At 44.3% G+C, this 461,373-nt stretch carries 361 protein-coding genes, 11 tRNA genes, 6 rRNA genes, 4 pseudogenes and 1 riboswitch (2 of these 383 only partly in view); of the genes and pseudogenes, 229 read left to right on the top strand and 153 right to left on the bottom strand.

Annotation, left to right across the window (positions count from 1 at the left end):
• The 4 genes from MASE_RS16960 to ubiD form a co-directional block, all read right to left on the bottom strand.
• A protein-coding gene (locus MASE_RS16960; RefSeq protein WP_014950929.1) for a M28 family metallopeptidase crosses the window boundary here: on the bottom strand, positions 1–345 show its beginning. The gene continues 1,050 nt to the left of window position 1, outside the view; only the first 345 of its 1,395 coding nucleotides appear in the window; the start codon lies at positions 343–345; its stop codon lies beyond the left edge, outside the window.
• A 153-nt stretch (positions 346–498) separates the two neighbouring features.
• Entirely contained in the window at positions 499–1,845 is a 1,347-nt protein-coding gene (locus MASE_RS16955) for a hypothetical protein (protein WP_014950928.1), read from the bottom strand.
• Between the two features lie 318 nt (positions 1,846–2,163).
• Complete coding sequence (fre, locus tag MASE_RS16950) at positions 2,164–2,859, bottom strand: NAD(P)H-flavin reductase (protein WP_014950927.1); 696 nt, start codon at positions 2,857–2,859, stop codon at positions 2,164–2,166.
• A 98-nt stretch (positions 2,860–2,957) separates the two neighbouring features.
• A complete protein-coding gene (gene ubiD, locus MASE_RS16945; protein WP_014950926.1) occupies positions 2,958–4,424 on the bottom strand; it encodes a 4-hydroxy-3-polyprenylbenzoate decarboxylase in 1,467 nt (488 codons plus the stop codon).
• Between the two features lie 294 nt (positions 4,425–4,718).
• On the opposite strand from ubiD, the gene MASE_RS16940 reads away from it, so the two are divergent.
• The gene (locus tag MASE_RS16940; protein WP_014950925.1) at positions 4,719–4,970 is read left to right on the top strand and encodes a TIGR02647 family protein; all 252 of its coding nucleotides are present in this window, start codon (positions 4,719–4,721) and stop codon (positions 4,968–4,970) included.
• A gap of 178 nt (positions 4,971–5,148) precedes the next feature.
• Positions 5,149–5,793: a tetratricopeptide repeat protein gene (locus MASE_RS16935; protein WP_014950924.1), complete on the top strand. Its 645-nt coding sequence runs from the start codon at positions 5,149–5,151 to the stop codon at positions 5,791–5,793.
• 137 nt (positions 5,794–5,930) lie between these two features.
• On the opposite strand, the gene MASE_RS16930 is transcribed toward MASE_RS16935, so the two are convergent.
• On the bottom strand, positions 5,931–6,494 hold the full coding sequence (locus tag MASE_RS16930) for a cytochrome b/b6 domain-containing protein (RefSeq protein ID WP_014950923.1): 564 nt from the start codon (positions 6,492–6,494) through the stop codon (positions 5,931–5,933).
• Positions 6,495–6,595: 101 nt separating this feature from the next.
• Positions 6,596–6,877, bottom strand: coding sequence for a PepSY domain-containing protein (locus MASE_RS16925; protein WP_014950922.1), 282 nt, complete (start codon positions 6,875–6,877; stop codon positions 6,596–6,598).
• Between the two features lie 318 nt (positions 6,878–7,195).
• Here MASE_RS16925 and MASE_RS16920 point away from each other — a divergent pair, with 318 nt between their 5' ends.
• The 3 genes from MASE_RS16920 to MASE_RS16910 all read left to right on the top strand — a co-directional run bounded on the left by MASE_RS16920 (position 7,196) and on the right by MASE_RS16910 (position 10,317).
• Positions 7,196–9,559: a TonB-dependent receptor gene (locus MASE_RS16920; RefSeq protein ID WP_014950921.1), complete on the top strand. Its 2,364-nt coding sequence runs from the start codon at positions 7,196–7,198 to the stop codon at positions 9,557–9,559.
• A 232-nt stretch (positions 9,560–9,791) separates the two neighbouring features.
• A complete protein-coding gene (locus MASE_RS16915) occupies positions 9,792–10,040 on the top strand; it encodes a CopG family ribbon-helix-helix protein (protein WP_014950920.1) in 249 nt (82 codons plus the stop codon).
• Entirely contained in the window at positions 10,021–10,317 is a 297-nt protein-coding gene (locus MASE_RS16910) for a type II toxin-antitoxin system RelE/ParE family toxin (protein ID WP_014950919.1), read from the top strand. The genes MASE_RS16915 and MASE_RS16910 overlap by 20 nt, the downstream gene beginning before the upstream one ends.
• 125 nt (positions 10,318–10,442) lie before the next feature.
• Here MASE_RS16910 and MASE_RS16905 read toward each other — a convergent pair whose 3' ends face one another.
• Positions 10,443–12,161 carry an alkaline phosphatase D family protein gene (locus MASE_RS16905; protein WP_014950918.1) on the bottom strand — a complete coding sequence of 573 codons (1,719 nt, stop codon included), beginning with the start codon at positions 12,159–12,161 and terminating at the stop codon, positions 10,443–10,445.
• A gap of 307 nt (positions 12,162–12,468) precedes the next feature.
• Between MASE_RS16905 and rnr the strand changes: the two genes are divergently transcribed.
• The 32 genes and pseudogenes from rnr to MASE_RS16745 all read left to right on the top strand — a co-directional run bounded on the left by rnr (position 12,469) and on the right by MASE_RS16745 (position 47,325).
• On the top strand, positions 12,469–14,886 hold the full coding sequence (rnr, locus tag MASE_RS16900) for a ribonuclease R (RefSeq protein WP_014950917.1): 2,418 nt from the start codon (positions 12,469–12,471) through the stop codon (positions 14,884–14,886).
• Positions 14,887–15,627: a 23S rRNA (guanosine(2251)-2'-O)-methyltransferase RlmB gene (gene rlmB, locus MASE_RS16895; RefSeq protein ID WP_014950916.1), complete on the top strand. Its 741-nt coding sequence runs from the start codon at positions 14,887–14,889 to the stop codon at positions 15,625–15,627.
• A gap of 512 nt (positions 15,628–16,139) precedes the next feature.
• A complete protein-coding gene (locus MASE_RS16890) occupies positions 16,140–17,810 on the top strand; it encodes a S8 family serine peptidase (protein WP_014950915.1) in 1,671 nt (556 codons plus the stop codon).
• 311 nt (positions 17,811–18,121) lie between these two features.
• Entirely contained in the window at positions 18,122–19,516 is a 1,395-nt protein-coding gene (locus MASE_RS16885; RefSeq protein WP_014950914.1) for a DUF4397 domain-containing protein, read from the top strand.
• A 132-nt stretch (positions 19,517–19,648) separates the two neighbouring features.
• On the top strand, positions 19,649–21,757 hold the full coding sequence (locus tag MASE_RS16880) for a GAF domain-containing hybrid sensor histidine kinase/response regulator (protein ID WP_014950913.1): 2,109 nt from the start codon (positions 19,649–19,651) through the stop codon (positions 21,755–21,757).
• 221 nt (positions 21,758–21,978) lie between these two features.
• A complete protein-coding gene (rplN, locus tag MASE_RS16875; RefSeq protein WP_012519228.1) occupies positions 21,979–22,347 on the top strand; it encodes a 50S ribosomal protein L14 in 369 nt (122 codons plus the stop codon).
• A 12-nt stretch (positions 22,348–22,359) separates the two neighbouring features.
• Positions 22,360–22,674, top strand: a complete 315-nt coding sequence (gene rplX / locus MASE_RS16870; RefSeq protein ID WP_014950912.1) for a 50S ribosomal protein L24 — start codon at positions 22,360–22,362, stop codon at positions 22,672–22,674.
• 17 nt (positions 22,675–22,691) lie between these two features.
• The gene (rplE, locus tag MASE_RS16865; protein ID WP_014950911.1) at positions 22,692–23,231 is read left to right on the top strand and encodes a 50S ribosomal protein L5; all 540 of its coding nucleotides are present in this window, start codon (positions 22,692–22,694) and stop codon (positions 23,229–23,231) included.
• 12 nt (positions 23,232–23,243) lie between these two features.
• Positions 23,244–23,549, top strand: a complete 306-nt coding sequence (rpsN, locus tag MASE_RS16860; RefSeq protein ID WP_014950910.1) for a 30S ribosomal protein S14 — start codon at positions 23,244–23,246, stop codon at positions 23,547–23,549.
• A 13-nt stretch (positions 23,550–23,562) separates the two neighbouring features.
• A complete protein-coding gene (rpsH, locus tag MASE_RS16855) occupies positions 23,563–23,955 on the top strand; it encodes a 30S ribosomal protein S8 (protein WP_012519224.1) in 393 nt (130 codons plus the stop codon).
• Positions 23,956–23,968: 13 nt separating this feature from the next.
• Positions 23,969–24,502, top strand: coding sequence for a 50S ribosomal protein L6 (gene rplF, locus MASE_RS16850; RefSeq protein WP_014950909.1), 534 nt, complete (start codon positions 23,969–23,971; stop codon positions 24,500–24,502).
• A 12-nt stretch (positions 24,503–24,514) separates the two neighbouring features.
• Entirely contained in the window at positions 24,515–24,868 is a 354-nt protein-coding gene (gene rplR / locus MASE_RS16845; protein ID WP_014950908.1) for a 50S ribosomal protein L18, read from the top strand.
• Between the two features lie 9 nt (positions 24,869–24,877).
• Positions 24,878–25,378: a 30S ribosomal protein S5 gene (gene rpsE, locus MASE_RS16840; protein WP_012519221.1), complete on the top strand. Its 501-nt coding sequence runs from the start codon at positions 24,878–24,880 to the stop codon at positions 25,376–25,378.
• Positions 25,379–25,384: 6 nt separating this feature from the next.
• Positions 25,385–25,564 (top strand): 50S ribosomal protein L30, encoded by a 180-nt coding sequence (rpmD, locus tag MASE_RS16835; protein WP_014950907.1) that lies wholly within the window; start codon positions 25,385–25,387, stop codon positions 25,562–25,564.
• 3 nt (positions 25,565–25,567) lie between these two features.
• Positions 25,568–26,002, top strand: coding sequence for a 50S ribosomal protein L15 (gene rplO, locus MASE_RS16830; protein ID WP_014950906.1), 435 nt, complete (start codon positions 25,568–25,570; stop codon positions 26,000–26,002).
• Positions 26,003–26,007: 5 nt separating this feature from the next.
• Positions 26,008–27,326, top strand: a pseudogene (secY, locus tag MASE_RS16825) (preprotein translocase subunit SecY).
• A gap of 38 nt (positions 27,327–27,364) precedes the next feature.
• Positions 27,365–27,481 carry a 50S ribosomal protein L36 gene (rpmJ, locus tag MASE_RS16820; RefSeq protein ID WP_012519217.1) on the top strand — a complete coding sequence of 39 codons (117 nt, stop codon included), beginning with the start codon at positions 27,365–27,367 and terminating at the stop codon, positions 27,479–27,481.
• A gap of 175 nt (positions 27,482–27,656) precedes the next feature.
• A complete protein-coding gene (gene rpsM / locus MASE_RS16815; protein ID WP_012519216.1) occupies positions 27,657–28,013 on the top strand; it encodes a 30S ribosomal protein S13 in 357 nt (118 codons plus the stop codon).
• 14 nt (positions 28,014–28,027) lie between these two features.
• Positions 28,028–28,420 (top strand): 30S ribosomal protein S11, encoded by a 393-nt coding sequence (rpsK, locus tag MASE_RS16810; RefSeq protein ID WP_012519215.1) that lies wholly within the window; start codon positions 28,028–28,030, stop codon positions 28,418–28,420.
• Between the two features lie 24 nt (positions 28,421–28,444).
• Positions 28,445–29,065 carry a 30S ribosomal protein S4 gene (rpsD, locus tag MASE_RS16805; protein ID WP_012519214.1) on the top strand — a complete coding sequence of 207 codons (621 nt, stop codon included), beginning with the start codon at positions 28,445–28,447 and terminating at the stop codon, positions 29,063–29,065.
• A 19-nt stretch (positions 29,066–29,084) separates the two neighbouring features.
• Positions 29,085–30,074, top strand: coding sequence for a DNA-directed RNA polymerase subunit alpha (locus MASE_RS16800; RefSeq protein WP_039226687.1), 990 nt, complete (start codon positions 29,085–29,087; stop codon positions 30,072–30,074).
• Positions 30,075–30,115: 41 nt separating this feature from the next.
• On the top strand, positions 30,116–30,517 hold the full coding sequence (gene rplQ, locus MASE_RS16795) for a 50S ribosomal protein L17 (protein ID WP_012519212.1): 402 nt from the start codon (positions 30,116–30,118) through the stop codon (positions 30,515–30,517).
• A gap of 259 nt (positions 30,518–30,776) precedes the next feature.
• Positions 30,777–32,126: a flagellin N-terminal helical domain-containing protein gene (locus MASE_RS16790; RefSeq protein WP_014950905.1), complete on the top strand. Its 1,350-nt coding sequence runs from the start codon at positions 30,777–30,779 to the stop codon at positions 32,124–32,126.
• 143 nt (positions 32,127–32,269) lie between these two features.
• Positions 32,270–33,730, top strand: coding sequence for a phosphohexomutase domain-containing protein (locus MASE_RS16785; RefSeq protein ID WP_014950904.1), 1,461 nt, complete (start codon positions 32,270–32,272; stop codon positions 33,728–33,730).
• Between the two features lie 178 nt (positions 33,731–33,908).
• Positions 33,909–35,315 carry a mannose-1-phosphate guanylyltransferase/mannose-6-phosphate isomerase gene (locus MASE_RS16780; RefSeq protein ID WP_014950903.1) on the top strand — a complete coding sequence of 469 codons (1,407 nt, stop codon included), beginning with the start codon at positions 33,909–33,911 and terminating at the stop codon, positions 35,313–35,315.
• Positions 35,316–35,525: 210 nt separating this feature from the next.
• Positions 35,526–37,808, top strand: a complete 2,283-nt coding sequence (locus tag MASE_RS16775) for a glycosyltransferase family 2 protein (protein WP_014950902.1) — start codon at positions 35,526–35,528, stop codon at positions 37,806–37,808.
• 21 nt (positions 37,809–37,829) lie between these two features.
• Entirely contained in the window at positions 37,830–38,099 is a 270-nt protein-coding gene (locus MASE_RS16770) for a hypothetical protein (protein WP_014950901.1), read from the top strand.
• 116 nt (positions 38,100–38,215) lie between these two features.
• Positions 38,216–38,794: a hypothetical protein gene (locus MASE_RS16765; protein ID WP_014950900.1), complete on the top strand. Its 579-nt coding sequence runs from the start codon at positions 38,216–38,218 to the stop codon at positions 38,792–38,794.
• 62 nt (positions 38,795–38,856) lie between these two features.
• On the top strand, positions 38,857–40,173 hold the full coding sequence (locus MASE_RS16760; RefSeq protein WP_014950899.1) for a glycosyltransferase family 2 protein: 1,317 nt from the start codon (positions 38,857–38,859) through the stop codon (positions 40,171–40,173).
• 143 nt (positions 40,174–40,316) lie between these two features.
• Positions 40,317–43,388, top strand: a complete 3,072-nt coding sequence (locus MASE_RS19850) for an FG-GAP-like repeat-containing protein (protein ID WP_148275232.1) — start codon at positions 40,317–40,319, stop codon at positions 43,386–43,388.
• A 70-nt stretch (positions 43,389–43,458) separates the two neighbouring features.
• Positions 43,459–45,534, top strand: a complete 2,076-nt coding sequence (locus tag MASE_RS16750; RefSeq protein WP_014950897.1) for an FG-GAP repeat domain-containing protein — start codon at positions 43,459–43,461, stop codon at positions 45,532–45,534.
• A gap of 18 nt (positions 45,535–45,552) precedes the next feature.
• Positions 45,553–47,325 (top strand): sulfatase-like hydrolase/transferase, encoded by a 1,773-nt coding sequence (locus tag MASE_RS16745; RefSeq protein ID WP_014950896.1) that lies wholly within the window; start codon positions 45,553–45,555, stop codon positions 47,323–47,325.
• A gap of 1 nt (position 47,326) precedes the next feature.
• On the opposite strand, the gene MASE_RS16740 is transcribed toward MASE_RS16745, so the two are convergent.
• Positions 47,327–49,432: a tetratricopeptide repeat protein gene (locus MASE_RS16740; RefSeq protein ID WP_014950895.1), complete on the bottom strand. Its 2,106-nt coding sequence runs from the start codon at positions 49,430–49,432 to the stop codon at positions 47,327–47,329.
• A gap of 321 nt (positions 49,433–49,753) precedes the next feature.
• Here MASE_RS16740 and MASE_RS16735 point away from each other — a divergent pair, with 321 nt between their 5' ends.
• The 3 genes and pseudogenes from MASE_RS16735 to MASE_RS20495 all read left to right on the top strand — a co-directional run.
• Positions 49,754–50,440 (top strand): COG1361 family protein, encoded by a 687-nt coding sequence (locus tag MASE_RS16735; protein WP_187289703.1) that lies wholly within the window; start codon positions 49,754–49,756, stop codon positions 50,438–50,440.
• Positions 50,428–54,291 carry an FG-GAP-like repeat-containing protein gene (locus MASE_RS16730; RefSeq protein WP_014950893.1) on the top strand — a complete coding sequence of 1,288 codons (3,864 nt, stop codon included), beginning with the start codon at positions 50,428–50,430 and terminating at the stop codon, positions 54,289–54,291. The genes MASE_RS16735 and MASE_RS16730 overlap by 13 nt, the downstream gene beginning before the upstream one ends.
• A gap of 601 nt (positions 54,292–54,892) precedes the next feature.
• Positions 54,893–55,252, top strand: a pseudogene (locus MASE_RS20495) (CatB-related O-acetyltransferase); the annotation flags it as partial.
• 11 nt (positions 55,253–55,263) lie between these two features.
• On the opposite strand, the gene MASE_RS16720 reads toward MASE_RS20495, so the two are convergent.
• Positions 55,264–56,085 (bottom strand): hypothetical protein, encoded by an 822-nt coding sequence (locus tag MASE_RS16720; RefSeq protein ID WP_014950891.1) that lies wholly within the window; start codon positions 56,083–56,085, stop codon positions 55,264–55,266.
• The gene (locus MASE_RS16715; RefSeq protein WP_014950890.1) at positions 56,061–56,447 is read right to left on the bottom strand and encodes a hypothetical protein; all 387 of its coding nucleotides are present in this window, start codon (positions 56,445–56,447) and stop codon (positions 56,061–56,063) included. Before MASE_RS16715 ends, MASE_RS16720 begins: the two co-directional genes overlap by 25 nt.
• 106 nt (positions 56,448–56,553) lie before the next feature.
• Between MASE_RS16715 and MASE_RS16710 the strand changes: the two genes are divergently transcribed.
• The 12 genes from MASE_RS16710 (at position 56,554) to gmd (ending at position 71,570) form a co-directional block, all read left to right on the top strand.
• Complete coding sequence (locus MASE_RS16710; protein WP_014950889.1) at positions 56,554–57,036, top strand: hypothetical protein; 483 nt, start codon at positions 56,554–56,556, stop codon at positions 57,034–57,036.
• Positions 57,037–57,139: 103 nt separating this feature from the next.
• Positions 57,140–58,009 (top strand): WcbI family polysaccharide biosynthesis putative acetyltransferase, encoded by an 870-nt coding sequence (locus tag MASE_RS16705; RefSeq protein WP_014950888.1) that lies wholly within the window; start codon positions 57,140–57,142, stop codon positions 58,007–58,009.
• Positions 57,999–59,552 carry a glycosyltransferase family 32 protein gene (locus MASE_RS16700; protein ID WP_014950887.1) on the top strand — a complete coding sequence of 518 codons (1,554 nt, stop codon included), beginning with the start codon at positions 57,999–58,001 and terminating at the stop codon, positions 59,550–59,552. The genes MASE_RS16705 and MASE_RS16700 overlap by 11 nt, the downstream gene beginning before the upstream one ends.
• Positions 59,553–62,039, top strand: coding sequence for a coiled-coil domain-containing protein (locus MASE_RS16695; protein ID WP_014950886.1), 2,487 nt, complete (start codon positions 59,553–59,555; stop codon positions 62,037–62,039).
• Between the two features lie 262 nt (positions 62,040–62,301).
• A complete protein-coding gene (locus tag MASE_RS16690) occupies positions 62,302–63,336 on the top strand; it encodes a hypothetical protein (RefSeq protein WP_148275231.1) in 1,035 nt (344 codons plus the stop codon).
• 4 nt (positions 63,337–63,340) lie between these two features.
• Positions 63,341–64,282: a sulfotransferase family protein gene (locus MASE_RS16685; RefSeq protein WP_014950884.1), complete on the top strand. Its 942-nt coding sequence runs from the start codon at positions 63,341–63,343 to the stop codon at positions 64,280–64,282.
• 224 nt (positions 64,283–64,506) lie between these two features.
• The gene (locus MASE_RS19845; protein ID WP_014950883.1) at positions 64,507–67,056 is read left to right on the top strand and encodes a capsular polysaccharide export protein, LipB/KpsS family; all 2,550 of its coding nucleotides are present in this window, start codon (positions 64,507–64,509) and stop codon (positions 67,054–67,056) included.
• On the top strand, positions 67,053–68,027 hold the full coding sequence (locus MASE_RS16675) for a KpsF/GutQ family sugar-phosphate isomerase (protein WP_014950882.1): 975 nt from the start codon (positions 67,053–67,055) through the stop codon (positions 68,025–68,027). The genes MASE_RS19845 and MASE_RS16675 overlap by 4 nt, the downstream gene beginning before the upstream one ends.
• A complete protein-coding gene (locus MASE_RS16670) occupies positions 68,011–68,790 on the top strand; it encodes an HAD family hydrolase (RefSeq protein ID WP_014950881.1) in 780 nt (259 codons plus the stop codon). Before MASE_RS16675 ends, MASE_RS16670 begins: the two co-directional genes overlap by 17 nt.
• Entirely contained in the window at positions 68,780–69,544 is a 765-nt protein-coding gene (kdsB, locus tag MASE_RS16665) for a 3-deoxy-manno-octulosonate cytidylyltransferase (RefSeq protein WP_041693580.1), read from the top strand. The genes MASE_RS16670 and kdsB overlap by 11 nt, the downstream gene beginning before the upstream one ends.
• Before the next feature lies 1 nt (position 69,545).
• Positions 69,546–70,400 (top strand): 3-deoxy-8-phosphooctulonate synthase, encoded by an 855-nt coding sequence (kdsA, locus tag MASE_RS16660; protein ID WP_014950879.1) that lies wholly within the window; start codon positions 69,546–69,548, stop codon positions 70,398–70,400.
• Positions 70,401–70,454: 54 nt separating this feature from the next.
• Positions 70,455–71,570: a GDP-mannose 4,6-dehydratase gene (gene gmd / locus MASE_RS16655; RefSeq protein WP_014950878.1), complete on the top strand. Its 1,116-nt coding sequence runs from the start codon at positions 70,455–70,457 to the stop codon at positions 71,568–71,570.
• Between the two features lie 72 nt (positions 71,571–71,642).
• On the opposite strand, the gene MASE_RS16650 is transcribed toward gmd, so the two are convergent.
• The 6 genes from MASE_RS16650 to MASE_RS16625 form a co-directional block, all read right to left on the bottom strand.
• Positions 71,643–73,778 (bottom strand): sulfotransferase family protein, encoded by a 2,136-nt coding sequence (locus MASE_RS16650; RefSeq protein WP_014950877.1) that lies wholly within the window; start codon positions 73,776–73,778, stop codon positions 71,643–71,645.
• 65 nt (positions 73,779–73,843) lie between these two features.
• Positions 73,844–74,632 (bottom strand): hypothetical protein, encoded by a 789-nt coding sequence (locus MASE_RS16645; protein WP_014950876.1) that lies wholly within the window; start codon positions 74,630–74,632, stop codon positions 73,844–73,846.
• A 14-nt stretch (positions 74,633–74,646) separates the two neighbouring features.
• Complete coding sequence (locus MASE_RS16640; protein ID WP_041693577.1) at positions 74,647–75,300, bottom strand: hypothetical protein; 654 nt, start codon at positions 75,298–75,300, stop codon at positions 74,647–74,649.
• Positions 75,284–75,940: a hypothetical protein gene (locus MASE_RS16635; RefSeq protein WP_148275230.1), complete on the bottom strand. Its 657-nt coding sequence runs from the start codon at positions 75,938–75,940 to the stop codon at positions 75,284–75,286. Before MASE_RS16635 ends, MASE_RS16640 begins: the two co-directional genes overlap by 17 nt.
• 22 nt (positions 75,941–75,962) lie before the next feature.
• The gene (locus tag MASE_RS16630) at positions 75,963–79,010 is read right to left on the bottom strand and encodes a hypothetical protein (protein WP_014950873.1); all 3,048 of its coding nucleotides are present in this window, start codon (positions 79,008–79,010) and stop codon (positions 75,963–75,965) included.
• Positions 79,011–79,126: 116 nt separating this feature from the next.
• Complete coding sequence (locus MASE_RS16625; RefSeq protein WP_014950872.1) at positions 79,127–80,863, bottom strand: patatin-like phospholipase family protein; 1,737 nt, start codon at positions 80,861–80,863, stop codon at positions 79,127–79,129.
• A gap of 280 nt (positions 80,864–81,143) precedes the next feature.
• On the opposite strand from MASE_RS16625, the gene MASE_RS19840 reads away from it, so the two are divergent.
• The 20 genes from MASE_RS19840 to MASE_RS16525 all read left to right on the top strand — a co-directional run bounded on the left by MASE_RS19840 (position 81,144) and on the right by MASE_RS16525 (position 110,608).
• Complete coding sequence (locus tag MASE_RS19840; RefSeq protein ID WP_051129066.1) at positions 81,144–85,547, top strand: S8 family serine peptidase; 4,404 nt, start codon at positions 81,144–81,146, stop codon at positions 85,545–85,547.
• Between the two features lie 221 nt (positions 85,548–85,768).
• Positions 85,769–87,547 (top strand): WD40 domain-containing protein, encoded by a 1,779-nt coding sequence (locus MASE_RS16615; protein ID WP_014950870.1) that lies wholly within the window; start codon positions 85,769–85,771, stop codon positions 87,545–87,547.
• 18 nt (positions 87,548–87,565) lie between these two features.
• The gene (locus MASE_RS16610; RefSeq protein ID WP_014949699.1) at positions 87,566–87,877 is read left to right on the top strand and encodes a transposase; all 312 of its coding nucleotides are present in this window, start codon (positions 87,566–87,568) and stop codon (positions 87,875–87,877) included.
• Between the two features lie 11 nt (positions 87,878–87,888).
• Entirely contained in the window at positions 87,889–88,731 is an 843-nt protein-coding gene (locus MASE_RS16605) for an IS3 family transposase (RefSeq protein ID WP_041693506.1), read from the top strand.
• 106 nt (positions 88,732–88,837) lie between these two features.
• Positions 88,838–90,601, top strand: a complete 1,764-nt coding sequence (locus tag MASE_RS16600; protein ID WP_014950869.1) for an FG-GAP repeat domain-containing protein — start codon at positions 88,838–88,840, stop codon at positions 90,599–90,601.
• A gap of 243 nt (positions 90,602–90,844) precedes the next feature.
• Positions 90,845–94,513 (top strand): VCBS repeat-containing protein, encoded by a 3,669-nt coding sequence (locus MASE_RS16595; RefSeq protein ID WP_014950868.1) that lies wholly within the window; start codon positions 90,845–90,847, stop codon positions 94,511–94,513.
• A gap of 84 nt (positions 94,514–94,597) precedes the next feature.
• Complete coding sequence (locus MASE_RS16590; RefSeq protein WP_014950867.1) at positions 94,598–95,134, top strand: hypothetical protein; 537 nt, start codon at positions 94,598–94,600, stop codon at positions 95,132–95,134.
• Positions 95,135–95,174: 40 nt separating this feature from the next.
• On the top strand, positions 95,175–96,134 hold the full coding sequence (fcl, locus tag MASE_RS16585; RefSeq protein WP_014950866.1) for a GDP-L-fucose synthase: 960 nt from the start codon (positions 95,175–95,177) through the stop codon (positions 96,132–96,134).
• A gap of 3 nt (positions 96,135–96,137) precedes the next feature.
• Positions 96,138–96,608, top strand: coding sequence for a GDP-mannose mannosyl hydrolase (locus MASE_RS16580; protein ID WP_041693573.1), 471 nt, complete (start codon positions 96,138–96,140; stop codon positions 96,606–96,608).
• Positions 96,609–96,626: 18 nt separating this feature from the next.
• A complete protein-coding gene (locus MASE_RS16575; RefSeq protein WP_014950864.1) occupies positions 96,627–97,073 on the top strand; it encodes a hypothetical protein in 447 nt (148 codons plus the stop codon).
• A gap of 4 nt (positions 97,074–97,077) precedes the next feature.
• A complete protein-coding gene (locus MASE_RS16570) occupies positions 97,078–98,283 on the top strand; it encodes a glycosyltransferase family protein (protein WP_014950863.1) in 1,206 nt (401 codons plus the stop codon).
• A 15-nt stretch (positions 98,284–98,298) separates the two neighbouring features.
• Positions 98,299–101,040: a glycosyltransferase gene (locus MASE_RS16565; RefSeq protein WP_014950862.1), complete on the top strand. Its 2,742-nt coding sequence runs from the start codon at positions 98,299–98,301 to the stop codon at positions 101,038–101,040.
• Between the two features lie 33 nt (positions 101,041–101,073).
• A complete protein-coding gene (locus tag MASE_RS16560; protein ID WP_014950861.1) occupies positions 101,074–101,814 on the top strand; it encodes a sulfotransferase family 2 domain-containing protein in 741 nt (246 codons plus the stop codon).
• 9 nt (positions 101,815–101,823) lie between these two features.
• Entirely contained in the window at positions 101,824–102,711 is an 888-nt protein-coding gene (gene rfbA, locus MASE_RS16555) for a glucose-1-phosphate thymidylyltransferase RfbA (protein ID WP_014950860.1), read from the top strand.
• Between the two features lie 75 nt (positions 102,712–102,786).
• Positions 102,787–103,332, top strand: coding sequence for a dTDP-4-dehydrorhamnose 3,5-epimerase (gene rfbC / locus MASE_RS16550; RefSeq protein WP_014950859.1), 546 nt, complete (start codon positions 102,787–102,789; stop codon positions 103,330–103,332).
• Positions 103,333–103,390: 58 nt separating this feature from the next.
• Positions 103,391–104,260 (top strand): dTDP-4-dehydrorhamnose reductase, encoded by an 870-nt coding sequence (gene rfbD, locus MASE_RS16545; protein ID WP_014950858.1) that lies wholly within the window; start codon positions 103,391–103,393, stop codon positions 104,258–104,260.
• A gap of 37 nt (positions 104,261–104,297) precedes the next feature.
• On the top strand, positions 104,298–105,380 hold the full coding sequence (gene rfbB / locus MASE_RS16540; protein ID WP_014950857.1) for a dTDP-glucose 4,6-dehydratase: 1,083 nt from the start codon (positions 104,298–104,300) through the stop codon (positions 105,378–105,380).
• 296 nt (positions 105,381–105,676) lie between these two features.
• The gene (locus MASE_RS16535) at positions 105,677–106,864 is read left to right on the top strand and encodes a nucleotide sugar dehydrogenase (protein ID WP_014950856.1); all 1,188 of its coding nucleotides are present in this window, start codon (positions 105,677–105,679) and stop codon (positions 106,862–106,864) included.
• A gap of 197 nt (positions 106,865–107,061) precedes the next feature.
• Positions 107,062–109,434, top strand: a complete 2,373-nt coding sequence (locus tag MASE_RS16530) for an Ig-like domain-containing protein (protein WP_014950855.1) — start codon at positions 107,062–107,064, stop codon at positions 109,432–109,434.
• A 499-nt stretch (positions 109,435–109,933) separates the two neighbouring features.
• Positions 109,934–110,608, top strand: coding sequence for a YkgJ family cysteine cluster protein (locus tag MASE_RS16525; RefSeq protein ID WP_014950854.1), 675 nt, complete (start codon positions 109,934–109,936; stop codon positions 110,606–110,608).
• 46 nt (positions 110,609–110,654) lie between these two features.
• Here the strand turns inward: MASE_RS16525 and MASE_RS16520 are convergent, their stop codons facing one another.
• Entirely contained in the window at positions 110,655–111,545 is an 891-nt protein-coding gene (locus MASE_RS16520) for a LysR family transcriptional regulator (RefSeq protein ID WP_014950853.1), read from the bottom strand.
• A 196-nt stretch (positions 111,546–111,741) separates the two neighbouring features.
• Here MASE_RS16520 and MASE_RS16515 point away from each other — a divergent pair, with 196 nt between their 5' ends.
• The 4 genes from MASE_RS16515 (at position 111,742) to MASE_RS20320 (ending at position 115,945) form a co-directional block, all read left to right on the top strand.
• Positions 111,742–113,469, top strand: a complete 1,728-nt coding sequence (locus tag MASE_RS16515; protein WP_014950852.1) for an ABC transporter transmembrane domain-containing protein — start codon at positions 111,742–111,744, stop codon at positions 113,467–113,469.
• Positions 113,470–114,522 carry an HlyD family secretion protein gene (locus MASE_RS16510; RefSeq protein ID WP_014950851.1) on the top strand — a complete coding sequence of 351 codons (1,053 nt, stop codon included), beginning with the start codon at positions 113,470–113,472 and terminating at the stop codon, positions 114,520–114,522.
• Positions 114,516–114,980, top strand: a complete 465-nt coding sequence (locus MASE_RS20325) for a hypothetical protein (protein WP_232362779.1) — start codon at positions 114,516–114,518, stop codon at positions 114,978–114,980. The genes MASE_RS16510 and MASE_RS20325 overlap by 7 nt, the downstream gene beginning before the upstream one ends.
• A gap of 107 nt (positions 114,981–115,087) precedes the next feature.
• Positions 115,088–115,945 (top strand): TolC family protein, encoded by an 858-nt coding sequence (locus MASE_RS20320; protein ID WP_232362778.1) that lies wholly within the window; start codon positions 115,088–115,090, stop codon positions 115,943–115,945.
• A gap of 168 nt (positions 115,946–116,113) precedes the next feature.
• Here MASE_RS20320 and MASE_RS16500 read toward each other — a convergent pair whose 3' ends face one another.
• Positions 116,114–116,923, bottom strand: a complete 810-nt coding sequence (locus MASE_RS16500) for a hypothetical protein (RefSeq protein WP_014950850.1) — start codon at positions 116,921–116,923, stop codon at positions 116,114–116,116.
• 334 nt (positions 116,924–117,257) lie between these two features.
• Here MASE_RS16500 and MASE_RS16495 point away from each other — a divergent pair.
• The 10 genes from MASE_RS16495 (at position 117,258) to MASE_RS16450 (ending at position 128,552) form a co-directional block, all read left to right on the top strand.
• Positions 117,258–118,790 (top strand): 16S ribosomal RNA (locus MASE_RS16495).
• Between the two features lie 77 nt (positions 118,791–118,867).
• Positions 118,868–118,943 (top strand) — tRNA-Ala (locus tag MASE_RS16490).
• 43 nt (positions 118,944–118,986) lie between these two features.
• Positions 118,987–119,063 (top strand) — tRNA-Ile (locus MASE_RS16485).
• A 352-nt stretch (positions 119,064–119,415) separates the two neighbouring features.
• Positions 119,416–122,294 (top strand): 23S ribosomal RNA (locus tag MASE_RS16480).
• A gap of 136 nt (positions 122,295–122,430) precedes the next feature.
• Positions 122,431–122,546: ribosomal RNA gene (gene rrf, locus MASE_RS16475) — 5S ribosomal RNA — on the top strand.
• Together the 16S, 23S and 5S rRNA genes with 2 tRNA genes alongside form the textbook arrangement of a ribosomal RNA operon.
• A gap of 487 nt (positions 122,547–123,033) precedes the next feature.
• A complete protein-coding gene (locus tag MASE_RS16470; RefSeq protein WP_014950849.1) occupies positions 123,034–123,561 on the top strand; it encodes a hypothetical protein in 528 nt (175 codons plus the stop codon).
• 332 nt (positions 123,562–123,893) lie between these two features.
• A complete protein-coding gene (locus tag MASE_RS16465) occupies positions 123,894–125,459 on the top strand; it encodes a methyl-accepting chemotaxis protein (protein ID WP_014950848.1) in 1,566 nt (521 codons plus the stop codon).
• 172 nt (positions 125,460–125,631) lie between these two features.
• Positions 125,632–126,663, top strand: coding sequence for a UDP-N-acetylmuramate dehydrogenase (gene murB / locus MASE_RS16460; RefSeq protein ID WP_014950847.1), 1,032 nt, complete (start codon positions 125,632–125,634; stop codon positions 126,661–126,663).
• Complete coding sequence (gene birA, locus MASE_RS16455; protein ID WP_014950846.1) at positions 126,660–127,646, top strand: bifunctional biotin--[acetyl-CoA-carboxylase] ligase/biotin operon repressor BirA; 987 nt, start codon at positions 126,660–126,662, stop codon at positions 127,644–127,646. Before murB ends, birA begins: the two co-directional genes overlap by 4 nt.
• Before the next feature lie 147 nt (positions 127,647–127,793).
• Positions 127,794–128,552 (top strand): type III pantothenate kinase, encoded by a 759-nt coding sequence (locus MASE_RS16450; RefSeq protein WP_014950845.1) that lies wholly within the window; start codon positions 127,794–127,796, stop codon positions 128,550–128,552.
• Positions 128,553–128,661: 109 nt separating this feature from the next.
• Here MASE_RS16450 and MASE_RS16445 read toward each other — a convergent pair.
• A tRNA-Ile gene (locus MASE_RS16445) sits at positions 128,662–128,738 on the bottom strand.
• Positions 128,739–128,775: 37 nt separating this feature from the next.
• Positions 128,776–128,851: transfer RNA gene (locus MASE_RS16440), tRNA-Ala, on the bottom strand.
• Positions 128,852–128,916: 65 nt separating this feature from the next.
• On the opposite strand from MASE_RS16440, the gene MASE_RS16435 reads away from it, so the two are divergent.
• The 11 genes and pseudogenes from MASE_RS16435 to MASE_RS16390 all read left to right on the top strand — a co-directional run bounded on the left by MASE_RS16435 (position 128,917) and on the right by MASE_RS16390 (position 138,421).
• Positions 128,917–128,992 (top strand) — tRNA-Thr (locus MASE_RS16435).
• A 7-nt stretch (positions 128,993–128,999) separates the two neighbouring features.
• A tRNA-Tyr gene (locus MASE_RS16430) sits at positions 129,000–129,084 on the top strand.
• Between the two features lie 33 nt (positions 129,085–129,117).
• Positions 129,118–129,192: transfer RNA gene (locus tag MASE_RS16425), tRNA-Gly, on the top strand.
• A 7-nt stretch (positions 129,193–129,199) separates the two neighbouring features.
• A tRNA-Thr gene (locus tag MASE_RS16420) sits at positions 129,200–129,275 on the top strand.
• 67 nt (positions 129,276–129,342) lie between these two features.
• Positions 129,343–130,526: pseudogene (gene tuf / locus MASE_RS16415) on the top strand (elongation factor Tu).
• A 389-nt stretch (positions 130,527–130,915) separates the two neighbouring features.
• The gene (locus MASE_RS16410) at positions 130,916–132,268 is read left to right on the top strand and encodes an alkaline phosphatase PhoX (RefSeq protein WP_014950841.1); all 1,353 of its coding nucleotides are present in this window, start codon (positions 130,916–130,918) and stop codon (positions 132,266–132,268) included.
• Positions 132,269–132,541: 273 nt separating this feature from the next.
• Entirely contained in the window at positions 132,542–132,718 is a 177-nt protein-coding gene (locus MASE_RS20080; RefSeq protein WP_187289702.1) for a hypothetical protein, read from the top strand.
• Complete coding sequence (locus MASE_RS16405; protein ID WP_014950840.1) at positions 132,715–134,331, top strand: catalase; 1,617 nt, start codon at positions 132,715–132,717, stop codon at positions 134,329–134,331. Before MASE_RS20080 ends, MASE_RS16405 begins: the two co-directional genes overlap by 4 nt.
• A gap of 150 nt (positions 134,332–134,481) precedes the next feature.
• The gene (locus MASE_RS16400) at positions 134,482–135,099 is read left to right on the top strand and encodes an ankyrin repeat domain-containing protein (protein ID WP_014950839.1); all 618 of its coding nucleotides are present in this window, start codon (positions 134,482–134,484) and stop codon (positions 135,097–135,099) included.
• 108 nt (positions 135,100–135,207) lie between these two features.
• Positions 135,208–135,750 carry a hypothetical protein gene (locus tag MASE_RS16395; protein ID WP_014950838.1) on the top strand — a complete coding sequence of 181 codons (543 nt, stop codon included), beginning with the start codon at positions 135,208–135,210 and terminating at the stop codon, positions 135,748–135,750.
• A 223-nt stretch (positions 135,751–135,973) separates the two neighbouring features.
• On the top strand, positions 135,974–138,421 hold the full coding sequence (locus tag MASE_RS16390; RefSeq protein ID WP_014950837.1) for a S8 family serine peptidase: 2,448 nt from the start codon (positions 135,974–135,976) through the stop codon (positions 138,419–138,421).
• Between the two features lie 253 nt (positions 138,422–138,674).
• Here the strand turns inward: MASE_RS16390 and MASE_RS16385 are convergent, their stop codons facing one another.
• From MASE_RS16385 to MASE_RS16360, 7 genes are all read right to left on the bottom strand, one after another.
• Positions 138,675–139,304 (bottom strand): response regulator, encoded by a 630-nt coding sequence (locus MASE_RS16385; RefSeq protein ID WP_014950836.1) that lies wholly within the window; start codon positions 139,302–139,304, stop codon positions 138,675–138,677.
• Positions 139,301–139,990, bottom strand: a complete 690-nt coding sequence (locus tag MASE_RS16380; RefSeq protein ID WP_014950835.1) for a sensor histidine kinase — start codon at positions 139,988–139,990, stop codon at positions 139,301–139,303. Before MASE_RS16380 ends, MASE_RS16385 begins: the two co-directional genes overlap by 4 nt.
• Positions 139,983–141,464, bottom strand: a complete 1,482-nt coding sequence (locus MASE_RS20315) for a tetratricopeptide repeat protein (protein WP_232362777.1) — start codon at positions 141,462–141,464, stop codon at positions 139,983–139,985. Before MASE_RS20315 ends, MASE_RS16380 begins: the two co-directional genes overlap by 8 nt.
• On the bottom strand, positions 141,395–143,140 hold the full coding sequence (locus MASE_RS20310; RefSeq protein WP_014950833.1) for a serine/threonine-protein kinase: 1,746 nt from the start codon (positions 143,138–143,140) through the stop codon (positions 141,395–141,397). The genes MASE_RS20315 and MASE_RS20310 overlap by 70 nt, the downstream gene beginning before the upstream one ends.
• A gap of 79 nt (positions 143,141–143,219) precedes the next feature.
• Positions 143,220–144,059 carry a GAF domain-containing protein gene (locus MASE_RS16370; protein WP_014950832.1) on the bottom strand — a complete coding sequence of 280 codons (840 nt, stop codon included), beginning with the start codon at positions 144,057–144,059 and terminating at the stop codon, positions 143,220–143,222.
• A 155-nt stretch (positions 144,060–144,214) separates the two neighbouring features.
• Positions 144,215–145,060 (bottom strand): DUF6689 family protein, encoded by an 846-nt coding sequence (locus tag MASE_RS16365; protein WP_014950831.1) that lies wholly within the window; start codon positions 145,058–145,060, stop codon positions 144,215–144,217.
• 92 nt (positions 145,061–145,152) lie between these two features.
• Positions 145,153–147,630, bottom strand: coding sequence for a S8 family peptidase (locus MASE_RS16360; RefSeq protein WP_014950830.1), 2,478 nt, complete (start codon positions 147,628–147,630; stop codon positions 145,153–145,155).
• Between the two features lie 393 nt (positions 147,631–148,023).
• Here MASE_RS16360 and MASE_RS16355 point away from each other — a divergent pair, with 393 nt between their 5' ends.
• The 3 genes from MASE_RS16355 to MASE_RS16345 all read left to right on the top strand — a co-directional run bounded on the left by MASE_RS16355 (position 148,024) and on the right by MASE_RS16345 (position 151,482).
• Entirely contained in the window at positions 148,024–149,082 is a 1,059-nt protein-coding gene (locus MASE_RS16355) for a hypothetical protein (protein WP_014950829.1), read from the top strand.
• An 82-nt stretch (positions 149,083–149,164) separates the two neighbouring features.
• On the top strand, positions 149,165–150,217 hold the full coding sequence (locus MASE_RS16350; protein ID WP_014950828.1) for an aldo/keto reductase: 1,053 nt from the start codon (positions 149,165–149,167) through the stop codon (positions 150,215–150,217).
• Positions 150,218–150,327: 110 nt separating this feature from the next.
• Complete coding sequence (locus tag MASE_RS16345; protein ID WP_014950827.1) at positions 150,328–151,482, top strand: Na/Pi symporter; 1,155 nt, start codon at positions 150,328–150,330, stop codon at positions 151,480–151,482.
• A 92-nt stretch (positions 151,483–151,574) separates the two neighbouring features.
• On the opposite strand, the gene MASE_RS16340 is transcribed toward MASE_RS16345, so the two are convergent.
• Positions 151,575–152,738: a DcaP family trimeric outer membrane transporter gene (locus MASE_RS16340; protein WP_014950826.1), complete on the bottom strand. Its 1,164-nt coding sequence runs from the start codon at positions 152,736–152,738 to the stop codon at positions 151,575–151,577.
• A gap of 245 nt (positions 152,739–152,983) precedes the next feature.
• Here MASE_RS16340 and acs point away from each other — a divergent pair, with 245 nt between their 5' ends.
• Together acs and MASE_RS16330 are read left to right on the top strand one after the other, a co-directional pair.
• Positions 152,984–154,930, top strand: a complete 1,947-nt coding sequence (gene acs, locus MASE_RS16335) for an acetate--CoA ligase (protein ID WP_014950825.1) — start codon at positions 152,984–152,986, stop codon at positions 154,928–154,930.
• Positions 154,931–154,948: 18 nt separating this feature from the next.
• Positions 154,949–155,593, top strand: coding sequence for a response regulator transcription factor (locus MASE_RS16330; RefSeq protein ID WP_014950824.1), 645 nt, complete (start codon positions 154,949–154,951; stop codon positions 155,591–155,593).
• Here the strand turns inward: MASE_RS16330 and MASE_RS16325 are convergent.
• Genes MASE_RS16325 through rimK form a run of 4 tightly spaced genes read right to left on the bottom strand, consistent with a single transcriptional unit; the run spans position 155,553 to position 159,048 of the window.
• Entirely contained in the window at positions 155,553–156,551 is a 999-nt protein-coding gene (locus MASE_RS16325) for an amino acid ABC transporter substrate-binding protein (RefSeq protein WP_232362776.1), read from the bottom strand. The genes MASE_RS16330 and MASE_RS16325 overlap by 41 nt on opposite strands.
• 59 nt (positions 156,552–156,610) lie before the next feature.
• Complete coding sequence (locus MASE_RS16320) at positions 156,611–157,045, bottom strand: ATP-dependent zinc protease family protein (protein WP_014950822.1); 435 nt, start codon at positions 157,043–157,045, stop codon at positions 156,611–156,613.
• A 17-nt stretch (positions 157,046–157,062) separates the two neighbouring features.
• On the bottom strand, positions 157,063–158,094 hold the full coding sequence (locus MASE_RS16315) for a succinylglutamate desuccinylase/aspartoacylase family protein (RefSeq protein WP_014950821.1): 1,032 nt from the start codon (positions 158,092–158,094) through the stop codon (positions 157,063–157,065).
• A 48-nt stretch (positions 158,095–158,142) separates the two neighbouring features.
• A complete protein-coding gene (gene rimK, locus MASE_RS16310; protein WP_014950820.1) occupies positions 158,143–159,048 on the bottom strand; it encodes a 30S ribosomal protein S6--L-glutamate ligase in 906 nt (301 codons plus the stop codon).
• A 276-nt stretch (positions 159,049–159,324) separates the two neighbouring features.
• Here rimK and MASE_RS16305 point away from each other — a divergent pair, with 276 nt between their 5' ends.
• The gene (locus tag MASE_RS16305; RefSeq protein ID WP_014950819.1) at positions 159,325–159,948 is read left to right on the top strand and encodes a mechanosensitive ion channel family protein; all 624 of its coding nucleotides are present in this window, start codon (positions 159,325–159,327) and stop codon (positions 159,946–159,948) included.
• A gap of 47 nt (positions 159,949–159,995) precedes the next feature.
• Here the strand turns inward: MASE_RS16305 and MASE_RS16300 are convergent, their stop codons facing one another.
• Complete coding sequence (locus MASE_RS16300; RefSeq protein WP_014950818.1) at positions 159,996–163,439, bottom strand: PAS domain-containing hybrid sensor histidine kinase/response regulator; 3,444 nt, start codon at positions 163,437–163,439, stop codon at positions 159,996–159,998.
• A gap of 257 nt (positions 163,440–163,696) precedes the next feature.
• Between MASE_RS16300 and MASE_RS16295 the strand changes: the two genes are divergently transcribed.
• From MASE_RS16295 to MASE_RS16280, 4 genes and pseudogenes are all read left to right on the top strand, one after another.
• On the top strand, positions 163,697–163,963 hold the full coding sequence (locus MASE_RS16295; RefSeq protein ID WP_014950817.1) for a DUF4212 domain-containing protein: 267 nt from the start codon (positions 163,697–163,699) through the stop codon (positions 163,961–163,963).
• Positions 163,964–163,966: 3 nt separating this feature from the next.
• Positions 163,967–165,672, top strand: a pseudogene (locus tag MASE_RS16290) (sodium:solute symporter family protein).
• 98 nt (positions 165,673–165,770) lie between these two features.
• Positions 165,771–167,600 carry a putative nucleotidyltransferase substrate binding domain-containing protein gene (locus MASE_RS16285; RefSeq protein ID WP_014950816.1) on the top strand — a complete coding sequence of 610 codons (1,830 nt, stop codon included), beginning with the start codon at positions 165,771–165,773 and terminating at the stop codon, positions 167,598–167,600.
• Positions 167,601–167,604: 4 nt separating this feature from the next.
• Complete coding sequence (locus MASE_RS16280; RefSeq protein ID WP_014950815.1) at positions 167,605–168,294, top strand: 3'-5' exonuclease; 690 nt, start codon at positions 167,605–167,607, stop codon at positions 168,292–168,294.
• 32 nt (positions 168,295–168,326) lie between these two features.
• Here the strand turns inward: MASE_RS16280 and MASE_RS16275 are convergent, their stop codons facing one another.
• The 3 genes from MASE_RS16275 to MASE_RS16265 form a co-directional block, all read right to left on the bottom strand.
• Positions 168,327–169,307 (bottom strand): GGDEF domain-containing response regulator, encoded by a 981-nt coding sequence (locus MASE_RS16275; protein ID WP_014950814.1) that lies wholly within the window; start codon positions 169,305–169,307, stop codon positions 168,327–168,329.
• A gap of 134 nt (positions 169,308–169,441) precedes the next feature.
• Positions 169,442–169,861 (bottom strand): MAPEG family protein, encoded by a 420-nt coding sequence (locus MASE_RS16270; protein ID WP_014950813.1) that lies wholly within the window; start codon positions 169,859–169,861, stop codon positions 169,442–169,444.
• A 222-nt stretch (positions 169,862–170,083) separates the two neighbouring features.
• Entirely contained in the window at positions 170,084–170,590 is a 507-nt protein-coding gene (locus tag MASE_RS16265) for a fasciclin domain-containing protein (protein WP_014950812.1), read from the bottom strand.
• A 285-nt stretch (positions 170,591–170,875) separates the two neighbouring features.
• Between MASE_RS16265 and MASE_RS16260 the strand changes: the two genes are divergently transcribed.
• Positions 170,876–172,033 carry a tetratricopeptide repeat protein gene (locus tag MASE_RS16260; protein ID WP_014950811.1) on the top strand — a complete coding sequence of 386 codons (1,158 nt, stop codon included), beginning with the start codon at positions 170,876–170,878 and terminating at the stop codon, positions 172,031–172,033.
• A gap of 55 nt (positions 172,034–172,088) precedes the next feature.
• Here MASE_RS16260 and MASE_RS16255 read toward each other — a convergent pair whose 3' ends face one another.
• The 5 genes from MASE_RS16255 to MASE_RS16235 all read right to left on the bottom strand — a co-directional run bounded on the left by MASE_RS16255 (position 172,089) and on the right by MASE_RS16235 (position 177,000).
• Entirely contained in the window at positions 172,089–172,928 is an 840-nt protein-coding gene (locus MASE_RS16255; RefSeq protein ID WP_014950810.1) for an isopenicillin N synthase family dioxygenase, read from the bottom strand.
• Positions 172,929–173,097: 169 nt separating this feature from the next.
• The gene (locus MASE_RS16250) at positions 173,098–174,309 is read right to left on the bottom strand and encodes a NupC/NupG family nucleoside CNT transporter (RefSeq protein WP_014950809.1); all 1,212 of its coding nucleotides are present in this window, start codon (positions 174,307–174,309) and stop codon (positions 173,098–173,100) included.
• Positions 174,310–174,321: 12 nt separating this feature from the next.
• A complete protein-coding gene (gene udk / locus MASE_RS16245; protein WP_014950808.1) occupies positions 174,322–174,945 on the bottom strand; it encodes a uridine kinase in 624 nt (207 codons plus the stop codon).
• A gap of 208 nt (positions 174,946–175,153) precedes the next feature.
• Complete coding sequence (locus tag MASE_RS16240; RefSeq protein WP_014950807.1) at positions 175,154–176,107, bottom strand: hypothetical protein; 954 nt, start codon at positions 176,105–176,107, stop codon at positions 175,154–175,156.
• A complete protein-coding gene (locus MASE_RS16235) occupies positions 176,107–177,000 on the bottom strand; it encodes a PhnD/SsuA/transferrin family substrate-binding protein (protein ID WP_014950806.1) in 894 nt (297 codons plus the stop codon). Before MASE_RS16235 ends, MASE_RS16240 begins: the two co-directional genes overlap by 1 nt.
• A 385-nt stretch (positions 177,001–177,385) precedes the next feature.
• Between MASE_RS16235 and MASE_RS16230 the strand changes: the two genes are divergently transcribed.
• Positions 177,386–180,556 (top strand): TonB-dependent receptor, encoded by a 3,171-nt coding sequence (locus tag MASE_RS16230; protein WP_014950805.1) that lies wholly within the window; start codon positions 177,386–177,388, stop codon positions 180,554–180,556.
• A 193-nt stretch (positions 180,557–180,749) separates the two neighbouring features.
• Positions 180,750–181,433 (top strand): type 1 glutamine amidotransferase domain-containing protein, encoded by a 684-nt coding sequence (locus MASE_RS16225; protein WP_014950804.1) that lies wholly within the window; start codon positions 180,750–180,752, stop codon positions 181,431–181,433.
• A 65-nt stretch (positions 181,434–181,498) separates the two neighbouring features.
• Here MASE_RS16225 and argR read toward each other — a convergent pair whose 3' ends face one another.
• The gene (gene argR, locus MASE_RS16220; protein WP_014950803.1) at positions 181,499–181,963 is read right to left on the bottom strand and encodes a transcriptional regulator ArgR; all 465 of its coding nucleotides are present in this window, start codon (positions 181,961–181,963) and stop codon (positions 181,499–181,501) included.
• Positions 181,964–182,199: 236 nt separating this feature from the next.
• Here argR and mdh point away from each other — a divergent pair, with 236 nt between their 5' ends.
• The gene (gene mdh, locus MASE_RS16215) at positions 182,200–183,138 is read left to right on the top strand and encodes a malate dehydrogenase (protein ID WP_014950802.1); all 939 of its coding nucleotides are present in this window, start codon (positions 182,200–182,202) and stop codon (positions 183,136–183,138) included.
• 147 nt (positions 183,139–183,285) lie between these two features.
• Here the strand turns inward: mdh and ppc are convergent, their stop codons facing one another.
• Positions 183,286–185,907 carry a phosphoenolpyruvate carboxylase gene (ppc, locus tag MASE_RS16210; protein WP_014950801.1) on the bottom strand — a complete coding sequence of 874 codons (2,622 nt, stop codon included), beginning with the start codon at positions 185,905–185,907 and terminating at the stop codon, positions 183,286–183,288.
• A gap of 233 nt (positions 185,908–186,140) precedes the next feature.
• Here ppc and MASE_RS16205 point away from each other — a divergent pair, with 233 nt between their 5' ends.
• From MASE_RS16205 to MASE_RS16145, 13 genes are all read left to right on the top strand, one after another.
• Positions 186,141–186,761 carry an FKBP-type peptidyl-prolyl cis-trans isomerase gene (locus MASE_RS16205; RefSeq protein WP_014950800.1) on the top strand — a complete coding sequence of 207 codons (621 nt, stop codon included), beginning with the start codon at positions 186,141–186,143 and terminating at the stop codon, positions 186,759–186,761.
• A 299-nt stretch (positions 186,762–187,060) separates the two neighbouring features.
• Positions 187,061–188,239, top strand: coding sequence for an enoyl-ACP reductase FabV (fabV, locus tag MASE_RS16200; RefSeq protein ID WP_014950799.1), 1,179 nt, complete (start codon positions 187,061–187,063; stop codon positions 188,237–188,239).
• A gap of 512 nt (positions 188,240–188,751) precedes the next feature.
• A complete protein-coding gene (locus tag MASE_RS16195; RefSeq protein ID WP_014950798.1) occupies positions 188,752–190,092 on the top strand; it encodes a Na(+)-translocating NADH-quinone reductase subunit A in 1,341 nt (446 codons plus the stop codon).
• Between the two features lie 3 nt (positions 190,093–190,095).
• Positions 190,096–191,298: an NADH:ubiquinone reductase (Na(+)-transporting) subunit B gene (locus MASE_RS16190; protein WP_014950797.1), complete on the top strand. Its 1,203-nt coding sequence runs from the start codon at positions 190,096–190,098 to the stop codon at positions 191,296–191,298.
• Complete coding sequence (locus tag MASE_RS16185; protein WP_014950796.1) at positions 191,288–192,052, top strand: Na(+)-translocating NADH-quinone reductase subunit C; 765 nt, start codon at positions 191,288–191,290, stop codon at positions 192,050–192,052. The genes MASE_RS16190 and MASE_RS16185 overlap by 11 nt, the downstream gene beginning before the upstream one ends.
• Positions 192,053–192,062: 10 nt before the next feature.
• On the top strand, positions 192,063–192,695 hold the full coding sequence (locus tag MASE_RS16180) for an NADH:ubiquinone reductase (Na(+)-transporting) subunit D (RefSeq protein WP_014950795.1): 633 nt from the start codon (positions 192,063–192,065) through the stop codon (positions 192,693–192,695).
• 3 nt (positions 192,696–192,698) lie between these two features.
• Entirely contained in the window at positions 192,699–193,307 is a 609-nt protein-coding gene (gene nqrE, locus MASE_RS16175) for an NADH:ubiquinone reductase (Na(+)-transporting) subunit E (RefSeq protein ID WP_014950794.1), read from the top strand.
• Positions 193,308–193,327: 20 nt separating this feature from the next.
• Positions 193,328–194,560 (top strand): NADH:ubiquinone reductase (Na(+)-transporting) subunit F, encoded by a 1,233-nt coding sequence (gene nqrF, locus MASE_RS16170; RefSeq protein ID WP_014950793.1) that lies wholly within the window; start codon positions 193,328–193,330, stop codon positions 194,558–194,560.
• A 137-nt stretch (positions 194,561–194,697) separates the two neighbouring features.
• Entirely contained in the window at positions 194,698–195,723 is a 1,026-nt protein-coding gene (locus MASE_RS16165) for an FAD:protein FMN transferase (protein ID WP_014950792.1), read from the top strand.
• A gap of 9 nt (positions 195,724–195,732) precedes the next feature.
• Positions 195,733–195,966 carry a (Na+)-NQR maturation NqrM gene (gene nqrM, locus MASE_RS16160; protein ID WP_014950791.1) on the top strand — a complete coding sequence of 78 codons (234 nt, stop codon included), beginning with the start codon at positions 195,733–195,735 and terminating at the stop codon, positions 195,964–195,966.
• A 272-nt stretch (positions 195,967–196,238) separates the two neighbouring features.
• A complete protein-coding gene (dinB, locus tag MASE_RS16155; RefSeq protein ID WP_014950790.1) occupies positions 196,239–197,312 on the top strand; it encodes a DNA polymerase IV in 1,074 nt (357 codons plus the stop codon).
• A gap of 216 nt (positions 197,313–197,528) precedes the next feature.
• On the top strand, positions 197,529–197,777 hold the full coding sequence (locus MASE_RS16150; RefSeq protein ID WP_014950789.1) for a DUF1653 domain-containing protein: 249 nt from the start codon (positions 197,529–197,531) through the stop codon (positions 197,775–197,777).
• A 63-nt stretch (positions 197,778–197,840) separates the two neighbouring features.
• Positions 197,841–198,731 carry an MBL fold metallo-hydrolase gene (locus tag MASE_RS16145; protein WP_014950788.1) on the top strand — a complete coding sequence of 297 codons (891 nt, stop codon included), beginning with the start codon at positions 197,841–197,843 and terminating at the stop codon, positions 198,729–198,731.
• Between the two features lie 178 nt (positions 198,732–198,909).
• Here MASE_RS16145 and MASE_RS16140 read toward each other — a convergent pair whose 3' ends face one another.
• Together MASE_RS16140 and MASE_RS16135 are read right to left on the bottom strand one after the other, a co-directional pair.
• Positions 198,910–199,917: a LacI family DNA-binding transcriptional regulator gene (locus tag MASE_RS16140; protein ID WP_014950787.1), complete on the bottom strand. Its 1,008-nt coding sequence runs from the start codon at positions 199,915–199,917 to the stop codon at positions 198,910–198,912.
• A gap of 68 nt (positions 199,918–199,985) precedes the next feature.
• Positions 199,986–200,504: a gluconokinase gene (locus MASE_RS16135; protein WP_080589189.1), complete on the bottom strand. Its 519-nt coding sequence runs from the start codon at positions 200,502–200,504 to the stop codon at positions 199,986–199,988.
• Positions 200,505–200,764: 260 nt separating this feature from the next.
• On the opposite strand from MASE_RS16135, the gene MASE_RS16130 reads away from it, so the two are divergent.
• Positions 200,765–202,105, top strand: a complete 1,341-nt coding sequence (locus MASE_RS16130; protein ID WP_014950785.1) for a GntP family permease — start codon at positions 200,765–200,767, stop codon at positions 202,103–202,105.
• 74 nt (positions 202,106–202,179) lie between these two features.
• Here MASE_RS16130 and MASE_RS16125 read toward each other — a convergent pair whose 3' ends face one another.
• Together MASE_RS16125 and MASE_RS16120 are read right to left on the bottom strand one after the other, a co-directional pair.
• Positions 202,180–202,419: a VF530 family protein gene (locus MASE_RS16125; RefSeq protein WP_014950784.1), complete on the bottom strand. Its 240-nt coding sequence runs from the start codon at positions 202,417–202,419 to the stop codon at positions 202,180–202,182.
• A gap of 69 nt (positions 202,420–202,488) precedes the next feature.
• Positions 202,489–203,394, bottom strand: a complete 906-nt coding sequence (locus MASE_RS16120; RefSeq protein ID WP_014950783.1) for a sterol desaturase family protein — start codon at positions 203,392–203,394, stop codon at positions 202,489–202,491.
• Between the two features lie 87 nt (positions 203,395–203,481).
• On the opposite strand from MASE_RS16120, the gene MASE_RS16115 reads away from it, so the two are divergent.
• Positions 203,482–204,153 (top strand): Crp/Fnr family transcriptional regulator, encoded by a 672-nt coding sequence (locus tag MASE_RS16115; protein ID WP_014950782.1) that lies wholly within the window; start codon positions 203,482–203,484, stop codon positions 204,151–204,153.
• 87 nt (positions 204,154–204,240) lie between these two features.
• On the opposite strand, the gene rutR is transcribed toward MASE_RS16115, so the two are convergent.
• Positions 204,241–204,915: an HTH-type transcriptional regulator RutR gene (gene rutR, locus MASE_RS16110; protein WP_014950781.1), complete on the bottom strand. Its 675-nt coding sequence runs from the start codon at positions 204,913–204,915 to the stop codon at positions 204,241–204,243.
• A gap of 309 nt (positions 204,916–205,224) precedes the next feature.
• Here rutR and rutA point away from each other — a divergent pair, with 309 nt between their 5' ends.
• From rutA to MASE_RS16065, 9 genes are all read left to right on the top strand, one after another.
• The gene (rutA, locus tag MASE_RS16105) at positions 205,225–206,313 is read left to right on the top strand and encodes a pyrimidine utilization protein A (protein ID WP_014950780.1); all 1,089 of its coding nucleotides are present in this window, start codon (positions 205,225–205,227) and stop codon (positions 206,311–206,313) included.
• Entirely contained in the window at positions 206,313–207,047 is a 735-nt protein-coding gene (rutB, locus tag MASE_RS16100; protein ID WP_014950779.1) for a pyrimidine utilization protein B, read from the top strand. The genes rutA and rutB overlap by 1 nt, the downstream gene beginning before the upstream one ends.
• Before the next feature lie 132 nt (positions 207,048–207,179).
• Positions 207,180–207,563, top strand: a complete 384-nt coding sequence (rutC, locus tag MASE_RS16095) for a pyrimidine utilization protein C (RefSeq protein WP_014950778.1) — start codon at positions 207,180–207,182, stop codon at positions 207,561–207,563.
• A 58-nt stretch (positions 207,564–207,621) separates the two neighbouring features.
• Positions 207,622–208,470, top strand: a complete 849-nt coding sequence (gene rutD / locus MASE_RS16090; RefSeq protein WP_014950777.1) for a pyrimidine utilization protein D — start codon at positions 207,622–207,624, stop codon at positions 208,468–208,470.
• A 176-nt stretch (positions 208,471–208,646) separates the two neighbouring features.
• Complete coding sequence (locus MASE_RS16085; protein ID WP_014950776.1) at positions 208,647–209,267, top strand: malonic semialdehyde reductase; 621 nt, start codon at positions 208,647–208,649, stop codon at positions 209,265–209,267.
• A 22-nt stretch (positions 209,268–209,289) separates the two neighbouring features.
• A complete protein-coding gene (locus tag MASE_RS16080) occupies positions 209,290–209,820 on the top strand; it encodes a flavin reductase (protein WP_014950775.1) in 531 nt (176 codons plus the stop codon).
• 19 nt (positions 209,821–209,839) lie between these two features.
• On the top strand, positions 209,840–211,330 hold the full coding sequence (locus MASE_RS16075) for a CoA-acylating methylmalonate-semialdehyde dehydrogenase (RefSeq protein ID WP_014950774.1): 1,491 nt from the start codon (positions 209,840–209,842) through the stop codon (positions 211,328–211,330).
• Between the two features lie 311 nt (positions 211,331–211,641).
• Positions 211,642–213,960, top strand: a complete 2,319-nt coding sequence (locus MASE_RS16070; protein WP_014950773.1) for a TonB-dependent receptor — start codon at positions 211,642–211,644, stop codon at positions 213,958–213,960.
• A gap of 345 nt (positions 213,961–214,305) precedes the next feature.
• On the top strand, positions 214,306–215,808 hold the full coding sequence (locus tag MASE_RS16065) for an NCS1 family nucleobase:cation symporter-1 (RefSeq protein ID WP_014950772.1): 1,503 nt from the start codon (positions 214,306–214,308) through the stop codon (positions 215,806–215,808).
• 128 nt (positions 215,809–215,936) lie between these two features.
• Here the strand turns inward: MASE_RS16065 and MASE_RS16060 are convergent, their stop codons facing one another.
• Positions 215,937–216,671 (bottom strand): helix-turn-helix domain-containing protein, encoded by a 735-nt coding sequence (locus MASE_RS16060; RefSeq protein ID WP_014950771.1) that lies wholly within the window; start codon positions 216,669–216,671, stop codon positions 215,937–215,939.
• A 131-nt stretch (positions 216,672–216,802) separates the two neighbouring features.
• On the opposite strand from MASE_RS16060, the gene MASE_RS16055 reads away from it, so the two are divergent.
• From MASE_RS16055 to MASE_RS16040, 4 genes are all read left to right on the top strand, one after another.
• Positions 216,803–217,210: a hypothetical protein gene (locus MASE_RS16055; RefSeq protein ID WP_014950770.1), complete on the top strand. Its 408-nt coding sequence runs from the start codon at positions 216,803–216,805 to the stop codon at positions 217,208–217,210.
• Between the two features lie 153 nt (positions 217,211–217,363).
• Positions 217,364–218,200, top strand: a complete 837-nt coding sequence (locus tag MASE_RS16050) for a DUF2145 domain-containing protein (RefSeq protein WP_014950769.1) — start codon at positions 217,364–217,366, stop codon at positions 218,198–218,200.
• Positions 218,184–218,654 (top strand): inner membrane protein YiaA, encoded by a 471-nt coding sequence (yiaA, locus tag MASE_RS16045; RefSeq protein WP_014950768.1) that lies wholly within the window; start codon positions 218,184–218,186, stop codon positions 218,652–218,654. The genes MASE_RS16050 and yiaA overlap by 17 nt, the downstream gene beginning before the upstream one ends.
• 174 nt (positions 218,655–218,828) lie before the next feature.
• Positions 218,829–219,890: a hypothetical protein gene (locus MASE_RS16040; protein WP_014950767.1), complete on the top strand. Its 1,062-nt coding sequence runs from the start codon at positions 218,829–218,831 to the stop codon at positions 219,888–219,890.
• Between the two features lie 54 nt (positions 219,891–219,944).
• Here the strand turns inward: MASE_RS16040 and MASE_RS16035 are convergent, their stop codons facing one another.
• Positions 219,945–220,805: a hypothetical protein gene (locus tag MASE_RS16035; RefSeq protein WP_231506574.1), complete on the bottom strand. Its 861-nt coding sequence runs from the start codon at positions 220,803–220,805 to the stop codon at positions 219,945–219,947.
• Positions 220,806–221,240: 435 nt separating this feature from the next.
• On the opposite strand from MASE_RS16035, the gene MASE_RS16030 reads away from it, so the two are divergent.
• A complete protein-coding gene (locus tag MASE_RS16030) occupies positions 221,241–222,074 on the top strand; it encodes a class II glutamine amidotransferase (RefSeq protein ID WP_014950765.1) in 834 nt (277 codons plus the stop codon).
• Positions 222,075–222,173: 99 nt separating this feature from the next.
• On the opposite strand, the gene MASE_RS16025 is transcribed toward MASE_RS16030, so the two are convergent.
• Positions 222,174–223,196 (bottom strand): LysR family transcriptional regulator, encoded by a 1,023-nt coding sequence (locus MASE_RS16025; RefSeq protein WP_014950764.1) that lies wholly within the window; start codon positions 223,194–223,196, stop codon positions 222,174–222,176.
• A 167-nt stretch (positions 223,197–223,363) separates the two neighbouring features.
• Between MASE_RS16025 and MASE_RS16020 the strand changes: the two genes are divergently transcribed.
• Entirely contained in the window at positions 223,364–223,879 is a 516-nt protein-coding gene (locus MASE_RS16020; RefSeq protein WP_014950763.1) for a lactoylglutathione lyase family protein, read from the top strand.
• Positions 223,880–224,000: 121 nt separating this feature from the next.
• On the opposite strand, the gene MASE_RS16015 is transcribed toward MASE_RS16020, so the two are convergent.
• The 4 genes from MASE_RS16015 to MASE_RS16000 form a co-directional block, all read right to left on the bottom strand.
• Positions 224,001–224,642, bottom strand: coding sequence for an MBL fold metallo-hydrolase (locus tag MASE_RS16015; protein WP_014950762.1), 642 nt, complete (start codon positions 224,640–224,642; stop codon positions 224,001–224,003).
• 3 nt (positions 224,643–224,645) lie between these two features.
• Positions 224,646–226,058: an APC family permease gene (locus tag MASE_RS16010; protein ID WP_014950761.1), complete on the bottom strand. Its 1,413-nt coding sequence runs from the start codon at positions 226,056–226,058 to the stop codon at positions 224,646–224,648.
• Complete coding sequence (locus tag MASE_RS16005) at positions 226,055–227,755, bottom strand: amidohydrolase (protein ID WP_014950760.1); 1,701 nt, start codon at positions 227,753–227,755, stop codon at positions 226,055–226,057. The genes MASE_RS16010 and MASE_RS16005 overlap by 4 nt, the downstream gene beginning before the upstream one ends.
• A 96-nt stretch (positions 227,756–227,851) precedes the next feature.
• A complete protein-coding gene (locus MASE_RS16000; RefSeq protein WP_014950759.1) occupies positions 227,852–228,892 on the bottom strand; it encodes a serine/threonine dehydratase in 1,041 nt (346 codons plus the stop codon).
• Between the two features lie 194 nt (positions 228,893–229,086).
• On the opposite strand from MASE_RS16000, the gene MASE_RS15995 reads away from it, so the two are divergent.
• Together MASE_RS15995 and MASE_RS15990 are read left to right on the top strand one after the other, a co-directional pair.
• Complete coding sequence (locus MASE_RS15995) at positions 229,087–232,065, top strand: putative bifunctional diguanylate cyclase/phosphodiesterase (RefSeq protein ID WP_014950758.1); 2,979 nt, start codon at positions 229,087–229,089, stop codon at positions 232,063–232,065.
• Between the two features lie 11 nt (positions 232,066–232,076).
• Positions 232,077–232,451: a PH domain-containing protein gene (locus tag MASE_RS15990; protein WP_014950757.1), complete on the top strand. Its 375-nt coding sequence runs from the start codon at positions 232,077–232,079 to the stop codon at positions 232,449–232,451.
• A 243-nt stretch (positions 232,452–232,694) separates the two neighbouring features.
• On the opposite strand, the gene MASE_RS15985 is transcribed toward MASE_RS15990, so the two are convergent.
• Positions 232,695–234,908 (bottom strand): S9 family peptidase, encoded by a 2,214-nt coding sequence (locus MASE_RS15985; RefSeq protein ID WP_014950756.1) that lies wholly within the window; start codon positions 234,906–234,908, stop codon positions 232,695–232,697.
• Positions 234,909–234,978: 70 nt separating this feature from the next.
• On the opposite strand from MASE_RS15985, the gene MASE_RS15980 reads away from it, so the two are divergent.
• The 8 genes from MASE_RS15980 to MASE_RS15945 all read left to right on the top strand — a co-directional run bounded on the left by MASE_RS15980 (position 234,979) and on the right by MASE_RS15945 (position 245,927).
• Positions 234,979–235,602 carry an NAD(P)H-binding protein gene (locus MASE_RS15980; RefSeq protein WP_014950755.1) on the top strand — a complete coding sequence of 208 codons (624 nt, stop codon included), beginning with the start codon at positions 234,979–234,981 and terminating at the stop codon, positions 235,600–235,602.
• 140 nt (positions 235,603–235,742) lie between these two features.
• The gene (locus tag MASE_RS15975; protein ID WP_014950754.1) at positions 235,743–236,561 is read left to right on the top strand and encodes a tRNA1(Val) (adenine(37)-N6)-methyltransferase; all 819 of its coding nucleotides are present in this window, start codon (positions 235,743–235,745) and stop codon (positions 236,559–236,561) included.
• 13 nt (positions 236,562–236,574) lie between these two features.
• The gene (locus tag MASE_RS15970) at positions 236,575–237,063 is read left to right on the top strand and encodes a YgjV family protein (RefSeq protein WP_014950753.1); all 489 of its coding nucleotides are present in this window, start codon (positions 236,575–236,577) and stop codon (positions 237,061–237,063) included.
• Positions 237,064–237,358: 295 nt separating this feature from the next.
• On the top strand, positions 237,359–237,931 hold the full coding sequence (locus MASE_RS15965) for a hypothetical protein (RefSeq protein WP_014950752.1): 573 nt from the start codon (positions 237,359–237,361) through the stop codon (positions 237,929–237,931).
• Positions 237,909–240,134, top strand: coding sequence for a UDP-forming cellulose synthase catalytic subunit (gene bcsA / locus MASE_RS15960; RefSeq protein ID WP_014950751.1), 2,226 nt, complete (start codon positions 237,909–237,911; stop codon positions 240,132–240,134). Before MASE_RS15965 ends, bcsA begins: the two co-directional genes overlap by 23 nt.
• Positions 240,131–242,407 (top strand): cellulose biosynthesis cyclic di-GMP-binding regulatory protein BcsB, encoded by a 2,277-nt coding sequence (locus MASE_RS15955; protein ID WP_014950750.1) that lies wholly within the window; start codon positions 240,131–240,133, stop codon positions 242,405–242,407. The genes bcsA and MASE_RS15955 overlap by 4 nt, the downstream gene beginning before the upstream one ends.
• Positions 242,401–243,507 (top strand): glycosyl hydrolase family 8, encoded by a 1,107-nt coding sequence (locus MASE_RS15950; RefSeq protein WP_014950749.1) that lies wholly within the window; start codon positions 242,401–242,403, stop codon positions 243,505–243,507. Before MASE_RS15955 ends, MASE_RS15950 begins: the two co-directional genes overlap by 7 nt.
• Positions 243,504–245,927, top strand: coding sequence for a cellulose synthase subunit BcsC-related outer membrane protein (locus MASE_RS15945; protein ID WP_014950748.1), 2,424 nt, complete (start codon positions 243,504–243,506; stop codon positions 245,925–245,927). The genes MASE_RS15950 and MASE_RS15945 overlap by 4 nt, the downstream gene beginning before the upstream one ends.
• Before the next feature lie 39 nt (positions 245,928–245,966).
• Here MASE_RS15945 and MASE_RS15940 read toward each other — a convergent pair whose 3' ends face one another.
• The 5 genes from MASE_RS15940 to MASE_RS15920 all read right to left on the bottom strand — a co-directional run bounded on the left by MASE_RS15940 (position 245,967) and on the right by MASE_RS15920 (position 251,347).
• Entirely contained in the window at positions 245,967–247,379 is a 1,413-nt protein-coding gene (locus MASE_RS15940) for a collagen-binding domain-containing protein (protein WP_014950747.1), read from the bottom strand.
• 181 nt (positions 247,380–247,560) lie between these two features.
• Entirely contained in the window at positions 247,561–247,971 is a 411-nt protein-coding gene (locus MASE_RS15935) for an ExbD/TolR family protein (RefSeq protein ID WP_014950746.1), read from the bottom strand.
• Positions 247,972–248,113: 142 nt separating this feature from the next.
• The gene (locus tag MASE_RS15930) at positions 248,114–248,902 is read right to left on the bottom strand and encodes a CLCA_X family protein (RefSeq protein WP_014950745.1); all 789 of its coding nucleotides are present in this window, start codon (positions 248,900–248,902) and stop codon (positions 248,114–248,116) included.
• 25 nt (positions 248,903–248,927) lie between these two features.
• A complete protein-coding gene (gene fldB, locus MASE_RS15925) occupies positions 248,928–249,464 on the bottom strand; it encodes a flavodoxin FldB (protein WP_014950744.1) in 537 nt (178 codons plus the stop codon).
• A 17-nt stretch (positions 249,465–249,481) separates the two neighbouring features.
• Positions 249,482–251,347, bottom strand: coding sequence for a metallophosphoesterase family protein (locus tag MASE_RS15920; RefSeq protein WP_014950743.1), 1,866 nt, complete (start codon positions 251,345–251,347; stop codon positions 249,482–249,484).
• Between the two features lie 271 nt (positions 251,348–251,618).
• On the opposite strand from MASE_RS15920, the gene MASE_RS15915 reads away from it, so the two are divergent.
• The gene (locus tag MASE_RS15915; RefSeq protein WP_014950742.1) at positions 251,619–252,740 is read left to right on the top strand and encodes a hypothetical protein; all 1,122 of its coding nucleotides are present in this window, start codon (positions 251,619–251,621) and stop codon (positions 252,738–252,740) included.
• A 101-nt stretch (positions 252,741–252,841) separates the two neighbouring features.
• Here the strand turns inward: MASE_RS15915 and msrA are convergent, their stop codons facing one another.
• Complete coding sequence (gene msrA / locus MASE_RS15910) at positions 252,842–253,387, bottom strand: peptide-methionine (S)-S-oxide reductase MsrA (protein ID WP_014950741.1); 546 nt, start codon at positions 253,385–253,387, stop codon at positions 252,842–252,844.
• A 224-nt stretch (positions 253,388–253,611) separates the two neighbouring features.
• Here msrA and MASE_RS15905 point away from each other — a divergent pair, with 224 nt between their 5' ends.
• From MASE_RS15905 to MASE_RS15895, 3 genes are all read left to right on the top strand, one after another.
• Entirely contained in the window at positions 253,612–254,007 is a 396-nt protein-coding gene (locus MASE_RS15905; protein ID WP_014950740.1) for a thiol-disulfide oxidoreductase DCC family protein, read from the top strand.
• The gene (locus tag MASE_RS15900; RefSeq protein WP_014950739.1) at positions 253,997–254,722 is read left to right on the top strand and encodes an SDR family NAD(P)-dependent oxidoreductase; all 726 of its coding nucleotides are present in this window, start codon (positions 253,997–253,999) and stop codon (positions 254,720–254,722) included. Before MASE_RS15905 ends, MASE_RS15900 begins: the two co-directional genes overlap by 11 nt.
• 311 nt (positions 254,723–255,033) lie before the next feature.
• Positions 255,034–256,455, top strand: coding sequence for a sodium-dependent transporter (locus MASE_RS15895; protein WP_014950738.1), 1,422 nt, complete (start codon positions 255,034–255,036; stop codon positions 256,453–256,455).
• Between the two features lie 115 nt (positions 256,456–256,570).
• Here the strand turns inward: MASE_RS15895 and MASE_RS15890 are convergent, their stop codons facing one another.
• Both MASE_RS15890 and MASE_RS15885 read right to left on the bottom strand, forming a co-directional pair.
• A complete protein-coding gene (locus MASE_RS15890) occupies positions 256,571–257,383 on the bottom strand; it encodes an NAD-dependent epimerase/dehydratase family protein (RefSeq protein ID WP_014950737.1) in 813 nt (270 codons plus the stop codon).
• 166 nt (positions 257,384–257,549) lie between these two features.
• Positions 257,550–258,380 carry a DUF2884 family protein gene (locus tag MASE_RS15885; protein ID WP_014950736.1) on the bottom strand — a complete coding sequence of 277 codons (831 nt, stop codon included), beginning with the start codon at positions 258,378–258,380 and terminating at the stop codon, positions 257,550–257,552.
• A gap of 346 nt (positions 258,381–258,726) precedes the next feature.
• Here MASE_RS15885 and MASE_RS15880 point away from each other — a divergent pair, with 346 nt between their 5' ends.
• A complete protein-coding gene (locus MASE_RS15880; RefSeq protein WP_014950735.1) occupies positions 258,727–258,918 on the top strand; it encodes a hypothetical protein in 192 nt (63 codons plus the stop codon).
• 74 nt (positions 258,919–258,992) lie between these two features.
• On the opposite strand, the gene MASE_RS15875 is transcribed toward MASE_RS15880, so the two are convergent.
• Genes MASE_RS15875 through MASE_RS15865 form a run of 3 tightly spaced genes read right to left on the bottom strand, consistent with a single transcriptional unit; the run spans position 258,993 to position 262,138 of the window.
• Entirely contained in the window at positions 258,993–260,330 is a 1,338-nt protein-coding gene (locus MASE_RS15875; protein WP_014950734.1) for a mechanosensitive ion channel family protein, read from the bottom strand.
• A 3-nt stretch (positions 260,331–260,333) separates the two neighbouring features.
• Complete coding sequence (locus tag MASE_RS15870) at positions 260,334–261,227, bottom strand: acyltransferase (protein WP_014950733.1); 894 nt, start codon at positions 261,225–261,227, stop codon at positions 260,334–260,336.
• Positions 261,224–262,138 carry an acyltransferase gene (locus tag MASE_RS15865; RefSeq protein WP_014950732.1) on the bottom strand — a complete coding sequence of 305 codons (915 nt, stop codon included), beginning with the start codon at positions 262,136–262,138 and terminating at the stop codon, positions 261,224–261,226. Before MASE_RS15865 ends, MASE_RS15870 begins: the two co-directional genes overlap by 4 nt.
• Before the next feature lie 113 nt (positions 262,139–262,251).
• Between MASE_RS15865 and fghA the strand changes: the two genes are divergently transcribed.
• Positions 262,252–263,094, top strand: a complete 843-nt coding sequence (gene fghA / locus MASE_RS15860; RefSeq protein ID WP_014950731.1) for an S-formylglutathione hydrolase — start codon at positions 262,252–262,254, stop codon at positions 263,092–263,094.
• A 67-nt stretch (positions 263,095–263,161) separates the two neighbouring features.
• Here the strand turns inward: fghA and MASE_RS15855 are convergent, their stop codons facing one another.
• From MASE_RS15855 to MASE_RS15840, 4 genes are read right to left on the bottom strand one after another with little or no spacing between them, the layout of a single operon-like run.
• The gene (locus tag MASE_RS15855; protein ID WP_014950730.1) at positions 263,162–265,282 is read right to left on the bottom strand and encodes a putative bifunctional diguanylate cyclase/phosphodiesterase; all 2,121 of its coding nucleotides are present in this window, start codon (positions 265,280–265,282) and stop codon (positions 263,162–263,164) included.
• A gap of 9 nt (positions 265,283–265,291) precedes the next feature.
• Entirely contained in the window at positions 265,292–265,777 is a 486-nt protein-coding gene (locus MASE_RS15850; protein WP_014950729.1) for a Rab family GTPase, read from the bottom strand.
• Positions 265,778–265,789: 12 nt separating this feature from the next.
• Positions 265,790–267,556 carry an OmpA family protein gene (locus tag MASE_RS15845; protein WP_014950728.1) on the bottom strand — a complete coding sequence of 589 codons (1,767 nt, stop codon included), beginning with the start codon at positions 267,554–267,556 and terminating at the stop codon, positions 265,790–265,792.
• 3 nt (positions 267,557–267,559) lie between these two features.
• The gene (locus MASE_RS15840; protein ID WP_014950727.1) at positions 267,560–268,111 is read right to left on the bottom strand and encodes a hypothetical protein; all 552 of its coding nucleotides are present in this window, start codon (positions 268,109–268,111) and stop codon (positions 267,560–267,562) included.
• 414 nt (positions 268,112–268,525) lie between these two features.
• Here MASE_RS15840 and dusA point away from each other — a divergent pair, with 414 nt between their 5' ends.
• The 10 genes from dusA (at position 268,526) to MASE_RS15790 (ending at position 277,990) form a co-directional block, all read left to right on the top strand.
• Complete coding sequence (gene dusA / locus MASE_RS15835) at positions 268,526–269,500, top strand: tRNA dihydrouridine(20/20a) synthase DusA (RefSeq protein WP_232362855.1); 975 nt, start codon at positions 268,526–268,528, stop codon at positions 269,498–269,500.
• Positions 269,501–269,692: 192 nt separating this feature from the next.
• The gene (locus MASE_RS15830; protein WP_014950725.1) at positions 269,693–269,980 is read left to right on the top strand and encodes a hypothetical protein; all 288 of its coding nucleotides are present in this window, start codon (positions 269,693–269,695) and stop codon (positions 269,978–269,980) included.
• 332 nt (positions 269,981–270,312) lie between these two features.
• Entirely contained in the window at positions 270,313–270,981 is a 669-nt protein-coding gene (gene pspA, locus MASE_RS15825) for a phage shock protein PspA (RefSeq protein WP_014950724.1), read from the top strand.
• A 61-nt stretch (positions 270,982–271,042) separates the two neighbouring features.
• Positions 271,043–271,243, top strand: coding sequence for a PspC domain-containing protein (locus tag MASE_RS15820; protein ID WP_014950723.1), 201 nt, complete (start codon positions 271,043–271,045; stop codon positions 271,241–271,243).
• On the top strand, positions 271,243–271,605 hold the full coding sequence (locus MASE_RS15815) for a hypothetical protein (RefSeq protein WP_014950722.1): 363 nt from the start codon (positions 271,243–271,245) through the stop codon (positions 271,603–271,605). The genes MASE_RS15820 and MASE_RS15815 overlap by 1 nt, the downstream gene beginning before the upstream one ends.
• A gap of 154 nt (positions 271,606–271,759) precedes the next feature.
• Positions 271,760–272,752 carry a DUF2333 family protein gene (locus tag MASE_RS15810; protein WP_014950721.1) on the top strand — a complete coding sequence of 331 codons (993 nt, stop codon included), beginning with the start codon at positions 271,760–271,762 and terminating at the stop codon, positions 272,750–272,752.
• A gap of 3 nt (positions 272,753–272,755) precedes the next feature.
• Entirely contained in the window at positions 272,756–273,511 is a 756-nt protein-coding gene (locus tag MASE_RS15805; RefSeq protein ID WP_014950720.1) for a TIGR04219 family outer membrane beta-barrel protein, read from the top strand.
• Positions 273,512–273,709: 198 nt separating this feature from the next.
• Complete coding sequence (locus tag MASE_RS15800; protein WP_014950719.1) at positions 273,710–275,533, top strand: assimilatory sulfite reductase (NADPH) flavoprotein subunit; 1,824 nt, start codon at positions 273,710–273,712, stop codon at positions 275,531–275,533.
• The gene (gene cysI, locus MASE_RS15795) at positions 275,533–277,254 is read left to right on the top strand and encodes an assimilatory sulfite reductase (NADPH) hemoprotein subunit (RefSeq protein WP_014950718.1); all 1,722 of its coding nucleotides are present in this window, start codon (positions 275,533–275,535) and stop codon (positions 277,252–277,254) included. Before MASE_RS15800 ends, cysI begins: the two co-directional genes overlap by 1 nt.
• A complete protein-coding gene (locus tag MASE_RS15790) occupies positions 277,244–277,990 on the top strand; it encodes a phosphoadenylyl-sulfate reductase (protein WP_014950717.1) in 747 nt (248 codons plus the stop codon). The genes cysI and MASE_RS15790 overlap by 11 nt, the downstream gene beginning before the upstream one ends.
• On the opposite strand, the gene MASE_RS15785 is transcribed toward MASE_RS15790, so the two are convergent.
• The gene (locus tag MASE_RS15785) at positions 277,987–278,823 is read right to left on the bottom strand and encodes a TIGR03899 family protein (protein WP_052160401.1); all 837 of its coding nucleotides are present in this window, start codon (positions 278,821–278,823) and stop codon (positions 277,987–277,989) included. The genes MASE_RS15790 and MASE_RS15785 overlap by 4 nt on opposite strands.
• A 214-nt stretch (positions 278,824–279,037) precedes the next feature.
• Here MASE_RS15785 and MASE_RS15780 point away from each other — a divergent pair, with 214 nt between their 5' ends.
• Positions 279,038–281,263, top strand: a complete 2,226-nt coding sequence (locus MASE_RS15780) for a bifunctional diguanylate cyclase/phosphodiesterase (RefSeq protein WP_014950715.1) — start codon at positions 279,038–279,040, stop codon at positions 281,261–281,263.
• Here MASE_RS15780 and MASE_RS15775 read toward each other — a convergent pair.
• Positions 281,260–281,838, bottom strand: a complete 579-nt coding sequence (locus MASE_RS15775; protein WP_014950714.1) for a uracil-DNA glycosylase family protein — start codon at positions 281,836–281,838, stop codon at positions 281,260–281,262. The genes MASE_RS15780 and MASE_RS15775 overlap by 4 nt on opposite strands.
• 114 nt (positions 281,839–281,952) lie before the next feature.
• Between MASE_RS15775 and MASE_RS15770 the strand changes: the two genes are divergently transcribed.
• The gene (locus tag MASE_RS15770) at positions 281,953–282,258 is read left to right on the top strand and encodes a hypothetical protein (RefSeq protein ID WP_014950713.1); all 306 of its coding nucleotides are present in this window, start codon (positions 281,953–281,955) and stop codon (positions 282,256–282,258) included.
• Positions 282,259–282,314: 56 nt separating this feature from the next.
• On the opposite strand, the gene sthA is transcribed toward MASE_RS15770, so the two are convergent.
• Positions 282,315–283,736: a Si-specific NAD(P)(+) transhydrogenase gene (gene sthA, locus MASE_RS15765; protein WP_014950712.1), complete on the bottom strand. Its 1,422-nt coding sequence runs from the start codon at positions 283,734–283,736 to the stop codon at positions 282,315–282,317.
• A gap of 179 nt (positions 283,737–283,915) precedes the next feature.
• Positions 283,916–285,043 (bottom strand): acyl-CoA desaturase, encoded by a 1,128-nt coding sequence (locus MASE_RS15760; RefSeq protein ID WP_014950711.1) that lies wholly within the window; start codon positions 285,041–285,043, stop codon positions 283,916–283,918.
• A gap of 341 nt (positions 285,044–285,384) precedes the next feature.
• On the opposite strand from MASE_RS15760, the gene fabR reads away from it, so the two are divergent.
• Positions 285,385–285,981 carry an HTH-type transcriptional repressor FabR gene (fabR, locus tag MASE_RS15755; RefSeq protein ID WP_014950710.1) on the top strand — a complete coding sequence of 199 codons (597 nt, stop codon included), beginning with the start codon at positions 285,385–285,387 and terminating at the stop codon, positions 285,979–285,981.
• 110 nt (positions 285,982–286,091) lie between these two features.
• On the opposite strand, the gene trmA is transcribed toward fabR, so the two are convergent.
• Positions 286,092–287,189 (bottom strand): tRNA (uridine(54)-C5)-methyltransferase TrmA, encoded by a 1,098-nt coding sequence (gene trmA, locus MASE_RS15750; RefSeq protein WP_014950709.1) that lies wholly within the window; start codon positions 287,187–287,189, stop codon positions 286,092–286,094.
• Between the two features lie 176 nt (positions 287,190–287,365).
• Here trmA and MASE_RS15745 point away from each other — a divergent pair, with 176 nt between their 5' ends.
• On the top strand, positions 287,366–288,679 hold the full coding sequence (locus MASE_RS15745) for a DUF5610 domain-containing protein (RefSeq protein ID WP_014950708.1): 1,314 nt from the start codon (positions 287,366–287,368) through the stop codon (positions 288,677–288,679).
• A 79-nt stretch (positions 288,680–288,758) separates the two neighbouring features.
• Here MASE_RS15745 and MASE_RS15740 read toward each other — a convergent pair whose 3' ends face one another.
• Positions 288,759–289,223 (bottom strand): RNA recognition motif domain-containing protein, encoded by a 465-nt coding sequence (locus tag MASE_RS15740; RefSeq protein WP_014950707.1) that lies wholly within the window; start codon positions 289,221–289,223, stop codon positions 288,759–288,761.
• 362 nt (positions 289,224–289,585) lie between these two features.
• Between MASE_RS15740 and MASE_RS15735 the strand changes: the two genes are divergently transcribed.
• The 5 genes from MASE_RS15735 to rrf (MASE_RS15715) all read left to right on the top strand — a co-directional run bounded on the left by MASE_RS15735 (position 289,586) and on the right by rrf (MASE_RS15715) (position 294,876).
• Positions 289,586–291,118, top strand: a 16S ribosomal RNA gene (locus tag MASE_RS15735).
• A gap of 77 nt (positions 291,119–291,195) precedes the next feature.
• Positions 291,196–291,271: transfer RNA gene (locus tag MASE_RS15730), tRNA-Ala, on the top strand.
• Between the two features lie 43 nt (positions 291,272–291,314).
• Positions 291,315–291,391: transfer RNA gene (locus tag MASE_RS15725), tRNA-Ile, on the top strand.
• Positions 291,392–291,745: 354 nt separating this feature from the next.
• Positions 291,746–294,624, top strand: a 23S ribosomal RNA gene (locus MASE_RS15720).
• A 136-nt stretch (positions 294,625–294,760) separates the two neighbouring features.
• A 5S ribosomal RNA gene (rrf, locus tag MASE_RS15715) occupies positions 294,761–294,876 on the top strand.
• 495 nt (positions 294,877–295,371) lie between these two features.
• Here the strand turns inward: rrf (MASE_RS15715) and MASE_RS15710 are convergent.
• From MASE_RS15710 to MASE_RS15700, 3 genes are all read right to left on the bottom strand, one after another.
• On the bottom strand, positions 295,372–297,111 hold the full coding sequence (locus tag MASE_RS15710; RefSeq protein WP_014949497.1) for an AMP-binding protein: 1,740 nt from the start codon (positions 297,109–297,111) through the stop codon (positions 295,372–295,374).
• 368 nt (positions 297,112–297,479) lie between these two features.
• Entirely contained in the window at positions 297,480–298,058 is a 579-nt protein-coding gene (locus MASE_RS15705) for an EF-hand domain-containing protein (RefSeq protein WP_014949496.1), read from the bottom strand.
• A 302-nt stretch (positions 298,059–298,360) separates the two neighbouring features.
• Positions 298,361–300,730, bottom strand: a complete 2,370-nt coding sequence (locus MASE_RS15700) for a DNA polymerase II (protein ID WP_051129052.1) — start codon at positions 300,728–300,730, stop codon at positions 298,361–298,363.
• 301 nt (positions 300,731–301,031) lie between these two features.
• On the opposite strand from MASE_RS15700, the gene MASE_RS15695 reads away from it, so the two are divergent.
• Positions 301,032–302,063 carry an MBL fold metallo-hydrolase gene (locus MASE_RS15695; protein WP_014949494.1) on the top strand — a complete coding sequence of 344 codons (1,032 nt, stop codon included), beginning with the start codon at positions 301,032–301,034 and terminating at the stop codon, positions 302,061–302,063.
• Between the two features lie 69 nt (positions 302,064–302,132).
• On the opposite strand, the gene MASE_RS15690 is transcribed toward MASE_RS15695, so the two are convergent.
• The 6 genes from MASE_RS15690 to MASE_RS15665 form a co-directional block, all read right to left on the bottom strand.
• Positions 302,133–303,461 (bottom strand): sensor histidine kinase, encoded by a 1,329-nt coding sequence (locus MASE_RS15690; protein ID WP_014949493.1) that lies wholly within the window; start codon positions 303,459–303,461, stop codon positions 302,133–302,135.
• Positions 303,461–304,045, bottom strand: coding sequence for a chemotaxis protein CheX (locus tag MASE_RS15685; RefSeq protein ID WP_014949492.1), 585 nt, complete (start codon positions 304,043–304,045; stop codon positions 303,461–303,463). The genes MASE_RS15690 and MASE_RS15685 overlap by 1 nt, the downstream gene beginning before the upstream one ends.
• On the bottom strand, positions 304,042–304,407 hold the full coding sequence (locus tag MASE_RS15680; RefSeq protein ID WP_014949491.1) for a response regulator: 366 nt from the start codon (positions 304,405–304,407) through the stop codon (positions 304,042–304,044). The genes MASE_RS15685 and MASE_RS15680 overlap by 4 nt, the downstream gene beginning before the upstream one ends.
• Before the next feature lie 267 nt (positions 304,408–304,674).
• The gene (locus MASE_RS15675) at positions 304,675–305,850 is read right to left on the bottom strand and encodes a pyridoxal phosphate-dependent aminotransferase (protein WP_014949490.1); all 1,176 of its coding nucleotides are present in this window, start codon (positions 305,848–305,850) and stop codon (positions 304,675–304,677) included.
• 19 nt (positions 305,851–305,869) lie between these two features.
• Positions 305,870–306,691 carry a sulfite exporter TauE/SafE family protein gene (locus MASE_RS15670; protein ID WP_014949489.1) on the bottom strand — a complete coding sequence of 274 codons (822 nt, stop codon included), beginning with the start codon at positions 306,689–306,691 and terminating at the stop codon, positions 305,870–305,872.
• Positions 306,692–306,807: 116 nt separating this feature from the next.
• The gene (locus MASE_RS15665; RefSeq protein ID WP_014949488.1) at positions 306,808–309,456 is read right to left on the bottom strand and encodes a TonB-dependent receptor plug domain-containing protein; all 2,649 of its coding nucleotides are present in this window, start codon (positions 309,454–309,456) and stop codon (positions 306,808–306,810) included.
• A gap of 401 nt (positions 309,457–309,857) precedes the next feature.
• Here MASE_RS15665 and MASE_RS15660 point away from each other — a divergent pair, with 401 nt between their 5' ends.
• Positions 309,858–310,838: a LysR family transcriptional regulator gene (locus MASE_RS15660; protein WP_014949487.1), complete on the top strand. Its 981-nt coding sequence runs from the start codon at positions 309,858–309,860 to the stop codon at positions 310,836–310,838.
• A gap of 80 nt (positions 310,839–310,918) precedes the next feature.
• Here MASE_RS15660 and MASE_RS15655 read toward each other — a convergent pair whose 3' ends face one another.
• The gene (locus tag MASE_RS15655; RefSeq protein ID WP_014949486.1) at positions 310,919–311,629 is read right to left on the bottom strand and encodes an endonuclease/exonuclease/phosphatase family protein; all 711 of its coding nucleotides are present in this window, start codon (positions 311,627–311,629) and stop codon (positions 310,919–310,921) included.
• The gene (locus MASE_RS15650; RefSeq protein ID WP_014949485.1) at positions 311,617–313,833 is read right to left on the bottom strand and encodes a VTT domain-containing protein; all 2,217 of its coding nucleotides are present in this window, start codon (positions 313,831–313,833) and stop codon (positions 311,617–311,619) included. The genes MASE_RS15655 and MASE_RS15650 overlap by 13 nt, the downstream gene beginning before the upstream one ends.
• Positions 313,834–314,086: 253 nt before the next feature.
• Here MASE_RS15650 and MASE_RS15645 point away from each other — a divergent pair, with 253 nt between their 5' ends.
• Positions 314,087–315,829: a PAS domain S-box protein gene (locus MASE_RS15645; protein ID WP_014949484.1), complete on the top strand. Its 1,743-nt coding sequence runs from the start codon at positions 314,087–314,089 to the stop codon at positions 315,827–315,829.
• Between the two features lie 84 nt (positions 315,830–315,913).
• On the opposite strand, the gene MASE_RS15640 is transcribed toward MASE_RS15645, so the two are convergent.
• Positions 315,914–316,510, bottom strand: coding sequence for a porin family protein (locus MASE_RS15640; RefSeq protein WP_014949483.1), 597 nt, complete (start codon positions 316,508–316,510; stop codon positions 315,914–315,916).
• Positions 316,511–317,024: 514 nt separating this feature from the next.
• On the opposite strand from MASE_RS15640, the gene katG reads away from it, so the two are divergent.
• The gene (gene katG, locus MASE_RS15635) at positions 317,025–319,325 is read left to right on the top strand and encodes a catalase/peroxidase HPI (protein ID WP_014949482.1); all 2,301 of its coding nucleotides are present in this window, start codon (positions 317,025–317,027) and stop codon (positions 319,323–319,325) included.
• Positions 319,326–319,537: 212 nt separating this feature from the next.
• A complete protein-coding gene (locus MASE_RS15630) occupies positions 319,538–320,023 on the top strand; it encodes a hypothetical protein (protein WP_014949481.1) in 486 nt (161 codons plus the stop codon).
• Positions 320,024–320,071: 48 nt separating this feature from the next.
• Here the strand turns inward: MASE_RS15630 and MASE_RS15625 are convergent, their stop codons facing one another.
• The gene (locus MASE_RS15625) at positions 320,072–321,397 is read right to left on the bottom strand and encodes a mechanosensitive ion channel family protein (protein WP_014949480.1); all 1,326 of its coding nucleotides are present in this window, start codon (positions 321,395–321,397) and stop codon (positions 320,072–320,074) included.
• A gap of 721 nt (positions 321,398–322,118) precedes the next feature.
• Between MASE_RS15625 and MASE_RS15620 the strand changes: the two genes are divergently transcribed.
• The gene (locus MASE_RS15620) at positions 322,119–323,570 is read left to right on the top strand and encodes a DEAD/DEAH box helicase (RefSeq protein ID WP_014949479.1); all 1,452 of its coding nucleotides are present in this window, start codon (positions 322,119–322,121) and stop codon (positions 323,568–323,570) included.
• Positions 323,571–323,631: 61 nt separating this feature from the next.
• Here the strand turns inward: MASE_RS15620 and MASE_RS15615 are convergent, their stop codons facing one another.
• From MASE_RS15615 to MASE_RS15600, 4 genes are all read right to left on the bottom strand, one after another.
• Positions 323,632–324,483 (bottom strand): thioredoxin family protein, encoded by an 852-nt coding sequence (locus MASE_RS15615; RefSeq protein ID WP_014950706.1) that lies wholly within the window; start codon positions 324,481–324,483, stop codon positions 323,632–323,634.
• 83 nt (positions 324,484–324,566) lie between these two features.
• Positions 324,567–326,132 (bottom strand): ATP-binding protein, encoded by a 1,566-nt coding sequence (locus MASE_RS15610; protein WP_014950705.1) that lies wholly within the window; start codon positions 326,130–326,132, stop codon positions 324,567–324,569.
• On the bottom strand, positions 326,132–326,788 hold the full coding sequence (locus MASE_RS15605; RefSeq protein ID WP_014950704.1) for a response regulator transcription factor: 657 nt from the start codon (positions 326,786–326,788) through the stop codon (positions 326,132–326,134). Before MASE_RS15605 ends, MASE_RS15610 begins: the two co-directional genes overlap by 1 nt.
• Before the next feature lie 208 nt (positions 326,789–326,996).
• On the bottom strand, positions 326,997–329,516 hold the full coding sequence (locus tag MASE_RS15600; protein WP_014950703.1) for a S8 family serine peptidase: 2,520 nt from the start codon (positions 329,514–329,516) through the stop codon (positions 326,997–326,999).
• Between the two features lie 480 nt (positions 329,517–329,996).
• Between MASE_RS15600 and MASE_RS15595 the strand changes: the two genes are divergently transcribed.
• From MASE_RS15595 to MASE_RS15575, 5 genes are read left to right on the top strand one after another with little or no spacing between them, the layout of a single operon-like run.
• A complete protein-coding gene (locus MASE_RS15595; protein WP_014950702.1) occupies positions 329,997–330,509 on the top strand; it encodes a minor curlin subunit CsgB in 513 nt (170 codons plus the stop codon).
• Between the two features lie 30 nt (positions 330,510–330,539).
• A complete protein-coding gene (locus MASE_RS15590; RefSeq protein WP_014950701.1) occupies positions 330,540–331,985 on the top strand; it encodes a curlin in 1,446 nt (481 codons plus the stop codon).
• Positions 331,986–332,039: 54 nt separating this feature from the next.
• Positions 332,040–332,432 (top strand): CsgE family curli-type amyloid fiber assembly protein, encoded by a 393-nt coding sequence (locus MASE_RS15585; RefSeq protein WP_014950700.1) that lies wholly within the window; start codon positions 332,040–332,042, stop codon positions 332,430–332,432.
• Positions 332,432–332,881: a curli assembly protein CsgF gene (locus MASE_RS15580; RefSeq protein ID WP_014950699.1), complete on the top strand. Its 450-nt coding sequence runs from the start codon at positions 332,432–332,434 to the stop codon at positions 332,879–332,881. Before MASE_RS15585 ends, MASE_RS15580 begins: the two co-directional genes overlap by 1 nt.
• 8 nt (positions 332,882–332,889) lie before the next feature.
• Positions 332,890–333,651: a CsgG/HfaB family protein gene (locus MASE_RS15575; RefSeq protein WP_014950698.1), complete on the top strand. Its 762-nt coding sequence runs from the start codon at positions 332,890–332,892 to the stop codon at positions 333,649–333,651.
• A 35-nt stretch (positions 333,652–333,686) separates the two neighbouring features.
• Here the strand turns inward: MASE_RS15575 and MASE_RS15570 are convergent, their stop codons facing one another.
• Positions 333,687–334,364 (bottom strand): helix-turn-helix transcriptional regulator, encoded by a 678-nt coding sequence (locus tag MASE_RS15570; protein ID WP_014950697.1) that lies wholly within the window; start codon positions 334,362–334,364, stop codon positions 333,687–333,689.
• A 274-nt stretch (positions 334,365–334,638) separates the two neighbouring features.
• Between MASE_RS15570 and dld the strand changes: the two genes are divergently transcribed.
• Complete coding sequence (dld, locus tag MASE_RS15565) at positions 334,639–336,372, top strand: D-lactate dehydrogenase (RefSeq protein ID WP_014950696.1); 1,734 nt, start codon at positions 334,639–334,641, stop codon at positions 336,370–336,372.
• A 122-nt stretch (positions 336,373–336,494) separates the two neighbouring features.
• Here the strand turns inward: dld and lldD are convergent, their stop codons facing one another.
• Positions 336,495–337,628: an FMN-dependent L-lactate dehydrogenase LldD gene (gene lldD / locus MASE_RS15560; protein ID WP_014950695.1), complete on the bottom strand. Its 1,134-nt coding sequence runs from the start codon at positions 337,626–337,628 to the stop codon at positions 336,495–336,497.
• Between the two features lie 103 nt (positions 337,629–337,731).
• On the opposite strand from lldD, the gene MASE_RS15555 reads away from it, so the two are divergent.
• On the top strand, positions 337,732–338,631 hold the full coding sequence (locus MASE_RS15555; RefSeq protein ID WP_014950694.1) for a LysR family transcriptional regulator: 900 nt from the start codon (positions 337,732–337,734) through the stop codon (positions 338,629–338,631).
• 215 nt (positions 338,632–338,846) lie between these two features.
• A complete protein-coding gene (locus tag MASE_RS15550; RefSeq protein ID WP_014950693.1) occupies positions 338,847–340,877 on the top strand; it encodes a BCCT family transporter in 2,031 nt (676 codons plus the stop codon).
• Positions 340,878–340,951: 74 nt separating this feature from the next.
• Here MASE_RS15550 and MASE_RS15545 read toward each other — a convergent pair whose 3' ends face one another.
• From MASE_RS15545 to MASE_RS15530, 4 genes are all read right to left on the bottom strand, one after another.
• Positions 340,952–341,716 carry a zinc-dependent metalloprotease family protein gene (locus MASE_RS15545; RefSeq protein ID WP_014950692.1) on the bottom strand — a complete coding sequence of 255 codons (765 nt, stop codon included), beginning with the start codon at positions 341,714–341,716 and terminating at the stop codon, positions 340,952–340,954.
• A gap of 70 nt (positions 341,717–341,786) precedes the next feature.
• Positions 341,787–342,509 carry a lipocalin/fatty-acid binding family protein gene (locus MASE_RS15540; RefSeq protein WP_014950691.1) on the bottom strand — a complete coding sequence of 241 codons (723 nt, stop codon included), beginning with the start codon at positions 342,507–342,509 and terminating at the stop codon, positions 341,787–341,789.
• A 531-nt stretch (positions 342,510–343,040) separates the two neighbouring features.
• On the bottom strand, positions 343,041–343,916 hold the full coding sequence (gene mmsB, locus MASE_RS15535) for a 3-hydroxyisobutyrate dehydrogenase (protein WP_014950690.1): 876 nt from the start codon (positions 343,914–343,916) through the stop codon (positions 343,041–343,043).
• A 14-nt stretch (positions 343,917–343,930) separates the two neighbouring features.
• Positions 343,931–345,430 carry a CoA-acylating methylmalonate-semialdehyde dehydrogenase gene (locus tag MASE_RS15530; protein WP_014950689.1) on the bottom strand — a complete coding sequence of 500 codons (1,500 nt, stop codon included), beginning with the start codon at positions 345,428–345,430 and terminating at the stop codon, positions 343,931–343,933.
• A 98-nt stretch (positions 345,431–345,528) separates the two neighbouring features.
• Here MASE_RS15530 and MASE_RS15525 point away from each other — a divergent pair, with 98 nt between their 5' ends.
• The 8 genes from MASE_RS15525 (at position 345,529) to MASE_RS15490 (ending at position 357,650) form a co-directional block, all read left to right on the top strand.
• Complete coding sequence (locus tag MASE_RS15525; protein ID WP_014950688.1) at positions 345,529–346,413, top strand: LysR family transcriptional regulator; 885 nt, start codon at positions 345,529–345,531, stop codon at positions 346,411–346,413.
• A 350-nt stretch (positions 346,414–346,763) separates the two neighbouring features.
• Positions 346,764–348,080 (top strand): methyl-accepting chemotaxis protein, encoded by a 1,317-nt coding sequence (locus MASE_RS15520; protein ID WP_014950687.1) that lies wholly within the window; start codon positions 346,764–346,766, stop codon positions 348,078–348,080.
• Positions 348,081–348,260: 180 nt separating this feature from the next.
• On the top strand, positions 348,261–349,520 hold the full coding sequence (locus MASE_RS15515) for a sensor histidine kinase (protein WP_014950686.1): 1,260 nt from the start codon (positions 348,261–348,263) through the stop codon (positions 349,518–349,520).
• Positions 349,517–350,194, top strand: coding sequence for a response regulator transcription factor (locus MASE_RS15510; RefSeq protein ID WP_014950685.1), 678 nt, complete (start codon positions 349,517–349,519; stop codon positions 350,192–350,194). The genes MASE_RS15515 and MASE_RS15510 overlap by 4 nt, the downstream gene beginning before the upstream one ends.
• Positions 350,195–350,336: 142 nt before the next feature.
• On the top strand, positions 350,337–351,854 hold the full coding sequence (exaC, locus tag MASE_RS15505) for an acetaldehyde dehydrogenase ExaC (protein ID WP_014950684.1): 1,518 nt from the start codon (positions 350,337–350,339) through the stop codon (positions 351,852–351,854).
• Between the two features lie 40 nt (positions 351,855–351,894).
• Entirely contained in the window at positions 351,895–353,991 is a 2,097-nt protein-coding gene (locus MASE_RS15500; protein WP_014950683.1) for a 4Fe-4S binding protein, read from the top strand.
• A complete protein-coding gene (nosP, locus tag MASE_RS15495) occupies positions 353,960–355,150 on the top strand; it encodes a nitric oxide-sensing protein NosP (protein ID WP_014950682.1) in 1,191 nt (396 codons plus the stop codon). Before MASE_RS15500 ends, nosP begins: the two co-directional genes overlap by 32 nt.
• On the top strand, positions 355,137–357,650 hold the full coding sequence (locus MASE_RS15490; protein ID WP_014950681.1) for a hybrid sensor histidine kinase/response regulator: 2,514 nt from the start codon (positions 355,137–355,139) through the stop codon (positions 357,648–357,650). The genes nosP and MASE_RS15490 overlap by 14 nt, the downstream gene beginning before the upstream one ends.
• A gap of 56 nt (positions 357,651–357,706) precedes the next feature.
• Here the strand turns inward: MASE_RS15490 and MASE_RS15485 are convergent, their stop codons facing one another.
• The 16 genes from MASE_RS15485 to MASE_RS15415 all read right to left on the bottom strand — a co-directional run bounded on the left by MASE_RS15485 (position 357,707) and on the right by MASE_RS15415 (position 374,955).
• Positions 357,707–358,366, bottom strand: a complete 660-nt coding sequence (locus tag MASE_RS15485) for a response regulator (protein ID WP_014950680.1) — start codon at positions 358,364–358,366, stop codon at positions 357,707–357,709.
• Positions 358,367–358,638: 272 nt separating this feature from the next.
• Positions 358,639–359,499: a hypothetical protein gene (locus MASE_RS15480; RefSeq protein WP_014950679.1), complete on the bottom strand. Its 861-nt coding sequence runs from the start codon at positions 359,497–359,499 to the stop codon at positions 358,639–358,641.
• 198 nt (positions 359,500–359,697) lie between these two features.
• Positions 359,698–360,927 (bottom strand): porin family protein, encoded by a 1,230-nt coding sequence (locus MASE_RS15475; RefSeq protein ID WP_014950678.1) that lies wholly within the window; start codon positions 360,925–360,927, stop codon positions 359,698–359,700.
• 281 nt (positions 360,928–361,208) lie between these two features.
• A complete protein-coding gene (locus MASE_RS15470; protein WP_014950677.1) occupies positions 361,209–363,743 on the bottom strand; it encodes a TonB-dependent receptor in 2,535 nt (844 codons plus the stop codon).
• A gap of 85 nt (positions 363,744–363,828) precedes the next feature.
• Positions 363,829–365,721 (bottom strand): insulinase family protein, encoded by a 1,893-nt coding sequence (locus MASE_RS15465; protein ID WP_014950676.1) that lies wholly within the window; start codon positions 365,719–365,721, stop codon positions 363,829–363,831.
• Positions 365,722–365,809: 88 nt separating this feature from the next.
• Positions 365,810–366,970 carry a pyrroloquinoline quinone biosynthesis protein PqqE gene (gene pqqE / locus MASE_RS15460; protein WP_014950675.1) on the bottom strand — a complete coding sequence of 387 codons (1,161 nt, stop codon included), beginning with the start codon at positions 366,968–366,970 and terminating at the stop codon, positions 365,810–365,812.
• On the bottom strand, positions 366,960–367,349 hold the full coding sequence (gene pqqD / locus MASE_RS15455; RefSeq protein WP_014950674.1) for a pyrroloquinoline quinone biosynthesis peptide chaperone PqqD: 390 nt from the start codon (positions 367,347–367,349) through the stop codon (positions 366,960–366,962). The genes pqqE and pqqD overlap by 11 nt, the downstream gene beginning before the upstream one ends.
• Entirely contained in the window at positions 367,349–368,104 is a 756-nt protein-coding gene (gene pqqC / locus MASE_RS15450; RefSeq protein WP_014950673.1) for a pyrroloquinoline-quinone synthase PqqC, read from the bottom strand. The genes pqqD and pqqC overlap by 1 nt, the downstream gene beginning before the upstream one ends.
• Before the next feature lie 2 nt (positions 368,105–368,106).
• Complete coding sequence (gene pqqB / locus MASE_RS15445; RefSeq protein WP_014950672.1) at positions 368,107–369,027, bottom strand: pyrroloquinoline quinone biosynthesis protein PqqB; 921 nt, start codon at positions 369,025–369,027, stop codon at positions 368,107–368,109.
• A 72-nt stretch (positions 369,028–369,099) separates the two neighbouring features.
• Positions 369,100–369,171 (bottom strand): pyrroloquinoline quinone precursor peptide PqqA, encoded by a 72-nt coding sequence (pqqA, locus tag MASE_RS19960; protein WP_071953288.1) that lies wholly within the window; start codon positions 369,169–369,171, stop codon positions 369,100–369,102.
• A 104-nt stretch (positions 369,172–369,275) separates the two neighbouring features.
• Entirely contained in the window at positions 369,276–370,244 is a 969-nt protein-coding gene (locus MASE_RS20305; RefSeq protein WP_232362854.1) for a leucyl aminopeptidase, read from the bottom strand.
• A 65-nt stretch (positions 370,245–370,309) separates the two neighbouring features.
• Complete coding sequence (locus MASE_RS20300) at positions 370,310–371,134, bottom strand: hypothetical protein (protein ID WP_014950670.1); 825 nt, start codon at positions 371,132–371,134, stop codon at positions 370,310–370,312.
• A complete protein-coding gene (locus tag MASE_RS15430) occupies positions 371,131–371,913 on the bottom strand; it encodes an ABC transporter permease (protein WP_014950669.1) in 783 nt (260 codons plus the stop codon). The genes MASE_RS20300 and MASE_RS15430 overlap by 4 nt, the downstream gene beginning before the upstream one ends.
• Positions 371,913–372,635 (bottom strand): ATP-binding cassette domain-containing protein, encoded by a 723-nt coding sequence (locus MASE_RS15425; RefSeq protein ID WP_014950668.1) that lies wholly within the window; start codon positions 372,633–372,635, stop codon positions 371,913–371,915. Before MASE_RS15425 ends, MASE_RS15430 begins: the two co-directional genes overlap by 1 nt.
• On the bottom strand, positions 372,626–373,609 hold the full coding sequence (locus MASE_RS15420) for a PQQ-dependent catabolism-associated beta-propeller protein (protein ID WP_014950667.1): 984 nt from the start codon (positions 373,607–373,609) through the stop codon (positions 372,626–372,628). Before MASE_RS15420 ends, MASE_RS15425 begins: the two co-directional genes overlap by 10 nt.
• Positions 373,606–374,955: an ABC transporter substrate-binding protein gene (locus MASE_RS15415; RefSeq protein WP_231506571.1), complete on the bottom strand. Its 1,350-nt coding sequence runs from the start codon at positions 374,953–374,955 to the stop codon at positions 373,606–373,608. The genes MASE_RS15420 and MASE_RS15415 overlap by 4 nt, the downstream gene beginning before the upstream one ends.
• 184 nt (positions 374,956–375,139) lie before the next feature.
• Here MASE_RS15415 and MASE_RS15410 point away from each other — a divergent pair, with 184 nt between their 5' ends.
• From MASE_RS15410 to pedF, 3 genes are all read left to right on the top strand, one after another.
• Complete coding sequence (locus tag MASE_RS15410) at positions 375,140–376,048, top strand: substrate-binding periplasmic protein (protein WP_014950665.1); 909 nt, start codon at positions 375,140–375,142, stop codon at positions 376,046–376,048.
• Between the two features lie 300 nt (positions 376,049–376,348).
• Positions 376,349–378,136, top strand: a complete 1,788-nt coding sequence (locus MASE_RS15405) for a PQQ-dependent methanol/ethanol family dehydrogenase (RefSeq protein ID WP_014950664.1) — start codon at positions 376,349–376,351, stop codon at positions 378,134–378,136.
• 294 nt (positions 378,137–378,430) lie between these two features.
• Positions 378,431–378,928, top strand: coding sequence for a cytochrome c-550 PedF (gene pedF, locus MASE_RS15395; RefSeq protein ID WP_014950662.1), 498 nt, complete (start codon positions 378,431–378,433; stop codon positions 378,926–378,928).
• A gap of 144 nt (positions 378,929–379,072) precedes the next feature.
• On the opposite strand, the gene MASE_RS15390 is transcribed toward pedF, so the two are convergent.
• Entirely contained in the window at positions 379,073–380,005 is a 933-nt protein-coding gene (locus MASE_RS15390; RefSeq protein ID WP_014950661.1) for an AEC family transporter, read from the bottom strand.
• Between the two features lie 184 nt (positions 380,006–380,189).
• On the opposite strand from MASE_RS15390, the gene MASE_RS15385 reads away from it, so the two are divergent.
• From MASE_RS15385 to MASE_RS20115, 5 genes are all read left to right on the top strand, one after another.
• On the top strand, positions 380,190–381,950 hold the full coding sequence (locus MASE_RS15385; protein ID WP_014950660.1) for a sensor domain-containing diguanylate cyclase: 1,761 nt from the start codon (positions 380,190–380,192) through the stop codon (positions 381,948–381,950).
• A 95-nt stretch (positions 381,951–382,045) separates the two neighbouring features.
• On the top strand, positions 382,046–383,164 hold the full coding sequence (locus tag MASE_RS15380; protein WP_014950659.1) for an adenosylhomocysteinase: 1,119 nt from the start codon (positions 382,046–382,048) through the stop codon (positions 383,162–383,164).
• A gap of 188 nt (positions 383,165–383,352) precedes the next feature.
• Entirely contained in the window at positions 383,353–384,558 is a 1,206-nt protein-coding gene (locus tag MASE_RS15375) for a M24 family metallopeptidase (protein ID WP_041693842.1), read from the top strand.
• Positions 384,559–384,589: 31 nt separating this feature from the next.
• Positions 384,590–385,168, top strand: coding sequence for a Gfo/Idh/MocA family protein (locus tag MASE_RS20120; protein ID WP_202949249.1), 579 nt, complete (start codon positions 384,590–384,592; stop codon positions 385,166–385,168).
• Positions 385,169–385,206: 38 nt separating this feature from the next.
• Positions 385,207–385,695 carry a Gfo/Idh/MocA family protein gene (locus MASE_RS20115; RefSeq protein ID WP_232362853.1) on the top strand — a complete coding sequence of 163 codons (489 nt, stop codon included), beginning with the start codon at positions 385,207–385,209 and terminating at the stop codon, positions 385,693–385,695.
• A 63-nt stretch (positions 385,696–385,758) separates the two neighbouring features.
• Here MASE_RS20115 and MASE_RS15365 read toward each other — a convergent pair whose 3' ends face one another.
• Both MASE_RS15365 and MASE_RS15360 read right to left on the bottom strand, forming a co-directional pair.
• Entirely contained in the window at positions 385,759–387,462 is a 1,704-nt protein-coding gene (locus MASE_RS15365) for a protein adenylyltransferase SelO (protein WP_014950657.1), read from the bottom strand.
• Positions 387,463–387,576: 114 nt separating this feature from the next.
• On the bottom strand, positions 387,577–388,134 hold the full coding sequence (locus MASE_RS15360) for a DUF1439 domain-containing protein (protein WP_014950656.1): 558 nt from the start codon (positions 388,132–388,134) through the stop codon (positions 387,577–387,579).
• A 351-nt stretch (positions 388,135–388,485) separates the two neighbouring features.
• Positions 388,486–388,613: riboswitch (yybP-ykoY riboswitch) on the top strand.
• A 52-nt stretch (positions 388,614–388,665) separates the two neighbouring features.
• On the opposite strand from MASE_RS15360, the gene MASE_RS15355 reads away from it, so the two are divergent.
• On the top strand, positions 388,666–389,223 hold the full coding sequence (locus MASE_RS15355) for a manganese efflux pump MntP (protein ID WP_014950655.1): 558 nt from the start codon (positions 388,666–388,668) through the stop codon (positions 389,221–389,223).
• Between the two features lie 359 nt (positions 389,224–389,582).
• Positions 389,583–392,738 (top strand): WD40/YVTN/BNR-like repeat-containing protein, encoded by a 3,156-nt coding sequence (locus MASE_RS15350; RefSeq protein ID WP_014950654.1) that lies wholly within the window; start codon positions 389,583–389,585, stop codon positions 392,736–392,738.
• A 72-nt stretch (positions 392,739–392,810) separates the two neighbouring features.
• On the opposite strand, the gene MASE_RS15345 is transcribed toward MASE_RS15350, so the two are convergent.
• The 3 genes from MASE_RS15345 to MASE_RS15335 are packed head-to-tail and all read right to left on the bottom strand — an operon-like array spanning position 392,811 to position 395,599.
• Complete coding sequence (locus MASE_RS15345) at positions 392,811–393,827, bottom strand: ester cyclase (RefSeq protein WP_014950653.1); 1,017 nt, start codon at positions 393,825–393,827, stop codon at positions 392,811–392,813.
• 11 nt (positions 393,828–393,838) lie between these two features.
• On the bottom strand, positions 393,839–394,843 hold the full coding sequence (locus tag MASE_RS15340) for a cupin domain-containing protein (protein ID WP_014950652.1): 1,005 nt from the start codon (positions 394,841–394,843) through the stop codon (positions 393,839–393,841).
• A 15-nt stretch (positions 394,844–394,858) separates the two neighbouring features.
• Positions 394,859–395,599: an SDR family NAD(P)-dependent oxidoreductase gene (locus MASE_RS15335; RefSeq protein WP_014950651.1), complete on the bottom strand. Its 741-nt coding sequence runs from the start codon at positions 395,597–395,599 to the stop codon at positions 394,859–394,861.
• Between the two features lie 120 nt (positions 395,600–395,719).
• Here MASE_RS15335 and hisD point away from each other — a divergent pair, with 120 nt between their 5' ends.
• The 4 genes from hisD to MASE_RS15315 are packed head-to-tail and all read left to right on the top strand — an operon-like array spanning position 395,720 to position 399,459.
• On the top strand, positions 395,720–396,997 hold the full coding sequence (gene hisD / locus MASE_RS15330) for a histidinol dehydrogenase (RefSeq protein ID WP_014950650.1): 1,278 nt from the start codon (positions 395,720–395,722) through the stop codon (positions 396,995–396,997).
• The gene (locus MASE_RS15325) at positions 396,998–398,020 is read left to right on the top strand and encodes a LacI family DNA-binding transcriptional regulator (RefSeq protein ID WP_014950649.1); all 1,023 of its coding nucleotides are present in this window, start codon (positions 396,998–397,000) and stop codon (positions 398,018–398,020) included.
• Positions 398,013–398,732 carry an alpha/beta fold hydrolase gene (locus MASE_RS15320; RefSeq protein WP_014950648.1) on the top strand — a complete coding sequence of 240 codons (720 nt, stop codon included), beginning with the start codon at positions 398,013–398,015 and terminating at the stop codon, positions 398,730–398,732. The genes MASE_RS15325 and MASE_RS15320 overlap by 8 nt, the downstream gene beginning before the upstream one ends.
• Positions 398,713–399,459, top strand: a complete 747-nt coding sequence (locus tag MASE_RS15315) for an HpcH/HpaI aldolase family protein (protein WP_014950647.1) — start codon at positions 398,713–398,715, stop codon at positions 399,457–399,459. The genes MASE_RS15320 and MASE_RS15315 overlap by 20 nt, the downstream gene beginning before the upstream one ends.
• A gap of 377 nt (positions 399,460–399,836) precedes the next feature.
• Here the strand turns inward: MASE_RS15315 and MASE_RS15310 are convergent, their stop codons facing one another.
• The 5 genes from MASE_RS15310 to MASE_RS15285 all read right to left on the bottom strand — a co-directional run bounded on the left by MASE_RS15310 (position 399,837) and on the right by MASE_RS15285 (position 407,247).
• The gene (locus MASE_RS15310; protein ID WP_014950646.1) at positions 399,837–400,310 is read right to left on the bottom strand and encodes a (2Fe-2S)-binding protein; all 474 of its coding nucleotides are present in this window, start codon (positions 400,308–400,310) and stop codon (positions 399,837–399,839) included.
• Positions 400,311–400,313: 3 nt separating this feature from the next.
• Positions 400,314–402,635, bottom strand: a complete 2,322-nt coding sequence (locus MASE_RS15305; RefSeq protein WP_014950645.1) for a molybdopterin cofactor-binding domain-containing protein — start codon at positions 402,633–402,635, stop codon at positions 400,314–400,316.
• Between the two features lie 996 nt (positions 402,636–403,631).
• Complete coding sequence (locus MASE_RS15295) at positions 403,632–404,510, bottom strand: nuclear transport factor 2 family protein (RefSeq protein WP_014950643.1); 879 nt, start codon at positions 404,508–404,510, stop codon at positions 403,632–403,634.
• 2 nt (positions 404,511–404,512) lie between these two features.
• Positions 404,513–405,601, bottom strand: coding sequence for a nuclear transport factor 2 family protein (locus MASE_RS15290; protein ID WP_014950642.1), 1,089 nt, complete (start codon positions 405,599–405,601; stop codon positions 404,513–404,515).
• Positions 405,602–405,633: 32 nt separating this feature from the next.
• Positions 405,634–407,247: a sodium:solute symporter family protein gene (locus tag MASE_RS15285; protein WP_014950641.1), complete on the bottom strand. Its 1,614-nt coding sequence runs from the start codon at positions 407,245–407,247 to the stop codon at positions 405,634–405,636.
• A gap of 132 nt (positions 407,248–407,379) precedes the next feature.
• Between MASE_RS15285 and MASE_RS15280 the strand changes: the two genes are divergently transcribed.
• The 3 genes from MASE_RS15280 (at position 407,380) to MASE_RS15270 (ending at position 412,044) form a co-directional block, all read left to right on the top strand.
• The gene (locus MASE_RS15280) at positions 407,380–408,378 is read left to right on the top strand and encodes an ester cyclase (protein WP_014950640.1); all 999 of its coding nucleotides are present in this window, start codon (positions 407,380–407,382) and stop codon (positions 408,376–408,378) included.
• A gap of 546 nt (positions 408,379–408,924) precedes the next feature.
• On the top strand, positions 408,925–411,333 hold the full coding sequence (locus MASE_RS15275; RefSeq protein WP_014950639.1) for a TonB-dependent receptor: 2,409 nt from the start codon (positions 408,925–408,927) through the stop codon (positions 411,331–411,333).
• A gap of 183 nt (positions 411,334–411,516) precedes the next feature.
• Positions 411,517–412,044, top strand: a complete 528-nt coding sequence (locus MASE_RS15270; protein WP_014950638.1) for an ester cyclase — start codon at positions 411,517–411,519, stop codon at positions 412,042–412,044.
• Positions 412,045–412,100: 56 nt separating this feature from the next.
• Here MASE_RS15270 and MASE_RS15265 read toward each other — a convergent pair whose 3' ends face one another.
• On the bottom strand, positions 412,101–414,224 hold the full coding sequence (locus tag MASE_RS15265) for a TonB-dependent siderophore receptor (protein ID WP_014950637.1): 2,124 nt from the start codon (positions 414,222–414,224) through the stop codon (positions 412,101–412,103).
• A gap of 303 nt (positions 414,225–414,527) precedes the next feature.
• On the opposite strand from MASE_RS15265, the gene MASE_RS15260 reads away from it, so the two are divergent.
• Both MASE_RS15260 and MASE_RS15255 read left to right on the top strand, forming a co-directional pair.
• Positions 414,528–416,414 carry a TonB-dependent receptor plug domain-containing protein gene (locus MASE_RS15260; protein WP_014950636.1) on the top strand — a complete coding sequence of 629 codons (1,887 nt, stop codon included), beginning with the start codon at positions 414,528–414,530 and terminating at the stop codon, positions 416,412–416,414.
• Between the two features lie 10 nt (positions 416,415–416,424).
• On the top strand, positions 416,425–416,868 hold the full coding sequence (locus tag MASE_RS15255; RefSeq protein WP_014950635.1) for a DUF6314 family protein: 444 nt from the start codon (positions 416,425–416,427) through the stop codon (positions 416,866–416,868).
• An 18-nt stretch (positions 416,869–416,886) separates the two neighbouring features.
• Here the strand turns inward: MASE_RS15255 and MASE_RS15250 are convergent, their stop codons facing one another.
• The 3 genes from MASE_RS15250 to MASE_RS15240 form a co-directional block, all read right to left on the bottom strand.
• Positions 416,887–417,750, bottom strand: a complete 864-nt coding sequence (locus MASE_RS15250; protein ID WP_014950634.1) for a DMT family transporter — start codon at positions 417,748–417,750, stop codon at positions 416,887–416,889.
• Positions 417,751–417,821: 71 nt separating this feature from the next.
• Positions 417,822–418,691 carry an MIP/aquaporin family protein gene (locus tag MASE_RS15245; protein ID WP_014950633.1) on the bottom strand — a complete coding sequence of 290 codons (870 nt, stop codon included), beginning with the start codon at positions 418,689–418,691 and terminating at the stop codon, positions 417,822–417,824.
• A gap of 322 nt (positions 418,692–419,013) precedes the next feature.
• Positions 419,014–419,205 carry a hypothetical protein gene (locus tag MASE_RS15240; protein ID WP_014950632.1) on the bottom strand — a complete coding sequence of 64 codons (192 nt, stop codon included), beginning with the start codon at positions 419,203–419,205 and terminating at the stop codon, positions 419,014–419,016.
• A 279-nt stretch (positions 419,206–419,484) separates the two neighbouring features.
• Here MASE_RS15240 and MASE_RS15235 point away from each other — a divergent pair, with 279 nt between their 5' ends.
• The 7 genes from MASE_RS15235 (at position 419,485) to MASE_RS15205 (ending at position 428,044) form a co-directional block, all read left to right on the top strand.
• Positions 419,485–419,901, top strand: a complete 417-nt coding sequence (locus MASE_RS15235; RefSeq protein ID WP_014950631.1) for a Dabb family protein — start codon at positions 419,485–419,487, stop codon at positions 419,899–419,901.
• Positions 419,902–420,060: 159 nt separating this feature from the next.
• Positions 420,061–420,393, top strand: a complete 333-nt coding sequence (locus tag MASE_RS15230) for a DUF1904 family protein (protein WP_014950630.1) — start codon at positions 420,061–420,063, stop codon at positions 420,391–420,393.
• Between the two features lie 134 nt (positions 420,394–420,527).
• On the top strand, positions 420,528–421,220 hold the full coding sequence (locus tag MASE_RS15225) for a hypothetical protein (RefSeq protein WP_415857823.1): 693 nt from the start codon (positions 420,528–420,530) through the stop codon (positions 421,218–421,220).
• A 95-nt stretch (positions 421,221–421,315) separates the two neighbouring features.
• The gene (locus MASE_RS15220; protein ID WP_014950628.1) at positions 421,316–424,246 is read left to right on the top strand and encodes a cadherin-like domain-containing protein; all 2,931 of its coding nucleotides are present in this window, start codon (positions 421,316–421,318) and stop codon (positions 424,244–424,246) included.
• A 17-nt stretch (positions 424,247–424,263) separates the two neighbouring features.
• The gene (locus MASE_RS15215; RefSeq protein WP_041693554.1) at positions 424,264–425,661 is read left to right on the top strand and encodes a TonB-dependent receptor plug domain-containing protein; all 1,398 of its coding nucleotides are present in this window, start codon (positions 424,264–424,266) and stop codon (positions 425,659–425,661) included.
• 53 nt (positions 425,662–425,714) lie between these two features.
• Positions 425,715–426,983 (top strand): hypothetical protein, encoded by a 1,269-nt coding sequence (locus tag MASE_RS15210; protein WP_041693552.1) that lies wholly within the window; start codon positions 425,715–425,717, stop codon positions 426,981–426,983.
• Positions 426,974–428,044, top strand: coding sequence for a cytochrome-c peroxidase (locus tag MASE_RS15205; protein ID WP_014950627.1), 1,071 nt, complete (start codon positions 426,974–426,976; stop codon positions 428,042–428,044). Before MASE_RS15210 ends, MASE_RS15205 begins: the two co-directional genes overlap by 10 nt.
• 136 nt (positions 428,045–428,180) lie before the next feature.
• Here MASE_RS15205 and MASE_RS15200 read toward each other — a convergent pair whose 3' ends face one another.
• The 4 genes from MASE_RS15200 to MASE_RS15185 form a co-directional block, all read right to left on the bottom strand.
• The gene (locus MASE_RS15200) at positions 428,181–429,617 is read right to left on the bottom strand and encodes a PepSY-associated TM helix domain-containing protein (RefSeq protein ID WP_014950626.1); all 1,437 of its coding nucleotides are present in this window, start codon (positions 429,615–429,617) and stop codon (positions 428,181–428,183) included.
• A gap of 1 nt (position 429,618) precedes the next feature.
• Positions 429,619–430,176 carry a hypothetical protein gene (locus MASE_RS15195; protein WP_014950625.1) on the bottom strand — a complete coding sequence of 186 codons (558 nt, stop codon included), beginning with the start codon at positions 430,174–430,176 and terminating at the stop codon, positions 429,619–429,621.
• Positions 430,177–430,187: 11 nt separating this feature from the next.
• A complete protein-coding gene (locus MASE_RS15190; RefSeq protein ID WP_014950624.1) occupies positions 430,188–432,359 on the bottom strand; it encodes a TonB-dependent receptor in 2,172 nt (723 codons plus the stop codon).
• A gap of 193 nt (positions 432,360–432,552) precedes the next feature.
• On the bottom strand, positions 432,553–433,713 hold the full coding sequence (locus MASE_RS15185) for an AI-2E family transporter (RefSeq protein WP_014950623.1): 1,161 nt from the start codon (positions 433,711–433,713) through the stop codon (positions 432,553–432,555).
• A gap of 191 nt (positions 433,714–433,904) precedes the next feature.
• On the opposite strand from MASE_RS15185, the gene MASE_RS15180 reads away from it, so the two are divergent.
• Complete coding sequence (locus MASE_RS15180) at positions 433,905–436,736, top strand: PAS domain S-box protein (protein WP_014950622.1); 2,832 nt, start codon at positions 433,905–433,907, stop codon at positions 436,734–436,736.
• A gap of 237 nt (positions 436,737–436,973) precedes the next feature.
• The gene (locus tag MASE_RS15175) at positions 436,974–438,062 is read left to right on the top strand and encodes a Gfo/Idh/MocA family protein (RefSeq protein WP_014950621.1); all 1,089 of its coding nucleotides are present in this window, start codon (positions 436,974–436,976) and stop codon (positions 438,060–438,062) included.
• An 84-nt stretch (positions 438,063–438,146) separates the two neighbouring features.
• On the opposite strand, the gene MASE_RS15170 is transcribed toward MASE_RS15175, so the two are convergent.
• The 8 genes from MASE_RS15170 to MASE_RS15140 all read right to left on the bottom strand — a co-directional run bounded on the left by MASE_RS15170 (position 438,147) and on the right by MASE_RS15140 (position 446,099).
• Positions 438,147–439,220 carry an ADP-ribosylglycohydrolase family protein gene (locus tag MASE_RS15170; RefSeq protein WP_014950620.1) on the bottom strand — a complete coding sequence of 358 codons (1,074 nt, stop codon included), beginning with the start codon at positions 439,218–439,220 and terminating at the stop codon, positions 438,147–438,149.
• Between the two features lie 89 nt (positions 439,221–439,309).
• Entirely contained in the window at positions 439,310–440,098 is a 789-nt protein-coding gene (locus MASE_RS15165) for a lipase family protein (RefSeq protein ID WP_014950619.1), read from the bottom strand.
• A gap of 221 nt (positions 440,099–440,319) precedes the next feature.
• Entirely contained in the window at positions 440,320–442,425 is a 2,106-nt protein-coding gene (locus MASE_RS15160) for an ATP-dependent helicase (RefSeq protein ID WP_014950618.1), read from the bottom strand.
• 143 nt (positions 442,426–442,568) lie between these two features.
• A complete protein-coding gene (locus MASE_RS20295) occupies positions 442,569–443,687 on the bottom strand; it encodes a DUF7840 domain-containing protein (protein WP_232362774.1) in 1,119 nt (372 codons plus the stop codon).
• Positions 443,612–444,400, bottom strand: coding sequence for a lipoprotein N-acyltransferase Lnb domain-containing protein (locus tag MASE_RS20290; RefSeq protein WP_232362773.1), 789 nt, complete (start codon positions 444,398–444,400; stop codon positions 443,612–443,614). The genes MASE_RS20295 and MASE_RS20290 overlap by 76 nt, the downstream gene beginning before the upstream one ends.
• A gap of 3 nt (positions 444,401–444,403) precedes the next feature.
• The gene (locus MASE_RS15150; protein ID WP_014950617.1) at positions 444,404–444,760 is read right to left on the bottom strand and encodes a hypothetical protein; all 357 of its coding nucleotides are present in this window, start codon (positions 444,758–444,760) and stop codon (positions 444,404–444,406) included.
• Positions 444,761–444,950: 190 nt separating this feature from the next.
• Positions 444,951–445,493, bottom strand: a complete 543-nt coding sequence (locus MASE_RS15145; protein WP_014950616.1) for a redoxin domain-containing protein — start codon at positions 445,491–445,493, stop codon at positions 444,951–444,953.
• A 9-nt stretch (positions 445,494–445,502) separates the two neighbouring features.
• Positions 445,503–446,099 (bottom strand): NAD(P)H-dependent oxidoreductase, encoded by a 597-nt coding sequence (locus MASE_RS15140; protein WP_014950615.1) that lies wholly within the window; start codon positions 446,097–446,099, stop codon positions 445,503–445,505.
• Positions 446,100–446,545: 446 nt separating this feature from the next.
• Between MASE_RS15140 and MASE_RS15135 the strand changes: the two genes are divergently transcribed.
• Both MASE_RS15135 and MASE_RS15130 read left to right on the top strand, forming a co-directional pair.
• A complete protein-coding gene (locus MASE_RS15135) occupies positions 446,546–449,044 on the top strand; it encodes an AAA family ATPase (protein WP_014950614.1) in 2,499 nt (832 codons plus the stop codon).
• Positions 449,031–450,311, top strand: coding sequence for an McrC family protein (locus MASE_RS15130; RefSeq protein WP_014950613.1), 1,281 nt, complete (start codon positions 449,031–449,033; stop codon positions 450,309–450,311). Before MASE_RS15135 ends, MASE_RS15130 begins: the two co-directional genes overlap by 14 nt.
• 192 nt (positions 450,312–450,503) lie before the next feature.
• Here the strand turns inward: MASE_RS15130 and MASE_RS15125 are convergent.
• The 8 genes from MASE_RS15125 to MASE_RS15090 form a co-directional block, all read right to left on the bottom strand.
• Positions 450,504–450,590, bottom strand: a tRNA-Leu gene (locus tag MASE_RS15125).
• 160 nt (positions 450,591–450,750) lie between these two features.
• Positions 450,751–451,884 (bottom strand): HupE/UreJ family protein, encoded by a 1,134-nt coding sequence (locus tag MASE_RS15120; protein WP_041693550.1) that lies wholly within the window; start codon positions 451,882–451,884, stop codon positions 450,751–450,753.
• Complete coding sequence (locus tag MASE_RS15115; protein ID WP_041693548.1) at positions 451,877–452,947, bottom strand: tetratricopeptide repeat protein; 1,071 nt, start codon at positions 452,945–452,947, stop codon at positions 451,877–451,879. Before MASE_RS15115 ends, MASE_RS15120 begins: the two co-directional genes overlap by 8 nt.
• 62 nt (positions 452,948–453,009) lie before the next feature.
• Positions 453,010–453,588, bottom strand: coding sequence for an Ig-like domain-containing protein (locus tag MASE_RS15110; protein WP_014950610.1), 579 nt, complete (start codon positions 453,586–453,588; stop codon positions 453,010–453,012).
• Between the two features lie 11 nt (positions 453,589–453,599).
• On the bottom strand, positions 453,600–455,192 hold the full coding sequence (locus MASE_RS15105; protein ID WP_014950609.1) for a DUF4331 domain-containing protein: 1,593 nt from the start codon (positions 455,190–455,192) through the stop codon (positions 453,600–453,602).
• Positions 455,193–455,343: 151 nt separating this feature from the next.
• Entirely contained in the window at positions 455,344–456,081 is a 738-nt protein-coding gene (locus MASE_RS15100) for an anti-sigma factor (RefSeq protein ID WP_014950608.1), read from the bottom strand.
• Positions 456,078–456,611: an RNA polymerase sigma factor gene (locus tag MASE_RS15095; RefSeq protein ID WP_014950607.1), complete on the bottom strand. Its 534-nt coding sequence runs from the start codon at positions 456,609–456,611 to the stop codon at positions 456,078–456,080. Before MASE_RS15095 ends, MASE_RS15100 begins: the two co-directional genes overlap by 4 nt.
• 151 nt (positions 456,612–456,762) lie before the next feature.
• Positions 456,763–458,838, bottom strand: coding sequence for a TonB-dependent receptor (locus MASE_RS15090; protein WP_014950606.1), 2,076 nt, complete (start codon positions 458,836–458,838; stop codon positions 456,763–456,765).
• 175 nt (positions 458,839–459,013) lie between these two features.
• Here MASE_RS15090 and MASE_RS15085 point away from each other — a divergent pair, with 175 nt between their 5' ends.
• On the top strand, positions 459,014–459,598 hold the full coding sequence (locus MASE_RS15085) for an RDD family protein (protein ID WP_014950605.1): 585 nt from the start codon (positions 459,014–459,016) through the stop codon (positions 459,596–459,598).
• 100 nt (positions 459,599–459,698) lie between these two features.
• Here the strand turns inward: MASE_RS15085 and lptG are convergent, their stop codons facing one another.
• Both lptG and lptF read right to left on the bottom strand, forming a co-directional pair.
• Positions 459,699–460,760: an LPS export ABC transporter permease LptG gene (gene lptG / locus MASE_RS15080; protein WP_014950604.1), complete on the bottom strand. Its 1,062-nt coding sequence runs from the start codon at positions 460,758–460,760 to the stop codon at positions 459,699–459,701.
• Positions 460,761–461,373 carry the 3' portion of an LPS export ABC transporter permease LptF gene (lptF, locus tag MASE_RS15075; RefSeq protein WP_014950603.1) on the bottom strand. The gene runs 488 nt beyond the window's last position, so the window shows 613 of its 1,101 coding nt (coding positions 489–1,101); the start codon falls outside the window, past its right edge; the stop codon is at positions 460,761–460,763.

The raw sequence follows: 461,373 nt of genomic DNA, 5'->3' as shown, positions 1-461,373 counted from the left end.
GGGAATACGTTTTTCTCCGCTGATGACTTCCGACTGGTAGTACACTTCTAAGCAGCCACCACACTCGGCTGAAATTTTATCAAATTCAGATTTAATCCAACGTCGCGCAGCACCAATACCACGAGTATCAGACTCGGTTTCAGAAAGGGTATGGCGTGTACCAAAGTTCACCAGCGTAGTAATGTCTTTTTCAATGTTTTCAGCAGAGACATTTTTGGCAATATCGTAAAGTGCTTGCTGCTGTTCGGTATCAGCAAAGGCTGTAGTAGATAGTGTTAGTGCAATTGCGGGGGCAATTTTTCTTAATACTAGGTTCGTAAGATAACAGGGCTGTGATTTATTCATTATTTTCTCCATGTTCTGCAAAGACCATACTGAATGCGTCGAAAATGGACAATGAATATCGATGTAATTAACTTTATTTAAGAGGAATACAATATATCGGCACGTAGCACTCCGTGCCGATATACATTTACAATTTAAAAGATCTAAGCCTATTTAAAAGTCGAAGTAAACCATACCGTAGGCGGTAACATCATCATTTTTAAGCGACTCAAGATAATCATTCGTGCTTTGCACATCATAAGCTTCCAATCCTATATAACCCGACGCTGGCTCTTCATCGAAGTTAAAGTTTGCCGATAGGGGAAAGTCGACACCCTCTATGTCTAAATTGTCTAAAATAGCAAGAGAACCCTGACTGGGTGTGGTTAGTTGGAAGTAATAAATACGGTTACCAAAAGAATCATTCCCAGACAAGGTAACGGTTACAGAGTCCGCTCCCACTGAAGACAGATCGTAAGTTTCATCATTAAAGAATGTTAAAACTTGTTGGGAAAATAAGTCGTAAGACATCAATGCTAAGTCTAATGACTCAGTGTGGGTGGATGGAAGTGTTACCTGAGCGCCCGTGTAAATAGATACTTGAACATCTGTGCCTTCGGAGCTGAAGCTGTCGAACTCGAAATTGTAAGCATCGATATACGTTTCAGGTGTGTCAAAGATAGGAACTGAAGATGAAAGTTCAGCAACATCCCAAACTTGCACATTATCAGCATAATGCATCCAGCCATCTTTTAGGCCGCGTAGTGAAACGCGCAGACTTGAGTCACTGTTGACGTTATTATTGAGCACCGAAAAAGGTACTTTTCTGACAAGCTCTGCATTACTTACTACATATGTTTCATCGAAGCTGTAATCACTAAGAACAGCAGTGTAATAGGTTTCAGCAGGATATTCCTGTGCACTGGTTAGCGTGAGAGCAATGTCTGGCCACTCTCCGCCAATGGGTCGACATACATTAGCTTCAGCCAACCAGTCTGTGTCATTGACATCGAAAACATTAGACGATGTTGTGGTAGAGACAACGACGCTGGCCATAGGCGAGGCAACAGGAACTTGACTAATATCGAATGTTACGTTGTTACATTCGCACGAGTCTTCATTGGCGAAGCCTTCAGCGATAATGCGTGTGTTTTTGATTTTATCGGCGGTAATGTCTACGTAGGTATGAACGCGAGGATAGGCAGTTTCTCCCCAATAACCTACACTTAGCATCGTATACGTTGCTACACCGGAGTAATCGATAGCGATATTTCCGTCATCATCAGCTTCATAGACAGCAGCTACTGCACCGCTGTTGTCATGGCGAACAACCATGGCTTCAGTTTGAGGTATTATCTCACCGCATGAACTAAAGTAACTTGCACTAACCACATGCTCATAGTTTGAAGTAGGCGGTGTACTTCCATTGTCGTTAGTAGGAGGTTGTGAAGAGCTACCACCGCCACATCCGGCAATAGCGGCCGCTAAGCCTGTTATTAGCAGTTGTTTGTTGTACTTCATATATTTTTCTGAAAGACATAATAGTAGGCTGACGCATGTCCAAGCAGCGCGGAGTGCCGAAATCAAACTGGTTACCCTACCAATGCTTCCAATTCCTTTTGTTTTACTATTTGATTTGTTGGTTGAGTGTTGATGTTAGCTGTTTTTTAGAAATGAAAATAGACGGCGCTTATCAGATTTAATTTATGTAAGAAGATAGGGTTAGTGTGCGAAATGCCATGTTGACCATATATAGTTTTGTATGGTCAACATGACGGGCTAGAGGTAGATTTAATGCTCAGGACATGAGCATCTTTTGCTACTACTGACCTTGCACACTTAAATAAACGCAAACGCGTCGCCAAACAGGTTCTCAACTTTTAAGCCGCGTTGTGTAAAATCATCGCGTACAACTTTGGCCATTTCAAAACGACCTGCAACGTAAACCTGAATATTGGCAAAGTCAGCGTGGTCTGCCATTACCGCATGGTGTACCCAGCCCGTTCTGCCTTTCCATTCGTCGCATGCAAACTCGACAACCGGCACAAAAGTGAAGTGCTCGTTAGTTTCAGCGAGCTCAGTTAGCTTGTCAGCTAAATACAAATCAGCCGCGTGTTTTCCACCCCAATAAAGGGTAAGTGGTGTCTTATCACCGCTGTTAAGATGCTCTTGCAGAATAGAGTAGGTATATGAGAAGCCAGTACCACCAGCAATAAGCACCATAGGCAGGCCATTACTTTGCAAAAAGGCATTGCCATTACCTACGTTTACGGTAATTTCGCCATCCGCACGCATGCGCTCTAGCACTTCACCAGCGTAGCTGTTGCCAGGCTCTGCGCCAATGTGTAATTCAATGCGGCTATTATCAAATGCGGCATTGGCAATAGAAAATGGACGCATATCTTTTTCGCCCATTACCACCATGGCGTACTGACCCGCCTTAAACTCAACAGGGCTTTCTGGCGTTAATTCAACTTTTTGAACCACTTCGGTTAAAGGCGTGATGCTTGCAACCTTACACTTAATTTCTGACATGTATTCTCTTCTAACCTTCTTGCTTAGCGTGTCGCCTTTTCATGCGCTTAAGAAAAGCGCATGCTTCAATACAAAATAAATAGCGCTGAAAATAGTCGCTACATAATACCAAGACTGTCCCAAATATCATCAACGCGTTTTTTAACGTCTTCGTCCATCACAATAGGTACGCCCCATTCTCGGTCGGTTTCGCCCGGCATCTTGTTGGTTGCATCCATGCCCATTTTAGAGCCTAGCCCTGAAACCGGTGATGCAAAATCCAAGTAGTCGATAGGCGTATTTTCTATCATTACCGTGTCGCGGGCTGGGTCCATACGGGTAGTGATGGCCCAAATAACATCGTTCCAGTCACGCGCGTTGACGTCGTCATCGCACACTATCACAAATTTGGTGTACATGAACTGGCGCAAGAACGACCACACACCCATCATCACCCGTTTCGCATGCCCAGGGTATTGTTTCTTCATCGTCACTACTGCCATACGATAAGAGCATCCTTCAGGCGGTAAGTAGAAGTCGACAATTTCAGGGAACTGCTTTTGCAAAATAGGCACAAACACTTCGTTTAGCGCAACACCTAAAATAGCTGGCTCATCTGGTGGACGGCCTGTATAGGTTGAATGATAGATAGGATCTTTACGATGGGTAATATGCGTTACCGTAAACACAGGGAAGTCATCGACTTCATTGTAATACCCGGTGTGATCGCCGTATGGACCTTCAGGCGCTGTTTCATCTTGTGCAATATAACCTTCAAGCACAATCTCGGCACTGGCAGGTACTTGTAAGTCGTTACTAATAGACTTAACTACTTCAGTTTTGTCACCACGCAGTAAGCCTGCAAAAGCATATTCAGAAAGGGTATCTGGAACAGGGGTAACCGCACCTAGTATAGTAGCGGGGTCTGCGCCAAGTGCCACAGATACCGGGTAGGGTTCGCCCGGGTGTGTTTGACACCACTCTCGAAAATCAAGGGCGCCCCCACGGTGTGACAACCAGCGCATAATAAGTTTGTTTTTGCCGATAACCTGCTGACGGTAAATGCCCAGATTCTGACGCTTCTTATGCGGCCCTTTAGTAACACTCAAACCCCATGTTACCAAAGGCGCAGCGTCACCGGGCCAGCAGCGCTGTACCGGAATTTTTGATAAGTCTACGTCGTCACCGGTAAGCACCACTTCCTGACAAGGGGCTTTTTTAAGGACTTTGGCTGGCATATTAAGCACCTGCTTAAATACTGGCAGCTTTTCCCAAAGATCTTTCAGCCCTTTAGGCGGCTCAGGCTCTTTCAAATAAGCCAGTAGCTTGCCTACTTCACGCAGTGCTTCAACAGACTCTTGACCCATGCCCATAGCTACGCGCTCTGGTGTACCAAATAAATTTGCCAATACGGGCATGTCGTGATTTTTAGGGTTTTCAAATAACAGTGCAGGGCCGCCAGCACGCAACGTCCTGTCGGCAATTTCTGTCATTTCAAGGTCGGTATCAATGGGCTGGGTAATGCGTACCAATTCACCTTTAGCTTCTAGCTGGCGAATAAAGTCGCGTAAATCTTTGTACTTCATCAGTGCAGGTGCATCCACAAACTCAATTTATGGCAAGAATATACTATTTAGCGCCAAAGTCCGATCAGTAAGCGCTGTGTTTACACGATTAAACGTTTTACAGATAAATTACGCTTTACAGAGGTGCCATTTGGGTGTGATATAAGAAAGCGTTAAAAATATTAACAAATCTAGGGCTAATAGTGCTTTGGTGTGTGCGCTTCGGTATAGGTTGTTACCATAGTGCTTTGCTGAGGTGTTTTACAGTGGCCAGCGTGCTAAATCCCTACTAACCCTTTTGCCTAAGGTGGTTACATGAGTTCATTCGATCAGGACATGTTAGACGAATTAAATTTGTTACTGAAGTTTCCAACAGACAGCCTACTTCAAGGTTTAAAAATTCATCACGATGCCAGCCAAAGCATGGTGAACGCAGCATCCAGGCTATACTCCAAAGGCCTAATCACCCAGCCAGACGGTGGTTACCTAACTGATTTAGGTATTGACCTAGCCGATCACGCCCGCCATATCCAATCGGCCATGTGCCCACGAAAAAGTAGCCACTAAAAGCAAGATGCTGGCGTACGGTTAAATGCAGGTGGTCAGCATAAAGTTGAAAGCAGATATTAGCTGGCCGCAGACGCTCATGTGTCCATTCGTAAAGAAAAGCATGTCTTGGTTAAGATAATCTATAATTAGTCGATACCTTAACTAAGACATTGTAATCAACACATACTCTTTTGCTATGAAACGTATTCTACACACAGCCTTATTTATCTGCGCGACTGTCACGGGTTTTTGCGCTCATGCTCTTGAAGGGGAAACGATTGAAGAGCTTCGCGCAGTTCAGCTTTACAGCCAAGATGCCTTAATCGATATGATTAATGCTAATACGCATTTAGACAAAGTAGTGGCTGATCGATGCCAATTAGTACAAGACATTGAAGCGCGTGCAAACGTGTTGAAAGTACCGGCCTACCAGTTTTTATGGGGAGATATGCTGGCGTGGGGCGTGTGCGTAGACGCTGAACCTGCCCGTGGTATTGGTTATATGGAAGATGCCGCGAATCAAGGTTTGCCAGCAGCACTAGAGCAATTGGGGCGTTACTATGCAAAGGGCACGCTTGTGCAGCAGGATAAATCTCGCGCCGTAGTGTATTTACGTGAAGCCGCTGCGCTTAAAAACCTAAAAGCGCAAATTCACTTGGTTGAGTTGTTTTTGGACGGTTATGGCAGTCCTTACGATTATGAAGACGCGTACCACTGGCTTTATAACTCAGTGACCAACGATAAAAAGCAGCATCAGCAAATTGCGTCTTACCTCGCTCGCTTAGAAAAATTAATGCACCCGAAAGCCGTGCGAGAGGCAAAGCGGCCTTTGGATAGTTAAAAGCCACAAGCGGCGAGGTGATAACGAACACCTGCAGGCAACTAAAATCTTTAGGGCAGAAAGGCTGGCAAACAGAACAAGCCAGCTTCTGCAAAAGCGTATTTATGTCCGTAGCACATCTATGTCTTTACGTAGGCTTAACGCTTACGCCAGCCAGTAAGCATAGGGCGAACTAACTGAATATTACCCATACGTTGTACAGCAAACACGGAAGCAATATGCACCAACACACAGGCGTACAATACATCAGCCATAATACTGTGTATCCATTCCAGCGTGCTATTTCCAAACAGTGCGTCTATTTCTTCCATCATAAAACCGGTAATACCTAACCCAAGCAAAAGGGCAATAACTGCCATCACCATAAGCCAGCCAAATGGATTGTGGCCATGAGTACGTGGGATTTGTTTATGCTTTAAGTGCTGAAGATGTTCTCTAAAGGCCTGCTTGCTTAGCGAAATAGTGGAGAAGCTAGCGTAAGCTGTGGAGCCCTTTTTGTTGGGATTAGCTGAATATAAGCCCCAAGCAACGCGTATAGATATAAGCGCTACGCCCACATAGCCCGCTATTTCATGAAAAAGCCGGCCCGGCTCTACAATAAAGTAGTTGGTTATAAAAATTGCAACAATGCCCCAGTGGCATACGCGCACTACCCGATCCCAAACATAAATATCTGAACCCGTGTCTTTAGCTTTGTGCATTACGTGACTTTCTCAGGGTAAAACAAAAACGCTGCAATAGTTTGCAGCGTTTTTATCAAGTTTTAAAGCAAGTGTTCGATGAACCGTTTGCTAAACAGAATTTAGTGCATTTCTTTTTTAACAATGCTGCCATCAACAGGGTTAAAGTAAATCTCTACTTTGTTCTCTTCTTTATCGAAGCCGTAGATTTCGTAGCAGTTACCGCCTGTCACTTTAAATTCGTTGATTTTGTAGCCTTGCGCTAACAGCTGAGCCTGAAACGCATCTTGGTTTTGCCATTCAGCTTCCGGCGCAGTAGTACACTGAGTGGTGCCGTGCTCTGCACTACATGCGCTTAATAAGGTCGCGGCGCCAATAGCAGTAGCCATCATTAGTTTTTTCATTGCAGTCTCCGTTTCGCTTTTTATTTAAAAGTTCTTTCTATCCTACTTAAATATTGTACTGACATTGTTCTTTTGTGCATAGAGGTTGCACTACTTTGTTGTACAGAATTGAGTTCTGTTTGGTTTTATAACGGGGCACAGAATACTTGTCATAAAATTGCCTCCGACATGTCACGGATAGTTCATCGAACCGTCTCAAAAGCGTTCTACATTTTTGGGCTTTGATATTTCTAAACACTAGGCAATGTCGCCAATCTGTCGGCGAAATGTTTAAAAAATACATAAAACACCCAATAAGCACACAAAAGGAATGATTTGATGCGTCCTCTGTACCCACGAACGGTTTACCCACGCTCTCTGCTTGCCACAACAATTGCATTTGCGCTATCAAGCGCCGCAATTGCACAAGAAGTAGCGCCTGACACAGAAAACGAACATAACTATATAGAAGAGATTACGGTAACCGCACAAATGCGTGAGCAGTCCGTTATGGATGTGCCTGTTACTATGGATGTAATAGGTAGCGAGTTCTTAGAGCGCACCAATATCATGGAACTTGATGAGCTTTCTCGAATTTTACCTAACGTTCAAATTCAAGAGCAGGCCGTAAGCTTACCGTCTTTTAATATTCGGGGCGTGACTGACGACGTATCTTCGGTATCGGCAACGCCTCGCATCTCTGTATATCAAGATGGCTTCGATATCAGTAAGAAAACCGTAGCCAGTGTCGCACTTTACGATATCGCTCGCGTTGAAGTGTTAAAAGGCCCCCAGCCAACCTTATTTGGTGTGGCGGCAGCCAATGGTGCGGTGAGTATTCACTCTAATCTTCCCACCTTCGAACAAGAAGGCAAGGTACAGGTTGGCTATAACTCAGAAGAAGGCCAAGAAGTTGAATTCATGTATAACCAGCCTATTAACGATAACCACAGTTTTCGTATAGCAGGTCTTTATCGCGAAATGGACGGCATTGTAGAAAACAATGCCTGTAGCGCTGACTCTTATTACGGTAATGCAAATATGTACAACCATCTTGGTGAAGAAGTGCCGTGCAACAGCGAAGATCTTCAGGGTGTTTCAGTACAAGCACTACGTGCAACATGGCGAGCGAATTACGATCAGCTTGAAATCATTGCGCGCGCAGCCATGGAGTATAACGACCAGCCGGGCATTGCCTTCAAATCAGGCTCTATCGCCCCCAATGGCGGAGATACTAGCCCTTTTACTGATGCCGAATTTAGTTTAGGCAGTGAACTAGGCATTGAACGAACGCTTCAAGCTTATGACTTAACCGTAAACTACGATTTCAACCAAACGCTCAGTCTGCATGCCGACGCATACTATAAAGATGTAGAGGTAAGCGAGGGATTTGACGCCGACGGTTCTGCTTTGCGTATTCAAGATGCCTATTTCGATAACGACGCTACGCTTAAAGGTGCGTCAATGCGTTTAGTGTATGACTCGGGTGATAAATTGGCCGCGTTTGTAGGTGCGTCTATTACTCAAGACGACTCTATTTTGCCCTATTGTGTAATGGTCGACCCATTTGTACGTGGTACCTTCGATGCGGTAAAAGCACAGCTTGAGGCCACCTCAAACATTCCGCTAAATCAGAATATCGCTACTGACGCATCGTTAGAAGAAATAGAAGCACTGCGTGCGATGTTAGTGTCGCAACTGTTTAATGAAGATGGCTCTCCTATTTCTAATCCTGCATTGCCGCCTATTCTGATACAAGGGCCGTTTATATTTGAAGCTGAACTTGATATAGCGTCTTATGTTGCTGAGGTGTCGTATTTTGTTACCGACGACATCAACATTACTGCTGGCGTGCGCTATATCGACGAAACACGTTATACCCGTAATACTTATACTACTGCAGACGGTACATTTACTTTCGATGCCGAGCGTGACTTTGACGATACCCTGCCACGCTTCGCAGTAAGCTACGATGTAAACAACAACTGGAACTTATATGCGAACTATGCCAAAGGCCGTCGTTCACCGGTTGTGGATGCAAACGCCGGTGGCGTTAGCGTAACTAAACCTGAAATAGTAGACAGTTACGATTTAGGTATTAAATACCAAAGCGCGAACTTCCTGTTCTCAGGTGCCATTTTCACCTACGAATACAGCGATTATCAGCAAAGCTTTACCGACGCGGTAACCTTACAGTCTATTACTGTAACGGTAGGCGACTCGACCATGTCGGGTATTGAAGGCATGGCGACCTATAACTACAGCGAGACGCTGACGCTAACAGCAAGCCTTGGTTTCCTTGACGCTGAATTTGCAGACAATACTGCTGATGGATCTGAGTTCCAATACGGTGGCAATAAGTTCCGCTTAGCGCCAGAAGTTAGCGGCGCGATAAACATCAACAAAGTATTCAATATGGACAGTTTTGACATCGATGTTAACTGGCTTACCAGCTTCCAGTCAGAAGTGTTTTTTGAAAGCAGCAATTACCCTGGTCTTTCTCAAGATACTTACTCACTGACTGATGTATCGGTTAAGCTGCTTCAAGACAACAGCAAGTTTGCCTATGAGTTTTATGTGAACAACCTGTTTGATAAAGAGTTCTTGATTGATGCTGGTAATACGGGCGGTGGATTGGGGATTCCTACCTTCGTACGCGGCATGCCACGCATTGCTGGTGTGCGTGTTTATTATGAGTTTTAGAAGTAAAGAATAAGAGAGTACCTATTCCCGTCAATATGCCCCTATCTTGATGGGAGTAGGACGTAACTTAAATTGTATGGGTCACAAGAAGGAGTATCAGAGACTCTGATTTTATTCGGTGCGATTTAACTATAACGTCTTGCACTCTGTCTTTGGTGATGAAAAGTAAAAGAAGACATTTAATGCTAGTGCAGCTACAATAAAGATTCTCAAAGAACCTCGGAGAATCTACATGCCTTTAAAAGCTACCTCAGTAAGATTAGATGACGAAACACTTGCACGTGTAGGCGAAATGGCTAAGGCGATGGATAGACCTAGGGCGTGGCTGATGGCCGAAGCCATCAAGCAGTATGTTGCTCGCGAAGAGTGGTTTATCCAAGAGGTGGAAAAAGGAGTGAAAGCCGCTGATGAGGGACGTTTGACCGACCATACTGATGTCAAAACTAAGTGGGAGGCTAAGCGTGCAGCTCAAATGGACTGATCTTGCAGGTACCGATTTAGAGAAAATTGAAGCTCATATTGCTCAAGAAAATAGCCCCTCTGTAGCTATTGACGTTGTCATGAACATTATTGATAGTTCGCACCTAGTCCTATCAGAACATCCTAGAGCAGGCCGTCATGGCCGATTGAAGAATACGCGTGAACTTGTAATTAATGGCCTGCCGTTTATCGTTATATATCGAGAAAACATCACTACAAATTGCATCGAAATACTACGTGTTCTTCATGATGCTCAGCAATGGCCCAACGCAGATTAAAAACAAACTATTTGTGGAAAGCACTAAGCTCGTTGTCAGACTTGTAAGGTAGCGTTTGTAGCCTTTAACTTTATAAATAACGTGCATAGGCTAGAGCCTATACACGCTTAAAAACTTGTAGAACGCTATGCCTTAATCTCATAGCTATGCGTATTAACCACTTTGCCTGCTTTGGTCAAAATCGCATCTACATAGTGCCACGTTGCTTTTGCGCTATCTTGGCTAACGGTTAAAGTCATGAACCCGCGCTGGTGGAGGTTACAGTACTGCAAATCTTCTATAAGAAGCGGTAGGTCGTCTGCAAGGGTTTTAGCTTTTTCATCCCCCATGCTTAGGTAATGTTCCATACCGGGTGACGTCACGCCTGGTGTGGCAAGTTCAACTCCCACCTCCGTGCCGTCTTTAAGGGTTAATTTATTGTGCCAAGCATTATGTGTATCACCGGCAAGGGCAATAACTGGCTTGCCGATGGACTTAAGCTGCATCAGCACCTGTTCCCGCTCAACAGGGTAGCCATCCCATGCGTCTAAGTTGTAAGGCATTACGGTATTGATAAGCGCAAGCTCTTGCTCACTAAGTGCACCACCTTGCTTTTGTTTGCGTTTGATATTCGCGAGCCTATGTACATGATCAGGTATTGCTTTGCGTTCAACGCCATTAAAAATCGATACAGGGAAAAGCATACGGCCTATTAATAGCTGTTGCCCTAACACCTGCCATTTAGCCTGGCTTTGCTGCATAGACGAGTGGAGCCAGGTGCGTTGTGTTTCACCGAGTAAACCGCGGTTCGGGTTGCCGATGTCTTTCATAAAGCGTGCTTGGTCAAACGCTTTAGTTTCAGCATCGCGATAGTTGGCGTATTCAAGCTGTTTGTCGCGAGCAAGAACGCGGGTGTCGAGCATGTATAAGTCAAGAAGCTTACCAAAGGTAAACTGACGATAAATTTCTAAGCGCTCGGTGCCAAAAGGTGGGCGTATCGGTAACCACTCATAATAAGCTTGCACGGCCGCAGCACGACGTTCATAAAAATCGCCTTCATCCGCTTGGTGATTTTCAGCACCGTCTTTGTAGGTGTCGTTTGTAACTTCATGGTCATCCCACACAACAATAAACGGCTTGTTTTGGTGTAATGCCAACAGGCCTTCATCCGTGCGATACAGCGCATAGCGGTTGCGATAGTCAGTGAGAGTGTAAAGCTCTGTGTCGTTATCAGGCGCATAGGTCCTGCCAATTTCCTTGGCGTGCTCAGTTGCGTAACCTTCGCCATCGTACTCATAAATGTAGTCACCAAGGTGTAATACATAGTCAATGTTGTCGTCTTTCGCTGCTTCCATGTAAGGCGTGAAAAAGCCAGCGGGGTAGTTGGAACAAGAAAATATGCCGAACGTGACATTAGACACATCGACTTCAGGTAGCGTACGGGTTTCTCCAACAGGGCTTGTATTATTAGCGCTTTTGAAGCGGTAAAAATAACGACGAGCTGGACTAAGTCCTGCTACATCGACTTTTACGGTAAAATCATGGATTGCTTTGGCTTCAACAATACCGCTACTTATCACATTGGCAAAATCAGCATCGCTTGCCATTTCCCATAAAATATCGGCCTTGGCTAAACCTGACTTTGAGCCCGAACCTGAGCCCAAATTTGATGTGGGCACGGCGCGCGTCCAAATAATCACGGCGTCTTTTAATGGGTCTCCACTCGCCACACCATGGGTAAAGGTAGCGTTGGTTTGCGGTTGGCTGTTTGCTGAAGCGCTAACAGTACAGCCTGCTAGCCCTGTAGACACTGCTACGCTCGCGCCTGCGAGTGACGACAGCTTTATAAACGATCTTCTATCCATATGCCTGCTCTTTATAAGGTTTGTAAGGTATCCGGTGATGTCATTGTTTTGTTGAACGCTCATGCAACAAAAACGAAAACCCATTTTTATACTGAGTGTTTGTGACATAGAGATGTCAGGCTGAGAATCCATAATAACAGTCAATGTTTTACTGCAAATACTGTTATACTGTGCAGCAAATAACCACATGAACCAAAAATGGTTCGTGTGTCTAAACAATCATATTTATGTTTTCTAAAGGGCTTTGAAGTACTAAGCCACAAACGAAAACACGTTGAACAAAATACGAAAGGTAAATTTAAAATACATGAGTGATGATCCGCATTATCAGCGCGAGAAAGAGAAGTACGAAAATCCGGTAGCCAGCCGCGAATATTTAATGAGTTTATTAAAAGAGCACGACAAGCCGTTGTCGTTTCTTGATATCTGTAACTTGGTGAACGCCTTCGACGAAGAAGCGCGAATTGGAATTCAGCGCCGACTACGTGCCATGGAGCGCGAAGGTCAGGTGCAATTTACCAAGCAGAAAAAATACATTCTCCAAAACCGTGATGAACTCATTAAAGGCAGAATTATTGGTCACCGTGATGGCTACGGCTTTTTGCGTCCTGAAGATAAGAGCGGTGATTTATTTATCAGTGCTGGGCAAATGAACCTGTTCCTTCACGACGATGTGGTAGAAGCGCGCATTAGCGGAACCGATCGCCGCGGAAGAAAAGAAGCGTTTGTTACGCAAGTCATAGAGCCACGCAGCGAGCCAATTGTTGGCCGCTACTTTGTTGAACAAGGTTTTGGCATGGTTGTGCCAGATGACAGCCGGTTGCAGCACGAAATTGTTATTCCACCAGAGAGCACACACGGTGCTCGAATGGGGCAGGTGGTTGTGGTAGAGCTTACCCAGCGTCCACGCCGTAAAATGAGTCCGGTGGGGAAGATTGTTGAAGTACTTGGTGAACATATGGCGCCAGGTATGGAAATAGAAATGGCACTTCGCACGTTTGATATTCCGCACCAGTGGCCAAATGGCGTAACCAAGCAAGTGGAAAAGCTTACCGATCAAGTGCCCGATGAAGCCAAGGAAGGTCGCATCGATTTACGCCAGCTTCCGCTGGTCACTATCGATGGTGAAGACGCCCGCGACTTCGATGACGCGGTATATTGCGAACCGCTAGACGATGGCGGCTGGCAGCTGTGGGTAGCCATAGCCGATGTAAGTCATTATGTAAGAACAGGCTCAGCCCTTGATGATGAAGCGCAGCAGCGCGGTAACTCGGTTTACTTCCCTGACCAAGTAATTCCTATGCTACCGGAAGTGCTGTCAAACGGCTTGTGTTCATTAAACCCTGAAGTCGACCGCCTATGTATGGTGTGTGAAATGACCATCAGTGCAAATGGCAAACTAGAAGAATTCCAGTTTTACGAAGCGGTCATGAACTCACACGCCCGTTTAACGTACACTAAAGTGTGGAATATTCTGCAGGGCGACAAAGAACTTCATCAGCGTTACGAGCCTCATGTACCTCATTTACGTAATCTTCACGACTTGTACCGCGCGCTCAAAAAAGCTCGTGCTAAGCGCGGGGCGATTGAATTTGAAACCCAAGAAGTGAAGTTTGTATTCAACGCCCAGCGGAAGATTGAAAATATTGTGCCGCTGGTGCGTAACGACGCGCACAAGCTTATTGAAGAGTGCATGATCATGGCAAACGTGAGTGCGGCTCTTATGCTTGAAAAGCATGAGGCGCCTGCGCTATATCGTGTGCACGACAAACCAGACGCCGACAGGCTTACCGCATTTACCAGTTACTTAAGTGAAATCGGTATTCCTCATCGCATTGTTGAAGACGCGGAGCCTGCCGCATTTACCGATGTGGTGCTTAAAACCCGCGGTCGAGTGGACGAAGAACTAATTCAAACCATGCTGCTGCGCTCAATGAAGCAAGCGGTTTACGACGGTGACAACGTAGGTCACTTTGGGTTGGCGCTAGAAGCTTACGCGCACTTCACGTCACCTATCCGTCGCTACCCAGACTTGGTCGTGCACCGTGCGCTAAAAGGCATTATTGCTAAACAGCAGGGCAAAAAAGCAGTCAGTGGCGCGAAAAACTACACCGTTGAAGAAATTGAACAGTTAGGCGAGCAGTGTTCAATGACAGAGCGCCGCGCCGATGATGCCACCCGTGACGTAGCTGACTGGCTTAAGTGCGAGTTTATGCTCGACCACGTCGGCGACACCTTTGAAGGGGTGGTCAGCTCGGTCACTAACTTTGGTTTATTTATACGCCTTACCGAATACCACATCGACGGCCTAGTACATATAACATCGCTAGATGATGACTATTATCACTATGACGATGTAAAACAAGCGCTGGTTGGTGAGTCGGGCCATCGCCAGTTCAGATTGGGTGATACGGTTGAAGTAACCGTAGCAGCGGTCAACCTTGATGAAAGAAAGATTGATTTATTACTCGATAAGTCTATGCTGCGCGGCACTAAGGGTAAGAAGGTAAAAGTGAGGTCTGCGAAAAAGGCTTCAGATAAACCTACTCGTTTTGATAACAAATCACGCTCTGATAAAGGCTCGCGTTCTGATAAAAAAGGGAACAAAGGCAAAGGCGGCTCAAGCTCGTCTAGTCGTAGCGGTGGAAAATCGTCAAGTCGCGGCAGCGCCAAAGGCGGTAGTAGCGGCAAAACACTGTCATTGAATAAAAGAGGTAAGCGTTAAATGGCGCAGCAAGAATGGTTATACGGTTTACATGCCATGCAGTCGGTACTTGAAAAAGAACCCGAGCGTGTAATGGAAGTGTTAGTGTTAAAAGGTCGCAATGACGAGCGCCTAACCAACATTGTTAACCAAGCCCGTCGTTTCGGTATTTCCGTTCAGTTTTGTCAGCGCAAAGCGCTAGATGACAAAGTAAGCGGTGAGCAACACCAAGGCGTGGTAGCAAGAGCGAAACCAGCCCGCGTGCTAGATGAAGCTGACTTAGACAAAATTTTAGAAAGCGAAGCGCAGCCTTTAATCTTGGTACTAGACGGTGTGACCGACCCGCATAATCTAGGTGCGTGCCTGCGTACTGCAGATGGAGCAGGGGTGCACGCGGTAGTAGTACCGAAAGATAAATCAGCAAGCTTAAACGGCACAGTAAGAAAGGTGGCCTGTGGTGCAGCTGAAGTGGTTCCACTTATTCAAATCACGAACCTGGCCAGAACTTTGAAGCACCTTCAAGATAAAGGCCTTTGGATTGTTGGCACAGCCGGTGAAACCGATAAGACCCTTTATGATGTAGACCTGAAAGGCCCAACTGCATTAGTAATGGGGGCTGAAGGTAAGGGCATGCGTAGACTCACCAAAGAAACATGCGATGAGTTGGTGAAGCTCCCTATGGCTGGCAGTGTGACAAGTTTAAATGTGTCGGTAGCAACCGGCGTGTGCTTATACGAGATCGTAAGACAGCGCAGTTTATGAGACTAAGTTGCTAGAATTGAGCCTCTAATGAGTTTTCAATTGGTTTTTAAAAAAGCGTGTACCTTTGGGTACACGCTTTTTTTATATTTAAGTAAAACTTATAAAGAGTTTAATATTTTGTTACATTTGAATTTGTGAAATTAATGTTAATTATAGTCTTTTATTCCTACCATGAATCTGCTCGTAATACACATTTGGCGCGCTCTTCATAAGTTGTGTTGTTTTTTTGTGCATTTTTAAAGGTATTAAAAATGCTCACCAGGGTTAAGGCAACATACTCAACAGCCTGATTCGCCGCCTAATATGAGCTCTGTAAATAATTGGTAATACCGTTTATTTGCATACCTGACAAACGGGTAGGTCGTTGCAACGCAGTTGCGTCGGTTGTCATGGATGAGCTTTTCGTATGAGGTAATGGTTATACCTGTATGTCATTTAATAACAAATAGCTTCCAAAGCACGGAATAAAACAGTGTTGAAGTTAATAAGACAGATAAAACAGGAAATAAATTTTGAACTCAAAATTAAATAAGAAACACACATGTCTAACAGCAGCTGCTCTAGCTGTATCACTTGGCTTAATGGGTAATTCTGCAATGGCAGCAGGCGAAGGTCTGGTAAAAGTTAAAGAAAAGCCTCAAACCCTAAAACAAGCACTAGGTAAGCGATTGACTGTCGATCGTTTTGTCACCACTGACCAAGAGCGTTACATCATCAAGTTCAAAGATGAGATGACCAGTGAAACGGTTGAAGTGAGTGCATTAAAAGGTAAAGGTCAAATCTCAAGTGCCAAAGTAAAAGGTAAAAAGCCTTTCGATATCGCGTCTGCTAAATCAGAAGTAAGAAAAGCAGGTGGTGCAATTAAGAAAGAGCTTAAGAAGCATAAAATGGTAGCGGCTACGATGAGTAAGTCAGCGCTGAACAAGCTTCGTAAAAATCCAAACGTAGAAAGTATTGAAGTGGACGTTCGTCGTAAGCCTATGGCGCAGACCACGCCTTACGGCTACACCATGGTTCAGGCTAATCAATTTGCACAGTCAGATACTACGGCTCGCAAAGTATGTATCATCGATACAGGTTACAACCTGGGTCACCCAGATTTGCCTGGAACAAATGATGGCGTTACAGGTCAGGCAAACAATAGTGCTGTAGGTAACTGGTATAACGATGGTAACGGTCACGGTACCCACGTAGCGGGCACCATTGCAGCATACGATAATAACGAAGGTGTAGTTGGTGTGTATCCTGGCGTAGATATGCATATCGTTAAAATCTTTAACGACAATGGCCAATGGACTTACGCATCTGACCTTATCGATGCTATCACCCAATGTCAGGATGCCGGCTCGAACGTTGTTAACATGAGCTTAGGTGGCGGCAGTTCGTCAACTACCGAGCGAAATGCAATGCAGAGCTTCACAGATGCAGGCATGTTGTTAGTTGCGGCGGCAGGTAACGATGGTAACAGTGCGAAGTCTTACCCTGCTTCATATGATGCAGTAATGTCAGTTGCGGCAGTAGACTCAAACGAAAATCGTGCAAGCTACAGCCAATATAACGATCAGGTTGAAATTGCCGCGCCAGGCAGTGCAGTTCAGTCTACCTATCCAACAAATACCTACGCTTCACTCAGCGGTACATCTATGGCGACGCCACACGTAGCTGGTGGTGCAGCACTAGTGTGGAGTTACTTCCCGCAGTGTTCAAACAACCAAATTCGTAGTGCACTTAATGCAACGGCAGAAGATAAAGGCAGTGCGGGTCGTGATAACTTCTACGGTTATGGCTTAATGCAGCTTGCTGATGCCTACAACTACCTTAACACCAACGGTTGTGCCGGTGGCGGTACTGGTGGCGGAGGCGGCTCTGAGCCTGGCGTAGAACCAGTATCAGGTCAGCTAACCGGCCTTTCTGGTACGCGCAGAAACTGGGACCGCTACACTTGGACGATTCCTGAAGGTGTAACGCAGATGACTATTCGTACCTCTGGTGGTTCAGGTGATGCCGATCTATACGTGAAGTTTGGCTCACAGCCAGAAACGAATAGCTATGATTGTCGTCCTTATCAAAATGGCAACAGCGAAGTATGTACATTCGACGCGCCAGCGTCAGGCACGTGGCACATTGGTATTCGCGCTTATTCGTCATACAGCGGTGTGACGCTATCATACTCGTATGAGTAAGTAATCCCGTCTCCCTAAGACACAGTTAAAGCCTGCTTATGCAGGCTTTTTTTTGTTTCAGTTTTGTGCGCGGTTTGCATACGTTTATTCGCACATCTATGCCTTTTACCAGCATCTTTAGAAGCTTGAATGTCAAGTTTCCATAAAGAAAGGTCAGCTTTGCAAAGTTGACGTAAAGCTGCGAACTAAGCCCTATTCACATAGCCATATCGCTGTATTGTGCGTGCCAAGATCAGCACTCTCTACATGTGCCTATTTGCTTTTACGCAGGCTTTATCCAACCAAGAACAACTTCAAAGGACATTCAATTTATGCAATTGACCTCTCAATCTTTGCTTCGTGGAACATGGTTCCAAACAGTGGCAATTGGGCTTATTGCACTGCTTGGGCTTACCGCTTGTGGTGGCTCAGGCAGCAGTAGCTCAGATTATTCGTATGCTTACATTCAGTTTTACAACGCTTCTCCTAACGGTGCCAATGTAGAAATGCGTGAAGTTGATGGCGATAGCTTTGGCTCTGCTCAATTTGGTGACACTACGTCAATGTACTCTATGGATGATGGAGAATTAGAACTCGAGTTCATTCGAACTGATTCAGACGACCAAGAAGTATTTATTGACGAGATTACCGTTAACTTAAAAACCGGTTATAAGACCATTGTTGTTATGAGTGGTGACTTTAGTAACCCCGTTTTTACCACCTATTCCTATAAGCGCGAAACATTGGAAGATCACTTCCGCCTATTCGCTTTGTCGGTAGCAGTAGATGAATCTTCTTATGATTTCTACATGAGTGAGTCTGGCGACCCGTTTGAAGCAGCCAACTTCCTTGGCACGGTTACAACGGGCGACATGATTGAATTTGACTTCTGGGATGCAGATGATGACAGTGAATACTTTGATGAGGGCGAGTACACGATTTATTTGACCGAACCAGGAAGTGACGATGTTGTCTTTGAATCACAAACCATCGATTTTGTATACGAAACTGAGTATCTAATGACACTGCGCGATGTCAGTGGCGCCATTCAAGAAGGGCTAGTTGTAGACACTATTCTTAACTCTTCATCAGTAACGGCGCTTACAGATGTAGAAGCAGATTCACAGTATCGTATTTACAATTCTACGAATCTAGATGCAGAGCTTCAGGTTACCTTTGGTGGAAACACTGATGAAGAGGACGTCAGTTTTACACTCGCGGCGGGCGAGTTGTCTGAGTTTAGTACTATCCGCTATGGCGATTATCGCGTTACCGTAACCGACCCATCAGGTACAGTGACGTCACTGAGCAACAAGCTAATTACGCTTAATCAGGGGGAGAGTAAGGCTATTCTCATCTACAACACCAACAATAAATTAGGCGCAGCAACCTTTGTAGAAAGTGGTTTGCCTCAGGCCTACGATAAGACAGTAAACTTCATCAACTTAGTTAGCGACTTTGATGACGTAGACTTCTACTTGGTAAGAAATGACGAAACCATTGATACTGCTGAGTACGATATACAGAATCTTGAATTTGCTGAAAGTACCAGTGAAGTGCTGCCGTCAGACTACTATGAAGTGATTGCCGTATACGAAGATGACAACGAGGAGCAGGTGCTGCTTGATAGAACCGCGCTGTTTGGCTTTACAGAGGAAGAAAACTACATAGTTACTGTTGAGCCAGCGGATACGCCAACGGGATATGAAATTAACGTGCTTTATTAATCGGTTAGTACATTTATTATACTAATTGATGAGGGTGAAAACTTTCATCTGCGTATATTTCACGTAAGTTTAAAAGGTCAACGCTAAAAACGTTGGCCTTTTTACTTGCTGTCCGGGAGGGCGAAAATCCTCATGAGTATCATTAAAGATTTACAAACCATATCAAATGACAAAGCACTTTCATTTGATAAAAAGCTCGAGAGCTTGCTAAGCATAGGAACGGAAATACTCGGGTTGGAAACAGGGATTGTAAGTAACATTCAAGGCGATAATTACCGTGTGCTTAGCGTTATTACGCCCGACAACGACATACCATTAAATACGACCTTCGCATTACCAGACACTTACTGTGCAGATGTGGTGAACAGCGATGCTGTTGTGGCTTATCACAATATAGATACTGCGCCAGGTGCCTCGCATCCGTGTTTTGAAAAATACACATTAAAGAGTTATCTCGCTTCACCAGTGCGAGTACATGGTGAATTTTTCGGTACAGTAAACTTCTCATCTCTCGGTCCACGGGACACACCCTTTACGCCCTTAGAGATGGATTATTTACTTTTGCTTGCATCGTGGATAGGCAACGAATTAGAGCGTCAACAAGCGATAAGTAATCTCAATGCGCAAAAAGCGATATTAGAAGAGAGAAATTCGTTATTACACCAAGTGACTAACCTTGCCGGTGTAGGTACATGGGAATTAAATATTGATACCGGAGCATTGATTTGGTCTGGTGCACTGAAGCGAATGTTGCATGTGCACGGTGAAAAAGTAGTAAAGCCAGAAGACGTGATCAAATTCGTGGTTGATGAAGACCAGCGGAATAAATACGTCGCCCAGTTCAATCAGATGATAAAAACCGGCGAAGACTTTTCCTATGAACTTGAAGTTCGCACCGATGCGGGAGAAACCCGTTGGTTACAAAGCCGCGCTCATCCGGTCATGGAAAATGACCGTTGCGTTAAGGTAATTGGTGCTACAGTTGATATTACGCAGCTTCACATGGACAAGGCAATGCTGCAGCAAAAAACGGATATGGCAGAAAGCGCCTTGAAAGCACGAAGTGAGTTCCTTGCGAATATGAGCCATGAAATAAGAACACCAATTCATGGGGTTCAGGGCATGCTTGAGGCACTTATTAGTTCCTCGCTAAATTCTACCCAGCTAGAACATGCCACTATTGCTATGAAAAGTGCAGATTCATTACTCAACATCGTGAATGATATATTGGATTTTTCTAAAATCGACTCTGGCAACATGTCGTTTGAAGAATCGCCCACCAACCTTGCCGACACCATAGAAGAGCAAGTGCCGATGTTCACGCGGCTAGCTCACGAGAAAGGTATTGAACTTTCAGTAAGCACAAAGGGGGTTGAGGGAAAAACCTTCATAGCTGACAAACTAAGAATTGGGCAAATTCTGATTAACCTATTGAATAACGCCATTAAATTCACAAAAGAGGGGAAGGTAACGGTTGAAACTAAAAGCACCCGATACGGAAAAGGGCGGTTCAGAGTAAAACTAATCGTGACTGATTCAGGGATCGGAATTAGCGAGCAACAGCAAAAGCTCATTTTCTCGCCGTTCGTTCAAGCAGAAAACTCGACGCAGCGAAGATATGGTGGCACAGGCTTAGGGTTGTCTATAGTCAGTCAAATCGTGAAGCATTACGGTGGTAAAATTGAGGTGTGCAGCGATTTAGGCGTGGGGGCGCGATTTATCGTAACCCTCATGCTAGACGATGCTAACGCAGGCACCGTAGCCGAAAAAGCATGTGGCCATAATGCTGTTTATATCCCTTCTAAACAGGAACTGAGCGCGTTTAAAGCACTAATAGTTGAAGACAATGAAATAAATCAGCTTGTCATTAAAGAGCAACTAAAAGAGATAGGTATTACCGCCGATTTAGCAGAAAACGGTGAAGAGGCAGTAGAAAAAGTTAAAGGCGCATTAAAGGGAAAGTCACCCTACACAATCATTTTGATGGACTGCCATATGCCTGTAATGGATGGATTAGAGGCGACGAAGTTAATTAGGTCAATGGGAGATAAGGCACGGGACATCCCAATAATTGCATTAACCGCAAATGCGCTAACCGGCGACAAAGAAAAATGCTTGAAATCCGGCATGGATGACTTCATATCAAAACCTGTTGGTGTAAGCCGGTTGAAAGAGTGCCTTTACAGGCATTTGAGTAAGCAGCTTGTAAGTAATGAAAATCGCCTAAAAGATCCTGCTTGATAACCTATGACGTGGTTATCAGCCCCGACTTTTAGTCGGGGCTTTTTTATTGCTCACATAGTTTAAAAATAATTCAATTTACCGCTATCACTTCCAAATGTTTTCTGTTATTATTTCGCGCCCTTTTTATGGGGGTATGTACATAAAAGCAACGACATCCAGTTGTTTTTAGCAGCACTAACGACTCGGGAGAGTCTTAATTTTAAGAGCGGAGCACTAACATGATCCAAATGCAAACTAACCTGGACGTTGCAGACAACAGCGGCGCTCGCAGGGTTCAGTGTATTAAGGTTCTTGGTGGCTCGCATCGCCGTTATGCAGGTATCGGTGACATCATCAAAGTTACTGTTAAGGAAGCAATTCCTCGCGGTAAAGTTAAAAAAGGTGACGTACTGAATGCAGTGGTGGTGCGTACTAGAAAAGGCGTTCGTCGTGCAGATGGTTCTACCATTCGTTTTGACGGTAACGCGGCTGTTATGCTTAATGCTAACAAGCAACCAATTGGTACGCGTATCTTTGGCCCGGTTACCCGTGAGTTGAGAAGTGAAAACTTCATGAAAATCATCTCATTGGCCCCAGAGGTACTATAAGGAGTCACGATAATGGCTAATAAAATTCGTCGTGATGATGAAGTAGTCGTATTAGCGGGTAAAGACAAAGGCAAACAAGGCAAAGTCCTTAAAGTGCTTATTGCTGATAACCGTGTAATTGTAGAAGGCGTTAATCTCGTTAAGAAGCACACTAAGCCAAACCCACAACTGGGCGTAGCTGGTGGCATCGTTGAGAAAGAAGCTTCTATTCACGTTTCTAATGTTGCGATTGTTAACCCGGCAACGGGCAAAGCAGATCGCGTTGGTTTCCGTTTCGAAGATGAGAAGAAAGTACGTTTCTTCAAGTCTAACGGCGAACTTGTTTAATTATATTGGAGAGTACGATGGCGAAACTGCATGATTTCTATAAAGAAACAGTAGTAGCTGAACTTGCTAAGCAGTTCGGATACAAAAGCGTCATGCAAGTCCCTCGGATTGAAAAAATCACTCTAAACATGGGTTTAGGTGAAGCAGTTGCTGACAAAAAGGTACTTGAGAATGCTCAAGCTGACATGACGGCTATCGCCGGTCAGAAGCCTGTTGTTACAGTTGCTAGAAAATCAGTAGCGGGTTTTAAAATCCGTGAAGGTTATCCGATTGGCTGTAAAGTAACCCTACGCGGCGAGCGTATGTGGGAATTCCTAGAGCGTTTGATTTCAATCGCTATCCCACGTGTTCGCGACTTCCGTGGTTTGAATCCTAAATCATTCGACGGACGTGGTAACTACAGCATGGGCGTGCGTGAGCAAATCATTTTCCCTGAAATCGATTTCGATAAAGTGGATAAGGTTCGCGGTATGGATATCACTATCACTACCAGTGCGAATACAAATGAAGAAGCACGTGCTCTGCTGGACGCGTTTAACTTCCCATTCAAAAAGTAGGGGTGTAGGGTTATGGCAAAAGAATCAATGAAGGCACGTGAAGCTAAGCGTACTAAGCTAGTAGCTAAGTATGCTGAAAAGCGCGCCGCACTTAAAGCGATTATCAGCGATGTTAACGCTTCTGAAGATGAGCGTTGGGACGCTGTTCTGAAGCTACAACAACTGCCACGTGACTCTAGTAAGTCTCGTCAACGTAACCGTTGTCGTGTTACTGGTCGTCCACATGGTTACCTACGCAAATTCGGTCTTAGCCGTATTAAGCTTCGCGAAGCAGCGATGCGCGGTGAAGTCCCTGGCCTTAAGAAAGCCAGCTGGTAAGGAGTAGCTGATAATGAGCATGCAAGATCCTATCGCGGATATGTTTACCCGCATCCGTAACGGCCAGATGGCACAGAAAGTTTCTGTAACTATGCCTTCTTCAAAACTTCGCGTTGCAATCTGTGAAGTATTGAAAGCTGAAGGTTATATTACTGACTTCGCTGCTTCTGGTGACGTTAAGCCTGTTTTAGAAGTTACGCTTAAGTACTTCGAAGGCAAGCAAGTAATTGACACTATCGAACGTGTAAGCCGTCCTGGTCTGCGCATCTATAAGAAAAAAGATGAGCTTCCAAAGGTTATGGGTGGTTTAGGCGTAGCTATCGTGTCGACTTCTAAAGGTGTGATGACTGACCGTGCAGCGCGTAACGCTGGCATGGGCGGTGAGATCATCGGTTATGTAGCATAACGGAGGAGTTGAAATGTCACGTATAGCAAAAGCCCCAGTAGACGTTGTATCAGGTGTAGAAGTTTCTATCTCTGGTCAAGAAGTTACTGTTAAAGGTAGTAAAGGCACTTTGACCCGCGTTTTCAACGACGCTGTAGAAGTTGCACAGGAAGAGAACCAACTTAAAGCACTTCCACGTGAAGGCTTTGTTGACGGTTGGGCACAGGCTGGTACTGCGCGCTCTATCCTTAACGCAATGGTTCAAGGTGTTTCAGAAGGTTTTGAGAAAAAACTTCAGTTGTTAGGTGTTGGTTACCGTGCACAAGCACAAGGTAACAAACTAAACCTTACACTAGGTTTCTCTCACCCTGTAGCATACGAAATGCCTGAAGGCATTACGGTTGAAACTCCTAGCCAAACTGAAATCGTCGTTAAAGGCGCCGATAAGCAGGTGGTTGGTCAGGTTGCGGCGAACATTCGTGGTTACCGTCCACCAGAGCCTTACAAAGGTAAAGGTGTACGTTACGCTGACGAACACGTACGTCGTAAAGAAGCTAAGAAAAAGTAGGTGGGTGATACGATGGATAAGAAAACAGCTCGCATTCGTCGCGCAACTCGCGCACGAGCAAAAATTCGTGAACTGGCCGCGCATCGCTTGGTAGTTAACCGTACACCTCGCCACATCTACGCTCAGCTAATCGCTCCATGCGGTTCTGAAGTGTTGGCAGCGGCTTCAACTGTTGAGAAAGATCTTGCAAAAGATCTTAAGTCTACAGGTAACGCTGAAGCAGCGACGGTAGTCGGTAAAGCAATCGCAGAGCGCGCGCTTGAGAAAGGCATTAAAACAGTGGCTTTCGATCGCAGTGGTTTCCAATACCACGGTCGCGTTAAAGCATTAGCTGATGCAGCTCGCGAAGCTGGTCTTCAGTTCTAGGAGTTTATAATGGCTAAACAAGACGTTCAAAATGGTGAATTTCTAGAGAAATTGATCGCCGTAAACCGCGTATCTAAAGTGGTTAAAGGTGGTCGTATCTTTAGTTTCACTGCATTGACAGTAGTGGGTGACGGTAACGGTCGCGTTGGTTTTGGTTACGGTAAGGCACGTGAAGTACCTGCTGCAATCCAAAAAGCAATGGAAAAGGCACGTCGCAACATGGTTGACGTAGACCTTAACGGTCACACGTTACAGCACCCGATTAAAGGTCGTCACTCTGGCTCTAAAGTTTACATGCAGCCAGCATCTGAAGGTACCGGTATTATTGCCGGTGGTGCGATGCGTGCAGTACTTGAAGTAGCTGGTGTACAAAACGTACTTTCAAAATGTTACGGCTCTACAAACCCAATCAACGTTGTACGTGCAACAATCAACGCGCTGACAGAAATGAACAGCCCGGCGAAAGTTGCTGCGAAGCGTGGATTGTCTGTAGAAGAAATTTTGGGGTAATCAGACATGGCAACGATTAAAGTAAAGCAAACTAAAAGTGCAATTGGCCGTCTGCCAAAGCACAAAGCTACGCTTAAAGGTTTAGGCCTTCGTAAAATCAACCATGTTCGTGAACTGGAAGATACCCCAGCCGTTCGTGGCATGATCAACCGTGTATATTACATGGTTGAGATAGTGGAGGAGTAAGACATGCGTTTAAATACAATTTCTCCAGCCGAAGGTTCAAAGCCTACTGGTAAGCGTTCTGGTCGTGGTATCGGCTCAGGTCTTGGTAAAACGAGTGGCCACGGTCACAAAGGTCAAAAAAGCCGTTCAGGTGGCCGCGTTAAGCCAGGATTCGAAGGTGGTCAGATGCCTATCCAGCGTCGTCTTCCTAAGTTCGGTTTCACTTCACGCAAGAGCTTTGTTACTGATCAAGTAACTCTTGCTGAAATCGCGAAGGTTGATGGTGATACTGCGTCTCTTGAGACTTTAAAAGCAGCTGGTATCGTTAAGAAAGAAATCCAGTTCGTTAAAGTTGTTAAGAGCGGTGAAGTATCACGCGCTGTTACAGTAAGCGGGTTAAAGGTTACTAAAGGCGCTAAAGAAGCGATTGAAGCTGCTGGCGGTAAAGTAGAGGAATAAGCTAGATGGCTAAACCAGGATTGGATTCAGGCGCTAAAAGCGGCTTGAGTGAGCTTAAGGCAAGATTGTTGTTCGTACTTGGTGCGATTGTTGTATTCAGACTAGGTTCTTACGTTCCTATCCCTGGCATCGATCCAGCTGTACTTGCTGACTTGTTCGAGCAACAAAAAGGCACCATTGTAGAAATGTTTAACATGTTCTCTGGTGGTGCGCTTGAGCGTGCATCCGTTCTGGCTTTGGGCATTATGCCATACATTACTGCATCCATTATCATGCAGTTGCTCTCGGTGGTTCACCCACCGATGGTGGAGCTTAAAAAAGAAGGCGAAGCAGGCCGTCGTAAAATTAGTCAGTACACGCGTTATCTAACGCTTGTATTGGCTATCTTCCAATCAATTGGAATTTCGACTGGTTTGCCTAACCTGATTAATGGATTGGTGATAAACCCTGGCTTCGGATTCTACTTTACGGCAGTAGTGAGCCTAGTCACAGGAACTATGTTCCTTATGTGGTTGGGTGAGCAAATTACCGAACGAGGTATTGGTAACGGTATCTCTATATTGATTTTTGCTGGTATTGTTGCCGGTCTGCCAACAGCGATAGGTCAGACTGCGGAACAAGCAAGGCAGGGCGACATTAACTTGTTGTTCCTACTGTTGATTGGCGTGATTGTTATCGCTCTTACATACCTAGTTGTATTTGTAGAGCGCGGACAGCGCAGAATTGTGGTAAACTACGCAAAACGTCAGCAAGGCCGTCAGGTTTTTGCTGCGCAAAGCACCCATTTACCGCTGAAAGTCAACATTGCTGGTGTAATTCCACCAATCTTTGCTTCTAGCATTATTCTGTTCCCGGGTACCATCGCAGGATGGTTCGGACAGAATGAATCAACAGCGTGGTTGCAAGATGTAGCGCTTATGCTATCTCCTGGTCAACCGCTGTACGTGATGTTATACGCAGCTGCGATTATCTTCTTCTGCTTTTCTACACGGCGTTGGTCTTCAACCCGCGTGATACTGCAGATAACTTGAAGAAGTCTGGCGCGTTCATCCCAGGCATCCGCCCGGGTGAGCAAACGTCACGATACATTGACAAGGTAATGACTCGCCTTACACTGGCTGGCGCACTGTACATAACCTTTATTTGTTTAGTGCCTGAATTCATGCTAATTGCTTGGAATGTGCCGTTCTACTTCGGTGGTACGTCGCTTCTCATTATCGTAGTAGTTATCATGGACTTTATGGCACAAGTACAGACACATTTGATGTCTAGTCAATATGAGTCTGTGCTGAAGAAAGCTAACCTTAAAGGCTACGGCCGATAAGTTAGCCCCTTAATATTGATAGAAAGGGGAAAGATGTAATGAAAGTTCGTGCATCAGTAAAAAAGATTTGCCGTAACTGTAAAGTTATCAAGCGCAACGGTGTTGTGCGTGTAATTTGCAGTTCTGACCCAAAGCATAAGCAGCGTCAGGGCTAATCTAAGCGGAACAAGATATTCGCAAAGCTAAGTAAGCAGAACCTAGATAGTACTTGTCTGGTTCTGCTAGTTTTGTTTTAAAGTATTTTGAACCTTAATTTGCAATTTAGTCGACGGGTAAGTATCCTATCGGGCTTTTTAGGTCGTCGACAAATAAACAAGAGGAGTGCTGTTAATGGCCCGTATCGCTGGCATTAACATTCCTGAGCACAAGCATGCTGTAATCGCTATCCAAGCGATCTATGGCGTTGGTCCCACACGTGCGAAAAGCATTTGTGCGGGTGCTGGTGTTGCAGAAAATACAAAAATCAAAGAGCTAGACGAAGCTACTATTGATAAGCTTCGTGACGAAGTGGCTAAATTCACCGTTGAAGGTGATCTACGCCGTGAAGTCTCTATGAGCATCAAACGTTTGATGGACCTGGGTTGCTTCCGTGGTATTCGCCACCGTCGTAGCTTGCCTCTACGTGGTCAGCGCACTAAAACTAATGCGCGTACCCGTAAAGGTCCTCGTAAGCCAATTAAGAAGTAAACGGGGAGTAAGTTATGGCTAAAGCACCAGCTCGTAGCACGCGTAAGCGCGCTAAACGTCAGGTTGCAGACGGTATGGCTCATATCCATGCGTCTTTCAACAACACAATTGTGACTATTACAGACCGTTCAGGCAATGCACTAGCATGGGCGACATCTGGTGGTTCAGGTTTCCGTGGTTCACGTAAATCTACCCCATTTGCTGCACAGGTAGCTGCTGAGCGTGCAGGTGTTGCTGCACAAGAATACGGTCTTAAGAACCTTGAAGTTTTCGTTAAAGGTCCAGGTCCAGGCCGTGAGTCTGCGATCCGTGCTCTTAACGCTACAGGTTATAAGATCACAAACATTACCGATGTGACCCCTATTCCTCACAACGGTTGTCGTCCACCGAAAAAACGTCGCGTTTAATCGACGGACAGTTGGAGAAAGATCATGGCAAGATATTTGGGTCCAAAACTCAAACTTAGCCGTCGCGAAGGAACTGACCTGTTCCTAAAAAGCGGCGTTCGCGCAATCGATTCTAAATGTAAAATCGATACAGCGCCTGGTCAGCACGGTGCCCGTCGTGGCCGTCTGTCTGACTACGGTGTTCAGCTGCGTGAAAAACAAAAAGTTCGTCGTATGTACGGCGTACTGGAAAAGCAATTCCGCAACTACTATAAAGAAGCTGCACGTCTAAAAGGCAACACAGGTGAAAACTTGCTACAGCTTTTAGAACAGCGTCTTGATAACGTAGTTTACCGTATGGGTTTCGCTAGCACTCGTGCAGAAGCACGTCAGCTAGTTAGCCACAAGGCGATCATGGTAAATGGTCAAGTTGTGAACATCCCATCGTTTAACGTTTCTGCCGAAGACGTGGTTTCTGTTCGTGAAAAGGCTAAGAAGCAAGCGCGTATCGTTGCTGCTTTGGAACTGGCTGACCAACGTGAGAAGCCAACCTGGATTGAAGTAGACAGCAGCAAAATGGAAGGCACTTTTAAGCGCGTTCCTGAAAGAACTGACCTGTCTGCGGAAATTAACGAACAGTTGATCGTCGAACTTTACTCTAAGTAAAGCTAACTAAAGAGGAAGCATTGTGGGTTCTGTGACTGAATTCCTAAAACCGAGATTAGTTGAGATCGAAAACGTTTCTCCTACTCGTGCCAAAGTAACTTTGGAACCACTAGAGCGCGGCTTTGGCCATACTCTAGGTAACGCCCTACGTCGTATTTTACTGTCATCTATGCCAGGATGTGCAGTTACCGAGGTAGAAATTGACGGCGTTCTTCACGAGTACAGCACCAAAGAAGGTGTTCAGGAAGACGTAATTGAAATCTTGCTAAATCTTAAAGGTTTAGCGGTTCGCCTTGAAGGTAAAACTGAGGCAACCCTAACTCTAGTGAAATCTGGCGCTGGCCCTGTTGTTGCTGGTGATATTCAGCATGATGGCGACGTAGAAATTACAAACCCTGACCACGTTATTTGTACTTTAACTGGCGAAGCTGAAATCAGCATGCGCATTAAAGTAGAAATGGGTCGCGGTTATGTACCAGCTTCTACCCGTCGCTCCTCTGAAGAAGATGATCGTCCAATTGGTCGTTTGTTAGTAGACGCTTCATACAGCCCAGTTGAACGTATTGCTTATAGTGTAGAGTCTGCACGTGTTGAACAACGCACAGACCTAGACAAACTAATCATCGACATGGAGACGAACGGTACTTTGGATCCTGAAGAAGCGATCCGCCGTTCTGCTACTATCCTAGCTGAACAGCTAGATGCATTCGTAGACCTACGTGATGTGTCTGAGCCAGAAGCGAAAGAAGAGAAGCCAGAATTCGATCCGATTCTGCTTCGTCCAGTAGATGACCTAGAGCTGACAGTACGTTCTGCAAACTGTTTGAAAGCAGAAGCTATCCAGTACATTGGTGACCTGGTACAGCGCACTGAGGTTGAGCTACTTAAAACGCCAAACCTTGGTAAGAAATCGCTAACTGAAATCAAAGATGTTCTAGCATCTCGTGGTCTTTCTCTAGGTATGCGCCTAGAAAACTGGCCGCCAGAGAGCATCGCTGAAAAAGATTAATCAGGTTTTTATCAAACTGATTTGTAGAGAAGGATAAAACTATGCGCCATCGTAAGAGTGGTCGTCAGTTGAATCGCAACAGCAGCCATCGTCAAGCTATGTTCAAAAACATGGCCGGTTCTTTGGTCAAGCACGAAGTGATCAAAACTACGTTACCAAAAGCGAAAGAATTACGTCGCGTAATCGAGCCTCTAATCACTATGGCTAAAGAAGACAGCGTTGCAAACCGCCGTCTAGCTTTCGCCCGCACTGGTGACAAAGAGGTTGTAGGTAAACTATTCAACGAGCTTGGTCCTCGTTACGAAGCTCGTCCAGGCGGCTACACTCGCATTCTTAAATGCGGTTTCCGTGCTGGCGACAATGCCCCAATGGCATATGTTGAGCTAGTTGACCGTCCAGTTGTAGAAGCTGAAGAAGAAGCAGTAGAAGCAACTGAAGAGTAATTAATACTCGATTAGAAAAAGGGGCCTGAGTGAAAACTCAGGCCCTTTTTTTGTACCCAAAGAAAAATGGGGTCAGAGTCGTTACTCTTACCCCAACTAAATCTACTTTTTTAAACACCTATTCATCACTTTGGCTTGTTGCTTGCTATGTTGTTTACAGAAAATCTTCAAGTAAGTATTCAAACCGTGCATTGAAAACGTTGTTCTCTGCTAATTTTTCGTAATTTATGTATTTCTGTTTTTCATAGCAAGGAAGTTTATGTTAACCGTTTCATCGTTCACGCAATCGCTATCATCAAACCCAGTATTTAGTAAAACGCTGTCTACAGCGTATGAACGGCTAAGTTCAGGGCTTAGAATAAATAGTGCTGCAGATGACAGTGCTGGTTTACAGATATCAAATAGGCTAACGTCAGAGTCTATTGCCAAGGACCAGCTTCGCCGTAACTTAAATGACGGCATTAGTTACGCGCAAATAGCAGAAGGCGGGCTGCAAGAGTCTGCCGATATATTGCAGCGTATGCGGCAATTAGCGATGCAATCTCAAAACGGTATTAACACAGATGCTGATAGGCGCGCATTAGATAAAGAATTCCAGCAATTAAAAAACGCGCTCAATGGGATTGCCTACAATACCGAAGCATTTAATCGTTTGCCCCTGCTAGGCGATAACGACTTGTTGTCTGATAATGTATCATCCATAGGTGATACCTTTGTAAAGGGAAGTCCAACGCGCCTAAATAGCGGGCTACGTTCCATTGCTTACATTCCGGCAGGCTCTACTAACATCTCTATAAATATTGATAGCTTTTCACTAGACGATGATCTTCAAGTTTTTACCACAAGCGGTAGGCACTTGGTCGGTACGCCTCTCTCCGATAATGTATGGAGTATTAACGGTGTTAGTTCGGGTAGCGACATTAAAAGCCTTTTATTTTTAACCCAAGAAGGCTATACCCCAACGACAGGCTATGATGGCAGTTCTTTAATCACCAGTGGCTCGGGTACAATCAACGGAACAACATTCACCTTCTCAGGCGACCAACATCCAGGGGTAACAACAGAAACTCTAACCATTGATAACACTAACGAGCCGCTCATTATTTCAGTAGTGGGGCAAGGTGTATTTGATGCCACAGTAGATTGGGATACGTTGGGTGCTGCCGGAACTGGTGGAAACAGCTTTGAAGCCGGCCCCGTTGATATTACCGCCACCAACTCGTTAAGCGAGGGTACGGACTACATTAATCTTGCAAAAACGCCAGTGGGTTTATCTGACCTAAATATGGTTGAAAGCGATGTGCTCACCTTTGAAAATGCAGAAGTAGCGTTACAGCAAATTGATGATGCCTTAGAGTATGTTAGCGAGAGTCGTGCGTTTTACGGCGCAAAAATGAATCAAATGGAGTCGGCATTAAAAGTGAACGATCGCATGCATGAAGGCTTAATGGCAGCTCGTTCTCAAATCCTTGATACTGATTTCGCCGCAGAAACTGCCAAATCAACACAGGCGCAAATCGTTGAGCAAGCGAGTATCTCTGTAAGGGCACAGGCTAAGTCTAGCGATGACCAGGTTTTGGGGTTGTTGGGTTCTATAGGTGATAATTAGAACTGCATTCCCTAGAGACGAAGTGGATGTTTTATCATTTCAATAGTGATTTATTGTAATATCACCCCATGCTTTTCAACGTATGAATGCGTTAAAAGCTTTGTAAATCTATCCACAATTAAAAACAAAGGAAAATGCGAGAGATGGGAAGCCAGATAACGTGCTTTAAGGCCTATGACATTCGAGGCGAATTAAATACGCAACTTACTGAAGAAATAGCATACAGAATTGGCTACGCTTTTGCTGCAGAGTTAAGTGCAAAAACGGTAGTGGTTGGCAGTGATGTTCGTTTAACTTCTACACCTTTAAAGCTAGCACTAAGCGCAGGTCTGATTGATGCCGGTGCTAAAGTGACTGACATAGGAATGGCCGGTACAGAAGAAATATACTTTGCAACCAAACATCTTGGTGTCGACGGTGGTATAGAAGTTACCGCAAGTCATAACCCAATAAACTACAATGGCATGAAGCTGGTTAAAGCGGGTTCTGTTCCTATAAGTGGCGATACAGGTTTAAACGCAATTAAAGTTCGAGCTGAAGCATTAAGCGATGAGTTCGTTTCAGGTCGCCTATCTCATTATACTTCGGACGCGGTTATAGATGCTGAGGCTTTTTTCAACGGGCAAGCGCATATACAACCAGAGAAGCTAGAAGAAACTGAGCAGTACCTCAAACAATCGTGTATGAATGATTATGTCGCTCACATGCTGTCGTACGTAGAACTTGATAACTTTACTCCACTCAAAATTGTGGTAAACGCTGGTAATGGTGCTGCTGGTCCAGCACTCGATGCTATTGAGCACGAGATGCGAAGAAAAAACGTGCCCATTGAATTTATCAAAGTTCACCATAACGCAGACGGTACCTTTCCAAATGGTATTCCAAACCCTCTATTGCCAGAAAACCGCGTTGACACCGCCAATGCAGTAAAAGCCTCGGGTGCCGATTTTGGTATTGCATGGGATGGCGATTTTGACCGTTGTTTTCTGTTCGATGCAGACGGCGAGTTTATTGAGGGGTACTACATAGTAGGGCTTCTCGCTGAGGCATTTATTGAGAAAAACACCGACAGTAAAATAATTTATGACCCACGGGTGTATTGGAACACTGAAGACATAGTGCTAAATGCAGGCGGCACACCAATTAAGTCAAAAACCGGTCATGCTTTTATCAAAGAAAGAATGCGTAAAGAAGATGCCGTTTACGGCGGTGAAATGAGTGCACATCATTACTTTCGCGATTTCGCCTACTGTGACTCAGGTATGATCCCATGGTTATTAATTGCAGAACTTGTGTGCGTAAAACAGCAAACCCTTGCCAGCATGGTGAAAGAGCGAATAAAAGCCTTCCCTTCTTCAGGTGAGATAAACAGTAAACTTAAAGATGCTGATGCAGCGCTAGAACGAGTAACGAACCAGTACCAACCATTAGCTAGTGTCGTTGATACTACCGATGGACTAGGTCTAGAGTTTGACGATTGGCGCTTTAATTTACGTAAATCGAATACCGAGCCAGTAATTCGTCTGAATGTAGAAAGTAAGGGCAACATATCGTTAATGGAAGAAAAAACTAAAGAGATGTTAACCCTTATACGCGCTGAGTAACCATTGGCTAAACACCAAACAATACGATAAAAATAGGGCAAAAGTGCTGAACTTCGCCCTATTTTTATTTCTACCTAGTTTTTGCCATTTAATCGCAATACAAACCTTTGTATACTATTCGCTGAATATATAATTATCAGGACGTGGGCCAAGCACCCACACATCAAGGATATTACAAATGAAACCAGTAGTATTAGCTGGCGGCTCAGGTAGTCGCTTATGGCCTAAATCTCGTGCAGCGCTTCCAAAGCAGTTTTTGTCTCTTACATCAGACAGCACTATGCTGCAAGACACGATCACACGCTTAAAAGGCACACCAGCTCAAAACCCAATATTCATTTGTAACGATGCCCATCGCTTTTTAGTTGCCGAACAGCTTCGCCAAAAAGATATCCAACATGGCGGTATTCTTTTAGAGCCTGTTGGTCGTAATACGGCACCGGCAATTGCATTAGCGGCGCTTCATGCCACTATTAACGGCGAAGACCCTGTTCTTCTTGTCTTGGCCGCTGACCACCTTATTAAAGATAACCAAGCGTTTCACACTGCTATTGCTAAAGCCGAAAAGCTTGCAGAGCAGGGTAAACTTGTTACTTTCGGTATTGTTCCAGACCAGCCACATACAGGGTATGGTTATATCAAAGCTGGAAAGCAAGCGGGCGATGGATTTGAAGTTGCACAGTTTGTAGAAAAGCCTGCTTTGGAAACTGCAAAAGAGTATGTAGATTCTGGCAGTTATTACTGGAATAGCGGCATGTTTATGTTTAAAGCAAGCCGCTATTTGGAAGAACTAGAAAAATATAACCCTGAAATGCTAGACGTGTGTAAGCGTGCTATCGATACAGAAACACCAGATCTAGATTTCATCCGTGTTGACCACGACATTTTTGCGACTTGCCCAGACGATTCAATCGATTATGCGGTGATGGAAAAAACGGATAGCGCAGCTATGGTTCCATTAGACGCAGGTTGGAGCGATGTAGGTAGCTGGTCTTCGCTATGGGAAACTGCTGAAAAAGACGAAAACGGCAATGCTACTGTAGGCGATACTATCCTAGAAAACACCAAAAATAGTTACGTAAATGCTGAACAGCGTTTGGTTTCTGTTATAGGGCTAGAAGACGTTATCGTAGTAGAAACCAAAGATGCCGTTATGGTAGCCCACAAGGACGATGCGCAAAGCATTAAAACGGTCGTAAACAAACTTAAAGCAGAGCATCGCCCAGAGTTTGAATTCCACCGTGAAGTATTCCGCCCATGGGGAAGTTACGACTCGATCGACAGCGGTGCTCGTTTCCAAGTAAAACGCATTACAGTTAAGCCAGGTGAAAAGCTATCGGTTCAAATGCACCACCATCGTGCTGAACACTGGATTGTAGTCTCTGGTAGTGCAAACGTGACTATCAATGAAGAAACACAATTAGTAACAGAAAACGAGTCGGTATACATTCCTATTGGTGCAGTACATGCATTAGAAAACCCAGGAAAAATCCCACTAGAACTTATTGAAGTTCAGTCAGGCGCATATCTCGGTGAAGACGATATTGTACGTTTTTCTGATAGGTATGGGCGTGTAGCCAAATAACTTAGAATAAGACTTTGAAAAAGCACCGTAAGGTGCTTTTTTCTTATCCAGAGCACTCTCTAAAAGTGAAAATGACGAATATCCTATGTTGCCACTATTTGAAATAGGTTATTATTAGCGACAATAGCTGGTTTGCATGCTCATTAGCTGAACCATGCAATATTAAGGAAAGCAGTTTAGCATTGCATAGGAATAGGGTGTTTACGCATTTTGTTATCAAAAGTACTAAAGCCATCTAATCTCAAACGATTAGCATATCGGCTAGCCAAAAAGTTAATCATTGTCCCTCACCACCAGTTGACTGAAACCACGTCTGAAAATAATGGCTCAAGCTGGGTGACAACCGGTGATGACCCACAGTTTATTATTCATCCTGCTCGCCGAATACCTTCACGAAACTTTTCAAAAGGCTGGTATCTTCTTCGCGTAAAAATAACTGAAAAAAATCATCAGTCGCATGTTGGAAAGCTGTACTCCAACTTACACAAAGGCGAACTAGCCACCGTTAACGTACCTTGGCACAGCACCAAATTCGTGAACCGCCTTTTCTATCTTGAAAGTAACAATAGCATGCTTCGCTTTGACCCCTGTGAGACAGAAACCGAGTTCACCATGAATACTTTCATGATTTCGAAGGTACCGTCTTTCATTGCGATGCGACATATGAAACAGCGATTGTATAAGCTGCTCAGCCACGTCGATGATGTAGAAGAATACCTTGATACAAACTCTAAGCTAAACGGTGGAACGTTAATAGAAACAGTATACGAAGAATACAATAAAACCTTTACCACAGGAGTTATGGAAAAAAGCTATCCGTTTTGGGTAGAGTTTGACGAGCCGCGCGCGCTACAGAAAATGCAGCAAACCTTCACTCAAGCGCAATCTGAAGTGAAATTTTCTATTATCCTTCCTACTTACAATACTGACCCCATTTATTTAAAAGAGTGTATCGACTCTGTTCTACAGCAAACTCACAAAAATTGGGAACTATGTATTGCCGATGATGCATCGACCAACGTCGACACTATCAGCACATTAGAGTCGTACGCACAAAAGCACGCCAATATAAAACTGAACTTGCTGAGCGAAAACGGGCATATATCTAAAGCAAGTAACACCGCTTTGAGCATGGTAACTAGTGATTACGTTTTATTGCTTGATCATGACGATACGTTACCTGCGCACACGTTATCCTTTTTTGCGAAAGCTATAACAGATAACACAAAGGCGAAAATGCTCTATGGGGACGAAGATAAAATAGATGAACAGGGCAATCGCCATCAGCCTCACTTTAAACCTGGTTGGAACCCTGATTTACTATTAAGCCAAAACTACATATGTCACCCCGTAGTGTACAAAACAAGTGTGCTTAAAAAGATAGGTGGATTTAGGGTAGGTGTGGAAGGTTCGCAAGATCACGATTTACTTTTACGAGCGACTGCCGGCCTTAATCATGATGAAGTTGTACATTTACCTTTCATTCTTTATCACTGGCGTGTTATTGAGAACTCAACAGCCTCGAATGCTTCAGCTAAGTCTTATACGACCGATGCGGGCATTGAAGCTATAAAGTACTTTCTTGACCAATCAGGCCAGAATGCTTCAGTCGAGAAAGGTAAGTACCCAAATACGTATAAAGTTAATTGGGCGCTGCCAGATGAGCAACCACTCGTTAGCTTGGTCATTCCTACAAGGGATGGTTATGACATTTTAAAGCAGTGTCTAGAGTCTATTTACGACAAGACGTCATACAAGAACTTCGAAATTATTGTTGTAGATAACCAAACGACCTGTGATAAAACATTGGGTCTCTTCAGTGAGTACACTAGTACCAAAGCTAATTTCAGAGTCTTGAAATGGGACAAGCCGTTTAACTATTCTGCGATTAACAATTTTGCAGTTTCGCAAGCCCAAGGTGAAGTAGTTGGCTTAATTAACAACGATATTGAAGTTATAAACGAAGAATGGCTATCAGAGATGATGTCGCATGCTCTAAGGCCTGAAATTGGCTGTGTAGGTGCGAAGCTTTACTACCCTAACGATACTATCCAACACGCTGGTGTAATACTGGGCATTGGCGGGGTAGCTGGTCACTCTCACAAATATTTCCATAAAAGCGAACCTGGTTATTTTACGCGCCTTCATCTTGTCCAAAATATGTCCGCAGTTACAGCAGCATGCTTACTAGTCCGTAAGTCTGTGTTTGAAGAAGTTGGCGGATTAAACGAGCAAGACTTAACAGTAGCATTTAATGATGTGGATTTTTGCTTAAAAGTTCATACCGCAGGTTACCGAAACTTATTCACACCATGGGCCGAGCTTTACCATCACGAGTCGATAAGCCGCGGTGAAGAAGATACGCCAGAGAAGGTGGCGCGATTTAATAAAGAAAGTGAGTATATGAAGGATAAATGGAACAAGCTTTTGTGCAATGACACAGCTTATAACCCTAATCTATCCAACACGCATGAAAACTTTTCGCTTAAATAGTAACTGAATTTTAGAAGTATTATGAAAAACAATTTTCCATTATTTTTTATCCATATCCCAAAAACCGCTGGATCTAGTTTCCGAGTAGCTGCAGAAAAGTACTTCGGTTCTGATTCAACCTACTATGATTATGGTCAGGCTAATCAAGAAACCCATCCCGATATAATAAAATATGAATATGAATTAAAGGATAGATATTTAGCGGCCAAGACTATAAAACAGAATGCTAAATTTTTGTCTGGGCATGTTATATATCCAAAATATGCACCATTTTTCCACCCAAAAGTGTAGTTACCTTTGTTCGTCATCCTGCACAGCAAGTACGCTCTCACTACGAGCACTTTTCTAGGCTTCACGGTTATGAAGGAAGCTTTGCTGACTTTATTAAGGAAAATCGCTTTGCCAATATGCAGTCGAAGGCATTGAATGGAGTTTGGCCAGATGCGTTAGGTTTTATTGGTATCACTGAGCGTTATGACGAATCAATTGCGCTGTTTAATAAGTATTATGAGACGGACGTCAAAGTATTAGACATAAATAAAAACTCAGCAAAGTCTTCCGGCGCTTATGTACTAAGCGAAGATGAGCTGTCTCTAATCCGCAAAATGAACCATCAAGACTTTGCTTTGTACGAATATGCGTTGAAGCGCTTTGAACTGCATCTGTCCTTTGTAGAGCAAGGTCTTCCTTTGATTAGATTTGGTGAACTACACGTTGCACCGAAGGACAAAGGAATGCAGTTTAATATTTGGGGCTGTTGTTATGAGCAAGAAGACGCCTTGGCTGCGGAAATTTTGTTAGATGATATTGTTGTTGATGAGGTGAAGTTGGCTGACTATAGACCGCTAGCGGCTGAAAGGCACATTCATCGCGACGGTTTCGTTGGGAAAGCATATAAATATCCGGCTTCTTTTAAAAAAGGTCAAACAGTAAAAGTCAGGGAAAAGCAGACACAAACTATTCTTTTTGAAGATATAGTTTACTAAAAATAGCAGTTATTAAACATATTTGACATTGATGTCGTCCGACTTAAGAAAGCAGTTTTATAATGAAAAAATGTTCACAAAATTCAGGTATCCGCAAGGCAACAGGTGTTGCGAAGCAAAGAGCTAAACGCTTTTTAAATGCTGTAATGCCAAGAAAAAATAAAGTTGATAATTCTGATGCTGTTACAAGTGAACTGCACTTCAAAAACAATAATTTTAGCTTAACAGAAAGTGAGATTACTTTTATTCAGAGCCAGTTGGAAAAAGGCAATAAATCCTTTGTGAAATGCTTTGCTTCTAAAGATCATTCACTTAAGTGCGTGTCTCAGGCAGAGGTTAGCATTTCATTGGACAATGCAAAAGAGTTGGTTGAGCACTATTCAGCGCATACCGATATTATTACGCTCGCCACCCTTATTCTGAACCATGCAGATTTCCCTGTCAGTCATTTCATAATGAATGTAAATCTAGCCCCCGAGGTCTTCAGAGATTTAGCAATACTATTTAGAAAGGTCAACAAGTGTACAAGTTTTTGGTTAATAGCAAGAGCTAAAATACTTCGTCCAGAAGGGCCTGTAATATCTGAATTGTTTGACTCCATTACAGACGAATATATAGCAACGCTCAATGTGGGGATCGGGGTTATTACCTTTAACAGAAAAGACCATTTAGCAAAAACGGTCGAAGCCATAAAAGCCTTCACTACAGGTGATTATCAACTTGTTGTAGCTGATGACGGCAGTAAAGACGAAACAGTAGAGTGGTGTGAACAAAACAATGTACCTCACACTAGTTGTGCGAATAAAGGCGTTGTTCGAAACAAAAACAGAGCCCTGTATTACCTTAACGAAGTCAAAAAAGTTGATGTTTTAATTCTGCTAGAGGACGACTGTCGGCCAAATAAAGAAGACTGGCAGAAAGAATGGGTGATTGCAGCACTTCTGTGGGGACATATTAATTACGCTCACAAACGCATTATAAAAAAAGAAGGGGCTGTGGTTTCTGGTACAGGGTTAAGTACTTCACCGTATCTATGCAAATTAGTTACAGGGCAGTGTACTGCTTGTAGCAAAGATGCAATGAATAACGTTGGATACCTTGATCCAAGGTTTAGTGGTTATGGTGCGGGGCATGTAGAGTGGACTGAAAGGTTTATTCGTCAAGGATATAACGGCTCTATGGAAAAACAATGGGTTTATCCGGCAATTAACACCGGGTTAAATTCTGATGATGCGCCAACCTTTAAAAACCCTGAGCAGCTTGAAAAAAATAGAGAGCTTAAAAAGAAAATAAGCAAAGAGTCTCACAAGCGTGAAGCATGGCTTGATAAAAAAGAAAGGCAAGAATTTCTAGAAGAAATAAATTTCATTAGTCATTAAGCGGTAGCGATACAAAAACTGTCATGGATTCAGAGCGATATTTGTTCAATATTCTGTTGAAATTTTAACCGCCTCGTACTAGGTTAAAGGTTAATATAATCCTAAAACAGATCTTAGTGTTAATTTAATGACAAGGACGCCTTATGAATTGCATACGCATGTTGCTCGCCCAGTGTTGCCTGTTCGCACTCATTTTTACTTCCACTAATGTAAATAGCGCAAATTACCAGACTTTCGAAGAGTTACTAAACAACGAATCGTTAATTTTATCGGTTGATAAAAGCACCCTTGATGAATACGGTATTCTAGTAGAAGGGATATTAGTTAAATCAGACTCTGGTACATGGAGCTTTTCTGATTATACGCAAACGCAAGTTGTTCCCTCTTACAATGTTTTGTTTTCAGCAGGCGGAAATCAGCTTACCCAGACTTATCCAGATAAGTCTCATGGAAGTACTTCTTTCCAAATGCATGACGTTTACAGTAATACATATCGTGATCGGTGGGGAGATGTAGTTGCCGACCAGCTTATTGCAGCTTTTGAACAAGGCTTGATAGCGCAAACGCCATCTTTACAGTGGACAAGCGTAACTGACAACGTTGTGTACACTATTTCTAACTCAGCAGAAGGTTACTTCGACGTTATCGCCAGCGTTACGTTAGAAGAAGTACTCTATATCCCCGAGCATGTTGTCAACGGAATAGAAGGTGGTTGGCAAGGTGAGTCGGAAGTTTCCTCGTTTTCAACTAATTCGTTCGATGATATTCGTTTTGAATTTGGCATAGAAGAGCGAGGGAGCACGTTCGACACCTTAGAGGACGAATATGTTGCTGTTCCTGTTGTTGATGAAGTCGACTTCCAATTCGGCGATAAGCAAAATTCTATTGTGCATGACATATTCATGTTATCAAGCGAGCCCACAACGTCATTAAGTCAAGTATTAGAAGACCCATATACCGCTGAACTCAATAGTAAAGAGATTTTGATAAATATGAACGATGTTTTATTTATCATTACTCCTATCCAAAAAGTGAATGAGTCGGTGTGGACTGTTCTCGTTGAGGTTAGCGCTGATGGAGAAACGTATCGCTTTGCTCGCGAGCTTGTTGCGATTGATGGCTCGGCTAAAAACTTTGGTCAAAGACTTGCGTCAAACTTTCCCTTTGTTTACAACGCGAACATTAATGGCCGCGTAGAAGCGCAAACAAACGAAAACGGTTGGCCTGTTTGTGAAATGCTGTTTGCATATTCATTTAGCAATGAAGGCTCACTCAATAGGGGTATTTCTTGTAATAATAATGCTATTCAAATGGGGAGTTCAGGATGGACATGGACAAACCACGAAGAGAAAGTCTCATTAAACTTTGAAGCAAGTTATGCAATAAGGGAAAGAAATTGGATTCCACTGACAACAAATGAAAATGGACTTACCTTTGTCTTGGAATATAGTACCTACGAAGACGTGTTCGACGGAACAAGTGGTGTTTTCATCGCCCCACGTATCAACTATCTGGAGCTAATTGACCTTAGTCAATACAAAGAAGAATACGCAGCTGGCGGCTTTAATAGCGACAACGATGGTGATGGAATATCTGACTCAGATGATAGTGACGATGATAACGACGGCATGGAAGATTACTTCGAAGAACGTTATGGCCTAAACCATCTAAATAGTAACGATGCGGATCAAGATGCGGATAACGATGGGTTAACTAACCTTGAAGAATTTAATTTAGGAACCGATCCAACAAAATCTGACACGGATGGCGATGGTGTTCCAGACGTTTCAGACGACTTCCCTCTGGATAACCTAAGAACAGATTCTACAACTCAACTATTCACATTTACCTATACGTTTGACGGTAATACTAGAGGAACCGCGGGTCACGAACTAACGGCTGTTGTAGAGGGAACGCTGTTAGATGATAACGATACGGTTATCATCGCTAATGTAGTGAGTGCTTCTTTAGCCGGCGTAGATTATACAATAACGAGTGACTTAGCTATTAGAGCGGCAAATCCAGCATATGCGGCGAGAATGAGCTTGTCTGGTGATGTACTAGACTTCTGGGTATGTGTACAAGGCTTCACATTTAGTGAAAACGGTGGTGATTGCTCATTTGGCGTGGACGGAGGTTTCTTAATTTCACCTTATTTAGATTTCGAAACTCTAGCTTGCATCCAACCCGATGAAAATGGCGATTGTATAGTTTGGGCATGGGCAGGTATTCCCGAGCTTGGAGATGATTATAGAGACGGCGATATTCCATTTAATTCAGCTAATTGGTCTGCACAGCAGTTAAATACCTACGCTCCTGTAAATGACTTGAACGCAGATGGTAAATCAGATTTATTATGGCGTAGCTTTGATAAAGGCTGGAACTTCTTGTGGACAATGGATGGAGTACAAACTGCAGCAGCGACTCCAATTAATGTCGTTCAAGAATATACGTGGACAATGGATGGTCTTGGTGATTATGACGGTGATGGTAAATCTGACATTCTTTGGAGAAACAGCGAAACAGGCATGAACTTCGTCTATCTAATGGATGGTGCAAGCATTAAAAGCCGTTACGTATTGAATTTTGTGACCGCTGGAACTTGGCAGATCGTAGGTAATGGAGACTTTAACGGAGATGGCATTGGCGATGTAATGTGGCGCAATGTAGAACGCGGAGACACTTGGTTTTATCTGATGGAAGATGGGCGTATAGGTTCTAGTGAACCTTCACAATGGGTAACCGATCTTAATTACAAAGTAGCAACAACCGGTGATATCGACGGGGATGGCGACGAAGATGTCATATGGCGTAGAACAAACACAGGTCGTATTTATGTTTGGTTGATGGATGGTGGAAAAATCGCTTCACAATTCAGCTTAATAATAGTTAATACCGATTGGGAAATCGCAGGTGCTGGTGATTTAGACGGCGATGGCACCGACGACATTATCCTGAGAAACCAAGTTGATGGAAGAAACTGGGCTTACATCATGAAAGAAGGTCAAATATCAACAAGTACGTTAATCAACGAGGTTGCTGACCTAGATTGGCAAATTGGAAATATTGGTGACTACGACGGAGATGGAAAAGCTGACCTTTTATGGAGAAATGAAACTGCAAGTAGGAATATAATTCATCTAATGAATGGTACTTCGGTGAAAAGTCGTGGAGTATTAAGGCCTACTGATAATTCTTGGCAAGTCGCTAAATAAACGTTAAAAAGAGAGCATATGCTCTCTTTTTTAATCTTTCGAAAACTCAATGTACAAGGAAGTGACCGTAGTGAAACGCGCTAGAGCAAAGGAAATATATAAAATACTGTCGGTATGTTTATTTTTTAATTTTTTGGCGGTTTCCTCATGGGCTGAAGATTTAGAACCTCCGGAGCTCACATCTTTTTCGTTAACCTCTCGAATTGTTGATGTCACTACTGCATCCCAAACAGTGGAAGTGTTTATTGGTTTAAAAGACCCAAGTGGAGTTGAAGCACCTCTTGTATCAGCTAGCGGCATTGATAATGAAGGCTCTACAGGTTTTGCGGAAGTGTCACTTCATTCTGGAAGTATTGAAGATGGAGTTTGGAAGGCAATTATCACGGTCAGTGCTGGCTCTCCTTCTGGCCAGTGGAAAGTAACCATTTTTCCGGTATCTGACCTAGTATTTAATTCATGGGGACGGTTTGGACCGGGAGATGAGTATGACGCTTCTTTCACCGTTATTTCCAACACCACAGACGATACCGCACCTAAGCTACAAGAGTTTTCATTATCAAGCACTTCTGTAAATGTGTTTGAAAGTGCAGCTAATTTATCGGTAAGAATGAGGGTTACCGATACTGGAACTGGGGTTGAAACACCGAAAGTTACCGCTAGAAGTATAGACGGCGACGCTTCAGCAGGGTTTGCGAATGTTTCACTTTTGTCGGGAAACAAAAACGATGGTATTTGGCAAGCTGTACTAACAATTCCAAAAAATTCGCAAGAGGGATCGTGGGAAGTAGTATTGTTTCCTCTAAGTGACGAAGCAGGAAACTCTACTGGTTTTGGCCCTGGTGAGGAATTTAGCTCTACCTTTGAGGTCATTTCTCAAAATGATGATAAAACTCCGCCAGAGCTTCTAAGTTTTTCGGTTGATAAACGCGTAGCAAACGTTACACAGGGAGCCGATACAATCTCAGTTACTATGCACTTAAGAGACGTCGATTCGGGCTTGGAGACGCCATTACTGAGTGCTTCTAGTTTGATTAATGATGCAACTTCTGGTTTTGCCAGTGTTTCTTTGATTGATGGTGATATTTACGACGGAACCTGGCAAGCCATTATAACCCTCCCTAAAAAGATTACCGGCGGCCCGTGGAGAATAAACCTGTTCCCTTTATCAGACCTTTCCCACAATAGCTGGGATACATTCGGTCCTGGTGAAGGTTACGATGACCGCTTTACCGTTATTAGGAGTGCATCTAATCAAGACGTAAACGCTGATGGCAAGTCAGATCTTCTTTGGCGCAGCTTCGCTAAAGGTTGGAACTTCTTATGGACAATGGATGGCACTTCAGTTGCTAAAGCTTCTCCGATTAACGTAGTACAAGAATACACGTGGGCAATGGATGGATTAGGCGATTACGACGGTGATGGAAAGTCAGATATTTTTTGGCGAGACAGCGAATCTGGAATGAATTTCGTTTATCTGATGAATGGCGCGAGCATTAAAAATCGCTATGTTCTCAATTTCGTCACAGCAGAAACATGGCAGTTAGTAGGAAACGGAGATTTCAATGGAGATGGCGTAGGTGACGTCATGTGGAGAAATGTTGAACGTGGAGACACGTGGTTTTACTTGATGGGAAATGGTCTTATTGCAACAAGTAAGCCCTCACTTTGGGTGACGGACTTAAATTTCAAAGTAGCAGTGACTGGAGATATAGATGGGGACGGAGATGATGACATCATTTGGCGTCAGCTCAACACTGGTCTTATTTATATTTGGATAATGGAAAATGGAAGTATTGCTTCAAAATATAGTTTAAGAGTAGTAAGCCTGAACTGGGAAATTGTCGGCGCGGGGGATTTAAATGGCGATGAAACAGACGACATAATAATGAGAAACCAGGTTGATGGAAGAAACTGGGTATATATGATGAACAGCGGGCAAGTGTTAACGAGCTCACTCATAAATCAAGTTTCAGACCTTAGTTGGCAAATCAGTAATATGGGTGATTATGACGGAGATGGTAAGGTAGATTTTCTTTGGAGAAACAAAACTGCTGGTAGAAACCTCGTTCATTTGATGGATGGCACAGCAGTTAAAAGTCGCGGTGTTTTGAGGCCAACAGATAATAATTGGCAAGTAGCAAAGTAGTAGTCATTAGGGATATTTATGGCAGTCATCAAAAGTTGTGGGTTATTAGTCGTTGCATTAGTAGCAATTATCTCATGCGGAGGCGGTGATTCAGAGAGTAATCTCTCTAATGATTCGTCTAGTCAACAAGACTTAAAGGACTCGTATTCTTTTACCTTACCTGTAGAAATCAAATCTGACCAGAGCATCAATCTGACTTTGGCATCAACGAAGAGTAATGGCGCACCAAATCTTACAGTGCAGTCGTGGAGCTCTTCCTTAACTATTACTCCCAATATACAAAAAACGGGTGAAGGTGTTTTTAGTTTTGTCGCTCCACAAGTAAGAAAGCGAACACCTCTTACCATTACAGCTAAATTACTAACAGAGTCTGGCGTTGAATTTAGTATAGATGCTAAGACTCTAATAGTTCCTTCCAAGCCTAATTTAGTCGTTGTTTTTACCGATGATCAGGGATACGCCGATGTAGGTGCTCATAATATTGTTAACGATATTGAAACCCCTAATATAGATAAACTTGCTGCTAGGGGGGCGTTATTTACGAACGGATATATAACAGCGCCCCAATGTACTCCATCTCGAGCCGCAATGATAACAGGTGTTTATCAACAACGTTTCGGTGTGGACGACAACCGGTATACCCCCATACCAAACAACGTTGTCACTATGGGTCAACGATTTTCTGAACTTGGATATACTACGGGGTTAGTAGGAAAATGGCATTTAGAGATCGATCAAAATTCAAAGCCATGGTTCAGAGAAAACTACCCAAATACGCCCATTGAACAGTTCAACCCAGGGAAGTTACCCTCGTCCGTTAAAGAACAGTTTTACCCTTCCTCTATGGGTTATCAATATAATTATTTCGGTTATGCAAACCGATATTGGGCTAACTTTGATTTAAAAGGTAATGAAACGAAGTTAGGGTGGGTAAATAACACTGACTACAGACTTGATGTTGTATCAGATGCAGCTACTCAGTTCATAGAGATGAACTACGACGAACCGTTTTATCTTCACGTTGCTCATTACGCACCCCATGTTCCTCTAGCGGCTACAGATGACTATTTATCACTATTCCCAGAGAATGATTCTGTTCGTCGTAGGTACGCGCTGGCGATGATGTATGCTGTGGATACTGGTGTAGGTCAAATAGTTTCGCAGCTTGAAAAGCACGGTATATTAGAAAATACGATAATTACTTTTATTAGTGATAATGGTGCACCTGTAGGCCTTGACTTTACTGATGCACCAGTTTCTGAAAACGAGGCGTGGAATGGCTCACTCAATACCCCTCTGCTTGGTGAAAAAGGAATGCTTACAGATGGGGGGATTAAAGTACCCTTTATTATTCAGTGGCCAAATGAAATTCAAGGTAATACCGTCATAGAAGAACCAGTAATAAGTTTAGATGTTCTATATTCAGCGATAAAAGCAGCAGGAGCAGCCGAGAGCACGTTATCGGAACTAGACGGAGTTGATATTTTTCCTACCCAAGGTTCTGATATCAGTGGGCTTGCGAACCGCCCTCTGTTTTGGCGGTTTTGGAATCAGTCGGCAGTTCGCCTGGGCAATTACAAGTATTTAAAAATGGGTTCAGAACACGAATTCTTGTTTGACTTAACCAAGGAAGAATCTAACCAAAATAACTTAATATCAATGATGCCAGTTAAAGCCGAAGAGTTGAAAAAACTTTACGAGCAGTGGAACAAAGAAATGTTACGGCAACCTGAGCAAAGTAAGCTTAATTCCTCGGAACGCGAGTGGCTAGAGTACTACCTAGAGCCGTAGCTCAATTTAGAATCTTTTCCACCCCTGGATATTTAGCTAGACCTTTACATTGCGCAGTAAGCACTTTTTGAATGCTGCGCGCTTTCTCTTTTTCTCCTAAATAAGCCCATATGACCATTGAACGAAACTTCGCTCCAGGGTCGGAAACTTGGCTTTCAATGCTGCTTAACTCGTCACGAATTCCCATCTTTACCGATTCTGTTTCAAACGTATGATTGATTCTGGAAATGTGAAGGTAAGCGTATAACTGATCAACTATCACCGTGGTGTTTTGGTCAGATCTTTGTGAAATCTTAACCGCTTGTTCATAGGCACCCATTGCTTCTTGTTTCATACCCTTAGCTAAATATGAATCTCCCAAATTAATCCAAATTGGATAAAGGCCATTACTATTTGAGTCTGCCATAGCTTCAAGGCTTTTTAGATTGTATTCTATAGCGTCGTCGTATTTCTGCATGTAAAAGCTGGCGGTTGCTAATAGGTGGTCTGAAATGTTGGAGGCTCCAAATTCGTGTTCCATTGCTTTATAGTTTTGAAAGGCGGCCTCAATGTTTCCGTTGCAAAAATAAATACTGCCTAAGTTACCTAAAACGTTTTGAGTGACCTCAATATCTTTACTCTCTTCGAATTTTTTTAAGGCAAGTGAAGCGTTACCTTCGTAATAATGTAAGCGGGCTTCAATGAATGGAATCATCCAATCGTTGTGGGCCAATCTACTTGCTTTAACAATATTTTCTTTAGCTAACGACATGGCTTCAGAATCTTTAGTCATCAAAAATTTCTTTAAGTAACTCTCTGTAAGGCCTACATATGCGGAAGAATAATTAGGACTTACTTTTAAAACTTCTAAGTAATAAGCGATTGCAGACTCGATGTCGTTCTCTCGACGACTTTTTTGTGCCAATGAAAATAACACTTCCGGTTTATCTTTGGCTTGCTCGCTAGCCCGGTTGCAAGCATCGGTGGCGTGTACTAAATAGTTGTCATCCGCTGTTAAATACATCTTTTGAGCATACAAATTACAAAGTTGAGCTAAGACCAATGGATTTTTTGGCGCAGCAGCTAATATAAGGTGAGTCTTCTCAAGAGCAGCGTTAACATTACCTTCGTTTAGGCCTTTGTGAAGCAATGCTTGACTAGAAACATAGTTCTTCGCATTAGTTTCGTCTAATCCCTTATAAGAGTATTCAGGTGCAGCTAAATACTGTTTTAGGGCGCTTTCTAGTTTGGCAGAGGATTTATCAATAGTTTTTTCTGTAACGATAGTTTCGCTGTCTATCAAAGATGCGAGCAAAGTTTTGTTTGCAGTGGTGTAAGCGAAGCCCAAAAGCGCCTTAAATATACCCTTTTCAACCAATTCTAATGAGATGACTAAATCAACATTATAGTTCTCGGCTAACGAATATGGCGAGTCATTCGCTGCAATGTCAGATATAGAAACGGAGGATATTGTGAAGCCTTTCTTTAGCCTTTTGGTCAATTTTCTAGCAAGCTCTTTTTCTAATTCGCTGGTTCCTTTTATGATCATTAATGACTGTACTTTCGCTAAAGGCGTTGTAACTGAATCGACGGTATTTTCGCTAGGATTCCAGAGTGAAGTTAACGAAATAAGTGCGGCAGAGATAATAAAAAAAGCCACGATATAAGTGTGACGTAGCGTTCCTGCGTTTCTTGGAGTTTTAACTGCAGTTGTTGGAGAAGTTGGCGGAGGGGAAGGTGGAATTAGGTTTTCATGTACGTTTTCTTCGGAGGTATCTAAATCGTCTTCTAAATCTTTACTTAGAGGTTCTGATTTATCGTTATGAATAGCCTCTTCAGTCACCGTCACTGGGTTTAATTCCTCCTCAGACTCTAACTCATCTTGAGTAAGAAATAGCGAATGAGGGGGGACATCCAGAACAGTGGCGATGCGAGTAATAGTTTGGTGAGAAACTCTTGTTTGACGAAAAGTTCTATTAACCAGGTCTCTAGGAGGGGAGTTGATGTTTTCTTTTTCTGCAATAAGCTTGGCAAGTTCAGACTGAGAACGAATGCCTGCATTAAGCATTGCTACTTCAAGTTTATTTCGTGACGCGATAACACCTCTAACCCGCTTTCTTGTAGCCATTTCTCAAATCCTTTTCTACTGGCATTACAGAAATTCTTAAATGTCTTTATTTACGGCTAAGTACTGCTAACTACGTATTCCTTAAAGTATCAAAAACTGTATTGTTTGAAAAGTGAGCAGGTGTGCTTTTGGTAGTTACCCGCTCATTTTACAGAGAGGGAAATCTTCTAGGTGAGAGGGCTAGCTCGGCTCAATTCTAAGTTTCCCTTAAATTCCGATTAATAATCAAATTCAATGCAATATTAAGGCGGGTGACACATGGACTGCGGTAACTACAAACCTAAAATAAACATAGCTATATTATTTTATAGCGCTTTCTTGATGATGATATCGTCAATGGCAAGTGCCATGACATTAAGCGTTACAAAAACAACTGACAAAGCTTCAACAGGTGGTTACGTCTACCACAAGATAATTATTTCAAATGATTCAAGCTCTACAAAAAGTGACGTTACTCTTTACGTAAACGTTGGCGAAAACACATTTTTTAGGAATCCATTACCCTCGATATCTGGCGGGTGTAGCGGCGTTTGTGATTACACAGAAACTGCTAGATGGGAATTTGGTGACTTAGCCCCAGGCGCTTTTAAAGTGGTCACGCTCCCTGTTTACTCTTCTAACCTATCAACTGGCGACGAACGCACGTTAACAACCAGTGTAACGTATTCAGGGCAGTCCAATACGCTCGAAGTGCTAAAACCTTCAACAATCAACAACTCTCCATCTGTCGCACTGCACGTCGCTGCCAATTCACAAGTTGTATCTGCCAACGAGAATGTGGATTTTGAGATCTCCTATGGAAATGTGGGTAACACGGGCATCGCCTCACCTTCGATGGAAGTGAATATTCCTGCTGGAATGAGTTTTGTGTCTGCCTCTCATAACGGCACGGTTTCCAACAATAAAATCGTATGGACCTTACCTGCATTGAACCCAGATATTGGTAACAAGTATCTATTTACTTTGAAAAGTCCGGTTCGTCTTCAAATGGCAAAGTGGATGAAGTAAGTGCACAGTTTTTCAATGGCTCTAATGCTATTGCCACTTCGGAAGATGCGGTGGTGACAAGTAACTTGCCGCAATTAAGCTTAACGGTAAGTGCTAATAATGATTATTGGCAAGAGGGATCTTATAATGTGATGCGTTATATTGTTAGTAATAACAGCAGTGTGGCTGTGCCCGGGGTAAGCCTTTTTTCCATGGTCGCGCCGGGAACTGCACATACTCTGGCTAGGCCCTCCATAAATGGTGGTTGCAGTGGTGCATGTGACTCGTCTGAGTGGGGCCGGTGGGAATTAGGAGCCATTGGTGCTGGCGAGTCGAAAGTAATAACTGTGCCCATTTATAATACCAATGCCGATTCTGGAGAGCCAATTGAAAGCTTAGTTCAAGTGTTTACGGGCAGCGGAGAATACTTTCTAGGAACGCGCCCTACGGTTATTCGCGCAAACGAATCAACAGTCGATTTAATTATCTCTCCAACTAAAGGAATTACGGCCAACAACGAATCTATTAAGTATCAAATTACTTATGGAAACCAAGCCACTAGCGCTTACACGCCTATAAAGTTGCTTTTTTCTATCCCCGAGGGATTTGATTACGTTTCAAGTAGCGACGGTGGAGCGGTAGTTGGCTCAAACGTAGAGTGGAGTTTAGGTACAATAAACCCTGCTATTGGTGGAACACGGTTCGTAGAAATCAAGCCTTCTTCACCTCTATCTAACGGTCACATCGTAAAAACAGAAGCAATACTTCAAGATGAGAACTGGGTTCAGCGCTCTACAGACTCTGTTGTTATTAATGGAACGCTAAACCTAGACGTTATTGCCACTATACAAAATGATATGAGCCAAGAAAGTGAATTGACCTTTGTAAAAGTGCTAGTTGCTAACAAAGGTGCATTAGACATCAGTGAGCTCAACTTATCTATGATGGTGCCATCAAGAACAGCCTTTACACTACCTATGCCAGGTATTACAGGCGGTTGTTCAGGGGCTTGCGATTCTGGTGAATGGGCAAGGTGGACATTTCCTGTAATTGGCGCCGGTGAGTCACGCTTTGTTGTTGTTCCTATCTATTACAATCAAATTACAAAGGGTGAGCCTTTAGAAATTCAGCTTCATGTAGACGATGCTACGAAATCATATAACTTAACGCTACAACCTACGTTTGTTGCTAAGAGTGATAATGATATGCAGTTATCACTTGTTTCAGATAAGCAACAAGTTGCTGTAGGCGAGCGTGTGCGCTACGAGATTACGTACGGGCAATTAGGTAGCGATGCGTACACCGACGTTATGTTGAAATTACCTATTCCAGAAAACCTTACTTTTGTTTCAGGGAGCGACGGTGCGTTTATCGCAAATGGCCAGCTACAATGGAATTTGGGAACAGTAAATCCTGGCGATGGAGGTATGCACTATGCGTACTTCGACGTGGATACAGAGCTTACTGAAGGTACGCCAATTTCACTAGAAGCTGCGGTATACAATAGCACTGAACGTGTTCAACGCTCTGCAGATAGCATAGTAATTAAAGAAGACGTGAAGTTAACTGTTACAGCGTCACGAGCAAGCACATTACACCAGCAAGACCTATATAGTTACCAAAAGTTCGTGGTCGCAAACGAAGGCGCTTTAGACATTTCAGATGTGCAATTACATATTCAAACGGGAACACGTTTGCACCATTCACGCCCCTCTCCCGGAATTTCAGCGGGCTGCAGTGGAGCGTGTGACTATCATGAAAGAGGTCGCTGGATTTTAGATACCCTAAAGGCTGGCGAGTCTAGAACTATATCTATTCCTTTTTACACAACCAATGCAGTATCGGGCGAGCCCTTAGACATTATTGCTTATGCAACAGAAGCTTCTGGTGACTTGCAAGTAACTGCTAGACAATCTTTGTTAACCTCAGCTGTACTGCCGTTAGAAATGGTGCTTTCCTCGCAACGAAGTGTAATAAAAGCGAATGAAATTCAAAGCTTTCAAGTGAGCTATGGTAATTCAAGCGCAACCGCATATCCCAATGCCCTGTTGAAGGTAACCATTCCTGAAGGATACAGTTATCAGAGCGCTACGGGGGTAAATGAAAAGATAGGCAATGTAATCTACTGGCCCTTAGGAACGATAGAAGCCAGTCATTCAGGTGCGGTAGCTTTTAGCTTGAAAGCGAACTCTACGGTAACTAACGGCCAAACAATGAAAATAGAGGCGGAAATAATTAGCGAGGACAATGCTGATAGCGTAAGCAGAAGCAACCTTGTTACTGCTATACACAACCAAGTGCCTTTCGTTCTAGATGTTGAAAATGTGTACACGACTCCGATAACAAGTGAGTCGACAGCCACGGTAAATCTTGATCTCGAAGTCACTAGTCCTACCCAAATTGCAGAAGTTAGAGTTACTTCTAATGCGCCGCAATATAGTAGCTATCCAAACAGTACCACTGCTGGTGGATGTTCAGGTGTTTGTGATGGTAGTGAATGGGGCAGATGGGAATTAGGAAGCTTAAACAGCGGTGCCATATCACCTTTAAACTACGTACTTTCCATGGGGTACAACCTTCCTCCAGGTAAGTTACTTATTGGTAATTATGTGGCAAGTTCTACCTCATCACCTGTTTTAATGCAGGCGATTTCAACGGTTATACCTACGGGCACTGCCGTTGTTACATCTCCTAATCACGATAGCGACGGTGACAACATTCCTGACTGGTGGGAGCTTAGATATTTAGGCGCGATGAACTGGTTGTTAGCCGATAGCGATGGTGATGCTGACGGTGACGGTTACACAAATTGGGATGAGTTTAGAAATAACACTGACCCATCAGATAGCGGCAGTACACCACTGGACAACGACGGGGACTTTATCTCTGACTTACTCGACCCAGATGACGATAATGATGGGGTAAATGATGAAGATGATGCGTTCCCATTTGATCCATCACGTTACAAGCCAACTAAATTCGATGTAGATGGTGACGGCAATGCAGACTTACTATGGCGCAGTTTCAATAAAGGTTGGAACTTCTTGTGGGCAATGGACGGCACGCAAATATCAGAAGCAACGCCAATTAATGTTGTTCAGGAATATACATGGACGATGGATGGCCTAGGCGATTATGACGGTGACGGAAAGTCAGACATCTTTTGGAGAAATAGCGATACCGGCATGAACTTTGTCTACTTAATGGATGGTGCAAGTATAAAAGAGCGTTATGTTCTTAATTTTGTAACAGCAGGCACGTGGCAGCTAGTAGGAAATGGAGACTTTAACGCCGATGGTATCGGAGATGTTATGTGGCGCAATGTAGAGCGAGGCGATACTTGGTTCTACTTGATGGAAAACGGGCGTATAGGCACAAGTAAGCCTTCATTGTGGGTAACAGACCTGAATTACCAAGTAGTCGGTACAGGAGATGTTGACGGAGATGGTGATGAAGACGTTATTTGGCGTAGAAAAAATACTGGCCTTATTTATATCTGGTTAATGGAGGCTGGAGAAATAGACAGTCAATATAGCTTGATAACCGTAAATACTGATTGGGATATCGCAGGTACCGGCGACCTAGACGGCGATGGAACAGCTGACATCATAATGAGAAACCAAGTAGACGGTAGAAACTGGGCTTTCATGATGAAAGATGGCCAAATAGAAACGAGTACGCTAATTAACGAGGTTGCAGAGCTTAATTGGCAAATTGAGAATATTGGCGACTACGACGGAGATGGAAAAGCTGATCTGCTTTGGAGAAACGAGGCTGCAAGCAGAAATATTGTTCATCTAATGGATGGTGTTGCAGTTAAAAGTCGAGGAGTATTGAGACCCACTGACAACACTTGGCAGGTTGCGAAATAGCCTTACTTAACTTTTTTAAGTAGTTTGGCAAGTAGAATAAAGCCATTCCTTTTTTAAGGAGTGGCTTTTCTTTCAATCTCTTATGCTTTAACGCTGTATAAGTGATTCGTTATTATTTACTATTCGTCCATTGCTTTCATGCAAAACCAGCCAATATAAATTATAAGAAAGGGACGAACGAGTGATCCACAGAATAACAGTAAGTGACGAGTTATTAGCTCATTTTAACGAACACCGTGTTTATTTCACGCCATTTGGTAATTGCAAAGTGCAAGGAAGGTTCAGACCAAATGAACAGTTAGTGTTTCCTTCAAATGGGCGCATTGAACCTTACTGTAATTTTTTAAATGGCAGCTTCTTATTCTCTATGGGGTCTTTTTCTTTTACCCGCAGTGTATTCCCTATTAACACCAAAGTAGGGAGATATTGTTCAATAGGGGCTAGAACGACAGTCATGGGTATTGACCATCCAATTAGTCGCTTCACTACAGCGAATATAACCTACGACCGCCAGAATATAACGAATGCTCAGTTCTTTGCCGATCATCCTGAAATCGAAAACTTTCAAGTAAATAATACCGAACCGAAAAATGGACTGGGTATAACAATAGGGAACGATGTGTGGATAGGTGAAGATGTGACCATAGCACGAGGAGTTACCATAGGAGATGGTGCAATACTTGCTGCAAAAGCACTGGTCACTAAAGATGTGCCGCCATATGCAATTGTAGGGGGGCTTCCTGCGAAGGTTATCCGCTATCGCTTCCCTCAAACTGTTATCGAAAAGCTATTGGAAATGAAATGGTGGAACTATGAAGTGCAAGGCTTACTTTCTGCTTCTGCAGATGTTCCTATAGAAGCATTTGTGGAAATGGCGGAAAGCGCCATTCTTAGCGGTAAAGCCAAGCTATATCAACCCACGGTAGTGGATGACGCTGTGTTAACATCTTTTATTAAATAAATTTAGATGCCTCAATCAGGTTCTTTTAAACGTTCACAGTAACTCGAATCTTTGTTAAACAAACTTAGTTCACTCCAAGCATCACCGGTGACAGGCATGTTATCGGTATAGCCTTCAAAAAGACCAAAAGGCGTTCTGTCATGGTCTTTTGCAGGGTTTGTATTATATCTGTCATTACCTGCGGTCCATATGAAATGCGCTGCAGGTGGTTGTTTTGCGCAAAACAGAGCGTGATGAAACCCTTTCAAATATTCGACTCTGTCTGCCTCTGTGTAAATTTCTTTCTCTGAAGTGTTACTTAACCTAAAGCCATATTCGTCTATCCAAAGCGGACGACCGGCGCTGCGGTATATATCCATGTATTCGTTAAGAACTTTTGCATATTCTTGCCACACGCTGCCTGGTGGAAGAGAGCGATTATAAAGGTTTACAGGCAGATATTTTAATGACGGAAATTCTTGGGTTACCCACGCTACATAGCTTGTTGCTTGCTTTGTATTTCTATATGTAACGGTATCAAATAGGTAATTCAATTTCTTCAATACACCATGCTCATGATTTAAAAAGTGTGGAAGCACTTTTTTTAACCACTCAGCCTGATACTTTGCATTAGCTGGTTGTACGTCACCGCCTAGCATTACCATATTAATATGTTGCGACGGAACACCTAGCAAAATGGACTCAAAAAACAGAATGTCATTTTCAGGCTCTTTAAACCATTCTGTACCCGACAGCACAACTTCTATCTTGAAGTCTTCTTCGGCTATGTTTTCTATTAGGTTAGTTAATACACTTACATGTTTATCGGCTAAAACAGGGTATATCTCTTCCATATCAAAGCCGCATCTATTGGCATAAATTTGATAAAAATCTTTACTAATAAGTAACCGAACCCATTCAAAACCCGCTTTTTTATATTTTTCAAGGTGTTTTCGAAGCGCTTTGAAATATTTGGGCGCGTTCCTTTACAAGCATCGTCACCATGAAAAAGTTTCTCGGCAATTTGGACTAAATCTTCTTGATCTCTTCCGTCTAAATAGAAAAAGTTTATTCCTTTCGCTGGATGTGAAGGGGAAGAAGAAATCGCCACATCTTTGTTTGAGGCGTTTACAGATGTAATAGTAAAAAAGCTTAAGAATAGCGTAATTATAAAACGACTAAGAAAAGCGCAAAATAAAAAACTAATATTTTTCATTACATTGCCTCTGATTGATAAAACGAAAGATGTTATACCGCGCGATTAATGGTATTATTTTGCTCGTCAATTGAATGAACGAGCATTAGTAAAAAAGGAATTAACGATGAAGCTTAGTAGCGTTATAGCAATAGTTGTTGTAATTGTCTTTTCTTTCGTCGTGTTTTTCGTTTCACCAGCGAAGAAGAATGATAATCTAGGTATAGAGAACGAAATTGCCCCACCGCCTGCTGACTTAAGCAGCACTGAAGATTCTACCTTTCCGCTATTACAAGAAAAAACTCATTCTGAATCTAAGAAATTTCCTGCAAACATCGACGCAGAAAAAATTGGCTTAGAAACCGACCCCGAGTTAATTGCAGAAATAGAGCGAGATATGCAATTTTCCGAGGCCCCAGAAGGGGATGTTGCTTATATGTCACCGGAAGCTGAAACGCAGCAACTGTTAGACGAAGCTTTTCCTGGCGTTGCTCCCGATCCAAATATGACTATGCCCGGAAATATCTCGTTAGACGACACTAACATGTATGAAGATATTGGTGAACCGTTAGAAAAAAATACGAAAATGGATGATTTACCACGTCACTAATTGATATGGTACAGGGTTACGAAGTAAAGACGGTTTGTACAGTGTTATTAAACAGATATTTTCAACGTGTTGAGCGGCAAGTGTTCGGTAAGGTAAAAGCGGTATGAAGTTAGTTGTTATTGGTAATTGCCAAGCTAGACCTCTAGCCGATTACATTGAAAAGCTTGTTCCTACAATACAGGTAACAGCTACCCCAATAGTACATCTTCTGAAAGATAGTGACGAAGTAACGTATCGAGACGCTTTAAATGAAGCCGATGTTATTGTTACGCAATTGATATCAGACAACTATCCTTGCAAGTTTATTCGCACTAGTGAAATAAAGCGGTCGTATGGTGACAAAACCCATACTATCGTTAATCTCTATTTTAGCGGGTTTACTCCAGACTTAATGTATATTCGACACCCAGAGGTCACGACTTTAAGAGGTCCACTAGGCGAGTATCACAATAAAACTATTCTTGACGGATGGTTACTAGGCATAAGTAAACAACAAGTGGTTGGGTGGCTGTCAGACCCTTTCTATAACAAGCAAGAGTACGGCAAAGAAGATGCAAAGTCGCTTGATGAGTTAAAGTCAAGAGAAGCGTCAGTCGACATTAAAATTGCTGATTTCATTGAAGCTACTCGGGGCAAATCGAGAACGTTCTTCACGTTTAATCATCCTTCATCGGTGTTACTAATTGAATACGCCAAGCGTATTTGCCAGCATATTTCAGGTACAACGGGGAATGTAGATAGTATTGATGCCAGTATCGAGCCGTTAAACCAGTTAATACCATTAGTGCCACCAGGTATTAATTGTGTTGAAACGGGTAGAAGTGAGTCTAAAGGCTCTCGGGTACTCAGCGTTAATGGAGCCGATATTGAGTTGGGTGAAACAGCCACATTTACCAATGAAGAATTGGTTTCTCAGTTCTATGACATTTATGAACAAAATGCCGCATTTTTAAGAGCGAAGTATGAAGCCTAATACTATTGTTCAGTTCTGGAATACTCCAAATTTACCAGAAGATATTTCAAAGTTAGTAGCCACATGGAAAGCGCAAAACCCTTCCATGGAGCACAAGCTTTTTAGCTATGACAGTGCGCTTCAATTTATAGCAGAGCACTACGGCTCTGAAATTAAAAACCTGTTTGAAAGCGCGGCATTGCCTGCAATGCAGTCGGATATTTTCCGCGTTGCTTATTGCTTAAAAATGGGCGGCTTTTATATAGATTGTGGAACTCGATGCAATGCGCCTATCCAACCTTTGCTTTCAGATGATTTACTGTTTTTGGTAAGAAAGTGGCACGGTGGTATTTGGAACGGTGCAATAGGCTGTAATGCGGGGCACCCTGCTTTGGAATGGATATGGGATCGCATTATTCAAAACCTGAAAGCGCGAAACAGTAACGATGTGTGGAAGTTAACAGGGCCCCTATCATTTAATCAAATGGTAGAAAGCAAACAGTTCGAAGATATCGTAAACGTTGTAGAACAGCCAGCAACTAAGCAGTACTTTGATATTGTGAATGAACTTGAGCACAAGAAAAAGCACTGGTCGAAAGTGCAAGAAAAACAAAGTGTGTTCAAAGGAAACTCGGAATTAAACGCAGATGTTGATGAGAATAAGCAGCAGTTAACGACACCAGATGTAAATAATGTTGAATCAGTAACTGAAAACAATGTGCCTTTAACCCCGGCAGATATTAGCTCCAATGTACCAAGTGGCCAGAGAATAAGCGAAGTTGAATGCGAAGTAGAGATTGCAGGTGGTTTTGAACGGGACGACGTAAGCCGGTTGATCGTTAACGTTCGTAATATCGTTTTATCAGCAGGCGTTGTGGAGAGCTTCCCGCTAATCATTAATAAACGAGGGAACAGGGCTGAAGTTGAGTTTTACGAACCTAAGCCAAACCGACATTTCCCGCTATCTCAGTTTATTTCCAGTGGCAATAACGGCGTTACTGACTATATGCTGGTTATGCCTGAGCAAATGGGAAGTAATACCTTCTATAAGCTTTCATCTAACGACCAAGCAGATTTAATAACAATACTGACGCAGCTGCATATCGTATTTTCAAAGCAGCAGTTTTCTGTGAAAGATAATGCAAATGTAGGAAGTATCAGTAACTGGTGTAGTTCAATTGAAAGGCTTATCCTAACCTTTACTGAAGAAAAGACCAAAGAGACTGAGAGTAGCGCAGAAAAGCAAGAAAGCAATATTGTTGTTAAAAACTTGGCGCTACCTGAAAATAAAGAGCAAGAAGAAAATGTACTGTTGCTGTGCGGTAATGTAGTGATGGATAGCAAGTTACAGCCCCAGCCTTTCACCATTAAACTTCATGCAGACAATAAAGTGAGTGCAGTAACATCAGTTGAGCTTGATAACGCTGAATTACTTCCCAATAAAACACAGCTTTTAAATGCAGTAGCCAGTTCACTTCATAAAACAAATCGCAATGGTAAAGTGTTGCCGTATTCTCTGGAGCGTTGGTATTACGCGGTACAAAAATTCAGTAAGGAAAATTAAGTGGGTCAAAAATTAAGTATTGCACCTAACGAATTTCTATTTTCGTACGTGGGTTTGAAAACTGAAAACGTAAAGCAAGGTGCGCTGGCATTAAACTTAGATTGGGCTGAAGAATCTACTGAGTCTGCTAACTATGGCGCTGTTATAAAAAAAGTTGTGAGTGCAGAAGCACCGCACATAAGTATTGTAATGTGCCAAGAAGGCGAAGAAGCTGCCCAAAGCGTTGACGCGCTGCTTATTTCGCCGCAAGATTTTATTGTTGCCTCGTTTGCAAATACGTTGCCCGCAAAAGCGGATGTGAAAGAAGCGCTAAAAAGCTGGAACAATTATTTTAAAGCACTGCAACAGCATCAGTATCTATTAGGTGAGCATTTCACTATTCAATTGTTACCTACTTCAAGCTTATCGAAAGAACAGCAGGCTTTAAGCAATGCCGTTCGCTGCGCAATGCAAAGTGATGAAGAAACGAAAGAGTTACTGCGCCAGTTTGAAGGCTTTTGTGCCAGCGACAAATCACAAAGCTGGGTAGATGCTGTTTGTTACGGGTTAAGTCAATATAAAAGTATTCAAAGCACGAAAACTGAATGTGCAAAAGCCAATGAAGCACTAAAAACAACTAACGGTGAAAAAGAAACTGCTCAAAAAGAGCTGACTCAAAAAATAGAAAAAATTGCCCAGTTAGCACAGCAAGTTGAAAACTTACAAAACGAAATGGAATCAACGGGAAAAGAGGTTTCAAACACTAAAAATGCACTCTCTGAAATCGAAACTAAATATAAAGACGTTTCGAGGGAGCTTGCCACTAAAAAAGAAGATAACGCCGCATTAGCTTCAGAAAATAACGAACTGAAAAGTGAGAGTGAATTACTACTATTGCAAATCCAACAGTTGCAAGAAGAGTTAGAAAGTGTATTCGCTGAAGCTAATAGTAACAAAGCTGCGGTTGCAGAATTGGACGAAAAATATAAAGACGCGACCAACAAACTAACTCAAGTGAGCGCAGAGAAACAAAAGTTAGCAAACGAAAAAGCTGAGCAAACGAAAGAAAATGAATTGCTATCGCTTCAAATTCAGCAACTACAAGAAGAGTTAGAGGCAACCTTCTTGGCGCTATCAAATCTGAAAACAGATTTTGAACGCATCGAACAAGATAATAAGAAGTTGAAAGAAAAAGCAAAGACAGAAGAAGTTGCTTCAGCGCAGAATAAGGTTGTAGCTAAGAAAATCACCGAGCTTGAAGAAGAAAAAGCGTTATTAATTCTTCAAATAAGCCAGTTACAAGAAGAGCTTGAAAGTACTTTTGCACAGTCTGAAAAGAGTAATAAGGCAAAAGACGCCTTAATTCAGAATTTAGAGACAAAGCTAGCGCAGACAGAGAAACGCTCGCCTGAACTACAAAGAGAGTTACAAAACGCGATGAGTGAACAAGAATTATTACAGCTACAAATAAAACAGCTTCAAGAAGAATTAGAGTTTTATTTTACCGAATACCAAAAACTAAAAGCTGAATCGCCGGATAATAAAGCCTTAGCCGAATTCAAGAGCAAGATAGAAGAGCGATTCCCTCAACTAGTTTTAAGCGAAAGTGTAACGCTAACTGGCGGCGCCAATCAAAAAGACCTGCAGCGTATAACCGCTCGCTTCACCCAAGTGGAGCATGGCGATAAGCATTGGAACGCGTTTTCAATAATAGTAAACGATAGAAAAGGTGTGCTAGACATAGAATTACATGCACCAGATAAGAAGCGTGTTTACCCATTATCAAAATTCGTGAAAACGGGTAGCAATAAAGTTTGTGACTTTTCGTTGCTTAGCCCATTTACCGATGTAGGTAAAAAAGCATTGGCAGAATTACCCGCGTTAGACCATGCGTTGCTGGTAGGTATTATTGAAGAACTGCAAACCAAACTTAAGCAGAGCGATGTACAGCGTACTGATGCTACAGCACATTTAGATCTATCCCCATGGCCAGAAAAGCTAGTAAAACTAGCGACGGCACTAAAACAGCTAGCCCCCAAACAAGCGCCTAAACCGCTTAACTTCAAAAAGTTAAGCTTAAAGCAAAACATGGTGGGAGCTACAAACGAGCATTTGCTTATTTCTATTGAAAACTTACAAGTAAACGGCATTAGTTACCCCACTTTCGACATTAAGGTTGGCGCTAAGCAAATTAAAGACAAGGCATTCACCGACTATGGAAGCATAGAGTTCAGAGAGCTTGCAAATAATCAAGCCCCACTTGCTACCTGGCCGCCGGCAACAGAAGACAAGTGGGGGCTAAAACTAGTTTTGGACTTGCCTGCACAGTTAAATGAGCAACAGCAAACTGCAATCGACAGCTTAAAAGAAGAAGACAAGCTATTTATAAAAGAATTGCTAACCAAGCTGGCCGACAGATTTCATACGCTGGACCGTAAAAAGCTTAAAGTGAACCAGCCGCTTGAAAACTGGCAGAAGCTGATAGCAGGTATGGCTGCAAAGTTCTAAAAGAACGTAAGGAGGGGCTATGAGTGATTTATTACAAATAGTGAAAGGGCTGTCGATGCAACCCAAGTGCGTGTTAGTTCTTGGTGCACGTACTGAAGCTATGCTTAATTGGTTGTTTTCTTTAACAGCAACACAGGTTGTTTTGGTAGAGCCAGAACCAGCAATTTTTGAAAAAGCCACAGCTCTATATAGTGCTAAAGGCAAGCCCGAGAGCATGCTAATAAAGCACGGCGTACCAGAGTTTGAAGCTAAGCAAAAAAGCATGCGCTATTTTGTTTCAAATGTGCCGGGCTATTCATCTGTATTCCCACCTAATGTTATTAAAAGTATTCGACCTGCACTGGAATTTACTGAACAAGATGCCGCAGTTATTGAGCTAAAGCCTTTGCTACAGCAGTTTGATATTTCAGAAAGCCGCCCTTGCTTGATGATCTCGCAGCTTAACGGTGCAGAGCAGCAATGTTTGAACGGTCAAATATTAAATGCTTTCACCCATGTTGTAATTCAAAGTTCATTTAAACCAATTTTTGGTGAAAGTAAGCCAGTAGAAAAGCTTAAAAAAGAGTTTACAGAATGTGGGCGAGATTACCTTGCATTAGCTGAATCTATGCCACCGTACTCCAATTTCGTGGCGACTAAAAAAGTAAATGCTGAGCAAGCACTGGACTACTTTAGCCAAAGGCAACAGCATAGAGAAATTAAAGCAGAGCTGGAGAGCCAGTTAAGAGCCTTACAAAGCGATACTAAAAAATGTACCGAGGAATTACAGCAGGCTCAAGAGCAACTTCAAACTGTTAAACGACGGAGTGAAGAAAAGCTAAAAGAATTGGCGGCGGAAAAGTCGCAATTGCATTCTGAACTAGAAGAGTTGAAAAAACAGTGCCGAGAGCTAAGCGAGTCAAGAGATCAACATAAGCATTGGCACCTCGAAAATAAAAAATGGGCCGAAGGACTAGTAGAAAAAAGTAGTTTATTAGAAAAGAAACTAAGTGATTGTGAAAACCAGATATCTGCTCTTCAAAACAACGTGACGACTTTAAAAGAGAGTTATAATGCGAGCTCTATAAAAGAGAAAGACGCGGTTAAAACATTAGCGCTAAATACAAAGTTGATGAGTAAGCTACAAGCCGACTTGGATGAATTACGTTTTCAATATAGAGAAAAAGCTGAAACTGAAAAAGGCTTACAAAAACTAATAGCAGAGCTACACCACAAATTAAAGCAGGCGTCAGTATTTTACCACAATCTAGAGTCTCGGTTTCCTGAAATTGCAAGTGCAACCAAGGATCGTGGTTAGGCTTATGGAAGATTTAAAAAATATGCAGCGTCAATTAGATGATGCATTGAAATTGTTAGATAAAAAGAATATATCAGTCTACCCTGATAGCGAAAGTATAATTTCAGCAAACCATCTTCAGTTGAATGAAACAAAGAGCTTAATAGAGCGTTGTGAAAAAGCCCTTGATGATAGGGGACTTGATACAAAGCCCACTTTAAGAGTAATCCACCACCTAGCATGTAGCGGTGGTACGTTAGTTTCGAAATGTGTAGCTGCACTACCAAACGTATTTCTCTTAAGTGAATTACATCCTACTTCTAAGTTACACATGGGAGGAGGCAAGCCGAAGTTTTTACCAGCAGATATTATAACACAATCAAGATACGCGAATGTTCCTGATGTAGACGCTTTAGCATGGAAAATATTCATCAATAATATAAAAACAACAGAAAACCATGTTTCCAGGCTCGGTGGGCACCTTGTTATTCGTGAACATACGCATTCAGACTTTTGTGTTGGTGATAGTTTTGAAAAAAAATCTTCAGTTGTGGAGCATCTATCAAGCGAATTTAATGTGTTACGAGTGGCAACGTTAAGAAACCCAATCGATTCCTATTTATCTCTTTTAAGCAATAACTGGGAGCATTTTGAACCTAAAGGGTTTGGGGAATACTGTAAAAGAGTGAACACATTTATCAGCGAATATACTCCAGAACAGATATTTAAGTATGAAGACTTTGTAGAAAACCCTAAAGCCAGCGTTCAAAAAATAGCAAAAGCGCTAGACCTTCCATTTACGGTTAACTTTCTAGATACCTTCAATATTTTTAAAGTGACTGGGGATAGCGGCCGTTCGAGTGACACTATATCACCCCGTTCTAGAAGGGAAATATCAAATGACCTTAGCAAAGAAATGCAAAATGATAGGCACTATAAAATTTTAAAAGAAAAGTTCAACTACTAGGTTTTATTATGGATTTGAGAGGCTTTTGAGTACGTTGTCGTTCTTAGGGAAAAGTAATTTATAGAAACAAAGTTTCGCCAGTCAGTGCTCTTGATATAAAGTTTTAAAGAATTTTTGATAAATTTTAAATGATATTTTTAGAAGTATTTGCTGAGTTCTTTATGAAAAAATTATATTGCCCATTTTTGTAAGTTTTTAACTGTAATTAGTTTATTTATTTAATCATGAAAAAATCACTTAAATTCACGCAGTCATTTGCTAACTTGACTGCATCAAACTGTAGCGTCTCAGACGTACTTTTTTTGAAAAACTATTCTCTTGGCGACTTTGATTTAGTCAAGCGTTCGCAACCTTTTTTAATTTCTTTATCCAATATTGTTGAAAAAAACAATAACAAAAAAACAAAAAGAGGCTTAGAAAAGAGATTTTGCGCAAGTTTGCCTTGGAATGAAAAAAAATTAGTCGGAATGAACAAGTATCTTACTGATATCCTTGGATATGATAAGTACCTTGCTGCTGGTGATACAAAAGCTGACTATTCGGAGTGTGATGATTTTTTTGTTTGGGGACAAGATAGTCGGCGCTATAAAAATGGAAATTTAGATTTAGCGACAGATTATCAAAAGCGAATCATGCGCTTAGAGTACGGTTTCATTAGCTCAGAGGATATTGCGCTCAAAGAATCTCCACAAATGTCATTAATCATCTGTCCAGAAGTCATGTACTATGATGCTACTCGTGCATCAGACATGGAAAAACTATTAAATGATCGAGAGTTTATTTTTACCAATCAGCAAATCGAAAGGGCGAAACGAAATATTACTTCTATAGTCGAAAATGGAGTAACAAAGTATAACCATGCTCCTTATTTAGATTTAAATACTCGGATAGACCTAAAGAAAGAAAAGAAAAAAATTCTTCTCGTTGACCAACGATTTGGTGACAAGTCAATAGAAATGGGTCTAGCAAGTCAACGAAATTTCGAAATGATGGTTGAAAAAGCACTTGAAGAAAAAGATTGTCAGGTTCTCTTAAAGCTTCACCCAGATGCGCTCACTGGAGGGAAAGAATCGGCTCTATCAAAAGCGCTGCCTAAAAAACTCCCTGAAAATTTCACAGTAATTGACTTTGATATTAATCCTTATTCCCTTTTAAAGGAATGCGATGAAGTTTATGTGTGTGTATCGCAGTTCGGCTTTGAAGCTTTAATGGCAGGAAAAACCGTTCACACTTTTGGTGTATCTTTTTATTCACACTGGGGTTTAACGGTCGATCACGTGGATTTCGGTCGCCGAACTAATAACAGAAGCCTTGAAGAGGTATTTTATGTTTTTTATATATTATATTCCTCATATTTCTCTCCAAAAGCAGGCTTATGTAACTTGGAAGATGTTATTGACTATTTCGCCTGCAAACGTTTGAAAGCTGGTGAAGGTATAAACTCTAAGATGCCTATTCCTAGTGACCAGACTATTCATGCACCCAAGGAAGTAAAAAGCGTAAATATTTTGTTTGTTCTGCCTTCAGGAAGGTTCAGCGCCACAGGGAGATACATTCAAGAAGTTGCTTGGCACCTAAATCGTTTAGGGGCTAACGTAATGATTCTGGCGGAAGGAAACGTAGATAAAGAGTATTCTGGAATACAGTGGTTAGCTCTAAAATTTGAAGGAATACTACTTAGCCCAAATATTCGCGAAAAAGTAATAGACTTTGCCCCCGATTTTGTCTACGAAAATGGTGTAAGAAGCAAAGCTCAAAGAGCAGCTTTAGAACTGGTCGTCGCTACAGGAGCAAAACTGGCATTACAGTCTGAAGACGATGATGTACAAGTTTTTATGGAAAGACATCCTTCACCAAATATTGATTGTCTGACTTCATTAGACAAAAAACACCCTAAATTTGCCGACCTAAAGGAATTCTTTAGTCTCAATGATTGGCAATATACGCTTAAGGTGCTCTCCGATCCTAGCTACGACCGTTGGGTAGAGCCTGTTTTGAGATCTCTCTGCTATCATTTGTCATGTTTTAATACTGCAATTTGGTACCCATTCGCAGAACGTTTGGAAAAACAATTTGCAAAGCCTACATTTGTTTTACCTCCAGTTACTGAGGGTAAAAAGTATAGCAACATGGTTTTAAGTGAGCAGAAAAAGCAGGATCTGTATTCAAAGTATCTACTGAATACAAAAGATATAACACTGTTTTTAGGTGGTACGATTTACGATTATTCGAAAGAGTATTTTATATTCTTGGATGCGCTAAATCACATTGCAAAAGCCGGAGTACCGCTTCAATTAGTCACCGTATCAGGAAGAAGTAATATTGACGTTCCGAATGTCTCTAAAGAGATATTAGATTCAAATATCAACTATGTCGACCTAGGGTCGCCAGATGACAATGAGTATACCGACTTTTTATTAGCATGCGATATAGTTTGCTCACCTGGAATTCATGATAGTTTTAATAAATATAGGTTACCTTCACGTCTTGTTAAGGCGATGTTCATGCGGAAAGCGGTTCTTACTGTAAATTATGGTTTTGGTGAGTCGTTGAAACATGGCGTAAACGGCCTTCTCACGGAGGGAGATGATGCTTCGGCTTGGGCGGATGCTATTCTACCCTACCTAAGTCGTAATAAACTACAAGCCATAGGCTTGGAAGGAGCAGAGTTTGCGAAAGAGCATTTTGAAGTAAAAACAGTTGTCACTGACTTGTTAAATATGTTTATTTCTTTGAAAAACGAAGATGGAATTGTGACAGGAAAACAACGATGAAAAAAAAGGATGTTTCAAAAACAGAAGAATTAAACAGCGAAAAAATACTAAATACGGCTTCACGAGTTATTGATATAGAAATAAACGGATTGACAAGCGTTCGAAACAAGCTAGGTGAGTCGTTTGTTAAAAGTGTATATAAAATAGTTAATTCTCAAGGGAGAGTTATAATTTGTGGCATGGGGAAGTCAGGAATCATTGGAAAAAAGATTGCTGCATCTCTGGCTAGTACTGGAACTCCAAGTTTTTCTATGCACCCCGGTGAAGCATTCCACGGTGACTTAGGAATGGTTCACCCGAGTGACATTTTTGTCGCAATATCCAATTCTGGTGAAACCGAAGAACTACTCAAACTGCTTCCGTTTCTACGAGATAACGGCAATTGCGTTATCGCTATTACGAAGAATAAAAATTCAACATTAGGCCTAAATTCTTGGGCTACTATTGAAATTGCAGTACCCGAAGAAGCTTGTCCTCACCAACTTGCACCAACTGCGTCTACAACGGCTACTTTGGCAGTGGGAGATGCGTTAACTGTGGCTTTGATGGAGCTTAGACGCTTCACACCTGAAAACTTCGCTCGTTTTCATCCTGGAGGCTCCTTAGGAAGGAGATTACTTTCAAAAGTCAAAGATGAAATGTTGGCATTGCCCATCCCATTTTTAAACCCTACATCAAGTTTTACTGAGATAGTGTCATCTATATCTCAGGGGAAACTAGGGTTTGTAATAGTTAACAATGGGAAAACAAAAGATTACTCTGTTATTACAGACGGTGACTTGAGGAGGGCGATGGAACATTATGGGACGGATGTTTTTTCGATTAAAGCACACGACATAGCATCGGTTATGCCGCACACCGTTTCACACTCGGCAAGTATGGAACATGCTTATTCGCTTATGGACATCCACAAAATTGGTTTTTTATTGGTTGTTGATAATGAGGAGTTAGTAGGTGTCCTCAAAAAATAGTTTTCCAAAAACATCTCCAATTAAAGCTATTTTTCTAGATATGGACGAAACCTTGTGCGACACAAAAGGCGCAGATCGACAGTTACAGGTTTGGATAGAAAAAACGCTACTAGTTGATTACTTTGGCTGTATAAACAAACGAATAGAATGGGCGAAGAGCTTTATTCTCGGCATTTATAAAAAGTATGAATACCGAACAATCCTAGCACACGCAAAAAGTAGTGAAGAGAGAGATTTTCGCATCTCATTGATTGTGTATTTATTCGATAGATTTGATATGAGCTGTTCATATGAAAAGGGCGCAGAACTTCTGAACATAATAAGTGAAAAACGAATGGAGTTTTTCAAATTTTTCACCGGTGTCGGTGAATTATTGATTAAGTTGAGAAAAAACTATTCACTAATAGTAATTACTAATGGCCCAGTATTGTCTCAAGCGCCAAAGTTATCTGCAGTGAAAATGGGAAATTTTGTTGACCACATAATTATTGGAGGAGAAGAGCCTCACGAAAAACCGCACCCTAGCATCTTTCAAAAGGCATTATGTTTGGCTAGTTTGAATAGTAAAGAAGTCATTCATGTCGGCGATTCATATGAAGCAGATATTAAAGGTGCGAGGAGCGTTGGGATAAAAAATGTTTGGGTAAATAACGAGTGTTCTAAAGAACAGCTCGCAAATGGCAGTGCCGATTTTGTTATAAAAAGTGTACTAGAATTACCCGCGATCATTTCAAAGATTGATAAGGAATATAATGACCAATAGGCATATTGTTATTCCGGCTAGGTATAATTCGAGTCGTCTTCCTGGAAAGTTGATGCTCGACTTAGATGGAAAGCCGGTCATTGCACACACCATAGAAGTTGCGAAAAAGTTAGCTAGTTCGGTACATGTAGCTACTGATAACGAAGAAATATTTAATTGCGCGGTAAAGCACGGTGCTAATGCAATCATGACCTCAGATAAACACCAGTCTGGCACTGATAGGTTGGCTGAAGCGGTTGGTAAACTGGCGCTTCCTGAGCAAGATATAGTCATTAATTTGCAGGGTGATGAGCCATTAATTTCGCCGAAGTTGCTTACACAAGCGGCAGACTTGTTAGAAAGGTATCCCAATGCAGGTATAGCGACGCTAAAACAGCGAATTCTAAATGGTGACGAACTCATGAACCCAAATGTTGTTAAAATAGCAATGGGTGAAGATTCTTCAGTTGTTTATTTTAGTAGAGCACCTATACCGTTTAATCGTGATGAAATGAGAGGCTCAGTGTCTGGTATGCCAAGCGGCGAATATTATCGACACATAGGACTGTATGTATACAGGGTTGGAACTCTACTTAATATTAGCGAAATGAAAGAGCATCATCTAGAGGCAACTGAGAAGTTGGAGCAACTTAGAGCGCTAGCAAATGGCGTCAGAATTGTCGCTGAAGACGCACTAGAGATTCCTCATCATGGTATTGATACGGAGGAAGATCTCTTCCGTTTAAGAAGTAAACTAAAAGTTGAAAGCGAATAAAATGAACCAACAAAAAACAATTAATTTAGACAACATCGAAATTTCAAATGACCTCCCTTTTGTTTTGTTCGGTGGGATGAATGTTCTTGAGTCTAGGGATTTGGCTCTTTCGATATGCGAAAAGTACGTGGAAGTTACGCAAAAACTAAATATACCTTTTGTTTTTAAAGCATCGTTTGATAAAGCCAATCGTTCGTCTGTACATTCGTATAGAGGGCCTGGTATGGACGCTGGGCTAAAGATTTTCGAGGAAATCAAAAGTACTTTTGGCGTTAAAATAATTACTGATGTGCATGAAATATATCAAGCACAGCCTGTAGCTGAAGTAGTAGATGTCATTCAGCTACCAGCATTTTTGGCGAGGCAAACGGATTTAGTCGAAGCAATGGCGAAAACTCAAGCTGTTATCAACGTTAAAAAGCCTCAATTTTTGAGCCCTGGGCAAGTTGGGAATATCGTAGAAAAATTTGTAGAGTGTGGAAACGAAAAAATCATACTATGCGAAAGAGGGGTTACGCACGGTTATGATAATTTAGTCGTGGATATGCTGGGCTTTAGTGTGATGAAAGAAGCATCTAAAGGGGCGCCTGTTATCTTTGATGTTACCCATTCATTACAATGCAGAGATCCAAATGGCTCGGCTTCGGGTGGTAGAAGAGCTCAAACTGTCGAGCTTGCGCTGGCCAGTATGGGAGTTAGGCTTGCTGGATTGTTTATGGAAGCTCACCCAGATCCTGATAAAGCTCGCTGTGACGGACCGTCAGCGTTCCCATTAGCAAAACTAGAGCAATTTCTGGCTCAAGTGAAAGCTGTTGATGACCTTGTAAAAAGCTTCGAAAAAGTAGAAGTTGAATAATCTACTTATATATAAATAACAATATATTAATTGAAATATTAATAGGAATTTGCTGTGAAAAAAGCACTTATTACCGGTGTAACCGGCCAGGACGGCTCTTATTTAGCCGAGTTTTTATTAGAAAAGGGATATGAAGTACACGGTATTAAGCGTCGTGCTTCATTGTTTAATACAGAACGTGTTGATCATATTTATGAAGATCCACACGTAGAAAACGCTAACTTCATTTTGCATTATGGTGATTTGACGGATTCTTCAAATCTTATCCGCATTATGCAAGAAGTGCAGCCAGACGAAGTGTATAACCTTGGTGCCCAGTCACACGTTGCGGTATCTTTTGAAGCACCTGAGTACACAGCAGATGTAGATGCTATGGGTACTCTACGCTTGCTAGAAGCTATTCGCTTTTTAGGCCTTGAAAAGAAAACTAAGTTCTACCAAGCGTCTACTTCAGAGCTTTACGGTGAAGTTCAAGAAATTCCGCAGAAAGAGACTACGCCGTTTCACCCGCGCTCTCCTTACGCAGTAGCAAAAATGTACGCATACTGGATTGCGGTTAACTACCGCGAGTCTTACGGTATTTATGCTTGTAACGGTATTTTGTTTAACCATGAATCTCCACGCCGCGGTGAAACGTTTGTTACCCGTAAAATCACTCGTGGTATCGCTAATATTGCTCAAGGTTTAGAGCCTAAGCTTTACCTTGGCAACATGGATGCACTTCGTGACTGGGGCCATGCCAAAGACTACGTACGTATGCAGTGGATGATGTTGCAACAAGACAAGCCTGAAGATTTTGTTATTGCTACAGGCAAGCAAATTTCGGTTCGTGAATTTGTACGTATGTCAGCAAAAGAAGCGGGTATTACTGTTGAATTCAGCGGCGAAGGTGTAAAGGAAGTAGCAACGGTAACAGCTGTAGATAACGAAACTGCACCGGGTGTGAAAGTGGGTGATGTTATTGTTGAAGTTGACCCACGCTACTTCCGCCCAGCAGAGGTAGAAACACTGCTAGGCGACCCTACAAAGGCAAAAGAAAAGCTAGGTTGGGTACCAGAAATTACCGTTGAGGAAATGTGTGCCGAGATGGTGGCACACGACCTTGGTAAAGCCAAGCAGCATGCGCTATTGAAGAAGCATGGTTATTCAGTTGCTGTAGCGAAAGAATAATACACTTCAACGAGGTTTTGAGGAATAAAAGAGCGCACTAGCACTGCTAGCGTGCTCTTTTTTATGAATATTTCAGGCAGTTGGGTTGGTTGTTTCCAGCAACTTATCTGTGTCTAGTGTAGGTAATTTATCTAAAATTTTATTCCACCAGAATTGCAGCCCCAGCTTTTGTAAAACCTCATAACGCATATCAGGTTCATTAAAGAATGGGGCAAATTCAGATTCCCATTTTGCCAAATTTGCTTCGCTTATTGTTTCTTTCGTCCAATCATCCACAAAAACAACAGGAAGCCGAGCGTAACAGGCGTTTAATGCAGAGCTTTTCACAATAGGAATGGCTCCATTTAGTAACGCATGCCACGCCTTGGGCGACGGGTCGAAACCACCTCCTTCCACGCATATTACAAACTTGTGGGTTCTGCACAGTTCGAAAAAGTGAGACTCGGAAACTTCGTCTGCTAACACGGTGCAGTGATCTTTCCATTGTCCACTGGCTAAGTCACTAACTTGTTTTCTTATTTCCCATTGCTTCCCTTCACGAATTCTATGAGCGCACAAAACTGACTTAGAACGCTGAGAAAGCGTAGGTACAGATTGTAGTGGTAAAGAAGGCAAGGTTTCAGAGTTTGGATAAACCAAGCCTAAAGGTATGGGTGATAAGTTTGGGAACTCACTAGAACTTAAGTTCTCAGCGTACCAGTGAAGTAATTGTGGGTGCTGGATAATTTCCTGTATACAACGCTCTTCGTCATTATTGTATTCGCGCCAACGTTTGTCTCGTTGCTCTGGGATAGTCACATCTTCTGAGCCTGAAATTAAAACAAATGGCGTTGTTAGTTGAGGTAGTACAGTATCATGAAAAAACTTTATCGCATCAAATGGAGCGCGTAAGCTCAGAAAAATGGTTTTAGGATAGTTACCAGGCAAGTTTTTTATTAAATGAGCTTTGGGCGATTGTGTATCAGACAACACCACCCAATCACATTTTTTTGCTATACCCGTAAGAACATACTTATCTGCCCCTAAATTCTTCGGAAATAGCCTTGTCTGCTGGCTCTCAATGGGGGAAACGTGCAAAAGCCTCGTGCTACAGTCACTACCAACTAATAAGATGTTTGCCTTTTCAAGGTGTTTTATGATTCTTGATGCTAAATCTAATTTTAGGCGCGTGATTGCGCAGTTGTTTACAATGGCACGGTAGTGATCAAGTAGCGTATCTAAATTCTGATTACTCAGTAAGTTTCCATAGGTATTATAGTATTGCTCTTCTCCCCCGTCGTCTTTATATAAATTAACGAGTCTCTGTATTTTCTTGTCCTCACCTTTATGAGTTACGTTTGTTAGCTCTTTTTTACCAAACAAAAGGTTTAACGACACCGACGGATTAGTGGCTTTTTCCCAGGATACACTTTCATTTTCTTCTCTATAATCTGCAAAATCGAGTAGCGTTTTCCATGTATCGTCTAGTTCTTTTCTAAGGCTGGGCTCAGTGACAAAACTAACGTTCAGGTTAGCTTTGTCGTTAATCAAAGAGTGCGTAAAGGGTAATGATGTGTTTTCATCTAAATTGAAGTTGCCAAGTTTATTTAAACTACTAAGAACCGGTGCACCATTGAAAAGTGCCTTTTGGGTTACCAGCAAACATTGTTTAGGGTTACTCTTTATGAAAGATAAAATGTGAGAGTTATAGGCTAGCCACATCTTTGCTGCTAGATTTGGCTTATGCCAGAACCTATCATTCAGGACCCCTTTAGAACGGTTAGTTAATAATGCTATTTCTCTGCTGTGGCGATGATGTAAAGATTCTATGCAGCTTTGCCACGGACGAATAATGAACAGAAAGCGAGCTCGCTCACCTAGATGCTTTTGGTAGGCAGGCAGAAATAGGCTCAAACGCGGATCTTTAATGCCCCAAGCGGTGCCAATAGCATCTCTTTTAGCAACATAACCTTTGAGCGAAGTAATATGTTCTTCACTTAAATTAAGGTCGCTTTCACCGCAATATTGCCAATTTGTATTATTCTCATTAAGCCAACTCTCATGCATTTGTACGGCGGGCATATCTTCAAAATAACCTTTCCGATTAGCAATATGAGGCTTAATAAGCTCGTTACCTAAATTAAGCCCTGCGTTGGATAGTAAGTTACCGCAGGCCGAGGTGTCACTTCGGTGAAAGCCCGTAAGAATAAGAACTGGTGAGTTAGACATTTAAGTGCTTGTTAAGACAATTTTAATGTGTCTCAGGTTAATGAGTTAAATCACACAGTGCAAATCTAAATTCCTTTTTTCTTACGGTATTTTTTATACTCAATTTTGATTCGTTCTGTGGTATCTTCGTCACTAACAAGGGCCAGGGTAGTGGCAAGATTGGCACCTGTTTTTAAGGGGGCTACAATACCCTCCCCATATCTATAACGTTCAATATTTTTAAGAAACATCCTTTTCTTTTGAGCACTTATATAAAATTCGTATAAGAGAGTTTGTGTTTTGGAATCTTCCTTAAAAATTAATAACATATGATAATGGCCAACGGGAAAGGCTCTCATTTTGTCTTTGTACCAAATTCGAAATTCTTCAAAGAGCTCGTCGCTTATAGAGCGCTCTTGTTCGTATTCATCAAATCGGCCTAACTCTGCGTAATACCGTTCTTGCCAATGCATAGTTTCTTCCACAAAATTTTCATGTGCAAAATGTCTAGAGTCATTAATTAAAACAGTATTATTCCAATACTCTTGTGCTGGTAAGAATACACCATTAAAGGGCGTTAGCTGCCAGTTTTGTTGTTCATATGTACCAATTACATTGGCCAGATATTGAAACTTGTTTTGATTGTGTGTGATGAAAACAACTATGTCGTTTAATTTTCCATGTTGGTCGCCTGAGTTACTTATATTCAACTTGGCTACAAGGCTTTGGTAACCCAGTTGCTCATTAAAGCTAATATAACTGCCTAAATCGTATTGAAGGTTTGAGGAGCTGAGGTATTCGTGAAGAGGCTTAAATTGAGTTAAAACAATGGCTACGAAAGATATAGAAATACTTATTTTTTCAGTCTTAGTCATTTGCAGTATTTCCATCATTCTATCGAGTCAATATTTACAATTGTTGTATTAATGTCTTCAAATTGCTTAATATTAATGCTGATATCTTTATTATCTTTTTGAGGGCTAAGCGCTTGAAGTAATGGTAATAAGTTTTTGTGTGGCAGAGTTATCTCCTCGGTTATTTCTTTCTCAAGTAAATATTTAGAAATTTCTAGTGGATTGGAACTCAGTAGGGTCTTTACGCCAGGTTCTTTACTTTTAATGTGTTGTTTAGCTAATTCTCTGGTTTTAGCTATATAATATTCACTCTGGTTAGGCTGTCTCGTTAGTGTTAGCCAAGGTTCCCTATTTTCCTCATCTTCCAGTCTTGTTTTTTGCAATCTGTCAACTTGAAGCATAAGTTGATCAATAACAATAAAGCTTTGGCTTTTTTGTTTGTGCGTTCCTGATGCACCGCCCCCAGCGGTAAATACTACAGGCTTGTCGAACGATGATGTTTTAGCGCATACAATGATAAATTCACCTTCAGCATCTCTGTACACGTTGTTGGTTCGAACACTTTTCTGGGGGCCTACAGGTTCGATAAGATATACTCGCCAGCAATCAACTTCGGCTAGCACCGTGCTTGGCAAGCCTATGGATGCAATAATGAATAAAAACGAAAAATAATTAATTTTCATTTGCATAGACCTTTCTTAACTTTGGAGTCATACATAGCTTGATTTGCTCTACTTTATTTTCACCCTGGTAGTCTTTAAATGCTGAATCACAAGCTTTAAAGGCCTCGACAACAATAGATACACTTTTATCTGTTTCCAATACATCTGGTACTCCAGCGAGGCCAGAAAACATCGGTACTTGCACGGTGCTAAAAGCGTTGTTTAATACCCCACCCAAAGTTGCCATAGCCGCGCCCACTATTATTGCTGCTAGCCCCGATGACCCCGTCTTGAAATTGAAAGAAACTACACCATTGCTTGCGCCTCCCTCTGCACCACCTTCATTAAAGCCTAAAACAACAAACAGCATTCCAATTGAAATTACCGCAAAGCCTATTTGTACAACGGTTACTTTCATAATCTGTTTGTTTATCATGGTCTTTTGATTAGCGCTTTCTGCGCTCAACATAGCTAAAAGTGCATAATCATTAGGAGTTTCGAGGTGGGCTTTTGCTTCGGAAAAGCTCTGAATAGTTGAATCTAGGCTTCCCGCATAGCTTATTTCTTGGTTAACGGCCGATACATTAGTAACAACTGCACCCATTAAATAAACAGGAATTGTGATACCGAATATAGCCACTGCAAAGTATTGAATAAACTTGTTCATGTCATGACCTTCTTTAATAAATCTAAACCACAATAACCCTGCGCTCATCGCTCGCATTGCTAAGCGTAATCGTGGTTAAGAACAACTCCTCGTCTTCACCTACGGTTTCCTGAAGTAACAAAAGAAAGCTCAATAGCCGCAAGTTAACGCTCGATTTTGCCCAGCCGAACTTTGAGTACAGGTCGTCAATGGCGTTTTTAACTATGCCTTCTACTTCTACCCAATCGTCTAGCCCGCGTTGGAATTTTTTGTTCAACCCCTTTAATGTGGCGTTTAATTTTTCCAAATCTGCTTTTTGTTGTGTTGTTACGCTGAAATTATCTACTGCGGTTTCTATCGCATTTAGTGTGGTAGGTAAGCGTCTAAGTGCGCCCGCCATTTCTGCGTATTTTTCAAATTTTGAATTAACTCTAAGCCAAAAAATTTTTTCATTTTTATACGGTAGTTTCGATTTCCGCTTCATAAGCTTTTTGAAGCTGTCTAAATCTCTTAAATCATTCTTTATTGTGTTTAAACTTATATTGGTACTGTTTGGTGAACCAAGTAGAAGCGAAAATAGTTCATTGTAGTCGGCATATTTGGGGTCAAGTTCTTCATAAATTTCTACAATGTCCTCCATGGCTTCTTGGTAAAAATCGTCTCTTTTTGTTAAGTAAATTAAGTAGGTCATGGCATTGTTAAATAGGTTGTAACCATTCAAGCCCAGCAGCTTTCGGTAGGTTTGTTTGCTAGCTCGCAAGCTAATACATATTTCGCTAGTGGTGAATTGGGTAGGGGCTTGCTTAACTATCTTGTTGAATTCTGCAATCGCCGTATTTTTTCGATATGCAGGTATAAGAGTGGGCACCGACACATCGTTTGGCAGGTTATTAAAGTGCGGATTGTTGCTGAAATCTAATGAATGTAGAAACTCAGAAATTTCGTTTACAGAGTGGAGCTTTGAATCTTTGTTTGTGTAACTAAAGCCCACGCTGCCTACGAAGTCCGGGTTTTGCGACGCTTGTGCAATACCATAAGTAAGATTAAGTACGGCTTCTCGCGTTTCACCAAGCCCACTGGCAGTTGCGGTAACTTTGTATTCTTGTTTAACGTACAAATTACCGCTGGTATCAACTTTAACGTTTAGTTGTGACAACACATCCTTCACAGAGGTGATGTTTTTACCAATAATACTTAAACCTAACGTTGTCGTATTATTTCGCATTGTTTCAATGGCGGTAGACTCGGCTAGTACTTTAACTTTGCCGGTATTTAACAGCGTAGGTAGCATACTCGCTACTTTTTTATCGTCACCAATGGCTAAGCTTCTATAAAAGGTTTGAACATCGGAAGACTCTGGCGCCTCTAGCAATAACTCCAAGCTATGAGATAGCGACGTAGAACGTTTTCTTAAATCGTCATAGGCTAACCCCAGCTTAATGTTGGCTGATTTTTCTAATGCAGAAGTGATTTTTTCTTTAAATTCACGGTATTTTGAAATGATCTTATTAAAGTTTTTCTCAATATTGTCATCGAATTGCGTAACAGCTTGTTTTACTTCTTTGCCTAATGCCTCTACTGGCTTAAGTACGTCTTTAGCTTCGCTCTCTATCAATTCCTTAAATCTATCGGCTTGTTGACGTATATGCTGCTGGAGCTTCGCTAGTTCATCTTGAAGTGCCTGCTCAGCCGCCTCTCTGTAGCTTTCTATAGCAGTGCTATCACTAGCACCAAATATATCTAATAATTTTGTTACCACTTTGTTGGCCAGTTCTTCCGCATCGTCTTCACTTGAAAGTGGTATGCGGTCAATGACATTCTGAAGTTCGTTGCCGATAAGGCTTTCTACCGCGTCATCAACACTTTCTTGGCCAAGAGCTAAACTAGCGATAGGCTTGTACCACTTATCTTTATTTACATTACTATCTAAACTTTCTAGTAACGCAGCGCCGGGAGAGCTGTTTTCTTCTAACCACTGTACTATTTTGTTGCCTTTAGAAAGCAGCATTTCAACGTATTGCCCAGCTAGTTTGTCCAGCCCTTTAATTTGCGCCTGTAGCGCTAAATTTAGTGCGTTAGTGCGTTCGTCTGCCTCTTCGATCGTTATCTTTAGTAATGGTTTGCCGCTGCTAGCGTGTTTAGTAACAAACATGCTTACATCGCCTGTTATAGTGTGTTGGTGAGATGCACTTATTTCGGTAGAAAAGTCTATGTCTATTACATTTCCTTTCAAATCAGTTTGAGTAACCAATGACTTACCGACACCCACTTCACCTTGAATGGTAAAAGACGTACCTGTTTTTAATGCACATGCGCGATAACCAAGGCTAGTGCCGCCATTTGGTACTGTAAGTAGTGTATTTACAGATTTTAAGCTCCATGGTACGACAGGGGTTTTAAACATTGCCCATAATGCGCGATATGTGGGTATGTTGTTTTTTACTTGAAAAAAGGTGTCTAATTTCAATTCGCCAGCTTTCGCTAAGCTTGCACTAATATTGATAAATTTTATCGCGCCAGCCGCCGAAGCATTTACTTCATAGGCCGCGGAAAGCGTTTGGTTTACAAGGCATTCTGTATCAGCCACCTCAAGTTTAAGCAGTTTTTGCGCTTGTTTTGTGGTAAGTACGTTGATGTTATAAATGCCAATAGCACCAACCCGAAGACCTATCTGAAAATCATTAAATTTTGTGTCGTAGTCTTTATCAAACTCAATGTTTCTATTAAAACCGTCGGTCTGTGAACTAATCGGCGCGCTAATTTGTTCCCATTGATCAAGTAGCTTGAATGTTTTTTTGTATACCTGTGATTCTAATATTTCTTGTTGTTTGTCGTCGGGGAATAGTGCAACGGCATTCTCAATAATTGTTTTAGCGGCAGTGGGGATATCGTCAATGCTGGGGTCATCACCTAACTGCGTTAGCTTATTGATAATGTTATCAAGGTTGTCTAATTTAGCTTTCTGCTCATTTGAAACACTGCTTTCAATAGCAATTTTTATATTTTGTAAACTAGTAATTAGGTCGTGTAAAGCAGCTGGGGCAAGGTGCTCTTTGGGTACAGCGCGCTCGAGTGAAGGTAGTAGTTTCATGGTTAATTCCCTTTAAGCCAATGGCAATTGTTGAGTTATTTTTTCATCATTTACTTCTACTTCTACTTCTACTTCTACTTCTACTTCTATATCGCTTCTTGTATTAAATCTGCTTTCTAGCGGTACCAAGCGGGCATTGTTATGCCTAGCAACTTTTGCTTTTCTATTTCGAATGAATTCTTTAAATACGACTTGCTGGCAAGCATTATCCCTTGGGTTTTGATCCAACTAACATTCTCGTCTTTAAGCCATTGCTTCATGCGCTCTCTAACTCTGTTATAAAGGGCTTGGCGGTTTTCATAATTCACGTCTTTCATTTTCACGTCAGAAAGATCCATCGCTAATAACTGCGTTGTTGCTTCACTAATGCGCGCAGCGCGACTACTTACATTAAGCGGTAAATGGTTTCCCAAAGCACTGGCATTATCTTTATGATTTAATATGTGCTCTACAACCTGCATGCCTCTTATACGGCCTAACAGGTAGTCGTGTTCGCGCAGGCGCTTGTCTAAAAAGCCCAAAAATCCCGCTAGATGCTCACTTGCTAAATCTTCGTTAGTGGTTGTGATGGTATACACCTTCATGCTCTCGCGGTTTTCTAAGCCGCCTGACTTTTCCATTATCACAATACCTTTAATCCATGTGTCTTTTAGTAAGGGTGACAGCTGCTGAAGTTGCGGTGTTGTGCAGAACGCTTTTTCTAAACGCTGGAAATCATTGGTACATGATGAGGGGCCGTAAAGCGCATGTAAAAGTGAGTCATAAGCTGCGCTATGCATTTGTAGTTGGCCGGGATTATTGCTTAATACTTGTAGTAATTCTTCGGCGCGTTCATCCAGCTGTTTTACTTTTTCGTTTACCGTTTCAACTTGCATCCATTCTTGAAAGCGCCCCTGCCAAAAAATGCTTTTTGCCATTTGCAAAGCGGTATCTTTCATACCAGAGGTGGCATCCACTTTAAAATTTGCGTCGCGCACAGAGTTTTTCGGGTTTGGTGAAATGTAAAAGTAATATCGTTTTTCAAAGTCTTCTGGAGTACTATCAATTTTCCTAGTCAGCGTTCTGGCCAGCCCTAAGGGATAGTTGTTGAATGCACCTCCGTCCATGTAGTAAAAGTTTTCATCTTTACTGCCGTTATTGAAAGGAGAGGCGCCTCTACTTGCGTAATCATGCTTATGGCGAATCCAGTTTCTTGCTAACTTCATTGGTGAAAAAGCAAAGGGAAATGCGCCGCAGCCTCTGCATGCTGTAATGATATCTTCCCATTGTTTTGCTTTGTACTCGTTGGTTAGCTCTTCGGTTACTCGGTCTTGAAAGCGTGTTTGTATAAACTTACCTTGGTCCAACCCCTCTTCAGATGTGGAAAATACGTCAAGCTTGTAATCAACGCCATTTAAATTCGACATGGCTAAACCAAGATGGATTTTCTTTGCTGCCGTATTATGTGGGCCAGGTTCTGGTATTTCGTTGTTCTTGTGTCTGTTTGTGATCAAGTCTTCCGCTATTTTGCCTACAAAGTTAGAGGAAAGAAGTGAGGTTTTAGGGAAATCATCGTCGTGATGAGAAAGTAAGCCCTGAATATCTACTTTCTCGACCCATGCCTTGTATGCTGCATTACTCGTTTTGCCGGCTAACATCACGGGATCGTGCAGTAGCTTATGGGCAATAAGCGCTGCGGTCATCCCACCAGCCGAAGCGCCGCTAAGTACGTCTATCTCTATACGATCGTTTGAATTTTCTGGAAGGTTTTTATTATGCTCTGAAAGTGCATTTATAATTTCGTATATTGTGCCTGCTTCATAAGAACCTAAGCTGACAGCCCCTGAAATAGCGAATGCTATGCGGTAAGTCATGATTTAGCTCCGAATTCGAATCCCTTTGAATCACTTAGCAAGCTAGACTACAGACCCTTGTTTAGAAGAGTTGTGTTTCGTGTTAGCACAAAAAATATAAAAGCAAATTGATCAAAAATCAAACAGTTTTTGTGGGGGAAGAAATTAGGGTTCAATGGGAGTGTTATACGTACGTATAGACATATATACCCAAAAGATACTTTGTTTAAACTAAGACTGTAGTTTAAACAGGATCTTTATTTTACACTTAAGTGTAAAGTACTCAGTAACGGACTATGGAGTGTTTACATTGTTCCAATATACTTGTCTAGCAATTTCACTTACCCTTTTTTCATCTTGCCTTAGTGCACAACAGTTAGTTGAGCAAAGAATATCAAGGTACTCCAACGATCTTAGTCATAACACGGTACAATCTCAAAATAGCCGTGCTGAGCACAAAAGTGATCAGAAATACATCATAGAGTTCCATAGTGAACCGCTGTTAAAAACTAGCGAGTTTCAGGCGTATGAAGCGCTGAAGAGTGAACAAAATCTAGTAAAACAGCAAATTAATGTATCTGCCTCGCAAGCTTTAACGCAAAAAGCCAAATATTTAGTCGAGCGCAAAGTTGATGTTTTAAATACCTTTCAGCAAACGTTTATTAAAAATGCCCTACCTTCAGATATATCAGTGTCTAACCGTTTAATGCGTGTGGTTAACGCAATAGTGGTACAGGGCGATGAAGATAAAATTTTGGCTTTGTCAAAACTGCCTTCGGTTAAGCGCGTTACCAAAAGCAAGCCTGTTAGAAAATTTCTTGCGGAAAGTGTGCCAATGATAAAAGCAGACAAGGTGTGGGAGAGAAAAGGCCCACGTGGAAACAACCTCACCGGTAAAGGTATTGTTGTTGCCGTTATCGACAGTGGTGTTGATTACAATCACAATGATTTAGGTGGCTGTATTGGTAATGGTTGTAAAGTTATTGGCGGATATGACTTTGTAGATAGTGATGCAGACCCTATGGATGTTGATGGCCACGGAACACATGTGGCAGGTATTGTTGCTGCGAATGGCGGTGTTGTTGGTGTTGCACCAGATGCATCAATTCTTGCGGTTAGGGTCTTAGATAGCGAAGGAAATGGTTTTAATACTCAAACTGTAGAAGGCATCGAGTATGCCGTTGACCCTGATGGCGATCCAAGCACAGATGATGGTGCCGATATTATTAATTTAAGCCTAGGCGGGCCAGGTGATGCCGATGATATCGTTTCGTCAGCAGTTGATGCTGCTACCGCTGCGGGAGTAGTGGTTGTGGCTGCTGCGGGCAATAATGGCAGTTATTATGATATTGGGAAACACTCTCCAGCTTCCGCTAGAACAGCAATAACAGTGGGCTCGGTAGATAAACAAAACAATATTTCAGATTTTAGCTCTAAAGGGCCTGTACTGAACTCTGATTACATTAAGCCTGAAGTGGTGGCCCCAGGAACAGGAATATATTCGCTTCAAACTAATAACCGCTATGAAGAAATGAGCGGAACGAGCATGGCCAGCCCACATGTAGCTGGAGCTGCAGCACTATTACTTCAAGCTAGACCCGCTTTACAGCCAGAACAAATGAAAAGCATATTGATGTCCTCTGCTACCAACATCAGCGATGATATATTTGCATCGGGCTATGGCTTAGTTGATGTACAAAATGCACTAACTAACGTTGTAAGTATGTCTACCGCCCCTTTGTTCTTTGGTAATACGCCAAAACAGAACGGTGTAAAGCGAACAGCAAATATTATTGTAACCAATATGTCGAATTCAGCTAAGACATTCGATGTTGTCATGCCTACTGATCTTCCTGCGTCTGTATCACTGACCTCAGAGCAAATTAAGGTGACAGTGGCTTCGCAATCGTCAGAAGTGATTCCTGTAACTCTAACATTTAGCGATGTTGCCAATATTCCAACACCTCAAAACGATGCCGCTGCCTTTTTTAGTGAAATAGAGTTTGTCGCGACAGATAGCAAGTTAGTCGTACCTATCAGTTTTACCAAAAGCCTACTGTTGCAGTTAGCTAATACGGGCAATAGTGACGTGAATGTATCGCTAGTTAATAGTGATGGGCATGAACTTTACTGGAATCTGATTTTTCCAGGCGAAACGTTGGACTTTTATGTTAGTGAAGGCAGCTTCTATATAACAGCAATATACGACAACGTTGATGTTATCAGCGCTACACAACTCAGCGACCAACTTCCTCTAGACTCAGCTTACGAAGTTACTGGTGTAGAGTCTTTTTATCCCCTTATTTCAGAAGATACAGTTTTAGAGTTTGGAGTGTCTAGCTTAAACAAGCTTTTTGGTGTTACCGATATAGACCCTAGTCTGGGTGAACTAAAACAGGTGAAGACATCCCAAAGATATATAGGTTTAACATATACCGATACTCAGGAAGTAACGTCTACAATTTCTGATCACACTTCAATAGATACTACCGAGTTAACCGAACAAGATGTCAAAAGAAAATTAATCGCAACTGGTCATTTAGCTTCGGAGATCGATTTAAACATTGAGTTGGTCGATAGGTTCGACAGTGAAGATGAAAATGATGTGTTGTTTCACTTATATAAGTCGGTCAGTGAAGACTCCGATAATGGAGCTTATAAAGCCGCACTAGATGCAGGTACAGCGCTACCCAGTATCATTTCTGAAGAGTTTTCTGGGCCTACAGATGTGAGTACTACTGCATTTCAAATATATTACGATAATGCTCGCCCCCGCTCTGGTATTGATGGTAAGCGTTTTACTTACGTATCTTCACCGGTAAGCGATGAAAGCACAAGTGTTACAGTTTCAGTATTGCAGCAAACTGATGATCAGTTTTACGGTGAGTTGTTAGTATCTACACCTGAAATGTCTATTTCTGGAGAGAGCTCGGGTATTTTAAGTAAAGTGCCATTGTATCAATTTGAACCAACGGCAGGTGTTACGGGTAAAGATATCGACATTTCGTCAACTTATATTTCTATTTACGGAGATAATACATTCTCATCTCTCGATGGAGCTCAAGTAAGCTTCCCTGACCAAAATTACCAAATCGTGTGTGATGATACTGTCATTCAAACGGGGAAATATACTGGCGATAGTATAACTCTTGATCAGACGTGTACTCTACCAACTCTTATTGTGAACTCTCGCAAAGGCCATATAGCTAGCCAATCTATTTTTGAACTTCAACAATATTACGGTGGTGGTTTTGGTGACCTTTATTCTAAATTTGTTGATACAACTGGTTCTGTTGTATTAAGCGGCCAAATTGGATATCAGGACGCTGAGCTGCATTTTGGCAGCTCAAAGGTTTACGGAGAATATGAATACAAAAGTATTGAGGTAAGCCCTACCTCATATGATGATTGGCATTCACTTGATATTTCTCCAAGTTCTTTTGAGCGCTATGACGTTAAGGCATTGTTACCAAAACTACAGATAGAACTTCAGCCTGTTAAGTTTAGAATTACGCTTTCTAATGACTCTGGAAATGTAATTCACAACCTAGTTAATGCTGCAAACTTGGGCGTGGATTTGACGTCAGAAACGCAAGACTTTGACGGCGATGGTATCGTTAACGCGTTAGATTTAGATAATGATAACGATGGTTTATCAGATGAGGATGAGCGTCGAATCGGCTCATCACCCGTTAATAGCGACACAGATGGAGATGGTTTCACAGATGGAGAGGATGCATTTCCAACTGATAGCTCTGAATGGGCTGATACAGACGGTGATGGTATAGGTGACAACTCTGAACTACCAGTTAGAGCTGACGTTGATGGTGACGGGCGAGCAGATATCGTATGGCGCAACGCGAGCAATGTTAGAGGTTGGAACTTCTTATGGACAATGAATGGTGAAGAAGTTCTGCTGTCACGCCCCATCAACGTTGTTCAAGGTGAAGACTGGCAGTTAAACCTTGGTGACTTTGACGGAGATGGTAAATCAGATTTGTTTTGGAGAAACCCCGACCTATTAGGTGGTTATAACCGAATATTCCTAATGGATGGCTTTGACATTGTTAGTCGCCCTGTGCACGCACGTCTTGATAATGAATTCGATATTAAGGTGATTGGTGACCTAAACGGTGATGAGAAAGATGACATTGTTTGGCGTAATAGCACCACAAACCAACTAGCAATTTGGTTTATGGATGGCGTAGGGAAAGTTAGTCGTTGGTCCGATGGTTTGGGTAATTTGACATTAGAAGGCACTGGCGACTTCAATGGAGACAGAATAAAAGAGCTTATACTTCGAGAAGGTAATGAATTAAAAGTGTGGAGCCTTATTGAGGGTGGCAGTAACTTTGAAGAATCGACGTTATCTTCAGTAGCCCCCGCTGACTGGAAACTAGCTGGCACCGGCGACTTAGACGGTGATGGCACAGAAGACTTGATATGGCGCAATGTTCGCGATGGTCGAAACAGTGTTTACTACATGGAAAACGGCACTGTAAGAGAACAAAAGTTGTTGCCACAAGTTGGTACAGCGTGGTCATTGGCGAAAGTAGAAGACTTTAACGGAGACGGCAAAGTAGACTTTTTATGGCGCAATGAAACGCTTGGAGGTCGTAACATCGTACACCTCATGGATGGCACTAACCGAATTGCTGCGGGCGTTGTAAAAACCGTTGGCGGTACCTGGTTTATGGCTGACTAATATTTCTTGGGCGCCGCACTCGCGGCGCCGTTTTTTCAATAAAAAATGTGTTAAGCACTGGTGAACTTTAATTGCCGTGGTGTTTGCTTCAGTAATTCGCAAGCTTGAACAAAGGAGGACCTCGTTTCTTCACTCTTCTCGTCAACGAGTTTATTCGCTCCAGTAAAAATCTAATCAAACAAGACATTGTCCACATCTGTAGTTTTATGAAAAAGGAAAAAATGAAAAAAGTAATTCTTTTCACTCTTATTTTTATCTCATCTACCGCTTTTGGTGTAACGCAAAGCTGGCTCCCTTCACAATTGACTATAAAATCTGATACACACGCGAGCAATGGCGCTAGTTCTCAAAGTTCGCTATCGAATGATGGGCGATACATGGCTTTCCAGAGCTGTGCTAGCAATCTCGTTATTGAAGACCAAGCGCGGTGTGATGTTTACTGGCGAGACAATATAACAGGGCAAATTGAATTAATAACGAAATCTCTTCTAAGTGATTTTAAAGGTGAGTCTTGGAATTCTGCACCTTATATTTCATCGAACGGGCGCTTCGTTGTATTTAATAGCACAGCTGCAGATATTGTTGGTTTAGAAGGCAACGGTGTTTCTCATATCTACCTCTGGGATGCATTAACCAACAAAATAGAACTTGTTTCTGTCGCCTCTGATGGTCTTGAAGGTGATTTAAACTCTAGTAATTCGTCTGTATCTGATGATGGAAGATTCGTAGTATTCGAAAGCGAGTCTATTCTTCTCGATGTCGTAAGTCCGGATACTAACGACTCAGCAGACATCTTTATTCGAGATCGAGTCAATAATACAACTGTACGGATTAAGAACTCATTTGACCAAGAATTAAATGGAGGCTCGCGCTCTCCACATATAAGTAGAGACGGCAAGTATGTAGTATTTGCAACGAGTGCTACTAATTCTATCGATTCATTAGAAGATGAGAACGGAAGCGTCTCAGACATAATTTTGCATGAAATTGAAACCGGCAAAAACACTCTTATAAGCGTTGATAGCAATGGCAATCAAAAAAGTGAAGGAAGTTACGTCCCCAGGGTTAACCAAGATGGCAAATTTGTCGCTTTCCGCTCCAATTCAAGTTTTGACTCGACAGGATACTCTGGAGTCTTCATACGCGATATGGAAAGAAGGACAACCTCGATAGTTTCTTCACCCAATCAATCAAGTGGTTATGCCTCTTTTGAAGTAAATGGAAGACTTGCAATTAGTAATGATGGAAGGAGAGTTGCATTCACCCTTCACGATCATAATGGAACTTTCTCTTCAGAAAATAACTTTACTTATACTTATAATGTTTACTTGAAAGATTTAGATACTGGCAGATTATATCTAGTTTCTGACCCTATTAACAAATCTGTTACGCGGTATGAATCAGCTGATAACCCAGCTATCTCGGGAGATGGTAAGTCTGTTTCCTTTGAATCATTTGACAATAGCTTCGATCCATTAGATAGAAACTACGTTACCGATATTTTTTTGTACTCTATTGAAGAAAACGCTTACAAAAACGTCAGCGTACCAGCTACCTATGGCTCACAAGCAGACGTTCATTCTGCATCTCTTTCTGGTAGCGGAAATTTAGCGGTTATAAAAACCAGTAATGCATATATATGGAAAGAGAGCTCTTCAAAGTTTGATAATATTTTCTTGGTCAATCGTTTAAACGGAAAAATGAAGCAGCTGAGAATGGGTATAAGAGGTTCAGCTCTTAACGCAGAAGTTAATAACTTATTTCAGATAAGCGCTGACGGCAAGGCACTCGTTTTTTCAACAAAGGCTAGTAACCTTAGTAGCGATGATAGGAATACAAATGAAGACATATTTCTTTATGACTTATCGACTGAAGAAGTAACATTAATATCAAAAGGTGTTGATGGAAACAGTGCTAACGGTGATTCGTTTAACCCTTCAGTATCTGCCAGCGGGCGTTATATAGAGGACTTACCCAAACTTAGTGGACATCTCCTATAGTTAGATAAGAGGTGACTTATGGCTAATAAAAAGAAGGTTCATGCTTACACTGAAGAGTTTCGTAAAGAGGCTGTTCGTCGAGCAGATCAAAAAGGTAACTCCAACCAATCCGTAGCCGCAGAGCTGGGGATTTCCGCACAACAAATCTACAACTGGCGTCGACAGTTCAAGCGCTGTGGGGGTCATCAATTCTCAACCATTCAAGGTGTGAAGTTTCATCAAGAAGACTCTGACGAAGTGCAAGCTCTCAAGCGTCAGCTGGCTGACCTTAAAGAAGAGAATGCGTTTTTAAAAAAGGCTGCCGCGTACTTTGCGAGCGACCAAGAGTAAAGTACGCGCTCATTAAAGTGTATGCGGGGCAGTTCAGAGTAACGGTGATGTGTCGGGCACTCAAAGTGTCTCGTTCTGGCTATTACAAGTACCTTATGCGAGGTATTCCCGCGCATCAGCAGCGTCGCAAACAACTGCGTGAGCATACCATGGCGCTCTTTGAAAAGTACCAAAAGCGTTATGGTGCACCCAGGTTAACACGCGCCTTGAAAGCTGAGAACGTCCCCTGCTGCGTTAATACCATTGCGAAAATCATGCAGCAACTACAGTTACGTGCTCGTAACGGTAGAGCGTTTAGATACTCGCAATATAGTCACAGTAATGTGCGCGTGAGTGAAAACGTTTTGCGCCGACAATTTGTAGCAACAAAGCCCAATACAAAGTGGGTCACTGACATCACTTACATTCGATTTAAAGGCCAATGGCATTACTTGGCTACCGTGATGGATTTGTACTCAAGAGCCATTGTTGGCTGGGCATTTGATAGTCATATGACCGAAGAACTCATTATACGCGCACTTAATATGGCGATTAGCCGACGAGACATAGAGCCTGGGTTAATCATTCACTCCGACAGAGGTGTTCAATATCGCTCTGTGCGATACCAAGACCTGATAATGAGCATCGGTGCTGTGTCCAGCATGAGCAGAAGGAGCAACTGCTGGGACAATGCAGTTATGGAGTCTTTCTTCAGTCGTATGAAAGTCGAACTCATATACGGGGAGAAATTCAACTCGCTTCAGGAAATCAAATCTTGTATCTTCGAATACATCGAAATTTTTTATAATCGCGTGCGTCAGCATTCTACATTGGGCTATGTCAGCCCATATGAATACGAAGCAACTTACGCTTAACATGGATGTCCACTTTTAGTGGGTAAGACCAATAGCTTTTGAAAGCAAAGCGACGAATCTAGTTGAGGATACAGCTAACTTAGCTCCTGAAAGTAACAAAATTTATTTGTACGACAAAGTAGAGCAAAGACACAGACTAATTGCAGAATCTGGCTCTCACCCGATCATTGCTTCTAATGGTGGGTATGTAATTTATAGCGATATTTTAGATAACAACAGACGTATCTCCTTATATAGTATTGAGGATGAAACTAATGTATTTCTTCCAGAACTAGACTCTAACTCCGAAAGGATTGAAGGAGTGCCGATAGCATTCTCAGCAGAGGGGAGTCGAGTTCTGTTGGATTCTTCCACAGGCGGCCTAGGTTATGATGGGACCTATGTCATTTATGATATTAGCCTGAATAAACTCATTGAGTTGGGTTTAGAAAATAATGGTCATGCCAAAACGCCATACGGTGCTGCGAATATGTCTAGTAATGGTAAGTTTGCTGTGTACACATATAGCAGTGGCAATAAGATAGGCGTGGCTGTTCGAAGTATTGATCACAATTATGTAAGTATAATTAATGAAGATACCGATCAAAACTACAACTCATACAACGGTCTTTTGCGGCCTCTTATTAATAACAGTGGGTCAGTAGTTGTATATGGGTCAAGAAATAACGATACCAACGAGGTGTCTGATACTACGATACAGGCTTACTTTGCAACTACTGATGCAGACAATGACGGGTTACCTAATTATTGGGAACTACGGTATGGACTTGACCCGTTTTCGGAAAATTTAACTGTTTCTGATAGCGATGGCGATAGTTTGACGGATTATCAGGAGTTCGCTTTGGGAACATCACCCTTAAATCCCGACAGTGATGAGGATGGATATACTGACGATATAGATCAGTTCCCATTGGACAGAAGTGAATGGGAGGATACTGATGGCGATGGGGTTGGCAACAACGCTGATCAACCTATTAGAGCTGATGTAAATGGGGATAGAAGAGCCGACCTTGTCTGGAGAAGACGTAGCAACGTAGTAGGTTGGAACTTCCTGTGGAGTATGTCGGGCAGCGATATTAAGCAAAGTAAGCCAATTAACGTAGTTCAAGGCGAACAGTGGGGGCTTCGTTTGGGCGATTTTGATGGTGACGGTAAATCTGACCTTTTCTGGCGTGACGAAGTTAATTCACTCGGTATGAATTTTGTCTACTTGATGGATGGGACATCGATAAAGCAGAAAACGCGCATTCAAAATGTGAGCAGTGATACAAAGCTATTACTCGCCGACGATTTAGACGGCGATGGCAAAGACGATGTGCTATGGCACGATGAGACTGATGATAGTTTGATGGTTTGGTATATGGATGGCGTTCAAGTTGAGGCCCAGAAAGGTGACGCACTTGGAGCAACGGTTATTGAGGGCTCAGGTCAGTTTCACTCAAACAACAAAACATCGGTAGTGACACGCACAGGATGGAAGCTACATCTTTTCACGTTGAATGATGACGGTACGCAGTTTACTCAGCAAAGCTTGGGTGCTGTGGCATCAGACGCTTGGAAGTTAGCGGGTACTGGTGATTTAGACGGAGACGGCACCGACGACTTGATATGGCGTAACACACGTGATGGACGCACATCGGTCTATTACATCGCAGAAGGGAAGCTACGGGATAGTGCGCTTATTACAACGGTAGATATTTCTTGGGAACTAGCCAAAGTGGAAGACTTCGATGGTGATGGCAAGGTAGATTTTCTATGGCGCAACACCAGCCAAGGCGGCCGTAATATCATTCACTTGATGGATGGCATATCCCGCAAATCGGCAGCGGTAGTAAAAACCGTTGGCGGTGAGTGGTTTATGGCGAAGTAATAACCTAATGATTTAGGCCAGAGCCGTTAATTTGGCTTTGGCTCTATTCATGAAAAGTGTTTTGAAGTTTTTCTTAAGAGTACTCTGTTTTTTTGACATTACGCCAGTAAGCATTAAACTTTCGAATAGCCGCTTTGACATGGACGTGATTGCTATTTGGCGATGAGTGTTGCTCTCCCCTGAATTTTTGCTGCCTCTTCCATTTCATAGCTAACTAAAACAAACCACTCACGAGTTAGAACTATGAGCAAAAGACAATTCTCGAAAGTAGCCATTGCGTTAGCAGCGGCAGCGTTTTCCAGTAGTTCCTTCTCAGAATCTTGGCTTCCTACAGAAAGTGTCGTTAAGTCAGACACACACTTTAGCCTTGGAGATAGTTACAATGTCTCTCTTTCTGAAGACGGAAAATACGCTGCGTTTGTAAGTTGTGCATCTAACATGAGCGCTGAAAGTCAGGGGCGCTGTGATATTTATAGAAAAAATACAGAAACAGGGGATATCGACCTTGTTTCTAAACATCACCCTGATGTAGAGGCATTTTCAAATAGAACGAGTGATAAACCTCATATTTCAGCAAATGGCAGGTTTATTGTTTTTGAATCGTATGCCGCAGACCTTATTCCTATTGGTGGAACGGTAACAAATGATATTTATCTTTGGGACGCAGCATCAGATTCAATTGAATTGATTTCAATAGCGTCTGATGGCTTAAAGAGTGATGGGCATTCGTATGCACCCACGGTGTCTAATGATGGTAATTACATCGCCTTTGAGTCTAGAGGCACCACGCTTGATGTTGATAACATCGACGCTAACGGTAGGATAGACGTTTTCGTTCGTGACAGAATTAAAAGTGAAACGAAGCGAATCACTTATACTGAAAACGGTGAGTCTAACTACGACTCCAATAATCCTGTAATCAGTGGAAATGGTAAGTATGTTGCTTTTACATCAAGAGCAACGAATTTATTAAACTCTACTGATGTAAACGGGACATATGCTGATGTTTATCGGTACTCCTTAGAAAATAAAACATTAGAATTGGCAAGTGTCAGTTCAATGGGTTTTCAAGATACTAATGACGCAAGCTACTCGCCGAATATCAGTGACGATGGAAACATTGTTGCATTTATTTCCGATGCAGAATTAGATGGCAGAGATCAAGATGGTCGCGCCGATGTTTATGTCCGTAACATGAACGAAAGTTTGACTGAGATGGCAAGTGTCACCAGCACCGGTTTAAACGATAATGGAAGAGTAGAGTATTCTTTCAGAATTGGTCTATCTTCCGACGGCACAACTACTAGTTTTATCTATGACGATGATTACGGAACGTTTGACTCGTATAATGTTTACAACGAAGACAACGCTTACACCCACGACCTCACATCGGGTATAACGACTTTAGCCTCTAAACATAAAGATGAAGATGCTGAGAGATATTATGTTAGCCAAGCCGTGGACTTAAGCGGCGACGGAAAGTTCGTAGCATTTCACTCTCAAGGGCAAACGTTCGATTTGCTAGATAGAGATAATGCTGATGATGTTTATTTTTACTCAATGGATGATGATAGTCTAACAACGTTGAGCAAACCCAAATCTTTAGGCTCATTCGATGATGTAGACAGTGTCGCAGTTTCTAAATCTGGACGTTTTATCTTATATAAAACTGATGATAGGTTGCTGTCAGATACCGGTAATTCTTATTATGACGAGCTGTTTTTATACGACAGGCAGGAAGGAACTACTGAACAAATTCGCTTAGGCAGCCGTGGCGCAGATGCAAACGGTGGCTTTGGTGAGATATTCGATATAAGTGCAGATGGTAATGTAATTACATTTGCATCACGCGCGTCGAATATTCACACTGATGATGTTAACTCACAGTGGGACGTTTTTAGGTATCAACGCGATACAGGTCAGCTGGTTTTAGTTAGTGTTGGGAGTACAGGTGTTGCTGCTAATGATGATTCGTTTAACCCAAGTATCTCAGACGACGGTCGTTATATTACCTTCGTTTCTGAAGCGACGAACTTGACCACAGATGAAATTAACTCGTATTACTATCATGTTTTTCTTTATGACAACACTGAAGATACTATTGAGTTGGTTAGTAAAACTGATGCCTCTTGGGATGGCTCTGATGCCGGTAGTTCTGTGAATCCAACTATTTCTGGTAACGGAAAATATGTTGTATACGAATCGCAAAATGACGCAGTTTGGGGTTTTTCAAGCTACTATCAGCAAATTGTTGTCTACGATGTTGCTACCAAAACAAATAGAGTGGTTTCACAAAACTTAGATAATGCGCTAGGGAACAGACAATCCTATAGCGCTAATATTTCAGCAGATGGAATGACCATTATTTTCGAGACCCAAGCAGACAATCTAGTGGCTGGATTCGGAGGTTACAGCTCACCATTTATAGCTATGTACAACGTAAATGAGGGTGAAGTTTCAGCTATATCTTCTGATAAAGACGGTACTTTATTTAGCGCTTATGGCGGTGCATCTATTTCTGGTAACGGCGAAATTGTAGCGTTCAATTATGTGAATGGCGACTCAATGGGGGTGGTCGTAATTGAAACCGATTCAATGTCTTCGAGTATCATTAATGATGATGTATCTACATATTATCAACGTACCTCTTTATTCAACCCGGCTATAAATAACGACGGAAGTATAGTTGTATATAGCTCAAAAACACGAGATCTGGGCGATACGGCAGGTGAATTCACACAACCCTATATTGCAACAACTGACGCTGACGGCGATGGTCTGCCTAACGAGTGGGAACTTGCTTATGGCTTAAATCCTTATTATGCGCAAGATCCTTCAACAGATACTGACGGCGATGGTTTGACTGATATAGAAGAATATTACCTAGGAACTTCGCCTACTTCTCAAGATACAGATGGCGATGGTGTTAATGACTTCAACGATGCATTCCCAACTGATAGCTCTGAATGGGCAGATACAGATGGCGATGGTATTGGTGATAATTCTGAGTTGCCTGTAAGAGCCGATGTTGACGGCGATGGGCGTGCAGATATTGTATGGCGCAATGCAAGTAACGTTCGTGGTTGGAATTTCCTATGGACAATGGATGGTGAAGAAGTGCTTCTATCTCGCCCAATTAACGTAGTACAAGGCGAAGAATGGCAGCTAAACCTAGGAGACTTTGACGGTGATGGTAAAACTGACCTGTTCTGGAGAAATCCAGATCTTTTGGGTGGTTACAACCGTGTATTCCTAATGGATGGGTTTAACATTACTAGTCGTCCAGTACATGCCAGACTTAATAATGAGTTCGAACTACAAGTCATTGGCGATTTAAACGGTGACGAAAAAGACGATATAGTCTGGCGTAAAACAGATACTAACCAATTAGCAGTGTGGTTTATGGACGGCGCAGGTAAAGTTAGCCGTTGGTCAAATGCTCTAGGTGACCTGGTAATTGAAGGCGTTGGCGATTTTAACGGTGATAGAGTTAAAGAGTTACTTCTTAGGAATGGGCAGAATCTTAAAGTATGGAGCCTCACTGAGGGCTCAAGTAACTTTGAAGAAACTGCACTAGCTGAAGTTGCCCCAAGTGATTGGATACTTGCTGGAACTGGCGACTTAGACGGTGACGGAACTGAAGATCTGATTTGGCGTAACATTCAAGATGGCCGTAACAGTGTTTATTACATGGAAGATGGCGTGGTAAGGGAACAGAAGTTGTTACCTCAAGTTGGCACTGCATGGTCATTGGCCAAAGTAGAAGACTTCAACGGTGATGGAAAAGTTGACTTCCTATGGCGCAACGAAACACTTGGCGGTCGCAATATTGTCCACCTTATGGATGGCACCAACCGGATTGCCGCCGGCGTTGTAAAAACTGTTGGTGGTACATGGTTTATGGCCGACTAACAGCGATTCTTTTGATATAGTAGAACGGCTGTCTTTTGACAGCCGTTTTTTGTTAAGTAGTAAGTTTCAAATTAGGGAAAATTTATGAAAACGTTTTTGACAGCAATACTTTTTATTTCAATTGCCTTCTCCGTTTTTATATTGAACAAAGACTTTTCTGTAAAGTCAGTCAATGATGATGTAGTTGTAGATGAGGCTGAAGCATCATTGGTACAACGAGATGAAGCTGGCTTCTCAAATCAAACATTTGCTGAGGGCGCTCCTTCCCAACCTAGCAAATTAGAATCGGACAAGACAGAATCTTCGGTTAACAAAGTAAAGAGTAAGGCTGAAGAAGAGGGTATAGATTCATTATCAGAAGAAAAGCTCATCACTTGGGTTAATGATAAAGAAGCTTTGGCAGCACTTGACGAAGAAATGGGGCTAGTTGAGCCTACAGAATATGATCAAATGCTATTAGAAAGTGAATTGAATTCCGCCAAGCACAGCATTCAGAACACCGAAACCGTTCGCTCGATAGCGTTGTTCGAAAGGGAGCCTATTTCTTCAAACCATCCTGAACTAGACGGCGTTATGTTAGAAGAAGAGTTGCCCTCGACTTCAACAATGGACCAGTATTAGGCTTACATATTAAAATTTTAAATTTGTCTGAGAGAAAATCATGAAAAAAGTATTTGTTGCCGGTCATAGGGGAATGGTCGGTGCTGCTATTGTTAGAAATTTAGAGCAAAGAAATGATATTGAAATTGTTACCAGAACTCGCTCTGAGTTGAATCTAATCGAACAAAAAGAAGTCAGTGATTTCTTCGCTGAAAATAATATTGATGAAGTTTATTTAGCGGCTGCGAAAGTCGGTGGTATCCACGCGAACAATACCTACCCTGCAGAGTTTATTTATGAAAACTTGATGATAGAAGCAAACATTATCCATGCAGCGCATAAAAATAATGTACAGAAGCTTCTTTTCCTTGGTTCTAGTTGTATTTATCCAAAATTGGCCGAGCAGCCTATGACTGAAAGTGCACTTTTAACCGGAACACTAGAAGAAACGAACGAACCTTATGCGGTAGCTAAAATCGCGGGCATAAAACTTTGTGAAAGCTATAACCGTCAATACGGCAGAGATTATCGTTCTGTCATGCCTACAAATTTATACGGACCTCACGATAACTTCCACCCTGAAAACTCTCACGTAATTCCGGCTCTACTTCGTCGTTTTCATGAAGCAGCACAACGCGGCGACAGTGAAGTCGTAGCATGGGGAAGCGGTAATCCAATGCGTGAATTTTTACATGTCGATGATATGGCTGCAGCGAGTATTCATGTTATGGAGCTAGATGACGCAACTTATCAGGCTAACACTCAGCCAATGCTTAGCCACATCAATGTGGGTACAGGAGAAGACTGTACAATCCGTGAACTTGTTGAAACCGTCGCTAAAGTTACGGATTTTAAAGGTAAGATTGTTTGGGATACCACCAAGCCAGATGGTGCACCTAGAAAGCTAATGAATGTTTCTAGACTCCATGATTTAGGATGGAAGCACACTTATGATTTAGAGAGTGGTTTGAAAAATGCTTTTGAGTGGTTTTTGGCAAATCAAGACAACTTTAGAGGGTAAGGTTTGACCTTTCTAAGCAAACAAGAATTTACTGAGGTTATTGATAGGACACCTTTGGTGTCCATAGATTTAGTCGTTGAAAATGAAAAGGGTGAAATACTCTTTGGCCTTAGAACCAACCGTCCAGCGAAAGATTACTGGTTTGTGCCTGGTGGGCGAATTTTGAAAAATGAAACACTCGACGATGCTTTTTCACGACTAACGTTGAATGAGTTAGGGGTTGAGATAAGCCGAAAAGACGCGCGCCTTTTGGATATCTACGAACATTTTTATGATGATAGTGTGATGGGAGAAAATCCTTCGACGCATTATGTAGTTGCAGGCTATTACTTAAAAGTTCATCAAAATAGCTTAGTATTGCCTATTGGCGATCAGCATAATGAATACAAATGGTGCGCAAAAGCAATGGTTAAAAGTGATACCACTGTTCATAAGCATTCGTCTGATTATATGGATGCAGTGCTTAGTATTTAAGTAAGTGAGGAATTCTAGTTGCTTTCAAAACTATATAAGAAATATAAGAACCGACAGCGTAAAGTTCAGTGTGAAAAAGGATATGCGACATTTCATATCGACGAGTTATCAATTTTCAGGTTCTCTGGATGGGTATTTGAAAACTCCAAAAAAAGCGCAGAAAGTTGTCTTCTTTCATTTAAACTCAACAATGCAATAATTTGCGAAACGTCTGCCTCAGTATTTAGAGAAGATCTCAAAAACTCAGGCATTGGTGACGGTGCGTGTGGCTTCAACGTAGAGCCCAATTGGCAAGTCTTCGAAGAAGGTGAAAACGTAGTCGTTATGTACGTTAATGATGTGCCAGTCCATGCCTTTAATTTGACCGTGACCAATAAACAATTGATGGTTGCCATGACAAGTCAGATTCATAGGCAAATTGAACTGGCTAAAACAGAAATTATTGAATCTATTGGCAGTAAGTAAGCTTATGAGTAGTCGTCGCTATTTTGTCATAGACCCTGGGTTTGAAGATTTTGATTCTCACCACAGTGTAGTAGGCGACTCTCTTTTAAGAGATGCTGAGCGATTAAAAAAAGAGATAGTAGTTTTAGCATCCAATAAAATGGAGCTGATATCGGAACGCCAAGAAGATAAGGTTGTTCCCTTCTTTTCAACGCCTTGTTATACCAATAACTTAAAGCCTCTGCCTGCAGATAGAGAGAACGCTCTCGCGAAAAACTTTATGGAAGAGTTAAAAAAGCTCTTTCATATTTATAATATCAACTGTCAAGATATATTGCTTTTACATACGGGTTTTAGCCATTTGTATTTGGGCTTGGCGCAGTTTGTCGCTAGCATCGGGAAACAAGCATCTCCAAAACTGATTATTTGCGGAATGTTTGATCCTGGAAGTCGAAATATAAAATCTGCAGAAGATATTCTGCGCTTCTCGTGGTTTGTAAAAAATAAATTATCTCTGTCGTATCTAAAGCAGTCAGCCTTTCCAGAAAATACAGTTTTTGCTACAAGCTGCAAGGAATACAAAGTGGGTTATCAGGTGTTAGTCGATAGTCCGGTTCATGTACACCCAGCGATAAACTATCAGCTTTTAAACGACCAAAACGTTTCTAAAAACGAAAAAAAACGTCTTCTACTATTCGTTGGGAGCGTAAAAAAAGATAAAGGTTTAGATTTTATTTTACAGAATATCGCTTTCCTTTTATCAGAGTTTGATGGCATCGATTTTGTTTTTCACTTGAATACAAATTCTCCCGGTATCAGAGACTTTACTGATGTTGAAGCAGAACTAACGGAATTAAGTAACAGGTTTAACAATTTAGACTTGGTTTCTGGAACATTAGATAAAGAAGAATACGAGCGGTTATTTAATTCTGTTCAAGGAGTGGTAGCGTCCTATGCCCCTTCCAGTTACAAGCATAAAACTTCAGGTGTTTTTTGGGATGTTTTGCGCCGAGATAGTTGCTCTCTTTTGTGCTCGAATGGTACATGGCTAGCCCGAGAGTCACTCGCGTTAGGGGAATCGGCATACTTTTTTGACTACGAAAATATAGCCAGTATGATACGTGCTATTAAGGAATGGAATAGCCATGAGCAGTCTGGTGTAAATAACGATAATTCGTATAAGAAAATGATTTGCAAGCCGTTCTCCAAATGGGTTTTCTCGCAATTTTAAAAAGTGGAATAATAAATGTTTAAAGCTGGAATGAATCGAATCACCAACAAAGGAGCAAAATTAGCTGGCTCTATTGATAGTGTTGAGGGTGGTTGTCTTATGGGGTGGGCTGCACTGTTAGGTGATAAAACACCTTTAAGTGTAAACGTTTATACAGAGGAAGGTGAATTGCTTGGTTCGGGTAAAGCAGATATCCACCGTGCCGATTTAGCTGAACACGGTATCAATGACGGAGTTCATGCTTTTGCTATCGATATAAACGAAGACAAACTCATTCCGGGCTCAGTAGTGCAGCTGAGGGTAGCTGAAAGCAATGAAAAGATCCCCTCTAATCGCTTTGAAATTCCGAAATTAAATCAACATTTTCATGCAGACATATTGAATGTAGAAGGCAATAAACTAAGTTTTCGCTTATCTTCGTCTGAATCAATAGGTAGTCAGGTAGTTAGGTTTGCGACAGAAAGAGGCGTATTCTCGGAGAAGCCCGTTCATTCAGGCAGTAAGGAACTCTATGACTATATATGGTTACCTGCAGAATTATTAAATAATACCAAGCAGAAGATCACTATTACTGTCATTGGCGCTTCTACGGCTGCCGCAACAGATTACATTCTCTCATCGTCTGTATTAACGCCTGTAGAGTTCCTTAGCCACAGTGCATCAGAGCCTGAGTTGCTCGGTAAACCAGCACATGCGGGGCACCGCTATCATTCATTAAAGCTTCAGGTAGATGCTTGTTCGCATGAGAGTGATTTTGAACGTCTCAAGAATATCAAAATTGCTCACGACGCTGTGGTCAAAGCGCATGAGGAAATGAAAAAGTTTACGCCTTTTGCCTTACCAGAAGTCAGTGAACCTAAGGTGAGTATCATTGTTCCTGCTTACAACAAATTTGCGCTGACATATCGTTGTATAGCTTCTATTGCATTGGCGTACAACAAGACAAGCTTCGAAGTAATTTTAGCAGATGACTGCTCAACCGATGATACTGCAAATGCCGAAAACATTATAGAAAACCTAGTCATTTCTAGAAATGAGGAGAACCTTCGGTTCTTAAAAAGCTGTAATAAGGCGGCTAAGCTTGCTAGGGGTCAGTACATTGTATTCTTAAACAATGATACCGAAGTAACGTCAGGCTGGTTAGATGAATTGATTTATCAACATGAAAAAGATAATTCAATAGCGCTGACGGGTTCTAAGCTCATTAATGAAGATGGCACCTTACAAGAAGCTGGCGGTATTGTTTGGGGGAATGGCGAGCCTTGGAACGCCGGTCGCAACGATAACCCTGATGCTCCAGAGTGGAATTATGTAAGGGATGTGGATTATCTGACAGGCGCAGCCATGTGTATTGTTCGCAGTGTATGGGAGCAAGTCGAAGGTTTTAGCGAAGAGTTTGCTCCTTGTTATTATGAAGATGCTGATCTTGCTTTTAAAGTGCGAAAAGAGGGCTTTAGAACCGTTTATGTCCCCCATTCTGTGGTCGTACATTTTGAAGGAAAGAGCCATGGCACCGATATTTCCACAGGCTTAAAGAAATACCAGAAGGTTAATGAGTCTACTTTTAGGCAAAAGTGGTTTAGTGCATTTAAGCACAAACGTAAGCCTAGCCTAGAAAGCCTTCCTTTAGAAAAAGACAATGGCGTTGATCAGCGTGTACTCGTTATTGATTATACCGTTCCTATGCCGAATAACGATGCAGGAAGCTACGCGGCTGTCAAAGAGATCGAATTAATGCAGTCTCTCGGTTTTAAGGTAACATTTGTGCCTGATAACTTAGCTTACATGGGTAAGTTCACTAAAAACCTTCAAAGAATGGGGGTAGAAGTATTAGCCGCACCGTTTTATACCTCATTATTTGATGTGATAGAAAGGCGTATTGAAGAAATGGATGCCGTTTATATCACACGCTACACTGTTGCTGAAAAGTATATCGATAGAATAAAGGACTACGGTAAGCCAGTTGTTTTTAATAATGCTGATTTACACTTTCTAAGAGAGTTGAGAGCTGCGCTACGAACAGATGATGCTGAGGCGACTGAAGCAGCACTGATAACGCAAGAACGTGAATTGGATGTTTGTAAAAAGGCAGATGCGATTCTTACTTACAACGCTACAGAGCATGCTGTGATTCAGTCACACACGTTACAGTCGCACAATATGCATATCACTCCATGGGTGCTAGAAAGCAAAGAGCCCGGGCCAGATTTTTCAGCGCGTTCTGGTATCGCATTTTTAGGCGGGTTCAACCACGTTCCTAACGTTGAGTCGGTCGAATACTTAGTTCACGAGATAATGCCTCAATTATTAGTAAAACGCCCTGATATTATTCTCTATGTATATGGAAGCAGAATGCCAGAATCGTTCAAAGAGCTGGAGTGCGAAAACGTAAAAATGGTGGGTTTTGCTGAATCTTTAGATGATGTATTTCATAACCACCGCGTTTTTGTCGCGCCTTTACTTTCTGGTGCTGGTATTAAAGGTAAAGTTCTGGAGTCAATGGCATATGGGCTTCCTTCGGTTTTAACTGAAGTTGCAGCTGAAGGCACTGGGCTGGCGAGTGGTATAAGCACTCAAATCGCCGAGAAACCCGATGAATGGTGCGAGGCGATTCAGTCTCTTTATGATGACGAAGATAAGTGGGTTACTTATTCTAAAAACGCAATGGCATTGGTTAAAGAGCGATATTCATTTGAGCATGGTAAGAAAGTCTTTAGAGATATCTTCGCTAGTATCAATCTCTTCAGTACGAAGTAACTCTTTCCAGAAAATTTGGTAAAATTTAAATTTATGACAAAAGCTATTTTTCATTATCACCTGTTTAAAAATGCAGGCACTTCGTTAGATGCTTCGCTTAAAGAAAACTTTGAAGCGGGAACCGAGTGGTTAACAGAAGAGTTCCCAGCCAACCCAGCTAAGAACAGGGAACTTGTAAAACAGTGGGTAGAAGGTAATAAACATGCAAAGTGCTTTTCTTCGCATACAGCACTGTTACCTGTTCCTAAAGTACAAGAGCTAAAGCTGCTGCCCGTTATATTTATTCGTCATCCTATTGATAGAATCGCATCTGCCTATGCGTTTGAAAAGAAGCAAGGTGGACAGGGATTTGGTTCTGTTCTAGCGAGAAATACAACGCTTAAAGGTTATATTGAAACTAGAATATCTCTTGGCTACGACAGGCAGTGCAAGAACTTCCATACAGACCGATTCGCTTACATGTTTGGCGCTCAATATGGCTCAGAGCTAGATAGAGCCAAAATGGCGGTTGAAAAACTTCCATTTGTCGGCTTAGTCGAGAATTTTAATGAGTCACTTCAAAAGCTTGAGTCATGGCTGATTGACGAAGGATTTGAGGGTATAAACATTGCGCCCAAGGTGCAAAACGTATCGCGTGATACTTCCAAGTCAATCGATGAGAAAGTGGCGGAAATACGTGATGAAATTGGCGAGGAAGCCTTTGAGTTTTTAGTTCAAAATAACCAAGATGATTTTGAGCTTTATGAGTTGGCAAAGCAAAAATTTAGCGAATAGGTGTAAAACATGAGTACAAGAAAAGGAATAATATTAGCTGGCGGATCTGGCACACGTTTGCACCCGTTAACTAAGGTGGTAAGTAAGCAGCTTATGCCTGTTTACGACAAGCCGATGATTTTTTATCCGTTAACCACGTTAATGATGTCGGGTATCCGTGATGTACTCATTATCACTACGCCTGAAGAGCAGCAGCGATTTATCGACCTTATCGGTGATGGCTCAGCGTTAGGAATGAACATTCAGTACGCGGTTCAGCCTTCGCCAGATGGCTTGGCACAGGCGTTCCTTATAGGCGAGCAGTTTATTGGTAACGATAGTTGTTCACTGGTTCTTGGTGATAATATTTATTACGGCCACGACTTAAAACTGTCTTTGCAGAATGCGTATAAGCAAGAGCATGGTGCAACGGTGTTTGGTTATCACGTTAACGACCCTGAACGCTACGGCGTGGTAGAATTTGATGATGACTGGAATGCACTTTCAATAGAAGAAAAGCCAGCTGTTCCTAAATCAAACTATGCCGTAACCGGTCTTTACTACTACGACAACCGCGTAGTCGATTTTGCTAAAGAAGTTAAGCCATCACCCCGTGGTGAACTTGAAATTACTGACTTGAACAACTTATATCTTCAAGATGGAAGTTTGAAAGTAGAGCTAATGGGCCGAGGCTCTGCTTGGCTTGATACGGGCACACTAGACTCACTTCTTGATGCAGCAAACTTTGTTGCGGCTATCGAAAAACGCCAAGGGTTGAAAGTATGTTGCCCAGAAGAAGTAGCCTACAGAATGGGCTATATCAACGCTGAGCAGCTTGAAAAGCTTGCGGCACCATTAAAGAAGAGTGGTTATGGCGATTACCTGCTTAAAGTGATTAACGATAGAGTTAAGATCTAGCTTCATATCAAATTCTAAAAGGTGGCACTGCCACCTTTCTTCTTATTTTAAATTGCCAGTTTGTACGGAAAGTAAATGCAAGTAATTAAAACAGACATCCCTGATGTAAAAATCATCGAGCCTAAAGTATTTGGTGACGAGCGAGGTTTTTTTCTAGAAACCTTTCGCACCGACTGGTTCAAGAAAGAGTGCGCAGATGTAGATTTTGTTCAGGATAACCATTCTAAATCTAGTCAAGGTATCCTTCGCGGCCTTCATTATCAAATGGAGCAAACCCAAGGCAAATTAGTACGTGTAGTTAGCGGTGAAGTATACGATGTAGCCGTAGACATGCGTAAAGACTCCCCTACTTACGGAAAGTGGGTTGGGGTGACCTTATCGGCCGAGAACAAACGCCAGTTATGGGTGCCTGCGGGCTTTGCTCACGGTTTTTATGTAACCAGTGAATCAGCGGAGTTCGTGTATAAGTGCACAGATTATTATCACCCGGAATCTGAAATATCAGTGAAGTATGACGACCCTACATTGAATATCGACTGGCCATTAGTAAATGGTGAGAAGCCTTCTTTATCAGGTAAAGATGAGGCGGGCTTGGCATTTGTTAACGCACCTACGTTTTAATTGTCATTGATTTTTTTCACTGGCTTTTTATTGGTGTTTTACTAGGTATTAGCGATTAATGAATATTGTAATTATAGGAAAGTCTGGGCAGTTAGCATTTGAGCTTTCTCGTGAACTAGAAAATAGCGAGCATCAAGTTTCGTTTTTGGGGCGTGATGATATTGATATTACGAGTGCCTCTAATATTGAAGAAACGCTATCGCCTCTATCGGCTGAAGTTGTAATAAACGCATCGGCCTATACAGCTGTTGATAAAGCAGAAGAAGATACCGAGGCGTGTAATGCTATTAATACGCTAGCCGTTAAAAACTTAGCAAACTTCTGTAAAGCTAACGGCGCCTTCATGGTGCATGTGTCTACTGACTATGTATTTAACGGTCATAAAGGTTCACCTTATTTAACTGACGACACCATTGAACCACAAGGTGCTTATGGCAAATCAAAAGCAGAAGGCGAAAAAGCGCTGCTTGAAATACTGCCAGATGCTAGCTGTCTAATTCGCACAGCTTGGGTTTACTCGTCTCATGGTAATAACTTCGTGAAAACCATGCTGCGTTTGATGGCTGATAAACCTCAGTTGGGCGTAATAGATGATCAAATTGGAACGCCTACATGGGCTAAAGGGTTAGCTGAAGTTTGTGTTACTGCCGCTTTGAATAAAACCAGTGGCGTGTATCACTGGACTGATGAAGGCGTAGCAAGTTGGTACGACTTTGCGCTAGCTATTCAAGAATTAGGTGTTGAGAAAGGCTTGCTAGATAAATCAGTTCCAGTGTTACCTATACCGTCTAGCCAATATCCAACACCTGCAAAACGCCCTCATTACAGTGTGTTAGACAAGCAGTCCGCACGCGAGGCGTTTGCGGCGTGTAAGCCCACGCACTGGCGTAAGCAATTAGCCAGCATGCTAGACGAATTGAAAGCGTAAGCGACAAGAACAAGATTATACTTTTGGTAAAAAGAAAATGAGTAAAACAATTTTAGTAACAGGTGGCGCGGGCTTTATTGGTTCTGCAGTAGTTCGCCATCTTATAAACGACACTGACCACACAGTGGTTAATTTAGATAAGCTAACCTATGCGGGTAACTTAGAGTCACTAACACCTGTTTCAGACAGCGACCGCTATAGCTTTGAACAAGTTGATATTTGTGATGCTGAAGAAGTAAAGCGAGTGTTTAATACGCACCAGCCAGATATCATTATGCACCTTGCGGCAGAGTCTCATGTAGACCGCTCTATTGATGGGCCAGGTGAGTTTATTCAAACTAACGTTGTGGGCACATACACGTTGCTTGAACAAGCAAGAGCATATTGGTCAGCACTTGAAGGCGATAAAAAAGCAGGATTTAAGTTCCATCATATTTCTACAGACGAAGTATACGGCGACCTTCCTCACCCAGATGAAGTTGAACCGGGAACGGAGCTTCCACTCTTTACGGAAACTACGCCATATGCACCTAGCTCGCCTTACTCAGCAAGTAAAGCAAGTTCAGATCAGCTAGTGCGTTCGTGGCTGCGCACATACAAGCTGCCAACGCTTGTAACTAACTGCTCAAACAATTACGGCCCTTATCACTTCCCAGAAAAACTTATTCCGCTAGTTATTCTAAATGCACTAGCGGGTAAGCCATTGCCTGTATATGGCAAGGGCAACCAAATTCGTGACTGGTTGTATGTTGAAGACCATGCACGAGCATTAGTTGTGGTTGCACTTAATGGTGAAATTGGTGAAACCTACAACATTGGTGGCCACAACGAAAAGCAGAACATTGAAGTGGTGCAAACTATCTGTTCAATTCTAGATGAAGTTAAGCCAAAAGATACCAAATACGCTGAGCAAATTACTTACGTTCAAGACCGCCCAGGCCACGACATGCGCTATGCAATTGATGCAAGCAAAATTGAACGTGAGCTTGGCTGGAAGCCACAAGAAACGTTCGAAAGTGGTATTCGTAAAACCGTAGAGTGGTACTTAGCAAACGAAGGCTGGTGGAAAGCAGTTCTTGACGGCAGTTACCAAGGCGAGCGATTAGGTACCGGAAGCTAGTTAGAGAATTATATTTTTTGGAGCCCCAGTTTACTATGTTAACTGGGGTTTTTTATTTTGGATAAAATATTCACTTAGTGGTGTGATTGTTGCTTTCTAAGCAATATGGCGCTTAGGCTTTATGTTGAAATGATAGTTTTAGACTGAAACTCACCGACTCACTAGAGTTTCTGTGAATCAAGCACCTTTATGATGCACTGTTCATGAGATTTTCAAAAAACTCTGGCAATATATAACGAGAATATTTTAGTAATTATTTCTATCGCTGATAGTTAATAGGATTGGAGAAACAGTAAATGGAAAGTACGTTAGCTAAGTACAAAATAGCAGTAGCAGGTACGGGTTATGTAGGGCTTTCAAATGCAGTACTACTTGCACAGCACAATGAAGTGAAAGCAGTCGACTTGGTACCCGAAAAAGTTGAAATGCTAAATAACAAAACGTCTCCTATTGAAGACAAAGAAATTTCAGAATACCTAACAACAAAAGAGCTTAACCTTGAAGCCACGTTAGATGCGCAAGTTGCTTATAAAGATGCCGACTATGTTGTTATTGCAACGCCAACCGATTACGACCCTCAAACTAACTACTTTAACACCGGTAGTGTAGAGGCAGTTATCAAAACTGTGATGGAAATTAATCCTGATGCTGTAATGATTGTAAAATCGACTGTACCGGTAGGCTTTACTAAAGATGCAAAAGCTCGTTTTGGTTCTGACAATATTATCTTTTCGCCTGAATTTTTGCGTGAAGGGAAAGCACTTTACGACAACCTTTACCCAAGCCGTATTATCGTAGGTGAGCGTAGTGAGCGCGCGGAGGTTTTCGCAAAGCTGCTTCAGCAAGGTGCAATAAAAGAGAACATCGATGTTTTATTCACCGACAGTACTGAGGCTGAAGCCATTAAACTTTTCGCCAACACGTACTTGGCAATGCGCGTTGCGTACTTTAACGAACTAGATAGCTATGCAGAGCGTAATGGCCTAGACACCAAGCAGATCATTGAAGGTGTGGGCTTAGACCCGCGTATCGGTAATCATTACAACAATCCAAGCTTCGGTTACGGTGGTTATTGCTTACCAAAAGATACCAAACAGTTACTAGCTAACTACAGCGAAGTGCCTAATAATATGATTCAGGCCATTGTAGATGCTAACCGTACGCGTAAAGATTTTATCGCCGATTCAATTGTAAGCCGTGGCCCCAAGATTGTTGGTATCTATCGCCTTATCATGAAGTCTGGTTCTGATAACTTCCGTGCAAGTGCTATTCAAGGCATTATGAAACGTATTAAGGCGAAAGGTATTGAAGTTGTAGTCTACGAGCCGGTGCTTAAGGAAGAAGATTTCTTTAATTCACGCGTAGTAAACGACTTAGAAGAGTTTAAGAAAATTTCTGACGTTATCGTAGCCAACCGTGTTACGGGCGATATCGAAGACGTACTAGATAAAGTATACAGTCGCGACTTGTTTAACGCCGACTAATTCAGAATGTGGGTTCAGAGTAGGTACTCTGAACCTCACCATCCTGTGGCAATATCAAAAGTTATTTTATGCTCAGTGTTGGTGCAATTTTAACGTTAACTTTCTTCCTATTATGCTTCTCTTTACGCTAATATAACCACTCAGTTTCGCTTCGTGGCGAAGTCAAATATATAAAAACTAGAATAAGGACGTTCAAAATGAACAAAAGCATTATTGCTATTGCCGTTAGTTCAACTCTTCTTGCTGCCTGTGGCGGTTCCGACGACAACAACCAACTACCAGTGCTGGTCGCTGACTCCGCGGTTACACTCAATGGTGACGCAGTATCTATTGATGCACTTGCGAATGATGCCGATCCTGACGGCGATGCTTTAACTATATCGGCAGTTGGAGTGCCAGATGTCGGTGAAGCCGCTATCATCAATAATGAGATAGTGTACACACCTACAGCGTTGGCGATGGGCGAAGTCAGTTTTTCATACGATGTAACTGACGGTGAAAACACAGTAAGTTCAACGATTACAATCACGAATCAACAGTCTATTTCTATTTCGAGTATTGCAACCGATGCGCCTTTAGCGAATGCAGAGGTGAGCGCGCTCGATGCAGGTGGAAATGTAATTGCTTCCGTGCAGGCCGGCGCGGATGGTCGATTCACGCTTCCTATTACTGTAAGTGCTGCGCCCGGCGATTTAATTCTTAATGCAGTGGGCACGGAAGAACAAGCCCATGTAACGCTATCATCACGAGTCGGTGACTTCACTACGATGCGTAACCTTAGCATCGAAAATAATACCGATGAACTTAACAGCGATCTATTTCCTGCAGGCAAGATAACTCATTTAAGTACGGCTATGGATGTACTTTATTCGGAGTATAAAGAGAACGGCGGCGAGGGAAGCTTCGATACGTTTGCAAGTGAAGTGGACTTCGAAAAGGTTTTAGGATTGGCCAGCTTCATAAAAGTTCTTGCTGATAATAGCGAGTTCTCGGTTCCTGAAGGTATGAGCACCTTGTCGTTTTTTACTGGAAGCCTAGTCGATGCGCTAAGCACCATCCGAAAGTATGTTGATAGCATGGGACTGTTAAACGAAGACGGTACTTATGACGAGGCTTATGTGGAAGCAATTAATGCTGCCCGAGCAGAAACTCTCGAAGATGAATCGTTACAGCAAAATTTCGTAAATGCCGACATTGCGGGTGCGGTTTTTGCGACTTACTACCATTCAGAGCAGCAAGCTGGCAAGGGCATGACAGCGTATACGTTCAACGCGGACGGTAGCGGCGCAAAAACGTCTGCGGAAAATGCATTTAATATTTATTCAGATGAATTTAACTGGAGTGTTGTAGACGGAAACTTAGTTATTGATGAGCTTGATGAATCACTCATAGCTTATTTTGTGTTTCTTGACGAAGAAATCTATGATCGATTTGATGAAGAAACAGCTTCGGAGATTCTTAGTTATGTTCATGAATATGGCATTGAGTATTGGAAAACAGAGCGAACCACAGTGGGCGAGCGTATAGAATTGCTAACACAATCCGGCGGTCACGCACTTGCTGTGTTAACAACTACCACTGAGCTTTCCATCACACCGATGGATGACATACAAGATAAACCAACTTTTACTACCACCTACGAAACTACCAGCGACGTTAAGTACACCGACACCACAGCATCTACGTTTACCGTAACCGAGGAAGACCTGCTTGCATCACCTTGGGTATTTGCTTATCAGGGAAGTTATACGTATGACAAAGACTACTTAAATGAAGATGAGCGTACTGAAGTTGGTATTTTGAACGACCAGTTCACATTTAAAGATGATAATACCTTTACGTCTCTTGTTTTTGATGTGCAAGGAACATGGCAGCTAAATGATGGTGTTATAGACATTGAATTGGAAGATATGTCTTTCACAGTTACGCCCTTTAAAGCGCAGAATAATTTCGTGCTGGCGCTTTATGAATTTGACAATGATGGCGTAGCGATTAAATACACTGGCGATATGCACGCCATAGACTATGAGTTGGCCGAAGACTTCAGCATAGAGAGCTCATTACCTAATGTTTGGATGTCTTCTTACAATGAAGCACTTTTCGTAGACGGTGTACCGTTACCCGATGACTTATTTGCTTATTACTTTTACGCGGACGGTACGGCTGGGAGAATTTATTCCCATATGGAAGAGCCATACTTTGTAGGAGATCGTGAACTTTATAACTTCCAATGGACCGCAGACGACAACGAGGTCAACATCATTGGGTTACGCGAAAGTAACGCGTTTACTTTCAACAGAGAATACACTTGGAAATTACTGGGCTCAAAGCAAGAAGGTGTTGTTACAATACTTGAAATGCAGGCTAATAAGGTTGCTTATAATGATGAGTATACTGATTCTGACGATTTTGTTTTCAACATACTCCCTCGTTTGAGTTTCACCTTTAAATTGAACCTTGAAGAACAATATCCTGAATTTTGGGAAAATACAGACGTAGGTAGTTTAAGCGCGCCTGAAAGCCCAGCTGGCATTGCTCTGTCGTTTTCTTCGGAGTTGATAGCTCGATAGTTCAGTGAAGTAATGGCGCTAGTGCATTAAAGCTAGCGCCAACGTATATTTATCACCAAAATACCCACAGAACCATTCTGTTAATGCGTTAATTAATTTTATCCCGTACGCAGGAAAGTGTTCATCCACCATATTAAAAACGGGTATCGACCAAAATTTTTTCACTACAAGCCATACATATCTGTTATACCTACTGTGTCCACATCGCTGTATTGCTCTTATCATCAAAGACCATTCACAAAAAACTTCCCAAATCCCAAAATTCAAAATAGAATCCGCATCAATTCAACCCCTGCCATTAAGCCTCAAGCTTACGCACACCCGGCGGGGAAGAAGCATGCTTTAAAATATTGGGGTCAGAGTACATTTCTTCCTCCAGTACGATCTGTCAATTTGGTTACCAAAATCAATAATCAGAATGTTGAGTTCATGCTACCTATTACATTACACCAGCATGATCATGTATTTGTTTTAGTTTGCTTTTATTAGCGGAGTCGTTATGAATAGGCTGCGTGAGCTGTCCAGCCAAGTGATGGATGTTTACCAATCTCTTTCCCAAGAATTCAGTGCATATCAATCTAGCCAGTCACTAAACTGTGTTGAGAAATGTGGTGCATGTTGCAATAACCCCGACATTGAAGTGTCGCCATTGGAGATGCTGCCTTTAGCACTTCATCTGTTTGATACAGGACGGGCTGAACAGGAGTTTGACGAGCTAGACAACTACAGCGGCTTCGCCTGTAAACAATATCAACGCTTAAGTTTGGACGGTAAAGAAGGCTACTGCGGAATTTACGAATACCGACCTGGCATTTGCCGTATGTTCGGTGCAGCAGGTTATAAAACCAAATCTGGCGAAGCCACACTTTCGGTGTGTAAACCAATTAAGCAAGCTGTACCAGAGAAGTATGCGGCCGCGCTGATTGCTATACAGCCACAGCATTTAGATATCTTTGAAAAGCGATTAGTGGATGATATTGCCGCAAATAGTGAGGTTCGAGTTACATCGACAAAGCCGCCAATGATCGCAGAAGGCAGACAAAAACTTGCTCAAATAGATTATGAATTGGGGGAAAGACTTATTCCTATTAATGACGCACTACGTTTTGTGTTAGAAAAAATTCTAACACTGAATTTTTATGCTCAAGATATAGACGGTGGTGTTGCTGCTTAAATTAAGTGGGGGCAGAAAATGTACTCTGACCCCACCATTAAGTGCACTAGGCTAGAATTCCGCGAGCGGCTTCTACGATTGCCTCACTAATAGTGTAGTCAGCACGGCTTTTGCCAGTAATGGCATAGTATCTCTCATTTAGTGTGCTTGCGTTACCAATACAGTGCACGCCATATTGCTCTTCTACGTGCTTTGAAATTGCCGATGGTGCGCAGAAAACACCGAAGTCTTCGCTGCCAAAAAGTTTGAGCAAAGCAGTATCGTCAAATTCGGCTACAACTTTAGGGTACAGCTGTTCTGTCTCAAGCCAACTTGTAAGTGCTTGCCGTATTCCTGAAGTATTACCCTGAATTAGCAACGGCATTTGATTTAAACACTCTGGAAAAGTCTGTTCTTCAGTAAGCGGTGCTCTAGCAAAGAAGCTCAACGAACTTTCGCCCAAGAAAAAACTATTGGCGCTTATTTGTGTACCAGGGGCTATGCCTCTGTCTGCTAGAATGAAATCGATGGCGTTAATGGCGAGTTCTTTCAACAAACCGTCGAAGCTATCCTCTTTTATCACGTATTTAACCTGTGAAAACCTACGCATGGTGGCATGCACAAAGTCGTAAAAAAGCACTTTTGGAATACCATTAGTAATACCTATCACAAATTCTTTCGTATTCACTTCATCGCTATTGTTAAGTATTTCAGCTAGTTGATTGCCTTTATGAAATATTTCGCTGGCATACTGATAACTTACTTTACCTCGCGCGTTCAGGTATAGGCGCTTATTTATTCTATCAAAGAGAGAATAACCTAGCTGATTTTCGAAGGTGCTTAGTTGCCCGCTTACGGTTTGCGGGGTAACGTGGAGTAATTTAGCGGCTTTCGCAATGCTACCCTCACGGGCAACAAGATAGAAATAATATAAATGATGGTAGTTTAGGTGATGCATACTTCAACAAGCACTCGATTATTAAGGTACTAGGGGCAAGAAATGTACTCTGACCCCATTTTTTTCGATGAACTATTAAGAATATAACAGATTTATTCTAACTAAATATTGCAATACACTATCTATCGTTGTTTTTGTACGATTAAAAGCAGCGTGTCACTGATTTTTAAGCTAGCGGTATATTGAAGACATAACTATGGCTAAACCAATTGATTTACGTAAAACGCGAAAGACCTTATTTTCGCTATTGAAACCAGAGGCTGGCTTTTTTTGGGTTGCTATCGCATACGGCGTAGCAATTAGTTTAATGACCCTTGCGGTACCTATAGCGGTTCAAACGCTGATTAACAGTATCGCCAATATCGGTTCAACTCGGGCAGTTATCATATTGGCCGTCATTCTATTTCTTACTTTATTTATATCTGGCGTATTTAGCGCGCTTCGTATGCGAGTGATGGAGTTCTACGAGCGTAAAGTGTACGCTCGTCTTACCGCAGACTTAGGGCTAAAAACTATTCTCGCGCCCCACAGTTTTTTTGAAGGTCGACAAAACGTTAGCATTACACAGCGCTACTTCGACATAATGACTTTTCAAAAGAATATGCCGTCTTTAATGATTGATGGTTTCGCGCTTGTACTACAGATGCTGGTAGGTTTCACTCTAGTATCATTCTACCACCCAGCGCTTTTCGCGTTTAATGTGGTGCTTTTACTTACCATGTATGCGGTTTGGAAAATTTGGGGTCGTGGTGCTAAGCGCACGGCTATTGAATTGTCTAACGCGAAATACGATTCTGCAAAGTGGCTACACGATATTGCAATTGCTCACGAATTCTTTAAGTCAGCTGATCATGTTGAATACGCAGGGCGCAGCACCGAAGGTTATATCAGTAACTATGTGAAAAAGCACAAAAGCCACTTTCACTACACCTTTTCACAAGTGGTTATGTTTCTATTGATGTATGCCGTGGCTAGTGCATCGCTACTTGGTATCGGTGGTGTTCTGGTTGTACAAGGCGAGCTTTCTATTGGTCAGCTAGTGGCTGCTGAGCTTGTGATGTCTGCTGTTTTCTTTGGGTTGTCTCGCTTTACCCAATATTTAAAACTCTACTATGAGTTATATGGCGCTGCCGAGAAGCTGGGTGGCGCTCTTGACATGCCGCAGGAAGAGCTCAATACGTCGGAACATATACCGGCTTCTTCTAAATTGGTGTTTAACGATGTTGAACTTAAACATGGTAATGATGCGTGCCACCTCAATGTTATCTTCGAACCTGGCACTAAGTATTTTGTTACTACTGATAAAAGTTGGGTGCAGAAGCAACTGCTAGGATTGCTGAAGCAATATGACCGCGTTAAATCGGGCGACATCTTGTTAGGAGAGCTTAGCCTAAACGATTACGACACCCATGAGTTACGGCAGGCCGTCACCATTTTAGATCGTTCTTTAATTATCGAAGTTTCTGTAGAGCGCTACTTAAAGTTGGCACATCCTCAGGCAACCATCGCGGATATTCGCGCTGCGCTTGAGGAAGTAGAAATGACCAAAGTGATAGATAGCTTACCAGAGGGTTTGCAGACTAAAGTATCCGTATTAGGGGCACCGCTGCAGCCATTGGAGTTTTTGTTGCTTAAACTTGCCGCCGCAATTATTGGTAAACCTAAGCTGCTCATTTTGAATCAGCACTTCGACGCAATACCGGTAGAGTTGAGGGCGCGACTTCTGCGACGCTTAAGTAAATATGATTTTACCGTCATGTATTTTACCAATATGCCACTGCCAGATTGTTTCGAAGGTGTGTTGCATCTGCACGATAACGCAACGGCAATGTTAAATGAGTATTCAAATGGTGAGTCACCGATTAGTGCTGCTAACGCAAGTGAGAGCAGCACGGCTTCAAAGAACAATAAGGAGGGTGAGTAAGTGAATCACGCAGAACGTCGCTTTTTAGATAACATCACTTCATTGCCTTCATTGAAAGTGCCAAAGCTTCATCGTGTAATTACCGGAGTTATCATCTTCTTGGTGTTGGCAGCTGGATTAATTTTGTATTTCACACCATGGATCCAAACGGCTTATGGCACCGGTATGGTCGACTCGCTCGATCCTAAAGACAGAACCCAACCAATAAATGCGTTAGTTGATGGACAAGTAAAGCAGTGGCACGTAAGGGAAGGCCAACAAATAAAAGCCGGCGAGCCAATCGTTACGTTAATCGATATTGATGCGCAGCGACTTGAGAAGCTGCGATCTCAGCTTTCAGCAGCGAACTTAAAGAATCAAGCTAATGAAACAGCTGTAAGAAATGCTGAGAACAACCTGGCGCGTCAACAGTCTCTGCAAGAGCAAGGGCTGGTATCACGTAAAGAAGTAGAACAGGCCGAGATAAAAGTGCAGGAACTGCGAGCAAAAGCTGCCGCCTCTGTTTCGGAAATTAATGAAGTAAGCATGATTTTATCTCGCCAATCGACGCAAACTAAATATGCACCCGTTGACGGTACGGTTGTTCGGTTGCTATCAGGCGGTGTGTCTACGTTCGTAAAGTCGGGCGATATTCTTGGGCAGTTTATTCCAGCAGATGCAAAACGCAGCGTTCGCGTTACCGTGAGAGGATTAGACGCACCGCTGGTTAAGCCTGGTGCAAAGGCGCGTTTGCAATTTGATGGCTGGCCCGTTTTTCAGTTTAGTGGATGGCCGGGTAGTGCAATAGGTACCTTTGGTGGTGAAGTTGTGTATGTAGAGCCTGTTGCTAATGCTACTGGCGATTTTAACGTGTGGATTAGACCTGACGAGTCTGATATTCCTTGGCCAGCTGAAAGTTCTGCGCGTTTGGGAAGCCGGGTTAAAGCGTGGGTGCTATTAGAAGAGGTGCGTCTAGGTTACGAGATGTGGCGACAGTTGAACAACTTCCCGCCATTACCAACGCAAGAGCCTACTACCGGTGGAGCCAAGGGGACTGGGGCATCAATATGGTAATTCGAAGGTTTACATTAGCAGTGCTTGCAACTGTTGCGGTTATTAGCACTCATGTTTCTGATGCAGCAGCGCAAAACAAAAATACTAGGCAAGCACCATCAATCGATGCACTTATCCAGAGTATGGTGAACTATCACCCCTACGTTAGGGCGATAAATGAAGGAAACTATCAAGCTGCAGCCGAGTTAGAAATAGCAAGAAGCAGTTTTGATCCGTTTATAGAGCAGAAAACCAGTAGCCGCGTTAGCGGATATTACGATGGTACTAATTTAACGCAGCGCTTTTCGAATCCGTTCGAAGACTTTAATGGCTCAGTTTATACCGAGTACCGTATATCAGACGGTGATTTCCCGGTGTACGAAGCCGATTACGAAACCTTGTCTGGCGGCGAGGCTAGTGTGGGCATTGCCATTCCCTGCTTAAAAAGAGAGAACTGGATAAGCGTAGAACGGAGTTAGCCAATGCAGGGCTAGCGACTTCACAATGGCAAGCGTTAGCGACAAGTTTAATTAATGACTTTGTTTACAAAGGGGTTAATGAATATGTTGCGTGGTACGAAAGCGCATTGCAGGTCAATGCCGTTACAGAGTTGCTAAACACCGCAACAGAACGTGAAAGAGCGTTGGTGACCCGCGTAGAGAAGGGAGATTTAGCCAATGTTGTGCTGACAGAATTTAAAGCCAACATTTTGCAACAGCGCCTTTTGCTTGCCGAGCTTAAGCAAAAGCGAGACGCACATGCTCAAATGCTTTCTTTTTATTGGCGTTCACCTAAGGGAGATATGTTGATAGTAGATGAAGCGAATCCGCCTAAAGATATCAACTGGCCTTTCTGGGTTGGTAACGGTCAGCTTATGACTCTTCGCAATGCCCTTCGTAATCACCCTGAACTTGATGTGATGAAATTAGAACAGCAGGTGGTAAATAACAAGGCTGCGCTGGCTAGTAACGCGTTATTGCCGAAGTTAGATTTAAAAGCATCGGTTGCAAGAGATATCGGTTCTGGTCCGTCAAATTTAGACGGTACCGAAACAAAAGTAGGTCTGTCGTTTTCCTACCCTTTAGGAAACAGGAAGGCGAAAGCTGAACAAGCCCAATTACAGTCAAAGCAAAGAGAGCTAGAGCACAAGCTAACCTCTACTGAGCAAGCGATAACTCAGCGTTTTGAACAAGCGCTAGTTTATTGGGGGCAGGCGAAAGACATTGTTGCTCTTCAAAGTGAAAATGCGGCGCTAGCGAAAACCCTTTCTAAAGTAGAAAAAACACGTTTCGATGCAGGTGACAGTGATATGTTCGTGTTAAATGCGCGCGCACAAAATGAAATTAAGGCCCGAATAAAAGAGATAAAAGCGAAAGTGGACTTACTAAAGGCAGAACTAACCCTTTATAAAGAAGCCGCTATGTTGCACTCCCTTAACAACTGAGCTTTTTTGAAAACATCGAGTTTAATTGTGAGGTAGGCTTGGTTGCTATCGCTTGCTGCTTGTTGTTAAAAAGCAGGTAAGGGTTGAAGATACTAGTACAGCTATAAACAAAAACGGCGTATTGAGTAAATCGATACGCCGTTTTTTTAAAAATCAATTAGTAGGGGGTTAATTGCCCAGTGCACTATTAAAGTCGTCTTCGCTTAGTCCGGCAGACATAGCGTATTCTTTTAACTTATCCTGAGATACACCCGCGTGTTGCGCAGTATTTAAAATACGCATTACTTGTTCACGCTGCTGCGCAGACTCTCTCACCGCCGTTTCAACTACCGTTTCTGCTTCGTTAGGAAACACGGCCAGAAGCGCATCCACTACATACTCACCAACAAAAGGAACAGCATTCAATGCGCTTGTCATGATATCGACAATCTTATTTGGATGTTCTTGCGATAATGTCTGAACAATACTGTCTGCTGCGTCAGGTTGAGTAAGCACGGCAACGCGTACAATCTCATCTAGCTCTTCAGGTGTTGAAACCGCAGCAGCCTGCACAACAAAGTCGACATAAGTCGGCTCTGCTTTTATCGCTAACTGAACAATGTTAGGGCAGCTACTTACTTCTTTCTCAATAGCCAGCTGTACAATCTCTTCAGTAGACGCAGGTTGTGCAGAGATAGCAGCAAAAATGATCTCTCTGTATTTGTCTGGATAGGTATCTAAAGCAATATCCACAATAGACACAATCTCTTGCGGATAATGACCAGCGATTGAACTGATTGCTCGGCCAACCGACATAGTTTGGTTTACTTGACGTCTTAAGAAGGCGGTTTGAAAATGATTTGACTCGTCAGCACTTTCTACATTCGCTGACGCAGGTGGCTGAGCAACATCATTTGAGGATAATTCTTGTGCCATTGCTGTATGACTAACATGAGTTGCTAGTATTGCCGCAGACAGCAGTGTAAGAGTTCGTAACATAAACCCACCTTTATAATTATTGCGTAGTCAATTTCTGACACCACCAGTATTAATACATTTATAAAGAACACAAAGCATAGGTCATTTACGCTTATATACATTCTTATACGTATTCCTTTACGCAAGCCTTAATATCTATCGCTAATATTAAGCATTAATATAATAACGGCAGGATCAAATACTACTTTAAGAACTACTACTTTATAGGATCTGAATTCCTATCCTATTAGTAATTAGTCCATATTGTCTACTAATTATCACATTTGAGCGAAAAATAGACGGTTAGTTCAGTTTTTTCAACTTTTTCAAAATAAGTGTTGACGTGAGCGCTCATTTCCCTAAGAGTTTGATCATGGCTCAGATTGAACGCTGGCGGCAGGCCTAACACATGCAAGTCGAACGGTAACATTTCTAGCTTGCTAGAAGATGACGAGTGGCGGACGGGTGAGTAATGCTTGGGAACTTGCCTTTGCGAGGGGGATAACAGTTGGAAACGACTGCTAATACCGCATAATGTCTTCGGACCAAACGGGGCTTCGGCTCCGGCGCAAAGAGAGGCCCAAGTGAGATTAGCTAGTTGGTAAGGTAACGGCTTACCAAGGCGACGATCTCTAGCTGTTCTGAGAGGAAGATCAGCCACACTGGGACTGAGACACGGCCCAGACTCCTACGGGAGGCAGCAGTGGGGAATATTGCACAATGGGGGAAACCCTGATGCAGCCATGCCGCGTGTGTGAAGAAGGCCTTCGGGTTGTAAAGCACTTTCAGTTGTGAGGAAAAGTTAGTAGTTAATACCTGCTAGCCGTGACGTTAACAACAGAAGAAGCACCGGCTAACTCCGTGCCAGCAGCCGCGGTAATACGGAGGGTGCGAGCGTTAATCGGAATTACTGGGCGTAAAGCGCACGCAGGCGGTTTGTTAAGCTAGATGTGAAAGCCCCGGGCTCAACCTGGGATGGTCATTTAGAACTGGCAGACTAGAGTCTTGGAGAGGGGAGTGGAATTCCAGGTGTAGCGGTGAAATGCGTAGATATCTGGAGGAACATCAGTGGCGAAGGCGACTCCCTGGCCAAAGACTGACGCTCATGTGCGAAAGTGTGGGTAGCGAACAGGATTAGATACCCTGGTAGTCCACACCGTAAACGCTGTCTACTAGCTGTGTGTGTCTTTAAGACGTGCGTAGCGAAGCTAACGCGCTAAGTAGACCGCCTGGGGAGTACGGCCGCAAGGTTAAAACTCAAATGAATTGACGGGGGCCCGCACAAGCGGTGGAGCATGTGGTTTAATTCGATGCAACGCGAAGAACCTTACCTACACTTGACATGCTGAGAAGTTACTAGAGATAGTTTCGTGCCTTCGGGAACTCAGACACAGGTGCTGCATGGCTGTCGTCAGCTCGTGTCGTGAGATGTTGGGTTAAGTCCCGCAACGAGCGCAACCCTTGTCCTTAGTTGCCAGCATTAAGTTGGGCACTCTAAGGAGACTGCCGGTGACAAACCGGAGGAAGGTGGGGACGACGTCAAGTCATCATGGCCCTTACGTGTAGGGCTACACACGTGCTACAATGGCATTTACAGAGGGAAGCGAGACAGTGATGTGGAGCGGACCCCTTAAAGAATGTCGTAGTCCGGATTGGAGTCTGCAACTCGACTCCATGAAGCCGGAATCGCTAGTAATCGCAGGTCAGAATACTGCGGTGAATACGTTCCCGGGCCTTGTACACACCGCCCGTCACACCATGGGAGTGGGATGCAAAAGAAGTAGTTAGTCTAACCTTCGGGAGGACGATTACCACTTTGTGTTTCATGACTGGGGTGAAGTCGTAACAAGGTAACCCTAGGGGAACCTGGGGTTGGATCACCTCCTTACCATTACGTCGAAAGACGCCTTGATGCAGTGCCTACACAGATAGTCTTGTTTAAAATGAAGAACGACACAAGTTTATGGGGCTATAGCTCAGCTGGGAGAGCGCCTGATTTGCATTCAGGAGGTCAGCAGTTCGATCCTGCTTAGCTCCACCATCTACTTGAAACTGGGTTTGTTGCTAACAAACTTAGAAACTGAAGGCTTGTAGCTCAGCTGGTTAGAGCGCACCCCTGATAAGGGTGAGGTCGGCAGTTCAAGTCTGCCCAAGCCTACCATTTCCTTGGTTTAAGAAAGGAAGGTAACAAAGGTAGAAACGTGTCACGTTGGACCCGAAATCCTAATGAATATTTACTGTTTCAGTAAAGATTGATTAGGGTTTTTTACTCTAAAGTGAAATGACTCGTCATTTTGCGAACATCAAATGTTCTTTAACAATTTGGAAAGCTGATATTAATAGTAATCAATCAAAATTGAGTAACTGAGAAATCGAAAGATGAACTTTTTACTCTACTTGACTGAATTGCTTGTTATCAATCGATGATTTGATAGCAAGGCAATTCTTCCGATTAGCTTGTCATTCATGCAACGTAACTTAGACAGAAGTCAAAAGGCTGTTTGGGGTTGTATGGTTAAGTGACGAAGCGTATACGGTGGATGCCTTGGCAGTTAGAGGCGATGAAGGACGTGTAAGTCTGCGAAAAGCTGTGGTGAGCCGACAAAATGCATTTGAGCCACAGATGTCCGAATGGGGAAACCCACCTGTTTACAGGTATCGTTAACTGAATACATAGGTTAACGAGGCAAACGAGGGGAACTGAAACATCTAAGTACCCTTAGGAAAAGAAATCAACCGAGATTCCCCTAGTAGCGGCGAGCGAACGGGGAGCAGCCCTTAAGCTGTTTAGAATTTAGTGGAATCCTTTGGGAAGAGGAGCGATACAAGGTGATAGCCCTGTACACGACGGATTCTTTACAGTGAAATCGAGTAGGTCGGGACACGTGTTATCTTGACTGAATATGGGGGGACCATCCTCCAAGGCTAAATACTCCTAACTGACCGATAGTGAACCAGTACCGTGAGGGAAAGGCGAAAAGAACCCCTGTGAGGGGAGTGAAATAGAACCTGAAACCGTATACGTACAAGCAGTGGGAGCCACTTCGTGTGGTGACTGCGTACCTTTTGTATAATGGGTCAGCGACTTATATTTAGTAGCAAGGTTAAGTGAATAACGGAGCCGTAGCGAAAGCGAGTGTTAACTGCGCGTTTAGTTGCTAGGTATAGACCCGAAACCCGGTGATCTAGCCATGAGCAGGTTGAAGGTTGAGTAACATCAACTGGAGGACCGAACCCACTAACGTTGAAAAGTTAGGGGATGACTTGTGGCTGGGGGTGAAAGGCCAATCAAACCGGGAGATAGCTGGTTCTCCCCGAAATCTATTTAGGTAGAGCCTCGGACGAATTCCATTGGGGGTAGAGCACTGTTAAGGCTAGGGGGTCATCCCGACTTACCAACCCTTTGCAAACTCCGAATACCAATGAGAACTATCCGGGAGACACACGGCGGGTGCTAACGTCCGTCGTGGAGAGGGAAACAACCCAGACCGCCAGCTAAGGTCCCAAAATATTGCTAAGTGGGAAACGATGTGGGAAGGCATAGACAGCTAGGAGGTTGGCTTAGAAGCAGCCACCCTTTAAAGAAAGCGTAATAGCTCACTAGTCGAGTCGGCCTGCGCGGAAGATGTAACGGGGCTAAGCAATATACCGAAGCTGCGGCAGCATGTTTACATGCTGGGTAGGGGAGCGTTGTGTAAGTGGATGAAGGTGAGTTGTAAAGCTTGCTGGACATATCACAAGTGCGAATGCTGACATGAGTAACGATAATGGGAGTGAAAAACTTCCACGCCGGAAGACCAAGGTTTCCTGTCCCATGCTAATCAGGGCAGGGTAAGTCGGCCCCTAAGGCGAGGCAGAAATGCGTAGTCGATGGGAAACGGGTTAATATTCCCGTACTTATATAATCAGTGATGGAGGGACGGAGAAGGCTAGGCAAGCTTGGCGTTGGTTGTCCAAGTGAAAGTGAGTAGGCTGGAATTTTAGGTAAATCCGGAATTCTAAGGCCGAGACACGAGACGAGCTCCCAAGGGAGTGAAGTTGTTGATGCCCTGCTTCCAGGAAAAGCTTCTAAACTTATGATTATATGAACCGTACCCCAAACCGACACAGGTGGTCAGGTAGAGAATACTAAGGCGCTTGAGAGAACTCGGGTGAAGGAACTCGGCAAAATTGTACCGTAACTTCGGGAGAAGGTACGCCTCTGTTTGTGAACACTTCGCGTGGTAAGCAAATGGAGGCCGCAGTGACCAGGTGGCTGGGACTGTTTATTAAAAACACAGCACTCTGCAAACTCGTAAGAGGACGTATAGGGTGTGACACCTGCCCGGTGCCGGAAGGTTAATTGATGGGGTTAGTTTTCGGACGAAGCTCTTGATCGAAGCCCCGGTAAACGGCGGCCGTAACTATAACGGTCCTAAGGTAGCGAAATTCCTTGTCGGGTAAGTTCCGACCTGCACGAATGGTGTAACCATGGCCACGCTGTCTCCACCCGAGACTCAGTGAAATTGAAATCGCAGTGAAGATGCTGTGTACCCGCACCTAGACGGAAAGACCCCGTGAACCTTTACTACAGCTTGGCACTGAACATTGAACCTACATGTGTAGGATAGGTGGGAGGCTTTGAAGCACAGTCGCTAGATTGTGTGGAGCCGTCCTTGAAATACCACCCTTGTATGTTTGATGTTCTAACATTGTTCCCTTATCGGGAATGTGGACAGTGTCTGGTGGGTAGTTTGACTGGGGCGGTCTCCTCCCAAATAGTAACGGAGGAGCACGAAGGTTAGCTAATCACGGTCGGACATCGTGAGGTTAGTGCAATGGCATAAGCTAGCTTAACTGCGAGACAGACACGTCGAGCAGGTACGAAAGTAGGTCATAGTGATCCGGTGGTTCTGTATGGAAGGGCCATCGCTCAACGGATAAAAGGTACTCCGGGGATAACAGGCTGATACCGCCCAAGAGTTCATATCGACGGCGGTGTTTGGCACCTCGATGTCGGCTCATCACATCCTGGGGCTGAAGTCGGTCCCAAGGGTATGGCTGTTCGCCATTTAAAGTGGTACGCGAGCTGGGTTTAGAACGTCGTGAGACAGTTCGGTCCCTATCTGGTGTGGGCGTTGGATGATTGATGGGAGCTGCTCCTAGTACGAGAGGACCGGAGTGGACGAACCGCTGGTGTTCGGGTTGTCATGCCAATGGCATTGCCCGGTAGCTATGTTCGGAACGGATAACCGCTGAAAGCATCTAAGCGGGAAGCCGGCCCAAAGATGAGTCATCCCTGACCTTTAAGGTCTGGAAGGGTTGTTATAGACGATGACGTTGATAGGCAGGGTGTGGAAGCGTTGTAAGGCGTTAAGCTAACCTGTACTAATTGCCCGAGAGGCTTAACCATACAACGCCCAAGAAGCTTTAGACTTCTGAGTGTTGTAGACAAGCTAAGCTCTGAAAAATGAGCCGCAAGTAGAGTGAAAAGACAGTTACTCACTGATTGAATTGATATCCAGTTTTCTAGATTGTTACCAGTTTTTCCTGGCAGCCATAGCGATACGGTACCACCTGACTCCATTCCGAACTCAGAAGTGAAACGTATTAGCGCCGATGGTAGTGTGGGGCTTCCCCATGTGAGAGTAGGACACTGCCAGGTCAACTTAAAAGAAACCCGCCTAACGGCGGGTTTTTTGCGTTTGGAAGAAAGAAAAAATGGGGTCAGAGTACATTAATCCCCAATCCCCCCTGCAAAACCTCAAATTGGGGTCAGAGTACTTTATTGCTTTAAACATCAGGACATAATTATTCCCTTGTCCTCCAGTGCCGTTAAATCAGAGAAATGTACTCCGCCTCCATTTTTTTAGAGAAGTAACAATCTACTCTGACACCCAAAAAAAGACGAGTTACCCTTCGGCCGTTTTCAGTGCTTAGGCAGTGCCAGAAAGCATTTCATAAATAGCTCACCACAAAAATAATAAAGGGGTCAGAGTACTTTTTGGCTCTCACTCTCGCTAAAAAAAAATGTACTCTGACCCCATTATTCGAGGGATCAATGCTGTGGACTTGTTTGAATGTATAGAAAAAGCGACAGGTTGAAAAATAATCGGTATGGTATAAAAACACTAAACAGCTAGGAAGTTTGTATGTCAGCCTTACCATTCAATAATAACCCAGCTTATTTGCGGGGTAATTTTCAACTTGAACCAGTGGCCGCTCTATTAAAGCTGCATGCAGAACTTGTTTGCTTTCTTCTAATAGCATTCTTCTTTGTTGGTAATGCATTTATTGAAAATAGTGAAAAAGAGCGGGTCTTGGCTAATCCTCAGAAAAATGACTTTTTCTATATTGATTATAGAGCTATAGATCCTTCATCGGATGCTCGATTTCGCTATGTCCCCCTGAAATTACTTAGTGTTGATGATGATACTCTTACTTTTAAAGTCGGAAACATTGCTCACACAACACCTGTCTCGCCGAGTCAACATGCGAAATTTGATAAAGCGTTATTACTGCGCAATTACTATCGTGTTGATAACCTTGTGCTTAGCAAAACAAAAGTAAATGACTTGGTTACTTCTGGTGCCATTTACGATGCTAGGCGGCCTCGAAATATTTATATTAACGGTTGGATGGTTTTGCACCTTAACGAGTTAGTACCAGATAACAGTTAGTAATAAAAAAGCCTTTATAAGCGATAGAGTCTAAGTAAAGTAGACTCCTTACGAGTGAGGCAACATGTACCTTGAAGTGTTTATTTTATTTACTATGAATACAATACTCAGCCAATAAAGTACTCTGACCCCATTACTAATGGGGTAGAGTCAATCTACTCACTTCATTAATCTGACAACTCGTACCTTGAAGCGTTTATTTCATTTGCTAATGAATACAATGCTCACTTAATAAAGTACTCTGACCCCATAACTAATACTATCCGCTTATGGATAATTGGTTCAAAACGCTTTACATTTTTGAGGTGTTAATAAAATGTTAAGTGTGCATGATGAAGTATTTAGTTTTAGCTGTTATTGCCGGTCTCGTTAATGTAGTGATGTCTTTTGTTACTTCACATCTACTAATCTCTACAGTTGCTACGTTTCTTACTATCCTTTTCGCGGCCTTTATTATTGAGAAGGTATTTCAAAACCAAAATATAGCCGCTAGTAAAATTGTTCTAACTGACGATTATAAGAACAATGCACACAGCAATGATGCAACGAAAGTTAGTCATGCCGCGAGTAACATTGCAATTGGTGGTGCTTCTATCTCTTTCTTTTTAGAACAGTTATCAAAAGCATTTAATGAGCAAGTCGCGAACATCGGCGAGATGAGCGGTAGACTCCAACAGTTAGAAGTCTCCTCAACTCAGTTAGATGAGCTTGCCAAGAATGCTGCATTTTCTATGAATGAATCTGACGAGAAAACGCAGTTCGGCAGTACGTCGTTAAAAGAAGTATTAAGCCAGCAACAGCAGCTGGTTAAAAACATAAATGCGTCATCTGAAGCGCTTACTACATTAAAAAGTAAGGCCGAGGGAATAAGTACAATAACAAACACCATTAACCAATTAGCCGATCAAACAAATATGCTAGCGCTTAATGCGGCTATTGAAGCTGCAAGAGCGGGAGATCAAGGACGTGGTTTCGCCGTCGTTGCTGATGAAGTACGCGAGCTTGCCAAGAAAACAACCGATGCCACCTCAGGAATTGAAAGTTTGCTGCAGGATATGAATACAAGTAGCCAGGCCGCAGTGGCTACTATGGAAACGGTGCTTAACTCTAGTGATAACATGAATGTGAAATTAAAGGAGAGCGAAGAAGCTATCTCACACTCCAGTATGCTCTCTACAAAAGCCCGGGAATCGATGGGCGCTATGCAAGCAATGGTAGAAAATAATGCAGAACATAGCGCAGGTATAAGTACCAATATACTTCAGTTGCACACGACGACAGAAAAACTAGAGCACGACCTCACTGATGTTTCTACTCAGGCGCTATCACTGAGTAGTCAAGCTGAAGATATTTTCAGGCTGCTGGAAAGCTTCGACGTTAATGATCGAAACAGCGAAGTTAGAGACATTGCAGTAAATGCAGCCAAAACTGTTGGAGAGCGTTTCGAGCAAGCGATTTCAGAAGGGAAAATATCGGAAGCAAAGCTGTTTAATTTTGACTATTCACCTATACCGAACACTAATCCTATAAAGCACACGACACCTTTTGATAAGTTCACCGACGACGTACTTCCCGCTATCCAAGAACCTTTATTAGAAACACATAGTTTCATTATTTATGCCGGCGCAGTTGACGTAAATGGTTACTTTCCTACCCACAACAAGAAGTTTAGTCAGCCCCTTACTGGTAATTACGATACGGATTTAGCAAATAACAGAACGAAACGGATATTCGATGACAAAACCGGAAGTCGTTGTGGCAGCAATACTTCTACTTTCTTGCTACAAACTTACAAACGAGATACAGGTGAGGTCATGCATGATCTATCTGCACCGATATATGTGAACGGTAAACATTGGGGAGGGTTTCGTATTGGTTATAAAGCGAAAGAGCAGTAAGGTCTCTGTATTTACGTATAAGCGCTAGCTTCCGTTTTCTCACTTTAACGAATGAAAGTGGTAATGCTCTAGCGCTTAGCAATATTGGCAACAATATTATTCCTTCTTTACGCTTTTATTTGCTGCTTCGTTACCCTACCATTAGCGAATTGTTCGCAGTTCGTAAAACTCTATGCCTTCACTACAACCATACAGCACATTTGGCCTCGCCGCTTCTTGTGATTCTATCCAGTCGTTTAGCGACGTTACTTCATTCCTGTCTATCTTCAAAACTTCTAAAAACAATAACAAAGCCATTTATATATTGGGCGGTGGAAGCAATTCAGTCTTCACTGACGACTTTGACGGTACAATTCTGGTTAACGAGATTAAGGGAATAAGCCATTTTGATACTGAAAGTCACCATTACTTACGTGTAGGTGCAGGTGAAAACTGGCATGACTTCGTCACTTTGTGTATGAAAGAGAAGTGGTATGGTTTCGAAAATCTCGCCTTAATACCTGGCTCAGTAGGCGCATGCCCAATTCAGAATATTGGTGCGTACGGACGAGAAGTGAATACGTTAATCGACAAAGTAGAGTGTGTATTTCTTGAAACCGGCGAGCAGGTATTGTTGGGCAACGAAGACTGTCAATTTGGCTATAGAGACAGTGTGTTCAAGCATGCACTAGCGAACAAAGTGCTAATCACTCATGTAAACTTTAAACTGCCCAAGCACTACGAACTCGAGACCAGCTATGGCGAACTAGCGGCACTCACTGAGCCTACACCAGAAAAGGTGTATAGTAAGGTAATAGAAATTAGGAAGAGCAAACTTCCCGATCCTGCCGAGCTAGGCAATGCTGGAAGTTTCTTTAAAAACCCAGTGGTTTCAAAAGCAGTGTTTCAAGCGATTGCACAAGACTATGATTCAGTGCCCCATTTTGTGGTGCACGGAGGTGTTGAGCTGCCAGCCACTGAAAAAGAACAAATAAAAATTCCTGCCGCGTGGCTTATCGACCAGGCAGGTTTTAAAGGCAAGACTTTGAATAAAGTACGATGCCACCCTACACAGCCATTGGTACTTACTAACTTAGGTGGTGCCACCGGAAACGATGTAATAACCATGGCAAAAGATATCATAGCAAGCGTACAGGGTAAGTTCGGCATACAGCTTGAGCCAGAAGTGCGCTTATTAGGAAGCAAAGGACTTATTTCGCTATGAGACAAGCATCAAAAGCTATAAGAAAACATATACTCGCTTTGTTGTCCGACGGCCAGTTTCACTCAGGGGAAACCATTGCACAGCAAGTGGGCCTTTCGCGCACAGCAGTTGCAGGGCATATTTCTCAACTCGCCGATTGGGGATTAGATGTATTTAAAGTAAAAGGTAAAGGCTACCGTTTAGAACGAGGGTTTCCATTGTTAAGCGCCGACAGCATTAAACGTCATTTAGGCAATACAAAACGAGCGGTTATTGATGTGGAGTCAGTATTACCTTCCACCAATACGGAAATGAAGAAGCGTATTGCCAGCAAACGAGAAGATCTTGAAAACGGCGATGTCGTTTTTGCTGAAATTCAGACCGATGGACGCGGCAGACATGGCCGTTCATGGTTAGCGCCGGTTGGCGGAAGCTTCACTTTTTCTATGTACTGGTCTTTTCCCGACGGTTATCAAAGTATGGCAGGACTTTCTTTATTGGTAGGCTTGGCAGTTTGCGATGCACTTAAAGAATTTGGCGTAGAAGACGCCGAGCTTAAATGGCCGAATGACATTTATTTGCAAGGTAAAAAGCTTGCGGGCGTACTTATTGAAGTAGAAGGGCAAATAGGCGCTACGGCGCATAGTGTTATCGGCATAGGTTTGAATGTTTGCGTACCCGATAATCAGTACGATGTTGGTCAGCCTCATAGCGATCTTGCGTCATATTTAGGCACTATCCCAGATAGAAATGCTTTAGCGGCGGAAATTATTAAATCGCTATGGTCTTATTTACCGAAATTTACCCAGCAGGGCTTCGGGCCATTCACAGCATATTGGGAAGCGCTCGACTTATACGCCGATAAACGCATTGTTTTACAAATGGGTGAGAAGCGTTTTTCCGGAATTGATAGGGGAGTGGACGCCAGCGGCGCGCTTCTTGTTGAAACGCAAGACGGTATTACCCGTTTCCACGGCGGCGAAGTTAGCCTTAGAGGCAATTAACTTTTTATTTTTGTTTTATTTTATAGCTGAGCTACGAAGATTTTGACCATTTTTATAATAAAAGTACTTCGTAGTTCATCTTTGTGATTTTTAAATAGCATTTTATCCGTTCGTTTTACGCATTGCTTTGCGATTGAAACCAAAAATATGAACAACATTGAAGAAAACCACGTCATATTAGTGGATATCGGTAACACCAGAATAAAATATTCACTGCTTTGTCACGCAGAAGAAGAGCCTAATGCGTGCGAAGATGCCAATTCTCTTTTCTCTTTTATTGATTCTCAGAAAAAAATTTCCCATTTATATATAGCTTCAGTAAGAAATCAGGAGCTGGTTGATGAAATATCCGCCATGTGTAACGAGCGAAATATTATTTTTGTAGAAAAGCACACCGAGAAAGAAGCCTTCGGCATAAAAAATAGTTACGCGAATGTTCAAAAAATGGGCGTTGATAGGTGGCTTGCCATGGTTTGTGCTGCAGAAAAATCAAAAAAAGCATTTTTTGTTATGGATGTAGGTACGGCAATAACGGTTGATTTTGTGGTGGATGGTCAACATTTAGGCGGTTGGATCGTGCCTGGTTTTCAAGTAATGCGTAATGCATTGGTTGCTTCAACTAAAAAAGTATTCGCGAATGATGAAATTCCGACCACCTTTGGTGTGGGGACCGACACAGAAGATTGTGTGGCAACAGGGTGTCATGCTGCCCTTTATGGTGTTTATTTGAGCGCGGTTGATTACATATCAAGCAAACAAACCGAATTTGACATAATTTTAGGGGGTGGAGACAAAAAAGTGTTTGCATTCTTAAAATCTGCTGATAACATGCGCCTCGCTCATTTGGTGATGCAGGGTCTTGCCCGCTACGCTCGAAGTGAACTTCTAAAGGGAACATCGACGTAAGTTTTTGATTAGTTGAAAAATTGATCAAAAAAGAAAATTGAAAAATTTTCAAAAAGACACTTGCACAGAGTTAAACAATACTCTAGAATGCGCACCCACTTGAAGGAAATGGTAGGCTTGGGCAGACTTGAACTGCCGACCTCACCCTTATCAGGGGTGCGCTCTAACCAGCTGAGCTACAAGCCTTCAGTTCTTCGCTTATGCAAGCTCAGTGTCAAGTAGATGGTGGAGCTAAGCAGGATCGAACTGCTGACCTCCTGAATGCAAATCAGGCGCTCTCCCAGCTGAGCTATAGCCCCATAAACTTGTGTCGTTCTTCATTTTAAACAAGACTATCTGTGTAGGCACTGCATCAAGATGTAGTGCCGACTTAGCTCAGTTGGTAGAGCAACTGACTTGTAATCAGTAGGTCGCCAGTTCGATTCCGGCAGTCGGCACCATCAATCTGGAGGGGTACCCAAGCGGTCAACGGGAGCAGACTGTAAATCTGCCGGCTCAGCCTTCGCAGGTTCGAATCCTGCCCCCTCCACCACTTTCTCTATGAGGTGGCCAGAGAATTAGGATTGCGGGCATCGTATAATGGCTATTACCTCAGCCTTCCAAGCTGATGATGCGGGTTCGATTCCCGCTGCCCGCTCCAAATCAGTGCTGATATAGCTCAGTTGGTAGAGCGCACCCTTGGTAAGGGTGAGGTCGGCAGTTCAAATCTGCCTATCAGCACCAGTTTATTTCTCCCCAGCTCATGTAAAATTTCTAAATTTTTTAATGTAACTTTGCTGGGATAATAGAAATGGCAAAAGAAAAGTTTGAACGTACGAAACCCCACGTAAACGTGGGTACAATCGGCCACGTTGACCACGGTAAAACTACCCTAACTGCAGCTATCACTACAGTTCTTTCTAAAACTTACGGCGGTAACGCACAGGCTTTCGATCAAATCGATAACGCGCCTGAAGAGAAAGCACGTGGTATCACCATTTCTACTTCACACGTAGAATATGACAACTCCTACTCGTCACTACGCACACGTAGACTGCCCAGGACACGCTGATTACGTTAAAAACATGATCACTGGTGCTGCTCAGATGGACGGTGGTATCCTAGTAGTTGCTGCGACTGATGGCCCTATGCCACAAACTCGTGAGCACATCCTACTTGGTCGTCAGGTTGGTATTCCTTACATCATCGTATTCATGAACAAGTGTGACATGGTTGACGATGAAGAGCTTCTAGAGCTAGTAGAAATGGAAGTTCGTGAACTTCTTAACGAATACGAATTCCCAGGTGATGACCTACCAGTTATCCAAGGTTCAGCTCTTAAAGCGCTTGAAGGCGACGCAGAGTGGGAAAAGAAAATCATCGAGCTTGGTGAAGCGCTTGATTCATACATCCCAGAGCCAGAGCGTGCAATCGACAAGCCGTTCATTCTTCCAATCGAAGACGTATTCTCAATCTCAGGCCGTGGTACAGTTGTAACGGGTCGTGTTGAGCAAGGTATCATCAAGGTTGGTGAAGAAGTAGAAATCGTAGGTATCAAAGATACTACTAAGACTACTTGTACTGGTGTTGAGATGTTCCGTAAGCTTCTTGACGAAGGCCGTGCAGGTGAGAACGTTGGTGTTCTTCTACGTGGTACTAAGCGTGACGAAGTTGAACGTGGTCAAGTACTAGCTAAGCCTGGTTCAATCACTCCACACGTTAACTTCGAAGCAGAAGTATACGTACTTCTAAAGATGAAGGTGGCCGTCATACTCCATTCTTCAAAGGCTACCGTCCACAGTTCTACTTCCGTACAACTGACGTAACTGGTGCTGTAGAGCTTCCAGAAGGCGTAGAAATGGTAATGCCTGGTGACAACCTTAAATTCAAAGTTGAGCTAATTGCTCCGATGCGATGGAAGAAGGTCTTCGTTTCGCAATCCGTGAAGGTGGTCGTACAGTAGGTGCTGGTGTTGTATCTAAGATCCTAGACTAATCTAGACTTAGCAACACAAGCCAAAAAAAGCGCACTTAGGTGCGCTTTTTTTATGCCTGCGATTTAGTTCGTGATTGTTGTGCCCTCTGAAACACGCCGTAAACCCATCCATGGGGGCATCAATCAGCGCCCCTGCTGCTGAGAGTTTTTGATGGGGCTTCACTCCATCTTTAATTGGCATAGCAAAAAGCTTGAGGAGGAAGGTGAAAATACGTCATGAACCCATCCCTGCTTTTAAGTAAGCGCTCCGATACAGTGTGAATACATTCACTCCCTTCTATCGGTATAAGATAAGCACGAAGCGAAGAAGTGGAAATTTAACGCCTTTGTTGTGATACTGTAACAATTAAAGGGTACTATGCTCTGTTTATCAGTTTTGCGAGATTTTCATGATTACACGACGCCAGTTTTTAGTGGGTTCTTTGGCATTTGGTGGCCTAGCTAGCAGTGCTTTTGGTAAAAAGTTGGATTTGGCGTCTATGCCGATTAGTGAAGGCTATGGTGCACTAATCGCCGACCCTCAAAAGCTGCTCGATTTACCTAAAGGCTTTAGCTATAAGGTTATATCAAGCCTTGGAAATAGCATGTCTGATGGTATGCATGTACCTGACAGAGCGGATGGCATGGGGTGTCTTCCTATAGAAGGTACTAGCGACAAGGTTGCGCTAATACGTAACCACGAACTGCACCCCAAACACTTAAGTGCTCAGCCAAAGTCTATTCAAATGCATACTAGCGAGTTGGCCTACGACAACTATCATAGTGGGGTTGCTTTACCAGGCGGTACCACAACCATGGTGTATAACCTTACCACCAACATGGTAGAGCGAGAGTTTATCAGTCTTGTTGGAACGGTAAGAAACTGCTCGGGCGGCATTACGCCTTGGGGCACGTGGCTAACGTGTGAAGAGTCCGTAGACCTACCTCATGGCCCGAACGGTGATGTGGTAAACAAAGATCACGGCTACATATTTGAAGTACCTGCAAATGCTGACTCACTCATTGAAGCTAAACCACTTAAAGCAATGGGGCGCTTTAACCATGAAGCGGCATGTGTTGACCCCAAAACAGGCATTGTTTACCTGACTGAAGATCAGGGTGACAGCTTGCTATATCGCTTTGTGCCTAACGAGTACGCTAACTTGGCAGCTGGCGGCCAATTAGAAGCCCTGGTAGTAAAAAACAAACCTCAGTTTGATACACGTAATTGGAGTTCCACAACTATGCCATTGGCGACGTGGTTCGACGTTGAGTGGATAGCATTAGACAACCCAGAAAGCCCGAACGATGACTTACGCGCTAGAGGATATGAGAAAGGTGCTGCCTTATTCGCTCGCGGTGAAGGTATACATTGGGGTGAAAATGAGCTTTATTTTTGCTGTACTAATGGCGGCCAAAAGCAGCTCGGTCAGGTGATGAAACTTGTTCCTTCTGCTGATGGTAAACAAGACAAGCTTCAGCTATTTTTAGAAAGTGAAGACAAGAACTTATATAACTTCGGCGATAACCTAACCGTATGTCCAAACGGGCATCTATTGGTGTGCGAAGATCAATATACCGACATTGTTGATAATCATTTACGCGGTGTTACACCAAATGGAGAAGTGTATAACTTTGCAAAGCTCCATGCGCAAACTGAACTTGCCGGCGCGTGTTTCTCGCCCGACGGCAATACGCTTTTCGTGAATATTTACTCTCCAACGAAGACCTTAGCTATAACCGGGCCATGGCTTGAAGGTTAGAGATCAGAGGTTGGAGACCAGATATTACGGTTATCTAGAAAACTGGCGTCATTTATTCTCATTACTTTAAAATGGCGCCGTTATCCCCCAAGTGTGAACGGCAAATTTCTATCAACCTTTCTTTCGTCACGCATCATTTACTTACTTTCATACCTTTTCTCGATTAGCTAGCATCTTTACAATCAAATAAATTAATTATTTGAATCGTTTTAACCCGTTTTAATAGTTTTGTTCAATTAATGATAATGCTCTCAACTTAAGAAGGAGAGCCAAATGAGCGCACTATTAAAAAAGCTAACAACGGCGAATAGCCACCGTGTTTCCTCCACAACTAATCAACCCATTCGAACGCAATGCAATTACGCTGATAACTATTATGGCGACCAACTTTGCGTAGAAGTCAAAGCCCCTAAACCTCGTACCAACCTTCATGTGGGAGTACAGCTGTGAGAACCTCAATGAAATCAACGTTAACTAAGTTTGTCCTAGGCGGCGTAGCTGCCAGTATGCTTACCTTAGGCGTAAGCGCCGATACACTAACACGTCAAAATGGTGCCCCCGTAGGCGATAATCAAAACTCGCAAACAGCAGGCCCATGGGGACCGGTTTTACTACAAGATTCGCACCTTATTGAAAAGCTAGCGGCATTTGACCGCGAACGTATTCCTGAGCGCGTTGTTCACGCACGTGGTACAGGCGTTTATGGATATTATGAAAACCTGGTCGACCTTTCAGATGAAACACTGGCTGCGCCGTTTCAATCAGCGGGTAAAAAGACCGACGTTTTTGTTCGTTTTTCATCGGTAGTACATGGTCATCTGTCACCTGAGACGCTGCGTGACCCGCGTGGCTTTGCGGTGAAGTTTTATACCGAACAAGGTAACTGGGATCTCGTCGGTAACAACTTCCCGGTTTTCTTTATTCGCGATGCAATCAAGTTCCCAGATATGGTGCATGCATTTAAACCATCGCCGGTAACGAACAAGCAAGAGCCTAAGCGCATTTTTGATTTCTTCTCGCACGTACCAGAGTCAACGCACACGTTAACTATGCTTTTCTCTGACTACGGCACACCGGCAAGCTATCTAAATATGGATGGTTCGGGTGTACATGCTTTCAAGTTTGTTGATGACGAAGGTAATTACAAGTACGTGAAGTTCACATGGAAGTCGAACCAGCCAATAAAGAACTTTACCAATGAAGAAGCCATGAAAGTGCAGGGAATGGATATGCAGCCGCATACTACCGACATCTACACGCGAATTGGTGAAAAAGGTGAAACAGCGTCTTGGGATCTTTATTTACAAGAGCTGGAGCCAGAGCAATTGGATGATTTTGAGTTTAACCCACTTGATACCACTAAGATTTGGCCTGAATCGCTTGTGCCGGCTAAAAAGATTGGTCGTCTAGTGCTTAATCGTGTACCAGATAACTTCTTTGAAGAAACTGAACAAGCGGCATTTGCACCGAGTAATTTAATTCCTGGTATTGAGCCGTCAGAAGACAGAATGCTTCAAGGTCGTTTGTTCTCGTATGCTGATACACAGCGCTATCGCCTAGGAGTTAACGCGTACCGCATTCCGGTTAATTCACCTAAAAATGCGGTTATTAATAACCACGAACAGCATGGTCAGCTTCGAACGACTAGCACTGCGCGCGACGTGAATTATCAGCCAAGTCGACGTCTTGATCTTAACGAAGATCCAGCGTTCCGTTACTCAAGCAAGCCGCTTGCAGGTATGACGCAACAAATTCCGTTCTACAAAGAACAGAACTTCAAGCAAGCGGGTGAGTTTTTCAGAAACCTAACCAAAGAAGGCCAGCAAAACCTGATTTATAACCTAGGTGGAGCACTGGCATCGGTGCCTGAAGAAGAAATTCGCGTCATTATTAGTGCTTATATGTACAACGCTGATAAAGACTACGGTGCAGGTGTAGCAAAATTAGCGAAAGCACCAATGTCTAAAGTTCGTCAAACGGCGAAAGACTTAATGGAACAGCAAGCTGCACGTGCCGCTAAAGCAAAGCAAGTTGCTGAAAGCCTAACCGCACTAATGCAATAAGCTAAGTAGCAATAGGGTTGGGAGTTACATCACAGTGTTGAGTAACTCCCATTTTTCTCAAACCATTCTTCTTTAACAATCTTTCTGTAACAGCTTTACTGAAAACAGTTTTGTAGTAACCAAATTTAGATTTACCAGTAAGGGGGCACAATGTCTTTTTTAAAGCAAACACTTACGGCAGCACTGTTCGTCGTTGCCACCTTCACCAGTTTTTATACTAGTGCGGTAAGTGACGCAACCACTCAAGCTGATACTCAACAAAGTGCAACTAGGCCTAATATGGAGACCTTGAAAGCACGTTATTTTGATGCAGCGCGGGAAGGTGATAGCGCCATGCTGAGTGCGTTTTATCAAGCCGGTTTAGATGTTAATGTGGCCGATGAAAAAGGCTACACCGCACTTATTCTTGCGGCGTACCATGGGCATACCGACACCGTGAACTTTCTTATCAGCGAAGCTAATGCCAACCCATGTCAAGAAGACAACCGCGGAAACACCGCACTTATGGGGGCCATATTTAAAGGTCACGTCAGTGTAGCTAAGCAATTGGTTTTTGCCGATTGCGATATAGATGAAGAAAACGAGCAAGGCCAAACGGCGTTGATGTTCGCAAGCCTTTTCGATAGACAAGAAATTATCAATACGCTTATCGATAAAGGGGCTAACCCAGCTCACATGGATAAAGCGGGTAATTCGGTAGCGGATATCGCTCTTTCGCAAGGTAATTACGAACTAGCAAAAGTACTACGCGAACAAAACGCTAATTAAACCACGTCATATTAGATAGCATTGAATACAACTAGGGGGAACTCCCTATTTGTATTCAATGCATTAAGTTCAATACTAAGCCCATAAGAATTTAGAAGTGGGTTTACTATGAAGTCATTAATCGCCGCTGTGTTCGTTCTGTTTTCTATGCCTTCTTTCGCTGGCGTAATTACCTATGATTTCACACGATTAGTGTTAGGTGAAGAATCTGACCAAACCAGCTTAATTGGGCAAATCACCTTTGATGAAAACGAAACCCAGTTCAATATGAATACATGGCTATCGTTTTTCTTTCAGTTAAAGTTCGATAACGTCTCTTACAACATTCTAGAAGAAGACATCGCTGAATTTGCAGTAGTTGATTTAAATGATGGTGTGTTTGGTGATGAAAGCGGTGAAGGATTTGAGTTCTACATTGAAGATTCAAGCGTTCCCTACGAATTCACTATTAGCTCAGGTTTAGCCGGTCTAGGCGAAACAGACACCTGTGTTTTCTTTGACGGTGGCGACCGCTGTGCGGGTGGCTTGTTTCAAGTAGTTAAAACTGTTGAATCTAATAATGGCTCAACTCAAGTGAGTGAACCTGCTTCTTTTGCCACTGCGATGCTAATTCTGTTTGCGTTTACTTCAATGAGAAAGCGCAAACAGTAATCCTTTTTAAGTTAATGTGTTTCTGGTACCTCGTTCGTTCCCTCCAACATATCTATGTTTCTCGATAGTTGGTGTTTTCAGCCCTCCTTTTGTGAGGGCTTTTTTCTTTTTAAGTTTCTGCTTTTTCAACGCTTTTATAAATTACATCGAATAGGGGGAACTCCCCATAGTTTTGCTTCTTTGGTTGTTAAATACTCAAGGGGTACTCAAAGAGAGGTGTATTATGAAGTTCCTTAATAACAAAACAGTATTATCAGTAGCTATTGCTTGTGCCCTACCAGCGAGCATGGTGAATGCAAAAACTTTCGATAAAACATTGGCTGATGCGCTTGCGGCTTCGCCACTAGAACTACAACAAGTTATTGTTACATTTGAAGGTAAGGGACCTGCCACAACAGAACAAATTACAGCACTTGAATCGTTAGGTATCACTGGAGGTGTTAGCCTACGTAACGTGCCTATTGTTGGTGTGTTAGCCAACAAACAGCAAGTTGAAGCGCTTTATCAACGCGATGACGTGGTGTCAGTGTGGAACAACGACCCACTAGAACTAGAAAACCATGAGTCTACCCAAATTACGGGTGTACAGGCACTACAGGCTGACCGTGACATTCGCATAAATGGCATGCCGGTATCAGGTAAAGGCATTGGTGTAGTAGTAAACGACTCGGGTGTTGACGGCACACACGGTGATTTAGCATTCCCTGATCACGTAGTTCAAAACGTCTTAGCGCAAGTAAACTTAAACAGCTACAGCGGCATTTTACCGATTACATACCAAGAAAACGTATCTAACACCGATATTTTAGGCGGTCACGGAACGCATGTGGCAGGCACAGTAGGCGGTAATGGCGCCAAGAGCGGTGGCTTGCATGCAGGTGTAGCACCCGGTGCAGACATCATCGGTTATGGCTCGGGCGCAGGTCTATTCATTTTAGATACGATCGGTGGCTTCGACTACGCGTTAACACACCAGTTCGATTACAACATTCGTGTTATTTCTAACTCGTTCGGTAACACTGGCGATGTAGGTACAGAATTTAATCCAGATGATCCAACAAACGTTGTGACTAAAGCACTGGCTGACAACGGTATTATTACCGTGTTCTCGGCAGGTAACTCAGGCCCAGGCGAATCGACAATTACCGGTAACTTCAAAAAAGCACCTTGGGTAATTACAGTGGCTGCGGGCAACAAGCAAGGGGAGCTAGCTGACTTTAGTTCTCGCGGTGTCGACGGAAAAGGCGGACAAGCGGTTGTCGATGGTGAAGTGTTCACATGGGAAGACCGTCCTACCGTAACGGCGCCAGGAGTAGACGTTATTTCTGCTCGCGCATCACTGTCTAGCCTAGGCGGTTTGAGCGCAGCTGACGACGCGGAAATGATTGAACCGCAACACCTACCGTTTTATACCGTATCTAGCGGTACTTCAATGGCTGCGCCGCACGTGTCAGGTATTGTTGCATTAATGCTAGAAGCGAATCCAAACCTTCAGTGGGAAGATGTGAAGCGTATTCTTCAGGAAACCGCAACACCAATGGCTGGTATGGACGAGTGGGAAGTGGGCGCTGGTTATGTTAACGCTTATGCTGCGGTAACTGCAGTGCTTGACGGTGAAGAAGTATTTGGCGATACCGTGAAGAAAAATCGCGAATTTAACGCATTTGCTAATGTTGCTGAAGGCGATAGCTTTACGCTACCTACGACTTACCTACCCGTTGGTGAGTCACCTGTAGAAGAGTTTGAAGTAACGTCTGACGTATCTATGGTGGTGGCGAGCGCGTCAATTGAAACGGCAACAGCGTTCGTACTAGAAGACCCGGCAGGCAACCGTTATGGCTCTGGTATCGGCCTACCTGTTCTAGGTTCTTCTGTTGGCACAGCTGCGCCGGGTATGCCGGGTACATGGAAACTATATAGCCGCGGTATTGGCAGCATTAGTGGTGTGTCAGTTGACCCACTAGGTGTTACAAACGGTGTGGGTATCCCTGGCACTAACGATGTGAATATTCGCTTGTTAGTCACATCAGGCTATACCGGTATTGATGATGCAGTAGGTCACCCAGCTAAACCATTCATTGAATACGTAGTAGCAAATGAGCTAATGGATGCAAAAGAAAGTGGGTTTGCGCCAGACGCACCACTAACTCGAGTAGAGCTTGCTGATACGCTAGCGCTTAGTGCGAACCTTCGTCAAACCAACGACGGTAACACAGTTAACTACACCGATGTGAGTGCAGAAAATGCTGCAGCGGTAAACTCTGCCACAGCGACAGGTGCGGTGTTGGGAGATTTAGAGATGAATACGCAGCCCGTAATGCAAGCTGATGGTGACTTCTTTGGTAGCAACATGCAGGTGAGCAAAGAAGAAATGGCGTACTCAATGGTTCAAGCGTTGGGTCTTGAAGATGCAGCGCAAAGCTTTGACTCTCAGAAGGTTATCGCAATTGTTCTTGGTGAAGCGGTGGAAGTTGAAGACACCGATGCGATTGCTCCTGAGTATCGCGGCTATGTTCAACAAGCACTGGCTGCAGGGCTAATGCAGGTAGAAGTAAAAGTAGAGCAAGGCCCATTTGACCTACAGCCTACGCTTAAAGCCTTCTTTAATCCACAAAATGGGGTATCAAGAGGCGAAGCCGCGTTTATCCTAACGCAATACGCAGAACTTTAGTCCTTTGAGGCGAGGGCCGGTTGTAACATTCAAAACACGCGGTAAACCCATCCATGGGCGCTCCACAGCAGCATCCCTGCTGCTGAGGGTTTTGAATGCCACAACCGGCCCTCACACACTTTTTAGAGAGGGGTGGCTGAAGTAAGGCCCCTCTTTTTTGTTTAGGGCTTTAATTACTGCAACCAGCATTCGCTGAATATGGAATATGGTAGGGGGGAATGGAAAAGAGTTCTACGCTGAGAATAAATCCCAACTATTCTAACAAACCTGCTTTTCCTGCCATTCTGATAAGTTCTGCCGAACTGCTTAAATTAAGCTTCTTATAAATATTACTGCGATGATTTTCTGCAGTTTTAAGGCTCATATCTAATAGCTCAGCAATCTTCTTACTGGTGTTGCCTGCAACAACTAAGAAAAAAACTTCTCGTTCTCTTCTAGTTAATACACTTAGTGGCGATACGTGCTTTTGGCATTGATCGCTAGATGACTGGGTTAGTTCATCGGGAAAACAGGTTTTGTTTGCGGCCACTTTCTTGATGGCTTCAACCAAGCTTTCACCGGAAGATTCTTTTAATATGTAGCCTTTAGCGCCTGCGTCGCGCATGGCTTCAATGTATTCCACTTCGTTGTGCATAGACAGCACAAGAATTTTCGCGTCACTGCGCTGAGATAGAATTTTATCAATAGCGACCAGACCACTCATACGTGGCATCGAAATGTCCATTAAAATAACATCTGGCGAGAGCTTTAACACAGCAGCGATTAGCGCGACACCATCGTCGCATTCTCCCACTACGCTGATATCTGGGTTGGCATTTAGCATTTGAGACACGCCTTGACGCATAAGCACATGGTCATCGGCTAGCACTACACGAATTGTCATACGGGTACCGTTACTGTTGTTCTGGTGCCTTGCCCTACTGCAGAGTCTATTTCCAGTGTCGCATTGAACGCTTCTGCTCTGTCGCGAATACTAGAAAGGCCAATGCCGGGCTCTATGGCTTTACTATCAAACCCTACACCATTATCAAGAATATCCAAACGAATAACGTGATGATGGTAAGAAATTGATAAAGTTAGGTTGGTGGCCTCGCTGTGTTTTATAGCATTAACCAGCGTTTCTTGCGCAATTCTAAATAATAATGTGCTTATGTCTTTAGGCAGATCAGGCGGTACGGTAATCTCGGTGTGATATTCAATATCTTCACCACTAAGCAAATTTCTACAAAGCCAGTTAAGTGCTGGTTTAAGACCTAAGTCATCAAGGATTGTTGGGCTCATTAGCCGCGATAATTGTCTGACATCATTTAACGCCATTTCAGCGATGCCGTGTAGTGCTTCAAGCTCAGGCGAAGAGGTTGATAGTGCTTGCAGTCTTCGTGTCAGCCCTGTGAGCAGCTGACCAATCCCATCATGTAATTCACGAGAAAGCTTCGCTTTTTCTGATTCTTGTTGAGCCCACAATCGTTTTGCGAGCTGTTGCAAAACCTCTTGATCGGCATCTAATCGAGCCTGAAGTGTCGCCTGTAACGCTTTAATGTTCTCTATCTCGGTGGCCAAGTCAGTCAAAATAGGCGTTCCTGTAGTCTCCAACCTGTTGCTCAGGTAATTGAGATAGCCATTTGGATGTTAAGTCATCCACCGTGTCTTCTTTACCTGGAATGGCGCGATAGTAAAGGTGGTTACGCCAGTAGGTAGGATATAACGCTAATTTTTGCTTTAACTTTTCGATAGACTCTTCATCACCTAGTGACGCCTTTACGTATAGCCACTGCAGGTAAGGCTGGTAGTAGGTTGGTTTAATGAGCGAGCTAAGCTTCTCCATGGCGCTGCTATTTTCATTCAAAGAAAGTCGCTGCTGTATGTCGAGCAGAATTTTAATTTCAGTGATGACCGGCACGTTGGTGTTATCGACAAGTGTAGTGTAGATCTCGTCTCGTTCGTTATTTAGTGTGCCTTTATGATGCTTCAATCCCAATGTTAACCATTGATAAACGGCAAATTGCTCGTGGCGCTCTTCGCTAATGGTAGGCGTCACGGTTTCAAGACTGTTTTCTAGGCATAACCAGTTTGCGGTAAGTAAACACATCTCTCCCTGCCATAGTAATACCTCGGTTTGGGCTCTGACATCTTCAGAAGCCTGAGCTAAGCGCCTTGCGTCAGCGGCGTGCTGCGTGGCTTCAGTCAAATTTCCGTTTGCAAAGTTTAAGTAGCTGAATAGCAGGTGGTTATAAAGCTTTTCTTGATTGTGCTGTGTACCGAGTCGTTGCTCGACAGTGGTTAAATAATTGGTGGCGGTATTCTTGTCCCCTTTTACCAAACTCAACTGTGCAAGATTTTGATGGGTTCGAAGTAAGTGAGACTCGTCCCCATTTCTTTCAAATAGCATTTTCGCCTGCTGCCAGTAAATCTCAGCAAGAGAGATATCTCCAATTAGAAAATGCATATAGGCCACATTGCTCATACTTTGCGGCTGAAGCACCTTGTCATCGGTTTGCACACGAATATCAAGACCGCGTTTGTAGTACTCTAACGCTCTTGCGAACTGGCCTCGCTCTTCAAACATAAAACCTAGTGTATCGTTTACATGGGCTTCTTGTGCCAAGTCACCTAAATCGTGGAGTAGTTTTACCGCTTCTTCTAATGACGCCTCTGCAGTGGCATAGTCGCCCGTAAGAGATGTGGCAATGGCGAGGTTGGCTAAGGTTTTAGCCCGCTGAGAGGGCTGCGTTTTTGCATCACGCAATGCCAGTGCGTCTTTAAAATACTGCGCTGCAGCCACATTGTCAGCTGTACGTAGGTAAGCAATACCAAAAGCGTTAAGTACTAAACTCTCGCCTCGGGGATCTTTTGCTTGACGAAACGCTACGAGTGCTCGAGTTAATGAGTCGCTGGTGGCAGTTTCAATGTCCCCATTAATAATTTGCAGACGAGCAAGTTCAAACCAAAGTTGTCCATTATTGGGGCGAAGGGCTAAAGCCGCTTTATAGTCGGACATTGCTTTGGCATCTTCGCCAGCCCACTGATATATGTCTGCACGCATCGACAGTAAGTCTGGTCTGTCAGGGACTGAGAAACAAGCGCATCTATTGATTGTTGAGCAAGAGACAGATCTTCGTTTAGCTCTGCTCTTAATAGCTCGCCCTGTAAACGCCAATACACTGCCAAGTCAGAGAGTTGGAATAAAGTTTCTACCGCTTGCCTGGCACCGTCATAGTCGCCCGTATTTAAATCGTTTCGAGCCTTTGCCACCCATCCACCCGGATAGTCCGGTGTGGTTGCTATAATCGCCTCAACGGTGTCTGCGCTATTTAACGCTTCTCCTTTTTGCCAAGCGGTATCCAAGGCATCAAGGTAGCGTAAGTCAGGAAGTGGTTGGGGCGATTGCGTTTCGATGGCGTCAAATAACGATTGAATGAGCTTGTTAGCAAATACACTTAAATCATCTGACAGGGTGTTTGCATTTACATTATGCGACACGGTAAAAATAGGTTTGTTAGCGGGCATACTAAGAACACTGGCGTGAAGTAGGTAACTATCGCTACTGGTAGGCGTAGCATCAAGTAATAATACGCTGTTTACCGACGTGGAAGCCGCTAAGTCTACTCTGTCATTGTCGTTATTAAATGGGGATAACGCTAAGTTTGACATCAATGTTTGGGTTTGCGCTTTATCATCTAAAACAATGTGAGGATGAGTAGACAGGGGATAGCGCAGTAACGTGTTTATCGTATCTAAAAGTGGATATTGAGGGTCATTGAGTACGAGTAGCTGAATAGGAGTATCAGAGGGCAGTCTGGGTTGCGTTTTTTGATACCAAGAGTAAGAAAAAATGCTGGCGCTAATCACAAGTACCAATATGGCAATGGCGGAAAAGGTGACAAGGGTTTTGTAAGTTACATTAGCACTGCCGTTATCGCCGGATGAGCTAATGTTAAGCGCTTGCTCCAAAGAGAGTCTCTTCGCTGGCAAATGGTGTGTTAATTGATCAATACAAGCTTTGCGTTTTTTCGTCCACAGGTATTGAGAAAAGCCCAGTCCTTCCTTTTGTACACAGCCCAGCATATCTTCTAACACTCTTCCTAAGCTGTAGGTGTCAGAGTGTTCGCTCGCTTTCCCAGTCTGGATGACTTCAGGAGCGGTATAGCGTTGGTGTCCGCTCGTTTGAGCGCCAGATGCAGCGCTCTGCCCAATTCCAAAGTCGATCAGTTTAATGTCTTCATTGTGATCAAGAAGGATATTGTCTGGCTTTATATCGCCATGTTTAATGCCTATCGATTTACAGGCCAACAGTGCCTCAACGAGCTGTTGTTGCCACTTGTCGAAATCGGCTTTGCTGATAGGTTGTTGAATGCGTGTATACAGAGGATCGCCTTCAATAAACGCCATTGTAAAAAAGGCGGTATCTCCATCAGAGAAAACGTCATGAACACGGATGATATTAGGATGCTGTAGTTGCCTAGCAATGTTGACTTCATTGCGGATGGTTTGCATTTTAACCGGGTCGCTGGCGCCACCCTCAATGACCTTAAGTGCAACTTTCACATCAAGTAATTCATCGATGGCGCTGAAAACGGTGGCCTGAGCACCTGAGCCAAGTTGTTCAACAATTCGAAACCGGTTAGCTAGACGGGAATTTGGCGCAATAGAAGTCCCTAAAGCTAGCGCCTCAGTTTTAAGAGAATTGTTTTGCGACGAGAATACATCGGGCCTGTTCAAAGCCTTCTCCACACTTCACTAACCACTACAGCGACGCAATCGAATAGACGAATTGCGTCACTAAATTGTTATTTTTATTTTAGCTTATAAGTGAAAGTTTATGCTCAATTGTGTGGAATAACAAACGCATCGAAATCATATTCGCTAAAGAGGTGGCAAAATCTATGTCCGTTTGGGTAAAGTAACGGCGTCCCAGCGTCGAGTCTGCGTACAATACGCCAACGGGCTTTTCATCAATACAAACAGGTACACAGATGGCAGCCTGAATGCCGTGACTGATTATACTATGCTGCTTGTTTAACGATTTGTCGCAAACAATATTGCCAATGGCACGAACAGCGTTAGCTTGCATGCACTGGTTGATGATAGTACGGCTACCGGTAAAGTCCTCACCTTGCATCCAGCTTTCATAGCCTATCCCGAGTTGATAGTTATTTATCTTATCAAACAAAATGAGTGATGCCCGTTCACACCCTAATGATTGGGTTAAACATTCTCTGGCAAGGTTAATAAGAGCAGTACTGCTATTACACTGTTGAAGCTGCGTTTGGTACTGCTTTAATTGTTGCTTTCTCCACTCTCGTTGGCTGTCAAGTTTGACCACATTATTGAGCGCAAGGGGAGTAAATTCACAGGGTACTGGACCAAGCTGTAATACATGGGGTTTGTCTAGCGTCAGGTGCTTTATTTGAATTCCCGCACTGAAGCACCCTGTAGAACTCATGTCATTTAGCTGCCAAACGTGATCGTTGTCAGCTTGTTTGTTTGCTCGTAATACAATATGAGAGCGAGAAACTTGGGGGTGGGGAATAACGATGTCCGCGCTTTCGGAGCGGCCGACCTGATATTCGCGACCTTCAAAAAGCAAGTGCTCACTTACGCTTCCGTTATTTTCTGTAAAGGCTATTTGTAACGGCATGGCATATTCCTCGTCGCGTCACTGGTGCCATCTCCTCTCAATTTGTTTGTATAAAATTACACAAATAAGAGAGTTTCTTGCTTATCAGTGACGCCAAACGCTGGTTTAATTGCGTCGATTTCAACGCAATTAAACGTTTCAGTCTCCAGCTTGATTTACAATGTTCTTAAGCTAAAGCGTAATGTTTGTAGCTGAGTAAGTAGTAAACCTTTCACGTTCACAACGTCACCACTTGAGCGCCATACATCTGCAATTTCATTGCCAGACGCATTATCAATAAGCGATATAAGGCTATCTACAGCAGCCAGTGCCGCATCGTCATCGTTTACCGCCAATGCCGACTGGACATCGTTTATTCCACTGTCTATGGCTGCCTCTAATAGCGCAGCAATTTTATTGCGATTGCCATTTACGATTGTGCTTAAAGAAGCAACTTTGTCATTGATAACAGAACCTGATGGGCGATTATCTAATAAGATAATAAAATCTGAAAATTGTCCTGTGCTGCCGCGTGCACGAAAACTGCCTGATGACGTTAACGTTGTTATGTCTTCAAACTCGCCACCGTCGTGAGACGTAAACAAGCGCCATGGAATGGTTGGCGTGTAGTGAATAGCTTTAGTGTAAAGCTCAACCATCGCTAAACCTTCAAATCCAAAACCGGCGTCAGCTTTCGGAGAGATTGATACAAGAACCGGAAAACCCGAAACAGCGCTTGTTAGTGCTGAGGGCAGGCGGTCTGTAATGGTCAAGTCTGTGGGGTCAAGCAGCTCAGCGGTAATGTCAATGTTGTTAGCATTAAGGCCAATACTGTTTTCGAACTCTACGGTTAAATCTACTTCAATTAAGCTGCTTAGCGTCAGTTTGGCCTGAATCTTATTGTCGTCGACAGTGAGAGTTGTAGGCGTGACTACCTGTGCTTGTGCAGTGGAAAACAAAAGTAGAGCTGTGGTGGCAACAACGGTGGTAAGTTGTCTGAATTTCATCGCAGTAAACATCATAGGATGACCTCTTTCAGTATTGGTTAAAATTTAACCTAAAATGGTGCCATTATCAATTAATATAATGGCACCGTTTTCAGTGGTTTGCGATTTTATTCGAAATACTGAGCAAAGAAGCGCGAAGCCAATACAGCGTAATGCGCTCTGGTTATAACCGTATCTGGCGCGAAGCTCGCAGTGATAGTAGGCGTGATGCTGAATGGACTTTGCTCTACACCAAATTCTGCGTTAATCAACGACAAAGTAAGTGCTAACTGAACGTAGCCTTTCATATCAGCCGGAATACTGTCTTGATCTTCTAGCACAATTTGCTCACCGTTATAGTCAACAACGATGTCGGCGTTAGGGTCAAAACTAAGTGCTGCTTCTTCCAAGCCAAGCATCTGTACCAGTGAGTAAGCGATATCTAGCTTAGTAACACTAGCGAACGGGTCAGCACTACCATTTTCGCTGCGAAGTACAGGAGACTGTGTACGAAGCTTATCTTTAAGTGCGCCACCTTTAACCATTACTGATTCAACGAACGCTTTGTCAAAACCAGGTACTGAACCAATATTAGGACGTTCTTCATTCAAAAGGTCACGGTACTGTCTAACGGCTCCACCCATTACCGCATAGCGCGCAAAGTCCTTGCGTTTAAGACGAGCATCAGGTGAAAAGCCTCGACTATTGATGGCGTCCATTAAGCGCTCACTTACCGCGAACTCTATGGCGTTTTGTTGAGGGTGACCTTCTACATCGTCCATACCTTCAAAGCCGCCGCTATTTTCGAACGACACGGTGACGTTAAATGTTTCAGGTAAACCTGGGCCGTTAGTTAAACCTAATGGGTCAGCTTCTACACCAGAGAGTGATGTTAAACCATAAACATATACGCCCCACGTACCAGGCATGGCTGGTGCAGCAACACGCATGGTGGTAGAAAGTACTGGCGTAGTTAAGTTACCGCGATATTCTGTGCCGTCAGGGGCTACAAGAACAAGCTTGGTTAAGTTTGCAAAACTATCGGCAGACGCTTTGACAAGTACCTCTTCTGAACCTACTTCAAAAGGAATAACTTCAGGCTCTCCTACCGGTGAATAAAAAACATCGAAGTTTTCTACTCGATCGCTGGTGGTTACAAGTGCATTTGCCTTAAAGCTTTTACCATCTAAGTTATTAACCGTAACTTTATGGTCCATATCTTCAAGTAGGGCAGCAGCAACTGCTGAACGTGCATTAACGTAACCCGCTCCGACTTCCCAGCGCTCATAACCAGGCATGTTAGTGGCTGTCTCTTGCAGCAAGCGCTTAATGGTCGCGTTATCAAGATTCGGGTTCGCTTCCAGCATCAATGCGATAATGCCTGAAACATGCGGTGTCGCCATAGATGTGCCAGAAATCATGGTGTAGAAAGGAAGGTTCTGAGGTTCAATTGCATCTATGTCTGCGTCTCCACCATTCGCGGCGGCGTTCAGTACGGCGCGAGTAGAAATAATGTCCACACCTGGAGCGACAACAGAGACTTCGTTGTTATATGTCCATTGCGTGCCGTCAGGCATAGTAAAGTCGCCAGTCTCGCCTTTTAATCCGCGAGATGAAAAGCCAGCGAGTTTTCCGAACTTGTCACCCGCACCTACAGAGATACCCCAAGGAATTTGTGCATATGGGTTATGCGAGTCTTCACCAGGGCCATCGTTACCTGCTGCGAATACACTAATCATTCCCATGTTATGTGCTTTGTAACTTGCCAACGAAACAGGGCCGAGTGGTTCGTACTTGCCGCTAGAACCCCACGAGTTGCTGATAACTTTGATAGGGTTGTCGAAGGTGTATTGCTTGCTAATTGCGTAGTCGAAGCCGCCGATAGTATCTAAAAGCAGCACTGCTGCGCCTGAACCATAGCCAATGATGTCAGCATCTGGGGCTGCTCCACGGTGCTTGCCATCAGACATTACACCGCTACCCGCGATAGTACCGGCAACGTGTGTGCCGTGTCCTGAGTTTAGGTCGGTATTCACTTGGTTTGATAGTGTTGGACCCGTTACGCCAACGATAGAAAGCGCACCCGGATTCAATATTGCTTGCACGTTATCAACCACAGTATCGCCAAAGAAGTGGTCTTGGTGAGAAGCGTCAATACCCGAATCAATCACTAAAATAGTTGAGCCTTTACCAGTGAACTCAACGTTGTTTCTTGAAGCAAATCCTTCGCCCTGCAAATCAGCAACGCCTGTGATCTCACGTGCATCAGCGTTGTATAGCTTCATTTCGCGGTTCGCAAAAACTGATCGTACACCGTCGAATTGAGCAATAGCCTCAATTTGCGCCTTCGTTGCCACCACACCAATGATTGGAAGGTTCTTAAATTGCACGCCTTCTGTAATACCCAAGTTTAATAATTGCGTAATTTGTGACTCGGCAAGTGGTGACATTTGATCGTACGTAACAACAGCCATCAGCGATTCAGCAGGGGAGAGCGACACAAGTTTCTCAGCCATTTGTGAGCCAATGTAGGCATCGGCAAGTGTGTGGGCTGACGGGCTTGCTAGCATAGCTGCAGCTAACGTAGATAGGGCGAACTTCTTCATATTCTTCTCCAAATTCTTGAGGCTGCGCTTTTTCTTAGATGCTTAAGACAATCATTTGACTTGTTGTGTCGTTAGCATTACCGAACGCGTTTATGTTGCTGAAGCGCATGGCATTCGTGCCATGTACTTAATTAAAACGCGGCGTTTTTTGATTAACGTCATCGCAGCAAAGTACGCACTAATAGTGGCCGTTTGAATTTTGTTCGAACATAGGGGTTTCACCCTAAATGTGTGACTTTTTTTGATGTAATAATGTGCAAAATTGCTACAAAGGTTTAATAAAAAATGTCACGTTAAGCACCTATAGTAATGGCGTATGTTGGCGAAATTTAAACATTTATTAGTTTTTGTTTATGTCTTGTTCGCTCTGTTTTCTCCCAAGAGGAGTTTGTCATGAAGTTTGATTCAATTAAGTCTCGATTGGTTTTAATGACCCTTATCTGTGTGATTGGAATGGCTATGCTGGTGATAAGTCAGCATTATTTCACTCAGCGTTTAATTGGCTTAAATCAGCAGCGAGATGCGCTACTGAGAATGGGGCAAGATTTGCTTCAGATGAGACGACACGAAAAGGATTTCTTACTTCGCCACGGCACCGATTACTTTGACAAGTTTCTTCAGCAGTCCTATTTGTTCAAGGGGCGACTTACTACCCTTGTCCCCATGTTCAATGAATACCGTCTTCCTGTGGCCGATGTCGAAAGCCTGTCTGCCTCAATGGAGGCCTACAGTGGGGTATTCCAACAGGTTGTCTCTCTTCAAGAGCGAATTGGGCTCACGCAAAATGACGGGCTGAGAGGGCGTATTTCCGAGCTAGAAAAGGTACTCAACGAAGGGGCACTTTCTCAAGACCCATTATCAAGAGAGTTGTTAACCAATATTCAACTCGCCACGCGAAATTATCAAATAACCCAAGAAGGGTATTATGCGAAGTTGATGAACGAAATGACTGAGCGTTTAGTTGCTGATTACCGCAATAGTTCGACGCTTGATGAGTCATTGATACAATATAGAGAAGCGCTGTTGCAATTAGTTGATGCGTTCACAACGTTTGGTGTAACTCACAATGAAGGCCTTCGCGGAGAGTTCAGACAAAGCGCACATAATGTGGAGACACAGCTAAAGGGTGTCGATACCGCCTTGAAACCTATGATTGAACAACAAGAAGGCCAAGTGCGTATTTACAGTCTAAGTATTGCTGCGCTCACGTCTATCGTGTTAATTCTGGTATTGATCAAGAGTTTTGCGACATTTCACCGCGCTTTTGTTAACTTTCTTACTTTCTTTTATCGCTGTAAGCGTCAGTATCAAATGATTGATACGAGAAAGTTAGGGTTTGCAGAGTTAAAATCACTCGCAGAATTGGCGAATGAAATGGTCGAGTCCAAAAGAGATATTGAGGCGCGGCTAGCAAGTGTAGAAGCCGAGTTGGCCACTAAGAAAGCCTCATAACCACAGAGGGCACTTTTATTTCTTAAGCGGTCGACTCATTATTGCATCAATAAGGTATAAGCCAAGCAAGGTAGAAGCAAAAATGAAGTTTAACCGCTTAGGAAATAGCGACTTACAGGTGTCGGATGTGTGTTTGGGCACAATGACATGGGGCATTCAAAACACCCAGCAAGATGCAGACGAGCAAATGGCGTTTGCCCTGGATAAAGGCGTGAACTTTGTCGATACGGCCGAAATGTATCCTGTTCCCCCAAATGTAGATACCTATGGCGATACAGAGCGCATTATCGGTAATTGGATTTCGCGGAACGAATCAAAGCGCTCTGACATTGTTTTAATGACTAAAATTGCTGGCAGCGGTTTGAAGTACATTCGCAACGCAGGGCCCATTACAGCTGACGCTATCGCAAACGCACTCACCTATTCATTAGAGCGCTTAAAAACCGATTATATCGACGTTTACCAGCTTCATTGGCCGAATAGAGTTACACCTCATTTCGGTAAGCATTGGCCGGATGGTGCTGATCCAACCAAAACCAATCGAGAAAAAGAACTGGATGGTATGCGTGATATCCTTTTAGGCATTAAGCGCGCGCTGGATGAAGGGAAAATTAGACACTGGGGGCTGTCAGATGACACGCCTTGGGGCATTCACGCCTTTCTTACACTTTGCAAAGAGCTGGATATGCCGCTTCCAGTTTCTATTCAAAATGAGTTCAGTTTACTTCATGCGAAAGACTGGCCTTATTTAATTGAAATGTGTGAACTAGAGAACATTGCTTACCTTCCGTGGTCGCCGTTAGCAACGGGTATGTTAAGTGGTAAGTATCAGGATGGAGCCAGACCGGAAGGTAGTCGTTGGACACTAGCTCAGCGTATGGGGTTATTTAGAGATAAAGCGCCAGCGCAGGCAGCTACAGCAGAATATATGAAGATTGCAGAAAACGCAGGAATAACACCTTCGCAGCTCGCGTTGGCGTGGTGTAAGCAAGTACCTGGTGTTACCTCAACAATTATTGGTGCTACCACTGTGCCTCAACTTAAAGAAAATATAGACGCGTTTGATATTTCACTTTCGAAGGAAACATTGGACGACATTCACAGTGTACTAAGGCAGTATCCTTTAGGCTTCTAAGCGAATTTATTTTCTTCCTAAGAATGGCGGGGTAGCGTTTCACACCCCGTCATTTTTGTGTAATACGCACGTCATATTATGAGTTTTTCAAGTATGAAGTTGTGCGTATTATGTCAATGATTGACCCTCAACTAGCCCAGAACAGCGTGCTAGAAAAAGCACATAACTGGCGTAAGTGGCTTCTTTTAGCCTTATTAGTCTATGTGATGTTATTAGCTGTTAGCATGATTGGCAGCGGATTCAAATTTGCTACTGGCGACCACGCGAAATCTCTTTTTAGTTTTGCTTCTAATCCTGTCATGGGATTGATTATTGGTATGGTGTGTACCGCACTTATTCAGTCTTCAAGTACGGTTACCTCTATTATTGTCGGAATGGTAGCGGGTGGTTTACCCATAACTATCGCTATACCCATGATGATGGGTGCCAACATTGGGACCAGTATTACCAACACCTTGGTGAGCCTTGGTCATGTTGCAAAAAAAGACGAGTTTCAACGAGCCTTCAATGCGGCCACTATTCATGACTTCTTCAATGTACTGTCGGTACTAATTTTCTTACCTCTTGAAATGGCGTTTGGTATTTTGGAGTTTTTAAGTGCCCAATTGGTTGCGCTTCTCCATACTGGTGAAGCCATCGGTGTGTCTGGTGTTAATCCTATTAAAGCGATGACGCAACCGGTAACAGACTTAGTTACACAAGCATTCTCCTTTTTACCTTCTATTTATCCGGGCGTAGCGAAAATAATTCTTGGCATTGGCCTTATTATGTTTTCAATTACCTACATGGGTAAAATTATGAAATCACTTATGGTGGGCAAGGCAAAGGCGTTATTGCATACCAGCATAGGAAAAGGTCCGCTCTCTGGAATAACGTCAGGTGCTGTGATGACCGTGCTAGTGCAATCCTCGTCAACTACTACATCGCTTATGGTACCTTTGGTTGGTAGTGGAATTTTAAAAGCTAAGGATATCTATCCGTTCACATTGGGCGCGAATATAGGTACATGTATCACTGCGCTTATCGCAGCGTTGGGTGTAGTGGGGGTTAATAGTGGATTTGCACTACAAATAGCGCTAGTGCACCTGATTTATAACGTTCTGGGCGTTACGCTTATTTACGGGCTGCCTTTATTGCGCAATATTCCGCTCAATTTGTCTTATCAATTATCAGTGATAGCGGCAGAGCGGAAAATGTACGGCGCAGCTTATATCGGTGGCTTATTCTTTATTATGCCTTTGGGTATTATCTTCACCACTATGTAGCTAACGTAGCGCGCCATTCTATTTTCTGTATGCACAAAAAAACGGCGCTGATGAGCTCAGTGCCGTTTTTCTTTTTTAACTTAGCGGATTTCTTAGAATGCGTATTTTGCTGAAACTTGGAAGCGGTTCATGTCGCCTTCAAGGCCGGCTTCAATCTCACGCTTTGCGAAAGCGTATTCAGCACCAACGGTTAGCGCTTTAGTTGGCGAGTACAAGTAGTTTACACGTGTACTATAAGTGCTTTCAGTGGTGGCTAAACCTGTTAATGATACGTCATTGTCTGCTTCAAACGCCGAGAACATGATGCTACTGCGCGCTTTTTCGCTCCACTTGTGACGATACGCAATGCCATAACCTGTTGAGTCTATGGCTTCAAGGTCGCCGCTTTCGGTAAGTACTGCACCATTAACTGCGTTTAGCGCAGAGTATCTGCCTAAACCTTTACCCGTGTTGAACGTGAAGCGAATATCGTCGCCATTAGACAAATTGTATTTACCGGTTACCGATACACCAAAGCTGGTTTCGTCCGCATCAATGCCAGCGGCATTATCGTAAGACAACTGTCTTAATAAGCCCGCAACTTTTACATAACCCCAGTCATACTTTGACGTATAGGCAGCTACAAAGTCTGGAACGCTGTTGTCGTCACTCGTAATTCGGCTACCACCGCCAAATGGCGTAATGGTTGATTCTGGGTTTTCTAGCGCAAGCTGAAGGCCGCCGTTGGTATATCTCACCATAACTTGACGACCAAAGGTAATACCGTCAGTCGTACCAATGAAATCAAGAGACTCTGGTAGTGAACCAACGTCCATGAATGTCGTCCAAGTTTGACCTACCAACCAGTTTTTGTAGGTAAGGTATGCATGGCGAACACGAGGCACGTAGGAGTTACTGATACGCTCATCACCGCCGCTCGTTACAATGAAGTCGAGCTCGAAAACACCGTTAATGGTATCGCCTTCAGCAGTTGGAGTAGAAGTAGCAAAGCGGAATCGTGACGTTCTGATATGCGCGTCAAATTGTGGATCTTCGTCAACGCCACCAACAGGTGTTAGTGAAGGAATATAGAAATCGCGACCTACGCTACCTGATGCAATTGTGCCATCTGAGTAGTCACTAACCATAGCGTCGACTTTAATGTAGCCTGTGAATTTCACACTTGTGTCGCCGATTGTTGCTGCTTGTGCTGCACCTGTAGATGCTGCCAGGCACAGCGCTACTGCTGTAGCCGTATTTTTTATTTTAGCTTTCATCGTGTCTGTTCCAAAAAAGTGGTTAAATAAATGTAAATTCAACGTTAACATTGCTGATTGTGTACTTATTATCTCAAAATTAAATAAGCCAATGGTCGCATAAGACTATAGTCGTAATACTTTTCTAGTAGAACCTTAGTTGTATGCTGCTAAGACCAAAGTCTCATTTTGCTTTGTGGGTGAATGGCTAGAGTGTTTCACCATACAACAAGAATTTTACATCATTGATATTGGAGGCAATCTTTATGACCGCCAGCAAAACTTATCCTGTGCCTGAGAACATTCTTCAGTCTACACATTTAACCGCATCTCAATATGATGAGATGTATAAGCAATCTGTAGAGCAACCTGAAGCGTTCTGGGCTGAGCACGCATCCATGCTTGAGTGGTATCAAAAGCCCACCAAAATTAAAAACACAATGTTTGGTGAAAACGATGTGTCTATTAAGTGGTTTGAAGATGGTGAATTAAATGCCAGCTATAACTGTATTGATCGCCATTTAGCTGATAATGCCACAAAAGTCGCCTTTCACTGGGAAGGTGACTCACCAGAAGATAGCCAAGATATCACGTATCAACAAGTGCACTATGAAGTTTGTAAATTAGCGAATGCACTTAAAGAAATGGGCGTAGCAAAAGGTGATCGTGTTGCGATTTACATGCCGATGGTACCTGAGGCTGCCTACGCCATGCTAGCGTGTGCCCGAATTGGTGCAGTACATTCGGTGATTTTCGGTGGATTTTCACCTAACGCTATTGCCGATCGTATCAATGACAGCAACGCCAAAGTCGTGATTACTGCTGATGAAGGCCGTCGTGCTGGAAGAAGTATTCCACTGAAAGCGAATGTGGATAAAGCACTGTCTGGTGATGCGTGTCCGTCTATTACTCATGTTTTAGTTCATAAGCTCACAGGAGGAGAAGTAGACTGGAATGCTAAGCACGATGTGTGGTGGCATGACGCTGTTGATGGCGTGTCAGCGCAGTGTGAACCAGAGGTAATGAACGCGGAAGACCCACTGTTTATCCTTTATACATCAGGCTCTACTGGAACGCCAAAAGGTGTAGTACACACCACGGGCGGGTATCTCTTATATTCTGCGATGACCTTTAAATATGCCTTTGACTACAAAGAAGACGATGTTTATTGGTGTACCGCTGATGTAGGCTGGATCACAGGCCACAGCTACATGGTTTATGGCCCTATGGTGAACGCCGCATCACAAGTGTTCTTTGAGGGTGTACCAACCTATCCAGACGTTAAGCGTATTGCTCAGGTAGTGGAAAAATACAAAGTAAATAGTTTATATACCGCGCCAACTGCTATCCGCGCATTAATGGCCCACGGAGATGTTCCAGCTGAAGGGTGTGATGTCTCATCGCTTCGTCTGTTAGGAACAGTAGGTGAACCTATTAATCCTGAAGCATGGGAATGGTACCACCGCGTAATTGGTATGAGCCGTTGTCCAATCATCGATACATGGTGGCAGACAGAAACAGGTGGACACATGATCCTGCCTTTACCTGGCGCTACGGAGTTGAAGCCTGGCTCAGCGACCCGTCCATTCTTCGGCATTCAGCCTGCGCTATTTGATGCTGACGGTAATGAGCTTGAAGGGGCAGCAGAAGGTAATCTTGTTATTAAAGACAGCTGGCCTAGCCAAGCTCGAACGGTTTATGGCGATCATCAGCGCTTTATTAACACCTACTTTAGCGCGTACAAAGGTGTGTACTTCACCGGTGACGGTGCTCGTTGCGACGAAGATGGCTTCTACTGGATCACCGGTCGTGTAGATGACGTGCTAAACGTTTCTGGACACCGTTTGGGCACCGCTGAAATCGAAAGTGCACTTGTTGCCCATCCTAAAGTGGCTGAGGCTGCCGTTGTTGGCTTCCCACATGATATCAAAGGGCAGGGTATCTACGTTTACGTAACGCCAAATGAAGGGGTTGAAGCAGATGAAGCCCTTACTAAAGAGCTTAAGGCGTGGGTGCGTCAAGAGCTAAGCCCGATTGCTACACCTGATATGATCCAATGGTCTCGCGGATTACCTAAAACCCGCTCTGGTAAAATTATGCGCCGTATTTTGCGTAAGATTGCCGCCAATGAGCATGAGCAATTAGGTGACACATCTACGTTGGCGGATCCATCGGTTGTTGATACACTGATAGAGGAACGTCTAAATAAGTAGAAACTAAGGATATAGACAATGATAACCCTTCTAATCGCTGATGATCATCCGCTGTATCGCGATGCACTAAGAGGCGCGTTGTCGTTGTCACTTCCAGCCTTAACCCTCAAAGAGGCGGGAGACCTTAACACTACAGTCGATATTCTCAACAACGAGGATATCGACTTATTGCTGCTTGATTTGCACATGCCGGGTAGCAATGATTTGTTTGGTTTGCTGCATATTCGAAAACTCTTTCCCGAACTTCCTGTTGCCGTAGTCTCTGGCACAGAAGACACCACACTTATTTCAAAGATTATTAGCGTGGGCGCGCTAGGGTTCATCCCAAAAACTGCCAGTGCGCAAGATATTGCAAACGCCGTAGAAGCAATTCTGGATGGCGATGTATGGCTACCTGATAACTTAAGTGAAGACGTTGATGAGGTGAATGAAGAATTCTCTGAATTAGCGGACAAAGTTGCCTCGCTAACGCCTTCGCAATACAAAGTGCTTTGTTACATGCGAGACGGCTTGCTGAACAAGCAAATTGGCTTTAATTTAGATATCGCAGAGGCCACGGTTAAAGCGCATGTTACTGCTATCTTTAAAAAGCTGGGCATAAACAACCGCACACAAGCGGTACTTATTGCTTCACAACTTGAGTTGGAGCCGCCGGTTCAGTAACGTCGAACGTAAGCACGTCTTCTGAGGTAGCAAATTCCGGTAAGAACTTTTCCAATGCCAAGCGGCTTTGTTCACTGAGCAAAGGGTTGTCAATTTCAATAACCGTTCGCCCTTCGGTAAGTGCCATACCTTCTCTAAAGTTATCGTGAGCTAACAGTAGCTCCTGAAACTTACCCGTTTCGAAGAGCCTTAACAGGCCTTCAGCTATCCGCCCGGCTAATGCCTGATTGTCGCTTCCCACAAAGAAAAAGATGGGGCTTGGATACGATATTATAAGGTGTTCATCAATAGTTAGGCCGCGAGAAAGGGTTTTGTCTGAAAGCTCCTCTTTGATTTCCATTACGCTTCTTGGAAACATATCGGCGAAGCCTTCTGAAACAATGCGAAATGACGCCCGGTAGGTCGTTTCCAACACTGGGATATCGTTTGCGCGAAATATCTTCGTATCGGGCCAGTCGTAGCCCAAAACCGCGCGGTATGCTCGTAACGCGTTTAATGACTTTACTTCTTTAAGTCGCGTATCGCCTTCTCTGACCAGCAGTGCACGCTTACCAAAAAGACCCGCCATAATGGGAATGCGAATGGGCAGGAACTGACGTTCACGCTCTGTCGAGGTAACGCTCCACGTCACGTCTAGCATGTTGTGTTCAAGGCTGCGTAGTTGACGTTCTTGCGCCGTTTCTTGGTCGCTGACAATCAGTTCAAAAGAACCGTATTGAGGTTCAGTAACGCGCAGTGATTCTGTGAGAAGACGTTTAGCGTAGGCGTATACGGCGTCTCGTCCAGGATGAATATTTGGCAAGCGGAGAACGGTGTGAGGTAAGTCAGTACTTACCTCATTTGTGTTTTGCTGCTGAGCATGAGCACTCAATAGTGTAAATACACTCAACAGTAGAGCGGCAACACTGAGGGCTTTTTTCGTAACGTCCATATTTTGTATTTCATGCACTAAACGCATGCCTTACTGCAAGTTGCCGCAGGTATTAACGTTGTTTAACCATTGGCAAACTTGTATTGCTAGTCTTTCCCCGTCAGCAAAAAGTCGTGTTCGGGGTCTACAATAAATTGACCACTCATCGCTTCTCTTCCGAGCAGCATCAAATAGGTCATTTCAGAGCGGTCCGTTAGGGTTAACTGAATATCCCACTGGTACCCGTCCATTATTATAGGCGTAATTATAACATAGCGCTTCTCAAGTGTAGCCGTTGAGCTTTTTACGCGTTTTTGTCCTTCTACACGTGCTTCTCTGCGAACCACGCGTTCAACGTTGTGAATGTCCGGATGAATATCAAATTTAATCCATAATTCACCGTCTTGATCAAACTCTTCAATGTTATCAACGTGGAGTGAAGACGTTGCCGCCCCTGTATCAACGCGTACGTTCAAATCAGAGATGGCGAGTTTTGGTAAATCGCACAGCTCTACCGCACCAACAATTTTTTTATTGTTCATCAGTTTTTCTACCAATTTTATAAAACAGGACCCTGTTCTGGTGGCAATAAATTGTCTTGTAATAATTCTACGTGTTCTGCAACAGTATCAGGCTCTGAAAAGTATGCAATGTGGTATACCGCTTCACCTTCTTGGGTAAGCGGAATATTTTGTTTACCAATTACAACACCTTCTGCAGGGCTTTCAAGGCTGTCTAAATAATTGCCAAACGGATCAGCAATAATGGCCAGTTTGTCACCTTTCTCAACATGGTCACCTAGCTGTGCTAGATGCGTCACAAAGCCACTTTCTGGCGCGCGAACCCAACCACTTTGGCGCGCTATAAAACGCTCGATACTGTGGCCCTTGCTACGGCTTTTATTCAGCATGCCCAAATGACGCATGGTATTAATAATGCCTCTTACGCCGGCACGAATAGAAAACTCGTCATAACGTAACGCTTGGCCTGCTTCGTAAAGCAGAATTTTAACGCCACTTTCACTGGCCGATTCGCGCAAAGAGCCATCGCGTAACTCTGCGTTAAGAAGTACAGGTACGCCAAACGCTTTTGCCATTTCCAGTACTTCTGGGTCGTCTAAGTCAGCGCGAATCTGTGGCAAGTTACTACGGTGTATAGCGCCGGTGTGAAGGTCAATGCCGACATCGCACTTACTTACCACTTCTTTGAAAAACAAGTTGGCTAACCTACCGGCAAGCGAACCTTTTTTACTCCCTGGAAAACTGCGGTTCAAATCGCGTCTATCGGGTAAATAACGAGACTGGTTTAGTACGCCGTACACATTAACCATAGGCACCGCGATAAGGGTTCCTCTTAGGCGTTCGATCGCTTTTGAGCGGATAAGTCTGCCTACTATTTCGATGCCATTTAATTCGTCACCGTGAATGGCTGCGCTGACGAACATAATGGGACCTGGTCGCTTTCCTCGTTTAACGTAAACCGGAATGCTCATATTGGTGGCCGTGTACAACGGCGGCATTTCTAACTCAATCTTTTTTGTTTCGCCAGGAGCAATGTTTTCACCCCCAATTCTTAAAACATCATTTACCACTAACGTTTTCCTATATTTACGTTATTGCATAGCAAAGGTTAAAGGGCGCTAGCCCTTTCCACGGGTTTTTGTTTTGTGCGGCTCTGCGCTTTTTTCAATGAACTCGATGATCATACTGGCCACATCTTTATTGGTCGCTTTCTCAATGCCTTCAAGGCCCGGCGATGAGTTTACTTCCATAACGACTGGACCGTTGTTCGAACGAAGAATATCTACGCCACAACAATTTAGTCCCATCGTTTTAGCCGCATCTACCGCTGTTTTGCGTTCCGCTGGACTTAGGCGAACTAAACTTGCCTGACCGCCACGGTGAAGGTTAGAGCGGAATTCCCCAGGTGCTGCTTGGCGCTTCATCGCTGCTACAACTTTTCCACCTACCACAAAGCAACGAATATCTGCACCGCCCGCTTCTTTAATGAACTCTTGCACTAAAATACTGGCGTTAAGACCCATAAAGGCTTCAATGATCGACTCTGCCGCTTTTTGCGTGTCGGCCAATACCACGCCAATACCTTGCGTGCCTTCAAGTAACTTAATAACCACTGGGGCGCCGCCAACCGTCTTAATAACATCGTCGATTTTGTCAGGATGGTGTGCGAAGCCTGTTCTCGGCATACCTATGCCTTTACGTGATAAAAGCTGCAACGAACGCAATTTATCTCGAGAGCGGCTGATAGCAACCGACTCGTTAAGGCTGTATGTGCCCATCATTTCAAATTGGCGAACGACTGATGTGCCATAAAAGCTAACCGATGCGCCAATTCGCGGGATCACTGCATCGTAATAGGGTAGTCGCTTACCGTTATAGCGAACTGACGGTCGCGCACTGGTGATATCCATGTAGCAGTGCATGGTATCGATAACGTCAACCTGATGCCCGCGAGCCTGCCCAGCTTCGACTAAGCGTGAAGTAGAGTAAAGACGAGGATTTCTAGAAAGAATTGCAATGCGCATTATAAAAAAGCCTGTAGTTTGTGTTTTATTTTGTCGTTTTATCGACCAATCTATTACCACGTTAGAACGTGATTGTTAAATAGACAAGTCATTTTTGCGCGCATACTAATGTAAGTGTTCGGGGGTGTCTTACGAATAATTCTTGTTGTGTCGATTGCTTTTAATGCATGAACTTGACTGTTTTTCACGTTAGCATTAGAGCGCGTCGGCCTTTTTAACGTAAAATCAGAATTTAAGGTCAGTCTGCTTAACGAAAAAATGTAAGGATTTGGGTTAATGAATGAGTGGTGGCATGGGTTTTTGGCGTGGTTAACTCAGTACCAGTCAAATGTCGTGTGGAGTGGTTTGGTTTTACTAATTTATTTGGCGATGTCTCGTAAGTTGCTGCCGAAATTAGAAACCAACATCGTAAAGTCAAAGCTAAAATCAAATAGTGCTATTAAAGGACTTTTTGCTGCACGGGTTATTGTCGCTACAGTATCGTTAGCCTTGTTGTTGCTAGCATGGGGGATTGATTTTTCTGGGCTCTTAGTGCTTTCCACTTCTATCATCACGGTAACCGGTGTTGCGCTTTTTGCTAGTTGGTCACTCATCAGTAACATCACTGCGTACTTTATTTTGCTCACAAACGTAGCCTATCGCAGAGGTAATTATGTGCGCATTCTCGACGGCGATAACTTCATTGAAGGTGTGATTGCCGATGTAGGGCCGTTTAGCACGCGCTTGCTTACCGCTGAGCGTGAAACCCTCATGTATCCTAATAACCTAATTTTAACCCGTCCTGTTTTGCTCAACCCTAAAGAGAAGTGGGGAGCAATGGGAAAAGTGGTGGCAAAGTCGAGCGTAGAAACGCCGGTGGTTAAAATTGAAGAAAGTAAACCACACGACGAATTACTCTAGACGTCTTTCCTTACACAAATAGCGAAAAACATGCAGCGAGCTACTAGCTACACGTTTTTCGCCTCCCTGATGTAGCGCGTCATACTTTGAAGTAGTGCGCGCAGTTTCGCTGGTTTTAGCGGTTTAGCTAAGAAGTTTACGCCTTGGGCTTTACACTGTGTAACTAAGCTTTCATCTGGTGTCGCCGTTATAAGCGCTGCTGGCACCACAATATTAAGTCGATGTCTTATCTCTTCAATCAAAGCTAGCCCATTTTTCTCGCTGTCATGACTGAGCTGATAATCCATGAGTAAGATTTGAGGCTGAATAGTCTCACAGACTTTCAACGCGTCATCCCAGTTGTTCGCAAGCACCACATTGATTCCCCATTTCTGTAATAGGGTCTGCATGGCATCTAAGTTCTCTCTTTGATCGTCCACGCAAAGCACGTCCATGCCTGTAAATGTTGTACTGCGGGGCTTTGCTGTAACGTTGGATACCTGTTTTGGCTCAGCTTTATCCAAGCTAAACGCAAAGCAGCTGCCTTTGCCTATTTTCGAGGTAACACTAATATCGCTGTTCAACTGCAGACTTAAACGTCGTACAACCCCCAAGCCAAGACCTATACCGTGTTCCTTGCTTTCGTTTGCGCGGAAAAAGTCACCAAAAATGCTGTCTTTTTTATCGGTAGATATGCCAATGCCTGTGTCGATAACTTTGAAATAAACGGTGTCTTTGACAGGCTTGATAATGAACAAGACGCGGCCATTTTCCGTGTATTTCACCGCATTTGAAAGCAAGTTTTGAGTTATTCGGTATAAGTGCGTTTTGTCAGCTTTTACCCAGCACGGGCGTATAATCGCTTTAAAACGAAGTCCTTTTTCCCGCGCGCGCATTGCCATTTCGTCCACAAGTGGTGACAGCAGGGTCCTTACATCAATAGACTCAATATCGGGTTTCATTTCACCTTGATCTAAGCGTGCGATATCCAGCAAAGTGCCAATCAGTGTTTCGCTAGACGTCACGCTATGGCTAAGCTTTTGAATAATGGCTAGCGCTGACTCAGTCAGTTCTTGTTCTTCAAGGGCGCTCACATAGAGCTTGGCCGCATTTAGCGGCTGCAAAACATCATGGCTTGCGAGCGCCAAGAAGCGGGTTTTACTGGCATTGGCATCTTCCGCAGCCTTTCGTGCCCTTATCAGTTCTTTCTCGGCATCAGAGCGCCGTTCTATTTCAAGTCGAAGCTCGGCGTTTATGGAGTGTACTTCTTCAGTGCGCTTTTTAATACGAGCCTCAAGGTCAATGTTTGATTCTTCAAGCGCTTGCTGTATTTCCACGTGTCCGGTGATGTCGTTGAAGCTTGTTACGAAGCCTCCGCCAGGTAAAGGATTACCTACCATCTCAATAACCCGTCCATCCATTCGTTGTCGTGTGAAGCGATGGGGCATACCAGAGCGCAAATGAGCCAGCCTTTTTTCTACTTCACCGTCTACGTTGTCTGTGCCGAACTCACCTTGTGAAGCGTTATACCGAATAAGCTTTTCTATAGGCGTACCCACTGCCAACAAGTTATCTGGGTAAGGGTAGAGGTTGGCATAGCGTTTATTCCACGCTACTAAATTTAAGTGTTTGTCGACTACGCTAATGCCTTGGTCCATGTTTTCAAGTGACGTGAGTAGTGCAGTCATATTAAATTGCATGGCTTGCGTTGTGTCATCGAAGAAGTTGATAACCTCGGTAAAGTCCATCTTCTTACCACGCAATGCGCTGTCTAGCAGTACTTTGGCACTCGATGCGCCAATAACGCCACCCAAGGCGCGTTCGCAAAATGATAAAAACGATTCATTTGGCGTATCGTCGTGCTTTAATTGGCAATTATTGAGTTGCTGATATTGTTCCAACAATTGTTCACAACGACCGGATCCCATAAAGGTCGACAATAGCGTTATAAGATCGGAGACGGTCACGTTAGTTGCCTGCGCTTTAACGGTATTGTTAGTGGAAATGGCAGGAGACACAAAGGCTTCAGCTTGCATTCTGTCGATAAGACGCTGCGGTGCAAAGTGTGAAAAGAGTATGTAAACAAAGCTGTTTGCCGCTAAGCTAATCATAGCGCCTTGGCTAATGAGTTCGTTTTGTTCCATTTGTGAAACTTGCTCGCTCACAATGGGAAGTACAAGCCACAACACCCAAATCACTAGTCCCACCATTAGCCCTGCGTAAACCCCGTGCGCATGCGCGCGCTTCCAGTAAAGTCCGCCAACAATGGCTGGCATAAGCTGGATAACTAACGAGAACGCAATAAGCCCAATTGAATGAAGCGAGCGGCTGCTGGTCATTTGCTGGTGGTACAAAAACGCCATAAGCAAGATAAACGCGATGACGATACGGCGAATAAGCCTGATTTTGCTCGACACGTCCTGTTTGTCATCGGTATTGCCTGTAAATGCAAGAATACGCGGCAGAATCACATCGTTGGTGAGCATAGTACTCAGTGTGAGTGTTGCCACAATGATCATAGCTGTTGCGGCAGAGAGCCCGCCTACAAAAACAATCACTTGAAGAAGAACTGACTCTGAAAATACAGCCAGCGACAGTACGTAAGAGTCGGGCTCGATATTAGCGCCAGCAAAAATGGCTTTGCCTGCAATGGCGATAATAGGAATTACCGCTGAAATAATGGTCAGGTAGAGAGGGAATAACCACCTTGCCGTGCGCAGATGACCTAGGCTTAGGTTATCAATAATGGCAACGTGAAACTGCCTAGGCAAACAAACAATGGCCGCTGCCGCCATGATAGTTTGAGCGATGAAAGTAAACGAACCAAACTGCGCCAAGGCTATTTCATTGGTGAAACTTTCGAAGAATGGACCAGACTGGGTGCGCTTCCACGCACTATAACCAACAATGGCAACCAGCACTAACGCCAGCAATTTAATGGTCGACTCGAAGGCGATAGCCAGCATCAAACCCCGTCGGTATTCGGTGACGTCCGTTTGCCGGGTACCGAAATATATTGCGAATGCCGCGATGAAGCCAGTGGCGGCAATAATAATGCCGTTGCTGTTAGGCTGCTGAGTAAGGAGTTGGAAAGTAGCGCCCACTGCTTTTAATTGAAGCGCGATATAAGGAATAGTGGCAAGGAGCGCGATAAGCGTAACTACCAAAGCTACGGTTTGGCGCTTTCCATAGCGCGACGCGATGAAGTCGGAAATGGTAGTGATGTGTTGCTTCTTGCTGACGAGGGTTAACTTGTAAATAAACTTATAACCCAAAACGTAAACGAGAATAGGCCCAAGCATGATTGGCAGGTAAATCCAGGTGTCTCTACTTGCTTGGCCTACCATGCCGAAAAAAGTCCATGCGGTACAATAAATAGCGAGGGCCAGCGAATATATAGCGGGATGTGACGTTAGTGCTCTAGCGGTGGGCGAGTTCTTTTCACCCCAACTCGCCAGTGAAAACAGCAAGAAGAGGTACAGTACTGCAAGTGTTACCCAACCAAAAACCATAACGTTCCTTTTAACTTAGTTTTAACAATGCTGTCGCTATTATAATCATTTCGACCATGGTCTACCTACGACCATGGTCTCATTTTGAATTTTTCAAGGCAGGTCTAGAGTAATACGCGAGCTCCTAAATGCTTGACTTTGCTGCTTGTGATTGTCTTTCCTCAACCACGTAACACGCAGCAATAACGTTAACAAAGCCGGGCGTTAGGAATATGTAAAATCATAACAATCAATTAACCTGACATGAGGGTGAAACAATGGCATTTAGAAACGAAGAGGACAAAAAAGCGTATTGGAGGGAGAATCTCGCTCTTCTCGCCAAGCTTTTAGTCGTTTGGTTTATCGTATCATTCGGTGCCGGCATTATTTTTGTCGATATCTTAAATGAAATCCAATTCTTTGGCTTTAAATTAGGCTTCTGGTTTGCGCAGCAGGGCGCAATTTACGTATTTGTTGCATTGATCTTTGTCTACATGGCGAAGATGAACGCCATGGACAAACGCTACGGCGTAGATGAGGAGTAAATCATGGACGTTCAAACTTTAACGTTTATTATCGTTGGCGCATCGTTTGCGCTTTATATCGCTATCGCTATTTGGGCTCGCGCAGGCTCAACTAACGATTTTTACGTTGCAGGTGGCGGTGTACCTCCCGTTATGAATGGGATGGCAACGGCAGCAGATTGGATGTCGGCAGCCTCGTTCATTCAATGGCGGGTCTTATCTCATTTATGGGGTATGACGGTGCAGTATATCTAATGGGGTGGACAGGTGGTTATGTTCTACTTGCGCTTTGTTTAGCTCCCTATTTACGTAAATTTGGCAAATTCACGGTACCTGACTTCATTGGGGATCGTTACTACTCACAAACCGCGCGTACGGTTGCTGTATTTTGTGCAATCTTCGTTTGCTTTACATACGTTGCAGGTCAAATGCGTGGCGTAGGTGTGGTATTCAGCCGCTTCTTAGAGGTTGATATTGTGTCTGGCGTGGTTATCGGTATGGTTATCGTGTTCTTCTACACCGTACTTGGCGGTATGAAAGGCATTACTTACACGCAAGTTGCACAGTATTGTGTAATGATTTTCGCCTACATTGTACCTGCGGTATTTATCTCTATGATGGTAACAGGACATATCCTGCCGCAAACCGGCTTTGGTGCGACCTTAGCAGACGGTTCGGGGGTGCATATGCTGCAGAAACTCGATAATTTATCTGTCGAGTTAGGCTTTAACGAATACACCTCAGGAACAAAAAGTACCATTGATGTATTCTTTATCACCTTTGCGTTAATGGTAGGTACAGCGGGTCTTCCACACGTAATCGTTCGCTTCTTCACTGTGCCTAAAGTTCACGATGCGCGTAAATCTGCAGGCTATGCACTAGCGTTTATCGCAATTCTATATACCACAGCACCGTCACTAGCAGCGTTTGCCCGTGTGAATATGATCGAAACCATTAATGGACCTGAAATGACGGGAACAAGCTATGAAGAAGCGCCGTCGTGGATTAAAAACTGGGAACAAACTGGCCTTATCTCATATGAAGATAAGAACGGTGATGGCAAGATGTTCTATTCGGGTGACGAGCGCAACGAAATGAAAGTCGACCGCGATATCATGGTATTGGCTAACCCTGAAATTGCGAACTTACCTGCGTGGGTTATTGCACTCGTTGCAGCGGGTGGTGTGGCAGCCGCACTGTCAACGTCCGCAGGCTTGCTGCTGGTTATTTCAACCTCTGTTTCCCATGATTTACTGAAACGAAACTTTATGCCAAACATTACCGATAAAGCCGAGCTCATGTATGCGCGACTTGCTGCTGGGGTGGCCATTGTCATAGCAGGTTACTTCGGTATCAATCCGCCAGGCTTTGTTGCACAGGTGGTGGCATTTGCCTTCGGCTTAGCGGCGTCGAGTTTCTTCCCGGCAATTATTATGGGTATCTTCAGCAAGCGCATGAACGATAAAGGTGCTATTGCTGGTATGATTTCAGGTATTGCCTTCACTGCGGCTTACATTATTTACTTCAAATTTGTAAACCCAGCGGCCAATACGCCTGACAACTGGTGGTTTGGTATTTCTCCTGAAGGTATTGGTACCTTAGGTATGATGGTGAACTTCATTGTGGCTTTCCTTGTGTTCAAAGCAACAGATGAAGCGCCAGAAGAAATCCAAGAACTGGTTGAAAGCATTCGTTATCCTAAGGGTGCGGGTGAAGCATCAGCGCACTAAACTAATGTTGCCTTAAGATAGGCTTTAGCAAAATAAAACCAATCTACTGGCGAAAGTGAGTAGGTTGGTTTTTTCTTTTTGTGAACTGGACATTTCCTATGACTGCGATGGCTAAACAAGTTGAAGACTTTCTCAACACATCAGCACCTTTTGACGTGCTGGATAAAGAGCAAAAGCTTGAGCTAGTAAAACATACTGAATTGATTTACCTGACAGCGGATAATGTGGGCGACCTGCAAAAGGGCAAATCGTCACTTTTTCTTATTCAAAATGGACAGTTTTCAGTCCAAGATTCAGATGCCCCTTTACGCCATTTAAGTGAGGGCGACTACTTCGGCTACACCAATATAATGGAAAAACGTAATTTTTCATTAAGCATCAGTGTAGACAGTCCAGGTCTGGTTTACTGTTTTGAAGCGTCTGCTGTTACCCCGTTATTTGAACTGCCAGCAATTCGAAATTTTTTTGATGGGCTGCGCAATAATGCCCTTCAAAACCATGCTATTTCCGATAGTAACTCCATGTGGCTTTATAAAGGGCTTGAGGATGTTATTAATAAGTCTCCCGTGTCGGTGGACGTAGAAACGTCAATAACAGTGGCGGCGCAGATCATGACGAATCAAAAGGTATCGTCATTACTGGTTACACGAGAAGATAAGCTTATTGGCATTATCACCGACCGAGACTTACGTTCAAGAGTGGTTGCCGCCTCTCTCGATATTCATCTTCCAGTCAGCCATATAATGACGCCTAATCCTGCGCAGATAATGGGAAATAGAACGCTATTTGATGCCTTGGCGCTTATGACCGAAAGGAACATTCATCACCTCCCCGTTATCGACCAGCAAACCCTTGTGCCATTGGGTATGGTGACAGCCAGCGATATTATTCGTCATCAGCGTGGTAACGTTCTTTTTATAATTGGAGAGCTAAGCAAAGCGGAAAACCTTTACGAATTAACACGGCTATCCTGGCAATTGCCGCATTATTTCTCTGCTCATGCGAAAAAAGCAGGGGACTATGACATTGCTGGCAAAATTTTGTCTCAAGCTACCGATATTATGACAAGAAAGCTTATTGGCTTTTTCCAACAGGCTAACGGTAAAGCACCCATGATGTTTGCGTGGCTTGTTTATGGCTCACAGGCAAGAGAAGATCAGACGATGGGTTCGGATCAAGATAATGGACTGCTTCTTGCTGAGCGGCCAAGCGAAGCGCAAGCAGAATATTTCGCAAAAATGGCTGATTATGTGTGTAACGGTTTGGCCAAATGCGGCATTAAACTGTGCGATGGTAATATTATGGCGAGCAACCCTAAGCTTAGACTCTCGCTTGAAGAAGCCATTGAAGAAGCTAAGCGATGGGTAAAAGCACCAACTAAAGATGCGATTATGCACTTTAATATTTTTCTTGATGTTCGCTGCGCAGCCGGGGATATAAGTTTATTTAAGCAGTTGCAGCGTCAAAGGGCCCCCTTGATGAAGCAAAATATGTTCTTAGCAGCGCTTACGAGAAATAGTAACGAAATATCGGTTCCGCTTTCCATGTTTCAAAAGTTCATTTATGAAAAAGGCCGTAAAGAGAAGGACGTGATCGACCTTAAAACCCGAGCCGTGGCCTTAATCAACAATATCGCCCGCATATACGCGCTAGCTGATGGCGTGACGTTGCCTAATACACTTGCCCGGTTAGACGCGCTATCGGAAAATTCACAGCTCTCAAAAAGAGATGCGACTAACCTACGTGATATTTGGCTGTTCTTAAATCGTTTGCGTTGGCGTCATCAGTTGGAAAATAAAGTAACGGACAATCGTGTGTCGGTTTCAAGTTTATCATCGATAGAAAAGCATCAGCTAAAAGCCGCATTCAAGGCTATAGAGCGAACCAATCAAGCAATGGTTATGAAGTTCTCTGGCGGCGTAAGTTAACCCCATGATAACGCGAATAATCGAAGCCTGTGCATCGGTACTGTTTGGGAAGCGTCAATTCAGAAAGTCATTACGTGATAAAACGTTGGGCGACACTCCTTTGGCGTCTGTTGATTTAGAGCTCACATCGTTAGACCCTGTGACAACTCAAATTACATCGATTGGCTATGTAAGTGGTTCAGCTGGAAAAATTACGCTTTCCTCCAGTGGCTATCACGTTATTAATACGTCAGCGGACTTAGGACAAAGCCCTGTAATACACGGATTGACCTTAGATATTTTGCAACAAGGCGAAGGCTTAGCAGACGCCATCAATTCATTGCTACCACTACTGAAGACACATGTTCTAATTTTTCACAATGCGCGATTAGATTTGATGGCGCTTGATAGTGCCTTCAAACGGTGTGGATTACCGCAGATGGAAGTGCTCTATCTTGATACGCTTCAGCTCGCACTTTATCAGTTAAACAAACAACATCAGGTGCTACCGAGTAATAGTGCAACGCTAACGGTTTGTAGGCAACGGTTAGACTTACCCGCGTTTCCTGAACACAACGCACTAGATGATGCGTTAGCGACAATGCAGTTGTTTTACGCCCAGCTAAATGAATTGGGAATTACTTTGGAGAATTCACTCGAGTCTTTGGCTCACACGAATGCTGTTGGCCGTTTTAAGCTGGGAGTAGCGCATTAGCGTCTAAAGCAAGGCAATGCTAATTATAGTGCCTAGGCCTTAAGTTTTGTGGGGTGACTCGGTGCATTTATTTTGCCAGCGCTTACCGCTGTCGGCGCCACGAGTTGATTCCGTCCAGAGGTTTTAGCCACATACAGATTTTTGTCTGCTTCTAACATGACGTAGTCGATAGTTTTATTGTCATCAGCATGCTTGACGGCTAAGCCTGCACTTAGCGTAACGCGCTCATACTCAGATGCCGCATGAGGAATATTCAGGTCATGAACCGTTCGCAATAAGCGCTCAGTGACGGCCTTTGCACCGTCTACATCGGTGTTAGGCAGAATAACCAAAAACTCTTCACCGCCAATTCTTACTAATTTGTCCATAGGTCGAAGTAGGGCGTCGTTGATCGTTTTACTGACCTTCCACAAACAGCTATCGCCATCTATATGACCATACATATCATTAAACAGTTTAAAGTGGTCAACATCAAAAATAACCAAGGAGAGAGGAGTAACGTTACGTAACCCATCTCTCACTAAACGGGGTAAATAGTCGTCTAAATAGTGGCGATTGTAGGCACCTGTTAACTTATCTACATAGATAAGCTTTTCGAGCAAATCGTTTCTAAGCTTGTGATTGATGTGTGATTTTACACGGTTGCGTAGGGTACAAGCGTTTACCGGCTTCACCACAAAGTCAACGCAGCCTGATTCCCAACATCTCGACTCTTCTTCATCACTTGACGAAGAGGTCACGAAAATAATAGGAATGTGAGCACACAACGGCTTTTTTCTTAACAATGCGGTGGTCTGATGCCCGTCTAATTCGGGCATTGAAACATCCATGAGGATTAGGTCAGGCGTATGGTACTTGCAATATTCAATTGCTTCTTTACCTGAGCCCACAGAGGCGCAGGCGACTGTGTCTTCAAGTAAAGTTTCCAGAACAAGTCTGCTGCTGGCTTGGTCGTCGACAATCAATACTTTGCAATCTGCTAAAGTTCGGTCGCCAACTTGTTCAATATACACAAATACTCCTAAACACAAAGGTGAGTGTTCAGGTTCAAGAGTACGCCTAATTTTAGAAAATGTGGATTAACCAAAAGTTTAATATTTAACCATTTGGTTCAATTTCACTCTTATCTTCTTACTTTATATCGTTTCTAGGAAAACAAATTAAACACTGCAAGACCAAATACGCCGAAGGTACACAGCGTGCCTATCATATAAAAATAGCTTCTTGGGCTTGGATTTTTTTCTGTAGCGATTGCGTAATACAGTCCCATATGAATGATGCGACTTAGCGCGTAAATCCAAACAAGTGCTGCAAGTATGCTGGTTGATGCGCCAAGAAAAATGCAAAGAAGAGCTGGGAGCGTAAACTGATGAATATTTTCGAGCGAATTGTGAAATGTTCTGTGGCTTCTGAATACGAAACTATCATGACTCAATTCCTCGCTGACTTTCCCTGGAATATAGCGAGACTGTTTTCTGTGAGCGATAGCGGCAACGATGTTTTGCACGAAAACGGTAAAGCTTATAAGCAAAAGGCCCGCAATACTATATGTGTAGACTGTGAACACGTGAACTCCTTTCTTTATTCCTTGAATGGATTCAGACGACTGGTTAGATGACAACGAAGGCCTGTTTAAACATGCGTATGTTAAACATGCCCGTGACCAACTAACCGTTTAATGTTTCTACGCCGAGACTTGTTGAAGAGATCGAAGCACATCCATAAATCGATGAACGAAAGCACTAATTTTTAGTGCTTTCGTTTTCAGCGCTTTTCTTTGCAAGAGGGATTACAGCGCCGCTTTAACATCGTTTGGAAGCAACACGGTATCGATCACGTGAATAACACCGTTACTCGTCATGATGTCGGCTTTGATCACATTTGCGTCGTTTATCATAACCTTATTCATATCAGTTGAGACCATTACCTTGCTTCCTTCGACGGTAGTGGCATCAGATAGCCCAGCTACATCTTTTGCTGTGACTTTACCCGTTACTACGTGATAAGTGAGAATTTTAACAAGGGTTTGTTTATTCTCAGGTTTCAACAGCATTTCAATGGTGCCTGCCGGGAGTGCAGCAAAAGCTTCATCGGTGGGAGCGAATACAGTGAATGGCCCATCTCCCTTTAGTGTAGTGACCAAGTCTGCAGACTTAACTGCGGTGACAAGTGTTGAGAACATGTCGTTGCTTGCTGCGGTGTCGACAATATCTTTATGTCCATCCTTTGCATGATGGCCAGCAACCGCTGAGGCACTCAATACAACTAAGAAGAACGCACTAATTAACTTTCTCATATTCTTTCCTTTTACCTATTAAATTACGTTAAGTGAAATTCAACATCCTTCGTTTCGCCAACTACTGACCTACGCCACTGAAAGCTACTGAATTGAGAATTGTTACGGCACTTCAGGGAAATTTGATGATTAACTTTGTGTAATGCCAAGTCGCAATGTATGAGCACCTAAGGAAGCAAGTAAAATTATGCGTTGAACGAGCTTTAAACTGGGTTGTAAATAAAATGTAAATTCATGGCGCACTGCTATACTTAATCTATCGAGTAAATAAGAAAGGTGCCTATTATGAATGCTCGACTCGCTGTTCCTTTGTTGTTATGCATAGTGCTTGCCGCTTGCCAAACCACTGATAATCAGCATGTAAAAGATGCGCCCACTTTGTTAAATGACAGTCTCTTTCCTTCCTATACGTTATTTCCCGTAGAGTCTTCAGATGAAATTTTTTACTTAGACGAAGACGCACAGTTTTTTGCCGAAAGGGCAGTTTACGAAAAAAGTATCCTGCAAAAGAATGTAAAAGGGTTAGTAAAAGCAATTTTCGATCATTCTGATCATGGGATGCTTTATCGTAACAGCGCAAATACAACGGCAAATACAACATTTAATAACCGAGCCGCGAACTGTCTGTCTCTTTCTATTATGACGTACGCTTTGGCAGAACACGTTGGACTCAATGCAACATTTTACGAGGTGGAAATTCCGGAATACTGGACACGACGAGAAGGGTATAGCTTACTGAATGGGCACATTAACCTTCGACTCTCATTGCCAAATGAAAGTCCTGTTGCAGCTGTGGGAGGAACGTGGGCAGACGTTGATTTTGATCCACAAATGCTGCGAAATTACTTCCCAAGAAATGCCGTTTCCAAAAACAAAGTAATAGCAATGTATTACAACAACAAAGGAGCGGATGCCTTAGTGGCGAACAGCTACACTCGGGCTTATAGCTATTTTCGTGCAGCAGCAAAAGTCGCTCCCGACCTTCAGCAGAGCTGGGTGAACTTAGGTGTGCTTTATAGAATGGTGGATGAATATGAGCAGTCTGAAATGACATACAAACACGCACTATCGCTAAATGAAGAAAACTTAACCGCATGGGAAAATTTATCCATTCTTTACACTTATCAAGATAGAGATGACGAGGCCTTAAAAATAACCCAAATGGTAGAAGCTAAGCGGAAGCATAATCCATATTACCATTACATTTTAGGAGAACAGGCACTTGAGGCAGGTGATATTGCATTGGCAATAGTTCATTACGAAAGAGGACTAAGACTTGATAACGCGCGCCATGAGATTCTATTTGGGATGGCAAAGGCCTATCACGAGTTAGGTGATGTAAGTGAAGCTCAACGTTATTTAGAGCGAGCGGTCAGGTATTCGCCCAATGAGCAAGAAAAGCAACGCTATTCGTCAAAACTGGCAACGTTAGCAAGCAGTTAAAAAAAAGCCGCAGACTAGCTGCGGCAAAAGAATAACACTACAAAAGGAACTTAATTTATATAACGCCCAGCTCACGAAGGCGCTCTTGCAGGTATGACCCTGCGGTATGACGTTCTGAAAGAACAACATCTGGTCTAGGGTGTAAGAACAGTGGCAATGAAATACGAGATTTCGTCATGTCAGCACCATCTGGGTTTACAACCCTATGCGTAGTTGATGGGAAGTATCCGCCAGATGCTTCTTGAAGCATGTCGCCAATATTCACAATCAAGTTCCCGAAATCACACGGAACTTCAATCCAACTACCGTCTTTAGCTTGTACTTGCAATCCAGGCTCGTTGGCTGCAGGCAAGATAGTAATCAAATTAATATCTTCGTGAGCAGCTGCGCGAATTGCGTCTACTTCTTCATCACCTTTTAGTGGTGGGTAGTGCAGTATACGTAGCAAGGTTTGATCAGAATCTTTGATCATGTCACCCAGCGGTTGACTGTACTTATCGCTCACCTCTGAAGGAGAATGTTTTTCTATCCAACCCAATAGCTCTTTCGCTAGTGTGTTTGCTTCCCCATAGTACTGGGAAATCTGCGGGTGTAGCGCTTCTGGACACTGACCCCACGGATAGAAATGGTAATACTCTTTAATGTCTTTTTTCGTAAAGCCTTTGGCTACCTCAGATACGCTCTGAGGGAAAAATCCGTCTTGTTTACCCTTGTTGTACAGGTAATCGTTCTTCTCTTCACTGTCGAAGAAGCCCTGCCAATTGTCGTAAATACCTTGAACTAATGACTGTTGGATAGGGTGATTTTTTAAAACACCGAACCCTGTCTCGCGAAGTGACTTCACGAATTCTTCTTGTGCGTTTTCCGCTTGGTAATCAACAGCAACTAATTGCATAACTTTATCCCGTATATTTTGACTGCGGCATTATAAAGGTAGACGGGCTACAGAAAAAAGTCGCAGAAATTGACATAAATCAACCCCGCGAGGAATTTGCGCGTAATTTACAGAAACCTGACCAGTTAGTCTAGTAAAATCTTGACCAACTGGTCCAAATTAATGAAATTTAACCAAGAGAGAGGTAAAAGCCCGCTAGCGCGGCACTCATTAAGTTAGATAACGTTGCAGCAATAACAGCTTTTAACCCCAGTCTCGCAATTTCTTTTCTGCGTGTTGGTGCCATGGCACCAATTCCACCCATCAAAATAGCGATAGAAGAGAAGTTTGCAAAACCACAGAGTGCAAAGGTGATAATGGCCTGAGATGCTTCAGATAGCTGTGATTGGTTCTCTAGGAAGTTTAGGTAGGCAACAAATTCGTTAACTACCATTTTCTGACCAATAAAGCTGCCTGCAAGTTGCGCTTCCTCCCATGGTACGCCGATTGCCCATGCAAGAGGTTGAAGCACATAACCCAGGATCCCTTCAAACGTCACGTTTTCATAGCCAAATAATCCTGCTGTCCAGCCAATAAGGCCGTTAAACATGGCAATAAGTGCTATGAAAGCGAGTAGCATTGCACCTACGTTTAACGCAAGTTGCATGCCTGATGCAGCGCCACTGGCGGCTGCATCAAATACATTGGCGTAGCCGGTATCTTCCGCATCTACGTCATGTAAATCTTCATTTGGCTTACTGGTTTCTGGCAACATGATTTTTGCCATAAGTAAGCCACCTGGCGCAGCCATAAAGCTAGCTGCTAGCAAATACTTAAGATCTACCCCCATGCCAGCGTAGCCCGCCATTACTGAACCAGCAATTGACGCTAAACCACCCACCATAATGGCAAATAGCTCAGAGCTCGTCATGTGTGGAATAAAAGGGCGAACCACAAGAGGCGCTTCTGTTTGGCCCACAAAAATATTGGCAGCAGAAGACATGGATTCAGGTCGGCTAGTTCCCAGCGCTTTCTGTAAAAAGCCACCGATAACCTTGATGATCAAACCCATTACTTTGAGGTGATAAAGAACGGCAATAAGCGCCGAGAAAAACACGATAACTGGAAGCACGTTAAAGGCAAAAATAAACGCGATTGACTTGTCGCCAATAGGACCGAACAAGAAATTAATGCCTTCTTGGCTATAAGCAATGATGTTGGCGACAAAACGCGTCGCGCTCAACAATACTTCTTTACCAGGTTCAGAATACAGGACAAACGCGCCAACGGATGCTTGAATAGCAAATGCGCCACCAACGGTGCGCCAATTTATATTGCGTTTCGCCGATGATAACGCGAAGGCAATACCCAGAAGGACTGCAATGCCCAGTAAACTCACCATAGTAATGTTCCCTTAAAGAAGCGCTTGCTGAATGTGTGATTTGATCACATCTAATGCAATTTGGTTTTTGCCACCTTGCGTCACTACTACGTCGGCAGTGAAGCGGCTAGGTTCGATAAATTGATGATACATAGGCTTAACAGTTTCTTCGTACTGTTTTGCCACAGATTCAATACTACGACCGCGTTCTTTTAGGTCGCGCATCATTCTGCGCATCAAACAAATATCAAGAGGAGTATCAATGAAGATCTTCACGTCGTACAAAGGAAGTAGATCAGTACGAGCAAGTAGCATGATACCTTCAAGAATAATGACTGGCGCAGGATTTAGACGCTCAGTTTCAGGCAAACGCGTATGCGTTTTATAGCAGTAATGTGGATAGTCAATAGGCTGACCATCGCGCAATGCTTGCAAGTGCGCTTTCAAAAGCTCATGTTCAAAGGCATTCGGGTGATCATAGTTGTTCTTCTCACGTTGCTCCATGGGAAGATGATCTTGCGCACGGTAGTAGTGATCTTCGCGCAGCACTTGAACAGGGCGGCCTTGAGCACTGAAGCCGTTAAACAAATTTTTTGTAAAAAGAGACTTCCCAGAGCCAGAAGCTCCAGAAATGGCAATAATAAGTGGCGATTGCATAGTACTATAAAGCTGATTTTGTTGGTGCAAAGATACGCGTTTAGGCCTCGCGAATCAATGTTATATTCACAAGTTCTCGGTTTTTGGATCGGTCTTTGCTAGAACTTTATCGTATTTTCAAGGTATTGCAGGGTGTTTAGTCAGCATGCAAAAAATACCAAAAAGTTCTCCAAGTGGTCAGTTTTTAACTGAACAAGTCAAAATATCGCTAGTTACCAATTATCTCTATATCGTCGTCCTTAATACTCGGTAATGCATACGAATGCTGCTTTGAGCGAGAGCCCTCACCTTGCGCTCTGGGTGGGTAGTAGGTCTCTTTTTCATCAACATAACCAGAAAATACATCGTCAAGTGCAGCGCGTATTTCGCTGAGGGTTTTATCTAAATTTGCATTGAAATCTGGGCGTTTTCGCTTGGTATGGCCCAATTCGATTAATCGACCAAAACTCTTGTTGGCCAAAGCCAGTAGTTCAGTCGGAACGTCTTTATGTGGCTGTAGAGGCTGATCGGGGTGCTCTATACAATATTTTACTAGAGCCGTGTAAAAGCACAGTGGTTTATTCTGCAACGTGATGGCTTTGTCATCGATTCCGTTAGAAATCGTTTTATCTTTTAAGTTGATTACGAGTTTTGGGGAAGGAGGGATAACTTCTTCTAAGGTTGCGCGTTTCCTTTTGGTTTTACTCGAAACAGCAAAAAATGGTGTAACGAGTAATGATGCGATAAGCGCAGTCCAACTAAAAGCAAAAGTACTGGTGACGGCTTTACTTCGCATCTCTACCTTAATGACTTGTTCAGCGTTGACGAAATTTGCCGTAAAAGACAAAGGGTAACCCGTAAAGTCTTCATTGCTCGTCACAATATCTTGGATTCCTCTGACTAGAACGGGGTAGTTTTCGTCCTTAAGCGTGCCGTTTAGTTTTCCAAGATAACGGTAAATGGCGAACTGATTTACAGGCGTGTTAAGGGTGTTGTTTCCAACGTCTAAAAACGCGCTGTCTAGGCTTACCCTTCGCTCTACCTTATCAAGTGCACGGTGAAGAGAAGTATGGTGTGAAAAGTATTGTGCAGTTAAAGCGATGAATTGGAAACATGCTAACAAGACAAGACCATTAAAGATGATAAAGGCTTTGGGCTTAAAATATATTCTCTTACTACCCATTAGTTACACCCTTCCTCTAATGTAATAGTTTTGTAATAAGGTCTAGGATGAGACATTGCAACTTCATGAATTACCGACTGTATAGCGCAAAATAAGTCTGTGTTTTGCGTCTGCATTTTCAAATACCATTGCATTCCACTTACACTTTCCTGCAGCGGCGTTGCATAGTTTCTTGAGAAGTTGTCTTTATCTTCTTCTGCCCAATATGAGGAGATAATATCAATATCACCCGCGAGCAAAGCTCGTCGCAGTTCTTGGTGAGAACTGAAGTAAACAATATCTACATTGGAGTCACTGAGTCCGAGGTTCTGCAAAACTGTTTTGGGAACAATATGACCAGAACGGCTGCTCGGATAATCGAGCAATCCTATCTTTTTACCTAGCAAGTACTCTTTAGATAGTAGCGGTCGTTCTCTTAGCGCGATAAAAAAAGCTGAGTAGTCAGGATGCGATGCTACTTTGGTCAATCCATAAATTTGGTCAGCCCCGAACGCATCTACGACATTACTTTTCACCAGCGCTAAATCAACAACGCCATGATTAATGTATCGAAAGGTATCGTAATCACTTTGGCCTATTGTAACTTTAACTTCACCGTATTGGCGCTTAATCGTTTTATCATTGCATAGGCGCTCACTTGCCATTTCAGCAATTCTACCGTCAGTAACATACACAGAAAAGACGTCGCTATTGCCCCGTAAATCAGTTTTGCAGGTTAAATATTGACCGGTTTGTGGGGCGATGTCACTATACTCATCGGAATTTTGAAAATAGTTTATCGAACCGCACACAAGTGCAGCTAAGATAAAAATTATCCACTTTCCGGTAGCAACAATTCTGAAATTCGTCAAAAAAACGACCAAATGAATTAACGATTTATATAGTGATTTCATCAGTTAAGGTTATTTATTGCAATAGGTAAATTTATTTTATTGTGTTAACTCATTGAAAAATTATGTATTTTTATGAGTAAACCTGATTTTTATTAAACGCTGTTTATTAGTAGCATATCTGCCAAGAATAGAATCAGCTATTCGTCGCAGATTGACAATAATAATAACAAGTAAATTAACCTGACCATATGGTCAAGTATTATTTTGCAAACTCAATAGCCTCGGGCGATTGCTGTTAAATAAAAATGTAAAATTGTAATAAATCTGACATGAATCTTTACGACAATTTGTCCGGTTCTGATTAAGTCATAGGTTTGATGTGGTATTTTTTGCACTACACTAGACCGAGTAAAAAAGAATTTTAAACAAAAAGGGAAACACACACATGAGCTCATCAGCTAAATTCAGTCGCATTGCGGCTGCGGTTGCGCTGTCAATCGGTTTGTCTACCACTGCAATGGCGCAAGAAACGTCATCTGCAATGGAAGGCCGCATCCTTACCCCTACAGGTGCACCTGCTGCGGGAACATCTGTTACAGTAATCCACGAACCTACTGGCACTGTGCGTGAAGTAGTAGTGGGAGCAAACGGTACATTTAACCTTCGCGGACTTCGCGTAGGTGGTCCTTACAGAATCATTGTTGATTCAGACCAGTATCAAGATACAACGGTAGATAGTGTTTTCTTAGAACTAGGTAACCCATTTGGCGTTAACCTTACTCTAGAAGACGCAAGTGATATTGAAGTTATCTCTGTAAGCGGTAGTGCGCTAACAGCAACTGCATTTGGTGCAACAGGCCCACAAACTGTATTCAATCTTGAAGCACTAGAAAATACACCTGCAATAAACCGTAGTATCGGTGACATCGTGCGTGTTGACCCTCGAGTATTCGTTGACGAAAGCTTCAACGACTCTATTAGCTGTGGTGGCGCAAGCCCGCGTAACAACAGCTTGACCCTAGATGGTATTCGAATGAATGACAACTTTGGTCTAAACAGCAATGGCTTCCCAACAGAACGTATGCCGTTCTCATACGACGCAATTCAGCAAGTTGCTGTTGAACTTGCGCCATTTGACGTTGAGTACGGTGGTTTTACTGCGTGTAACATCAACGCTGTAACCAAGTCTGGTTCTAACGAAGTTCATGGCGGTGTTTTCTACGACTTTACGTCTGACTCTTACCGTGGTGATGAAGCTGACAGTGTTGTTCGTGATAACGGTAACTACACTGAAAAGCGCTATGGTTTCAACGTTGGCCTTCCGCTTATCAAAGACAACCTATTCCTTTTTGCTGCATACGAGAAACTTGAAGGCGTTCAATTATATGATTACAACGCACTAGGTAATCGTGTAACTCAGGATGATATTGACCAAGTAACTGAAATTGCTCAACGTGTTTATGGTTACGATGTTGGTGGTACACCAGGTTCAGCACCAGTTGAAGATGAAAAAATCCTTATTAAACTAGACTGGAACATTAATGCTGACCACCGTGCGTCACTAATGTACAACTGGAACGATGGTTTCAGTGTAAGTCAGTCTGATACCGGTTCTAGCAACCTGTCTCTTAGCAACCACTTCTATGAGCGTGGTGCTGAACTTACTAACGTTGTAGGTTCATTATTCTCTAACTGGAGCGATGACTTCTCAACTGAGCTTCGTGTAGGTCACACAGATCTAGACAACCGCCAGCAGTCGCTAGATGCAGCATCAGGTTTCGCTGAAGCTCAAATCGCTACTGAAGACGGCGGTCGAATTTATATCGGTCCTGATGACTCTCGTCAGTCAAACCAGCTAAACTACGAAGTGTTCAACTTTAAGTTGGCGGGTACTTACTTCTACGGTGACCACCAAATTACAGCTGGTGTTGAGTACGAAGAAACTGACGTATTTAACTTGTTTATGCAGCACACTGTAGGTGAATACCGTTTCGACAGCATCGCTGACTTCGAAGCTGGTCTTGTTGATCGTATTTACTACAACAACTCTGCGGGTACTAATAACCCAGCTGACGCAGGTGCATCATTCGCTTACGACGTAACAACGTACTACATTCAAGATGAGTTCTATCTTACAGATGATCTTAAGATTATGGCTGGTCTTCGTTACGATACTTACAGCTCTGATGACACACCTCGTTTGAATGAAAACTTCACCGAGCGTTACGGCTTCGCTAACACTGCAAACGTTGACGGCATTGACCTTCTTCAGCCACGTTTTGGTTTCACTTACACAGTGAATGAAGATTTAGAACTACGCGGTGGCTTGGGTCTATACTCTGGCGGTAACCCGAACGTTTGGATTTCAAATGCTTACTCAAACGACGGTGTGACTAACATTGGTGTTCGTGAGGGTGACATCACTGGCTGGACTTCAGGTGTTACATCTTTATTTGACGTTCCTCTTACTGGCGAAGGTCGTCCAATCTTCGACATTCCACAGGATATGTTTGACGAAGTTGCAAATACTAGCATCACTGACGGTGACGGTAACACAAATGCGACTGCACCAGACTTTGAGATTCCTTCAGAGTGGAAATACGCGTTGGGCTTTACGTACATCGCGCCGGGCGACTACCTAGTTAACGCTGATGTTATCTACACAGATCGTCAAGATTCGGCCATTGTTCGTGATGCGCTGCTCGTTGATTCTGGTGAAACACGTTTCGACGGCCGTACTATCTATACAGCAATCGATCCAAGCCGTTGGACTGGTTCAGACTTTATCCTTGATAATGTAGACGGCGGTGACGGTAGCTCAGTAGTACTATCTGTTGGTGTTAGCAAAGAGTGGGATAATGGCTTTGACATGGCTGCGTCATATGCATACGTTGATGCAGAAGATGCAAACCCAATGACAAGCTCTGTAGCTTTCTCTAACTACACAAACTTTGCAACTAGCGATCCAAACAACCCTGCAGCTGCAACTTCTGACTACGCTGTTGGCAACCGTTTCAACTTCTCAATTGGTTACACAGCTGAGTTCTTCGACGGTTATGCTACTCGCTTCAACCTATTCGCAACTGCTAACGAAGGTAAGCCTTTCTCTTACGTTTACAGCAACAACGATGCGTTTGGTTGGGATGCTGCAGACGCTCGTCAACTTATCTACATTCCTGAGTTGAACGATGCAAATGTTGTGTTCGTAGATCAACTTAATGATGACGGCGAAGTGATTCAGTCTGCTGAGGTTGCTGAAGCTGAATTCAACCGTTGGGTTGATGACCATGGCTTTGAGCGTGGCGAAATCCTAGAACGTAACAGTCAAACTGCTGATTGGTGGTTTAAAGCTGACCTACGTATCTCGCAAGAGCTACCAGGTTTCTATGAAGGCCACAGTGCAAATGCATTCTTTATCATTGAGAACGTAACTAACCTTATCAACGACCAATGGGGTGTATTCCGTCAAGGTACATTCGGTGGTGATGAAGTTCTAGCTGCAGATATCAATGATGCAGGTCAGTATGAGTACAGCGCATTCTCAAGACCAGAGCAGAGCGTTTCTCGCGCTCCTTCACTTTGGGAAATCCGCGTAGGTGTTAACTACCGCTTCTAAGCTGTAGAAAAACACTAGCTACAAGTTGTAGTGTTAGGTGCCACTCTCCTTAACAGGAAGTGGCACTTTTTTATGCCCGCCATTAATCTCACAATCATGCAATCAAACGATCCTCCGCTTTTTTAATGATCTAACTACGTACATTAGCCGAAGTAATTGACGACAAATTTTTAAATGCTCGCAAGGAGGGCTTATGTCAAAACGTATGCTAATGGTAATGACATCTCACGAAATTATGGGTGATACCGGCAAAAAGACAGGCATGTGGTTGGAAGAGTTTGCTGCGCCGTACTACGCATTTAAAGACCAAGGATATACGATAACTTTGGCGTCACCCATGGGAGGGCAAGTGCCTATCGATCCCAATAGTCTGGCTGACGATGCAATGACCGATGACGCTATGCGATATACGAAAGATGAGCTGGCGCGTAGCGCTATAGCGTCGACTATTCCGCTTGAAGATGTGAGAGCTGAAGAGTTTGACGCGGTGTTCTATCCAGGGGGACACGGTCCGTTGTGGGACCTTTCTGACAATGTGCACTCGATAAAACTAATCGAAGACACTATCGCAGCTAATAAACCCGTTGGGGCAGTATGTCACGCGCCAATTGTGCTTAAAGACGTTAAAACGCCTGATGGCAAATACCTGGTTGAGGGAAAATCTGTTACCGGATTTTCAAACAGTGAAGAAGCTGCAATGGAACTTACAGACGTAGTGCCTTATCTGGTTGAAGATGAACTGGTTAAAAAAGGCGGTAAGTATGAGAGCGCCGACAATTTTGCTGTAAAAGTGTGTACCGACGGGTTACTGGTGACGGGACAGAATCCGCCGTCATCACGACCAGCAGCCGATGCGCTGATTAAGCTATTGAGTTAGCGTCAGCGAACAGCAGAATATATAGTGCCCTCAATGAGAGGGCACCGTTTTAAAAGCGTGGCTACCTAAACGTTCTCAAACAGGTCTTCAACACGCTGTCTTAGTTCTTCAATTCTAGACACATCCGCTGGCGCGATGAAAATAGTGTCGTCACCTGCAATGGTGCCCAAAACTCCGTCTTTCTTACTTAATGAGTCAAGCAAGCGCGCAATAAGCTGTGCAGCACCAGGGCTGGTTCTAATGATTACCATTACGTTGTTGTGAACGATATCCAGTACCAGCTGTTTAAGAGGGCTTTTAGCCGTAGGCATACCTAGCTCTGGAGGCAAGCAATACACCATATCACCTCGGGCATTTCGCGTGCGTACCGCGCCGAATTTGCTTAGCATTCTAGAGATTTTAGATTGGCTGATGTTGTCGAAGCCTTGTGCTTTTAATGCATCAACAATTTCGCCCTGTGAACCGTAACTTTCTGCTTTAAGAATTTCTTTAAAAGCTTTGATGAGTAGCTCTTGTTTTGCGTTTGCCATTAGCGCTCTTTTCTTTTTTAGGGTTATCGTTAGGAATTATATTTAGTATGCGTATATTGTGCCGTACAGGTAGACTTTGCGCAATTTCTTTGCATAATCATTCATGATAATGAATATCGAGATAAAATCGCCATAAATAACGTTAATAAGACGATCCGGTGATTGAGTTTTCCCCCGCGTTGCATTAGTGTGACGTTCCGTTTAAATACGTGAAGTAATCCCATAGGAGAAATGGTATGAAAGTAGCCGTGTTAGGTGCTGCCGGTGGTATTGGTCAGGCGCTGTCTTTGTTGTTGAAAACACAATTGCCAGCAGGTTCAGATTTAGCGCTTTACGACGTAGCGCCAGTTGTTCCTGGTGTTGCCGTTGATTTGAGCCACATCCCCACTGCGGTAAAAGTAACCGGTCACGGTAAAGATGACCTAGCTGATGCACTAACTGGAGCAGACGTTGTTCTAATTCCAGCGGGTATGCCTCGTAAGCCAGGTATGGATCGTTCTGATCTATTCAACATCAACGCCGGCATTGTTAAAAACCTAATCGAAGGTGTAGCTGATAACTGCCCGAACGCGTGTGTTGGTATCATCACTAACCCAGTTAACACTACTGTTGCTATTGCAGCTGAAACGCTAAAAGCTAAAGGCGTTTACGACAAGAACAAGCTTTTCGGTGTAACGACACTAGACGTTATCCGTGCTGAAACGTTTGTTGCTGAACTTAAAGGTGTGGACGTATCTTCTGTGCACGTACCGGTAATCGGTGGTCACTCTGGTACAACTATCCTTCCTCTACTTTCACAAGTTGAAGGTGTAGAGTTCACAGACGAAGAAGTTGCTAGCCTAACTACTCGTATCCAAAACGCGGGTACTGAAGTTGTTGAAGCTAAAGCGGGCGGCGGTTCTGCAACCCTATCAATGGGTCAAGCAGCGGCACGCTTCTGTCTATCTCTAGTTGCAGCAATGCAAGGCGAGAACGTGGTTGAGTACACTTATGTACAAACTGACGACAGCGACGACGCAGCATTCTTTGCACATCCAGTTCGCCTAGGCGCAAACGGTGTTGAAGAAATCTTGCCATACGGCGAGCTAAGCGCATTTGAAGAAAAAGCGAAAAACGACATGCTTGAAGGCCTACGTGGCGACATCAAGCTAGGCGTAGACTTCGTAAACGGCTAATAACGCCTGAAGCGGATGTACTAGCATCCGCTAGAAAAGGCTGGATACGTTCCTATGTACCCAGCCTTTTTTGCATTTAAGACACTACAAAAAAAGCCTGCTCATTGAGCAGGCTTTTCATAATAACGTTAAGCGTTAACTTGGGCTCTAGCCTGTATTACGCATACCAATTGCAATACCCGCGATGGTAACCATCATGGCACGCTCTAGGCTGGTGTTTTGTGCATCGTCACCGGCTTTACGAATACGATCCAGAAGCTCAATTTGCAGGTAGTGAAGGGGCTGAAGATATGCTGCGCGGATCTCCATAGACTCTTTACCCTGCGGGTCGTTTTTCATGATGTCGCCGTCACCGGTTATAGCCAACAGCGACGAGATGCTTTCTTTAAGCTCGCTACGCAATGCTTCTCCAAAGTGTTTGAGCTCTTTGGGTACCAAGCGCTCATCATAAGCTTCGCTGATTCGCGGATCGGCTTTATGGAACACCATGTCCAGCATTGAAAGACGTGAACGATAGAACGGCCATTCGCTGAACATCTCGTTAACCACTTTTTCATTTTCCGGTGTCTTCACGCTATCGATAGCGCGCATAACGCCTAACCAGCTTGGCAGTACCAAACGGGTTTGTGCCCAAGCAAATATCCATGGAATCGCGCGTAGGCTCTCAATACCACCTTGTGGCTTACGCTTCGCTGGGCGACTACCTAGTGGTAGTTTGCCTAACTCTTGCTCTGGCGTTGCAACACGGAAGTAAGGCACGAACTCTTTATCGTGACGCACGGTTGCACGGTAGTTATCGCGACCTTGGGCTGCCATTGCAGTTATAAGCTCTCGCCATTCTTCTTTTGGTGCCGGAGGCGGGAATAACATGGCTTCAATTATGGCGCTGGCGTAAATACCTAGGCTGCGTTTAGCCAGCTTAGGCATACCGAATTTATAGCGAATAGTTTCGCCTTGCTCAGTTACACGGAAGCCGCCGTCTAGTGAGCCAGGAGGCTGAGAGTAAATAGCAGCATGTGCTGGCAAGCCACCACGACCAATTGTACCGCCGCGGCCGTGGAATAGGGTCAAGCTCACATCAAACTCATCAGCAATCGCAACCAAGGCTTCTTGTGATTGGTATTGAGCCCAGCCCGCAGCAAGTGCACCTGCGTCTTTGGCTGAATCTGAATAACCAATCATAACGAATTGACGACCTTTAACGTAACCGCGATACCAGTCGATAGACAGAAGTTTGCGCATTACGTCAGGCGAGTTGTTCAAATCGTCTAGCGTCTCGAACAATGGCGCCACTGGCATTGGCCAATCTACACCACTTTCTTGAAGTAGCAGCTGAACGGCCATAACGTCCGATGGCTCACTGGCCATAGAGATAATATAGATACCAAAACCGTGTTTGCTGTGCTTCGCAATTACCTTACAGGTATCAAGCACTTCTTTCACGTCATCAGACGCATCCCATTGAGCAGGGAATAGCGGGCGTTTTGAGCCAAGCTCGCGCAATAAGAACGCTTGCTTGTCGGCTTCGCTCCACTGAGCATAATCACCAAGACCAAGGTAGCGTGTTAGTTCGCTGAAAACGTCTGCATGACGCTCAGAGTCCTGACGCACGTCAAGGCGCAGAAGGTGAATGCCAAATACACGAGCACGACGAATAGTGTCTAGCAGCAGACCGTTTGCTACAACTTGCATTCCGCAGTCTAACAGTGACTGGTAGCAAAGCATCAGTGGTTCAATTAGCTCATCATCACTTTCAACCCAGTTTGAAGTATCTGGGTTTTTACCTGCTAAGTAGTCGCTAATGCCATCGCGGGTTGCGATGAACTTGTCCACAAGTGGACGAAGAAGGGCGCGGTACGGCTCGTTGGCGTCGCCGACTTTTTCGCGTAACGCGTCGTTGCAGTCGTACATTGAAAGCTCAACTTGCAAGCGGTCAAGATCAATCGCGAAAAGCTTGGCCGCACGTTTTCGAGCAAGTAATAATACTTGCTCAGTCACTTTTGACGTTACAAATGGGTTGCCGTCTCTGTCGCCGCCCATCCAAGAGCTAAACTGAACGGGAGATGCATCTAGTGGCAGTGATACTTCATAATCTTCGTTTAGGCGACCATCAAGCTCGCGCATAAAGTCTGGCACTGCTTCCCATAATGAGTTTTCAATAACAGAGAAGCCCCAGCGTGCCTCATCAACCGGTGTTGGACGTACTGAACGAATTTCTTCAGTGTGCCAAGCCTGTGCAATAAGGTCAGCAATACGGGTTTCAATTTTCTTACGCTCAACATCATTAAGCGACTCTTGGTGAATAGCCTGAAGGCAGTTCGCCAATTCTTTATGTTTGTGAATAAGTGTACGGCGCGTAACCTCAGTTGGGTGCGCGGTCAGTACAAGATCGATGTTCAGTTTTGCAACCGCATCCTGCACTTTTTCAGCTGTTAATTCAGCTTTATCTAGGTGTTTAAATAGTGCATCAATAGACGCATCAACATTCATTGCCGCATTGTATTCTTGCTCAGCAATGTTGCCCAAATTCAAGAATTGTGCGAATGCACGGCCAACAGTAAGCAAATCGCTGTCAGACATTGTTTTGAAAGTTTCTTTCAGTTCTTCGCTACATGTAGCGTCTCCCTGATAAGAAGCTCGGCCGCCTTTACGAATCTTTTCAATACGGTCTAGCCACTCTTGACCCAATTGATTTTTGATTGTTTCACCTAAGGTTTTACCTAGGTATCGAACGGTATCTTTCAGTTCAGCATCGTAGTGTGTTTGCATGCTATCCTCCTAAATATATGGCCTTAACCATACTGTGTCCTTTGCGACTTGTCTAACCACTTTCGGTTATAATTTACAACATTTTGATACTTTTGCACCCTAGTTAACATTGCTCAAAGCAAGATATTTTGTGGTGTGATACACTCTTGCACCGGAAAATGCAGAAACATTCTCGCGTTATGCGTTTTGTTTGAAATTTGTACTGCATTTGTAATTTAATTTCAGGAGTTCTTGTGACTGATACATTCAATACAGTAGAAACCCAAGCAAGTTACGGCATTGGTTTTCAAATGGGTCAACAATTACAATCAAATCCGTTTGACGGACTAGCGATTGACGCTGTTGTAGCTGGCCTAAAAGACGCCTTCGCAGGTCAAGCGCCTCAGGTTGATAACGACACACTACGTGATGCGTTCGGCGAAATTCACAAGCGTATGCAAGCGGCTAAAGAAGAAGCTAGCAAAGCGGTTATTGAAGAAGGCACAAAGTACCTTGAAGAAAATGCGAAGCGTGACGAAGTAACCGTTACTGAATCTGGTCTTCAGTATGAAGTTATTGCTGAAGGTGACGGTGAAACACCAGTTGCGGCTAGCACTGTACGTGTTCACTACCACGGTACACTTATTAACGGTACCACTTTTGACAGCTCTTACGAGCGCGGCCAGCCAGCTGAATTCCCAGTAGGCGGCGTAATTAAAGGTTGGACTGAAGCACTTCAACTTATGAAAGTAGGTGCTAAGTACCGTTTATACGTGCCACATGATCTTGCTTACGGTGAGCAAGGTGCGGGCGCAGCTATTGCACCATACAGCACGCTTATCTTTGACGTAGAGCTTCTAGACGTTCTAGGTTAATGTGTTGTTCACAGGTGTGCAGTTCTGTACACCTGTGTTCCATCTTTTCTTATTCATAGTTCATAACGTTTTAAAAACTAGCCCGCACTTCGTTAAATTTAGCGATATGGCCTAATGTTTCTTTTTCCTATCTCTTTTCTTCTCTGTTTTTTCTCGTAAATACAAAGCAAACCTAAATTTGGCACGTTGTTTCATTGGTGTCGCCTTGCGTTTGCGATATGCTAGGTTTCATCTGCTCCGAGTTGTTATCAGTGGCTTCGGCATTACAATAGCCCCACGCTCAAATAAGGAAAATTATTATGGTTATCAAGCCTAAAGTGAGAGGCTTCATTTGTACAAACGCGCACCCTGTTGGCTGTGCAACGGCGGTTGACGAACAAATTGCTTATGTAGAAGCAAAAGGCGACTTAGGCGAAGGCCCTAAAAATGTATTGGTTATTGGTAGCTCTACGGGATACGGCCTAGCATCACGCATTACTTCTGCGTTCGGCTATGGCGCTAAAACGCTGGGTGTGTGTTTTGAAAAAGCACCAACGGAACGTAAAACGGGTACTGCCGGTTGGTACAACACCGCTGCATTCCACGAAAAAGCCAAAGCAAAAGGCTTGTATGCAGAAACTATTAATGGCGATGCGTTTTCCGATGAAATCAAAAATGAAACCATCGAAAAAATCAAAGCTGAAATGGGCAAGGTTGATTTGGTCATTTATAGCCTTGCATCCCCGCGTAGAACCGACCCAGAAACAGGCGTAACGTATAAATCTACGCTTAAGCCTGTAGGGCAGGCGTACACTACGAAAACCTACGATACTGATAAAGACAAAGTGCATGAAGTATCGCTAGAGCCAGCCAACGACGAAGAAATCCTTAACACCATCAAAGTGATGGGCGGTGAAGATTGGGAACGTTGGATGGACTTTTTACGTGAAGCCGATGTGCTTGCTGAAGGCTGTAAAACCACCGCATATACCTATATCGGTAAAGAACTAACATGGCCTATTTATGGTCAAGCGACGATTGGTAAAGCGAAAGAAGACCTAGATCGCGCTGCCGCAGCCATTATTGGTAAAAACAGTGATTTGCTTGTGCAAGCCAATGTGAGCTCGTTGAAAGCACTGGTAACGCAGGCAAGCTCAGCCATTCCTGTAATGCCTCTGTATATTTCACTTATTTACAAAGTGATGAAAGAGGAAGGCACCCACGAAGGGTGCATTGAGCAGATTCATGGCTTGTTCACACAGTGCCTGTTCGGCAATACACCAACGTTAGATGAAGCAAATCGCTATCGCATGGATGGCAAAGAAACTAACGACGCAACACAGGCAAAAATTAAGGCGCTATGGGATCAAGTGACACAAGAGAACTTTCATGACTTAAGTGACTACAAAGGTTACAACCATGAGTTCTTAAAACTGTTCGGTTTTGACATTTCAAGTGTTGATTACGACAGTGAAGTTGACCCAATGGTTAATTGGTAAAACCTAAACTTACCATTAATTAACCTAATGCTTATATGCGCAAAAGCCGTCTGATTTGACGGCTTTTTTGTACCTGATTACAAGTTGATACGGCGTATGGATTCGCAAAATGTAAATGAATAAGACCAAAGGTTTACATTAAATTGTAGAAAAATTTGCCTTTATCTTGAAATAGCGTGGCACAAACGTATGGGTTAATGCTAAAATCCCGAAATTAAGTAGGGGTCTTTTCTGCCTCTACCAAAACAGCAGTAGCGATTGCAGCTACACAACAACAATAATAAGTGTAAATTTCTGCTGGTGGTCTATAAAGAAAGGGCGAATTAAGCGTCCGCAAAAGGAATTATGCGTTACGGCTTCATAACAGGCTGACCGTAGCAATTGCAGCAAGTTCCATCAATCAACAACGAAAAGGTGTTCTACACCTGTTAATAGTGCGCTTTTGCATGCTGACAGGCAGGTTTTCTGCGGTCATGCAAAAGGGTATTTCTATTAGAGTAGTGCGATTACATATGATAAAAATCAAGAAAGGTCTCGACCTCCCAATTGAGGGAGCGCCAAAGCAGGAGATTGCTGATGCATCTGCTGCAACGCGCGTTGCCATTCTGGGAGAAGAATATGTGGGTATGCGCCCTACCATGCACGTCCAAGTTGGCGATGTAGTGAAGAAAGGTCAGGTGCTTTTTGAAGACAAAAAGAACCCTGGCGTTAAATTCACTGCCCCAGCAGCGGGTGAAGTGGTAGAGGTTAACCGTGGTGCAAAACGTGTTCTTCAGTCTGTAGTTATCAAAGTGAACGGCAGCGATGCTGTAATTTTTGATAAAATTGCAGCTGACCAGATCGCGAGCGCTTCACGCGAGCAGCTTCAGTCAATCCTTGTAGAGTCAGGCATGTGGACAGCGTTCCGTACACGTCCATTTAGCAAATCTCCTAAGCTAGACTCTGTTCCAAGTTCAATTTTTGTTACAGCAATGGATACTAATCCACTAGCAGCAGATCCTGCTGTGATTATTGCTGAGCGCCAAGACGATTTCGTAAATGGTCTTAAAGCGTTAACGCAATTGAGCGGCGGCAAGACTTACGTTTGTAAAGCGGCAGGTGCTTCTGTTGCTACTGGCGATGCGGCAGTTGATGTTGAAGAATTTGGCGGTCCTCACCCTGCGGGCCTACCGGGTACTCACATCCACTTCCTTGATTCTGCTGGCATGAACAAAACGGTTTGGCACATCAACTACCAAGACGTAATGGCAATTGGTGCATTGTTGACCTCTGGTGAGCTAGATAACCGTCGTGTTATTTCACTTGCAGGTCCTGCAGCAACTAACCCACGCCTAGTGCGCACCGTAATGGGCGCAGACTTGACCGAGCTTACTGCTAGCGAGCAAGTAGACGGTGAAGTACGTGTTATCTCTGGTTCTGTACTTAGCGGTACGACAGCGATGGGCGTTCACGGCTTCCTTGGTCGTTTCCACACCCAAGTTTCACTACTAAAAGAAGGTCGCGAGAAGAAATTGTTCGGTTGGATCCTACCTGGTTCAAACCAACACTCAGTGACTCGTGCTTACTTAGGTCACCTAAGTGGCGGCAAGAAATTTGATATGACAACAACTACCAATGGTTCTGAACGTTCTATGGTTCCAATTGGTAATTACGAACGCGTTATGCCCCTAGATATCATTCCTACGCTTCTGCTTAGGGACCTGATTTCTGGTGATACTGACGGTGCTCAGACGTTGGGTTGCTTAGAGTTGGACGAAGAAGATTTGGCATTGTGTACTTATGTATGCCCTGGCAAATACAACTACGCTCCTATCTTACGCGACTGTTTGACCACGATAGAGAAAGAGGGTTAAGTCATGGGTTTAAAAGCGTATTTAGAAAAGATCGAACCAAACTTCGAACCAGGTGGTAAGCATGAAAAGTGGTATGCGCTTTACGAAGCTGCGGCGACCATTTTCTACACCCCAGGTAAAGTAAATAAAGCTAACACGCACGTGCGTGACAGCATTGACCTTAAGCGCATCATGATCATGGTATGGATGGCAACATTCCCAGCTATGTTCTTTGGTATGTATAACATTGGTTTCCAAGCGCAAGAAGCAATTGCTGCTGGCGCAGGAACACTACCTGATACGTGGCAAGCAGGCCTATTCGCTGCCCTTGGCGGTGACTTGGCAAATGCGGGTACACTAGGTCTATTCTTCTATGGCGCATGTTTCTGGCTGCCAATCTACGCGGTAACGTTCGCGGTAGGTGGTTTCTGGGAAGTATTGTTCGCGTCTGTGCGCAAGCACGAAGTTAACGAAGGTTTCTTCGTTACATCGGTACTATTCGCACTAACACTTCCAGCTACTATTCCTCTATGGCAAGTTGCACTAGGTATTACCTTCGGTGTTGTAATTGCTAAAGAAGTATTCGGTGGTACAGGTCGTAACTTCCTTAACCCAGCATTGTCTGGTCGTGCATTCCTTTACTTTGCGTATCCTGCGCAAATTTCAGGTGACCAAGTATGGGTAGCGGCAGATGGTTATTCTGGTGCAACGTCTCTAAGCCAAGCGGCTTCAGGCAACCTTGATTACGCGAACATGGATCAGTGGATGAACAGCTTCATCGGTACTATCTCAGGTTCAGCGGGTGAGGTGTCTACCCTTGCTATTATTCTTGGTGGCTTGTTCATCATGTACATGCGTATAGCAAGCTGGCGCATTGTTGCTGGTGTAGCAATTGGTGTGGCGTTCTTCGCAACCTTGCTAAACCTAATCGGCAGCGATACGAACCCTATGTTTGCAATGCCTGCTCATTGGCACTTTGTTGTTGGTGGTCTTGCTTTTGGTATGTTCTTTATGGCGACAGACCCAGTTTCTGCGTCGTTCACAAACCAAGGTAAGTGGGCTTACGGTATCTTCATTGGTTTCATGACGGTACTAATCCGCGTCCTAAACCCAGCCTTCCCTGAAGGTGTAATGCTAGCAATTCTATTTGCTAACTTGTGGGCGCCACTGTTCGACTATTTCGTCGCACAAAGCAATATCAAGCGGAGGGTAGCACGTGTCGGCTAAGAAAGAATCTTTAGGCAAAACGGTAGGTATTGTTGTTGCCGTATGTTTAGTTTGTTCAATTGTTGTTTCTGGTGCGGCTGTTGGCCTTCGCTCTCTACAACAAACAAACGCAGCTCTAGATAAAAAGAGCAACATTCTTAATGCTGCAGGCCTTTATGAAATGGGCATGAGCAATAGCGCAATTGAAAGCACGTACAGCGAGCGAGTAGAACAGCGTTTTGTTAATCTTGACGAAGGTACTTTCGTAGAAGCGCCTAAGCCAGATTACGATATGTATAAAGCAGCCAAAGAAACTGAGTACAGCACAAAGGTAACTAACAGCAATGTTGGTTTCCAACGTCGCCCTAACGTGGCAAGTGTTTACTTAGTTCGCGACGACGCAGGTGATGTATCTCGTATCATCCTTCCTGTTCACGGCAGCGGCCTTTGGGATCTTATGTACGGTTTCTTAGCGGTAGACGCAGACGGCCAAACGGTTCGCGAGCTTATTTACTATCAGCAAAAAGAAACGCCAGGACTAGGTGGTGAAGTGCAAAACCCTGCTTGGCAGGACAAATGGGACGGCAAAGAGCTTTACGAGAATGGCGAAGTTGCTATTCGCGTAGTGAAAAATGCTAACCCTAGCAATCCTCACACTATCGATGCGCTTTCAGGTGCAACCCTAACCAGCAACGGTGTTGAAAACACAATTCGTTACTGGGTAGGCGAGCAAGGCTTCGGCCAGTTCCTGAAGAACCAAGCATGGCGTTCATAAGGGAAGTCTCATGGCAGATACTAAAGAAATGAAAAAGGCCCTCTTTGGGCCAATCCTGGACAACAACCCGATCGCCCTACAGGTATTGGGTATCTGTTCAGCACTGGCAATTACCACTAAGCTGGAAACAGCATTGGTAATGTCGCTTGCGCTTACAAGCGTTGTAGCGTTCTCAAACTTGTTTATTTCACTAATTCGTAACCAGATCCCATCTAGCGTTCGAATTATTATCCAGATGACTATCATTGCGTCGTTGGTAATCGTTGTTGACCAAATTCTGAAAGCGTATTCGTATGAAATATCGAAGCAGCTGTCGGTATTCGTTGGTCTGATTATTACTAACTGTATCGTAATGGGTCGTGCTGAAGCTTACGCCATGAAGAGCCCACCTCTGATGAGCTTCCTTGATGGTATTGGTAACGGCTTGGGTTACTCTTTCATTCTAATTGTTATTGGTACAATTAAAGAGCTATTTGGTTTCGGTACTATTTTAGGTTTCGAAATCCTTCCACTGGTTCAAAACGGTGGCTGGTATCAGGGTAACGGTTTGTTAATCCTACCATTCAGCTCATTCTTCTTAATCGGCGGTATGATTTGGTTTATCCGTACTATCCGTCCAGAGCAAGTAGAGCCTAAGGAGTAAGTCATGGAACATTATTTGTCGTTATTTGTTCGCTCAATTTTCGTTGAGAACATGGCGTTATCACTTTTCTTAGGTATGTGTACATTCCTAGCGGTATCTAAGAAAGTTAAAACTGCTATGGGTCTTGGTGTTGCAGTTATCGTGGTACTAGGTATCTCTGTACCCGTTAACCAAGTTATTTATGTAAACATTCTTGCTCCAGGCGCACTAGCATGGGCAGGTTTCCCAGAAGCTGACCTAAGCTTCCTTAACTTCCTAACGTTTATCGGTGTTATCGCGGCGTTGGTACAGATTCTAGAGATGAGCTTAGACAAGTTCTTCCCTGCGCTTTACAACGCACTAGGTATCTTCCTTCCGCTAATTACCGTTAACTGTGCAATCTTCGGTGGTGTGGCGTTTGCGGTACAGCGTGAATACAACTTCACTGAAAGCATCGTTTACGGCGTTGGTAGTGGTATGGGCTGGGCACTAGCAATTGTATTGCTAGCGGCAGTACGTGAAAAGCTGAAGTATGCTGATATGCCTGATGGTGTTCGTGGTCTTGGTTCTGTATTCATGATCGCTGGCCTAATGGCACTTGGCTTCCAGTCATTCACTGGTATTCAGCTGTAATAGAGCTCGGGAGCATATAAATGAATAACGTAGAAATATTTCTTGGCGTCGGCATGTTTATTGCCATCGTATTGGCGCTAGTATTTATCATTATGTTTGCCAAGTCTAAATTGGTACCAAGTGGTGATGTAACGATCACTATCAATGGTGACCCAGACAAGGCAATCAAAACTGCACCGGGTGGCAAACTTCTTGGTGCACTAGCTGACGCAGGTTACTTCGTATCGTCTGCGTGTGGTGGCGGTGGCTCATGTGGCCAGTGTCGTGTAGATGTACACTCAGGTGGTGGTGAAATCCTTCCAACTGAACTAGACCACATCACTAAAGGTGAAGCGCGCGAAGGCTGCCGTCTTTCATGTCAGGTTGCTATCAAGCAGGACATGGAAATTGAGCTGGAAGAGTCGGTATTTGGTGTTAAGAAGTGGGATTGTGAAGTTATCTCTAACGATAACAAAGCAACCTTTATCAAAGAACTTAAGCTTAAAATTCCAAACGGTGAAAGTGTACCTTTCCGTGCAGGTGGTTATATTCAGATTGAAGCGCCAGCGCACCACGTTAAGTACAAAGAGTTCGATATTCCTGAAGAATACCGCGGTGACTGGGAGCGTTTTGGCTTCTTCGACATCGAGTCTAAAGTAGACGAAGAGACTATTCGTGCTTACTCAATGGCGAACTACCCAGAAGAAGAAGGCATTATTATGTTGAACGTGCGTATCGCTACGCCGCCACCTAATAACTTAAGCCTACCTGCGGGTAAAATGTCATCGTACATTTGGAGCCTGAAAGAAGGTGACAAAGCGACTATCTCTGGTCCATTCGGTGAATTCTTCGCGAAAGAAACTGAAAACGAAATGGTATTCGTAGGTGGTGGTGCAGGTATGGCCCCAATGCGTTCTCACATCTTCGATCAGCTTCGTCGCCTTAAGTCTAAGCGTAAGATGAGCTTCTGGTACGGTGCACGTTCACTTCGTGAAATGTTCTATACAGAAGACTTCGACGAGCTAGCAGCAGAAAACGATAACTTTGAGTGGCATGTAGCACTTTCTGATCCTCAGCCAGAGGACAACTGGGAAGGTTACACTGGGTTTATCCACCAAGTACTTCTTGAGAACTACTTGAAAGATCACCCTGCACCAGAAGACTGTGAGTTCTACATGTGTGGACCACCTATGATGAACGCGGCCGTAATCAACATGCTTAAAGATTTAGGTGTTGAGGACGAAAACATCATGCTAGATGACTTCGGTGGCTAGGCGTTTAATTTAAGAGCTACTCGCTTAAAAGTTATTAAGCATATTAAAAGGGGCGTAAGCCCCTTTTTCGTTGAAGCAAAACGCAGAATGCACATAATAGCGATTGAATAATGTGCATATTAGCTAAGGACAACATCGTGATTCGATTTGCTATTCGAATTTTCCTCGCCTTTGTTGCGGTAGGTATTCTACTTCTCGCAAGCTGTAGCGACGAAAAAACGCCTGTAGTACACCTGCAAGGGCAGACAATGGGCACAACCTACAACGTTAAGTACCTTGTAGCGGAGACACCGGTAGAAGGCTTACAAGCTGAAATAGATGCCCGTCTTGTTGAAGTTAACAAGATGATGTCTACTTACGACCCAACGTCAGAACTATCAAGGTTCAATCAATACCGCTACACCGACAATTTCGCCGTATCGCCAGATACGCTAACCGTGGTTAACGAGGCACTACGCTTGGCTAACCTTAGTGGCGGAGTACTTGATGTTACCGTTGGTCCATTGGTTAATTTATGGGGGTTTGGCCCAACTAAGCGCCCTGAAAAAGTACCAAGCCAGACAGACATCGACGATATTCGCGAATATGTGGGTTATAAGAAGCTGTCAACCACGCCTACTGGCTTAAAGAAAAGTCACCCAATGCTTTATGTCGACCTGTCGACTATTGCAAAAGGCTTTGGCGTTGATGAAGTGGCGGAGATCCTTGAAAACCACAACATTGAAAACTACCTTGTAGAAATAGGTGGTGAAATGCGTGTGAAAGGTGAACGAGGCGACGGCAGTGAGTGGCTGATTGCCATTGAAAAGCCAGTTACCACTGAACGTGCTGTTCAAAAAGTTGTCTCAATAGGAGAAAACGCGGTTGCTACATCAGGTGACTATCGCAACTATTACGAAGAAGACGGCGTTCGTTATTCGCATCTAATCGACCCCACAACGGGCAAACCTATCTCACATAACCTGGTTTCGGTTACGGTAATTCATCCTTCTTCAATGACGTCTGATGGTTTGGCTACGGCGTTTAATGTAATGGGATGGGAACAAGCGATAGCGGTTGCTGAGCAAGAACAACTCGCTGTATTCCTCATTCGTCGCACAGAAGACGGATTTGAAGAGTATGCATCGCCAGAATTTGATAAACTGGTCACAGTTCATAATTAGGGGGTAGCAATGTCTACATTCATTCTTGCTTTTGGTTTCTTTCTAACAATGGTACTGGCTATGGCCGTAGGTTACCTTTTTCAGAAAAAATCAATCTCTGGAAGCTGTGGTGGCTTAGGTGCACTAGGTATTGAAAAAGCCTGTGACTGTCCAGAACCGTGTGACCGTAAAAAGTCGCGCATGGAAAAAGAAGAAGCCCGCCAGAAAAAACTAAACGAGTGGAAGCAGAACCAAATTTTGTAATGCTCAACCCATCGTTGGTTTAAGGTTTAAAAGCGCTGTTTGATACTAATCGACAGCGCTTTTTTTGTGGGTATATCTATTACGTTCTTTAATATTGAGCTCTATTGACGTTGTTTCGATGAATTCGCTCACACTGTGACTTGGTTGAAATGTAGCTAGCCGAGCCATCAGTTTTTTGGGAGATCACAACGAAATAGTGTAATTCACCACTAATAATAATATACTGTCTTTTTATACAGTTTTCGTAAGCACGTAAAGAGCAAAGGCAGGTAATGCGAAAAATTATCCACGTCGACATGGATTGTTTTTACGCCGCAGTTGAAATGCGCGACAACCCAGCCTTGCGCGATATTCCCATTGCGATAGGCGGCAGTGCCGACCGTCGAGGGGTTATTTCTACCTGTAACTATCCCGCCCGTAAATTTGGTGTGCGCTCAGCTATGGCTACAGCGTATGCTTTAAAGTTATGCCCAAACTTGACCCTCGTAAAAGGGCGCATGGATGTGTACGCTGCCGAGTCGCAAAAAATACGTAAGATATTTGCTGATTATACCGACCTCATTGAGCCTTTATCATTAGATGAAGCCTACCTAGACGTGACTAACAGTGAATTTTGCGGTGGCAGCGCCACGTTAATTGCCGAAGAAATACGCGAGCGCATTAAAAATGAACTTGGGCTTACAGCTTCAGCAGGTGTTGCGCCTTGTAAGTTTGTGGCTAAAGTGGCGAGCGATGAAAATAAGCCCGATGGAATTTGTGTTATTACTCCTGATAAGCTCGATGAGTTTGTACGCGAAATGCCACTAAAGAAAATACCGGGCGTAGGCAAAGTCACCATGCAAAAGCTTCAGCGTATGGGGCTTAATACCTGCGACGATGTTCGCCAATACCCTTTTGAGCGCATTCAAAAAGAGCTGGGTAAATTTGGCAGTGTGCTGTGGGAGCGTGCTCACGGTATTGATGAACGTGAACTATCGGTATCTCGTGAGCGAAAGTCTATCGGCGTAGAGCGCACGCTAAGCGAAGACATTCACACCTTCGAGCAATGCATAGATTTTTTGCCACATTTATTCGAAAAGCTTCAAGAGCGAATGGAAAATCACAAGAAGCGAACGGGTAAGCCTGTACGTATTCGCACGCAGGGCGTTAAGCTTAAGTTTAACGACTTCCAACTAACCACGGTAGAACACCGCTGTGCCACGCTTGATGAGGCGTATTTTCGCACGTTAATGCAGGAAGCCTTCGAACGAGCAACAGGGCGGGGTATTCGTCTTGTTGGCGTTCACATAGGCCTTGCTGCCGACCAATCAACACAGCAATTGGTGTTACCTTTTGAACCGATTTAGCCAATAAGCTCACTTGTTAAGTACTAACATGCAGTAGCCTCAATCTAACCACTTGTTATACTTAACGCACTGATACTATGCGATAGGTCGACGCTTTTTTATTACTCGATTAAAGGCCAATCCCACAGAGTTTAGTTTCTAAGACCATTTAATCTTTGGCAAATGTAAGCTATTGGCTAACCCTTACTATTTTTTTCCACTTTAATGAAGGACGTTATGGACTCGAAAGAACTTAAAACCCCAGGTCGCTACAAGCATTACAAAGGTAATTTATACGATGTATACGAAGTGGCGACGCATTCAGAAGATGAAAGTAAGCTAGTGGTATACCGCCCATGCTACGGCGAAAAAGCGCTTTGGGTTCGTCCACTAGATATGTTTGTTGAGTCGGTTGAAAAAGACGGAGAAACACTTCCCCGTTTTGCTTATGTTGGCAATATTCCAGATGATGAAAAAATGATCTAATTGTGAAATTAGGTCATAGTGTAAGAGGTCTTTAATAAACAGGCTTCTTACAAGGAAATAATAATGAAAACTGCACCTCGTTTTAGCGCACACATTTTGGCTGCGTTTATTGCTGCGAGCCCTTTGGTTTATTCAACGATTAATCCCGCAAATGCACAAGATAGATTTGCCGATGTCGAAGTTAAAGCGACAGCGATAAAAGGCTCAGTGCACATGCTTACAGGTGCAGGTGGAAATATCGGCGTATCTGCTGGGGAAGACGGTGTTTTGATCATCGACGATCAATTTGCGCCGCTTGCAGAAAAGATAGCGGCCCAGCTTGGTGAGCTCGGGAGTGACAAGCCAAAGTATGTGATAAACACGCACTATCACGGCGATCACACAGGCTCTAATGCGTTTTTCCACAGCCATAAAGGCGCGACCATTCTGGCGCACGAAAATGTGCGTGTTCGCCTAGCTAACGATGAAAAGATAAAACCGGAAGCGCTGCCAACTATCACCTATGAAGACGGCATAAAAATTTACTTCAATGGTGAAACCCTTCACGTGATGCACTTAGCGGTAGGCCACACCGACGGCGATAGCGTAGTGTGGTTCGAGCAACCCAACGTTATGCACACCGGCGACTTGTTCTTTAATGGTCGCTTTCCCTACATCGACCAAGGTGCTGGCGGTAATGTGGAAGGCTATATGGACTCAGTAAAACAGCTGCTTGCTAAAATAGACGATGAAACCGTTATTATTCCTGGCCACGGCGACATCAGTAACAAGCAAGAATACAGCGCATTTTTAGCTATGATCTCTGAAACGTTCAGCTACGTTAAGGCACTTAAGCAAGACGGCAAAACCCTCGATGAAGTTAAAGCGATGGGCTTAGACGATAAGTGGGCCGACTGGAGCTGGAATTTCATCAATGAAGAGAAGTGGATAACTACACTCTATACTGATGCCTAAATAGTAATGGTTACACTTTAATATCGAGCGAGTGTGCAGGGGAGTTTTCTTTACGCCCCTGCAATTTCGTTAAAATGGCACTATCACTGGGTTTTTGAGGACTAACTTCAAAGGCAATAGGTTAGGAAACGCAGGTTTACGAGCACCAAGTCTAGGGGCTAAAGCTGCCAAACGTCTACTAAGCGGTTTCTCGTATTTTAAGCTCAAAGGGTAGAACTTGGCTCGCTTGTTCAACGTCTTCGCCCTCTATTAGCGATATCAATGATTCAGCTGCCATTTCTGCCATCTTACGGCGCGGGACTGATACGGTAGTTAGGGCAGGGTAAATTGAGCGCGCAAAACTCAAGTCGTTGAAACCGCAGATATCGATATCCTTACCAGGCTTGATACCTCGTCTATTACATTCCATCACCGCGCCAGCAGCAAGCTCGTCACTCACAAAAAATAGCGCATCAGTATCCGGCCATTTATGCAGTGTTTCTGAAAGAAGCTCAGCACCAGCTTGAAATGTGGCGTCGGCTCTAGAGGAAACATATCGCTCGGCGGACAACTCAGCATTGTCCAGTGCGGTTGCCCAGCCCTGCTTTCTCAATATTGCACGCCAATCTAAATACAATGAGCAAAAAGCAATGTTGCGGCGCCCTTTGTCGATAAGATGCTGGGTCATAGACTGGGCTGCTAATTCGTTATTTACCCCGTAGTTAATATCAAAAGGCTCACTAGAAATATCCATAATTTCGGCCACAGGCGTCCCTGTGGCTAGCAGCATTTTTCTCGTTTCTTCAGTGTGGCGCGTGGAAGTAAGAATGAATCCACTCACGTTTTGTTGAATGTAAGATTCGACAGTACGCTCCTCGCCAAGCTCGGTATAGGTCGAGTCGCCAATCATCAGTGCATAATTGGCTTTGTCGGCAACGGCCTTCACGCCTAACATCACATCGTTAAACACATTGTTTCCAAAAGACGGAAGCAATAACGCGATGGTTCTATTATTGTCTGAGCATAATGACTGGGCGGCGCGGTTCGGAATATAGTTTAGCTCTCGCGCTGCATTTTTGATCTTAAGGGCGAGTGATTTAGAAATGCCACTAGAATTATTAAGCGCACGAGATACGGTAGTTTTGTGAACCCCCAAATGATTGGCTACGTCTGATATTTTTGTGCGTGACTTTTTTACCTTACTCATTCTTCGATCTTTTTATGTGCTGCTAGGTCCGCTAATCCGCGCGGAAGTGAGTGTTAATGTCGTGATGTTTAATTCGATATCAAAGGGCGTATAAAGTCTTCCGCCAGCTGAGAAACACACTCGAAAGTTTGTGTAACATCAATAATGAATGCGTTGTCTTTAGAAGGCAGCTCTAAGGCTGCAAACTGGCTTTCGAGCATAGCATCACCGTTAAAAAAATGCTCCCGTTGTTTTAATCGCGCACTAAGCACAGACTGTGACGCATGAAGGTAAATAAAGTGGCAGTGAGGCGCGATATCTTTGGTTAGCACGTCACGATAGGCTGAGCGCAGCGCTGAACAGCTTATAACCACGTTCCGGCCGGCGTGAATGTGTTGCTTGGCAATCATGTTTAACGTAATTAACCACTCCCATCTGTCTGCATCCTGCAGTGGTATACCTGAAGACATTTTCTCTACGTTTGCCTCGCTATGGTAACGATCTCCTTCTTCGAAAGGCATGTCAAAACGTTGGGCTAAATGCTGGCTCAAAGTCGATTTTCCAGTCCCTGAAACTCCCGAAACGAAAAATACATGGCAATGGGTCATAAGCTTATCTCTCACATTAAAGTTCAGGAGTACATCAAGAGCGAGTTATTTGGTCTCCATCTTACTCATAAATATTAGTTTGGAAACCGGTTGCGTTCAAGGGGTGATTATAATAGTGTTACCAGATAGCTATCTTGTATTAATAAATTTTTAACATTGACTGGGTTTTTTAACTTAGCTTGTAAAGGTAGCGGGTGATTTCCGTATTATGGCTTCGTCAACATGAAGACAGTGTCACTAACAGGTACCAGAGAGCACGTATGACCGATACTTTTTCCCTTCTTTTTGTCGCCATTTGTAGCATTGTGCTTCTCACATATTTAGTTGTAGTTAGAAAAGTTCATGCTTTTATCGCTATCCTTGTGGCAGCAGCGTTTGTTGGCCTGGGTACGGGAATGCAAGCGGCCGACGTACTGGCTTCCATGCAGTCAGGCATGGGCAACACGCTGGGATTTGTAGCGACCATTGTTGGCCTTGGTGCTATGTTCGGGCAATTCTTAGAAGAATCCGGTGGCATTGATAGGCTTTCGCAAACTATCAACAATAAATTTGGTGATAAGAATAGTCAGTGGGCGGTTGTGTTAACGGGGTTTCTTGTTGCTATACCTGTCTTCTTTGAAGTGGGGCTTATCATATTAATGCCTCTTATTTATTCGTTAGCAAAGAAATCAGGAAAGTCGCTTATTTATTACGGAATCCCGCTCACAGCAGGACTCGCTGTCACTCACGCTTTTATTCCTCCAACACCAGGACCTGTAGCGGTAGCTTCAATTTTAGGGGCGGATATCGGCTTAGTCATTTTGTTCGGCTTTATCGTTGGTATTCCTTGCGCCTGTTTAGCCGGCCCAATTTACGCAACATTTTTAGCGAAACGCCTGCACGTACCTGTCCCAAACCATATCATTGAAGCTTCACATAAAAAGCCAATGGAACTCCCCAGCTTTGGTTCAGTTGCGGCGCTACTGACATTTCCGCTAGTGGCTATTCTGGTGGGTACGTTGGCAAAGTTTACGCTTTCCGAAGGTGTCTTGAAGGAGGCGTTGCTATTTATTGGGCATCCCTTTATCGCCCTGACCATTGCAACCATTGCTTGTTTTAAAGTGCTAGGGAAGAAGCAAGGCTTATCAAGCGAACAAATTAGAAACATTGCATCAAGAGGGTTAGAACCGGTTGCCCTAGTCATACTGGTGACAGGCGCGGGTGGCATGTTTAAACAAGTGCTCATCGATTCTGGGGCGGGGCAGGCCTTCGCCGATGTTGTCGCATTATCGCCGCTCCCACCATTGGCAGCCGGATTTCTTATCGCAATTTCAGTCAGAATTATTCAGGGCTCGGCTACGGTGGCCATGTTAACGGCTGCTGGTTTAATGGGTCCTGTAGTGCAGGAACTGGCGTTTTCACCATCAGTACTCGCCCTGATGACAATTGCTATAGCGGCAGGCGCTACGGCCATGTCTCACGTGAACGATACGGGGTTTTGGATCGTAAACCGTTATTTTGATATTTCTGTGAAAGACACGTTTGTGTCTTGGACGTGTATGGCAACCCTAATAGGTTTTATTGGGCTTTTTCTCGTACTAATGCTTGGTTTATTTGTCTAATGTCCCAAGCGGCTCAGACCCACTTGAATCGTTTTTGTGGAAACCGGTTTCAAGTTTTTGCAGCTCAAATGGCTTTAAGATTCACCATTTGAGGCATTATTACTAAACGTCTGTATATAAAGCTGCTCTACTTTATCTCGCGCCCATTGGGTTTTTCTAAGAAACTTAAGTGACGATTTAATCGAAGGATCGTTATTAAAGCAGTTCACTTTGATGCGGTAATACAATCCATCCCATCCGTAACGCTCGTGAAGTTGCGTGACGATTTTCTCTAGCGTTAAGCCATGTAAGGGATTATTAGGTTGTTGATTCATAAAGTGCCGCTGCTTGTTCTAGATTAAGACCCTATTCTAGCACGAACCCACTTGCTGCGTATCAATGCGCTAGGCTTTACTTTCAATTGTTTCACCCGTAGGTATTTGTTTTGTGTTCGGTATCAAAGGTTGGCTAGCATCGTTCACTTTCGTCGATGGACTTCGCACTACTCTAGGCTTTCGCGGTGTTTTATAAAGCGGCCAAATAAGCTGTTCTTTCCAGTTGGCGTAAAACATCCCCTCAATACCGTATTGCGCAGGATACTGCCTGGTGATCTTAGCGGTACCAAATAGCACATCCCAGAAGAACAACAGATTTCCATAATTACCTTTGTAGTTGGTCACGCCGTCATCGGCTTTTAATCCATGATGCGCACTATGTGTAGAAGGCGTTGATATCGTGCGCTCAATTACCCAGGCTACAGGATGTAACCACCGAATACTGTACAGTGTTTTGTCCCATTTCCACTCTGCGTGGGCGCCGGTGATAACGGTAAGTTTAACCACCAAGTAAAAGGCATAGGTCCAACCCAATCCTAGGTAGATTAGCGCGCCGGAAAACCATAGCGAAGGCATAAACAGGTAATAGAAAAAGTTATTTCTGTAAATAATGCGAACGCTCATGTACTTAGCGTTATGGTGGGCTCTATGTAAGTTGTAAAGAAATCGGGTGGAATGTGAGAGCCTATGCCACCAATATTGCATCATGTCATCGAAAATCAAAAGTAGCGCTATGTGCAAGAGAATAGGGGAATCTACAAGTATTCCCTGATATTGGGGAAATGCTAGTGCCATCATTGTTGCAGAACAAAATAGAACCAGTGGCTGGGTTACAATAAATAAGAGTAACGTACCTATCAGCTCTACTTTTCCATCATCGCTTACTTCTGTCGCTTTTTTAAATAGCTTACCATTCTTCGCTTCCAGCAAAGCAAACGTGATAAAAACCGCTAAAATTGCCCATTGATAACCCATTGTAATGACTCCCGCCAAGAGATTGTTGAGAGTGAATTTACATTGCGTTAACATGTAAGAATATATACTTGTATAGATTTAAGTGCCATGTCTTACATCCACGGCAAACAGCAAACCATTATGCCTGACGAATACGTCGAGCTTTGTTTGCCTTTTGGAACGCTAAGAACCTATGCGGCTACCTCGACAATTCACGATAGGGGAAGTAAAAACAAAGGGCTGTCTGTTGTGGTATCAGGAGAAGTAAAGGTTGGTAATTATGGCCTGGACGGCAGTTATCAAATTACTACTGTATTGCAACGAGGAGATACGTTTGGCGAGTTCACATTGTATGCATCACTTGCAAGAACGCATCACGCTGAAGCGCTAACGGAATGTAAGGTATTACAAATACCTGAACCTGCTTTTCGTTCTCTGACAAGCCAACATCCAGCGATTGCTGAATTCATCACCCGGTCACTGGCAATAAAGCTTCACTCGGCGCTGGAAAGGTTGGATGATATTCGACGCTTACCCACTCACGTCCAGTTAGCTAAGCTAATTTATCAATCGTATCTTACCTCTAAGCACGTCTTTATACCGTTAAGGCAAAGCGATTATGCTGAAAGATTGGGCGTTACCGTACTTACCGCACATAAATCATTAACGAGGCTGTATGATTTAAAGTTGATTGAAAAGCGCTACGGGGGCGTGGCAATTACCCAGGTCGAGCGACTGGAAGGTTTTTTGAAAGAAAGTTCGTCACTATTACCATTGTAAGAGTGGTTAATGTCCTCCACATGCGAGAGCGCCAAAAGACCCTCCCTCAAATTTATTCCACGCCCATGGCAACTCATGCATCAAGTATTACGCTGGCTTTAGCCCGCCTAAAATAATGTGCTGAATGTTGCTTAGCGTGCTCTCGAAGAAAGCGGGATCGCTTAAATCTTTACCGGTTACGGCTTTGATCTGCACGCTGAAATCGGCGTAATGCTGAGTAATGGCCCAAATGCTGAATATCAAGTGTATAGGGTCAACAGGCTTTAGCTTACCCGCTTCAATCCATTCGATAATGACGGCGCTTTTCGCGTCCAGCAGTGTTTTGAGCGGCGTTTCTAATTCCTTTATTAAAAGAGGGGCACCTTGTACCACTTCCATACAAAAAAGCTTAGATTCAGCTGGATTGTCCCTCGACATTTCAAGTTTTACTTTAATGTAGTCGCTCAGGGTTTCTATAGGGTCTTGTTCTGCTGAAAAGCTCTGAAGGGGCGTTAACCACACATCTAAAAGGTGGGTAATAACCGATAAGTACAAACCCTCTTTACTTTTAAAGTAATACAGTAAATTACTTTTTGAGACATTCGCTAGTTCCGATACTTGCTCTACAGTGGTGCCACTCACGCCGTTCTTTGAGAACAAGGAAAGGGCAGCATCCATAATGCGAGTACGCTTTTCTAATAACGCTTTTTCTCTTCGCTTTTGCGTGGTCGGGCTAAATGCTCTCGCTGATTTCGTAATTGTTTGACCTTCAGATTTACTCACTACTTGTCTCTTCTTTACCGGAATTTCCGTGATCAGGCGCTTAGTTTACGTGGAGTTTTCGTCGCTATAAACCCATTTGCACAAATATGCACCAATTAAGTTCAATTGCACTGGACTTGGTGTTCCAAATTGAACCATTAAGTCCAATTTGGGTTGTCGAATTTTGTAAATGACTGAATTTTATGGGTTAAATAAATTGGCCTGCTTTATGCTGTTCACTAAGTATACCGCCACTTCAATGTTTTGAATTCGGCAACCTTAAAAAAAGCGGGATAAACCGCTTAAAACGCATACAAGCAGAGGTACAACATGGATATAGGTGTATTTATTCCGATTGGGAACAACGGCTGGCTAATTTCGAAAAATTCGCCTCAGTTCAAACCTTCCTTCGATCTCAACAAAGAGATTGTAATGAAGGCTGAAAAGTACGATATGGATTTTGCGCTCTCTATGATCAAGCTACGAGGGTTTGGCGGTGAAACCGAATTTTGGGACTACAACTTAGAGTCGTTTACGTTAATGGCAGGCCTTGCTGCTGTTACCTCAAAAATTCAACTATATGCCACGGCTGCCACACTAGTCTTGCCGCCTGCAATCATGGCGCGCATGGCCAGTACCATCGACTCTATCTCCAACGGACGTTTTGGCGTAAACCTAGTCACTGGCTGGCAACGCCCTGAATACTCGCAAATGGGTATGTGGCCAGGCGATGAATTTTTCGGTAACCGCTATGAGTATTTGGATGAATACATTCAGGTAGTCAAAGAATTATGGGAAACCGGAAAAAGCGATTTTAAAGGCGAGCATTTCCAAATGGATGATTGCCGAATGTTGCCCAAGCCACAGCGAAAAATTCCACTTATCTGTGCCGGTCAAAGCGCAGCAGGCATGGATTTCTCTGCCCGTCATGCCGACTATAATTTCTGCTTTGGTAAAGGCGTAAATACACCTACCGCTTTTGCACCAACCGCAGCGCGCTTAACTGAAGCGGCTGAAAAACACGGTCGCAGCGTAGGTTCAGCGGTACTTATCATGGTTATTGCCGATGAGACGGATGAAGCCGCCATGGCGAAATGGGAAAGCTATAAAGACGGCAAAGATCAGTCAGCGTTGGACTGGATGGCAACGCAAGGAGCTGCTGATAAGAAATCGGGTAAAGACACGAATATCCGCGATATGACCAACCCAACCTCAGCAGTAAACCTGAACATGGGGACGCTGGTGGGTTCCTATGAGTCGGTGGCCTCTATGCTTGATGAAATAGCCACAGTGCCGGGCTGTGAAGGTGTATTGCTGACCTTCGATGACTTCCTTAAAGGCATGGATGATTTCGGCACTAAAATTCAGCCGCTAATGAAATCCCGTCAGCATTTGCTTAGCACATCGGGAGCCGCCTAATGTCAGCAGGTGAAATATTTGAGGTCTCAGGGTGCTTTCAAGCGCGCCAGACGGGGCAGCCCGTACTGCCAGCTAAGCCTGAAGCGTTGACGTTAAACCCTGCGGAAACTGCCGTTATTGTGGTGGATTTGCAAAACGCTTATGCCAGTAAAAACGGCTACTTAGACAAGGCGGGTTTTGATGTGTCCACTACGGCGCCAGTCATTGAAAACACCACTAAAGTGCTTGAAACAGCGCGGGCTGCAGGCATGCCTGTGGTGTTCTTACAAAATGGATGGGATGCCGACTACAAGGAGGCCGGCGGCCCCGGTTCGCCGAACTGGTATAAGTCTAATGCCCTTAAAACCATGCGCAAACAACCAGAGCTTAAGGGAAGTTTGCTGGCCAAGGGTACTTGGGATTACGCGCTTGTAGATGCGCTAAAGCCTCAAGATGGCGACATCATTATTCCTAAAACCCGTTACAGCGGTTTTTACAATACTAATTTAGACAGCATGCTGCGCGCACGCGGTATTCGCAACTTAGTGTTTACAGGCATTGCAACCAATGTCTGTGTGGAATCTACGCTGCGCGATGGCTTCCACCTGGAATATTTTGGTGTGGTGCTGGCCGATGCGGCATATCAAGCTGGCCCGCCAGACATTCACGAGGCCTCACTTTTCAACATTCAGACGTTTTTCGGGTGGGTGTCTACCACCGCGCAGTTCTGTGAAGTATTTGAAGGAGCGAGTTAGATACTTTTTTCTTAGCATCTACTAGCCACGCAGACAGAAACAACACGATAAATCAGTTAGCACGACTTGAAGTAAATCATTTATAGGCGCTAGGCAGCAATGCATAGAAAGCGCAACGGAAAGGATAAGAACATGCCAAAGAAAGCCATTATTCCAGCAGGTACATCAACGCCAATAGCTCCTTTTGTTCCAGGCTCTATGGCTGACAATATTTTATATGTGTCAGGTACCTTACCGTTTGACGAAAACAACGACGTAGTCCACGTCGGCGACGCCGAAGCACAAACGCGCCACGTTCTAGAAACCATTAAAAGTGTCATCGAAGAAGCGGGCGGCACTATGGATGACGTCACCTTCAACTCAATTTTTATTACCGATTGGGATGACTACGCCGCGGTAAACAAGGTGTACGCCGAATACTTTCCAGGTGAAAAGCCAGCGCGCTACTGCATTAAGGTTGGGCTGGTAAAGCCTGAAGCCTTAATTGAAATTGCGTCTGTAGCACACATTGGGTAGGTGATTATGTTTGGACTTCCCGCGAACTGCGCCCACTGGTTTTATATAGGTGAGCTTTATGCATTCTGATGTGCAGGCAAGTTACGCCCACATTAGCGGCGAAATGAACGGCGAAATGCGTAACAAGTTACATTACGAAATACACGGTCTGACGTCGCCCGACGCCCCCACGATTGTGTTTAGTTCGGGGCTAGGCGGGGCAGCTAAATTTTGGCAGCCGCAACTGGGCGACTTTGCCCAAGACTACAGAGTGATCACTTATGATCAACGTGGCACCAACAAAAGTGTGGGTGACTTGCCAGCGAATTACAGCATTTCAAATATGACGTATGAACTCGCTGCACTTCTTAGAAAACTTGAAGTGCAAGCGTGCCATTTCGTCGGTCACGCGCTGGGTGGTTTGGTGGGGCTTGAGCTTGCTTTGTCTAAACCTAAGCTTTTACAAAGTTTAGTGCTGGTAAATGCGTGGAGCAGTCCAAATCCGCACACATTGCGCTGCTTTAATATACGCAAAGCGTTATTGGCGGCAGGCAGAAAGGACATGTATTTGCAACTTCAGGCGCTGCTGCTGTTTCCGCCTGATTGGATAGCCGCGAATGCCGCCCACTTGGCAGAGGAAGAGGCGCACTTACTCAACCATTTCCCTAACGAGGAAAACCTGCTCGCCCGCATTGGTGCCCTTAGTACGTTCAATATTGATAAGAGGTTGCACGCCATCACCACACCAACGTTAGCGCTTGCCAACAAAGATGACACTTTGGTGCCGTGGCAGCGTTCACAGATGTTGGCTGAAGCTATGCCCAACGCAGAATTGTCGGTCATGGAGTACGGCGGGCATGCATCAAGCATTACAAACCCAATTGCGTTTAATGAACTGCTTCGCGGCTATTTAGGGCAAGTGACCTAACGTGAACATGACACTGCATCAGGCTTTGGGGTGTTTTTCAGCTAAAAAGGCGAAAACTTTCTAAGCAAGCTGCAAGTACAGCGTCAACGCGAAAGCAGTTAAAAATGGGCTAAGCGCAAAAATCGAGAACATAGCGCAGTGCTTAAAAGATTTGATAAAACTGGAATGAATTTAAAATGACTGATACACAAAATGCAGAGTTGAAAGTAACTAGCCCGCTTGACGAGGCTGGACTAGCCCAACTCTTTACCGATGCGCATACCCACACCAAGTGGCACGACAACCCTATTTCAGAAGCCGTGTTGAAACAGCTGTACGATTTAGTAAAAGTAGGCTCGACATCGGCGAATTGTAGCCCAGCGCGATTTGTTTTTATTACCTCAGATGAAGGGAGAGAAAAGCTCAAACCTTGCCTTTCAAGCGGTAATGTTGAGCAAACCATGACCGCACCCTGTACGGTTATAGTGGCCTACGACGAAGAGTTCTACGAAGAGCTTCCTGCGTTATTCCCTTATGCAGATGCGAAAAGCTGGTTTACTTCAAGTCCAGAAGCGGCCTATGAGACCGCCATGCGCAATAGCTCTATGCAAGGGGCTTACTTAATAAGCGCCGTTCGCGCCCTAGGCCTTGACGCTGGCGCCATGTCTGGTTTCAACCCCACATTACTTAACGAAACTTTCTTTTCAGATAGCACGTGGAAGGTGAATTTCTTACTGAACATTGGCTACGGCGATAAAGAGAAAGTACATAAACGCTTACCTCGCTTAAGTTTTGAGCAAGCCTGCCACATCGTGTAACGCCAACTTAAAGGATATTTGTATGACTATTACAGCAATAAAAAACGCAGTAACAGAAGTGCTTCCCCCGGTAACTCCCGAAGCTTATCGAGAAGGTATGTCGAGTTTAGCGGCAGCGGTAAACGTCGTTACAACCATTGGCCCAGAAGGGCGTGCAGGCTTTACGGCGACCGCCGTATGTAGCGTAAGTGATAACCCTGCAACCTTATTGGTTTGTTTAAATCGCGGTGCATCTGTACATCAGGTATTTAAAAACAGCACGCATTTGGTTATCAACACCCTTACTTCACAGCATCAGTTAATTTCAAACACATTCGGTGGTAAAGCGCCCATGAACGAACGCTTTGAAATTGGTGATTGGGTTGAATCGACGACTGGCTGCCCAAGGCTTGCCGATGCTGCAGTAAGCTTCGATTGCATTATTACAGACGTTAAAAGTGTGGCCACTCACGACGTTATTTTTTGCCAGGTGGTGGATATCAAGCAAGACCCAGAAGCCGACGCGCTTTTATATTATCAGCGCGGCTATCACAGCGCATGTAAAGACGCATAACTAAAGGATTAGACAAATAATGAAAGTAGTAGGCCACTTTATTAACGGTGAAACCTGTACCCCAAAGGGGCGCATGCAAGATGTTTATAACCCTGCAACGGGGGAAGCAGAGAAGCTGGTTTTACTGGCGTCAAAAGCGACGGTAAACGATGCTATCGTCAGCGCGCAAAATGCGTTTGTTGAGTGGCGCAATACGCCAGTGAGTAAGCGCGCTCGCGTTATGTTCAAATTTAAAAGCTTACTTGAAGAGCATGCCGATGAAATTATTGCGTTAATTGGTGCGGAGCACGGCAAGATAAGCCACGACGCGGCAGGCGAATTACAGCGCGGTATCGAAAATGTTGAGTTTGCCTGTGGTGCACCCCAGTTGTTAAAGGGCGAGCACAGTAAAAATGTTGGGCCAAGCATAGACTCTTGGAGCGAGTTTCAGCCTCTTGGCGTGGTGGCGGGAATTACACCATTTAACTTTCCGGCCATGGTGCCCCTTTGGATGTTTCCGCTTGCCATTGTATGCGGCAACACCTTTGTTTTAAAACCCTCTGAGCGAGATCCAAGCTGCGCTATTTTCCTAGCAAAGCTACTTAAAGAAGCAGGGCTACCCGACGGCGTTTTTAACGTTATAAATGGCAACAAAGAAGCGGTTGATCAAATACTAGATGACGAGCGCATTAAAGCAGTGAGTTTTGTGGGTTCAACGCCCATCGCCGAATACATCTATTCGAAAGCCAATGCTAATGGCAAGCGCTGCCAAGCATTAGGTGGCGCTAAAAACCACGCTATTGTGATGCCCGATGCCGACATCGACAACGCAGTGAATCAGCTTTTAGGTGCTGCTTTTGGCTCGTCAGGCGAGCGCTGCATGGCGTTGTCTGTCGTGGTTGCCGTAGGCGACAAAGTGGCGGATGAAATTGTAGATAAAATGCAATCAGCCATGGAAAGCTTAAAAGTAGGGGCTTTTGACGATGCGACTAACGATTTCGGACCGCTTATTACACTTCAGCACAAAGAGAAAGTAGAAGGCTACATAACCAGTGCGGCTGAGCAAGGGGCTGATGTAGTCGTTGATGGCAGAAACCCTAGCGTAAAAGGCTACGAGACGGGGTTCTTCTTAGGTGCAACACTTATCGACAAGGTTACGCCGGAAATGGCCAGCTACAAAGCTGAGATTTTTGGCCCTGTACTACAAGTTATGCGCGTTAAGAGCATGGAACAAGCTATGCAGCTCATTGACAGCCATGAATACGGCAATGGTACGTGTATTTTCACCCGAGATGGCGAGGCTGCCCGCTACTTCTCAGACAATATCCAAGTGGGCATGGTAGGCATAAACGTACCGCTGCCAGTGCCCGTGTCTTATCACAGCTTTGGTGGTTGGAAGCGCTCACTCTTTGGTGACCTTCACGCATACGGCCCGGATGGCGTTCGCTTTTACACCAAACGCAAAACCATTACTCAACGTTGGCCTTCAAGCGGCATTCGAGAAGGAGTGAGCTTTTCATTTCCAAGTTAATGTCATGGCGTACTGACCTTGATTAACCATAAATGACCATAAAAACTTTGCCCACGCACGGTAACTATTAAGCCTGTATGGCAAATAGTTGCTCGCAGCAGGTAAAAGAACAGAGATTTAGGCTCAGCCATGAGCCATCAATAATAACAATTTAAAACCGCAAGCCTTTGGCAGTTCCTCTCCAGTCCTGCCTTAGGTTTGCACCCCAGTGGCAATCGATATGCAGTTCACGTCGACCGTTACTCTTATAAAAATATCGGGACAACACCGCCGCAAGGCTTGTTAAAAAGAACTATAAACGAGAGTAAAACATGCATACGTTAAACACACACAAGCGTCTGCTGGCGTTAACCGTAGCTATGGCGTTAAGTACGCCAGCGGCCTTTGCTGCAGAGAATGTTTGGGAAAGTATTGAAGTTACCGCGCAAAAGCGCAACGAGAATATAAGCGATGTAGGGATCGCTATTACTGCGTTTTCTGGTGAACAATTAGAGGCACTTGGCCTTGAAAGCAGTACTGAGCTTATCGCGTTTACCCCTGGCGTATCGTTGGCCGGTGATATCGGTGGTCAGCGTGCTATTTTCAATATTCGAGGCGTGGTGCAAAATGATTACGCTGACTTGGCGGAAGCGCCGGTGGCCGTATACGTTGACGGTGGCTATTTAGCCAGTACCCAAGCACAAACCTTTGGTTTATTCGATGTGGCTCGCATCGAAATTCTCAAAGGCCCACAGGGAACACTATTCGGAAGAAATGCCACAGGCGGACTGGTTAATACGATCACCGCCAAGCCCACTGCAGATACAGAAGGCTACGCGGAATTTACTGCCGCACGTTTCGAACAATACCGCTTCGAAGGGGCGATATCAGGCGAAATAGCAGACGGCATTTATGGTCGCTTTTCTGGGTTTACTAATCAGCAAGGTGAGATACTAGAGAATATTTATGAAGACGGTGCTGCACCCGATACCCGTTTAGGCTCTGTGGGAGGCGGTGAAGATGGGTACAACGATGATACTAAAGCGTTTCGTGCCCAGTTGCTGTTTGACATTGGCGAAGAAGGCTCGCTGCTACTAAGCGGTAACTGGTCAGATACAACCAAAAGTGAAGGCCCGTATCAGGTGGTGAACACCACCGAGATAAAAGATGCCGACGGCAATGTGATTGACGTTATTTATGCTGCTGACGACCCGCTTGGCTGTGACACTATTCAAGCGGGCGTGTGCGTAGACGGCAACTTCAATGGCGATCCTTTCCGTCCCGTTCAAGGCGGCGATTTCAATGGTAACTTCGACCCTGATGGTTCGGGCAATAAAGTAAATAAAGACTTTGCCTTTGACGATCAAAACAAAATCAAATCAAAAGGCCTCGCGGCAACATTAGATTATGCATTTGAAAGCTTCGATTTCTTCGCCATGTCTGATTACAAAGAGTTTAAACGTACCGTTGGCCTCGACTCCGACCAAACAGCGTCACCCGAACTCATTTTTCAATCTAACAGCACCATAGAACAGTTCAGCCAAGAGTTTCGATTCTCAGGTGAATCCGCAGACTTAAAGTGGGTTGGGGGGCTTTATTATCTGTCTATCGATACGGATTATAGCCAAGGCTTGGCGGGTTCACCCACCACCTTTTTCTTAGGCGGTGAAGAAAATAACACCTTGGTGTCTCTTGAAACCGAGTCTTATTCTGTATTTGGGCAAATAGACTATAGCCTGAGTGACGATCTTGTTCTGGTTGGTGGGTTGCGTTACACCCGTGAAGACAAAGACTTTGTGGGTAATGTGTATCAAAACGAGAATACTAACGACCGCGTCATTGAAATTGATACCATTACGACGTCTTTAGAAACTTTGGTCGATTCTAACGATCAAAACCTGTGGTCGGCCAAGCTACAGCTGGAATACAGTGTGGGTAATAGTTTGTACTATGCAGGCATCAATCGGGGCGTAAAAGCGGGGAGTTTCAATGCCCCGCTTCAAGGAGGTTTCAGCTTATACGAACCTGAAGAACTTACCGCGTATGAAGCGGGTTTAAAGCACAGTTTTATGCAGGGAAGCGGCGTTTTTAATGCCAATGTTTTTTATTATGACTACAGCGATTACCAGTCGTTTTCGTGGGTGAATAATGCGGGGATGGTGTCAAACGAAGAAGCCTCATTTAGCGGCGTTGAATTAGAAGTGTTCTTAACCCCGACAGACAGCTTAGATGTTATGGTTAACTTTTCATATACCGATGCAGTGGTTGAAGACTTAGAAGTGGCTTCTGGGTACTTTGCTGATACAACGCCGCCATTCACCCCAGAGTATCAAGTATCTGCCATGCTTCGCTATAACTGGGACGCCTTCGACGGCAATATGGCAGCCCAACTGTCAGCCAATTATCAGTCGGAAACCTTTCACAATGCGCGGAATTTTACAGCTCATGAAATTGATAGCTATGCCACGGCTGATACTCGTTTAACCTGGGTAGACGCTGAGGACAAATGGCTAATAGCGGCTTATGTAGATAACCTGTTTGACTCAGACCACGAACTTATTGGCTTTGACGTAACTGGTTTTTATGGAACCAGCCAGATTTCCTATGCGAAGCCTAGGACGTATGGCGTAACGGTAAGACGTAATTTCTAATTAGCGTAGTTGCGCTTTGTTTAACAAAATAAAGCGTATCACCTACTTCTAAAAAGAAACGTGCGTCGCTAACCTAAATACCGACGTAGCAAAACGGTATTTAGGTTTTGCGTTAACAAAGCGCGCGAAGCGGCAGTATTTTTGCTTTTCTTTTTTGCCAAGGCCTTTTGACCTTTGTTGTACACCAAAGATCAGCAGGCCCCAATAAAGGTTAGCAGCGAGCCTCTAATCTAATCGTTACGCCGTTGAGAGCGCTGATGCATTTTTTAACCTACCGCTTTGCCGAGCATGACGCTGTGTAAAAAGAAGCAACAAGTAATAGCAAACCCAATAAGGAAATAGATCGTGGATAACACCAACAATCAGACCATGACAAAACCTTCCCATTACGATGGCGATTTATGGAATGAAGATTTAGCGCCAACCAACGCGGAAACCAGAACCTGGGTGTGGAAAGACTATGCGGCATTATGGGTTGCGATGGTGGTTTGTGTACCTACTTACCTCTTATCTGCCGGCCTGGTATCAGAAGGCATGAATTGGTATCAAGCGGTTATCACCGTACTGTTGGGCAACATCATCGTGCTTGTACCTATGATGCTAATTGGTCATGCAGGTGCAAAATACGGCTTACCTTTTCCCGTATTATTACGTAGCGCATTTGGCACCAAAGGCGCGAAAATTCCTGCTTTGGCCCGTGGGCTTGTTGCATGTGGCTGGTTTGGAATTAACACATGGGTTGGCGGCAGTGCTATTTACGTTATTTTAAATAGCGTGAGCGGCGACGCATTTGTGGGGCAGGCACTACCATTTTTAGGTATCGATATCACACAAACTCTGTGCTTCTTCGCTTTCTGGGCGATGCACTTGGTTTTTATAAAACACGGTACCGAATCTATTCGTTGGCTTGAAACTTTTGCTGCACCATTTTTGATCTTAATGGGCTTAGCGCTTCTTGGTTGGGCATACGTTAATGCTGGTGGGTTTGGCGAAATGTTGTCAACGCCGTCTCAGTTTGTTGAAGGTGGAGCCAAAGAAGGGCAGTTTTGGACAGCCTTCTTCGCGGGCTTAACCTCTATGGTGGGCTTCTGGGCAACCATGGCGTTGAACATTCCCGATTTCACGCGTTTTGCAAAATCACAAAAAGACCAAATGTTAGGCCAAGCTATTGGCTTGCCGTTACCCATGGCGCTGTTTGCCTTTATCGGTGTAGCGGTAACGTCAGCAACGGTCACCATTTATGGTGAGGCCATATGGGACCCTGTTGCACTAGCCGGTCGAATGGGAGGCATGGGTGTAGTGCTGGCACTTGCTGCATTAGCACTCGCAACGTTAACCACAAATCTAGCCGCTAACATGGTAGCCCCAGCTTATGGCTTTTCGAATATGGCGCCTTCGAAAATAAGCTTCAAAATGGGCGGCTATATAACCGCTGGTATCGGCGTCGCTATTTTCCCCTGGAAGCTGCTTGAAACCGCGGGTGGCTATTTATTTACGTGGCTTACGGGATATTCTGCGCTACTTGGCCCTATCGCGGGTATTCTAATTGCCGACTATTTTATCTTAAGAAAATCGACCTTAAACATAGATGCGCTATTTCAACACGCTGGCGAATATGGCGCGAACAACGGTTGGAACATGGCGGGGGTGACTGCGCTTGTTATTGGTATTTTGCCTAATATTCCTGGCTTTATGCACGCGGCAGGGTTTGTAGAAAGCGTGCCAGCCGTTTTCGATACGCTTTACGCCTACGCATGGTTTGTAGGGTTAATCATCGCCAGCATGGTTTATCTGCTGCTCTCCAACAGAGCACCCGTCACCATGCAGGCAAAAAGCGCCTCCCAATAATGGGGTCAGAGTACATTTCTGAGTAGTAAACTAACGGGGTCAGAGTAATTTTCTGTGTAGTAGACTAATGGGGTCGGAGTACTTTTCTACAAAATGTACTCCGACCCCCCAAATATACTTCGACAGGGTTATTTTCGCTTCATATTTTCAAAAAGCGAGGGTTCCCAAGGCCGCATCGCCATTAAAAGACCAATGTGCTGGCGTTCTTCAATTGGTAGGGCATTATCTTCACTGCTGAGTTTTGCTGCTTCTTGTCGCAGTTGTTCAAGACGGCGCTGAATAATGGAAACCGAGGTCTGAGAATAGCGGCCGCGTAAATAGAAACGAAACATCCATGGCTCGTTCTTCTTTGGTGCCATAAACTTCACCATTACTTCCTGCTCCATAAATTTTTCTAGCGGACCACCAGGGATCCAGCGAAAGTTTTGCGCAATGAGCAGCTTGTAGCGGTTGTTCGGTAACAGCTCTATAAGCTTAAGTTTATCTAAGGTTGTCATTAGCTTGATGCCCTCTACCTCAGAAATATCGTAGTGCTTGATGATTTCCGAGAATCGCCAGCCATCGCGCACGCAAACTGCTGCGAGCAGTAGTTTGGGATTGGCAAGTAGCTCCATTTCTTGCTTCTCAGACAGCTGTGATATTTTTTCCTGCTGCTTTTGCGACAGGCTAAAAAGGTCGCTTAATGACAAATTTAGACATTCACAAATCTGTTCCAGTTTATCGAGGCTAAAAGCCTGTAAAGAGAAATTTCGTTTTACGCTGGCCTCGCTTACGTTCAGTTTCTGTGCGATCTGTTTGTAGGTAAATCGCTGCTCTCGTAAACATTGTTTAAGCGTGTCGTAAACAAGGTTAATTTGGCTCATGGTATTAAATATTTATACTTGTGGTGTAATTTAATACTACATCAGCGATTGCGGTTTACGAAATTTATTCTTGGTTCTAGTGTAGAACATGTTCAGGCACATCTCGCCTTTACATACTAGGAGCAAGTGATATGAAAAATTCGCGTTCAACATTGATGTTAACTGCACTATTAAGTAGTGCGCTTCTTACCCATTCTGTAATGGCAGATGATTCCATCGACCACAGTGGCAAAGCCAGTAAACATAGCGCGCTTGCTGCATCTGAAGGCCTAGCAACGACGGCGTCAGTAGCGAGTGCAGTAGTTGCTGTTCCGGTGATACTAACCGGCAGTGCTGTAGTGGCAGGTAGCGCAGTTGCTGAAAGTGTGATTGACGAGAGTAGCCGCAGTATTCACGGAGCTAGCCATCAGTCCTCCGTTAATAATAACCAGCCGTTAGTGGTTACCGAAACGATCATTACTGCAGACCCTGCGCCAAACAAAGTCGTTGCAACCACTAACACAACAACGACTACTACCACTACCACAACTAAACGCTAACGGTAAATTAATTGCTCGAACTTTGAAGCGCGACTGGAAGCTAAAAAAGTAGCTGTAGCTTGTTAAAAAACTGCTACAGCGAAGTGTTGTGCATCTAGCGCTTTAGGTGGCTCTTATTCAGTGCAAGTCGAGAGAATTTAAGCAGGGAAGAGTATGAAAACATTTTTGTATTCAATAGCTGTGGCTTTGGTACTACTTACTGCTAACGCTAATCACGCTTTGGCAGGTAGTCAGCAGCACGGAAAACCTTCGTTTTCACCAGAAGCCATTGCCATTTTTTCTAAAGAAGTAGAAAAGTATGCGGCAAGCCAAGGAGCTCGTGCCTTCATTATTGCAAGGCGAGGCAGACCGATTGAAGACATGCCGGAGGGCATTCGCTTCACGCACACTGCTATTGCTATCTATTCAAGCATTCAGCTAGATAATGGTGAGACAGCCAAAGGCTATGCAATCCATAATTTGTATCAAGATGCTGATGAACAAGACGTGAGTCATTTAGTTACAGATTATCCGGTAGATTTTTTCTGGAGTGCTTATGCGCTCGAGGCTGGCCTCATTATCCCACCGGTTGCCGTGCAGCAAGCGCTTATAAGCATGTACAGCGAAGATAGAGCAAAATTGTTGCATAACCCACGCTATTCAGTAGTTGCTAACCCATTCAATAGTGAACGACAAAACTGTACCGAGTACACACTAGATGTACTGAATGCTGCGGTGTACTCCACCACAGATATAGCCCAGCTAAAAGCTAATGCAAAGGCATATTTTACGCCGCAAAAAGTAAACATGAGCAGCGCCAAACTAGGCTTGGCGAGTATGTTCAGCGACGGAGTGACGCTGTCCGATCACGGTCGTAAGGTGGAAACAACTACATTTGGAAGCCTTGCTCGTTACATGCAGAAATACGATTTATCGGAAAAGGCAGTTATTTTTGCGAGCAACGGTGAGACAACTATTATCGAGGAATTTAACAATGCAGACTCAGAATAAACCAACGAAAGCGTTTCGAATAGCATCACTGGCAGCCCTAATTGTGGGTGTAGGCGCTTATTTTATCGGCCTTTACAATGCCCCAATGGCGCTTAATGAAAAAGGTTATTACTTCACTATTATGTTATTCGGCTTGTTTTCTGTAGTGAGCTTACAAAAAACGGTACGCGATAAAATGGAAGGTGTGCCAACTACCAAAGCGTATTTCCTTGCATCAGCTGCAGCTACTGCATCAGCCATCGTATTGTTAGTGGTTGGCTTATTAAATGCTGAGCTTTTATTAAGTGAAAAAGGCTTCTTCGGCATGGCCTTCACTCTAAGCCTCTTTGCCGCTATTACGGTGCAGAAGAACGTACGCGATAGCCAAACTACCGACGAGTCACGCAACACAAAAAGCGATACTCAAAGCAGCGCTACTGAGCACGAAGACTCTCCCAAAGTGAAAGCCGCTTAAAAAATGGGGTCAGAGTACATTAAATTAATGGGGTCGGGGTACATTTATAAGTAATGTACTCTGACCCCATTAGTTTTACGATTTACGCTTTTGGTTTCGGCGCATTTTCAGTATGGTTGGTAGTATCGCTGGTAAAGCATTCAGCCAGCTTGTTTAACGCATCAGGGATGAATTATGCGCAAACCCGTTAAATACCGAATAGCTTTTCTAATAGTTGCTGCTGCCTGCTTTTATGTAGGAACGTTATTTTTACCTGAAACACTTCCTGACATAATCCTCTCCTTTGAAAGTATTTGGGCTAACGCACAGTGGCGAAATACCTTGCTTGTTACGTTGGCATATTTTGTCTTTTTGCCTGCACTTTACTATTTCTGGATTATTCAAATTGGCAATCAGGCTCTGTGGAAATTATTGCTAGTTTTTTCTTTAAGTAGTTTGGTCGCACGCTATAACTATCCAGAGAAGTTAGCCTATTACTTTGAATTCATTACCTATCTTAAATATCCGATTATTGCCGTATTGATGGTGATAGAAATTCTCCTTCTGGTAACGATAGTTAAAGCGTTGTGGGGGGCTCGAAAGCTCTCTGGCGATCCGCGAATTCATATGCTGGAACAATATGAAGGCGATAACATTTATGAAAAAGGGTCGAAAGAAGCAAAGAAGTTAGAGTTGGCACTTATGTTTGCTCATGAGCCCGCCAGTTGGTACTACGCCATACCTCGTTTTAGTAGAAACCATGTTCCCGCCATAGCCAATCTGCATTTATGGTCCGCACAGTGGTGGCATGTGTCACTGGTTTGTGTAGTGCTTGTAGTTGCGACGTATGCAAGTTATCTCGCCATAGCACTTTGGAGTGAAACGGTTGCCATTGTGGTGGCAACCTTGGTTTTTTATCTCATAGTGATGTTTATTGCTAACTACAGAGTCAGCAAGCATTACTCTGTTTACCTTACAAAAGATAAGCTTATGGTGAATAATTCGTGGTGGGGAATGACTGTTATTTCACTTTCCAATATTAAACAAGTAGAAACAGGCAGTTGGACAGCAGCTTCAACACAAGAACAGTTCCATTTCGGTAGAGGCAACGCAAACGTTAAGCTTACCTTTGTGTCAGAACAAAAATATTACTCGGGTTTAGCGACTTTTATTGAGCCGATGGACACACTTTATCTCAGTGTCGACGACCCGTCAGCATTGCGTGGGATTTGTCAGCCCCAACAACACGCCGAATAAATGGGGTCAGAGTACATTACTAAAAAAGTACTCTGACCCCATGATCTCAAAATGCTAGTCGGTTTCGGCTTGCCATTCAGCTAATTGCTTAGCGATTTGTGCTGAGACTCGTTCGTCAACTATTGCGGCGCGCCGATTCATTTCGTGGTGCCATTGGCTGTTTTGTTTAATATGTGAAGGTACTGGCGCATGACGGTTCAAAGGACCCGGGTAATAGTATGCGTCAGCAACGTCTGAAAGCTTTTGATTCGTGCCGTCTGCAAATCGTGCTGAAATGCTGGATAAAGGGGAGTTCAATTCACTCTTTTCGTTAAGCAAAACAAGCGTAGGAGTAGAAATATCGGGTATTGTCGATGTGGAAAAGTGGGTCCATACTGTCGCAATATTTAGGTCCTTAAGTTTAAAAATAAAGGGCACAAACTCATTGAGCGCTTCTCCCCGCTTTAACGATACAGGCTGCTTTAATGTATGCATTGCGCCAAACAGAAGAATCGCTTTATCGTTTTGTTCAGCTATCTGCTTCACAGTTTTTTCATAGTTAACAATGCGTGTTTTGGTGAGAGACTGCCATTGCTCTTTGCTCAATCCTTCCCATTTAAACTCTGGTTCAGCTAGAGCTATGCGCACTTTATGGTTTGACGATGCATTGAGTAACCTTAGTTTCTGCACAAAATGTCGGTAATGCTTATATTGCCACGCCATGAAATAAATACTGTCCTGCCACAAAGGCTCTAACTCTTGCAGTGAAACCTTTGTATTGGGGTTAAGCAGATAATCATCCAACTCGGGCTGGTAATGGCTATTACCGAACTCAGTCACAATAACGTCGACACTCTCAAAGATATCACGATCAGACAGAGCGTTGATTAAGAGCTCTGTCGGTGCTGCGGAGCCGTGTATATCACCAATTGCCACGATTTGATGTTCGCTTAATAAATGCTTAAAGGTTTGATTTACCTTGTTGTTCCCAGAATTAGCGATATGAGTTGAAGGCGAAACCTCGTTAGCAAAAGAAGTGTAAGGTAATAACACCGAACACATAACAATGACGAAAAGCGAATAAATCGAGAAAGAGTGGTAGCGCATCATATATATGAAAGAATAGTTTGTTTGTAATTGATTATCATTATTATTTATTGTAAATGAAAGGGGAGGTAAACATAAAACGGACGTTTTTACGTAATTCAATTAAAATAAAGTGGTATGAAGGTCATTGGCTTTAAAAAGGTGAATGAGTTGTAAAGTCTGCCGCTTCTCCTTTATTACGGACCAATGTCGAATTGATTCGGCTCGAGTGCTTGCGTATTCTCGACATACTTAATGAAATAACTGCTATAGGTGACAAACGTTGTGTGTGAACTTTTAGGCATGAGTGCGAACACTCCTACTGACCTATGTTTTAGTTTTACCGGGCTGACTCGCCGCGGTGGTGAAACAGGGCCGCATAAAGACGGCTGGGGCGTTGCTTTTTATGAAGGGAAGGGCGTGCGTATGTTTCACGATCCCGAGCCTTGCGCCACATCACCCATCGCAGACTTTGTTTCGAAGTTGCCTATAAAAAGCAAGAATGCGATTTGCCATATTCGTCAGGCTAATGTGGGTAACATTAACTTAGCTAACACGCATCCCTTTACTCGCGAACTGTGGGGGCGATACTGGGTGTTTGCGCACAACGGACAACTACCTAATTTCTCGCGCCGGACGGGTGTTTACGAAGCAGTTGGGGATACCGATAGCGAAGAGCTTTTCTGCGATATTATGAATAATGTTAGGCAAAATCTCCCCCGAGACGCTATGCCTGAGCAGTTAGCTGAAACGTTAGTTTCACTTGCAAAGGAGTACGCTCAGCAAGGTGTATTCAATTGCTTGCTGAGCAATGGCGACTGGCTATTTACCTTCTGTAGTACAAAGTTAGCTAGCATTACCCGCAGAGCGCCTTTCGGCCCCGCTTGTTTAAGTGATGTAGAGGTGGAAATTGATTTTGCAGCTGAAACCACGCCAAAAGATGTGGTGAGTATTATTGCTACCGAACCGCTAACCAACGACGAGCAATGGGATATCTACGAACGGGGTGAGTGGAAGCTATGGCAGGAAGGCGAAGTCATAGCCTCGGGTAAAGTGGATGTCCCTGAACACAAAAAAGAAGCCGATATGGTTGCACCAGATCCATCGCTTCACGACTAATCACGAACTATGGGGTCAGAGTAACTTAAATGGCCCCGCTCTCAAAAAGCTCGGTGCTGAGTTAGTAACCCAGCGTAATAATGTACTCTGACCCCATTTTTAACCCAATACTTGGGTGATGGCTTGTTTCACTACTTGGTAGCGGGCGGGTAGAGCGCTGTGGGGTGTTTGAACACTGTATAGGGGCTCGGTTACTTCATTTTTAGCTTTGTAGACGGTAAGTTTGTCGGCAAAAGACACAAAGTCTAGTGTGCTGGTGGGCAGCACGGTGTAACCCAACCCTTCGCTTACCGGCAGTAGAATTTGCGAAAGTTGGTTGATGTAGCCGGTATGAGTCAGCTTATTTGGATTAACGTTAGCTAACTCAGCTTCTCCGCAATCGTTAAAATAGCGCTGCAAGTAGTGCATGGCATCAGGGTGATTAATAAGCCCTAGATGCTTGATGACGGCTTCTATTATTCTACCATCATCAGTTTTACTCTTTGCTTTTCCAGATACGCTTGCTACTTTTGCTACCGAACCCGAACCCGAACCCGAACCCGAACCCGAAATAAAACCCTGCGCGTTTTCAGATAACCCAGGAACCTGCGCAGCAAGCGCGTCAGGTAGGCTACGCGGTAGAATAAGCCCCAATGCTTCTTCGCCTAAATACTCACTATGTATATCTTCGCTCTCTGGCTGGTTTGTCACAATGCCAAGCTCCAGCGTATTGTTCGCAATGCCTGACAAAATAGTACGACGAGGTGCGACTTCCACGTGAATATTAAGCGCGCTATGCTGTTTTTGCAGTGCCAGCAGAGCAGGGTAAATACGCTGAGCAATCGCACCCGAGCAGGCCACTACACACTTACCTTCAAAAGGGGCGTCAAACTTTAAGCTGGCAATAAAATCTTGCTCTTTTTCCTGCTGCTCCTTGGCATAGTGGTACACACGCTGGCCCTGTTCAGTTAGCTGAATCCCCTTGCCTAAACGGATGACTAGTTCACACTGACATGCCTCTTCCAGTTTCTTAAGGTGCTGACTTACGCCCGGCTGCGTCATAAACCGTTGCTCTGCGGTGCGCGTAAAATTCCCCGTTTCTACTAACGTGATAAAGGTGTCTAGCCAAATAGGGTTTATCATTTGGGTATAATTAAAATTTATTAAATTTAGAAAATATCATAATTTCATGTTTCATCTTTGTCTAGCTACTATGTATGCACATTCACTTAAGCGGTGTTCGAGTTGGCCTTCTTGAAGAGGCGGCCGCTTAAGCCATTTCGATAACTTGCACTACATAGGAGTAAGTGATGACTGAAGCAGTAAAAACACCATATCCACGTACGTTTTCTCATATTGGAATTTCAGTACCTGACTTAGAAGCTGCCGTGAAATTTTATACCGAAGTACTTGGCTGGTACCTCATCATGAAGCCAACAGAGATTGTTGAAGATGACTCGGCGATTGGCGAAATGTGTACCGATGTATTTGGTCCAGGTTGGGGAAAATTCCGCATTGCGCATCTATCAACAGGGGATCGTGTCGGCGTTGAAATCTTTGAGTTCAGCAACCAAGAGAACCCAGAAAACAACTTTGAATATTGGAAAACCGGTATCTTCCATTTCTGTGTTCAAGACCCAGATGTAGAAGGCTTGGCTGAGAAGATTGTCGCTGCTGGTGGTAAAAAGCGAATGAAGGCGCCGCGTTATTACTATCCGGGTGAAAAGCCTTACCGCATGATTTACATGGAAGACCCGTTTGGCAACATCCTTGAAATTTATAGCCACAGCTATGAGTTGCATTATGCAAGCGGCGCTTACGAATAAGCATTGTTTGTAAGGTCTGTTAATTATCGCTTCATGCTTGTATGTAGCGGGCGTTAATTAACAGGAAGGCGAGGGCGTTAATAGCAATTAAACGTACCTCGCCTTTTTATTTTTAATTAGGCTAACCGAACCTGCCAGACACATAAGGATTCGTGGCCTTTTCGGTTGCAACCGTAGTGGTTGGCCCATGACCCGGGTAAATCGTCATATTATCCGGCAGCACCATAATTTTCTGTTTAATCGAGTCGATTAATTGCTGATGATTACCTTGTGGGAAATCAGTTCTGCCAATAGAGCCTGCGAAAATTACATCACCCACAATAACGCGATTACTTGAGCGTTCTACCAGCACCACATGACCAGGTGTATGACCCGGGCAATGCAGCACTTCTAGCGTTAAATTGCCCACTGAAATGGTATCGTTGTCGTTTAACCACTCGTTGGGAGCAAAAGGCTGGGCGGGTGGAAAGCCAAACATCTGGCTTTGCTGCATAAGCGCATCTAACCAGAATTTATCGCCAATATGCGGCCCTACAATGGGGACACCGTAATGTTCTGCGATGGCGACGGTACCACCTACATGATCTAAGTGCCCATGTGTGAGTATAATTTTCTCTATACTCACGCCTTTATTTGTAGCAGCTTCAATTAACGTTTCAACGTCGCCACCTGGGTCGACAAACGCGCCTTTGTTAGTGGATGAATCCCAAATTAATGAACAGTTTTGGGCAAAGGGCGTAACGGGTATAACTTGAATTTCCACGGTTTAACCTTTTGATTCTTTGTTGCTTGGAGCGAAATAAAAAAAGTAAAGCAGTGCGCCAACCACTAATTCACCCAGTAAAAATAGCCACGCGTTGGTTGACGACTGTGCAATAGACCATGCGCAAACCGCTAGTGCGACAAAGGGTATCAGACGTCGAAACAGGTTTACAGGGCTGGCAAATGCGCCTGCAGAGCCGTTAAAATAAGCGTCATTCTCAGAATTATCTTGCTGCATGCTGCTTTGTGAAGAAGCGCTCTGCAAGGTAGCACCTTGCAATGAAGCCCGCTGTGCTTTCATCAACACCACTACACACACGGCGTAAACCACAAGCCGGGCAAGCACGCTTGAAATAGCTAACCACACAAAGCTGCCGCTCAGCGCCATAGTACCGGCAAATATTCCCAGTATTGATATGGAAACTGCTGGGGTAGCAAAGGATGTGTGAATCTCACCTAACTTCTGTCCCAGTTTACCTGGAATAAGTGACTGCTGGGCCATAGAGAACGTAAGTCGAGACGTAGATATCATATTCGCTAACAAGTTACCGGCAACCGACACTACGGCGGTAAGCGTCATTATGAGGGCCCCGGTTTCGCCAAATATCATATTGGCGAGTGCAATTAGCGGTGCGCTATCAGGTTTTGCAGGCCCCACGGTGTGCCAATAAAGCCACTGCACGCAAAAGTAAAATATGGCGATACCTGAAACTGTAAGCATTAAAGCCCGAGGTATGGTCTTTTTCGGCGAACTGGTCTCGCCGCTCGTGACCACTACCGTTTCAAAACCAATAAAAGCGTAAAGCGTAAGTAGGGCACCAGCAGAGATGGTGTCAAATGCAGGCACAACGGTTTCCGAAGAACGCACTAACGCAGTAGAAAAATCGAGCTGCCAGTAACCAACCGCAATAAGCGCCACGAAAGGCAGCAGTTTTAGCACCGAGATAGCATCAAGTGAACGCATGGCGGCCTTAAGGCCGACAATATTCACTATGATTAGTGCTGTGGTAAGCGCGATAATAGCGAATGATTTGCCTATTCCCGCATTCAGTTCGGGCCACACATAGCCGGCGTATAGCAATAACACGTGCATGTTGGCGGCAATCGCCGTTGCGCGAGCCAAGTAGTAAATAAAGCCAGTTTGAAACGCCGCTGCGTCGCCAAAGCCTTTCTGGGCGTACACCACAGGTCCACCGGTCTCTTGGTACAGCGCCGCTAGCTGCCCAAAACACCACACTATGGCCAGCATAAGTGCGCCAAAAATCAAAAAGATGTAAGGGCTGAAAGCGCCAAGCTCAGCGGCCATTTTAGCGGGCAGAGCGAAAATGCCCGCCCCAATAAGGCCATTCAACACCAAGAGGGCAGCGCCAATGCCGCCAATCCCTTTGGTTAACAGGCTCTTGCTCTCACTGCTCATTTAGAAAAAACTTCTTCTCCAGCCACATAAGTAGCGTGTACTTCGGTTTTCCAAATGTCTTTGGCATCAATGGTAAAAATATCTTGGTCTACCAAGATAAAGTCTGCCCATTTCCCAGGCGTTAGTGTGCCTAAGGTATCTTCCATGTGCCCTGAATAGGCTGCATCTAACGTAAACCCTTTGAAGGCTTGTTCAATGGTTAACGCTTCGTGGGCATACCAGCCTTTTACGGGCTGATTGTTTCTGTCTTGGCGCGTAACCGCAGCGTGAAGGCCGTAAAACGGGTTAGCAAGCTCAACGGGGAAATCAGAGCCTAAAGGCAGTGCAATACCCGAATCGAGAAGTGTTTTCCATGCGTAAGCGCCTTTCATACGATCTTTGCCTAGGCGATCTTCCGCCATGTTTTTATCGCTGGTGGCATGAGTTGGCTGCATGGAAGGTAAAACCTTTAGCGAAGCAAAGCGAGCTAGGTCATCTGGCGCAATCACCTGTGCATGCTCAATGCGGTTTCGCAGTTCACTGCCGCCAATACTCTTAAACGTTGCTTCAAACTCGTTCAGTGCAACATGGTTAGCTTTATCGCCAATAGCATGGTAGTTAAGCTGAAAGCCTGCACCGATAACTGTGGTAAACAGTTGGGTCATGTCTTCTGGTTGAGTTAACAGTAAACCATGTTGATGCGGCGCATCTGAATAAGGTTCAAGCAATGCAGCGCCTCGGCTACCTAATGCGCCATCGCCATAGGCTTTAACCGAACGAATATATAAGAAATCGTCTTTGTCGCGAATGGTGCCGTTGCCTAGAATGGTGCTGAGGTCAGGGTCTGTCGCACTCACCATGGCATAAATACGCACAGGCAAGTCACCTTCTACCGCTTCTTTTAAATAGAAATCGTAAACGTCTCTGTCTATGCCAGCATCGTGCATTGACGTAACACCATTTGCTAGTAAGTGCTCACCTGCTGCATGTAATTGCTGCTCGTAAATAGCGTTGCTTGCTTTAGGCAAATGCGCTTCAATTAGTTGCGATGCATTATCAATAAAAACACCGGTAGGATTACCGTCGGCGTCTTTAATGATTTCGCCCCCTGCAGGCGATGGGGTGTTTTTAGTTATACCCGCAATTTCCATCGCTTTACTGTTCACCCAGGTAGCGTGGCTGTCTACGCGAGCTAGTGCCACAGGTCGGTCAGAAATGACTTTATCTAGATCAGCCGCTGTTGGAAACGCTCTGTCAGACCACAATTCCTGGTTCCAACCGCGCCCGGTAATCCAAGCTTGTTGTCCATTTGCAAAGGCGTATTCGGCAACTGTCTTGGCCGCGTCTTGTGCACTGCTACTTTCTCGCAAATCGACTTCCAACAAGTTTGCGCCTAAGCCTAGTAAATGCCCGTGAGCGTCGATAAGCCCGGGCAGCATAACTTTGCCTTTGCCATCAATGGTGCTGTCGACAGGCGTGGTGCCTTTGTCGATATCTAATGCAACCACTTTGCCTTCATCAATGACAAGGTTTTTAAACGTAATGAGTTTGCCACTTTCATTTAACGTATAGCCTTTTACGTTCTCAACAAGCGTTGCAGCATCTACCGTAAGCGTGGTGGTTATAGCGCCTAACGTTGCCGCCGTTATAAAGATTGCGGTTAGTAACTTTGAAAGCGAGTGCTTTTTAAATGTCAGTGCCGACAATGTAGAGTTCATAGTGAGTTTCTGCCTTTTTTATTTCTGTTTTATTCTTTGTTTTTTAGTTTTTATACCGAGCTGCTCGAGTTTCAATAGCTGCGCACTAACGCAACGCTATGCCTCGACACGCTCGGTGTCTTCAAATTCGTCTTCGTCATCAAGGTCAAGAATGGGAGGCTGCAGCAAAAAATCTCTCTCCCAAATCTTAGCCATACTCGACTGGCTAATGTTGCCACCACTCAATATAACAAGAGCGGTTTGCCCAGGTGGAGTGTTGGCAGCCCAAGCCGCTACTGCAGCCATGGTCATCGCGCACGTGGGCTCAATATGAAGCTTTAGTAAATGATGTAGCCATTGGGTCCAATAAGCAATTTGCAGCTCATCCACTTCGTAGAAATCATCTATTTCTTGCAGTATAGGAAACGTTACATCGCCAACAGAAGGCGTGGCAGCACCGTCTGCCAAGGTATTTGGAGCATAGTCTAAAGCAATGATCTCACCAGCTTGCAAAGACATAGAGGCATCATTCGCTTCGGCGGGCTCAGCGCCAATGACCAATGCATTTGGCTGTAGTGCGCGAGTTGCCAGTAATGAGCCCGACAATAACCCTCCGCCACCACACGGCGCAAAGACAGCATCCACCTCACCAATTTCGTTAAGCGCTTCTAACGTTGCCGTGCCTTGTCCTGCCACAATATCTTTGTGGTTAAACGGCGGTATCCAGACCGTGTCTGGTGCTTTTGACGCTTGCTCGACAGCCGCATCTGCTTCTGGACGGGTAGGAAATAGTTTTAATTCAGCACCATAGCTTTGCGTAGCGGCAGCTTTAATCGGCGAAATGGTCTCGCTCGCAAAAATAGTGGCCTTAATACCAAAGTGAGACGCTGCATAGGCTACTGCCTGAGCATGATTTCCAGAACTATTGGCGACCACATGCTTCGGTAAACGACCTTCCTCTTTCAAGCGGGCTAAAAAATTCATAGCCCCGCGAATTTTGAATGCCCCGATGGTCTGTAAGCACTCCGCTTTAAACAGAATGCGGTTGCCCATCCATTTGTTGAGCAACGAAGATTCAACAATCGGCGTTTTCTTTACGTCGCCTTTTATACGTTCATAGGCTTGTTTAATGTCTTCGAAATTTGGGGAAATACTCATTAAGTAACGCTCTTTTCATTTTGGTTTTTTATGGGGTAGCGCCGACAAGGGCCTTTACGCACTAAAAGGAAATCGGAAGCCTTACAGTGCCAGATACTATTAGATAACGCCAGAGCCTATACCACATAAGACAATTCATATTTATTTAATAATTCTACTTTAGTATATCGGCGCTAGTTACCGGAGACAGGCACATGTTAAGCAAACACAACCATCGTATTTACGCCTTACCTACGGTTTTGTTTCTTTTTCTCACCTTTTTATTTGTTTCTGCTGGTGTTTTTATTCAAAACGATGAACGCGCAGCACGTATTTCTAAAGCGCAGTCGGTTGCCGAGCAGGTAAAAATTAGTCTTGAAGTTTTCTCAAGCGAACGTATTCAAGCGCTGCACAACCTAATGCGAAACTGGCCCACCTTTGAGCCAAACCAAGTAGACTGGTTTAATGCGCAAGCCCTGTCATTGATGGGCATGCAGCGAGGCTTTTCATCGTTGGTATTTGTCGATGCGAGCGGTGAGATAGCGTGGGTGGCAACACCATCTTCCGGTATTAAAACCCGTATAGACAACAGCCTCATTGGCCATCCTATGGATGCGTTGGGAATCAGCATATCGCGTTTGTCCGAGGATTTGGAAAGCACGCTTTTGTATTCAGATGCCGCTCAACATCACTTTATCGTTGTGGGCAGGGCCATAAGCCCTCAAGAGCCTGAGCACGGATTTCTGGTGGCGGGGTTTGACGTACAAACCATATTAACCGTGATGTTAGGCGAGTTAGTAGGCCCACAGTTTAACTTTCAGCTAAACGCCGGCAGTGCAACGCTTTTTCAAAGCGGTGAGTTAGTCAACGATGGCACCATTGTGTCGCTTTTGCCGTTCAGTTTTTTAGAACGCGATTTTTACCTTTCCATGCAGTCTCAGCTAAGCCCATATAACGCTGGCTTGTTAATTATTATGATTGGACTGTTGATGTCAGCGCTAGTGAGCTATGTGCTGCACAAGCAGCTCAAAGGTGCGGTTAATTTGTCTTTAAGTCAGCAGCGTTACCTCACCGCTAGCGAAGCCTCCCTTGATGCGCTTCTTATTTATCAGCCAACAGATGACGACTTTTCTCTAGTAGAAGCAAACTCATACAGTCGCTACCTATTTCGCGGTGCATGCGATGTATTGCGGTCTATGAGCTTAGCCGAGCAAACGCGTTATTTAGGTTTAAGCAGTGAATTTAAAAACGCCAAAAACGTGGCTGAACTTGGCGTGCCTTATGAAGCTCACCTTGCCATTCATAGCGATAAGATTGTGCCTCAATGGATAAAAGTTCAGGTGGTAAAAGCCGGTGACAATATTGCGGTAACCGTAAGGGACGTGACCGAACGTTTTCGCGCCCAGCACGATTTAAAGCGTAGCGAAGAAAAGTATCGCCGCTTAGTTGACGGCATGCACCGCCACTTTGTTTACACCAAGACCATCGAGCACAACTTTATGTATGTGAGCGCGGGTATTGAAAAGATTTTAGGGTTTAGCGCAGAAGACTTCTGTGCAAACGAGTCGAAGTACGTTCGCCAAGTACCGGACGAGACGTTTGAGATACGTCAAACCATTGCCCGTGGCGAAAAGCCCGAGCCTTATATTGTGCATTATCAAGGAAAGGTCGGCGAGCCGTTAGCGATTGAATTTTCAGACACGCCCATTGTCGACGAGCAAGGGCTACTGGTTGCCGTTGAAGGCATAGCACGTGATGTAACCAAAGAGCTGGCGCTGCAGGAAGAAGTGTATTTTCAAGCTAACCATGACCAGTTAACCGGGCTGTTTAATCGCTATGCATTTGATGAGAAACTGCGAGCGATCCTTGATGAAACGCATAAAGCGGCTGGTCAGCAGGGCGAGAGCAAGGCTTTAAACCACATTGATTTTGAAAAAGTGGCGAGTATCAATTCGCCTCGCGCTTACCACAAGCAAAGCGTGATGTGCTTTATCGATATGGATCGATTCAAGTTAGTAAACGACAGCTGTGGTCATCCAGCCGGCGATAAGCTGCTAAAAGAAATCTCTACCATATTTAGGCAATACGTGAATGGGCAAGATCTGCTTGCCCGAATAGGGGGAGACGAGTTCTGCATTATATTTCGCAATCAAAGTTTGGATGAGGTGACCAAGCGCCTAGACAAGCTTTTATTGGCGATTTCAAATTATCGTTTTGTTTATGACGACAAGTTGTTCTTTGTGGGGGCAAGCATTGGCGTTATCGAAATAAACGAGAGTACACAAAGTGCAGAAGCGTTAATTAAAGCTGCTGACAACGCGTGTTACAAAGCCAAACACTTGGGTCGAAACCGTTACTTTGTGTTTCATGATAATGACTCGCAAATGGCCATTGATGACAGTGAAAATCAGGTGTTACATGCCTTGCATCACGCATTACAAAACGACGGGTTTGAGTTGTATAGCCAAGCTATCATGCCGCTTAACGTGCCCAATCAAGAAAAGGCCGCCCAACTTCAGCATTACGAGATTTTGCTTCGTCTACATGCAAAAGACAGTGGCCTTATAAGCCCGGGGCTTTTCATCCCGTTGGCAGAACGTCACGGTTTAATGAACAAAGTGGATATGTGGGTGGTAGAGAACACCCTTAAAACCCTTGAACGTAATCCTGCTCATATCGATACCGTGGGCAAAGTCGCGATTAATTTATCGGGTATTACACTAGGTGATGAAATGGCGCTGCATAAGATTGCCAAGCGTATGCAAAGTACTTCTGTACCTGCTGAGAAAATTTGTTTTGAGATTACAGAAACAACAGCGGTAACTAACTTAAGCGCTGCTAAACATTTCATTTCTACGCTACGCGATTTGGGGTGTAGCTTTGCCTTAGACGACTTTGGTGCAGGTATGTCCTCGTTCACCTACCTGAAAAACCTAGATGTTGATTACGTTAAGATCGACGGCTCCTTTGTGCGAAATATCGTTCACGATCCTATCGATCATGCTACAGTAACTGCGATAAATAATATCGCGCACAGTATGGGTAAACAGACTGTGGCCGAGTTTGTGGTCGATAACGCGACCGCCGAGGTTTTACGAGAGCTTAAAGTAGATTTCGGTCAAGGCTTTGCTTTGGATAAACCCAAGCCACTGGCGCATAGAGTTCAATGGCGAGTTAAACTTGCCTCTGCCTAAAAGGAAATGTCATGGGTTTATTTGATACCATCATGGGTAATGCAAGCGAGACTAGCGCTTCAGATGTTCAAGAAGAGCTTACGCCTATACTTGCTGCTAACGAAACCGTTACCTCTGCGTTTAAGCTAGTGCGCGATTTGAGCGTATTCACAAACAAGCGCCTAATCCTTATTGATAAGCAAGGCCTTACCGGGCGCAAAGTGAACTATCATTCAATACCTTATAAATCTATCACGCAGTTTATCGTTGAGACGGCAGGGCATTTTGATACTGACGCCGAGCTTAAAATTTGGCTGTCGGGCAAAGCCGATCCTATTGAGATTGAACTAAGTGCATCGTCTGCTCAGGCGGTACAGCAAAACCTAGCAACCCAGATGTTTAGCTAGTTTCTGCATTTGTAGTACTTGATAGATGCTTTGAAGTAGCAAGTAGCAAGTAAAGAAAGTCTAATCACCCTGCAAGTGCAGAAAGCGCTACAACGCAAACATGTACAAAATAAGCGTTAATTAAACTGACCAAACAAAAAAGCGATGCCTTCATAAGCATCGCTTTTTGCTTTTTACTACTTTCTAGGGCTTGTTGAGCTTGGATGTACAGGAGAGATAAACATGCTCCAGGCTCTAACCGTATTAGTCTTTCAAGTTACGGTTAAAGAAGTTAGTAATAGTTTTATATAAGTGAATGCCCGTTTGCTTACCACGGATGCTGTGCTTCTTGCCCGGGTAATCCATAGTTTCAAATGGAATTGCCAAGTCTTGAAGGTGCTTGTAGAGCATTGTTGAATGGGTAAACAACACGTTGTCATCTGCCATGCCGTGGTAAATCAAAAGGTCGCCCTTCAGATCTTTTGCGTAAGGGAATACTGAAGACGCAGTGTAAGCATCATCATCTGTATTTGGGTTGCCCATGTAGCGTTCAGTGTAGTGGGTATCGTATAGGCGCCAGTCGGTCACCGGCGCACCTGACACGCCCGCTGCGAAGTAATCGCCCGCTTTGAACATGGTCATTAGCGTCATGTAGCCGCCATAGCTGTGGCCATGAACACCAATACGCTCAGCGTCAACGTAGTCAAGCGTACGCAAGAACTCTACGCCTGCAACCTGATCGTCCACTTCAATAAAGCCCATTTTTTTATAAATAGGATCTTCAAAGCCTTTACCGCGATAGTTAGAGCCGCGGTTATCTAGCGTAAATACCACATAGCCTTGATCAACCCAGTGTTGGAATAGCAAGCCACGGTTACCCGCCCAGCTGTTTGTTACCACTTGTGCGTGCGGGCCGCCGTAAAGGTAAACAATAACAGGGTGCTTCTGTTTAGGGTTTTGCTTGGCACTATCAGGCGTGTAAATTCGATATTTAAGGGTTGCGCCATCCTTTGTGGTGATGTCACCAAACTCAGGTGCCGTCCAGCTATCCATGTAAGCGTGCAGAGGGTGGCCTTCTTCAACTTTATTTTCTTCAAGCCAGGTAATTCGCTCGCCGGTAGCACTATTTAGGCTAACTTGTGCAGGAGAGTTAATCGTTGAGAAACGGTCAATAAAGATAGAGGCATCTTTGCTAAATGCCGCGCTGTGATACGCGCCTAGTTCAGTGATACGCGAAATCTCGCCGCCATCTAAAGGCACGCTGTAAACATGGCTTTCTAGTGGGGTGTCTTTGCGGCCAGAGAAGTACAAACGGTTGTTCGCTGTATCAATAGCTTCAACACTGTCTACAACCCAATCACCTTTGGTTAATTGCTTAACCAGCTTGCCGCTGTTGTTAAATAGGTAAAGGTGTTTAAAACCGTCGCGCTCAGACGCCCAAATAAATTGTCCTTTGTCTTTTAGGAAGTAAAGGTCGTTGTGCAGGTTTACCCAGGTATCGCTCGTTTCGGTAAGCAATACGTTTTCTTTCTTGCTGTTAAGGTCGAACGCACGCAGCTCTAACGTTTGCTGATCCCGTGTCTGCCATTGGTAGGTGAAGGTGGTGTTGTTTGGCATCCACTTACCGCGAGCAAAATAAATGTCTTTATCTTCACCTAAATCCACCCAAGTGCGATCGCCAGAGTTGATGTCTTGAATAGCAAGTTCCACCAAGACGTTTGGCGTGCCCGCTTTCGGGTATTTCTGTTCGATAAGTTTGATGTCGTCAGCATAGATTTCAGAACGCGTGATAACATCTACTGGGCTTTCATCAACTTTGGTAAAAGCAATTTTAGTTTCATCTGGCGACCACCAGTATCCGGTCATACGGCCCATTTCTTCTTGCGCCACAAATTCGGCCATACCAAATTTAATGTTGTCGCCACCTTCTTTGGTAATTGCCGTTTCTTTACCTGATTCAATGTGTTTTACATAAAGGTTCTGGTCGCGAATGAAGGAAATGTAGTTACCTTTTGGTGATAATTTAATATCAGTTTCAAAAGCGTCAGTATCTAAAAGTTGCTTCGCCCCTTTTTCGCCCAGCTTGTGATAAAACACATCGCCACCTAATGGGAAAAGTAATGCTTTACCATCGTCCGACCACTGGTAGCTTACAATACCGCTGCCAGATAAACGCATACGCTCGCGTCGCGCTTTCTCTTCATCAGAAAGCACTTCTTCGCCGCTTTGTAGGTCGTTTGAGTCGAAAAGCATGCGAGTTTGGCCACTTTCAATATGGTATTCCCATAGATCTAGGCGCTCGTAGTCGGTTTGCTTACCTTTAAGAAATGTTACCCGTTGACCGTCAGGTGATACTTTTAACGAACGGGGTGCGTTGCCATCGAGTGAAGGAGAAGAGAAAATACGCTCAATTGTGAGCGTTTCAGCGTTTAAAGCAGTAGAGAGCATAGCGGCTCCAATTAAAAGGGCTTTTTTCATTTTTATCTGCATATTTGACTGTCGAAGGTTTGATTGTAGTTATATCAATTTATGATACAAGGTGCGACATATGAAATCCGCAATGGTGCTAGGAGCGACAGGTTTAGTGGGACGAACGCTTGTAAATATGCTGTTACAGGATAGACGGTACAATGAAGTAACCTGCTTAGTCAGAAAACCGCTCTCCTCCAGTATGTTTAACGACCCTCACAATCGCCTAAAGCCCGTGGTTATCGACTTCGACAATCTACAGGACTATCAAGGCTACTTTAGCGTAAATCATGTTTATTGCTGCTTGGGTACCACGCTTAAAAAGGCCGGGTCTAAACAAGCCTTTCGCCGCGTTGATTTTGAGTATGTTCACGTTGCTGCGCAGCTTACCCGAGCTCAGCGCGCGGACAGCTTTGTATGGATATCATCGGTAGGCGCTGATGCTAAAAGCAGTAACTTTTATTTACGAGTAAAAGGCGAGCTAGAAAACGCGATTATGCGAATGCCTCAGTTACCCCATGCCTCTGCCGTACGCCCTTCGTTATTGTTGGGCAATCGCGACGAGTCGCGGACGCTAGAAGATATAGCGCAGAAAACGGCGCCCATATGGCAAAGCATAATGAAAGGCCCGTTAAAGAAATACCGACCCGTTCATGCCGTTGATGTGGCCAGAAATATGATGTCGCTGCAGCGCTGGAAATAAGCGCTCACAGTAAATGTCACAACCTTAACGTGAAGCACAACCCGACTTGATATAGAATGCGCGCCTTTTAACGCACTAGGTAATACGACTTCCTTATGTTCCGCTGTAAACAATTCACCGTAGCACAGGACAAATGCGCGATGAAAGTGAACACCGACAGTCTGATTTTAGGAAGTTGGGCACAGTTTCGTGCAAACCTCAGCCATGCTCCACGTATCTTGGATATCGGCACCGGAAGTGGCATTTTAGCGTTGATGATGGCCCAAAAAGCAGCGCACTTTTGCAATCCGAACGGTGAAGAGCAGAGCGTTCAAAGCAGTTCAATTGACATCAGCTCGTTCGATAATGGCGCAGCCAGAATTGACGCGATAGAAATAGATGAGCAAGCCGCAGCGCAGGCCGCTACCAACTTTGAAAATGCAAAATGGGCCAAACAGCTGTTTATTTACTGCTGTGATGTAACTGGCTACACCTCACCCCACTTGTATGACCTAGTGATTTCTAATCCGCCTTACTTTGACACGCCAGCTACACTTTCAAATGCGTACAGCAAGCAAAGCCAATCTCGCTCGGTGGCAAGGCAAACGTCTGCATTGGGCCCAGATGAACTTTTTAGTGCAAGCAGCACGTTGTTAATAGAACAAGGGCAAATGTACTGTGTGTACCCAGCGTCGATGGAAGCCTCGGTTATCGAAACGGCTGAAGGTTATGGCCTATCGCTGGCAGATATTCTTTATGTAAAGCATACATCTAACAAATCGCCTTATCTTTGCGCGTTCCACTTTAAGAAAGTAATGGAGGGCGCAAGTGATAATCTTAAAAACGTTACTGCACATCGGGAATGGCCGAGCTTAACAGCGAAAAATGCAATCAAAAATGAGCTGATAATTAGGGATCAAAAGGGCGAATATACCAGTGAATACAAAGCCCTTTGTCAGCCTTTCTACCTTAAATTTTAATGAGCTTATATCAATGAACATAGTTGCAGAAAGCTTTGGCGCAATAGCCGTTGTTTTAAATTTTATTGGGTATCGCCAAACGAACGTAGACAAGTATTTGCTTATTTCTGCGTTTGCCTTAAGTGCACTTAGCGTGCATTTTTTTATGCTAGATGCCATGGCCGCAGGCATTGGAACACTGCTTGCCAGCGTTCGTAACTTTATTGCCATTAAACATAGAAGCAATGCCATTTTATTTTTCTTTGTTGCGGTGAATCTAGGCTTCCTCGCTTACGAGTGGTTTGTGCTAGAGCACAGCTGGATAATCTTCATTGCCTATGCGTCGTCACTTATTTTTACAGTGGGATCTTTGGTTATCCGCAATACGCACACTATTAGAAAGGTTTTTCTTGTTGCTGAAACTTTGGGGCTGTTATATGCCATTTCCGTAGGCAGTATTTTTGGAACGGTATTCAATGTAAGTAACTTGATCAGTATTTTAAGTAAGCTGCGCAAGCCCTAACGCTTTAGCAATAAAACTCACCTTATCAATTAGTCTAATTTGCCCACTTTTAATCCCGTTTAGTCGGGCTGCTTTTCTGCGACTTACGCTACCTGCTATATGGCTTTTCATATAGTCTTCACACCCTTGTAGGCCTTGCCCTACATGACTTATACCAAAGTTCAATGAGCTAAAGTTCAATATCAATTTGCGTATGTAAGCGTATCATTATTAATCAGTAAGTATGGTTTCAGCAATTTTTCCTCTGAATGTACGGAAGTAGACTCAGTGTGTAGTAATGAGGGGAGTGTGCGCAGTGAAATTAGTAGATAACTCACAACAATTTGACCAATCACCTACGCTTGAACAATCGTTTCAGAGCGCTATTAATGAAGGCGCTGCGGTAAACGTGTTTGAGCTTGCTCAACAGTTTAAAAATACCAACCCTGCTTTTAAAAAACCTCAACTGGTTGAAGAACGCACGAGTTTAGAGACAGAGCAGCTGTGGAAGAAGCGTCTTTCGATGCTGCTAGATGCAGAAAATAAACTTATGAAAGTTATACGTTTTCGCAAAATTACTGGTATATTTACCGTTGCAAGTATGGCTATGTTTTTATTTTCCCTGTACATAGCGCCTACAATGTCGCCAGTATTGTTCTATGGCCTTATTGTTGTGGCTGCATTTGGAATGGCAACTTACCCAGCGTGGTTGTTAGCGTCTAAAAGCAATAAAAAGCAGAGAGATGACATTTCTCGTTTGTTTTATAAAAGTAATCACGAGATTGAAATGTCGGACGGTAAAATTACGTTAATTAACAGGGCGAACTATGCAAGTGTAACGCAAATACACGTACTGGATCGCAAACTTGGACTATTCGCAAACTCGTAGGCAACACTACACCTCTCAGTTCATTATTGTTCTGTTAGTAGCATCCTTTATTCTTGGGGTGCTACTGCTGGCACCCATGGATGCATTGGGCCAGCTTCTCTCTTCAATCGTTATCCTCATTGCAATATCCTTGTGCAGCAAAGAAGCGCGGCACACGCAAAAATACCAGCATTTATTCCGCATTTTAGCTCTGGTGCTAGCCATTGCGCTTAGCGTCAGGTATTTGCTGTGGCGTGGTATTTACACGCTAACCTACTCAGATTTTCTTTCAATGATTGCCGTCTGGCTATTATTTGGCGCTGAAATTTATGCGGGGATCACTTCAGTGTTAGGGGCGATCGTTAACGCGTTTCCGCTCAGTCGACCGCTTTTGTCCCTGGAAGGGGTAGATAAATCAACTCTGCCCAGTGTAGACGTCATGATCCCGAGTTATAACGAAGATGAAGGGATATTAGAAGTTACTATCCGCGCTGCAAAAATGCTCGATTACCCTAAAGAAAAGCTTCGTATTCATTTGCTTGACGACGGCGGAACCGACCAGAAAATTAACGCTGAAAACCCTGTGTCAGCGGCCACTGCAAAACAGCGGCGACAAGATTTGCAAGCACTGTGCAAACGTTTAGACATTACCTATCACACTCGAGCAAAAAATGAGTTTGCCAAGGCGGGTAATGTGAACAGTGCAATACAAAATACCACGGGTGATTTGATTGTTATCTTGGATGCTGACCATGTTCCTACTTCGGATTTTCTTGATAGAACCGTGCCGTGGATGCTTAAAAACGAGAAGGTCTTTCTCGTTCAAACCCCTCATTTTATGGCTAACCCAGATCCTGTTGAGCGTAACTACTTCTCTGCGTTTACTCGCATGCCTTCAGAAAACGACATGTTTTACGGCACTATACAGAAAGGCTTAGACTACTGGGGGAGTTCCTTCTTCTGTGGATCAGCCGCATTGATGAGAAGAAAGCACCTCGATTTGGTTGGGGGCATTTCCGGCGACTCTATCACTGAAGATGCAGAAACCGCGTTAGATCTTCACAAAATGGGCTACGAGTCTGTATATGTGGACAGACCTATGGTAAGCGGCCTTGCGCCAGAAACTTTTGATGCGTTTATTCAGCAGCGTATGCGCTGGGCACAAGGCATGACGCAAATTTTACTACTCAAAAAGCCTTTTAAAGCGCAAGGACTAAAATGGTATCAGCGAGTGGGCTACATGAGTTCAATCATGTTTTGGCTGTTCCCGTTTGCTCGCATCATCTTTTTGCTTATGCCACTGGCGTATTTGGTCTTTGGGCTTCAGGTTTACCATGCATCGATGCTGGAAATTTTTGCCTTCACCCTGCCTCACGTTATTGCCACTTACATGATATCCACCATGCTTTTTGGGCGAACCCGATGGCCCTTAGTGTCAGAGTTATATGAAATACTACAGTGCGCATTTACGCTAAATGCATTAATCAAGGTTTTCTTAAAGCCGCGGGCACCTTCATTTGTTGTGACGCCAAAAGGAGAGAGCCTTGACAGAACCTTTGTGTCGCCACTATCGAGCGTGTTTTACTGGCTAATATTGGTAATCACATTCGCATTAGGGAGCGGCGTCTATAAGTTCATAACAGAGCCTCTTACACGCGAACTTACTGTGGTGGTCATGTTGTGGAATGTATTTAATTTGATTCTATTGTTGTCTGTTCTTAGTGTGTTATTAGAGCGGAAACAGGTGCGTAGTCAGGCACGTCTCCCAGCTACCAATAGTGTCGTTATTAAGACTACAAGCGATGAAGCTTGGGTTGGAGATTTGGTCGATCTTTCGCTTGGTGGAGCTCGGTTACGCTTGAAAGGTGAGGGAGCGTTAGTACCTGAAAATGCAACGCTCACATCGTGGAGTCACGCACTGAATAAGAACGTTCATTTGCCAATTAGCGTTCTGCATTACGACAATAGGTCAAAAATTCTTCGAGTACGCTTTATGCCTCAAACCGAAGAACAAGAAAACGAAGTCGTCGCCTATTCACTGTGTGATAGTCTGCGCTGGATGTCGTTTCAACGAAGAAGAACAAGGGCTATCTCATACTGGTTCGGCGCAAAACATGTGTTGAAAGTTGGGTTAAAGCCTGTTTTATTGCATATGCTTGTATTAATGGGGAAGTTCGCCGGGAAATTAGGTTTGCTTGCTAAACCGGCAAAGGAAAATCAATGATAAAAAAATACCTTATGTTCATCGTATGTTTGTGCATGCCTTTTACCCTAGCGGCGCAAACTGACACGTATCGATTAACCGACTTTTTTGGCGGTGAAAGTACCGTGCGCTTGCAGGGAAAATCTGCCTCCATTGATATTCCAATTCCCCTTAGTTCAGTAACTGATGTGGACAGCGCGCTACTTACATTAGAAGTGGTCAGCTCGCAGGCGTTAATCAAAAAACGTTCTCAGCTGTATGTGAGATTCAATAATGCGACCATTGGACAGATTGCGTTCGACCCAGACAGACCTTCTCTTGTATCTGAAATTGCGATCCCTACTTCATTGTGGCGAGCCGGGTTTAACTCTCTGACACTAGCGGTAAGTCAGCACTATGCCGAGCAATGTGTTGACGGCAGTGCGCCTGAATTGTGGAGCGAAATTAATGCATACAACTCAACGCTAAAAATTGCGACGTCGGTGAATGAAAAGCGCTTCACGTTAGATGAGCTGAGCGGATTCTTTAATCCAGGAATTGGCGGACAGCGAAACGTTCAGCTTTACACGGCGCGAGAAGCTGATGATCAAATTAAATATCAGACACTTCCCATTGTTGCTCAAGCACTGTCTCTTAGGAACCAATATCAGCCGCTTATTATCGAGCATGACAGCTTTGATGATGGTTACGTTTTGCCCCAGCTAGAAGACACAGAAAATAGTTTTTGGAACGACCAAAATGTTGCTCGCTACGAGCGTGCTGCATGGTATCTCAAAGCCAAGCAAAAACAGCCTGTTCATATTCTAGTTGGTACAGTCGACGCGTTATCACCGGTATTATCTGACGAAGTGATTAACGACATTGATGGCGCGTTTCTAAAAGCACAGCGCACACCTGCGTTTGTTAAGGACAGCAACGTTATTGTACCGGCTAGTTACCGCCTTATTGTCAGCGGTACTACGCAAGATGAAGTACTTGAGGCAGCGAAAGCCTTGGCGGTAATGGACGATGCGATTAACCCTATTTCACAAGTTACCGTACTTTCACAGTCACAAATGCAGGCGGAAACGCTGCAGCGTCATCGCATTCTGAACCCAGACAATCACTACACATTCCAAGACTTTGGTGTGGCGACCACTCAGTTTAGGGATGAGGGGAACTTCACCAAACGGGTGTCATTCAGATTGCCTGCAGATTTTTATGTACCTGAAAACGCGAGCGTGAGCTTGCTCTTAGACTTTGGATATGGCGCAGGTTTTGGGCCAGGTTCGGTTATGAATGTAAGCGTGAATGACGAACTTGTACACGGTTTGTCTCTTAATAATATTAACGGACAGTCCTACCGAGACTATCAGCTAAGAATACCTGCACGGTTCTTCAAAGGCGGGACGAATAATTTAGACTTTGCGGTAACCATGAGAGCGCCGTTAGCAGGTGTGCCTTGTGATGATATTCCTGGTTCCCACCTCGTGTTCCAGCTTGATGATTCTTCGGCAATAAAGCTACCTGATGCAGGAAACGTGGCAGTTCAACCTAATCTCGTCTTGCTTTCAGAAACGGCTTACCCGTTTGCGCGCTTTAAGTCAGCACCATCGTCAACCATTGCTATTCCGTCAGATGACTATTTAGATACAGCGTTAACCCTTTCAGCGAAATTAGCGCAAGTAGCCCAAGTGCCTTTATTAAACGTGAAAATAGCAACTGGAAACGACATTACAACCGAAGGTTCTGTGATTGTTCTAGGTACCCCTGAAAGCTTAACGAATATTGAGCAGTCTGAATTCAGTACGGCCATTGAGGCAACGAAACGCTGGTCTTATCGGTTACAGAACAATCTGTACAATCGCGTAAGAAACCTGACTGACGATCAGTCTTTCAAAGAAATGCGCATAGACGGTCATACCGTTCAAGAAAGTGACTTAGGTGAGCAAGCAGTACTTACTGCACAGGCAAACCCTGTTTCATCACAAACCGATACCTTGTTCATTGTTGCAGCGCAGACGCCGGAACTTCTTCAAGCTAGAGTCGAGGATCTGGTTAGTTTGTCGATGTGGGGGCAGATGGCAGGGGATTTCTTCGCATGGAAAGATGGTCTTTCGCCATCACTCATCATGCAGGTAAGCGATAAATATGAAGTGGGTGAAGCCGATGACAGCTGGCTACATTTACGACTATGGCTGTCTAACAACCCGTGGTATTGGTTAATAGGCTTTATATTGGTTGTATTTGTTGTAAGCCTACTTATTTACCTGTTGCTTAAACGCAGAAATAAACAAGTGCAAGACTCATGGTAAAGCTGCATTACGCAACAAAAGCGACGCTAGTGATAGGTTTTTTGTTCCTGTTGGCGTCGTGCTCTACCAAGGAAGATAGCGAATTCAAGTCTCAGTACATAGCGTATAAGGCATTGTTTGTTGACGGCGGGCGCGTGGTAGACACAGGAAATGATGATGTGTCTCACAGCGAAGGGCAAGGGTACGGTATGCTCTTTGCCGTCGCCGCCAACGACAAAGACACCTTTGATGCATTATGGCACTGGACCCAACGTACTCTCATGCGCGAAGACGGGCTATTTAGCTGGCGCTACCGACCTTGTGTGGATAATTCATCTTCTTGTATCGATGACCCTAATAATGCCTCTGATGGTGAGATTCTTATTGCGTGGGCATTATTGCGTGCAAGTGAAAAGTGGGGCGTTGGTAAGTATGAGGAGGCCGCCAGGAATATTGTACGTGCAGTAGAGCAGAAGCTTCTGGTGGTGAATAATAACAGTGTAGTGCTCTTGCCAGGGGAATACGGATTTGCATCTGACCAAACAGGAAATAGCAGCCTTCAGCTAAATCTGTCCTATTGGGTTTTTCCCGCCATAACTGACCTGTCTTCGCTGTCGGATACTCCGTCACGTTGGGAAAGCCTGTTCGAGTCGGGTTTGATCTTGCTGTCGAATATGCAGTTTTCTACCTACCAATTGCCCAGTGATTGGGTGCGTTTCACCCCTAATAGTGCTGAGCCAGATAACAGTAAAATTGGTGCGTTAACTTTAGATAATGTGATATCGCCTGAGTTTGGTTTTAATGCGATCCGTATACCGCTTCAGCTTGCATGGTCCCCACGTTTTCGCCAAAACGCTAGGTTAACTGAGAAGCTACTTTCCCCCTACTATGCATGGTGGGCGATAACGCCTACGCCAGCTACCATCAACCTGTTAAACGAGGAAACCGCTGAGTACGAAATGTCTAAGGGAATGCGTTCAGTGCAGATGGCCGTAAACAGCTTGATGAAATCAGAAGAAAAGCAAAGGCCAGAGTGGCCTGAGATCAATCGAAACATGGATTATTACTCGGCAAGTTTAACGCTGCTTTCTATGCTAGCAGTTTTGGATAACGCATCGTGAAAACTCGGTTTACTCGCACGTCTTTGTATCTGGCACTAGGCGCTTTGGCCACGTCACTTGTGTCGGTGCAGGCATACGGACAAGCTAAAACAACGTACAAAGAAAAAGATCTGGGTATATTACCTGCACAACAAGATCAGCCGGATTTAACAGGGCTTTGGTACCATATTAATGAGCGACAGATTCAGCAAGCCAATGAAGAGTTTACGCGCTTAAAAGCTCGTTACCCTACGTGGCAGGTGCCACAAGAAGTCGAAACCGAACTAAACAGAATAAACGGCCGCTTAAAAGGTACTATCAAGCCTGTAGTTTCAGCGCCAAGAGAATCGCTTCAGGCTTTAAAAAAGCAGCCAGATAAGCCCGCTTCTAAAGCCCTCCCGCTCGAACAATTTGCTCAGTTAACGCCGAAAGCCAGAGCAAATACGTCGAAGCAAAAAGTAGAAACGCTTATTGCATTGAGCAATCAAATTAAGCGTACTGATTTTTACTTGCTTATGGGGTGGACGGCCATTGATAAAGGCATGTTAGAAATGGCAACGCAGCAGTTCTCTCAGGCCCAACAATCGGCAGTTCGTGATATCGATAAACAATCCGCTCAACAAGGCCTTAACAGTGTCACTGGTATTAAGCTACAGCAGGCATTGTCTTTGCGCGATACGACAACGCTGGAGCAATTTCTCAAATCTGATAACAGCGGCTACGTGAAAGAAGTGCTGCAGGGTGCGGCATGGCAACAATACGACTTGAAAAATTACGACTTTGCCGACGCGCTATTTAGTTTGGTGAACGATAACGAAGGCAGGTATTTGTCACTTAGCGCGCAAAGCAGCGACATGGCCAAGCAAAGCGCGTTCGACCTAGCATGTAGTGTCGATACTGAGGCTTTCATTCGACGCTGTGCTGATGGTCTGGCTAGCCGACAGGCTCAGTTTTACGATACACGGCGCTACAAGCAAAGTATTGAGTCAGGCGAAGCACTCGCCCGTTTGAGACCGTTAAGTGTAGATGAGCAAGCACTAATTGGGTGGGCTGCTAAAGAGATACAAGACACCACAACCGCCACCGCAGCGTTCGAGCGAGTGCTCGCGAAGACGCCAACCGATGCGGTAATTGCCAATGAATTGGTTACAATTAATCAAGACGACGAAGCCACACTGAACCGATTGGCGCTGAGATACAGTGCGGTAAAAAGCATATTGCAAGAACGCACCACACGTAACGCCTGGCCCAGAAAACAGTTTTGGCTAGCCTATCAAAATCGCGATGCGCGGGGAGTTACAGCACAAACTAAAGATGGCCTAAGTGCAGTCTACGGTATTAATACTCGCAGTCGAAGCGGGAGCGAGGGACTCGGTAATTTCGATGTTCTGTCGCAATATATTGGTATTGGCAGCGGTTATGAAAACTGGCTGTGGCAAGTATCACTCGACTATAAGCAATTCTACAGCGGTAGTCCTCAAGTTGGTGACTGGTTTGGTAACGACCAATTGAGTGGAGCATTTTCGGGAATAAGCGGCTTTGAAGATAAGGGGCTTCGCGCCGAAGCGCATTATCAGGCACCTGATTTCAATTTTTACGCTAACCTTGAATATGCCATGTTCGATCAACCCGTTGGCGCTAAAGTAACGGGGCAGATATCTGCAACCAAATTTCTTACCAGTACAACGGTAGCTGCAACCTTATTTAGAAAGGCAAAAGAAGACAGCTTATTAAGCCAAACCGGAACCTTCAATGCTGATCACGCGAAACCTTGGGGCTACGTGATAGAAAGTGGCATAAGAGGGTTAGTAGCGCATGCAGTGGCCGACAACTGGTCTGTTGCAGGTACTGCTCAGGTTAGTCGCTTAGAAGGCGAGCAGGTTGCCGATAATAGCGCACTCTCTCTACGGAGTGATGTGAGTTACGATATTGCTACCATGATATCTCCCATGCTTGATTATTGGCGCGTAGGGCCATTCTTGAGCTATACAAGCTATGATAAAAATCTAAGCGGCTTTACGGTCGGCAATGGTGGCTACTTTAGCCCCAGTCAGTTTGTCAGCATCGGGGGCTATTCAGAGCTGTTAACGCTTGAGGCGCTAAACTGGCAAGTTAAACTTCGAAGTTCACTTGCGCTTTCACGTGTTGAACAAGACGATGATCTGCGCTTTCCGATTGGAGGTGCATTTCCAACGGCAGACGAGAACGCGACCCTTGGTGAAAGCTCAGATACGGGTTTAAGCGGAAATTTTATGGCTGAAGGTCAGTATCGAATCAATCACAACTGGATTGTGGCTGGGTATATAGGAAAAGCATTTGCGGTTGAGTACCAAGCATTTGAAGCGGGTATTCAGATAAGGTGGCGAGAAGGGCGAGGTGCTGGTGTAACAAGCGATGAACTGTTGCTGTCTTCGCCAAGATTAAGCGGCTTTGCACTATAAAGCCGCTTTTGCCTGAAGATTCACTCTCTTTTTAAAGCGTTAATTCGCTTTTCTACGTCTAGCTAGCATGAAACATCCAGCGCCAAATAAAAGAGCAATTGATGCAGGTTCACTTACGTTGATAGCGCCGAACTGATAGTTATTTACTTGGCCTGTTGGCGCATTGTAGGTTTCGCCGTCGTCATTAATCAGTTGCACCAACGGAGTGACCAATCTATTAGCAATGACATTACCGTCTACATGACCATTGTAGAAACTTAGCTCTGCATATGGCGCCAGTACACTACCTTTAACACCCACACTATGTAGTGTAAGAAAATCAGCATCAACAAAGTTAAACAAGATGTTGTTGGTATAAAGGCCATCATGACGCTGACCTACATTGTTGTCATTGTCTCTGTACTGGCCATTTTCTCTGAAATATTCATTTTCCTGCGTAAAGGCCGTATTAAAGAAGCCAGTGTTAAATAACTCAACTGATTCACCGTACACATTGATGATGTTGTAGCTGGTGGTTGAGAAATCGTAAACAATGCCTTTATCAGCAGCGCTGAACCAACTAGCGTCAATATTGTAGATATTGATATCATCAGAGCCAGAGAAGGTAATGGTATTTAATACATCCTTGCTAGCGTCGGTACAAGCAACCGCTTGATCCGAATCGTTAGCGTCAGTGCACGACAATGTTGTTGTGCCATTCACCGACATTGACGCAAACTCCTGAGACTGCGCTGTTACTTCGGCAGCAATAGCATTAAAGTCGATATTGTTAACGTTAGCCTTACTCACGCTGCCCTGTTCAACAGATGTTGCTGTCGAACCATTGATAGCGGTGTAATTGTTAACGTCGTTAAGCGTTACGGTACCGTTAACTTCGCTGCTATCAAGTTCAACGCTAGACTCAGCAAATACGTTTCCGTTTTCAACTTGGGAGCCATATAAAGTAGGGTTACTCACACTGTCGTAAACACTATTAGGCCCACCAAGTTTCACAGTATTGGCGTGCACATCACCTGATACAACATTTGAGTTACCTAGTTTGACATCACCTTTGGATGAGATACCGCCAGACTTCACCGTAGAATTAATGAGATTTACAGTCTGCTGAGCGTTAACCGCTTTATCGAATGTGAGTTCAGAGCCAAACACCATACCTGACACGGTAGTTGAACCACCGTGAACATCACCGCGCGTGAAATGAAGGTTACCGCCTACGGCAAGAGCAGACTCAGACATATCTGGCGATAGCAGTAAGCCGACATTGAAATCGGATACGTTCATTTCGCCACCGACAGCTAGTCTTCCTTCAACATCGGAAGATTGGCCGGTAAAGCTATCGAAGATGAATGCGTTGTATTCAAACGCTTCACTTAATTCAATTTTGGCGGCAGACACTTGTGGTGCTGACATAACCGCTGCAAGTACAGCAGTATAGAGTATTTTTTTGTGCATAATGGCTCCAGTGACATCAGAGTCTGGAACCGAGTTTCAACATGGATTTTCCAGACACACCGAATGGTACGATCTGAACAAAATTCATGCGATAGCACAAGAGATACTTTGGTATAAGGTCTTATACGAAAAAAGCCACCCGAAGGTGGCTTTCTTTATTTTGCGTGGTCAGAAAGGCGTTTTAGCTGCTCTTTTTAACCAAAACAGATACTTTATCAATACCTGCAATTTTAACTTGGTTCATAACTTCTACCACAGTACCGTGCTCACTGTCTTCGTGAGCCTGGATAGCAGCTGAATCCGTGTTGTTTTCCGCTAGGTATGTTTGCGTGTTTGCAACTACACGACGAATATCAACTTCGCGGCCGCCCATCATAATTGTGCCATCAGCATCAATACGGATAGAAAGCGCTTTTGAAGGCTTATCGTTTTTCGCTTGATTATCTTCAGGACGGTTTACGTCCAAACCTTTCTCTTTCACGAACGAGGTCGTTACGATGAAGAAAATCAACATGATGAACACGATGTCCAACATGGGGGTCATATCAATCTGAGCCTCGTCTTCAGCCGAGGTATGCTTCTTTCTTTTCATCTCGTCTTCTTTCTTCTGTTACGTTCGAGCGCTTTAGTATACTGCTTGTTACAAAAATATACAGGGTTTTGTACAAAAACAGTGTGCTCATTAACACTTGTTGTTGAAAAAATACTCAGTTTCACAGTAATAAAACAACAAACTAGGTTTGTTTATGTGAAATAGCGACACCTAATTGGTAAAAATACAACATCAATGCCTGATTGAGTGATGTACGCAAGTTACCATGAGGATAAATGCCAAGTCTAGCTTCCGTTGATTTTTTTGTCCCCTGCACCAAAAATGCGTTTTTGATCTCGTGATCTTGAATACAGGCTTCAAATGCGCGGGCAGCCATCTCCTGAGGCATAGCATAATAATACATTTTTAACGCGCGATCAGCTTCTACGGATCGCACAAAGTACTCATTTGGTCTTTTTTGATCATTTAGGAACAATAGCGAGAAACAATCGCTCAATTTTTGATTCAACGGATGAGGATTCATCGGGGCATTGTCGAGCCAGGCCTGTGTGGCAAAGCTACCGGCAGCAATACCGTCGAACATGCGCGGCGCAATATAATGATCGAAAGCGTGAAACCATTCGTGGGCTAGCGCTCCGGCTCCTGCATTTTTTGCTAGCGCAAGCTGTCTTTTCGCACTGTTGTAGTGGGCACTGCTGTGTTTTTGACCGCCACTGCCAAAAGCCAGTGACAGGGATCCGTTTAACGATAACACCTGTTCATTGATATTTAAGATCGCGACCAGATCGTAAAGCGCATCGAAAAAGAGGTTGGCAGCGATCTGTTGTTCTTCTGCTGTTACCCATCTACCCACAGTGATCGTAGCGAAATTAAACAGTTTGCGAATATCTTGAAATGAAACATCAGCGCCGTCCCTGTGGCTTGGGCCGTTGCGATAAAACTGCTGATGAATACGGCCTTTACTTTCCAACACTGACATCCGAAATTAATAGGCGTTAAGCCATCGAGACCAATAACTGTTCGCACCATGCTTCGATGCGTGCGTCTGTTTTGTCGTATTGGTTTTCATCGTCAAGAGACAGGCCAACAAACTGAGTTTTGTCTTCGGTTAACGCTTTTGAGGCGGTAAACTCGTATCCTTCGTTTGGCCAATAACCCACGATCTTACAGCCTGATGGCAATATTGCATCGTGAAGCATGCCTAGTGCATCTTGAAACCATTCACCGTAACCAAGTTGATCGCCAAGTCCGAATAAGGCGATGGTTTTCCCTGATAAATCCAAACCGTGCACTTCTTCCCAATGAGACTCCCAATCTTCCTGCAGCTCGCCAAAGTCCCACGTTGAAATACCAAAAATGATAATGTCGTATTCGGCCGTGCGCGTTAGGTTAACGTCTTTAATGTTGTGAAGGTCAACAATATCTTCGTCGAAAAGGCTATTGAGCTGCGCTTGGATTTTTTCTGCTGCCATTTCGGTATAGCAAGTTGTTGAGCCGTAAAATAATCCGATGGACAGTGCGCTATCACTCATTAGATACCTCTTTTGAACTAATCGTCTTTAGAAGCTGGGAATTCTACCTCTTTACCGTTGCTCAACAAAGCTTTGCACTGAACATCGGTGGTTTTCTGTGAAATTTTTAATACACCAATGGCGCAACCGTTGAATAATTCGCCATAGCCCAAACTTGGTTCTCTCGCTTTTACTGACATATTTCGACGTCTTGTGAAAAGGTTTAGAGGCGATTTAGAGCGATAAAGCACGCGGTTTAATCTATCTAGCCATTTGATCAATCCATCCGGAAAGGCGTTTTTTAATCCGCTGCAGGTGAACTGGGTGATGTGGGGGCTGTTGCGCCTAAAGCGCAGGCGTACATCGTATACAAAGGAATAGTGCACATCGCCAGATAGAATGATGAAATCGGGGGGCGTTTTGTAATGTCTGAATATGTTTAATATAACGTTCGCGGTGCCTTTGTGGGCCATCCAGTTCTCCGCATCAACAGTAAGCGCCTTGCCAAAAAACGTAAACACCTTTTGAATGGCTTCGATAACCTTTACGCCATAAATGGGAGCGGCAGAGACAACGATGACAGATTCTTTGCCGATTATGGAATGCTGAAAATCACACAGTGCTTCCCAGTCCATTAGCCCCGAGGGCTTATTCATATTAGATTCACTGCGCCAACGCTGCGTGCGGGTGTCTAAAACCTCAATAGGTGGTGTGGTATCTAAACGGTAATGCCACTGATCAAAATCCAAAAGATCATCAATGATTTCATCGTGCGAGTTTAAACCGCTTTCTCCCATGGATTCTTGTACTTTAGCAATTAATGGCGCTACTTTTTTTGGTGCATTTCCCCATCCTTGGCAAAGCAAGTAGCCGATAAGCGCATTGCCGATCATGCGTTTTGATAGAGGGTTTCCATAGACTTCTTGTTCCCAGCCCCGGGTTAAGTTCCAGTCGTCGGTAACATCGTGATCGTCAAAGATCATATAGGTAGGAATGTGTGCCAGGGCCCTACGTACCTGCGGTAGCTGTTTTACAAAGCCGTTAAGCGCTTCGTGTTCTTTGTCGAAAATAGCGTGGTATTTTGGGGGGATCCCATCTTTATCTATATTGATATCAGCCCAAAGCGTGTCGGACCACACCAGTAAATACATAGCGATGATCTCCGCACTGCCAATCAAATGGTTTTGCGCGTTTACTGATGTGAATACCGGTTTCTTCTTAGCACCAAAGAATATTGAAGACAGTACCGTATTGGTCGCAATTTGTGGCAGAAGCTGCTCTCGTTCGTAATACCCATGTTCATGTGTGGCAAGTTCATTAGTGTTGGTTACTACTGCCCCTTCCAGTGCTTCATGATAAAGACCTAAACGGTCAATCACGCTGTGTATGGCTTTAAGCATAGGACCTGCGACATCATCAGCGTAAATTTGATCGCCCGTCATCAACAGGAGATCGGGAAAATCATTTTGCTTTTTGAACGCATTTTTATGGAGTACATCTACTTGTGCTAGGGCATCATCACTGTGAAAGTGAGGCTTACGGCATGAGCCGTGCAGTATGGTCTCGGGAGTCTCGGTGTAGTGGAAACATAAGGAAGACTGCCCATCGTAAAGAAGCCCGCGTTGTTCATTTTCCCATGAAGCCTGCTGAGCATCGTCGCTAAAAGATAGCGAGTAACCTATCCGCGCAGTATCTTCGAAGGGCTCTGACGAAGTGAAAGAGAGCAAGTGTATAAATGCGTACTTACCTACGCGTATGGTTTCGCGTTGACAATTGCCGCTGACGACGACTTCATTTGCAGATAGATTTAGCGCAGGTGAATCGGCGTTACTGGTTACTACCCAAATATGACATTCTGTAGATGTCACCTTTCTTACTATTGGACCTGCAATAACTTGGGGCAAGTGCTGCGTAGAAATGACGCTCTCCTTTAATTTTCGTCAATATTAATACACGTAAGTGTGTTAACTAAATATGCTGCACATTAATTGAAAACATGATGACAGCACGACTATTTAACGTTGCCAAATCATATATGTACTCAGCAAACCTGATGTCTATCGCATAACCTTACTCTTTTTTGTGAATAAACGGTATGCTCGATATACTCCCTTACAATTTTTTCAGTTTTACCTTTTGCTCTCGTCTTAATAAACGGAGAGAGGACTTCACACTATGCTAAAATATTTAACCAGTGCTGTGCTAACCACTTTACTGATAAGCGCCTGTAGCGAGCCGAAAGACGTTGTTATTACTCCTGAACCTCAAGACTTGACAGAAGTCACTGTGGGTAAATGGATCCTTGATGAAAAAGGCAACGTTATGTTTGATCCTCAAACCTCAGGGTTAGTGGTGCTAGACGGTCAACTTGTCACTATCGCAGATGCTAGCGCTGATACCACTCAACAGTTGAAACTTCATAGCATTTCACCAGATACCGCAACGCTGAGCGCATCGAGCGAACGCTTTTCATTTTCCAACACCGTGCGCCGAAGCTGCTTTTATAGCTATTTGAGCGAGCAACCTGATTTAGAAGCGCTAGCCGTAGACCCCAGAGACACTAACGTAATTTATACGGTTACCGAAGATGCTACCCGTACCGGCGCATTAAGCCCTCGCTGTGAATCCAAATACGAGGAAACAGGGTCAACAGATTACCCTACCTTGTTGGTAAAATTGACACGAAAAGATAATGGCTCGGTTGAAATGTCGGATGTGCGACCTCTTCAGTTTCCCAACGATTTTGAAGTAGGTAATTTTCCTAACGACGGCATTGAAGGGTTGACGATGGCTGAAGACGGCACGTTATATCTGGCGCTAGAGAAAGATAAAGCAGGACAGCCAAGAATTTTTACATTGGCTGTTGATGAAGACTTTTTCTCGTCGAATGATTTTGCCACAGTGAGCGAGCCTAACCTTCAACTTCCTTCGTTTACTTCAGGTAATCATCCTATCAATGGACTGGCGTTATATACTCATTCAACGGGCGCATCCTATTTGTTTGGCGCAGCAAGAAACGACAATGAACTGTGGGTAATTGATGTGAGTGGCAGTAAGCCAACAACGCGTATCCCTATTACTTTCGACGTTGCCGGCGATCAGAGTTGCGAACAGTACACAATGGATAATTCGTCGATGGAAGGATTAGTGACCATTGAAAATACCTTGTGGATCATTAACGATCCTTGGGAGAAAAACTACCTTAAAAACGCGACGTGTGAAGCGCATAAGAAGCGTTATGAAGACTTAGCGCCTTTATTATTTCCACTAGAAATTAACAGCGTTTGGTTTGAATAATAAGAAAACGAATAGATTGAAAAACCAAAGGGTTGCTTTTAAGCAACCCTTTTTATTGTTGGCTAACGCTATTGATAGCGCGCTTAATATCGCTGTTTTATCTATGCGTCGCTGCGAAGTCGAGAAGCGAAGGTTTTTTTGAACTTCGCAAGTTTAGGCGCCACCACCATAGAGCAATATTGGTTTTGTGGATTATTTTTGAAGTAATCTTGGTGGTAGTCTTCGGCGTCGTAGTAGTTATTTACTGCTACTATTTCAGTCACTACGGGATCGGGCCAAATCTCTTCTTCTGTGATTTCTGCGATAATTTTTTCTGCTTCAGCTTTTTGTGTATCATCGTGATAGAAAACCGCGCTGCGATACTGTGTTCCTACATCATTGCCCTGTCTGTTAAGCTGTGTAGGGTTATGCAGCGCAAAGAAAATTTCTAGTATCTCTCGGTAGCTAATGCTGTCGGCATCAAATGTCACTTGTACCACTTCAGCATGGCCAGTATTTCCTTTGCATACCTCTTCATAGGTTGGATCGGCCTTTTCGCCTCCAGCATAGCCAGAAATTGCTTTTTCCACGCCTTCAACGCTATTAAACGCTGATTCGATACACCAAAAGCATCCGCCTGCCAATGTGGCGACTTGTAAATTTGCCATAGTAAAAACCTCTCTTAATCTTTGTCTGTAGTGTGGGTGCGGGTAGGTCACAACACAAGTCATCCAAGCGTGTTTTTTTATCGTATAAACGAATATTAAATAAGAATAATGTGCGAGCTGAGTGAAAGGTTTTAACATGTGAGGCTAGCTGCTTTCTTTCAAGCAGTTTGCAACTGGTAAGAATGCGTATAAACGTGTTCAAAATTTGGCAGAGGTATTCAGTCGTGATTATTTTCTATGACGGGTATTGTCCGTTGTGTATCGCTGAAATGCGTCATTTAAGAAAAAGAGACAAGCACAACAAATTAACATTGGTAGATATTCAGGCCCCCGATTTTTCGAACCGTTATCCAACCATGGATTGGCATGCACTCAATGCAAGAATTCACGGACTTCGTGAAGACGGGACGTTGATAACTGGCCTTGATGTCACTCATGAAGCATGGAAAGCCGTGGGCATGGGTTGGCTATATGCACCGCTTCGCTGGCCTGTTATTCGTTATGTAGCCGATGCTTTCTACAATGTATTCGCAAAGCATAGATACACCATTTCATACCTGTTAACAGGTAAAAAACGCCAGTGCGATCGCTGCATACCAGGAGAAGCCAGTGAAAAATAACGTCCTTATAGTGGGCGCGTCGGGCGGTATTGCGTCTGCGCTTATTGAGCAATATAGCAGTGATGGTGCTAGGGTGTTTGCGGTTAGTCGCGCCCCTTTATCTGACACCAATCATTCTGGGGATGTTACCTATCATCAGCTGGCCGAACAGGACGATAGGCACATTAGCGAATTTGTTGAACAGCTGGCTGAACAGCAGGTTGTGTTAACTACGGTAGTTATCACAACAGGCTTTCTACACCGCGAAAGCGATGGCATTCATCCTGAAAAACGTTTGGAAGATGTCAGCGAGCAGGCCTTAGCGGCTTATTTTTCGACTAACAGCATTATTCCCGCAATGTGGCTCAAGCATTTGGTGAATATTATGAGTAAAGAAGGCTCAACCCTTGTTTGCTTAAGCGCGAGAGTAGGGAGTATTTCAGATAATGGACTTGGCGGGTGGTACGGCTACCGCGCGTCGAAAGCGGCGCTCAACATGTTGGTTAAAACAGCGTCGGTAGAATACAAGCGCAGATTGAAAGACGTGATGCTTGTTTGTTATCACCCTGGGACGGTTGATACGGGGCTTTCTAAGCCTTTTCAAAAGAACGTCGCCGCCAAGAAATTGTTCACGCCTGAGTTTACCGCTAAACAGCTCATTCACCACCTTTCGGCGCTTAATCGAGACCAAGCTTGTCATTTTATCGACTGGAATGGCGAAGTGGTAACTTGGTGATACGGTCTAACATCATTTCAGCAAGTCCAACATCAAGACTTTTTATTTCACTGCTGTTACCATGCTATTTTTGGGAATGGTGCAGCGTATTGATAAGCCCATAGAGGTAGCAATACAACGCGTTGACGCCACACGTGAGTCATAACAACAAACGCCATCCTGATAATAAATAATACCAGTTCGCTCGGCTTGATTCTTACGAATAGTAAGTACCGACAACCAGCATAAATTGTGAGCTCACGACGTGTTTGTGCATCACAAGGCGTGATACGGCGAACTGCTATAACAATAACTCAACAAGAGGAAGGGATATGAGCGGGGCCAGAGAACAGTTCGGATCGCGCATAGGTTTTATTTTGGCTGCTGCAGGTTCTGCGGTAGGCATAGGTAATTTGGTAGGGTTTCCTGTCGGTGCAGCTAAAAATGGCGGTGGTGCATTTCTTTTAATGTACGCTATTTTCGTTTTTGCCATTTGTTTACCGGTAATGCTGGCGGAAATGTCAGTTGGTCGCCATGCTAAAAAAGACCCGCTTGGTGCATACAGTGATATAAGCGGTAATGAAAAGAAATGGAAAGTCGCGGGGTGGCTAGCTATTGCTACGCCGTTCATGATTGCCGTTTTCTACATGGTTATTACTGTGTGGCTTTTCGGCTATTTGTTCGAAGCAGTAAGCGGAAATCTAGACAAGTTAGCTAACCCAGAAACCTTTGGGCTGTTTATTAACTCAGAAGCCATCTTTTTATATATGGCGGCCGTTGTTGGTGTGGTCTACCTCATCCTTCAAGGCGGTGTAAAAGAAGGGATAGAAAAAGCGGCAAAGCTGCTCATGCCTGCGCTTTTCGTGATGCTTATCGGTCTCGTTATCTTCGTATTAACCCGCGAAAATGCGATGGCTGGCGTTGAGTTCTACATCGTTCCTGAGTTTTCAAAAATCACTGCTGAAGTGGTGAATGGTGCGCTATCGCAGGCCTTTTTCTCTCTATCGTTGGGTATGGGTATTCTTATTACCTATGGTAGCTACATTGATAAGCGTGCAGATGTACCGAGCGCTGCCAAGCTGGTGGCGTTAACAGACACGGCCGTGGCGTTCACTGCGGGTTTGATGATCCTTCCTGCCATCTTCTCTTTTAACCCAGACATTAACCCTGATGATTTAAGTGAATCGTCAGTGGGTATGATTTTTACTTATCTACCTAGTATCTTTCTAGCGTTACAAGATTCGATTGGATATATGGGCGCATCGATTGTCGCTAGCTTGTTCTTCTTATTAGTGTTCTTTGCGGCAATTACGTCGCTAGTGTCTATTTTTGAAGTACCTGTTGCGGCGCTTATGGATGAAAAAGGTGTAAGCCGTAAATGGGCGCTTGGGTCGCTAGGAAGTATTATGATTTTGCTAGCCATCCTAAGTGCGTTGTCATTCGGTAAAGTTGATATGCTTACGTCCTTTATGCACTACGCTGGCGCAGATAAATCACTGTTTGATGTCATTTACGATGTGTTCTACGACACGATTTTGCCTTTAAACGGCTTGCTAATTTGTTTGTTTGTTATTTATCGTTGGAAGAGTGCAAACTTCAATGCTTCTTTGGAAGAGGGCAGCAGTGGTTACAAAGGCAGCTGGTTTGAAAAGTACGTGGATATTTCGCTTAAAACCTTTATTCCGCTTATTTTACTCGTGATTTTTGTAAACACGGTAGCGGTAAAATACTTCGGGTTGAGCCTATTCGGATAGTCAGGTTTTACAAGAAATGACGTGAGCTAGCAGTGAGCTCAACTTAAAAACGGCAAGCCTAAAGCTTGCCGTTTTTGTTTGTGTCAGAGTGTGTATTTTACACTAAGTGTAAAGCCTAAAACATGCGATAGGGGTCGCTATACTCTGGTGTAATATTTAGCCTTGCCCAGCTTTGTGCGGCGTCAATCACTTTGCCAGCAGGTTCTGCTTCAGTATCAGAAAAGCGAGGAGCATCAATATCCATCGCCTTCGCTGCATCCACGTAATAAATACCGCGCTTAGGATGAGACAAGCTGCAAAGGTGAATAACATCGTTAAGCGGCTTGCCACAAATGATGGTCGTCAGCGCAGATACAATGTCGTACACATGTACAAGGTTTATTCGCTTATTTCCTGCATCTAACTGTTTTCCACTTAACGAGCGGGCGGGGTGACGGTCTGGGCCTACTAAACCGGCTAGGCGAACAATACTGATATCAACCTTACCTCGCTTAGACAATAAATAGTCTTCAATAGTCACGTGGGCTTTGGCCGAGGCTGTTTGCGGCTGTGTAGTGCTAACTTCGGACACTACCTCGTTTGTTGCATCGCCGTAAACCGACGTGGTGCTGATAAACACGATATGCGCCACCTTTACGCTGATGGCTGCGTCTATCAACTGCAGCATATTGTTGGTGTATGACGCGAGATCTGTGTTTCTCCTGCCAGGGGGAATATTTAGCAACAAGGTAGCGTTTGGCAAATGGTTACAAAGCGCTGATGTATCTTCGCCCAGGGCATATTCAATTGCGGTGATACCTTGGTCTTGTAACGCGAGACGTTTCTGTTGGCTTCGAGTGGTGCCAACAATATTGACCTTGCCTGAAAGTGCGTTGCCCACATAGCTGGCTAACCAGCCGTAGCCACTAATTACTACATTTTGAGTCATCGATTAAATACCCCTTTGTTTAGGGCTTAAGAGTACATTAATTGGAGGGCGGTTGTCGTTAACTGTAAAAATGAAAAACCGACTGGGTTACAGTCGGTTTTCTAAGGTGAGTGGTTAGAGTTGCAAGTCGTTTCGTTTTGCGCGTTTAGTTAGCTAAATGCTCCAACTACATTTTCATTTCGTCGTTGTGGTCATGGTGATTGTCTTGATCAATATCTAGCAGGTTCAAGTCATCTAGCCCAGATATGGATGCCTGCATTTTGCCTTCGGCATAATCCGCTTTCTTCAGTACCTTACACAATGCATCGCCTTTTTCTTCTAGCGCAGCCGCTTGGCTTTCTAAGCGATATTCTAAATCTTCACCCCAGCGCTCCATCTTTTGCTCAAACTCAGACATATCACCGCCTTCCCACAACATTTGTGTTCCTACGGCAATAAGTATTCTACCCATAGACTCACTGATTAAAGACTCAATTTGCGCTTCGAATTCTTGCTCCCAGCTTTCGTCAAACCAACCTGGCTCATCGAATTTAGTTGAATCAACGCGAATATTGCCTGCGTCATCATAGAATGAAGTGTTTAGTTTGGTTTCAAGTGAGTCGAACAGTTCACGAAAATCGTCACCCATTTGATCGCCGCCTAACAGTTCAGTAAATACTTCAGTCACTGCCACGTTGGCAATTTGCAGCCCTTCACTGGCGATATTCAAGGTCATAGGGATGGCGATATCAATGTTGTTGTAATATTCACTTACCCAGCGCTGTTGTTCGCTGTCAAGCGATACTGGTTCGCCGTTAATGGTCATATTGTGATGGGAGTCAATCGTCATCACTGAGCCATTGTCCATCTGTACCGTTAGGTCACCTTGGTAATATTGAATATGACCATCAAGCTCCATGTCACAACTGTTGTTTTGAAAGCTGCTGTCATGCGCAAATGCGTGGCCGCTCATTAAAGCACTGGTAAGGGCAACTGAAAGTAATAGTTTCTTAGACATTGTTCATTCCTTAATTTACGTGTGACGCGTTAACGAAAGTGCTCGAAGCAAACTGCAATGCGTTGTAGTGTCACTGTCAGATAGACGCTAACGATACTCGCTGTTATACCTAAGGTAGAGCAATGGCCTTGCCAATATTTAAAGTCTATATCTTTCAAATGGTTAGTAATATTTGATGATTTCTTTATGCTCTGCTAAATACACTATTTAGTGAGATTACCAACTAATTAGTAGTTTTGACTAAGATCAATTAATACCAATAGCGGTACATTTAAGCCAATCCAAGCATGGTTAAATCTTATTTATTGGTGCATAATACCGCCAATATTTTTAAGGGGTTATCACAATGGCTGATTGGATTAATGCAATTATGTTTGGTGTTGCGCTAATTGCCTTTACGCTAGGGCTAAGCAGCATCGTTATGGGCTTTATGACTGCTAAAGCAGGTGCTGAAGGTATGCAGGAAAAAATCGAGTACGGTTTTTTTGGCGTTACTGGTTTAGTACTTTGCTTACTGATGGCCTACGCATTGGCTTAAGCGATAAGCATTAAAAAAACCGGCTATCTCAGCCGGTTTTTTTCGTCTTGAACAAGTCTTTATTCATCACTGCCTTATCGATTAGGTTCGCTCTTCTCCTGAGCATCCTCAGGCGCATTGTCGCTTTCGGGACTATTTCTATAAGCGCTTTGTTCGCGATGGGCAAGCAGCGACAAATGTCCATCACGTTGATAAGCACGTAAATCGAACAAATCCAGCATAGCCATAACGTGGTCGAAAATATCCGCCTGTACTTTTTCGTACCTCACCCATTCCTTTTGTGCACTGAAGCAGTAAATTTCTAAAGGTAAACCAAGCTCATTAGGCGGTAGCTGCCTAACCATTAGGGTCAGTTCTTGGTTTATATCCGGGTGCTTGCGCAAGTATGCCTCTAAATAAGCTCTAAAAGTGCCGATGTTGGTAAGGCGACGGCTGTTTAGCAGATCCGACTCATCAATGGAGTAATCTCGGTGATAAGCGCGGAGCTCATTTTTCTTCTTATCGATATATTCGTTGATATAGCGAATTTTCGAAAAGCGCTCTAGCATATCGTTGTCACAAAGCTTAATAGAGTGCACATCAATATAAATGGCGCGCTTAATTCTGCGTCCGCCAGACTCTTGCATACCGCGCCAGTTCTTAACTGCTTCTGTAGTAAGGCTGTAAGTCGGCAGCGTAGAAATGGTTTTATCCCAGTTCTGTACTTTGACGTTGGTAAGGCCTATCTCGAGTATTTCACCATCTACTTCATACTTAGGCATGGCAATCCAGTCGCCCGTATTAAACATGCGGTTAGCGGCTATTTGAATGCCGGCAACAAAGCCCAGAATGGTGTCTCTGAATATCAATAGTAAAACAGCGGCAATGGCGGTTAAGCCAGACACAATAAGTAGCGGGCTTCTGTCTACAATTAAAGAGATACTTAATAGTATGGTGACAATAGCAAATGCCAATTTGGTAACTTGAATAAAGCCAGTGATAGGTGCGCGTTTAGCAAGCGCTGAGGCGTTATAAACGTCTTCCACTGTGCTCAACATGGCATATAAGGCAAGAAGGCCGCTATATAGCATGTATAGCTGAGCGCTCTTTATCACCATACCGTGCATCACGGCTTCATCGCTAATAAGTACCGGTGTGGTTAAGTAAATAAACAGGGCAGGAAACAGGTGCATTAAGCGACGGAAAAATCCGTGCTGCTGCAAGGCGTTGTCCCAGAGGTTATTGGATTTGTATACCCAACTGGCTATCTGGGGGCGCACCAATAGCCTTGCGATAATATAGATTACCGCCGACACCACTAAAATACTACTTAGTGCGATGACGTTATACAGCGGATCTTCAGTAGTAAGATTCGGGAAAATATCATTAACTATGTGAATAAAGTTATCGCGTACTGAAGCACTGACTTCCATTAATTACGACTCCAACATTTTCTTTATACGGTTGTCTTTATTTTCCCATAGACCGTTCAACCAGTTTTGGAAATAAAGACGAAACTCAGACTCAGTGCGTTCTGAATGCTGTTGTAATTCAGGTACCGGCGTAACGTTCACATCGATCACGATTTTTGTCATCTGACCGCTAAGCATTGCCATCATAGGATGACGCTTATTTTCCGGGTAAAGCAGCGAGATATCTAACACGTTGGTAAATAATTCGCCCATAGCTGAGAGCGTAAAGGAAACGCCGCCGGCTTTGGGGGGCAGGAGGTTTTCATAGGGACTTTGCTTTGACAGATGCTTCAATGAAGTAAATCGAGTTCCCTCTACAAAGTTAATGACCGTTGTGGGCACCGTTCTAAACTTCTCACAATACGCTTTGGTGGTTTCGAGATCCTTTCCTTTTTTCTCTGGGTGCTTTTCTAAATACGCACGGGTGTATCTGTGCATAAACGGCATATCAAGTGCCCAGGCACCCAGTCCGACAAATGGCAGCCAAATAAGCTCTTTCTTAAGGAAAAATTTGGGTGCAGGAATGCGGTTCGTTGCGAATTCAATGAGCAGAATAATGTCGAGGTAGCTTAAATGATTGGCAATAATCAGATACCAACGGTCTTTTGACAGTTCGCCGTGTACCGAACACTCAATATCGACGCGGTTAAACAAGCGTATCATGAGAACGCTGACCCGTCCGAAGCTAAACATTAGCCCGTGCATCACTTTATTCCATGCCGTTCTTATCTTTCCGTTAGGCATAATAAGTTTTACCAAACCCAGTAAGATAATTAAGCCTCCCCACAACGCAAGATTGAGGATTTGTAGTGAAGTATGTAATACGAAAATAAAAGGAGCGAGTACTGCGCGAATCATAATGGTTTCTGTGTTGCGTTTAGTGAATCTAAAAGTTGATCTTTGGCATGCCAGCGTTCATTCAACCACGTCTGAAAACGGGCTCGAACTTGCGGATCATCAAAATAATTGTCGCTGAAAATGCCGTTTTCCATAATGTCTTTGATGGGCATTACGTTGATATTCACACGAATATCACGAACCTTACCACTAACGAAGTCCCAGAAAGACGGTACGCCGTTCGGATAATCAATTGTGACATCAATAAGCTTATGCAAATGATCGCCCATCGCAGATAAAACGAATGCAATGCCGCCTGCTTTAGGCTTAAGTAAATGAGAGAAAGGCGAGGCCTGCTTGTCGTGCTTGGCTTGCGTAAAGCGGGTGCCTTCAACAAAATTCATAATACTTACAGGCTTATTCCTAAATTTCTCACACGCTTGACGCGTGGTTTCCATATCCTTTCCTTTCAAATGCGGGTTTTTAGCCAAAAATGATTTGGAATACCGGCGCATAAATGGAAAATCGAGTGCCCACCAAGCCAGACCTAAAATGGGAACATAGATAAGCTCTTTTTTGAGGAAAAATTTCAAAAATGGGATTCTTCGGTTAAATACACGTTGAAGAACTAAGATATCGACCCAAGATTGATGGTTAGCAACAACGAGATACCAATCATCTCGAGTGAGTTTTTCTAGTCCGTTTATTTGCCATTTGGTGCGTCCGCTGATGCGCTGATTCAGGTTATTAACGCCGATCCACGCAGTCGCGCATGCGTCGAGTAAATAAGAAATGAATCGTCGCCACGGCGCAATAGGTATAAGTTTAAAAATAGCCAATATGAAAATAGGCGTTGACCACACTACCGTATTGACGAAATAGCAGATGACCGAAATAGTGCCAACAATATGATGCAACAGTGCTTTTACCATTGTACTTACCTCAAAAATTAGGCGCTTAGTGTAAACGAACTTGATCTAAAATCCGATAGAGCCTTTACTGATTCCACAATAAAGGTGCAAATTTACGTATTTAAGGAGCTGAAATGGAGCTTATTGGCGAAAATAGAGCATTCGGGGGACGGCATTTACGCTATACCCATAAAGCTGAAACAACACAATGCGATATGACCTTCGCAATTTTTCTTCCCCCTTTCGCCTCGAAAGAAAAGCCAGTGCCCGTGCTTTACTGGCTGTCAGGGCTGACATGTACCGACCAGAACTTTATGCAAAAAGCCGGTGCAATGAAGCTAGCGGCGGAATTAGGTATGGCTATTGTAGCGCCCGATACATCTCCCCGTGGCGAAAACGTTCCAGATGACGAAGAAGGATCTTATGACTTTGGCCTTGGGGCAGGCTTCTACGTTGACGCTACGCAGGCGCCGTGGGATAAGCATTACAAAATGTATAGCTATATTGTGAACGAGCTACCTGCGCTTATTGAAAGCGAGTTCCCTGTAACCAAAGAGCGCGCTATTAGCGGCCACTCAATGGGCGGACACGGTGCTTTAGTTATTGGCATGCGTAATCCTAATAAGTTTGTATCGGTATCGGCCTTTAGCCCTATCTCAAATCCTTCAGATTGTCCGTGGGGCGAGAAAGCCTTGGGTCGATACTTAGGCGATGACAAGGCGGCATGGCAGGATTACGACGCCTCGTTGCTATTAGCAAGCAAAACACACAGCGTACCTCTGCTAGTAGAGCAAGGGACAAAAGATGAGTTCTTGCACGAGCAGCTGAAACCTCAGTCTCTGGTTCATGCTGCGCAACAGTCAGATACGCAACTTACGCTTAACATGCATGAAGGTTACGATCATAGTTACTTCTTTATTGCATCATTTATTGAAGAGCACTTGGAGTTCCATGCAGGACACATGGGGCTAATTTAAGCGTAGAATACAAGCTGTAAAAAAGCCGGATCGTACTCCGGCTTTTTTGTTTATGGCTGATGAGGCTTTACTTAAGCTTTTGCGCTAAAGTTATAAATTCAGGTATGGCAACGGGGCGCTGATATAAGTAACCCTGTCCATAAGCACACCGATGATTTTGCAAAAACTGTTGCTGCTGTTGGGTTTCAATACCTTCTGCAATAATCTTAATGTTTAAGTTGCTCGCCAGTCCAAGAATAGCCTGAACGATAGCTTGGTCGTCGGTGTTTTTCTCAAGTTCACTGACAAAGGAACGGTCAATCTTAAGCTCATCGATAGGCAGTTTCTTCAGATACACCAGTGAACTAAAACCAGTACCGAAATCGTCAATCGACACGGTGATCCCCATTGCTCGAAGCTCGTTGAGTAATACTGAAACGGTATCCAAGCTTTCCACAAACACGCTTTCGGTTAACTCGATAGATAAGTTTGAGCCGGGGAGTTGGTGATCTTCCAATGCGTTTTTAATTTGGTTTAGTAGTGCTAAATCTGACACTTGGCGGCCAGAGATATTAATGGCCAACCTAATGTCTAAATTAGAAGCCTTTAACGCTTCTATAGCATCACAAGCTTCATTGATAAGCCACTCGCCGAAAGGGAAAATGAGTTCACTTTTTTCAGCAAGAGGAATGAACACTTCTGGGGAAATAAACTTACCTTCCGGCGTTATCCATCTTGCCAATGCCTCGCATTTAACAATTTTGCCAGTCTCTAAATCGACAATAGGCTGCAAAAAGAGTTTGAGTTCATTGTTTTCGATGGCAGAACGTAGCTGACTCTCAAGCTCGCTAATTGCATGATGTTGTTTGTGTAGTTCTTCACTGTAGGTAAGTACCACATTGCGACCTTGGTATTTAGCGGCCTGCAAGGCGATGTCAGCACACTGTAGAAGTGATTCGGTTGACGGGCAGTGTCGGGGAAAGTTCGCTTCGCCAATATTTATGCCTAAATTCGGCTCGCTGCCATTGAGAACGGTATAGGTTTGAGTGAGCTTTTTGACTAGCTGCTCAATATACTCGGCACTGATAAGTTCGTTAAAGGTATCTTCACGTTTCACCAATGCAAACTCATTGCTGCCTATTCTCGCTATAAACCCGCTGTTGCCGACAAAGGTCTGCAGTCGCAGTGCGAACGATTTAAGGATCTCGTCACCCGACTGATAGCTAAGTGATTCATTTATCTTCTTAAAGTCGCATATATCTATGATGAACAACTTGAATGCGATTTCTTCCTGAACCAGTCTTCTTACTGTATCGGTAAACAAATTGCGATTGGCTACCTTTGTTAACGAGTCCATTCCACTGGCAGTTAATACGCTCTCTTCTTTATTGTGGATATGGGTAATATCGGTAAGTAGGTAAACCCAATGGGTTAACTCATCCCCTTGTAATACAGGGTGAATGGTAACCTGAAGCCACACACCATAATCGTCAACAGGTTGCCAATAAAGCTCCCCTTGCCAGGGGGCTTTTCGCTGCACCAGTGCGGGAAGAAACGTTGCCGGCGCATCAATATCAGTAAGAAGCTCGTTGACGCGAATAGAGCTTGGCGTCGTGCTATTACACAGCAGCAATCTATGAGACGCTTTGTTGTCCAATATCAATCCGCCTTTGTCGTCTAAAATGACAACGCCGGTTTCCAGGTTGTGAATAGCTTGCTGAATGGGCGGAACGAGCTTTTGAAGTCGGGTGTTCTTGCGTAAAACACCATTTAATTTGTGCCTAATATACTCATGCTGACCTACAATTTCGTGATGGCTTAGCAATAATTCCCGCGCGGCTTGCAGCGTTTTACGTTTTTCGTCAAATTGCTCTTCTACGTTTTTAACGACCAGATAGCGAGAACCCGATTCGCTATTAATTGCCAATGCTTCTAAGCGAAGTACTTGGCTCTCATTGTGCTCCGTCCAAAAGCCAGATGAAAGCGTAAATGACGTTTCGCCTTTCCATACCTCGTCGGCATCGAGAAAAAAGTCGTCTAAAAAAATGGAGGGGATATGCTTCTTTTGCAGTTTGTTGTTTTCGTCAATCGTCACAACATTTGCTAGCCATGGAAGTTCTGGCGTTAAGCATTCAATGTCGCTTTCGGAGTTACACCTAAATAGCGCGCAGTTAGTAATGCCTAATGCATTTAATAAATGAATATCCATGGCAATCTCCTACCAAAACGCAATTGTACTGAATAAATTCTCTACATTTTCACCGGTCTTTGCGCTGGTCTTCGTTAGTGAAGCGAATTTTTGAGCGTAAGAATTGAGTTCTTCCTCACTCCAGTGCCAACTTGTGGGGAGATCGGTTTTATTTACAACAAAAAATGCGGGGATATCGGGGTAGTGTTCGCGTGCGAGTTCTAGAATTTCCATGCCTTCAAGCAAGGATTGAGACCGAGTTTGGTCAACTACAATAATGTAGGCGCTTGCGCCGCGAAGGTAGCGAGGGTTGAAGCCACAGTATCTGTCGATACCTTCTAAATCCCAAAGTAGAAGCTGAACGCCGCGTCCGTCTTTATTGACTTGTTTCTTGTCTATTTTTACGCCAATAGTGGTCTTGTATTTTTCGGAGAAAATACCTTCAACGAACTGTTTTATCAGGCTTGTTTTGCCAACACCAGTGGGCCCTAAAATACATACTTTTTTCTGTATCACTGCAAAGCTTCCTTACTGCTGCTCACTGGATATTAAAACGTTTAACATGACTGAACGCCCCATTGATGCTTTCTGCAATGGTAGCTCTCCTAAGCTTACAGGTATAAGAATATCACTTTCTACGCCAAGTGAAATTAATGAATTCACAACATTCTCTGCTCGTTTTTGACTCAATGCGCGATTTCGTGCGCTTGAGCCTGAATTATCACTGGCACCCATTACAACAATACTGACAACAGTTTTTGTCTTGTCAGCAAGGGTTAACAATTGTTTTATGTCGTTTGCCAGAGGTTCTAATTTTGCTAACTGTACTTCAGAAAGCGCTTCTTGGTTAGTAGCAAAAAGTACATTTTGTGAGGAAACCTTATTAACTAGTCGGTTCAATGCGGCCTTCTGGAGCTCAGCATTGTCAATTTGATAGGCTGCTTTGACGTTTAGCGCGGTGGTATCAACGTTAACTGTCGAAATACCAGGAATAGCGTTTATTTGCTGAGTAAAGTTAATTGCGGTTGGGGTGAATACGGTTCCTGAAATAATAAAGCTATGGTCATCACCTTTTTTAATTAATAGGCTTTCTGATTCGCTGAGTGGATAGTCGCTCACGAGCTTTTCAAGTTTGCGTTCAACCACACTTGGTTTTAAAGAAACAAAGGGTTCTTCAATAACAGTAACTCTTTCTGCATCGATGTTATTATCGCTAAACCATTGTTCGATGCTGGTAGCGACTGGGTCGCGAAGGACTTTAGCGTGCACATTCCCATTGGAAACATAAGTATCAGTTACTATGATGCCAGGTGGAGGGGGAAGCTCGTGCAAGTCGCTTTTTAAGATGCTTAACGACAAACGCATAAAAGACAGCACTGCAAGTGCGAAAAAAATCACCAGAAGCACTAGTGCACCTATTAATCGGTTTGATTTTTTTCCTTCACCCTCTTTTCTTTCGCTTATTAAGCAGTCTGAAAGAATGGTTTCGCAACCGTCGAAGGGCGCATTGTCACCTTCATAAGTGAGCAACGGTTGTTGATAGAACTGATGAAAGTCTTCCAACGCCTGTTGAAGTTTTCCGCGTACCTCTGGAGGAATACTGCCCGTAACCGCAGCAACAAGCAGCGCTTGTGGCCCAATTTTTATTAGCAGCGTAAAGTCTTCCGTTTTTATCTCGCCGAGCTCGTTTTCTGACTCGGTACTGGTAACGCCAAACGCATCTGCCACAAAGTCATTAATGGCCACTAGCATTGACGAAATTAAGTCTGCGTCTTTTTCTTTATCAGGATCTGAAGAAATGCTGTGAAGTAGCGTGCCGGTCTCTCGATGAATGACCAGCAGCTGTTGGACTTGGTATTGGTAAATTTGAGATGCGACAAATTCAGAATACCTGACTCCGGACTGCCAAGCTTTGAATCGCCAAGATACGCTTTTGGGACTTAAGCTGTTTTCGATAAGCGCGTTAGTGCGCTCGACAAACTCAACAAGAAATGAAGATACCGCCTTTCTTACAAGCGTGCCAACCAAGGGATAAAGTGTACCAACAATCTTGTCGCTATTAGCATCTATAGAGCGGTGAAGCGACTTCTCTACAAGAGGAACAAGTACTTTGTTAACTGAGCCGTCCTTCGTTTCGCGTTCAAAGAGCGCTTCAGAAACGACGTTTGTCACGATGCCTTTCGCATCGCGATTCAACTTTTCTTGAACGAACTTGTCGTCCCTTCCAATGAGTAGCTCTCTGACTTTGTCTAGAGAGTTGTCAGATAGCTCCGACGGCGGCACTTTTTCAGTCATTAATTAATGATCTGTAGCGAGGTTGGTGGCCATAGTCGAAAGTAAGTTTGCCAACGTTTTTCTATCGGTTTTACTTTCTGAAAGCTCACTGGTTACCTGCTGAAGCTTCTCTAGCAGCTCTTGGTGACGCTTACTAAATAAATTATCAAGCGACTCTAGTTCTTTAACCACATGAGCTTCCAATGCATCGTTGTCATTCTTTGCAGCAGTTTCCGCTATCTCCAATTCACTTTGCAATTTGTCAGTGGTGTTTTGAAGTTGCTCTTGCACGTTACTGTGGTTGTCGTTAGCACTGGCCAACTGATTCGATAATTCTGTGATCTGTTGGTCAATAAGCTTACGTATATCGTTAAACTGATTATCAAGATGCGTATTCAGTTTAGAGAAGCTGTCGTTAACCCGTGACTCCAACGCAGAAAGATCTGCACGGAATGCACGGTTTGTTTGACCAAACAAAATTTCTCTAAGTTGAGCAAGTTCGTCTGCTGGTTTGGGCGCGCCTTCAGTTTGAGTTACGTCTTGCGCTTGCTGATCCTTCGGCTTCTTGTCCGCCATAAAATGTCTCCGGAAGGCGCAGTTCTTTGCGTTGAACACGCTAATGAGCTGCAATCACATTTTTGTCTGTGCTAATAATTATGGTTATTACTTTATACAATAGCCGCTAATCGTGAACTTTGAAATACGCTAAAAGCATAATAGTGGCAAATACCTACAAAAATCCTTATACAAAAAACGTTATCTTTTCAGTAAGTTGACTAATCTATGAAGATTTACTTATGCGTTCTACGATTTGAGCTGTTTTTTAAGGCTGGAATAGGCCTATCAAATAATGGCAAGCGACATTGTTTTTTTATTGAACATAGGTACTATACGCCGCTCGCGCGTACGCGAGGTATATAAGTAATAACTGTGTCTGAGGTTCCTGTCGTGTCTATCACTCCGCTAAATCGTAAATTCTCTGTCGCTCCAATGCTGGATTGGACAGACCGCCATTGTCGCTACTTTTTACGATTAATGTCTAAGCACACACTTCTCTATACAGAAATGGTAACCACAGGCGCGATCATTTACGGCAAGGGTGACTATCTGGGTTACAACCAAGAGGAACACCCTGTTGCTGTTCAACTGGGCGGAAGCGAGCCGTCTGACATGGCCAAGTGTGCAGAGCTATCACAAGCGCGCGGTTATGATGAAGTTAACATAAACGTAGGTTGTCCAAGTGATCGAGTTAAGAACGGTAGCTTCGGTGCCTGCTTGATGGCTCAGCCAGAGGTGGTAGCAAGTTGTGTCAAAGCCATGCAGGCTGCGGTAGATATTCCCGTTACGGTAAAGTGCCGTATTGGCATTGATGATATGGACGAAGATGAAGACTTCGCTCGTTTCATCGATACCGTGGCAGATGCCGGATGCGATACCTTTATTGTTCACGCAAGGAAAGCGTGGCTACAGGGATTGAGCCCAAAAGAAAATCGCGAAATTCCGCCGTTAAACTATCCGCGGGTTCATAGACTGAAACAGGCTCGCCCTGAATTATCTATTAGCATCAATGGTGGGGTTAAAACGCTAGGGGAAACCCAGCAACAGCTAGAACTTGTTGATGGCGTTATGGTAGGGCGTGAGGTTTACGCCAATCCTTACATTATGGCTACCGTAGATAAAGAGATTTTCGGAGACACTGAAGCTCAGAGCATGTCACGCCGAGAAATTGTGCTGAAAATGCAGCAGTATATTGAACGCCAAGACGATCCCTATTTCAAACCCTGGCATGCAGCTCGGCATATTTTGGGTCTTTATCAAGGGCAAGCGGGTGGACGTATTTGGCGTAGATACTTAAGCCAAAATGGAACAGGAAAAAATCCAGATCCCAATCTGCTGCTAAATGCGCTAGACGCTGTAGAAAGTGCACAAAAGGAAGTCGCTGCGTTTAATAGTCAAAAAGACTAACGATTTAGTAATTTTGACCAAAGTTTAATATTTGTTCAATTCTTATAAGCTCGCTGTCTCGCGAGCTTTTTTATTTAAATTTATATATATCAATTCCTTAACTGTTTTTAAAGGAGTTGGCACAGCTCTCGCAATCCTCTAAGTATCGCAACAACGGCGTGTTGTTGCACTGACTAACTTCAGAGGGAAATTATGAAAACTTCACTAATCGCAGCAACTTTACTGACAGCAAGCATGGCAAGCAGCGTAGCAAATGCAGAAGAGTCAGTGCTTCAAACGTTTTTAACTAATGTGGTTTCAAACGCAGTGGCTACCACATCACAGGAAATTAAGGCTGACGTATACCAAGCAGTAGCAAACGCAACGTATCACTTTGAGCTAAGCCCACAAGAAGTGCGCGGAAGTGGTAAAGTCAGCGTGACTGATTTAGTTGTTGCTACCCCGTCTGAAGGTAGTTCTACAGAACAAGATGCCGACTAATTCGATATTGGTATATAGCAAAAGCGCCGAAAGGCGCTTTTTTTGTGCGTGTAGCACAGTGACTTAGACATTAAAAACGCAAAAAACAGGGTTGGTCAAATTAACAAATCTATTGGTTAAATACGCTAAAAAATTGTATTTGGTTGCTTGGTGAACAGTTGGTAATTTCCGGAATTAAATTAAAGTCCTTTTAAAACAGTGCTTTAAATAAATGGCACGGTGATTGTAATAGTTAGAGTGTTGAGGAGAACTCAGTCAGCGGTAACCAGCGGTCAGCGTAACTAAGAATAAGTGCTGGAAACCACAACACTACTTTTAACGGAGAAATAATCATGGGTATGTTTTCGCGCATTAACGATATTGTTCAAGCAAACATCAACGCAATGTTAGATAAAGCGGAAGATCCTGAAAAAATCATTCGTTTGATTATTCAAGAAATGGAAGAAACCTTAGTTGAGGTTCGCACTGATGCAGCGCGCTTTATTGCTCAGCAGAAAACCCTTGCACGCCATATGGCATCAGCAAACAAAGAAGTGGAAGGGTGGCAGCACAAAGCACAGATCGCAATGAATAATGACAAAGAGTCATTGGCTAAAGCCGCACTAATCGAAAAACAAAAGTATGTTGCAAAGCTAGCTTCTCTTGAAGAACAAGAAGCGCATATTGCAGAAAGTATCGAAAAAATCCAAGGCGATACTGCGCGTCTGAACAGTAAGTTAGCCGAAGCAAAAGCCAAGCAAAAAACGCTGGTTCAACGCAAGCATTCAGCGCAAACACGCTTAAAAGTGAAGCAAGCTGATCACGAAGGAAAAATTGATGATGCCATGATGCGCTTTGAAAGTTACGAGCAGCGCATAGATCATCTAGAAGCGCAAGTTGATGCGTACGACCTAACAAAGTCGAATGAAGCGACGTCACTGCAGGCCGAGTTCGATGCAATGGAAGCAGATGAAGCTATCGAAAAGGAATTGGCTGAACTTAAGAAGAAGAAGGTCGCGTAGGCGACCTTGAGAGCCGCAGCCCGCATTGTAGATATCGAAGTAAGCATTTTTGGAGAAGATGATGAAAGTACCATCACAAAAACGAATTTATAGAGACCTTGATTCTGGAATCATTTCAGGTGTGTGTGCAGGAGTTGCACGTTATTTTGATATAGATGCAGTATGGGTTAGAGCCGCAGCTGTAGCAGGCTTGTTCATCGCTACGCCTATTACGCTAGTGGCTTATATTGCAGCCGTTATCTTATTACCGAGATTAGTGTAATGAAAAACTTTCTGATTGCATTGGTCATCGCCATTATTTTGGTGAATTGTTTAGGCAGCTTAGTAGATAGCTGGTTGGGTATGCACCTAATCATGTCAGATGAATTGCTAAGTCCTTGGGAAAACGTAGCAGTGTTATCGCTAGTCGGCGTAGTCCTCGCTATCGTTGGTTTCGTTGTTGCTGTAAGCGTTATGGGCACAATTCTTTTAGCGCTAGGCGCAGGATTTTTAGCATTGTTAGTGGTGGGAGTAAGTGCATTTTGGCCAATTATATTTATCGCGATAGCGCTATATGCTTTGAAAAATCGAAACTCTGCCGCTTATAAGCAGCAAAATGACCGAAATATGCACCATAATGTATAATCATCATAATTTTATTTAAGTTGTGTTAACGTAGTAAAAGATGGTGATATAAAGACGACCGTCACAAAGGTTTCGCATTTTTCACATAGTATTAAGACTACAAATAGCTGACCTCCGTCGGCTATTTGTTATTTAAAAGGAAGGTTGGTGTTATATGAGACAATCTATTAACTCAAAACGGATAGCGATTGTCGCTGTAGTGATAGTTTTACTTTTCTGGCTAATAGGATGGTATTGGAGCTTATCTCCAGACACGTTTGATGTTAGACAACGTTTAAAGCAAAACTCGCCTGTTGAGAATCCAACTAATATTGCGGGTTACACATTAACAACAACCATGATTGATGTGTCGGAAACCTTACTTGATAAGCCTGGTGGATATCTTTCTAACGACATTACGCCTCCTGGCATCTTTTTAGATAACATGCCCGCATGGGAATTCGGTGCGCTGGAAATGGTGCGAGACCTTGCACTCTCTATGCGTAAAGACTTCAGCCGCTCTCAATCCCAATCTATTGAAAATCCATACCTTACAAAAGCTCACCCTAAGTTTAATATGGATCACAAAAGCTGGGCGTTGCCTTCTTCTGAATCGAGTTACTCTGACGGTATAGAGCTTCTAAAAAAATACCGTGACGAGCTAGCGAATACCCGAAACACTGACAGCCAGTTTTATACTCGCGCAGACAACTTGCGCGAATGGTTGAAACAGGTAGAAAAACGGTTGGGCAGTTATTCACAAAGACTTAGTGCCAGCGTAGGATCGGCTAGATTGAACACTGACCTGGCGGGTGACTCGAATGCAAAGCAGTCTTCTCCTGTAGCCAGCCAGCGTGTAGTTAAAACGAGTTGGTGGAAACTAGACGATAATTTCTATGAGGCACGCGGTGCTACGTGGGCTTTACTTCACTTTCTAAAAGCCGTGGAAATTGAATTTTACGACGTATTGGAAGATAAGAATGCATTGGTTAGTCTTCAGCAAATTATTCGTGAACTGGAAGCGACACAGCAGTCGGTATTCAGTCCAATGATTTTAAATGGTAGTGGATTTGGCATGTTAGCGAACCATTCTTTGGTAATGGCAAACTATATTTCTCGTGCAAACGCTGCTTTAATTGAACTTTCAGAACTTCTTAATCAAGGATAATTAATGAAAAAGGGTCTTATAGCTGCCGCATTGGGATGCGCATTAGTTTCAGTTTCATCTCATGCAGACACTATCGCAGGCGTATATGTTGGAGCCCAAGTATGGCAAACCGACACGCAGGGCGGTTTTGCTGATAGCAACAACACCGCTGACTTTAACTTTGATGATGAGACCAATACGGCGCTATACATTGCCTTTGAGCATCCGGTACCGTTTTTACCTAACGTAAAAGTAAATCACACGACATTAGATAACTCGGGCACCACAACGCTTCAGTCTGAATTCACTTTCGACGGCGAACTGTTTACTGAAAGTACCACGGTTAATACAGATGTAGAGCTTGATGCTACAGATTTCATTTTGTACTACGAGTTATTTGATAACGATCTAGTGAGCTTTGACTTAGGTGTTAATGCGAAGTACATCGACGGCGCACTGTTCGTTGTGGATAGAGCGAGTGACACAAGCGGATCTGCAGAGTTCTCTGGTATTGTTCCAATGGCCTACTCAAAGGTTCAGCTAGGTTTACCGTTTACTGGTTTATCAGCATACTTTGAAGGAAGCTATTTGTCGTTCGACGACCATGAGCTTAGCGATTATCAAGCTGCAATTCAGTACTCGTTTATTGAAAGTTTAGCGGTTGATATGACGCTTCAGGTGGGTTACAGAAATGTAACGGTAGATATTGAAGACCTTGATGATGTGTACGCTGATATGGAATTCGATGGTGTATTCGCAGGGCTAGAACTTCACTTCTAAGCCTCAACTACGGATTTTAAAGGGCGGGGCTGCGATTGCAGCCTCGCCCTTTTTATTGCTTCTCGCCCAAATTCAATTGTGTTATTACCTATTCGCACAGTCATTAGCACTTTCAGTAATAAAAAAGTTTCATTTATTCTTTTCTCTTCTTGAAGAAAGCCGTTAGCCTTAGCGCCATTGATAAAAGGCTAAAAGACTATGTCACAAGATTCTAATTCGAACTCAGCGCCAGGCGCGGTATTAAACGAACAGCAGTGGAATGCAATAACGCAAGCCATTGCAGGCTTAAATCGTGATCAACTTACTTGGGTAAGTGGTTATGCTGCGGGCATGGCTGCTGCACAAGGTGGTTCGGTTGCACCAATGATGCAAGGCACTCCTGCAGTAGCGGGTGACGCGCCAACGCTTACTATTTTGTACGGTTCACAAACCGGTAATGCAAAAGGTGTTGCAGCGCAGTGTCAAGCGAAAGCAGAAGAAGCGGGCTTTAATAGCAAGCTGGTTAGCATGGCAGATTACAAGCCACGTAACTTGAAAGCAGAAACTCACGTTGCGGTATTTGTTAGTACCCATGGTGAAGGTGATGCACCAGACGATGCTATTGAGCTACATGAATTCTTGGCTGGCAAAAAAGCCCCGAAGCTTGCTGATACCAAATACGCAGTTTTGGGTTTAGGTGACAGTAGTTACGAGTTTTTCTGCCAAACGGGTAAAGACTTTGATGAACGCTTAGGTAAGCTTGGCGGTAAAGCGATTGTAGAGCGTCTGGACTGCGACGTTGATTATGAAGCGGAAGCCGAAGCATGGCTGAGCAAGCTCATCGACTCGCTAAAAGACGATTTTAGTGCAGCTCCGCAAGCAGCGGTAGCGGCGCAAACTGGCGCGGCAGTGCAGGGTGTAGCAGCGCAAACTTACACCAAGAAAGCGCCGTTTAAAGCGACCTTAATTGACGCACAAAAAATCACAGGTCGTGATTCTGTTAAAGATATACGCCATATTGAAATAAGCCTTGAAGATAGCGGAATTACCTATAAGCCAGGTGATGCGCTTGGTGTATGGTTTAAAAATGCAGCATCTCTAGTGTCAGAGCTTATTAGTATCTTGTCATTAAACGGCAATACAGAAGTGTCTGTGGCTGACGCGACCATGTCACTCACCGAAGCATTAACGTCGAAGCTTGAATTAACCTTAAGTTACCCTAATTTCATTAAGTCATATCAAGAGGCGACAGGCTCTGAATCATTGGCTACATTGATGGAAGATAAAGCGCAGCTGCGTACCTACATGGCCGAACGTCAAATTATTGATATTGTGCGCGACCATCCGGGTAAGTTGTCTGAACAACAGCTTGTAGATGCTTTGCGACCGCTAACGCCTCGCTTGTACTCGATAGCATCAAGCCAAGCCGAAGTGGAAGAAGAAGTACATTTAACCGTAGCTCACGTTGACTATGAAGCGTTTGGACATCGTCATCAAGGCGGCGCATCTGGCTTTTTGTGTGAATATCTAGAAGAAAATGGCGACGTAGAAGTGTTCGTAGAAAGTAACGATAACTTCCGTTTGCCCGCTGATCCAAATACGCCAGTGATCATGGTCGGCCCGGGTACGGGTATTGCACCGTTTAGATCGTTCATGCAAGAGCGTGACGTACAAGGTGCTGAAGGCAAAAACTGGTTGTTCTTTGGCAACCCACATTTCACGCAAGATTTTCTATATCAAGTGGAATGGCAAGGCTACGTTAAAGAAGGCCTGCTAGACAAAATTACGCTGGCATTTTCTCGTGACCAAGAAGAAAAAGTATATGTTCAGCACCGTTTACTAGAAAACGGTAAAGAGGTGTATGAATGGCTAGAGCAGGGCGCACACTTCTATGTGTGTGGCGATGCAATGCACATGGCGAAAGATGTAGAGAACGCCCTAATTAGTATTGTGCAAGAGCACGGCGGTAAATCTGAAGCCGATGCAAAAGCCTATGTTGTAGAGTTACGTAAAGCGAAACGTTATCAGAAGGATGTCTATTAATGAGTAACGAAAAATCACCATTTATCGTTGAGGGCAAACTGGCTGACAACGAGCGTTTAAAGCGTGAAAGTAATAATTTGCGTGGCACCATCACTACCGATCTTAAAGATGATCTTACTGGTGGTTTCACCGCTGATAACTTCCAGCTTATTCGCTTTCACGGTATGTACCAACAAGACGATCGTGATATTCGCGCTGAGCGTGCAAAGCAGAAACTTGAGCCGCTTCACAATGTGATGTTGCGTGCCCGTTTACCTGGTGGTGTTATTACGCCTGACCAATGGTTAGCGATTGATAAGTTTGCAGCCGATCACACCATGTACGGCAGCATTCGTTTAACAACCCGTCAAACTTTCCAGTTTCACGGTGTGTTAAAGCCTAAGATTAAGTCCATGCACCAAATGCTAAACAAGGTAGGCATCGACTCTATTGCTACGGCAGGCGACGTAAACCGAAACGTACTATGTACGTCAAATCCGGTTGAATCTGAGCTTCACCTTCAGGCATTTGAATGGGCGAAGAAGATAAGTGAACACTTACTACCTAAAACCCGCGCGTATGCTGAAATTTGGTTAGACGGTGAAAAAGTTGAAACGACTGAAAAACCTGTAGAGCCTATTTTGGGTGATAACTATTTACCGCGTAAATTTAAAACGACGGTGGTTATTCCTCCGCAAAACGATGTAGATGTTCACGCGAATGATCTTAACTTTGTTGCGATTGCAGAGAACGGTCAATTAATTGGCTTCAACGTGCTTGTCGGTGGTGGTCTTGCGATGACCCATGGCGACAAGAGTACGTATCCACGAAAAGCGTCTGATTTCGGATTTATTCCGCTTGAAAACACGCTAGACGTTGCCGCAGCGGTTGTAACAACTCAGCGTGATTGGGGGAACCGTGTTAATCGTAAGAACGCGAAAACCAAATATACGTTAGAGCGTGTTGGGGTAGACAACTTTAAGGCTGAAGTTGAAAAACGCGCAGGCGTGACTTTCCAAGACAGCCGTGCGTATGAATTTACGGGACGTGGCGATCGCTTTGGCTGGGTTGAAGGTATTGACGGCAAATATCACCTGACCGTATTTATTGAGAATGGCCGTATTTTAGATTACCCAGGTAAAACGCTAAAAACAGGCTGTGCCGAAATTGCGAAGATCCACAAAGGTGATTTCCGCTTAACGGCAAACCAGAATTTGATTATTGCCGGTGTAGCGCCGCAAGACAAAGACAAAATTGAAGCATTAGCCCGCGAACATGGCTTAATAGCGCCATCGATTTCTAACCAGCGACTTGACTCAATGGCCTGTGTTGCATTGCCAACCTGTCCGTTAGCCATGGCAGAAGCTGAGCGCTACTTGCCAGATGCCGTTACGGAATTAGAAGGTTTGCTTGCCAAACACGGATTGGAAGAAGACAGCGTAATCTTCCGTGTAACAGGCTGCCCGAATGGCTGTGGTCGCGCGATGTTGTCTGAGGTTGGTTTAGTAGGTAAGGGCCCAGGCAAATACAATTTGCATTTGGGTGGAAACCGAGAAGGTACACGTATTCCACGTATGTATCGAGAAAACATAAGCGAACAGGAAATCATGGCAGAACTAGATTCACTGTTTGGCCAGTGGGCCAAAGCTCGTGAAGCGGGTGAAGCCTTTGGTGATTACGTTGTTCGCGCTGGTGTTGTAAAACCAGTAGTAGACTCCGCACGGGATTTCTATGACGAATAATACAGCGATTAAGCAGCAACCACTAACGCTTGATATCAGTAAGGAAGCCCTTGCTGATATCAATGAAACGTTAGAGAAAATGACAGCGCAGGAGCGAGTAGCTTGGGCGCTGGACAACTTGCCTGATACTCATATTGTGTCTTCAAGCTTTGGAGCACAATCGGCGGTTATGCTGCATATGCTTACCCAAGCACAACCGGATATTCCTGTTGTGCTTACCGACACAGGCTATCTTTTTCCTGAGACATATAAGTTTATTGATGAACTTGTAGAAAAGCTCAATTTAAATTTGCATGTGTACAGCGCAGAGATGTCTTCTGCGTGGCAGGAAGCGCGCTTTGGCAGACTTTGGGAACAAGGCATCGAAGGTATTGAGAAATACAATAAGATGAACAAAGTTGAGCCAATGCAGCGCGCCTTACGTGACCTGAAAGCAGGTACGTGGTTTGCAGGTTTGCGTAGAAGCCAATCAGATACCAGGGGAAAGCTTCCAGTTCTACAAAAAGTAGGGCAGCAGTTTAAACTTTACCCGATCATTGATTGGAGCAACAAAGACTTACATTACTACCTGAAAGATAACGACTTGTCTTATCATCCGCTTTGGGAGCAAGGGTATGTATCCATCGGTGATTGGCATACCACGCAGTCGCTCCAAGAAGGAATGAGTGAGCAAGACACGCGCTTCTTTGGTTTGAAACGCGAGTGTGGATTGCACGAATTTGGTGATGGTATTTAACTCACGTTAAATACCTCGCCTAACACCGACTTAATGCTGGTTAAATACGCTTCATTAGGCGATTTAGTCACTAATTTATACAGCTCACTGCCGACCGAAGTGAACTTGTAATACACCAAAGCAACCCCCGACGTTTTACTGGTTAATGAAATATTTTCATTTACGCATCGCCAGGTTACTTGCTGACCTTCATCGTATTCGGCGCTTTCAATTTCGCTGGTATAAATCAACTTCATCTCTTGTAAAGACAACAGATCAGGGTAACTCAACCCTACGTTGGCTAAGTTAATTTGCTCAGGAACAGGGCGTCTCAATAGTGAAAGCAAGCCTTTGCGTTTGTGATACCCCACAAGAATACGCGGGACCGCATCGTTATTTCTTCTACTCGCAACATTCACAGCCTTATTGAATACTTGTGCATCCCTATGCGTTAGCGTCTTTAATAGCTGCAATGTACGAAGGGAAAAACTGCCCGGGCGAGCCACCTCAACGGCAAAAATCTTTCCCCATAATTCCTGCATGGGCGGGCTGTAAATTTCCTCAGCCATCGTACTAAATGCGAAAAACCAGTCGGGATCAAGATTATCGCTAGTTTGTTCGTTGATCGTCACATTTAATGCTATATTTAATACAGCTTGAAGATTGCTCGCTTTTTGGGTTTCTAATATTTGTTTTCTTCTTTCTAGTGCATGCTTTTGCTTTTTAGGATCAGGGGACATCATAGAGGGGCTTATACCCACTCTGGCAAACCAGGAAAGCATGCGTTGGCGACTAGCATCGGTTTTCACTGCGTTGCTGGCCGCTTTTTCAGCCGCAGGCGATTCGGCTGTCACCTTTACAGTCTGCTCTTCCGTTTCCTGTGGTTTTTTTACCTCAGGGGAAAAGTGCTGGGATGTAATCTTCATAAATGCTTAAATGATCGAATGTAAAATGGCATGTAACATGAGAGCACTATTGCATTGCGTAACCCATTTATCAATGTAATCGTTGCCTTAATACAATGAGTAGCGCATTCTTGTTTTGTTTGTATCGAGGAAATGAGCGGTAATGTCGGCAATGGATTACGATAACGACGAATTAATTTTTTTAGATGATGATGGTTCAGTTGAAGAGCAAACCTTATTGGGCAAAGACTGGAACATTCTTATTGTCGATGACGATGAAGAGATTCACACCGTAACGCGTCTCGCGCTATCTGATCTCATCGTAAACGATCGCAAATTAAACTTCATCCACGCTTATTCAGCAAAACAAGCCAAAGAAATGCTGCACGAATATGGCAACAGCATTGCCATAATTTTACTTGATGTCGTTATGGAGACTGATGACGCGGGTTTTGATGTTGTTAAATACATCCGCGAAGACATGAAGTTAGTTGAACCTCGAATTATCTTACGTACGGGCCAGCCCGGCTACGCGCCTGAAGAGCAAGTCATTAAAGTTTACGATATCAATGACTATAAAACCAAAACAGAACTTACTCGCGCCAAATTACTAACTACTATCATTTCCTCACTACGCTCTTATCAGCAAATTGTAACGATTAGTCAAAGCCGTGCTGGTTTAGAAAAAATAATCACCTCTTCAGCCAACTTGTTTGAAGAACATTCGGTGAAAGAGTTTTGCGAAGGTGTAGTTACCCAAATCAGTTCGCTTATTGGTTTAGACTCCGAAGGTTTATTATGCGCGAGAGCGGGTTCTTTGCTAGATCGAGAGGACGAAGAGGTTTACGTGCTTGGCGCTGCGGGTGAGTATGCGAAATTTATAAACCAGCCTGTGTTCACGCTTAAAAACCTTGAAATTGAAGAAAACATTAGTCGGTGCCTACGTCTTAAAAAGCACATTTTTGAGCCCAGTTGCTCTGTGCTGTATATCAGCCGCGCTGGTTTTGAAGCTGCCGTATTTGTTCGACAAACCCACGAGATTAGTGAGCTAGACAAGCACTTACTTGAGGTTTTTCTATCCAGTATTTCTGTGGGATACGAAAACGTTAATCTTTTCCATGAATTAAGAAATGCGGCGTTCAGAGACTGGTTAACCCGTCTGCCAAACCGCAATGAGTTTATCAATATGCTCGATAAACCTCATTTGTTTGCCGGAGAAAACTATAGCGTAGCTCTTATCGACGTAAATCACTTTTCCGATATAAATGATGGTTTAGGGCAAGAAGTCGGCAACGAATTGTTGCGAGCTATAAGCGATCGCTTTCAATCTTCTTTCGATAGCATAGTGAAAAAAGGCCGCATAGGTGCTGATGTATTTGGTCTTATTGGTCCTGACGATTTGGTATGCCCCAAGTCCATTAACAACATTTTCCAATCTTCATTTCAGGTAGGTGATCACACCCTTCCGGTGAATATAACACTTGGATTGTGCAAGTTAGACAATAAACGCCACATCGGCATTGAGATTTTAAAGCGCACGAATATTGCGTTAAACCGTGCTAAGAAAAATCTAACAGATAACTTCGAATATTACGCCAAAGATATTGAAGATCAGACGACTTGGCGCCTAGATATGATTCGCCAACTCCGAAGTGACTTTGCAGCAAGAAAGCTGGAGCTGTGGTTTCAGCCGCAAGTGGACTTACTGAATGAAAAAGTTGTTGGCATGGAAGGCTTACTACGCTGGCCCAATGGTGAAGGGGGATATATTTCTCCCGCCGTATTTGTGCCACTAGCTGAGTATTCAGGCCTTATCGTTGATATCGGTGAATGGGTATTAGAAGAATCATGCCGTCGTCTTCAGGAATTGAAAGAAAAAGGCTACGGCCATCTAAGAGTTGCCGTTAACATCTCTATTCCGCAGTTCCGTGACAGGTTATTTGTAGAAAAAGTTAAGCAGGCACTATCTAACGCCAACTGCGACCCAAGCCTGTTAGAGCTAGAAATAACAGAAAGCGTGGTGATGGATGAGCCGCAAATTGTAATAGATGCATTGCGTTCGTTAAAAGAATTTGGGGTGAAAATAGCCATTGATGACTTTGGAACAGGCTTTTCCTCCATGAGTTATCTACAGCAGCTTCCGTTAGATCGATTGAAGGTCGATCGTTCTTTTGTCAAAGACATTAAACCGGGTGCAAGCGCAGTGCTTGCTGAGACCATTGTGACTTTGGGTAACAAGCTAGGCTTATTGACTATTGCCGAAGGCGTAGAAAAAAGAGAGCAGGCGAGTTACATGATAAAGCTTGGATGTGACGAAGCACAGGGCTACTTGTACGCGAAGCCTATGCCGTTCGATGCGCTTTTAGCGTTTCTTGAAGAGCACGACTAAACTTTTAATACAGATTCGACAGTGTCTCGCAACTTGGGAAGAATATCTAATTCAAACCAAGGGTTTTTAGCGAGCCACCTGTTGTTTCTTCCTGACGGGTGGGGCAGTACGAAATGTGTTTCAGTCGGACTGCGTACAGCTTCAGTTAACGTTTTGTGTTGCGGTAAATAATACTGTTGCGAGTAACGTCCCACGTAAAGCGTTACTTCAGGTTTTAAATAAAGAAGAAAGTCATTATGCCAAGCGGGAGCACATTCTTTTCTTGGCGGGGCATCGGCTCCATTTTTATAACCTGGAAAGCAGAAGCCCATTGGCAGCACCGAAATTAAGCTAGGGTTATAAAAGGTCTCTCTCGAGACAGACAACCAATCGCGTAACCGATCTCCGCTGGGATCATCAAACGCAATGTTGCGTTCATGAGCTTTCAACCCCGGTGCTTGCCCAATAATAAGTACTTTAGTTGATGGTGCAGTGCTAAATATGGGGTTGGGTTGATGCGGTAGGTGAGGGGCACACAGTCTACAATTTCTCGCTTTAACCACCAGTGCATCGTGGCCTTTCACATTTTTCTCCAAATATTTCTCTTTGTCATACTTTTGTCACAAAACTATGATCTCAGTTTGACTATCTTATGTATATACAGTATGTTTAATAGTGACAGTAGTAGACTGTAACACAGGAGAAGAAACATGCGTAAAGTAGTACTAACCCTAGCTCTATCAGCGGCCTTTGGTATTGCGCATGCGGAATCTGGTGATAACCAGCTTTTCGATTGCATGGATGCGAAAACATTCGAAATGAATAACCAATGTATGTCTGACAAAATCGGCAATAACATTCGTTTCCGTGATGCACAAGCAAAGTTGATCGACATTGCAAGCGATAGTCAGGGTGACTACGCCATTGCAACAATGACGTTCGATCAAGAAAATATGCACATCGACATCGTAGCACATAAAGATTCGCTTAACGCGCTTGCTGCGAACCGTAACTAATTTCTTAGTTAACGCATATTAAGCCGGCGACAATCTCGCCGGCTTTTTTGTGTCCGTTAGAAAATTCTATTAAGTCCATTAATAGCAGCAACTCGATAAGCTTCTGCCATGGTTGGATAGTTAAACGTAGTGTTAACGAAGTAATCTATGGTATTGCCTTCGCCCTTTTGCTGCATGATCGCTTGGCCGATGTGAACAATCTCGGAGGCACGTTCACCGAAACAATGAATGCCCAAGATTTCTTTAGTTTCGCGATGAAACAAGATTTTCAGACTTCCTGTCTGCGTTGACGCGATTTGGGCTCTGGCCAAATGTTTGAACTGAGCTCTTCCCACTTCATAAGGTACTTTTGCTGCAGTAAGCTCTTGCTCTGTTTTACCAACAGAACTTATTTCTGGGATGGTGTATATGCCTGACGGAATATCTTCTACCAATGCCGAATGTGTTTTTATGCCAAGCATAGCTTCAGCGGCAAAGCGACCTTGGTTATAAGCCGCAGATGCTAAACTTGGATAGCCAATGACATCGCCGACTGCAAATACATTGTCTACGTCAGTTTGATAATTTTCGTTAACCTTGAGTTGGCCTCTGCCATCGGCTTTTAAACCAATATTCTCGAGTTTAAGTGTATCTGTATTACCCGTTCTTCCGTTAGCAAACAAGAGACAATCTGCGCGCATACGCTTGCCCGACTCTAAGTTTAAAATAACCGAGTCATCGGTAGCTTCAACCGAAGAATAGGCCTCATTGTGCCGGATGAGTACGCCATTGTTCCACAGGTGATAACTGAGTGCGTCTGATATCTCGTCATCAAGAAATGACAGTAAGCGATCGCGCATGTTGACGAGGTCAACTTTTACGCCTAGTCCTCTGAAAATACTGGCATATTCAGAGCCAATGACCCCAGCGCCATAGATAATTATTGATTTGGGATCGTGATCTAAAGATAGGATAGTGTCTGAGTTATAAATACGCGGGTGATTAAAGTCGATGTCTTTAGGACAATAAGGACGCGACCCTGTGGCAATAGCAATTTGGCCTGCAGTGACGGTATCTTTAGAGCCATCTTTACGGGTTATCTCTAACGTATGCGCATCTACGAAACTGGCTTCGCCGTGAAATAGCGTCACACGATTTCTGTCGTAGAAAGAAGAGCGAAGTCGAGTTTGGCTTTTTACCACACCGCTAGCATGGCGCATGATGTCAGAAAACGTAAGACTCTTACTTAAGTGGTTGTCGGCAAACAAGGGAGAAGAGTTATATTCAATAAGACGACTTACTGAGTGACGAAGCGCTTTCGATGGAATGGTTCCCCAATGGGTACAACCCCCTCCCACTGCCTCGTAGCGCTCAACAACCGCCACTTTTTTTCCGGCTTTGGCAAGCTGCATTGCAACGCCTTCTCCACCAGGACCTGTGCCAATAACGATAGCGTCGTAATGATACGACGGGGCTTTGGTTTTTTGCTTCGTTGCCATCTTACTTTCCCATGTTGTTACTTTTGTAATGCGATGTCACCACTAGGTTAGCCGTAATACAAAATGAATGATTCTGGTTTTAGTATAACGACCTTATCCAACTATAGAATAAAAAAAAACCACATAAGCAGACACTTATGTGGTTTTTAGCGTTCAAACGTATAAAAGAGGGCGTTAATTTACGCCATTTGCAATGACAAACTATGTAACTGTGTCCATTTCTCTTTCTGTACAGCAAATGCGTGTTTCAGCTCTTTGTACTTGTATGCAAGCTCAAGCCCTTCGATACTGCGCTTTAGGGTGCGTTGTTTAACGCGCATAACACGTTTTTTCGTGGCGTAGTATTCACTCATGCGCTGCATTAACAAGTCGTATTCTTCTTGAATGGTATGCATCATTTCTTCAGCATTAGGCAGTAGCGATACTTTTTCACTTGCTCTTTGCAGCTGCATTGCTGCTAACGCTTTCTCGATGCGCTCTTCTGGCACTTTGCGAAGGTTGGATGTCAGTCCTACCAGTGATAATCCCTTAATAAGCCATTTTGTAGGATCAAACTGATACCAGCGAATGCCATTACGATAGTCGTACTCAAAGATGTGATGGTAATTGTGATAACCTTCACCAAAGGTAAAAAACGCAAGAATACCGTTATCTCGTGCTGTGTTCTTATCGGTGTAAGGCTGGCTACCCCAAAAATGAGCAAGAGAATTGATAAAGAAGGTTACGTGATGCACTAGCACCAGGCGAAGTACACCGGCTACCAAGATCATGCCTAATACGTCACCATTTAAATAGCCCAGAAGACCTGTGATACCAAAGTTGGCCGCCAGCACGATGGGCAAATAGTAGTTATGCTGCCACATCACCACTTTATCTTTTTGAAGATCTTTACAGTTACTGTAGTCATCGTAACGTTTGGCCTGATACTCACGCAACATCCAGCCGATATGCGCAAACCAAAGCCCTTTCTTCGCAGAGTAGGGGTCTTTGTCGTTATCATCAACATGACGATGATGAACGCGATGATCTGACGACCAGTGCAAAATACTATTTTGCAGCGCCATAGCGCCACCAATCGCAAGGATCACACGAACAACCACATTGGCGTCGTAAGTTTTATGCGACCATAATCGGTGGTAGCCGGCAGTTATAGACATACCGGTAAAGTAAAATAGGAATATAGCCGCACCGATTTCTGCCCAATCGATGCCTTGATACGCCACCCATAGCGGCACACCAATAAACGCAATTGCGCCAGATATAATAAATACCAGCACATTAGTAAGGATAAGAGGAGGTTTTTTCATTTTATACAACTTGGCTTACAACTGTTCGCTAATTTATCGTTTTACGAGGCTTCAGGCAAGCAAAACCCAGATTAGTTCTGCTTACATGTGTAAAGTTTAATTATAGTAAAGCTACGCTGAAGCGCTCGTTAATTGTGGCTTTTTCTGCTTAATGCTTGTTTATAAAAGAGATGATTCTGTTTCTCTTTCCCCACTGGTGTGTGTTGCGATAAACTACACATGCTAGTCTTTGATGTACGAAGTTTGATTGCGTTAATGGCTATACAGATGACGTAAGGGCTTCAACCCTAAGCGCTAAAAATCATCAAGCCGTTTAGAGCTAATCAACCTATGGTGCGAATGTGAGTCGACAAGAACAGAAATTAAAAACCCGCCAAAATATCATTCATGCTGCGTTTTCTTTGCTCGATGAAAACCGCAGCTTATCGGCAATCAGCTTGCGTGAAGTTGCCCGAGAGGCAGGTATAGCACCTACGTCTTTTTATCGACACTTCAAAGATATGGACGAATTGGGTTTAACGCTGGTGGATGAAGCCGGTTTAGCATTGCGGCAGCTTATGCGTCAGGCAAGGCGGCGTATAGCCTCTGGAGGTGGCGTAATACATACTTCTGTTGAAACCTTCATGGAATTTATTGCGGCAAATACAAACGTATTTCGTTTATTACTACGCGAGCATACTGGTACGTCGTCGGCTTATCGGTTGGCAGTATTTAGAGAGATTCAACACTTCATCGACGAGTTGACCGACTACATTATTGAACAGCAGGGCGTAGAATACGCATGCGCGCAGCTTCAAGCTGATGCTATGGTAAGGCTCGTATTCAGTGCTGGGGCAGAGGCATTAGAAGCAGACGATAAACTTCGCCGAGAAATCGGTGAGAGAGTGAAAGCGCAGCTTCGCTTCGTTCAACTAGGTGCAACGCAAAAAAGCGTATAATTGAATTAGTGGTTTAAGTCCACATCGTTTGCTCTAATCAAAGCCACCTTATTTTAATACGTCTTCATAGGCCTTTGTGACTCCAAAGGCCTTGTCAATTTGTACCAAAACTAACTTTTGCGTGTAAGTAAAACGCCAGCCTCAATGTGATGAGTAAACGGGAATTGATCGAATAATGCCGATTGAGCAACGTCGTGAGTTTCACTTAAAAGCTCAAGGTTTTGCGCCAACGTTTCAGGGTTACACGAGATATACACGATATTATCGTAATCCTGAATCATTCTAAGCGAGTCTTCATCCAACCCAGCTCTTGGTGGATCGACCAATACAGTTGTGAAATTATATGCACTTAGATCAATGCCTTCTAAGCGACTAAACGTACGTTCACCTTTCATAGCCTGAGTGAATTCTTCAGCGGCGAGTCTTACGATCTTCACATTATTAAGCTGATTTTGTTCAATATTAAACTGCGCAGCTTGTACAGAGGGCTTGGCTATTTCGGTCCCCACAACATTATCGAAGTGAAGCGCTAGCGGCAGTGAGAAGTTACCTGCACCGCAATACATCTCCAGTAAATCGCCAGAGAGCGGCTTTACGCAATCTAGTGCCCATTCAATCATGCTGCAGTTCACTTCGGCATTGGGCTGAGTGAAGCTATTTTCGATATGCTTAAATATGAATTCTTTGCCATTAACGGGTAAGCGCTCAATAACAAAATCGTTGTCGATAATAAGCTTTTGTTTTCTCGCACGGCCGATGATGTTTACTTTCGGAAAGTGAGCCTCGAGTTTCGCCTTTAATTCTTTTGCAGCCTCTTGCCACTTCTCATCTAGTTGACGATGGTATAAAAGGCTGATGACAAGCTCGCCAGATAGTGCAGAAAGATAATCGATTTGAAAAAGCTTCTTTCTTAGCGCTTCATTTGGTCTTACTTCTTTTAACAACAGCGCCATAGCATCGTTTATTGCTTTACAAGCAGGAGGAAAGCTATCTACGCGATACTTTTCTTTTGTTTCCTGGTTGAACATGATGTGAAACAAATCATCGCCCTCATGCCATACTCTAAATTCGGCGCGCATACGGTAGTGCGTTGGTTGCGATGGAAATACGGTTAAGTCAGGCGCATTGAACGGAGAAAGTAACGCAGTAAGACGTTCTACTTTTTCGTCCAACTGAGCTTGATAGCGTTGTTGTTCGGTCGCGGTCATAAAATTCTCCATTCAATGTTGAGGTCGCGAATTGTAGTCCCTTATAAAATAACTGCAACAAGCGCTATCTACTTCTGCATTATTATTAGGAACGACCCAGTAAAAAAAGCTGTATTAAAATTAAACAATACTGATTCTTTGCCGATAATAAGATTGAGGATAGTGAGGATCAAATTATGAACGTGGGTCAAATTAAGGCTTTTATGGGCGACCAGAAGGTCGATCAAAAAGCAGATCAAAAGGCATCAGTTCACCCGAACGAAATGTTGAAAAAGCAGTTACAGCAAGACGGATTGCAGCAAGCGGCTGAGTTTTCTAAACAACAAGCGGCATCAGTATCTGTTTCCAGTAGCCAAACTAGCATCGGCTTACGTGTGGTGAGTAGCAGCCTTAACCAAGCGTTAGTTATAGATGGCCAAAAGCCACAAGAAGCCAAAGAGAAAAGCATTGAAGATAAGTCGAACAGTTTGTTCGACTTTGAAAAAGTTGCCAGAAACGTACTTAAGTTCGTAGGTGGCGTCATTAGAGGTGCGGCAAACGGTGGTGCCAGCGAAGAAAAGCTTAATGGCTTATTTAGCCAAGCGAGAGAAGGCGTAAGCCGTGGATTCGCTATGGCTGAAAAAGACCTCGCTGGTTTTATGAATGAAGAGATTGAGCAAGGGATGACAAAAAGCCGCGATCTCATCGATACAGGAATAAACGATCTGGAAACTGACATATTTGGTCGCCAGCAGCCGAACGCTGTAACGCTTTCGTCCTTAAACGCGGTAGCTGCATCGGATGAGAAAAGCGGAAGCTTACTGATTCGAACTAAAGATGGCGACGAAGTGAGTTTTAGTTTTGAGAGTCTTCGCTCGTTCCAAGCATCTCAACAACTTAATTTCCAAGCACAAGCATCTCAGGAGCAATCAGGCGGTAGTGGCGAGCAAGGTGAAAACAATTTTTCAGCGTCATACCAACAACAAACTTCGTACCAATACTATGAGCGAAGCGGTATTAGCTTTTCATTAAAAGGCGAGCTTGATGAAGATGAGTTAGAGTCGATAGCTGATTTAGTTGGTCAAGTTCAGGATCTCGCCGACACCTTTTACAGTGGTGACATCGACAAAGCATTTGAAGAAGCGTTAAGTTTAGGCTTTGACGATAAAGAGTTAGTTGGCTACGCGTTACAGTTAAATAGAACCACACAGACCGAAGTGCTAAAGACGTATGAGAACATCCAACATTACAATGAAGACAAAAGCGATAATTCGAAGTTTGGAAATGTGGTTAGCCCTATAGCGCAATATCTAGAAAAGATGATGGATACTTTTGCTAATGCCGAAAGTACGTTAGAAAGTAACGAAGACTATAATACCTTAATAGGTGGGTTGATTAATGAGATGAAAGACGTGCAGGTGCCAGACCTTGTATCTGCTATAAATAGGTTTCACGCTTTTAATCAAACGTTACTTAATGGACTTCCTCAATCTGCTGAGACAAGTGAATAACTAACTATTTGCTAATATAAAAGCCCGGTAGCGAAAGCTAACCGGGCTTTTTTATAGCCTATAAACCGTACTCACAAAATTATGCGTGTTCGACTTTGTCCTTTGCAGGGCGAACTTTTAGGGTTCGCTCCTGGAAGATTGAGTCGTTAGTTTTATCGATAACGCTGTTTAAGTCGTCAGTTACAACTTCGATAAAACCGTATCCTTTTCTTTTTCCAGTTTTACGATCCTTCATTAAGCGAACCGACTGTACTTCAATAAAGCTACTGAAGTATTCCTTTACTGCGTTCTCGTTTGCTCTATAAGGCAAATTACCCACATATAAAGTTTCTACTGATCCGTCATTAGAATGTGCTCTGGCATCTGAGGAAGATGGACTTTGAATAAGAGACGCTAGCCAAGGAGTAACGATACCGCTGATCAGCAGAGCTGCTGAGACGGTCAGTGGAACATGGACGTTTAAACTAGCAGAAGAAAATAACAAGTAACCTGCAATTGCAAAAATAGCGCTAATAACAGCGCATTGAATAAAGCCTACTTTCATATACCTACCTTTCTATTGTTTATTATGGTGTTGGAGGCTGTATATAGTTTACTCATTTGTAACAAATTGAACAATAAAATGTGAAAAAACTAGTCTAAAGATGGATTGAGTCGCTAGAAATGATGCAGAAATGAGCGGTTGACACCAAAAGTGGCTTAAAAAGCAAAAAAATCCAATTTAAGTGTTGATCTTTCACAAGAGGTATCTATAATGCGCTCCACGTTCTGAGGGGGCTTCGAGAAAAACAAAGCCAACTTAGCAACAAGTGCGAAACCAAGTTTTCAAACAAATAAAAAGTTTAAAAACATGGTTGACATCGAAAATAAACGATGTAAAATGCGCACCTCACTCGAACAGGGTGAGTCACTAAGAGTTTGATCATGGCTCAGATTGAACGCTGGCGGCAGGCCTAACACATGCAAGTCGAACGGTAACATTTCTAGCTTGCTAGAAGATGACGAGTGGCGGACGGGTGAGTAATGCTTGGGAACTTGCCTTTGCGAGGGGGATAACAGTTGGAAACGACTGCTAATACCGCATAATGTCTTCGGACCAAACGGGGCTTCGGCTCCGGCGCAAAGAGAGGCCCAAGTGAGATTAGCTAGTTGGTAAGGTAACGGCTTACCAAGGCGACGATCTCTAGCTGTTCTGAGAGGAAGATCAGCCACACTGGGACTGAGACACGGCCCAGACTCCTACGGGAGGCAGCAGTGGGGAATATTGCACAATGGGGGAAACCCTGATGCAGCCATGCCGCGTGTGTGAAGAAGGCCTTCGGGTTGTAAAGCACTTTCAGTTGTGAGGAAAAGTTAGTAGTTAATACCTGCTAGCCGTGACGTTAACAACAGAAGAAGCACCGGCTAACTCCGTGCCAGCAGCCGCGGTAATACGGAGGGTGCGAGCGTTAATCGGAATTACTGGGCGTAAAGCGCACGCAGGCGGTTTGTTAAGCTAGATGTGAAAGCCCTGGGCTCAACCTGGGATGGTCATTTAGAACTGGCAGACTAGAGTCTTGGAGAGGGGAGTGGAATTCCAGGTGTAGCGGTGAAATGCGTAGATATCTGGAGGAACATCAGTGGCGAAGGCGACTCCCTGGCCAAAGACTGACGCTCATGTGCGAAAGTGTGGGTAGCGAACAGGATTAGATACCCTGGTAGTCCACACCGTAAACGCTGTCTACTAGCTGTGTGTGCCTTTAAGGCGTGCGTAGCGAAGCTAACGCGCTAAGTAGACCGCCTGGGGAGTACGGCCGCAAGGTTAAAACTCAAATGAATTGACGGGGGCCCGCACAAGCGGTGGAGCATGTGGTTTAATTCGATGCAACGCGAAGAACCTTACCTACACTTGACATGCTGAGAAGTTACTAGAGATAGTTTCGTGCCTTCGGGAACTCAGACACAGGTGCTGCATGGCTGTCGTCAGCTCGTGTCGTGAGATGTTGGGTTAAGTCCCGCAACGAGCGCAACCCTTGTCCTTAGTTGCCAGCCTTAAGTTGGGCACTCTAAGGAGACTGCCGGTGACAAACCGGAGGAAGGTGGGGACGACGTCAAGTCATCATGGCCCTTACGTGTAGGGCTACACACGTGCTACAATGGCATTTACAGAGGGAAGCGAGACAGTGATGTGGAGCGGACCCCTTAAAGAATGTCGTAGTCCGGATTGGAGTCTGCAACTCGACTCCATGAAGTCGGAATCGCTAGTAATCGCAGGTCAGAATACTGCGGTGAATACGTTCCCGGGCCTTGTACACACCGCCCGTCACACCATGGGAGTGGGATGCAAAAGAAGTAGTTAGTCTAACCTTCGGGAGGACGATTACCACTTTGTGTTTCATGACTGGGGTGAAGTCGTAACAAGGTAACCCTAGGGGAACCTGGGGTTGGATCACCTCCTTACCATTACGTCGAAAGACGCCTTGATGCAGTGCCTACACAGATAGTCTTGTTTAAAATGAAGAACGACACAAGTTTATGGGGCTATAGCTCAGCTGGGAGAGCGCCTGATTTGCATTCAGGAGGTCAGCAGTTCGATCCTGCTTAGCTCCACCATCTACTTGAAACTGGGTTTGTTGCTAACAAACTTAGAAACTGAAGGCTTGTAGCTCAGCTGGTTAGAGCGCACCCCTGATAAGGGTGAGGTCGGCAGTTCAAGTCTGCCCAAGCCTACCATTTCCTTGCTTTGTGAAAGGAAGGTGACAAAGGTAGAAAACGTGTCACGTTGGACCCGAAATCCTAATGAATATTTACTGTTTCAGTAAGCATTGATTAGGGTTTTTTACTCTAAAGATGAAAGTACTGCTTTTGCAGGAAACATCAAATGTTCTTTAACAATTTGGAAAGCTGATATTAATAGTAATCAATCAAAATTGAGTAACTGAGAAATCGAAAGATGAACTTTTTACTCTACTTGACTGAATTGCTTGTTATCAATCGATGATTTGATAGCAAGGCAATTCTTCCGATTAGCTTGTCATTCATGCAACGTAACTTAGACAGAAGTCAAAAGGCTGTTTGGGGTTGTATGGTTAAGTGACGAAGCGTATACGGTGGATGCCTTGGCAGTTAGAGGCGATGAAGGACGTGTAAGTCTGCGAAAAGCTGTGGTGAGCCGACAAAATGCATTTGAGCCACAGATGTCCGAATGGGGAAACCCACCTGTTTACAGGTATCGTTAACTGAATACATAGGTTAACGAGGCAAACGAGGGGAACTGAAACATCTAAGTACCCTTAGGAAAAGAAATCAACCGAGATTCCCCTAGTAGCGGCGAGCGAACGGGGAGCAGCCCTTAAGCTGTTTAGAATTTAGTGGAATCCTTTGGGAAGAGGAGCGATACAAGGTGATAGCCCTGTACACGACGGATTCTTTACAGTGAAATCGAGTAGGTCGGGACACGTGTTATCTTGACTGAATATGGGGGGACCATCCTCCAAGGCTAAATACTCCTAACTGACCGATAGTGAACCAGTACCGTGAGGGAAAGGCGAAAAGAACCCCTGTGAGGGGAGTGAAATAGAACCTGAAACCGTATACGTACAAGCAGTGGGAGCCACTTCGTGTGGTGACTGCGTACCTTTTGTATAATGGGTCAGCGACTTATATTTAGTAGCAAGGTTAAGTGAATAACGGAGCCGTAGCGAAAGCGAGTGTTAACTGCGCGTTTAGTTGCTAGGTATAGACCCGAAACCCGGTGATCTAGCCATGAGCAGGTTGAAGGTTGAGTAACATCAACTGGAGGACCGAACCCACTAACGTTGAAAAGTTAGGGGATGACTTGTGGCTGGGGGTGAAAGGCCAATCAAACCGGGAGATAGCTGGTTCTCCCCGAAATCTATTTAGGTAGAGCCTCGGACGAATTCCATTGGGGGTAGAGCACTGTTAAGGCTAGGGGGTCATCCCGACTTACCAACCCTTTGCAAACTCCGAATACCAATGAGAACTATCCGGGAGACACACGGCGGGTGCTAACGTCCGTCGTGGAGAGGGAAACAACCCAGACCGCCAGCTAAGGTCCCAAAATATTGCTAAGTGGGAAACGATGTGGGAAGGCATAGACAGCTAGGAGGTTGGCTTAGAAGCAGCCACCCTTTAAAGAAAGCGTAATAGCTCACTAGTCGAGTCGGCCTGCGCGGAAGATGTAACGGGGCTAAGCAATATACCGAAGCTGCGGCAGCATGTTTACATGCTGGGTAGGGGAGCGTTGTGTAAGTGGATGAAGGTGAGTTGTAAAGCTTGCTGGACATATCACAAGTGCGAATGCTGACATGAGTAACGATAATGGGAGTGAAAAACTCCCACGCCGGAAGACCAAGGTTTCCTGTCCCATGCTAATCAGGGCAGGGTAAGTCGGCCCCTAAGGCGAGGCAGAAATGCGTAGTCGATGGGAAACGGGTTAATATTCCCGTACTTATATAATCAGTGATGGAGGGACGGAGAAGGCTAGGCAAGCTTGGCGTTGGTTGTCCAAGTGAAAGTGAGTAGGCTGGAATTTTAGGTAAATCCGGAATTCTAAGGCCGAGACACGAGACGAGCTCCCAAGGGAGTGAAGTTGTTGATGCCCTGCTTCCAGGAAAAGCTTCTAAACTTATGATTATATGAACCGTACCCCAAACCGACACAGGTGGTCAGGTAGAGAATACTAAGGCGCTTGAGAGAACTCGGGTGAAGGAACTCGGCAAAATTGTACCGTAACTTCGGGAGAAGGTACGCCTCTGTTTGTGAACACTTCGCGTGGTAAGCAAATGGAGGCCGCAGTGACCAGGTGGCTGGGACTGTTTATTAAAAACACAGCACTCTGCAAACTCGTAAGAGGACGTATAGGGTGTGACACCTGCCCGGTGCCGGAAGGTTAATTGATGGGGTTAGTTTTCGGACGAAGCTCTTGATCGAAGCCCCGGTAAACGGCGGCCGTAACTATAACGGTCCTAAGGTAGCGAAATTCCTTGTCGGGTAAGTTCCGACCTGCACGAATGGTGTAACCATGGCCACGCTGTCTCCACCCGAGACTCAGTGAAATTGAAATCGCAGTGAAGATGCTGTGTACCCGCACCTAGACGGAAAGACCCCGTGAACCTTTACTACAGCTTGGCACTGAACATTGAACCTACATGTGTAGGATAGGTGGGAGGCTTTGAAGCACAGTCGCTAGATTGTGTGGAGCCGTCCTTGAAATACCACCCTTGTATGTTTGATGTTCTAACATTGTTCCCTTATCGGGAATGTGGACAGTGTCTGGTGGGTAGTTTGACTGGGGCGGTCTCCTCCCAAATAGTAACGGAGGAGCACGAAGGTTAGCTAATCACGGTCGGACATCGTGAGGTTAGTGCAATGGCATAAGCTAGCTTAACTGCGAGACAGACACGTCGAGCAGGTACGAAAGTAGGTCATAGTGATCCGGTGGTTCTGTATGGAAGGGCCATCGCTCAACGGATAAAAGGTACTCCGGGGATAACAGGCTGATACCGCCCAAGAGTTCATATCGACGGCGGTGTTTGGCACCTCGATGTCGGCTCATCACATCCTGGGGCTGAAGTCGGTCCCAAGGGTATGGCTGTTCGCCATTTAAAGTGGTACGCGAGCTGGGTTTAGAACGTCGTGAGACAGTTCGGTCCCTATCTGGTGTGGGCGTTGGATGATTGATGGGAGCTGCTCCTAGTACGAGAGGACCGGAGTGGACGAACCGCTGGTGTTCGGGTTGTCATGCCAATGGCATTGCCCGGTAGCTATGTTCGGAACGGATAACCGCTGAAAGCATCTAAGCGGGAAGCCGGCCCAAAGATGAGTCATCCCTGACCTTTAAGGTCTGGAAGGGTTGTTATAGACGATGACGTTGATAGGCAGGGTGTGGAAGCGTTGTAAGGCGTTAAGCTAACCTGTACTAATTGCCCGAGAGGCTTAACCATACAACGCCCAAGAAGCTTTAGGCTTCTGAGTGTTGTAGACAAGCTAAGCTCTGAAAAATGAGCCGCAAGTAGAGTGAAAAGACAGTTACTCACTGATTGAATTGATATCCAGTTTTCTAGATTGTTACCAGTTTTTCCTGGCAGCCATAGCGATACGGTACCACCTGACTCCATTCCGAACTCAGAAGTGAAACGTATTAGCGCCGATGGTAGTGTGGGGCTTCCCCATGTGAGAGTAGGACACTGCCAGGTCGAACAAACGAATTTAACTATACGTGATTTCAAAACTGTGGGGGAGAAACTCTGAAATTCGTCAGCATGCCTTATTAGAGAAATGTACTCTGACCCCATTATTAAAATGTGTTTTTCTGCGACTGCTCTTTTTACCTACTTCTAGTCACTGTGAAAGTTTCATTTATCGAATAATTTAAGGCGCACAAACTCAGATACAGACCTTTAGTCTTTCACTCAGGAGTAAAGGGGTCAGAGTACTTTTTTAACATTCACACTTATTAAAACGAAGAAATGTACTCTGACCCCATTATTGTGGGCTAACTAAATAATCCGGGCTCTTTAACTCTCTAGGATATGTAACAGGCAGTTTGAAAATACGGTAGATAGGTACAGACTGTAGGTGCAAGCGTTGGAAATACGAATGTAGGGTCAGTGTACTTTAAAGCGTTATCTTTTAAAAAGTACTCTGACCCCAATCTTCGAAATGTACTCTGACCCCACTATTTGCTGGGATTATGCTTCGGTTTGTAGGGCTTGCTTCTTCAGTGTTTCTATCATGTATTCGCGCATTTTAAACTTCTGAAGCTTCCCTGTTACCGTCATGGGGTACTCTTTCACTACGCTGATGTATTTGGGTACTTTAAAGTAGGCTAGTTTGGATTTAAGGTAGTCGCGTATCTGATCTTCGTCTATATGTCGATTTTCCTTTTCCTTAATCCATAGGCATACTTGCTCGCCATATTTGTTGTCAGGAATACCAAAGACAGCGGCGTCTGACACATCCGCATGTTGATATAAGACTTCTTCAATTTCTCGTGGATAAATATTCTCGCCGCCGCGAATAATCATGTCCTTTATTCTACCAACAATAGTGACATAGCCTTCTTCGTCCATTTCTCCAAGATCTCCAGAATGGAGCCAACCTTCATCGTCTATGGTGGCTTTGGTCTTAACCTCATCACCCCAATAACCTTTCATTACACAGTAGCCTCTCGCGCAAATCTCACCCGGTTCTCCAATAGGCACCGTATTGCCTTGGGGATCTATGATCTTCACTTCTGTATGGGGCATAGCGCGCCCTACAGTTTTGACCTGCTTTTCAAATGGCGAGTCAATGTCAGTAATATGATTGATAGGGCTACACTCTGTCTGACCATAACCTATGACGACTTCTGTCATATGAAATTCACTATGGACCTTTCGCATGAGCTCTTCTGGACAGGTACTACCTGCCATGACACCTGTCCTTAGTGTTGATAGATCAAAGCTCTTGAAGTTGGATAGTTCGAGCTCGGCAATAAACATGGTTGGTACGCCATGTAATCCCGTGCACTTTTCTTCTTCTACTGTACGGAGTGTTGTCTCAGGGTCGAATGACTCCCCGGGGAATACTGCACATGCACCTGATGCTAAGCAAACTAAGTTGCCCAATACCATTCCAAAGCAGTGATAAAGCGGTACGGGAATACAAAGTTTGTCTTTGTGTGTGAACCTCATTGCTTGTGATACTAATAACCCATTATTTAGAATGTTTCGGTGCGTTAACGTTGCGCCTTTCGGATTTCCCGTGGTGCCGGAGGTAAACTGAATATTGATGTTATCATTCGCGCTAAGGTTCGATTCAACGGCCTCCAACTGAGATTTAAGCGCTTCCGTTGGTTCTATTTGCAATGCAGAAAAAGCCTGTAACCCTTCTACAGGCTTATCGCCAATAGTGTATACATATTTAAGTGAAGGCAACTTAGAAAGCGTTAGAGGACGCCTTGGTGTGTTCTTATCTTGGCTGTCTATTTCTGGCGCAAGCTCTTTCAACATGGCGACGTAATTTGACTGCTTGAATGACTGAGCCATGACTAAGTATTTTACGGAAACGTTATTAATAGCAAACGCTAATTCATCAGGGCGATAAGCAGGGTTCAGGCATACCATGATCGCCCCGATTCGCGCAGTGGCCATCTGTACGATCGACCATTCGATATTGTTCGGAGACCATATACCCACACGGTCGCCAGGTTCTACACCGTTTGCAAGTAAGCCGCAAGCAACACGTTCTACTTCATACCAATACTGCTGATAGGTCCAGCTAACGTCTTGATGTTTTACAATAATCGCTGGGTTATCGCCATAATTGTCGACAACATTTTTGAAATACTGACCGATAGTGAGCGACGTCAGCTCAGCGTCATCAGAGCCAGTAAACTCACTTTTCTGAAGAGGGAGTAGTGAGTTCGGTGTAAATTTTGATTCCATCATATCTTGCCTCCATGCGCGTACGCATCTGATTTATATATAAATAATTGAGTTGGCTGTTTCGGCTTTTGGTTCCAAATAACCAATGGCAACAATTGCAGTAAATGCTGAATATGCAACGAATAAAACAAATAATTCAATCTTTATTAACAATATTGTTGCAAACGAGTTTTGTCGACAAGATGTTAGTCGTATATGGGGTTATTCAACGATGAATTTGTGTGACTCGTCGTACACGCTGAAAGGAGAGTAATAACCAAAAGTGACAATGTATCTGATGTCTAAAGAAAATTTTCTCGACTCTAATGAAACAAAAAAGCCTCCGACGAAGGAGGCTTCCTAAAAATTTTTACTTTACGAGAGGTGAGCGTCTATTCAGACTCAATACCTTCGAAGTAGGCACGATATTCCATACGGGTAACGTAAGAATCGCCATTTTCGTCCATCATCTCAAAGTCACCTTCGACATGTGCAACCTTTAACTCCTCGGCTGTAAGCTTACCGTCGCTGTCTACATCGATTTCAGTAAACTTATTGTCGGCTGTGGCTGACATTTCAGTACGAAGCTCCTTATTCTTCTCTGATATCATTTCACCGTCTGCTTTAGAGAATAATTCAGGGTTGCCCTTTTCCGAGAGTAGAGCGTCATTGGTGCCTTCAGTTTTCACCTGAGTAATGATGTCGTCGCTAAACATTGATGGTTTTTCATCAACAAACTTGTTGAATTCAACACGGCTAATCATGCTGTCACCATCGGTATCCATTTTTGCAAGAAGCTTACTGTCAATAACGCCTGAAGACTCTGAACCGACGATATAGCCGTTTCCATCCTTATCCATTGCGTTAAATCCCATCGAGATCTTCTCTTCGTGGTGGCCTGCTACTGCTGAAGCAGATAGTGTTGCAGCAATAACAGCACTGGTAATCATACTTAGTTTTGTGATCTTCATAATCAAATTCCTTCTGGCTTTTACAGTGAACTCGGGCGTTCAATTGCCCTAACCACTAGGTCCACAGACCTCAACATAGGTGCAGATTGGAAGTAAGTTTCAATCTGACACCGCTAATGACTTACGTAATTCATTATTCATTGAATGTGCCAAATGCATAACTAACTGATTTAGTGAGGTAATAAAAGTTTAAGGCAAGGATTTCAATGTTATTGCTATGTTAAATTGTCGCAGTGTTTGCAAGATCTTCATACGTCAAACTTAAGCTGATCTCAGATATAGATAGAACCCCATTAATGAGATTAAAACAGCGAGAGTTGATCGTTCGCTATTGTCTCAAAATTCAGGCCGATAAGAGGCAAGATACTATCGGCAATGGGTTGGATTTGCTTTTCAATATAGTGGTCATATTGAAGGGGGGCCGTGGCAGTTTCTGCGGTTTGAGGGCCCTGTACCGTAATAACATAAGCAATGGTAGTATTAAACTGATAGCGAAGTGGCAACCCCTGTTCTTTATAGTACTCGTCCGCTAATCGCGCTGCCTTTACGTGGGGAGGCAGCGACTTGGTATACGACGACAAAGGCTTACGCAGCCGCTTTTTATAGACCAAAGCGTGATCCATTTCACCGGACTTTATCGCTGCTATCGTGCTATTTATGTAGTCTTCAACAGGCTGTCCAGTAAACACTTTTTTGTACAGCTCGTACTGGAAGGTTTTAGCTAGTACCGTCCAATCAGAGCGGACATTTTCTAAGCCTTTAAAGACAAGTTCACCGCCCTTCATTCCTGCGTAACGTTTTTTGCTGCCTTCGGAAGAGCCTCGGATCGTCGGCATAAAAAACGTAGAAAAGTGAGATTCAAACTCAATTTCTAAGTGGCAATCAATGTCGAACTCACTTTTTAGTAACTCTGTCCACTTTCGATTAATAATGCTAGCGAGCTCAAGTCCAGTTTCTGACGGCGAGCCTAGTGCATCATTCCCTTCTACATGAACAAACGTTGAGTCGGTATCGCCGTAAATAACCGTATAGCCCAGTTCTTCAATCCAACCCGCAGTGGTTTGCATGATCTCATGACCCCGCAGTGTAATAGAGCTAGCAAGGCGAGGATCGTAGAAAGGGCAACCGCCACTACCAAGCACACCATAGAAGGAGTTCATTAATATTTTGATGGCCTGAGAGCGCGGTGCGTCATTCTGTTTTTTGGCTTCGTCGCGCTGAAGCCATAGGTTTTCAATGATGGAAGGTAGAAAATGAGATTCGCGGCTAAATACTGCGCCTTTAAAACCTTCTATCGCCGTGTGGGGGGACTTAAGCCCTTCTGCAAGTCCCAACGGATCGATTTTAAATGTACGAATGATGGAAGGATACAGGCTCTTAAAATCTAGGACTAAAACGTCTTTATATAAACCTGGCTGGGAACGCATGACATAACCACCCGGACTAGCCAAGCCTCCATTTTCAGGTCTTACCCCCGCGACATAAGACTTGCGGTGAAGCTTAGGCAAGTACACATTTAAAAACGCGGCCACTGACCCTCCGGGGCGGCTCATATCTAGGCCGGTGAGAATACTGCGCAGTGCCAGAAAATCGATAAATTGGGTTTTATCCTGAATGCGATTGACCAGTTCCGTATCTTTAAAGTTATAGTTAGCGAGTGCAACAGGGTCGCTATGATAAAGACGCTTTATCGCTTCAAGCTTGTCTGCAGCCTGAATAAGCTTATTTTCGCCAAGCAGTTCTTCAGATACGTGATCGAGCGAGAACGACTCGAATTGATAAGTCATTGTTTTTAGTGCTTCGATACCATCAATAACGCATCGTCCTGGCACATCAACGAGGGTTTGATCTTCCCACTGTCTTACAGAAGCCTCTCTGCCATGGCGGCCGATAGCATACTTTAGCGAGTTAGCCCTAGCGCGGCGTTCAAGTACCGCCATATCGAACTGTTTAACGTTCCAGCCTAAAATGATATCTGGGTCGTAGGATGTAAGATAAGAAAAAAATGCTTCAAGCAGTACTTTTTCTGATTCAACGGTAATGAGCTCGTACGCGCTGTCTTCTTGTCCTTGCAATGTTTGCCCAACAAAACGTGGCGGGCATAGAAGCAGCACAACGTTGAGTCCCTCACCGGCTAACGCAATGCTAAAGAGTTCTTCATGCTCATTGCATTCGATGTCTATGCTAAGTGATGTAAATGTGGTTCTGAATTGACAGGGTCTGATTTGCGCATTTTCTATAACGATCTGAGGCGTATCGTCGAAATCTTGCGGAGCCAGAAATTCCACCGCACCATACACAAAGCGCTCCATTAAGTAGCGATCGGCAACGCGAATATCCGCTTCGTACAATATAATACTGCTTTCCTGCGCATGCTGGCGAAGCTGATGCATGTGTGATTCGGTTGCGGTTTTTACCGTCGCAACAGGAACTTGTTCCAGCGTGTGAAACCCGTCATCTGAAATACTGATCTTTGCAGAAATACGCTCGGCGATATTGCGTAAATCATTGGCGTGATCAACAGATACAAAGCAAGTGGGGTATTGGGGTGAAGAAATTAACCTAGCGGTGCTACTGGGCGTTTTTACCCATAGCTCAACATGCACCTTGCCTCGCCGGGTAAACGTACTTTTATTGAGTATGAACCCTTGTTGTATTGTTGAGGCTGACATGGATCTGATTTACTAACCGGCTTTGTTGACGTTAATTTCTTTAAATAGCCTCATGGGCGTGTACGTTTTATAAACTCGCATTACCATTATCTGTTCAATAACTGGCGCAAAGGTGCAATAAAAATGCGCTACCACTGTGCACGAGAAACGGCAGTAGGCTTAGTATAACGTTTGTTATCACCTACTCCTATAGATCTCTATTCGACAGATATGTTTGTTTTTGTAAGCAGCGCGAGTTAAAACGAAAACGTACAGTCTTTGTGCACGTTAGACCATGCACGATAGAAAAGGTGAGGGCGATATGGAATATCTATTCGATAAACAGGTAGAGCCGGGCGAGCTAATAGAAGTGGCCGATGGTGTTCTTTGGCTAACAATGCCGCTTCCATTTGAACTTGACCACATAAATTTGTACCTGATCCGCGGTGAAGGCGGTTGGGTGGTCATTGATACTGGCATAGGAACGTCCACCACCAAAGCTCTGTGGGAGCGTATATTCAAGCAATTAGACGGGCCAATAGTTGGTGTCATCGTTACGCACTTACATCCTGATCATGTAGGGTTAGCGGGCTGGATAGCCGACACGTATAATGTTCCCTTTTATATGTCTCAAACTGAGTACTTTACTGCCAGAGCGTTTGCGGCAGGAAGAAATGGCGCAACGAATGACCGGGATGTGCAATACTACCAGCGAGCAGGTTTAGACGAATCCATGATCGCAAAGCTTACTTCTGGTGAAGGCAACGGCTACAGCAGCGTCGTTTCACCACTACCTATTAGCTACACACGTCTAAAGCATGGTATGACGCTGTCGCTTGGCGGTAACGAATGGCAGATCATCATTGGCCGCGGCCACTCTCCTGAGCATGCGTGCCTTTACAATAAGCAAAAAAATATTCTCATATCAGGCGATCATATTTTGCCGATTATCACGCCAAACATTGGGGCCTACTCAACAGAGCCTGATGCCAACACCTTAGACGACTACCTTTCTACGCTGCCGCAATTCAAGAATTTGCCCAAAGGTGCGACAGTATTACCTGCTCACAAGCTACCCTTTATCGGCCTGCATGAGCGAGTAGATTCGCTTATTGCTCATCATCACGAGCACCTAAAAGCACTGTTAAATGCTTGCGAGCAACCTCAAACGGTCGTAGAGCTATTACCGGTTATGTTTAAGCGCAAGCTCTCTAGTCGCAACATGGTGTTTGCAGTAGCAGAGTGTTTGTCTCACCTTAATTACTTGCTTAATGAAGGAGCCATTTCGCGGACGTTAAACAGCAAGGGTGTGTATACATTTAAAGCCTGTGAAGTAAAAAAGCTTGCTTGTTAGTTCAGTCAGAGGACATACAAACAGAGTGAGGATTAACAACGTCTGACTCTGTACTGGGCTATCTGTTTTCTAGGCCGTTTGAGAGTTTTCCGTTTCGTTTTCTTTATTCTCTTCATTATCTTCACTGGACGGGGGCTGTGCTGCAGGCTGTTTCGGAATGGTGATCTCTACCACGGTTCCTTTTGCCTCTTTGCTGCTAATAGATATTTTACCTTGATGTTGTTCGATGGCGGTGTAAGCCACAGAAAGGCCCAGCCCTTGGCCTTGCCCTTCAGGCTTTGTAGTAAAGAAGGGTTCAAAGACTCGCTTTAGATGTCCTGTAGGAATACCGCAACCTGAATCCAGTATTTTGATGGTCACCAACGTAGGTGAATCGAGCACAGTAAGTTTAATGAAGCCCCTATCTTCTATGGCCTGCGCTGCATTTATCATGACGTTCATTAGCGCCTGTTTCAGCGGCCCAGGGTTTCCCATTACCTCCACTTTCTCTAATTCACATTCAAATTTATATTGGGGCGTGCTGTACTGGGCGGAAATAAGCGTGATCAGCTGGTGACACACGGCGCAGATATCTACTATCTGCACGCCTTCAGTAGTCTCCAGCGAAAAGTTCTTAAGGTTTTCGACGATGTCTTTTACGCGGGTAAGGCCATCTGTAGACTCGGCAATTAGCTCAGTAATATCGTCCTTTAACAAGTCGTAGTGATTAGACTCAAACAGTGCGTCAATCTGCTCTTTAAGTTCGTCGGTGAAGTGTTCGAGTTGCCCCTTAACGCCATCACAAATCGCAATAAGGTGAGTTGCGTATTGCTCAAGTGTATTGAGGTTAGCGCTCACAAAACCAATAGGGTTATTAATTTCGTGGGCTATCCCCGCCGCGAGCTGACCAGTAGAAGCCATTTTCTCTGCTTGAATAAGCTGGCTCTGTGCGGTATCGAGTTTGCGAATTAACTTTTTTTGCGCTTCGTGTTCTTTTTTCAGCGCTTCTGAAAGCTTTTGCTGGGCTCTAAAATAGCTAGCTTGGGCGGTCACATCTTGCAGAAAAATACACGCCAATTTTTGCCCTGTATTTTTGTCTTTAATGGGCAAGATTTCCATGTTTTGATACATCTGTGTTTCTTCACCCGTTATAGGACGAGAGCTCTTAAACGGAAAGATGTGGGGGCGTTGTTCCCAATAGCTAAAGCTAGGATGCTGCAGTACAAAAACTGACTTTAGTCTGCGTTTTAGAAACTTACCTTGTCCTTGAAATAACTCAACAACTGGCGTTTCTTTATAGCAGTCGCGCATATTGTGAGGAAGTCGATCTAAAAAGAAGTCGTTTAGATAAACAACCTTAAAGCTCTCATCGACTATACCAATTCCGACAGGTAATTTACCTACCAGTTGTTCAAACATTATGCGAGTAACTCATCCAATGTGTCTTTCATGCGTGCAAGAGATTCATCGTCTAAGCAGAAAACAACGCGCATGCTAAACGACGAGATCGCGATAATAAACTGCACTTCCATCACTAAGCTGTGCTGCCATTGCAACTCATCGAAGTTCGCTTTATCGGGCAAGAATAACGTGGGCATGTTCAAGTTAGTTGTAAGCTCCAACTGGTCGGAAAGACCAGCCAAACACGCACCTGCCAAAATGTTACAAAGCTCCAAGATAATCTCTTGAATGTCTTCTTTGCTTAACGGTTCATCGTAATCCATTAACGTTGCGACCTCACTCAATCCAGCTTGAGATAGCACAGACATCACTTCGCCGTGTACGTCGCCTAAAAAAGACTGACGGGTATAGAAAGCGTCTTCGGTTTCAAATAAGAGACTGTAAAGCTGGGTGGGAGTAACCGCTGAGATTTTTGGGATAGAAATATCAATTTTGGTTTCAATTAACTGCGCAAGAGAGTTAGCCGCTTGCCCCATGGAAATATTTAGGAGTTCTTGAAGGGCATCTCTTTGCTCTTCGTCTAGTGGTAGTACAATGCTCATAGATACCCCAACTCAAACAACGACATTGCTAATTCTTCTTTATCAAGCGGTTTGCGTAAAAAGCGCTTTGCCCCCAGAGACATGACAATTTTCTGTTTTTCTGGCTGAAAGTCAGCGCTAATCACAATTACATTTGGGGCGTCGGGCCTTTGGTGCAAGAATTCCAACACACCAACGCCGTCAACTTCTGGCATGGTTAGGTCTAAAAGTACCAATGCAAATTCACTTTCTGACAGCGCATTTATGGCTTCTTGCCCGTTTGTTGCTTCGGTGATGTCATACTCTAAATCTTGCGGAAGTGAGCGAATCACACTACGCCTCGACAACTTAGAATCATCAGCTACTAATACAGAAATTGACATTTACAGCCTCCTAGAGCGGCATTTAATGCGATGCCTTTTTAGTAAAGTATGTGCAACTTTAGCGTTACTGCAACAATACCGTAAAAATTTTCCAATCAGCGTATTCTTTGAGCAGTGGCGCTTTAAAATGAGTATATGACAGAAGTGACTTTTATGCGTATTAGACTTTTAGTTGAAAATGACTAGGAGAGTAAACGAGGAAGTAGCAGAAAATTTAAGTCTATAAATAGCGAGGTGTGCATCGGCCGACAATGCACACCCTTGCAGCTAAGTATTTTGCATAGTGTACATTTTTTCAAGTGCACTGGGCATGGCATCAACATAGCGTTTTACATCGCCAATTTTTCCCATACTTACGCGAGACCAGTTGTCGTACGTACGGTAGATTCCTCTAATCAGCACGTCCTGTTCAGCCATGGCTTGGCGGAAGTACTCTGCGTTGCCGTCACCTAAATTAACAAAAATAAAGTTAGTACTAGAAGGTAGCGCTGTCAATCCATTTGCTTTTACTGCGTCCATAACCATAGATTTACCTTCATAAATTTTCTCTTTAGAGAAAGTTAAAAAGGCATCGTCATTGTAGCTGGCGATAGCCGCGGCAAGGCCTGCTTGATTCAATGTATAGCCGCCCATGCCATAGCGATTGATCCACTCAGTGTTTTCCTCTGATGCGATTAAATAGCCCACGCGCATACCTGCTAAGCCATAAATCTTTGAGAAGGTTCTCGCTACAATGACATTATGACCAGCTTTAACGAGCGGAATCATTGAATGCTTAGGAGGCTCATCGATAAGCTCGTTATATGCCTCGTCGACCAACACCAGTGTTTTTTTAGATGCTTTTATGCAGAATTCGCGAAGCTTATTCGGATCGAGCACTTTTCCCGTTGGATTGTTCGGGTTACAAATGTGCACCATACCAATAGAGTCGTCTATTGCGGCGTACATTGCATCAAGATCAATATCAAGCTCTGCCGTATTAGCAACTCTCACTATTTCTGGCGCACCTTGTTTTTCAGGTGCTTTAGACGTGGTGTCCCAAAAAAGGTCCGGGCCCAGAATTTTTCCATTCTTGCTGGCCGCAAGGGCGGCGTAGGAAAGAATAGGGCTTGAACCTGCGCTCAAAGAAATGTGCTTTCGAGTAATGCCATAGCGCTCGGCAATCATATCCAATAGTGTCATAGCGGCAGGATAAGCATAGTAGGCTCCACCTTCCGCCGATGCTTTTGCGATAGCGTCTAGCGCTTTCGGGCTCGGCCCAAACGGGTTTTCATTGGCATTGAGCTTTGCAACCCCAGGCTTTGGTCCATACATAACAGACGATGGGGAAGCGCTTGCGCTAACAGATTGGGCGCTCACAAGGTGACTTATGCCACTCGCACCTATTGCTGACGCTGCAACTGTGCCACCAATAAACAAGCGTCTTGAACGGTTATAACTCACGGGTTGTCTCCTTCTTCTTTTAAATGGCTTTATAGAACATTGCGCTAGAAACGATGACGAGATAGATGCCAAATAAGCGCTTTAGCTTCTTTTCACTGAAGTTGTGCGCCATTTTGGCTCCGATTGGAGCGGTAAAGATTGCCCCAATACTGATAGCAATAAGCGCAGGTATATTGATGTAGCCAATAGTGCCTACCGGCAACGAGGCGGTTTCAGGGTGCTTCATAAACAAAAAGCCAATGGCACCTGGAAGCCCGATAAGAAAGCCGACGCCTGCGGCGGTCGCGACAGCCTGTTGAATGGTGCGCTGGCACATCACCATCGTGATTACTGTTGGCGTACCGCCGCCTATGCCAAGCAGAGCAGAGAAACCACCCAGAACAAACGCCAAAACCGCTTTGCCTATGCCTTTAGGCATATCGAAAACAAGCCCGGGTCTTACAACGAACTCAGGGAAAAGGAAGTATACGGAGTAAAGTAGAACACCAGCGGCGAACACGACCGTTAAACCATTGGCGCTGGAGTTGTTTGCGATGAGCAGCCCGCCACCAACGCCAAGAATAAGCCAAATACTCCACGAGCGAAGAATGTCAAAATCCACCGCACCTTTAGCGCGATGCGCCATCACTGACCGAGCGCTTGATACCACAATGGATGCCAATGATGTTCCGATGGCTACCTTAACGAGGGCTTCTGATGGAGGAGTAAAAAACGGAAAAACAGCGAGAAGAGCAGGTACCACAACAAACCCCCCGCCATTACCAAACAGACCTGCCGTGATACCTGCAATGGCACCAGTTATACACAAAGTAACTACAAACCACAGTAGCTCTATTTCCATTTGCTTTTTACTCCGCATGAAACAGCTTTAAACATGAATGACCTTTTAAGTTTTTCTTATATACAGTTAACTACATACACAAACACCGACTTATGTCGGTGTTTGCAAGGAGCCAGTTAAAAACGGGCTGCAAGTCGGGTGTAGTAATATCCTCCCTGCCAATCAACCACCGAGGCAGAGTCATAGACTTCACCGCAACAGGCGTCGCCGTTAGTACTTACATCTGGGTAATTGTCGAAGAGATTTCTTACCCCCACTGACAGGGTGAGGTTTTCGTTAATAAGATAGGAGCCCTCTATATCGAACATATATTCGTCACCAAAGGTTTGAATATTCGTGGCGTTTACCCCGTCATCGCTTCCCGCATTTTCGTATTCGCCAAAATAGCTAAGACGTGCAACGGCAGACCACACGTCGTAACTGTGGGTAACTGAGAAGACACCACGCATTTCGGGACGGCCATTTTCAAAGTCGAACTGATCCTCAGCGTTCAAGTATTCACTCGGATCAGAATCGAACTCTGTTTTGTTGTAATTCACAGAGCCGGTTAGCACGGTTGCGCCATACCTCGATTCCATCTTGTAAGTAGCAACAACGTCCACGCCTTCGGTTACGGTATCGAAAGCGTTTTGGAAGAAGAACACACCACCAATGGACTCGGCGCCAGAAACATTGGCACCTGCTAGGGCTAGATAGTTTTGGTATGCGTCATAACCGTCTGCTTGAGGGTCGGTAACGACAGTGGTGGAAACATCTCGGGTAGACACAGAGTAAAGGCGGTCTTCAAGCTTGATGTTGTAGTAATCAACAGTGAGCGTTAAATCGCCATAGTTCGCAGTCATGCCCAGCGTAAAGTTGGTCGATTTTTCGGGTGAAAGCTCGTTGGCACCAAGCGCCTGCGCTACTTCGCCGCCGGCTGGGAACAGACCTGTTGCTACTGGGAAGCCATCGGGCAGACGTGTAGATACGTTGGTCGTGCCTTGCTGACCTGGAGTAGGGGCTCTAAAGCCAGTGCCAAAAGACGACCTAAAGCCTACTTCGTCACTAAACTGATAGAACCCTGCAACTTTGTACACAACCTCTGAGCCAAAATCAGAATAGTCTTCATAACGCAGCGCAGCCTGAGCAAACAGCTCGTCTGTAATGTCACCAGAGATATCCGTGTATACCGCATATGAGTCACGCTCGTATGAGCCCGAATAGTCTGGTGAATAGCCAGGGAAGCCGTTGGAGCCAACGCCTACAACAGTATAAACGGCGTCTACTCCAGCGAATCCATCATCTTCAACCCCATCGTCGTTACTGTCAGCACTGGTGTAGTTGGCACAATTCAGAGTTGAACCGTTAGCAATGACAGCAGCGCCCAGTGCCGTAGTAGTGTAGTCGTCGTTACAAAACTCCCATGGATCAGATGTGGCGTAAGAGCCTGCAAAATAGGAACTTAGCTCGCCTTCAGAGATTTCGTATGACTCATCTAAGTAACTTGCACCGAAGGCAAGAACATACTGGTTCAAGTCATAGGTGAAGTCAGCTTGAATCTGTGTTTCTTCGTTGGTTAAGTCACCCGGCTTAAATGAAGTAGGTGACTCGTTACCCAGTGACGGGTTAATGGTATTGGCTAGTGTGTAAGAGATTTCATTATTGCCGTAACGACCACTGATATCATAAGTAAGGTCGCCCGACATGCCCTTAACACCACCAACAAATGAGTAGTCAGTCACATCACCGAAGAAACGAGGCGTGAAGCCACCGGTGAAGAACTCTAGCGGGTTCCAGATTGAACCGTCCTCAAGTCGAATGTCTTCAATGGTGCCATTGCCTGGATAGCGATAATAGAATGAACCGTCACCTTCACTTTCTGAATAGTTACCGAATGCGTAGAGTTCAAGTTCACTGGATAGTGCGTAACCGGCGTTAAAGAAAACACGCGTCCCGCTTGTATTTGGTTGCCCCCATGGTTGGACTACGTCTGAACCATGAACGCTGTTGGCCATGGCCGTAGCATCAGCGATGTATTGATCTGACTGGTCATCCACACAGAACCATGGCTCACAATATTGCTCACCGCGAAAGGTGGCTTCGCTGTCAGAATATTCGGCTGAAATACTGAAAAAGCCATCGTCGCCTAACGCGAAACCTTTATTCCCAGTAACGGTAATTTGATCGCCATCTCCTTCGTAGTAGCTGCCGTAGTCGGCAGTGAACGAGCCGCCTTCGGTGTTATTTTTTAATTGAAAGTTGATAACACCTGCAATGGCATCTGAGCCATATTGCGCAGCTGCACCGTCGCGCAACACTTCAACACTTTGAATTGCTGCGGTTGGAATTGTTGCGATGTCTGGCCCCTGTGTGCCAGAACCGCCAATTGAAACAAGCGCGGCCCTGTGACGACGTTTAGAGTTAACCAAAACAAGCGTTTTGTCGGTGGGCATACCTCGAAGCGTTGCTGGACGGATAAACGTTCCGCCGTCGGAAATGGGTTGACGGCCTACGGAATAAGAGGGAACGAGTGTCATAAGGACATTGTTCATATCGGTAAACGCAACGGCTTCAACGTCTTCGGCGGTGAGTACATCAACCGGTACAGGAGAGCTGGTTACTGAACGCGGTGCACCGCGGGCACCAACAACGGCAATGCGTTCTAGGTCTTTGGCTTCTGTGGTTTCTTCAGTCACTTCTTGCGCCTGTACAAGCAATGAAGTAGTGAAAAGTGTTAATCCGGTAAGTGCGTAACGTACTGCAGTGTGGAGCTTTTTCTGTTTCATTTGTGTTCCCAATCGTGCTTATTGCTACTTAGTTTTGTGGGTGTGGATTATTAAAATCTGCACTCTTTTTAGGCACGCACGAGCACTACTTTGATGCGAGAAGCATCTTGTTATTGTTGTCTAGCCACTCGTGTACAAGAACAAGGCTAAAAACTCTTTGGCTTTGCAGGAAGAAAGAAGATTATTCAGGGGTATAAGAAAAATATTGAGCCGTCTCACAGGGCGCTAATTTAATGCTATTAGACTTAAGTATGGGGGAAGACAAGATTTTCATGCCCCACTGCTTTTAGCCCATTTTTACAATTTTGCTTCATATAACTTAATGGAATGGCATATTCGTTGCTGCCGTCTTCATTAAACCGTTCCCGTTCTAGAACTCACCACCTTTGTAAGGAGGGCAAGTGCATTCAAAACAGCTGCATTATTTTGTTATGACTGTGCGTAAGGGTAGTATTGCTGCGGCGGCGAGAGCATTGGATATCGCTCAACCCGCCATTAGTCAGCAGTTGGCAAGTTTAGAAAGAGAGATGAAAGCGACGCTGCTTGAAAGAAGTTTTTCGGGAGTAAACCTAACATCGGCGGGCGAAGTTTTTTATAAACATGCATTAAAGCTGCTAACCGAAATAGACAACGTTAAGGCCGCATTGGAAACCTTTCAAACCGGACAAAAGAAGGTAGTAAAAATAGGAATGCTACCGTCAATCGGCAATGTGCTTTCTTTACCGCTGCTCACGGAGATAACGGCGAACCATAAAGGGCTCAAAGTCGAAATCAGCACTGGACCGTCTTACACCATTAATGATTGGCTTGAGTCAAAGCAGGTGGATATTGCGCTTACTTATCAGCAAGCTGTCGACCCTAAATTCATGCGAGTCACACCGCTAATTCAAGAAGATCTTCATTTGGTTTTTTCTGCTTCCTCATCGTGTGAACAATACGCCAAGCTTCGAGATAGAACGACGATCCGTTTCTGGGAAATCAGTGAATTACCTTTGCTGTCACCGGGTAACAAAGATGCATTGGGTCAACTAATTGCTGACTATGAAAAAGCAACGGGCGTTAGTTTGCAGCACGATTTGGCTTATTCTGGACAACTCATGACTGGCCTTAGGCAAGTTATGCAGGGAGAAGGCGTGATGATCCTTCCTACATCAGCTATTTTTCATTTAAAGGAGTCTGGCTTAGTTTCATCACTGAAAATAACACAGCCAGAAATGCAGCGTACTGTACTCGCTGCGACAAACAAAAGTGCCAAGACGCTACTAGATAGCAGTCCGATCATTGATATTCTCAGAAAAGTAGTGGCTCAAGAAAACGCACTGAAACACTGGTGCGGTACGTTAGAATTTGCCGCTTCATCGTTTATAGCGCAACCTGCATAGCACTATGCCAACACAAAATGATGCTAAATCTCGCGTACGACGAGAATAACGCAACCCGTTAAGTGCAAAAGATCACTGGGTTAGTCGTTCTGGGGCAGTTCAATATCAACAAGCACAGGTAAATGATCTGACAAGATTCGAGTTTTCGCATTTTTTAATTTTCTGCACGCTTTTACCTTGATGTCGTCAGACACCCATACTCTATCAAGTGCAAATACAGGAAAGTGGCTTGGAAATGTTGCCCCTACTTTTTGCTGTAATAGCAATTCATTAAGTGCTTTAAACGCTTTTGAGAAAAACTGCCACTCGTTGAAATCACCGGCTAGAACTAGAGGGATTTGCTTCTCTTTCATCTTCAAAGAAAGGTGCTCATGAAGCAAAGAAAACTGTGAGCGACGTTCTAGCTTCTTAAGTCCCTTATGGGTATTCACCACCGTAAGGGGGGTCTTCTCTGTCTTGAGCTCTACAATCTGAACATTTCTAGGCTGTCGCCCGTTTTGGCTGACATCCAGTGTATCGTGAGCTAATACGTCAAAGCGAGTGAGGATGGCGTTGCCATACCAGCCATCAGATTCCCTAATGGCTGGTGATGGAATGAGTTTAAACGTGTTTTCAGCGCAGATATCTTTAACGTCCTGTGCTGTACTTCGCTCAGAGGGACGAGTATCCATTTCTTGCAGCAGCACCACGTCGGCGCCACTGTTTGCCAAGAATTGACCTATGCGTTTGTAATCGTGCTTTTTGTCTCTGCCTATTCCGCTGTGAATGTTGTAGGTCACTATGCGGCACATTTCTCTACCTCATCTTTGTCACTATTATCACTGGCAGTATCTTGATTCCCCGACTCCTTCCGAGCTTGGTAGTAGCGGGCAAATTTTTGCGAGCCCCAAATCATAAGGCCCCATAAAACGATACCGCCAACTAAATAGCTAATGGTTTCCACAGAAGGGTTTTGCCAAATTTGTGCTATCGAATCACCCACAAGCCCTTTCGCAATCATGGGCGGGAACATGCCTAAAAATGTCCCTACTAAAAACTGGAAAATGCCAATAGATGAGATGCCCGCTACCAAATTCACCAAACTAAAGGGCGCTACAGGCAGCATTCGAATGGCCGCGACGCCAACGATACCGCTACGCTTTAGTTTTTCATCAACGGCAGCTACCTTTGGACCACCAATTTTTCTAAGCCCCGCGTTGCCTGATAGCTTGCCTATTCCAAACATGATTGCAGAGCTCATTAGTGCTCCCATGATGCCGTAGATGGGCCCCCATATAGGGCCAAAAATAGCAGCCACCGCAAGCGACAGTATAGTGACCGGGAAGAATAAAACGCCGCCGACCACATAAACCAGCAACACGGTAGGCAGAGCAAAGTAGGTTCCACGACTTTTCTCTAAAAAGGCGTTAATGCTGTCGGAACTTAACCATGGTATGGACTGGCTAGCCCAAAACATAAGCCCGCCAAGAACAGCAATGATGGCAAGACCGATCAAAATCATAATACTGCGACGTCTTGGGTTACGTGCAGGCATAGCAGCTCCATCAAAGGTTGGCACCGAAATAAGGGGTTCTTCAGGGTCAGATAACGCTCTGAACACATTCTTAACGGATTGTTCGGTAAACACCTCATCACGAACTTCGGTAAGTACGTAGCCGTGTGCTATCTGATCCTGCATTAATGCTTCAACCGGATATTCATTGTTGAATAACGCTGGCATTGCATCAATATCGCGTCCCGTGTGCTCTGCGAGTAAGTCGTTTCTCACTTGCTCAATACACGCCTGATTGTCTTTGGTGTTACCAAACAACACCGTGTCGATTTCGGTGTCTAGCGTCATTGAGCGATTACTCAAGTTTGATGACCCGATAACAAGGTATTTGTTATCAATGGTCATCACTTTGGAGTGGATGCGCTTGTATGCCTTGCGGCCTTGCATGTCTTCAATTGAAGAATAAGTCAGTTTTACTCGCTTAGGGTCAATCCCTTTTTCTAAAATTTCCTTGAATTCTATGCGGCTTGCCCAAAATGCTTCGCACTCAAACTTACCTTTTGGCTCGTAGGAACTTACGATAATGACCGAAAGATTAGGTTTCAGTTTGAGCTGCTTATTCAGCGCTTCAGCGATCTCCTGACGCGTTGTAAATTGATTCTCAATGTAGATTACAGACTCTGCTTCACCGATAAGATCAAGCAGCATATGACGTACCTCTTGAGCAGGCTCGACCTCATCCATAAATGGAATTGTTCTGGCAAGTGCACACTCTACGTCTTCAAAAAGGGGAGGATAATCTTGTGGCCAAGCATCAGGCAACGGGGCATTTTCATCAATGCGCGCGTCCTCGCGGATATCAATAGGTGAAGAGTCAGCAACACGCTGCCACCTCCATCGAACTAATTTTGAAAAGTCGGCTACTACAGGTCCACTTGATACCATTTGCACATCATGAAGAGGACCATACTCTCCATCAGGTCCATCACGCTCTTCTGAAACTACGGGATGGTCACGGGTATCCCAGCGGTTAGTAGATACATCCATTCCACCTGAGAATACGAGTTCATCATCGATAACCACAATTTTTTGGTGCTGACTTCCGCCCATCGGAATCGTGTCATCGAGCTCGGTTTGCACATTGTCTGGAGTTTTTTCTTCCCACACTTCCTTTGCCCACATTTCGCGCTGCGCGAAGAAGGCTAGCGATGAGTCCCAACGTAACAGGTAAATTTTAATGTCAGGGTTTTGCTCAGCTTTCCACTTAAGTAAATCACTTATTACGCTCGGCGCTTCACTGTTCGCTTCGTCGTCGCCTCGCAGCAAGCGAATGCGGCTATCTATATCCCATCCAACAATGAAGATACTGTGCTTAGCTTTAACGATAGAGCTGTGCAAGGCTTTATAATAGTTTCCGCAATCTATCAAAGGTGTAGAAAAGCGAGCCTTGCTCTCTACCCAACAGTTTTGACCGGGTTGAAATACACTCTTTCCTGATTGCATGTGACGTTTCCTATTTATTCATTTTTCACTATTTGTATTCTGTTGCAGAATTTGTACCTCTATAAAACGTAAGAGCGAAAAATGTAAGTAAATGATTTTTATTGATAATTAGAGTTTTTGAGCTCGTGTGTAAGATGTATCAGTTCGCAATGTGTAATATTTTCACTGTGAAACGAGTTTAATATTCACAGTTGGAAAAACAGGGAAAGATCTTCTATATAACTTAAAAAATTTAACGAGAAGGTCTAGATAAATGAAGTTTTTTTCAAAGGAAAATGCGGCGAAACAGGCGCTTGCTCAATCAATCTTGGCTGTAGTTACCATAGATGAAAAAAACAATATTACGTTTTACAACGATGCCGCTCAAAAGTTATGGGGCTATACGCCAAACGAGGTACTAGGCAAAAATATCAAACTATTGGTTCCCCACGAACACAAAGCAAATCACGACAATTATGTTAATTCTCATCGACAAACAAATGTTAATAAAATCGTTGGCAGCTCGCGAGAAGTCGAATTAGAAACAAAAAGTGGGGAGCGAATTTGGGTTCAGCTTGCTTTATCTCAGGTTATTGTTGCAGGAAAGAAGCACTACACCGCTTTCGTTCGAGACGTTACAGAAGAGCGAGAGTCTCGCGAAATAGTGGAGCAAACGTTAGAGCAAGCGTTAGATGCTGTAGTGTGTATTGATGAAAACAATAACGTAACCTTGTTCAACGCATCCGCTGAGAAGCTATGGGGATACACAAGAGATGAAGTAATTGGCCAAAATGTGAAGATGTTAGTGCCTCAGGCGATTCAAGCGAACCACGATAACTATGTCAACGCAAATAGAGAAACAGGACAAGACAAAATTGTCGGAACCAGCCGCGAAGTTAAAGTGGAGCGGAAAGACGGTAAAAGCCTGTGGGGCAGGCTGTCTTTGTCTAAAGTAAGGCTGGCTGACCGAACCCTCTACACAGCATTTATTAAAGATGTAACAGAAGAAGTAGAGCAGCGAGAGTTACAACGTATGCTTTCGCTGGTTGCCAACGAAACAGACAATGCCGTTATTATATCTGATGCAGATGGTCTCATAGAGTACGTTAATAACGGATTTTACCGGTTGACGGGGTGGGAGCTGGACGAAGTAAAAGGCAAGAAACCTGGATCATTTTTACAAGGTGAGGAAACCGATAAACGTACTGTGGATGTGATACGACAAAAAATTAAAAACCGCGAAGCATTTTATGATGAAATTCTTAACTATAGAAAGGACGGTACACCTTACTGGACTTCACTATCAATAAACCCCGTTTTCAAAGAAGAAAAACTCGTTAACTTTATCGCGGTTCAGGCTGATATTACTCGTGTTAAGCAAATGGCTTTAGATTTTACTAACAAATTAAAAGCTATAGGCAGTGCACTTGTTCTTCTTGAAATGAAGCCTAATGGTGAAGTCGTTGAGGCAAACAAACTACTACGCGACACATTGAACGGGGTAATGAGCTCTGAATCATTTGCAAATGAGGTAATGAATAGTCTTTCTGCAGAGGACAAGTCTACTCTAGAGAGCGCTGGTTTTGTTTCAAAAATTACTGAGTTTCAAATGGCTGGGCGTTATCTTGCCTTTGACGCGAGAATCAGCGCACTTAAGAACTTCAACGGGCAAGTAACACGTTATGTCTTTTTTGCCGTTAATATCACCTCTAGAAAACAAGCGGTGAACGATACTCAAGATTCTATGAAAGAGTTACTGGTTACCAGCCAGACTATAAGTAATATAGTGGGCACAATTAATTCTATTTCTGAGCAAACTAATTTGCTAGCGCTAAATGCAGCGATAGAAGCGGCACGAGCAGGTGAAATGGGAAGAGGGTTTGCGGTTGTGGCTGATGAAGTACGAACGTTAGCAGGTAACTCCCAGTCCTCATCCAATGAAATTGACAACTTAGTTAAAACGACAGTGTCAAAAATTGAGGAACTGGCGCAGCTCATCCAGAAAATAGACGGGTAGCAAAAAGTAAAAAGCCTTGGCTGTGTTGCCAAGGCTTTAGCATTCTCATTAAGTCACGTTGTTAAACGTGAGGCAACAAATGTCTTAGAAACGATACTCAACACCAATACTGGCTTGCTTAAGATCGGTTTCAAAATCGGTGTCGTCGATGTCATCAAACGCTTCGTCTGCATCAAGCTCTGTATCATAAACAGTGTACTCGGCGTTTACTAAAAAGTTACTAGTAATCGCGTAGCTTAGACCTGCGCCTACAAACAAGCTTTCGTCATCGTTATCACGTGAAACGCCAGCAAAGTTGTACTCGGTTTCTGACCAAAGTTGACCTGCTTTCGCGTAGAGAGAAAAACGCTCTGTTAATGGAAGAATACCCTTGATCGCCGCTGTGTAGCCGTCTGTTTCAGCACCTGCAAGGTCGTTACCGTAATCACCAAAATCGATGTAACCACCTTCAATTGCAATCCACTCATTGAATTTATATCCAACAAGGCCTTGCCAAACATCTTTGTCATCGTCAAAGTCATCTTCACCTTCAACGCGTAGGTAACCGTAATTACCACCTACATAAAAACCACTGTCTTTTGCTTCAATTTGATTTGATTGAGCATGCGCACCGAATGAAGCCATAGCACTGATAGAGGCAACAGCTGCAAGTCCGGTAAGTGTCTTAAGTGTGTTTTTCATAAGTTCATCCTCATTACTTCTTTAACATTCCATCGACTTCTTATCTGAAGTTAATGCGTCTTTAATTGCATCATCTCTGTATCAATTGCTGTGCCATGGTAGAAATTGCAGAATGTATTTCAATTAGATGAAAACTTTACATAAACCGACACTTTTTAGTTGGTTATTTAGCCGCTTATAGAAAGTATGGAAAAGTTTCACTCTTCAAGAAGCGAAAAAATTTCCCAATCTCTGAAAGAGATTCACAGATCTAGCTCATTTTCGGCATTACATAGTTCTACTGAGCGACAGTCGTTTACGTCATAAAGTGAACTGGGTTTTTAAAGTATTGAAATTAATCAATTTTTCATTGATTGGATTTTCTAATCAGTTGAATTCATTTTATCAACTGTAAATATTCTCTAAGCCTGTCTATCTTTTAACTGCTTATGAGGTAAACAAAATGTTAACAAATTAGTGGTGTGATTCGCACTCACGCTTTGGTAACTACAACAAACTCAGACGGGAAAAGACCATGACTATAAACAGGTTTAAAAAAACCACATTATCAGTACTTGTTGCCCTATCGCTTGGTGCAACAGGGGCTATTGCCAACGATCAAATTAGTAAGCCTGCTGGTGCTAAAGGCACGGGCACTGCTAAAGCTTTTCAAGCGAAAAATAATCAATTTTGGTGGCCTGATCAGCTCGATCTCTCTCCGTTAAGAGATCACGATAATCGCTCAAACCCACTAGGTGATGATTTCAGTTATGCAAAGGCATTCGCTAAGCTAGATCTCGACCAAGTAAAAAAAGATGTTAATGAGCTACTCACTACTTCTCAAGATTGGTGGCCGGCCGACTTCGGAAATTATGGTCCTTTCTTCATTCGACTTTCATGGCACAGTGCAGGTACCTATCGTACGCTAGATGGTCGTGGCGGTGGTGACGGTGGTCAAATGCGTTTTGATCCGCTGAACAGCTGGCCAGACAACGGAAATCTTGATAAAGCGCGTCGCTTGCTTTGGCCTATTAAGCAAAAGTACGGTGAAAGTTTATCTTGGGGCGACTTAATGATCCTTGCGGGTACCGTAGGCATGGAAAACATGGGCTTTGACACCTATGGATTTGCGGGTGGTCGTACCGACGACTGGGAACCTGACATGGTTTATTGGGGCCCAGAAGTGGAAATGCTTGCGAGCGATCGTGAAGAGCGCGACGGTAAGCTTCAGCGTCCGTTGGGGGCAACGCACATGGGCTTGATCTATGTTAACCCTGAAGGCCCTAAAGGTGTGCCTGATCCGATGGGATCTGCGAAAAATATTCGCACTGCATTTGGCCGTATGGCGATGAATGATGAAGAGACCGTTGCGCTAATAGCGGGTGGTCATACATTTGGAAAAATGCACGGCGCACACAAGCCTGCTGATTGTTTAGAAGCTGAGCCAGGCGGTGCAGGCTTAGAAGAGCAGGGACTAGGTTGGAAGAACAATTGCGGGAAAGGCAATGCAGAAGACACTGTAACGAGCGGTTTGGAAGGTGCTTGGACACAGCTACCTACTAAATGGACGAGCCTATATCTCCAAAACTTATTGGGCTTTGAGTGGAAACAAACTCGCAGTCCTGCCGGCGCTATCCAGTGGATCCCTACCGATGAATCGCTTCATAAATCAGTACCAGATGCGCACGTAGAAGGTAAGAAAAATCCTCCTGTGATGACTACCGCTGACTTGGCGCTTAAGTATGATCCAGAGTATCGAAAAATTGCCGAGCGCTTCTTAGCGGATCCCAAAGAGTATCAAACGGCATTTGCTAAAGCGTGGTTCAAGCTAACTCACCGTGATATGGGTCCTAAGGCACGTTACTTGGGTAACGATATCCCAGAAGAGAACTTCATCTGGCAAGATCCAGTGCCTAAAGCTGACTATAAAGCGATCTCTGATAAAGACGTTAAGAAACTTAAAGCTGACATCTTAGACAGTGGTTTAACCGTTCAGCAACTTGTGAAAACAGCATGGGCGGCAGCATCTAGCTTCCGAGCATCTGATTTACGCGGTGGAGCGAACGGTGCTCGTATTGCCCTTGAACCGCAAATGAATTGGGAAGCCAACGAGCCTGAAACCGTTCAAGCCGTTGTTTCTAAGCTTAAAGAGATGCAAGAAGACTACAATTCACGCATGTTTTCTAAGAAGAAAGTGTCTCTTGCTGACCTCATTGTGATTGGCGGTGCGGCAGCAATTGAAAAAGCAGCGGCAGATGCTGGCGTCAAGGTTACTGTGCCAGTGGTTCCGGGTCGAACTGATGCTACCCAAGAGCAAACAGACGTTAATTCGTTTTCATTGTTAGAGCCAACAGCCGATGCGTTTAGAAACTATTACAACGCAGAAGCTAGCTATCGTTCGCCAACCGACATGCTGGTAGACAAAGCCGATCAGCTTAATCTAACGGTACCAGAAATGACTGTTTTGCTTGGTGGTTTGCGTTCATTGGGAGCAAACACAGGTGGCACTAGCCACGGTGTATTTACTGACAAAGTAGGCACGCTTAACAACGATTTCTTCGTAACGCTTCTTGATATGGGCGTTAAGTGGAGAAAAACAGATAACCCGTCGGTATATGAAGGTGTAAACAGAACTACTGGTGAAGTTATGTATACAGGTACGCCTGTAGACCTGGTCTTTGGATCAAACAGTGAGCTGCGTGCAGTGGCCGAAGTTTATGCCTACGACAACGCGAAAAGCCGTTTTGTTAAAGACTTCGTCGACGCTTGGACCAAAGTGATGACGCTAGACCGTTTCGATTTACGTCACGATCTAAACGCCAGCTTGGGTAAATAGATGCGGTATAACTGCTATCGCGAATTAGCTTAACAACTAATTCTCAATAGACATAAAAACTAAAAGGGCGCTTCCGCGCCCTTTTTAATTGATTTCTATAAGTTATGTTATGAATTCTTAATGTGACTAAAACGCCCGCGAGACCATCGCAAACCCATCTTTAATTCGATACACTGAACCTTTATTTTTCGCTTCTACAGACAATTACCACAATGGCTAGTCTTCAACGAACGTTGGTCAATTTAGAAATGCTAAGCGACGATATTAATGCACTTCACGTCGACGCACTTAATACGCACGCCCACATTAAGCTTTTACACAATGTGTTGAATGAGCTAAAGAACGCCGAGCAATTTGTTGCCTTAGAAACAGAGGCCAGTTTCCAAAAGTCGTTATCTGGCTCACTGTTTGAGAACATATTTGAGCGAAAGCGTATGGTAGGTGTTTACATAAAGCTGGTGGGCTATGTTATTACAGCGTGGGAAGCGACCAATAAAGCGAATGCAATCATCAGTGAAAACTTCGATTCAAGTGCCGATAAGCGATTGGAGTTACTGCAGGTAAAAGCAATAAAAGCCAAATCTCAATTAAAAACCGTAGCGTCAGCGATGGGCAAAGAAGACTATGCAAAGTTTGTCCAGACGTTAGGTCTGTCTGCCCAAGAGTGGCAATGGGATACGCTTCGCGCTAGGTTTTAGCCAGCGCGAAGGTATGACTGAAAGCGCTCATGTCATGAGCGAGTTTGGCTACGGTGTGGTATTTCGAATACCAATGCCTTGTTCGTTGATAACCCTTACTTCGCGTTGAGGGAACGGTATTTCAATGTTGTGCTCGCGTAATGTTTCAAACACAGTAAGCAGCAAATCGCCACCCACGCGGTTTTTACCATCGTCCACCCCTTCCATCCAAAACTCAACGAACATGTTAACGCCAGAGTCGCCAAAGCTATCTATTTCACAGTCAGGCAGCTCTTCAAATGGAACATCATCGCCACTGATCACCTGCGGATGTTCCGATACTGCCTCTTTAATAATCTCTACCATCGCGCGGATGTCAGTTTTATAGGCGACAGAAAAGTCGATGCGGTAACGTTGTTTTTGGTTTTTGTGTGTCCAGTTTATTAGCAAGGAGCTGATAAACTTTTCGTTAGGCACCAGTACATCTTTACCGTCATATGTCTCTAATACGGCGTAGCGCATTTTAAATTCTCTGACGATACCTTTCTGCCCGTCTTCCAATTCAACGTAATCGCCTACGGTCAACGATTTATCCAATAGAATAATGATGCCCGAAATGAAGTTTGATGCGATGGACTGCAGACCTAAGCCTAAACCCACACCTACTGCACCACCAAACACGGCTAGTGCGGTAAGGTTAATTCCCATGACGTTAAGCAATAAAAGAAACACCACACAGAACAGGGCAACTTCAAACAGCTTTGCGAACACTTCTTTGGTAGAAACGTCGAGCGACTTATGGTTTCGAATAATATCTTGACCAATGGCGTTCGAGCTGCGGCCTAGCCAGAACAGCAAGCCACCAAACAACAGTACTCTTGTTACGCCATACGCTGAAATTTCAACATTGCCGACTGATATTGCCATTGACTCCAATGCGGAAGTTATCAGCGGAAGCACGCCAACTAAGTGTAAAAATAGGATAGGTAAACCCACCCATCGCATAAACGCTGCAATGGTGTTGTTTTCGACAAAACCAGTAATCAAGGAATTAACAAACAGCATTAGTGCTACAACAACGGCTATTTCCAATAGCCATGCATCAAACTGAAATTGCGCCCCCAACACGGTAGTAAGCTTTAGCATACTGATGGTGATAAGCGGGAATAGTGCCTCACCCAGATTGTATAAAAAGCCGTGCATAGTATGTGCGCCTTGCTGTGGCTTTTCTCGGGTAAACTTAAATGGCTTTTTTACTTGTCGTGCAAGCAAAAATGCAACGCAATAAATAACTGCGATTGTTGTAAGCTGGATAACAAAGCTATCAGACATCACCGATGCTTTAACTAAAGCCAACTTTTCCTCAAAGTGCTGGGTTAAACTATCAACATTCATGTTTTCTACTTCACTTGTTTACCACACTGCAGCAGCGTGGATGTAATTTGAGCGTGGAATAACTGCGCGCTTTTTATCTGTTATAACAAATATGGTAAAGCTTTTTTTATCTATCCAACAGAAATTGGCTATCAAGTTGTCTTTAATTTCAAAGGTTTTGAGGTGTTTTTACGTAGAAGAGCCCTGTTTAACTTGTTTTTTAACGCACACTTTTAAAAGCTAAATGTCTTAAGGTGTTGATAAATATAATTAAACTCTGTTACTTGAAAAGTTTACGTTTCTAGGTCGCAAAATTCGTATTAAATAGATATTTATCGTTTTGATAAAAATATAAATATAACAATATCTCTCCTAAAAATGAGGGAAGACAGTACGGTTTAAGACCATTCCCTTAGTGCGAAAAGCCGATGAAACTTCCCTTGCTGTTATGCTATGTAAATTGGAACTTATTAAGTGAAACGTCAGACAGGCTTAACTAGGTTTTGAACAAAAAATGCGCTGGTGGCTTTCGGCTTTTAGTGGTAGACTCCGCGCGCAATTTGTAAGAGTAAACACCTACGTTCTTTTCTTGATGTCAAACACCAATAAGCCAAGTTGGCAATGGCGTATCTCTTTAGGTTTTCCCAGTAATCTATAACCCCCACGGTTAGCAATAAAGCACTAACGCTTATACCTTTGCGGTATGCAATTTTTTATAAATACCTATGACAGGAGTTTATTAATGTCATTTACCCAATTAGGGCTCGCTGAACCCTTGTTAAAAGCTATTGAAAAACGAGGATTTAGTACACCATCACCAATCCAGGAAAAGGCAATACCAGAAGTATTGCAAGGAAAGGATGTGTTGGCAGCTGCGCAAACGGGAACAGGGAAAACTGCAGGATTTGGACTTCCTATTTTACAGAGATTGATGGAAGGACAACCTGTATCTGGCAACAATGTTCGGGCACTTATCTTAACACCCACGCGAGAACTTGCTGCTCAGGTAGAAGAAAGCATCAGAGCGTTCAGCGAGTTTTTGCCGTTAAAAACTGCCGTGGTATTTGGTGGTGTAGGGATTAATCCTCAAATGATGAAGCTGCGTAAAGGTGTGGATGTGTTAATTGCTACGCCTGGACGATTACTTGACCTCTACCAGCAAAACGCTGTTAAGTTTTCTCAGCTTGAAGTGTTGGTATTGGATGAAGCCGACAGAATGCTTGATATGGGCTTTATTCACGACATTAGGAGAGTATTGAAGCTATTGCCACAAGAGCGTCAAAGCTTACTGTTTTCAGCCACGTTTTCTGATGAAATCACTGCACTGGCGAAAACAATAACGCGCAACCCTGTGAGTATTTCAACCGCGCCAGCCAATACCACGGTAGAAGCGGTTCAACAGCACTTAGTGACCATTGATAAATCTAAAAAGACGACCGCGCTTATTTGTCTGATCAAACAGCAAAAGTGGGAGCAGGTGTTAGTGTTTAGCCGCACGAAACACGGTGCTAACCGTATTGCAGAAAAGCTAACTCGGTCAAAAATTCCAAGTGCCGCGATTCACGGTAATAAAAGCCAAGGAGCGAGAACTAAAGCGCTTGCTGACTTTAAAAATGGCGCAATTAAAGTGCTGGTAGCCACCGATATTGCAGCACGCGGCATCGACATTAGTGAATTGCCTATCGTTGTAAACCTAGACTTACCCAATACGGCTGCTGATTATGTTCACCGAATTGGTCGTACAGGGCGCGCAGGCGCTAGTGGACAGGCTTGGTCATTTGTATGTGCTGAAGAACTGCAAAACCTGAAAGATATTGAGACACTGATTCAAAAACTGCTTCCTCGTGAAACGTTGGAAGGTTTCGAGCCTCAGCAAGCCGTGCCTGTTACCACGCTTTCTAAGCCTAAAAAGCCCAAGAAGCCGAAAAAGCCGAAAGCACCACAAGGTGAGAGCGGCAGCGAAGGTAAACGAAGTGGCGAGAATAAAAAGTCGGGTCAACGTCAAGGCAACCGTAGCGGAAATGGTAATCCGCGCGCAGGTAAATCGGATTCGCGCAACAATAGCGGTGGAAAGCCTGCAGGTCGAAGACGCTCAGGAAGTGAAGGAAGTGCCGCTAAACGACCAGCTAAGCGCAGAAGTAATCCGTCAAATAGCACCACTAATAATACGGCGTCAAACAGGGCAAAAGCGTAAACAGTTGAACTGCGCTTCATAAAACCGAGTTTATTAAAAAAGGGCCGTTGGAAAGGCCCTTTTACGAACATTTTAAATCTCGCTGAGTGGGTAATGAATTATGTTCCCACGAAAACGGATTGTAGTGTCGCAATGCTGGCGTGGTGTTGACTCCGTTGCCATTCTCAGAATCTAACGTAAGCTCGGCGCGCTTTATCAGCGTTTTTTGCAGTTCAGTGCGAAACCCTTTGGTCTCTTTCCATAGCTCGTTAAGCCCTTGTGGGGTATTACCTTGTAAATCTAGCGCAAGTAGCGGACCGAGTTTGTCATAAGCGCTTTGTAATCTGAGTGCTTGCTCTTTATTGTAAGCTTCTTCTTCATCTGTCGCTTCCCAGTTAATAAACGGGGCTTTTTGCGCAGTTGTCATTGCAGGAAAGCGAGAGAAATACTGAATGTACTCCGATAAGGGGATGCTGTCAGCGCGCCCCCATATATCCATTGACGTTCTGTTTAACAATGCGCTGGTTTTAGGTTCAACCACCATTACTGTTGGTGTGGCGTAATAAATGGGGTAGTCAAATCGCTCGGTTATATTTCTTCTGTCTTCAAGTGTTCCCACATCAACAAATACGGTTTCATAATGAGCGCGTAGAATAAGGTCCATTTCCTTTGTCGCAAAACGCTCAGCTAAGCCAGTACTGTCGTGGCACCACTGAGCACCCAGAACAACCAAAAGTAATTTGCTTTGTTCCACAGCTCGCTGCTGTGCATTGACCACATCTTGATAGGGTGATGCAGACGGAGCGTAAGTGTAAGGACTTTCATTTTGAGTACTTACACAGCCATTTAACGTGGTGAAAGTGGCAATTAGGACAGCAATGTTCAGGCACTGTCTAAAAAAACGGGCTCGGCGAGTAATGAAATTTTTTTGCATACGGTTATCAAAATAGTAGTTAAATCAACAGCAATGTAGCATAAAAAGGATGCAGCGACGCACCTAAAACGCAGTAGAGTAACTTAAGCACTGTAGGGCAAAGTCAGGCAAACTCGGGTGCCTGTTGGTTTGTTCTGGGAAATATCAAACTCACCATTTATCAACTTTGCGCGTTCTCTCATCGACAGCAGGCCGAGTGTGGGTTCAGCGTTTGCTAGTTGGGCAATATGCTCAGGGATGCCGCCGCCGTCGTCAGTAACGATAAATACGGCACTGTGTTGCGCATAGTTGATATCAATGCTGAGCGACGTCGCATTGGCATATTTTATACTGTTTGTCACCGCTTCCTGCACAATTCGATAGATATGTATTTTCTGGTCTGAATCGAACGGTACTGGCGTGCCGCTAACGTTAAACGAATAGTTTATGTTTGCGCGCTTGAGCGTGGTAATAATCTCTGAACGTTGGATCACGCTTTCAATGGGAAGTGTATCAATACCGGACGGACGTAATCCCCCTAAGCTTTTCTTCATTGCGTGGTATAGAGCATCTATTTTATTGAGCATCATGTCGTTGTCGCTTTCTCTGCTATCTAGCGACAGTTGAAGTTTCAAATCGACTATGCGGTGACCAAAGTCGTCGTGTAAATCCCGCGATAAGCGCTTTCGTTCATCTTCTTGCACTACCACTAATTGACTGGCCAGTGCTTGGGCGCTTTGCACCGATACTTCAAGATCCTCGTTTTTCTTCGCAAGCTTCATATTCAGCAAGGTAGATTGGTTAATTGAAGCACCTAAAATGAGGCAACTTGTACATGATGCTAAGATGTAAAACTGATGCTCAATGGGAGGAAGTGCGCTCTGGCTTGCCACCACGAACGCAGTAATACCTATGAGTAAACACGAAAACGCACTGCCAACTATGGCATAGCGATACGATAAAAAGAGCGCGGGGAAAACCGCTAGATACTTAACCTGATAGCTGATGTTAATTTGTTGGAAGTAGGCATAGCTGCTCAGCATCAGCAAAACCAGCCAAGCGATTGTTGTAAGGTACAGTACTAAGTGACTCTTAGGGATAGATGGCCGTTTATATAATGCGAAAAGAAAAGGACAAAGAACAACAATTCCTACAAAGTCACCTAATGAAAAATCAAACAAAATAGAAAGAAAAACCTCTATGCCTGTTTGCAGTTCAATAGCCCTTCTGCCCAAAAATACCGCCCCAAGAGCAACACTTATAAGAACACCAAAAGCCAACGTGGCAAGGGTGCTGGAAACATTGTCTATATAAGGTGCGCTAAAGCGACGTCTGAATAAATAAACGCAGGTGCAAATTACCGCAGGTGACAGCACTAAATGGACTAAGTACCAACCTATGGTTCCACTTAAAAACGCCGTGTTGTCGAGAATGCCACCGGGGTGAAATAAAATGAAGTGGGTTGATTTTTCTGCGATGAGTAGCAGTGGCCAGCTGTAAATTGGCAGTAGTAAAAACGCCGCTAGGCGAACTCCAGCAGGCAAATACCAGCTCACCGTACCTGAAATAATTTCAAATTGGGTGCTGAACAACCACACGCCGTGAAATAGCGCGGTATAACCTAATCCCATTAGTAAATAGGTAACGTTGAAATACCGCGTTAAATTCATCAATTTGCTTTGACTAGCGTGTCGTCGTAGATAACGTCAGAAACGTCGAGGTACCCAGTTTCTAACGCAATTCTAAGTAAACCAAATTGGGAGGTTACATTGAGTTTCTTGTAAATATTAGTTCTGTGAACCATCACTGTTTTCGGGGCAGTATCTATGTAGTAAGCAATCTGTTTTGGCTGGAATCCTTTTGCTAACAGTAAGAAAATTTCCTTTTCCCTTTCAGTAAGGATAGAGGTTAGCTGTTTATCACCGAAAGCTAACTTTTTACTAATATCTGTGCTTAGATAATTCTCGTCTTTTTCTAGAGCTTCCAACGCGTCCATTAACTCTTTGGTGGCAGCATTCTTTGTAACGTAGCCATCGGCGCCGAGTTCAAGCGCTTTACTGATATAGCCAACATGATCATACATGCTCAGCATTAAGCACTTTATAAACGGCGCGTCTTTCTTGATTTTTACTAGTGTGTCGAAACCACTTTCCTGTGCTAACGAGATATCTAGAATGGCAACGTCAATATCGTCTAACGTAGCGAAGGAGGGAAGAGCATCCAGAGAGCTTACTGCGTAAGAAACATGCCAGCCATACTCTTGCTCGATGAGTGTTTTAATGCCATCCCTTACAATTTCGTGATCGTCAATAATGAGTATGTGCATGAAAAAATGCTTATTATCTCTTAATGCATCAAGTGTACGTTGTATTTGGCTTATAGTGAATAAGCCGATGGCTTAGACTGGTGCTCTCTTTAATTCTCAGAATAAAAAAAGCCGGCCTATCCTTGGCCGGCAATTGCTTAACTCTTAACTGTTCAGCGTATCATTCGCCAACTGTCACGAAGAGCGCGTCAGCGATACGCAAACTACATTAAAGGTTTACAGACACTGGTGCAGAGCATGCAGAGGTTTCGTCACAAACCATATAAGTATACTCACCAGGTTGAACGCCTCTGCTTCTATCGCGATAACGTCCAGTGTTGCTTACTTCTTCAAGTAGCTCACCGTTGCGATAAATCATTACAGTATCGGCCATCGAGCCACTATATGATAAATCTACGCGTAACGAACCGAATCGAGACAGCATAGCGCGGTCAATCTCGGCAACAATGTTGCTATCTGAAACTGATACGGTTTCTGTTGATACGCCAGTTTGGCCTTCAGAGTCGGTAACCGTAAGGGTTACGTCATAGGCGCCAGTGCTCGCGTAAACATGCGTTGGGTTCTCTTCCGTTGAAGTAGAGCCATCGCCAAAGTCCCAGCTATAGCTGACAATGTCGTCATTAACGTCGTTACTGTTATTAGTAAAGCTTACTGATAATCCTGAAGCGTCATAGGTAAACGCAGAGTTAGGCGGTGTTGGGCCTACTTCACCAATACCGGTCACTACAAGGCTCCATGTGTTAACAGTGCCGTTGTCACCGTTGAACGTATCAAGCACGTTCAAGGTCCAATCGCCTGTTGCTACTTCGCCGTTAAAGGCATCAGAGTTATAGCTCTCAACGATATCATCTGTAGCGCCACCTTGATTCTGACGAAGAACGGTGGTCGTACCCTGAGGAGAGGTCAGTGATAGTACGAGATCTCCGCTATAGGTGTGTGTGATATTTACCGACGCCTGCATACCGAATACGGTTAAGTCGTCAGGAACGTTAATCACTAGGTCCACGCCGACATCGTCTGGATCTTCTTCATTCGGTAACGTAGGTACAGCATCACCAGAATACGCGTAAGGGAATTCGTTTAGCCCTTGAGGGTAAACATAAAGATTCGCTGATTTAGATTTCTCAATATCACCGCTTACACCGTTCACCGTAAAGCTGTATGGACCCCAAGGCGTATCTTCAGATGTCTCTACGGTCAGTGTTACCGTATCGCCAGGCATTGCCGAGCTTGCACTTAAAGACGCGATATCACTTGGCTCTGCAAGCGATAGCTGTACTTCTTCTTCGTAGCCAGCAATTGAACCAACTTCAATAGTGAAGGTGTAGGTCTCACCCGCTTCAATTTCAGCTGAACCAGGTGTAATGCCCAGTTTAAAACCTGGAGTTGGATCCGCTTCTTCAAGTGCGTTAAGTACATTTAGGCGGTTGCCAGATACGGTGCGACCATCAGCCCATAGGCTAGTTTCACCTGTAGACATTAACAGCTCTTTCATTTCAGATGGCGTAAGTTCTGGGTTTAGCGACCACACAAGTGCTGCTGCACCCGCAACATGTGGCGTTGCCATTGACGTGCCTGAGTATGCCGCATAGCCGTTACCTGGTACTGTAGATAGGATAGCTGTACCCGGCGCCGCGATGTCTACGGTTTCAATACCGTATGAGTAGCCGCTGTCTCCGTCAGTACGAGTGTGGCTAGCAACTGCGAGCAGACTGTTTGTTGTAGTGACATAGTTAGACGGGTAGTTATCTACGTTGTCGTTGTTTGAACCAGAGTTACCTGCCGCAGCAACAAACAAAATACCCGCTTGGCCAGCTTCTTCAATAGCAGTTTCTAGCGCTTCACTATAGCCGCCGCCACCCCAGCTGTTGTTGGTAGCTTTAATATTGATGCCGCGGTTCTCTTTAAGGTCGGTGAAGTAATCGATACATTCAATAGCGCCAGCGGTTGAACCGCCGTCAGGACCTAAGAATTTACATGCAGCGATTGACACGTCATGGTTTACACCGACTACGCCAATTCCGTTTCCGCCCACAGCGCCAATTGTCCCGGCCACATGCGTACCGTGAGAATCGTCGTCCATAGGATCAGAATCGCCGTTAAAGGCATCGATACCGTAAACATCGTCAATATAACCGTTGCCGTCATCATCAATACCGTTTCCAGCAATTTCACCTGGGTTAACCCATGCGTTATCTGCAAGGTCTTCATGATTGTAGTCAACACCCGTATCGATAACACCGATGACCACATCGCTATCACCGGTTGTTATATCCCATGCTTCTGGTGCGTCAATATCCACATCTGCAGTACCGCCGGCTTGACCGGTGTTATTCAAACCCCATAGGTCACCATAAGAAGGATCGTTAGGTACCAGGGCTTTGCGGTACAAGAAGTTTGGCTCGGCGATTTTAACCGCAGGATTTTTCTTTAAGATTTCTATGGCGTCTTTTACAGACTTGCCACGAAGTTCCAGTTTGGCAATGCGACCATTTAAAAGGTTAGAGAAGCGATCATCTACTTCATCACGGTTTGCGTCACTAATTCGTGCACCTACCGAAGAGCGAGCGCGCATCTTTTCCGCTTTGCTTACATTTTCTTTGTACACAACGATAACGCTATCGTCGAAAATTTCGGCTTTTGCGGCGTGTGCATGACTAGATACCATTAGCGGTAGAAGGGCTAATGACAGTGCTGAAAGGCCTGTTTTAAAAGGCTTTGTTTTCATAATTAGATTCCATAATTAGCAATAATGCTTTAATCACAGAACCTTCTCGTTCGGTCTGATATAACTAACGGTTAAAACTTATAACGCAAATTTAAAAACCTGCCACCCCTAACAGTAAAATTTGCTCAAAAATACTACTTAACCACTAGGAAAAAGTGAGAAGAGAAGCCCAAAGTGGTACTTAATTACTATGATTTTTGACAGGTAGTTCAGATCTCTATGTCTTAGGGGCGCGCTGTAGCAATACCCGTTAAAAGACCCTACAAAAACTAGGTGGTCTTACCAATAATTACTCGGTGCGTGAATTTTCGTCAAATCTAGCACTATGGTATTACCCATTATAAATAACTTGCTGATTTAACGTGTGCTAACTGTATTTGACCTGTAATAAATACAACTTATTGGTGATGGATTCTCGCCGTCTTAAGGAGTGTTATAGAGGGGTCACCTTTGTTGTTAATCAAGGAAGCAGTCGTTCTCATGGACAAGAAGCTAAAGGTTAAAAAGAGCCAATTTGCTAATAACGCTAAGGCATGTAGAGCCGTTGCGTTGGCAGCCATTACGGGGTGCAGTCTTCTAGCCGTAAATCTTCCTGCTTATGCTCAACAGTCCGACTTATCAACAAGCTCAGACATGGTGGAATCTTCTCTTTCAATGAGTCTGAATGCTCAAGCTATAACGATAGACGATGAAACGGTCTTCATCGCTGTTAGTCAGTTTGGGCTAAATAACATAACTAACATTATCCAAAGCGGCAACGGCGCCAACCTATCGAATGTTGTTCAAAACGGCAGTAATAACGAAGCTCTGATCACACAGCTGGGTGAGGGGAACGTGGTTAATTTACTGCAGCAAAACAACAATAACTATTTCGAGATTATTCAAGATGGGTTCGACAATGTAGCCAATGTTAATCAATTGGGTGAACAGTCTTTTACTGTTTACCAGATAGGGAACGAAATGGTGATTAACATCACACAATATCAAGAATGATGTGATTGCCATAGGGAGACAAATGTGAAAATGAAAAAAACAAAAATAGCGAGTGCATTGCTTTTAGTAGCAGCGACAGGGTGGGCATCGGCTCAGGAAGTTCCAGCGAGTAAGACAGTTGATTTCAGTGCTTCCGCAGATTTTATTGCTGCAGCTGAAGGCAATGAAATTACGCTAACCCAAACGGCACCAGAGGGAAATGAGGTAGGTAATGAATCTATTTTAAGTCAGGAAGGTGACTTAAATGCAATCTTTGTAGAAGTAACGGGTGACGCAAACGAAGTACTAGCTTCGCAAATGCAGTCAGGTAATACCTTCTTTGCAAGTGTCACAGGTAACGGCAACTTCTTAGAATCTGAGCAAGATAGTTTAAATAGTACAGCCGATGTCGTTGTCGAAGGTGACGATAACACAGTTTCACTTGTTCAATTAGGTGATGGCGGCCCTATCGGTTTTATTTTTAATCGCTCAATAAATAGCATTTCGGGCAGTGGAAACACGTTGTCAGTGTATCAGGGTGATGGTGGTAACTGGGCTAATAATGCCATTGCGGGTAACGACAATACGGTATTTGTTGATCAAAGTGGTGACTGGCACGAATCGTATGTTCGCGAGCTAAGCGGTGATGCAAACGTTATCGATGTTATTCAAGACGGCTATTACAACGTGTCTGATTTAACCGTTGTCGGCTCAGAAAACGAAGTTGAAATTGACCAAGATGGCGACCAGAACGCTGTGGGTTGGAGCATGGTTGGCGACGGTAATGTGCTAGAGTTTGAACAAGATGGAGATGGCAACGAGATTACCACAGGAGTATTTGAAGGCTCTGGCAATGAAGTTAATATCGATCAAATCGGTGACGTTAACTTAGCTACCGTAGAAACTATCGGCGGACAAGCGAATACGTTCGAAATTAACCAAGTGGGCGAAGGCAACACGGCTTATGCTGGCGTAATTGGCTTATTCAACGAGTTTGATTTAACTCAGGTAGGTGATGCCAATGAAATCAGCACAGTTAATTTCGATGGCCTGTTTAACACCGTTGAAATTGAGCAAGATGGCGATGCCAACTTGGCGTTAGCACAAGCTGGTATTGGTGATGCAACTTACTACGCTGATGGCAACATCATTGAAATGTCTCAAGAGGGTGTTGAAAATACGGCATCGGTTGAGTTGGCAAGCAACGTTACATCAAGCTACAACGAAATTATGGTTTCGCAAACGGGCGAGCTTAACTTACTAGACCTATTGGTTAACGGTGACGACAATATTGTTAGTGTTATGCAAGAAGGCGTAGGAAACTGGGTAACAGACGACGCAGGTGGTCAGTTCGTTATTTCTGGTGATATGAATACATTTGAAGTTACGCAAATGGGTAACGATAACTTAGTTACAGGTAGTATCACTGGCAACGGCGGCACAGTAAGTGTTACGCAGGTTGGTGACTACAACGTAGCTACCGTTGTTCAGATGTAAACCTACAGATGTAAAAGTGAGTAGCCGGGCGTTTGCCCGGCTATATTCAGTAAAATGAAGTACTTGTATTGTTTCTCTCTTATCACACTGCTTTTTAGTGTGTTCTTTTCTCCGATTCACGCAGAAGAAATTCGGCTAGGTGGACTGTTGCTCGATAACAGTATTAGCCGCCAAGGCCACGAATTTGCCTCTCGCATTAGCCAATACTGGCGAGAAGTCCCAGACAGTTCGGGTAAGAACCTTGTTGTTAAAGAAATTATTGTGCCACAAGCGGGTACTCTTCTTTCGGTGATTTACGACAATAGAGTGGTTTATCAAACGTACATGGGGCGTAGACAAGTACCGTTAGATGAAAAAGTACAGCAAGCCATCATGTTAGTTTTAGACGCGGTGGCAAACGCGAGTATAGACAGTAGAAGCCCAGATTTAGCAGGGGACGAATGGTAATGAAAAAAGGGATATTGATAGCAGCCTTAATCGCGACTGGCTCGTGGACTTCAGCTAGTGTGAAAGCAACAGAGTTGGTGTATGAACCGATCAACCCGTCATTCGGTGGTAATCCACTTAACGGATCATTTTTATTAAGTAAGGCGAATTCACAAAACGCTCATACAGCGCCTTACAGCGAGCGCTCCTATGACGAACGCCTTCAAGAATCACTCGAACGCGCCTATATCAATCGTATAGTCCGCGAAATCACAGACATCGCATTCGGTGAACAAGAATATGATGAAGATGGAAACCCGATAGACAGCATATTCAATCAGGATAGTATTTTTGTTAGTGGTGACTTTCAGGTAGAACTAATAACGAGTAATCCTGACAGCATTGTTGTGAACATTACTAACTTACTGACAGGTGAGGTTACTGTCGTTGAAATTCCACGGTTTGGGTAGGGAAACACATGAGAAGTACCGTTTTTTTAATAGTGGCCATGGCGCTTGCAGGATGCCAGTCCATCACTAATACGCTGCCGCCAGATACAACGGCCGCTGATGTAATTAAAGACAGTGCCACATTGTCTGAAGTAAAAAGCTTGCCAGCGCCTATGGGACAAATTCCGGTTTCTGTATATGCGTTTAGAGACCAGACCGGGCAATATAAACCTAGCACTGGGGCAAGTTCGTTTTCTACTGCGGTGACTCAAGGCGCAACCTCTATTCTTGTTCAGACCTTAAGCGAGACATCCTGGTTTTTACCTGTGGAGCGTGAAGGGCTGCAGAACATTCTTACCGAACGCAAAATAATTAGAGCCGACGAAAGCAGCGGAGGCGATTTGCCGCCACTCACGACAGCGAGAATTATTATAGAAGGTGGGATAATTAGCTACGATACCAACATTCGTACCGGCGGCGCTGGCGTAGAGTACTTTGGCATTGGAGCGAGTGAGCTGTTTAGGGAAGATCAAATCTCAATTTACATGCGTGCAGTTGACGTGAGAACAGGTCAAGTATTGGTGTCGGTTTCAACATCTAAGAAAGTACTAAGCCAGGAGGTGAGAGCAGGCCTGTTTAGGTATGTTTCGCTTAAGCGTTTGCTTGAAGCAGAAACGGGCTACACGACTAATGAACCCATGTTCGAGTGCGTTAAACAAAGTATAGAAAAAGCGGTGACTGAGTTGGTGTTACAAGGAATGGAGAAAGGCGTATGGCGCGCAAAAGCGTAAGCGCCATACGCAATTAAATTCAATGGGTTATCAGTTTAGATGCTTACTTGTTGTGGTTGGCTAAACTGATGATCGAACCACTTTATAAGTTCAACGCGATTTCGGCAGTCCGTCTTTCTAAATATGCTGTAAACGTGAGTTTTCACCGTATTTACGCTGATGTGTAAGCAGTCTGCAATCTCCTGATTTTGGGCACCATCTGCAATTTTGCGTGTGATGGCCAATTCCCTCTTGGTCAGCACAGTATGTGACGATTGAAGTGCAGCAACGGGTTTTGCTTTAGATACTAAATTGGCATCAATATAGCGACTCATAATCTCGCGACTGAACCATTTGTTGCCCGCCTGAACTTGTTGAACACCGCGAACCAGAAGTTCTAAGCTATCTTCAATATGGAAAATACCATTAATACCATGTTGCAGTGCCGCATAATGAAAATCGACGTCAGACTCTGGCACGTTGAAAATGACTTTGTTCAACTCTGGGTTATCGTTGACTACAGGCAAGTTGAGCATAGCGGCAGAGTCACAATACTGCGCATCGATAAAGAAGGTATAGGTGTTATTAAGCACGCTTCGAGGTGGATGAATCGCACCGGTTGTGACGACAAATCCACATGACGGCAAAATACTTAGGAATCGTTCGTAAGCCCCATCCCTTCTAGTATTTTCTGAAAAACTTTTTCTTGTTAAAACGAACGCTTGATGTGACATGAAAGCTCCTTTTCGTGTCTATCAACCTTACGAACTATACATTGGCTTTACAATACTCCTCTGGTCTAACTTGCTCCTCCAAAGCGTAACAAAATGTAACAGTGAAAAACGCCTGTAAGTTTTGCTTAAATGCTAGAGCCTCTAAGTGTTCAACGAATTAAATATAAGTAAATTATCTCGATAAAAGCGGCTTGCCCCCTTTGTTAATAATGGTGTTAGTGTATAGTTCAACACCAAGTCATTCCTTCCATTATTTCAACACACAGAGAGAACCATGACCGTAAACGTTGACACTCAGTCTTTGATTGCATCAATGCGCGATGTAGTAGGGCAGGCCTATTTGTTAACTGATAAAGCGAAGAAGCAGCCTTACACTAAAGGGTTTCGTTTTGGCGCGGGCGAAGCGCTTGCGGTAGTGCGCCCAGGAACGCTTGTCGAAATTTGGCGCGTGCTTAAGCTGTGTGTTGAAGCCGACGTTGCGGTTATTATGCAGGCGGCCAATACAGGGTTAACGGGCGGCTCTACGCCAGATGGTAAAGATTACGACAGGCCTCTCGTTATTATCAGTACTATGCGTATTGATGATATTCAGTTAGTTGACGACGGAAGGCAAATCGTTGGCTTGGCTGGGAGTACCTTGTTTGGATTGGAAGAGACGCTTGCGCCTTATGGTCGCGAACCTCACTCTGTGATTGGTTCTTCATGTATTGGCGCATCGATCGTGGGGGGAATATGTAACAATTCAGGTGGTGCTTTGGTCAAGCGAGGCCCTGCCTATACTGAATTAGCGCTTTTTGCCCAAATCGACGCTAATGGCAATCTATCTTTGGTAAACAATCTGGGGATTAACCTAGGTAGTGAGCCAGAAGAAATTCTGAATAATCTTGAGAACAAACGTTACAAAGAAGCTGACGTTCAGCACCCTGACGCTCGTGCATCAGACAACGAGTATGATGAACGAGTTCGAGACGTTGATTCAGACACACCTTCGCGCTTCAACAATGACGGCAGAAGACTTCATGAAGCTTCAGGCTGCGCGGGTAAGCTTGCCGTGTTCGCAGTGAGGCTAGACACCTTTCCTATTCCTGAGAAAAAACAGGTATTTTATGTGGGGTCTAACGACGCCGCTGTGTTTACCAAAGTGCGTCGCGACATACTTTCTACTTTCAAGAACTTGCCTGACTCGGGTGAGTACCTTCACCGAGATTGCTACGACGTATCAAAGAAATACGGTAAAGATATGTTTATCGTTATCAGCAAGCTTGGCGCCAAATTTATTCCTAAGCTGTTTGCATTTAAGCGCAAATTTGACGCATTTACTGACAAGCTGGGCTTCTTACCCAACAAAATGTCAGATCGCGTTATGCAGTATATGAGCTACGTTTTTCCTAACCACTTGCCTAAGCGAATGGAAGAGTACAGAGACAAGTATCAGCATCATTGGATATTGGAGATGAGCAACGACGGGGTAGATGAGGCCAAAGCCTACCTTGATGCTTTCTTTAAAACCAATGAAGGTAGTTATTTTGAGTGTACAGAAGAAGAAGCTGATAAGGCTATTTTGCATCGCTTTGTTGCTGGTGGCGCGATAGGTCGTTACCACGTGATGCACAGCAAAGACGTGGGCGCTATGATGACCATCGATGTTGCACTTCGCCGTAACGATCCTGACTGGTTTGAAGTGCTGCCTAGAGAAATAGACGACCAGATAGACACGAAACTGTATTACGGCCATTTATTCTGCCACGTAATGCACCAGAATTACGTGTTGAAAAAAGGGGCGGATGCCAAATTGTTAAAGGGTAAAATTCTGGAAACTTTTGATGCGAGAAGCGCTGAATACCCAGCAGAGCACAATGTGGGACACGAGTACTTTGCAAAAGATGCGCTGAAGAACTTTTACCGAGAATTAGACCCCACCAATAGTTTTAACCCGGGAATAGGCAAAACCACCAAACTTAAAAACTGGGCTGAGCATGATGGAAGTTGTTGTGGTGGGCATCATTAAGCGCAAATAACACTTCCAGCCACTTGTGCATTGATAAAAGAGCCGTAAAAAATGCAGTGACCCCCATTAGTTGGACTATCCAATTACTGGGGGTCTTTTTAGTGGCCTTGGTGCCAGCGATACTAAGAAGCGAGAGAGTCGAGGTTAAGTTCACTGACTGATTTTGCGCCGCATAGTGTCATCGCGACATGCATTTCCTGTTTGTACAGATCGAGTAAGTTCTCTACCCCTTGTTGGCCTTCAGCAGCAAGTGCATAAATAAAAGAGCGCCCTAGTAAAGTACAATCGGCACCTAACGCCAGCATTCTCACCACGTCCAAGCCGTTACGAATACCTGAGTCTACGAAAATACTTAGATCGCCTTTCACCGCGCTAGCAATCGCTGGAAGAGCCTTAGCGGTAGAAAGCACGCCATCTAGCTGACGACCGCCGTGATTGGATACTACAATGCCTTCTGCGCCAAAACTCAGGGCATCTTTGGCATCTTGTTCAGTTAAAATGCCTTTGATAATCATTGGGCCGTCCCAAAACTCTCTGATCCATTCTAAGTCTTTCCAACTGATAGACGGATCGAAATTGGCGCCCAACCAGCCAATATAGTCTTCCAACTGGGTCGGTTCGCCACGATAAGTAGAAATGTTGCCAAGATCATGAGGCTTACCGAATACGCCTACATCAAATGCCCAACGAGGATGGGTCATCGCTTGCAGTACGCGACGGCTTGCAGCAAATGGCCCACTCATACCGGAGTGTTTATCGCGATAGCGAGCCCCTGGTACAGGCATATCTACGGTAAAGACCAACGTTGTTACACCCGCTGCTTTGGCGCGCTCCAGAACATTCTTCATAAAGCCGCGATCGCGAAGCACATAGAGCTGAAACCACATTGGACGTTCAATGGCTGGTGCGACTTCTTCAATAGGACATACTGACACCGTCGACATGGTAAACGGGATGCCTTTGTTTGCTGCCGCTTTAGCGGCTTGCACTTCACCACGTCGCGCATACATTCCGGTTAATCCCACGGGAGCAAGGGCAATAGGTAAAGCCAATTGTTCACCAAAGACCGTTGTAGAAAGGTCAAGCGACGACATATTTCTCAGCACTTGCTGCTTTAATGCAATGTCAGCCAAGTCAGTTTCATTGCGTTTAAGTGTATGCTCTCGATAGGCACCACCATCAATGTAGTGAAATAGGAACGGCGGTAATATTTTTTGCGCAGCGCGTCGATAATCAGTCGGCGATGAAATAATCATGTCTTTAATCGATTGTAATTAACTTGATAAAAATATAACGTTTCTCGCCTTAGGGATATACGGCAACAATGAAATTTATCTTTTCCAAAAGTGAAGTAATAACGTGAGAGCAGACGATTTAATTCTCTTTGCACAAATTGCGGAGATGGGCAGTTTTAGCAAAGTGGCAGAGGCGAACAACATTACCAACTCGGTAGTCAGTAAGCGAATAGCAAAGCTTGAAAAAGAGCTGGGAACGCAGCTTTTGTATCGCACTACTCGCAAACTCACGCTTACCGAAGCGGGTCAAGCTTTGAAGCAAGGCGCCATGAATGTAAAGGCGTCCACGCAGGAAGCTATCGACACAATTTCTGGATACAGTGAACAAATATCCGGGCACATTAAAATGTCGGTTCCAACGATTTCGGGCGATTTACTGTTAGCCGATGCGGTAGCTGAGTTTTGTACACTTCATCCAGGGTTAAGCGTTGATATGTCTCTAGATAATCGATTTGTAAATCTAGTCGAGGAAGGGTTTGATCTTGTTATTCGAACGGGATATTTGGAAGACTCAAGTCTGATCGCGCGGCACTTTTTAGATTCCCATTGGGTGGTTTGCACATCGCCGGATTACATTAGACGAAAAGGCAGGCCCAAAGCACCAGAGGATTTGAGCTTTCACAACTGTTTGTTGTATTCCTACCACACATCCGGCGCAAGGGAGTGGGAGTTTACGTCGTCTCAAGGCAGTTACACCATCACCGTAGATGGCGCATTTTCAAGTGACAATGCAGGGGCGCTTCGCAAAGCAGCTCTTGCTGGTAGAGGTATTGCCTACGTACCTAAATGTTTGGTATTCGAAGATTTATGTAATGGAACACTGGTCGATTTGTTTCCAGAGCGGGTAGGTAAGGTGTTAGGCGTTTATGCCGTTTATCCTTACAGCCGCCAGCCATCTCGAAAAATTAAGCTGTTAATTGAACATATCAGGCAGCGCTATTTATCTATGTCTGATTATTTTTGATACGCTAGCGGCAATCAAGCCCTTTAATCTCTTGTTCCAAAGCAGGTCGTTGCCGCTTGGAGCGTCTTAATTACTTGAAATCACGGTCTGTAGCGCCAAGAAAAGAATATATCTGGGTAATTATCTGAACCAAAGCAAATCCTCACTAGTAGAAAAAAACAGCTTTTAAGTTTTCGCAGGGTTTCAACTTTCCTGTCAGTGAAAAGGGATTTGCTATGAAAGGCCAAGTAAACAACTCCACCATTCTTCTTCCTGTATTTCTCCCCGCCGTCGTCATTATTTTGCTTCTGGTGATCGGAACCATCAGCAACCCCGAACTTGCCGGCGAGGCCTTCGATAGTACATTGGCATGGATTACAGAAACCTTTGGTTGGTTTTACATGTTGTCGGTCGCTATCTTTTTGGTATTCATTGTATCGGTAGCATCATCTAGCTGGGGAAACATAAAGTTGGGGCCCGATCATGCAGAGCCTCAATATAGCTTTCCCGAATGGTTTTCTATGTTGTTCTCAGCAGGCTACGGCGTAGCGCTGCTCTACTTTGGCGTAGCAGAGCCTGTTCTACACTATTCTTCACCGCCTGCAGGAGCAGCTGAAACTGTTGATGCGGCGAAACAAGCCATGCAAATCGCATTTTTTCATTGGGGCTTTCACATCTGGGCGATCTACGGGCTAGTCGGTTTGGTTCTTGCCTATTTTGCTTTTCGACATGGCTTGCCCTTGTCTATCCGTTCGGCTTTGTATCCGCTGATAGGGGATAAAATTTATGGCCCTATGGGTCATGCGGTAGATGTATTCGCCATTCTCGGTACATTATTTGGTATCGCCACTACACTCGGACTATCCGTTACACAGATCAATGCGGGGCTTAACTATCTTTCTGGCGATATCCCCATTGATATCATGGTGCAGGTAGGCACCATTGCTATCGTAACCATGGCCGCAACAATATCGGTTATCGCGGGCATGGATAAGGGCATTAAAAGGCTATCAATTCTTAATATGGTTCTGGCTGTATCGCTTATGAGTACCGTTTTTATCTTCGGAGAAACGGTTCATATTTTAGAAACCTTTTTACAGAACACAGGAAGTTATATCAACGGCATCATTGAACGTACCTTTAATCTTCAGGCCTACAGTCGCAGCGATTGGATTGGGAACTGGACGCTGTTTATTTTTGGCTGGACCATCGCTTGGGCGCCGTTTGTAGGCATGTTTATCGCCAAAATAAGTCGAGGCAGAACCATTAGGCAGTTTGTTTTTGGTGTAATGCTTGTGCCTACCATGTTCACTTTCCTTTGGTTTTCCGTGTTTGGCGACACCGCGCTAAATGCCATTATGAACCAAGGTGTTACCACACTCATTAGCGATGTGCAGGAAAACGAAGCGGTTGCGTTGTTCAAACTTTATGATTTGCTACCTGGCGCGTCAATCATGTCAGGCTTGACCGTGTTATTGATCATTACGTTCTTCGTGACGTCATCAGATTCTGGGTCGTTGGTTATCGATTCTCTTGCTTCTGGTGGTAAAGAAGAAAGCCCGGTTTGGCAGCGTATCTTCTGGGCGTGTCTGGAAGGAACCGTTGCTGCAGTGTTGCTGTTGGCTGGCGGGCTGAATGCCCTGCAAACGATGACCATTGCGAGCGCCTTACCATTCGCCTTCATTATGCTAGCGTCTGTAGCAGGTCTATGGCGTGCGCTAGTCATTGAAGGCTACCGAAACAACAGTTTGAAGGCGAATACGCTTAATAGAAACCACGGTCGCTCGACTAGCCTAAAAGGCCGACTCGCAGCAATGGTAGATTACCCAAGCCGAAATGAGGTGCATGAGTTTATTGATAAAACTGTGATTGCAGCGATGAAAGACGTACAGGCTGCTTTGAAAGCGCGAGAGTGGGAGGCGTTTGTTAAGCTTGATGAGGAAACGGGAAGGGCCACCTTCACTGTTGAGCGTCACGATCACATGGACTTTATCTACGATATTCGTATGACTGAATATTTAGTGCCAGGGTTTAGCTACGCAGAGCTGCGTTCAGAAGAAGACGAGTCGGAAAAATATTTTCGCGCTGAAGTGTTCCTTCGCCGCGGAGGGCAAGCTTACGATATTTACGGATATGACAAAGAGAGTATTACTAAGGACATCTTAGATCAGTTCGAAAGTTATCTGCACTTCCTCGATACCAGCCCAGGCGAACTGCCTTGGGAAATGGATGCGTATGATGACATGTTGACGCAGCCTAAAGAGTAAACAATCCGCAGGGGGTTAGGTAGAAGGGAAAGCAAGGCTGCTTTCCCTTATTTATCCCCTAATTAATTACTTACTTAGAAGTAGTTAGCAATTTGGTTAATAACCGCATTTACTGCGCGGTAAGCATTAGATTCGTTTTCAACGCCACAGGCTTGGCCATTACAGCCTGACCAGTAAGGGTCAGAGAAATAGTCTAGCTGGGTGGCACTACCGAATGCCTGAGGATAGGCCATGATAGTTGAGAAGTTATTATCAACGCCGTGACCGATACCATCATTATATACACCGCCTACTGAACCTTGGCGAACAGAGTGGCCTAAGCCCATGTTGTGACCGAGTTCATGAACAAATGTGGACAGACCGCAATCAACGGCGCTAATGCTGTACATGCGGCTTTGCGAGCTAGAATACAGTGTACCGTTGTTGCCTTGACCTACCCAGCCAATGCCGCACACGTAACCCACTAGCTGACCGCCTTCATAAATGTTTTCACGATTACCTAAAAGCACAACCATGTCTGCGCCGTTTGAAGATCGTGCGTTTTGCACACCACTGCTATCAGTTAACAAGTCTAGCGCACTTTCGGTAGGTTGAAGGTCACTAGATGTAGCAGCAGATGACTGAGCGCCCACTAAACGCAACTGTAGATCTACCGCATTATTTTGATAAACACGGTTGGCGTGTGAGATGTATTGGTTAATTTTAGTGTCGATATTAGACACATTGTTTGCAGCAGGTTGGGTGTAAAGCACCATTACATCGATGGTGGCTGCTGTTACTGATGTTGCACAAAGCAGTGAAACTGCCATTGCCGTTAAACACTTAAATGTGTGTTTCATTTTTATTTCCTTCTTGTTGTTTTATTTGAGCTTGTTGAATTTCCTGTGAAGCTCAACAGGCACTAGGGGATTAGTTTTGGCCGAGATCGAAGACTTCTTCAGCGTTGTCGTCGCTAAGCGGGCGTTCGCTGTCGGGTTCACGTTCGATGTGGTTTTGCATCATTGAAGACTTTGGTGCGATCCACGCGTATTTATCATTGCCTTCAAGCACAAACACGTCGCGAGGCGTGGCTAAGTTTCCGTAGGTGGCGTTTTCGCCAAGCGTTATAACAGCGGCGTAGAGAGAGCCCGCACCTGGGATGTGGGCCTCTACGGTACGATCGCCGTTTGGATGAGTGACAACGTGATCAACTTCACCGGTGTAACTGCCACCGAACTGTGGGATGTATAAATCGAGATACTCGCCAACTTCTACCGTCATTAATTCTTCACGATCAAGCTCAATGTAAGCTTCATCGGTTACGTCAGCGGGAATATAGCCTTCTGCTTCAAGTACCTTTTTGCCATCTTCTGATGTTGTCCAGACGATGGTGTCTTTCTCTGATTTACCGTTAGTAGTAGTTGTAGCCTGAGCTTTTAGCTCGGCTTCATTTTTTGGTTTGAAGTTATCGACACCTGTCGATAACACTTTGCCGTTTCGTTGCCTTTCAACAGCGTTTTCTTTACCAACAGGTTTTGTCTCAGCATTCGCCGCTGCTACCTCTTTTTTGCCCGAGGGGGCTGTATCGATAAAGGCGAAAATACAACCAATAGTTACAATTGCCGTCGAAGCGGCAACAATACGCTTTTTCATAGTGTGTTCCTTTTATTTTTACTTACTGAATTTAGGAAATTGAACGTTAGAAATTAGCGACACTCTGTTTCTCAAAGCGCGCTCTAAGTGAGCGATATAGAGAACCAATGTGTTTAGTGAAATTGCTTAGTGAATTAAGTAAGTCATTAAAACGTATAATATTTTTACGGTCATAAAAGTATCGCTTCGCATAAGGGGGTATAAAATTTAGCCCTTTAATGCAGTGTAAATTTCTTAGGCTAAATACGGGACTGCAAGATGTAGACCGAACGCCGAATTGGCTCGTTTTAACCATGTGAGTGAGAACGAATAAGCCACCTAAAAATGGCTTCTGGATGATGAAAAGGGAACACTAAATAACAAAGGAACAATTCCGCTTGGTAAGGGAGCTAGCGAGGTAGCAACAGCGCAAAAACAAGCGAGATAGGTAGGGAAATGATAAAAAAAGAGCGAGTAAAATCCTTTACTCGCTCAGTAAGAAGGCCACCTTTTCTGAGGGAAAGTAGCCGTCGGAGAACTGTTGGTTTTCTCTTACGCTAATCGGTTGATTATTGAAGAGAAATCCATCCCTGCATTGCCTTCTTCGCAATGCATTTCAAACCACTTTGCAGCAAGCTCACCCATAGGTACTTGCGCGTTGACGCCCTTCGCGCCCTGCATGGCCAGCCCCAAGTCTTTGAGCATAAGCGCAGAAGCGAAACCGCCAGCAAAATCGTTATCAGCAGGGCTTTGTGGCCCTACACCTTTTACAGGGCAGTAGGTGGTCATTGACCATGTCTGTCCCGAGGCATTTGAAGCGATATCGAAGAACACTTGCGCATCTAAGCCAAGTTTTTGTGCCAGCTGGAAGCTTTCACACGTCGCAATCATGGTCGCGCCAAGTAACATGTTGTTACAAATCTTTGCTGCTTGTCCCGCGCCATGGCCGCCCGCATGAACGATTTTTTTGCCCATTGCGCTAAGCACACCATGGGCTTTGTCAAAGGCATCAGCGTCGCCACCCACCATAAACGTGAGTGTGCCGCCCGCAGCCGCTGCAACACCACCAGAAACCGGCGCATCCAGCATTTTAAGGCCTTTTTTTTCTGCCAATTCTGACACACTCTTCGCCGTCTCTACGTCGATGGTGGAGCAATCAATAAGCAAGGTGCCTTCGCGGACAGAAGCCAAGATCTGATTTGAATAGATATCTTTTACGTGCTTGCCTGCTGGTAACATAGTGATAACGATGTCGGCCTCAGCAGCAGCTTGCTCGGTACTTTGCGCAATAGTGCAGCCTGCTTCTTTGGCTTTGGCCAGTGCCGCTTCGCTTAAGTCAAAAGCCAATACGTTGTAATCGTTCTTAACCAGGTTATCTGCCATCCCTGAGCCCATATTACCTAGGCCAATAAATGCAACTGTGGTCATAATAGTCTCCTCACTTAGCCCATGGTTGGAATAACAAAGGCGTTGTCGTTCGTATCTGAGCCATCAGGCCAGCGCTGCGTAATGGTCTTAACCTTGGTCCAGAATTTCACCCCTTCCATACCGTGCTGGTTGGTATCACCAAATGCAGAGCGCTTCCAGCCCCCAAAGGTGTGGTAAGCAACTGGCACAGGAATAGGTACATTAATCCCTACCATGCCCACGTTTACACGTTGCGCAAATTCGCGCGCCGCATGGCCGTTACGGGTGTACATAGCAACGCCATTACCGTATTGGTGGTCACTTGCTAAGTTAACTGCTTCGTTGAAATCTTTCGCGCGTACCATTTGAAGCACTGGACCAAAAATCTCCTCTTGGTATGAGCGCATGTCTTTGGTCACGTGGTCGAAGAACGTTGGGCCGATGAAGTAGCCTTGACTGTCGTCTGGGATCTGACTGGTTCTGCCGTCGTAAACAAGCTCAGCACCTTCTTCTATGCAAAGGTCGATATAGCCTTCAACGCGCTCTTTGTGAGCAGCAGTAACCACAGGGCCATAATGAGCGTTAGGATCTTCACTATGACTTACCATAATGTCTTTAATAGCCGGAATAAGTTTGGCTTTCAGTTTCTCAGCGGTTTCATCGCCCACTGGAACGACAACCGGTAGCGCCATACAGCGTTCACCGGCACTGCCGTATGCAGCACCAACTAAGTCGGTTACCACCTGATCTAAATCAGCATCAGGCATTACAATGCCATGGTTTTTCGCGCCGCCCATAGCTTGAACGCGCTTACCTGCACGAGCGCCACGCTCGTACACGTAATTAGCGATGTCAGAAGAGCCTACAAAGCTCACCGCTTTAATAGTTTGATGATCTAAAATACCATCAACCACTTCTTTGTTACCGTGAACAACGTTAAGTACACCTGCAGGAAGGCCTGCTTCAATCATAAGCTTTGCCAGTTCAACAGGTACTGACGGATCGCGCTCTGATGGCTTTAAAATGAACGCGTTACCGCAGGCAATTGCCACACCGAACATCCACATTGGGATCATGGCCGGGAAGTTAAATGGCGTAATGCCTGCCACTACACCAAGTGCTTGGCGCATGGAGTACACATCGATTCCTGGGCCTGCGCCTTCGGTATACTCACCTTTTTGCGCATGAGGGATACCACAGGCAAACTCGATAACTTCAAGGCCACGCTGAATATCACCTTGCGCATCAACCAACACTTTACCGTGCTCGCTTGATAATAGTGCCGCCAAGCGCTCGCGGTTTGCTTCAACCAACTCTTTAAACTTGAACATAACACGAGCGCGTCGTTGAGGATTTGTTGCTGCCCACTCAACCTGTGCAGCTTGGGCTGTTTCAATTGCATAGGCCAAAGTTGAAGTGTTAGCCAAGCTTACTTCAGCCTGAACTTCACCTGTGTTGGGCGCAAATACCGACGCGGTATTTTCGCTGCTATCCTCAAAATCTTTACCTGCAATAAAGTGAACAATCTTTCTCATGACATAGCTCCTGTAATTTTTAACAATATTGAAACCTTGTGTTTGCAAAGACAATACATATACTTGCAGTATGGTGCTGTAAAAATGCAGGTGTTTAAGTGAATTGGGACGACATGCGTTTGTTTCTTGGTTTGGCAAGAAATGGTCGTGTAGCTATTGCAGCTAAAGGCTTGAAGGTAGACCCTACGACATTAATTCGTCGTGTAAAAAAACTGGAGGACTCATTAAATTGCAAGTTGTTCGAGCTAACTAAAAAGGGGTATGTGCTTACCACCCATGGCAGTGAGCTAGTTACGTATATTGAAAAAGCAGAGCATTACTTTCTAGAGGCACAAAATGAATTAGGTGATGAACGCTCGCATTTGGCAGGTACGATCAGAGTGAGTGTTTCTGAAGGTTTCGGTAGCTGGTTTTTAGCGCCTTTACTACCCGATTTTAAAAAGCAGTATCCGGGGATCAGTATTGAGCTTGTGGCAACCAGCGGCTTTTTAAACCTGAACAAACGAGAAGCCGATATGGCTATCTTGTTAGAAAAGCCCAGTAAAGGCTTGCTGGTTACACAAAAATTAACTGACTATAACCTCTATCTTTATACCCACCAGTCCCTTATCAGCGACAACGAACCACGAACATTACAAGAGCTCACCGCCTTCAATTTAGTGAGTTACGTGCCCGATTTGGTTTACGCTCCTCAATTAAAGTTCATTGAAGAGACAGCTTTGTCACAATTAAGCGCGCTGCGCAGCACCAGTATTAATGCGCAGTATCAAATGCTTGTAAATGGCGCAGGAGTAGGCATTTTGCCTAAATTTATGGCTGAAACTCAGCCAGGCTTAGTTCGACTCATTGAAAACGAGATTCACATTAAGCGCACATTCTGGCTGGCCACACACAAAGAAACTCATTCTCAAGCACGCTTTCAGGTATTTACAAAATGGCTTACAGATAAAGTTACGCAATACCATTCAAAATTTCTCGACTAAAAAATTAGACGTTTATCTACTGTCTTTTGCAGGGTAAATATGTAAAAAATAGCGTAGCAGCGTCGAAAAACTCGCCACGCATTAATACAAGTGGCTGAATGTGGTCTAGGCTTTAATAAATTAGGCCGACACGTCCTAGGGCCTGTTGACCTTTGGTGTACGAATTTTCTAGATGGCACACAGACCGCTGCAAAAATGTACAACAAAGGTCAACAGGCCCTAGTTAAAAAGACATTGTCTAGCGAACCGTTTGCTAAACCTTGTGTAGATTAATCAAATTATCGTTAAGGCAAGGTTAGTTACTGCCGATAAACGGCATATTACTGTAATTCTCTGTCAGGGAAGGCCCTATGTTCAATAAACACTTAGTGAAAGAAAACGAAGCGCTTCGCGAGGAGCTACATATACTCAAGCAAGTGCGAGATGGCTTGCGCGAAGAAATGATCTTTCTGAATCTTAATGAGCGTGGTGAAATTGAAGCCGTCAACGAGATGTTCGAGAAAGAGCTAGGTTACTCACTCTCTCAAGTGAAAGGGCATCGCTTCTTTGAATTTGTTCCCGAGATTGCCAGAAACACGCCTCACTTTAAAAAGCTGAAAGATTCTATCGAGCAGCGTGTTCATTACTGGGGGGCGATTGAGTTTCTTCGTGAAAATGGTGAAGAAGCGTGGTTAAGGGGCGTAGTTGAACCTATTTTTGACGGAAAAGGGAATATTCACAAATTCTCAGTTAACCTCAACGACCTCACGCGCACTATAGCCAACTCGAAAGAACACGAAGATTTGGTGGCCGCACTACATAAGTCAAATGCAGCGATTGAATTCGATTTGAACGGCAATATTCAAGACGCAAACGAAGCTTTCCTAAAAACCGTTAAGTACAGCCTTAATGACATTAAAGGTCAGCATCATAGAATTTTCTGTGACACTGAGTATGCGAACTCCCGCGAATATAAAACGTTTTGGGAACGACTTGCTCAGGGTGAATTCGTCGCAGGTAGATTCGAACGCTTCGACGCTCACGGCAACACTATTTGGCTGGAAGCCACCTATAACCCGATTTGTGATTCTCACGGTCGTATGTATAAAGTAGTTAAGCTGGCTACTGATATTACTGAGCAGGTGGCACGAGAAAATGCCGTGTCCAGTGCTGCTGATATCGCCTACCGTTCTTCAAACACAACGGATCAAATCGCCACACGAGGAAAGGAAGTCATTAGCGAACTGCTTTCTGAAATGTCTTCGTTGTCGCAGCAAATGGATAGGGCAAAAGAGGGGATTAATGCGTTGGACGCTCAGTCTCAACAAATTGCCACTATTATCGGAAGTATCAGTGCTATTGCCGAACAAACCAACTTGCTTGCTCTAAATGCTGCGATTGAGGCGGCACGTGCTGGCGATCAGGGGCGAGGTTTCGCTGTAGTTGCTGACGAGGTGCGTCAGTTAGCATCGCGTACAACCGAAGCCACAGAAGAAATCATCAATGTGGTTAAACACAACCAGACATTGGCCACCGACGCAGTGAACTTGGTTAATGAAGGTGATGAAAAGGCGCAATCAGGGCTCAACTACGCCAGAGAGGCGGGTGAAGTTATCGAACAAATTCAAGACGGTGCCAAAGAAGTCGTTGATGCAGTAGGCCAATTCAGCAGTCGACTGGGAAGCTAGTAGCACAGAGAAACAGGCTTACCGATAAGTGTAAACTGTCTAAGTTCTTACCAAATAAAACATCACTCAAAACAGAATTCATCCTACCTTGGTAGGATGAATTCGCCCCTATTGCAGGATGTGCTTTTTAACGCAGCCTGTATAGCATAACCCTGTAATAAAAGGCTTGCAGGGGCGGTTATGTCAGGTTTTACGAAAATATCTACAGCTATAGTGGCCGTATTCATTGGCTGCTTTTTGGTTTTTACCTGTCTGGTCTACTTCCACATACAAGATAACATTGAGGAAGAGATGACGGGCGCGCTTAATCAAGTGCGAGAAATGGTGAACCTCAATATCCCTGTTGCTGATATCGAAGCGATTGTAGAGCCTAGCCCTCACTTATCCGCCCATTATTTCACGGGGCGCCTTCAGGCAGAGCAGACCTCAGTGATGCCGACAACCGAACGTACTGCACTCACACCTGTTATCATCCCAATTCAGGAAAATCAGTATCTTATTGTTACGCCTTTTGATGCTACTGAACTCACCCAGAATCTCACTTTTTTTGCCTTGGTGGCGGGACTGTTTTTCGCAACCTTTGTCCTGTTGCTGTTTACGTTAAAAGTGGCGGTTAAGCAAAGGTTAGTGCCGCTAAATCAGCTCGCTGACGCGTTATCTGAGCTACGAGAAGGCAAGGAATCACAGCCCCTGCCACATTCAGATATCACCGAAATGAACAGGGTATTAGACCAATTTAAGCATCTGCAAAATGCACTTAAATCAAAAGAAAAGCAGCTCATAAAAATAGATAAGCAATTAGCGCTTCTTCAAGAGCAAGAGCGTAATTACCTTGCCAGAGAGCTCCACGATAATGTTGGGCAGTTGCTGACCACGATAAAAGCCCACGCTTATATTTTGGTTAACGCAAAAGAGCGATCTGTTGTTGAACTGTCGGCACAGAAAGTTCAAGTGATGTCACATCAAATAAGCGATGCAATTAGAAAACTCACTGCTCACCTACACCCGCTTGTTTTAGATAGAGTCTCTCTTCAGTCGTCGCTTGAGCGACTGGTGTACGAACAAGAAGTAGCACAGCCCGATACGCAGTGGGACGTGTCAATTAATCTAAAGCGCTATCAAGAAGATAATGAGCGAGATATTCATCTTTACCGATTTGCTCAAGAAGCCATTAACAACGTGATTAAGCATGCGAAGGCCACCAAGGTTAGCATTCAAATTTATGGCGATACTCACCGTGTTTCTGTGATGGTCAAAGACAACGGTCGGGGATTAGGGAACCACATTGTAGAAAATATTGGCATGTCTTCAATGCGCAGCCGAGCGCGTTGTATAGGAGCAAATTGCAGTGTAACGTCACCCGATGATGGCGGCGTTGCTGTATCGCTGTCCCTTACCCTTAAAAAAATGCCTCCTCTTATGGGCGCTAACGTCGCATGAATATTCTAATTGTCGACGACCACGCTGTGGTGCGTGAAGGATACAAAGCTTTACTCAATGCGATGATGCCCGACTGCCGTATTTTTGATGCTGAAAACGGTGCACAAACCCATCGTTTATTAGCCAGTAGTGACATTGAGATCTTAATCCTCGACATAAACCTTTCAAATGAAAGTGGCCTTGTTTTAGCCAAGATTTTTTTGAAGCGACATCCAGATTTAAAAATTATCTTTTTCAGTATGTTCGAAGACAGCGTCATATTGCACCGCGCCATGCAGACCGGTGCTATGGGGTACATCAGTAAAAGTAGTTCGCCTGAAATATTGATCTCGGCAATTAAGGTCGTCGCAAAAGGGCAAAAGTATATTGAGCGAGGCCTGGCGGTAAATTTAGCCAATCAACTTCTCGATACCAATGTGGACATTGCTGCCAAATTAACAAAACGTGAGTTCGAAATATTTATTGCGATAGCAATGAATAAATCCCGCTTCGATATTGCTGATGAGTTGGGACTATCGGCTAAGACTGTCTCTAACGCGCTCACAGTCATTAAGCGAAAGCTCGACGCGGTGCCCTCCCAGTTTTCAGCCATTGCGGCTAAACACGGTTATATCGGTGATGCAGAGCTTTCAGCGTCTCAATCGGTGTCTTTTGTCGAGAAGAGTGAGAAGTAGCCATAGGTTTCCCCTCCTAAAGTAGGAGTCAAATCGGTCTATCGCATCATGGTAGGTACAACGTAAAAGTACCATTATCAAACTACACAACAAACCAAGTTAGTGCGCGTGGTACGCGCAAAGTTATCAAAAGGTACTTCTTATGATTTATGCAAAGCCAGGTAGTGAAGGTTCGGTCGTAAGCTTCAAAGAAAGCTACGGTAATTTTATCAATGGCGAATGGGTAGCACCGGTTAAAGGTGAGTACTTCACCGCAACATCTCCAGTAGACGGCAGCGACATCGCACAAATCCCACGCTCAACATCTGAAGACATTGAGCTTGCGTTAGATGCCGCTCACGCTGCGAAAAAGGGCTGGGCAGATACGTCAGTAGCTGAGCGTTCTAACATTCTTCTGAAAATAGCCGATCGCATTGAAGAAAACCTAGAGCTACTTGCCGTTGCGGAAACATGGGATAATGGTAAAGCCGTTCGCGAAACGCTTAATGCAGACATCCCGCTGTGCGCAGATCACTTCCGTTATTACGCAGGCTGTATTCGAAGCCAAGAAGGCACCATCGGTGAAATTGATAAAAACACGGTGGCGTATCACTTCCACGAACCTTATGGTGTTGTTGGGCAAATCATTCCATGGAACTTCCCGCTACTTATGGCTGCATGGAAACTTGCGCCAGCACTTGTTACCGGTAACGTAGTGGTGCTAAAGCCAGCAGAACAAACGCCAGTATCTATCTTATTGTTCGCCGAACTAATCCAAGACCTACTACCACCGGGTGTACTAAACATCGTTAACGGGTTCGGGGCAGAAGCCGGACAGGCTCTTGCAACAAGCACAAGAATCGCAAAAATTGCGTTTACTGGCTCTACACCTGTTGGCGGACATATCCTTCGCTGTGCTGCTGAAAACCTTATTCCATCTACCGTTGAGCTTGGCGGCAAGTCGCCAAACTTATTCTTCCCAGACATCATGAATCACGAGCCTGAATTTATTGATAAGTGTGCGGAAGGTTTAGTGCTTGGATACTTCAACCAAGGTGAAGTATGTACGTGTCCTTCTCGAGCGATTATTCACGAAGACATCTATGATGCATTCATGGAAAAAGTGTTGGAAAAAATTCAGAAGATCAAACGTGGCAACCCACTAGACACAGATACCATGGTAGGTGCACAGGCATCTAATGAGCAGTTCGAAAAGATCCTTAAATACATCGATATCGGTAAGTCAGAAGGGGCTCAGGTTGTCACTGGTGGTGAGAAAGAGCAGCTACCTGGCTTTGATGGAGGCTACTACATTCAGCCGACTATCTTGAAGGGTGAAAACCACATGCGTGTGTTCCAGGAAGAGATTTTTGGTCCGGTAATCGCTGTTCAAACCTTCAAAACCGAAGAAGAGGCGATTGAGATTGCCAATAATACAAGCTTCGGACTTGGCGCTGGTGTATGGAGCCGCGATGCGAATGTAGCATTCCGTGTAGGTCGAGCGATTGAAGCAGGTCGCGTATGGACGAACTGTTATCACTTGTATCCAGCGCACGCTGCGTTTGGCGGCTACAAGAAATCGGGCATTGGCCGCGAAACCCACAAGATGATGCTAGATCACTACCAGCAGACAAAAAATCTATTGGTAAGCTACGACATCAACCCACTTGGTTTCTTCTAAGTAAACCTGAGGGCGGCGCCTACCGCCGCCCGCTACTTTTATGCGCATCGCATTTTCCTCAATCATTTTCTTGCTGTTTCTCAGCACCAATGTGTTGGCGCAGTCTGACGCGACAGACATTCCACAAGACATTTACAAAATATTTCCCAACGCTACACGCGTGGGGGAGATGCACACAGATATCAAGGTAACCCCGGTCTATCAGCTTCAGCAACTACTCGGATATGTTTTTGAGTCGAATGACTTTGTCGACTTCATAGGCTTTTCAGGCAAACCGGTTAATGTAGTGATTGGGCTAGACACACAAGGCAATGTGGTCGATCTTTTCGTCAAGCAGCATAGCGAGCCGATTTTTTTGCACGGGCTTGGCGAGAAGTCTATGTTTGATTTCGTTGCTCAATATCAAGGGCACAGTGTCAAAGAACGTTTTATCATTGGTGGGAAAAGCAATGTAGGCAAAGACGCTACCTACTTTGATGGAGTTACGAAAGCCACCGTATCGGTGCTGGTTATCAACGATACCATCGTGACATCTGCATTAGCCGTTGCCAGAGCTAAGCTCGATGGCTTTGTTGCGCCTAGCAACAATATTATCAATCCAGACTTTTACGAACCTCTCAATTTTAGCGAATTGGTGGACAAGGGCTACATTCAAAAGCACCAGATTACTCAGCAAAATACCGAAGGGCTTTCGAGAGAAGTGGTTCGGGCGGTTGACGATATTCAAAGCGAGCTTGCTCTTGATGGTGACATCATTGCCGAACACTACTATGCGTTTTTAAGTCTTCCTATTGTGGGGAAAAACCTGCTGGATGAAGAGGAATTTGCTCGGTTACAGGAAAATCTAAATCCGGGTGAAATGGCACTGATGGTACTGAATACGAAAGGGTTCAGTTTTATCAGCGATGAGTTTATTCCCCAAACCACACCTGAGCATTTACGGGTATCTCAAGGCGGCTTTCCCACAGCTATCCGCGATATCGATTTTTATAGCTTCTATGACCCCGCATTTTCACAAGCATTGCCCGACTACAACGAGATCAAAGTACTTCGAGTAAAATCGAAAGGTGGGCTGTCACTTGACCAAGAAATGGAAATAGCGATTAGTGTGCCGTTTAAGCCGAGTTTCTTCGAGCAAGATGAGCATCTGTTCCCTTTGAAAGTGACACTGCCTAGTGAACTATTTATGGAAAATCCAGAGGCTCAGTTAGCGAAGCCCATTCCGTTGTGGCAGAAAATTTGGAGGGACAGAACCCTAACGATAAGCATCACCGTTGTTTATCTTGTAGCGCTGTCGTTGTTTTTTGCATTCCAGCAAAGGCTAACGCCTTACACTAAGTTTGTGCACACAGTGCGGGCATTTTCCCTTGTGTTCGTGCTGTTTTTTATTGGCTTTTACGCTCAAGGGCAACTGTCTGTTGTCAACATATACACGCTGCTACTGGATATTGACGATGGATTTTCCTTAGAGGTATATCTTCTCGACCCGGTCATTTTTATTTTGTGGAGCTTTGTATTTGTCTCGCTGTTTATTGTTGGTCGGGGACTATTTTGTGGCTGGCTTTGCCCCTTCGGAGCACTCCAGGAAATGATGGGAATACTGGCTGAAAAGCTCAGGATAAAACAAATTAGAATTAAAAATCAGCACCACAAACGGGCGCAAAAAATCAAATATGGGTTGCTTATAGGGCTTGTTGCGTGCTCATTCTATTCGCTAAACCTTGCGGAGAAGCTCGCTGAAATAGAGCCGTTCAAAACGTCCATAACCCTACACTTTGTTCGATATTGGCCCTTTGTACTGTATTCGGTTTTATTGCTGCTACTTAGCTTAAAAATTCATAAAGTGTACTGCCGCTATTTATGTCCATTGGGAGCAGGGCTCGCCATTCTGGGGCGTTTCCCTTTCGTTAAATTGCTCACACGTAAAGATGCTTGCGGTAATCCGTGTCAGCTGTGCAAACAAAAGAAATGTGGTATTGATGCTATAGAACAAGACGGCAGCATTGACTATGCTGAATGTATTCAGTGCCTTGAGTGTGTGGTTACGTTAGATAACCCTGACTTGTGCAAAATCGATAAATATAAAAAGAAAAAGGTGCCAACGCGTGTCAAAAACCTCAATCCTGTCCGCACTTAGTCAACCTGCTAATAGCAAGGTTAACGATGACAACCATTCTAGTTTATACGGCGCTAAAGAAGCCTGCCGTGATGTGGCCAATGAGATTTTAGCCAACGTTAAGTGCGATGAAATAGAGCTATTACTTTTTCATACCAGCACGCTGTTTGAGTTAGACACCGTAGCAAAGGAAATCTCCGCACGTTTTCCGCACGTGAACATTGTTGGCTGCACCAGTGCTGGAGAATTTAATAAAAATGGGTACGGAACAGAAAAACTTTTGGCCGTCGCGTTTTTGAAAAACGAATTTTCTATTGCCACAGCATTGGTGCCTAATTTAGGCGAAGTAAACTTTGATGAAGCCCACGATATTGCCAGTGGTTTGCGCCGAGCCTTACAGGGGAGGGAGCGTCGTTACGATACAGAGCAGCACTTCGTTATTTCCGTGCTCGATGGACTTACCCGCCATGAGGAACATTTTCTAGAAACCTTTGCGACTGCATTTGGCAATATTCCACACTTAGGCGGTAGCGCTGGCGACGATTTAAAGCTTGAAGCCACCTATGTGTTTTACAACGGTGAATTTCATCGAGACGCAGCAGTACTGCTGCTTGTTGGCACGGGAAAGCCCTTTACCGTGTTCTCCATTGATCACATTAACTCTCCCGTATCGAAGCTGGTGGTCACCCACGCCGACCCTGAGTCGCGAACCGTGTATGAAATAAACGGTGAACCTGCTGCGCAGTATTACGCGAGCTTGTTGGGAATGAAAGCTGAAGACTTAACGCCGGATGTGTTTTCCATGTTTCCCCTTGCAGTGATGGTAGGTGGCAAATATTTCATCCGCTCTATTCAAAAAGTAGATTTGGCCACTAACGCCATTACCTTTTACTGCGCGGTAGATATTGGCATTATTCTTACATTTGTTCAGCTGGGTGACTGCATTGAAGCATTAGAAAGTAAACTAGACAAACTGCGCGCTCAGCTTGGCGAGCCCGAATTTGTCTATGCTTGCGATTGCTTTTTGCGAAGGCTCGAGATTCAACAGGGCAAAAACGACCACGAAATAAGACGGCTACAGCAAAGATACAATGTTGCGGGCTTCAATGCCTATGGCGAGCATATTCACTCGGTTCACTTAAACCAAACGTTTACGGGGGTGTATTTTGCAGCCCAATAATCAATTTGCCGACGTGGAAGCGCTCCAACAGGCGCTTTACGAGCAACGGCGTGAAAACGAAAAGCTTGAGAAAATAAACGCAGCGCTGATGTATCGTATGGAGGAAGGGGGCTTTAATCATCATAGCTACCGCGCATTCGAGCACTCGGTTCAACTTTCTGAAAAAGTGAGCCAGAAAACAGAAGAGCTTCAATCTGTACTGCAAAAGCTCGAGCAGTCAAATGCAGAGCTGGTGCGCGCGCACGAAGAAACCCATCAGGTTAAGCAGCGTTTGCACGATGCCATTGAAAGTACCAATCAGGCGATGGTGTTGCTTGATAGACTCGGCGGGATCATTTTCTTTAACCGGCATTTCGAAACCGTATGGGACGATCTTTCCATTACCCCTAAAATTGGTGACAACTATTACGATATTACCCAAGCTGCCAAACATTCTGGGGTTATTCGCCGTGCACTGCCTGCCGACGTGGAAGGTAGGATGATTTACCAGTTGTCGAACAAACGCTGGTATCAGCTGACAAACCGACCGACTCAAGAAGGCGGGAACGTTATTCTGTTTAACGATATCACTGAAGTAAAGCTGCTTGAGTCGAATCGCTACGAGCAAGTCATTAAAGAGAAAAACAAGTTACTGCAAAGCCTGATCGATAATATTGATGTTGGAATATTGCTCATTGATAAAGAGGGCGGCATCGCGTTTTGGAATAATACGTTTTTGACCCAATCAAATGTGCCCCAGCACGTACTGGTAAACAGTAAGAATATTTATGCCCTTCAAAATAACCGTCACTGGAGCGGGCTCAACTTAAACCCGGTGGGGCCAAGTACCCAGATTATACACGAGCAATTGGTGGTCGAACGCAACATCACTACACTGCCCGACGGCAATACGCTGTGCACGTTCACCAATGTTACATCGCAGCATCACTACGCGGAAACGCTGAAGCAAAACGAAAGCTGGATCCGCATGATAACCGATAATGTACCGGCGCTTATTGCTTACATTGGTACCGATAAAAAGTTTCAATACACCAATAAAGGTTATCGCGATTGGTATGGCGTTAGTGAGCAAGACATTAATGATATGCCTATGGATCGAAGCCATCTGAAAGAGGTTTACCCCAATCTTATTCAGTACTTGCGCCGTGTTAACCAAGGCGAAGTGGTGAGCTTTCAAAGCAAAGAAAAAAATGCTCATGGCGACGTTGGCTTTTTACAGAAAGTTTATTTACCTCATTTCAATGAATCTGGCGATATCACCGGGCACTTTGTCTTGGCAACAGACGTGTCGCAGCAGGTAGAAAGCCAACTCCAGCTTAAAGCGGCTAAAGACCAATTAGAATCGAATGTAGAAAAGCGTACCCGTGAACTCAATCACGCCAACATCGCCCTTCAAGAAGCGATTGATTCAAAGAGCAAATTTTTGGCTGCTATTAGCCACGATCTTATGCAGCCCCTTAGCGCTGCCATCTTGTTCAACGAAACATTGAAAGATCAGGTGGATAGTTCATCCAGCCCCATTGTTACCGCCCTCGATAATTCACTGTCTGATTTACATGGCCTTATTCGCACGCTTATTGAAACATCCAAACTGGACGCTGGGGTGTTACAGCCCGATAAGCAGCAAGAAAATGTATTGCCGTTACTTATGCAGCTAGCCGAAGAGTTTACGCATATCAGTAAAGACTACAGTGTAGATTTTCGCTATCGCTTGAAAGAAGCTTTCGTGGTGACAGACGTGAACTTACTTTCTCGAATATTGCGAAATTTACTAATAAATGCAATGAAATACGGTGCCAACGGCAAGGTGTTACTGGCAGCACGAAAGGTGAATGAGAACCTAGAAATTAGCATCTATGATCAAGGTGTGGGTATAAGCGAAGACGATCAGAAAGTTATTTTTAAAGAGTTTTCCAGATTAGAAAACGATTTTAACTACTCTTACAGTTTGGGTCTGGGATTATACATTGTAGATAAAATGAGTAAGTTGCTAGAGCACGATATTCGAGTGCGCTCGAAAGAGGGCGTAGGCGCATGTTTCACGGTGTCCATTCCTATTACCGAAGTGTGTGATACGAGTCAGGAACAAGACTATCTTTATACTTTGGAGCCATCGTTACCAGATTACGTTTTGGATAAGCATATATGGCACATTGATAACGATGCGAATATGCGCATTGCTATGCAAACGTTGTTCGCAAACTGGGACATGGAAGTAGACACCTTCTCAGGTTTTGAACAATGCAGTGCCGTAAATAATGGCAGCTTTGACGAGTGCGACATGCTTATTGTCGATTACCACCTAGATGAAGAAGAAACCGGTTTAGACATTGCGAAACGCGTAAGAAAAATCGCGCCTTCAATGCCCATTATGATTTGCACCGCTAATCACTCAAAAGCGTTAGCGAATGAACTTGAAGGCACCGACATCCAGCTGCTGCACAAACCTGTTAACTCCGCGGTGCTTAAGGCGGCGCTAGTCTCAAGCTTGAATGGCTAAAAGTATAGGAACATGGGGCCTGTTAATCTTCAATGCACAGCAAAGAGCAACAGGTCTTAATTAAATACGTATTGGTTAAAGTCGATATTCGCGGCACTGGCCACAACTTTTACTCGGTTGCTGGCGCCTAATTTTTTAAGAATAGATGAGACGTGAGACTTAACCGTGGTTTCAGAAATATTAAGCTCGTAGGCAATCACTTTATTGGCTAACCCTTGAGTTAGATATTTCAGTACAGTCAGCTCTTTTCGTGTTAATGAACGAATTTGCTCCGGCGAAATACCGTTGTCATTGGTCATGCGTGTTCTGGTAGACGGCGTTCTCAATATCTCTGATGGTAAACACACGTTCCCTTCAAAAATACTCTCGATAGATGTGGCGATTTCTTCAATCTTGCTGCTTTTTGAAATAAAGCCAACGGCACCATAAGAAATGGTTTGCAGTATATTTTGCTTTTCCGTTTCAGCGGAAATAATCACTACAGGTACGTTAGGGTGTTGGTTTCGAATTTCTAAAAGTCCGTTTAGGCCACAGGTTTCCGGCATATTTAAATCAAGCATGATTAAGTCGAACTTCGCGTCTTGCTCTAGCAACGTTAACGCTTCAGAAATTGAATTGGCTTCGAGGGTCTCTGAGTCGGGAAACTTTTTCCCTAAAATGGTAATCATTGCGTGACGAAAAATAGGGTGGTCGTCAATTATCAAGATACGGTGCATGGTCTTTCCCTCAGCTAAAAAAGCGACATTTGCCGCTGGCCTTGTGACTTATTTGGGCTGGCGTTTTATTCACACATAAGCCTTTTAGTAAGACAAAATTATGGCGTAAATGAAACGCTTCAAAGTGACCAAGTTCCCCGAAATATTAAAAGCTAAACAGTCACTTCACGTGTTTACAATGTTAACATTAATATAACATTAAATCAGGCCTAATAAGACCAATGGCTTATAATAAAAAAGCACGTAAGACCAGTACTGACGGGACTTTCGTTCTATAACTCGTCAAGTAACTGCCTCCTTTTTTCGGCGTATTCTGTTTCGCTAATTAGTTTCGCCTTTTTTAGTGCGTCTAACCGTTTAAAACGAGCAACGATATCGTTCTCTTCTGGTAAGGAGGCCGAGCCAGCTACGTCTTTCTTACTGGGTGTGTTTTCCCTATTCGCTGGGGAAAGTGTTTCCTTTTCTATAGGTGCTTCAAATGCCAGTTGAGTCGGTGCGACCACCCAATCGAAGCGACTTTTCGTTTTTAGTTCTATACCAGGTGCGGAAAAAGAGAGTGGGGAATCGAATGAGAACTTTGCTTGTTTCCGGTTACCAAAATCAAAGTCGTATTTTACCAAGCCCTGAGAAGTAGGATCATAAGCCATTTCGTAGGCTTTATTGGCTACTTTATCGAACTCGCCAATCAGAATATTGAGCTGGTCGTCTGCAACGAAAATACTGCCTGCAGCGTAATACGTTTGGGTTTTAAGGCCTGCCAAATAGCGCTTCTCTTTACTAAGGGCAAAAATTACGTCTTGCTGAGCAGTCGCTGTTCGCAGCGCCTCAGGCAGATAGGCGGCAAGTAACGTAACTTGTTCGTTGGAAAAAAGCGGTGTTGACGTATTTTTGTTCTTAACCACCTGAATAGCGCTAAGTATGGCGGACACATCCTGCTCTTGTAGCGTGAAGGGGTGTTGGTTGGCACGCATGTCACTGCCTGTTTCGTTTTGCTTTTCAACAAGGCGAATAAAATTGTTTTTGTCCTCCTGAAATATGACCTGTGCGTCTGCGATATGTACTGTCGTTATGAAGAGTAGGGCTAACAGAATGGGTTGAGCTGAACGTAATGAAAATAGAGATATATTTTTCATGATCTTTCCTTTTTCAATAGGAAAAGCGAGAGTTAATCTCGCTTTTTATGTCATATCTTTTAGCTTAATTTTAATTTCTTATTTAAGTGTAAAATTAATCAGTTTTTTATCATTAATTAAATGAATAGAGTAATTTTAAATTTCAGAGTAATTAGATATAAGTTCAATGTTAAAATATGACTGATTTTTAATTCTCAATTAAAAGAACACAGTGCCACCTAGTTGAATTAGGGTTAAGTCTTCTGCGCTGTTATAAATTCCTTGCGCAGATTCTGAACCATCAATATCTAAACTTAGATTTTCGTATTTCGCGTACACCAAGAAGCGCGATCCAAAATATTGTTCTGCTGCAACGCCCCACTGACTAAGCTCTGAGCCGGTAACGCCATCTAAATGAGCCATGCCGTATTGGTCGTTATAACTGGCATATTCAGCATAGAAAGCAGAATCACCAAAGCGATTAAACTGTTTTCTTATGCCTGCTTTAAAGTAATAAGCATCTGTATCGTCACCCGACCCAACAATCGCATCGTCAGCTTCTTCCATCTGATAAGTGGCTACCCCAAATACTCCTGACTCAATATGCATGAGCCCTGCTTGCAGTTGCAGCGTAGTTGAACTGTTGCCCCCAACATTGCTACCGCCATCTTTATTCACTGAATAACCTGCATGAAGGTTAGTTTTGAAGCCTTCGTGCTCAGCCGCATACTTAACCGCAATATCGTAAATTTCGTCGTTTGCATAACCTACTGCAATACTCACGTTGCCCATTTGAGGGAGATCGTAGCGCACACCGTTGCGATATATGCCGTTACAGTCAATACCAATACCCAAGCCAGGCGTAGCTAAGCACTGAGCAAATTGACCCCACGCGACATTGGTTGAACCTTCTTCTACGCCTCGAATAAAGAAGCCATTTGCTCTAAATAATGGAGAAATTCCCGACCAGATTGTGCCAGAAGGATCAGCTAGAACGGCAATGTTATCGGTGGGAAGGCTTTGTAAACCAATGGTGATTTTACCCCAGTCGCCACCAAAGTAGAGGCTACTGCCCAACAGGCCTATGTCGCCGCCGTTGAAGGTGTCTAAGTTATCCTGATTGGCAAACAAAAGCGGGGTTTGATGGCCACCACCGGCGTAGTTCGGTGCGCCTGAAAGAGGTTCAATAATGACCTCAAAGCCCACGTCCATGCCTTGTTCTTCCAGTTTATAGTTTCCTGAAAGCGTAATACGGCTACCTAGCGTTGTACCGTTGTCTGAAAGTTGTGCCACATCACTACCCACACCGTCGTCGTAATAGGTTAAGCCTTCATTTATCCATCCAGAGATATTCCATGAATAGGGCTCGTCTTGGGCAAAACTATGGCTACTGACTGTGCTTAAAATGGCAATAGATAAACAGGTTTTTGCAAATGTATTCTTTTTCATTTTACTGTCCCAATATTGGTAGTGTTGATTAATTACAGTGGCTTTTTTTTTTATTTTTGACTGGTTTTAATGCTTTCGGTGTCCAGTAAATTGATAATAGGTTCTATTGAATTTTGAACCATCGGCCGTAAGGCGTGTTAATCTCCTTCTTTAGTAGCGGGAAAATTAAATGTATAAATAATAAAAAACGCGACTACTGTGAAAAGTAAGTCGCGTTTTTTTAGATTTTTGTTTCAGTTTTTGTGTGGATAAAAGCGCGTGTGGTAACAACTGCTACCTTATTAGAATCTCGCTTTTAGATTCACACTGACCATTCGCGGTTGTGCGGGGCCCACGAACTCTGCACCTTCTACGTCGGGATAAATGTCTTCTAATACCTCATCAGCCTCTCCATACGTGCCAAAGGTTTCATAGTCTTTGTCGAACACATTGTTCACACGTAGCGATGCGGTAAATGTGTCGTTGAAACGGTACGATGCATAAATGTTTGCAATAACGTATCCGTCAATCTTTTCATTTTCGTTAGCCTCATCGCCCCTAAAGTACTGACTAGATGCTGAAATAACTTCTGCGCCTAAACGCGCTTTATCCGTTAAGGCGTAATCTGCGTAGAGCTTGACTAAATGCTCTGGCTGGCCTGGAATTTTGTCACCTGGCGTTACGAGTCTGTCTGGACCCTGAGGGTTAAAGGGGCTAAACGACGTGAATGTTGATTCATAGGTTGCGTTAAGATAGTTGTAGTTTAACCGGTAGGTGAGTTTTTCCCACGTTGAACCTACGCTGAATTCAACGCCCTGACGCTGGGTTTCATCAACGTTAATAAAGTATCCGCGAGAGGCAACAGAGCCTGCTTGTTGGAAGATAATGTCGTCCTTACTTCTACTGTGAAAGACATTTAGCATCAGGTCGATGTTATCAATGCGTGTGGTGTAGTTCGCTTCAATAGTTTGGGTGACCACTTGATCAAGAGGAGGATCGGCCACAAAACCGTTCGGTAACCGACACGGGTCGTCTTCATCTGCACAGCTTAACTCTGCTGGGCTTGGCGTTCTTGAAGACTGGCTGATTGCAAGATTCAACTGGCTTTGCTCATCTATAGTAATGTCTACCCCTACCGCTGGGTTAAATTGGGTAAAACGGTGATTGCCGTCCAATGAACCTTCACCATCATCAATCAGGTCTTCCATAACAATATGGTCTCGGTTAAAACGTCCACCAAGATTGAGTGTTACGGCTGAAGAGAGCTGCGTACTATTCATGAAAAATAGCGACCATGCGGTGGTGTCTACATCTAATCTAACTCTGGCTTCTTGTGCCATGAGCCCGTCGATGGGTAAAACAGTGCGTGAGTCTTGTGCAGATTCGTTTTCCAAAATACCAAATGTAGTATCAGCGGCGTAGTTAACATCTCCTTTGGTGTAGCTGGCACCAACAATTAACTCTGAACTGAAGCCGCTTAAGGCATATTGTTTAGCTAGCTGAAAAGATAACCCAGTAGCTTTGGCGTCTGTGTGGCCCGTATTGTATGTTCCATCAAGTTCACCTGCGTCCACATTTGATATTTCGCCAAGCGCGGTGTCGTCATCAAAGCCGATAAATTCAACCGCTTCTATATCGTCGCCTTCTCCTACAACAGGCAAATCATCGTCATCATCGTCGTCGCCATCATCATCACTATCAAGCGGATCATCATCATCGTCGTCATCATCTTCAAATTCACACAGTGTTACGCGTCCATCAGCGAACTGGCAGGCACCAAAATCACTGTCATCGCCGTTGATTGATTGAGTTTGTGTGTCGCGATAAAACATATTGGCGGTTAAAGATAAGGTGTCAGTTAAAACGAAATCACCGGTTATATTAACGTGCGTAAGTTCGTTGTTGGTCTGATCGGGGTGAGTGTAGACCGCTTCTCTTCCTTCAATATCCAGCAGTTCAATAGGTGATGCACCATTTCCGAGTAACTCGTTATCGGCCATAAACAGGTTCATGTCGAGATGCATTTTGTCACTTTTATAGGCAAGCGATGTAAATACTTGCTGCACTTCAGATGGCGAATAGTCGCGCCAGCCATCTTCCTCATAGTGATTCAGGTTCACATAATACGCCCAGTGATCGTTATGACCACCTGATTCCACAGACGCGGCTTTCTGGCCGAATTGTCCAGCCTGTAAATCGATTTCATTGACATTGAAGCTAAACCCTGTTTTCGTTCTTAGCGCAAGGGCGCCGCCTAGCGTGTTTTGACCAAACAGAGGGTTTGAACCAGAGTACAAAGAAACGGTATTTATAGCATCTAGAGGCATGAGGTCCCAATGCACGGTATCGCCAAACGCTTCATTAACCCGACCGCCGTTCAAGTACACCGAAATGCCCTGAGGTAGACCAAGCAGCGGAGAGGCAGTAAACCCGCGGTATTGCAGATCGGGTTGGAACGGATTGTTTTGAACATCGTTTAGGTTCACGCTTGCCAGCTGAGTTTTGAGTAGCTCCGGTAGTGAACGGTTGACGCTCCCTTCAATGTCGTCTTGAGTGAGTGTCTGAACGTTGCCAAATACAGCAGAGTTGTTGCTGTTGGCGCTAAGCGGCGTCGCCCCTTGCACCTCTATTACCTCGTAGCGGTCCATTGCATCGTTAGCTTCTGCAGCAGGGCTAAACGCATAGGTTATCGCGCTGGCAATAACACTAAGAAGCAGGGGCGTGTGCGAATTAGAAACAGACTTACTCTCCAACTGTGCCTTGCGTTGTTGAAGAAGGTGAGTAGGCTCGCGTACAGGGCATTGTGAAGGTTTAGATGAAGGTTTCGGTATAGGCATGCAATTGACTGCTTCGTTATTAATTATAGCTTCAGTATTGCCCTAACCATTCCCTAAAAATATCCTCCTTAAGTGGGAGGAAGTGTCATAAATTGGTAGCAGTGTTTTTTCCCGAATTTCCCAACATGGGCATCGACAAAATGTTATTGCACCAGCCTTCACGCTCTGTGATATTTGTATCGCTGGCACCAAATAGAAAAAGATTATTTTCATAGATTGCAGCGCCCAGTGCGTAGCATTCCCCCGAGGTTCTTGGTTGCCAGAAAAGGTGGTGTGCAAGTACCGCTTGTAGTCTTGACTGTTGATAGAACGCGATGCGATACACCCAGTGCGAGGCTAAATAACCAGAATCAGAATTTAGAGAAGCCGACTCTAGAGTTATTGAGGGTGATGGAATGGAAAACGGCGTTAAGTGCGAAGCAATGTGTTCAGCGTTAAAGCGTTTCAAATTGGTGGTCTTGTTGGCGAGTGGCCGCAATAAACGTGGAAGTGCAGGCAAGTGCTCTAACGCAATAAAATGTCGGTATTTAGAGGTAAGACGCGGTATTGAAAGTGACTGCTCGCTATTGGAAGCGCTGGCTTGCGCGGAAAAGTCTTTGCGTGCCTTTCTAATCCGCTCGAGAGCGACTAACTTTTCTGGTGAAGGTAGAGCCCTCAGGTAGGAGTGCGATACCTTATTAGCACTCGCTAAATAAGTGCTTTTGGTGGCACAATCTTTGGCGGCACACTTGTTAGAACCCAACGCATCTGTTAGTTGCGCAAAATAGCGAATAGCCGCCCCCACACCCTCTGCATGTTTATCAGTGTCTGGCATTGGCTTTGAAGGTCTAATATCAAATGAGGCAAGACACGCGGATACCACATGTTTTAGTTGTCGCAGCCTTTTATCATTATCATCGCTCACGAGCTTGTGTGTCAGATTTTGTGAAAGCTTTGGAAGTGCTTCTATCGAAAGCTCGCTTGCTACTTCCTTCATCGCTTCGTTTGTGACGAGGCGAATTGCAAAATTGCCTTGTTGATTGATTTCGGGGTCGATAAATAAAGTACTTTCAAGGCCTGCTACGGTGCTAAGTGTTGCTTCTTGCTTTAGTAAACCCTTTAGAAAGCACTGAGGAAACCACCAGGTTAATACATGCCTTATTGATTCGTTTTCGCCTTTTGTCGTTTGCGCATCAAGAGAGGCTTCTTTGTATAAATGTGAGCGTTCACGTTGAGATGCGTGCTGACTCAGAGAGGCGTTTCTGTTCAGTGTTGATTCTTCGATCAAAGCTGCTTTCTCGCTCAAGGCTGCTTTCTCGCTCAAGTTTTTTTCAGCGCTCAAGGCTGTTCCCACGCTCTGCGCTTTCATTGTGCTCAGGGCTGTTTGCGCGCTCAGGGTTTTCATTGCGCTCAGGGCTGTAACAACCTGCTTGCACTGCTCAAAAAAGTGGGCTGAATTACTGTAAACCAGCGTGGTGATATTGCTTGGCTGATACCACTGGCGTTTGTAGTCTTGAAGCGCTTGAATGCTGTTGCTGCCTATGGTTTGTGTAAAACCACCCGCGTGTTGATAGGCATTTTTATTGGTATCGGTTAATCGAATAGCGGCGTTTAATGCATAGTCGCTGTTTGCCTCTAGCATGGCGAGCTCGTTAAAAATAACCCCGTCACGCTCTAAGATAACCTCATCGGTACCGTAATCCCGGTTAAGCAGGCCACAGTACAGGTAATTTACAGCATCAAGCAGCACGTTCGCTTTTTTAGACGAAGCGAAAAAGAAGGTGTACTCGGCGAGTGTGGTAGCGTTAATAGTAACAGGCAGAAGTGTATTGGCCGTAAAAAGTTCGTGGGCAGTTGGGTATTGGTGAGAGCGTCGAAAGCTCATGTGCTCAGCTAAGTGAGACAACCCAGTATGGCCTACTGCAGGGGTTTTTAGCGCAAAAACAACGCTATGCACTTTTGACCCAGAGCCGGCATCAATGAAATGAAATTCAGACATACACTTTTATCATTGTGGTTTAACGGTATCTCTTTTGGTTTAGTACTTATCGCAGCGCACTCATTTCGTATTACTTGTCTCGTAGCGCTTACCTCGTAGCACTTACTTCTAGAATGGGAATCGGCTTTTCCACCTTCCGATACTGTAGTGCCTTCGACGGTGCAGTACCTGCTTTATCGGTAATGCCTTTCATCAAATGGTGATCGGGCGACTTGCTGCAAACCGGATCCGTCTTATACATATCACCTGTTAGCAGGTAGGCCTGACATCGGCAGCCGCCAAAGTCTTTATCTTTTTCATCGCAGTCCCGACAGGGCGAAGGCATCCAACTATCGCCACGGAAATGATTAAAGCTAAAGTCTTGGTGCCAAATATCGTGCAATGAACGTTCTTTCACATTAGGAAAACGAAGGGGTAATATCTTTGCACTGTGACACGGAAGGGCACTGCCATCTGGCGTTACGGTTAAAAACGTCGTGCCCCAGCCATTCATACACGCCTTAGGGCGAGATTCATAGTAGTCGGGCGACACAAATATGAAGGTTGGTCCTTTACCGTTTTGCTGCGCGCGGTAGCGGTTCACTGCGGCCTCAGCTTCCTGTAGCTGCTGTGAGGTAGGTAACAGATGGTCTCTGTTTTCATAGGCCCAGCCGTAATACTGCACGGTAGCTAGCTCGACAAAATCAGCGTTCAGCTGCTCGCTGAGCGCCATCACGTCTTCTATTTCGTGAATGTTCTGCGCGGTAATACAGAAGTTAAGCACCATAGGGTAGTTGTATTGTTTTACCAGCTTCGCAATTTTAAGTTTTTGTTCAAATGAGTGGCGCTTGTTGCCTATTAAGTCGTTGACTTCGGCATTGGCTGCCTGAAAGCTCAGCTGAATGTGGTCAAGGCCGGCTTCTTTGAGTTTGGCAATACGTTTTTCTGTCATGCCAATACCAGAGGTGATCAAGTTGGTGTAAAAACCCAAAGCCCGCGCATAAGCGACTAAGTGCTCTAAGTCCTTTCGAAGCAATGGCTCTCCGCCAGAAAAGCCCAACTGCACGGCGCCCACTTCCCGCGCTTCACGCAGTACACGCTCCCAATGCTCAGTAGAGAGCTCATTAAATGTTTCTTCCATGTTTACTGGGTTTGAGCAATAGGGGCAATGCAATGGGCACTGATAAGTAATTTCGGCTAGGAGCCATAGCGGTGGCGTTATGGTATTTGGTACGTCGGTTTGTAAATCAACGTCTGTATTATTCGTCATAGCGGATCCACTTCTTTTGCTCGGCATGAACCAGAAATGCATGAACATCTTCTTCTAAATCATCAGGTGCATCAGGGAACGCCTGACGAAGTTCAGCACAAATGGCATTTTCCGTATTGGTGCCATCCACACGCTTAAGAATTTCTGCCGCAGAAGGGTTAAGTTTGATCATTCCTTCGGGGAACAACAACACATAACAACCCTGAGCTTTCTCGTACTGCATGCGAAAAAGCGGATTTAAAGAAGCTGTTTTGTCTCTTTTGCGGCCACCCTCGTTGTTGTGACTGCTGCTATTTTCAATGTTATCTTCCACGTTATCAGCACCGGTGCTATCAGCATCTAAGTGGTGTTCGGTTTGCGATTGTAAATTCGACATCATTAAAACCTCCCTATATGGCACACCCGTTGGTCGGCAATACCATCAAACGGCTTTCTCTTATATTCATAGGCAAAGCAAATGGCATCAGCAATGCTCCACAAAATATCAATTTTGAACTGCAGTATATTGAGCGCATGTTCTTGCTGTTGTCGGGTAACAAAGTGGTCAAGGGTAATCTGCAGGCCATGCTCTACATCACGGCGCGCCTGACTTAACCGCATTTGAAAGTAGGTAAAGCCTTCACTATCAATCCATGTATAGTGCCCAGGCCAGGTATCTAATCGGCTTTGATGTATTTCAGGGGCGAACATTTCAGTTAACGATGAGCAGGCAGCCTCTTCCCACGACGCACGGCGGGCAAAATTCACATAGGCATTTACTGCAAATTTAACCGCTGGCAACAGGTGGGTTTCATCAAGTAATTCACTGCGGTTCAAGCCTACCGCTTCGCCTAACCGCAACCAGGCTTCTATGCCGCCCAGTCCGTCTTCACCTTCCCGTCCATCGTGATCGATAATTCGTTGGATCCAAGTTCTGCGTACCGATTGATCTTCGCAATTCGCTAAAATTGCCGCGTCTTTAACCGGTATCGCCATTTGATAATACAGTCGGTTGGCCACCCAACCCTGAATCTCATCAACGCTGCAGTGTCCTTCATTCATGCGTTTATGAAACGGGTGATGAATATGGTAGTAAGCGCCTTTTTCTCTCAGTTTTTGTTCGAATTCTTGTCTAGACCATGCGTGTTCTGTCATTACTACACCTCAATTTCCATACCGTCGTAAGCCAATTCAATGCCTTGCTCGCACAGGCTGTGATAAGCACTGGAGTCTTCGTCAAGCACGCGATTTGTGTTGTTGATATGAATAAGCACTTTACGCTCAACGTTAAATTCATTTAGCAGCGCAATGGCTCCGCCCTTTCCATTAACCGGCATGTGTCCCATATCTGTGCCCAGCTTGTTGCTAAAGCCGTGATCTATCATTTCTTCATTGGCCCACAGCGTACCGTCAAATAGCACGCAGTGAGATTCGCGCATCACCTGTTTTACTGTGTCGTTTGCCTGCATGCATCCCGGCGCGTAAAAAAGCACGTTGCCCGTGGTGTCGTCAGTTATCTTCAGGCCGATATTGTTGCCCGGCACAATGTTGTCGCGATACGTCGAGTAAGGGGGCGCGTTAGACTCTAATACCACAGGTTGGAAAGTCAGGCCTTCTGCCCCTTTTGGTACAAAGCGTTGATGATAGTCGGTATTAATTGAATGCTGCTGTAGTCCGCCGTGCCAGTGTTTTAATACGGTAAAAAGCGGGAAGCTGGTGGTTAGGTCTTCGGCCACAACATCGGTACAATAAACGGGAAGGGGTAAGCCTTCGCGCAATGTTAGCAGGCCTGTAGTATGGTCTATTTGACTGTCGGTAAGCACAATTGCGCTTATGCGTGTGCCGCGAGACACATGGGCGTCGGGCCACAGCTGCGGGTGGCTATTTATCTGCTCCCTTAAATCGGGGGAGGCATTAATGAGAACCCAATTTTTACCATCACTACTGACAGCAATGCTCGACTGTGTTCTGCCTTTCGCCTTTATTTTACCTTCGCGTAAACCCTTACAATTTGGGCAGTGGCAGTTCCATTGCGGAAATCCACCCCCGGCGGCAGCACCAAGAATCAATACGTGCATAACAACTCCATACTACAAGTAAAAAAAGGCTGCGTCGGCAGCCTTTTTGTTCATCATCCCAGAGGGCGTTGCCTAGCGGTTATTGATGTAAAGAGTTACTTCAAAACCAAGGCGCATTTCTGTGTATTGGGGTTTAGTCCACATAATTGTTCCTCTTCTTTATGATTAAACGCATGACTGAGTATATGTTGAATATGTGTTAACAGATATCCTCCTAAGGGAGGAGAACTGTCATGAATTTTGATGATTTATTGATTATTTTTGATAGCGCAGCTGCTTAAGTAAGATAACAGCAAAGGGATAGGGCGGCCGGTCGCCGATAACGATTTGGTGTAGGTAAAAGCGGTTCCTGCCACATCGAGGTGAGCCCACGGCGTGCCGTCAGCAAAGCGAGAGAGAAAGCAGCCTGCCGAAATAGCACCGGGAGAGTTTATACCCGTATTCATCATATCCGCGTGCTGAGAGGTAATGGCGTCTTGATATTCTGGCCAAAGTGGGAAAGGCCAGCACCTGTCGTTAGCCAGTTCACCCGCTTCAACTAACGTACTTTCAAGCGCTGGAGCGTTGCTAAAAAGCGCAGTGGCTTTGTGCCCCAGTGCGCTAATAGCCGCGCCGGTTAAGGTTGCAATATCAATAATAACCGAGGGGGAGAACTGTTTCGCGTAGCTGATTGCATCGGCCATAAGCATACGCCCTTCTGCATCGGTGCTCATGACTTCCACGGTTTTTCCTGAGTGCATAGTAATAATGTCACCCGGGCGATAGGCTTTGCCATCAATTGCATTATCGGCGCTCGCCACAATACCAATAATATTTATATTTAACCCCAGTGTGGCAACCGCCTGAATGACGCCCAATACACAGCCAGCGCCTGCCATGTCGTAAATCATATGGCGCATATCAGGGCTGCGTTTTAACGTTATGCCGCCGCTGTCAAACGTTACACCTTTGCCAATTAACACTACTGGCGGTGAATTCTCTAAACCTTTGGCTGTATAGCGAAGAATAGGCATGGTGGCAGCAAACTGTGAACCTGCATTTACCGCTAAATACCCGTTCATGCCTAACTGCTTTAGCGCACTTTCATTGAGGATATCGCAAGACACCGTATTAAAGGTTTGCGCCAGATGCAGAGCTTGTTCGGCCAGATAATCTGGCGTACATAAGTTGGCTGGCATGTGGGCGAGATCTTTAGCCCACGTCATCGCGGCATTCAGGGCTGATTCATAGCGGATAGTGTGTGAAACGAGACGCTTTTGCGCGTTAGTAAAATGCTTGGCATCTAATGCAAGAGACAGCGTGCCCCTAATATCAATTGCTTGATTAATTGCTTCATTATTTGCGTCGTTTTTTCAACACTATTTGCGTTGTTGTTGTCATTGAGAGGCTGACAGTTGGAAACCGAACGATTATTCGTTTTATAGCCTTTAAAGTGATAGCCATGCTTGAAATAGCTTCTAAGTAGCGCACTCAGAAATGGTGAGTGGCTTGCAATGGTGTTAACAGGGTCATTGCTTGCTGTTTCAGTGGTAGAAAGCGCCATAAACGACAGTTTTTCCAAGGTTACCGACACGCTTTTAAGTTTTTTAAACAATGCATCGAACTGCTGTTCTAAGTAGCGAAATGCTGGCGCGTTAGTTTGCTTCAATTCACTAGTGCTTTTCGAATAAAACGCGGAGTTTGAATCGCTAGCGTAGCTTGAGCGGTTAACCATGGAAGGGTCATTAGTTTTAGATAAAGTCGAGGCACGGCTAGAGACGTTGGGTGCATCTGACGCTTCAAAAAACGTAAAATCGACACCATAAAACAGCACCCGTTTTACTTCAGCTAATTGTTGGCTAATTTTGTTTTTTCCGCTGTTTTCAGTGTCTGAGATGTAACTTGTTTTAAACGCCTTAAGGCCTTGTACTAATACACATTGGCCTTTATTTCCTGCAAAACCTTCATCGTCAAAAACCTGCTCAATGTATGTCTTAGCGGGTTTTGAAAAGTGAAATAGTTGGCTCGCTAATAACTCGGGTGTAGTTAAAATAAGTAAGCAGTCACTATCTTCTAACGTTCCAACTTTATTGCTTTCGTCAGCCCAGACTAGGTTTGCTTTTATCACGAGAAGCGCCCTTTTGAGGCTTTGGGGCGAAAGCTTCTCACAGCGAAAATAAAAGTGATAGCCGTAAGACAAAGTACAACGGTAAGCGCGTTGTGTTCGAGTTTTTCATAGAGCGCAAATCGCAGTAATTCTACGCCGCTACTAAAGGGGTTAAAGGCACAAATTTGATACAGCCATTCGCTGGCCTCACGCATTTTCCAAAGCGGGTATAGGGCGCTTGATAGAAAGAACAACGGGAAAATGACAAAATTCATTACCCCGGCAAAGTTCTCTAGCTGCTTAATATAGTTTGCCAGTAATAATCCTAACGAACCTAAAAACAATGACAGTAGCGCAATAACAGGCAACGCATAAACGTATCCCAACGCAGATAGGCGTACATCCAGTAAAAGCGCAAAGGCAAAGAATATATACACCTGAATAGCGCTTACCAAGGTGTTGGCTATAAGCTTGCTGCCTAGCAGAAAAGGGCGGGGAACCGGGCTTAACAGCAGTACTTTCATGCTGCCCATTTCTCTGTCGTACACCATGGACAATGAACTTTGCATACTATTAAAAAGCACAATCATGGCGGCAAGCCCAGGTACAATGTACTCTTCGTACAAAATATAACTCTCGTAAGGCTCGGTCATTGAAAGACCCAGGGCCGAACGAAAGCCTGCAGCAAAAACAAATAGCCAAAGCAGCGGGCGCACCAATGCACTTAACAGGCGTGTACGTTGCTGCCAGAACTTTAGCATCTCTCGGGTAAGTACGCCCACAAAACAGCGCCAATACATCAGGAGCCTTCCTGCATCAAATGCTGCCAAAGGTGCTCAATATCCTGTTGATGATACTTGGCTAACAAGGCTTCACATTGGTCGTGGGCTAACACACGTCCTTTCGATAAGACTATCAAGTTGTTGTTGGGCTTCACTTCTTCAAATAAATGCGTGGCCCACAGTACACTTACGTTTTGCGAATGAGCGAGTGCTTGTACTACCCGCAAAATAAGATGACGGGATTCTATGTCTAAGCCAACGGTAGGCTCGTCTAATAGCAGCAAGGATGGCTTGTGAATAAGGCAGCGAGCTAACTCGACCCGACGTCTGTGCCCGCCATTTAAGTTGCGAATTTTTGTGTTGAGCTTGGTCGTAAGATCAAGCTCGTCGAGCAGGCCTTGAATATGAGATAGCGCGCTAGCGGTACTTATGCCGTGGAGCGAAGCAAAGTAGGACAAATTTTGTTTTACTGATAAGTCGATATCTAAGGTACTTTGCTGAAATACCACGCCCATTTTCGCCATAATACTTGTGCGAGATTGAGACAGGGTAGCACCATCAAAGGTAATACTGCCTTGCGTGAGTTTTTGAAGACCCGTAATAAGCGCAAATAAGGTACTTTTGCCTGCGCCATTTGGCCCAAGCAGCATGGTTAAGCCAGGTTTTAGGCAAAGGTATATATTGTCCAGCGCGTGGTGACCGCCGTACTGATGTGAAACCGCTTGAACCGCTATTTCCATTTAACCGCCACGCCCCAAGGGTAACGCCCCACTTTTACCGTATGCTCTACGTTTAACGTGTGGGTATTGATGACAGAAATATCACCGCTTACACCGTTAGTGGTCAGCAATAAAGACTGATCTTGATTAAACGCTAATTGCCACACTCGTCGCCCAACCAAAATGTAGTCTTCCACTTCAAAGGTATCGGTATTGATGACCGCTATGCGATTCGCTGGGCCAAGCGCCACGAAGGCGTAGGGCTTATCTTTCATAAGCACAATACCCACTGGCTGAATCTTGTCGCGATAAACACCTTTAATGGCAAAGGAAAGGGTTTTCACTTTTTGCTTAGTAGCAGTATCGAAAATACTGACGGTGCCACCTATTTCCGAGCTTACCCAAAGGTACTTGTCATCTCTGGTAAAGTGAGCATCTCTGGGTCTTGCGTCAACCAAGCTATTTGCAATATTTTCATGCGTTTTGGTATCTATCCAGTGCACCATGTTAGTGGTTTCTGATGTGACGACCATCATGCTGCCATCGTGACTCACAGCCAGCCCCTCAGGCTCTACGCCCACATCTATCTGAGAAATGACCTGAGCCGTTGGAATGTCGATAACAGTAAGAAGGGCATCGTCTTCATTAGCTGTGTAAATAGTGGTGCCGTTAGGATGTAATGCTATGGTTTCAGGATCTGCACCTGAGGGAAGATCGCCCACTATGGAATGGGTAGACAAATCCATAATTTGAATGCGATCAGCATCAGAGGCACAGATATACGCGTGGGACTGGTCTGCACTTAAAATAAACCCTCGGGGGCGCTCTCCAACCTCGATAGTTTCAATCACATCAAATGTCGTCATATCAATGACAGATAGCGTGTTGTCTTTTTCGTTAGTGACATACGCTTGAGGAAGTGCAAAGGCTTGAGGAAGTGCAAAGGCAAAGCTTGCCATTAAACTGCCAAGCAAGAGTGCAAAGCGATAGCTCATAACTTGTCCTTACAGGTAGTGTGTGTTGCGCCTAATGTGTCCAGTTCGTTGGTTTGGTGCAGAAAGCCTTCAAGGGGCGCATGAGTCACCAGTGCGTCTTCGTGGGCCAGCGCAATAGGCTGACGAAATTGGTGGGTGTAGGGGCGAATAGAAAGAGGGCGACCTTTATAGGCACCCAGCGTGTAGTGGTCGCTAAGCAAGGTTTTAAATATTCCCTGCTGCGTTAAATTGCTTCCCTGCTGCGCAGCATTTGCCACCGCCGTTACCGCAAGATACGCGGCGAAGTCGACTTCATTCATGTGTCTGTTAAACGTATCGTTAAAACGGCTTTGAAGCTGACGGGCGCCCCATTGTTCGTGGGTAAAGTGCCAACCTAGTGCTTTTAGGCCGGCAGCGCCTACCACAGGTACGGGATAATAGGTGTTAAAGGGTAGGCTATACGCGAATTGCGCCGCGCTATCGGCGGTAAAAACAGCCTGATAGGTTTCTGTTGTTCGCGTAAATTGAGGAATTTCAGCAAAGGCAGCCCTGCGTAAATCAAAACTGTCCTGCCACTGTTTAGTGTCAACAAGTGAAAGCTTGAATTTCTTAGCGCTGCGTTTGAACGCGGCTAGGTATGCAGCATCGTCAGCGGTTTTTCCGTAAACTGCAAATATCTCGTCAATACGCTTAGTGCGAAACCACTGGGCTAGCGCGTCGGCTTTCATCTGATAACTGGGGATCGTATGAAACAAGGGCAGGCGACATGAATTTTGTCTAAGTAAATCATCGCTATTAGCTACGTTAAAAAATACGGCATTAGGAAGCGTGTTTTGAATAGTGGCAATCAACTGCTCAATTGAGGCAGCCATTACCTCATCACTGCTTTGCATATCCAGCAGTACAACAGGTGCAATATCGCCTTGCTGATTGCTGCTTATTTCTTTGTGATTTGCGTTAGCACTTGAACTAGAGTGCTGGTGTGTTTTAGCTAAAGAAGCTTGCAGTTCGCCGATAGAAGGCACACTGATTTCAGTTAACTCAAACTGATAACCAAGAAATTTTCCCGTGATATTGGCATCCTCTATCGCCACACTTGCGCCAGCTGTCCCTTCATTGCTGGGGGACTTTAAATAGTCTGGTGTGCCTGGTGGAGATGTGCCCGCAACTTTTATGTAAATGACCACAATAGTGGCAAAAGAGGCCTGTGGTGCAGCTTGTTGAGTATGTGAAGGTTGCGCTTCATTAAACGCGAGCGCGCTGTTTAAAAACGACAACAGAACGCAGCAAAAAAGTGACGCTACACACTTTTGATAACGCTTACCGGTTAATCGTCTTTCAACCGTGCTTTTTACACCCTTTGCCATATACCACCCCGAGCTCAGCTGCATGCTTTTGCTGATATCTGTTTGTCTGACATAAGGGTATATGGCAATTTTCCCGAAGAACATCCTCCTAAAGGAGGAATGCTATGGCGCTAAAGTAGCATTAGTAAAATCACGCTAACCCCTTAGTATGCTTAAGAAGTTCGATTAAATAAGTGGGTAAGCTGTGCAGTTAGTTAAACCTTTTCGAGTTATTTTCATTTTACTCTGCCTGATAACGGGTTCTGCGCTTTCTGCGTTCGGGGAAGCAAGATCGTTAGACGATATTAAAGACAGCGGTTTAATTAGAATTGCGGTGTACACCGACTATCCTCCATTTTCATTTATTGAAAACGACAACCCCACAGGTATTGATATTGATATCGCCCGTGAAATCGCGAGCGCCCTTGGTGTTGAGCTAGAACTGATATGGATGACACCAGGTGAAACGACAGAGGACGATTTCAGAAATTACCTATGGAAGGGCCATATAATTCATCGCATTAAGGCTGATGTGATGATGCGCGCACCTTACGACCCAAGCTTTTCTCAAAAACGTGACGACGTGGGCTTGTTGGTTAATGAGCTTGTTCATATGTTTGCCCCTTATCAGCGTGAAAGCTGGCAAATCATTCACAACACGCAAACCTTGCCCGAAGTGGAAACCATGGGCATGTTTCAGTATCACACGATTGGGGCGGAAATAGACAGCATTCCCCACTTTTACTTAACGTCAGCGTTTGGCGGCCGATTGCGAGAAAAAACATCGCACTATGGTTCAAACGCAGAAGCGATTGACGCAATGAAAGCAGGAACCGTCGAAGCGGTAATGGGATTGCGCTCGCAAATATCCTACCTCAGTCAGTTTGTTGATAATGAGCAATATCGCCTTGCAAGCAACGCGTTTCCGCTTATTGGAAAGCAAAAGTGGGACATAGGACTTGCTGTTCATACTAATTATCGCGCACTAGGCTATGAAATTGGTGATGTAATTACGCGAATGGTGGTAGAGGGTGATATGCAACGGTTATTTGAGAAATACAAAACTATTTATGAGATGCCGCCTTATTTTGCGGGGAATGAAAGTTCAGAATAAGATAATTCAGTATAAAAGCATGTGACCAATAGCGTTCAGAGCGATAGTACATTAGGCAATAACTCTATGGCCAATTGCCTTCTTACCTCTAGCGCCGTTATCAGTCACGCATTAGTTTAAAAAGACGTGAAAGCGTAAAGGTGTTAAACAAAAGGGAAAATAGCCCTTCATTCCTCCTCCTAAAGGAGGAGTCAAATCACTCCGCTGTTGCATAGGCATCGACATCCCCCCTAGCTATGCTAATCCTAACGAATAGTCTGAAACAGACCATTTATGGCCTACATGCAACTAGGAACCGTTATGAATAATAATATGCCAATTAAAAAACTTGCCCTATCTATGCTGGTTTGTGCAAGTGCGTTAACTCCTGTCCATGCTGTTGTCACCGACAAAGATATTCAAAATGACCACGTTACCACTGACGACGTAGTGACGTATGGAATGGGCTTGAAAGCTCAGCGCTATAGCCCGTTAACCGCCATTAACCGCGATACAGTAGAAGAAGTACGTCCTGTGTGGGCGTTTTCATTAGGTGGTGAAAAGCAGCGGGGTCAAGAATCGCAGCCTCTGGTAAAAGATGGTGTGATGTATGTAACCGGATCTTACTCTCGTGTGTGGGCCATCGATGCGAGAACTGGTGAAGAGCTATGGCAATATGAAGCGCGTTTGCCAGACGGCATTATGCCTTGCTGTGACGTGATAAACCGTGGCGTTGCGCTTTACGATAATCTGGTCATATTTGGCACCTTGGATGCCAAGTTAGTAGCACTGGATAAAGACACGGGCAAAACCGTTTGGAAGAAAAAGGTTGAAGACTATCGAGCGGGCTACGCCATTACTGCAGCGCCTATTGTAGTTGACGGAAAAGTCATTACAGGGATTTCCGGTGGTGAATTCGGTATCGTCGGTAAAGTGTATGCTTACGACGCGAAGTCTGGCAAACAGCTATGGGTTAGACCTACCGTTGAAGGGCACATGGGGTACTTATGGAAAGACGGTAAGAAAACCGAAAATGGTATTTCAGGTGGCGCGCCAGGTAAAACATGGCCTGCTGATTTATGGAAAACCGGTGGTGCAGCAACGTGGTTAGGTGGTACTTACGACACAGATACAGGCTTGCTATTTTTCGGTACGGGCAACCCTGCACCGTGGAACTCTCACCTACGTCCGGGCGATAACTACTTCTCGTCGTCGCGCTTAGCTATCGACCCTAATACAGGAAAAATTGTGTGGCACTTCCAAACCACGCCGCACGATGGCTGGGACTTCGATGGCGTAAACGAGCTTATCTCGTTTGATTACCAGGAAAACGGCAAGACAGTGAAAGCGGCGGCAACCGCCGACAGAAACGGCTTTTTCTACGTCCTTAACCGCGAAAACGGTGACTTCATTCGCGGCTTCCCGTTCGTTGATAAATTAAACTGGGCAAAGGGGCTAGATGAAAAAGGTCGACCTATCTACATTGAAGAAAATCGCCCAGGAAGCCCAGCGCAATCAGCTGATGGTAAACAAGGCGCACAGGTTGTTGCTCGCCCTGCGTTCTTAGGCGGTAAAAACTGGATGCCAATGGCCTATTCAAAGGATACTGAACTCTTCTATGTGCCTTCAAACGAATGGGAAATGGATATCTGGAACGAGCCTACCTCTTACAAAAAAGGTGCAGCGTACCTTGGTGCGGGTTTCACCATCAAATCAGTGAATGAGGACTTTATCGGCGTACTTAAAGCGATTGACCCTAAAACAGGTAAAACCGTTTGGCGCTACAACAACTTCTCTCCACTTTGGGGCGGCGTGTTAACCACAGGTGGTGGTTTGGTTTGGACCGGTAACCCTGAAGGTTATCTGATGGCCTTTGACGACAAAACCGGCGAAATGGTTTACAAGTTCCAAACTGGCTCAGGTATTGTTGGCTCTCCAGTGACATGGGAGATGGATGGTGAGCAGTACATCTCTGTACTATCTGGATGGGGCGGCGCAGTGCCATTATGGGGCGGTGAAGTTGCAAAACGCGTGAAGCACTTCAACCAAGGCGGCACCGTGTGGACGTTTAAATTGCCTAAGCGCTATCAGCAGGTGGCAAAAAACTAACCTTAGCTGAGCAGTAGACAGTGATTAATACATGGCCAGCGCCTACGTGCGCTGGCCTTTTTTTCTTCACCTATTCATTTACCTGTTGGCAAGGTAAGTCTTCACATTCTTATGGGCGTTATTTCGACTCTGACTTTAGCACTAACGTTGAAGCAGCTATTGTAAAGCTTGCGCTTTCAGTGGCTATCATTGTGGCCTCCTACCAAAGGAGGAGCCTTTCAAAACCAAAGTAGAGTTACCCCTTATTTCCTCGTACGTATACTTAATTCATAGTCTTTTGAGGATGTATGAATTATGAAAACAAAAATATCGATGTTGTTTGCGGCACTCGTGGTAACTGGCTTGTCTGGCCACGTGCTTGCACATGGAAATGTTATCCCTCAAGGAGCAGATAGCTCAGCTATGCCGCCAATCACTGATGGCGATGAGTCTGAAAATGGCTGGGTGTTTGAAAACCCATATCGAAGCCTTGATGAAGAAACCAAAACGAAGGTCATCAAGTTTGGTGAGTCAGCTTATGCAAATAACTGTGCAGGTTGTCACGGCTTGCACGCGCAGTCTGGTGGAATAAACCCAGACCTTCGTGAACTCGACCCAGAAAGTTTTGAAGACGACGAATGGTTCGTTGAGCGCTTGCGTTTTGGCTCGGCGAAAGGCATGCCTGCACTTGGCGGTATTCCTGAAGGTCAAACCGATCCTATCTTAGACCAAGAGACACTTTGGGCTATTAAAACCTACGTTGAAGCACGTCGCGTTGTGGCCATTGAAGAGGGTGAGATCGAAGCAGATTAGGGCGACGTCTGTTACGCCTTTTTCGCCGGGTTAACGTCGAGTTACCCGGCGCTTTTAGTTTCCAATACCGTCTAACAACACATCAATAGCTTCACTCTTCACTGTTTATAAACTTAAAATGCGCTTAACAAAGACGTATTTTCATCACACCAGCTGTAGTTTACTTAATATTCCAAAGGCGAGGGCGGTAATAGGCAGAGATGCCAATGTGCTCACTGCGATGATACTTGCCGCCAAACGATAATCACCGCCTAAGTTTCTAACCATGACATAGCTTGCTGCAGCAGTAGGTGAAATGGCGAGAAGAAGAACAATGCCCAGTTCCATACCTCTAAATCCAAAAGCATAGGCAAACGCGACTAATATGGTGGGATAAACCACGCATTTACTGGTTGTGCTAAGCACAATGTTAAACCAGTCACTGGAGAATGAGCGGAACTGTAGGGAAGCACCAGTACAAATAAGTGCAAGTGGCAGTGTTAGCTGCGCAAAGTATTCACCGGTTTTTATCAAGGTGGTGGGCAATTGCCATTCGAAGTAAGAGAAGGGGAGCGCTGCCGCGATAGAAAGAATTAGCGGGTTTTTCGCCATGCCAGTAACTTGACCCAATAAAGAACGCGACGTGCCTTGATAAAAATTAAGAACAAAGACAGACAATACGTTAAACAATATAGTAATACACCCCATATAGACCGAGGCTACAGCAAGCCCTTCTTGCCCATAGGTATTGGCACAATAAGCAAGGCCAATAATGCCCATATTGGCTCTGAAACCGCCTTGTACAACCACACCTCTGGCTTTGTACGGATGTACGGTCAGATGAGAGGTAATCATCAGAGCGGCAAAAACAATGAGCGTGCCCATAACCCCAACGCCTATCAGCGATAGGTTGGCGGCTTTAGAAAAGTCTGCTCGCGCTATCGATAAAAATAACAGCGCAGGGAGCGCAACGTTAAATACCAGTTTAGATCCAGCTTCTATAAACCCTTCATTGAGCCATTTAATGCGAAAAAATAGCCATCCCATTAACAGAAGGATCAAAACAGGAATCAGCGTGCTGGTAATAAAACTAAGCATAAAAGATACGTAAGCCTTTACATGTGGAAACGAAACAACACAAAAACGCATTTGTAGAATATTGATGAATTTAACCTATTCACAAACGGTTTTGATAAGCGTAACTTAATATTTATATAAGAAAGGGGTGCCGATACAAAAGCTAGCCCTGTGTTCAAAAGCCCCTATTCAAAAGAATTGATGTATGAAAGCACTTCTTTTATTTATTGGTTTTGTAATAGTTAATTGCTTGTGGGGCGGGCTCTCTCACGCTTACGCTAAAAGTACTGCGTCTTTAGATAAAATGCAGTTAGTTAACGACAAGCTGTGGATGTATTACGAGGAAGGTAGTCAGCTTACTGCTGAAGACATCCTGACTAAATATCAGCAGAATACACTTATAAAAAATACTAATGGGCGCGTTAGTTATGGGTTCACTGGTAACACGGTTTGGGGTGTGTTGGCTGTTGAATTAGATACATATGGTGTTCTTGTTACTCGTATTGCTAATAATAGCCCAATAAACGTACCTTTTCTTCCTCTGAAAATAGAAATAGATAATGCGTGGCTAGACGATATCGACCTCTATTTTTTCGAAAACGGTCAAAGAAAGCGTCATGTAAAACTTGGTGATAATCAGGTGCATAGTGCTCGCTTTGAAGACGCAAGAATGCCTTCCGTATTCTATCGATTTACCCAACCTGAAACGCTGGTGGTTTTTAGATTTTCCTCAGAAGATCCTATGACGATCCCCATATACGTAGGGCCACCAGTAGTTGCTAAAAACAAGACAACGGAAAATGCGTATTTTTATGGCGCGTTGTACGGCGCACTCGTTATTTTATTGGTCTACAACTTGGTTCTATACTCCTATCTCAAAGAACGGCGCTACCTGCTTTATTCCTTATACCTTCTCTCGTTTTTGCTATTTAACTTCACTTATACCGGTCATGGTTTCTGGTGGCTTTGGTCAGAATCGATATTCCTTCAACAGTGGCTTTTGCCCGCGCTAATGTTTTTGTATTTGTTCAGTGCGGTAAGATTCACCATCGAGTTTCTTAATACCCAACTCTATCTACCAACGCTCTATCGGTGTAGGAAGTATATCTATGGCGCATTGGGCGCACTCGCTGTCATCATTGTGTTGATTGGAAGTCGCTCTTTCGCGGTGATGTCGCAGCTTGCCGTTTTAACAACAATAGCGATTTGGATGTTGTTGATAGGAATTTTTGCCTACCGTAATGGCGACACATTAGCTAAATTTTTCCTTCCAGCCATTTTATGCGGAACCGGCGGTGCGATGGTGTCGAGTCTAGCCACATGGGGGCTTATTCCATACTCGAAATGGGCATTTAGAGGCATTGAAATCGGTATGGTGTTGGAAATGTCTTTGCTATCTATCTCACTGGCATTTAACTACAAACAAGTACAGCAAGCGCGCAGAAACGCCGAGCGTGACGCAAGGCTCGATCCACTTACGTCGCTTTATAATCGGCGAGCTTTTGAAGACTTGGTTTATCCTATTTGGGAGATGGGAAAGCGCAGTAATAAGTTCATGTCGGTTATGCTCATTGATATTGATTGGTTTAAAGGTATCAACGATAAATATGGTCACGACATGGGTGACAAGGTGCTGAAAAAAGTCGCTGAAGAAATTAAAGGGCAAGTTAGGGGCTCTGACATTACCTTTCGCTGGGGCGGCGAAGAGTTTTTGGTATTTTTGCCCAATACTCGGGTGCATTACGCCAAGCAAATTGCCGAGAATCTCCGCGTACACCTTTTCACCCACGACATTAACAAATTCATACGAGTGACAGTAAGTATAGGTGTGGCAGGAACCTCGCCAGGCGAAGAGGATATTAATGTTCTCATTAAACAGTCAGACCAAGCCTTGTACCTAGCGAAAGCAAAAGGTCGAAACAAAAAGTGGTGCTTTGGGAGGAAGATTCAGAATAAGAGGAAATAACCAAGAGGAGAAATAAAGGGAAGTATCTAGCTGATTTATAAATACAGCATTCTCACGTATGATTCTGCTTTTCATTTTCTCAGAGTATCCTTTTCATGTATCAAGATTTTCAAGCAGAGTTGGCGTGGGCTAGCCTTCATATGCCGCGCACTCGTAATGCCATTGCATCACTTCCCGATCTGTCGAACGTTAAACTTGCTTGCAACATGCATTTAGATTTGAAAATGGCGCCTTTGGTTGAAGGGCTACTTTCACGAGGATGCGACATTTTTCTTACCACGTGCAACCCCACTACAGTGCAAGATGACGTGGTGTCTTACCTTGTTGATAAAGGCGCAACGGCCCATGCATGGCGTGATATGAGCGAGGCTGACTGGTCTGAGTCATTCGATAAAGCGCTGGCGTGGCAGCCTACCCATTTGTGTGAAATGGGCGCTGATCTGACAACTCGACTTCACGAAAATATAAAAGCAAATAAACCAGTACCGAGCATTGTATCGGGCTTAGAAGCAACGGGCTCTGGCATTAACCGTTTAAATGGTATGGCGCCAAACTATCCAATATTTAACTGGGATGATTTACCAGTAAAAGAAGGGCTTCACAACAGGCACATGGTGGGTTTAAGCGCATGGCAAACCTTCTTCCAAACCACTCATCTAACCCTGCACGAAAAAGTAGTGGTTGTTATTGGTTATGGTTTGGTAGGGCAGGGCGTTGCCGCCTCGGCTAAAGCGTTCGGGGCACAGGTTCAAGTTGCAGAACTTGATCCAGCAAGAGCACTTCAAGCGAAATACGACGGCTGGCCAGTGGTTGATTTAAATGAAGCTGCTAGCCAGGCTGATGTTATTGCCACTGCAACTGGCGCGTATGGCGTGGTGAATTCGAGTCATCTAGACAACATGAAAGACGGAACGTTTATTTTAAACGTAGGCCATGTAGCCCAAGAAATTGATGTGCCTTACCTTAAAAACAATGCTACTCACAGTGAGCCAATGCCTTATGTAAATGCCTATAAACTGGGCGATAAAACTCTGTATCTTCTAGCCGATGGCTCTATGTTTAACTTAACTGCGGGCTATGGTGACAGCATTAATGCCTTCGACGTAACCTTGGCCGTCATGGCTGCGGGCATCGGCTATATCGTGAATGAAGGTGCAAAAAGCGAAAAAGGCTTGTACTTGTTGCCAGAGGCCGCGTGGAAAAGTGCGCTTTAAAGCGCTGCAAATCATAAGAGAGTGTTTAACTTTTAGTACGCAGTACAAAAGGTCTAGCCACCTCTGCTTATCTCGACATTCCTATTGAATGTTGTACAGTGAGCCCGTTTTAATAAATTCATAGTTAAGGCGGGCTGATGACCATTCAAATAGACAATCAGCCTTGCGCCAGTGTAGGGACGAAAAAAATGGGCAAAATAATAGGCACAAAAACACCACAGCAGGCTTTAGATAGCCTTGTCAACATGACAGGCGATCTGCGCCCCATAGAGCTCTCTGAATACGAAGCCCGAATTGCCAAGACGCAGCATTATATGCAGGAAAATGGCATTGGTGCGCTTTACTTAAACGCTGGTACTAACTTAGCGTATTTTACAGGTATGCAGTGGTACGCCAGTGAGCGTTTAGTCGGTGCGCTCTTGCCTGCAAAAGGTGACCTTGTATATCTAGCTCCTACCTTTGAAATCGACTCTTTAAACGAACGCAAATTAGTGGAAGGCGACATAATTGGCTGGCAAGAGCACGAGAGCCCATATGCGCTTGTCATAGCTATGCTAGATAAACTGAACACCGCTGGAGGCGATAAACTGGGTGTGGATGAGTCGACCCAGTTTTTTATCGTAGATGGTTTGAACAAGATGCTTGGCCAATCTTGGCAAATTATCAATGGTGCAGAGGTAACAGCACACTGTCGCATGCACAAATCTGAAAGTGAACTCGCGCTTATTCAACGCGCTATGGACATGACCCTAGCTGTGCACAAAGCGACTGCCAGTATGCTTTATGAAGGCATTACCACGACAGAAGTTGAAGCATTTATTAACGATGCACATAAGAAAGTGGGGGCCGCTGGTAACTATTTTTGCATTGTACTTTTTGGAAAAGCCACCTCGTTTCCCCACGGCGTTAAAGACCCTCAAGTACTAAAGAAGAACGACTTAGTATTGATTGATACTGGCTGTAAGGTGCATGGCTACCTCTCTGATATCACGAGAACCTATTGTTTTGGTGAGCCAACCGATAAGCAACGAGCATTATGGGAAAGCGAAAAGCGCGCGCAGCTTGCCGCATTTAACGCTGCAAAAGTTGGTGTCCCCTGTGGCGATGTGGATAAAGCTGCGCGAGACAGCTTAGCAAAAGATGGCTTAGGACCAGACTATAACTTACCAGGTTTGCCTCATCGAACCGGGCACGGCATTGGTATGGATATTCACGAATGGCCTTATTTGGTGAAAGACAATCCTCACCCGCTAGCATCTGGTATGTGTTTTAGTAACGAACCTATGATCGTAGTACCAAACGAGTTCGGTATTCGCTTAGAAGATCACTTTTATATGACCGAAGATGGCCCTGTGTGGTTTACTGAGCCTAGCGAATCGATTGACGCGCTTTAGTAGCGTCTAAAAAACATTTAAAGGAATAAAGATGAGAAGAACGGTGGGCAGGTTTTTAAGTGCGCTATTGGTTGCGTTGTCTTTTGGCAGTGCACACGCTTCGGATAAGCTAAAAATAGGTGTGGTTGGGTTAACCCACACCCATGTTCATTGGATTTTCGAAAGCGAAAAGCAAGGCCAATTTGAGATTGTTGGCATTGTTGAGCAAAACAAAGATCTGGCTCAGCGTTATGCCACGCAGCACAACTACTCCATGGACAAAGTGTATGATTCGATGGACGCCATGTTCGCTGAACAAGACGTTCAGGCGGTCGCTGCGTTTGGTACCATTTACGAGCATTTAGAAGTCGTGCAAAAGGCGGCGCCGCGCGGCGTTCACGTTATGGTTGAGAAGCCCCTTGCGATTAATATGGAACACGCATCGGAAATGGAAGCCCTCGCCACAAAGCACAACATTCATCTACTCACCAACTATGAAACCACGTGGTATCCCACCAATCACAAAGCGTATGAAGCAATAAAGAATGACGAAGTTGGCGACATTCGCAAAGTCATAGTACGCGATGGTCATAAGGGGCCAGCGAAACTTGGCATTAACAGTGAGTTTTAGACTGGCTTGTTGATCCGAAGCAAAACGGAGGCGGCGCGATTGTCGACTTCGGCTGCTATGGTGCAAACCTTATGACTTGGCTGATGGAAGGGAAAAAGCCGCAGAGCGTAACGGCAATCACTCAACAGCTTCAAGCAGAAAACAACCCTCAGGTAGATGACGAATCTATCATTATTCTAGGCTATGAAAACGCCAATGCCATTGTGCAAGGGTCTTGGAACTGGCCAATAGGGCGCAAGGATATGGAAATTTACGGTGAGACAGGCGCAGTATATGCCGACAATCGTTATAACTACCGAATGCGCATTGCGAAAGGGTACGACGACTTTGAAGAAACAACACTTACCCTGCCTGAACGAGCTGCGCCATATAACGACCCTTTCCACTATTTCAAAGCACTCATCAACGAGGAAATTTCTATATCACCTTATGACCTATCTGCGCTGGAAAACAATATGGTGGTAGTAGAAATTCTTGATGCGGCTAGAGAAAGTGCCAAAACCGGTAAAACCGTATATTTGAAGTAGTTATATCGGCAACAAGGGAGACCTTTGCTAAAACAAAATGCAAAGGTCTTTTGCACCGAAGCTCTACGAAGAGCAGCTGTAGTGCGCGACTCCGCCAGCACTGAAAAATTCAAGTGGGCGCAGCTGGTAGTACTTATTCTCTACCTCTTTTGATTGCTCATCATAAGGCGCAGTAAGTATCTTCTGAAGTTCGTGAATTGGCGTAAAGTCACCTTTCTCTGCGGCTTTATAGGCAGGCACAATTAACCATTCGCGCCATGTGAATTTAGGGTTTGCTTTGCGCATATTCTCTGCGGTAGCAGCAATAGCGTTTGTAACATCACCTTGTGTTTCGGCGTCCTTTTCAATGCGCTCACGCCACGTTTGTAGCCATGCTTCCCATTCTGTCAAGACCTCTGCTTTAGGCGGGTAGTAAAAGCTTTTCGTCAAGCTCGCCATATCTTCAGGCATTGACGATAGCTCTCGGAAAAACAGATTGTAGTCCACGCCTGTGCGCAGCATTAATTGCAGCAGCTTAATTAGCAAGTCGTGGTTGTAGCTGGCAATGCCAAGCTTTGTTGCCCACATACTCTCCATGGCGCGTTCCATCACGCCAGAAAAACCGTCGTTGATCTCGTTAAGCTTAGAGAGGTGTTCACTGTTTCCGTCAATTAGCGGCATCAGTGAGCGGCAGAACATATCGAAGTTCTTTTGCGCAGCAATGGGCTGGTTTAAAAACGAGAAGTGACGACCGCCGCCTGTCCAAGGTTGGTAGTCTGCTTCAAAAAACTCACAAAAGCCGAATGGCCCATAATCCAGCGTAAAGCCTCCTGCGGCGCAGTTATCGCTATTAAAATTGCCCTGGCAATAACCGACGCGAACCCAACCAGAAACAAGACGCGTTAGCCGGTCTCGAAATAGTGCAGCCAGCGTTACCACTTGCTCTTCAAACGACCTGGTTGTGTCAATATCACTTGAGTACTCTCGCTCAATAAGGTGCTTAACAATGGCTTCTAGTTCGTTTAACGCTTCGCTGTGTTCGTTACAGCGAGCTCGCCTAGCAAAAAGCTCTATTTGGCCTACGCGCAAAAAGGAGGGCGCCACGCGGGTAGAAATAGCCGTTATATTTTCTACCATCACTTCAGGTTCATAGGAATGAGACCCTTCGCGATACCACGGCCTGTCTACCGTGTTTGATGCAGACATAAACAAGCTCAGCGAACGTGAGGTCGGAATGCCAAGCGCATGCATGTGTTCTTGCACTAAAAATTCGCGCACGCTTGAGCGCAATACGGCGCGCCCGTCTGCGCCGCGACAATAAGGCGTGCGACCAGCACCTTTTAACTGCATTTCCCAACGCTTGCCGTTTAATACTGTTTCAACGATAGAAATTGCTCTGCCGTCGCCGTAGCCGTTACCTGTTCTAAACGGGCACTGCTGTGTGTACTCCGTACCGTAAATAGAAAGTGCGTAGCCGGTTGCCCAGCCGAAGGGCTTCATTGGAGCAGGTACATCCGACATGTCCCCTGAGAACAGCTGGGTGAAATCTTTAGATGTTGCCAAGCTATCGTCTAAGCCTAATTCGGCAAACAGCGTTTCGCTATGAGCAACGTACGTCGGTGCAGTTAATGGGGTCGGAGTAACTGGCACATAGTGACCTGAGAACACTTGGCGCGGGTCATGGTCGTCACCATCGCACGTCGACTGCGGGTCTGGGGTAAGGGTATTCAGCAAAGAGTAATCTACGTGCTTTGCGAATTCATCTAGTGTTTTGATACGTTCTGTCACTATGCCTGCCTATTTCACTGAATGGGAAAATCTGTTTGCGAGCATCGAGGCTCAGGTTACTTTTGCACCTTTAACCATTAACAATCTCGACACTTCAATACGTTTTTTCAATGATTATTGTTTAGGTCGAAGTGCAAGCTGCCCTTGCTCTACAGTTAGCTGTAAAGGTACCGTTGAAAGCATGCTTACTGCTTTGTTCGCAGGGTCTAAGCGATAAACGGGGTTAGTGGCTAGATAGCCGTTGATGAGCTGCATGAATTCGCCACTTACAGGGGCTAAATTACCCTTAAAGCCGCCAGCATCAATTGTGCTATCAAGTAGAGACAATGAGCGCACAAAAATCGCTTTTTCTTCACTGTCGTAATAAGGCGTGCCTTCTAAAGCAAGACTTACTTTCGCAGGGTAGTTCAACCCAAATGCACTAATACGCGCAGTGGCAATAGCGCCTAGCTGAACCACGTCTCTGCCATCTGGGCCTATGGTTGCTGTCATATCTTCCACGTCTAAATAAAGAGGAATACCAGCAAGTGACGTTTGCTTTTGCAGCTTACTCACTTGGCTATCAAGCACTTGTTCTAACTCGGCATTAGATACAGTGTAAACCGCCAGTTGAGAGAGAGTAGCGCAGCCTGCAAGAATGGTAGCGAAGGCAATGGAAAGTAGAATTCTCATAAAAAAGTCTCTTTTAGCAATGAGTTGTCGAATTACACCGTGCGAGCCAGAAACACTGGCGCTGCAACAACGAAGTGCCTCTATTGTACGGGCTGAGGAAAGGGATGAACAATGAAATCGTTAACTCGCTAAGACAACGGCCTATTCAGGGAGTCCATGAGTAGGAGAGAGGTGCGAAGCGTAACGCTGAAAAAATACTTTCTTGCCGACAACTTAATAAAGTTGAGTAGTATGACTACTGGTGGAATATGTGCAATCGAAAGAGCGTGAACATGCCGTCATTTATATCTCAAGTTGGGCAGTTTGTCGCAATCAACTTGATTAGTTTATAGCGGCTGTATTACCGTAGGCCCCTCGGTTGGGGAGTAGCCTGTTTCCGTTTCGAATGGAAAAGTTTGTATCAACATAATTGGTCACATTACCATGGTACAAACACCTCTTGGTTGGCGAGACCATCGATAAGTCCACGCTTAAAGGTCAGGCGTGCGGATTTGTCGTGGACTCAATTAGCCTGACCGGAGTTCTAAAACTATGAGTATCTTCGCTCTTATCCTGCTAGCCTTTGCTATGTCAACAGATGCGTTTGCCGCAGCGATAGGCAAAGGTGTCAAAATCAATCGCCCTCGTCTAAGTTTTGCTCTCAAAATTGGCCTTTTGTTCGGACTCATAGAGGCAACAACCCCATTTATAGGCTGGTTCATTGGTCGCGCGGCGTCTTCATACGTTGAAGCATGGGATCATTGGATTGCGCTAATCATTCTTTCTGGTTTAGGTATTCATATGGTACTCGAGAGCCTGAAACCCGCCGAAGAAGAGTCGACGTCTCAAAAACAATCCTTTATTTTGTTGTGTATTACTGCGTTAGGCACAAGCATCGACGCAATGGCAGTGGGTGCAAGTCTCGCGCTAATTGACGTGAACATTGCTATTGCTGCGACGTTAATTGGGATAGCCACTTTTTCTATGGTAACTATTGGCATTATGTTGGGCAGTGTTATGGGAACTCTGATAGGTAAGCGAGCAGAGACATTTGGTGGCATTGTGCTTGTTTCGGTTGGTACTTGGATCTTTGTGAGTCACACACTCTAGTCATAAAAGAGGAAGGACAGTCATTTATCTTCAAGTTGTGATTGTAGAAATTTCTTGTGCGGTATTTAATCGCAAATGCCTAAATACTGTCGTGTTAAATTTCATAGGTTGTTGATATCGTTATGTTCAGGGGGAATCAGCGCTCTCCTTTTGAGACAGCCCGTTTCCTTATTCCATCAACTGTGGTTATTTTCTAACTGCGCCTTCATGAAGGAAATGACATTGAATATTTCGTCGATATCGTCAGCGCTTTAAGTGATTGAAGAATACGCCCTACAAAACTTTTGCCATAACGCCCTCAACAACGCAGTATAAGAAATTCTTCTTATTAAAAATAAAAACACTACAAGGCACTTTCTATGGTTTCACAGAGACTGGTTTCTGGGAAAATGGTGGCAGCTTTTGCTATTTGCGTAAGCGCGCTTTCTAGTTTCTCGCATTTTGCATTCGCGCTTGAAGATACCGTTAACCCTGAGCTTTTCGATAAAATGGAGTATCGATTTATTGGACCTTACCGCGGTGGGCGTTCGGTGGCGGTTACCGGGGTTGAAGGTAATACCAACCTTTATTTTATGGGCACCGCAGGTGGCGGTGTTTGGAAAACCGAAAACGCGGGTTTATCGTGGAAAGCCATATCCGACAAAACATTTAAAGTAGGTAGTATTGGCGCTATCGCGGTTGCTCCTTCAGATCCTAACGTTATTTACGTAGGTACTGGTGAAGGCCCTATTCGAGGTGTAACCACTAGTCACGGAAAAGGTGTTTATAAATCTACAGACGGCGGTGAAACCTGGAAGCTGGTGGGTTTAGATAAACGCGGTCAAATCCCCAAAATTCGTATACACTCCACCAATCCCGATATAGCTTGGGCTGCAGTACAGGGCAATATTTGGGGGCCTAATGAAGCGCGCGGTATATTCAAAACCATAGACGGCGGTGAAACATGGCAGCATGTGTTAAAAGTGAACGCCGATACCGGCGCCGCTGACTTAGCAATCGACCCATCTAACCCCAGAATTCTTTATGCCAGCTTGTGGCATCACGGCAGAACACCGTGGTTTATTAAATCGGGCGGTGAGGGCGGTGGCCTTTATAAGTCAACAGATGGCGGTGAAAGCTGGGAAAAATTAGAAAAAGGACTGCCTACGCTTATCGGTAAAGTCGGTGTAGATATTGCCGCGTCTAACCCGAAGCGGCTGTATGCTATTGTCGAGGCTGAAGAAGGCGGTGTATATCGCAGTGACGATGCGGGTAAGTCGTGGTCGCTAATGAACGGCGACAATATTCTTAAAGCTCGTGCGTGGTACTACAACCACATCAAAGTTGACCCAAACGACGAAAATACCCTGTATGTAATGAATGTGCAGTTGCACAAATCTATTGATGGCGGCAAAACCTTTGAGACGGTTTCGTTACCCCATGGCGATACCCACGATATGTGGATAAACCCTGAAAATAGCTTAAACATGATCAACGCTAACGACGGTGGCGCTACCGTTACCTTCGACGGCGGTGAATCCTGGTCAAGCATTTACAACCAGCCAACTGCGCAGTTTTATCGTGTAATTACCGACAACTTAAACCCTTACTATGTTTATGGCGGGCAGCAAGATAACACAACCATGGCGACCCCGTCTGAAACTTGGGGTGACGGTATAGGAATTGAAGATCAATTTGCCGTGGGCGGCGGTGAAAGTGCGCATATTGCGTTTAACCCTGACGACCCCACTCTTATTTATGCCACTACTATTAACGGAACATTAACCGAATATAATCGCGAATCTGGTCTCAGACGCCCCATTATGCCTTACCCTGAATATGTTTTTGGCCGAAACGCACGTGATCAAAAGTATCGCACCAACTGGAATGCCCCAGTGGTAGTGTCAAAGCATGATCCCGACACCGTGTACTATGGCACGCAGATGATCTTAAAAACCACAGATCGCGGTGTGAACTGGCAGGAAATTAGCCCAGACTTAACCCGTAACGAGCCAGAAAAGCAGGGGCTGAATGGCGGGCCGATCACCAATGAACAAGCTGGCGCTGAATACTACAACACGGTTTTCTATATTGCCGAATCGGCAGTTAACAAAGGCGAGCTTTGGGTTGGAGCCGATGACGGTAAGCTGCATATAACCCGTGATGAAGGCAAAAACTGGAAAGATGTTACGCCTCATAAAAAAGAAGCGCAGGTCAATGCCATAGAACTTAGCCCTCATGCACAAGGCAGAGCTTACGTTGCGGTAGCAGGCTATAAATTAAATGATTACACGCCTTACATTTACAAAACCGACAACTACGGCAAGCGCTGGAAGCGTATTGACGAAGGCCTACCAGAGGACGCCTTTGTTCGTGTTGTGCGTGAAGATACAGAGCGCGAAGGTATGCTGTTCGCGGGTACAGAAAGCGGTATGTTTATTAGTTTCGACGACGGTAAACACTGGCAAGAATTAGACTTAAACCTGCCGCCTGTGGCGATTACCGATATGCAGGTTAAAGGTGATGATCTGGTCATTGCAACCCAAGGGCGAGGCTTTTGGATATTAGATGACATGAGTCCGCTACGTGAAGTGCACAAGTCGCTAGATGGCGAAGCGCTGTTTCAGTTTGAACCCGTAGATGGCATTCGCTTGCTATCTGGCGGTGGCATGACTGACCAGCCTCAAGCGAAAAACCCATCACGTGGCGCTACCTTCCGTTATTACCTGAAAGACGCGTTAGAAGAAGAGCAAACGCTACGCATTGATATATTTAATGCCGATAACGAGCTGGTTCGCACGCTGTCGTCTGCACCCAGTGCATTTGAGAAGTGCGCGAAGGGGAACGAAGACGTTCGCAGCCCTGTTAAATTTAAACACCCTGCAACAAAAGCGGGTTACAACGAATTTGTATGGGATCTTCGACGTGAGCCATTGAACTGCATCGAGAACGTAAAACTGTTTGGCGGCTGGAATGGCGCCCGTGTTATGCCTGGAGACTACAAAGCGAAAATCACAGTAGGTGAACAGGCGCAAACCCGTGCATTTAAAGTGCTTCCAGACCCAAGGGAAGAAGCAGATAAAGCGCAGCTTCAAGTGGTTGAAAAGAGCATTCAGGCTACAGAAACTTTACTCAATGATTTGTTTGCTCACCTGCAAAAAGCCCGTGATGTTAGAGCGCAATTAAACGGTGTGTCTGAAGATAACGTAATGCTGGCAAGCGATGTGTCGGCTTCAATCGAGCGCATTGTTAGTGCAATCGACGACTGGGAAGGGTTGGTTATTCAGCCCAAACATCAAACTTTTGAAGATGACATTAACTGGCCGAATATGCTCGACAGACAAGTACGTTTCTTGATGGATAACTTCGACAGAACGGGCGCGCCTGCACAAGCTGGTGCACTAAAACGGTTGGAAGACTTAGACGCAAAGTGGCAGCAGTATAAAGTACAGCTAGAAACCTTATTTGGTGAAGAAGTGAAGCCATTGAACGAAAAGCTCTCAAAGCAAGGCGCGTTTGATTTAGAGAGTTTATAGGATTGAGGTAACCATAAAAAAGCCCCGTATTACGTAGTAGTAATACGGGGCAAAAAGCATCTTTAACGGGAGTTATCGATACTTGTTACGGGTCAACTGTTTAACTCGGGCGAATACATCAACACCAAGTTGACGGTAAACGTGAAGTAGGTCTATTAGCACCCAGTTCTCGCGTATCATGCCGTTCTCAATGCGCCAAAAATCTAAGCTGCGCATGGTGATAGACTTATCGTTTGGCACGATACCAAGCCAGCCATCGCCTGAAATAGTCATGCTCATGCCAGGCCAGCCAGTGAACCCCACATAATTGTTTTCGGAGAACAAATGGCCGTTTGCGGGGTCGCCCACGCGGTTAGGCATACCGTTTAAAAACGCTTCCTGATGGGTATTGCGAAAGCCTTGAATACCGCGTCCGGTACCAATACCAGAAGGACCATACCAGTTTGATTTAGGGTGCCAGTATTTGTCTAGGTTCATGGCAGCAACACCGCCTTCGGCGAATTTCCCTAAACTATTTAGCATATCAAGTACAAGCTGATGGCTCTGTGCGGTAAGCGACTTGTCTTCTTCAAGCAAGTGTATTCCGTCTTGGGTTGTTGGCCCCGGCACATGCCACTCGGTACCTAAGCTTGGACTAAACGGCCAGCACTTTGCCTGCATCATGACTTCAGGCAAGTCCCAAATGGCTTGAACTTCCACAATGGTGTCGCCTTCAAAACGATAGAACTCATGAAAGCGCATATGAATTTGATCACCAGTCGCAGGGATGTCTAACCAGGGCTTTTCAAGACGCCCAGTGTAGTAACCACAGCAACCTAACCAGCGCAATTGTTTGTCGTCCTCGCCAACCATAATTATGGTATCGCGGCGCTCAAGATCGGGGACAGACTCCAGCAGTGGCGCATACACCTTATCTAGCATTTCGCGGTGGCCTGTCATGTCATCAAAAGGCACACAAAACTTAATGGCGGCATCCTGTGAAAAAAGGGTATCGCCCAGCGTTTTTAGCTTTTCGAGGTCAAAGTCGTACTGTGCTTCTCGAAAAGGAAGAAACGCTTTTTTCAGTGCTATATTTGAAAAAGTAGACATCGTATTTGCCTCTAATCAATAAATTCTGGGGCTTTGGCTGTGTCACCGCGTCGGGTCACATAAATTAATGCTACCTCATCACCTTGCTGCGCAAAACTGCGAACTGCGCCAATAGGTGTGGTAAATGTATCGCCTTTATTAAGAATGAGCGCTTCGCCGTCAATAAGCATTTTGATGCAGCCGTCTTGCACATATACTACTTCTTCCTCGAAGCGTTTGTGCGTAGTAATAAAAGCACCCGGCTTGAATTTAAGGGCGCGAACGCAGAATCCATGAGACCAGTTTAGCTTTGTTTCACCAAGCTTTTCATCGGCACTTGCAGGGCCGATAAGCGGTGCTTCTAAAACGTCGGTTCCTTGGGTTAATGCCGTGTTGTTGCTAAACGGGAAATCAGCTAAACGCACCACGCACTGCTCTAACGCTTCATCATCAATTACGCGGTGTTGCGCTATTTGTTCTGCCGATGTTTTTGGCATAGGCGCAACGCCTTCAGGAATTTTTTGTCCCAGAGTAGTATCAACTAAACCACCGTTTTCGAGCAAGACAAGCCCGTAGTCGCTGGCCATATCAAAAACTTGAGGAGCCCAAAGTACACGACCTGGATCATCTTGTCCCAATACTGCGTAAAGGTATCCCGTGCTGTCGCCTACATTTTCAAAACCGCGAAACAAATCCATAGGAATAGAAATAATATCGCCTTCTTCCATACGCACTACGGCATCGTTGCCTTCAACGCCAGTAGTAAAGTGCCAGCTACCTTGAGACACAACAAATACTTCTTCGGTTAGGTGGCTATGCTGCGAGTTAAGGCAGCCGGGAGGCTGACGAGCTCCGCCAATGTTAAAGCCGTGCGGAATAGCAATGTGAACATGCTGGTCTGGGTTTTCTGCGACACCTGGACCAATTATGGTGAAGTTCTCTTTTTGATCACTGCCTGGCGAGCGCGTATCGATAAACGCGTTGCGGCATGGGATTAATTCTTCATAGCGGACTAAACGCTCGGATAATACTGACACAGTGATACCTCGTATTTAATGGGCGGTCCAACCGCCATCGACTTTAAGACAACTACCCGTGGTGGTCATAGACAATTCACTAAGTAGAAATATGCACGCGTTAGCAACGTCTTCGACGCTGCCTAAGCGTTGTAAGGGAATGTTGTTCATCACCATTTCAGCAAACGCTGGTTCTTGAAGCATCGGCTCAGTCATTGGTGTTTTAATAAATGTTGGCGCTACGCTATTGACGCGAATATTATTCGGCGCCAGTTCCACAGCCATGGCTTTCGTTAAGCCTTCAATTGCGTGTTTGCTTAAGCAATAAAGCGTGCGGCCAGGAGAGCCCACAAAGCCCATTTGTGATGACATGTGAACAATGGATGGAGCCTGACTTTTAAGCATTGGCGTAATGGCAGCCTGCGCAACTTTGTATGCAGAGCGAATATTCAAACTCAAAATATCGTCAATATTCTCATCGCTCTGTTTTTGCATTGGCGCAACGCGGTTCGTTCCGGCGTTATTGATTAACCCATGGAGGAGGGGAAGTGCTTGGATCTTTTCATAAAGCGCCTTATCTTGAACATCTCCCACCCAAAAGCTTAGCCTTTCTGAACTCTCGTTCTTAAGCGCCACAAGGTCACTTTCGGTACGCGCCACAGCAATAACATTTGCACCACATGCGTCAGCCAATAAAGCACACGCTTTACCAATGCCTTTACCCGCACCTGTAACCAAAATTGCCTTGTCTTTTAATAGGTCATGAGAGAAAGCCACATGTCACCTCAAAATAATAATTGCATTCGAAGTCATTCTTATGTAATTTTTGGTGAAGATCAAGATAAATATTTGTTCGATCAATGTAACATCTCATTCACCTTTGTAGAGGAATAGACCGTGATCAAGTACTTGAAGCAAGGCAAGCAGGCTGAAGAAAAAGCAATTGATAATCAAAAAGTTAAAGAGATAGTTGAAAGTATAATTAGCGATATTGAAAAACGCGGAGACGAAGCTGTTTCGCAATATTCTGGTCAGTTTGATAAATGGACTCCGGAGTCTTTTAGGTTGAGTCGTGAAGAAATTGACGCATGTTATGAGCAGTTAACCGAACAAGAGATTAGCGATATCAAATGGGCGCAGGAACAAGTTCGAAACTTTGCGACCATTCAGCGTGAGTCAATGAAAGACGTTGAAGTTGAAACGCTGCCCGGTGTAGTGCTTGGCCACAAAAATATTCCGGTAGATAGTGTGGGTTGTTATGTACCCGGTGGTAAGTATCCGCTGGTGGCTTCAGCACACATGAGCATTGTTACGGCAAAGGTGGCTGGTGTGAAACGGGTTATTGCTGCTACTCCTCCGTTTCAGGGTAAACCCGCACCAGCGGTAATTGTAGCCATGGACTTAGCCGGTGCTGATGAAATATATACCTTTGGTGGTGTACAGGCGATTGCCGCTATGGCTGTGGGCACTGATACTATTGAACCGGTAAGTATGATTGTTGGGCCGGGCAATGCCTTTGTGGCCGAAGCAAAACGCCAATTGTTCGGGCGCATCGGTATTGATCTTTTTGCGGGTCCAACAGAAACGTTAGTCATTGCTGACGACAGTGTTGATGGCGAATTATGTGCGGCGGATTTGCTAGGGCAGGCTGAGCATGGGCTTAATTCTCCGGCCGTGTTGCTTACCAACAGCGAGCAACTGGGTAAAGATACCATGGCCGAAGTAGAGCGCCAGTTAACTATTTTACCTACTGCAGATGTGGCCTCTGTCGCATGGCGAGATTACGGTGAAGTCATTGTATGCGACACCTATGATGAAATGTTAGAGGTCGCTAACGACCTAGCATTTGAGCACGTTCAAATTATGACGAAAGACGTGCCGTACTTTCAAAAGAACATGCGTAACTTCGGTGCACTGTTTTTAGGCCCTGAAACCAATGTGTCTTACGGCGACAAATGTATTGGTACAAACCACACTCTACCCACGAAGGGCGCAGGTCGTTATACTGGGGGTCTATGGGTTGGTAAATTCTTAAAAACCTGTACATACCAGCGTGTTACGGAAGAAGCCTCAGTGATGGTTGGCGAGTATTGTTCACGTTTATGTGCAATTGAAGGTTTTGCAGGTCACAAAGAACAGGCTGACATTCGATTACGTCGTTACGGAAAAAAATAATTGAATAAAAAAAATAGGGTGACGTCATATGACGTTGCCCATGCAGCAGGAGTCTCTCAGTCGGCAGTGTCGCGGGTATATCGCCCGGGCGTTAGCGTATCTAAGAAAACCCGTGAAAAAGTGCTAAAAGCCGCAGAGGAGTTAGGCTACAAACCTAACGCCATTGCACGCATGTTGATAAACCAAAGCACGGGCATGATTGCGGTAATTATTTCATCGCGAGCTAATGTGAACTTCCCCGAAGTATTGGCACAGCTAAATAAACACATCGCTGAGAAAAACAAGCGGGTGCTGTTATTCACACTTGATGACGCAGAGCAGCTAGAAACGGTTATTGAGCAAATATTAGCGTACCAGGTCGACGGCGTAGTTGCGCTTACAGCGCACTTCGAACCCGACAGTGTCACGCAGTTTGCTAAACACAATATTCCAGTGGTGTTGTATAACCGTGAGCTTCCTGATCACAGTGTAAGCTCGGTATGTTGTAACCATGACCAAGGCCTTCGCATGTTGGTGGATATTCTAGTTAACCATCATCACCAGCACTTCTTAATTATGGCTGGCCCAAAAGATTCTGATGTGGCCCGCGCAAGGTTAAGTGGTGCAAGGAATGCCTTATTATCTCATGGGTTTACCGACACCAACGTGGTTTATGGCGACTACAGCTATGACTCGGCGAGAGAGTGCTTAAGTGCTTATGCCGAGAAAAATGCGCTTCCTACTGCAATTATTTGTGCCAACGACACAATGGCAATTGGTGCCATTGACGAAATACGGGAAAACCTGAATTTGCGGGTACCTGAAGATATTTCAGTTGTTGGGTTTGATGGTATCAGTGCTTCTTCGTGGCACAGCTACCAGCTGACTACCGTAAGTCAGCCAACCTATTTTATGACAAAAGCAGCAGTAGAAACCCTGGTTAACTTAATTGAGAGTCCTGATATACCGCCAGAGACACGTTACTGGCCGGGCAAGCTCATTGAAGGAAACTCAGTGGCCGCTGCGCCAAGAGATAATGAGTAAACTATTATTTATACCCGGAACCCTTTGTACCGGAAACGTTTTTACCAACCAAATAACGACCTTAACCAATGCTGGTCATCAGTGCATTACCTTAGAGTATGACCAGCATGACAACCTGAGCGATGTTGCCAGTCACGCGTTACATCTTTTTGATGAAGGCGAGCCATTCAGCATTTGCGCCTTTTCAATGGGCGGTATGGTGGCGTTTGAACTTTTAGCGCGCGTTCCCGAGCGAATTGAAAAAATAGCATTGCTAGACAGCAATGCACATGCAGACAAACCCCAAGGGCGATCAGCCAGAAGCGAGCATCTAAACTACGCCGTTTCGTATGGTTTAGACACGCTTATTCACGCTCAGTTTAGCAATGTGTATCTAAATAAACCCAATGAAGCATTAATGAAACTAATTGCTCAGATGGCGCAGGATACGGGAATTGAGCGTTATAAAGCCCAGCTCGAAATTCTTGCAACACGCCCGGACGCTAGCGAACTGTTAGCTAATTGCGCACATCCAATGCTGATAATTGGCGGTTGTAACGATGTGCTTTGTCCGCCTTCAGAACAGCAAAGAATGCATAACCTGGCCGCAAATAGCGAATTGGTGCTGGTTGAAGACGCGGGGCATTTCGCAATGCTTGAGCAAAGCGCACAAGTGAACCTGCATTTGTATAACTTTTTCGGAGGTGCAGCACATGCTGAAACAAGCGCTTAAAAACAAGCAAAGCCTTTTGGGTACGTTCATAAAAACGCCCCATTACAATGTAATTGAAGTATTGGCGCACGCTAGCATGGATGTATTGTGTTTAGATGCTGAGCATGCACCATTTTCAAGACAGGATTTAGACACCTGCATTCTTGCGGCAAGGGCAGGGAACATGCCTGTTCTAGTAAGAACACCAAACGATGCCCCAGAAACACTGCTAAATGTGCTGGATATGGGCGCAGACGGTGTGGTTGTGCCACATGTGAAAACGGCGGAACAGTTAAGTGCTATCGTCAGACATTGCCACTACGGTGCAGGCGGAAGAGGCTATGCAGGTTCAAGCCGATTTGCAGGCTACACAACAAAGCCACTGAGTGAAAATTTAGAGGCGGGCAAAAACGTTAGTATTGTTGCCCAGCTTGAAGATTTAGACGCAATTGACAACATAGAAGCCATTGCACACGTTGACGGTGTCGATTGCTTGTTTATAGGTCGAATGGATTTAACCGTAGCACTTGGCGAAACCAGTGCAGACGCCCCAAAAGTTAAACAAGCGGTTGAACACTTGGTTGAAGTAAGCCACAAGGCAGGAAAAGCTACGGGCATGTTCGTGGGTAATTTAGAAGAGCTGGCCTACTGGAAAGAAAAAGGCGTTTCTCTATTTTTATTAGGTTCTGACCACGGTTTTATGTTAAGCGGCGCCAAAGCACTGCGCGAGACGTTTGATAAGGCGTAAAAAGACGGAGTTGTACCTTTTTGTTTTGATTGGGGCAGCCTTTTGGCTGCCTTTTTTAATGAACGTTGCGATTTTTTGTGTGGCTCTTGTCTCAATGCTATCGGTAAAGGTGCAGTGATAGATATTTGGCTGTTTTTGAAGTGCCTATGATTTGATGGAGTGAACACTCTAGTCCCCGTTTTCTATTTGTAAGTATTTGAATGGCAGGTGTGTACGTAGAGCAGCCCTCCAATTAGAAGCAGGTGAAATTCCTGTAATTCGCTTTAAGCAGCCTATAAGACTGCCAACCCTATAGGCGAAATACTCAGATTAGATCTGAGCTTATATAAATTAAGGTGTTCTTCTCAGACCAACCCATTTCCCCAAAAATTAGCCTCTTATGTCGTCTGCTGAATCAAAGCTGCAGCATGTTTAATGGCTTTTCGAATCCTATGATAGGTACCACAGCGGCAGATGTTGTCGCTCATAGCATCATCAATGTCATCATCGTTGGGATTGGGATTAGACTCCAATAGTTTGACGGCGGTTAAAATTTGTCCCGCCTGACAAAACCCACACTGAGCGACATCTTCGTTTATCCATGCTTCTTGCACCGGATGCAGAATGTCATCGACCGCAAGCCCTTCAATAGTGGTTAGCGATGCACCCTCCACTTCTTCCATCGGAACAATGCATGGGCGGGCTAGTTCCCCGTCTTTAAAGATAGTGCAAGCGCCACACACGCCAACACCGCAACCATATTTTGGGCCAGTAATACCAAGTCGATCACGCAAGAGATACAGGAGCTCATCGTCGTTTTCAGCGTCGATAGAAACCGGGTTATTGTTAACATTAAATGTAATTTGTGGCATGAATTAACCCTCTGGATAGAAGTCACGAAGTGGAAAACGACGTGGTGCAATACCCGTCGCCCTGGCAAATGCGTTGGCTATCGCCGCTGCCGCCGCAGGCACTACCAACTCGCCTGCACCTCCCGGTGTTTCTCCGTTAGGCGGCATAAAGTGCACTTCAATATCCGGTGGCGTGTTACGCATTCGAGCAATTTCAAAATCGCCGTAACTGCTCTCGCGTATTGCGCCATTGTCGAGGTGCAAACTGGTGCGAATCATGTAGGTAATGGCATCGGTTGCCGCACCGATAACTTGCGCCTCTAGGCCGGTTGGATTCAATACTCGGTTCACATCCAGCGCGACAACAATCTTGGTGACTTTACTTTCTTTCTCCGGATCTTTGAACGTTTGTAATTCAACAAGCACGGCAGCTCGAGACTTATACTCTTTATGCAACCCGAGGCCCTGGGCACGTCCTTTTTTCATTCTCCTTCCCCAATTGCCCTCTTGAGAAACTTTCCGCAGAACAGCTTTGGAGCGCTCATCATCCAGCATTTGTAATCTGAACTGGCATTCGTCCTTGTTCATTGCGCGTGCCAATTCGTCAACAACTATCTCGTTTGCGACGGCAGCTGTGCCGGAGTAGATGCCGCGCCAAGAGGAGGTTGGGACAACGAATTTTTTTTCGTTTAGCAGCAAGGAAGTTACACCAAACTTATATTGCACTAGTTGCGTTGAGTGCCAGACTGTCTGGCTGAAAGCAGCGGGAGCTAATTCTCCTCCCAATGCAGTAATACCGTCGCCAAAGCCATGTTCGAGATCCAATTCAGCGGTCGCAGCGCGATGGTCAAACGACAACACTTTTTTACCAATTAAAAAACCTCTAGTGTAAGTCGCTTTTACGTTGTGCAAGCTGAGCGGTCGTGCGCGGCCAAACTTTGTGTCGTCCTGTCGAGTAAACATAAGTTTGATGGGGCGGTTTACAATTTGTGAAATACGCGCGCCTTCAACTGCTGCATCAAAAAATAAGCGACGGCCAAATGAACCGCCGCTCTGAATTACATTCACCTCAACGTCAGTGGGTAAGACTCCAAGTTCACGCGCAATTTTGGCTTGTGCTGCAAGTGGCGTCTTGGCGCCGGTCCACACCCTGATCTTTGAGCCGGTTGCATCAGCAACTGCTGTCATGGTTTCCATAGGGGCATGCGCCAAATAAGGAAAGATGAACTCGCCGCCAACCGAATCGGTAGCCAGAGGAATTTTAGGTAAGGTTGGCAGGTTTATCGCACGTAACTGCTCAATGACCTCGGCGTCAGATAGATGTTCGGCAGCACCCACACTCCATGAAATTTTAAGTGCATCACGCGCCCGAAAAGCTTCGCCAAAGGAACGCGCAACAACGGCCACGCCAGAGGAATTTGCATCAACATCCAACGGAACTTCTTTGATGGCAAGGACACCAGGCAGGCCTATTGCCTCAGAATCGTCAAACGTGATCACGCAACCACCTAAGCTTGGTGGCCTAGCGACCACAGTGGGCATCGCGTCTGGTATGTCGAGATCCATCGCGAAATCTAGTTTGCCGGTAACAATATCGCGCGCGTCAGCCCGCTTTTGCCGCGTACCGATAATTTTGTATTGTGACGGATCTTTAGGCTTTGCCAGTCGAGCTGCATCGTTGCGTCCCTCAACACCTGCGGTGAGCTCAGAGTAAGCAATGCGGCTGCCATCGTTATTTATTGCAAAGCCATTTTCTGTACTAATATCGTTCACAGAAATCCCGAAATGCACTGCGGCTGACAATTTTATCTTGTGTAACAGCGCTGCCGCGACCTTGCGCAACGGATCCCAAAGAGAGGTTACGGCGTGAGAGCCTCCTGTAATTTGACCAGTCGCTCGTCTGATTTCTGCCGGAGATAAAGTCGCATCAATTGAGGACATTTCGACGTCTAGCTCTTCGGCAAGAATCATCATTGCAGCAGTTAATATACCTTGCCCTACCTCCATTCTTGGAAGCTCAAAACGGACACGGTTATCACTCGTTATCTTAATTAAATAATCGTAGTAGAAAGGGTCACCGGAGATAAGCAACAGATCTGTTAAATCTAGTTCATCTGCAAGTTCCGGTATTCCTAACAACTGAGCGTTGGCATCCTGAGGACGTATAGCGCCGCTAGTTATATGTAACGCAACAGCAAAACTCGACCCTTTAAGCATGTAACCAATAAACTTTCTTCGTCCGGTGCTTTCCAACCCGACAATGTGTTCGTCATCACTACCGGATTGATCATGTTTCTGTGAGGAGGTAATCGTCTCTATTTGTTCTGCATGGTTGCTTTTTGTCATAAATTCTCCGTTTCAGATCAAGACCTTCAATCGTTAACTTAAGCTTAAGAAAAGTCGTTTATTTAACGTAGAAATTTGCATCTTGCTACATAAATGTTAATGAGATGCTAACATTTCGTACACTTTATTAAACATTAATAATAAATAATGCTAAATAGGGGGGTACCCCTATTGTAATAGCGCTTTTACTCACTGCGAACGCGACTTTCTTGCTCAAAAGGGCAGAAGCTCACCACGGCCCGTGCTGGCTAATGGATAACTATCCGCCAGGGCATTGCTGGCTGCCATCAACGAGCCATCGCTGATTAAGGACGGAGCGTAAGAAACATCAACGCCATAGGCTAGGTACAATGGCAGCCGTATTTGATTCTGGTAGGTTTTCCTAATAGGTGTTTTGAAGAAAATATGAAATGAGTTTTCGCCAAGGTAATTCAGTGAACTGAACTGTGATCCTAAAATTCGAAATGAGATTTGTGGAAGTTCTTGCCTCAACATATAGTATGCTCAAGCTCTCGCATGTTTTGCAACTTATGCATCAAAGTCAAAACCATCGTGGGATGGTGTAGTCGTCAAAGCTTGAGGTTTGTGCGGGTTCGAAAACCTGCTGGGCTCGACAAGTATTGGCGGTAATCGGAGAGTCTAATTTGTCTATATGCATTATTAATTTGTTGATGTCCGCTTCACTGAACGGTCATCAGCAGTAATACAAGGGGCTATAGCCTCAGATCACTTATTATCACTTTTTACGTTTTTATGAATGTTTTCCATATAGGAATCTGAGACCAGGACCGAAGTTCAAGGAAATTTTCTGAATATCCGCTCCTTGCCAACAGCCGTCCCTTAAAACTAAAGCATCCACAAAAAAACTAACCCCTCAACCTCTAATCACCACTAATAGAAAGCCAAAAAAAACGCCTCTACACACGGAGAGGCGCAAAATTCTAACGTATCAAATTTTAGTGACTGGAAGCTGATACGTTAGCTTAAAAAGGGTGGTTAGAAGGGAAGGGGGGCACCAAAGCGTTTTTCAAACGCGATAGAATCAACTACCCAGTACTCGCTCACAATCTTATTCTCTTTAAACGTAAGCATGGTTGCTAAGGGCAGGCGCACGCGTACTAGGCCGTTATCAGTCTTCAGGTCTGCATCTATTCGCCATCTAACTAGCGCGTTACTTTCATCAGCTATTACTTGTTCCAACTGGCAATAACGGCGGTGTAACTTTCCCTCAAGTTGAGTCAGCCAAGACGAGACTGAAGGGGAACCTTCTTTGTTTAACACTTGGCTATTTACGCTAATATGGGTAGCGTCACTGTATAGTTCTTTGATGCCAGCCGTGTCGAAGCCTTGCCACACTTGCCACCATTGCGACAGTAGCGCCTTGCTCTTATCGCTAGTGTTACTTGCAACCACATCGTTAATGCCCGCATGGGTTGTCTTAAGATGAAGTTGAGGGTCAAATTCGCTCAGCTGTAATGGGTCTGGCTCCGGCCAAAAAGGTAGCGACATCGAGTTGTCATAGCCAGGGGCTTCTTTTGTATTGTAGTGTGCCGCTAGTGAAGCACTGTCTACCCATTGAAGCAATTGCTTGATAGCGCCATTGCGATGTTCGCATTGTGCAATAAAGTATGTGGTGGTCGATGCTGATGAAAGACAAAATACGCCTGCTTCAACATCACCACTTTGCACCTTCGCGCATAATTCAACGGTCTCAAAATGCGTTGTAATATCAAGCCAATTAGCCATTAAACCCCGTTGCTGAATTGGCCCGTAGTGCAGTCTTTCTCCTAAAAGCCAGCGGCTTGAATGAAGCAAGGCAGCGGTAAGTGTTTGTGTGTCTTGTTTTTCTAGCAACTGCTGAATTGTGCTTAACATGCTTATGCCTCCGTCGCTTGTGGTAGTTTGCGCATAAGGTTTGCCAACGCTGCTACTTCGTCAAACACCGTAAACTCCTTGGCTATTACACCGTCTTCAATCTCAAAGTGAGTTGCCCCTAAAATGTAATGGGGTTGCTGATTAAACTGCGCATATTTGCTTTGTGTAGCATTGTAATGACCCGCCAGGCCCCACCTAAGCGCAATGTTCACGCGATTGTCGTCGTAATGGGTAACGCAAATGTGATCTACTACCATGTTGGCGTCTGGGCAACTGGCCAAGTACTTAATGAACATGCCGCCAATAGCTGCATTGCCAGTGGCTTGGCGTCCGCCCGGCCACTGCACTGACGCATTAGGTTTATAAAAGTCAGAGAGCTTATTGAACATGCGCTTATTGAAGATTTGGTCGGCCCATGATTTGGCAAAGTCGCCCCACGGCTTGTCTTGCTCTGGCAATGCTTCCCAGCGCGATGCCTCGTTAGCACATGTTCGCGCGTACTCTTCATTTAGCCATTGGGTAAACGTGCTCGAAAGAGGAAACTTGGCCTGAAACGCTGCAGCATCGTCTAGCTCAATACCAAGCTGAGCGATAAGAAAGCTATTGTCTCGCATTAGCCATTCGTAAAAAATCTTATTGTCTCTGCACATGCAGTCTGCAATGGTGGTTACACGCCCGGTTTTGCCTGTTGGCGCGCCAAATTCAGAGGGGCCTTTATTGGTCATAATACTGGTGATACGGTGCGACGAATAATACACATCGTTGGCTTCTTCACGGTAAATAACGTCTTCACCTATAAGCGACCTGTCAGGGAAGGCGGCAATGGTTTTTAACGTATTTTGAACCACCACATCAACACTGTCGGCATAACCGCCAAGCGTATGTACCGGGCAGTAGTCAGCATAATAATCGTAGCAAGCGCCAATGTTTTTCTGCTCCCAAATACGATGGGTTATGCGCAAAATATAGTCTGCTAAGTCGACAAACTCTTCATCGAAACCCGCTAAGGTTTGCGTTTTACTTCGTGCAGGGTCCAGCATGTCATGCAGAGGCTGCCAATACACCGTTTTTGCTATGGATGTTTCGCTCATAGAATCTCCCTCAAAAGCGCTGAGTTTGGCTTTTAAAACATAAATTGAATTGAAAATAAGAACACGAGTGTGAGTAAGAAGAACCCAAACAATATGTAGTTGATTGGGTCTACGCGGCCGGGTACGCGATACCATCCTTGCTCTTTCTCATCGAGACCTTCGCGCGCGAAGTGTTGCTGCTGCCCTTTAATGGTATAAGCGTTGTATTCGGTTTGAACGCCATCGATAAGGCGACTAGCAATCATAGACACCACAATGTTGGCACTTGCACCTATGATGCAGTACCAAGGCCACGCGATATCTGTATTTAAGGCCACTAAAGTCACAACAATAAAGCCGCTCAATGTGCCAATGATCAGGCCATTTTCGGTTGTTTGCTTAGAGAAGAACCCTAAGAAGAACATGCCCATTTGCGCACCTACAAAATAGGAGCCTACTTTAGACAAAATTTCTAAAATTGAGCCTTCGCTGAATAGGTGGTAGCCAATTGCTGGAAAAATTATAAGTACAGCGAAGAACAAGGTAAAAATACGTGAAGCCTTAAGGTAATGGGCGTCCGACGCGTCTTTCTTGAAGTATTTGATGTAGAAATCGATAGTTGCCACTGTCGATAGCGAGTTAAATGAGGAGTCTAGGCTAGACATGGAAGCGGCCATAACCGCGGCTGCAATAATGCCCATTAAACCCGGCAAGCCGTAATCGGTTGCGAACTGCAAAATGATTGTGTTGCTGTTTTCGAAGGTCTTGCCTTGATAAAAGTCGTAGAACAGCACGCCAAGTACAATGAAGAAGAAGTAGATGAAGAACGCGCAGAAACCCATTAATAAATAGGATTTCTTGGCGTCACCAATATTCTTGGCAGCCAGCGTTCGCTGCACCATCATTTGGTTGGTGCCGTAAACGGTGATGTGGTACAGCGTCATAGCAATAATGCCGCTCCACACTGTAGTTTCTTCAGTAAAGTCGAAGTCCCAATTAAGTGGGTTTAATTTACCCTGAGCTTTAAGCTCGCTCATTGATGAAGATAGCGTAGTGTCGCCGCTTTCAAGCAGGGCGTACATAATAATGCCCGCGCCCACAAATAAGATCACTGACTGAATAACGTCAGTCCAAATTACGGCAGTAATGCCGCCCATCATGGTGTAGATAAGCGCTATGGCAGTAACTATAACGATAGACCACACTACAGGTACGCCAGTTATGAACGACAACACAAGAGAGGTAGCATAAAGAATAGCTGCTGAGCTCATGATTTGGCTTAGCATAAAGATGCTGGAGACCATGGCGCGGGCACGCTTGCCGAAACGCCGTTCTTGGTAATCGTAAATGGACGCGACACCCGCGTTATAGAAGAATGGGAAAAAGAATATGATTACAGCCATGATGACGAGAGGGTAGTTCAAATGAAGTGCTATAACGGATAGCCCCTCTGAATAAGCCCAGGCTGGTGCCCCAAGAAATGTCATGGCGCTAACGTAAGTGGCAATAACCGAAATGCCTATTGCCCACCACGGAGTTTGTTTTTGACCGAGATAAAAATCGTCGGAATTTTTTATATTTTTACCAATCACCAAACCTAGCAACAGGTTCGCAATGATGTACCCGCCTAAGATAGACCAGTTTAAAACGCCAAAATTTTCAGTCATATTCTTTACTCTGCCTGCTTAATAAGCGCGCTTTCTATTTACAATAATATTCAACCTAATACATAATGACTTCGAAGTCATTAATTATTTCAGGCCAGTATTAACAATTTTTTAAACAAAGAGGCGTAAGTCATGAGTTTTAATAGCGAAAAAGCCGTTGTCAGATCCTATCAAGCCGCTTTTGACAAAGGTGAGGCAAGTGATGTTAAAGGCGTAGTGAAATCGTATGTTTATGAAAATGCAAAGATTTATGCCTGCTATCCGTTTGATAAATGTTCGACTCCAGCAGAATTAGTGAAAGAGTTGTGGGAGCCGTTAAAACAGAGTTTTACGCGTATGAAGCGCCGTGAGGACGTATTCATGGCGGGAGATAACAGCGCCGGCGAAGGTAAATGGGTTATGTCGATGGGTCACTTTGCTGGACTGTTCGACAAGCCATTTCTTGGCATTAGAAGTACGGGCAAACTGGCTTTTTTACGGTATGCCGAGTTTTTTGAAGTACGTGAAGATAAGATAGTTAGCCACGCTATTTTCTTCGACTTAATTGCACTAATGCAGCAAGTTGGGCTTAATCCTTTGCCCGTAGAAACAGGCCATACGTTTGTTTATCCAGGGCCATGTGATCACAACGGTTTACTGTTTGAAGAGCAAGATCCTCAGGAGTCTAAAAAAACCATTGAGCTGGTTGAAGAAATGGTAAGAGACCTAGATTCTTTGAATAAATCGGGTAACGACAACTGTCCACCAGAGCTTCTCGCCAAATGCTGGAGCGAAGATATGGTGTGGTACGGGCCAGCGGGAATAGGGGCTACATACACCATCGAGCGTTACCAGCAGCAACATCAATTTCCTTTTCGTAAAGGTTTGAAAGATAAAGTGTTTAATGGTCATGTGGCGCGCTTTAGTGAAGGCAATTTTGCCTGTTTCTTTGGCTGGCCGAACCTATCGAATACGGCTGGTGGCGGCTTGTTCGGCATGCCGGCGTCGGGTATTCGTGCCGACATGCGAGTGGTTGATGTGTACTATCGCAAAGGGGATAAATTACTGGAAAACTGGGTGTTGATGGATGTGCCTTATTGGTTAAAACAGCAAGGGTTAGATATCTTATCGCGCACTACCACCTACAGTTAATCGAACAATACCAAAGGCTTTATACCTGAAATTGGTGTACTGACTGACGTCATTTCCCCTCGAAGCTACCTAGCAAAACGTCCGTTTTTGCTAGGTGGGCTTTCTGATAACCCAAGCTATCTCAAGTACACTTTCTTACCTTTTTTCACTAATGCTTAACTCATGCATCAGCATTCGGTTTCTATCCATTCGAGTGCCATTTTTCTATGCAGATCCTACCAGTCATTTTTGACTTGAAGTCTATATTTATACTTCGAAATCTTATTTTTACTGTCATTGTTAAAGCTCTTTGTTTATAAATAAAGCCTTTTATTACATGCGTTTATTTTTTCTTAATGTATTTAAACAAAAAATTAAAATTCATGAATTAACAATCTTTGAACATTTTTATTGACTTCGAAGTAAATTGAGTTGTATGTTTGTTTAGACCAAGAATTAAACAACCTAGTATGATGTTGTCACAGGCAGGGTCATCAAAGGCTTGATAAACGCAGGGCACTAACAGGTTACTGCAGATAAGGTTTTATTAATCCGGGAACTATCACGATGAAGCAAGACCAACGAAAGTACCATACAACATACCTCTCCCGCGCTATTCAAAGTGCACTTCTAATCAGCGTTAGTTTTTGCGCTAGCGCCCAACAAGAAACCCCTGACAGCGAAGCTAAAGCAGCGGGTGTTGAACGTATTGAAGTAACAGCAAACCGACAATCTCAAGATTTGCAGGAAGTATCGTCTTCTGTGAGCGCGTTAGGTGCAGATGATATTTTGCGTAACGGCATTGAAAATATTAGTGGTCTTGAAAACGTTGTTCCCGGATTAAGAATAGGCAGCTCGGGTGGTGAAGTTCGTCCCGCTATGCGTGGTGCTCGTACCAACGAAGTTGGCGTGGCCGGTACAGGTATTGCTGAACAAGTTGTTGGTATTTTCCAGGATGGTATTTATGTGCCAACGACCACCGGTGGCTTAGGGGCTTACGTTGATATTGAGCGCATTGAAGTACTGCGCGGGCCGCAGGGAACACTGTATGGAAGAAATACATTTGCAGGTAGTATCAACGTTATCTCAAAGCAGCCTGAACTTGGCTATACCAGTGGTTCTGTGAAACTGACTCATGGTAGCTATGACCGTTCAGCCTATGAAGCTATTTTAAACCTGCCGCTAAGTGATAAGGCCGCTACGCGCTTTGTCATGAGCCACGACCGTCATGACGGTATGATTGAAAACCATTTCTTGCCGGGCTCGTCAGACGATTTACGCGAAAAGAACCAATTCTACTTACGTAACACGACTAAATACGAATTCTCAGACGATGTTACTGCATTGCTTCGCCTTGATTACAGTAAGAAAGACGCAAACTCAGAAGCGATTTGGGGTTACCAACAAATTGCGGGTTATCAAATTTCTGAAACCTCACCGGGGTCGGGCGTTTACAACCCTATTGCTACGGTAACACCTGGCCACATTTATCAGCCAGCTGATGCAGAGCGAGATGATGAAGGCCCTTACGATGTATACAGAAATGCGGTGTCTTTTGATAACCAAGAAGCGTGGTCGGCAACCTTGACACTCGACTGGGCGATGGACTGGGCAAATGCAAAGTGGACCACTAACTATTCTGAACTGTCAGGCGAGCAATTCTACGATAACGACTACAGCGATGGTGGCTTAGACTTTGTTGGTGGCTTTGGACGTCAGGACGATCAAAAAGCGTTTTCTACCGAACTACAGTTGTCATCTGTTGAAAGCGATAGCCCGTTTTCTTGGATAGCAGGCGTTTATTTGTTCTCGCAAGAAGCGGATTGGGAATGGCTGTGGCGTGAGGATACAACCGGTAACGGTGAGCCAGATTCTATTACGGTTCCTTCGTGGGGAAATCCAAATCACGACCCACATGAAGTCGACTCTGTAGCCGTATTTGGCCAAGCTCGTTATCAACTTAACGACAGCAACCGCTTGTTGGTTGGCCTTCGCTACAACAAAGACGAAAAAACATTTACAGGCGATTCAATTCCCGATTGGGACGACTCAGCGGTATTGTGGAAATTAGCTTACGAGCTAGATGTTGCAAAAGACATGATGGTCTATGCCAGTGCAGCAACAGGTTATCGTACTGGTGGTGCTAACGACGCGAGGGTGGTAGCGCGTGGTGCCGATCCGCTATACGACAATGAAGAAGTTATTTCTTACGAAATTGGCCTGAAGAGCTTTTTATTCGATAACACCGTTCGGTTTAACGTTTCTGCTTTTGCAAACCAATACGATGACGTGAAAGCGCAGCTGTTTGCAGTATCGTGTAACGACACAACAACTGACTTAACCGTGGCACAGTGCGTTTCTACTGGCGTTAGTACAACCTTTGAATACTATGAAAACGGTGGTCAGGTTGACACCTACGGGTTAGAAGCTGATTTGGAATGGCGCCCACTAAGCGAGTTAACGTTAAATGCAACCTTGGCGCTTCTTAACGCCGAGTTCGCTGACGACTTTGCGGTAGGTAATTCTCAACTTCAGCCGCTACTTGGGTTAGGCAATGTTGATGGCCGTCAGGATATAAACGATCCAAATAGCCAGTTTAGCTTTGCGGGTTACTCTCCAGCTATGTCGCCTGATTATACGCTGGGCCTAAGCGCAAGGTATGAGTACTCATTGCCAAATGGCGGTTACTTAACGCCTTATCTTCATGTGAACTTTGTTGACGATCACTACGCGTTTGATATCAATATTCCTGAAACAAAAGTAGATGCTCACGCCATGGTAACGGCTCGCATTTCTTGGGAAGTAAATGAAAACTTAAACGTCGATTTCTTTGCAAATAACCTGACGGATGAAGAAGTGCTTACTCGTGCAGTGGTTCAGTCTCAAGTGCTTAATGGGCTGCCTATCAACTCCATTCAGGCAAACTGGAATAACCCGCGTACATATGGCGTAAGCTTACAGTACAAGTTCGACTAACACGTGTAGCGCAGTGCGCTATTTTAAACGCTGAACAAACTGGGCAATCACTAGGGTGATGAGCCCAGTTTTGGTTCTTAGCGCTAAATATCTACTTTACGCTCTGTTTCAAAACCCCAATTACGCATTCTTTAAACAGAGCTTTTAATATGCAGTACTCAACACTTTTTTGGGAGATATGAGATGAAAGGTTCACGTCCAGAACAAGGTATTCTTACAAAAGACAACGACTTGTCAAAAACGCAGAAAACCATTGATACCATTGACGCTATGGTCGATGGATTAAATGATCATGATATCGACAATATGGGCCGTTTCTTCAGCGAGAACTTTCGCTGGATGGGCAATGCAGGTTGCGGTTTCAAACAAGGGTTAAAAGAGTTTCAAGACAACTGGCAGCGACCGTTTCAGGCTGCGTTTTCTGATAAAGTTTGTATAGATGAAGCTCGCGTCACACAAGGTGAGTGGTGCGCTGCGTTTGGTCGCCAAGAAGCGGTTCACACTGGAACCTTTATGGGAATAGAGCCTACCGGTAAAAGAGTTGAAATTCGCTATATGGATTTTTGGAAAGTGGTAGACGGTAAAATTGTAGATAACTGGGTTAACGTTGACTTCCCCTACATTATGCAGCAGCTAGGTGTAGACCCGTTCAACGGACACGGGTGGGAAAACCGTGACTCAGGGAAAATGCCAGTGCAAAACGGCGAATAGAAATGTATACCAAACAAGCCGGAACATCGAAGCCACCGGCTTGTTTGATTTTATTACTAGAACTGGTACTTAACGCTTACTGTGTAGTTAGTCGGAGAGCCCGGCATGGTCCAAAGCTGATGGTATGAGTTCTCAAAATAATCTCTGTCGAACAGATTATTCACGTCAAATCTCATAGAAAGTGCACCGCTGATATTCACCGACCCTGCTAAGTTCACAAGGGTATAAGACGGCAAAATGAATGTTGGATCGGTGGTTTGCCCTAAGCGATCGCCCACGTAACGCATGGTCACACCAAAGAACGCTTCTTTTTCAAATACGCTGGTGAAATGGTTAAGCGAGATATACCCCGAATGCTTGGCGATATTGATTAATCGCGACCCTTTAGCTATAGGCACGCCCCAATCCAAGTTATTGACTTCGTTAGCGGTTTTAGCATCTATGTATGCGTATGCCATATCAAGGCGAATGTCTGAAGTAAGGTCAGTGGTTAACTGAAATTCTACCCCTTGGCTTTCAACTTCACCGAGCGTAGCTGAAAAGCCAGTGTTAGGTTCAGCGGTAAGCATGTTGGTCTTTTCAGCATCGAAAATAGCGACGCTACCAGAAAACATATCAGCAATGTTTTCCCACTTAGCTCCTACCTCAAAAGAGGTGGTCTCTTCAGGGTCAAACGCGTTGCGATCAGAGTCAAGTCCGGGGTTGGGTCTGAAACCTTCTGCATAACTAGTGTAAAGGCTTACAGAATCATTGATTTCATACACGAAACCAAAGCGTGGTGTCACTTCCGTTTGGTCTTGTTCTTGCCCTTCATTGCTTAACTTATTAAGAATGTCTTGCTCGAATTTGTCCACGCGAAAGCCAACTAAAAGCTTGGTTGCTTCGCTAAGCTCTATAACATCTTGTGCGTAGAAACCTAACCCTTTTTGCTTTTCAGCCGTGAGTGTAGTGGGCGTAACGTCAGGTCTGAAAATAGTGTAGTCTGGATTTTCAGGGTCGATGCTATAAGTGGTATCACCCGCACCCCACGCAGTGCGCCAACGACGATAGTCTGTATCGATGTGGTAGTTGTAATAGTCCAAACCAAACAAGACGTTATTTACGAAGCCTGCCACGTCTACCACGCCACTTAATTCAAAGCGTAGTGATAAGTCTTGCGCTTGATAGTCACGGGTTCTGCGTTGCCTTGAAAGTATAGATGGGTCGGTATACAAAAGCTGACGGCCTTCTGACAGTTCAGTATCTGAAGACTGCCCTTCAAAAGAAGAGTCTCTGTAGGCGAAGCCACTGAGTAAATGCCAGTTGTGATTCAACTCGTGATTTAACACTAGCTGATGTCCGAAGGCTTTAACTTCATGGGCTCCGTCTCTAACATCACCATAAAAGTCTTCGGCATCTACGGCGTCAAAGTCGTTATTTAATATGAACACACCGCGATCAAGCGGCTTTTCCTGATCCAGTATTTCCATCTGATAGCTTAAGCTGGTGTGATCAGAAATGTTCCAAATGAATGAAGGGTTAAGGTTCAAATTCTTGAAAAATACGTTATCGCGATAAGTATCAGAGTCTTCGTATGAACCGTTAACGCGATACGCCATGTCTGAATTAATGCCGTTCGTGTAATCGAACTCTACTTGTTTTTTATCAAAATTACCTACGGTACCCTGGATGTAGCCTTGCTCTTCGAACTGAGGTTTTTTGGTAATAACGTTAATGGTACCGCCAGGTTCACCTTGACCATATAAGGCTGATCCCGGACCCTTCATTACTTCTATAGTTTGAACGTTAACCGTGCTTCTATTACCGCTATAGCCACGCACGTTGAAGCCGTTTATTAAATAACCCGATGGGTTATTTTCATCGCCAGAAAAACCTCGAATCGCAAAGCTATCGAACATGCCGCCAGAGTTGTTTTGTCTAACAATGGTGGGCGCAAAATCTAGCGCATCGATGAAGCGCGTGATCCCTTCATTCGCTAAGGTATCAGCAGTAATTCGGTCGATTGCTTGTGGGGTGTCGATTAGCGGTACATTACCACGGTATGGCTGAAAGTGTCTTTTTACCTCAATGTGTTCAAGTTCATCATGAGCACCTTGAAGGGAGCTTTCATCACTTTGCGCAGCGGCGCTTACTGATAATGCAACTAAAGAAAATATAAACGGTGTTTTAAGATCAAGCATAAGCAAGGTATTACGTGTCTTTGGCAGGTTTTGTAGAGGTCGCGAATGTTATGTTATCTCGTTTCTTTTAGCAAGAAAGGTAAGCAGACAATAAGGTGAGATTGATAATTATTGCGGGCTGCTGCAGATACATACAGTCTGTTTATATTGATAAATAGAAATGTGCAGAGCTGTGAGTAAAAATAAACTTACTGGTCTAAACTCACCTGCGCAGCGTTTTCCTCGGTCTACTAATGCTATACACTTCGCGTTTTTATTACTCTTGCCTGCAGGCTGAACCTAAATTTTTAACTAGGACACTGAATGCGTCACACAACCCTATCTTTACTCTTTTGTACTTTACCTTTTGCCGCCATGGCCGCTGAAAGTGTTGATTCATCAAACGCTAACTCTGGCGTGGACAGCAACGAAAAAGGCGTAGAAAAAATTACGATTGAAGGGGCGGCGACGGCGAACAACGAGCCGGTAGGGACGTTTAATTCACCTATATCTAACTTAGAGTACGATCCGCGAGTCGATTTGCAATCAAGAAACATGGCAGAAGCGCAGGCTGACGTGACTATTCGCGGCGGTATATTCGAAAACACGGGTTTTCGCATAGGAAGCGCAACGCTGATCGACCCGCAAACGGGGCACTATTTCGCCGAGATTCCTATTGCGCCAGAAGTGTTGACGAAGCCGAGTATTTTCACGGGCGTCGATAACGCGCTTTACGGCGTAAATAGCTCTGTAGGTACGGTGTCTTACGGCTGGCGTCCCATCCAAACAGCAGGCAGTGTGTCAGTGGGAATAGGTAATAACAACTTCAATTTGCAGCGTGTACACGGTGCAGTAAAGCACGCGCTTAGTGATTTACCGGGTTGGTCTGTTGGCGTTGAAGGAGAGTATTCTCGCTCTGAAAGTGATGGCACTATTGCTAATGGCGATCATAATTTCGAACGCGCGTCAGGGCGTATTCAGCTGGCAAGTAATGACTCACAAACCGACGTGTTTTATGGCTTTCAGCAAAAGTTTTTTGGCTGGCCTAACTTGTACACGCCTTTTAATGTAAACGAGACAGAAGACATTCAAACCCGTTTGGTCATGCTAAATCACAAACAGCGCTACGGCGAAGAGAGCATGAAAAATACCTTTGAGGTCTCTGCTTACTACAGAGAGAATGACGACCATTACGTATTCTCACGTGAAAATCCTGAAGCGTTTCAGGCGTTTCACGAAACCAAAGTGAAGTCATTGGCGTTTTCCGGTACTCATAATGTTTCGCAAGAATTTAGTATCAACTACGCAGCACAGCTTACTGCAGACGACATCACCTCAACCACGCTAGAGAATAATTTCACCTCTCGCGAATACTACAAAATAAGCGTAGTGCCCGAGTATCGAACTCAGTTGAACAGCAATGAATCGCTTACCGTTCGTTTAGGTGGGGCGTTTGACGATACAAATCGCGACGACGATCGACTGTCTTTTGTGGGCGATATTAGTTGGCTTACCCAAGCAGGGAGCAATGCCTCGCGTACACTCTATCTTTCGTATGCAGAGGCGACGCAGGTGGCTGGCTACACTGCTGTAGGCGGCAGCACCACAAGCGGTCTGTTTAGAAGTAACAACCAGTTACAGCGAGAAGTCAGCAAAAACTTAGAGTTTGGGGCGTCATTTGATAAAACGTCTTTCAAAGTTGATACCGCCGTATTCTATCGCTGGGATAACGAGCTGACAGATTGGACGTATAGCTTCGACGCTACTTCTGCACGCAGTGCAAACCCGGTTGATATCGAAACCTTAGGTGTTGAGGTGATTGCCATTAAACGCTTTGAGAGCGCAGATGTGGTGGCCAGCTACACCTATTTAGATAAGTCTGAAGACTATCGAATTGATGAGGTAGACGCGAGCTTTTACGCGCTTAACTATCCGCCGCATCGCGCCACCCTTGGGTTGGTGTGGTTTGCAACCGATACGGTTGAAGTGCGCATTGACAACGAGTGGCGGAAACAAGAAACCAATGCGCTTAGAAACGGCGGTGACTCTGCGTTTTTCTCACATGTCACTTTCACATATTCACCTGCTCAGGTTGAAGGGTTAAGCCTGGTATTGGCAGTCGATAACTTGTGGGATGAGCGCTTTGAAGAAATCCCAGGAACGCCGGGGCGCGGCGACCAATATTCTGCCACTGTTACCTATTTTTGGTAAGGACGGCGCAATGACAGTTAATTCTCCTCATACCTTGGACGATTTTGCTGGACGATGGACGCTAACGCGCAAAATCATCCAGCGAAATGGCGATGTATTTACCTTTTCTGGCGAGGCTGAATTCAGCTGGCTGGAAGGCAGTGTACAAAAAGAAAAAAGCGGCTTGGCGTATTACGAAAAAGGCGAAGTAACTGCGCCTAACGAAAGCGTAATGCCCGCAGAACGTCGGTATTTCTGGCAGCAGCCTCAAACTGGTTTATTTGAAGTGTTGTTCGATGATGAACGTTATTTTCATTCTTTCAGTGCGACCAACCCAATCGCTGAGCACTTATGTGGCGACGATAATTACGTGGTGCGCTATGACTTCACAGCGTGGCCTGTGTGGCGCTCTACGTGGCAGGTCAATGGGCCACGCAAAGACTACACCATGGTGAGTGAGTATAGTCCTGCGTAGCTTTGGCCTTTTTGAGGCTTATAACTGTTTCTGCTTCTTAGCGTGTTGATGGGACATCCAAAGTGCAATAGCAATGATGGTACCGCCAAGAAGCAGGCGAGAAAAGTCGGTGTCTTTTTGCCAGAGCAGTAAATTAACCACAAGCCCCGCTGGAATAAGTGCGTTATTCATAATAGCTAACGTACCACCAGAAACGGCTAGTGCCCCTTGGTTCCAAAAGTAATATCCAAGCCCCGACGCCACAATACCCAACCACAGTAGCACTCCCCACTGCTCGGTGTTCTGCGGTAGTTGGCTTGGGTTGCCAAATAGGAAGAACGCAGGTGAGGCAACAGCCAGTGCGCCTAAATAAAACCACGCGAATACGTTGTGATAGGGTACTTGAGCTGTAAAAGTCGAGGTCAGCTTTTTATAACCCACTTGTCCTAGTGCAAAGGAAAGATTAGCACCCTGAACAATAGCAAAACCAAACCAGTAGTTATCAGTCACGCCATCAAAGCGAATTATGGCTGCACCTGCGGTGGCAATAAGTGCGCACAATAAATAAAACGGGGTAAACCGCTTAAACAGGGCGTCGTTCAAAATGGCGACATAAAGCGGCGTAAAAATGGTGAAAAGCAACACTTCTGGCACGCTTAAAAACAAAAATGCGTGATAGAAGAAGATGTACATCAGCCCTAATTGCACAGCACCTAAACTGGCCAGAATCACCTTTTGTTTAAGGTTCAATAATGCCGGCCTAAGGAAAGGAAGGAAGACCAGTGTGGCGAGCGCAATGCGTGTCAAAACAGCAAAATAACTGTCTACTGAGCCAGCCAAAAACTCGCCTATGAGCGAAAAGGAAAATGCCCACAGGACAGTAACTGCTACTAAATAAAACACACGCTATGCTTCTTTGTAAGTTCAACCGCGGCGTAAAATAGGCCATCGCCGCTCGTATATCAATAGTTAGCTTACCCTCTATCAACACTCGCTTCAGAAGTTTGTGTAACAGCGGAAGTTTCGCAATCGTTTGGAATAGTGCAGGCGCGACTTTCTGGCGAAAGGGAATGACCTATTAATACAGGGTACAGCCAAGCGCCAAAGCATGCTCCACATATAGGCGCTACAATAGGCACAATAAAGTAGGGGATGTCTTTCGCCCCATCAAGCGCATACTCCCATCCCGCAATATAGGAAAAGAGCTTAGGACCAAAATCGCGAGCTGGGTTCATGGCAAAACCGGTCAACGGCCCTAAAGAAGAGCCAATAACAGCAATGACGATACCAATTAGTAGCGGATTCATGGCTCCACGGGATGCGCCGTTATTTTCATCTCCTAATGCCAGTATTGCGAACATCAAAACGGCAGTGATAACGAGCTCAACGCCAAAGGCTCCCCAAAATGAAAGGGCTTTGTGGGGAAAAGTAGAGAAAATGCTTGCTGTTGTGAGAGCGTCTACACTATCGCGCGAGAGGTTATGAGTAAGTTCATAATCTATAAAAAGTTGATGATACAACCCGTAGATAAGTGCAGCAGCAGCGAATGCCCCCAAAAACTGGGAAAGAATAAAGGGGGCAACTTTGTGCTTTTCAAAACCGTGAAAAAGCGCAAGCGCAATAGTTACCGCTGGGTTGATATGTGCACCGGAAACGCCAGCAGTACAATAAATGGCAACAGCGACGCCAAACCCCCAGACAATACTGATTTCCCATTGACCGAACGAGGCGCCTGTTAATACCAATGCTGCAACGGCACCAACACCGAAGAATATCAGAATTGCCGTGCCTATGAATTCAGCAACACACTGGCGGAAAAGCGTTGGTTCCGTGAGAGGTAACATAATTCTTCCTTTTAATCTTTAACCAGTACAACGCATTGATCAGAAAAAGAAGCGACAGAGCTATGTTATGAAGAATGAAAGCTGAAACCGTTTTATGTGGCGCAATAGTGCATTAACCGTTCATTCAACTAACAGGCCGTTAGGTGCTAATTCTGACGCAGCTTCCCATGTACATTTACTAGGAATGCATCATAAAACGAACATAAACGAACTGCAAATGAGCAAAAACGAATATTTATCGTTCTTGGTGTTGATACTGGTATTCAGCTTGGTATAGCAGCACCGTTGTTACCTCAGAGCGGTAATCCTAAAAAGGCCAGTCTTAGTGGAGTACGGATAGCTCAGTACTGAGGCTAGCATTTTTGTTGTCGCTATCGCCTTTTAACTCTCCAGCTTCTTCAACCAATGCCGTCATAGCGTCAATAATATCGAGGAAGCTTGCTAGCTGCTCTGGCGTTAGACCATTAGATAAGTTTTCAATTTTATTGATAAGCTGTTTGGTAGGTAAGCGCATAGCGTCAAAATCTCGTTGTTTACATGTTTAAAATTCAGTTTCTTTAGGTATCCTTCAAGTTGCTTGCCAACATGCAGAATATTAAATTCCTGGCGCTTTCTTGCCTTGCTAATTGAGTTCAGATCTATTTCGCAGTGAAAGACAGAGCTCACAAGTGTGTGTTTACGCGAAGATGAACGGGTTCTTATTGCTTCAATTGAGATCCAATGTCATTGTAGAAACATCAGCATGTTCAATGTTTATGACAGAAATCTACAGCTAAGGTAAGCAGGCTCTATTATGGCAAATACAAAAAGACGACAATTTTTAGCAACCGCAGGAGCGTTTGCTTCGCTATCTGCATTGCCCGCTATGGCGCATTCGTCCCGCACCACAAACGCTGAGTTACCACCTATCCTTCATATGGTTTACTTCTGGCTGAAAGATCCAACGTCAACAGAAGATAAGCAAAAGCTCATTGCTGGTTTGCAATCGTTGCGTGCTATCCCACAAGTTCACTCGCTTCACATTGGTGTGCCTGCCAATACACTAAAGCGTGACGTGATAGATAACTCGTTTGACGTGTCAGAACTTATGCTATTTGAAAGTGTTGAAGCGCAAGATGAGTACCAGCTTCATCCTATTCACAAAAAGTTTGTGGAAGAGTGTTCTCATTTATGGCGTGAAGTGGTGGTGCGAGATTCTGTTTCGGTATAATTCTTAATTTGCCGTGACAACGTTTTGCCCTTTTACCGAATAGTATGGTATTCATCGCGTACTAAAGGCGAGCCCTCAGTCTAGACGCTTTTAAAGCGTGGTATGATGCCGTTTAGAAAATTCCGGTACACAAACTAAAGAGCTATTAAAGGACAAAAAATGCCGCACATTCGCGCAAGAGGTATCGAGCAATCAGTGTTAGAAGAGGTTGCAGGTTCTATCGTTGAACAGTTTGCCAAACTGACCGACACCCCTAACGATCATTTCACAGTAGAGCACATTGCGAGCCAGTTCATTGTGGCCGGTGGAGCCTCTTCGGCTTATCCGTTTATAGAAGTTTTGTGGTTTGATCGCGGGCAGGATGTCAAAACTGCAGTGGCTCACGTTATCGATACTGCGCTTCGCCCCTTCGTAGGAGAGGATAAGGACATCACCGTTTTATTTAAAGATCTCAACGGTAACGACTACTACGAAAATCGCGAACATTTCTAGCGTTTGTATGTCTAGTTAAGCTCCTGCAGAGCAAGATTATCTAGTCCTTTTTCATTGCTACTCTTCTCTTTTCATCTTTTTAAAGGTTCATCATGTTCTTTGAGCGCGTTTCACATCGTCCACTGTTTTTAAACGTGGCTTTTTTGATTTTTCCTCTTTTACTAGCGACGAGTTTTGGTCTTCATGCCAAAGTATTTTTGGACGAAAAGACCCTTGTTTACCAAGGTGGGATCTCAAAAGAAAACAACGAAATTGCATTCGAACTGTTCAAACAGGCAGAGGTGAAACCTACTACTTTGTCAATTACCAGTGGTGGCGGCAATGTAGATTTAGGAATGGATTTAGGAGAGTTTGTTCTTGAACACAGCCTGGATGTAAAAGTGAGCACATTTTGCTTTTCTTCTTGCGCAAACTACGTATTCACCGCGGGTAAAAACAAGTGGCTTGGAGAAAAAGCGATACTGGGTTGGCATGGAGATGCGGCTTCAGCCTATTGGCGAGACAGCGATATTGACGCCATGGTAAGGCATTTAGAAGGCGAAGAGAAAAGCAAAAAATGGCAAGAACTTCGACAACATTACGACGATATCACACAAAGATCTGTTGCCCGAGAAAAGCGGTTTTTTGAACGTATTTCTACCGACCATGCACTGCTTACTATAGGGCTATCGAAAGACCTGATTAAAGCAGCGGTTGAACAAAAGGCAAGAGGGTGGACGGCTACTCCGGCACTGCTAGAAAAAATGGGGGTAAATAACATCAAGTTTATATCATCTCCCTGGCAGCCTGGAAACAATCCTCGTTTCCCGCTTTTAATTCTTCAATAAAGAAATGTAAAGATTTGAACTTTTAGCAAATGAGAATTGATATCATTTGCATTATTTATTAGTATGCGCTCCCTTTTTGCTTGGAGTTGGCATACATGGCACTTGAGTTCGTTCAAAACAAAGAAAATAGACGAAGAATTAAGGTAAAACTGGCGTGTTTAACTACGTCTGTTTTAGCGTTAACTGCATGCGGCGGCGGAAGTGGAGGCAATAACGCGCCAAGCTTAAGCCAAGCTAGTTTATCAATAACTACGCTTGAAGATAATACCGCGACCGGAACGGTTGTGGCGTCAGATTCAGACGGTGACACGCTAGGGTTTTCGGTGGGTACAAGCCCTTCTAATGGAAGCTTAACCGTAAGCCAAGACGGTAGTTTTGTTTACACCCCTAGTGCCGACTTCTTTGGTGAAGACACGGCAAGCATCACAGTATCAGACAGTATCGAGTCAGTAAGTGCATCGATTTCTTTTACGGTTACAAATGTAAACGATTTACCTGTCATTCAGACCTCATCGCTAGTTGTCGGTAGTAACGGCGAAACAACCGGAATTATCGAGGCCACAGACGTTGATGGGGATACATTGACGTTTACCGTGAATGCCCAACCTGAACAAGGCGTAGTAGACATTGATAGCGCAACTGGGGCGTTTACTTTTGTCGCGAACGAACTTGCCACGGTTGACGACAGCTTTGTAGTGAGTGTGTCAGATGGCATCGGTGAGCCAGTGCTTGGTACTATCGATTTAGGTGCCTCGTATGTGAGTAATGAGGACAAACTTACTTATTATTACGCTTCGTCTCATTCACATATTACAAACGCCGAAAATATGGTGGTAAGGGATGGTACGAACGATGTTTTTGTCATTACTGACGCCGAAGTGGCAGAAGATGCCTACATCAATATTGCCGTTGGCTATGCAGTAGCAGGCTTTGCAGACTTAAGTTTACAAACTATCAATGAGAAGGTCATCACCCGTTCAGGTAAAGCTGAAGCGCTGCGCTTAAGTGCTAACGAACTGGAAAGAATTGGGGAAAGTGACACTGCAAAAACTTTCAGAACCGAAGCCGTCGTTCAGAAAAATGCGTATATTGCCGAGCTTGGTTTAGATAACTTAAGTACAAGTGATGCCACCTTTTATCGAAAGCTTGTTGAAGATTATATCGACGCCGATGACTTTGATTCTGCAGTAGTTGTATTAAACATCACCCGAGCCTACGCCGAAGAATTGTCTGATTTGACCCAAGCGCGTACCAGCGCACACGGAAAATTTGGCGTTTTAGCTACAGACTTATTGGCGAGCCGTGTAGAAGCCTACGCTACGCAGCAGTCTGATTTAAACTACGAATCAGTCATTACCGCGTTAGACTACGCAATTCACATTGCGGATACCACAAGCTTTAATACGGTAAGGGGAAACAACAATTTTACTAGTCGTACGTTACTGCTAGTCGAAGCGACGCGCTACGCATATGCCGCTAGCCTAATCGGCAGCGATGAACAGAAAGCAGAGCTGACGCACAGAGCAAAAACCTCATTAGCACGCGGTATATCAATGTATGTGACCGCTGACTATGACGATGCTTATCGCGTTGATGTGGCTGACTATGCAGAAGAAACGTTAAGTCGCTACCCAACGGGACTGGGTAACCTGACTGGTCCCTTCGCTGCTCTTTATCCAGATTATATTGCGGCAAACTCTACCGAGACTGCTATTGGTAATTTACCGCTAATGTTAGTAGAAGAGGAAGAGGGCTCAACAGATTTAGACACTAAGAAAGCGTATCGCGATCACTATGCTTACAGTATTGTAAGCAGCGCATTTAACGGTGAAGATATTACCCCGCTTATTGAAGCGCTTACCCATACCTTTACTGTGACCTACACTGACACCGAATACGTGGTTGAAGCCCTAGTAGAACAGGATGATGCTGGTTTTCTGGATAAGCGTGCAGCGTGGTTTTTACACTATTCAGGCCTGAATGCTGAAGCTCGACAAATGACAACAGCGGCTATCGACGTGCTATCCACCCAAGCTTATTTTGATGACGTTGGTTACAACGTAGATAAGTTGGTAGAAAACTACGGATGTAGTCGTTTCGTCGAGCTTTACGCTGAATTTGGCGGTGATAATGAAACACGAAATACTCTCTATGGTAAGTGTTTAGATATAGTGGCTTTGTACTTTGGCGAAGATAGCCAAGCCTCAGAGCTCCAAAAAATGAATGCGTTTATCAATGCCGCTTTTATCCAGCGTGCACTGGGTAACGAAGAAGGTATGCAAAGTGCCATAAGCGCAGCTCGAGCCAATGTAGAAGCCCTTGCAGGAGACGATGAAGATCTTAGCAGCTTGTTCGAATCCAGAATCTATATTGCCAATGCATTTGCGTCGCTAGGCGAGCTTGAAACGGCGGCCTCTATGTTCTCTACCATCGCCGACCAGGCTGTAGAAGCGGTATCTAACGCGGCCACAATAGAAGACAAGGTTGATGCGGTAGACGATATTCTTGGTGAGCTTGAAGCGGTTTTCGAACCAGATGACAGCAACGCTTTTTTAAATATTGACAACCTGCTACTTGCCACTAAAAAGCATGCTGGTCTAAATGAAGAATATGCTCAAGCTATCAGCAGTATCAACGCTACAGGCGCTGCTTTACTAGAAAGCTTACTGGCAGCAACATCTGAGTTTGCAGACAGCGAAAACGTCGATTTTTACGAATCATTCATTGAGCAATATGCATGGTTAGGTAATTACGAAGACGCGCAGTCGTTATCTGTTAACGAAATCTACACCACTGCGGATAGCGAAGCCTTATTTGCAGTTATAGCGGAAACAATGGCGACCCAAGATGACTTCCCAGCATCGGCAATAGCCAACGTAGATACTGACAATGATGGTCTTCCCAACTTTTTCTTATTAAATGCGACCGAAGACGCTATCTCTGAGTCTGGACTTAGTACAGACAACGACGCTGATAACGACGGCATTGAAGATCCTAACGATCTAAACCCTCTAGACAAAGACTAAGCATAAGGTAATTTTTAATGAAATATGCAGCCCCTAGCGGGCTGCTGTTGTCGTTATTAGCCAACGCAACGTTTGCTAATGCCCAACAGCAGCAAGATGTAGTTGCTCCTACGAGTGATGTTTGCATTTCTGAAGACGCATTGAACAGGATGACCGATGCTGAACGATTGGCGTGTGTGGAAGAAAACGATAATGCCAAAAAAATTGAACGTATCTTAGTTGAAGGTCGTTTTATTGGCTTGCAAGTGCCAGAAGTTGAAGGGCGCTTTACGCTAGATAGAAACTTCATTGAGTATACGCCGCGCACGGGCGGAGACTTTACCGAATTACTCGGACTATTGCCGGGTGTGGTGCTTGGGTCTGAGCAATATGACGCGTCTGAACAAGGAGAGATTCAGGCACAGCGGGTGTCAATTATGGGCGCTGAAGCATGGCAAACCGGTTTCTTCCTTGACGGTATGAACTTTAACAGTCGCCAAGATCCAAGCTCTTACCGTTCAAATGACACGCTTATAAATGATGTTGAAGGTACAACGCAAACCTTCAACATTAATCAACAAATTATAGATAGCATTACGGTTTATACCAACAATGTGCCTGCCCAATACGGCAGTTTCAGCGGCGGCGTGGTAGATGTAGAAACGCGCGAAAGCTATAAAGAAACCGAATTTGGTTTTAACTATCGCACTTCTCGAAGCGATTGGAATAGCTATAAAACCTTTTTAGCTGAAGATGTGACCGAAACCAATGAAGAGGCACCTGATGAGCCTGCCTTTGAAAAGCAGATATTAAACGTTAATTTTGCCAAAACGCTGAACGAATACTACCACTTGCTGGTTTCAGCAAATTACACCACCAGTGAAATATCAAAGTTAAGCCTAAATCAGCCGGTTGCTACTGAGCGCGAAAACGCCAACGTACTGGTTAAACTTACCCGTCGAAATCTATGGGTAGATAAGCTCACGTTAACGGCTAACTATTCGCCATATACAAGCAACGACATCATAGCCAATGCAATTGACAGCGACTTTGAAATTGAAGGCGGCGGATTCAATAGTAGCGTTAAAGTTGAGCACGGTTTTGATAGTTTCGCCCTTGAGTCAACGCTTAGCTTCGCAGAGAGTTACAATACGCGCTACGCAAACCCTCACTACTATCCTTGGGCTAAAGCTATTGGAAGGGAGTGGGGAATAGGAGATCCCACGCAAGAAGCCGCTGTGTCGAACCAAGGTGGATACGGCGACTTGGACAAAACTCAGCAAACGCTCTTTTTTGATAATTTAGTCAGGTTTAACGCGTTTAACTGGTTGGATATTGAACACAGCATAAAAGCTGGGTTCAATATAATAATGAGTCGCTGGAGCGACAGCGGTATTACGATACCTACGTTTACAACTCACCGATCACTGGGGTGAGTAACCTGAACTGTAACGGGGCGGTGTTCGACTGCGTAGCTTTAACGACGTCAATGACCATAGAAGAATTAGAGGCACAGCTTGGAGAGCCTTTAGATTTTACCAATCCTGATCACGTATTGGCGTATTCAAATATTGTGACTGCGTCCCCTCAGTATTTCGCATTGAGAAGCGTGTATCCTGAAGAATACATCGACGTAAATGTGCAAAATGTTTCGTTTCACGTTACCGACAGCATGGACTTGGGCGACGTAACACTAAACGCAGCGCTGCGTGCGGATTACGATGACTTTCTACAGAATGTAAACATTGCCCCCCGTATTAGCGGCGGTTACCGGTTATTCGGCGATGGCGATAAGCTCATTACTTTTGGTGCGAACCGTTATTACGATACCAACCTACTTTCTTACGTAGTGCGAGAAGCACAGCTGCCTTATCAGCTGGAACGCCGAAGCATTGCATTAAATGGCGACCTTCAAGGTTGGTCACCGCTATCTGGTGCCAGCGATTATCGCTATCGTTTTGACAACCTGGATACGCCTTACAACGATGAAATTGTACTTGGTTGGAAGCAAGCTACTGACTGGGGGAATTACGCCATTGAGTATGTGAAACGCTGGCGTCGTGATCAGATTTCCGTGAGCGGCGACCCCGTTTACAACCCTGAGGACGGCTATTACTACCGTACTCAAACCAATAATGGTAAAGGCCAAAACGACCGTATTTCGCTTTCGTGGGCATGGCAATTTAATACCAGTAGTTTTTGGTTTAATACCACCTACCAAATAAGTGAAGAAGTCAGTTTCGACGAAGAAGACGTAGATGTAGCGCCTATTGATGAGCTTATCTTCTTACGCAGCGGAGATGAAGAGACAGGCTTTACCTATGTCGAAACGACGCTTAATAATTTGCGCCTTGCTGAAACTGACTTTTCACAGCCGCTGGCGTTTAATGTGGGGTGGACAACAGGATGGACCGACACCTTCACAACTAGCGTAACAGGCTCCTATCGCCAGGCATTTGACGATTATGTTGCTACTGACGATGTGCAGTCTAGCGGACAGCTTTTGCGTATTTGTTCTATTTGTGATGGTGAAGAGGTACTTAATGTTCCTGTTTATCAGCTAGTGAACGTTCCAAGTCGCTTTTTGGTTAATGCGTCTGCTACTTGGGTACCTGAAGTAGTAGGCGATCATGCTCTGCGGTTTAGAGTGGATGTTCAAAACCTCTTTGACGCTCGAACTTATTCCGTTACCTCAGGCACTTCGGGTATAGAGACCGGTCGTTCAATTTGGTTTGAAGTGGGTTATCAATGGCACTAATCAGGTTATTCGCCACTGCTTGCAGCTTTCTGGTAACAACAGCGGTTGCTGGCGACGCATTGCGAGAATGGTATGCCGCGCCTATTGAACAATGGCCAGCAGCGATAACCGCTGATGGCCATGCGCCACTCGCTTTGTCGCCGCTAACGCCAATTGGCTCTTTGGCGACTGAGCAACAAATAAAGCTAGGTGAAAAACTCTTTAACGACCCTATTTTGTCACGAGACAATACGGTGAGCTGTGCAAGCTGTCATGTAAAGTCGCTGTCATTCCAAGATGGCTTGCGCAGTGCTAAAGGAGTGAGAGAGCAGATAGGCAATCGCAATACCCCGGCTATTTTTGGTATTGACCACTGGCAAAGCTTTTTTTGGGATGGTCGGGCGCAAACTGCTACTGAGCAAGCGTTAAAGCCAATAGAAAATCCAATAGAAATGGATTTGCCATTGGAAGAAGCACTAAAGCGCTTAAATACTTCGACAGACTATAAAGCAGCGTTTGACGAAGCCTACGGAAAAGAGCATATCACATCAGCGATGTTAGCGATGGCTCTAGTTGCGTTTGAACGTACAATCCCACCGCCAGACTCGAAGTATCAACGCTTTATTGCTTTGGCTCAAGAAGCGCCTAAAAAAGCACAAGCTATGCTTTCTGAATCTCAGCTAGAAGGATTACATCTTTTTAGAACGAAAGCGAAATGCATGACATGTCACGAAGGCGCACTGCTTAGCGATAATGATTTCCACGTTACAGGGTTTCACCGTTACGGCTTGTCTTTTGAGGACTTGGGAAGAAGTGAGTTCACTCAAAATGTACGGGACATTGGGAAGTTTAGAACTCCATCACTATTAGGTGTCTCTAAAACTGGCCCTTGGATGCACAACGGGCTGTTTGTACAATTCAGACCCATGATTGAACAATACAATGCGGGAGGCTTTAGGCCAAAACCGAATAGAAAGAACGCAATGGATCCGCACTATCCCAAAACGACCCCGCTTATACAGCCACTTAATTTAAGCGATGATGAAATAAATGCGCTGGTGGCGTTTCTTAACATACTTTAGAAAGAAAAGCCTTCCAAATGGAAGGCTTTTTACTGTTGACCACGCTGACAACAATACCAATCCGGATACCGGATTGGTATAAGTAAGCATGTTCACTTTACCTCAATTCTATCAGATCCCATTAGAACCAATGTGTCTATACATTCCAGCCTTTCTTTAATCGCGAGTATAGGTAGCGCCATACGCACAGGGCAAAAACGATAAACGCGCTGTCTATAATGAGCGAGTTCATGACTAACGAACTAGGGTAGTGAACAGCAAAGTGAGTAATGGCCAATACAACTAACAAGGCGGCGAGACAATTCAACAGCACTAAGTGAGTTTTCATAAGCACTTTTTGCATTAGTGAAGCGATAAGAATAGCTGTCAATGTTACCCAGAAAACAGGTTTTGTAGGCAGCGCCAGCGTTAACTCTAACAATGCAGCCCAAATAAATGCGATAGGCGTGCCCCACACAAAACCCAGCCAAAGCTGGTTTAAGGCATCTTGTTTAGCGCGTTTTGCCAGCCACAAGTTTATGCCGGTGACAGAAATAATGGTTAACGCGAACCCCATTAATCCGAAGAATATCTTCATTGCTTCTGGACCAAAGTGGCCGAAGTGTATGCGATATACAGAAAATATCGCTTGTTGGCCAGCATCACCATCTGAATAACCGACTTTATCGATGTATTGTCCACTTGCATCAAAGCGGTATTGTTCTGAATAAATGAGCTTATCTAAGTGCTGCGAGCCGAGCAGAATATACTGATTGTCTTTGGTCGCATTTTCCAAAGTAACAAAAATGGGCTGGGTATTGGGCTCCATTTTCATTATGTCGGTCAGCGCTTTTTCTATATTCGCAATGGCTGGCTGATGTTCAAGTTGAATTGATGAACCATAAATGTCGGCAAACAGATCAAGCTTGTTTGCTTCATATAAGGTATCGGCATAAATGGACGTTAAAAACGACGCTAAACCAAAATAAACGCCGGTTAGCGCAATCATCAAGTGAAAAGGTAAGCCCCACACGCTCATTCTATTGTGTAAGTCGCCTTGTGTAAGCTGCTCGTTGTTGCCCGTTCGCAAGCGAAAGGCATCTTTAAAAATACGTCTGTGAGCAACAATGCCAGAGATAATCAATGCACTCAAAATAGCACCCAATACACTGACGGCCATCATTCCGATGTCTTCTGGCAAATGAAGAGCAGTGTGTAAATCAACGATTAAATCAGTAATAGGGGTTGTGGATGGTTCACTTAATTCACCGGTTGGAGAAATATTCCAATACTCACCGTCTGCACTAATGCGTGCGCGTGGCAAATCGTGCGTAGGCAAGCGAATGACAATGTTTCCCTGTGTTTGACCCTCTTTCATTGTGAGAAAGCGTTCATAAGCATTTTGAATGCTGCCAGGGGTGTAATCTAGATTATCTGCAATATGGGGTTGTTCCCACCGCAGAAGTTCTTGAGAGAAAACAGATAAAGTGCCTGAAAAGCACACCCAATACATCAACACACTAACGGCTAATCCTAACCAAGCGTGACTTTTTAAGGCGCTTTTATTTGCGCTGGGAGAAATAGAAATACTCATTTTATATACTATACAAGTAGAAGTAACTTAACGCGCTAAGTACACTCAACACCCCAACCGGGCGCCATAGTTTACTGTCTGCACAAAGCCAGTATGCGCCACATCCCCATAATAGAGGCATGGTGTAAATTCCCAGTGCAATCTGGTTTACTTTGCTCATGCTAAGCGCTGTTGTCCACACTACGGTAACTAACATGGCGCAAATAGCACTTAAAAACACACTGCCAAGTAGTTTTACGAGGGCGTTAAAAGCAATAGCGGTAGACGGGGTAGTCAATCCAGATGCGAACGGTAAATCGACGCGCTTTACATCTTTACTTATTCGTTGTCGGGCGAGATAAATCCAACTCCATGCTTGTAACGAGAAAGCGACCACGGCGTAGCAGGTACCTAATTCAGGGCCGTACTCTGTAACCCAAAGGCTTAAACTCGCCAGCATTAACAACAATGCGGAGAGTTTAGCTATACGTTTAAAGGCGATCTGTGTGCTTTGCCAAGCGCGGTAAAACAAACCTATCGCCAATGCGCTGCCTAAAAAGGCAGCGATTGACAGCAGCATAACTTAATCCGTTAAAAATTGAATGAAGCAGACAGTCTGAATGTCCGAGGTTCACTTAATACAAGGTAGTTTGAGCCAGGGAAGCCGCCTACCGACGCCCAGTAATTATTGTCAAAGACGTTATCTACACGAGCGCGAAGTGTGATGTCGGTCATTCCTGCAAGGAAGCTGTAACGAACGCCTAAATCGAAACGATTAGATGCATCGACTTCAAGGCTATTGTCGGCACTGGCATATTGTTTCGACGTATAGGCCGCACGTGCATCGACAGTAAGCCCTGGAAGGGCATCAACATCCCACTCAAGATTAATGTTTGCTTGTAAATCAGGAACACCAATGGCCGTTTTGCCATCTAGTGTACCGTCTTGAGTTTTCGTCATTTCCGCATCGAGCCAAGTGAATCCGCCCAAAACACGTAAATTTGAAGTTGGCATGCCAAATACGCTTAACTCAAGCCCTTGGTTTTGCTGTTCACCATCGGTACTGAAAACATTGTCTTCAACAATTGAGCTTTGCTTTGAGGTGTTGAAAACACTCAATGAACCACCGTATTGGCCAGCATCATATTTCACACCTACTTCTATTTGCTCGGCGCTGTATGGGTCAAAAACTTCACCCGCGTTTTCAATTGGTTCACCACCGCTTGATGCAGGCGCTACCTCACCAGGAAGCAGTCCCTCGATATAGTTGGCGTAATAAGACACCTGTTCTGACGATTTATAAACAATGCCCACAACCGGCGTTAATTGAGATTCGTCGTAGCCTGACAACTCATCACCTGTATTGTAATCAAAGGTGCGGGTTTCAATGTTTTGTACACGGCCACCAAGGGTTAATAGAACTTTTCCATCGTTAAACGAAATCATGTCTGCAAGAGCAAAACTTGAAAGGTCTGTTTTTTCTGTGATTAGTGGGTTGCTAAGGTCGCCACCAATAAAGAAGTCAGCATCGGGCATGGTTGCCGTTACCGGGTTATAAATATTTCCAGCAAAGCCGCTAAAATCAGAAAACGCATAGGCATTTTCAGATTCTAAAGAAAACGTTGATGCAGACGTAATGATCGTGTGTCCAACGCTTGCGGTTTTGAATTCGATATTTAGGCCCACTTCACCTGAGCGAATTTCATCATTTCGAACGTTATCAAAACGGTAAGCGGAAAAGTCGCCATTTGCTTCTGCCTGTCTAGGGTTAGCAAACACATTATCTTCTTCACCCGATCTGAAACCATACGCCGCCCATGCAGTGATGTTGTCGGTAAAATCGTATTCTCCACGAACCGCACCGAAAAATTGACGCTCGTTAGTGTAAGTCCACTCTTGGGCAAAATTGGTGTCGCTGTCAGGCGCTTCTGGAATTGCACTGCCAGGAGTGACTGCAGGGCGTGGTGAGTCAACCTGATGGTCTTGGTAGCCCAAATCCAAAGAAAGACGGAAGTTATCGCTATCGTGATCAATGCCAATAGCAGCAACGCTCAATTCACGATCTTGGTTATCGATACTTGTTTCGCCGCCTCGTTGTACAAAGTTAGCTCTTACGCCGGTACTTTGACTGTCGTCGCCAAATCTGCGGCTAACATCTGCTGCGCCATACCAATGTCCTTGAGACTCGTATCCAAGTGTTACACGGTTTAATGGGTCATCGCCCGCGCGCTTAGGTACTATATTTACCGAACCACCTAAGCCGCTTCCTCCCGGTGCTGCGCCGTTTAGAAATGCACTGGCACCACGGAAAACCTCAACGCGTTCTGACAACTCTGCAGCAACATATTGGCGAGGTAAAACACCGTACAATCCGTTGTAAGTCATATCGTCAGAATAAACGGGAAACCCGCGCATTACGTATAGCTCTTGAAAATTACCGAAGCCTTTTGCCACACGAACCACCGGATCGTTTTGCAACACATCGGCGATACTTCTTGCTTGCTGTTCCCTTATGATGTCTGCGGTAAAGTTGGTGCTTGCAAATGGAGAGTCCATCATGTCGAGATTACCTAAAATACCCGCACGACCACCGCGAGATACTTGGCCTCCTGCAAAGCTATCTCGTAATTCAACCTGAGATGCATCAACAGTAATATGCTCAATGTCATCATTATTATTATTTTTTTCTGTCTGTGCATATACAGGCGCGCCTGCACACGACAGGCCGATCATCACGGCCAAGGCACTTTTAAGCAAATTCATGGGAGCTCCAAAAATCAAAAGACAACGAATATGATAACTATTTTCATTTTAAAAAGGCAGGATATGTTCCTTTAAAATATGCATTTCGTCTTTTATTTGAAGAGGACTATCGTGCTTTGTGCCTAGATTTTAGGTAAAAGTCCGCACACGCTGCTATCCATGCAACGTGGTTGATGGGGCGAAGAGAGTGAAATTATTTTGACTCGAGAAGTCTTATCCAGTGATCAAATACGCCCAGATTCTCGAGTATGATCTTAAAACACATTAGAATAGGCACGGCGAGTAAAACGCCTACCACACCCCATAGCCAACCCGTTATTGCTATCCAAATTATGATTATTAACGGGTTAAGCTGCATACTTCTTCCTAGCACCGCAGGCGTGATGAGTTGTGATTCAATGATATTCAATACTAAAAACAGACCCGCAGGCAGAAACGCACTGCTGGTAAGCCCAAACTGCACAAGCCCAACTACCAGCAATACCACGCAGCTCGCCACACCACCCAAGTAGGGGACAAAGTTCATCAGCGCAACCAGCGCTCCCCAAAGTAACGCATCATCTATTCCTAAATAGTAAAACACGCCTGCTGTAGCTAACCCTAAGCAAGAGTTTATGATGCTGATGGTGACGATATACGAAGATAGCTCCCGTTGAATTTGATCTACCAACACCAGCGTTCGTCGCTTGTTGGTAACAATGGGGAAGTCTCTTACAAAAACATTGAATAGGTTGGGGCCAAAAACCAACAAGAAGAAAATTAAAACGATACAGGCGAGCACCTGTGCCAGTAAAAATGGCGCGTTACCGAAGAGTGTGAGCCCAATATCTATTCCGCTTTGTTTAATTTTGTCCGTCACAGAGTTTGTGTTGTCTTGCGGTGGAGAAAGTTCAGGTGACTTTTCATCGTCACCAAACCAGCTAAAGAATGAACGTTCTTTTTCAACGGGTTCGGCTGGAGGCGTTGCATAAGCGTCGATGTTGCTGCTTATCTCTTCAATTTCTTTGGATATCTCGGCAGCAATTTTGGGGAGAGATTGCATCCAGCGTTCTGCCGGCTCAGCAAGCTCTATACCTAAAAATGTAAACGGCGCGACCAGCAAAACAATCAGGGCTCCTGCTGACAGGGTACGAGGTATGAATAACTTGCGTGCGAATGCAACAAGAGGGCTTAAAAGCAAAGCAACAAAGGCGGAAAAGAAAAGGGGAACAAGTAAAGACTTGGCAAGGTACAACGTATAAATGACAGCAAAAATCACAAGAATATTTAGCAGTCTGGTTTGTTGGGCGATTTTGGGGAACTTCCCAGCATACTTCCCGTTCCCTTTATCTTGATTCGAGCCAGCGTTGTCCATGTCTTAGCCTTGGTAGAAAGTGATCTTGGTAGAGCTTTTACTTGTAACAGCGTAAGTGTTACGAAAATTTAATCATTTAAGTTCACTTACCGCACCGCTAGAGAAGTCGCTTTGTACTGCTTAACGTAAATCGTTAGCTAAATAGTGATTTCTACTTTAGTATAATTTTTTCTACATTATTTGAGCGAATTATGTCTGAGCTAATAAGTAAGGCTTCATCTTCTTTTACCGACGACATTCCCTTTCAAGCTCTTATAGAAAATATAACTGATGCGGTGATATTTGCCGATATTAAAGGCAACGTTATTTACGCTAACCATCAGGCCCGTTCCATCTGTGGATTAGACAAATCTGATCTCTTTGACTGCTCGGTGTTTAGTTTGTTTCCTCAGTCGCAAGTACCGAATATTACTCAACAGTTCGAACTGGCAGTAAAACAGGAACCCGGTAAAACAACGGAAATTCGGTTTGGTATTGACCACGCCTGGTTCAAACTCACGATTTTCCCCGTTGCGGCAGGTGTAGTGGGGTTTTCGTTTCATGACTTCTCTATGAAGCGCAGGCTACAGATCATTTCTCAGTCTCAAAGAGATGCCATGAGACTCGCATTATCTGGCGCTACACTAGAAGATGTGTTGACCGTTTTAGTCAATGCAGTAGAGAAGGTGACAGATTTTCAAGCTGTAAGTGGAATATCCTTGGTATCTGAAGATGGGTTATCACTCATTAGCGCGGCTGCACCGTCGATGCCAGAAGAAACTAGGCGGTACTTCAAGAATATTACAATCGATGAACTAACGCCGTTAGGAAAGTGTTGTCAAACTCGTGATGTGGTGAATATTCACATCAACGCCCAAACTGATTCGAGTGATTTTAGTCTCTCCACTCAGGCATTAGGACTTCAATCATTTTGGTGTCGTCCCATTTTATCTGCAGAAAGTCGCACGGTATTGGGCACTTTCTGTTTGTTTCATCGCGAGCGATTTACCCCATTACCCGATGACATTGACGTAATTAATGCACTGTCTAAAACCGCTGCAATCATTATTGAGCGCAACAACGAAAATCGCGCTCGACGGGTTGCGGAGTCGGCGTTACTAGAGAACATTGAGTCTTTTAATAAACAGCGCAGGCTTTACGAAACGGCTCTGTCGAATACGCCCGATTTGCTTTATATCTTCGACCTTGAGGGGCATTTTACGTATGCCAACGACGCGTTACTGCAAATGTGGGGGCTGAGTTGGGATGAAGCGATTGGTAAAACATGTTTAGAGCTTGGGTATGAACCTTGGCATGCAGATATGCACATGCAGGAGATTCGACAGGTAATTGAAACAAAGCAACCTATTCGTAGTGATGTTCCTTTTACCGGTACTCATGGTCGCCGTATATATGACTACATATTTGTTCCTGTTATTGGTGAAGACGGAAACGTTGAAGCCATTGCTGGTTCGACGCGAGATGTTACTGAGCGTAAACACGCTGAAGAAATGGCTAAGCGAGCAGAGTCTCGCAGACGCTTAGCTCTGGAAGCATCACACAGCTTTGGTATTTGGGATTGGGATATTAAGCAAAACTTGTTCACGGCAGATGAGCGTTTGGGAGAACTCTTTAATCTCAGTAGCGATGAGGCTGAAAACGGTGTAGCCATTGAAGTGCCCAAACAATATATCCACCCAGACGATTTAGCAGCGTGTGAGGCTGCTATTTGTGAAAGTATTAATAACCGCACCCTATTTGATGAAGAATACCGTATCTTACAAAAAGATGGCACTGTCCGCTGGGCTTCATTCAGAGGACGAGTCATTTATAACAGCTCTGGTGAGCCGGAACGTTTTCCGGGAGTAGGTGTAGACACCACGAGAGAACGAAATGCGATAGACGCGCTTCAAGAGGCCGATCGCCGCAAAGATGAGTTCCTTGCTACGTTGGCACATGAATTACGTAATCCGCTTGCACCAATTCGCAATGCATTGGAAATTCTGCAGTCAGACGACTACAGCCAGAATCAGAAGAGCGAGGCATTCGGTCGAGTCGAACGACAAGTTACGCAAATGATACGGCTTGTTGATGACCTTATGGATGTGTCACGAATTACCCGAGGGAAAATTCGAATTCATCGAAAGCCTGTGAACTTGTGTGAGATTCTGGATACGGCGATTGAGACTATTCAGCCCCTGATTGATGAAAAACAGCATACGCTGCTGGTGGAAAAAGTAGCAGAGCCCGTTTGGGTAAACGGAGACCTTATCCGGTTGTCGCAGATTTTCTCGAATATTATCAACAATGCTGCAAAGTACACTCCGCCGGGTGGCAATATCGAGGTCTGCATCAGTACTTGCGATGGTAAGGTTACCATTGCAGTTAAAGACAATGGAGAGGGCATTCCAGCAGGCAAACTAAAATCGGTTTTCGATATGTTTACTCAGGTAGATGGTGCCCTTGAACGTTCTCAAGGCGGGTTGGGGATTGGCCTTACTCTAGTGAAGAAACTCACTGAATTGCACGATGGAACGGTAAATGTGCAAAGCGATGGCGTTGATAAAGGCACAACGTTTATCGTTACCTTACCCGTTTTAAGTAAAGTACCCAAATTAGCCAGTAAACCGGAAAAGGCCCATGACGTAGTAGACGCTACCGCTGAAAAGCTCAACGTTTTAATTGCCGATGATAATCAAGATGCCGCTATTACCATGGGATGGATATTGGAGGCAAAAGGGTGTCAGGTTCAAGTAGTGGAAGATGGGCCATCCGCATTAAAGGCTGTCGCGTCTTTCACGCCCGATTTAGTGTTGTTGGATATCGGCATGCCGGGTATGAATGGTTACGAATTATGTACGGCACTTCGTCAAAATCGTGCGTTAGCTGACGCTGTATTTGTGGCGCAAACGGGGTGGGGACAACCATCGCACATCCAGCGTTCGAAAGAAGCTGGATTTGACCATCACCTTGTTAAACCTTTGGATTTGAGCGACCTTGAACCTATCGTGGCAGAAGCTTGGCGAGCAAAGCGCAAACAGTAAATTATGTTGTCGATAAAAGTGAGCTGCTTTTCGTCTGATTTTGTTGTAAATCGTTTCGCGTTACCAAACGGCACGATGCGCCATAGGGCTTTAAAGCTGTGTTGGTTGTCAGCTATAAACCTTCGATGGTGTTACAGGTAACACATTCGATAATATCGCAACGGTGTTGTGATCTTTCTGAGTAAGAAAGGTACTACTAAAACCATGCACGGATTAATTTCTTAATGGAGAGTACTAATGCCCCGCATTACTCGTCGTCACTTCCTTCAATTGGCAGGTTCAGGTTTGCTGGTTGCGCACAGTCCTTATTTAATGGCACAGCCTTCGAAAAAGAAAATAGGCGTGGCGCTGTTAGGGTTGGGCAATTACAGCACAAATTTACTCGCCCCTGCCTTACAGGACACTAAACACTGTGAATTACGGGGGATAATCACGGGGAGCGAGAGGAAGATCCCGCAGTGGCAGCAAAAGTACGGCATTAAAGACAGTAATGTGTACACGTACAGCACCATGGCAGATATTGCGAATAATGACGATATTGATGTTATTTACGTTGTAACGCCTACTGGCACACACAAGGATTTTGCGGTACAAGCCGCAAATACCGGAAAGCATGTGTGGTGTGAAAAGCCAATGGCCATGGATAGCGAGGAATGCCAAGCTATCATAGATGCGTGTGACAAAAATGGCGTGCAGTTGTCGATAGGCTATCGCATGCAGCACGAACCCAATACCCGCACTTTTCATCAGTATCTTGAAACTAAGCCGTATGGAAACTTGACCGCGGTATCGAGCTTCGCTGGTTATGCAGGACAAGGAAGAGCGCCTGACAACTGGCGAATGAAAAAGCACATGGGCGGCGGTGCACTTTATGATATGGGCGTTTACGCGATAAACGGCGCGCGCTTTTTAACGGGCCGTGAGCCATTAGCGGTAACGGGAAGTCATCCACCACAGCGCTTTCCAGAGAAGTTTACTGAGGTTGATGAAACGACCTTGTTTACGATGGATTTTGGCGACGGACTAGTGGCCGATTGCGGTACCAGTGTAGTGAAAGGGTTTAACCATTTTAAAGCTGATTGTGAAAAGGGCTGGTATCAACTTAAACCCATGCAGAGCTACAGCGGGGTAACGGGCACCACGTCTGATGGAAAAACGCTGGCTCCTATAAACGGTATGCAGCAAACGCTGCAAATGGATAACGATGCACTGGCCATATTACATGGACGACAACCCATGGTGACTGGCAATGAAGGTCTGGCCGATATCCGCATTGTGAACGCTATATTTAAGGCGGCGAGAACAGGGGAAACGGTAGCGTTGTAAGGCGCTTTTGCGCGAATACGCTACCGGACAGTGAATGCCATTTGCTCATTTTGCGACTGGGTCTACCAGACTTTTGTGTCTTAGTTACCGTTCATCAAGAAGGTTAATTAGCGCTTCCAAGTCCTTTTTGTCAGCTAATTCACTAAACCATTGGGACAGTTCCGTTGCCTGAATTAGCCCCATTATGGCCCCCAATACAAAACCGCGGTGCACATTGTCGCCCCCCACGTTGGTGTTCGCAATCAACGCCTTTTTAGGCGTATCAGCATAACGGTAAGCGAAGTACAAAACGGCGGGCCACGCGTCTGAGATATAACACGCTGGCGAATATATACGCCCAACAATTTCGATATCGCTTTTGTTTTTTGCCGCTATCGCAGCCAAATTCATGTGCGCAGATTTACGGGCAATATCTTCTAAAATGGCCTTGGCTGATTCACCTTCGCGATGCACTAATTTGTAGATTAACTCCACATAGAAATCGCACACCGATGCTAAAGACTCATCTGGGTGAGTTAAATAAAGGTGACTACGACACAGGCGTTTGACGTCCTCAAGGGCTGTGCTTTTGCTTGCTTCTACTACCGCCAAAGGTGTTACCGACACAAAAGCGCCTATTGAAGCCGTATCATGTGTAACCGCCCCACATTTGTGTGCTGGAGTACCTTGTTCTAAGTTCGCAAAAAAGCCTCTGTGATAAGACTCGGCGTATGTGTCAGGATGTTTAGGTTCATCAGCGCGCATAAAGCTAATATATTGAGTTAAAAACTCGTTTTCGTCATACCCTTTAAGTGCGCATGATAAAACGATACGCGCGCAATGTGCATTGAGTGTATTTTCTCCCGCTTTCATACCATGATGGTAATGAATGTTGTCCTTGCCCCAATACTGCCTTTTACCTTTGAGAATAACGTCGCCCACTATCTCTTTTTGATTTGCAGATGCCTTATTCGCGCGCCCACCTTGCTGCGTGGAATGTAGCGACATTATTGAAGACGGATGAAATGATGGCGCATCCTCAAATTGCTCTATCCCTAACGGAAATGCCTTATAAATATCTGCTGGGTTGTAATACCAATGTACCGGCATAGCCAACGCGTCGCCGATAAACGCGTTCTTGAGTGCCGCTTTTGCTCGTTTGATTGACAGTGAAGACATTTCTTTAAGCCTACCTCTTACGCAGTACTGTGCGGGATTGAATAATCAAGTACCTTTAAATTACGCACTGTAGGTCGAAAATGATCGTTCTAATGCTCATCGAAAAGCGACTTGTTGCGGATATATTTTCGCATGTAGTGATAGGTAATTGGGCGTAACAACCAGCTGTGAAGCGACATCAAAAAGCGTTTATGGGTAGGCGTGTTTTCGTAAATTTTATCATCGTGCAGCCACAGCATCTTGCCAACGTGCCAGAAGTAAAAAGGGAAGGGCGGCATAAAGGTTATTACATCTAAATCGCAGCAAATGCGATACGTTCTATGGTGTAGCGTGTAGTGCTTATACCAAGAGCGCGTACCCACTGCGGGCTGTCCGAAAGTCACTACCCTTTTTACTGACTTTGCGTATAAACGCTCAAAGTAATCAGCCATTAATACCGCTACTGCGCCGCCGGACGAATGGCCAATGAATGTAAAGCGCTTGCCTTGCTGCCTAAGTGGTTCAAGCACTTTTACAAGTAGCTCTCTAAGTGGTAATGCTTCATTGGATGTCTTAGTGCTGGAATACATAGGTTGAGCCAATAGCCGCGCAAACCCCCAGTGGACCCAGAATTTTCTGTTTAACTGATTGAGTTTGTTTGGGATGAAGAATAAATTCGCTAGCCAATCTCTTACCCCCAATGATCCGCGAAAAACGATAATGACCTCTTTTTTATTTTCGACCCACAAGATTCTTACGCTCATTCTGCCGTACTTATCGACTAGCTGGCGTTCATAAAAAGGATCTAAGATTTTTTGGTATTGCTCGTCGGCATCAGGGTAGGCGAGTTGGCAGAGAATGGCATATCTTTCATATTGATAGCGTTTCAATTTCTTCATGAAAACTCGTATTGGAGCATTTAGCGTTTTTGAAGCTGAGCCGTTGAAGACTCTTTCACTGAATACTTCACGCTACAGGGAGTTTATTTCAGTGTTATGACGGGGCGCGTCATTTTTCTTTAAATGTCCGTACTCTTTGTTGTGTCACCTTGATGTAGAACCACTTCACCTGCCTTAACACGCCTTGATTACGAACATTGTAACTTTCGCTGAGGGGGGAATTATCTATGCGGACTGGTATTATTCCACATCCCAAGAATATTTTTCTTTATATCGGCTATAGCGCCTTTGGCTATCTTCTTTTCACTGGCTGAAGCAGTGCGCTTAGGGTAAGCAATGGGTTCCATGCAAGCGCAAACAGCATCGGTAAAAAAACGGCTCTTGGCACCGTATACATGCTTGTCACCAAACTTTTGTTGCTCTGGCACCCAATATTTCAGGGGCTGAACTAAGCTAAGCTCATCTTTCGCTCGTGTTATGGCTACGTAAAGCAAACGTCGTTCTTCTTCGAGGGCGCGTTTATCGCCCGCTGCGTACTCATTAGGAAAATTGCCGTCAGCCACATTTAGCACAAATACATGCTTCCATTCTTGACCTTTAGCGCTATGCACCGTCGACAAGATAAGAAAGTCGTCATCAAGCAAAGGTTTGCCCGCCAGATCACCTGTGCTCTGCGGTGGATCTAGTGTGAGTTCAGTTAAAAATCGCTCTCTCGATGAATACTGCCCAGAGATCATTGTGAGCTGTTCAATATCGCCGAAACGTGTGAAATGATCGTCATAATTAGCTTCCAACAAATCTTTGTAAAACGCTGCAATGGCGCTTGTTTGCTCGGTCCATGGAATATTGTTGTGGTGCACGTTATCTAGCAAATCAACAAGAGAAAGAAATGAAGGCTTCGCGGACTCTGAAAGTGCGAAGCTGCGCAATTTACCCAATGCAAAGTCGTGCTTTTCTAAATCGTTAAACACTCTCTCAGCTATCTTTGGACCTATACCAGGTAACAACTTAAGCACTCTAAAAGCAGATATTTTGTGTTTGGGGTTGTCTGCCCAACGTAAAATGCAAAGCATGTCTTTTACGTGAGAAGCCTCTAGGAATTTAAGGCCACCGTGTTTTACGAAAGGAATATTGCGTCGAGTAAGTTCAAGCTCTAGACGATCGCTGTGATAACTTGAACGAAACAGAACGGCTTGCTGTTTTAAATCAATCCCTTCTTCACGAGCCGCCAAAACTCGCTCAACGATATATTCTGCTTGGAACATGTCGTTTTCAACGGTTATCCACTTAGGCATAGGGCCGCTTTTACGCTCGCTGAACAACGATACCTTATAGCCTTCATCACTTTCTGAAAGAAGGGTATTAGACAAGTTCAATATGTTCGGATGTGACCGATAATTCTGTTGTAGCGTTATCACTTTGCCAGGCAAGGAAAATGCAGTTGGAAAGTTAAGGATATTGTCTACCGTTGCTGAGCGAAATGAGTAGATTGATTGGGCGTCATCGCCTACAACGGTAAGACCTTCACCGGTTGGGAAGAAACCTTTTAAAATGCCAGCTTGAAGTACGTTGGTATCCTGATATTCGTCTACCAACACATTGTCGAATTGTTCTCTTACTTTTTGAGCAATAGCGTCGACCTGCGCCATGTGAAAACAGTAAAGCAGTAAGTCGTCATAGTCTAAACTCACTTGTTCAATTTTAGTTTTCGCATAGTGAGCAAACAGCGTGTTCAGCTCTTCTTCCCACTCGCTACAATAGGGGAAATGAGTATCGAGTATGTCGATAAGCGGTGCTTGCGCGTTCACGCAACGAGAGTAAATGTCTAAACACGTTTTCTTTTTAGGAAAGCGCCGATTGACACCGCTGAAGCCAAGTTCGTGGCGAAGCAAATCAAGCATATCCGCGCTGTCGTTACGATCCATAACCGTAAAGTCGGGATCTAAACCAATGAGTGAAGCGTGCTCTCGTAGCAGTCGCGATGCGATTGAATGAAAAGTGCCCATCCAAGGAAGTGTGACCGGATGATACGCCTTTTGTTTCTCACGTAACGTTCGCTCTATTATGCGGTTCGCCCGTGAACTTAATTCTGACGAAGCCCTTCGCGCAAACGTCATCAGTAAAATTCGCTCTGGCGCAACACCATGCAATATTAGCTGTGCTGTTTTGTGAGCGAGAGTGTTAGTTTTACCTGTGCCAGCGCCTGCAATAATTAACAGCGGGTGGTGCGTTTCATCGCTCAGCTCCGTTTCGCCCGCTCCTACGGAACTCAACCCGTAATTCACGGCTTCTTGCTGCTGCGGGTTTAATTCAGAATGAGAGAGCATAAAAAATCCTATTGAAGAGCACTTCAATAGGATAAATTAATGCACTGTATATTTAAACAGTTTTGTGTGAATGTATTGATTTCGTTTTGAGTTCTCACTGTAGCAGAGTGAGACAGTTAAAGTTCCCATGTTATCTTCAATGATTAAAACCGATACCCCAACATAAAAGCTGCACTAGATTCATATTCATCGGCAACTTTCTGTATATTCACTTCAAAATCTAACGCGATGTTTTCGAAACCATATTGGTGCAAGCTAAACGATACTGCATCGATTGGCTCATCACTTCCATATTGGTTGTAGGTCCTACTTAAGCTAACCGCCAACTTACTATTCAGTTTTGTATATGCATATAGCCCAATAACGGGTTTGGCGTACACAAATGCTTCGTGCTTGTTAGCGCCTGCACCCACGATGATGTCGCTATACCCCCCTAAACCCTGCATTACTTCACGTGTAAAGCCTAAACCAAACTCCGATTGCACAATGAGTTTGCGTTTTCGCTCGCCGGTTAGCACGCGATTTATTCCAATGTTAAATGATGATGACCAGTTGCTTATATTTTGTGTAACAGGTACCCGCGACACCATTTGGTAAAGCATGGCCTTGTCCACATAGATATCACCTAAGTTGCTTTGCTCTAAACCAACTCTGAACTCAACGTCGGCCAAGATAAGCTCGGTTTCACCAATCATGCTCCTGTTGTCGTCGGCTAGCCTTCTTGCAACAGGAAAGGCACGAAACGCCATGAACGAACGGCTGTCTTGATGAATGAAACCGGCAGCAACATAACCTTCTTGCTGGCGAGAGGAAGGAACGGGGAATTCAGATACGTCTAAAGAAAGGTGCTCATATTTAGCATCAAACGCTGCAATTTCAGCGGAGTTCTTTTGATATTTCTGTTCTGAAATTGTTTGTGCTGACCTAAAGTACTGATTAAGCGCCAGTGCGTATTTGGTTTCAACAAACGAAAGTGATAATGAATCTAGCTGAGCGCGAGCTAAATGCGAAGATATGGCAGACGCGCGTTTACTCCCGATGCTTTCTTCTAACGTCGTTATTTCCCATTTGTTAGAAGGTACGAATTGGGTTGATGCAACGAGAGAGTTTGCTTGTGCAAACTTAACAACATCAAGAGGGGTCAGCCAGCTTGCTACTTGATTTAGATGAGCAGGACGAGCAATATTTACCAACAACTGAGTAACGGTCGCACAGTTGAATATATGAAAAAATAAGCGGGGCTCTGCTGTCCCAATTCCCATATGTAGTCTTGCACAAAGTGGCGCTGTTGCTCGTTGAAATCTAGCGTGTATCGCCAAATGTTTCTTTGCTCCTCATAGAGATAAAACTGCTCAAATTCTTGGTAAGGAGCAACCTTAAATACGCCTTCTTTTCCTGTCATCAATGTTTCGTACATGATGTGAGGAACGTTTAAAGAGTCTAGTTCTGTAAAAAACGTAATACCGTGCTTAACGGGAATGCCTTTATCATTAGTTCCATCTAGACGAAGCATAATATGCCCCATCATTGAGCTAGCAGATGTAACATTTTCTGAGGCGTAAATTAGCTTGATACTATCGGCCGGAACACTTTCTACAAATTTGCGATATTCTGCGCAGTGCTCGGCAGGGGTAATAGATTTAAATTCGGGTATGTAGCGCTTGAGCAGCCGTAAACGGGCAGGGTAGTTGCAAATGTTTTGGGTATTACGCTGAAAAAGGTCTATGGTAGCTTGCGCTTCGGCCAACGGGCTGACGAACGACTTTGATATATAAATAGAGGTGTCGTTAGTAATTGGCTTCCCATTTTTTAGTTGTAACAATAGGTGCCACAATGGGTCGTTAGCTATTTGCTGTAACGTTGCGCTATCAACTTTCGAGTAACTAGTTTGAGTAACGTCACTGGCCGTGGAATTAGCTGCGAAAATCAAAAAAAAGGAAGCAAGAATGCTTCCTTTTAGAATTCGTGTAAACATATCTTATTTACAAGGTACGCTTACTGAATCTTGGTATTTCCACATTTTGTCTGAGCCGTAATCGGTAGACGAACCGAATACACCGCCACTAAGAATGTTGATAAAAAACGCAGATTCAACTTCTTTGTTCAGGTTAACGTCGGTACATTTTGCATCGTCAGCAACTAGCACTTTATCTTTGTTCTCTTTCTTAACAGTAACCACGCCAGGCACTGTTTGAGACATGCCGTCAACAGTAACTGTAGTCGTTTCACCGCTAGTTGTCGTAACGTTTATTTTGTGTGTTTCTTCGGTAAGAATGGTGGCACAACCTGAGGTAAGAATAAGGCTTGCAGCAGCTAGTCCAATTATTTTTTTCATTATATTTCCCTTTCTGATTTTGAATGTCGAATTTTCGACGAGCGTTAATATAATGTTTACGCTATAAAAATCAAATAAAGATTGTTTCTAAATTGGTCTGCAGGTGTGAAAGGACAAATATAAGTAAGCGTATGCGCCGAGATAATAAAGTTAGCGTCAAGTAGCCATGACACTAACTTCATAAGTGCGCTTATTTGTGCATACCGCGAATAGGGTAGTTGTTATCAGGATTACGAATCCAGCCCAAACCACTTACTAATGTCTCTAATTCAGGTCTAACAAATGGATTGTTAGAAATATCTGCGACGTGCACAAGACCTTCATTGTTCACAACAAACAGCGCGGGTTCGGAAAACGGGTGATCAGTTTCTTGAGGCGATCTTGGATCAGAGATATAAACGCCTAACTCCTCCATTTGCTCCACCGTTAAGCCGTACGCAATAGGAAAGTTGATATCCAATCTAGGCAGGTGACTTTCAAGCTGCGCTTTACTGTCGCCAGACACTGCAATGAGATCTACACCAGTTTCGGCAAGATATCCTCTAACACTTTCGAGTTGATTGAGGTATCGAGTGCAAAGTGGACAATGCTGCCCTCGGTAAATCACCACCATTTTCCAGTCAAGACCGTTCTCAGGTGTCGCTAACTTTTTAGTGTCGCCATTTAACAGCTTTGCTGAAACATCTGGAAAAGCAGAGCCTGCATGTAACTTATTGGTGTATTCAGTAGCCATGATAGTTCCTTAAAAATGCTTGTGAATGTGAGCTTCAAAACGTTTGAAATCGTTTTCCACATCGGCGTTTTTCATCACGTCAAAGCTAGCGAAAGTTTCCATTGGCTTCATGCCAAAGAACTTGAAGTTCATATGCATTGGAAACAGTAAATCGTCTACAGATTTACCTTCAAAAAACTCTTCGCTGTCGTTGAATGACTCTTCTGGTGCATTGAAGGTTAAAGACATCATGTATTTAACGTTGGTAAGCGTACCGCCTGTGCCGTAGTTTTTCTTCGGTGATTCGGCAACGCGACCATCGCCAGCACATAAGGCGCCACCCATGCCCGCAGTGTAAACTTCATCCATGTACTTTTTGAAAGACCATGGCACACCCATCCAATTGATTGGTGCCTGTAGAAAAACGATGTCAGCCCACTGATGATGGGCCAACTGTTCTTCAACGTCGTGCGCTTCGGCCATTGTCACTACGCGAGTGTTATAGCCTTTAGCTTCAAGCAGCGTTACTGCTTTATCGACAAAAGATGCGTTTAACTTGCCTTCTGAAAAAGGGTAATACTGGTGTGCATTAATAATTAGCACATTGCCTGTCTTTGTTGTGGTCATCTCAAAACTCCAAAAAAATTGAATAAAGCTTATTGCTTACTGGTGGTTTATTTTAGTGACCTTTAAACTTTAAACAACTAGTGGTGTTTTGGTAACCATGTTGGGGAATAACGGGATATTGTATAAATTTATTTTGAATCAATTGGTTAAGTGATTAAAGAAAGTGAGTTGCCTTTATAGTACTACTGCGTTAAATAACAAAGAGTCATTCGTTTAAGGAGATTGAGGGCTTTAAGGGTGACCATAAGATTGGATCCTTTAGCCATAGAAGAGAGCCGAAAAAGTTCTAGAACAACGCTTTAAAGAATGGGAAGCTGGATATAAGAAATGCGGCTGTATATAGATTAAAAAGTAGCTTGCAATAGAATAAGCTGAAAGCACTGCATTGCTATGTTCAAAGAAACGAAGTTAGTATGTTGCAATTAAAATAGGGACTTTTCTCAGTAATGGAAATTTCATTAGAAGAACAAAAAAGCCTACTAAACCAATTCCTCGAGCGCTGGCCAGTTGAAAAGATTAGCCAGTTGACGTTAGAAGAATATATTGATGTAGATAATAATGACACTTTTGCCTATTGGTTAGAGCATAAAACGCGTGAATTAGGATCGATCAGAGGAGGTGATGCTTCTAAATTTGGAATTTATAAGCGAAAACAACCGCCCAAAGGTAACAGGAAGCACATCTCTCACGGAGAGCTTTATTCTTGGGTTAGCCGGTTTGGTAATTCAGAAGAAGACGCTTTTGAAAACGTAAAAGCTAAATTAATCGATATTATTAGACTAGTAGGGGCAGATGATCTTGAAGGTATTGATAATATTGATTTGGGGGATACACTCAAATGGAAAGTTGCTTTTCTTTATCAAAATCAGGGAACCCCAGCCCTTTTAAATATATTCAAACTTGAATCGTTACGACAGATAAGTAATAAACCCAAAGCAACTTTTCCAGAAGCATATCGATTACTGATGGCTGAGCGTGGAAGCAAAAACGTTATCGAATATGGCTTTGACGTGTATAAGCAGCATAAAGCAATGTTACTCCTTGACGATGACGATGATGATGATGATGATGACGAAAAGCATTATCAAACAAGTAAATCTTCCGCAGCGCTTAATACAATTCTTTATGGGCCACCAGGAACGGGAAAAACTTATTCCACAATAAGCAAAGCAATTGAGATCATTGAACCAAAGTTCTGGGCCACAAATATAAAAAACAGAACTGCTTTAAAACAGCGATTTGATGAGCTTGTAAAATCTAATCGAATAAATTTTGTTACTTTTCACCAGAGCTTTAGCTACGAAGATTTTGTTGAAGGCATCAAAGCTAATACCGATGAAAATGGCAAAATAAGCTATGACATAGAAGAAGGTATTTTTAAGCAAATGTGCGATGCTGCATCCTCGCGTGTTGTGACTGAAGAGAGTGATCTCTCTATCGATGTCTCAAGTCGGAACGTTTGGAAAATGTCCTTAGGCAACACCCAAGGTGAGGATGCATATGTTTATGATCATTGTATTGAACATAATTATATCGCTTTAGGTTATGGCGGTACGATAGACTTTTCGGGAGCAGATTCCAGAAAAGAGATTACTAAACTATACCGTGATGCTGGCTTTACGATAGACAACGAAAGCTACGATTACAACGTAACTTCTATCAACTACTTTAAAAACCATATGAATGTTGGCGATTTAGTCATTGTTTCAGATGGAAACCAAAAGTTTAGAGCCATAGCTGAAGTGACTAGTGAATATTACTTCGAAGAAAATGAAACTGGTCATTATTGCCAGCTAAGAAAAGTACGATGGTTAAAAGTTTATTCCCCGTCTCTACCAACAAGTGAGCTATTCAGTAAAAATCTCTCGCAACAAACTATTTATAGTTTAAAGCCCCCAACTCTAGATTTAATAAAACTACAGGCTTTACTGACCGGGAGAGAAGAAAAAGGCAGTTTAGCGGTTGGATCAAACATCTCTGGTTACGCAGTTACGTCGATAAGTAGTGAAATCATTGAGTTCAAGAAACCTAATGGCTCTCGGTTACCGTTACCAATGAGTATTATTAATGAGCTCGTTGACTTGGTGAAAAATGGCAAAGGTACTATAGAAGACATAAAAAATAAGACGTTATTCGACAAAGTAGAAACGAACTTAGAGAAATATCTAGTTAATGGTTACAGCAATTTATTGGCTCAACTAGTTGCCTATATTATTGATAATGGACTTTCTTTTGGTGATCGGGTGTCCAGTGACAATAGGGTACTGATTATCGACGAAATTAATCGAGGGAATATAGCCAACATTTTTGGTGAGTTAATTACTTTGATTGAGCCGAGTAAAAGAGCAGGTGAACCAGATGCTTTATCCGTGACTCTTCCGTATACCAAAAAGCCATTTAGTGTGCCTTCAAACCTCTATCTACTTGGAACAATGAATACTGCTGATAAGTCGTTAGCTCAGGTAGACATTGCGCTTCGGCGGCGGTTTGAATTTGTTGAAATGATGCCTGACTATGAGGTACTCAAATCAATCCCCAAAATTCAGGGAATTGATATTTCGCGCCTAGCTAAAGCAATTAATCAACGAATCGAATTGTTGTTCGATCGAGAGCACACCATAGGCCACAGTTTTTTTCTTCCTCTTATTACTGAGCCGACTATTGAGAAGTTAGGGGAAATATTTGAACTTCAAATCTTGCCGCTATTGGAAGAGTATTTCTTTGAAGACTGGGAACGGGTTGGACAAGTTTTAGGGGATCATCTCAAAGCCCCAAGTAATAAGGCTGAAAAAGACCATAGATTCATTATCGAGAAATATTCTACAAGTGAAATTGCAGAACTAATGGGAAGTGAGTGGGAACCCAATGGAGTGCAAGCATTTATAAGAAATGATTACGCTTTAACCAATCCAGATGCCTATATAGCGTGTTATGAACCACGTTAAATCCTATGTTCAGGTAAAAGAGTATGGATTACTGGTGGAAACCGGTGACGATACTAACCTTAATCATGCAGAAGTCTCGACTTCGGCGTTTAATTGGTTGATGAGTAACGGCTTAAGCATAGCTGGTAGAGAGCTTGTTCGTGTAAAGCGAATGGGTAAGAAGCTCGCGTTGCAAGTTGTTAACTTTGTCGGTGTACTTGACACTCCGTGCGGTACACGTATAGAGATTTTACCGAAAATCTACAGTGACCGAACGTCAATAGAGGCCTCAAGAAAAACGCTACTGAAAATGTTGGCAGTTGTTGAAAATCTAAAGCTAGAGCAATTCAATAATGCCCATCTTCAAGTGGTAAATCAGCCACTAATTGAAGTGCTGATCTCACAGTTTTTGTCACAGGTTTCTCTTCTACTAAAAAAAGGTTTGCGTAGTGAATATCAACGTGTTGATGCTCAAAGAAGCTTTTTGAAAGGACGGTTGAACACAGTCAAACAGATGCGACAACGGCCCGGAAGAGATCATATCTTTCAAATTTCCTACGATACTTTTTCTGTTAATAGAGCTGAAAACAGGCTTATTTTGTCTGCTGTTAATATTGTTTCGAGATGGACAAGAAGTTCACAAAATCAGCGTCTAGCGAGAGAACTTATCTTTGCCTTTGATGGTATGAATAAATCAAATAACCACAATGAAGATTTTAAGCGTTGGTCGAAGGACAGAAATCTAACTCACTATCGAAATTTAGAATCCTGGTGCAAATTAATACTTTTCAACGAGTCTCCGCTTACCATGTCGGGCAATACGGAGGGGGTATCATTTTTGTTTCCTATGGAAGTCTTGTTTGAGCGATATGTAGAGAAGAAACTAAGCAAATTATTACCGAGTCGGTTCTCAGTAAAAGGCCAAATAAAAGGAGAGTCACTCACAAGCCATAATGGACAGAATTGGTTCAACTTGCGCCCAGATATCGCTATTTATGACAATGGTGAGATAGCTGTTATTGCTGATACTAAGTGGAAGATAATTAACGAAAATCTTAATACATCGAAAGACAAATATTATCTAGCACAATCAGATATGTATCAGTTATTCGCTTACGGTGAGAAGTATCTCAAAGGGCAGGGCTCTCTAGTGCTTATTTATCCTAAAAATGAAAATTTTCTTGAATCTCTTCCATCATTTGAATTTAAACCAGGTTTACTTTTACACGTAGTCCCTTACGATCTAGACAAAGATGAGCTCCGAATAAACGCGCCTATACTTTTTTAACGACATTTCGATAACAAGTAGCGTAAAAAATCGTGAGACATGAATCGCTAACTAAAGAATAACTATGCTAATAGAGGGAACTGCACCGGAGTAGTAGTTGTTCTAATATGGTACGTAGCAAAAACTTTCTTCCAGACGCAAAAAAACCGACTCAAAAGTCGGTTTCAGTATCTACTTCTACAAAGAAGAAGATGGTACCAGTGGGCGGACTTGAACCGCCACGCTATCGCTAGCAACGGATTTTGAATCCGTCATGTCTACCAATTCCATCACACTGGCATTGTGTATGGTTATCAACGTGGTGTTGATGCATGGCATTATAGCGATGCGGCGCGCCTATACAACAACTTTTTAAGCTTTTTGTGATTAAGTGCCGAAAGATTGTTCAAAAGCGTATTTTGCTTTATCTATTTCTTATTAATCAACAGAACGCACACTTTTACCAACGCTGAAGCGTCCAATTAATCGCTACTACCGCGATTGCTGACGATGCAATTGGCATTATGGCTTTTGAATATAACCTTACGTTTCTAAGTAAGATGAGTAAGGGCAATAGCAGCGTAACTATGGCAAGTTGGCCCAGCTCTACCCCTACATTAAAAGCGAATACATTCATTACCAAGCTGCCCGACTGGGCGTTAAGGTCGCCAAACACGCTCGCAAATCCCATTCCATGGAGTAGGCCGAACCCAAAGGTAATAAATCCTAAACGCATGATGATAGGGTACACATTGTTAAGCGCAGTTATAGCCACTGATATAGCAATGCCTAGCTCAACAATACGGCTATCTAGCGTAATAAAATCCAGTGCTGTGGCAGTTAATGTAATCGAGTGCGCTAACGTAAACGTGCTTACCAATATCACCGTGCTTTTTATAATGTGCTTTTTGCTTTGCTCTTTCACCCAGCTCTTATTTTCCCTGTAAAGATTAACGGTGAGCAACGTAGCAACCAAAAACAGTATATGGTCTAGTCCAATGAAAATGTGCCAAATTCCCTGATAAACCATTTCCCCAAACTGCGAAATCCAGCTGTTTCCTGTAGCAGAAGCAGTGATAAAAGAGCGTTCATCACTTAGCACATAAACACTTGTGTGATCGTTTAACGTTACCGTTGTGAGGAGCTTGTGGGTGGGAAAATCGCTAACTATGCCAGTGTATTGTATCGATACTTCGTTTACATATACGCAATTCACCGACAGCGGGTATACCAGTAATGACTCTGCAGATATATCTCGTATAGAAGGGGGAACAATACTAACCGTACATCGCGTTTCGCTATCTCGAATCACTAGGTGGTTTTGGATATAGTCGTTCGCCATAGTGTGGTTTCTGTTGACTTCACCCCAGGTCAAATTACCGTCATTATTGCCATCTAGCCCTGCTGCTTGTCCTATATCTTCAGGCTTTAGCAAAAGCTCGCCAGACAAAGTGTTATTTGAATCGTTTTTAAGCGTTAAGTAGCCGTTACTCAGTTCGTGTGAATGCGTGAAAACGCTGAAGGCGGCGAAGATGAAAAATGTGATAAATTTAATCATGACTCGTTTACTGAAGGGGTTGAGAACATTAGGCATTGGTCGATACTTCATTAGCCTGTCGAGCGCGCTCTAGGAGGTTTTTGTCATCCAATGACTGTGCGTATTGCCAGTTTATTTCGGCAAATTTAAGCGCCAGTGGGTAATCAGGTTCAATCTCTAAAAAGTAAGTGGCGACCTGTGAGGCGTGAGAACTGTCTTCTCGCCATACTCGAATTTCCATGTTCTTAGCAAGTTGAGTTTGTACTTCAGAGCGCACGATACCTTGCGCTCGTTCCGCAATTGCCCATTTAAGTAGCAAGCCATCGTCGGCTGTCAATATATCGGGTACGGAGTTGCTAAACCCAGAACTCACTGCCTTATAGTTATTCAACGCAAAATGTGCGTCGGCCCAAACTAACATTGCGCTTATAGGTAGCTTTTCGAGTTCTGTCTGTGACAAATGCTCAAGCGCGGCTTCAGCGTTACCAAGTTGAAGCGACATGTCTGCAAGTACTTCATAAAACCACTGGCGCTCCGCAGGTCTCACTGTAGTCGTGTAGGCCTCAAAAGCACTAAGCTTTTTTAAAAATTTTACGTCTTTATTTTGTGAAAAATCAGCGTTAACCATACACGTGAAAGCGATTAAAAAACTTGTTTGCCCTACCAGCTTTTCACAGTTTTCTTTCGCCTTTTTAGCGTTACCTTGCTGAACGTTTATATCTGCCAACAATAACTGTGCAGCTGGAGAGCGAAAGCGGGCTATTTTATTAACGTGTTGCTTGGCTTGTTCGAACTTATGAATGCCTTGAAGTAGTCGAGCTTCTAAAACAACTAAACGCTCTTTTTGACCTGCGTTCAACGAATCGAATTTTTGTCGCATTATGTCCGTGAACCTAACAATACGCTCTCTCTCATCACCTTTTGCTTGAAGGTATCTACTTGAAGTTAAAATTTTTTCCGCTTCGTCGATACTTGCTATGGATAGCTGTTGAGGCTGCCACGTTGCGATGACGGTATCATAATTGAGTTTTTCAGACTGAGCAGATACCGAACAGACTGTTAGGGCTGACAATACGCTCATTATAGGGAGTATGAGAGTACTGCTTCTCATCAACTTCATCAGAACTTCCTTTATAAAAGCCGTCCTTGGCTTTACGGTTGACACTGTGTACTGACCGCTCGTTATTGACCAATCAATAAATCATCGAACGTGGTGTCGTCAGCATCTTGGGTGAACTCGCGCCCGTTAATTGGCAGAGGTTCATCGGTCGGTGCTTGATTAAAGGCATCACGGGTATAGCTAGAGAACGATACCTGCTGAGCCTCAATCGTAACGCTTACGGTGGCCGTAACTTCTGGATTTACGCCGTCAGAAACGGTGAATGTGAAGCTATCGCTACCCGTTACCTGAGCGTCAGGTGTGTAGGTAAAGCTGCCATCAGCATTAACTTCTGCATTACCTAACGTACCGTTTTCACCAAGCCCGAAGGTAAGTGCATCACCATCGGCATCGGTTGCTGTCAACGTGCCATCAAACGCAATATCTGCTTGTGTCGTTAGCATTTCATCAACGGCTACAGGCGCTGCATTTTCTTCTGGCGCTTGATAATCGTTATCGTCATCACTATCGAAACAACCAGTTAGCGCTAGCACCAATCCAGAAATGACCCACAACTTATGTTTCTGCAAAGGGGCTTGAGCCGACTTCATAGACGCGGGGGCATTTGGATTCTTGTTAAATAACCTAATCTTCATAGACATGATGGATCTCCTTATTCAGAGCCAGCAAGTGGTGTTTTTAGGTACGGAAACGATGAATCAATCATGCTTGCATCTACAGGTGCACCATCAGTGAAAGGTACATTACCTACGCTGGCGTCTTCTGGTGTACAAAGGCCAAGATCTGTATCTTCACCTGCTACCGGGATGGGGTAGCACAAGCGGCCCATGACTACGCGAAGGGCAATATCAACCACGTCATCACCTGGGCGGCGACCATTCGGGAATCCTGCTAAGTCATCGCCTACAACACCAAATGCTGACTGCGATTCGGCTGGCGTTGCTGGGATCCCTGTGTTTAGGCGCAGCATTTCTGATGCTGTTACAGTTGCTTGTTGGTTAACGCCTGGGAAACCTGTAAGGAACGCTGTCACTAAGTCCATACGCGGGAAATTCGTCGGCGCAAGGGTCTCAATATCCGTACCCAGCGTAGTATTCACTGCATCTTTAAACAGAATGTTCAGTAGTTCTGGTAAAGAAGGGTGGGTTACATAATCAGCGAATTGACCGTCTGCACTTGGATGAGAAGTAGAGAATTTGTCTTTATCGCCAATACCGATAACAAGCTCATTAACTAGCGGGCTACCTAAACGAGACACTTGAGTCATCGCACCACCATTAGTCTCAGGTTTCGCAAAAGTAGCATCTGGGTTTAGGATACGCGCTTGCGGCAAGCTTGCCGTGGTCCAGCTACCAATTACGCCATTACCTTCACCGGTAACACACGCCTTAGGTACTTCAATAGATAACGCTGTCACGTTTTTATCGGCTAAGTCATCATTCATGGCACTTTGCGTTATACCGCCAGGAAAACCTTCACCATCGCCTGCGCCCGGTGCGCTGTCGCCCTCAACAGGTACATAATTTACCAAGTCGAATGTTTTGCCCAAGTTAACAACGAAGGGGTCTTTACGCTGACCAACAAACACTTTGGCCATGTCATCGCATCCAGGGATACTGAACGAATAAATGAAGCTTTCAGCATAACGTGCGTATTCCGCTTCACTGGTAAAGGTTTTATTGCCAATGTAATCAAGCGGCTTTTTAAACATATCGCCCATGGCGGGAGTAAGAGTAGTGCGCGTGCCTGTCTGCATGTCGCCACTCACCATAGTAAGGCTGTACATTTCTGAGAAGTTTGCTGCGCTTGAATCGTCTGCGCTGATACCGCCTACATTTTTAAGCGGTACTTTCACCATTTTCTGCTCGCCTTCAGGGCCTATCGGCAAGGCGATACCTTCGTTATCGGCAGCAAGCATATTGTTAAACTTAAAAACAAAGCTTAAGTCTTCAACCGCGTCGCCGTCACTATCAATATGAATCGCGTAGTGCGCATTCGGGTCCATTGCAAAGTAGTTAGGGCCACCATAAGCATCTTGCAGTGGAATATAGTTTGCTATGAATGTCACATAATCTTCACGGCCTTGTTCATAGCTATTGAAAGCATAAAAGTCGGTGCTATCTAACGCTGGGTGGCGAGTGATATTAGGTGCTTCTCGGTGACTTGACGCTATTGCGCCAGCAGTTACGGCTGCACATGTCACGGCAACAGCCAGTGACAAAGTTTTGCGTTTGAATTGGATCATGTCGAGTCTCTCTGTTTTTTATGAGTTCAAGAGACCAAACGACTGAGGTTTCACCTTAGATGCAAAAATATTTAAAAATTAAAATAAAGTTTTTATAAAAAGTAAAAGGCCACGTTTCGTGGCCTTTTGGTGTGCTGCTTTGTGCGTAAAATTACACTGAAACAATCGGCGCTATATATAGCACTTCCGTTGGTGCGCCTGTTACCGAGCCGCCTGGTGCTTCTAAGCTCACTGCTAACGCCGCGATACTTTGATCTAGCAAGATATCTGGTGTCACGCGCGTGTCGCCATTAACTTCAGGCATCAAGCCGAGAGAAATTGGTGCTTCGCCGTTTGCCGGCACCATCCAAAGCTCATAGTCTTTGTCTGCTAACGCCACAAATGCATCGGTGACCTTAACATTCATTGTCGTGTCAGAAACTTCTATTACCCACAATGGCGTGTTATCAGCATTATTGACTACGGCAATATGGGAAACCTCTGGGGTAGGCACAGGTTGCATCATGAAAAGCAATACGGCTAACACCAATGCAGCAGCTGTGGATATGAATGATAAGTTCTTCCAGCGTTTCTGCTTTTCTTTTTCAAGATCAACTACATTGTCGCTACTTGGTTTTGCGTTAGTCGTTTGATCGACAAACTCTGTATCATTGGCCGCCTTGTGGCCAAGCTTCACTTGTATGCTCTCCCACACGCTGTCAGGTGGTGTCACCGGAGGCAAGGTTTCAGCAAATCCAGTAAGGTATTGCTCCCATTGTGCGGTTGCATCGCTAACAGCCTGATACTGCATCATTAACTTTTGATAGCGCGTACGCGCTTTGCCGCGCAGCGTTCCAACTACATACTCAGCGGCGAGGGCGTTTAATCGCTCTTCTTTTAAATAATTCATAGTGATAGGCACCTCTGCAAGCTTTGCAAGCCTCGTCTTATCCAGCTTTTAATGGTTCCAAGTGGTGACGCCAAGTGAGTTACCACCTCTTGATGCGACATGCCATTCACATAGGCTAAATGGATAGCCTGACGCTGCGGTCCATCAAGTTCATCTAAACAAGAGGCCAACTTTGCTTGCTCTGCCTCTAACTTTATTGATTGTGTGGTTTCCACACCTGACGGTGCGTCATCATTTAATTCGACTTCATTTCTTACGTTGTGATAGCGGATTAAATCGAGCGCACGATAGCGAGCTATACTGACCATCCAAGTAAGTACCGTACCTTTGCCTCGTTGATAATTACCGGCGTTATGCCAAATTTTTATATAGGCGTCTTGTGTGGCTTCGTCAGCGAGTTCAGGGCGTTTCAAAAGCCTTAAAGCAACAGCGTAGAGCTGTGGACTTGTTATCTTATAAAGCTCTGCGAACGCTTTTTTGTCGCCGTCTGCGGTTTTACACAGCAGAGGAAACAGAGTTTCGTGTTCCATTGTTGCTCCTATTTTTATCGTTGTAGCGCGGCCATTTGTTTATTGCTCTAACTATTTGGCGGCTACTTCTTAAAGTAGCATGTTTTATATACAACTGCCTGAATGGTTACCTAATCAATAGACAGACCCCAAACAGTAAAGCGTTTATGTATTAATACTTTACTGAAAAGGTAAGGCGAACATTTCTTGGCTCTACAGGGTGATAATGCAAATCCTCAATCCCTTCCTCTGGCTCTCCGGGCAGCCTAGATGCGTAAAAATAATCAATATCGTGATCGTCACTGTCTAGGGCATTGAGTACTTCTAGTGTTACGTCCCAAGTTGGCTGGCTATAGGCAATTTGACCATTAATCAAAAATGTTGATGGCGGTGAAATTTCATCGAAACTTTCTACGGTGCGAGAGCTTAAGTAGCGGCCTCGTAGGGTATAGCTGAACCCTAGTTGGTTACTTCTTTGATAGTAGGTTAGCCCTGCACTCACCACACCTGGCACGGTGCCATCAATGTGACGGCCTTCGCCTTCAACGCTGTCGCTAAATCGTGCCTTGGTCCACGCAGCTTCAATGTCTGTTGTTAGGTGATGGCTTATCCAGTAGTAGGCACTCACTTCAATGCCGTGTCTCTCGGAGGGGCGACTGGCTTCAGTAAAGCCTGCATCACCAACATATACCAGCTCGCTATCAAGCTCTAAGCGCCACAGGGCAGCAGACAGGTTATAGGTTTTATTATCGGTATAGTTAACGCCCGCTTCATAGCCAAGGCTCTTTACCAATAAGGGAGCTGCTTCGGTAGCGTCACCACTTACCGGGTCTATGCTAATTGTTGCTCCTCGCGCATCGTTAGAGTGAAAGCCCTGCCCAATGTTGGCAAATGCGGTGAGTTGGTCTGATACACCGTACTTCAAGCCTGCTTTAAGGGTAAATAAACCGTCACTTTCGCTACCTGAATTGGCCCCAAGACTGCTGGTAACGTCCACATCTAAGTAATCGTATCGACCACCTAATGACAGGCTTAGTGCGTCGCTTAATACGATGTTTGATTGAGCAAAAAGTGCATAGCTGTTGCTGTTAATCTCGTCTTCTCGGATAGTGCCAAAGCGGGTTAAGTTTTGGGTGCGATACAAACCCACGTTTTCAATATCGTCGAAACGCCACTGGCCGCCTAAGGTAATACTGCTTCCATCCGTAAGCGCCAAGGGAAGGGTAGTGAATATTTCACCACCGTAAATTTTTCGGTCGTCGGCCTGTTCGAATTGATCGCCTGTCTCTGGGTTATCAAGAAAGTAAGTAAAATTTGAAAAAAGGCTTAGCGTTGTATCTATGGCATACAGTGAGGCATTCCATGTATCACTCGTATAGTTTGCGGAGAGACTATAGCGAGACGAATCACCGCCAACTTGGGTGTCGATAGAGCCAAGACGGTCTATTAAGCCGCTTTCAATAGCGCGCTCAGGTACCTGGTCAGCACCGTTCCAGCTATTATCGTAGGCCATTCCTGTAATGGTGAGTTGGCCGTCTAACAAAGGCGTAATATAACGAATATGGGCGTTTTTCTTTTTTACATCTTCGTCAACGTCAGTCCACGGGCCGTCATAGGTTTGATATTCCAGCGCTGTAACAACGCGGCTCTCTCCTGCTTCAAAGTGATTTAATGCAACAGCGCGCTTGAACCCATATTCTCCTAAGCCTAAGAACAACTGGTTTTGCTCAAGTGAATCTCTTAAATTGAAGAACGCCCCGCCAGCGCTAGAAAAATCGCCGATGTTGGCATAATAGGTGCCTTTGAAGTAGCTTAGATTGTCGATAAATTCGGGGATAATAAAGTTAAGGTCACTGTAGCCTTGGCCATGTCCGTGGCTTCGCATGTTCACTGGCATACCGTCTACACTCACCGTGAAATCAGTGCCATGGTCTAGGTTAAATCCACGCAAAAAGTACTGGTTGGCTTTTCCCGAACCGCTGTGTTGGGTCACCATCATGCCTGGGATGAATTCGAGTATTTCACCGGCGCGCAACATTGGGCGTTCAATCAAGGTGTCACCAGACACCCATCCCTGCGAAGCCGAGATAAACTCTCCGTCTTTTACAGATGAGTCACTACGTACTCGAATATGCTCAATATCACCTTCGGGGTCGTCTAACGCCATTGCAGCGCCCATACCAAGCGAAAATGAGCTAGCGAGAAGTGTTGTTACCAGAGTTTTTGCTGTCACCGTATTTACGTCCATTATCCGTTTGTAATAGCAATAACGATTAACAATGGTTAATGGATGCAAAAAGGTGGAAATCATTTTTCTTTGCCTATTGCATTATTAAATGCCGTTAACTAAGGCTTATGTTGTTTAAGCTATCTGGTGCTTGTGTCAAAATAAACGCTGTTGTTAATGAAGTGAAGAGAAGCCCGTGGCGAGACACGACAGAAAAGCCAAGAAGAAGTCCCCATCATCAAACCCTCTAAAAACGAAGGATGATAAAAACGCGCCCAACTCAGAATCAGACAGTTCATCGCTTGAGCGGGCGGGGTTTGTGCGACGATTGTTGGCAATGATTTACGATACACTAGTAGCCACTGCCGTAGGGATGTGTGCGGCCATGGTCATGATCGTAACGCTGGTGGTTATGCTGAAAAATGGCGCGCTTGACCTACAAGGCTATGCTGAACCTGCCGATCTGATTCAGGCCTCTTTTGTTTATAAGCTGCTTATTCAAACGTGGGTGGGCTTGTGGATAGCTGGGTTTTTCTTGTGGTTCTGGCGCAGGGGCGGGCAAACCCTAGGCATGCGTGCATGGCGTTTGCGAATTTACAGCACGGTTGAAGAGCCAATGACCTGGCCACGCTTGTTCATTCGCCTAATAGCATCGTTAGGTGGTCTAGGCACCTTACTTGTTTTGTTTGATTTTAAAAATAAACAATCACTGCAAGACCGACTGGCAAAGACCGAAGTGCTAAAGTTGACCAAAGAAGCGAACGACCACAAGAGCTGGTAAAGATGCCTTGTAAGACGCTAAAGAATCGGAAAAAAAAGAGGCTGTAAGGCCTCTTTTTTATTAGTTTTGACTGTTGAATCAGACGAGTGTGATAGCTTGATCAACGCCTCAACATTACCCCTGCAATGGCCGCAAACAGTAAGCTAGGCAGTAAGGCGCCAAGGAATGGTGGCAGCTGATAGACTAAACTCACTGGCCCAAATACTTCGTTAAGAATAAAGAAACCGAAGCCTGTCAGTACGCCCATGATCACGCGAGCGCCCATTGTAACGCTACGCAGCGGGCCAAAGATGAACGACAATGCCATTAACAGCATTACGCCTACCGAAATAGGTTGGAATACCTTGCGCCACAAGGCGAGTTGATAACGAGAAGGGTCTTGATCGTTATTTTCTAGGTAGTTCACGTAATCCAGCAGCCCAGTAATAGATAAAGCCTCTGGCTTAACCGCAACAATGCCTAGTTTGTCTGGTGTCAGTGTTGAATTCCAACGCATGCGGTTATTTTCATCTACCGTAACATTCGTTTCAGTAAACTTGGTTACTTCAACGTCGCTTAGCCACCAACCGTCGCCGTCGAAGGCCCCATTTTTAGCGTGAGTAATACTCTCTAGCGACAAGTCAGGGTTAAAGCTAAATATGCTCACATCTTTGAGAGAGTCTTGGCTTAACACCTGACCTATGCTTACAAATCGGTCGCCATCCTTTGCCCACACCAGCTTATCGGAAGAAAATAAACTACCGCCTGAAATAGCCTCGGTTCTTATCTGTTTTGCCTTGGTTTCACTGTACGGGGTTACCCACTCGCCAACGGCCATCACTAATAAGATCATTACAAGGGTCGACTTCATGGCTGAGTTTATGATGTTCCAGCGGCTCATACCTGCGGCTTGCATCACTACCAATTCGCTATTGCTAGCCAGTACGCCCATACCAATAAGGCCGCCTAGCAATGTTGCCATAGGGAAGAACTGCTCTAAGTCGCGAGCCAAGCTTAGCAATACGTAGATAAAAGCGACCAGCATGTCATAGTCGCCTTCGCCAATTTTTCGCAGCTGTTCTACAAATTTAATAAGTGCGCTTAAGCCAATAAGTACACTAAGCGTAACGGTAATAGTGCCTAACAGCGTACGGGCGATATATAAATCGAGGATCTTAAACATCTACTTTTTCCCCAATATCCAAGCGCGAAGCTCAGTGCCGGTTTTTCTGTCTCGCACAATTAACATGACACCAATTATCAGCATGATGGTGTGCACCCACCATAAGCCAAGCTGAGGTGGCATTTTGCCGTCTTCTAACACTCGTCTACTTGCCAGTAGCAGCAAGAAGTATCCCAAGTAAAGCAGGATGGCAGGGAACATTTTACCAAAGCGGCCCTGACGCGGGTCGACTGCGCTTAGCGGCACAGCAATCAGTACTAAAAATGGAATGGAAAGCGGTATGGCAATACGCCACTGAAGCTCTGCTCTGGCTTCAATACTGTCGTCTTCCCACAGTTCGTTAGTAGGCAGTACACTTACCTTACGACGAGTTTCGTCAGCAGGTTTATCGGCAATCTGAATTTGGTATTCGTCAAATTCTACTTTGCGGAAAGCCTTTTCAGATTGCTTTCCTTCGTACTGTACCCCTTCTTTCAATACAAGGTTTCGCGTGCCGTCAGGGTTATTAGCCACTTCTCCAGTTTGCGCATACACAACGCGCACGTCGCCTTCGCTATCGTCTGTTTGATTTTGCGATAAAAACACACGTTGTAGCTTATCGTTGTTGTCTACA

This window comes from Alteromonas macleodii ATCC 27126, from assembly GCF_000172635.2.
Taxonomy (GTDB): domain Bacteria; phylum Pseudomonadota; class Gammaproteobacteria; order Enterobacterales; family Alteromonadaceae; genus Alteromonas; species Alteromonas macleodii.
This window is presented reverse-complemented; position numbering and strand designations above follow the sequence as displayed.

Bases quoted from the DNA above. Each gene is read 5' to 3' on its own strand.
- MASE_RS16935 (WP_014950924.1), top strand. From the start codon at position 5,149: ATGAAACGTATTCTACACACAGCCTTATTTATCTGCGCGACTGTCACG.
- MASE_RS16050 (WP_014950769.1), top strand. From the start codon at position 217,364: ATGAAAACATTTTTGTATTCAATAGCTGTGGCTTTGGTACTACTTACT.
- MASE_RS15090 (WP_014950606.1), bottom strand. From the start codon at position 458,838: ATGGACGTAAATACGGTGACAGCAAAAACTCTGGTAACAACACTTCTC.
- MASE_RS20290 (WP_232362773.1), bottom strand. From the start codon at position 444,400: ATGTTTACACGAATTCTAAAAGGAAGCATTCTTGCTTCCTTTTTTTTG.
- MASE_RS16715 (WP_014950890.1), bottom strand. From the start codon at position 56,447: ATGAAAAATATTAGTTTTTTATTTTGCGCTTTTCTTAGTCGTTTTATA.
- MASE_RS16280 (WP_014950815.1), top strand. From the start codon at position 167,605: ATGATAACGCGAATAATCGAAGCCTGTGCATCGGTACTGTTTGGGAAG.
- MASE_RS15520 (WP_014950687.1), top strand. From the start codon at position 346,764: ATGTTCAATAAACACTTAGTGAAAGAAAACGAAGCGCTTCGCGAGGAG.
- MASE_RS15345 (WP_014950653.1), bottom strand. From the start codon at position 393,827: ATGTCTACTTTTTCAAATATAGCACTGAAAAAAGCGTTTCTTCCTTTT.
- MASE_RS15705 (WP_014949496.1), bottom strand. From the start codon at position 298,058: ATGAAGATCACAAAACTAAGTATGATTACCAGTGCTGTTATTGCTGCA.
- MASE_RS16915 (WP_014950920.1), top strand. From the start codon at position 9,792: ATGCCTTTAAAAGCTACCTCAGTAAGATTAGATGACGAAACACTTGCA.
- MASE_RS16025 (WP_014950764.1), bottom strand. From the start codon at position 223,196: ATGATAAACCCTATTTGGCTAGACACCTTTATCACGTTAGTAGAAACG.
- MASE_RS15380 (WP_014950659.1), top strand. From the start codon at position 382,046: ATGTATCAAGATTTTCAAGCAGAGTTGGCGTGGGCTAGCCTTCATATG.
- MASE_RS15220 (WP_014950628.1), top strand. From the start codon at position 421,316: ATGGCACTTGAGTTCGTTCAAAACAAAGAAAATAGACGAAGAATTAAG.
- udk (WP_014950808.1), bottom strand. From the start codon at position 174,945: ATGCAATCGCCACTTATTATTGCCATTTCTGGAGCTTCTGGCTCTGGG.
- MASE_RS16645 (WP_014950876.1), bottom strand. From the start codon at position 74,632: ATGACTAAGACTGAAAAAATAAGTATTTCTATATCTTTCGTAGCCATT.
- nqrF (WP_014950793.1), top strand. From the start codon at position 193,328: ATGAATAACGTAGAAATATTTCTTGGCGTCGGCATGTTTATTGCCATC.
- MASE_RS16000 (WP_014950759.1), bottom strand. From the start codon at position 228,892: ATGAGTATTTCCCCAAATTTCGAAGACATTAAACAAGCCTATGAACGT.
- MASE_RS15630 (WP_014949481.1), top strand. From the start codon at position 319,538: ATGGCTAGTCTTCAACGAACGTTGGTCAATTTAGAAATGCTAAGCGAC.
- MASE_RS16355 (WP_014950829.1), top strand. From the start codon at position 148,024: ATGAAGTTTGATTCAATTAAGTCTCGATTGGTTTTAATGACCCTTATC.
- exaC (WP_014950684.1), top strand. From the start codon at position 350,337: ATGATTTATGCAAAGCCAGGTAGTGAAGGTTCGGTCGTAAGCTTCAAA.
- kdsA (WP_014950879.1), top strand. From the start codon at position 69,546: ATGAACCAACAAAAAACAATTAATTTAGACAACATCGAAATTTCAAAT.
- MASE_RS15175 (WP_014950621.1), top strand. From the start codon at position 436,974: ATGCCCCGCATTACTCGTCGTCACTTCCTTCAATTGGCAGGTTCAGGT.
- pqqE (WP_014950675.1), bottom strand. From the start codon at position 366,970: ATGACGAATAATACAGACGTTGATTTACAAACCGACGTACCAAATACC.
- MASE_RS15695 (WP_014949494.1), top strand. From the start codon at position 301,032: ATGGAATATCTATTCGATAAACAGGTAGAGCCGGGCGAGCTAATAGAA.
- MASE_RS16330 (WP_014950824.1), top strand. From the start codon at position 154,949: ATGATAACCCTTCTAATCGCTGATGATCATCCGCTGTATCGCGATGCA.
- MASE_RS19845 (WP_014950883.1), top strand. From the start codon at position 64,507: ATGAAAAAATCACTTAAATTCACGCAGTCATTTGCTAACTTGACTGCA.
- MASE_RS16500 (WP_014950850.1), bottom strand. From the start codon at position 116,923: ATGTTACGAACTCTTACACTGCTGTCTGCGGCAATACTAGCAACTCAT.
- MASE_RS15260 (WP_014950636.1), top strand. From the start codon at position 414,528: ATGCGTCACACAACCCTATCTTTACTCTTTTGTACTTTACCTTTTGCC.
- rfbB (WP_014950857.1), top strand. From the start codon at position 104,298: ATGAGTAAAACAATTTTAGTAACAGGTGGCGCGGGCTTTATTGGTTCT.
- MASE_RS15205 (WP_014950627.1), top strand. From the start codon at position 426,974: ATGGCACTAATCAGGTTATTCGCCACTGCTTGCAGCTTTCTGGTAACA.
- cysI (WP_014950718.1), top strand. From the start codon at position 275,533: ATGAGTAACGAAAAATCACCATTTATCGTTGAGGGCAAACTGGCTGAC.
- MASE_RS15690 (WP_014949493.1), bottom strand. From the start codon at position 303,461: ATGTTTGAACAACTGGTAGGTAAATTACCTGTCGGAATTGGTATAGTC.
- pqqC (WP_014950673.1), bottom strand. From the start codon at position 368,104: ATGACAGAACACGCATGGTCTAGACAAGAATTCGAACAAAAACTGAGA.
- MASE_RS15390 (WP_014950661.1), bottom strand. From the start codon at position 380,005: ATGCTTAGTTTTATTACCAGCACGCTGATTCCTGTTTTGATCCTTCTG.
- lptG (WP_014950604.1), bottom strand. From the start codon at position 460,760: ATGTTTAAGATCCTCGATTTATATATCGCCCGTACGCTGTTAGGCACT.
- MASE_RS20295 (WP_232362774.1), bottom strand. From the start codon at position 443,687: ATGGGAATTGGGACAGCAGAGCCCCGCTTATTTTTTCATATATTCAAC.
- MASE_RS16255 (WP_014950810.1), bottom strand. From the start codon at position 172,928: ATGCAATTAGTTGCTGTTGATTACCAAGCGGAAAACGCACAAGAAGAA.
- MASE_RS15170 (WP_014950620.1), bottom strand. From the start codon at position 439,220: ATGTCTTCACTGTCAATCAAACGAGCAAAAGCGGCACTCAAGAACGCG.
- MASE_RS15975 (WP_014950754.1), top strand. From the start codon at position 235,743: ATGAAAGTGAACACCGACAGTCTGATTTTAGGAAGTTGGGCACAGTTT.
- MASE_RS15465 (WP_014950676.1), bottom strand. From the start codon at position 365,721: ATGTCTGAATTTCATTTCATTGATGCCGGCTCTGGGTCAAAAGTGCAT.
- MASE_RS15845 (WP_014950728.1), bottom strand. From the start codon at position 267,556: ATGACTGAAAAAGTGCCGCCGTCGGAGCTATCTGACAACTCTCTAGAC.
- ubiD (WP_014950926.1), bottom strand. From the start codon at position 4,424: ATGAAGTACAAAGATTTACGCGACTTTATTCGCCAGCTAGAAGCTAAA.
- MASE_RS16350 (WP_014950828.1), top strand. From the start codon at position 149,165: ATGAAGTTTAACCGCTTAGGAAATAGCGACTTACAGGTGTCGGATGTG.
- MASE_RS15575 (WP_014950698.1), top strand. From the start codon at position 332,890: ATGAGAAGTACCGTTTTTTTAATAGTGGCCATGGCGCTTGCAGGATGC.
- MASE_RS15135 (WP_014950614.1), top strand. From the start codon at position 446,546: ATGGAAATTTCATTAGAAGAACAAAAAAGCCTACTAAACCAATTCCTC.
- fabV (WP_014950799.1), top strand. From the start codon at position 187,061: ATGGTTATCAAGCCTAAAGTGAGAGGCTTCATTTGTACAAACGCGCAC.
- MASE_RS16010 (WP_014950761.1), bottom strand. From the start codon at position 226,058: ATGAGCAGTGAGAGCAAGAGCCTGTTAACCAAAGGGATTGGCGGCATT.
- MASE_RS16520 (WP_014950853.1), bottom strand. From the start codon at position 111,545: ATGCATCACCTAAACTACCATCATTTATATTATTTCTATCTTGTTGCC.
- MASE_RS16560 (WP_014950861.1), top strand. From the start codon at position 101,074: ATGACAAAAGCTATTTTTCATTATCACCTGTTTAAAAATGCAGGCACT.
- MASE_RS16735 (WP_187289703.1), top strand. From the start codon at position 49,754: ATGATGATATCGTCAATGGCAAGTGCCATGACATTAAGCGTTACAAAA.
- MASE_RS15475 (WP_014950678.1), bottom strand. From the start codon at position 360,927: ATGAAAAAGAATACATTTGCAAAAACCTGTTTATCTATTGCCATTTTA.
- katG (WP_014949482.1), top strand. From the start codon at position 317,025: ATGACTATAAACAGGTTTAAAAAAACCACATTATCAGTACTTGTTGCC.
- rpmJ (WP_012519217.1), top strand. From the start codon at position 27,365: ATGAAAGTTCGTGCATCAGTAAAAAAGATTTGCCGTAACTGTAAAGTT.
- MASE_RS16955 (WP_014950928.1), bottom strand. From the start codon at position 1,845: ATGAAGTACAACAAACAACTGCTAATAACAGGCTTAGCGGCCGCTATT.
- MASE_RS16190 (WP_014950797.1), top strand. From the start codon at position 190,096: ATGGGTTTAAAAGCGTATTTAGAAAAGATCGAACCAAACTTCGAACCA.
- MASE_RS15185 (WP_014950623.1), bottom strand. From the start codon at position 433,713: ATGGACAACGCTGGCTCGAATCAAGATAAAGGGAACGGGAAGTATGCT.
- birA (WP_014950846.1), top strand. From the start codon at position 126,660: ATGAGACAAGCATCAAAAGCTATAAGAAAACATATACTCGCTTTGTTG.
- MASE_RS15100 (WP_014950608.1), bottom strand. From the start codon at position 456,081: ATGAATTATTTAAAAGAAGAGCGATTAAACGCCCTCGCCGCTGAGTAT.
- MASE_RS16385 (WP_014950836.1), bottom strand. From the start codon at position 139,304: ATGACAATTCGTGTAGTGCTAGCCGATGACCATGTGCTTATGCGTCAA.
- MASE_RS16180 (WP_014950795.1), top strand. From the start codon at position 192,063: ATGGCAGATACTAAAGAAATGAAAAAGGCCCTCTTTGGGCCAATCCTG.
- MASE_RS16515 (WP_014950852.1), top strand. From the start codon at position 111,742: ATGGCTAAACCAATTGATTTACGTAAAACGCGAAAGACCTTATTTTCG.
- MASE_RS15245 (WP_014950633.1), bottom strand. From the start codon at position 418,691: ATGTTACCTCTCACGGAACCAACGCTTTTCCGCCAGTGTGTTGCTGAA.
- MASE_RS15550 (WP_014950693.1), top strand. From the start codon at position 338,847: ATGAAAGGCCAAGTAAACAACTCCACCATTCTTCTTCCTGTATTTCTC.
- MASE_RS15150 (WP_014950617.1), bottom strand. From the start codon at position 444,760: ATGAAAAAAATAATTGGACTAGCTGCTGCAAGCCTTATTCTTACCTCA.
- MASE_RS15770 (WP_014950713.1), top strand. From the start codon at position 281,953: ATGCGTAAAGTAGTACTAACCCTAGCTCTATCAGCGGCCTTTGGTATT.
- MASE_RS15280 (WP_014950640.1), top strand. From the start codon at position 407,380: ATGAGTTTTAATAGCGAAAAAGCCGTTGTCAGATCCTATCAAGCCGCT.
- MASE_RS16700 (WP_014950887.1), top strand. From the start codon at position 57,999: ATGAAGCCTAATACTATTGTTCAGTTCTGGAATACTCCAAATTTACCA.
- MASE_RS15935 (WP_014950746.1), bottom strand. From the start codon at position 247,971: ATGAAAAGAAAGAAGCATACCTCGGCTGAAGACGAGGCTCAGATTGAT.
- MASE_RS15955 (WP_014950750.1), top strand. From the start codon at position 240,131: ATGATAAAAAAATACCTTATGTTCATCGTATGTTTGTGCATGCCTTTT.
- MASE_RS16395 (WP_014950838.1), top strand. From the start codon at position 135,208: ATGAAGTCATTAATCGCCGCTGTGTTCGTTCTGTTTTCTATGCCTTCT.
- MASE_RS16130 (WP_014950785.1), top strand. From the start codon at position 200,765: ATGACCGATACTTTTTCCCTTCTTTTTGTCGCCATTTGTAGCATTGTG.
- rpsE (WP_012519221.1), top strand. From the start codon at position 24,878: ATGGCTAAACAAGACGTTCAAAATGGTGAATTTCTAGAGAAATTGATC.
- MASE_RS15095 (WP_014950607.1), bottom strand. From the start codon at position 456,611: ATGGAACACGAAACTCTGTTTCCTCTGCTGTGTAAAACCGCAGACGGC.
- MASE_RS15870 (WP_014950733.1), bottom strand. From the start codon at position 261,227: ATGATTCGCGCAGTACTCGCTCCTTTTATTTTCGTATTACATACTTCA.
- MASE_RS15685 (WP_014949492.1), bottom strand. From the start codon at position 304,045: ATGAGCATTGTACTACCACTAGACGAAGAGCAAAGAGATGCCCTTCAA.
- MASE_RS16635 (WP_148275230.1), bottom strand. From the start codon at position 75,940: ATGAACAAGTTTATTCAATACTTTGCAGTGGCTATATTCGGTATCACA.
- MASE_RS16720 (WP_014950891.1), bottom strand. From the start codon at position 56,085: ATGGAAGAGATATACCCTGTTTTAGCCGATAAACATGTAAGTGTATTA.
- MASE_RS16305 (WP_014950819.1), top strand. From the start codon at position 159,325: ATGAATGAGTGGTGGCATGGGTTTTTGGCGTGGTTAACTCAGTACCAG.
- MASE_RS15290 (WP_014950642.1), bottom strand. From the start codon at position 405,601: ATGAGCGAAACATCCATAGCAAAAACGGTGTATTGGCAGCCTCTGCAT.
- MASE_RS15605 (WP_014950704.1), bottom strand. From the start codon at position 326,788: ATGCACATACTCATTATTGACGATCACGAAATTGTAAGGGATGGCATT.
- MASE_RS15190 (WP_014950624.1), bottom strand. From the start codon at position 432,359: ATGAATTTGCTTAAAAGTGCCTTGGCCGTGATGATCGGCCTGTCGTGT.
- MASE_RS15130 (WP_014950613.1), top strand. From the start codon at position 449,031: ATGAACCACGTTAAATCCTATGTTCAGGTAAAAGAGTATGGATTACTG.
- pqqB (WP_014950672.1), bottom strand. From the start codon at position 369,027: ATGCACGTATTGATTCTTGGTGCTGCCGCCGGGGGTGGATTTCCGCAA.
- MASE_RS16250 (WP_014950809.1), bottom strand. From the start codon at position 174,309: ATGGTGAGTTTACTGGGCATTGCAGTCCTTCTGGGTATTGCCTTCGCG.
- MASE_RS15485 (WP_014950680.1), bottom strand. From the start codon at position 358,366: ATGCACCGTATCTTGATAATTGACGACCACCCTATTTTTCGTCACGCA.
- MASE_RS15165 (WP_014950619.1), bottom strand. From the start codon at position 440,098: ATGAAGAAATTGAAACGCTATCAATATGAAAGATATGCCATTCTCTGC.
- MASE_RS16940 (WP_014950925.1), top strand. From the start codon at position 4,719: ATGAGTTCATTCGATCAGGACATGTTAGACGAATTAAATTTGTTACTG.
- MASE_RS16340 (WP_014950826.1), bottom strand. From the start codon at position 152,738: ATGAAAGCTAAAATAAAAAATACGGCTACAGCAGTAGCGCTGTGCCTG.
- rfbC (WP_014950859.1), top strand. From the start codon at position 102,787: ATGCAAGTAATTAAAACAGACATCCCTGATGTAAAAATCATCGAGCCT.
- MASE_RS15255 (WP_014950635.1), top strand. From the start codon at position 416,425: ATGACAGTTAATTCTCCTCATACCTTGGACGATTTTGCTGGACGATGG.
- MASE_RS16525 (WP_014950854.1), top strand. From the start codon at position 109,934: ATGAATAGGCTGCGTGAGCTGTCCAGCCAAGTGATGGATGTTTACCAA.
- MASE_RS20325 (WP_232362779.1), top strand. From the start codon at position 114,516: ATGGTAATTCGAAGGTTTACATTAGCAGTGCTTGCAACTGTTGCGGTT.
- MASE_RS16535 (WP_014950856.1), top strand. From the start codon at position 105,677: ATGGAAAGTACGTTAGCTAAGTACAAAATAGCAGTAGCAGGTACGGGT.
- MASE_RS16285 (WP_014950816.1), top strand. From the start codon at position 165,771: ATGACTGCGATGGCTAAACAAGTTGAAGACTTTCTCAACACATCAGCA.
- MASE_RS15480 (WP_014950679.1), bottom strand. From the start codon at position 359,499: ATGAAAAATATATCTCTATTTTCATTACGTTCAGCTCAACCCATTCTG.
- MASE_RS16595 (WP_014950868.1), top strand. From the start codon at position 90,845: ATGAGCAAAAGACAATTCTCGAAAGTAGCCATTGCGTTAGCAGCGGCA.
- MASE_RS15915 (WP_014950742.1), top strand. From the start codon at position 251,619: ATGCTAAAATATTTAACCAGTGCTGTGCTAACCACTTTACTGATAAGC.
- rplE (WP_014950911.1), top strand. From the start codon at position 22,692: ATGGCGAAACTGCATGATTTCTATAAAGAAACAGTAGTAGCTGAACTT.
- MASE_RS15880 (WP_014950735.1), top strand. From the start codon at position 258,727: ATGGCTGATTGGATTAATGCAATTATGTTTGGTGTTGCGCTAATTGCC.
- MASE_RS15665 (WP_014949488.1), bottom strand. From the start codon at position 309,456: ATGAAACAGAAAAAGCTCCACACTGCAGTACGTTACGCACTTACCGGA.
- MASE_RS15310 (WP_014950646.1), bottom strand. From the start codon at position 400,310: ATGCCACAAATTACATTTAATGTTAACAATAACCCGGTTTCTATCGAC.
- sthA (WP_014950712.1), bottom strand. From the start codon at position 283,736: ATGGCAACGAAGCAAAAAACCAAAGCCCCGTCGTATCATTACGACGCT.
- MASE_RS16115 (WP_014950782.1), top strand. From the start codon at position 203,482: ATGTCTTACATCCACGGCAAACAGCAAACCATTATGCCTGACGAATAC.
- MASE_RS15540 (WP_014950691.1), bottom strand. From the start codon at position 342,509: ATGAAAAAGCGTATTGTTGCCGCTTCGACGGCAATTGTAACTATTGGT.
- MASE_RS16650 (WP_014950877.1), bottom strand. From the start codon at position 73,778: ATGTCTAACTCACCAGTTCTTATTCTTACGGGCTTTCACCGAAGTGAC.
- MASE_RS15215 (WP_041693554.1), top strand. From the start codon at position 424,264: ATGAAATATGCAGCCCCTAGCGGGCTGCTGTTGTCGTTATTAGCCAAC.
- kdsB (WP_041693580.1), top strand. From the start codon at position 68,780: ATGACCAATAGGCATATTGTTATTCCGGCTAGGTATAATTCGAGTCGT.
- MASE_RS16260 (WP_014950811.1), top strand. From the start codon at position 170,876: ATGAATGCTCGACTCGCTGTTCCTTTGTTGTTATGCATAGTGCTTGCC.
- MASE_RS16465 (WP_014950848.1), top strand. From the start codon at position 123,894: ATGAAGTATTTAGTTTTAGCTGTTATTGCCGGTCTCGTTAATGTAGTG.
- dinB (WP_014950790.1), top strand. From the start codon at position 196,239: ATGCGAAAAATTATCCACGTCGACATGGATTGTTTTTACGCCGCAGTT.
- MASE_RS16225 (WP_014950804.1), top strand. From the start codon at position 180,750: ATGTCAAAACGTATGCTAATGGTAATGACATCTCACGAAATTATGGGT.
- MASE_RS15780 (WP_014950715.1), top strand. From the start codon at position 279,038: ATGTCGGCAATGGATTACGATAACGACGAATTAATTTTTTTAGATGAT.
- MASE_RS15670 (WP_014949489.1), bottom strand. From the start codon at position 306,691: ATGGAAATAGAGCTACTGTGGTTTGTAGTTACTTTGTGTATAACTGGT.
- MASE_RS15790 (WP_014950717.1), top strand. From the start codon at position 277,244: ATGACGAATAATACAGCGATTAAGCAGCAACCACTAACGCTTGATATC.
- trmA (WP_014950709.1), bottom strand. From the start codon at position 287,189: ATGACCGCGACCGAACAACAACGCTATCAAGCTCAGTTGGACGAAAAA.
- MASE_RS15240 (WP_014950632.1), bottom strand. From the start codon at position 419,205: ATGCGCTTACCTACCAAACAGCTTATCAATAAAATTGAAAACTTATCT.
- MASE_RS15315 (WP_014950647.1), top strand. From the start codon at position 398,713: ATGCTGAAACAAGCGCTTAAAAACAAGCAAAGCCTTTTGGGTACGTTC.
- MASE_RS16765 (WP_014950900.1), top strand. From the start codon at position 38,216: ATGCAGTCGAAGGCATTGAATGGAGTTTGGCCAGATGCGTTAGGTTTT.
- MASE_RS15105 (WP_014950609.1), bottom strand. From the start codon at position 455,192: ATGATCCAATTCAAACGCAAAACTTTGTCACTGGCTGTTGCCGTGACA.
- MASE_RS16295 (WP_014950817.1), top strand. From the start codon at position 163,697: ATGGCATTTAGAAACGAAGAGGACAAAAAAGCGTATTGGAGGGAGAAT.
- MASE_RS15515 (WP_014950686.1), top strand. From the start codon at position 348,261: ATGTCAGGTTTTACGAAAATATCTACAGCTATAGTGGCCGTATTCATT.
- msrA (WP_014950741.1), bottom strand. From the start codon at position 253,387: ATGGCAAATTTACAAGTCGCCACATTGGCAGGCGGATGCTTTTGGTGT.
- MASE_RS16120 (WP_014950783.1), bottom strand. From the start codon at position 203,394: ATGGGTTATCAATGGGCAATTTTAGCGGTTTTTATCACGTTTGCTTTG.
- murB (WP_014950847.1), top strand. From the start codon at position 125,632: ATGCCTTCACTACAACCATACAGCACATTTGGCCTCGCCGCTTCTTGT.
- nqrE (WP_014950794.1), top strand. From the start codon at position 192,699: ATGGAACATTATTTGTCGTTATTTGTTCGCTCAATTTTCGTTGAGAAC.
- MASE_RS15895 (WP_014950738.1), top strand. From the start codon at position 255,034: ATGAGCGGGGCCAGAGAACAGTTCGGATCGCGCATAGGTTTTATTTTG.
- rplQ (WP_012519212.1), top strand. From the start codon at position 30,116: ATGCGCCATCGTAAGAGTGGTCGTCAGTTGAATCGCAACAGCAGCCAT.
- MASE_RS15115 (WP_041693548.1), bottom strand. From the start codon at position 452,947: ATGAAGTTGATGAGAAGCAGTACTCTCATACTCCCTATAATGAGCGTA.
- MASE_RS15140 (WP_014950615.1), bottom strand. From the start codon at position 446,099: ATGACCACAACAAAGACAGGCAATGTGCTAATTATTAATGCACACCAG.
- MASE_RS15625 (WP_014949480.1), bottom strand. From the start codon at position 321,397: ATGAATGTTGATAGTTTAACCCAGCACTTTGAGGAAAAGTTGGCTTTA.
- MASE_RS16080 (WP_014950775.1), top strand. From the start codon at position 209,290: ATGACTATTACAGCAATAAAAAACGCAGTAACAGAAGTGCTTCCCCCG.
- MASE_RS15830 (WP_014950725.1), top strand. From the start codon at position 269,693: ATGAAAACTTCACTAATCGCAGCAACTTTACTGACAGCAAGCATGGCA.
- fghA (WP_014950731.1), top strand. From the start codon at position 262,252: ATGGAGCTTATTGGCGAAAATAGAGCATTCGGGGGACGGCATTTACGC.
- MASE_RS16125 (WP_014950784.1), bottom strand. From the start codon at position 202,419: ATGAATCAACAACCTAATAATCCCTTACATGGCTTAACGCTAGAGAAA.
- rpsH (WP_012519224.1), top strand. From the start codon at position 23,563: ATGAGCATGCAAGATCCTATCGCGGATATGTTTACCCGCATCCGTAAC.
- MASE_RS16265 (WP_014950812.1), bottom strand. From the start codon at position 170,590: ATGAGAAAGTTAATTAGTGCGTTCTTCTTAGTTGTATTGAGTGCCTCA.
- MASE_RS15430 (WP_014950669.1), bottom strand. From the start codon at position 371,913: ATGTATTGGCGCTGTTTTGTGGGCGTACTTACCCGAGAGATGCTAAAG.
- MASE_RS15995 (WP_014950758.1), top strand. From the start codon at position 229,087: ATGTTAAGCAAACACAACCATCGTATTTACGCCTTACCTACGGTTTTG.
- rpsM (WP_012519216.1), top strand. From the start codon at position 27,657: ATGGCCCGTATCGCTGGCATTAACATTCCTGAGCACAAGCATGCTGTA.
- rpmD (WP_014950907.1), top strand. From the start codon at position 25,385: ATGGCAACGATTAAAGTAAAGCAAACTAAAAGTGCAATTGGCCGTCTG.
- MASE_RS16135 (WP_080589189.1), bottom strand. From the start codon at position 200,504: ATGACCCATTGCCATGTATTTTTCGTTTCGGGAGTTTCAGGGACTGGA.
- MASE_RS16710 (WP_014950889.1), top strand. From the start codon at position 56,554: ATGAAGCTTAGTAGCGTTATAGCAATAGTTGTTGTAATTGTCTTTTCT.
- MASE_RS15865 (WP_014950732.1), bottom strand. From the start codon at position 262,138: ATGGTAAAAGCACTGTTGCATCATATTGTTGGCACTATTTCGGTCATC.
- yiaA (WP_014950768.1), top strand. From the start codon at position 218,184: ATGCAGACTCAGAATAAACCAACGAAAGCGTTTCGAATAGCATCACTG.
- MASE_RS16450 (WP_014950845.1), top strand. From the start codon at position 127,794: ATGAACAACATTGAAGAAAACCACGTCATATTAGTGGATATCGGTAAC.
- MASE_RS16150 (WP_014950789.1), top strand. From the start codon at position 197,529: ATGGACTCGAAAGAACTTAAAACCCCAGGTCGCTACAAGCATTACAAA.
- rplR (WP_014950908.1), top strand. From the start codon at position 24,515: ATGGATAAGAAAACAGCTCGCATTCGTCGCGCAACTCGCGCACGAGCA.
- MASE_RS16625 (WP_014950872.1), bottom strand. From the start codon at position 80,863: ATGACTTACCGCATAGCATTCGCTATTTCAGGGGCTGTCAGCTTAGGT.
- MASE_RS15265 (WP_014950637.1), bottom strand. From the start codon at position 414,224: ATGCTTGATCTTAAAACACCGTTTATATTTTCTTTAGTTGCATTATCA.
- rutC (WP_014950778.1), top strand. From the start codon at position 207,180: ATGCCAAAGAAAGCCATTATTCCAGCAGGTACATCAACGCCAATAGCT.
- MASE_RS15200 (WP_014950626.1), bottom strand. From the start codon at position 429,617: ATGAGTATTTCTATTTCTCCCAGCGCAAATAAAAGCGCCTTAAAAAGT.
- MASE_RS15640 (WP_014949483.1), bottom strand. From the start codon at position 316,510: ATGAAAAACACACTTAAGACACTTACCGGACTTGCAGCTGTTGCCTCT.
- MASE_RS15145 (WP_014950616.1), bottom strand. From the start codon at position 445,493: ATGGCTACTGAATACACCAATAAGTTACATGCAGGCTCTGCTTTTCCA.
- rpsD (WP_012519214.1), top strand. From the start codon at position 28,445: ATGGCAAGATATTTGGGTCCAAAACTCAAACTTAGCCGTCGCGAAGGA.
- rpsK (WP_012519215.1), top strand. From the start codon at position 28,028: ATGGCTAAAGCACCAGCTCGTAGCACGCGTAAGCGCGCTAAACGTCAG.
- dld (WP_014950696.1), top strand. From the start codon at position 334,639: ATGACCGTAAACGTTGACACTCAGTCTTTGATTGCATCAATGCGCGAT.
- MASE_RS16640 (WP_041693577.1), bottom strand. From the start codon at position 75,300: ATGCAAATGAAAATTAATTATTTTTCGTTTTTATTCATTATTGCATCC.
- MASE_RS16675 (WP_014950882.1), top strand. From the start codon at position 67,053: ATGAAAAAAAAGGATGTTTCAAAAACAGAAGAATTAAACAGCGAAAAA.
- MASE_RS15710 (WP_014949497.1), bottom strand. From the start codon at position 297,111: ATGATGGAATCAAAATTTACACCGAACTCACTACTCCCTCTTCAGAAA.
- MASE_RS16570 (WP_014950863.1), top strand. From the start codon at position 97,078: ATGAGTAGTCGTCGCTATTTTGTCATAGACCCTGGGTTTGAAGATTTT.
- MASE_RS15470 (WP_014950677.1), bottom strand. From the start codon at position 363,743: ATGCCTATACCGAAACCTTCATCTAAACCTTCACAATGCCCTGTACGC.
- MASE_RS15980 (WP_014950755.1), top strand. From the start codon at position 234,979: ATGAAATCCGCAATGGTGCTAGGAGCGACAGGTTTAGTGGGACGAACG.
- MASE_RS16360 (WP_014950830.1), bottom strand. From the start codon at position 147,630: ATGAAGAAGTTCGCCCTATCTACGTTAGCTGCAGCTATGCTAGCAAGC.
- rlmB (WP_014950916.1), top strand. From the start codon at position 14,887: ATGGCGCAGCAAGAATGGTTATACGGTTTACATGCCATGCAGTCGGTA.
- MASE_RS15655 (WP_014949486.1), bottom strand. From the start codon at position 311,629: ATGTGCCGCATAGTGACCTACAACATTCACAGCGGAATAGGCAGAGAC.
- MASE_RS15285 (WP_014950641.1), bottom strand. From the start codon at position 407,247: ATGACTGAAAATTTTGGCGTTTTAAACTGGTCTATCTTAGGCGGGTAC.
- MASE_RS15615 (WP_014950706.1), bottom strand. From the start codon at position 324,483: ATGCAAAAAAATTTCATTACTCGCCGAGCCCGTTTTTTTAGACAGTGC.
- MASE_RS15120 (WP_041693550.1), bottom strand. From the start codon at position 451,884: ATGCCTAATGTTCTCAACCCCTTCAGTAAACGAGTCATGATTAAATTT.
- MASE_RS20080 (WP_187289702.1), top strand. From the start codon at position 132,542: ATGAGCGCACTATTAAAAAAGCTAACAACGGCGAATAGCCACCGTGTT.
- MASE_RS15350 (WP_014950654.1), top strand. From the start codon at position 389,583: ATGGTTTCACAGAGACTGGTTTCTGGGAAAATGGTGGCAGCTTTTGCT.
- MASE_RS16370 (WP_014950832.1), bottom strand. From the start codon at position 144,059: ATGCCGTTACAAATAGCCTTTACAGAAAATAACGGAAGCGTAAGTGAG.
- pspA (WP_014950724.1), top strand. From the start codon at position 270,313: ATGGGTATGTTTTCGCGCATTAACGATATTGTTCAAGCAAACATCAAC.
- MASE_RS15745 (WP_014950708.1), top strand. From the start codon at position 287,366: ATGAACGTGGGTCAAATTAAGGCTTTTATGGGCGACCAGAAGGTCGAT.
- MASE_RS15405 (WP_014950664.1), top strand. From the start codon at position 376,349: ATGAATAATAATATGCCAATTAAAAAACTTGCCCTATCTATGCTGGTT.
- rimK (WP_014950820.1), bottom strand. From the start codon at position 159,048: ATGCGCATTGCAATTCTTTCTAGAAATCCTCGTCTTTACTCTACTTCA.
- MASE_RS15600 (WP_014950703.1), bottom strand. From the start codon at position 329,516: ATGAAAACAAAGCCTTTTAAAACAGGCCTTTCAGCACTGTCATTAGCC.
- fldB (WP_014950744.1), bottom strand. From the start codon at position 249,464: ATGAGTGATAGCGCACTGTCCATCGGATTATTTTACGGCTCAACAACT.
- mmsB (WP_014950690.1), bottom strand. From the start codon at position 343,916: ATGACCACAGTTGCATTTATTGGCCTAGGTAATATGGGCTCAGGGATG.
- MASE_RS15875 (WP_014950734.1), bottom strand. From the start codon at position 260,330: ATGGAAGTCAGTGCTTCAGTACGCGATAACTTTATTCACATAGTTAAT.
- rfbD (WP_014950858.1), top strand. From the start codon at position 103,391: ATGAATATTGTAATTATAGGAAAGTCTGGGCAGTTAGCATTTGAGCTT.
- MASE_RS16400 (WP_014950839.1), top strand. From the start codon at position 134,482: ATGTCTTTTTTAAAGCAAACACTTACGGCAGCACTGTTCGTCGTTGCC.
- MASE_RS15855 (WP_014950730.1), bottom strand. From the start codon at position 265,282: ATGGATATTCATTTATTAAATGCATTAGGCATTACTAACTGCGCGCTA.
- MASE_RS15820 (WP_014950723.1), top strand. From the start codon at position 271,043: ATGAAAGTACCATCACAAAAACGAATTTATAGAGACCTTGATTCTGGA.
- MASE_RS16630 (WP_014950873.1), bottom strand. From the start codon at position 79,010: ATGAAACTACTACCTTCACTCGAGCGCGCTGTACCCAAAGAGCACCTT.
- MASE_RS15890 (WP_014950737.1), bottom strand. From the start codon at position 257,383: ATGACTCAAAATGTAGTAATTAGTGGCTACGGCTGGTTAGCCAGCTAT.
- MASE_RS15740 (WP_014950707.1), bottom strand. From the start codon at position 289,223: ATGAAAGTAGGCTTTATTCAATGCGCTGTTATTAGCGCTATTTTTGCA.
- MASE_RS15545 (WP_014950692.1), bottom strand. From the start codon at position 341,716: ATGAAACACACATTTAAGTGTTTAACGGCAATGGCAGTTTCACTGCTT.
- rplX (WP_014950912.1), top strand. From the start codon at position 22,360: ATGGCTAATAAAATTCGTCGTGATGATGAAGTAGTCGTATTAGCGGGT.
- MASE_RS16610 (WP_014949699.1), top strand. From the start codon at position 87,566: ATGGCTAATAAAAAGAAGGTTCATGCTTACACTGAAGAGTTTCGTAAA.
- MASE_RS15610 (WP_014950705.1), bottom strand. From the start codon at position 326,132: ATGAATTTAACGCGGTATTTCAACGTTACCTATTTACTAATGGGATTA.
- MASE_RS15595 (WP_014950702.1), top strand. From the start codon at position 329,997: ATGGACAAGAAGCTAAAGGTTAAAAAGAGCCAATTTGCTAATAACGCT.
- MASE_RS16240 (WP_014950807.1), bottom strand. From the start codon at position 176,107: ATGGGTAGTAAGAGAATATATTTTAAGCCCAAAGCCTTTATCATCTTT.
- rplO (WP_014950906.1), top strand. From the start codon at position 25,568: ATGCGTTTAAATACAATTTCTCCAGCCGAAGGTTCAAAGCCTACTGGT.
- MASE_RS16320 (WP_014950822.1), bottom strand. From the start codon at position 157,045: ATGAACAATAAAAAAATTGTTGGTGCGGTAGAGCTGTGCGATTTACCA.
- MASE_RS15320 (WP_014950648.1), top strand. From the start codon at position 398,013: ATGAGTAAACTATTATTTATACCCGGAACCCTTTGTACCGGAAACGTT.
- MASE_RS16230 (WP_014950805.1), top strand. From the start codon at position 177,386: ATGAGCTCATCAGCTAAATTCAGTCGCATTGCGGCTGCGGTTGCGCTG.
- MASE_RS15510 (WP_014950685.1), top strand. From the start codon at position 349,517: ATGAATATTCTAATTGTCGACGACCACGCTGTGGTGCGTGAAGGATAC.
- MASE_RS15940 (WP_014950747.1), bottom strand. From the start codon at position 247,379: ATGCACAAAAAAATACTCTATACTGCTGTACTTGCAGCGGTTATGTCA.
- MASE_RS15420 (WP_014950667.1), bottom strand. From the start codon at position 373,609: ATGAGCTATCGCTTTGCACTCTTGCTTGGCAGTTTAATGGCAAGCTTT.
- MASE_RS15195 (WP_014950625.1), bottom strand. From the start codon at position 430,176: ATGCTGCTGTCAATCGCTGCCTTTTTAGGCAGCGCATTGGCGATAGGT.
- MASE_RS16925 (WP_014950922.1), bottom strand. From the start codon at position 6,877: ATGAAAAAACTAATGATGGCTACTGCTATTGGCGCCGCGACCTTATTA.
- rutA (WP_014950780.1), top strand. From the start codon at position 205,225: ATGGATATAGGTGTATTTATTCCGATTGGGAACAACGGCTGGCTAATT.
- MASE_RS16020 (WP_014950763.1), top strand. From the start codon at position 223,364: ATGACTGAAGCAGTAAAAACACCATATCCACGTACGTTTTCTCATATT.
- MASE_RS15810 (WP_014950721.1), top strand. From the start codon at position 271,760: ATGAGACAATCTATTAACTCAAAACGGATAGCGATTGTCGCTGTAGTG.
- MASE_RS16690 (WP_148275231.1), top strand. From the start codon at position 62,302: ATGCGCTATTTTGTTTCAAATGTGCCGGGCTATTCATCTGTATTCCCA.
- MASE_RS15235 (WP_014950631.1), top strand. From the start codon at position 419,485: ATGGCAAATACAAAAAGACGACAATTTTTAGCAACCGCAGGAGCGTTT.
- MASE_RS16745 (WP_014950896.1), top strand. From the start codon at position 45,553: ATGGCAGTCATCAAAAGTTGTGGGTTATTAGTCGTTGCATTAGTAGCA.
- MASE_RS20315 (WP_232362777.1), bottom strand. From the start codon at position 141,464: ATGCGTGCAGACATATATCAGTGGGCTGGCGAAGATGCCAAAGCAATG.
- argR (WP_014950803.1), bottom strand. From the start codon at position 181,963: ATGGCAAACGCAAAACAAGAGCTACTCATCAAAGCTTTTAAAGAAATT.
- MASE_RS16070 (WP_014950773.1), top strand. From the start codon at position 211,642: ATGCATACGTTAAACACACACAAGCGTCTGCTGGCGTTAACCGTAGCT.
- MASE_RS15230 (WP_014950630.1), top strand. From the start codon at position 420,061: ATGCCGCACATTCGCGCAAGAGGTATCGAGCAATCAGTGTTAGAAGAG.
- MASE_RS15585 (WP_014950700.1), top strand. From the start codon at position 332,040: ATGAAGTACTTGTATTGTTTCTCTCTTATCACACTGCTTTTTAGTGTG.
- MASE_RS15885 (WP_014950736.1), bottom strand. From the start codon at position 258,380: ATGTCTAAGAAACTATTACTTTCAGTTGCCCTTACCAGTGCTTTAATG.
- MASE_RS16885 (WP_014950914.1), top strand. From the start codon at position 18,122: ATGCAATTGACCTCTCAATCTTTGCTTCGTGGAACATGGTTCCAAACA.
- MASE_RS16060 (WP_014950771.1), bottom strand. From the start codon at position 216,671: ATGAGCCAAATTAACCTTGTTTACGACACGCTTAAACAATGTTTACGA.
- fcl (WP_014950866.1), top strand. From the start codon at position 95,175: ATGAAAAAAGTATTTGTTGCCGGTCATAGGGGAATGGTCGGTGCTGCT.
- MASE_RS15805 (WP_014950720.1), top strand. From the start codon at position 272,756: ATGAAAAAGGGTCTTATAGCTGCCGCATTGGGATGCGCATTAGTTTCA.
- MASE_RS15570 (WP_014950697.1), bottom strand. From the start codon at position 334,364: ATGTCACATCAAGCGTTCGTTTTAACAAGAAAAAGTTTTTCAGAAAAT.
- MASE_RS15700 (WP_051129052.1), bottom strand. From the start codon at position 300,730: ATGTCAGCCTCAACAATACAACAAGGGTTCATACTCAATAAAAGTACG.
- MASE_RS15530 (WP_014950689.1), bottom strand. From the start codon at position 345,430: ATGAGAAAGATTGTTCACTTTATTGCAGGTAAAGATTTTGAGGATAGC.
- MASE_RS16365 (WP_014950831.1), bottom strand. From the start codon at position 145,060: ATGATGTTTACTGCGATGAAATTCAGACAACTTACCACCGTTGTTGCC.
- MASE_RS20120 (WP_202949249.1), top strand. From the start codon at position 384,590: ATGAGAAGAACGGTGGGCAGGTTTTTAAGTGCGCTATTGGTTGCGTTG.
- MASE_RS16345 (WP_014950827.1), top strand. From the start codon at position 150,328: ATGTCAATGATTGACCCTCAACTAGCCCAGAACAGCGTGCTAGAAAAA.
- MASE_RS15590 (WP_014950701.1), top strand. From the start codon at position 330,540: ATGAAAAAAACAAAAATAGCGAGTGCATTGCTTTTAGTAGCAGCGACA.
- MASE_RS15160 (WP_014950618.1), bottom strand. From the start codon at position 442,425: ATGCTCTCTCATTCTGAATTAAACCCGCAGCAGCAAGAAGCCGTGAAT.
- MASE_RS16780 (WP_014950903.1), top strand. From the start codon at position 33,909: ATGAAACCAGTAGTATTAGCTGGCGGCTCAGGTAGTCGCTTATGGCCT.
- MASE_RS15360 (WP_014950656.1), bottom strand. From the start codon at position 388,134: ATGAGAATTCTACTTTCCATTGCCTTCGCTACCATTCTTGCAGGCTGC.
- MASE_RS16530 (WP_014950855.1), top strand. From the start codon at position 107,062: ATGAACAAAAGCATTATTGCTATTGCCGTTAGTTCAACTCTTCTTGCT.
- MASE_RS15500 (WP_014950683.1), top strand. From the start codon at position 351,895: ATGCGCATCGCATTTTCCTCAATCATTTTCTTGCTGTTTCTCAGCACC.
- MASE_RS15110 (WP_014950610.1), bottom strand. From the start codon at position 453,588: ATGTCTATGAAGATTAGGTTATTTAACAAGAATCCAAATGCCCCCGCG.
- MASE_RS16770 (WP_014950901.1), top strand. From the start codon at position 37,830: ATGAAAAACAATTTTCCATTATTTTTTATCCATATCCCAAAAACCGCT.
- rplN (WP_012519228.1), top strand. From the start codon at position 21,979: ATGATCCAAATGCAAACTAACCTGGACGTTGCAGACAACAGCGGCGCT.
- rnr (WP_014950917.1), top strand. From the start codon at position 12,469: ATGAGTGATGATCCGCATTATCAGCGCGAGAAAGAGAAGTACGAAAAT.
- MASE_RS15355 (WP_014950655.1), top strand. From the start codon at position 388,666: ATGAGTATCTTCGCTCTTATCCTGCTAGCCTTTGCTATGTCAACAGAT.
- MASE_RS15305 (WP_014950645.1), bottom strand. From the start codon at position 402,635: ATGACAAAAAGCAACCATGCAGAACAAATAGAGACGATTACCTCCTCA.
- MASE_RS15950 (WP_014950749.1), top strand. From the start codon at position 242,401: ATGGTAAAGCTGCATTACGCAACAAAAGCGACGCTAGTGATAGGTTTT.
- MASE_RS15425 (WP_014950668.1), bottom strand. From the start codon at position 372,635: ATGGAAATAGCGGTTCAAGCGGTTTCACATCAGTACGGCGGTCACCAC.
- MASE_RS16140 (WP_014950787.1), bottom strand. From the start codon at position 199,917: ATGAGTAAGGTAAAAAAGTCACGCACAAAAATATCAGACGTAGCCAAT.
- MASE_RS16085 (WP_014950776.1), top strand. From the start codon at position 208,647: ATGACTGATACACAAAATGCAGAGTTGAAAGTAACTAGCCCGCTTGAC.
- MASE_RS19850 (WP_148275232.1), top strand. From the start codon at position 40,317: ATGAATTGCATACGCATGTTGCTCGCCCAGTGTTGCCTGTTCGCACTC.
- MASE_RS15375 (WP_041693842.1), top strand. From the start codon at position 383,353: ATGGGCAAAATAATAGGCACAAAAACACCACAGCAGGCTTTAGATAGC.
- dusA (WP_232362855.1), top strand. From the start codon at position 268,526: ATGCTGGATTGGACAGACCGCCATTGTCGCTACTTTTTACGATTAATG.
- MASE_RS16040 (WP_014950767.1), top strand. From the start codon at position 218,829: ATGCGCAAACCCGTTAAATACCGAATAGCTTTTCTAATAGTTGCTGCT.
- MASE_RS16790 (WP_014950905.1), top strand. From the start codon at position 30,777: ATGTTAACCGTTTCATCGTTCACGCAATCGCTATCATCAAACCCAGTA.
- MASE_RS15295 (WP_014950643.1), bottom strand. From the start codon at position 404,510: ATGTTAAGCACAATTCAGCAGTTGCTAGAAAAACAAGACACACAAACA.
- fre (WP_014950927.1), bottom strand. From the start codon at position 2,859: ATGTCAGAAATTAAGTGTAAGGTTGCAAGCATCACGCCTTTAACCGAA.
- MASE_RS15210 (WP_041693552.1), top strand. From the start codon at position 425,715: ATGACCATAGAAGAATTAGAGGCACAGCTTGGAGAGCCTTTAGATTTT.
- rpsN (WP_014950910.1), top strand. From the start codon at position 23,244: ATGGCAAAAGAATCAATGAAGGCACGTGAAGCTAAGCGTACTAAGCTA.
- MASE_RS15800 (WP_014950719.1), top strand. From the start codon at position 273,710: ATGTCACAAGATTCTAATTCGAACTCAGCGCCAGGCGCGGTATTAAAC.
- MASE_RS16145 (WP_014950788.1), top strand. From the start codon at position 197,841: ATGAAAACTGCACCTCGTTTTAGCGCACACATTTTGGCTGCGTTTATT.
- MASE_RS15645 (WP_014949484.1), top strand. From the start codon at position 314,087: ATGAAGTTTTTTTCAAAGGAAAATGCGGCGAAACAGGCGCTTGCTCAA.
- MASE_RS15620 (WP_014949479.1), top strand. From the start codon at position 322,119: ATGTCATTTACCCAATTAGGGCTCGCTGAACCCTTGTTAAAAGCTATT.
- MASE_RS16565 (WP_014950862.1), top strand. From the start codon at position 98,299: ATGTTTAAAGCTGGAATGAATCGAATCACCAACAAAGGAGCAAAATTA.
- pqqD (WP_014950674.1), bottom strand. From the start codon at position 367,349: ATGATGTCGAATTTACAATCGCAAACCGAACACCACTTAGATGCTGAT.
- MASE_RS15815 (WP_014950722.1), top strand. From the start codon at position 271,243: ATGAAAAACTTTCTGATTGCATTGGTCATCGCCATTATTTTGGTGAAT.
- MASE_RS15275 (WP_014950639.1), top strand. From the start codon at position 408,925: ATGAAGCAAGACCAACGAAAGTACCATACAACATACCTCTCCCGCGCT.
- MASE_RS16005 (WP_014950760.1), bottom strand. From the start codon at position 227,755: ATGAACTCTACATTGTCGGCACTGACATTTAAAAAGCACTCGCTTTCA.
- MASE_RS16905 (WP_014950918.1), bottom strand. From the start codon at position 12,161: ATGGATAGAAGATCGTTTATAAAGCTGTCGTCACTCGCAGGCGCGAGC.
- MASE_RS16590 (WP_014950867.1), top strand. From the start codon at position 94,598: ATGAAAACGTTTTTGACAGCAATACTTTTTATTTCAATTGCCTTCTCC.
- MASE_RS15180 (WP_014950622.1), top strand. From the start codon at position 433,905: ATGTCTGAGCTAATAAGTAAGGCTTCATCTTCTTTTACCGACGACATT.
- lldD (WP_014950695.1), bottom strand. From the start codon at position 337,628: ATGATTATTTCATCGCCGACTGATTATCGACGCGCTGCGCAAAAAATA.
- pedF (WP_014950662.1), top strand. From the start codon at position 378,431: ATGAAAACAAAAATATCGATGTTGTTTGCGGCACTCGTGGTAACTGGC.
- ppc (WP_014950801.1), bottom strand. From the start codon at position 185,907: ATGCAAACACACTACGATGCTGAACTGAAAGATACCGTTCGATACCTA.
- MASE_RS15760 (WP_014950711.1), bottom strand. From the start codon at position 285,043: ATGAAAAAACCTCCTCTTATCCTTACTAATGTGCTGGTATTTATTATA.
- MASE_RS15840 (WP_014950727.1), bottom strand. From the start codon at position 268,111: ATGGCGGACAAGAAGCCGAAGGATCAGCAAGCGCAAGACGTAACTCAA.
- MASE_RS15580 (WP_014950699.1), top strand. From the start codon at position 332,432: ATGAAAAAAGGGATATTGATAGCAGCCTTAATCGCGACTGGCTCGTGG.
- MASE_RS16075 (WP_014950774.1), top strand. From the start codon at position 209,840: ATGAAAGTAGTAGGCCACTTTATTAACGGTGAAACCTGTACCCCAAAG.
- nqrM (WP_014950791.1), top strand. From the start codon at position 195,733: ATGTCTACATTCATTCTTGCTTTTGGTTTCTTTCTAACAATGGTACTG.
- MASE_RS16785 (WP_014950904.1), top strand. From the start codon at position 32,270: ATGGGAAGCCAGATAACGTGCTTTAAGGCCTATGACATTCGAGGCGAA.
- MASE_RS16705 (WP_014950888.1), top strand. From the start codon at position 57,140: ATGAAGTTAGTTGTTATTGGTAATTGCCAAGCTAGACCTCTAGCCGAT.
- MASE_RS15990 (WP_014950757.1), top strand. From the start codon at position 232,077: ATGGGTTTATTTGATACCATCATGGGTAATGCAAGCGAGACTAGCGCT.
- MASE_RS15680 (WP_014949491.1), bottom strand. From the start codon at position 304,407: ATGTCAATTTCTGTATTAGTAGCTGATGATTCTAAGTTGTCGAGGCGT.
- MASE_RS16930 (WP_014950923.1), bottom strand. From the start codon at position 6,494: ATGCACAAAGCTAAAGACACGGGTTCAGATATTTATGTTTGGGATCGG.
- rutB (WP_014950779.1), top strand. From the start codon at position 206,313: ATGTCAGCAGGTGAAATATTTGAGGTCTCAGGGTGCTTTCAAGCGCGC.
- MASE_RS16325 (WP_232362776.1), bottom strand. From the start codon at position 156,551: ATGCGTTTAGTGCATGAAATACAAAATATGGACGTTACGAAAAAAGCC.
- MASE_RS16880 (WP_014950913.1), top strand. From the start codon at position 19,649: ATGAGTATCATTAAAGATTTACAAACCATATCAAATGACAAAGCACTT.
- MASE_RS15650 (WP_014949485.1), bottom strand. From the start codon at position 313,833: ATGCAATCAGGAAAGAGTGTATTTCAACCCGGTCAAAACTGTTGGGTA.
- MASE_RS16390 (WP_014950837.1), top strand. From the start codon at position 135,974: ATGAAGTTCCTTAATAACAAAACAGTATTATCAGTAGCTATTGCTTGT.
- MASE_RS15970 (WP_014950753.1), top strand. From the start codon at position 236,575: ATGAACATAGTTGCAGAAAGCTTTGGCGCAATAGCCGTTGTTTTAAAT.
- MASE_RS16235 (WP_014950806.1), bottom strand. From the start codon at position 177,000: ATGAAATCACTATATAAATCGTTAATTCATTTGGTCGTTTTTTTGACG.
- MASE_RS16055 (WP_014950770.1), top strand. From the start codon at position 216,803: ATGAAAAATTCGCGTTCAACATTGATGTTAACTGCACTATTAAGTAGT.
- MASE_RS16300 (WP_014950818.1), bottom strand. From the start codon at position 163,439: ATGGTTTTTGGTTGGGTAACACTTGCAGTACTGTACCTCTTCTTGCTG.
- rplF (WP_014950909.1), top strand. From the start codon at position 23,969: ATGTCACGTATAGCAAAAGCCCCAGTAGACGTTGTATCAGGTGTAGAA.
- MASE_RS15985 (WP_014950756.1), bottom strand. From the start codon at position 234,908: ATGAAAAAAGCCCTTTTAATTGGAGCCGCTATGCTCTCTACTGCTTTA.
- MASE_RS16920 (WP_014950921.1), top strand. From the start codon at position 7,196: ATGCGTCCTCTGTACCCACGAACGGTTTACCCACGCTCTCTGCTTGCC.
- rfbA (WP_014950860.1), top strand. From the start codon at position 101,824: ATGAGTACAAGAAAAGGAATAATATTAGCTGGCGGATCTGGCACACGT.
- MASE_RS16760 (WP_014950899.1), top strand. From the start codon at position 38,857: ATGAAAAAATGTTCACAAAATTCAGGTATCCGCAAGGCAACAGGTGTT.
- rutD (WP_014950777.1), top strand. From the start codon at position 207,622: ATGCATTCTGATGTGCAGGCAAGTTACGCCCACATTAGCGGCGAAATG.
- MASE_RS15385 (WP_014950660.1), top strand. From the start codon at position 380,190: ATGAAAGCACTTCTTTTATTTATTGGTTTTGTAATAGTTAATTGCTTG.
- MASE_RS15270 (WP_014950638.1), top strand. From the start codon at position 411,517: ATGAAAGGTTCACGTCCAGAACAAGGTATTCTTACAAAAGACAACGAC.
- MASE_RS16615 (WP_014950870.1), top strand. From the start codon at position 85,769: ATGAAAAAAGTAATTCTTTTCACTCTTATTTTTATCTCATCTACCGCT.
- MASE_RS16410 (WP_014950841.1), top strand. From the start codon at position 130,916: ATGATTACACGACGCCAGTTTTTAGTGGGTTCTTTGGCATTTGGTGGC.
- MASE_RS16740 (WP_014950895.1), bottom strand. From the start codon at position 49,432: ATGGCTACAAGAAAGCGGGTTAGAGGTGTTATCGCGTCACGAAATAAA.
- MASE_RS16685 (WP_014950884.1), top strand. From the start codon at position 63,341: ATGGAAGATTTAAAAAATATGCAGCGTCAATTAGATGATGCATTGAAA.
- mdh (WP_014950802.1), top strand. From the start codon at position 182,200: ATGAAAGTAGCCGTGTTAGGTGCTGCCGGTGGTATTGGTCAGGCGCTG.
- MASE_RS16195 (WP_014950798.1), top strand. From the start codon at position 188,752: ATGATAAAAATCAAGAAAGGTCTCGACCTCCCAATTGAGGGAGCGCCA.
- acs (WP_014950825.1), top strand. From the start codon at position 152,984: ATGACCGCCAGCAAAACTTATCCTGTGCCTGAGAACATTCTTCAGTCT.
- MASE_RS15415 (WP_231506571.1), bottom strand. From the start codon at position 374,955: ATGGCAAAGGGTGTAAAAAGCACGGTTGAAAGACGATTAACCGGTAAG.
- MASE_RS16470 (WP_014950849.1), top strand. From the start codon at position 123,034: ATGTCAGCCTTACCATTCAATAATAACCCAGCTTATTTGCGGGGTAAT.